The 460,129-nt window shown below is 57.2% G+C and carries 436 protein-coding genes, 11 tRNA genes, 3 pseudogenes and 2 riboswitches (2 of these 452 running past the window's edge); of the genes and pseudogenes, 276 read left to right on the forward strand and 174 right to left on the reverse strand.

Features of this window, described 5'->3' with window-relative positions; genetic code table 11:
* Positions 1-394: the beginning of a hypothetical protein gene (locus tag R2940_00530; protein ID MEZ4598260.1), read on the reverse strand. It extends 797 nt beyond the left edge of the window; the window shows 394 of its 1,191 coding nt (coding positions 1-394); the start codon lies at positions 392-394; its stop codon lies beyond the left edge, outside the window.
* 51 nt (positions 395-445) lie between these two features.
* Positions 446-1,285, reverse strand: a complete 840-nt coding sequence (locus R2940_00535; protein ID MEZ4598261.1) for a MoxR family ATPase — start codon at positions 1,283-1,285, stop codon at positions 446-448.
* 218 nt (positions 1,286-1,503) lie between these two features.
* Between R2940_00535 and R2940_00540 the strand changes: the two genes are divergently transcribed.
* The 4 genes from R2940_00540 (at position 1,504) to R2940_00555 (ending at position 7,458) form a co-directional block, all read left to right on the forward strand.
* Entirely contained in the window at positions 1,504-3,033 is a 1,530-nt protein-coding gene (locus R2940_00540; GenBank protein ID MEZ4598262.1) for an aldehyde dehydrogenase family protein, read from the forward strand.
* Between the two features lie 70 nt (positions 3,034-3,103).
* Positions 3,104-4,465 (forward strand): L-lysine 6-transaminase, encoded by a 1,362-nt coding sequence (gene lat / locus R2940_00545; GenBank protein ID MEZ4598263.1) that lies wholly within the window; start codon positions 3,104-3,106, stop codon positions 4,463-4,465.
* Positions 4,465-6,045 (forward strand): FAD-binding oxidoreductase, encoded by a 1,581-nt coding sequence (locus R2940_00550; GenBank protein MEZ4598264.1) that lies wholly within the window; start codon positions 4,465-4,467, stop codon positions 6,043-6,045. The genes lat and R2940_00550 overlap by 1 nt, the downstream gene beginning before the upstream one ends.
* Before the next feature lie 57 nt (positions 6,046-6,102).
* The gene (locus tag R2940_00555; GenBank protein MEZ4598265.1) at positions 6,103-7,458 is read left to right on the forward strand and encodes a hypothetical protein; all 1,356 of its coding nucleotides are present in this window, start codon (positions 6,103-6,105) and stop codon (positions 7,456-7,458) included.
* 121 nt (positions 7,459-7,579) lie between these two features.
* Here the strand turns inward: R2940_00555 and R2940_00560 are convergent, their stop codons facing one another.
* Positions 7,580-9,721 carry a thioredoxin domain-containing protein gene (locus R2940_00560; GenBank protein MEZ4598266.1) on the reverse strand — a complete coding sequence of 714 codons (2,142 nt, stop codon included), beginning with the start codon at positions 9,719-9,721 and terminating at the stop codon, positions 7,580-7,582.
* Positions 9,722-10,111: 390 nt separating this feature from the next.
* Between R2940_00560 and R2940_00565 the strand changes: the two genes are divergently transcribed.
* Both R2940_00565 and R2940_00570 read left to right on the forward strand, forming a co-directional pair.
* A complete protein-coding gene (locus R2940_00565; GenBank protein ID MEZ4598267.1) occupies positions 10,112-10,333 on the forward strand; it encodes a hypothetical protein in 222 nt (73 codons plus the stop codon).
* A 112-nt stretch (positions 10,334-10,445) separates the two neighbouring features.
* Entirely contained in the window at positions 10,446-10,667 is a 222-nt protein-coding gene (locus R2940_00570) for a hypothetical protein (GenBank protein ID MEZ4598268.1), read from the forward strand.
* Between the two features lie 54 nt (positions 10,668-10,721).
* On the opposite strand, the gene hypE is transcribed toward R2940_00570, so the two are convergent.
* The 12 genes from hypE to R2940_00630 all read right to left on the reverse strand — a co-directional run bounded on the left by hypE (position 10,722) and on the right by R2940_00630 (position 21,275).
* Complete coding sequence (hypE, locus tag R2940_00575) at positions 10,722-11,735, reverse strand: hydrogenase expression/formation protein HypE (protein ID MEZ4598269.1); 1,014 nt, start codon at positions 11,733-11,735, stop codon at positions 10,722-10,724.
* Positions 11,736-11,790: 55 nt separating this feature from the next.
* Entirely contained in the window at positions 11,791-12,891 is a 1,101-nt protein-coding gene (gene hypD, locus R2940_00580) for a hydrogenase formation protein HypD (GenBank protein ID MEZ4598270.1), read from the reverse strand.
* Positions 12,888-13,121: a HypC/HybG/HupF family hydrogenase formation chaperone gene (locus R2940_00585; protein MEZ4598271.1), complete on the reverse strand. Its 234-nt coding sequence runs from the start codon at positions 13,119-13,121 to the stop codon at positions 12,888-12,890. The genes hypD and R2940_00585 overlap by 4 nt, the downstream gene beginning before the upstream one ends.
* Complete coding sequence (hypF, locus tag R2940_00590) at positions 13,112-15,388, reverse strand: carbamoyltransferase HypF (GenBank protein ID MEZ4598272.1); 2,277 nt, start codon at positions 15,386-15,388, stop codon at positions 13,112-13,114. Before hypF ends, R2940_00585 begins: the two co-directional genes overlap by 10 nt.
* A complete protein-coding gene (gene hypB, locus R2940_00595; GenBank protein MEZ4598273.1) occupies positions 15,385-16,140 on the reverse strand; it encodes a hydrogenase nickel incorporation protein HypB in 756 nt (251 codons plus the stop codon). Before hypB ends, hypF begins: the two co-directional genes overlap by 4 nt.
* A 1-nt stretch (position 16,141) precedes the next feature.
* Positions 16,142-16,474, reverse strand: coding sequence for a hydrogenase maturation nickel metallochaperone HypA (locus tag R2940_00600; protein MEZ4598274.1), 333 nt, complete (start codon positions 16,472-16,474; stop codon positions 16,142-16,144).
* A 59-nt stretch (positions 16,475-16,533) separates the two neighbouring features.
* Positions 16,534-16,824: a twin-arginine translocase TatA/TatE family subunit gene (locus tag R2940_00605; protein MEZ4598275.1), complete on the reverse strand. Its 291-nt coding sequence runs from the start codon at positions 16,822-16,824 to the stop codon at positions 16,534-16,536.
* A gap of 50 nt (positions 16,825-16,874) precedes the next feature.
* The gene (locus R2940_00610; protein ID MEZ4598276.1) at positions 16,875-17,039 is read right to left on the reverse strand and encodes a twin-arginine translocase TatA/TatE family subunit; all 165 of its coding nucleotides are present in this window, start codon (positions 17,037-17,039) and stop codon (positions 16,875-16,877) included.
* 70 nt (positions 17,040-17,109) lie between these two features.
* Complete coding sequence (locus tag R2940_00615) at positions 17,110-18,006, reverse strand: energy-coupling factor ABC transporter permease (protein ID MEZ4598277.1); 897 nt, start codon at positions 18,004-18,006, stop codon at positions 17,110-17,112.
* A 61-nt stretch (positions 18,007-18,067) separates the two neighbouring features.
* Entirely contained in the window at positions 18,068-18,508 is a 441-nt protein-coding gene (locus tag R2940_00620; GenBank protein ID MEZ4598278.1) for a hydrogenase maturation protease, read from the reverse strand.
* Between the two features lie 16 nt (positions 18,509-18,524).
* Positions 18,525-19,499 (reverse strand): hydrogenase small subunit, encoded by a 975-nt coding sequence (locus R2940_00625; GenBank protein ID MEZ4598279.1) that lies wholly within the window; start codon positions 19,497-19,499, stop codon positions 18,525-18,527.
* 66 nt (positions 19,500-19,565) lie between these two features.
* Positions 19,566-21,275, reverse strand: a complete 1,710-nt coding sequence (locus R2940_00630) for a nickel-dependent hydrogenase large subunit (GenBank protein ID MEZ4598280.1) — start codon at positions 21,273-21,275, stop codon at positions 19,566-19,568.
* A gap of 616 nt (positions 21,276-21,891) precedes the next feature.
* On the opposite strand from R2940_00630, the gene R2940_00635 reads away from it, so the two are divergent.
* Positions 21,892-22,941: a diguanylate cyclase gene (locus R2940_00635; GenBank protein ID MEZ4598281.1), complete on the forward strand. Its 1,050-nt coding sequence runs from the start codon at positions 21,892-21,894 to the stop codon at positions 22,939-22,941.
* Positions 22,942-23,003: 62 nt separating this feature from the next.
* Here R2940_00635 and R2940_00640 read toward each other — a convergent pair whose 3' ends face one another.
* Positions 23,004-23,423, reverse strand: coding sequence for a hypothetical protein (locus R2940_00640; protein MEZ4598282.1), 420 nt, complete (start codon positions 23,421-23,423; stop codon positions 23,004-23,006).
* 162 nt (positions 23,424-23,585) lie between these two features.
* Between R2940_00640 and R2940_00645 the strand changes: the two genes are divergently transcribed.
* Complete coding sequence (locus tag R2940_00645; protein MEZ4598283.1) at positions 23,586-24,008, forward strand: NfeD family protein; 423 nt, start codon at positions 23,586-23,588, stop codon at positions 24,006-24,008.
* Positions 24,009-24,044: 36 nt separating this feature from the next.
* On the opposite strand, the gene R2940_00650 is transcribed toward R2940_00645, so the two are convergent.
* Genes R2940_00650 through R2940_00660 form a run of 3 tightly spaced genes read right to left on the reverse strand, consistent with a single transcriptional unit; the run spans position 24,045 to position 31,217 of the window.
* On the reverse strand, positions 24,045-24,824 hold the full coding sequence (locus R2940_00650) for an ankyrin repeat domain-containing protein (GenBank protein MEZ4598284.1): 780 nt from the start codon (positions 24,822-24,824) through the stop codon (positions 24,045-24,047).
* Positions 24,825-24,836: 12 nt separating this feature from the next.
* Entirely contained in the window at positions 24,837-25,748 is a 912-nt protein-coding gene (locus R2940_00655; GenBank protein MEZ4598285.1) for a PDZ domain-containing protein, read from the reverse strand.
* Between the two features lie 15 nt (positions 25,749-25,763).
* A complete protein-coding gene (locus tag R2940_00660; GenBank protein MEZ4598286.1) occupies positions 25,764-31,217 on the reverse strand; it encodes a hypothetical protein in 5,454 nt (1,817 codons plus the stop codon).
* 755 nt (positions 31,218-31,972) lie between these two features.
* Between R2940_00660 and R2940_00665 the strand changes: the two genes are divergently transcribed.
* Complete coding sequence (locus R2940_00665; GenBank protein MEZ4598287.1) at positions 31,973-33,250, forward strand: hypothetical protein; 1,278 nt, start codon at positions 31,973-31,975, stop codon at positions 33,248-33,250.
* An 84-nt stretch (positions 33,251-33,334) separates the two neighbouring features.
* Here R2940_00665 and R2940_00670 read toward each other — a convergent pair whose 3' ends face one another.
* The 20 genes from R2940_00670 to R2940_00765 form a co-directional block, all read right to left on the reverse strand.
* Positions 33,335-34,144: a polysaccharide deacetylase family protein gene (locus R2940_00670; protein ID MEZ4598288.1), complete on the reverse strand. Its 810-nt coding sequence runs from the start codon at positions 34,142-34,144 to the stop codon at positions 33,335-33,337.
* A gap of 200 nt (positions 34,145-34,344) precedes the next feature.
* Positions 34,345-34,890 (reverse strand): thermonuclease family protein, encoded by a 546-nt coding sequence (locus R2940_00675; protein MEZ4598289.1) that lies wholly within the window; start codon positions 34,888-34,890, stop codon positions 34,345-34,347.
* Positions 34,887-35,312 carry a hypothetical protein gene (locus R2940_00680; GenBank protein ID MEZ4598290.1) on the reverse strand — a complete coding sequence of 142 codons (426 nt, stop codon included), beginning with the start codon at positions 35,310-35,312 and terminating at the stop codon, positions 34,887-34,889. The genes R2940_00675 and R2940_00680 overlap by 4 nt, the downstream gene beginning before the upstream one ends.
* 84 nt (positions 35,313-35,396) lie before the next feature.
* Positions 35,397-36,236, reverse strand: a complete 840-nt coding sequence (gene larE, locus R2940_00685; GenBank protein ID MEZ4598291.1) for an ATP-dependent sacrificial sulfur transferase LarE — start codon at positions 36,234-36,236, stop codon at positions 35,397-35,399.
* Positions 36,223-37,152, reverse strand: a complete 930-nt coding sequence (gene cysK, locus R2940_00690) for a cysteine synthase A (protein ID MEZ4598292.1) — start codon at positions 37,150-37,152, stop codon at positions 36,223-36,225. The genes larE and cysK overlap by 14 nt, the downstream gene beginning before the upstream one ends.
* Positions 37,153-37,648: 496 nt before the next feature.
* Complete coding sequence (locus tag R2940_00695) at positions 37,649-38,881, reverse strand: LL-diaminopimelate aminotransferase (protein ID MEZ4598293.1); 1,233 nt, start codon at positions 38,879-38,881, stop codon at positions 37,649-37,651.
* A 187-nt stretch (positions 38,882-39,068) separates the two neighbouring features.
* The gene (dapB, locus tag R2940_00700; GenBank protein MEZ4598294.1) at positions 39,069-39,872 is read right to left on the reverse strand and encodes a 4-hydroxy-tetrahydrodipicolinate reductase; all 804 of its coding nucleotides are present in this window, start codon (positions 39,870-39,872) and stop codon (positions 39,069-39,071) included.
* 21 nt (positions 39,873-39,893) lie between these two features.
* The gene (dapA, locus tag R2940_00705; GenBank protein MEZ4598295.1) at positions 39,894-40,775 is read right to left on the reverse strand and encodes a 4-hydroxy-tetrahydrodipicolinate synthase; all 882 of its coding nucleotides are present in this window, start codon (positions 40,773-40,775) and stop codon (positions 39,894-39,896) included.
* 81 nt (positions 40,776-40,856) lie between these two features.
* Positions 40,857-42,110, reverse strand: a complete 1,254-nt coding sequence (lysA, locus tag R2940_00710) for a diaminopimelate decarboxylase (GenBank protein ID MEZ4598296.1) — start codon at positions 42,108-42,110, stop codon at positions 40,857-40,859.
* A gap of 123 nt (positions 42,111-42,233) precedes the next feature.
* Positions 42,234-43,016, reverse strand: a complete 783-nt coding sequence (locus tag R2940_00715; protein MEZ4598297.1) for a fibronectin type III domain-containing protein — start codon at positions 43,014-43,016, stop codon at positions 42,234-42,236.
* The gene (gene argH / locus R2940_00720; GenBank protein MEZ4598298.1) at positions 43,013-44,398 is read right to left on the reverse strand and encodes an argininosuccinate lyase; all 1,386 of its coding nucleotides are present in this window, start codon (positions 44,396-44,398) and stop codon (positions 43,013-43,015) included. Before argH ends, R2940_00715 begins: the two co-directional genes overlap by 4 nt.
* A 304-nt stretch (positions 44,399-44,702) precedes the next feature.
* The gene (locus tag R2940_00725; GenBank protein ID MEZ4598299.1) at positions 44,703-45,932 is read right to left on the reverse strand and encodes an argininosuccinate synthase; all 1,230 of its coding nucleotides are present in this window, start codon (positions 45,930-45,932) and stop codon (positions 44,703-44,705) included.
* Positions 45,933-46,104: 172 nt separating this feature from the next.
* Entirely contained in the window at positions 46,105-46,779 is a 675-nt protein-coding gene (locus R2940_00730) for an RDD family protein (GenBank protein MEZ4598300.1), read from the reverse strand.
* An 11-nt stretch (positions 46,780-46,790) separates the two neighbouring features.
* On the reverse strand, positions 46,791-47,705 hold the full coding sequence (argF, locus tag R2940_00735) for an ornithine carbamoyltransferase (GenBank protein ID MEZ4598301.1): 915 nt from the start codon (positions 47,703-47,705) through the stop codon (positions 46,791-46,793).
* A 78-nt stretch (positions 47,706-47,783) separates the two neighbouring features.
* Positions 47,784-48,983 (reverse strand): acetylornithine transaminase, encoded by a 1,200-nt coding sequence (locus R2940_00740; GenBank protein ID MEZ4598302.1) that lies wholly within the window; start codon positions 48,981-48,983, stop codon positions 47,784-47,786.
* The gene (gene argB, locus R2940_00745; GenBank protein MEZ4598303.1) at positions 48,980-49,870 is read right to left on the reverse strand and encodes an acetylglutamate kinase; all 891 of its coding nucleotides are present in this window, start codon (positions 49,868-49,870) and stop codon (positions 48,980-48,982) included. The genes R2940_00740 and argB overlap by 4 nt, the downstream gene beginning before the upstream one ends.
* Before the next feature lie 236 nt (positions 49,871-50,106).
* The gene (gene hslU / locus R2940_00750; protein ID MEZ4598304.1) at positions 50,107-51,438 is read right to left on the reverse strand and encodes an ATP-dependent protease ATPase subunit HslU; all 1,332 of its coding nucleotides are present in this window, start codon (positions 51,436-51,438) and stop codon (positions 50,107-50,109) included.
* Positions 51,435-51,968 (reverse strand): ATP-dependent protease subunit HslV, encoded by a 534-nt coding sequence (hslV, locus tag R2940_00755; GenBank protein MEZ4598305.1) that lies wholly within the window; start codon positions 51,966-51,968, stop codon positions 51,435-51,437. The genes hslU and hslV overlap by 4 nt, the downstream gene beginning before the upstream one ends.
* 99 nt (positions 51,969-52,067) lie before the next feature.
* Positions 52,068-53,105, reverse strand: coding sequence for a cytochrome c peroxidase (locus R2940_00760; GenBank protein MEZ4598306.1), 1,038 nt, complete (start codon positions 53,103-53,105; stop codon positions 52,068-52,070).
* Positions 53,106-53,249: 144 nt separating this feature from the next.
* On the reverse strand, positions 53,250-53,639 hold the full coding sequence (locus tag R2940_00765; protein ID MEZ4598307.1) for a hypothetical protein: 390 nt from the start codon (positions 53,637-53,639) through the stop codon (positions 53,250-53,252).
* Between the two features lie 371 nt (positions 53,640-54,010).
* On the opposite strand from R2940_00765, the gene R2940_00770 reads away from it, so the two are divergent.
* The 3 genes from R2940_00770 (at position 54,011) to R2940_00780 (ending at position 58,963) form a co-directional block, all read left to right on the forward strand.
* The gene (locus tag R2940_00770) at positions 54,011-57,259 is read left to right on the forward strand and encodes a BTAD domain-containing putative transcriptional regulator (GenBank protein ID MEZ4598308.1); all 3,249 of its coding nucleotides are present in this window, start codon (positions 54,011-54,013) and stop codon (positions 57,257-57,259) included.
* 109 nt (positions 57,260-57,368) lie between these two features.
* The gene (locus tag R2940_00775) at positions 57,369-58,325 is read left to right on the forward strand and encodes a CsgG/HfaB family protein (GenBank protein MEZ4598309.1); all 957 of its coding nucleotides are present in this window, start codon (positions 57,369-57,371) and stop codon (positions 58,323-58,325) included.
* A gap of 56 nt (positions 58,326-58,381) precedes the next feature.
* Positions 58,382-58,963, forward strand: a complete 582-nt coding sequence (locus R2940_00780; GenBank protein MEZ4598310.1) for a hypothetical protein — start codon at positions 58,382-58,384, stop codon at positions 58,961-58,963.
* A gap of 232 nt (positions 58,964-59,195) precedes the next feature.
* Here R2940_00780 and R2940_00785 read toward each other — a convergent pair whose 3' ends face one another.
* From R2940_00785 to R2940_00825, 9 genes are all read right to left on the reverse strand, one after another.
* On the reverse strand, positions 59,196-59,540 hold the full coding sequence (locus R2940_00785; GenBank protein MEZ4598311.1) for a cupin domain-containing protein: 345 nt from the start codon (positions 59,538-59,540) through the stop codon (positions 59,196-59,198).
* Positions 59,541-59,553: 13 nt separating this feature from the next.
* Positions 59,554-62,217, reverse strand: a complete 2,664-nt coding sequence (gene alaS, locus R2940_00790) for an alanine--tRNA ligase (protein ID MEZ4598312.1) — start codon at positions 62,215-62,217, stop codon at positions 59,554-59,556.
* Between the two features lie 208 nt (positions 62,218-62,425).
* Positions 62,426-62,890, reverse strand: a complete 465-nt coding sequence (locus tag R2940_00795; protein ID MEZ4598313.1) for a regulatory protein RecX — start codon at positions 62,888-62,890, stop codon at positions 62,426-62,428.
* Positions 62,877-64,043, reverse strand: a complete 1,167-nt coding sequence (locus R2940_00800; protein ID MEZ4598314.1) for a type IV pilus twitching motility protein PilT — start codon at positions 64,041-64,043, stop codon at positions 62,877-62,879. The genes R2940_00795 and R2940_00800 overlap by 14 nt, the downstream gene beginning before the upstream one ends.
* Positions 64,030-65,070, reverse strand: a complete 1,041-nt coding sequence (gene recA / locus R2940_00805; GenBank protein ID MEZ4598315.1) for a recombinase RecA — start codon at positions 65,068-65,070, stop codon at positions 64,030-64,032. Before recA ends, R2940_00800 begins: the two co-directional genes overlap by 14 nt.
* A gap of 142 nt (positions 65,071-65,212) precedes the next feature.
* Positions 65,213-65,773, reverse strand: a complete 561-nt coding sequence (gene thpR, locus R2940_00810) for an RNA 2',3'-cyclic phosphodiesterase (protein ID MEZ4598316.1) — start codon at positions 65,771-65,773, stop codon at positions 65,213-65,215.
* A gap of 130 nt (positions 65,774-65,903) precedes the next feature.
* Positions 65,904-67,142: a CinA family nicotinamide mononucleotide deamidase-related protein gene (locus R2940_00815; protein MEZ4598317.1), complete on the reverse strand. Its 1,239-nt coding sequence runs from the start codon at positions 67,140-67,142 to the stop codon at positions 65,904-65,906.
* Positions 67,143-67,482: 340 nt separating this feature from the next.
* The gene (locus R2940_00820) at positions 67,483-68,394 is read right to left on the reverse strand and encodes a substrate-binding domain-containing protein (GenBank protein ID MEZ4598318.1); all 912 of its coding nucleotides are present in this window, start codon (positions 68,392-68,394) and stop codon (positions 67,483-67,485) included.
* A 66-nt stretch (positions 68,395-68,460) separates the two neighbouring features.
* Positions 68,461-69,354, reverse strand: a complete 894-nt coding sequence (locus R2940_00825; GenBank protein ID MEZ4598319.1) for a substrate-binding domain-containing protein — start codon at positions 69,352-69,354, stop codon at positions 68,461-68,463.
* A 352-nt stretch (positions 69,355-69,706) separates the two neighbouring features.
* Between R2940_00825 and R2940_00830 the strand changes: the two genes are divergently transcribed.
* Complete coding sequence (locus tag R2940_00830; GenBank protein ID MEZ4598320.1) at positions 69,707-71,719, forward strand: TonB-dependent receptor; 2,013 nt, start codon at positions 69,707-69,709, stop codon at positions 71,717-71,719.
* A 111-nt stretch (positions 71,720-71,830) separates the two neighbouring features.
* Here the strand turns inward: R2940_00830 and larC are convergent, their stop codons facing one another.
* The 3 genes from larC to R2940_00845 all read right to left on the reverse strand — a co-directional run bounded on the left by larC (position 71,831) and on the right by R2940_00845 (position 75,176).
* Positions 71,831-73,015 carry a nickel pincer cofactor biosynthesis protein LarC gene (larC, locus tag R2940_00835; GenBank protein ID MEZ4598321.1) on the reverse strand — a complete coding sequence of 395 codons (1,185 nt, stop codon included), beginning with the start codon at positions 73,013-73,015 and terminating at the stop codon, positions 71,831-71,833.
* Between the two features lie 154 nt (positions 73,016-73,169).
* Complete coding sequence (larB, locus tag R2940_00840) at positions 73,170-73,931, reverse strand: nickel pincer cofactor biosynthesis protein LarB (GenBank protein ID MEZ4598322.1); 762 nt, start codon at positions 73,929-73,931, stop codon at positions 73,170-73,172.
* Between the two features lie 150 nt (positions 73,932-74,081).
* Entirely contained in the window at positions 74,082-75,176 is a 1,095-nt protein-coding gene (locus R2940_00845; protein ID MEZ4598323.1) for a dethiobiotin synthase, read from the reverse strand.
* A 523-nt stretch (positions 75,177-75,699) separates the two neighbouring features.
* On the opposite strand from R2940_00845, the gene R2940_00850 reads away from it, so the two are divergent.
* The 9 genes from R2940_00850 to R2940_00890 are packed head-to-tail and all read left to right on the forward strand — an operon-like array spanning position 75,700 to position 82,001.
* Complete coding sequence (locus R2940_00850; GenBank protein MEZ4598324.1) at positions 75,700-77,067, forward strand: ABC transporter ATP-binding protein; 1,368 nt, start codon at positions 75,700-75,702, stop codon at positions 77,065-77,067.
* Entirely contained in the window at positions 77,054-77,743 is a 690-nt protein-coding gene (locus R2940_00855; GenBank protein MEZ4598325.1) for an energy-coupling factor transporter transmembrane component T, read from the forward strand. The genes R2940_00850 and R2940_00855 overlap by 14 nt, the downstream gene beginning before the upstream one ends.
* A 43-nt stretch (positions 77,744-77,786) precedes the next feature.
* Entirely contained in the window at positions 77,787-78,335 is a 549-nt protein-coding gene (locus R2940_00860; protein MEZ4598326.1) for a hypothetical protein, read from the forward strand.
* Between the two features lie 23 nt (positions 78,336-78,358).
* On the forward strand, positions 78,359-79,099 hold the full coding sequence (locus R2940_00865; protein ID MEZ4598327.1) for a hypothetical protein: 741 nt from the start codon (positions 78,359-78,361) through the stop codon (positions 79,097-79,099).
* Between the two features lie 25 nt (positions 79,100-79,124).
* Positions 79,125-79,328, forward strand: coding sequence for a hypothetical protein (locus R2940_00870; protein ID MEZ4598328.1), 204 nt, complete (start codon positions 79,125-79,127; stop codon positions 79,326-79,328).
* Between the two features lie 14 nt (positions 79,329-79,342).
* Positions 79,343-80,188, forward strand: a complete 846-nt coding sequence (locus R2940_00875; GenBank protein MEZ4598329.1) for a hypothetical protein — start codon at positions 79,343-79,345, stop codon at positions 80,186-80,188.
* 4 nt (positions 80,189-80,192) lie between these two features.
* Positions 80,193-80,888: a MotA/TolQ/ExbB proton channel family protein gene (locus R2940_00880; GenBank protein ID MEZ4598330.1), complete on the forward strand. Its 696-nt coding sequence runs from the start codon at positions 80,193-80,195 to the stop codon at positions 80,886-80,888.
* Positions 80,888-81,283, forward strand: coding sequence for a biopolymer transporter ExbD (locus tag R2940_00885; GenBank protein MEZ4598331.1), 396 nt, complete (start codon positions 80,888-80,890; stop codon positions 81,281-81,283). Before R2940_00880 ends, R2940_00885 begins: the two co-directional genes overlap by 1 nt.
* Before the next feature lie 4 nt (positions 81,284-81,287).
* Positions 81,288-82,001, forward strand: coding sequence for an energy transducer TonB (locus R2940_00890; protein MEZ4598332.1), 714 nt, complete (start codon positions 81,288-81,290; stop codon positions 81,999-82,001).
* A 317-nt stretch (positions 82,002-82,318) separates the two neighbouring features.
* On the opposite strand, the gene R2940_00895 is transcribed toward R2940_00890, so the two are convergent.
* Complete coding sequence (locus R2940_00895) at positions 82,319-83,434, reverse strand: KamA family radical SAM protein (protein MEZ4598333.1); 1,116 nt, start codon at positions 83,432-83,434, stop codon at positions 82,319-82,321.
* Between the two features lie 794 nt (positions 83,435-84,228).
* Between R2940_00895 and R2940_00900 the strand changes: the two genes are divergently transcribed.
* From R2940_00900 to R2940_00910, 3 genes are all read left to right on the forward strand, one after another.
* Entirely contained in the window at positions 84,229-85,035 is an 807-nt protein-coding gene (locus R2940_00900) for a uridylate kinase (protein ID MEZ4598334.1), read from the forward strand.
* A gap of 88 nt (positions 85,036-85,123) precedes the next feature.
* Positions 85,124-85,339, forward strand: coding sequence for a hypothetical protein (locus R2940_00905; GenBank protein ID MEZ4598335.1), 216 nt, complete (start codon positions 85,124-85,126; stop codon positions 85,337-85,339).
* 151 nt (positions 85,340-85,490) lie between these two features.
* Complete coding sequence (locus tag R2940_00910) at positions 85,491-86,813, forward strand: CDP-alcohol phosphatidyltransferase family protein (GenBank protein MEZ4598336.1); 1,323 nt, start codon at positions 85,491-85,493, stop codon at positions 86,811-86,813.
* A gap of 80 nt (positions 86,814-86,893) precedes the next feature.
* On the opposite strand, the gene R2940_00915 is transcribed toward R2940_00910, so the two are convergent.
* The 3 genes from R2940_00915 to R2940_00925 are packed head-to-tail and all read right to left on the reverse strand — an operon-like array spanning position 86,894 to position 89,857.
* Complete coding sequence (locus R2940_00915) at positions 86,894-88,033, reverse strand: SpoIIE family protein phosphatase (protein ID MEZ4598337.1); 1,140 nt, start codon at positions 88,031-88,033, stop codon at positions 86,894-86,896.
* A gap of 31 nt (positions 88,034-88,064) precedes the next feature.
* Positions 88,065-88,526 carry a response regulator gene (locus tag R2940_00920; protein MEZ4598338.1) on the reverse strand — a complete coding sequence of 154 codons (462 nt, stop codon included), beginning with the start codon at positions 88,524-88,526 and terminating at the stop codon, positions 88,065-88,067.
* A 2-nt stretch (positions 88,527-88,528) separates the two neighbouring features.
* Complete coding sequence (locus R2940_00925) at positions 88,529-89,857, reverse strand: ATP-binding protein (GenBank protein ID MEZ4598339.1); 1,329 nt, start codon at positions 89,855-89,857, stop codon at positions 88,529-88,531.
* Positions 89,858-90,036: 179 nt separating this feature from the next.
* Here R2940_00925 and R2940_00930 point away from each other — a divergent pair, with 179 nt between their 5' ends.
* The 3 genes from R2940_00930 to R2940_00940 all read left to right on the forward strand — a co-directional run bounded on the left by R2940_00930 (position 90,037) and on the right by R2940_00940 (position 91,137).
* Complete coding sequence (locus tag R2940_00930) at positions 90,037-90,285, forward strand: DUF1858 domain-containing protein (protein ID MEZ4598340.1); 249 nt, start codon at positions 90,037-90,039, stop codon at positions 90,283-90,285.
* A gap of 164 nt (positions 90,286-90,449) precedes the next feature.
* Positions 90,450-90,662 (forward strand): hypothetical protein, encoded by a 213-nt coding sequence (locus tag R2940_00935; protein ID MEZ4598341.1) that lies wholly within the window; start codon positions 90,450-90,452, stop codon positions 90,660-90,662.
* A gap of 4 nt (positions 90,663-90,666) precedes the next feature.
* On the forward strand, positions 90,667-91,137 hold the full coding sequence (locus R2940_00940) for a hypothetical protein (GenBank protein MEZ4598342.1): 471 nt from the start codon (positions 90,667-90,669) through the stop codon (positions 91,135-91,137).
* A gap of 152 nt (positions 91,138-91,289) precedes the next feature.
* Here the strand turns inward: R2940_00940 and R2940_00945 are convergent, their stop codons facing one another.
* Positions 91,290-91,811 carry a YIP1 family protein gene (locus R2940_00945; GenBank protein MEZ4598343.1) on the reverse strand — a complete coding sequence of 174 codons (522 nt, stop codon included), beginning with the start codon at positions 91,809-91,811 and terminating at the stop codon, positions 91,290-91,292.
* Between the two features lie 261 nt (positions 91,812-92,072).
* Between R2940_00945 and R2940_00950 the strand changes: the two genes are divergently transcribed.
* Complete coding sequence (locus R2940_00950) at positions 92,073-92,504, forward strand: YbaN family protein (protein MEZ4598344.1); 432 nt, start codon at positions 92,073-92,075, stop codon at positions 92,502-92,504.
* Positions 92,505-92,627: 123 nt separating this feature from the next.
* Here the strand turns inward: R2940_00950 and secF are convergent, their stop codons facing one another.
* The 5 genes from secF to glk all read right to left on the reverse strand — a co-directional run bounded on the left by secF (position 92,628) and on the right by glk (position 96,831).
* A complete protein-coding gene (secF, locus tag R2940_00955; protein MEZ4598345.1) occupies positions 92,628-93,557 on the reverse strand; it encodes a protein translocase subunit SecF in 930 nt (309 codons plus the stop codon).
* Positions 93,558-93,767: 210 nt separating this feature from the next.
* Positions 93,768-94,238, reverse strand: a complete 471-nt coding sequence (locus R2940_00960; protein ID MEZ4598346.1) for a hypothetical protein — start codon at positions 94,236-94,238, stop codon at positions 93,768-93,770.
* Positions 94,239-94,578: 340 nt separating this feature from the next.
* Positions 94,579-95,031: a single-stranded DNA-binding protein gene (locus tag R2940_00965; GenBank protein ID MEZ4598347.1), complete on the reverse strand. Its 453-nt coding sequence runs from the start codon at positions 95,029-95,031 to the stop codon at positions 94,579-94,581.
* A 192-nt stretch (positions 95,032-95,223) separates the two neighbouring features.
* Complete coding sequence (locus R2940_00970; protein MEZ4598348.1) at positions 95,224-95,760, reverse strand: acyloxyacyl hydrolase; 537 nt, start codon at positions 95,758-95,760, stop codon at positions 95,224-95,226.
* A 48-nt stretch (positions 95,761-95,808) separates the two neighbouring features.
* On the reverse strand, positions 95,809-96,831 hold the full coding sequence (gene glk, locus R2940_00975; protein MEZ4598349.1) for a glucokinase: 1,023 nt from the start codon (positions 96,829-96,831) through the stop codon (positions 95,809-95,811).
* Positions 96,832-97,117: 286 nt separating this feature from the next.
* Between glk and R2940_00980 the strand changes: the two genes are divergently transcribed.
* The 5 genes from R2940_00980 to R2940_01000 all read left to right on the forward strand — a co-directional run bounded on the left by R2940_00980 (position 97,118) and on the right by R2940_01000 (position 103,672).
* The gene (locus R2940_00980) at positions 97,118-97,819 is read left to right on the forward strand and encodes a lysophospholipid acyltransferase family protein (GenBank protein MEZ4598350.1); all 702 of its coding nucleotides are present in this window, start codon (positions 97,118-97,120) and stop codon (positions 97,817-97,819) included.
* Positions 97,816-99,513, forward strand: a complete 1,698-nt coding sequence (locus tag R2940_00985; GenBank protein ID MEZ4598351.1) for a ribonuclease J — start codon at positions 97,816-97,818, stop codon at positions 99,511-99,513. The genes R2940_00980 and R2940_00985 overlap by 4 nt, the downstream gene beginning before the upstream one ends.
* 152 nt (positions 99,514-99,665) lie before the next feature.
* The gene (locus R2940_00990) at positions 99,666-101,939 is read left to right on the forward strand and encodes a DNA translocase FtsK 4TM domain-containing protein (protein ID MEZ4598352.1); all 2,274 of its coding nucleotides are present in this window, start codon (positions 99,666-99,668) and stop codon (positions 101,937-101,939) included.
* 58 nt (positions 101,940-101,997) lie between these two features.
* Positions 101,998-102,549 (forward strand): NfeD family protein, encoded by a 552-nt coding sequence (locus R2940_00995; protein MEZ4598353.1) that lies wholly within the window; start codon positions 101,998-102,000, stop codon positions 102,547-102,549.
* Between the two features lie 244 nt (positions 102,550-102,793).
* Positions 102,794-103,672 carry an SPFH domain-containing protein gene (locus tag R2940_01000; GenBank protein MEZ4598354.1) on the forward strand — a complete coding sequence of 293 codons (879 nt, stop codon included), beginning with the start codon at positions 102,794-102,796 and terminating at the stop codon, positions 103,670-103,672.
* 222 nt (positions 103,673-103,894) lie between these two features.
* Here the strand turns inward: R2940_01000 and mltG are convergent, their stop codons facing one another.
* The 4 genes from mltG to R2940_01020 form a co-directional block, all read right to left on the reverse strand.
* Entirely contained in the window at positions 103,895-104,890 is a 996-nt protein-coding gene (gene mltG, locus R2940_01005; GenBank protein ID MEZ4598355.1) for an endolytic transglycosylase MltG, read from the reverse strand.
* The gene (gene plsY, locus R2940_01010; protein ID MEZ4598356.1) at positions 104,890-105,480 is read right to left on the reverse strand and encodes a glycerol-3-phosphate 1-O-acyltransferase PlsY; all 591 of its coding nucleotides are present in this window, start codon (positions 105,478-105,480) and stop codon (positions 104,890-104,892) included. The genes mltG and plsY overlap by 1 nt, the downstream gene beginning before the upstream one ends.
* Positions 105,481-105,636: 156 nt before the next feature.
* On the reverse strand, positions 105,637-106,047 hold the full coding sequence (locus R2940_01015; GenBank protein ID MEZ4598357.1) for a hypothetical protein: 411 nt from the start codon (positions 106,045-106,047) through the stop codon (positions 105,637-105,639).
* Positions 106,048-106,367: 320 nt separating this feature from the next.
* Positions 106,368-106,444, reverse strand: a tRNA-Pro gene (locus R2940_01020).
* Positions 106,445-106,694: 250 nt separating this feature from the next.
* Here R2940_01020 and R2940_01025 point away from each other — a divergent pair.
* Entirely contained in the window at positions 106,695-107,924 is a 1,230-nt protein-coding gene (locus tag R2940_01025; GenBank protein ID MEZ4598358.1) for a porin, read from the forward strand.
* Positions 107,925-108,055: 131 nt separating this feature from the next.
* On the opposite strand, the gene R2940_01030 is transcribed toward R2940_01025, so the two are convergent.
* Positions 108,056-108,331 carry a hypothetical protein gene (locus R2940_01030; protein ID MEZ4598359.1) on the reverse strand — a complete coding sequence of 92 codons (276 nt, stop codon included), beginning with the start codon at positions 108,329-108,331 and terminating at the stop codon, positions 108,056-108,058.
* Between the two features lie 253 nt (positions 108,332-108,584).
* Between R2940_01030 and R2940_01035 the strand changes: the two genes are divergently transcribed.
* The 26 genes from R2940_01035 to phoU all read left to right on the forward strand — a co-directional run bounded on the left by R2940_01035 (position 108,585) and on the right by phoU (position 139,029).
* Positions 108,585-109,364 (forward strand): hypothetical protein, encoded by a 780-nt coding sequence (locus tag R2940_01035; GenBank protein MEZ4598360.1) that lies wholly within the window; start codon positions 108,585-108,587, stop codon positions 109,362-109,364.
* A 287-nt stretch (positions 109,365-109,651) separates the two neighbouring features.
* A complete protein-coding gene (locus R2940_01040; GenBank protein ID MEZ4598361.1) occupies positions 109,652-110,149 on the forward strand; it encodes a glycine zipper domain-containing protein in 498 nt (165 codons plus the stop codon).
* Positions 110,150-110,174: 25 nt separating this feature from the next.
* Positions 110,175-110,570: a hypothetical protein gene (locus tag R2940_01045; GenBank protein ID MEZ4598362.1), complete on the forward strand. Its 396-nt coding sequence runs from the start codon at positions 110,175-110,177 to the stop codon at positions 110,568-110,570.
* Positions 110,571-110,659: 89 nt separating this feature from the next.
* A complete protein-coding gene (locus tag R2940_01050; protein MEZ4598363.1) occupies positions 110,660-111,388 on the forward strand; it encodes an outer membrane beta-barrel protein in 729 nt (242 codons plus the stop codon).
* Between the two features lie 231 nt (positions 111,389-111,619).
* Complete coding sequence (locus R2940_01055) at positions 111,620-112,255, forward strand: DUF502 domain-containing protein (GenBank protein ID MEZ4598364.1); 636 nt, start codon at positions 111,620-111,622, stop codon at positions 112,253-112,255.
* A complete protein-coding gene (locus R2940_01060; GenBank protein ID MEZ4598365.1) occupies positions 112,255-113,052 on the forward strand; it encodes a hypothetical protein in 798 nt (265 codons plus the stop codon). The genes R2940_01055 and R2940_01060 overlap by 1 nt, the downstream gene beginning before the upstream one ends.
* 119 nt (positions 113,053-113,171) lie before the next feature.
* Positions 113,172-113,606 (forward strand): cysteine rich repeat-containing protein, encoded by a 435-nt coding sequence (locus tag R2940_01065; protein ID MEZ4598366.1) that lies wholly within the window; start codon positions 113,172-113,174, stop codon positions 113,604-113,606.
* A gap of 84 nt (positions 113,607-113,690) precedes the next feature.
* Positions 113,691-114,035, forward strand: a complete 345-nt coding sequence (locus tag R2940_01070; GenBank protein ID MEZ4598367.1) for an antibiotic biosynthesis monooxygenase — start codon at positions 113,691-113,693, stop codon at positions 114,033-114,035.
* A gap of 76 nt (positions 114,036-114,111) precedes the next feature.
* Complete coding sequence (locus tag R2940_01075; GenBank protein ID MEZ4598368.1) at positions 114,112-115,737, forward strand: sigma 54-interacting transcriptional regulator; 1,626 nt, start codon at positions 114,112-114,114, stop codon at positions 115,735-115,737.
* 318 nt (positions 115,738-116,055) lie between these two features.
* A complete protein-coding gene (locus tag R2940_01080) occupies positions 116,056-117,258 on the forward strand; it encodes an efflux RND transporter periplasmic adaptor subunit (protein MEZ4598369.1) in 1,203 nt (400 codons plus the stop codon).
* 15 nt (positions 117,259-117,273) lie between these two features.
* Positions 117,274-120,510 carry a multidrug efflux RND transporter permease subunit gene (locus R2940_01085; GenBank protein MEZ4598370.1) on the forward strand — a complete coding sequence of 1,079 codons (3,237 nt, stop codon included), beginning with the start codon at positions 117,274-117,276 and terminating at the stop codon, positions 120,508-120,510.
* A gap of 1 nt (position 120,511) precedes the next feature.
* The gene (locus R2940_01090; GenBank protein MEZ4598371.1) at positions 120,512-121,945 is read left to right on the forward strand and encodes an efflux transporter outer membrane subunit; all 1,434 of its coding nucleotides are present in this window, start codon (positions 120,512-120,514) and stop codon (positions 121,943-121,945) included.
* A gap of 100 nt (positions 121,946-122,045) precedes the next feature.
* On the forward strand, positions 122,046-122,618 hold the full coding sequence (locus tag R2940_01095; GenBank protein MEZ4598372.1) for a lipid-binding SYLF domain-containing protein: 573 nt from the start codon (positions 122,046-122,048) through the stop codon (positions 122,616-122,618).
* Positions 122,619-122,673: 55 nt separating this feature from the next.
* The gene (locus R2940_01100; GenBank protein ID MEZ4598373.1) at positions 122,674-125,160 is read left to right on the forward strand and encodes a glycogen/starch/alpha-glucan phosphorylase; all 2,487 of its coding nucleotides are present in this window, start codon (positions 122,674-122,676) and stop codon (positions 125,158-125,160) included.
* 56 nt (positions 125,161-125,216) lie between these two features.
* Positions 125,217-125,915: a DUF3313 domain-containing protein gene (locus R2940_01105; GenBank protein MEZ4598374.1), complete on the forward strand. Its 699-nt coding sequence runs from the start codon at positions 125,217-125,219 to the stop codon at positions 125,913-125,915.
* Between the two features lie 15 nt (positions 125,916-125,930).
* Entirely contained in the window at positions 125,931-127,103 is a 1,173-nt protein-coding gene (locus R2940_01110) for an ABC transporter permease (GenBank protein MEZ4598375.1), read from the forward strand.
* Positions 127,104-127,175: 72 nt separating this feature from the next.
* On the forward strand, positions 127,176-127,946 hold the full coding sequence (locus R2940_01115) for an ATP-binding cassette domain-containing protein (protein MEZ4598376.1): 771 nt from the start codon (positions 127,176-127,178) through the stop codon (positions 127,944-127,946).
* Between the two features lie 60 nt (positions 127,947-128,006).
* Complete coding sequence (locus R2940_01120; GenBank protein ID MEZ4598377.1) at positions 128,007-128,975, forward strand: MlaD family protein; 969 nt, start codon at positions 128,007-128,009, stop codon at positions 128,973-128,975.
* Positions 128,976-128,978: 3 nt separating this feature from the next.
* Positions 128,979-129,584 (forward strand): PqiC family protein, encoded by a 606-nt coding sequence (locus R2940_01125; GenBank protein MEZ4598378.1) that lies wholly within the window; start codon positions 128,979-128,981, stop codon positions 129,582-129,584.
* A 274-nt stretch (positions 129,585-129,858) separates the two neighbouring features.
* Positions 129,859-130,551: a response regulator transcription factor gene (locus tag R2940_01130; protein MEZ4598379.1), complete on the forward strand. Its 693-nt coding sequence runs from the start codon at positions 129,859-129,861 to the stop codon at positions 130,549-130,551.
* A gap of 67 nt (positions 130,552-130,618) precedes the next feature.
* On the forward strand, positions 130,619-132,391 hold the full coding sequence (locus R2940_01135) for an ATP-binding protein (protein ID MEZ4598380.1): 1,773 nt from the start codon (positions 130,619-130,621) through the stop codon (positions 132,389-132,391).
* A 184-nt stretch (positions 132,392-132,575) separates the two neighbouring features.
* Positions 132,576-133,568, forward strand: coding sequence for a phosphate ABC transporter substrate-binding protein (locus R2940_01140; GenBank protein ID MEZ4598381.1), 993 nt, complete (start codon positions 132,576-132,578; stop codon positions 133,566-133,568).
* A 110-nt stretch (positions 133,569-133,678) separates the two neighbouring features.
* Positions 133,679-135,904 (forward strand): ABC transporter permease subunit, encoded by a 2,226-nt coding sequence (locus tag R2940_01145; GenBank protein MEZ4598382.1) that lies wholly within the window; start codon positions 133,679-133,681, stop codon positions 135,902-135,904.
* Positions 135,905-135,965: 61 nt separating this feature from the next.
* Positions 135,966-137,561, forward strand: coding sequence for a phosphate ABC transporter permease PstA (gene pstA, locus R2940_01150; protein MEZ4598383.1), 1,596 nt, complete (start codon positions 135,966-135,968; stop codon positions 137,559-137,561).
* A gap of 15 nt (positions 137,562-137,576) precedes the next feature.
* Entirely contained in the window at positions 137,577-138,359 is a 783-nt protein-coding gene (pstB, locus tag R2940_01155) for a phosphate ABC transporter ATP-binding protein PstB (protein MEZ4598384.1), read from the forward strand.
* Between the two features lie 16 nt (positions 138,360-138,375).
* Positions 138,376-139,029 carry a phosphate signaling complex protein PhoU gene (phoU, locus tag R2940_01160; GenBank protein MEZ4598385.1) on the forward strand — a complete coding sequence of 218 codons (654 nt, stop codon included), beginning with the start codon at positions 138,376-138,378 and terminating at the stop codon, positions 139,027-139,029.
* Between the two features lie 89 nt (positions 139,030-139,118).
* On the opposite strand, the gene R2940_01165 is transcribed toward phoU, so the two are convergent.
* The 3 genes from R2940_01165 to R2940_01175 are packed head-to-tail and all read right to left on the reverse strand — an operon-like array spanning position 139,119 to position 141,401.
* Positions 139,119-139,703, reverse strand: a complete 585-nt coding sequence (locus R2940_01165; protein MEZ4598386.1) for a nucleoside deaminase — start codon at positions 139,701-139,703, stop codon at positions 139,119-139,121.
* Between the two features lie 30 nt (positions 139,704-139,733).
* Positions 139,734-140,573 carry an FRG domain-containing protein gene (locus R2940_01170; protein MEZ4598387.1) on the reverse strand — a complete coding sequence of 280 codons (840 nt, stop codon included), beginning with the start codon at positions 140,571-140,573 and terminating at the stop codon, positions 139,734-139,736.
* 15 nt (positions 140,574-140,588) lie between these two features.
* Positions 140,589-141,401: a TOBE domain-containing protein gene (locus tag R2940_01175; protein MEZ4598388.1), complete on the reverse strand. Its 813-nt coding sequence runs from the start codon at positions 141,399-141,401 to the stop codon at positions 140,589-140,591.
* A 205-nt stretch (positions 141,402-141,606) separates the two neighbouring features.
* Here R2940_01175 and R2940_01180 point away from each other — a divergent pair, with 205 nt between their 5' ends.
* The 86 genes and pseudogenes from R2940_01180 (at position 141,607) to R2940_01605 (ending at position 217,146) form a co-directional block, all read left to right on the forward strand.
* The gene (locus R2940_01180; GenBank protein ID MEZ4598389.1) at positions 141,607-142,857 is read left to right on the forward strand and encodes a PAS domain S-box protein; all 1,251 of its coding nucleotides are present in this window, start codon (positions 141,607-141,609) and stop codon (positions 142,855-142,857) included.
* Between the two features lie 126 nt (positions 142,858-142,983).
* Positions 142,984-143,136, forward strand: a riboswitch (molybdenum cofactor riboswitch).
* 25 nt (positions 143,137-143,161) lie between these two features.
* Positions 143,162-144,892, forward strand: a complete 1,731-nt coding sequence (locus tag R2940_01185) for an aldehyde ferredoxin oxidoreductase C-terminal domain-containing protein (protein ID MEZ4598390.1) — start codon at positions 143,162-143,164, stop codon at positions 144,890-144,892.
* A gap of 224 nt (positions 144,893-145,116) precedes the next feature.
* Positions 145,117-146,118 (forward strand): oxidoreductase, encoded by a 1,002-nt coding sequence (locus tag R2940_01190; protein MEZ4598391.1) that lies wholly within the window; start codon positions 145,117-145,119, stop codon positions 146,116-146,118.
* Positions 146,119-146,332: 214 nt separating this feature from the next.
* On the forward strand, positions 146,333-146,971 hold the full coding sequence (locus R2940_01195) for a TetR family transcriptional regulator (protein MEZ4598392.1): 639 nt from the start codon (positions 146,333-146,335) through the stop codon (positions 146,969-146,971).
* Positions 146,962-148,395: an efflux transporter outer membrane subunit gene (locus tag R2940_01200; GenBank protein MEZ4598393.1), complete on the forward strand. Its 1,434-nt coding sequence runs from the start codon at positions 146,962-146,964 to the stop codon at positions 148,393-148,395. Before R2940_01195 ends, R2940_01200 begins: the two co-directional genes overlap by 10 nt.
* Before the next feature lie 67 nt (positions 148,396-148,462).
* Positions 148,463-149,671: an efflux RND transporter periplasmic adaptor subunit gene (locus R2940_01205; GenBank protein MEZ4598394.1), complete on the forward strand. Its 1,209-nt coding sequence runs from the start codon at positions 148,463-148,465 to the stop codon at positions 149,669-149,671.
* Complete coding sequence (locus R2940_01210) at positions 149,672-152,854, forward strand: efflux RND transporter permease subunit (protein MEZ4598395.1); 3,183 nt, start codon at positions 149,672-149,674, stop codon at positions 152,852-152,854.
* Between the two features lie 6 nt (positions 152,855-152,860).
* Positions 152,861-152,992 (forward strand): hypothetical protein, encoded by a 132-nt coding sequence (locus R2940_01215; GenBank protein MEZ4598396.1) that lies wholly within the window; start codon positions 152,861-152,863, stop codon positions 152,990-152,992.
* Positions 152,993-153,038: 46 nt separating this feature from the next.
* The gene (ttcA, locus tag R2940_01220; GenBank protein ID MEZ4598397.1) at positions 153,039-153,794 is read left to right on the forward strand and encodes a tRNA 2-thiocytidine(32) synthetase TtcA; all 756 of its coding nucleotides are present in this window, start codon (positions 153,039-153,041) and stop codon (positions 153,792-153,794) included.
* A gap of 168 nt (positions 153,795-153,962) precedes the next feature.
* Positions 153,963-154,607, forward strand: a complete 645-nt coding sequence (locus R2940_01225; protein MEZ4598398.1) for a PP2C family protein-serine/threonine phosphatase — start codon at positions 153,963-153,965, stop codon at positions 154,605-154,607.
* 104 nt (positions 154,608-154,711) lie between these two features.
* On the forward strand, positions 154,712-157,669 hold the full coding sequence (locus R2940_01230; protein ID MEZ4598399.1) for an insulinase family protein: 2,958 nt from the start codon (positions 154,712-154,714) through the stop codon (positions 157,667-157,669).
* A gap of 195 nt (positions 157,670-157,864) precedes the next feature.
* Positions 157,865-158,791 carry a helix-turn-helix transcriptional regulator gene (locus tag R2940_01235; protein MEZ4598400.1) on the forward strand — a complete coding sequence of 309 codons (927 nt, stop codon included), beginning with the start codon at positions 157,865-157,867 and terminating at the stop codon, positions 158,789-158,791.
* A gap of 65 nt (positions 158,792-158,856) precedes the next feature.
* Positions 158,857-159,981, forward strand: coding sequence for a putative sulfate/molybdate transporter (locus R2940_01240; GenBank protein MEZ4598401.1), 1,125 nt, complete (start codon positions 158,857-158,859; stop codon positions 159,979-159,981).
* Between the two features lie 116 nt (positions 159,982-160,097).
* Positions 160,098-160,304, forward strand: a complete 207-nt coding sequence (locus tag R2940_01245; GenBank protein MEZ4598402.1) for a hypothetical protein — start codon at positions 160,098-160,100, stop codon at positions 160,302-160,304.
* A gap of 341 nt (positions 160,305-160,645) precedes the next feature.
* Positions 160,646-162,358 (forward strand): proline--tRNA ligase, encoded by a 1,713-nt coding sequence (locus R2940_01250; GenBank protein MEZ4598403.1) that lies wholly within the window; start codon positions 160,646-160,648, stop codon positions 162,356-162,358.
* 38 nt (positions 162,359-162,396) lie between these two features.
* Entirely contained in the window at positions 162,397-163,620 is a 1,224-nt protein-coding gene (locus R2940_01255) for a DUF4388 domain-containing protein (GenBank protein MEZ4598404.1), read from the forward strand.
* Positions 163,617-164,363 (forward strand): orotidine-5'-phosphate decarboxylase, encoded by a 747-nt coding sequence (gene pyrF, locus R2940_01260; protein MEZ4598405.1) that lies wholly within the window; start codon positions 163,617-163,619, stop codon positions 164,361-164,363. The genes R2940_01255 and pyrF overlap by 4 nt, the downstream gene beginning before the upstream one ends.
* The gene (gene rlmB, locus R2940_01265; protein MEZ4598406.1) at positions 164,356-165,111 is read left to right on the forward strand and encodes a 23S rRNA (guanosine(2251)-2'-O)-methyltransferase RlmB; all 756 of its coding nucleotides are present in this window, start codon (positions 164,356-164,358) and stop codon (positions 165,109-165,111) included. The genes pyrF and rlmB overlap by 8 nt, the downstream gene beginning before the upstream one ends.
* Positions 165,112-165,280: 169 nt before the next feature.
* Positions 165,281-165,356 (forward strand) — tRNA-Thr (locus tag R2940_01270).
* A 43-nt stretch (positions 165,357-165,399) separates the two neighbouring features.
* Positions 165,400-165,484: transfer RNA gene (locus R2940_01275), tRNA-Tyr, on the forward strand.
* Between the two features lie 126 nt (positions 165,485-165,610).
* Positions 165,611-165,687, forward strand: a tRNA-Gly gene (locus R2940_01280).
* 40 nt (positions 165,688-165,727) lie between these two features.
* Positions 165,728-165,803, forward strand: a tRNA-Thr gene (locus tag R2940_01285).
* A gap of 118 nt (positions 165,804-165,921) precedes the next feature.
* A pseudogene (gene tuf / locus R2940_01290) lies at positions 165,922-167,099 on the forward strand (elongation factor Tu).
* 49 nt (positions 167,100-167,148) lie between these two features.
* Positions 167,149-167,298: a 50S ribosomal protein L33 gene (rpmG, locus tag R2940_01295; GenBank protein ID MEZ4598407.1), complete on the forward strand. Its 150-nt coding sequence runs from the start codon at positions 167,149-167,151 to the stop codon at positions 167,296-167,298.
* 38 nt (positions 167,299-167,336) lie between these two features.
* Positions 167,337-167,413, forward strand: a tRNA-Trp gene (locus R2940_01300).
* Positions 167,414-167,445: 32 nt separating this feature from the next.
* The gene (gene secE, locus R2940_01305) at positions 167,446-167,634 is read left to right on the forward strand and encodes a preprotein translocase subunit SecE (GenBank protein ID MEZ4598408.1); all 189 of its coding nucleotides are present in this window, start codon (positions 167,446-167,448) and stop codon (positions 167,632-167,634) included.
* Positions 167,635-167,653: 19 nt separating this feature from the next.
* On the forward strand, positions 167,654-168,187 hold the full coding sequence (nusG, locus tag R2940_01310; GenBank protein MEZ4598409.1) for a transcription termination/antitermination protein NusG: 534 nt from the start codon (positions 167,654-167,656) through the stop codon (positions 168,185-168,187).
* Positions 168,188-168,355: 168 nt separating this feature from the next.
* Positions 168,356-168,778: a 50S ribosomal protein L11 gene (rplK, locus tag R2940_01315; GenBank protein ID MEZ4598410.1), complete on the forward strand. Its 423-nt coding sequence runs from the start codon at positions 168,356-168,358 to the stop codon at positions 168,776-168,778.
* 27 nt (positions 168,779-168,805) lie between these two features.
* Positions 168,806-169,507, forward strand: a complete 702-nt coding sequence (gene rplA, locus R2940_01320) for a 50S ribosomal protein L1 (protein MEZ4598411.1) — start codon at positions 168,806-168,808, stop codon at positions 169,505-169,507.
* Between the two features lie 220 nt (positions 169,508-169,727).
* Positions 169,728-170,246, forward strand: coding sequence for a 50S ribosomal protein L10 (gene rplJ / locus R2940_01325; GenBank protein ID MEZ4598412.1), 519 nt, complete (start codon positions 169,728-169,730; stop codon positions 170,244-170,246).
* Positions 170,247-170,315: 69 nt separating this feature from the next.
* Entirely contained in the window at positions 170,316-170,702 is a 387-nt protein-coding gene (gene rplL, locus R2940_01330) for a 50S ribosomal protein L7/L12 (GenBank protein MEZ4598413.1), read from the forward strand.
* Positions 170,703-170,924: 222 nt separating this feature from the next.
* A pseudogene (gene rpoB, locus R2940_01335) lies at positions 170,925-174,787 on the forward strand (DNA-directed RNA polymerase subunit beta).
* Positions 174,788-174,894: 107 nt separating this feature from the next.
* The gene (rpoC, locus tag R2940_01340; GenBank protein MEZ4598414.1) at positions 174,895-179,076 is read left to right on the forward strand and encodes a DNA-directed RNA polymerase subunit beta'; all 4,182 of its coding nucleotides are present in this window, start codon (positions 174,895-174,897) and stop codon (positions 179,074-179,076) included.
* A 152-nt stretch (positions 179,077-179,228) separates the two neighbouring features.
* On the forward strand, positions 179,229-179,600 hold the full coding sequence (gene rpsL, locus R2940_01345; GenBank protein ID MEZ4598415.1) for a 30S ribosomal protein S12: 372 nt from the start codon (positions 179,229-179,231) through the stop codon (positions 179,598-179,600).
* A gap of 17 nt (positions 179,601-179,617) precedes the next feature.
* Positions 179,618-180,088: a 30S ribosomal protein S7 gene (rpsG, locus tag R2940_01350; protein MEZ4598416.1), complete on the forward strand. Its 471-nt coding sequence runs from the start codon at positions 179,618-179,620 to the stop codon at positions 180,086-180,088.
* A 53-nt stretch (positions 180,089-180,141) separates the two neighbouring features.
* A complete protein-coding gene (gene fusA / locus R2940_01355; GenBank protein ID MEZ4598417.1) occupies positions 180,142-182,220 on the forward strand; it encodes an elongation factor G in 2,079 nt (692 codons plus the stop codon).
* Positions 182,221-182,238: 18 nt separating this feature from the next.
* The gene (tuf, locus tag R2940_01360; GenBank protein MEZ4598418.1) at positions 182,239-183,429 is read left to right on the forward strand and encodes an elongation factor Tu; all 1,191 of its coding nucleotides are present in this window, start codon (positions 182,239-182,241) and stop codon (positions 183,427-183,429) included.
* A 14-nt stretch (positions 183,430-183,443) separates the two neighbouring features.
* The gene (rpsJ, locus tag R2940_01365; GenBank protein ID MEZ4598419.1) at positions 183,444-183,752 is read left to right on the forward strand and encodes a 30S ribosomal protein S10; all 309 of its coding nucleotides are present in this window, start codon (positions 183,444-183,446) and stop codon (positions 183,750-183,752) included.
* 33 nt (positions 183,753-183,785) lie between these two features.
* Positions 183,786-184,421, forward strand: a complete 636-nt coding sequence (gene rplC / locus R2940_01370; protein ID MEZ4598420.1) for a 50S ribosomal protein L3 — start codon at positions 183,786-183,788, stop codon at positions 184,419-184,421.
* A 34-nt stretch (positions 184,422-184,455) separates the two neighbouring features.
* Entirely contained in the window at positions 184,456-185,079 is a 624-nt protein-coding gene (gene rplD, locus R2940_01375) for a 50S ribosomal protein L4 (GenBank protein MEZ4598421.1), read from the forward strand.
* The gene (locus tag R2940_01380) at positions 185,076-185,363 is read left to right on the forward strand and encodes a 50S ribosomal protein L23 (protein MEZ4598422.1); all 288 of its coding nucleotides are present in this window, start codon (positions 185,076-185,078) and stop codon (positions 185,361-185,363) included. Before rplD ends, R2940_01380 begins: the two co-directional genes overlap by 4 nt.
* Positions 185,364-185,396: 33 nt before the next feature.
* Positions 185,397-186,218 carry a 50S ribosomal protein L2 gene (rplB, locus tag R2940_01385; GenBank protein MEZ4598423.1) on the forward strand — a complete coding sequence of 274 codons (822 nt, stop codon included), beginning with the start codon at positions 185,397-185,399 and terminating at the stop codon, positions 186,216-186,218.
* A 29-nt stretch (positions 186,219-186,247) separates the two neighbouring features.
* Positions 186,248-186,520, forward strand: coding sequence for a 30S ribosomal protein S19 (rpsS, locus tag R2940_01390; GenBank protein MEZ4598424.1), 273 nt, complete (start codon positions 186,248-186,250; stop codon positions 186,518-186,520).
* A 38-nt stretch (positions 186,521-186,558) separates the two neighbouring features.
* Entirely contained in the window at positions 186,559-186,891 is a 333-nt protein-coding gene (gene rplV / locus R2940_01395; protein ID MEZ4598425.1) for a 50S ribosomal protein L22, read from the forward strand.
* A 21-nt stretch (positions 186,892-186,912) separates the two neighbouring features.
* Positions 186,913-187,557 carry a 30S ribosomal protein S3 gene (rpsC, locus tag R2940_01400; GenBank protein MEZ4598426.1) on the forward strand — a complete coding sequence of 215 codons (645 nt, stop codon included), beginning with the start codon at positions 186,913-186,915 and terminating at the stop codon, positions 187,555-187,557.
* Between the two features lie 15 nt (positions 187,558-187,572).
* The gene (gene rplP / locus R2940_01405; GenBank protein ID MEZ4598427.1) at positions 187,573-187,998 is read left to right on the forward strand and encodes a 50S ribosomal protein L16; all 426 of its coding nucleotides are present in this window, start codon (positions 187,573-187,575) and stop codon (positions 187,996-187,998) included.
* On the forward strand, positions 187,988-188,176 hold the full coding sequence (rpmC, locus tag R2940_01410) for a 50S ribosomal protein L29 (protein ID MEZ4598428.1): 189 nt from the start codon (positions 187,988-187,990) through the stop codon (positions 188,174-188,176). The genes rplP and rpmC overlap by 11 nt, the downstream gene beginning before the upstream one ends.
* 25 nt (positions 188,177-188,201) lie before the next feature.
* Positions 188,202-188,468 (forward strand): 30S ribosomal protein S17, encoded by a 267-nt coding sequence (rpsQ, locus tag R2940_01415; GenBank protein ID MEZ4598429.1) that lies wholly within the window; start codon positions 188,202-188,204, stop codon positions 188,466-188,468.
* A gap of 12 nt (positions 188,469-188,480) precedes the next feature.
* The gene (rplN, locus tag R2940_01420; GenBank protein MEZ4598430.1) at positions 188,481-188,849 is read left to right on the forward strand and encodes a 50S ribosomal protein L14; all 369 of its coding nucleotides are present in this window, start codon (positions 188,481-188,483) and stop codon (positions 188,847-188,849) included.
* A gap of 25 nt (positions 188,850-188,874) precedes the next feature.
* On the forward strand, positions 188,875-189,204 hold the full coding sequence (gene rplX, locus R2940_01425; GenBank protein MEZ4598431.1) for a 50S ribosomal protein L24: 330 nt from the start codon (positions 188,875-188,877) through the stop codon (positions 189,202-189,204).
* A 12-nt stretch (positions 189,205-189,216) separates the two neighbouring features.
* Positions 189,217-189,777 (forward strand): 50S ribosomal protein L5, encoded by a 561-nt coding sequence (gene rplE / locus R2940_01430; protein MEZ4598432.1) that lies wholly within the window; start codon positions 189,217-189,219, stop codon positions 189,775-189,777.
* An 11-nt stretch (positions 189,778-189,788) separates the two neighbouring features.
* Positions 189,789-189,974 (forward strand): type Z 30S ribosomal protein S14, encoded by a 186-nt coding sequence (locus R2940_01435; GenBank protein MEZ4598433.1) that lies wholly within the window; start codon positions 189,789-189,791, stop codon positions 189,972-189,974.
* Positions 189,975-189,996: 22 nt separating this feature from the next.
* Entirely contained in the window at positions 189,997-190,395 is a 399-nt protein-coding gene (rpsH, locus tag R2940_01440; protein MEZ4598434.1) for a 30S ribosomal protein S8, read from the forward strand.
* A 13-nt stretch (positions 190,396-190,408) separates the two neighbouring features.
* The gene (gene rplF / locus R2940_01445) at positions 190,409-190,948 is read left to right on the forward strand and encodes a 50S ribosomal protein L6 (protein ID MEZ4598435.1); all 540 of its coding nucleotides are present in this window, start codon (positions 190,409-190,411) and stop codon (positions 190,946-190,948) included.
* Between the two features lie 37 nt (positions 190,949-190,985).
* On the forward strand, positions 190,986-191,342 hold the full coding sequence (rplR, locus tag R2940_01450) for a 50S ribosomal protein L18 (GenBank protein MEZ4598436.1): 357 nt from the start codon (positions 190,986-190,988) through the stop codon (positions 191,340-191,342).
* A 15-nt stretch (positions 191,343-191,357) separates the two neighbouring features.
* Positions 191,358-191,849: a 30S ribosomal protein S5 gene (gene rpsE, locus R2940_01455; GenBank protein ID MEZ4598437.1), complete on the forward strand. Its 492-nt coding sequence runs from the start codon at positions 191,358-191,360 to the stop codon at positions 191,847-191,849.
* 26 nt (positions 191,850-191,875) lie between these two features.
* Entirely contained in the window at positions 191,876-192,055 is a 180-nt protein-coding gene (gene rpmD / locus R2940_01460) for a 50S ribosomal protein L30 (GenBank protein ID MEZ4598438.1), read from the forward strand.
* 21 nt (positions 192,056-192,076) lie between these two features.
* A complete protein-coding gene (rplO, locus tag R2940_01465) occupies positions 192,077-192,520 on the forward strand; it encodes a 50S ribosomal protein L15 (protein MEZ4598439.1) in 444 nt (147 codons plus the stop codon).
* A gap of 1 nt (position 192,521) precedes the next feature.
* Complete coding sequence (secY, locus tag R2940_01470; protein MEZ4598440.1) at positions 192,522-193,832, forward strand: preprotein translocase subunit SecY; 1,311 nt, start codon at positions 192,522-192,524, stop codon at positions 193,830-193,832.
* 14 nt (positions 193,833-193,846) lie between these two features.
* Positions 193,847-194,497 carry an adenylate kinase gene (locus R2940_01475; GenBank protein MEZ4598441.1) on the forward strand — a complete coding sequence of 217 codons (651 nt, stop codon included), beginning with the start codon at positions 193,847-193,849 and terminating at the stop codon, positions 194,495-194,497.
* Complete coding sequence (gene map, locus R2940_01480; protein MEZ4598442.1) at positions 194,494-195,243, forward strand: type I methionyl aminopeptidase; 750 nt, start codon at positions 194,494-194,496, stop codon at positions 195,241-195,243. The genes R2940_01475 and map overlap by 4 nt, the downstream gene beginning before the upstream one ends.
* An 84-nt stretch (positions 195,244-195,327) precedes the next feature.
* Entirely contained in the window at positions 195,328-195,441 is a 114-nt protein-coding gene (gene rpmJ, locus R2940_01485; GenBank protein ID MEZ4598443.1) for a 50S ribosomal protein L36, read from the forward strand.
* Between the two features lie 21 nt (positions 195,442-195,462).
* Positions 195,463-195,831, forward strand: coding sequence for a 30S ribosomal protein S13 (rpsM, locus tag R2940_01490; protein MEZ4598444.1), 369 nt, complete (start codon positions 195,463-195,465; stop codon positions 195,829-195,831).
* 11 nt (positions 195,832-195,842) lie between these two features.
* On the forward strand, positions 195,843-196,238 hold the full coding sequence (gene rpsK / locus R2940_01495; GenBank protein MEZ4598445.1) for a 30S ribosomal protein S11: 396 nt from the start codon (positions 195,843-195,845) through the stop codon (positions 196,236-196,238).
* A 20-nt stretch (positions 196,239-196,258) separates the two neighbouring features.
* Complete coding sequence (gene rpsD, locus R2940_01500; protein ID MEZ4598446.1) at positions 196,259-196,888, forward strand: 30S ribosomal protein S4; 630 nt, start codon at positions 196,259-196,261, stop codon at positions 196,886-196,888.
* A 42-nt stretch (positions 196,889-196,930) separates the two neighbouring features.
* On the forward strand, positions 196,931-197,947 hold the full coding sequence (locus tag R2940_01505) for a DNA-directed RNA polymerase subunit alpha (GenBank protein MEZ4598447.1): 1,017 nt from the start codon (positions 196,931-196,933) through the stop codon (positions 197,945-197,947).
* A gap of 42 nt (positions 197,948-197,989) precedes the next feature.
* A pseudogene (gene rplQ, locus R2940_01510) lies at positions 197,990-198,340 on the forward strand (50S ribosomal protein L17).
* 343 nt (positions 198,341-198,683) lie between these two features.
* A complete protein-coding gene (gene trpE, locus R2940_01515; protein ID MEZ4598448.1) occupies positions 198,684-200,165 on the forward strand; it encodes an anthranilate synthase component I in 1,482 nt (493 codons plus the stop codon).
* 1 nt (position 200,166) lies between these two features.
* Positions 200,167-200,733 carry an aminodeoxychorismate/anthranilate synthase component II gene (locus R2940_01520; GenBank protein MEZ4598449.1) on the forward strand — a complete coding sequence of 189 codons (567 nt, stop codon included), beginning with the start codon at positions 200,167-200,169 and terminating at the stop codon, positions 200,731-200,733.
* A gap of 24 nt (positions 200,734-200,757) precedes the next feature.
* The gene (gene trpD / locus R2940_01525) at positions 200,758-201,807 is read left to right on the forward strand and encodes an anthranilate phosphoribosyltransferase (GenBank protein MEZ4598450.1); all 1,050 of its coding nucleotides are present in this window, start codon (positions 200,758-200,760) and stop codon (positions 201,805-201,807) included.
* Positions 201,804-202,592, forward strand: coding sequence for an indole-3-glycerol phosphate synthase TrpC (trpC, locus tag R2940_01530; protein ID MEZ4598451.1), 789 nt, complete (start codon positions 201,804-201,806; stop codon positions 202,590-202,592). Before trpD ends, trpC begins: the two co-directional genes overlap by 4 nt.
* Before the next feature lie 35 nt (positions 202,593-202,627).
* Positions 202,628-203,980, forward strand: coding sequence for a TrpB-like pyridoxal phosphate-dependent enzyme (locus tag R2940_01535; protein MEZ4598452.1), 1,353 nt, complete (start codon positions 202,628-202,630; stop codon positions 203,978-203,980).
* A 16-nt stretch (positions 203,981-203,996) separates the two neighbouring features.
* Positions 203,997-204,617, forward strand: a complete 621-nt coding sequence (locus R2940_01540; GenBank protein ID MEZ4598453.1) for a phosphoribosylanthranilate isomerase — start codon at positions 203,997-203,999, stop codon at positions 204,615-204,617.
* Positions 204,618-205,814: a tryptophan synthase subunit beta gene (gene trpB / locus R2940_01545; GenBank protein ID MEZ4598454.1), complete on the forward strand. Its 1,197-nt coding sequence runs from the start codon at positions 204,618-204,620 to the stop codon at positions 205,812-205,814.
* Positions 205,815-205,827: 13 nt separating this feature from the next.
* Positions 205,828-207,114 (forward strand): DEAD/DEAH box helicase, encoded by a 1,287-nt coding sequence (locus R2940_01550; GenBank protein MEZ4598455.1) that lies wholly within the window; start codon positions 205,828-205,830, stop codon positions 207,112-207,114.
* 76 nt (positions 207,115-207,190) lie between these two features.
* Positions 207,191-207,985, forward strand: coding sequence for a tryptophan synthase subunit alpha (trpA, locus tag R2940_01555; GenBank protein ID MEZ4598456.1), 795 nt, complete (start codon positions 207,191-207,193; stop codon positions 207,983-207,985).
* Positions 207,986-208,031: 46 nt separating this feature from the next.
* Positions 208,032-208,880 (forward strand): acetyl-CoA carboxylase, carboxyltransferase subunit beta, encoded by an 849-nt coding sequence (gene accD / locus R2940_01560; GenBank protein MEZ4598457.1) that lies wholly within the window; start codon positions 208,032-208,034, stop codon positions 208,878-208,880.
* Positions 208,881-208,883: 3 nt separating this feature from the next.
* Positions 208,884-210,155 (forward strand): folylpolyglutamate synthase/dihydrofolate synthase family protein, encoded by a 1,272-nt coding sequence (locus R2940_01565; protein ID MEZ4598458.1) that lies wholly within the window; start codon positions 208,884-208,886, stop codon positions 210,153-210,155.
* The gene (lptD, locus tag R2940_01570; GenBank protein MEZ4598459.1) at positions 210,152-212,236 is read left to right on the forward strand and encodes an LPS assembly protein LptD; all 2,085 of its coding nucleotides are present in this window, start codon (positions 210,152-210,154) and stop codon (positions 212,234-212,236) included. The genes R2940_01565 and lptD overlap by 4 nt, the downstream gene beginning before the upstream one ends.
* 154 nt (positions 212,237-212,390) lie before the next feature.
* Positions 212,391-212,687, forward strand: a complete 297-nt coding sequence (locus R2940_01575; protein MEZ4598460.1) for a helix-hairpin-helix domain-containing protein — start codon at positions 212,391-212,393, stop codon at positions 212,685-212,687.
* A gap of 104 nt (positions 212,688-212,791) precedes the next feature.
* On the forward strand, positions 212,792-213,121 hold the full coding sequence (locus R2940_01580) for a septum formation initiator family protein (GenBank protein MEZ4598461.1): 330 nt from the start codon (positions 212,792-212,794) through the stop codon (positions 213,119-213,121).
* 201 nt (positions 213,122-213,322) lie between these two features.
* Positions 213,323-214,987 carry an arginine--tRNA ligase gene (gene argS, locus R2940_01585; protein ID MEZ4598462.1) on the forward strand — a complete coding sequence of 555 codons (1,665 nt, stop codon included), beginning with the start codon at positions 213,323-213,325 and terminating at the stop codon, positions 214,985-214,987.
* A 16-nt stretch (positions 214,988-215,003) separates the two neighbouring features.
* Positions 215,004-215,720: an SPOR domain-containing protein gene (locus R2940_01590; GenBank protein MEZ4598463.1), complete on the forward strand. Its 717-nt coding sequence runs from the start codon at positions 215,004-215,006 to the stop codon at positions 215,718-215,720.
* A gap of 54 nt (positions 215,721-215,774) precedes the next feature.
* A tRNA-Met gene (locus tag R2940_01595) sits at positions 215,775-215,851 on the forward strand.
* A gap of 173 nt (positions 215,852-216,024) precedes the next feature.
* Entirely contained in the window at positions 216,025-216,798 is a 774-nt protein-coding gene (locus R2940_01600) for a class I SAM-dependent methyltransferase (protein MEZ4598464.1), read from the forward strand.
* Between the two features lie 18 nt (positions 216,799-216,816).
* Entirely contained in the window at positions 216,817-217,146 is a 330-nt protein-coding gene (locus R2940_01605; GenBank protein ID MEZ4598465.1) for a cupin domain-containing protein, read from the forward strand.
* Positions 217,147-217,149: 3 nt separating this feature from the next.
* On the opposite strand, the gene R2940_01610 is transcribed toward R2940_01605, so the two are convergent.
* From R2940_01610 to R2940_01630, 5 genes are read right to left on the reverse strand one after another with little or no spacing between them, the layout of a single operon-like run.
* Positions 217,150-218,943, reverse strand: a complete 1,794-nt coding sequence (locus R2940_01610; GenBank protein ID MEZ4598466.1) for a radical SAM protein — start codon at positions 218,941-218,943, stop codon at positions 217,150-217,152.
* The gene (locus R2940_01615) at positions 218,940-219,629 is read right to left on the reverse strand and encodes a class I SAM-dependent methyltransferase (GenBank protein MEZ4598467.1); all 690 of its coding nucleotides are present in this window, start codon (positions 219,627-219,629) and stop codon (positions 218,940-218,942) included. The genes R2940_01610 and R2940_01615 overlap by 4 nt, the downstream gene beginning before the upstream one ends.
* A gap of 23 nt (positions 219,630-219,652) precedes the next feature.
* A complete protein-coding gene (locus R2940_01620) occupies positions 219,653-220,471 on the reverse strand; it encodes an ABC transporter ATP-binding protein (GenBank protein ID MEZ4598468.1) in 819 nt (272 codons plus the stop codon).
* 3 nt (positions 220,472-220,474) lie between these two features.
* On the reverse strand, positions 220,475-221,506 hold the full coding sequence (locus R2940_01625; protein ID MEZ4598469.1) for an iron ABC transporter permease: 1,032 nt from the start codon (positions 221,504-221,506) through the stop codon (positions 220,475-220,477).
* An 8-nt stretch (positions 221,507-221,514) separates the two neighbouring features.
* Entirely contained in the window at positions 221,515-222,630 is a 1,116-nt protein-coding gene (locus tag R2940_01630) for an ABC transporter substrate-binding protein (GenBank protein MEZ4598470.1), read from the reverse strand.
* Positions 222,631-222,816: 186 nt separating this feature from the next.
* Here R2940_01630 and R2940_01635 point away from each other — a divergent pair, with 186 nt between their 5' ends.
* The 6 genes from R2940_01635 (at position 222,817) to R2940_01660 (ending at position 229,521) form a co-directional block, all read left to right on the forward strand.
* A complete protein-coding gene (locus tag R2940_01635) occupies positions 222,817-223,851 on the forward strand; it encodes an ABC transporter substrate-binding protein (protein MEZ4598471.1) in 1,035 nt (344 codons plus the stop codon).
* Positions 223,848-224,873: an iron ABC transporter permease gene (locus R2940_01640; GenBank protein ID MEZ4598472.1), complete on the forward strand. Its 1,026-nt coding sequence runs from the start codon at positions 223,848-223,850 to the stop codon at positions 224,871-224,873. Before R2940_01635 ends, R2940_01640 begins: the two co-directional genes overlap by 4 nt.
* Positions 224,857-225,630 carry an ABC transporter ATP-binding protein gene (locus R2940_01645; protein MEZ4598473.1) on the forward strand — a complete coding sequence of 258 codons (774 nt, stop codon included), beginning with the start codon at positions 224,857-224,859 and terminating at the stop codon, positions 225,628-225,630. The genes R2940_01640 and R2940_01645 overlap by 17 nt, the downstream gene beginning before the upstream one ends.
* 313 nt (positions 225,631-225,943) lie before the next feature.
* On the forward strand, positions 225,944-226,954 hold the full coding sequence (locus R2940_01650; GenBank protein ID MEZ4598474.1) for a radical SAM protein: 1,011 nt from the start codon (positions 225,944-225,946) through the stop codon (positions 226,952-226,954).
* Positions 226,951-228,093 (forward strand): hypothetical protein, encoded by a 1,143-nt coding sequence (locus R2940_01655; protein MEZ4598475.1) that lies wholly within the window; start codon positions 226,951-226,953, stop codon positions 228,091-228,093. The genes R2940_01650 and R2940_01655 overlap by 4 nt, the downstream gene beginning before the upstream one ends.
* Positions 228,094-228,156: 63 nt before the next feature.
* Complete coding sequence (locus tag R2940_01660; protein MEZ4598476.1) at positions 228,157-229,521, forward strand: alpha/beta fold hydrolase; 1,365 nt, start codon at positions 228,157-228,159, stop codon at positions 229,519-229,521.
* Between the two features lie 51 nt (positions 229,522-229,572).
* Here R2940_01660 and R2940_01665 read toward each other — a convergent pair whose 3' ends face one another.
* Positions 229,573-229,824: a hypothetical protein gene (locus R2940_01665; GenBank protein MEZ4598477.1), complete on the reverse strand. Its 252-nt coding sequence runs from the start codon at positions 229,822-229,824 to the stop codon at positions 229,573-229,575.
* A gap of 246 nt (positions 229,825-230,070) precedes the next feature.
* Between R2940_01665 and R2940_01670 the strand changes: the two genes are divergently transcribed.
* The 3 genes from R2940_01670 (at position 230,071) to R2940_01680 (ending at position 232,672) form a co-directional block, all read left to right on the forward strand.
* Complete coding sequence (locus tag R2940_01670; GenBank protein MEZ4598478.1) at positions 230,071-231,384, forward strand: hypothetical protein; 1,314 nt, start codon at positions 230,071-230,073, stop codon at positions 231,382-231,384.
* A 94-nt stretch (positions 231,385-231,478) separates the two neighbouring features.
* A complete protein-coding gene (locus R2940_01675) occupies positions 231,479-232,183 on the forward strand; it encodes an HAD family hydrolase (protein ID MEZ4598479.1) in 705 nt (234 codons plus the stop codon).
* 51 nt (positions 232,184-232,234) lie between these two features.
* A complete protein-coding gene (locus R2940_01680; protein MEZ4598480.1) occupies positions 232,235-232,672 on the forward strand; it encodes a CGGC domain-containing protein in 438 nt (145 codons plus the stop codon).
* Between the two features lie 64 nt (positions 232,673-232,736).
* On the opposite strand, the gene R2940_01685 is transcribed toward R2940_01680, so the two are convergent.
* A complete protein-coding gene (locus R2940_01685) occupies positions 232,737-233,084 on the reverse strand; it encodes a hypothetical protein (GenBank protein ID MEZ4598481.1) in 348 nt (115 codons plus the stop codon).
* Between the two features lie 239 nt (positions 233,085-233,323).
* Positions 233,324-233,785: a hypothetical protein gene (locus tag R2940_01690; protein ID MEZ4598482.1), complete on the reverse strand. Its 462-nt coding sequence runs from the start codon at positions 233,783-233,785 to the stop codon at positions 233,324-233,326.
* Positions 233,786-233,962: 177 nt separating this feature from the next.
* Here R2940_01690 and R2940_01695 point away from each other — a divergent pair, with 177 nt between their 5' ends.
* Positions 233,963-234,223, forward strand: coding sequence for a hypothetical protein (locus R2940_01695; GenBank protein MEZ4598483.1), 261 nt, complete (start codon positions 233,963-233,965; stop codon positions 234,221-234,223).
* Positions 234,224-234,280: 57 nt separating this feature from the next.
* Here the strand turns inward: R2940_01695 and R2940_01700 are convergent.
* A tRNA-Arg gene (locus R2940_01700) sits at positions 234,281-234,354 on the reverse strand.
* Between the two features lie 138 nt (positions 234,355-234,492).
* Here R2940_01700 and glgC point away from each other — a divergent pair.
* Complete coding sequence (glgC, locus tag R2940_01705; protein ID MEZ4598484.1) at positions 234,493-235,746, forward strand: glucose-1-phosphate adenylyltransferase; 1,254 nt, start codon at positions 234,493-234,495, stop codon at positions 235,744-235,746.
* Between the two features lie 127 nt (positions 235,747-235,873).
* Here glgC and R2940_01710 read toward each other — a convergent pair whose 3' ends face one another.
* Together R2940_01710 and R2940_01715 are read right to left on the reverse strand one after the other, a co-directional pair.
* The gene (locus R2940_01710) at positions 235,874-237,346 is read right to left on the reverse strand and encodes a helicase HerA-like domain-containing protein (GenBank protein MEZ4598485.1); all 1,473 of its coding nucleotides are present in this window, start codon (positions 237,344-237,346) and stop codon (positions 235,874-235,876) included.
* Positions 237,347-237,428: 82 nt separating this feature from the next.
* A complete protein-coding gene (locus R2940_01715) occupies positions 237,429-238,454 on the reverse strand; it encodes an NAD-dependent epimerase/dehydratase family protein (protein ID MEZ4598486.1) in 1,026 nt (341 codons plus the stop codon).
* A 172-nt stretch (positions 238,455-238,626) separates the two neighbouring features.
* Here R2940_01715 and R2940_01720 point away from each other — a divergent pair, with 172 nt between their 5' ends.
* Positions 238,627-239,400, forward strand: coding sequence for a TIGR01458 family HAD-type hydrolase (locus R2940_01720; GenBank protein MEZ4598487.1), 774 nt, complete (start codon positions 238,627-238,629; stop codon positions 239,398-239,400).
* Positions 239,401-239,570: 170 nt separating this feature from the next.
* Complete coding sequence (locus R2940_01725; protein MEZ4598488.1) at positions 239,571-239,861, forward strand: hypothetical protein; 291 nt, start codon at positions 239,571-239,573, stop codon at positions 239,859-239,861.
* Between the two features lie 45 nt (positions 239,862-239,906).
* Here R2940_01725 and R2940_01730 read toward each other — a convergent pair whose 3' ends face one another.
* From R2940_01730 to R2940_01760, 7 genes are all read right to left on the reverse strand, one after another.
* Positions 239,907-240,773: an Mrp/NBP35 family ATP-binding protein gene (locus tag R2940_01730; GenBank protein MEZ4598489.1), complete on the reverse strand. Its 867-nt coding sequence runs from the start codon at positions 240,771-240,773 to the stop codon at positions 239,907-239,909.
* A gap of 17 nt (positions 240,774-240,790) precedes the next feature.
* Entirely contained in the window at positions 240,791-241,129 is a 339-nt protein-coding gene (locus R2940_01735; GenBank protein ID MEZ4598490.1) for a NifB/NifX family molybdenum-iron cluster-binding protein, read from the reverse strand.
* An 80-nt stretch (positions 241,130-241,209) separates the two neighbouring features.
* On the reverse strand, positions 241,210-242,079 hold the full coding sequence (locus R2940_01740) for an ATP-binding protein (GenBank protein ID MEZ4598491.1): 870 nt from the start codon (positions 242,077-242,079) through the stop codon (positions 241,210-241,212).
* Entirely contained in the window at positions 242,076-242,942 is an 867-nt protein-coding gene (locus R2940_01745) for an ATP-binding protein (GenBank protein ID MEZ4598492.1), read from the reverse strand. The genes R2940_01740 and R2940_01745 overlap by 4 nt, the downstream gene beginning before the upstream one ends.
* A gap of 2 nt (positions 242,943-242,944) precedes the next feature.
* On the reverse strand, positions 242,945-243,304 hold the full coding sequence (locus R2940_01750) for a NifB/NifX family molybdenum-iron cluster-binding protein (GenBank protein ID MEZ4598493.1): 360 nt from the start codon (positions 243,302-243,304) through the stop codon (positions 242,945-242,947).
* Positions 243,304-243,741 carry a NifB/NifX family molybdenum-iron cluster-binding protein gene (locus R2940_01755; GenBank protein MEZ4598494.1) on the reverse strand — a complete coding sequence of 146 codons (438 nt, stop codon included), beginning with the start codon at positions 243,739-243,741 and terminating at the stop codon, positions 243,304-243,306. Before R2940_01755 ends, R2940_01750 begins: the two co-directional genes overlap by 1 nt.
* 236 nt (positions 243,742-243,977) lie before the next feature.
* Complete coding sequence (locus R2940_01760; protein MEZ4598495.1) at positions 243,978-245,303, reverse strand: sigma 54-interacting transcriptional regulator; 1,326 nt, start codon at positions 245,301-245,303, stop codon at positions 243,978-243,980.
* 292 nt (positions 245,304-245,595) lie between these two features.
* Between R2940_01760 and R2940_01765 the strand changes: the two genes are divergently transcribed.
* Positions 245,596-248,595: a GAF domain-containing protein gene (locus R2940_01765; GenBank protein ID MEZ4598496.1), complete on the forward strand. Its 3,000-nt coding sequence runs from the start codon at positions 245,596-245,598 to the stop codon at positions 248,593-248,595.
* 164 nt (positions 248,596-248,759) lie between these two features.
* On the opposite strand, the gene gltA is transcribed toward R2940_01765, so the two are convergent.
* Positions 248,760-250,172 carry an NADPH-dependent glutamate synthase gene (gene gltA / locus R2940_01770; GenBank protein ID MEZ4598497.1) on the reverse strand — a complete coding sequence of 471 codons (1,413 nt, stop codon included), beginning with the start codon at positions 250,170-250,172 and terminating at the stop codon, positions 248,760-248,762.
* A 3-nt stretch (positions 250,173-250,175) separates the two neighbouring features.
* Entirely contained in the window at positions 250,176-251,030 is an 855-nt protein-coding gene (locus tag R2940_01775) for a sulfide/dihydroorotate dehydrogenase-like FAD/NAD-binding protein (protein ID MEZ4598498.1), read from the reverse strand.
* 439 nt (positions 251,031-251,469) lie between these two features.
* On the opposite strand from R2940_01775, the gene R2940_01780 reads away from it, so the two are divergent.
* On the forward strand, positions 251,470-252,054 hold the full coding sequence (locus R2940_01780; protein ID MEZ4598499.1) for a HEAT repeat domain-containing protein: 585 nt from the start codon (positions 251,470-251,472) through the stop codon (positions 252,052-252,054).
* 38 nt (positions 252,055-252,092) lie between these two features.
* Here the strand turns inward: R2940_01780 and R2940_01785 are convergent, their stop codons facing one another.
* Complete coding sequence (locus tag R2940_01785; GenBank protein ID MEZ4598500.1) at positions 252,093-253,445, reverse strand: HD domain-containing protein; 1,353 nt, start codon at positions 253,443-253,445, stop codon at positions 252,093-252,095.
* A complete protein-coding gene (locus tag R2940_01790; protein MEZ4598501.1) occupies positions 253,442-255,073 on the reverse strand; it encodes a HEAT repeat domain-containing protein in 1,632 nt (543 codons plus the stop codon). The genes R2940_01785 and R2940_01790 overlap by 4 nt, the downstream gene beginning before the upstream one ends.
* A 388-nt stretch (positions 255,074-255,461) precedes the next feature.
* Between R2940_01790 and coaE the strand changes: the two genes are divergently transcribed.
* Positions 255,462-256,088, forward strand: coding sequence for a dephospho-CoA kinase (coaE, locus tag R2940_01795; protein MEZ4598502.1), 627 nt, complete (start codon positions 255,462-255,464; stop codon positions 256,086-256,088).
* Here coaE and R2940_01800 read toward each other — a convergent pair.
* The 5 genes from R2940_01800 to R2940_01820 form a co-directional block, all read right to left on the reverse strand.
* Positions 256,021-256,860: an alpha/beta fold hydrolase gene (locus R2940_01800; GenBank protein ID MEZ4598503.1), complete on the reverse strand. Its 840-nt coding sequence runs from the start codon at positions 256,858-256,860 to the stop codon at positions 256,021-256,023. The two genes, coaE and R2940_01800, sit on opposite strands and share 68 nt — an antisense overlap.
* Positions 256,857-257,642: an IclR family transcriptional regulator gene (locus R2940_01805; GenBank protein ID MEZ4598504.1), complete on the reverse strand. Its 786-nt coding sequence runs from the start codon at positions 257,640-257,642 to the stop codon at positions 256,857-256,859. The genes R2940_01800 and R2940_01805 overlap by 4 nt, the downstream gene beginning before the upstream one ends.
* Positions 257,643-258,153: 511 nt before the next feature.
* Positions 258,154-259,359, reverse strand: coding sequence for a tRNA pseudouridine(13) synthase TruD (gene truD / locus R2940_01810; protein ID MEZ4598505.1), 1,206 nt, complete (start codon positions 259,357-259,359; stop codon positions 258,154-258,156).
* The gene (gene trmB, locus R2940_01815; protein ID MEZ4598506.1) at positions 259,352-260,053 is read right to left on the reverse strand and encodes a tRNA (guanosine(46)-N7)-methyltransferase TrmB; all 702 of its coding nucleotides are present in this window, start codon (positions 260,051-260,053) and stop codon (positions 259,352-259,354) included. Before trmB ends, truD begins: the two co-directional genes overlap by 8 nt.
* Before the next feature lie 157 nt (positions 260,054-260,210).
* Positions 260,211-261,071, reverse strand: coding sequence for a metallophosphoesterase (locus tag R2940_01820; GenBank protein MEZ4598507.1), 861 nt, complete (start codon positions 261,069-261,071; stop codon positions 260,211-260,213).
* A gap of 138 nt (positions 261,072-261,209) precedes the next feature.
* Between R2940_01820 and priA the strand changes: the two genes are divergently transcribed.
* On the forward strand, positions 261,210-263,396 hold the full coding sequence (gene priA, locus R2940_01825) for a primosomal protein N' (protein MEZ4598508.1): 2,187 nt from the start codon (positions 261,210-261,212) through the stop codon (positions 263,394-263,396).
* 45 nt (positions 263,397-263,441) lie between these two features.
* Here the strand turns inward: priA and R2940_01830 are convergent, their stop codons facing one another.
* Positions 263,442-264,401 carry an ornithine cyclodeaminase family protein gene (locus tag R2940_01830; protein ID MEZ4598509.1) on the reverse strand — a complete coding sequence of 320 codons (960 nt, stop codon included), beginning with the start codon at positions 264,399-264,401 and terminating at the stop codon, positions 263,442-263,444.
* 312 nt (positions 264,402-264,713) lie between these two features.
* On the opposite strand from R2940_01830, the gene R2940_01835 reads away from it, so the two are divergent.
* From R2940_01835 to R2940_01845, 3 genes are read left to right on the forward strand one after another with little or no spacing between them, the layout of a single operon-like run.
* A complete protein-coding gene (locus R2940_01835) occupies positions 264,714-266,372 on the forward strand; it encodes a PAS domain S-box protein (GenBank protein ID MEZ4598510.1) in 1,659 nt (552 codons plus the stop codon).
* Positions 266,369-266,770 carry a response regulator gene (locus tag R2940_01840; GenBank protein ID MEZ4598511.1) on the forward strand — a complete coding sequence of 134 codons (402 nt, stop codon included), beginning with the start codon at positions 266,369-266,371 and terminating at the stop codon, positions 266,768-266,770. Before R2940_01835 ends, R2940_01840 begins: the two co-directional genes overlap by 4 nt.
* Positions 266,771-266,810: 40 nt before the next feature.
* Positions 266,811-267,476 carry an NAD(P)/FAD-dependent oxidoreductase gene (locus tag R2940_01845; protein MEZ4598512.1) on the forward strand — a complete coding sequence of 222 codons (666 nt, stop codon included), beginning with the start codon at positions 266,811-266,813 and terminating at the stop codon, positions 267,474-267,476.
* A 56-nt stretch (positions 267,477-267,532) separates the two neighbouring features.
* Here the strand turns inward: R2940_01845 and R2940_01850 are convergent, their stop codons facing one another.
* The gene (locus R2940_01850) at positions 267,533-268,240 is read right to left on the reverse strand and encodes a response regulator transcription factor (protein MEZ4598513.1); all 708 of its coding nucleotides are present in this window, start codon (positions 268,238-268,240) and stop codon (positions 267,533-267,535) included.
* Entirely contained in the window at positions 268,237-269,199 is a 963-nt protein-coding gene (locus tag R2940_01855; GenBank protein MEZ4598514.1) for a HAMP domain-containing sensor histidine kinase, read from the reverse strand. Before R2940_01855 ends, R2940_01850 begins: the two co-directional genes overlap by 4 nt.
* A 197-nt stretch (positions 269,200-269,396) precedes the next feature.
* On the opposite strand from R2940_01855, the gene R2940_01860 reads away from it, so the two are divergent.
* From R2940_01860 to hemH, 4 genes are all read left to right on the forward strand, one after another.
* Positions 269,397-270,497 (forward strand): nitronate monooxygenase family protein, encoded by a 1,101-nt coding sequence (locus R2940_01860; GenBank protein ID MEZ4598515.1) that lies wholly within the window; start codon positions 269,397-269,399, stop codon positions 270,495-270,497.
* 171 nt (positions 270,498-270,668) lie between these two features.
* Positions 270,669-271,757, forward strand: a complete 1,089-nt coding sequence (locus R2940_01865; GenBank protein MEZ4598516.1) for a radical SAM protein — start codon at positions 270,669-270,671, stop codon at positions 271,755-271,757.
* A gap of 41 nt (positions 271,758-271,798) precedes the next feature.
* The gene (gene hemE, locus R2940_01870; protein ID MEZ4598517.1) at positions 271,799-272,830 is read left to right on the forward strand and encodes a uroporphyrinogen decarboxylase; all 1,032 of its coding nucleotides are present in this window, start codon (positions 271,799-271,801) and stop codon (positions 272,828-272,830) included.
* Positions 272,831-272,847: 17 nt separating this feature from the next.
* On the forward strand, positions 272,848-273,885 hold the full coding sequence (gene hemH, locus R2940_01875) for a ferrochelatase (GenBank protein ID MEZ4598518.1): 1,038 nt from the start codon (positions 272,848-272,850) through the stop codon (positions 273,883-273,885).
* A gap of 59 nt (positions 273,886-273,944) precedes the next feature.
* On the opposite strand, the gene R2940_01880 is transcribed toward hemH, so the two are convergent.
* Positions 273,945-274,847 carry a DnaJ C-terminal domain-containing protein gene (locus R2940_01880; protein ID MEZ4598519.1) on the reverse strand — a complete coding sequence of 301 codons (903 nt, stop codon included), beginning with the start codon at positions 274,845-274,847 and terminating at the stop codon, positions 273,945-273,947.
* 142 nt (positions 274,848-274,989) lie between these two features.
* Here R2940_01880 and hemG point away from each other — a divergent pair, with 142 nt between their 5' ends.
* From hemG to R2940_01895, 3 genes are all read left to right on the forward strand, one after another.
* Entirely contained in the window at positions 274,990-276,396 is a 1,407-nt protein-coding gene (gene hemG, locus R2940_01885; protein ID MEZ4598520.1) for a protoporphyrinogen oxidase, read from the forward strand.
* 70 nt (positions 276,397-276,466) lie between these two features.
* Positions 276,467-277,327 (forward strand): ribosome biogenesis GTPase YlqF, encoded by an 861-nt coding sequence (ylqF, locus tag R2940_01890; protein MEZ4598521.1) that lies wholly within the window; start codon positions 276,467-276,469, stop codon positions 277,325-277,327.
* 1 nt (position 277,328) lies between these two features.
* Positions 277,329-278,048 (forward strand): FKBP-type peptidyl-prolyl cis-trans isomerase, encoded by a 720-nt coding sequence (locus tag R2940_01895; protein MEZ4598522.1) that lies wholly within the window; start codon positions 277,329-277,331, stop codon positions 278,046-278,048.
* Positions 278,049-278,090: 42 nt separating this feature from the next.
* Here the strand turns inward: R2940_01895 and R2940_01900 are convergent, their stop codons facing one another.
* The 12 genes from R2940_01900 to glpX form a co-directional block, all read right to left on the reverse strand.
* Positions 278,091-279,461: a sigma-54 dependent transcriptional regulator gene (locus R2940_01900; protein MEZ4598523.1), complete on the reverse strand. Its 1,371-nt coding sequence runs from the start codon at positions 279,459-279,461 to the stop codon at positions 278,091-278,093.
* A gap of 35 nt (positions 279,462-279,496) precedes the next feature.
* A complete protein-coding gene (locus R2940_01905; protein ID MEZ4598524.1) occupies positions 279,497-281,749 on the reverse strand; it encodes an ATP-binding protein in 2,253 nt (750 codons plus the stop codon).
* Positions 281,750-281,894: 145 nt separating this feature from the next.
* Positions 281,895-282,821 carry a UDP-3-O-acyl-N-acetylglucosamine deacetylase gene (lpxC, locus tag R2940_01910; protein MEZ4598525.1) on the reverse strand — a complete coding sequence of 309 codons (927 nt, stop codon included), beginning with the start codon at positions 282,819-282,821 and terminating at the stop codon, positions 281,895-281,897.
* Positions 282,822-283,037: 216 nt separating this feature from the next.
* Positions 283,038-284,717 (reverse strand): AarF/UbiB family protein, encoded by a 1,680-nt coding sequence (locus R2940_01915; GenBank protein MEZ4598526.1) that lies wholly within the window; start codon positions 284,715-284,717, stop codon positions 283,038-283,040.
* Between the two features lie 81 nt (positions 284,718-284,798).
* The gene (locus R2940_01920) at positions 284,799-285,101 is read right to left on the reverse strand and encodes a phasin superfamily protein (GenBank protein MEZ4598527.1); all 303 of its coding nucleotides are present in this window, start codon (positions 285,099-285,101) and stop codon (positions 284,799-284,801) included.
* A gap of 219 nt (positions 285,102-285,320) precedes the next feature.
* A complete protein-coding gene (locus tag R2940_01925) occupies positions 285,321-285,530 on the reverse strand; it encodes a DUF2905 domain-containing protein (GenBank protein ID MEZ4598528.1) in 210 nt (69 codons plus the stop codon).
* A gap of 88 nt (positions 285,531-285,618) precedes the next feature.
* Positions 285,619-287,985: a hypothetical protein gene (locus tag R2940_01930; GenBank protein ID MEZ4598529.1), complete on the reverse strand. Its 2,367-nt coding sequence runs from the start codon at positions 287,983-287,985 to the stop codon at positions 285,619-285,621.
* 45 nt (positions 287,986-288,030) lie between these two features.
* Entirely contained in the window at positions 288,031-289,056 is a 1,026-nt protein-coding gene (gene ruvB / locus R2940_01935) for a Holliday junction branch migration DNA helicase RuvB (GenBank protein MEZ4598530.1), read from the reverse strand.
* A gap of 77 nt (positions 289,057-289,133) precedes the next feature.
* A complete protein-coding gene (ruvA, locus tag R2940_01940; protein ID MEZ4598531.1) occupies positions 289,134-289,733 on the reverse strand; it encodes a Holliday junction branch migration protein RuvA in 600 nt (199 codons plus the stop codon).
* On the reverse strand, positions 289,730-290,242 hold the full coding sequence (gene ruvC, locus R2940_01945; GenBank protein MEZ4598532.1) for a crossover junction endodeoxyribonuclease RuvC: 513 nt from the start codon (positions 290,240-290,242) through the stop codon (positions 289,730-289,732). Before ruvC ends, ruvA begins: the two co-directional genes overlap by 4 nt.
* A gap of 115 nt (positions 290,243-290,357) precedes the next feature.
* Positions 290,358-291,104: a YebC/PmpR family DNA-binding transcriptional regulator gene (locus tag R2940_01950; GenBank protein MEZ4598533.1), complete on the reverse strand. Its 747-nt coding sequence runs from the start codon at positions 291,102-291,104 to the stop codon at positions 290,358-290,360.
* A 266-nt stretch (positions 291,105-291,370) separates the two neighbouring features.
* A complete protein-coding gene (gene glpX, locus R2940_01955) occupies positions 291,371-292,324 on the reverse strand; it encodes a class II fructose-bisphosphatase (GenBank protein ID MEZ4598534.1) in 954 nt (317 codons plus the stop codon).
* 357 nt (positions 292,325-292,681) lie between these two features.
* Between glpX and R2940_01960 the strand changes: the two genes are divergently transcribed.
* Entirely contained in the window at positions 292,682-293,431 is a 750-nt protein-coding gene (locus R2940_01960) for a glycerophosphodiester phosphodiesterase family protein (protein MEZ4598535.1), read from the forward strand.
* Positions 293,432-293,657: 226 nt separating this feature from the next.
* A complete protein-coding gene (locus R2940_01965) occupies positions 293,658-293,882 on the forward strand; it encodes a NifU family protein (protein MEZ4598536.1) in 225 nt (74 codons plus the stop codon).
* Between the two features lie 39 nt (positions 293,883-293,921).
* Here the strand turns inward: R2940_01965 and R2940_01970 are convergent, their stop codons facing one another.
* On the reverse strand, positions 293,922-294,218 hold the full coding sequence (locus R2940_01970; GenBank protein ID MEZ4598537.1) for a DUF2325 domain-containing protein: 297 nt from the start codon (positions 294,216-294,218) through the stop codon (positions 293,922-293,924).
* A gap of 111 nt (positions 294,219-294,329) precedes the next feature.
* Between R2940_01970 and R2940_01975 the strand changes: the two genes are divergently transcribed.
* On the forward strand, positions 294,330-294,797 hold the full coding sequence (locus R2940_01975) for a peroxiredoxin (protein MEZ4598538.1): 468 nt from the start codon (positions 294,330-294,332) through the stop codon (positions 294,795-294,797).
* 74 nt (positions 294,798-294,871) lie between these two features.
* On the opposite strand, the gene R2940_01980 is transcribed toward R2940_01975, so the two are convergent.
* Positions 294,872-296,134: an outer membrane protein transport protein gene (locus R2940_01980; protein MEZ4598539.1), complete on the reverse strand. Its 1,263-nt coding sequence runs from the start codon at positions 296,132-296,134 to the stop codon at positions 294,872-294,874.
* Positions 296,135-296,260: 126 nt separating this feature from the next.
* Here R2940_01980 and R2940_01985 point away from each other — a divergent pair, with 126 nt between their 5' ends.
* Together R2940_01985 and R2940_01990 are read left to right on the forward strand one after the other, a co-directional pair.
* The gene (locus R2940_01985) at positions 296,261-297,901 is read left to right on the forward strand and encodes a radical SAM protein (protein ID MEZ4598540.1); all 1,641 of its coding nucleotides are present in this window, start codon (positions 296,261-296,263) and stop codon (positions 297,899-297,901) included.
* Positions 297,885-298,709 carry a methyltransferase domain-containing protein gene (locus R2940_01990; GenBank protein MEZ4598541.1) on the forward strand — a complete coding sequence of 275 codons (825 nt, stop codon included), beginning with the start codon at positions 297,885-297,887 and terminating at the stop codon, positions 298,707-298,709. Before R2940_01985 ends, R2940_01990 begins: the two co-directional genes overlap by 17 nt.
* A gap of 35 nt (positions 298,710-298,744) precedes the next feature.
* On the opposite strand, the gene R2940_01995 is transcribed toward R2940_01990, so the two are convergent.
* Both R2940_01995 and R2940_02000 read right to left on the reverse strand, forming a co-directional pair.
* On the reverse strand, positions 298,745-300,958 hold the full coding sequence (locus R2940_01995; GenBank protein ID MEZ4598542.1) for an HD domain-containing phosphohydrolase: 2,214 nt from the start codon (positions 300,956-300,958) through the stop codon (positions 298,745-298,747).
* Between the two features lie 140 nt (positions 300,959-301,098).
* Positions 301,099-302,580, reverse strand: coding sequence for a hypothetical protein (locus R2940_02000; protein MEZ4598543.1), 1,482 nt, complete (start codon positions 302,578-302,580; stop codon positions 301,099-301,101).
* Positions 302,581-302,649: 69 nt separating this feature from the next.
* Here R2940_02000 and R2940_02005 point away from each other — a divergent pair, with 69 nt between their 5' ends.
* Entirely contained in the window at positions 302,650-302,871 is a 222-nt protein-coding gene (locus R2940_02005) for a hypothetical protein (protein MEZ4598544.1), read from the forward strand.
* Positions 302,872-303,417: 546 nt separating this feature from the next.
* Here R2940_02005 and R2940_02010 read toward each other — a convergent pair.
* A complete protein-coding gene (locus R2940_02010) occupies positions 303,418-304,779 on the reverse strand; it encodes a replication-associated recombination protein A (protein ID MEZ4598545.1) in 1,362 nt (453 codons plus the stop codon).
* Between the two features lie 216 nt (positions 304,780-304,995).
* On the opposite strand from R2940_02010, the gene R2940_02015 reads away from it, so the two are divergent.
* The 8 genes from R2940_02015 to R2940_02050 all read left to right on the forward strand — a co-directional run bounded on the left by R2940_02015 (position 304,996) and on the right by R2940_02050 (position 315,240).
* Positions 304,996-305,868 carry an NAD(+)/NADH kinase gene (locus tag R2940_02015; GenBank protein MEZ4598546.1) on the forward strand — a complete coding sequence of 291 codons (873 nt, stop codon included), beginning with the start codon at positions 304,996-304,998 and terminating at the stop codon, positions 305,866-305,868.
* Between the two features lie 83 nt (positions 305,869-305,951).
* On the forward strand, positions 305,952-307,622 hold the full coding sequence (gene recN, locus R2940_02020; protein ID MEZ4598547.1) for a DNA repair protein RecN: 1,671 nt from the start codon (positions 305,952-305,954) through the stop codon (positions 307,620-307,622).
* Between the two features lie 35 nt (positions 307,623-307,657).
* A complete protein-coding gene (locus R2940_02025; GenBank protein ID MEZ4598548.1) occupies positions 307,658-308,107 on the forward strand; it encodes an N-acetyltransferase in 450 nt (149 codons plus the stop codon).
* A gap of 126 nt (positions 308,108-308,233) precedes the next feature.
* Positions 308,234-309,103, forward strand: coding sequence for a peptidoglycan DD-metalloendopeptidase family protein (locus tag R2940_02030; protein ID MEZ4598549.1), 870 nt, complete (start codon positions 308,234-308,236; stop codon positions 309,101-309,103).
* 240 nt (positions 309,104-309,343) lie between these two features.
* Positions 309,344-312,040, forward strand: coding sequence for a preprotein translocase subunit SecA (gene secA, locus R2940_02035; protein ID MEZ4598550.1), 2,697 nt, complete (start codon positions 309,344-309,346; stop codon positions 312,038-312,040).
* Between the two features lie 40 nt (positions 312,041-312,080).
* On the forward strand, positions 312,081-313,280 hold the full coding sequence (gene argJ, locus R2940_02040) for a bifunctional glutamate N-acetyltransferase/amino-acid acetyltransferase ArgJ (protein MEZ4598551.1): 1,200 nt from the start codon (positions 312,081-312,083) through the stop codon (positions 313,278-313,280).
* A 50-nt stretch (positions 313,281-313,330) separates the two neighbouring features.
* The gene (gene deoC, locus R2940_02045; protein MEZ4598552.1) at positions 313,331-314,002 is read left to right on the forward strand and encodes a deoxyribose-phosphate aldolase; all 672 of its coding nucleotides are present in this window, start codon (positions 313,331-313,333) and stop codon (positions 314,000-314,002) included.
* On the forward strand, positions 313,999-315,240 hold the full coding sequence (locus R2940_02050; protein ID MEZ4598553.1) for a phosphopentomutase: 1,242 nt from the start codon (positions 313,999-314,001) through the stop codon (positions 315,238-315,240). The genes deoC and R2940_02050 overlap by 4 nt, the downstream gene beginning before the upstream one ends.
* On the opposite strand, the gene R2940_02055 is transcribed toward R2940_02050, so the two are convergent.
* On the reverse strand, positions 315,185-315,979 hold the full coding sequence (locus R2940_02055) for a PilZ domain-containing protein (protein MEZ4598554.1): 795 nt from the start codon (positions 315,977-315,979) through the stop codon (positions 315,185-315,187). The two genes, R2940_02050 and R2940_02055, sit on opposite strands and share 56 nt — an antisense overlap.
* 276 nt (positions 315,980-316,255) lie before the next feature.
* Positions 316,256-316,696: a MucR family transcriptional regulator gene (locus R2940_02060; GenBank protein ID MEZ4598555.1), complete on the reverse strand. Its 441-nt coding sequence runs from the start codon at positions 316,694-316,696 to the stop codon at positions 316,256-316,258.
* A 696-nt stretch (positions 316,697-317,392) separates the two neighbouring features.
* Between R2940_02060 and R2940_02065 the strand changes: the two genes are divergently transcribed.
* Both R2940_02065 and R2940_02070 read left to right on the forward strand, forming a co-directional pair.
* Positions 317,393-318,658 (forward strand): response regulator, encoded by a 1,266-nt coding sequence (locus R2940_02065; protein ID MEZ4598556.1) that lies wholly within the window; start codon positions 317,393-317,395, stop codon positions 318,656-318,658.
* Between the two features lie 115 nt (positions 318,659-318,773).
* Positions 318,774-321,428 (forward strand): valine--tRNA ligase, encoded by a 2,655-nt coding sequence (locus R2940_02070; protein MEZ4598557.1) that lies wholly within the window; start codon positions 318,774-318,776, stop codon positions 321,426-321,428.
* Between the two features lie 127 nt (positions 321,429-321,555).
* On the opposite strand, the gene ptsP is transcribed toward R2940_02070, so the two are convergent.
* The 3 genes from ptsP to R2940_02085 form a co-directional block, all read right to left on the reverse strand.
* Positions 321,556-323,889, reverse strand: a complete 2,334-nt coding sequence (gene ptsP, locus R2940_02075; GenBank protein MEZ4598558.1) for a phosphoenolpyruvate--protein phosphotransferase — start codon at positions 323,887-323,889, stop codon at positions 321,556-321,558.
* Positions 323,890-323,988: 99 nt separating this feature from the next.
* Positions 323,989-324,981 carry an ATP-binding cassette domain-containing protein gene (locus R2940_02080; protein ID MEZ4598559.1) on the reverse strand — a complete coding sequence of 331 codons (993 nt, stop codon included), beginning with the start codon at positions 324,979-324,981 and terminating at the stop codon, positions 323,989-323,991.
* Positions 324,981-325,937 carry an ABC transporter ATP-binding protein gene (locus tag R2940_02085; protein ID MEZ4598560.1) on the reverse strand — a complete coding sequence of 319 codons (957 nt, stop codon included), beginning with the start codon at positions 325,935-325,937 and terminating at the stop codon, positions 324,981-324,983. Before R2940_02085 ends, R2940_02080 begins: the two co-directional genes overlap by 1 nt.
* Positions 325,938-326,261: 324 nt before the next feature.
* Between R2940_02085 and R2940_02090 the strand changes: the two genes are divergently transcribed.
* Positions 326,262-328,526, forward strand: coding sequence for a Tex family protein (locus R2940_02090; GenBank protein MEZ4598561.1), 2,265 nt, complete (start codon positions 326,262-326,264; stop codon positions 328,524-328,526).
* Between the two features lie 17 nt (positions 328,527-328,543).
* Positions 328,544-329,395: a PHP domain-containing protein gene (locus R2940_02095; protein ID MEZ4598562.1), complete on the forward strand. Its 852-nt coding sequence runs from the start codon at positions 328,544-328,546 to the stop codon at positions 329,393-329,395.
* 201 nt (positions 329,396-329,596) lie between these two features.
* On the opposite strand, the gene pgl is transcribed toward R2940_02095, so the two are convergent.
* The 5 genes from pgl to R2940_02120 all read right to left on the reverse strand — a co-directional run bounded on the left by pgl (position 329,597) and on the right by R2940_02120 (position 334,771).
* Entirely contained in the window at positions 329,597-330,331 is a 735-nt protein-coding gene (gene pgl, locus R2940_02100) for a 6-phosphogluconolactonase (protein ID MEZ4598563.1), read from the reverse strand.
* Positions 330,328-331,818, reverse strand: coding sequence for a glucose-6-phosphate dehydrogenase (zwf, locus tag R2940_02105; GenBank protein ID MEZ4598564.1), 1,491 nt, complete (start codon positions 331,816-331,818; stop codon positions 330,328-330,330). The genes pgl and zwf overlap by 4 nt, the downstream gene beginning before the upstream one ends.
* Before the next feature lie 2 nt (positions 331,819-331,820).
* A complete protein-coding gene (gene gnd, locus R2940_02110) occupies positions 331,821-333,245 on the reverse strand; it encodes a decarboxylating NADP(+)-dependent phosphogluconate dehydrogenase (protein ID MEZ4598565.1) in 1,425 nt (474 codons plus the stop codon).
* Positions 333,246-333,423: 178 nt separating this feature from the next.
* Positions 333,424-334,080 carry an ATP-binding cassette domain-containing protein gene (locus R2940_02115; protein ID MEZ4598566.1) on the reverse strand — a complete coding sequence of 219 codons (657 nt, stop codon included), beginning with the start codon at positions 334,078-334,080 and terminating at the stop codon, positions 333,424-333,426.
* 4 nt (positions 334,081-334,084) lie between these two features.
* Positions 334,085-334,771, reverse strand: a complete 687-nt coding sequence (locus tag R2940_02120) for an ABC transporter permease (protein ID MEZ4598567.1) — start codon at positions 334,769-334,771, stop codon at positions 334,085-334,087.
* A 305-nt stretch (positions 334,772-335,076) separates the two neighbouring features.
* Here R2940_02120 and R2940_02125 point away from each other — a divergent pair, with 305 nt between their 5' ends.
* Complete coding sequence (locus R2940_02125) at positions 335,077-335,850, forward strand: ADP-ribosylglycohydrolase family protein (GenBank protein ID MEZ4598568.1); 774 nt, start codon at positions 335,077-335,079, stop codon at positions 335,848-335,850.
* Positions 335,851-335,929: 79 nt separating this feature from the next.
* Here R2940_02125 and R2940_02130 read toward each other — a convergent pair whose 3' ends face one another.
* The 4 genes from R2940_02130 to R2940_02145 form a co-directional block, all read right to left on the reverse strand.
* On the reverse strand, positions 335,930-336,784 hold the full coding sequence (locus R2940_02130; protein MEZ4598569.1) for a substrate-binding domain-containing protein: 855 nt from the start codon (positions 336,782-336,784) through the stop codon (positions 335,930-335,932).
* Between the two features lie 130 nt (positions 336,785-336,914).
* On the reverse strand, positions 336,915-337,727 hold the full coding sequence (locus R2940_02135; protein ID MEZ4598570.1) for a substrate-binding domain-containing protein: 813 nt from the start codon (positions 337,725-337,727) through the stop codon (positions 336,915-336,917).
* A gap of 236 nt (positions 337,728-337,963) precedes the next feature.
* Positions 337,964-338,158 carry a hypothetical protein gene (locus R2940_02140; protein ID MEZ4598571.1) on the reverse strand — a complete coding sequence of 65 codons (195 nt, stop codon included), beginning with the start codon at positions 338,156-338,158 and terminating at the stop codon, positions 337,964-337,966.
* A 116-nt stretch (positions 338,159-338,274) separates the two neighbouring features.
* The gene (locus tag R2940_02145; GenBank protein ID MEZ4598572.1) at positions 338,275-339,915 is read right to left on the reverse strand and encodes a diguanylate cyclase; all 1,641 of its coding nucleotides are present in this window, start codon (positions 339,913-339,915) and stop codon (positions 338,275-338,277) included.
* 491 nt (positions 339,916-340,406) lie between these two features.
* Here R2940_02145 and R2940_02150 point away from each other — a divergent pair, with 491 nt between their 5' ends.
* The 9 genes from R2940_02150 (at position 340,407) to R2940_02190 (ending at position 347,445) form a co-directional block, all read left to right on the forward strand.
* Positions 340,407-340,832: an ATP synthase F0 subunit B gene (locus R2940_02150; GenBank protein ID MEZ4598573.1), complete on the forward strand. Its 426-nt coding sequence runs from the start codon at positions 340,407-340,409 to the stop codon at positions 340,830-340,832.
* Positions 340,833-340,858: 26 nt separating this feature from the next.
* Positions 340,859-341,419 (forward strand): hypothetical protein, encoded by a 561-nt coding sequence (locus R2940_02155; protein MEZ4598574.1) that lies wholly within the window; start codon positions 340,859-340,861, stop codon positions 341,417-341,419.
* Positions 341,416-341,958, forward strand: a complete 543-nt coding sequence (gene atpH, locus R2940_02160; protein MEZ4598575.1) for an ATP synthase F1 subunit delta — start codon at positions 341,416-341,418, stop codon at positions 341,956-341,958. Before R2940_02155 ends, atpH begins: the two co-directional genes overlap by 4 nt.
* A 7-nt stretch (positions 341,959-341,965) precedes the next feature.
* Positions 341,966-343,474 carry a F0F1 ATP synthase subunit alpha gene (atpA, locus tag R2940_02165; GenBank protein ID MEZ4598576.1) on the forward strand — a complete coding sequence of 503 codons (1,509 nt, stop codon included), beginning with the start codon at positions 341,966-341,968 and terminating at the stop codon, positions 343,472-343,474.
* Between the two features lie 93 nt (positions 343,475-343,567).
* Complete coding sequence (atpG, locus tag R2940_02170; GenBank protein ID MEZ4598577.1) at positions 343,568-344,434, forward strand: ATP synthase F1 subunit gamma; 867 nt, start codon at positions 343,568-343,570, stop codon at positions 344,432-344,434.
* Between the two features lie 122 nt (positions 344,435-344,556).
* Positions 344,557-345,963, forward strand: a complete 1,407-nt coding sequence (atpD, locus tag R2940_02175; GenBank protein MEZ4598578.1) for a F0F1 ATP synthase subunit beta — start codon at positions 344,557-344,559, stop codon at positions 345,961-345,963.
* Positions 345,964-345,985: 22 nt separating this feature from the next.
* Positions 345,986-346,396: a F0F1 ATP synthase subunit epsilon gene (locus R2940_02180; protein MEZ4598579.1), complete on the forward strand. Its 411-nt coding sequence runs from the start codon at positions 345,986-345,988 to the stop codon at positions 346,394-346,396.
* Between the two features lie 3 nt (positions 346,397-346,399).
* Positions 346,400-347,104 carry a F0F1 ATP synthase subunit A gene (gene atpB / locus R2940_02185; GenBank protein ID MEZ4598580.1) on the forward strand — a complete coding sequence of 235 codons (705 nt, stop codon included), beginning with the start codon at positions 346,400-346,402 and terminating at the stop codon, positions 347,102-347,104.
* 65 nt (positions 347,105-347,169) lie between these two features.
* Positions 347,170-347,445: a F0F1 ATP synthase subunit C gene (locus tag R2940_02190; GenBank protein ID MEZ4598581.1), complete on the forward strand. Its 276-nt coding sequence runs from the start codon at positions 347,170-347,172 to the stop codon at positions 347,443-347,445.
* 748 nt (positions 347,446-348,193) lie between these two features.
* Here R2940_02190 and R2940_02195 read toward each other — a convergent pair.
* Both R2940_02195 and R2940_02200 read right to left on the reverse strand, forming a co-directional pair.
* A complete protein-coding gene (locus tag R2940_02195) occupies positions 348,194-348,889 on the reverse strand; it encodes a response regulator (GenBank protein MEZ4598582.1) in 696 nt (231 codons plus the stop codon).
* The gene (locus R2940_02200) at positions 348,886-350,337 is read right to left on the reverse strand and encodes an ATP-binding protein (protein MEZ4598583.1); all 1,452 of its coding nucleotides are present in this window, start codon (positions 350,335-350,337) and stop codon (positions 348,886-348,888) included. Before R2940_02200 ends, R2940_02195 begins: the two co-directional genes overlap by 4 nt.
* A gap of 186 nt (positions 350,338-350,523) precedes the next feature.
* Here R2940_02200 and R2940_02205 point away from each other — a divergent pair, with 186 nt between their 5' ends.
* Together R2940_02205 and R2940_02210 are read left to right on the forward strand one after the other, a co-directional pair.
* Positions 350,524-351,066: a Spy/CpxP family protein refolding chaperone gene (locus tag R2940_02205; GenBank protein MEZ4598584.1), complete on the forward strand. Its 543-nt coding sequence runs from the start codon at positions 350,524-350,526 to the stop codon at positions 351,064-351,066.
* Positions 351,067-351,384: 318 nt separating this feature from the next.
* Positions 351,385-353,610: a methyl-accepting chemotaxis protein gene (locus R2940_02210; GenBank protein MEZ4598585.1), complete on the forward strand. Its 2,226-nt coding sequence runs from the start codon at positions 351,385-351,387 to the stop codon at positions 353,608-353,610.
* Positions 353,611-353,705: 95 nt separating this feature from the next.
* Here the strand turns inward: R2940_02210 and R2940_02215 are convergent, their stop codons facing one another.
* On the reverse strand, positions 353,706-357,488 hold the full coding sequence (locus R2940_02215) for a chemotaxis protein CheB (GenBank protein ID MEZ4598586.1): 3,783 nt from the start codon (positions 357,486-357,488) through the stop codon (positions 353,706-353,708).
* Between the two features lie 258 nt (positions 357,489-357,746).
* Positions 357,747-358,163 carry a hypothetical protein gene (locus R2940_02220; protein ID MEZ4598587.1) on the reverse strand — a complete coding sequence of 139 codons (417 nt, stop codon included), beginning with the start codon at positions 358,161-358,163 and terminating at the stop codon, positions 357,747-357,749.
* A gap of 246 nt (positions 358,164-358,409) precedes the next feature.
* On the opposite strand from R2940_02220, the gene R2940_02225 reads away from it, so the two are divergent.
* Positions 358,410-360,383 carry a GNAT family N-acetyltransferase gene (locus R2940_02225; protein MEZ4598588.1) on the forward strand — a complete coding sequence of 658 codons (1,974 nt, stop codon included), beginning with the start codon at positions 358,410-358,412 and terminating at the stop codon, positions 360,381-360,383.
* A gap of 92 nt (positions 360,384-360,475) precedes the next feature.
* On the opposite strand, the gene R2940_02230 is transcribed toward R2940_02225, so the two are convergent.
* From R2940_02230 to R2940_02245, 4 genes are all read right to left on the reverse strand, one after another.
* Positions 360,476-361,693, reverse strand: coding sequence for an ABC transporter permease (locus R2940_02230; protein ID MEZ4598589.1), 1,218 nt, complete (start codon positions 361,691-361,693; stop codon positions 360,476-360,478).
* Positions 361,694-361,858: 165 nt separating this feature from the next.
* Positions 361,859-362,584 (reverse strand): ABC transporter ATP-binding protein, encoded by a 726-nt coding sequence (locus R2940_02235; protein ID MEZ4598590.1) that lies wholly within the window; start codon positions 362,582-362,584, stop codon positions 361,859-361,861.
* A complete protein-coding gene (locus R2940_02240) occupies positions 362,581-363,747 on the reverse strand; it encodes an efflux RND transporter periplasmic adaptor subunit (protein MEZ4598591.1) in 1,167 nt (388 codons plus the stop codon). Before R2940_02240 ends, R2940_02235 begins: the two co-directional genes overlap by 4 nt.
* Before the next feature lie 117 nt (positions 363,748-363,864).
* Positions 363,865-365,229 (reverse strand): TolC family protein, encoded by a 1,365-nt coding sequence (locus tag R2940_02245; protein ID MEZ4598592.1) that lies wholly within the window; start codon positions 365,227-365,229, stop codon positions 363,865-363,867.
* A gap of 479 nt (positions 365,230-365,708) precedes the next feature.
* Between R2940_02245 and R2940_02250 the strand changes: the two genes are divergently transcribed.
* The 3 genes from R2940_02250 to R2940_02260 all read left to right on the forward strand — a co-directional run bounded on the left by R2940_02250 (position 365,709) and on the right by R2940_02260 (position 367,972).
* Positions 365,709-366,434, forward strand: coding sequence for a hypothetical protein (locus R2940_02250; GenBank protein ID MEZ4598593.1), 726 nt, complete (start codon positions 365,709-365,711; stop codon positions 366,432-366,434).
* Positions 366,435-366,642: 208 nt separating this feature from the next.
* Complete coding sequence (locus R2940_02255; GenBank protein MEZ4598594.1) at positions 366,643-367,041, forward strand: DUF4398 domain-containing protein; 399 nt, start codon at positions 366,643-366,645, stop codon at positions 367,039-367,041.
* A 70-nt stretch (positions 367,042-367,111) separates the two neighbouring features.
* On the forward strand, positions 367,112-367,972 hold the full coding sequence (locus R2940_02260; protein ID MEZ4598595.1) for an OmpA family protein: 861 nt from the start codon (positions 367,112-367,114) through the stop codon (positions 367,970-367,972).
* Between the two features lie 161 nt (positions 367,973-368,133).
* On the opposite strand, the gene R2940_02265 is transcribed toward R2940_02260, so the two are convergent.
* Positions 368,134-368,472 (reverse strand): 4a-hydroxytetrahydrobiopterin dehydratase, encoded by a 339-nt coding sequence (locus tag R2940_02265; GenBank protein MEZ4598596.1) that lies wholly within the window; start codon positions 368,470-368,472, stop codon positions 368,134-368,136.
* Positions 368,473-368,719: 247 nt separating this feature from the next.
* Here R2940_02265 and R2940_02270 point away from each other — a divergent pair, with 247 nt between their 5' ends.
* The 3 genes from R2940_02270 to R2940_02280 are packed head-to-tail and all read left to right on the forward strand — an operon-like array spanning position 368,720 to position 370,643.
* On the forward strand, positions 368,720-369,217 hold the full coding sequence (locus tag R2940_02270) for a GNAT family N-acetyltransferase (GenBank protein MEZ4598597.1): 498 nt from the start codon (positions 368,720-368,722) through the stop codon (positions 369,215-369,217).
* 9 nt (positions 369,218-369,226) lie between these two features.
* Positions 369,227-370,402: a M20/M25/M40 family metallo-hydrolase gene (locus R2940_02275; protein MEZ4598598.1), complete on the forward strand. Its 1,176-nt coding sequence runs from the start codon at positions 369,227-369,229 to the stop codon at positions 370,400-370,402.
* Between the two features lie 16 nt (positions 370,403-370,418).
* Positions 370,419-370,643 carry a hypothetical protein gene (locus R2940_02280; protein MEZ4598599.1) on the forward strand — a complete coding sequence of 75 codons (225 nt, stop codon included), beginning with the start codon at positions 370,419-370,421 and terminating at the stop codon, positions 370,641-370,643.
* 309 nt (positions 370,644-370,952) lie between these two features.
* Here R2940_02280 and R2940_02285 read toward each other — a convergent pair whose 3' ends face one another.
* From R2940_02285 to R2940_02300, 4 genes are all read right to left on the reverse strand, one after another.
* On the reverse strand, positions 370,953-371,141 hold the full coding sequence (locus R2940_02285; GenBank protein MEZ4598600.1) for a hypothetical protein: 189 nt from the start codon (positions 371,139-371,141) through the stop codon (positions 370,953-370,955).
* A gap of 133 nt (positions 371,142-371,274) precedes the next feature.
* Positions 371,275-371,559, reverse strand: a complete 285-nt coding sequence (locus tag R2940_02290) for a hypothetical protein (protein ID MEZ4598601.1) — start codon at positions 371,557-371,559, stop codon at positions 371,275-371,277.
* Complete coding sequence (locus R2940_02295; protein ID MEZ4598602.1) at positions 371,532-371,789, reverse strand: hypothetical protein; 258 nt, start codon at positions 371,787-371,789, stop codon at positions 371,532-371,534. The genes R2940_02290 and R2940_02295 overlap by 28 nt, the downstream gene beginning before the upstream one ends.
* 30 nt (positions 371,790-371,819) lie before the next feature.
* Positions 371,820-372,185 carry a hypothetical protein gene (locus R2940_02300; protein MEZ4598603.1) on the reverse strand — a complete coding sequence of 122 codons (366 nt, stop codon included), beginning with the start codon at positions 372,183-372,185 and terminating at the stop codon, positions 371,820-371,822.
* Between the two features lie 228 nt (positions 372,186-372,413).
* On the opposite strand from R2940_02300, the gene R2940_02305 reads away from it, so the two are divergent.
* Positions 372,414-373,463 (forward strand): class I fructose-bisphosphate aldolase, encoded by a 1,050-nt coding sequence (locus R2940_02305; GenBank protein MEZ4598604.1) that lies wholly within the window; start codon positions 372,414-372,416, stop codon positions 373,461-373,463.
* A gap of 112 nt (positions 373,464-373,575) precedes the next feature.
* Here R2940_02305 and R2940_02310 read toward each other — a convergent pair whose 3' ends face one another.
* Complete coding sequence (locus tag R2940_02310) at positions 373,576-374,298, reverse strand: MBL fold metallo-hydrolase (GenBank protein ID MEZ4598605.1); 723 nt, start codon at positions 374,296-374,298, stop codon at positions 373,576-373,578.
* A 206-nt stretch (positions 374,299-374,504) separates the two neighbouring features.
* Here R2940_02310 and R2940_02315 point away from each other — a divergent pair, with 206 nt between their 5' ends.
* Complete coding sequence (locus R2940_02315) at positions 374,505-375,401, forward strand: mechanosensitive ion channel (GenBank protein MEZ4598606.1); 897 nt, start codon at positions 374,505-374,507, stop codon at positions 375,399-375,401.
* Positions 375,402-375,429: 28 nt separating this feature from the next.
* Here the strand turns inward: R2940_02315 and R2940_02320 are convergent, their stop codons facing one another.
* Entirely contained in the window at positions 375,430-376,425 is a 996-nt protein-coding gene (locus R2940_02320) for a lytic murein transglycosylase (protein ID MEZ4598607.1), read from the reverse strand.
* Positions 376,426-376,629: 204 nt separating this feature from the next.
* Between R2940_02320 and R2940_02325 the strand changes: the two genes are divergently transcribed.
* Positions 376,630-377,244 (forward strand): hypothetical protein, encoded by a 615-nt coding sequence (locus R2940_02325; protein ID MEZ4598608.1) that lies wholly within the window; start codon positions 376,630-376,632, stop codon positions 377,242-377,244.
* 97 nt (positions 377,245-377,341) lie between these two features.
* A complete protein-coding gene (locus tag R2940_02330; GenBank protein MEZ4598609.1) occupies positions 377,342-377,566 on the forward strand; it encodes a hypothetical protein in 225 nt (74 codons plus the stop codon).
* A 109-nt stretch (positions 377,567-377,675) separates the two neighbouring features.
* On the opposite strand, the gene R2940_02335 is transcribed toward R2940_02330, so the two are convergent.
* Entirely contained in the window at positions 377,676-377,999 is a 324-nt protein-coding gene (locus R2940_02335) for a hexameric tyrosine-coordinated heme protein (GenBank protein MEZ4598610.1), read from the reverse strand.
* A gap of 372 nt (positions 378,000-378,371) precedes the next feature.
* On the opposite strand from R2940_02335, the gene R2940_02340 reads away from it, so the two are divergent.
* On the forward strand, positions 378,372-379,634 hold the full coding sequence (locus R2940_02340) for a polysaccharide pyruvyl transferase family protein (protein MEZ4598611.1): 1,263 nt from the start codon (positions 378,372-378,374) through the stop codon (positions 379,632-379,634).
* A 69-nt stretch (positions 379,635-379,703) separates the two neighbouring features.
* Here R2940_02340 and R2940_02345 read toward each other — a convergent pair whose 3' ends face one another.
* On the reverse strand, positions 379,704-381,011 hold the full coding sequence (locus R2940_02345) for an MFS transporter (GenBank protein MEZ4598612.1): 1,308 nt from the start codon (positions 381,009-381,011) through the stop codon (positions 379,704-379,706).
* A 311-nt stretch (positions 381,012-381,322) separates the two neighbouring features.
* Between R2940_02345 and R2940_02350 the strand changes: the two genes are divergently transcribed.
* The gene (locus R2940_02350; GenBank protein ID MEZ4598613.1) at positions 381,323-382,156 is read left to right on the forward strand and encodes a DUF4405 domain-containing protein; all 834 of its coding nucleotides are present in this window, start codon (positions 381,323-381,325) and stop codon (positions 382,154-382,156) included.
* A gap of 10 nt (positions 382,157-382,166) precedes the next feature.
* On the opposite strand, the gene R2940_02355 is transcribed toward R2940_02350, so the two are convergent.
* A complete protein-coding gene (locus R2940_02355) occupies positions 382,167-382,784 on the reverse strand; it encodes a DedA family protein (protein ID MEZ4598614.1) in 618 nt (205 codons plus the stop codon).
* Positions 382,785-383,503: 719 nt separating this feature from the next.
* Between R2940_02355 and R2940_02360 the strand changes: the two genes are divergently transcribed.
* The 3 genes from R2940_02360 (at position 383,504) to R2940_02370 (ending at position 387,204) form a co-directional block, all read left to right on the forward strand.
* Positions 383,504-384,808 (forward strand): transposase, encoded by a 1,305-nt coding sequence (locus R2940_02360; GenBank protein MEZ4598615.1) that lies wholly within the window; start codon positions 383,504-383,506, stop codon positions 384,806-384,808.
* Positions 384,809-384,949: 141 nt separating this feature from the next.
* The gene (locus R2940_02365) at positions 384,950-385,942 is read left to right on the forward strand and encodes a mechanosensitive ion channel (GenBank protein ID MEZ4598616.1); all 993 of its coding nucleotides are present in this window, start codon (positions 384,950-384,952) and stop codon (positions 385,940-385,942) included.
* Positions 385,943-386,127: 185 nt separating this feature from the next.
* Positions 386,128-387,204, forward strand: a complete 1,077-nt coding sequence (locus R2940_02370; protein ID MEZ4598617.1) for a hypothetical protein — start codon at positions 386,128-386,130, stop codon at positions 387,202-387,204.
* Between the two features lie 231 nt (positions 387,205-387,435).
* Here the strand turns inward: R2940_02370 and R2940_02375 are convergent, their stop codons facing one another.
* The gene (locus R2940_02375) at positions 387,436-387,669 is read right to left on the reverse strand and encodes a thioredoxin family protein (protein MEZ4598618.1); all 234 of its coding nucleotides are present in this window, start codon (positions 387,667-387,669) and stop codon (positions 387,436-387,438) included.
* 154 nt (positions 387,670-387,823) lie between these two features.
* Between R2940_02375 and R2940_02380 the strand changes: the two genes are divergently transcribed.
* From R2940_02380 to R2940_02395, 4 genes are all read left to right on the forward strand, one after another.
* Positions 387,824-388,132: a helix-turn-helix domain-containing protein gene (locus R2940_02380; GenBank protein ID MEZ4598619.1), complete on the forward strand. Its 309-nt coding sequence runs from the start codon at positions 387,824-387,826 to the stop codon at positions 388,130-388,132.
* Positions 388,133-388,798: 666 nt separating this feature from the next.
* Entirely contained in the window at positions 388,799-389,083 is a 285-nt protein-coding gene (locus R2940_02385; protein ID MEZ4598620.1) for a nucleotidyltransferase family protein, read from the forward strand.
* The gene (locus R2940_02390) at positions 389,080-389,421 is read left to right on the forward strand and encodes a HepT-like ribonuclease domain-containing protein (protein ID MEZ4598621.1); all 342 of its coding nucleotides are present in this window, start codon (positions 389,080-389,082) and stop codon (positions 389,419-389,421) included. Before R2940_02385 ends, R2940_02390 begins: the two co-directional genes overlap by 4 nt.
* 671 nt (positions 389,422-390,092) lie before the next feature.
* Positions 390,093-391,067 carry an alpha/beta hydrolase gene (locus R2940_02395; GenBank protein MEZ4598622.1) on the forward strand — a complete coding sequence of 325 codons (975 nt, stop codon included), beginning with the start codon at positions 390,093-390,095 and terminating at the stop codon, positions 391,065-391,067.
* Positions 391,068-391,255: 188 nt separating this feature from the next.
* On the opposite strand, the gene R2940_02400 is transcribed toward R2940_02395, so the two are convergent.
* Complete coding sequence (locus R2940_02400) at positions 391,256-391,930, reverse strand: hypothetical protein (GenBank protein MEZ4598623.1); 675 nt, start codon at positions 391,928-391,930, stop codon at positions 391,256-391,258.
* A 205-nt stretch (positions 391,931-392,135) separates the two neighbouring features.
* Between R2940_02400 and R2940_02405 the strand changes: the two genes are divergently transcribed.
* Complete coding sequence (locus R2940_02405) at positions 392,136-392,438, forward strand: nucleotidyltransferase family protein (GenBank protein ID MEZ4598624.1); 303 nt, start codon at positions 392,136-392,138, stop codon at positions 392,436-392,438.
* Between the two features lie 108 nt (positions 392,439-392,546).
* Positions 392,547-392,708 (forward strand): HepT-like ribonuclease domain-containing protein, encoded by a 162-nt coding sequence (locus R2940_02410; protein ID MEZ4598625.1) that lies wholly within the window; start codon positions 392,547-392,549, stop codon positions 392,706-392,708.
* A 550-nt stretch (positions 392,709-393,258) separates the two neighbouring features.
* Here R2940_02410 and R2940_02415 read toward each other — a convergent pair.
* From R2940_02415 to R2940_02425, 3 genes are all read right to left on the reverse strand, one after another.
* Positions 393,259-393,344, reverse strand: a tRNA-Leu gene (locus tag R2940_02415).
* Between the two features lie 83 nt (positions 393,345-393,427).
* On the reverse strand, positions 393,428-394,258 hold the full coding sequence (locus R2940_02420) for an aminotransferase class IV (GenBank protein ID MEZ4598626.1): 831 nt from the start codon (positions 394,256-394,258) through the stop codon (positions 393,428-393,430).
* Positions 394,255-395,622 carry a chorismate-binding protein gene (locus tag R2940_02425; protein MEZ4598627.1) on the reverse strand — a complete coding sequence of 456 codons (1,368 nt, stop codon included), beginning with the start codon at positions 395,620-395,622 and terminating at the stop codon, positions 394,255-394,257. The genes R2940_02420 and R2940_02425 overlap by 4 nt, the downstream gene beginning before the upstream one ends.
* 169 nt (positions 395,623-395,791) lie before the next feature.
* Between R2940_02425 and R2940_02430 the strand changes: the two genes are divergently transcribed.
* From R2940_02430 to R2940_02450, 5 genes are all read left to right on the forward strand, one after another.
* Entirely contained in the window at positions 395,792-396,373 is a 582-nt protein-coding gene (locus tag R2940_02430) for a ferritin family protein (GenBank protein ID MEZ4598628.1), read from the forward strand.
* A gap of 291 nt (positions 396,374-396,664) precedes the next feature.
* The gene (locus tag R2940_02435; protein ID MEZ4598629.1) at positions 396,665-397,060 is read left to right on the forward strand and encodes a class II SORL domain-containing protein; all 396 of its coding nucleotides are present in this window, start codon (positions 396,665-396,667) and stop codon (positions 397,058-397,060) included.
* Between the two features lie 126 nt (positions 397,061-397,186).
* A complete protein-coding gene (locus R2940_02440) occupies positions 397,187-397,378 on the forward strand; it encodes a ferredoxin (GenBank protein MEZ4598630.1) in 192 nt (63 codons plus the stop codon).
* Between the two features lie 99 nt (positions 397,379-397,477).
* Positions 397,478-397,942, forward strand: coding sequence for a DUF4405 domain-containing protein (locus R2940_02445; GenBank protein MEZ4598631.1), 465 nt, complete (start codon positions 397,478-397,480; stop codon positions 397,940-397,942).
* 479 nt (positions 397,943-398,421) lie between these two features.
* Complete coding sequence (locus R2940_02450; GenBank protein MEZ4598632.1) at positions 398,422-399,936, forward strand: amidase; 1,515 nt, start codon at positions 398,422-398,424, stop codon at positions 399,934-399,936.
* 70 nt (positions 399,937-400,006) lie between these two features.
* Here R2940_02450 and R2940_02455 read toward each other — a convergent pair whose 3' ends face one another.
* Entirely contained in the window at positions 400,007-401,062 is a 1,056-nt protein-coding gene (locus tag R2940_02455; protein MEZ4598633.1) for a hypothetical protein, read from the reverse strand.
* 366 nt (positions 401,063-401,428) lie between these two features.
* Between R2940_02455 and rsgA the strand changes: the two genes are divergently transcribed.
* Positions 401,429-402,496, forward strand: coding sequence for a ribosome small subunit-dependent GTPase A (rsgA, locus tag R2940_02460; protein MEZ4598634.1), 1,068 nt, complete (start codon positions 401,429-401,431; stop codon positions 402,494-402,496).
* A 103-nt stretch (positions 402,497-402,599) separates the two neighbouring features.
* Here the strand turns inward: rsgA and R2940_02465 are convergent, their stop codons facing one another.
* Both R2940_02465 and R2940_02470 read right to left on the reverse strand, forming a co-directional pair.
* A complete protein-coding gene (locus R2940_02465) occupies positions 402,600-402,983 on the reverse strand; it encodes a group II intron maturase-specific domain-containing protein (protein MEZ4598635.1) in 384 nt (127 codons plus the stop codon).
* A 51-nt stretch (positions 402,984-403,034) separates the two neighbouring features.
* Complete coding sequence (locus R2940_02470) at positions 403,035-403,178, reverse strand: hypothetical protein (protein MEZ4598636.1); 144 nt, start codon at positions 403,176-403,178, stop codon at positions 403,035-403,037.
* Here R2940_02470 and R2940_02475 point away from each other — a divergent pair.
* Positions 403,171-403,776, forward strand: a complete 606-nt coding sequence (locus tag R2940_02475; GenBank protein MEZ4598637.1) for a reverse transcriptase domain-containing protein — start codon at positions 403,171-403,173, stop codon at positions 403,774-403,776. The genes R2940_02470 and R2940_02475 overlap by 8 nt on opposite strands.
* Positions 403,777-404,287: 511 nt before the next feature.
* Here the strand turns inward: R2940_02475 and R2940_02480 are convergent.
* The 5 genes from R2940_02480 to R2940_02500 form a co-directional block, all read right to left on the reverse strand.
* Positions 404,288-404,422 carry a hypothetical protein gene (locus tag R2940_02480; GenBank protein MEZ4598638.1) on the reverse strand — a complete coding sequence of 45 codons (135 nt, stop codon included), beginning with the start codon at positions 404,420-404,422 and terminating at the stop codon, positions 404,288-404,290.
* Positions 404,423-404,627: 205 nt separating this feature from the next.
* Positions 404,628-406,658: an EAL domain-containing protein gene (locus R2940_02485; GenBank protein ID MEZ4598639.1), complete on the reverse strand. Its 2,031-nt coding sequence runs from the start codon at positions 406,656-406,658 to the stop codon at positions 404,628-404,630.
* A gap of 272 nt (positions 406,659-406,930) precedes the next feature.
* A tRNA-Ala gene (locus R2940_02490) sits at positions 406,931-407,006 on the reverse strand.
* A gap of 85 nt (positions 407,007-407,091) precedes the next feature.
* Complete coding sequence (locus tag R2940_02495; GenBank protein ID MEZ4598640.1) at positions 407,092-408,378, reverse strand: NCS2 family permease; 1,287 nt, start codon at positions 408,376-408,378, stop codon at positions 407,092-407,094.
* Between the two features lie 93 nt (positions 408,379-408,471).
* Positions 408,472-408,735 (reverse strand): cupin domain-containing protein, encoded by a 264-nt coding sequence (locus R2940_02500; protein MEZ4598641.1) that lies wholly within the window; start codon positions 408,733-408,735, stop codon positions 408,472-408,474.
* A gap of 324 nt (positions 408,736-409,059) precedes the next feature.
* Here R2940_02500 and R2940_02505 point away from each other — a divergent pair, with 324 nt between their 5' ends.
* Positions 409,060-409,902 carry a phage late control D family protein gene (locus R2940_02505; GenBank protein MEZ4598642.1) on the forward strand — a complete coding sequence of 281 codons (843 nt, stop codon included), beginning with the start codon at positions 409,060-409,062 and terminating at the stop codon, positions 409,900-409,902.
* A gap of 36 nt (positions 409,903-409,938) precedes the next feature.
* On the opposite strand, the gene R2940_02510 is transcribed toward R2940_02505, so the two are convergent.
* Positions 409,939-410,823 carry a hypothetical protein gene (locus R2940_02510; protein ID MEZ4598643.1) on the reverse strand — a complete coding sequence of 295 codons (885 nt, stop codon included), beginning with the start codon at positions 410,821-410,823 and terminating at the stop codon, positions 409,939-409,941.
* 200 nt (positions 410,824-411,023) lie between these two features.
* Between R2940_02510 and R2940_02515 the strand changes: the two genes are divergently transcribed.
* From R2940_02515 to R2940_02530, 4 genes are all read left to right on the forward strand, one after another.
* Entirely contained in the window at positions 411,024-411,659 is a 636-nt protein-coding gene (locus R2940_02515) for a hypothetical protein (GenBank protein ID MEZ4598644.1), read from the forward strand.
* A gap of 11 nt (positions 411,660-411,670) precedes the next feature.
* Positions 411,671-412,906, forward strand: coding sequence for a hypothetical protein (locus R2940_02520; protein MEZ4598645.1), 1,236 nt, complete (start codon positions 411,671-411,673; stop codon positions 412,904-412,906).
* Between the two features lie 295 nt (positions 412,907-413,201).
* Positions 413,202-413,363, forward strand: a complete 162-nt coding sequence (locus R2940_02525; protein MEZ4598646.1) for a hypothetical protein — start codon at positions 413,202-413,204, stop codon at positions 413,361-413,363.
* Between the two features lie 218 nt (positions 413,364-413,581).
* Positions 413,582-413,935, forward strand: a complete 354-nt coding sequence (locus R2940_02530; GenBank protein ID MEZ4598647.1) for a hypothetical protein — start codon at positions 413,582-413,584, stop codon at positions 413,933-413,935.
* On the opposite strand, the gene R2940_02535 is transcribed toward R2940_02530, so the two are convergent.
* Positions 413,932-414,300, reverse strand: coding sequence for a hypothetical protein (locus tag R2940_02535; GenBank protein ID MEZ4598648.1), 369 nt, complete (start codon positions 414,298-414,300; stop codon positions 413,932-413,934). The genes R2940_02530 and R2940_02535 overlap by 4 nt on opposite strands.
* A gap of 138 nt (positions 414,301-414,438) precedes the next feature.
* Between R2940_02535 and R2940_02540 the strand changes: the two genes are divergently transcribed.
* On the forward strand, positions 414,439-415,419 hold the full coding sequence (locus tag R2940_02540) for a transposase (GenBank protein MEZ4598649.1): 981 nt from the start codon (positions 414,439-414,441) through the stop codon (positions 415,417-415,419).
* Positions 415,409-415,819, forward strand: a complete 411-nt coding sequence (locus R2940_02545; GenBank protein MEZ4598650.1) for a VOC family protein — start codon at positions 415,409-415,411, stop codon at positions 415,817-415,819. The genes R2940_02540 and R2940_02545 overlap by 11 nt, the downstream gene beginning before the upstream one ends.
* Positions 415,820-415,889: 70 nt before the next feature.
* Here R2940_02545 and R2940_02550 read toward each other — a convergent pair whose 3' ends face one another.
* Positions 415,890-416,360, reverse strand: coding sequence for a chemotaxis protein CheW (locus tag R2940_02550; GenBank protein MEZ4598651.1), 471 nt, complete (start codon positions 416,358-416,360; stop codon positions 415,890-415,892).
* Positions 416,361-416,454: 94 nt separating this feature from the next.
* Positions 416,455-416,532: riboswitch (cyclic di-GMP riboswitch) on the reverse strand.
* A 177-nt stretch (positions 416,533-416,709) separates the two neighbouring features.
* Here R2940_02550 and R2940_02555 point away from each other — a divergent pair.
* From R2940_02555 to R2940_02620, 14 genes are all read left to right on the forward strand, one after another.
* Positions 416,710-416,786: transfer RNA gene (locus R2940_02555), tRNA-Met, on the forward strand.
* Positions 416,787-416,848: 62 nt separating this feature from the next.
* Positions 416,849-418,252, forward strand: a complete 1,404-nt coding sequence (tilS, locus tag R2940_02560) for a tRNA lysidine(34) synthetase TilS (GenBank protein MEZ4598652.1) — start codon at positions 416,849-416,851, stop codon at positions 418,250-418,252.
* Between the two features lie 108 nt (positions 418,253-418,360).
* The gene (ftsH, locus tag R2940_02565) at positions 418,361-420,217 is read left to right on the forward strand and encodes an ATP-dependent zinc metalloprotease FtsH (protein ID MEZ4598653.1); all 1,857 of its coding nucleotides are present in this window, start codon (positions 418,361-418,363) and stop codon (positions 420,215-420,217) included.
* Complete coding sequence (folP, locus tag R2940_02570; protein ID MEZ4598654.1) at positions 420,218-421,426, forward strand: dihydropteroate synthase; 1,209 nt, start codon at positions 420,218-420,220, stop codon at positions 421,424-421,426.
* A 99-nt stretch (positions 421,427-421,525) separates the two neighbouring features.
* Positions 421,526-422,314, forward strand: coding sequence for a diadenylate cyclase CdaA (gene cdaA / locus R2940_02575; GenBank protein MEZ4598655.1), 789 nt, complete (start codon positions 421,526-421,528; stop codon positions 422,312-422,314).
* Position 422,315: 1 nt separating this feature from the next.
* Positions 422,316-422,993 carry a CdaR family protein gene (locus tag R2940_02580; GenBank protein MEZ4598656.1) on the forward strand — a complete coding sequence of 226 codons (678 nt, stop codon included), beginning with the start codon at positions 422,316-422,318 and terminating at the stop codon, positions 422,991-422,993.
* Between the two features lies 1 nt (position 422,994).
* Entirely contained in the window at positions 422,995-424,365 is a 1,371-nt protein-coding gene (gene glmM, locus R2940_02585) for a phosphoglucosamine mutase (GenBank protein ID MEZ4598657.1), read from the forward strand.
* A 2-nt stretch (positions 424,366-424,367) separates the two neighbouring features.
* On the forward strand, positions 424,368-425,087 hold the full coding sequence (locus tag R2940_02590) for a pyridoxine 5'-phosphate synthase (GenBank protein ID MEZ4598658.1): 720 nt from the start codon (positions 424,368-424,370) through the stop codon (positions 425,085-425,087).
* A 1-nt stretch (position 425,088) separates the two neighbouring features.
* Entirely contained in the window at positions 425,089-425,484 is a 396-nt protein-coding gene (gene acpS, locus R2940_02595; protein ID MEZ4598659.1) for a holo-ACP synthase, read from the forward strand.
* Positions 425,485-425,510: 26 nt separating this feature from the next.
* Complete coding sequence (locus R2940_02600) at positions 425,511-425,960, forward strand: CBS domain-containing protein (protein ID MEZ4598660.1); 450 nt, start codon at positions 425,511-425,513, stop codon at positions 425,958-425,960.
* A 3-nt stretch (positions 425,961-425,963) separates the two neighbouring features.
* Positions 425,964-426,458, forward strand: coding sequence for a tRNA (adenosine(37)-N6)-threonylcarbamoyltransferase complex ATPase subunit type 1 TsaE (gene tsaE / locus R2940_02605; GenBank protein ID MEZ4598661.1), 495 nt, complete (start codon positions 425,964-425,966; stop codon positions 426,456-426,458).
* A gap of 157 nt (positions 426,459-426,615) precedes the next feature.
* Positions 426,616-427,848: an aspartate kinase gene (locus tag R2940_02610; GenBank protein MEZ4598662.1), complete on the forward strand. Its 1,233-nt coding sequence runs from the start codon at positions 426,616-426,618 to the stop codon at positions 427,846-427,848.
* Between the two features lie 37 nt (positions 427,849-427,885).
* Positions 427,886-429,466 carry a citramalate synthase gene (gene cimA, locus R2940_02615; protein MEZ4598663.1) on the forward strand — a complete coding sequence of 527 codons (1,581 nt, stop codon included), beginning with the start codon at positions 427,886-427,888 and terminating at the stop codon, positions 429,464-429,466.
* Positions 429,463-430,017, forward strand: coding sequence for a helix-hairpin-helix domain-containing protein (locus tag R2940_02620; protein ID MEZ4598664.1), 555 nt, complete (start codon positions 429,463-429,465; stop codon positions 430,015-430,017). Before cimA ends, R2940_02620 begins: the two co-directional genes overlap by 4 nt.
* Before the next feature lie 444 nt (positions 430,018-430,461).
* On the opposite strand, the gene R2940_02625 is transcribed toward R2940_02620, so the two are convergent.
* The 3 genes from R2940_02625 to R2940_02635 all read right to left on the reverse strand — a co-directional run bounded on the left by R2940_02625 (position 430,462) and on the right by R2940_02635 (position 434,080).
* A complete protein-coding gene (locus tag R2940_02625) occupies positions 430,462-431,355 on the reverse strand; it encodes a carbon-nitrogen hydrolase (GenBank protein MEZ4598665.1) in 894 nt (297 codons plus the stop codon).
* A complete protein-coding gene (locus R2940_02630) occupies positions 431,352-432,377 on the reverse strand; it encodes an agmatine deiminase family protein (protein ID MEZ4598666.1) in 1,026 nt (341 codons plus the stop codon). The genes R2940_02625 and R2940_02630 overlap by 4 nt, the downstream gene beginning before the upstream one ends.
* A gap of 200 nt (positions 432,378-432,577) precedes the next feature.
* Positions 432,578-434,080: a bifunctional DedA family/phosphatase PAP2 family protein gene (locus tag R2940_02635; GenBank protein MEZ4598667.1), complete on the reverse strand. Its 1,503-nt coding sequence runs from the start codon at positions 434,078-434,080 to the stop codon at positions 432,578-432,580.
* 224 nt (positions 434,081-434,304) lie between these two features.
* Here R2940_02635 and R2940_02640 point away from each other — a divergent pair, with 224 nt between their 5' ends.
* The 7 genes from R2940_02640 to R2940_02670 all read left to right on the forward strand — a co-directional run bounded on the left by R2940_02640 (position 434,305) and on the right by R2940_02670 (position 442,704).
* Positions 434,305-436,716: an ATP-binding protein gene (locus R2940_02640; protein MEZ4598668.1), complete on the forward strand. Its 2,412-nt coding sequence runs from the start codon at positions 434,305-434,307 to the stop codon at positions 436,714-436,716.
* 153 nt (positions 436,717-436,869) lie between these two features.
* Entirely contained in the window at positions 436,870-437,304 is a 435-nt protein-coding gene (locus R2940_02645; GenBank protein ID MEZ4598669.1) for a site-specific integrase, read from the forward strand.
* Positions 437,301-438,911 carry a hypothetical protein gene (locus R2940_02650; protein ID MEZ4598670.1) on the forward strand — a complete coding sequence of 537 codons (1,611 nt, stop codon included), beginning with the start codon at positions 437,301-437,303 and terminating at the stop codon, positions 438,909-438,911. Before R2940_02645 ends, R2940_02650 begins: the two co-directional genes overlap by 4 nt.
* Positions 438,908-439,660 (forward strand): FRG domain-containing protein, encoded by a 753-nt coding sequence (locus tag R2940_02655; protein MEZ4598671.1) that lies wholly within the window; start codon positions 438,908-438,910, stop codon positions 439,658-439,660. The genes R2940_02650 and R2940_02655 overlap by 4 nt, the downstream gene beginning before the upstream one ends.
* A 485-nt stretch (positions 439,661-440,145) precedes the next feature.
* Positions 440,146-440,922, forward strand: coding sequence for a transposase (locus tag R2940_02660; protein ID MEZ4598672.1), 777 nt, complete (start codon positions 440,146-440,148; stop codon positions 440,920-440,922).
* Positions 440,923-441,474: 552 nt separating this feature from the next.
* Positions 441,475-442,074, forward strand: a complete 600-nt coding sequence (locus R2940_02665; GenBank protein ID MEZ4598673.1) for a hypothetical protein — start codon at positions 441,475-441,477, stop codon at positions 442,072-442,074.
* 93 nt (positions 442,075-442,167) lie between these two features.
* Positions 442,168-442,704, forward strand: coding sequence for a GNAT family N-acetyltransferase (locus tag R2940_02670; GenBank protein ID MEZ4598674.1), 537 nt, complete (start codon positions 442,168-442,170; stop codon positions 442,702-442,704).
* 43 nt (positions 442,705-442,747) lie between these two features.
* Here the strand turns inward: R2940_02670 and R2940_02675 are convergent, their stop codons facing one another.
* Positions 442,748-443,023, reverse strand: coding sequence for a BrnA antitoxin family protein (locus R2940_02675; GenBank protein MEZ4598675.1), 276 nt, complete (start codon positions 443,021-443,023; stop codon positions 442,748-442,750).
* On the reverse strand, positions 442,992-443,309 hold the full coding sequence (locus R2940_02680) for a BrnT family toxin (protein MEZ4598676.1): 318 nt from the start codon (positions 443,307-443,309) through the stop codon (positions 442,992-442,994). Before R2940_02680 ends, R2940_02675 begins: the two co-directional genes overlap by 32 nt.
* 169 nt (positions 443,310-443,478) lie before the next feature.
* Between R2940_02680 and R2940_02685 the strand changes: the two genes are divergently transcribed.
* The 14 genes from R2940_02685 (at position 443,479) to R2940_02750 (ending at position 456,784) form a co-directional block, all read left to right on the forward strand.
* Positions 443,479-443,976 (forward strand): transposase, encoded by a 498-nt coding sequence (locus R2940_02685; protein MEZ4598677.1) that lies wholly within the window; start codon positions 443,479-443,481, stop codon positions 443,974-443,976.
* A 500-nt stretch (positions 443,977-444,476) separates the two neighbouring features.
* Positions 444,477-445,256, forward strand: a complete 780-nt coding sequence (locus R2940_02690; GenBank protein MEZ4598678.1) for a Type 1 glutamine amidotransferase-like domain-containing protein — start codon at positions 444,477-444,479, stop codon at positions 445,254-445,256.
* A gap of 264 nt (positions 445,257-445,520) precedes the next feature.
* A complete protein-coding gene (locus R2940_02695) occupies positions 445,521-445,910 on the forward strand; it encodes a hypothetical protein (GenBank protein MEZ4598679.1) in 390 nt (129 codons plus the stop codon).
* Entirely contained in the window at positions 445,907-446,149 is a 243-nt protein-coding gene (locus R2940_02700) for a hypothetical protein (protein MEZ4598680.1), read from the forward strand. The genes R2940_02695 and R2940_02700 overlap by 4 nt, the downstream gene beginning before the upstream one ends.
* 135 nt (positions 446,150-446,284) lie before the next feature.
* Positions 446,285-446,632 carry a hypothetical protein gene (locus R2940_02705; GenBank protein MEZ4598681.1) on the forward strand — a complete coding sequence of 116 codons (348 nt, stop codon included), beginning with the start codon at positions 446,285-446,287 and terminating at the stop codon, positions 446,630-446,632.
* 166 nt (positions 446,633-446,798) lie between these two features.
* Positions 446,799-448,073, forward strand: coding sequence for a hypothetical protein (locus R2940_02710; protein MEZ4598682.1), 1,275 nt, complete (start codon positions 446,799-446,801; stop codon positions 448,071-448,073).
* A 363-nt stretch (positions 448,074-448,436) separates the two neighbouring features.
* Entirely contained in the window at positions 448,437-451,637 is a 3,201-nt protein-coding gene (carB, locus tag R2940_02715; GenBank protein MEZ4598683.1) for a carbamoyl-phosphate synthase large subunit, read from the forward strand.
* Positions 451,638-452,063: 426 nt separating this feature from the next.
* Complete coding sequence (locus R2940_02720) at positions 452,064-452,402, forward strand: P-II family nitrogen regulator (GenBank protein MEZ4598684.1); 339 nt, start codon at positions 452,064-452,066, stop codon at positions 452,400-452,402.
* 31 nt (positions 452,403-452,433) lie between these two features.
* Positions 452,434-453,777, forward strand: coding sequence for an ammonium transporter (locus R2940_02725; protein ID MEZ4598685.1), 1,344 nt, complete (start codon positions 452,434-452,436; stop codon positions 453,775-453,777).
* 78 nt (positions 453,778-453,855) lie between these two features.
* On the forward strand, positions 453,856-454,590 hold the full coding sequence (locus R2940_02730; GenBank protein MEZ4598686.1) for a TorF family putative porin: 735 nt from the start codon (positions 453,856-453,858) through the stop codon (positions 454,588-454,590).
* A 213-nt stretch (positions 454,591-454,803) separates the two neighbouring features.
* Positions 454,804-455,601 carry a radical SAM protein gene (locus R2940_02735; protein ID MEZ4598687.1) on the forward strand — a complete coding sequence of 266 codons (798 nt, stop codon included), beginning with the start codon at positions 454,804-454,806 and terminating at the stop codon, positions 455,599-455,601.
* Positions 455,602-455,616: 15 nt separating this feature from the next.
* The gene (locus R2940_02740; GenBank protein MEZ4598688.1) at positions 455,617-456,039 is read left to right on the forward strand and encodes an EI24 domain-containing protein; all 423 of its coding nucleotides are present in this window, start codon (positions 455,617-455,619) and stop codon (positions 456,037-456,039) included.
* 14 nt (positions 456,040-456,053) lie between these two features.
* The gene (locus R2940_02745) at positions 456,054-456,413 is read left to right on the forward strand and encodes an EI24 domain-containing protein (protein MEZ4598689.1); all 360 of its coding nucleotides are present in this window, start codon (positions 456,054-456,056) and stop codon (positions 456,411-456,413) included.
* Between the two features lie 158 nt (positions 456,414-456,571).
* On the forward strand, positions 456,572-456,784 hold the full coding sequence (locus R2940_02750; GenBank protein ID MEZ4598690.1) for a hypothetical protein: 213 nt from the start codon (positions 456,572-456,574) through the stop codon (positions 456,782-456,784).
* Positions 456,785-456,843: 59 nt separating this feature from the next.
* Here the strand turns inward: R2940_02750 and R2940_02755 are convergent, their stop codons facing one another.
* A complete protein-coding gene (locus R2940_02755) occupies positions 456,844-457,254 on the reverse strand; it encodes a hypothetical protein (GenBank protein MEZ4598691.1) in 411 nt (136 codons plus the stop codon).
* A gap of 150 nt (positions 457,255-457,404) precedes the next feature.
* Here R2940_02755 and R2940_02760 point away from each other — a divergent pair, with 150 nt between their 5' ends.
* A complete protein-coding gene (locus tag R2940_02760) occupies positions 457,405-458,346 on the forward strand; it encodes a class 1 fructose-bisphosphatase (protein MEZ4598692.1) in 942 nt (313 codons plus the stop codon).
* Positions 458,347-458,370: 24 nt separating this feature from the next.
* Here the strand turns inward: R2940_02760 and R2940_02765 are convergent, their stop codons facing one another.
* The 3 genes in view from R2940_02765 to R2940_02775 are tightly spaced (at most 19 nt apart) and all read right to left on the reverse strand, a layout consistent with a single transcriptional unit that may run on beyond the window.
* Positions 458,371-458,919: a 2-oxoacid:acceptor oxidoreductase family protein gene (locus R2940_02765; protein MEZ4598693.1), complete on the reverse strand. Its 549-nt coding sequence runs from the start codon at positions 458,917-458,919 to the stop codon at positions 458,371-458,373.
* 19 nt (positions 458,920-458,938) lie between these two features.
* Positions 458,939-459,754 (reverse strand): 2-oxoacid:ferredoxin oxidoreductase subunit beta, encoded by an 816-nt coding sequence (locus R2940_02770; GenBank protein ID MEZ4598694.1) that lies wholly within the window; start codon positions 459,752-459,754, stop codon positions 458,939-458,941.
* 3 nt (positions 459,755-459,757) lie between these two features.
* A protein-coding gene (locus R2940_02775) for a 2-oxoacid:acceptor oxidoreductase subunit alpha (protein ID MEZ4598695.1) crosses the window boundary here: on the reverse strand, positions 459,758-460,129 show its 3' portion. 762 nt of this gene lie beyond the right edge of the window; only the last 372 of its 1,134 coding nucleotides appear in the window; the start codon falls outside the window, past its right edge; it ends in the stop codon at positions 459,758-459,760.

A 460,129-nucleotide genomic window follows, 5' to 3' on the forward strand; every position in this document is an offset into this window, starting at 1 on the left:
CGTGATGGGCTTCGTCCTGGTCCTTGAGCCGGTCAAGGAAATACTGCAGCAGTTCGTCGGCACTCATCTTCCGCAGCTGATCGGCGCTCAGACCGAGGGTCTGCGCCAGGTCCTCCCGGTCCCGCAGCCATTCGTCCAGCAGCGAGCGGGCGGCCGCCTCGACTTTGGCCCCCTCCAGATCCTCGAATTCCATGTCGGCAAAGGTTTCGGCGAAGACCCGGTCGTAGGTGTCGAAATCCCGCTCGCTTTTGATCAGCACCGCCCGGGCGACCGTATAGAGATCGCTCAGGGAGGTAATCAGCCCGAGCCCCAGAGCCTTCTGCAGCCGCAAAAAGGCCGTGGGCGTGACGGCCACCCCCTGGTCCCGCAAGGCAAGGAAAAAGGATATGAACATACGGACCTCCTTGAGCCCGGCTGACGCGTAAGACGTTGAGAACGATCCGGATTAACGGTTCAGAATCTGATTGATTCTTTCCAGATCCTCGCTCTTTTTGAACAGCACGCCCAGATAGGGCATCTGATTCTTTTTCAGATCCTCCGGTTGGAAATCCTCATCCTGTTCGAGCGCCCGAATCCAGTTGAGCAGCTCGCGGGTGGCAGGTTTCTTCTCGATGGCGTCCAGCCGGCGCAGCCGGTAGAAGGCGTCGATGCAGGCCAGGGCCAGGTCATCGCTCAGATTGGGGTAGTGGACGCTGATGATCCGGCGCATCATTTCCCGGTCGGGAAAAGCGATGTGGTGAAAGTTGCAGCGTCCCAGAAAAGGATCCGACAGGTCCTTCTTGGCGTTGGAGGTGATGATCACCACCGGCCGGTGACGAGCGGTGACGGTCCGGTCGATCTCCAGAATATCGAACTGCATCTGATCGAGGATATCCAGCATGTCGTCCTGGAAGTCGGTATCCGCCTTGTCGATCTCGTCTATCAGCAGCACCACCCTCTGCTCGGCAGCGAAGGCCTGGCCGATCTTGCCCATGCGGATATAGTGCTCGATGTTGCTGACGTCCCGGCTCGAATCGCCGAAGCGGCTGTCGTTGAGGCGGGTCAGCGTATCGTACTGGTAGAGGGCCTCCACCAGCCGCATGCTCGATTTGACATTGAGCACCAGCAGCGGCATGTCGAGACTTTCGGCGATGGCGTGGGCCAGCATGGTCTTGCCGGTGCCCGGTTCTCCCTTGAGCAGCAGCGGCATCTCCAGGGCTATGGACACATTGACGATCTTGGCGAGTTCATCGTCCAGCACATAGCGGCTGGCCCCCGTGAACCGGCGCGGGTTCGAATCGGTCATGATGAGTTCAACTCCTTATTATGGTGGCAATCCGGTTTGCGTCTATCATAACCCAGCCGGCCTCGAATGGTAAAAAGGATTTACACCCCTGCAAGACCAAAACCCCGGTTGGCTGACCCGCCGGTGACGATACCTGTTTTTCCGATCCTGCCCTAATCACTCCTGATTGCTCAATTCCGCTCTGTTGGTAAACTTGAAGTAATTAAAATGGAGGGTCTATGGATTTTCTTGGAGATCTGGGGATTGAACCGGTCAATCCGGGAGCGTCGACCGGACGAAACTGGGATTCGGCCGGAGGATTGATGGAGGTCTTTTCGCCTGCGGACGGCAAGTCGATCGCCTCCGTCCGGCGGGCTGCCCTCGAGGATTACGAGCGGGTCATTAAAACGGCCGGGGAAGCCTTCGTCTTCTGGCGGGAATTGCCGGCACCGAAACGGGGGGAGATCGTGCGGCAGATCAGCCTCGAGCTCCGGACCCGGAAGAGAGCGCTCGGACGGCTGGTGTCCTACGAGATGGGCAAGTCACTGCAGGAAGGGCTGGGGGAAGTCCAGGAGATGATCGATATCTGCGATTTCGCCGTGGGCCAGTCGCGGATGCTCTACGGTTTGAGCATGCATTCCGAGAGGGTCAGGCACCGGATGTACGAACAGTATCATCCGCTGGGCATTGTCGGCATCGTCACTTCCTTCAATTTTCCTGTCGCGGTCTGGTCATGGAATGCGATGATCGCCGCTGTTTGCGGGGACGTCTGCGTGTGGAAACCGTCCTCTAAGGTGCCCTTGTCCGCCATTGCCGTGCAGAAGATCGTGGCCGGGGTCCTGCGGGCCAACCAACTGCCCGAGGGGATCTTCTCCCTGCTGGTCGGGTCCGGTAGCGACATCGGCGAACGGATGCTGGAAGATCCCCGCCTGCCCCTGATCTCCTTTACCGGTTCCGTTCCCTCCGGACGGCGGGCGGCGGAAACCGTGGCCCGGAGGCTGGGACGCACCATTCTGGAATTGAGCGGCAACAATGCGGTGATCCTGACCGAGCATGCGGATCTGAAACTCGCTCTCCCCGCGGTGGTTTTCGGGGCCGTCGGCACCGCCGGCCAGCGATGTACCACCCTGCGCCGCCTGATCGTGCACGAATCCATTCTGCCCCAGGTGCGACAGGCTCTGGTCAAGGCCTATGGCGGTCTGCGCATCGGCGATCCTCTGGACGAGGCACACCATGTCGGCCCCCTTATCGACCAGAGTGCCGTCAAGGCTTTTCGCGATGCCCTGGAGGAAGTTCAGCAGCAGGGGGGCAGGCTTGTCTTCGGCGGCGAAACCCTCGAGGGACCGGGCTACGAATCGGGATGCTACGTGGTGCCCGCCATTTTCGAGGCGGAAAATCACTTTCCGGTGGTGCGTCAGGAGACCTTTGCCCCCATTCTCTATCTGATCTCTTATTCCGGTGATGTTGCCGCAGCCATCGCCAAGCAGAACGATGTGGCACAGGGCCTCTCCTCGGCCATCTTTACCAGCGACCTGCGGCAGGCTGAAACTTTTTTGGCGGCTGGGGGATCGGATTGCGGCATCGCCAACGTCAACATCGGCACCTCGGGCGCCGAAATCGGCGGCGCCTTCGGTGGCGAAAAAGAAACCGGCGGAGGCCGGGAATCGGGCTCTGACGCCTGGAAGGCCTACATGCGACGGCAGACAGTGACGATCAATTACGGCACCGAACTGCCCCTGGCCCAGGGGATACAGTTCGGTATCGATTAAAAATAGGATCTATGGGACTTATATGCCCCATAGGTCCTATTAAAATGACTGTCCGATCAGGAGGAAAACCATGATCCAACCGCAAGAGGTCAAAAAAGCCCTGTCCAGTCACATGCTGGTTGAAGGTTTCGACGTCATTCTCGATGTCGACCGTTCGCAGGGTTGCTGGTTCGTGGACCAGCGTACCGGCGATCGATACCTCGATTTTTTCTCCATGTACGCCTCCATGGCGGTCGGCTACAACCACCCTCGGCTGGACGCCGCCCGGGACGAACTGGGGCGGCTGGCGGTGAACAAGCCCTCCAACTCGGATGTCTACACCACGGCCATGGCGGAGTTCGTGGAGACTTTCGCCCGGGTGGCCATGCCGGCCGAATTTCCCTATGTCTTTTTTATCGAGGGGGGCGCGCTGGGGGTGGAAAACGCCCTCAAGACCGCCTTCGACTGGAAGGTGCGGAAAAATCATGCCGCCGGGATCGAGCAGGATGCGGGCAGCCAGGTCATCCATTTCCGCCAGGCCTTCCACGGCCGCACCGGCTACACCCTGTCCCTGACCAATACCGCCGATGCGCGCAAAACCAAATTCTTCCCCAAATTTCCCTGGCCGCGGATCGTCAACCCGAAAGTCACCTTTCCTCTGAACGAGGAAAATCTGGCCGTGGTGAAGACCCTCGAGGAGGAAGCGGTCTGGGACATCCGTCAGGTGATCGGGCAGCAAAGCGAGGAGATCGCCGCCCTGATCATCGAACCGATTCAGGGGGAAGGGGGAGACAACCATTTCCGACCCGAGTTTCTGCGGACTCTGCGCCGCATCTGCGACGAACACGACATCATGCTGATTTTCGACGAGGTGCAGACCGGTGTGGGACTGACCGGCAAATTCTGGGCCTTCGAGCACTTCGGGGTGACCCCGGACCTGCTCGCCTTCGGCAAAAAAACCCAGGTCTGCGGCATGCTCGCCTCCCGCCGCGTGGAGGATGTCTGCTGCCATGTCTTCAAAGAGCGCAGCCGTCTCAATTCGACCTTCGGCGGCAACCTGATCGATATGGTTCGCTGCAATCATATCCTGCGCATCATCGAGGAGGAGAAGCTGGTGGAGAATGCCGCCAGGCAGGGAGAACTGCTCCTTGAGGGCCTGCAGCGGCTGGCCGAAGACTTTCCGGAGACCATCTCCAATCCCCGCGGGCGGGGCCTGATGTGCGCCTTCGACGCGCCCGAGGGTCATACCCGGGATCAGCTGGTCAAGGCCTTTTTCGCCGAAAAGCTGATTCTGGTCGGCTGCGGTTCGCGCAGCGTCCGCTTCCGGCCGCACCTCATCGTCAGCGAGGAGGAGATCCGGCAGGGGCTCGATCGCATCCGCCATGTGCTGCGTCAGAATACCTTTCGCAGCCTCGATATCCATCGCGATTCCTGCATCGGGAGCGGGGTGTGATGCCAGGGGCGAAGGAGCGGTTGGCGGACAAGCTGCGAGGGACGATCCGGGGAGAGGTGGTGAGCGATCCCGGCGCCCTGCGCCGTTATGCCAGGGACCAGAGCCTTTACGAGGTGGTTCCCCGGGTCGCGGCTCTGCCTGAGGACAGGGAGGATGTCCAAAGGCTGATCGAATTTGCCTCCCGTGAGGGAATTCCCCTCACCCCCCGGGGAGGGGGGTCGGGCACCGCAGGCGCCGCCCTGGGATCGGGAATCGTCGTGGCTCTGCCCCGCAGCGAAGCCTGGAGCGGCATCGGAGAGCTGACCATCGAAGGGGGTCGGGCCGGCATCCGGGTCGGCGCGGCGGTCTCTCACAACGCCTTGCAGCAGCAGCTCAAAGGCCAGGGATACTTTCTGCCCGCGGATGTTTCCAGCGCCGATATCAGCTGCATCGGAGGCAATATCGCGACCAAGGCAAGCGGTCCCCATGCCCTGCGCTACGGTTCGATCGACCGCTTTGTGACATCCCTGGAATTCGTGACCGCCCAGGGGGAGGTGGTGAACACGGCCGACGCCAGGACCATTCCCGAGCGTTTCCGGACATCGATCGCCGAACTGGAGAGCCGTCTTGCCGCGGATGCACCCGCCCGGGAAAGGCTGGCCGCCCGCCGTCTGAAAACGGCCAGCGGCTACAACCTGTTTGCCTTCCTCGATCCTCTGTCGCCCGGCCGGCGCCTTGCCCGGCTGCTGTGCGGCAGTGTGGGCACTCTCGGTCTCGTCACCGGCGCCACCCTTCAGGTGGAGCTTTTCGAACAGGACCGGGCCGCTGTCCTGCTCTATTTCGATGATCTGACTGAAGCGGGCCGGGCGGTCCTGGCCCTGCGGGACCTCGATGTTTCCGCTATCGAGCTGATCAGCCGCGAGACAGTGCAGGTGCTGAAAGAGAAAACCGATGTCCCGGCCGGGCTGGCCGTCGACGCCCATCTGCTCCTGGTGGAATTGGCCGGATCGGGTTTTCAGGAAGGGATCCGCAACATCAAGACCCTTCTGCAAACCGGCGGTTTTCGTCTGGCTCGACCCCCTGCCGTGGCCAGAAACGAGGCCGAGATCGAGCGGCTCTGGGCCCTGCGCAAGCAGATCCTGTGGCTGATCCGCCATCCCCAACCCCATCTCCGGGCGCTCTCGGTGGTCAATGATGTGGGCGTGCCGCCCGAAAAACTCGCCTCCTTCGTGCAGGGGGTGCAGCAGGTGTTCGCCGACCGGAAAATGATCGCCCTCATCTACGGCCATGCGGGAAACGGCAATCTTCATCTTCGACCGCTGTTCGACCTGACCCTTCCCGATCTGCCAGGCCGCATCCGGGAACTGGCCGAAGCTGTGTATGAACTGGTTTTGAAGCACCATGGCACGGTCACCGCCGAACACGGCATGGGTCCGCTGCGGGCTCCTTTTTTGAGGCGGGAATGGGGAGGGCCCCTGTACGATTATATGCGGGAGGTCAAACGGATATTCGATCCGGACGATCTCCTCAATCCCGGGGCCATGTTCAATCAGCGCCCCATCACCGACAACATCCGACAGGACCTTCTGGCAGGGCCATAGGTCCCTTGAGTCCTGCCTTTCTTCTGGTCCTTTTGGTTCTTCTGGAGGATCTGGCCGATGACCGAAAGCCAAGGCTTTTTCTGGGAAAGACACCCCGAGGCGGAACAGCTCATGCTCGATCTGCTCGAGCGTTTCTGCAGCAAAAGCAGGACGCTCGCCAGCTTTCAGGAGCGGTTGGTCCGGCAGGCCAGCGGCCGGCTGCTCGACTGGGTCGACCATCTGTTGATCGAGGACTCACCCTACCTGCAGAAGAAATTGACCGATCTCGGTTTCGTCGAGGAACCGGAGAGCCAGCAGGCGGTCTGGTGCCATCCGGGAACCCAGCTGCCGCCGATCGTGCTGACCGAGCTCGATTCGCCGGCCAGAACGGGTGCGGCCCTGAGGGTGGACAGCCTGGCCGATTTCCTTCAGGCCAACGGTTTCGCCTGCGACATCGAAGGGGAGCCCTTCAGCCCCTACCGCCGGGCCTGGCTTGGCGAGGAGCAGGGCATCGTTCTGCTGGCGGTGGAGCGGCGCGGCAGCGCCGACCTGTTGCCGTCCGGGCCCACCCTGAAGGAGCTGCGAAGTTATCTGTCGGCAGTGGAATTGTGGCAGACCCGGCCCCGCTTCGGCGATGACGAGGATCGGCTCTGGAAGGAGGCCTTCCGCCGGGTGGACCGGATGCTGTCGCTGGTCGGCACCGACCTGGCCGCCTGGGTCGTCTGCGAGGTGGAGCGCCGCTACTGGCTCGCCCGAAACCGGGCAGGGCGGCTGCAGCAGGCAAGGCAGGCCACCCTGGGGCTTGGCTGGGGCAATCACGATCACCACACCTTCCGCAGTTCCCGCCGCCATTTCAGCCGGCTGGTGAACCTGTTCTCCCTGTTGGGGTTCGAAAACCGGGAGCGGTTCTATGCCGGCGAGGAGGCCGGCTGGGGCGCCCAGGTCATGGAAAACAGCCGGGCCGGCCTGGCTCTGTTTCTCGACGTGGACCTGGCCCCGGAAGAGGTGGCCGCCGATTTTTCCCAGGAAGAACTGCCGGAAAGGGGTGAACTGGGCACGGTCGGACTCTGGTGCGCCCTGCACGGCGATTCGATCTTCGGCGCCGGCATGCACCATCTGGCCGCCCTGTTCGATTTCGACCGCCTGATCGAGGACCTGGCGGAAGAGGGAATCGATTACATGCCCCCCTTCAGCGATTTCCCCTATCTCCGCCAGGCCTTCAGCGTGGCGGAACGCTGGCCGGTCGCTCCCGCCCGCTTATCCCGATTGGCGGGGGAGGGTCTTATCAGCAGTGAGCAGGCCGACAAGTTCCTGACAGAGGGGGCGGTCGGCAGCCATCTGGAAAACATCCAGCGGCGGGAGGGGTACAAAGGGTTCAACAAAAAGAACGTCAGCGCGATTATCCGGCAGACGGATCCGAGGAGGGAGGGGTGAGGAGTGAGGGGCAGGCGTGAGGAGTGAGGGGTGAAGGGTAAAGGCAGGATCCAGAGCCGACCCCGATCCCGATTTCGATTTCGATTTCGTTTTCGTTTTCGTTTTCGTTTTCGTTTTCGATTCAGGGCGGGACCGCCAGCTTGTCGAGAATCCTCCCCAATTCCACGGGATCGGTGACCGGCGCCCGGCAGCTCTGCTTTTCGCAGATCCATGCCGCCGGCTTCCCTTCCACCAGACCCTTCCCCTCGGCCAGTGCGGCAGCAGGTCCCGAAGTCGTGCCCTCTGCAGCCAGCAGTACCACGGTTCCGGGCAGGAACCGTCTGCGGATTTCCCGCAGCAGATCCCGGGGTAAATTCTGTCCGTCCCAGGTCACCACGATTTCGCTCTTCGGTCCCAGGGCATAATCGAGAGAGATCAGGAACTGGGCGAAGCCCGAGGGATACTGACGGATTTGGGAAATCTGCCACGCCAGGACCTGTTCGCCCCGTTGCTCCATCTCCCCGTCGCCGGTCATCCGCCCAAGACGAAGCAGGTTGTAGGCGGCGACGGAGGTGCCGGAGGGAACGGCGACATCCTGGAGGGACCGGCCCCGGGTCAGCACCGCCTCGGCATCCTTCCCTGTGTCGAAAAAACTGCCCTGCCCATCGCTGAAAAGCTGCTCCATCCGGTTGGTCAGATCGATGGCGGACTGGAGATGGCCCTCATCGAAACCGGCCATATACAGCTCGATCAGGCCCCAGACCAGGAAGGCGTAATCCTCCAGAAAGCCGGGAATGGCCACATCGCCCAAACGGTAGCGCCGCAGCAGCCTGCCCTCGGCATCGACCAGGTTCTTCAACAGGAATTCGGCGGCGCGGGTGGCCGACCGGATCAGTTCCTCTTCCGCCATGACGCTTCCCGCTCTGGCAAAAGCGGCAATGGCAAGACCGTTCCAGCTGGTCAGGACCTTGTCGTCCCGGTGAGGACGGATCCGCTGCTTGCGGGCCTCGAACAGCTGTTGTCGGCCCTGGGCCAGGGCGGCGGCAAGTTGATCGGCGGAGACCCCGGCCTGGGTCGCCAGTCCCGCAAGATCCTCTTCAAGGTGCGGAATGTTGCGCCCTTCGAAATTCCCTTTTTGAGTAATGTCGAAGGAGCGGCAGAAAACGGTGGCCAGTTCCTCCCCCAGGACCTCTTTGACCTGCTCGGGAGTCCAGAGGTAAAAAGTGCCTTCATGCCCTTCCGAATCGGCATCCTCCCCGCAGTAGAAACCGCCGTCAGGATCGGTCAGGTCCCGCCGGACATAATCGGCGATCTCCAGGGCCGACTGGCGATAGAAACCGTCGCCGCTGACCTGGAAGGCTTCCACGTAGGCCAGCATGGCCAGGGCCTGATCGTAGAGCATTTTTTCGAAATGGGGAACCAGCCAGTGCTTGTCGACGGAATAGCGGTGGAGACCGTAGCCGAGTTGGTCGAAAATGCCGCCGAGCCGCATCTGCTGCAGGGTCTGCAGGGCCATGATGCGGGCATTCTCCTTGTGGATGCGGCGTTCCAGCCGCAGCAGCAGGGACAGGTTGTGTGGGGCAGGAAATTTCGGGGCGCCGCCGAACCCGGCATTTTGCCGATCGAAAGTCTGCAGATACTGCTCGAAAGCTGTGAGCAGGACGTCGTCGGAAAGAACATCCGACTCCGGGCGTGACTGTTCCACCTGCTGCAGGGCCTGGCTGACCTTCTCCCCGGTATCGAGCAGGCTGGCCCGATTGGAGTTCCAGAGTTCGGCGACCTTCTGCAGCAGTTCGATCAGGCCGATCATCCCCTGCCGACCGGTTTTGGGGATGTAGGTCGCGGCAAAAAACGGTTTCTGATCCGGTGTCAGGATCAGGGTGGTGGGCCATCCTCCCCGGCCGGTCATCATCTGGCAGGTCAGCATGTAGATGTTGTCGAGATCGGGCCGCTCCTCCCGGTCCACCTTGATCGCAATGTAATGACGGTTGAGAACCTCGGCCACCTGGTCATCCTCGAAGGATTCGTGGGCCATGACATGGCACCAGTGGCAGGTGGAATAGCCGATAGACAGAAAGACCGGTTTATCTTCCTGCCGGGCCCGTTCGAAGGCGGCATTGCTCCAGGAGTACCATTCGATGGGGTTTTCGGCGTGTTGGAGCAGATAGGGGCTTTTGGAAAAGATCAGCCGGTTGTACTTCTCCCCGCCGTTTTCCGGCAGGGAGGAGATGTCCACCCGGCTGAGACGGGCAACATTATCCTCTCTCTGCTGCACCTGCGACATAGGGCCTCCACAGCTGTAGATGGTCGATCCCGGCTTTCGCCGGGAGTCGTTTTTGAAAATCTCTACCGGTCAGTATATCAAAACGCGATCAGATCAATCTTCCCACCGATTGAATCTTGAATAATTCGAAATCGAAATTGGGGTCGGTATCGGGGTCGGGGTCGGCCTTGGTTTAGAATTTTGTCTTTCCCCCACACCCCTCACCCCTCACGCCATTTTTGATAAAATATCCATATCGGCTACTGAGAGGGATACGGACATCGGGACCGGGCCGATTTGACTTCGGCCCCCTATCCATGTTTACACTGTGCCCGCCACCCTGCCTTTCCCCTCGAGGGAAAAACCCGGGGCCAACCCCGGCCGCAAGGCCGACGAGAAACGGGAAGGATCATGATCGTTCCAGTCGTTGTTTATCAGGAAGAGGGCAAGGACAACAAATTCAGCATCTGTCACGATTCAGAGGAGGACAACTATTTTCTCATGGTCGGGCAGGAAGTCTATCATGAATTCAATTACCCCTTTCGCGGGGAATATGAGGAAGTGAAAGCCAAACTGAAGGAATTGATTGCCTCGGAACATCTGGTCATCGTTCCACCGAGATCCAATGAGTAAGGGTCAGGCCCTTGAAAAAGGGCCTGATTCAAAATACGGCTGGTGAAAGAGAGCAAGAGGAGGAGTTGAGGACTTCGAATGGCCGAAGTCCTGTTTTTTAACAAGGAGAATCATGAGTTTTACGTTGAAAAAGGCTATCATCGAGCAGGGAGAAAAGGAGATTGTTCTGGATTGTCCTCATTGCAGAACCCTTCTCCGTGTCACCCCGATCCGTTTCAGGATCGGGTTCACCTACCGCTGCGATCTTTGCGGGGGCGAGGTCTGCCTTGACCGCGAAAGAGTTTCGCAACTGGTTCATCAAATGAACGCAAAGCTGGCCGGCATGAAAAAATAGGACGGGAGGGGGGAAAATCCCTCTGCCGGTCGGGCAAAAACATCTTGAGCCGGATCAGCAGATTCGCGGCAGTTGTTCGCCGGCGAGCATCTCAACCGACCGGCGGCCGCCGACTTGGGTGTCCATTTCGACCCGGCCATGGCCCGCGGCGGAAATCTCGCCGATGATTGCCGCGTCCCGGCCCAGGGGATGGCGGCGCATCCGCTCCAGAGTTCGCTCAGCCGCATCCGCATCGGCCACCACCAGGACTTTCCCCTCGTTTGCCACATACAAAGGGTCGAGGCCGAGCAGGGCACAGACGCCCCGCACCGGTCCCTTGAGGGGCAGGGCCGCCTCGTCGACGGTGATGGTCACCTGCGACTGCAGGGCGATCTCCTTGAGGGTGGTGGCCACCCCGCCTCGAGTCGGATCGCGCAGGACATGAATCGAGTCCCCTTCTGCATTCAGCAGTTCCGAGACCAGGCCGTTCAGAGCGGCGCAATCACTGAGGATTTCAGTCTCCAGTGCCAGCCCTTCCCGTTTGGCCATGACCGCGATACCGTGGTCGCCGATGGTGCCGTTGATGAGGATTTTGTCTCCTGGCCGGGCCAGGGCGCCGCCGAGATTCAGTGAAGAGGGGATCCGGCCGATACCGGAGGTGTTGATGAAAATGCGGTCCGCCTTGCCGCGGGGCACCACCTTGGTGTCGCCAGTCAGGATGGAGACTCCGGCCTTGTCGGCGGCGCGGCGCATGGAGACGAGGATGGTTTGGAGGTCCGTGCGGCTGAAGCCCTCCTCGAGAATCAGGCTGACGCTGATCCCCAAGGGCTGGGCCCCCACCATGGCGAGGTCGTTTACGGTCCCGTTGATGGCGAGATCGCCGATGTTGCCGCCGGGAAAAAAGATCGGGTCGACCACGTAGGAGTCGGTGGTGAAGGCGAGACGTCCTCCTTCGTGCTCCAGCAGGGCGGCGTCGTTCTGACCGGCCAGAGGGGTGCCGGAGAGGGTCGGGATGATCAGTTGATCAAGCAGCTGGTGGGAGAGCTTTCCGCCGCTGCCATGTCCGAGAAGGATAAGGTCTTTGTCCACAGTCTTTCCTGTCTTAAGGCATTCGCCTGAATAAAGGGGGCCCGCCCAAAATCTCTCAGGCCAGGCTCTGCCCGTACTTGTAGGCGGCTGCGCAACTCCCTTCGGAGGACACCATGCAGGCCCCTACCGGCTCCTCCGGGGTGCATGCTTTGCCGAAAAGAGGGCAGTCGGCCGGCATGACTTTGCCTTTCAGCACTTCGCCGCACAGGCAGCCTGCGGCCTCCCGCGGCTCCTCGACCTCGACCGGCAGCGCCCGTTCGGCATCGAAAGATGCATATTTTTCAGCGATGGCCAGACCGCTGAGGGGAATCGCGCCGATGCCGCGCCAGTTCGAGTCGACGGGGATGAAGACCTCGTCGAGCAGTTCCCGGGCTTTGGGATTGCCCTCAGGGGTGACGAAGCGGCGGTATTGGATTTCGACCGCGCGACGACCTTCCACCCGCTGTTGGACCAGCATCGCGACGCCCTGCATGATATCGGCGGGTTCAAAGCCGGTCACTACGCAGGGCAGACCATGCTCCTCTGCCAGAAAGAGGTAGGCATCCCCACCGATCACCGTACTGACGTGAGCCGGACAGAGATAGCCGTCGATGGCCAGTTCGGGGTCTGCCGACAATACCTGCATCGCCATTGGTATGGTCTTGTGCGCCGCCAGCACGAAATAGTTTTTCAGCCCTTGCCGGTCCGCGCTCAAAATGCTGGCGGCTACGGTCGGGGCCGTGGTTTCGAATCCGACCCCGAGGAAAACGACCTGTTTGTCAGGGTACCTTTGTGCCAGGGCCACCGCATCCATGGAGGATTGAACGATGCGCACATCGGCGCCCCTGGCCCTTTCCTGAATCAGACTGGAGGATGAGCCGGGCACCCGGAGCATGTCGCCGAAGCTGGCGACGATGAGTTGCGGCTGCCTTGCATAGGCCACAGCCTGATCTACAAAGCCGATCGGAGTCACGCAGACCGGGCAGCCGGGGCCGGAAATGAGCCTTATGCCGGACGGCAGCAGGCTGCGCAGACCGTGCTGGTAGATGGCCATGGTATGGGTGCCGCAGACCTCCATGAAGGTCAGAGGCCCGCCAAGGCTCGCGCACCAGTCCCTGATGCGTCCGGCCAGACCCTGCACAAGCTCGCGTCTGCGGAACTCCTCGCTGAAACTCATGGCTCCTCCCGGCTCACGGCAAGGCACTCTCGCATCAGGGCAAGGGTCTCAAGAGCCTCCTGCTCGTCGAGCTTGCTGATGGCGAAACCGGCGTGGATCAGGAGGTAATCTCCTTCCGTCACCTCCTCGCCGAGCATCATCAGACTGGCCGAACGTTTGACCCCGTCGATTTCCGCCACGACGGTATCACCGTCTCGGCTGATCACCTGCATGGGTACTGCTAGACACATAGCTCACTCCGTCCCGCGATAACGGCCTGCCCCAGGGCCAGCCCGCCGTCGTTGGGCGGTACCAGGCGCTGGGTGTAGACCCGAAATTTTCTGTCTTCAAGAATGTGGCACAGCTCCTCGGTGAGCAGCCGGTTCTGGAACACGCCGCCGGAGAGAACCACCCGCTCCAGGCCTGTCTCCGCTCGGACTTTTTCGCAGAGGTCTCCTGCAGCGGCCGCCAGGCTGTGGTGAAAGCGCCGGGCCAACTGGTTCTGCGGTGCGCCCTGCCGCTGTTCCTCCAGCAGCTTGCGCATCAGCTCGGCGAAGTCGAGCACCCAGTATCCCGCCTCCTCGACGATGGCGAAAGGCCAGGGTTCACCGGTCGGCGCAGCGGTTTCGGCCAGGGCCTCCAGCTCTATGGCCGCCTGACCCTCGTAGGCCACCTGCTGGCGCAGGTCGAGCAGGCTGGCCACGGCGTCGAACAGCCTCCCGCAACTGGATGTGAGCGGGGCGTTGATCCCTTTCTCCAGCATCTGCAGGAACAGCGATTCTTCTCCCGGCGAAAGTTGCCTGGTGCAGGGCAGGTTCAGATCGTACAGATGGCTGCCGAACAGACGATAAAGCCAGGACAGGGCCATGCGCCAGGGTTGGCGCACCGCCGCGTCTCCTCCGGGCAAGGGCAGGGGGCGCAGGTAGCCGCTGCGCTCGAAAGACCGGTAGCCGCCGACCAGAAATTCCCCTCCCCAGATGGTGCCGTCGCTGCCAAAGCCGGTGCCGTCGAAGATCACGCCGATGACTTCGCCCTCCAGGCGGTGTTCGGCCATGCAGGAAGCGAGATGGGCGTGATGGTGCTGCACGGCCAGCTTCGGCAGCTCGCCCAAGACCTCGGCGTAGCCGGTTGAGAGGTAGTCGGGGTGCAGATCATGAACCACCACCTGGGGGTCGATCTTCAGAATCCGCTGCAGGTGTTTTGCCGTCTCCTCCAGGGACGCCAGGGTTTCCGTGTTCCGCAGGTCGCCGAGGTGCTGGCTGACAAAAGCCTGGTCGCCGCGGGTCAGGCAGATGGTGCCCTTGAGCTCGGCGCCCACCGCCAGCACGCTTTTCTGGGCAGCGGGGAGGGTCACCGGCCGCGGTGCGTAGCCCCTTGCGCGGCGCAGGAACACGGGCTGGCCGCGAAACACCCGGATCACCGAGTCGTCGCTGCGGACGTGGATCGCCCGGTTATGGCTCAGAAAAGCGTCGGCAATCTCCGCCAACCGGGCCAGGGCCTCCTGGTCCCGATAACAGATCGGCTCGTCGCTGAGATTGCCGCTGGTCATGACCAGGGCACCGAACCGACCGCGCAGCAGCAGGTGGTGGAGCGGCGTGCAGGGCAGCATCACCCCGAAGTAGCCGTTGCCCGGGGCCACCAGCGGGGCGATGACGTTGAGGGGCCGTTTGGGCAGCAGCACGATGGGCCGCTCGGGTCCCTGCAGCAGCCGGGCGGCCGTGGCGTCGCATTCGGCAATCGCCTCGGCAGCTTCCAGGTCAGACACCATGAGGGCAAAAGGTTTCTGGTCGCGTCTTTTGCGCCGCCGGAGTTCCGCCACAGCCTCCTGGTTGACGGCGTCCACGGCGAGTTGGTAGCCGCCCAGACCCTTTACCGCCAGAATGCGACCTTGCCGCAGCAGATCGACAGCGGTTTCCAAAGGATCGCCGGCGATGTCCTGCCCCCGATTGTCCTGCAGTCGCAATTGCGGGCCGCATTCGGGGCAGGCGATCGGTTGTGCATGAAAGCGGCGGTGCAGCGGGTCCCGATATTCGTCAAGACAGGCTTGGCACAGGTCGAAATCGGCCATGGTGGTCAGGGGCCGATCGTAAGGGACGCCCCGCACAATGGAGTAACGGGGTCCGCAGTTGGTGCAGTTGATGAAGGGGTAGCGGAAGCGTCGGTCTGCAGGGTCGAACATTTCGGTCAGACAATCCTTGCAGACGTCCCCGTCCGGAGCAATCTGGACCTCGTCACCGCTGCCGCCGCTGGCATGAATGACAAAATCCTCTTCGTCGACCGGCTCGATCTCCTCGCTTTGGATGGCGTTGATCACAGCAAGAGGGGGGGCCTGGTCGCGCAGTTCGAAGACGAACTGTTCGAGCCTCTGCGCTGGCCCCTGAACCTCCAGTACCACTCCGCCCGGAGTGTTCATGACCCATCCGCGCAAGGCAAGGGACACCGCCAGGCGGTATACAAAGGGGCGAAAGCCGACCCCCTGGACGATGCCCTGAACCCGCACACGCAGCCGACTGTTCACGAGACCCTGCGCTGCTCCTTGCACCGTGAAATGCCCTCCCGAAGCCAGGCATACCACGCCTCCATGCCCTGGCCTGATTTGGCGGAGACTTCGAAGATGCGGATCTCCGGATTGACCTTTCGGGCGAAGGCCTTGCACTGCTCCACGTCGAAATCGAGATGAGGCAGCAGGTCGACCTTGTTGAGCAGCATCAGATCCGCGTTGTGAAACATGGCCGGGTACTTGAGAGGCTTGTCTTCGCCCTCGGTGACGCTCAGGACCACCACCTTGTGGTGTTCGCCGAGGTCGAAAGTCGCCGGGCAGACAAGATTGCCGACGTTTTCGATCAGCACGCTGTCGAGCGCCTCCAGTTGGAAAATCTCAACGGCGTGAGCGACCATGTGGGCATCGAGGTGACAGCCGGCACCGGTGTTGACCTGTTTGACCGGCACTCCCGTTGCCGCGATGCGCCGAGCGTCGTTGTCAGTCTGCTGGTCCCCTTCGATGACCGCGAAGGCACAGAAACCTTGAAGGTCCCGCAGGGTCTTTTCCAGCAGGGTGGTTTTTCCCGATCCGGGGGAACTGACCAGGTTGAGGACGAACAGCCCCTGCTCGGCGAAGCGAGCCCGGTTCCCGGCGGCCAGCCGGTCATTTTTTGCCAGAATGTCCGTTTCGACGGAAACAACCCGGGCCTGCCGGTCTTCGACCGGATGCTCGTGATGATGATGGTGATGATGCTGCGATTCGGAACCGCAGCCGCAGCCGGTACACATGTTATTCGACCTCCAGTTGTTTGACCCGCAGTTCTGTTCCGGCCAGAATCTCCAGGCCGAAGTCGCCACATGCGCTGCAGGCCTCGTAATAGGATCCCACCTGCTGCTCCTTGCCGCATGTCCGGCAGCGTGCCTGGCCGGGAATGGAAATGATGGCAAGGCGCGCCCCCTCCATGGGGGTGCCTTTGCTGCATGCCTCGAAGCAGAATTCGACCGATTCGGGGATCACGCCGCTCAGCCGGCCAATTTCGACCGTCACTGCAAGGACCCTCTTGCCCTCGGCGTAATTCCGGCCAATGTCGATAATGTTTTGGGTAATGGAGAGTTCATGCATGGCAATGTCTTCCAGTCGTGACGAAGATCCCGGACCTCCGATTCCCCGTATGCATTGACTCAGGGCTTGTCTTCTGCGGAGGCGGACTCCTCAGGTCCGGGATCGTTGTCGGCCACCAAAGTCGGCCGGCGTTCCGGGTCGCCCCGGTCGATGCGAGCCGCTGTCCTGCTCTTCGGATCGGGGCGTTGTTCGGTGGGGATCAGCGGTTCATGCAGGGCGTTGGTCGCGCGCTTGAATTCCGCCAATCCCTTCCCCAGGGCGCGGGCCAGTTCCGGGAGCTTGCGCGGCCCGAGAATGACAAGGGCGAGGCCCATGATTATCAGAAGCTCGGGCATTCCGATATTGAACATGGCGTTTCCTTACTCCGGCCTGACCCTGATGGGTATCGACCGGACCGAAGTTATTTAACGTCCGATTCGATCTCTTCCTTGGCTTCGGTGGCTTTGCGGAAATTCTTGATCCCCTTGCCCAATGCCCCTCCGATTTCCGGCAGCTTTCCGGCACCGAAAATGATCAGGATCATGACCAGAATGATGGTAAGTTCTGCCGTACCCAGTCCAAACATGGCGCGTTTCCTCCAAAATGTGGTTGATGAACCGCCCACCCTTTCCTGGATGGCGGTCGCACGGATATTTTCACCTTCGGCCGGAAGCAATGGGCCGCTGCAGCGGAGAGGCCATTATCCGGGCCAGGGCAAAGGTCAACAGGGCGCCGGAGGCTCCTGCCACCAAAGTGCTCAATTGCCCCTGACTGAGCGCTGGAACGGCATAATCGGCCAGGGGAGCAAAGTGCAAGCTGTTCGTGAAGGGCAGACCGAAACGGACCGATGTCGCCTCCAGGGCATCCGGCACGCTGGCGGCCCAGGGAGCCAGCAGCAGGGCAACCGCCGCCAGAGCCAGGGAGCGCTCGCGGTGAGGCGACCCCTCGGGCTGCCTTGCCAGGGCAAGATACAGGACTGCACTCATCAGTCCTTCACCAAGTCCGATCCAGGCATGATGGCCGAGCAGAACTCCGGACACCTCAAGGAAAGAGACACTCCCCCCCGCCGCCACCTGGATGCTGGCAGTCAGAGCAGCCATCATTGTTGCCAGCCAGCCTCCGACCACCACCAGCAGGGCTTGTTGCAGCGCCGGGCGGGTCGTCCGTTTCAGCAGTGCGTGTAAGGGAGCACCGATGGCGACCGCGGGCAGGGCCATGTTGAGCAGATTGGCTCCGAGGGCGAGCAGACCGCCGTCGGCGAAGAGCAGGGCCTGTACCGCCAGCACCAGGCCCATGGCCAGCACGGCGAAGGCAGGCCCAAGCAGGATGGCGGCCAGAACGGCGCCGAGCAGATGCCCGGAGACGCCGCCGATGATCGGATAGTTGACCATCTGGGCGGCGAAGATCAGGGTCGCCACTCCTGCAAAGCGGACAGGATCCGGTTTCTCATCGCTTTTGATGGCAACAGCCGCAGCCACGGCCATGCCGAGCAGACCCAGACCTGCGCTGGCCGGACAGACGGCACCCTGAAGCATTGAATCGGGAATATGCATGGTTCCTCCCTTCGATCAAGTTGATCGTTGATTAGGTTGTTGTCGCAATAAAGAGCCGATCTCAACGGCACATTTCCGCCCGCACCGCCTTCAGGATCGTCGGCATGGCCTGCTGCAGGGTCACCGAAGGCTCAATGCCCCAGGCGATGCTCTCCGGTTCCACACCGATCACCACCGCTTCCGGCTGGTTGGACCGGCCTGCCATATAGAGGACCCGTGACAGGTCGAAGCCGTGCAGGGATGCCAGCACCTTGGGCTTCAAGCAATCATCGAAGGGCACCCGGTAGACTGTGCCGGGCGCATGATCGCCCTCCATGGCATCCACAATGATAATGCGTTCGGCGACCGAGATTTGGGGCAAGGCTTCGAGAAAAGCGGTGCCGATCTCCAGAACGGTCACGTCCGGCGGCAAAGTCTCCTGACTCAGAGCCCGGGCCACGTGCACGCCGATACCTTCGTCGGTCAAGAGCAGATTGCCGATGCCGAGAATGAGCGTCTTCATGCCCGAAGCTCCTCGGCTAATCGTCTACATCCTGGCCATGACAGGAGGTACAGGTGGTTCTGGGGGGATCGACACGCACCCCGTCGTGGTCTCTAGGTAGAGCGCCCCGGGTACTGAAAAGGGGCGCGAACTGGTCCGGATAACCATTCTGGGTGCAGCCCTCGCAGAGCGAATCGTTGCCGACGCACCAGTTGACGCCGTTGTTCCATTTGCGGGTCGGGCAATCGGAGTAGGTGATGCGCCCCTTGCAGCCGAGGTTGTTCATGCACAGTTCGGTCTCGCTCAAGGAGTTCGCCCAGGCCCGTCCCCGCCGAGGACAGCGACTGTGGACTGTGCTGCCGTAAAGAGCGGTGGGCCGGCCCGAGGAATCGAGACTGGGGTTGTTGCCGGCGAGCAGTTGGGCGATGGTCCAGACGACCCAGTCGGGGTGTGCCGGACAGCCCGGAATGCTGATGACCGGCCGGCCGGTCACGTCCCTGACCCCCCTGACCGAGGTCGGGTTGGGAGCAGCGCCCGCGATCCCGCCGTAGGAAGCGCAGGTGCCTATTGAGAGAATCCGGGTCGCTCGCGATGCCAGGTCGTTGACCGCTTCCATGGCGGTAATATCGTATCCGTTTTCCGACCAGAGAATGCAGGTCTTGCCGTTGAATGCCGTGGGGATGCCCCCTTCAACAGCCAGAATGAAGGGATCCAGGTCCACGCTCCGCAGGGTTTCCACAGCCAGATCGCCGGCGGCGCCCATTAAATTGGGATGGTAGGCGAGATTGATGGTGTTGATCAGCAGGTCCGCCAGATCCACGGGCCCGCTTGTCGAAAAGCGGTTGGCCAGAGAGACGGTGCAGCCGGTGCAACTGGCTGCCGACAGCCAGATGATCGGGGGTCCTCCACCGGCGGCAAGCACGCGATTAAGCGGTCCGAGGGCGGACTGCAGCCCCAAGGCGGCCGCAGAAGCGGTGCAATACTTCAAAAAGTCCCGTCTTGTCACTCTCATGGGCATGTCTCCTTTGAAACACCTAAATCATTCAGAGATGGTTCAGTCTGCCTGAAAACCACCCGATCAGCCCCTGACACCTGCATGGGCGACAACCTCTGGTTTTCCGTCCGGCCTCATCACATGGACGGCGCAGGACATGCAGGGGTCGAAGGAATGGATCACCCGCAGGACTTCCACCGGCTGTGAGGCATCCTGCACGGGCGTGCCGACCAGGGCCTCTTCAATAGGTCCCCGCATCGAGTTGCCATCCATCGGCGAAGCATTCCAGCAGGTCGGAGTGATGATCTGGTAATGACCGATGGCCGGCCCGCCGGTTGGCGAACGGGTGCTGCTCGCGGCCGTGCTCACCCAATGCCCCAGAGCACCGCGGGGCGCTTCGGTAAGACCCTCGCCCGTCTGGCTGAAGCCGCTGCTGTAGCTGTTGTAGACGGGGTTGCCGACCACCAGCTGATCCAGCCAGTCGAACATGGCATCGGCAATCTTCTGCGCCTCCAAAGCGCGGGCCATGTGTCGATCCATGACCGACACCCCAGCCCAGTAGTCGCCATTGACCCACATGCGGGCGAGGGGACCGCACTCCATCGGCTTGCCGTCATAGCGCGGCGCCTTGAGCCAGGAATAGGCATCAGGTTTAGCGGAGGGGTCCACCGCCACGGTACTGCCGCCGGCCGGGTGTCTGTCGTCGGTGGAGTTGGCATACCAGGAGAAACTGACCTGTTCCCGGATATTGCTTGTCGACAGCGTCTGCACACTGTTGGGCGCCGAATCATTGACGACCCCCCGGCGCAGGAGACGGTTCGGATTGGCTCGGTCGTCCAGATCAAAGACGCCGTAGGCCATCAGATGTCCGTGACCCTTGCCGATATCGCTGTATTCGTCGTAGACAGATTGCAGCAGCTGAACGTCCGGAATGTAGACCCTGTCGATGAACTGTGCCAGTTCATCCAGGTAGTTGGTAAAGGCACCTATGGTTGACGAGGTCGGTTTTGCGGTCATGCCGCCGGCCTGAAAGGCGGAGGGATGCGGCATCTTGCCGCCGAAAATCGCTCCCATTTCATGAGCTTTGCGGCGCATGGTGATGGCGGCGGGGAGGTTGCTGCTGATTCGCTGAAGGTTGCCGCTGCGCATCAGGTCGATGTTCCAGGCCGGGGACCAGGGGGCGCCGGGTGGGGCGTTCACATAGTCGAGGGCGGCCAACAGGTAGAAATGGAGGATATGGGATTGCAGAAAGTTGGCTCCAAGCACCAGATTGCGCAGGATGCGGGCGTTGGCTGGAACAGCGACGGCGGCCGCGTCCTCCAGGGCCATGGTGGCGGCCAGGCCATGGGAGACGGGGCAGACCCCGCAAATGCGTTCGGTAAGATAGGGTGCATCCCTGGGATCGCGGCCGGCCAGAATCTGCTCGAAACCACGGAACAGGGTGCCGGTACAGCGGGCGTCGGTAACCTGCTGCACGCCATTCACCGTATCGATTTCAACCGCAACCTTGAGGTGGCCTTCGATACGGGTGACCGGATCGATAACAGTAAAGGACGCGGGGATTCCGATGCCGGTACTGCCGGATGTGCCGCCGGAGGTGGTGCCGCCGGGGGGAGGGCTGGTCGTGCCGACCGGGCTACTGTCGTCGCCACCGCCACCTCCACCGCCACATCCTGTTGCCATCAGGACCGCGCCCGCGCCGAGAGCGGCAATGCCCGCTGCGGTGGCGACGGTTCCACTTTCCTTGTCCTGATGGGGCTGATTCTGGTCAATCTTTTCCCGCTGTTTCGACATGGGAATCCTCCTGGGTTTGGGCTCAAGCCACCGTGGTGCCTTTATGCTCTGGCTGAAGAGGCGTAAGTTCGCTCGCGGTTTTGGTTGGCTACGGACAAAGTCCAGAAATACTAGTTAGTCAATGAGCAAACTTTGTACCATACGTATTAATTCATGATTTATGATAGTGAAGATCTGGAAAAAAAGTCAACAATACCACTCAATTTTTATCATTTTTTTGTTTAGTAAAGAATACTGAAAAAACATAAATGATAGACTAAAAACACTTCCGCACGATGAGTGTCTATTTATTTAGTCAACTTATGTCCGGTTTTGTCTCTGTAAAGCGACGAGATACTGGGAGTAAGGGGCGTTTCACAGCTGGACTGAAGACTTTTCAATTATCGAATCCAGATCTTTTGTCGGAAGGTAATGGATGAAGTGGTTTGTCTCTAAAAAGCGACACTCGCCAAGGAAGGCTTTCCTCTTTGACCAACAAACAACGGCAGGTGGGAAGAAAAGGGACATTTAAGGTTGACTTTTTCTTGTCGTTCATTGGAGAATGCCGGGATTACATCCCCCCGGCTCTCTCCAAACCCCTATTATCATTCTAGAATCTGAATCGGGAGAACGATCGTTGGAACCGGTCGGTTATTCAGATAACGATGATTTCCGAAGCCGAATTCAAGATCTCGAGGCTGAAAACCGGCGGCTTTCGGAAATCTGTGAAAACCTGCAGGCCACCCAGGACGCTCTGGAGCATGTCATCGGCACCGCCAATCATAAACTTCTCGCGGCCGAGATGCTGAGCATGGAACTGGAGCAGGTTTTTTACTCCTGTGCCGACCCGACATGGGTTGTGCGGCAGGACGGTATTGTGGTGCGGGCCAACGAGGCCATGCTGCAGTTTTTGGGGCTGGCCCGGGCAGAGGTGGTCGGGAGCAAATGCAGGGAACTGTTGAAGGCGGATATCTGCAAAGAAGGGATCTGTCCACTTCCCGTGGCCAGACGTTATAAAAAAAGTTTCAAGGAACTCGATCTCGAGAGGCGAAGCCCGGAGGGCAAGCCCCTGCATTATCTGGTCAGCGCATCCACCCTGGTCACCCTGGACGGGTCACCGGGGCTTGTGGTTCAGTTCAAGGACATTACATTGCGCAAAGAGGCCGAGGCGGCTCTGGACCGACTGGCAAGGGTCGACGGACTCACCCAGGTCGCCAACCGCCGCTCCTTCGATGAGGCCCTGGATCGGGAGTGGGCAAGGCTTGCCCGCGAAAAATCTCCGCTCTCCCTGGTTTTGTGCGATATTGATTGCTTCAAGAAGTATAACGATCATTACGGGCATCAGGAAGGGGACGAATGCCTGCGCCTGGTGGCCCGAGCGCTCCGGACCTGCGCCAACCGACCGGCCGATCTGGTTGCCCGCTACGGCGGCGAGGAATTTGTTTTTCTGCTGCCGAACACCCCGCTGGAGGGCGCACTTCGAATCGGGGAAAAGGCCCGGGAGGCGGTCCAAGCGCTCGGCCTGAAGCACGAGGCTTCCGACGTGGAGTCCGTGGTCACCCTGAGCCTGGGAGCGGCGTCCCTGGTACCCCACCCGGCAGGATCCGCCAAGGATCTGGTAGAAGCCGCTGATGAAGCCCTCTACCGGGCCAAGAATGCCGGGCGCAACCGTATCGTGGCGGCATAAAAGCCCGCGAAATTCGCAAAAAAAAGCCTGACGGAGCGGCCGTCAGGCTTTTTTTGTCTCACTTACTTTTTCATGAAGTTAGCGGGATCTATCACGAACCAGACATTATTGACACCCTGGCCTTTCACATCACCGGGTTGCTTGTCCATGAAAAAATAATAGAGCGGATATCCGCGGAAGGTTGTTTGTTTTGTACCGTCCGACCGTTCAATGGTTCCGAAGTCCTCGGCAGGGACCCCTTCTGGAGGAAGAACTTCTTCCCGATAGTATGCGGGCCATTTTTCCAGACAGCCTCCGGTGCACACGCTCACTCCCGGTTGGTCCTTGGTGAACCAGTACAGGGTCATGCCTTTGGCATCGGTTATATAATTCCCCAGGCCTTCCTGACTGGCGATCTTGATGGCGTGATGATTGGCGCTGGCGGTTGCGGCCGGCAGCAGGCAGGCGAGCAAAAGCAAAAGTACCCAGGCACTTTTTTTCATGACGGTCTCCTTGAAGAATTCAGCAGGGTTCCTTGTTTTCAGCATGTCCCGTTTTACAATAGATTCAGCAGGTTGCTGTTTCGTATTTGAAGATCTTTCTGTTCATTATTCTACCGCATCTTTCAAACTGCGCTACTTAGCAAGCGAATCTGCATCTTGAACATGGGTAATATTCCGAAAGTCGCCTACTTGCGTTATCTGCTGATGAACCTTCCCGGCATGATCGGGCTGATCCTGGTTCTGATTCTGATCGGGCACTGGATTTCACTGCCCGGCTGGATGTTCTGGCTGATTCTCGGTCTCTGGATTGCCAAGGACTTTCTGCTGTTTCCCTTTGTCTGGCGCTCATACCTGCCAACCGATTCCACCGACAGTGCCTCTCTCGCCGGGCAGAAGGGGGTGGTGAAAAAACGGCTTGATCCCGGCGGTTATATCGAGGTGCGGGGCGAATTGTGGCGGGCCGAGCGCATGTCTCCGGGACCTCCGGTGGAGGTAGGAAGGATAGTCCACATACGAAGACGGGAAGGGCTTAGCCTGTTCGTGACTGAAGATGACTGCGGCGAAATCGATAAAAAACAGCAATGAAACGGGAACAGGCTGAAAATTCGAGGCTTTCCTGAACTATTGACAGGGCGGAATGTCAAGGGTCTCCAGGTAGGCGCACGCTGCCGTTTCCGGTTGGAATTGCCGGGCGATATCCAGGGCGTTTTTGCCGTCAGCGTTGCAGGCCCTGACATTCGCACCTCTAGCTTTCAGGAATTGCAGGCCCTCGAGGTAGCCACTGTAGGCGTGCCAGAGAAAGGGCGTATTCCCCTGGTCGCTACGGGCTTCCAGGTCGGACCCGGCCGCAAGCAGCATTTCGGCGAGGACTGTGTCCTTGTTGAACAGTGGGGTCATGCCGAGATCGTCCCGGGCCTCCGTCTCGGCTCCCCGCTGCAGCAGTAGTTGCACCATGTTCCGTTCTTTGGCAAGGTGAAGGGCGCTTTGTCCGGTGGCATCCCTGGTGTTGATGTTCATGCCCTCGTCGATCAATTGTTCGACAAGAGCAAGATTGCCCGCCAGCAAGGCATCGAAAAAACGCTGCGTGTTTTCATTCGCTTCCAGTAGTTTCGCGCCCTGGTGCTGCTGCTCAAGAGCCTGCAGGCGAGGAGAGACGAGCAGGGGGATAAGGATTGCCCCGGCACTGATGAGCAGGCTCAGGGCGATGAGCAGCCCCCGGACGCGGCCGACCCAGCCGCGATAGAGCCCGTAGCCGCAGAGCATGCCAAAGGCGGGCGGCAACAGCCAGGGCCAACCCGCCCCTTGCGACGCCGAAACCTGGGACTGTGCTGCCAGAATGGCGACCGTCGCCAGCAGCGCCGCGTTCAGGCCGAGATAGACCAGTCCGAATAGTTTACGCATCACGGTTCTTCCTTATTTCTGAAGGTTTATCGTGGTCTGCACAATCTCGCTGCTACGGTGGATGGTCAGGTGCAGCCCCCCGCTCGACTCCTTTACCAGTCGCACGAACTGAGCAGAATTCTGGCTGGCGATGCCGTTGGCTGCGACAACGATGTCGCCGACCTCCAGACCGGCCCGGGCCGCCGGCGAACCGGGCAAAACCTCAAGGATGCGCACCCCCATCGGTACTGCGCCGTAGGCCTGTCCAGTCAGACTATCGTTGTCCGTAACCCCGACCCCCAGGCGGGGAGGTTCCGGGTTGTCGAGCAGGCTCTGCGGCCACCCGACTGGCGGCTCTGGGAGGAGTGCTGGGGGTTCGGCCGCCGGCATTGCAGCGGCTTCGGCAGCCTGGCTGTTTGCGAGGTAGTCGTCAAAGGCAAGGCCGCGCGCGCGGGGATCGCCCACATCGGCGAAGATCCCCGGCCCGGCGTCGGAGAAGAGATCGGATACCTTGCCGGCGCCTCCCGGTCCGGGCGAGACGTTGACAGGGGCCGCCGGCGTCGCCGTCTGAGCCGGCCCTGACCGTCCGGTTTGCGCCGGTTGCGCTGCTTGGGTCTGCGGCCGGCGGAACAGCGCCTTCAGACCCTCCCGGGCATTGCCGACCCCCTTGACCTTGACAGCCGATACATTCCTCCCCGAAACGGCGCTGACTTCCCACTGGCCGACAGGCAGTTCTCTTCCCTGGCTGGTGATATAGAAAAGGTCCACAGACCAGCCGGTCTGCGGCAGGACGTTGCCATCGACGGCAATTGTCACCTCCGTCCCACTGATGGCGACCACCCGCCCCTCGATGATGTCCGACCCCTGGGATGACCAGCCCATCGCTGGCAGAGACCCCAGAATCCAAAACATCAGCACCAGCCACCCTTTTATCGGCTTTTTCATAGTCTCTCCTTTACCTTACTCAACACATACCCCCAGCAGGTTGACGCCATTGGGGCAGTCGTTTCTGCCGCCTCCGCTCGAGCTGCCGGAGCTGCTGCCTAAGCCGGATGAAGATGAGTTGCTCGACCCGCCCGGCTGACCGTAGCCGCCGTGGGGCGGCGGCGGGCTCGGCTGGCTGCCGGCACTGTTCATGTTCTGCATGATGCTGTTCATCATGTTGAGCATGTTCTGCATGTTCTGCTGATTCTGCTGTTGTTGAGCTGCCTGCTGCTGTTGAACCCGCTGGTTGTGCTGGGCGATGACGTTATTGCCCCACTGCCAGAGGCGAGGGTCGAGGTTGCAGTGCCACTGGTTGGACTCGGCCATCGCGCCGCTGACCGCCTGGGCGTTGTTTGCCTGACAGGCCGCCTGCAGGTTGTTGGCGATGCGGATGCAGTTGCGGCGCTGGATTTCAGCGTTGATCTGACCCTGGGCCCCGCCGGCCCAGCCGCAGTTTCCCGCCTCGTTGACCCAGGACTGGGCGGCATTCAGGTCGCCGCTGCTGAAGGCATTGAGATAGCCCTGGTAATACTGGTTGCAGTCGATGCAGCGGCTGCGCGAGGGATTGAAGACGGTGCCGTTGAGGCAGTCGCAGACCCCGCGCCTCTGGCCCCGATCGTAAACCGCGATGCTGCCGGGCAGCCAACTGCAGTCGATGGTGGCCAGGTAGGCCGGGATGTTCAGGTCCTCGAAGCAAACGAGCAGGGCGGTGCTTTCCTGCAGCGATATTTCCTGCCCTGCCGCCGGTTCCGTGGAGTCGACCCGGTATTCCCAATCCGGGTGGATCGCCTGGCCGGCCGACACGATCTGGTAGTTGATGCGGTTGCCGGCCACGGTCGCGGCGCCATCCTGACAGCTCATGCCGACCACGTTCGGCATGATGGCGCTGAAATCGACCACGTTCAGCCGGTCGGCGTTGTTCATGCAAACCTTGGCCATCAGCAGGTGCTCGGTGCAGACTTCCAGGTAGCCCTTGCCCATGGTGACCAGCAGTTCGATGAGGTTGGCTTTTTCCAGGGCGGTGGCCAGCGGCGACGGCCCTTCACCCGTGGGCAGGAAAGCCCGGTGGACGCGCTGAAGGTTGGTCTCCAGCGCCGCATAGCGGTTGAGGAAAGTGTCGGCCCGATTTTTCGCGCTCTTGAAGCGGGCTTGCGGCTCCTTGAGACAGCCCCTGGCGGCCTTGGGCTGGGCGTCAATCTCCGCCCGGATCTGCTTCAGCTCCTCGCGCAGGGTCTGGCCCTTTTCCGTCCCCTTCAGCGGTTGCAGTTCCTTCTCCAGCCGGCGGCAGAGTTCCTGAGCGGTCCGGACGATTTCGTCGAGTTCGTGCAACCTCGCCTCGGCTTGAGCGTGGAGCCGGCTGTCCGTGGTTTCGATGGCCTGGCGGACCTGATCCCGCGCCGTGGCGAGACCTTCCGGCAGGCGTTCGATGCGGCCGGCCGCCTGGCGGGCCTCGTTCAGTCTGGCCTGGGTATCGGCCGCCTTGCCGCCGAACCCTTCCAGGGTCGTGTAGTTGCCGCGGGCCCGCTCGAAGGCCGGCTTGATGCCGGCATGGGCGACCGTGGCCTCGGCATGAAGCCGGTCGCGCTCGGAGTTGGTGCGGCAGCTCTTCATCGCTTCTGCCACCCGGCAGACGGTCTCCCGCCCCCGGCCGGCCGCGACCTGGTCGTCGCCGATGCCGATCGCCAGTCCTTCGGCACTCTGGTGGTTGTCCGTCAGGGTGGCCGCCAGAGCTTCGAGATCTTTGGCCAGCAGCGCAGGCTCCCGCAGGGAGCGCTCGAGTTCACTGAGAGTCTCCTGCTGCGCCTCGGCGGTGGCGAAGATGCTGTCCAGACTGCCGGCGGCGGCAGCGGCCTCGGCACAGATGGCAGCGGTCACCGCCAGTGCCCGGTCCCGCAGGGTGCGCACTTCCGTCAGTGCGTCCTGCTCCCGCAGGCCGTAGTGGCGGCGGAAGGAGTTGAGCAGTTCCTCTACCCGCTGGGCGTGGAAGCGGAAGCGCTGCAGAGCCCGGTCCTGGTCGGTAGGCTCCCCGGCCGGGTTCGGTTTTCCCTGCTCCGCCAGCTCCCGGCCGAGATAGGAGTCCACCGCGGCCTCCACCACTCGGCTGTTAACCTGCTTCCACATCTCGCGAAAGGCATCGTGGAAGGTCAACTGGTCGAGAATTCCCCGGTCGTAGGCGCCGTCCTTGAGATCGAGGCCGGCCGGCTCCGCGCCGGCTTCGCGCTTGATGTCGGAGAGGGCGGCCAGCATCTCCTCCCTGACCTGCGCCGGAAGGTCGAACCAGCGGGGGGCCGCCGCCTGATCCGCGGCAGCCCGTCCGCTCAGGAAGTAGGGGCCGGTGAGAATCCGCAGCCCCTGATCCTGGCGGGCGACGGGCAGCGGCTGCTCCGCCGCCTGACGGCCGTCCCAGATGCGTTTGTAGGTGCGCAAGTACTCGGTGACCACGGCGGCGTTCTGCTCGTAGGCGTCCCACACATCGGCACTGCCGGTGATCGAGCGATAGGTCCCCCGCAGGTAGTCTCGCAGGGAGGCAAGGAACCTTGTAAAGTCGCCCATCTCCTCGTCCAGGCCCGCTTCTATCTGCGGGCGAATGTCGAGCTTGCCAGCGATCAGCAGCAGCTCGTCGTACATCTTCGGCAGGTTGCCGGAAAGCAGCGACTGTTCGCCGGCCCGGCGGTCTTCGAGCTTTTTTTGCAGCCGCTGCAGGAACTCGACCTTGAGCTGCTCCCAGCGGGTGTACTTCTGGTACTGGAAATGATCTTTCAGTTTCGGCCCGACATGGGGCTGTTTTTCCATCTCCTCGATGAGCTGGATCCAGGGGTCGGACTTGCCGAGGTTGCTGCGGAAGGCGGCGTCGCTCTCCATCCAGCGGAACAGGCCGTTGCGGAATTTCTCCATGGGGAAGCATTCCGGCCGCTTTTCGCTCGGTTGCTGCAGACAGGCCGCCATCTCCCGGGCGTCGTCGGTTTCCATCTGCAGCAGTTCGTCGAAGGCGAACTGCTGCCCCCGGTAGGAGACCGAAAGCAGCCGCCACTGGCTGACCTTGATGTCGTCGCCGCTGGTTTCCACGCCGGCGATGCGGAATTCGGCGTTTTCGTACAGCTCGTCGATGAAGATCTCCAGCTCTTCGCTCCAGTAGCCGTCCCAGGCGGTCTGGCCGAGGCTTTCGCCGATCGATTTGGCCGCGCTGAAGATCGCCGCCGGCGGCAGCAGGGTCGCGGTAGTCTCCCAGGCCACGCCGTAATAATCGCCCATCACCCCCCGTTCCACGGCCCCGCCGAAGGGCACCCGGCGCCGGAAGAATTCGCCGGCCAGCCCCGGCCAGTCGCCGTTGTCCATGAATTCGAGATAGGCCGGGATCTCCTGGGAGAGATTGTAGATCATCATCCCCTGCATCATCGCCTGCCCGGTGGAGCTGGAGGCCACCGACTGGTTGAAGCTGCGGTTGATGCTCTGCACGCCGCCCAGCGCCGTGCCGCCGGCCCGGCCGAGCAATTTGATGCCGCGGGCCAGGCAGAGCTGCTCCAAACGGTTGTTCATCCACTCGGAGGTCTTGGCGAGCAGTGCCCGCGCCTCTGTCTGGTGTTGATCGAGCCATTCGCCGCGATGCTCTTCGAGCTGCAAGCCGGTTCCTTTGAGAAAGCGGTTGGCCTGCTCGCTCCAGTAGAGGCCCTGGCCTTTGCGCAGAAAGGTTTCGTAATCCTTGGTCGGGCCGTAGCGCAGGGTGTTGAGCATGGAGTCGTCCAGGTAGTCGAGCACGTCGTTCAGTTGCCCCGGCGCACTGACCAGCGCCGCCGCCGCCATCCGCAGGCTGAAATCGTTTTTCAGCTTGATCAGCTCCTCGGAGAAGCTCCAGGTTTTCGCCTTGGCCGGGTCGACGAACTTGAGCTGGTCGTTGTGGGCGACCTTCTGTTTGAACTCGCCGACCGTCTTGCGGAACCTGCTGACCAAATCCAGGTAGTCGCCGTCCAGCCTGCCGTGGATGCCCGCCTTTCGGTCGTGGAGAATCCGGTCTTCGACCTCTATCATCTGCTGGTATTTGGCGATCTCTTCGTAGAGAGCCTTGGCTCCTGCGGCATCCTCCGGGCGCAGGGCCTTGACCCGTTGGTCGAAATCCTGCACCAGGGTCTGGATCTTGCGGTTTGCCGTCTGCCACATGGCCTGGCGGCAGTCATCCCAGAAAGCGCGGATGATCCGTTCGTTGGCGCGGATGGTCGCCGCGCTCTTGCCGCCGGCTTTGATCGCCAGTTCGACATCGAAGGGCAGCGGCTGGCCGAGATCATGGTAGTACTGCTTGATCAGCTCCACCTGTTTGGCCGGGCTCTTCTTGTGCTCGATCATGCCGGCGGCGAAGTCCCGCAGCCGGGGATCCTGAATCGCCGCCTTGCCCGCGTCCCCCTCCAGGGCGGTAAAGCTGCGGTCGGCGTACTTGGCCGCCTTGACGAAGGATTCCAAGTCCGTATAGACGTTCTGCTTGACGATATCGTGTTCGAAGTGGCGGATCATTTCCAGGCTGATGCCCGGTTCCTTCGGCCAGTTCAGGGCCTCCAGGTCGGCGAGGGGCGTTTTCGACATCGCCGACTCCAGGATCATGGTTTTTCGCGCCTCATCGAAGAGGATCGGGTTGTCGTGCAGGATACCCACCGGCTTGCCGTCCTCGCCGAAGCTGATCTTCTTCACCGATTGGGTGACACCTTCGGCAAAGGCCTGGCCGTGCAGGCCGACGTAGACCTCGCCGGTGGCTAGGCCATGCACTGTGCAGGGGATGTCCAGCTCTTCAGGGGTGCGGCCGTAGCGGCGGACGATATAGGCGTCGAAAGCCTGTTTCAGCTTCAGGGCGGTCTCCAGGTCGCCGCAGAGAAAGTTGAAGTCGATGTCCCCGGCGAACTGCATCTGCTTGGGGGTCTCCTTCGGCCAGCCGCCGACCTCCGAATAGTAGACGCTGAACTTCTGTTCGCCGCCGGCAAACTGACGGATCGTCTGGTCAATCCCTTCCATGACCACATCCTTGCGGTGGGTCAGCAGCTTTTTCTCCACGAAGGAACCGCCCTCGACGTAGCGTTCGCCGAGGACCATGCGCAAACCCTCGTCGCCCAGGTAGTTGCCGACATCCTTTTTCACCTCCATCAGCACGTGGCGTAGCTCCTTGCCGTCCGGCATCTCCAGGGCGCTGACCTGCTGATAGAAATCCTCGGCGGAAAAACTCTGGCTTTGCGCCTGGATCAGTTTCTTGACGATTTCCAGGCGGGTATCGACCTTGCTGCGCTTTGCGACGCGGAAGGCCTGCAGGAAGGCGTTGTCATCGATCTTTTCCGGCGGGGTCTGGCGGGGTGCGGGAACAGCGGGCGGGGAAATCGAATCGGCGCATAGGCCAGTCAGGGTGAGCGCGACACTAAAGACGAGAACCAGAACCGGAATCAGCAGCCGTTTCATACCTCCCCTCCCGAAGTCATAGAGCCTGCAAAGCTGGAAGATCACCAAGGAAATTGAAACACTGCGAAAACCGGAATCCTTATAAAAGTGGCAAGTCGCGAAAAGCGAAACCTCGGGAGCGTGTCCTTGGTCCGACAAACTTCCTGGACTTTTTAATCATTACTCATTCTCGGTTCAATCACAATAGTTTTATGCCTTTTGACTCGTTTGACCCTTGATCTTTCGATCTGAATTCGAGCTTCTGCAGGAATCCTTCCCGCATCGATGCCCATCGACCTTTCACCGACTGCTCCCGGCTTTTTCAGGGGGAGATCGTCATTTTTGCTGTCGGGCCTTCAAAAAATTGACCGCAATTAGCGATAGATATCGGTCACTTCGCTTCTGGTCAAGGATTTGACTGGAAGCCGGCAGTTTTATGCATGGACTCTTCCGCCGTTTTTCAAACCTTTCAGCAGGCCTTTCCATCCTTTTTTATCGGCCCAAGGGCCCGTAATTACTGTCCGAAAAGAGATCTAACCCATTGTTTCTTCGTCGAAAAGACTCTAGGTGGCACACCCCTTGCTCAATGTCCGGAATCCAGACGGCTGCTGATAGTCAGCGTCGTTGAAACCGCTCGAAAACAGGCCGGACAATCAGGTCCGGCAGGGAAGGGGAGACGGTTAGAATCCCCGCTTTTTATTTTGATCCGTTGGAGGATCGAAAAAACCAGACAGAGGTGAAAAGGGATGTTTTGTAATAGGAAAAACAGAAGCAGAATGGCAATTTTCTGTTGTTTGCTGGGCCTGATGCTGGCCGGCACTTTTTCTGGAAAGGCGTATGCAGCCACGGTGAAGATCTTCCCCGGGGCCGAAGGCTACGGCACCGAATCCCAGGGAGGCAGGGGCGGCCGCATCATCCGCGTGACCAATCTGGACGATTCCGGGGAGGGTTCCCTGCGCGCCGCCCTCGAAGCTTCCGGCCCCAGGATCGTGGTTTTCGAGGTAGGCGGGGCGATCCATCTGACCTCGATGCTGAAAATCAAGGATCCCTTCGTTACGGTAGCCGGACAGACTGCGCCGGGTCAGGGCATCATGATCCGCGATGCCGGTATATCCATAACGACTCATGACGTTCTGCTCCAGCACCTGGCGATCCGGCCGGGGGATGAAGGTCCCGGACCCTGGGATACGCTGGACGGAGTGCAGATTCTCAAGCCGTCTTATAATGTGGTAATCGACCACTGTTCCATCAGCTGGGCGATCGATGAGAACGCCGATACCTGGACCGATGTTCACGACGTCACCTTTTCGAACTCTATCATCAGCGAGGGGCTGAGGGAGTCTCTGCACAGCGACGGCAAGCATTCCAAGGGCTACCTGGCCGGACGGCGCAACAAGAACATCGCCTTTATCGGCAACCTGCAGGCGCACAACGACACCCGCAATCCGATGGTCTACGGCAAGACCAATATCATGATTGTGAACAACGTCTTCTACAATGCCGGCGCCTACTCCTTTACCTCCATCGGCGACGGCTGGAAGGACGGACCTCCGCAGGCAGTCGTGGTCGGCAACATTTTCAAGGCCGGACCCGGCACCACAGCCGGGAGCGCGATCAAAATCGAGAGCAATGCGCCCAAGGGGACGCAGGTCTATGAAGCTTCGAACTACTTCACCGGAGGGGAGATTCGGGGTGGGGAGTCCGCCTACTACGTCTCCAGTCCCCCGATGCCTATGGACGGTATTACGGCAAAGACGGACGAAGGCGAAATTCTGCACCGGGTTCTCACCCAGGCGGGATCAAGACCGGCCAGGCGGGACGCGGTGGACAACCGCATCGCCAATCCCCAGACCGGCGAAGTGGTGACCGGCCAGGGCAGCTTTGTCGACAGCGTCAACGGCAGCGGCACCCCGGCACCCGGCGGCTGGCCCGACTATCCCCTGGAATACGCAAATTTCGACGAAGGCGCCAATCCTAACGGGGATGATAACGGCGACGGCTACACCAACATCGAGGAAAAACTGCACCAGATGGCGAAAGCCCTGGAGATGTAATTTCAGCGACACATCCGGTTATTCGGAGATGATATTCAACAGAAAGGCTTTCCTGTCGAGACGGGAAAGCCTTTCTCCTACCCATCACCTTGCTTCGGCGCCCGCTTTGGCGGGCGTCTTTGTTGCCGGTTGTGCTGCTGCGCCGACGATCCGAGCAAACGTTTTGTCCCTGACACCGTCGGTCAGCAGGAAGCGCGGCAGTTTCATCACCGTCTCCGTCGGCCCGGCGGGACGGGCCTCGATGGTGAAGGTTGCCACGTAGCCGGCAGCCGTCGCCTGCTGCAATAGATCCTCGTCGTAGATGCCGAAGGGCCAGGCGAGCAGGTCGATGGTTCCGCCGACTTCCTTTTCCAGCTTCGACTTCGATTTCGCCAACTGGGTCTTCACCATTTTTTCATACTCGGCCGGTGCCAGTTTCTTTTTCTCCTGTTTGAAATTGGGATGCCAATAGGTGTGCGATTGAATGTCGAAGAAACCGGTTGCCTTGGCTTCCCGCAACTGATCCCAGGTCATCGCATACCGGGCGTTGGAGATGGCGGAAGGGTAGGTGAAGAGGGTCACCGGTACCCGATACTGTTTTACCAGCGGCAGCATGTCGGTGTAGACCGATTTGTGGGCGTCGTCGGCGACGATGACGACCGATTTGCGCGGCGGGGCCTGCCCCTTGCCCAGATAGAAATCGACCAGGTGCCGCAGGGGGATAACCGTGTAGCCCTGCTCCTTCAGATATTTCAGGTGGGACTCGAACACCGGTGTCGTGACGGTCATGCTGTCGGCCACGGTCGGCCCGAAGCGGTGATAGAGGAGGATCGGCACGCTGAATTCGGCGGGCGCTGCAAAGGCGGCAGAGCCGAGGAGCAGCATAACGGCAAGCAGGTGAAAAAATTTTTTCATGGCGGCATGACCTCATCAAGTATTAAGGACCGACGGCAGGATATGCTTTCCCAAGGGGAGAGGGAAGGGGGAAAAAGCAATCCAGTCGGAAGACGGATCGCTTCTCCTGGCGGTTGGCGAAGGGGGGAAGGGCCGAAAGGAATGAAAAGTTTTTTGTGCCGAGGCAATGAGTCTGGGAAAGACCTGGAAAACGAAAAGACCTATTGCCAGAGACCCTGTTTCTGCCTGCGGGCGGATTCTTCTGCTTTGAGGAAATCGGGTTTCCGGCTGAAGTCGAAGCGGCGGTAGACGACGGCATATCCCTTATCGAGCATAGTCTTGTTAAGACATTGCCCGTCGGAAAGAAAAACGTAAGCCAGCAATCGGCCATGGCGGTCCCTTTTGGGTTTTTCCCCCTCAAGGTAAACCATCTCACCCTTGACGGTGCCGATAAGAAAATCAAGACCCTGACGATGAATTCGGCGCAGGGTTCCTGGGGCGATGCCACGCCGCAGGAAAAAATCATCGCGCGGTGATGGCTCCCGTTCCGGGGCGTCGATGCCGATCATGCGTACTTTGCCGACGCCGGACACCTCCAGGGTGTCGCCGTCGTAAACCCACAGCACCTTGCCGCTCAGGAGATCATTAACCTGGGCTGCTTCCGTCGCCAAAGCAGGGAGGGGGATGACGGTCAGCCGGCAAGCCAGGCCGAGGGCGAGTGCAGCAAGAAGGAGGAAACAACAATGGCGGCGTGATCGGAAAGTCATCCCCGGCCCCAGAGGATGCGGGCAAAGGTTCCGGTGAATATTCCCCAGATGGCGTTGAAAATCAATACCAGCAGGGGGGTCAGGGTGCCCAGGCCGAGGCCCATGGCACCATGCGGAGTCTGATTGGGGAAAACATAGAAGAGCTGAAAAGCCGTGGGCAGCAGGCTGATCCACAGCCCCTTGCGAATCCATTGGTTCCTTGATCGAGGGCCGGCGACGGAGAAAAAATAGGCCAGACCCCACAGGCCGCCCCAGACCAGTCGCGGATAGAGCCAGGCCAGAGTCCATTGAGGCGCCAGAGTCACTCCCAGAAGATGGGTCAGGCCGATGCGTCCGCTCATCCAAAGGGCCAGACTGTTGAAAAAAGCGCCGATCAGGCCGGCGCAGAAACAGACACTCAAAAGAGCCTTGGTGCGGTGCATTCTTCCTCCTTGGGGCTGAACATTTTCGCAGCCCTTTGCAGCAAGCGGGACGAAGCCCCTTTGCATAACTCCGGCTTGCGGAGATCAGGATAATTCTTCGTTCATGCGCCCCGTCCGGTATCCTTCCAGATCCAGAGTGACATACCGGAATCCGGCACCCTTGCAGGTTTCAATCATTGCAGCACGAAGGCTTTGTTCCAGCACCCGGGGAAGGTCGCTTTGAGCGATTTCGATCCTTACCGTATCTCCATGATGACGGGCCCGGAAATTGGAGAATCCCAGGCGGTAGAGGAAATCTTCGCATATCTCGACCTGGCCCAGCTTTTCAGGGGACAGGGGCTGCTGGTAGGGAATACGGGTCGCCAGGCAGGCAAAGGCAGCTTTCTCCGCTGTCGGCAGATGCATCTGCCTGCTCAGATAACGAATGTCCTGTTTTGTCAGGCCCGCCTCCAGAAGCGGAGAGCGGATTCCGAGCTGCAAAAGAGCTTCCCTTCCGGGGCGGTAATCGCGGAGATCATCCAGGTTGGAGCCGTCCAGCAGAACGGCACCCCCGTATTCAGCGGCCTTCTCCAGGCAGAGGGCCATGATCGCCCGTTTGCAATGGTAGCATCGGCGTGGTCCGTTGGCCGCAACTTCGGGTATTTGCAAAATGTCAAAGGTCAGGATGATCTGGCGAATCCCGAGGGATGAAGCGATTCTTCGACTTTCATCCAGTTCCCAGGCCGGAAGGAAGGCCGACTGTACCGTCAGAGCCAGAACTTTGTCGGCGCCAAGGGTATCCGCTGCCGTTTTCAACAACAGCGTCGAGTCGACCCCTCCTGAAAAGGCAACGGCAACTGTAGGGAAGCTGCCGAGCAGGTCCTTAAGGGGAGCAGTTTTTTCGGCCGTGCCGAGGTTGTGTCCGCTCAGGTCAACCTTTTTCATCAAAAAGGCCGGAAGAGAGATAGCGCTCCCCGGTGTCGCAAAGAACTGTGACGACATTCTTTCCGGGGCCAAGGCGTTTTGCCACCTGGATCGCCGCCCAGACATTGGCGCCGGCGGAAATGCCGACAAGCAGGCCTTCCTCGCGGGCAAGCTGCCGGCTGGTGGCTATGGCCACTTCGTTTTCAACGGTTATGACTTCCTTGTAGATAGACGTATCGAGGACTTCGGGAACGAACCCGGCCCCGATCCCCTGGATGCAGTGTGGACCCGGGCACCCTCCCGAGAGGACGGGGGAAGCGGCGGGCTCGACCGCCACGATGTAAGCCTGGGGGTTTTTGGCCAGAAGGACCCTTCCCACGCCTGTAATGGTGCCTCCCGTGCCCACTCCGGCAACGAAGGCGTCCACCTGGCCGTCCAGGGCGGCAAGAATCTCCGGACCGGTAGTTTCCTCATGGACCTTGGGATTGGCCGGGTTGTTGAACTGCATTGGCATGAAGCAGTTTTTTTCGGCACGGATTTCTTCGGCCGCAGCAATGGCGCCGCGCATGCCCTGGCTGCCCGGGGTCAAAATCAGTTCGGCCCCATAGGCGATGAGCAGCCGGCGCCGTTCCAGGCTCATGGTTTCAGGCATGGTGAGGATGAGACGATATCCCTTGACTGCGCACACCAGTGCCAGGCCGATGCCGGTATTGCCGCTGGTCGGCTCAACCACCATATCCCCGGGTTTGATGCAGCCGTCCTGTTCGGCCCGCTCGATCATCGCCAGGGCGATCCGGTCCTTGACGCTGCCGCCGGGGTTGTTCGCTTCCAATTTGCCCCAGACGGCAGCACAATCGGCCCCCGGCAAACGATTCAGGCGGACCAGGGGGGTATTGAAAATCTGACCGAGGGTGTTGGTGCTGATGGCAGTCGGCACGGGATCCTCCACTTTGGTTACGGGATACTTGTATTTGCCTCAATATCCCTAATAATAAAGACTGCAGTGTCTGTCAACAGATAATACCCGATCGCAGTTGTGAGGTCTATCATGGCTTTTTCGACTTCCGGTTCAGATCCTTTCCCCTCTTTCCTTCGGTATGCTCCGCCAATCGGTACGGTCGTCCTGAAGGGGCGGAGAAAACTGTCGTCCTTCCCGGTGTTATGGGCCGGAACGGTTCTCGGCGGGGCGCGGGTGTGCCGAATGGGCGTCCGCATGCCCCTCAATGCCCGCCGGCGGCTGCGAAAAGGCTCATATTTCCAGGTCTATTTTTTCCCTTCCTCGAAAAACCAACCTCGCACCGTCTGGTGTTGCCGCTACCTGAACCGATCTTCCCGGTGTGGAATGGTCGACATTCGGGGAGAAGTGCTGGAAGAAAAAAACCTTTCCGGCAGTCGCCGGAAAAGGTAAAGGCGGCGCGGAGCCGCCTTAAAGGTCATGCAAGATTCTTTTTGATCCGTTCCACTGCCTCGATCACGTTGTCTCGATCGCCAAAGGCCGAAAGGCGGAAGAAACCCTCACCGCTGGGGCCGAAGCCGCTGCCGGGAGTGCCGACCACGTGGCATTCGGAGAGCAGCTTGTCGAAAAATTCCCAACTGCTCATGTTGGCCGGCGTCTTCAACCAGATGTACGGTGCATTGACGCCGCCATACACGGTCAGGCCGGCAGCCTCCAGCCCTTCCCGAATGATCCGGGCATTCTCCATGTAGTAGTCGACGGTTTCCTTGACCTGGGCCCACCCTTTGTTGGAGTAGACGGCAGCGGCGGCCTTCTGCACCGGGTAGGAGACGCCGTTGAACTTGGTTGTCTGGCGGCGGTTCCACAGCTTGTTGAGAGAAACCGATTCGCCGGCAGCGGTTTTCGCCATGACCCCTTCGGGAACGACGGTAAGCGCGCAGCGGACGCCCGTAAAGCCGGCGGTCTTGGAAAAACTGCGGAACTCGATGGCACATTTTTCGGCGCCGGGGATTTCATAAATGCTGTGGGGGATGCCGGGTTCGGTGATGAAGACCTCATAAGCGGCGTCGAAGAAGATGATGGTGTCGTTGGCCAGGGCGTAATCGACCCATTGCTGCAGATCGTCCCGGGTGGCGACAGCGCCGGTCGGGTTGTTGGGGTAGCAGAGATAGACGATGTCGACTTTTTCCTTTGGAATGGCCGGAGTAAAGCTGTTCTCTTCGGTGCAGGGCAGGTAGACGATTCCCTTGTAGTAGCCCTTTTCGTCCGCCTCGCCGGTGCGCCCGATCATGACGTTGGTGTCGTTATAGACCGGATAGACCGGGTCGCAGATGGCCACCTTGTTGTCCATGGCGAAGATGTCGAGGATGTTGGCGCAATCGCATTTGCTGCCGTCGGAGATGAAAATTTCCGACGTTTTCAGCGAGACCCCGAGGGGCTTGTAGGATTTTTCGATGATGGTATCGATCAGGAATTCGTAGCCCTGCTCCGGCCCGTAGCCCTTGAAGGTCTCCGAACTGGTCAGTTCGTCGATCCCCTCGTGGAAAGCCTCGATCACGGCCGGCGCCAGGGGCTGGGTGACATCACCGATCCCCAGGCGAATGACCTTGGCCTCGGGATGGGCGGCGGCAAAGGCCTTGACCCGGCGGCCGATTTCGGGAAACAGGTAGCCGGCCTTGAGTTTCAGATAATTGTCGTTCAAAAGTGCCACGAAAAACCTCCTTTTATAATTTCTAAAGTTCGAATTGTGTAATAGGTTAAATTTTGTGGGCCTCGTCAATCGTACTCGTACTCAAATTTTTCATACGTTTCAGAATTTCCTTTCGAGTACGAGTACCGATCCTTCGGATCTGAGTACGAGTACGATGGTAGACCATCCGGTCTGGATCGTACCCGCCTTATTTCAACCCCAAAATATCCTGCATGTCGTACAGTCCCGGCCCCTTGTCGGCGATCCAGCCGGCGGCGCGAATGGCGCCGCGGGCGAACATGTCGCGGCTCATGGCACGGTGGGTGATTTCGATCCGTTCGCCCATGCCGATAAAGTAGACGGTATGTTCGCCGACGATGTCGCCGCCGCGTACTGTCTGCATGCCGATCTCTTCCCGGGTGCGGGCGCCGCACATCCCTTCGCGGTGATAGACCGCGCTCTGGTTGTAATCCCGGCCGAGGGCTTCGGCGACGATTTCCCCCATCCTCACCGCGGTCCCGCTGGGGGAATCTTTTTTCTGGTTATGATGGAGTTCGACGATTTCCACGTCAAAACCCTCGCCAAGAATTTTGGCCGCCTCCTTGAGCAGTTTGAAGCAGGCATTGACCCCGACGCTCATGTTGGGAGCCAGGACCACGGGAATTCTCTGGGCCTGATCGTTGACCTTGGCCCGCTGCTCCGGAGTGAAGCCGGTGGAGCCGATGACGATCTTTTTGCCGAGGGCGGCACAAATATCGAGATTTTTCAGGGAGACTTCGGGGAAGGTGAAATCGATCAGCACCTCGGCCCGCGCCAGGGCTACCTCATGGCGGTCAGTAATTTCGACCCCCAGTGCTCCACAGCCGGCCAGCAATCCTGCATCCTGTCCGACCGAGGGATGGCCCGGCATTTCCAGCGCCCCGGCCAGCTCCATTCCGGCGGTGTCCTTTATGGCGGTAATCAGGCGGCCGCCCATGCGTCCGGCGGCGCCGTTAACGGCTACTTTGATCATGGAGGACCTCCTTCTTTCTGGTTATGCGGGAATCAAACCGTATTCGGCCAGGACGTTTTTCAATGCGGTCAGATTCTCCGGCTTCATTGGAACCAGCGGCAGACGGGGATGTGCGCTGCATCGGCCCATCAGTTCCAGAGCCGTCTTGACCGGAACCGGATTCGATTCGATAAACATGGCGTTATGGATTCCCAGGAGGTTGTAGTGGATCTTCCGGGCGTCTTCCCAGCGCCTCTCCTCGACGGCGGTGAGCAAAGCCTTCACCTCCTTCGGCAGGATGTTGGCTGTGACGGAGATAACCCCTTTGGCGCCAATGGACATGAAGGGCAAGGTCAGGGCATCATCCCCGGAAAGGATGTCGATCTTGTCGCCGGCGCGGGCGAGAATTTCTGAGGCTTGGGAGACGTTGCCGGAGGCGTCCTTGAGAGCGACGATATTGGGAATTTGGGCCAGCCGGACGGTGAGGTCGACGGACATGTTCACCCCGGTGCGGCCGGGGACGTTATAGACCACCTGCGGCAGAGCGACTTCCTCCGCGAGAATCCGGAAATGCTGGTAGAGCCCTTCCTGGGAAGGTTTGTTGTAGTAGGGAGAAATCAGCAGCAAGCCGTCCGCGCCGGCCTGCTTGGCCGCCCGGCTCAGTTCGACGGCTTCCGCCGTCGAGTTGGACCCGGTGCCGGCCAGCACCGGGATTCGCCCGTTCACCTGGTCGACGCAGGCCTTTATCACCCGGTTGTGTCCTTCGTGGTCGAGGGTGGCCGCCTCGCCGGTGCTCCCACAGGGAACGATTCCGTCGGTGCCGTTTTCGATCTGGAACTCCACCAGTTGCCGAAAGCTGTCCTCGTCGAATCGGCCGTCCGATGAGAAGGGGGTGACAATGGCCACCAGGGATCCTTTGAACATTTTGTTTCCTCCCGTTTTTTTGCGAAGATTTTCGGTCCCTTATTTACATGGGTCCTATAAGACCTATGGGACCTATGGGGTTCAGATTCCCTCGGGAATCGTCTCGCCCTTGATCAGGTCCTCGTAGGTTTCCCGTTGGCGCACCATCAGCACCTTGTCCCCCTTGACCATGACCTCCGGGGTGCGGGGCCGGCTGTTGTAGTTGGACGCCATGCTGAAGCCGTAAGCACCGGCGGAGGCCACGGCCAGCAGATCGCCCTGGCGGAAGGCGGGGACCTCGCGGTCCTGGGCCAAAAAATCACCCGATTCGCAGATCGGGCCGACAACGTCGGCGACCATGGTAGCGCTGGTCGACTTGTCTACCGCCTCAATGCCCTGATAGGAGCCGTAGAGGGCAGGGCGGGCAAGGTCGTTCATGGCCGCATCGACGATGACAAAGTTTTTCGCCTCGCCTTCCTTGACGTAAAGGACCTTCGAAATCAGCATGCCGGCGTTGCCGACCATCATCCGGCCCGGTTCGAAGACCAGGGTGACATCGAGTCCTTTGGTCGCTTCGATAATGGCTTCGGCATAATCGGCCGGAGTGGGCGGTTCCTCATCCTTGTAGGTAATGCCCAGTCCACCACCCAGGTCCAGATACTTGATCGCAAAACCTTCCTTCTGAAGCGTTTCGACCAGTTCGCGGACCTTTCTGATGGCATCGACGAAGGGTGACAGCTTGGTCAGCTGGCTGCCGATATGGCAGTCCACACCGATTACTTCGAGGTTGGGCAGGGCGGCCGCCTTGCGGTAATCCTCCAGGGCTCGGGCGATGTTGATGCCGAACTTGGCTTTTTTCATGCCAGTGGAGATGTAGGGGTGGGTCTGAGGATCGACGTCCGGGTTGACGCGGATGGCGATACCGGCTTTTTTGCCCACACGGCCGGCAACGCGGTCGATGGTCTCGAGCTCCTGGGGGGACTCGACATTGAACATCAGAATATCGGCCTCCAGGGCCGCCTGGATTTCCTTTTCGGTTTTGCCGACTCCCGAATAGACGATCTTGCGGGGATCGCAGCCGACCTGCTTGGCCCGGTAGAGTTCACCCCCCGAGACGATGTCGAAGCCTGCGCCGAGATTGACGAAGGTCTTCAGCACTGCCAGGTTGCTGTTGGCCTTGATGGAATAGCAGACAAGATGCGGGACCGAGGCGAAGGCTGAGGTAAAGGCTTCCATGTGCCGGGTCAGGGTGGCGTGGGAGTAGAGGTAGAAGGGAGTGCCGACCTGGGCGGCGATCTCCTTCACGGCCACTTCTTCGCAGTAGAGCTGATTGTTGCGATACTGAAAATGATGCATTTGCGAAATCTCCTGAAGGATCTGAATGGTCTTATCGCTAGAAGAACAGGTTGTTGATCAACGAGCCGGGATTCGAAAAACTAAGTGAATAACATACTTTGCCCGTTCGAGTCAAAAAGCAGGCTATTTTCCGGCAGGGGCGCGGACGGCGACAAGCTCTGACAGAGGGCTTTCGATGATGCGTGCGTTCTGGCGTATGACGCTGCGCACGGCGTAGAAATAGGTTTTTCCGGTCTCGAAGTCCTCATCGACGAAGGGAGGAGCGACCAGCGGTTGGATGTTGCGAGGCGCCGGGGTGAAACTGCTGTCCGGGTGGCGGCGATAGACGCGGTAACCGATCAGCTCCTTGTCTTCCGCCAGAATATTCACCGGTTGCCAGACCAGGATCAGCCGGCCGCTTTCCGGGGTAACCGTAACGCCTTGCGGAGCCGGAGGCGGATCGACAATGACCTGCCGGTCCAGCACCGGTTGCCCGTCCTGACCCCATCGGTTGAAAGGAATGATGCGGTACTGGTAGCCCTGCCCGATTTCGAGCGACTTGTCAGTGAGGAAAAACCGGTCGCCGACCCTTTCCACATCCCGCAGGTATTCGAGGTCGACCACGCGCCACAGTTCCGGGGTCTGGAGGCAGGTGGGGCAGTCGTCGGCAGGGTCGTAAAGGCCCCGGTAGATGCGGAATCCGGCCAGGTCGGTGAGGGGAGAACCGTTCTCGTTGAAGCGGGGCAGGGTCCAGGTCAGCACCATCTGCAGACCCTGCTGCCGCACGACGAATTCCTGCGGGGCCGATGGTATCGGCTGCGCCAGGGGTCGTACCGGTCCCTTTTTTCCGCATCCGGCCAGAACACCGAAAACTATCGACAGGATCAGGAAAAGGACAAATTCTCGCAACATTGCCGGTCGGATCATGTTTTTCCCATTCGTTCCACGCGGGCCCGGTCGAGCTCTCTCTGCACGGCTTCCCGGGCCGTGCCGCCGGTGGCCCGGCGGGCATTGACCGAGGCCTCCAGGGTGACGTAATCGTAAATGTCTTCGTCGATCCGGGCGCAGAAGCTGCGAAACTCCTTAAGACTCAGTTCGGGAATGTCCTTGCCCGTTTCGATACAGTAGCGCACCGTCTTGCCGACGATTTCATGAGCCTCGCGGAAAGGTATGCCTTTGCGCACTACGTAGTCGGCAACATCGGTCGCCGTGGAGAAGCCGCGGGCGGCTGCTTCCCGCATATTCTCGGCATGGATGGTCATCTGCGCGATCATGTCGGCGAAGATCTTCAGGCTGCCCTTGACCGTGTCGATGGTGTCGAACAAAGGTTCCTTGTCCTCCTGCATGTCCTTGTTGTAGGCCAGCGGCAGGGCTTTCATCACTGTCAGCAGTCCGATCAGGTTGCCGTAGACCCGTCCGGTTTTCCCCCGCACCAGCTCCGGCACGTCCGGATTCTTCTTCTGCGGCATGATCGAACTGCCGGTGCAGAAGGCATCGGACAGGGAGATGAATTTGAAGTCGGCGCTCGACCAGAGGATAAGTTCCTCGGCCAGGCGCGACAGGTGCATCATCAGAATCGCCGAGGCGCCGCAGAACTCAAGGGCGAAGTCGCGGTCGGACACCGAGTCGAGGCTGTTGCGGGTGACGCCGTCGAAGCCGAGCTGCTCGGCGACGAACTCCCGGTCGATGGGGAAGGTGGTCCCAGCCAGGGCACCGGCGCCGAGGGGCAGCAGATTGAGGCGCTTGAAGATGTCCCGGTAGCGCCCGGAGTCGCGCAAAAACATCTCGTAGTAGGCCAGCATGTGGTGGGAAAAGAGCACCGGCTGGGCGGTTTGCAGGTGGGTATAGCCAGGCATGATGACCGCAAGGTTGGCCTCCGCCTGGCTGAGGACCGACTCCTGCAGGGCATCAAGGTAATCGAGCACAGCCTGCAGTTCGTCACACAGGTAGAGGCGCACATCCAGGGCCACCTGGTCGTTGCGGGACCGGGCCGTATGCAGCTTGCCGCCCACCGGCCCGATCCTTTCGATCAGCCGGGCCTCGATGTTCATGTGGATGTCCTCAAGGGCGACGGAGAATTCGAAGTCGCCCTTTTCGATATCCTCCAGAATGCCCTGCAGTCCGGCGATGATGGTTTCCGCTTCCTGCGGGGCGATGATCCTTTGCTTGGCCAGCATCCGGGCATGGGCGATGGAGCCCTGAATGTCGTAGCGGTAGAGCCGCTGGTCGAAATCGATGGAAGCGGTAAAGGCCTCGACGAATTCATCGGTGGGCTGGGTAAAGCGGCCGGCCCAGGGTTTCTTGCTCATGTCTGGTTTGCTCCTGAAACTATAGCTGTCACAATATCCGGGCCTTTCCTTGTAAGCCCTTCAACACCGCGGGGTTGCGTCCCCGCACGACGCCTTACTCTTTTGATGCGCGTCAAAAGAGTAAGCAGAAAAACGCTCCCCGGCTCCTTGCCCGCCTGCGGCGGGTACCCTCCGCGAAGCAGACGTCGGGCGGGCGGAAAAAAACTCGGTCGCTTCGCTCCCTCAGACAGTTTTTCCGCCTTTTCGCCCGCCGGCCACTCCGCTCCGGCTGCGTCACAGGGGATGAAAAAGCAAAGACTTCCCCTTAAGGCTGATCGTGGTGCTTCTTTTTCATCGCGCTGCGGATCCTCAGACGCAGGGCGTTGAGGCGGATGAAGCCTTCGGCGTCGGCCTGGTTGTAGACCTGGTCCGCTTCGAAGGTGGCGATTTCGGGATCGAACAGGCTGTCGGTGTCGGACTTGCGGCCGACCACCCGGCAGTGCCCCTTGTACAGCTTCACCCGGGCCACGCCGTTGACGGTCTTCTGGGTCTCGTCGATCAGGGCCTGCAGCGCTTCCCGCTCCGGAGAGAACCAGTAGCCGTTGTAGACCATGGTGGCGTAGCGGGGGATCAGGGAGTCGCGCAGGTGCAGCACCTCGCGGTCCATGGTGATCTGCTCCACGCCCCGATGGGCCTCCTCGAGGATGGTTCCGCCCGGGGTCTCGTAGACCCCGCGGCTCTTCATGCCGACGTAGCGGTTTTCCATGATGTCCGCCCGGCCGATGCCGTGCTTTCCGCCGAATTCATTAAGGCGGGCGAGCAGTTGGGCGGGAGTAAGAGTTTCACCGTTGACGGCCACCGGGTTGCCCTTGTGGAACTCGATTTCGATATATTCCGGCTTGTCCGGCGCCTCCTCCGGGCTGACGGACAGCACGTACATCTCTTCCGGAGCCTCGGCCCAGGGATTTTCCAGAATTCCCCCTTCGAAGGAGATGTGCAGCAGATTGCGGTCGCTGCTCCAGGGGCGTTTCTTGCTGACAGGGACGTGAATGCCGTGCTTCTGGGCGTAGGCGATGAGGGATTCGCGGCTGTCGAGATCCCACTCCCGCCAGGGGGCGATGACCCTGATGTCGGGGTTGAAATGGTAGTAGCCCAGCTCGAAACGGACCTGGTCGTTGCCCTTGCCGGTGGCGCCGTGGCAGACCGCGTCGGCGCCTTCGGCGGCCGCGATCTCCATCTGTTTTTTGGCGATCAGGGGCCGGGCGATGGAGGTCCCCAGGAAGTAGCGGCCTTCATAGATGGCGTTGGCGCGGAACATGGGGAAGACGAAATCGCGGACGAATTCCTCGCGCAGATCTTCGATATAGCATTTGCTGGCCCCGGTTTTGCGGGCTTTTTCGGGAATCCCGTCGAGCTCTTCGGCCTGGCCGAGATCGGCGCTGAAGGCGATGACCTCGCAGCCGTATTCCTCGATCAGCCAGCGCAGGATAATGGAAGTGTCGAGTCCACCGGAATAGGCCAGCACGGCCTTTTTGACGGAACCTTTCTTGAACATGATGTCTCCTTCTTATGAAAAATTTGAGCTATTGTTTTTATCGAAATCGAAATCGAAATCGGGGTCGAATAACGTTCGTTGTCGTTGTCGTAATCGTAATCGTAATCGACCCGCGATTACGACAACGACAACCGTTTCGCTACCGCTTCACTGACAACGAGAAAGGCAGTCGTTACAGCTTGATCACGTACGTCTCCGCGATCATATCGTGCAATCCCTGCTTGCGCTCGGTGAACGCCACCATCAGGTAGCCGATGCCGAGAATGATCTTGGAGACGAATTTGCCCGGCACCTCCCGCAGAAAGGCCTTGCCGTAGCCAAGATCCGTCCCGTCGGTGCGCACCACCTTGATGCGCAGGGCCATTTTGCCCGGGGTCTGGCCGCTCGCGCCGGTAAAGACGGTGAAATAGGCCCAGCCGATCATCAGGTTGAACAGCAGCAGAACCAGGACATGAGGCTCTACCTCCCCCCCTGCGGTGCCGACCAGGGTGCTGGTCAACCCCAGAAAGATTCCGCAGACCATCTGGATGGCAGAGAGAATGATTCCGTCGATGAGGGATGCCACCACCCGCAGCCAGAACCCGGCGTAAGTGTCGACGGCCGATCGAAGAGCCAGTGCCATGCCGCACCGGCTGCAGCGTGGAGCATAAGGCTGCACCATCTGACAGGAGGTGCAGGCGACAGTTTGTGGTTCGGTGGTCAGCGTGAAGTTGCCGTCGTTCTTCGCAGGCCGGTCCATCGGAAAAGACTGAGCGCACCGTGGGCAGGTCGCCCGTGTGGCGCCATCGGGTACTGATTCTTCGGGAACTTCCCTGGCAAAGCCGCAGTGGGGGCAGCTGATGTTCATTGCAATTCCTGTTATCGGTCGGCCATCAAAGTCGCCATGATGGCCTTCTGGACATGGAGGCGGTTTTCGGCTTCGTCGAAGACCACCGAATGCGGCCCTTCGATCACCTCATCGGTGATTTCCTCATCCCGGTGGGCCGGGAGGCAGTGCATGACGATGCAGTCCGGATCGGCGACTTCGATGACCTGCTGGTTGATCTGGAAGCCGGCAAAAGCCATCTCCCGTTTTTTCTGTTCCTTTTCCTGCCCCATGCTGGCCCAGACGTCGGTATTCAGCACTTGGGCCCCCCGGGCGGCCTCGATCGGGTCGTTGAGATAGATGATTTTAGCACCCATTTTTTCGGCCCGCGCCATGACGTTCCGGTCGGGCTTGTACCCTTCCGGAGTGGCGACCCGCAGTTCGAAGCCGAAGACCGCCGCGGCGTTGATCCAGCTGTTGGCCATGTTGTTGCCGTCGCCGATCCAGCAATAGATCAGATCGCGGTAGGCGCCCTTGTGCTCGATGACGGTGAACAGATCGGCCATGACCTGGCAGGGGTGGTAGCTGTCGGTCAGGCCGTTGATGACGGGAATGTCTGACAGGCGTGCCAGTTCTTCCACCGCCTCATGAGAAAAGGTGCGGATCATAATGCCGTCCACATAGCGGGACATGACCCGGGCCGTATCCTTGATCGGCTCTCCGCGGCCCATCTGGGTGGTGCTGGAGGACAGAAACAGGGCATGTCCGCCGAGCTGGTACATGCCCACCTCGAAGGAGACCCGGGTGCGGGTGGAACTTTTTTCGAAAATCATGCCGAGGGTTTTGCCCTTGAGCATACGGTGTTTCTCGCCCTTCTTCTGTTTTTTCTTCAACTCCCGGGTGAGTTCGAAAATCTGTTCCAGTTCCTCACGGCTCCAGTCAGTGAGGCAGAGAAAATCCTTTTTCACAGTGGGTCCTCCTGAAGGTATTTCCAGTTTATGAATGTGTTTCTTCTATCGAAACCTGAAGATCAAAGAAGCCAGCTGTCAGACGCTCATTTCCCCGAGAATGCCGTCCAGGATGGACAGCCCTTCATCCAATTCCTCCCGGGTGACAATCAGCGGGGGCACGAAACGCAGTACGTTGCCTACGGTGCAATTGATCAGCAGTCCGCGGCGCAGCGCTTCTTTGACGATGTCCGCCCCGGGTACGGTCAGCTCCATCCCCAGGATCAAACCGCGACCCCGCACTTCTTTCACGAAGGGATAGCGCTCCTTCATTTCTTCGAGCTTTCCGCGCAGGTAGTCGCCCATGGCCCGGCCATGTTCGATGACGCCGTCCTCCAGCAGGACCCGCATGGCCGCCAGCGCCGCGGTGGTGATCAGCGGGTTGCCGCCGAAGGTGGAGCCGTGGCTGCCGGGACCGAAGGTGGCGGCGACCTTCTCGGTCGCCACCATGGCGCCGATGGGCGGTCCTCCGGCCAGCGCCTTGGCCAGGGTCATGATGTCGGGAGCGACACCGTCGTGCTGATAGGCGAACAGATATCCGGTCCGGCCGCAGCCGACCTGAACCTCGTCGTAGATCAGCAGCAGGTCGTGGCGGTCGCAGATGTCCCGCACCTGGCGCAGATAATCGGCGGACGGCACGTTGACTCCTCCTTCGCCCTGTACTGGTTCCAGCAGCACGGCGCAGGTTTTGGGGGAGATCGCCGCTTCGAGAGCCGAGGCGTCATTGAAAGGGACATATCTGAAACCGGCCAGCATCGGCGCAAAGCCGTCCTTGACCTTGTCCTGACCGGTGGCGCTGATGGTGCCGATGGTCCGGCCGTGGAAGGAGGCCAGGGCGGTGATGACTTCGTAGCGGTTTTCCCCGTTGCGCATCGCACTGTACTTGCGGGCCAGTTTGAGGGCCGCCTCGTTGGCTTCGGCGCCGGAGTTGCAGAAAAACACCCGTTCGCCGAAGGAGTGGGCGCAGAGCAGTTCGGCCAGTTCGATCTGGCTGGGAATATGGTAATAATTTGAGCAGTGAAGCAGGGTCCCGGCCTGCCGCTGCAGAGCGGCCACGACCTTGGGATGGCAGTGCCCCAGGTTGTTGACGGCCACCCCCGCCAGAAAATCGAGATAGCTCTTTCCGTCGGCATCCCAGAGGCGGCAGCCTTCGCCTTTGACCGCCACCAGGGGGTAGCGGCCATAGGTTCCGGCAATATGTTTCTCCCCCCGGGCAATCCATTCAGCGGCAGTTGTCATGAGTCGAACCTTCCTACGGCGGTGCCGATACCTTTGTCGGTAAAAATTTCCAGCAGACAGGCGTGCTCCACCCGCCCGTCGATGATGTGGCAGGTGTGCACCCCTTCGTTGATGGCGTCGATGCAGCAGTTGATCTTGGGAATCATCCCGCCGGTGATGGTGCCGTCATTGATCAGATCGGGAGCCCGCCGGGTGTCGATGGTCGAGATCAGGCGGCCTTCCTTGTTCTTGACCCCCTCGATGTCCGTCAGCAGGATCAGCTTTTCGGCCCGCAGGGCACCAGCGATGCGGCCGGCCACAAGGTCGGCGTTGATGTTGTAGGTTTCGTTGTTCAGACCTACTCCGACCGGGGCGATGACTGGAATGAAACCGCCCTCTTCCAGGGCGGTAATGATTTCGGGATGGATGCTTTCCACCTCTCCGACCATGCCGACATCGATGATCTCCGGGGTCAGGGTGTCAGGGTTGACCGCTTTCAGTTCGAGCTTGCGGGCCACGATCAGGCGGCCGTCCTTGCCGCTCAGACCCACGGCCTTTCCTTCGTGACGATTGATGTTGGCCACGATCTCCTTGTTGACCTTGCCGCCGAGAACCATCTCCACCACATCCATGGTTTCCTGGTCGGTGACCCGCATCCCCTGAACGAAACGGGTTTCCTTGCCCATCGCTTTGAGCACCTGACCGATCTGGGGACCGCCGCCGTGGACGATGACCGGATTGAGGCCGATGTATTTCAGCAGGGTCACGTCCTTGGCGAAGCCGAGCTTGAGTCGCTCGTCCACCATGGCGTTGCCGCCATACTTGATGACGATGGTCTTGTTGGCGAAGCGCTTGATGTAGGGCAGAGCCTCCATCAGTACGTTGGCTTTTTTGATCAGTTCTTCCATTGTATGAAACCGTTGCTGGTTGTTGGTTGCTCGTTGCTGGTTGCTGGTTGCTGGTTGCTCGTGGCTCGTTGCTCGTGGCTCGTTGCTCGTTGCTCGTTGCTCGTTGCTCGTTGCTCGTTGCTCGTTGCTCGTTGCTCGTGGCTCGTGGCTCGTGGCTCGTGGCTCGTGGCTCGTGGCTCGTGGCTCGTGGCTCGGGTGCTTGGTTTTGCCAGCAACTAGCAACTAGCGACGAGCAACTAAAGAATATACCTCGACAGATCCTCGTCCTTCGCGATGTCCGACAGGCGGTCGCGGACATGGGCGGCGTCGATGACGATGGCTTTTCCCTGCCGTTCGGGGGCCTCGAAGGAGAGGTCCTCGAGCAGCTTTTCGAGGATGGTGTGCAGCCGCCGGGCACCGATATTTTCGGTGCGATCGTTGACCACCGTGGCGATGCGGGCAATCTCCCGGATCGCTTCCGCCTCAAAGGTCAGTTCGATCCCTTCCGTCTCCATCAGGGCCCGATACTGGCGGATCAGGGCGTTTTTCGGTTCCGTCAGGATGCGGATGAACTCCTCCTCGCCAAGGCTGTCCAGCTCCACCCGGATCGGGAAACGGCCCTGCAGTTCGGGAATCAGATCCGAGGGTTTGGACACATGGAAGGCGCCCGCGGCGATGAACAGCACGTGATCGGTCTTGACCGGTCCATACTTGGTGTTCACCGTGCTCCCCTCGACGATCGGCAGGATGTCCCGCTGCACCCCCTCGCGGGACACGTCGGGCCCTTGGCGGGCGCCCTGACCGGCGATCTTGTCGATCTCGTCGATAAAGATGATGCCGCTCTGCTCGACCCGCTCCCTGGCCAGGGTGTTGACCTTCTCCATGTCCACCAGACGCTCCGCCTCCTGCTCGATGAGCAGTTCCCGGGCCTCCCGCACCGTCATCTTCCGGCGCTTGGTCTGCTTGGGGAAGAGGTTGCCGAACATCTCCTTGATGTTGATCCCCATCTCCTCGGTGCCCTGGGGGGTGAAGATCTCCATCATCGGCGTTTTGGTGACCTGGGTTTCGATCTCCACCGGACGGTCGTCGAGTTTGCCCTGGCGCAGCAGCCGGCGCAGCTTTTCCCGGGTGCCCCCTTCCCCGGCCGATTCCGTCGAAAGCTCCTGGTCTTGGCTGGACGGCAGCAGCAGATCGAGCAGCCGCTCCTCGGCGAGGTCCTCGGCCTTGATCCGCACGGTTTTGGCCTCTTCTTCGCGCACCATGATGACCGCCAGGTCCACCAGGTCGCGCACCATGCTTTCCACATCCCGGCCGACGTAGCCGACTTCGGTGAATTTGCTCGCCTCCACCTTGATGAAGGGAGCCTGGGCGAGCCTGGCCAGACGGCGGGCGATCTCGGTCTTGCCGACGCCGGTGGGGCCGATCATGATGATGTTCTTGGGCACGATCTCGTCGCGCAGTTCGGCAGGCACCTGCTGGCGCCGCCAGCGATTGCGCAGCGCAACGGCCACCGCCCGTTTGGCGTTTTTCTGGCCGATGATGTAGCGGTCCAGTTCCGATACCGTTTCCCGGGGGGTGAAATTGTTCACGACAGACTCTCCGAGACGATGCGGTCGTTGGTGTAGATGCAGATATCCGCGGCGATCTTCAATGCCTGCTCGGCGATCTCCCGGACCTCCAGGTCCGAATGATTCAGCAGGGCCCGGGCGGCAGCCAGGGCAAAGGGACCGCCGGAGCCGATGGCGGCGATGCCGTCGTCCGGTTCGATGACGTCCCCGGCGCCGGAGATGACCAGGGTCGTTTCCGCATCGGCCACGATCAGCAGGGCTTCGAGTTTGCGCAGAATCTGATCCGTGCGCCAGTCCTTGGCCAGGGCGACGGCTGCCTTGGGCAGATTGCCGCGATGTTCCTGGATCTTGGATTCGAACTTTTCGAACAGGGTGAAGGCGTCGGCAGTGCTGCCGGCGAATCCGGCGAGAATCCTCCGGTCGTACATGCGCCGGATCTTCCGTGCGCCGTGCTTCATCACCGTGTTGCCGAGAGTCACCTGGCCGTCCCCGGCGATGGTCACCCGGCCCTCTTTGCGCACACAGACAATGGTTGTTCCACGAATATCCATGATGTTTTTATATGAATAAGTTGGTTTGTGAAAAATAGGGCACATGTTATCACAGGCCCGAGGGTAAAAAAAGAAAAATGGCAGGATGGATGGGGTTTGTCAAGGCCTGTTTGACCCGGGATTTTCCGTTTCCAACGCCTTCAGGAAGCCGACAATCTCCTCGATCTCCGTTGGTCCGAGTTGCCGGTCGAGTTGCATCCATGCCATGCGTCGGATCGCCTCCGGCAAGGACGAAACCTTTCCGTCATGAAAATAGGGTGCCGTGAGCGTAACGTTGCGCAGCATGGGGACCTTGAAAACGAATCTGTCCTCCTCCCGGCCGGTGATTTCATAACGCCCGGCATCCGACTCGTTGTCGTAGGGATGATAAATGCCGAACTTCTGTAGCAGTCGGCCGCCTACCGGGTGGCTGCTGTGGCATTCGACGCAACCGACTTCCATGAACCGCCGCAGCCCATGTTTTTCCGCCTCCGACAGTGCACCGGTTTCTCCCTTGAGGTAGCGGTCGAAGCGGGCGGGGGCGACCAGGGTTCTTTCGAAGGCGGCGATGGCCTGTACGATATGGTCGAACGTTATCTGATCACCAGGTTTTGGAAAGGCACGGGCGAAAGAGCTGCGATAGTCCTCGATCCCCTGAAGCCGGCTTACGACCTCTTCTTCCGTTCGCATGGCCATTTCATCGGGATGCAGCAGCGGCCCGCGGGCCTGCTCGACGAGGTCGACAGCCCGACCGTCCCAGAACTGCAGTATCTGAAACCCGGCATTCAGCACTGTCGGTGTATTGCGTTTGCCGTGAATGCCTCGGGCTCCGGGGGATGTGGGCAGATTGTCGGTTCCTGCATGCCGGCCGTCCAGGAGATGGCAGTCGCTGCAGGCCTGGGTTTTGTTCAGGGAAATACCCCGCTCGAAAAACAGCTTGCGGCCCAGTTCGACCAGGGCCGGAGTATCTCCCTGGCTGCCTGGCATCTGCTCGGGCAAGGGTTTGAAATAGATCCTTGTCGTCAGGGCGCTGCCTTCATACTCTGTTGCTCTGCCGTCGGCGACTGCATGGCAAGGGGCCGCGAAAAAGGTTCCGGCCAGCAACAGAAAAAACAGGAAGGTTTTCGGCTTGCTGGTTGTCGAACTTTGCTCGTTCATCAGACCTTGGGCGGGAGGATGGCAAGACCGCCATCGGTGGGAAAGGGGCGGTGAAAGCGGCGGAGGCATCAGGCCGCTTTCACTGCCGGCGCACGGTTCCGGTGCGGAGAACTGACTGTCCGATCCGCAGCAAGCTGATGGATGTTACCGTTTTTCCATGCTCTCGACATAAATGGCCTGGACGCCCTGGCCCTGAATCAACACACCTTTGACCTGGACTGTACCGTCCAGCATCGCATACCGCTCGGGACTCATAAGGGGAACCTCATGCTCGCCGGTCAGAAGAATGTACTGGTCACCATCGGCGGTGGTCAGCAAGGGAGGGTCGCCGGCTTTGATGCACCGCTCGCAACACCCTTTCGCGCAGACCTTGTCGGGGTGGGAAAGCTTGCAGAACGTACAGGTGATCTGGCCGGTCGCTGTAATCTCCTGTCCCTTGATGGCCGCGTTCTTATCGCTTTCGGCGAAAGCCGTGGTCGTTGTCAAGGCCAGCGCAAGCACCATGAAAATCCCGAAAAAATATGCTCTTTTCATCCTCTGTCTCCTTTTCGATAAAAAAATCCCTGCCGCTGAACGGGTTTCGATTGAATCGGATTAAATCTAGCAGAAAAGGGGGGAAATACAAGGAGGGGGCTTGTTCATCCTGCCATGGCAGCAGTTGCAACATATCGAAATCGGATCGGGATCAACTTCGCTTCGTCATAAGTACAACGCCAGAATAAGGACGATAGCTGATTAGTGTCCCCTTCAGAACGTAGTGTTGACACGTCCTAACCTGTGAATGTAATTAATAAGGCATATATCATTTGATGCGCGGCGGCTAGGGTAAAAACTTCCGGAACGTATTCGGAAGTTTTCCTGAAAAACGTTGCTAAAAAACAAGCTCGTGTTTCACAGGAGGGAAAATGAGTAATTGCCCCCCCAGCATTGGTCCCGAGATCTCCGTTGCTAAATTCAATGCTTTTCCTTTCGATCCCCAAAGGCATCTTCCTCGACATGAACTTCTGGGCGAGTTGCATTCCGGACGGTGGGCAAAGAAACGAATCATATTGATCGCTGCAAAAGCCGGGCAGGGTAAAACGATTCTTACAGCGCAGTATGCTCAAAGCTCTGGAAAAAACACTTTCTGGTATCAAGTTCAGCCGGAAGATGGAGATCCGGCGTTTTTGGCATCGGCAATTTATCACGGTTTGCAAAGATGTTTTCAACTACCTCCGAGTTCGGTTTACGAAGATATTCTCCATCGAGGGGAATTCAACTCCCTTTCCGGTCGCGACTTGGCCGATCTCCTCGTCCTTCTGATTCGGCAGACCATCCAGGAGGATTTTTTAATTGTGTTTGATGATTTCCACCATCTTTCTTCAGCTAATCAGAGTCTTGACTTCCTTACGCAAATAATTAAGGGGCTCTCCATGAAGGGCCGGGTCATTTTGAATTCGCGATGGGCCGTAGCGCCGCTTTGGGAGGACTTGGGATTACTAAAAGAAGCGGCTGTGATCAACGATGTCGATCTTCATTTCAGTCGTTGTGAAATTCAGATGCTTTTTAATGACTTGCATGGAATAGCTCTTTCAAAGCAGGACATTGCCGACCTCTATCAATCGACCGAAGGTTGGGCCATGGGTCTGCAAATTCTGTCAAAATCTTTGAGGTGTGCCAATTATAAAAATTATTTTACGGAAGTGCGGGATAGGGATGAGCTGGTCCGGTTTTTTTCTGAAAATCTCCTTGAAGGGCTTCCCGGGGATGTAGCGGAGGCCTTTCTGCAGTCCTCGTTTCTCGAGGACCCTTCACAGCATGATATTGAATCGCTGTGGGGAGAACAGCGTTTGCTTTCATACTTTGAAAATTGGACGCGGCAGGGGCAGTTCATAGAGTCGATTCGGAACGATGATTGTCGGATCTTTCGTTTTCACCCCCTGTTTCATGAGTCGCTAAGGCATCTGGCTTTCGGGTGGATGTCCAAAGATTCCTTGTCCCGGGTACTGTCCAGGATGGGGGATTGGTTCATCGAACAGGGCAAGCCATTAGCCGCATTGAAATATCATGTGCAAAGCGAAGCGTGGGAACGAATCGATGACATATTGGAATCGCAAGGAGCGCAGATTCTGGCCGAAAGCCTTCATGCGACCTTGAGAGCACTGCTCGACGATATCCCTCCAAATGTAAAGAACGAGCAGCCGTGGATCGCGCTTTTCTCAGGGGTTGCCGCTCTTGAGAGCAGCCCCTTGGAGGCGTATGGAAACTTTTCAGCCGCCAGGCAAAAATTCACCGCCATGGCGAATCCTGTCGGAGAGCTTTTTGCCCTTTCCCAAATCATATCTTTTCATCTGGCCATAGACGGCAATTTCAAAAACGGCAGCCAAAGTTTAACCAAGGCCATCGAGCTATATAATCGGATGGAGAATGAGCTTGCTCCTCAGGCTGCCTGCCAGATCACGAATATAATTGGATCCGGTCTTTGCTTTTTCGATTGCGACCTCCCCAGAGCTGCCGAATTCATTGACCTCTCTCTAGCACTGGCCCAAAAACTTCAAAGCAAAAATTTCATAGCGGCCAACCGCATAACCCGAAGCTACATCAAACTTTTTACGGGCAACTGGGATGCATGCCGCCGGGAGGTCGAGGAAAGTTTTCCTCTGCTCACCGATCCGGCTGTGAGCCCATTCTACCGGCTGTATTTACGATTTTTCCAGATAGACCTCCTAAATATGAGCGGTGATTTTGACAACTTCGGGCATCAAAAAACCGTTTTCGAGCATATGTTTCGCGGGGATCTGCTGGCCCAGGGAATCTCTGCCCCTTTCGTCCTTCTCTGTTGCATCGATATCGCACTGGCAAAAGGAGAATTTGAAGCGGTCGAAAGCCTTTTGAAACAATCCTTGCTTCAGGACTTAGCGGGCGCAGGCGCTCATATGCGCAGCCAATTTTTGCAATACAAGGCTTTGATCGAAGCTATGCTCGGGAAGTCCGAAGAGTCTCGTGCCTCAATTGAAGAATCCTCGAAATTGCGAGAAGAAGTGGGAGGCAGGCTTCATTATACTTACAACCAGATTTTTGCTGGAGCAGTGTTCGGGTTGCTAGGGCAGTGGGAGAAAGCAAAGCAGTATTTCCGAACGGCAGAAAGGCATATGCGCGATCTCGAGGAAGAGGTCGGTACGGCGTGCGTTTTGATGCACAGAGCCGGCTTTAACCTAAATCATGGCCGGGAAGCTGAGGGCCTGCAGGATCTGGCCAGCGGACTAGAGATTATGAGAAGGAATCGCTATGAGCATTTTTATGGATGGAATCCAGTTTTGATGGAAAAGCTTCTTCAGACGGCCATTGAAAAGAAGATCGAGATCCGCTATGCCCGGTATCTGGCAAAAGAACGCCTGGGACTGGCTTTTGAATTGGATGGCAACCCCCTGCCGATCCTCAAAATCGATTGTCTGGGGGGATTGAGCATCAGTGTAAAGGACAAAAGTCTTCATGGCCGAGATTTCACTCTGACCCAGCGAAAACTGATCGCCCGTCTATTAACCCATCAGAGTGCCTCCATCAATATCGAAGAGATGCAGGACGTATTATGGGAAGAAGTGTCCTCCGAATCAAGCCGGCTTCGTATGGATACTGCTCTCTCCCGCCTAAGACAACTGTGTAAAAAATCACTGGATATCGACGGAAAAAGCTATTTGATGCTGAATTCTGGAATTCTTTCCTTAAATCATTGCGATATCGATCTTGACCGTTTCCGCGAATTGTCTTTGGTTGGTCTCCGCCATTATAAAAACCAGGACTACTGGCAGGCCGGTAATGCCTTAAGGAGGGCATACAACCTGTGGCAGGGGCCTTTTATGGCTGAAACTCCCGTCGGAGCGAGAGAGCAGGCGCTGCGAAGAGATCTGCTTGATCAGTTTCTGGAGGTTTGCACCAATTTGGCTAATGTCTTTTTGTGGAGCGGGAATCGGGAAGAGGCATTAACGGTCATCAAAAAGGGCTTAACCGAGGACTCCTCCTGTATCCCCTTGGCTCGACTGCTCTATGACTGTTACGCAAAATCTGGAGAGATAGTCAAGGCCGCCCGGGTTCTTGACGGCTTGAAAAAAGCCCTTTTGGAAGAAGAGTTTTTACTGGATGATCTCAATGAAATTTTAGAGTCTTTCTGGACATAGGGATCGATGCAAGAAAAATGTAAGACGGGTAGGTTATGTTAATGCCGTTTTCGGTCGGGGAAAATTCCCCCGATATTTCATTTATTTTTTATTGATGAAGGAGAGGAAAATGGCAAATTCGATTCAGGCAAACAGTTTTAAATTGGTTTCTTGCTTAACCCTTTTCTTGCTGCTCTTTGTCTCGGGCTGTGCGCCTTCGGCCAGAGTGCCAGTCGTCAAGCCAGCAGAAATAAACATGTCTCAATACAGGAAAATAGCTTTTGGAGATTCGGAGGGTAGTCTGGGTGAGTCAATGACAGATTTGTTGACGTCAAGACTGTTTAACTCCGAATATTTTGAAGTTGTCGACCGCCAAAATATAGACAGAATAATGAGCGAGCACAGGTTCAATCTAAGTGGGGCGGTTGATGAAACATCCGCGGCTGAAATAGGAAATCTTGCCGGGGTTGATGCGCTGTTTTTCATAAAATCTTCAGGAGATTTTAATCAAACTACAGAAATAAGTGAATGGCATAAAGATCAGGACAATAATTCCTACCGTTATTTTCATAAGAAAGGTAAGGCTAACGTAAATACGACTTTCAAAGTTATTGATGTATCAACGGGAAGGGTTTTAGCTGTAAAGTCATTATCAAAAACAGCTTCGGGTGAAAACTGGGAAAAGAATGCATGGCCGCCCGACGTGGATCGGGAACCTTTATTGTCCAAAGCCGCTTCCGAAACTCTTGATGATATAATGAAAATGATTGCTCCCTATAAAGTTTATGTCAATATTAGCTTTGCCACAACGAAGGATTTAAATGGCAAATCTGGTATTGATTTCGCCAAAAACGGTATGTGGAATGAAGCTCTGGAGCAATTTGTGATTGCTTCAGAAAACAATCCTGGAGATTACGCCTCTAAATACAACCTCGGATTAGGATATCAATATACTTATCAACTTGATAAAGCTATATCGACATTTAAAGAGGCAATGAAAATAAAACCTGACGGTGACTGCACGAAAGCGATATCGAGTTGTACTATAATGAAAGCGGATATAGAAAAGTTGAATCAGCAACTGTGATAATAATTGAAAAGCCCATTCTAGGGAAGAGTGGGCTTTTTCTAATGGGAGAGAAAATGTATAAAGAAAGTTTTTTTGTGTTTTTGACCCTGCTGATCACTTTTCTTTTCATCGGTTCTGTTCATGGTAATGGTCTTAAAATTATGGTCGTTGTTCCTGAGTATCATATCACACATCCTGATCCCCAAGAAGATGTGCAAACAGAGGACAATATAGTACCAATACCTGATCCGGCCGGAGAAACGGAGATCATAAAATATCTGATTCAGGAAGGGTTTCAGGTAGTCGACCAAGGCGTTGTTGAAAAAATAAGATACAATGAGCAAATAAAAGCAATTCTGAATGGGGATAGTGATTTGGCCCAAAGAATCGGGCTGGAGTTTGGAGCTGAGATATTGATAGTTGGTGAAGCTTTCAGTGAATTGGCGACTAGAAACTCATTCGGTGGATTGACTTCTTGCAGGGCGAGAGTGGAAGCAAAAGCGATATTGACGGAAAGTGGCGTGATCATTGCCTCGGAAGGGACGTTCTCGTCAGGGTTGGACACTGCAGAAAATATTGCCGGGAAAAAGGCACTTCAGAAGGCGGGAAAAAAAGTCGTCGGAGCTATGTTGACAAGTTTGGACAGCTATAGGTAGATGCTTCCACCGGCTGAAAATCCTCCGCTTCCTCGACATCCAGAAAGATCAAGGCCCCCCTGCTTCAGCTCCAAGATCCCCTAATGGGAGAGCCATGGTCGGCGGCATGGCTTTATTTCCCCCTGGACTGGTTTCAAGTGCTTAATTTAATAGTTTCCAGAAACTGGACACTTGACCTTCTCCTTCTTAATCACAAGAACATCGATTGCATGACAGTAATGCAGATTTTTGCTCACTTCAGCGGCGGAGTGAACAGCGCCAGCAGTTCCGCCGGGGTCTCACCGACGTTTTTCAGCCCATGTCTCACCCCCGGCGGGGCGACCACGCAGCAGCCGGCGGTGAGAGGCGCTTCCTCGCCGTTCATGGTGCAGACCACGTCGCCGCTGAGGATGTAGAAGGTTTCCGTCTGCCCTTCATGGTTATGGGGGCGGATTTCGCCGCCCACCTCGATGCGGCCGCGATGGACCGAAAGGGCGGGGTTGAGTTCCGCCTTGACCACGTCGTGGAGGAAAAAGCGGTCGTGGGCCGGATGGGCGTATTCCGGCTGTTCGGCGGTGCGGACGATGGTTCCTTTCATGGGGATATTCCTTTCAGGCTGTCTCCAGGGCCTGGGCCACGAGTTGCGGTGCCGCGGCGAGGGCTTCGCCGAGGAGTTCCGGTTTGCTGCCGCCGGCCTGGGCCAGATCGGGTCTGCCGCCGCCACCGCCGCCGACCATGGCGGCCAGCTGCTTGATCAGGGCTCCGGCCTGGAGGCGCTTGGTCAGGTCCTTGGTGACCGCCACCAGCAGCCCGGCCTTGCCGTCGTGGGCGCTGCCCAGCACCAGCACGCCGGAGGTCATCCGGTCCCGCACCTGGTCGGCCAGTTCCCGCAGGGCCTTGCCGTCGAGTTTGTCCACCCTCCCGCAGACAATCGGGATGCCCGCCACTTCCGTCGCCTGTTTGAGCAGGTCGCCGGCCTGGTCGGCGTTGAGCCTGGCCTGCAGGCTTTCCAACTCCCGCTCCAGTTCCTTCTGGTGCTCGAGCAGTTTGCGCAGGCGGTTTTCAAGCTGGGGACGATCGGTCTTGACCAGGGCGGCCAGGTGATCGAGAGTCCGCTCCTGGCTGCGGATCAGCTCCAGGGCCCTGGCCCCGGTGACCGCCTCGATGCGGCGCACCCCGGCAGCGATGCCGGTTTCGTGCAGGATCTTGAACAGTCCGATATCGCCGGAGGCGCGGGTGTGGGTGCCGCCGCACAGTTCCATGCTGATGTCGCCGACGCGGATCACCCGAACAGTGTCGCCGTACTTCTCGCCGAAAAGGGCGGTGGCTCCGGCATTCACCGCCTGCTCGTGGGCCATCTCCCGGGCGTCCACTGCGGCATTGGTCCGGATATGGCGATTGACCAGGGTTTCGACCTGTTCCAGTTCCTCGGCGGTCATGGCCGAAAAATGGGTGAAATCGAAGCGGAGGCGGTCCGGGGTGACCAGGGAGCCGGCCTGCTTGACGTGATTGCCCAGAACCTCGGTGAGGGCGGCCTGCAGCAGGTGGGTTGCGGTGTGGTTGAGGGCGATGGCGCCTCGGCGTTCGCAGTCGACGCTTAACTCGGCTTTGGTTCCGGTCTGCAGGGTGCCGGACTGCACCTCGCCGACATGAACGAACAGTTCGGGCAGGGGCTTCCTGGTATCGGTGACCGTTACGCGGGCCTCGGCGGTGGTCAATTCGCCGCAGTCGCCGACCTGGCCGCCCGACTCGCCATAGAAGGGGGTGCGCGAGGTGACGATTTCCACCCTTGCGCCTGCAGGGGCGCTTGAGACCGGCGCGCCGTCGAGCAGGATGGCGAGGATCTCGCCGCTGTCCTGCAGCTTGCCGTAGCCGGTAAACTCGGTTTTCAGGCCTTCTTCCACCAGTTGCCGATAGATGCCGGAGATGGCTTCCTCACCGGAGCCCTTCCAGTGTTCGCGGGCTTTCTGGCGCTGCTGCTCCATGCTGTTTTCGAAACCGGCCTCGTCGATGACGATCCCCTCCCCACGGACGATGTCGGCTGTCAGGTCGAGGGGGAAGCCGAAGGTGTCGTACAGGCGGAAGGCGACATCGCCGGAAAGAACGCTCGCGCCTGTCTTCCGCAGGCGGCTTACTTCATCATTGAGGATGCGCAGGCCGTTGTCGAGGGTCTGGATGAAGCGTTCCTCCTCGTTCTTCACCACCTTGGCCACGTAGTCGGTGCGCCGGGCTTCCTCGGGATAGGCCAGGGCCATCGATTCGAGGACGTATACGGAGGTTTTGTAGAGCACCGGTTCGGTGAAGCCGAGCATCTTGGCGTGACGGGCGGCCCGGCGCATGATGCGCCGCAGCACGTAGCCGCGCCCCTCGTTGCTCGGCAGTACGCCGTCGGCGATGAGGAAGGCGGTGGCCCGGCTGTGGTCGGCGATGACCCGCATTGACATGTCGTTGGCGGGATCGGCGCCGTAGCGTTTGCCGGACAGTTTCTCAACCTCTGTGATGATACCCCGCAGCAGATCGCAGTCGTAGTTGCTCTGCACCCCCTGCATGACGGCGGTGATCCGCTCCAGTCCCATGCCGGTGTCGATGGAAGGCTTGGGCAGGGGGGTCATGGTGCCGTCTTCCGACCGGTCGAACTGCATGAACACCAGGTTCCAGAGTTCGAGATAGCGGTCGCAGTCGCATTTGCCGATGCCGCAGTTGTCACCGCAGGACATCGATTCGCCCTGATCGATGAGGATCTCCGAGCAGGGCCCGCAGGGTCCGGTATCCCCCATGGACCAGAAGTTGTCCTTTTCGCCCATGCGGATGATGCGCTCCTCGGGAACCCCGACCTTGTCCCGCCACAGGGCGTGGGCTTCGTCATCCTCGCGGAATACGGTGACCCACAGCTTGTCCTTGGGCAGGCCCATCTCCCCGGTGAGAAATTCCCAGGCAAAGGCGATGGCGTCCTCCTTGAAGTAGTCGCCGAAGGAAAAGTTGCCGAGCATTTCGAAGAAGGTATGATGCCGCGCGGTCTGGCCGACGTTTTCCAGGTCGTTGTGCTTGCCGCCGGCGCGGACGCACTTCTGCGAGGAGGCGGCCCGGACGTAGGAGCGCTTTTCCCGGCCGAGAAAGACATCCTTGAACTGGTTCATGCCGGCGTTGATGAACAGCAAGGTCGGGTCCTTGTGAGGAATGAGCGGCGAGGAAGAAACCAGCGTGTGGTTTCGCTGTTCGAAATATTGGAGAAAGCGGGAGCGAATTTCGTTGCCTGTAAGCATGACCGTCAACATCAACCTTTCTGGTGTATTTGAAAAATGAATCTTGTCACATTGATCACTTAAAAAGCCTGAACCCTGTCTCGCGCCCGTTCGCTTTGCTCACTCAAGCACGCCAAGAGCGCCAAGAAAACCTTGATTTTGCCCTCTTTTCCTTTGCGCCCTTTGCGTCCTTTGCGCGAGTGTGCTTTTTGATTTTTTATCTTGAATCCAGCCTGAATCCTCAGTCTAGCACTCTGCCCTTGATCCGATCCAGTACCAGGGCCAGATCGAAGCCGCGGCGAAGGAAGAAATTGATTACCCTTCGCCTTTCCCGATCGTCGGCCCGATCGTAGTCGAAACCGGGAAAGCGCCGCTGCAGGAGATTCTCCAGAACCTGCCGAGGGCTCTGTTCCTGCTCCAGTTCGGACAGAATTTCCCGGGCCAGGCTCTCGGAAATGCCGTGCTGCTGCAGGTCGAGCAGCAGGTGTCTGCCGACGGCCCGGCCGCTTTCCAGCAGTTGCCGGGCCCGGCCGCGGGCGAAGCGGGCATCGTCGAGATAGCCCAGGGAGCGGCAGCGGGCGACGGTTTCATCGCAAGCCGCATCATCGAACCCTTTTTGCCGCAGACGCTCGGCCAGTTCCCGCCCGCTGCGCTCCCGCGCCGTCAGCAGGCGCAGGGCGACGGCAAAGGGGTCAAACTTCTTCATCCTGGGCGGACGATGTTTCCTCGGCCTTGGATGTTTTGCCTTCATGCGGCCGGACGAAGTCGTCCCAGCTGAGATCCGAGGTGGAGGAGATGCCGGAAGCCTTGAGTTTGAAGTCGTCGGGGTTCGAGCTCTGGCGCAGAGCTTCTTCCATGGTGATCAGACCCCGCTGCAGCAGTTGCATGAGGGACTGGTCGAAGGTCTGCATGCCGTAGGATACATGACCCTGCTGGATGGCATCGCGCAGCAGCTTGGTCTTTTCCCGGTCGTCGATCAGGTCTCGAGTGCGTGCGGTGGAGAGCATGACTTCAACCGCCGGCACACGGCCCTTGCCGTCGGCCCGGGGCACCAGGCGCTGGGAGATGACCGCTTTCAGAATGCCGGACAACTGGGCGCGGATCTGCCTGTGCTGGTGAGGTGGAAAGATCGAAATGATGCGGTTGATCGATTCGGGAGCGTCGATGGTGTGCAGCGTGGCCAGCACGAGGTGGCCGGTTTCGGCGGCGTGCAGGGCGGTTTCCACCGTTTCCAGGTCGCGCATCTCGCCGACCAGGATCACATCGGGGTCCTGACGCAGGGCATATTTGAGCGCAGTGGGAAAATTCTCGGTGTCGCTGCCCACCTCGCGCTGGTTGATGATCGATTTCTTGTCCTTGTGCAGAAATTCGATGGGATCCTCGACGGTGATGATATGCAGAGTGCGCTGGGTATTGATGTAGTCGATGATGGACGCCAGGGTGGTCGATTTGCCCGAACCGGTGGCCCCGGTGACCAGCACCAGCCCGCGGGGTTCCATGGCAATCTTCTGGATGACCGGCGGCAGGTTCAGTTCGGCAATGGTGGGCACGCCGAAGGGGATGACGCGGAACACCATGCTCATGCTGCCGCGCTGGGAAAAGATATTGACGCGGAAGCGGCCGAGGCCGGGCACCCCGTAGGCCATGTCGACTTCGGGATGTTTTTCGAACTCCTGCCGGCGCCGTTCGCTCATGATGCCCAGGGCCATGCGACGCACCGTCTCCACATCCATCCGGTCCGCTTTCGGCAGGGGACGCAGCGCACCGTCGATACGGTAGATGGGCGGCAGCCCGGGCTTGATATGGATGTCGGATGCCCGGGCTTTCAGGGCGACGCCAAGGATCTCATTCAGTTCCATGCTTTTCTGCACCTGTAGATGTTGTGGCCGGGACTTTCAGACCAAAATGTTCCAGCAGCTTCAGTTCGATGGAGCGGGCCGTTTCGGGATGTTCGCGCAGGAACTGCTTGGCGTTTTCCCGGCCCTGGCCGATCCGTTCTCCGGCATAGGAATACCAGGCGCCGCTCTTTTCAATGATGTCGCAGGAGGAGCCCAGATCGACGATATCCCCCTCCCGGCTGATCCCTTCCCCGTACATGATGTCGAATTCCGCTTCCTTGAAGGGCGGGGCCACCTTGTTCTTGACCACCTTGACCTTGGTGCGGCTGCCGATGGTGTCCTGTCCCTGCTTCAGGGAGGCGATGCGGCGGATATCCATGCGCACGGAGGAGTAGAATTTGAGGGCGTTGCCGCCGGTGGTGGTCTCGGGGTTGCCGAACATGACCCCGATTTTCATGCGGATCTGGTTGATGAAGATCAGGCTGCAGCGGGATTTGTTCAGGGTGCCGGTCAGTTTGCGCAGAGCCTGGGACATCAGGCGCGCCTGGAGGCCCATGTGGGAATCGCCCATCTCCCCTTCGATCTCGGCGCGGGGAACCAGGGCGGCGACGGAGTCGATCACCAGCACGTCGATGGCGCCGCTGCGCACCAGCACCTCGGCGATCTCCAGGGCCTGCTCGCCGGTGTCGGGTTGGGACACGAGCAGATCGTCCGTCTTGACCCCCAATTTGCGGGCATAATGGATGTCCAGGGCGTGCTCGGCGTCGATGAAGGCGGCGATGCCGCCGTTTTTCTGCGCTTCGGCGACGATATGCAGCGCCAGGGTGGTTTTGCCCGAGGACTCGGGGCCGTAGATTTCGACGATCCGGCCCCGGGGAATGCCGCCGACGCCCAGGGCGATGTCGAGGCCGATGGAGCCGGTGGAGATGACCTCGATGTCCGGCAGTACGGTATCCTCGCCAAGGCGCATGATGCTGCCCTTGCCGAACTGTTTTTCGATCTGGGTCATGGCCAGGTCGATGGCACGATCGCGGTTGCTGTTCGCCATAATCAGGAAACCCCTTTGGTTTTATATTTGTTGGTCAAATTCGTGAATTGCCCGAGAGGTTCCATCGGGCATCCATCACATCCTAAAGAAGAAAAGGCTGGATTCCCGACAAAACCGCCTCGGGAATGACGAGCTGTCCGTATTACCCTCCCAGCGCGACCGTATGTCGGGGGATGTGCACGGCACCGCCCGCCTGCAGCCGGCTTTCGAAAAGCACCATGCAATCCACGGGCAAAATGCCGATCTCTAAAGCTGCTCGGGATTCCAGGATGCTTTCCGCGCCCGGGTCGGGGCGCCGGCTTCGGCCAAGGGTGAGATGGGGTGTATAGGGCCGGTTCTCACCGGGCAGGTCGATGGCGGCCAGTTTTTCAGCCAGCTCAGCCTGCAGCTGCATCAGGGGGGCGCACCGTTCGACGCCGAGCCAGATCACTCGCGGCCGCTTCCTCGAAGGGAAGGCCCCGAGGTCGGCGATCCGCACCTTGAAGGGCGCAAAGGAACGCCCTATCGATAGCATAGAATTCCCGATCTTTTCAAGAAATTCTTCGGGAATATCGCCGAGAAAGGCCAGGGTCAGGTGGATCGTTTCCGGCCGCACCCAGCGGATGCCGGGCAGGGCGGTTTTAAGGTCCCGCTGCACCTCGGCGATGGTCCGGAAAAGGGAGTCGTTCAGGGGGATGGCGATGAAGGTGCGGATTTTGTCCATGTCGGGCTCCTGAAGGCCAAGTCAAAAGGCCGATTTCGATCCCGATACCGATTTCGATTTGGAAGTTGTCGGGATCGAAATCGCTATCGAAATCGGGATCGGTTTTCGCCTGTCTTTGCCCCTCTTCAAATCAAATCATTCGGCTGTTCAGATAGCGGCGGATCCAGTCGAGGGCCATGCAGGCCGACATGCGACGGACTTTTTCGCGGTCTCCGCTGAAGCGGAAGCCCCGGGACTGTTCCACATCGGCTCCGCACAGGGCCAGAAAGACCGTACCGACCGGTTTTTGCGCCGTGCCTCCTTCCGGGCCGGCAATGCCGGTGACGGCCAGGCCCAGATCAGTGCCGGCCGCTTCGCGGATGCCGCGTGCCATGGCCAGGGCGCAGGCTTCGCTGACCGCGCCTTCCTTCTCCAGGATATCATCCGGGACACCCAACCAGTCCCGCTTGGCGGAATTGGCGTAGGTGACCGCACCCCGTTCCAGAAAGGCCGATGCGCCGGGGAAGTCGGTCAGCATGGCCGCGATCATGCCCCCAGTGCAGGATTCGGCCAAGGCGATGGTCAGACCGGCGTTGGTGAGCATGCGGGCGACGTTGCCGGGCAGTGTTTCCTCGCCGAGGCCGAAGACATAGGGTTCCAGCAGATGTCGCGCGGCCACTTCGGCCTGATCGAGCATCTGTTCGGCCTCCTCGCCGGTGGCCCGCAGCTTGACGTGTACGAAAGGAAAATCGACGCCGAAGCCGAGCAGAACCCCTTTCTGCAGTGGCTGCGAGGCTAACATCTCCTCCACCTGCGGCTCGGCCAGGCCGAAGACCTTGAGAATCCGTTCCTGCATGAGCTGTCCGCCGTCCCGGGCCTGGAGACGGGGCAGCACCTCCAGCTCAAGCATGGCGACCATCTCCCTCGGCACTCCGGGGAGGAAGAAAAGTTCCGATTTGCCCTGGATGAACGTGAAGCCCGGCGCCGTGCCGAGCAGGTTGGGAATGACGGCGGATTTCGTCGGCAGCAGCGCCTGCTTTTCGTTGCGCGGATTCATTTCCAGGCTGTTGCGATGGAAGAAATCGCGCACCTGACGCAGAGCCACGTCGTTCAGGACAAGGCGGCGGCCGAAGGCCCGGGAAGCCGCCCGGGCGGTAAGGTCATCTTCGGTGGGTCCCAGCCCGCCGGTGACGATAACGACATCCCGCTTGGCCGACAGGTCGACAAGGGCCTGCTCGATCTCCGCCTCGTCGTCACCCACCGATCGGGATTCACGGATGGCATAACCTTTGGCACCAAGTATCCGGGCGATCTCCCGGGTATTGGTGTCGGCCATTTCACCATTGATCAGTTCGTCTCCGGTAGTCAGTACGGCGATGCTGAGGGCCATGGAAGATTCTCCTGAGCACTTGATGGGTTTGATAAATGGGACTTATGAATGCGGGACATGTAGGCTCGCAGCCCCGACGAGCTATGGTCCCCTGTCCGGGGGAGGGGATGTCGGCACCGAACCCTCCTGGAAAAATGGCATCCGCACCGGAAAGCCGGGCAGCGTGGACCCTCATGAGCAAACAGGTCTAAAGATATCAATTCGGCGGGTAAAACAAAAGCCGGAAATGTGCCGTAAAAGGGGGGGGCGGGGCAGGAAACAACCGGTTTTAAAAAGAACCTGATCGGGGTCGGTATCGAAAAGAGATTCTTGCGACCCGATACCGACCCCGAAGAAGGTTTTATTTCACCGGATGCATGACCGGGCCGTAGGGCCAGACCGGATAGAAGAAGGGGACTCCGCCGTTTCTGTCCTTGCCGAATTCCGCCATGAGGTTCTGTATTTCGGCTGACAGGATGAAATCGCCCAGAGCCTTGGCGCCTGCTTGGTTGACATGGGGATGGCGCGCGGGATTGGCTTCCATCAGCACGTAGGGCCGGCGCATGGTGGGGTCCTGATCGACCAGGATCTCCACTTTGCCGTGGGGGTGCTTGGACTGGGTGATCGGCATGCGGCCGAAAATGAAGTAGGCCTCCTGCCCGTCGGCAAACATGGGGATGTCCTCGGAATAGGGTGCCTCGTCCTGGATGAACCAGTCGCCGCGCGGCCGGATGCCGGCCCGCTGCCAGAGGGTATGGCCGATTTCCCGCGGACCGTTGCTGTTGACGTCAAGGAAACGGCTTTTGGTCTCTGCAATCCGTTTGAGCGCCTCGGCGCCGTCCTTGAGCCCGCGGATTTTGGCCGGGTCCGAGGGCGGTCCGAGCAGAACCAGATCGTTGCGGGCGCAGGGGCGCATGTTGATGCCGTAGCCGTCGGCCACCAGGTCGGTGGTGATATCCCCGGAGTGCATGACCAGAAAATCGGCCTCGCCGCGCCGGAAGGCCGGTGAGATCTTCGGCCTCGCACCGGTGGCGACCACCTGGACTTTGTAGGGATGCTTGGCCTCGAAGCGCTTGACGATCTCGTCCCACAGCCCGGTCATGGTCATGCCGCCGATGACGCAGGCCCGGACGACCTGGGAATCGGCTGCGACGGGTGCCGGTTGTTTTGCTTTTTCTCCCTTTTCCGCCCATGCCCCGCTCTGCAGCAACATCACGCAGGCCAGGGCTGCCGCCAGCAGCGACAAGGTTCGGGATCGGATTGTACGCATCATTTTTGCCTCCTGGTTATGAGATTTTAATTGATCCGGAAATTTCCGGTTCCGGTTAAATGCTTCACATCAGTGCAGGGCGGGCCCGTAAGGCCAGACCGGGTGGAAGAATGGGAACCCGCCATTTTGGTCCTTGCCGTACTCGGCCAAGAAGGTCTGAACTTCTTCTGACAGGATGAAATCCCCCAGGGCCTTGGCTCCTGCCTGATTAGCATCGGGATAGCGGTCCGGATTGGCCTCCATCAGCAGATAGGGGCGGCGCATGGTCGGATCCAGATCCACCAGGATCTCCAGCTTGCCCCGCGGATGCTTCGCCTGAGTGAAGGGCACCCGACCGAATATGAAATAAGCTCCTTTTTTCTCTGCTGTTGAGAGGAGTGCCTCGGAATTTACAGCTTCGTCCTTTAGGAACCAGTCGCCCCTGGGCCTGATGCCGGCGCGCTGCCAGAGGGTATGCCCCAATTCCTGGGAGCCGTTGCTGGTCGTTACATCGATAAAAGAACTTTTGGATTCAGCGATGCGCCTGAGTGCCTCGGCGCCGTCCTTCAAGCCTCGTACGCCCGCCGGGTCCGAAGGGGGCCCCAAAAGTACCAGGTCGTTGCGGGCGCAGGGACGCAAGTTGATTGCATAGCCATCGGCCGCCAGACCTATGTTGTCATCACAGGAATGCATCAGCAGGAAGTCGGCCCAGCCCCTCCTGAAAACAGGAGTGATTCGTTCCAGGGGGCCGGTGGCAACCAGTTCGACCCTGTAAGGGTGTTTCGTTTCAAAGCGCTTTACGATTTCATCCCATACGCCGGTCATGGTCATGCCGCCGATAACGCAGGCGCGAACCGTATTGAAGGAATGGCCAAGTGCGGCCTCGCCTTTTTTTGCAGCCAGAGCGGTTCCCTTCGGCAGGGAAAGCAGGCCCAGTGCGACCAGAAAAGCGAGGAACCATGTCTTGATTCGGTTTGAGGCCATATTGGTGGTCTCCCTGGAATAGAATTATATTCCATTCTCTATATCCCCCAAAAAATATGACGGAATTTGGCTTCATACAAGTTAAATTTTCTTTTTGTTGCCGATACTGAAAAGCCGGATTTCGGATTTTTGAAGTTTTAATCCCAATGAAATTAGAGGTTTAAAGTAGACTGGCTTTTGATGAGAATCCGAAAAGGCATAATAAATCCGTTATGTTCACTTCTTGACAGCGGTTTCGAAATTTCGCTATAGTCCCGCCAATATAGCCTGGGCCTGGTTTACCGTTCTTTTGTTTATCCCGGAGGGCTTCGCACCGGAGCTCCATGTTTTCTATGAATATAAGGAGGCAATAATGAAGAGAGGATTGTTTGCGGCATGTGCCGTACTTGCGCTGATTGCGCCACCCTTTGGAGGAGGGGCAGTGCATGCGGCAGAAGACGGAGTCTATCATCTCGGCGAGGTGGTGGTGTCCGGTGAGGAAAAAGGGGTAGAGGATATTGGCACTACCTTCAAGGTGACCGCGGAAGAGATTGAGAAGCGCGGAGCCCGCACCTTGGACGAAGCGATCGAAATGCTCCCGGGCGTGGAGGTTCGGACCGGAGGAGACGGTGCTCCGCGCATCGATATCCGCGGCTTTCGGACTCGCCATGTCAAATTGCTGCTCAACGGGACGCCCTTCAACAGCACCAACGACGGGCAATTCGATCCGGCTTTGATTTCGATGGAAAATGTTGCCGAAATCGTTGTGACCACTGGCGGTGGATCCGAGCTCTACGGTTCCGGCGGAAATGCCGGTGTCATCAACATCATCACTAAAAAAGGAACGCTCGGGGCTCACGGCTCTCTGGGCTTTGAACTGGGAGAAGTCGATGCCAGTCTGCTCAGGGCGACAGGGTCCTATGGCGCGGAAAAGTACGATGTTTTCCTCAGCGCCAGCACCTACGAGCGCGATGCCTTTCGGTTGTCCAATCATTTCAGTGAAGAGGCCTTCGAGGATGGCGATGAGAGGGAAAACAGTGATCGCGATCGGGACAATCTGTTCCTCAATGTCGGCTATCAGCCGGATGACGCCACGCTGCTGGGTTTGACCTTCAGCTATCTCAATGGGGAACGGGGAAAGCCACCGATCATCTACGACCGACGCAATGACATCTTTGCCAACAACATACGATATGAGCGGGAGGATGTGGCCGAGGAGTTCAACGTCCAACTGGCGGCCAACCACGATTTTTCGGGCCCTGTAAGTATCAAGGGCTGGGCCTACTTCAATACTCTCAACCTGGAAGAGAACACTTATGACGGTGCTGATTATGACAGCCAGCGCCGCAGAAATTCCGGTAAAACCGATTCGACGACAGAAATTTCGGGTGTCAACCTCCAGCTTCGCTATGACCTTGAACGCTTAGGGGCGGTCACCCTTGGCGGCATGTTCGAAAATGACGACTGGGAAGCCGACGGGTATGTCATTTCCGTAAACAATGTGACGAATGACCCTGATGACCGGTTCGACGAAGACGCAGACTTCCAGCTTTATTCCTTAAGCATGGAGTACCAAGTCTCTCCTTTCGACAACTTCGGTGTCGTTCTCGGAGCCGGTTATCACTGGCAGGACCGTGACGAAAAAGATGAAGAGGATTACTCTTACCTGATCGGCTTGACTTATCAGTTGTTCGAGGGCACCCGCCTGAGGGCCAATCACTCCAGAAAAATTCGCTTTCCCACCATTAGCGACCTCTATGATACGAATGGCGGAAACCCTGAGTTGAGCGCCGAAACCACCTTGAACTATGAAGCCGGCATCGAGCAGGTTCTGCCGGGCAAAACGCTGCTATCTTTGACTGGTTTCTACATCGACATCGAAGATTTCATAGAGCGAAGCGACCTGACTGATCTGCGGGAGAACTTTGAAGAGTATGAGTTCTATGGAGTCGAGATCGGAGTGGAAAACCACTATTTGGATTGGCTCCTGGTTCGTGCCACCTACAGCTATCTGAAGACCGAGGACAAGGGCGACAGCGGGCGGGATGAACTGCAAAATCGGCCGGAGCACAAGGTAACCCTCGAGGCGACCTGCTTTCTGCCTTGGGGCCTGACGGCTTACGGCTCCGCCCTTTATGTTGATGGCAACTACTACTACAACAGGGAACAGACGGCAGGAGGTGTGGTAACCCTTCCAGAAAATGCCGTTCAAGCGGAACTGCCGGAATATCTTGTGGTCGACTTCAAGCTGAACAAATCGGTGGCCCAAAATGCCCTCGACCTCTATATCGGCATCGACAACGTGTTCGACGAGGACTACGAGCAGAGCTATGGATTTCCTCAGCCCGGCCGCACCTTCTATGGCGGCGCGACCTGGAAGTTCTGATTCGTGACTTGAATTTGTAAAAAACTCTGCGGAAAAACGGCCGGGCTCCATTGGGGGGGCCGGCCGTTTTTTTTTATCTTTATGGCGCGATTAGCCGGAAGGGGAATTTTCTCAGGTCTCTGCCAAGAATGCGTCGAATGCCGCCTGTACCACGATGCGGTAGACATCCGGCAGCGGCTTGCCGCTGCCGGATGCCAGTGTACGACAGCTTTCGTATTCCGGGACCGCTCGGAGCAGGGCTTCACCCTCGTAGAACAGCTTGACCGCCGCCTCGCCGATGGTTGTATTCACTGTTGCAGCCCGGCTACTCAGCTTGAAGCGGCCGGTTTCGTACCAGCGCACCCCGGCGGCGCTGCTCTCCCGCAGGATCATGCGGGCCAGCAGTGGGGTCAGGTTTGGCGGGGCGACGACGGTGAGACGGGTGCCCGGCCGGTTCTTTTTCATCTGCAGCGGGGCGTAGCCGACATCCAGGGCGCCCGCCTGCAGCAGGTTGTCCATCAGAGCTCCGAGCCATTCCGGGTTGGCGTCGTCGATGTGGCTTTCGAGCACCGCGATCCGGTCCTGCTCCAGAGGAACGGCTTCTACCGCTTCGCCGAGGATGCCCCGCAGCAGGTTGGGCCGGTCGGTCAGGTGGCGATCTCCGGCGCCGTAGCCGACAGCGGTGACCGTCATCGCCGGCATGGGACCGAAGGAGGCGATCTCTGCGGCGATGGCGGCGCCGGTGGGGGTGACCAGCTCCACTTCCGCCGGGTCGGAGACCACCGGCAGGCCCTTGAGGATCTCCAGGGTCGCGGGGGCGGGAAGAGGGAAGGAGCCGTGGGCGCAGCGGACGGTGCCGCGGGTCATGGGCAGGGGGGAGCAGACGATCTTTTCCGCCTGCAGCAGATTCAGGCCGATGGCGGCGCCGACCACGTCGACGATGGAGTCGATGGCGCCGACCTCGTGGAAATGAACCTTTTCAAGGGCCGTGCCGTGAATCTTCGCCTCGGCTTCGCCGATGCGCCGGAAGATGCGGCGGGCAAGGTCCTTGGCTTCCTGAGGCAGAGGGCTGTCGGCAAGCATCCGGTCGATATCGACCCAGGTGCGATGATGGTGGTGCTCTTCGCACTCCACGATAAATTTCGAGCCCTCCACGGCCTGGCGTTTTTCCCGCTGCAGTCCGAGGCGGTATCCGGAGACCGGCAGTTTGCGTAGTTCCCGTTCGATTTCGGCGAGGGGCACGCCGAGGTCGAGCAGCAAACCGAGGAACATATCGCCGGAGATGCCGGAAAAGGTGTCGAGGTAGAGGGTTTTCATCAGTCTCTCCGTTGATGGCGTCGCAAAAACTAACCAACTGGTGTGTTGCTGCAATTGCTCTCGTCACTGCGGCGTAGTCAAGTACGCCTCATTCCTCGACAATTGCGCGCCTTGCATTTGGCGCTTTTTGCTTAGCCATTCACTCTTTGGCTTTCTATTGAAAGCATTTCCGTTGATTGATGCGGGCGGCGGCGCAGGCGGCGCCGAAGCCGTTGTCGATATTGACCACCGTGACCCCGCTGGCGCAGGAATTGAGCATGCCGAGCAGGGCGGCGATGCCGCCGAAGCTGACGCCGTAGCCGACGGAGGTGGGTACGGCGATGACCGGCGCTGCCGCCAGCCCGCCGACGACCGAGGGTAGAGCCCCCTCCATGCCGGCCACGACGATGATCACCGCCGCCTGGCGGATCAGGTCGAGCTTGTCCAGCAGCCGATGCAGACCGGCAACCCCGACATCCGCCAGTTCCTCGACCTCATGACCGAGAAAGCGGGCAACCACCGCCGCTTCCCGGGCCACGGGCAGATCGGATGTGCCGGCGCAGATCACCAGTATTTTGCCGTGTCCACGAATTTCAGGCGGGTTGCAGATTACGGCCAGGGTGCGGGCTTCGGCATCGTAGCGCCCTTCCGGATAGACGGCCAGCAGCGTCTCGGCCTTTTCAGCATCCAGGCGGGTTGCCAGCACATTGCTCCCGCGCTTCAGCATGCCGTTTATGATGGCTCTCAGCTGGGCGATCGTTTTGCTCTCTCCAAGAATGACTTCCGGCGTTCCCTGGCGCAGCTCACGATGGTGGTCGATCATGGCCACACCGACATCCTCGAAGGGCAGGACGGCCAGGCGGTCGATGACTTCGGAGACCGACAAACGACCGGCGCTCAGATCCTCGAGCAGTTTTTTCAGGTCGGTGGGGTTCATATGGTCCCTAAAAGCTGTCACCACGAAGATCACGAAGGACACGAAGGAAAGAACAAAGGCTTGTATACAATTGAATTTTGTTTCTAAGCACTTCTTCGTGCTCTTCGTGTCCTTCGTGGTGAATAGGGTTGGAATAAGGGCACCGACAAATCAGAATAAAGCGTCGATGGCTTCGAAATTGAGATCCGTCTCGGCCAGAGACTGCAGCAGGCCGATCTTTTCCTTGTCCTCAGGATTGATCTTGGCCGCATCGTTGACGATGGTCGAGAAGACTTCCGAGCTGCTGAAGGTCTCGGCCCGCATGTAGGGGATGTTGCTGCGGTCGAGGATCTGCTGGACGACCTTCGATACGGGCAGCAGACCCGGTATGACCAGACCGGCGATCTTGGGGCGATATTCGGGAACGTTATAGAGCGCGGCCAGGGTCACCAGAAGTTCGTTGCGGGTGCTGGTGACGATCAGCAGCGTCGACTCCTGCAGCAGGTCGGAGACCCGCTGGGTGGATGCGGCACCCAAATGGACGTGGTGGGCGATGCGCGTCCGGGCCTTTTTGTCCCCTTTGAGAGGGACCTTGAACATCTGCGCGATATGATTCAGGGTCGGGTTGGCGAGGATCGGGGAGAAATCGAAGCCGGCGGCAACCTTGAAGGGCATGGAGGAAAAGGCCGTCTCCAGGTAGCGCATGGTCTGCTCGCGCTTCGCGGGGTGCAGCTTGTTGATCATCAGCAGGCGCAGATCGACCTCCTCCTGGCGGCAGAGAGCGAGATTCAGGTGGACCATGTCGATCACTTTGCCGACGCCGGGGCCGCTGACCATCATCATCGGCGCCTGAAGCATATGGGCAATCCGGGCGTTGTTGAGGCCGATCACCGAGCCGACCCCACTGTGGCCCGCCCCCTCGATAATCAGAAAGTCGCAGCGCTTTTCCAGTTCCTCGGCCGCCTGAAGTATGCTCTTCTGCAGTGTCGATCCGTCGATTTTTCCTTCCAGATATTTTCGGGTGGAGTCCGGCTGCAGCACGACGGGGGACATGAAGGGCAGGTCCTCCTGCAGGTCGAAGATGCTGGCCATCAGGGCGGCATCCAGATCGACCCAGCGGCGGCCGTATTGAGCGGGTTTCGGCCCCACCGGTTTCATGAAGCCGACCCGGCGGTACTTCTTTCTGGCCATGTGCATGAGGGCGACGCTGGTGGTGGTTTTACCGCATTGCTGGCCGGTGGCGGCAATAAAGATTTTTCTGGTCACTTCTGGCCCTCCGGTTGTTGTGCCGATAGAAGGGATGACGGGGGATCCGGTTCCCGGCTATTATATAGACAACAGAAGATGAATTCAAAAGATCGTTGTCAATGTCTTTGTCGTTGTCGTAATCGTAATCGTATTCGGGCTCGGGTTCGGGTTCGGGTTCGGTGTCTTGGTCTTGGTCGTGGTCGGCGATCGATTACGATTACGACAACGACAACCGCTCCGCTACCGCTTCACTGACAACGAAAAGATCTTTTTTACAGCAGTCCTTCAGGATTTTGTCATCGGGAACTTCCGGGGCGCGGCAGCGGGGCCCTTAATGTTTGACTCGATTGGCGGATTCCGCTATATTCCGCCAGAAATAGCGAAACGGCTGTCCATTCCTTGGACCTTGTCGGACTTCGGCATGAATCTACTGACGATCCCCCAAGTCCGACAGGCTCCTAGGAATATGACGACCTGATTTGCTCCCGGAAAGGGCATCGAGAGCTCAAGGCTCAGGGCCCGGCAAGTTGGATTGTAGTCGATGGATGTCCTTTTAAAACTCAGAAATTTTTCCTTTTCCTATCCGGAGACCGACAAGGCTGTTTTTCGAGGAGTCAACCTGCAGATCGAAGCCGGGCGCTGCTACTGCCTGACCGGTCCGACCGGTTCGGGCAAGACCACGCTGGCCATGGCCATCAAGGGGCTGCTGGGAGCAGGGACTGTCGAGGGAACCCTGGAGTTTTCCGCTCTGTCATCCGGTGAGGAGCCTCGGGTCGGCATCGTGCTGCAGGACCCCGAAGTCCAGCTGTTGACCACCTCCGTCGGCGCCGAAGTGGCCTTCGGTCTGGAGAATCTCTGCGTCGAGCCGGATGAAATGGCCGGCTCGGTGATGGCCGCGCTCGAGGCCGTCGGACTCGACAAACCTCTCCACTTTCCCGTTTCCACGCTATCCATGGGCCAGAAATATCGGCTTCTGATTGCATCACTGCTGGTCATGGAACCTCACATCCTGATCCTGGACGAGCCGGGGGCCCAACTGGATCCCGAGGGATTGGAACTGCTGAGTAAAATCCTTCTGCATCTGAAAGAAAAGGGCGTGGCGCTGGTTCTTTGCGAACACCGTCCCGACTACCTGCTGCCGATCGTCGACCATTTCTGGCAGCTCGACGGCTGCGGAGACTTCGCTTGCGGGCGCTGGGCAGGAACGGAGGATAACGGTTCCGTCTCTCCACCGCCTTCCCCCTCGGTTCCCCAGAAACAGGAGCTGGTTCGGGTGGAGAACCTGCACTTCCGCGGAGTTGACGGCCAGCCGGTCTGGGCCGGGGTCTCCTTTTCCATCAGCCGGGGGGAACGGGTGGCAATCACCGGATTCAACGGCACCGGCAAAACCACTTTGCTGCGCTGCCTGGCCGGGTTTCTGGAGCCCGAAGACGGGACCATCAGGATACTGGACGGCGCCCCCAACCCCTACCGCTTGCGAGGCCGGCTCGGTTGCCTGTTTCAGAATCCACAGAAACAGATTTTTGAAAATACCGTTCGGGAAGAGGTGGCTTTCCCCTTGAAGCGATTCGGCCTGTCGAGCACTGCTACTGCGGAACGGGTTGCCGAGGCCCTGGATGCCTGCGGTATTTCCCACCTGGCCGAACTCTCTCCCCATAAACTGAGTTATGGCCAGAAACACCTTGTGGCGCTCGCTTCGGTGCTGGCCCCCCGTCCGGAACTTCTGCTGCTCGACGATCCCCTGGCCGGGGTGGACGGGTTCTACAGCAGGAGGGTAATGGAGCTACTGGTAGGTTGGGGAAGGGAAAACAACGCCACATTGATCTGGACATCCCATGAACCGAAGGCCTGGCCGGGATGGACGGACAAGGTCCTTCACCTGGAGGGAGGGCATCTTGCCGCGGCGTGATCTTTTTTCCTTCGAAGGTTTCAGCCCTGCGAACGGAGTGGGCAAGCAGGGGCGAGAGGATTCCGGTCTGTCCGTGGGGCCTCGAATGCTTCTGGTGTTTGTGCTTTCCTGCCTGGCCTTTATAGCCCGCACCCCTGCTTTCCTGTCCGGGCTCACCGCCGCCAACCTGGCGGTCCTCTTCTGGCTGGGCCATGGACCCCTTTCCCTGTGGCGGGAAGCCAGGGTTTTCTGCTGGCAGACCCTGATTATCCTGGCCCTCTATCTGCTGCGCTTCGGCGATCTGGCGGGGCTGGGGAAAGGGTTGCTGGTCTCATGGCAGCTTTTCCTGGCCTTCCTGCCGGGCATGGTGTTCGTCCGCACCACCTCCCAGGCCCGCATCGTTCAGGCCCTGAATCGCATCATGCCCTGCCGAACGGCTTTTGTGCTGAGCACCTGCCTGAAGTTCGTGCCTCACCTGGTGAGCGAAATCAGGAACATCTATGAGGGTCAGGTGCTGCGCGGGGCTCGCATCCTGCCGAGGGACCTGGCAAAGCCCTGGAACTGGCCGGATCTGCTGCACTGCGTTGTGGTTCCGGCCGTGGTGCAGGGCATGGCTCTGGCCGGCAATATCGCCCTTGCGGCCCGGGCGAGGGACTTCGGGCGATATCCCCGGCGGACCTGTTGGCCGGGAGAGTAGACAGACAATAGAACTGATGGCTTCCAACCAAGGAAACGGCAGCATGAATTCAATCAGTGAAACCTCTGGCAAAAGGTTCTCCCTCTCCCTCAAGGATGCCCTGTTCATCGGCTTCTGCTCGGTGTTCGCCGTAATGATGCGGGTCGTCATGCGCCTCAAGCTGCACATCAACGGCCACTCCATGCTGCCGACAATCTTTTTTCTGATGCTGGCCAGGGGCAGCGTGCAGTACCCTTTCGCAGCGACCTTTGCCGGATTTCTGGCCGGATCGGCTGCCATTTTCCTCGGTTTCGCCAAAAGCGGTCCCTTTATCCTGGTCAAGTACCTGGCAGCGGGGCTGGCCATCGACCTCCTGGCTTTACCCGGACCGCGGGTTTTTCGGAGTTTCATTTTCGGGCCCCTGGTCGGCGCCGCTGCCGGAGGGACCAAGTTTTTTACCGAATACGGAACCAATTTCCTGATCGGCATGGATCCGGTGGTCAATCTCCAGCGTTCTCTGATCGAGGCGGGAGGGGCGGTATTCTTCGGCGCTTTGGCCGGTCTGGCGGTGCCTGTGGTCATACGGCGTTTGAAGGCCTACGGCGTAATCTGAAGTCACGAAAAGGGAGAAACTCTATGAAAATACTGCTTTGTATCGATGATACCGACAATCTGGATTCCCGGGGCACCGGAGAACTGGCAAGCATTCTTGCTGAAGAGATCGAATCGCAGGGCTGGGGACTGACCCGGTTCGTCACCCGGCATCAGCTGCTGGTGCACCCCGACATCCCTTATACCTCCCACAACAGTTCCATGTGCTTCGAGGCGGATATCCAGTCCGAAGTTCTCGACCGGGTGATCGGCCATGCAGCCGAATTTCTGGAGAGGGAAAGCGCTCCCGGCTCCGATCCCGGGCTCTGCGTTTCGGTGGTGGAGCGACTGCCCGATGCCGAAGCCGTCATCGCCTTCGGCAAGGAGGCGAAACGGTCGGTGCTGAACAAGCAGCAGGCCTACGATCTGGCCCATCGACTCGGTGTGCATCTGTCGGAACACGGCGGCACGGGTCAGGGAGTCGTCGGCGCTCTGGCCGGCGTAGGATTACGTTTGAGCGGCAATGACGGCCGGCTCAAAGGGTGGCTGGACATCAACACCGAGGATGGCACAGCCAAAGTCGAACAGATTCTGGCCCAGACCTTTCTCGGCGGGGTTCGCACCATCGATGGGATGACTCTCGGGCCTGAAGAGGTGGTTGCAGTGGACAGCAAGCCCAAGGCGGTGCTGCTCGACGGACAGGCCTTTCTGATGGTTTCCCCGGCTGCCGAAACCGATGCGGTGAAGTGGAAGACCACTCCCCGTCAACTGCTGAAGCGGTTTTAGCCAAAATCAGAAAAAGGAGCGAAAGATGTGGAAACGGCAATCTGACGGTGCGAAAATCTTCGGCCACGGACAGGAGTCTTTTGAACTGGCGGCCGAAGCTGCCGGCCGGTGCAATGGTTTCCAGGCCGATGTCGAGGAGGAGTGGGTCGCCGACGAGGAGCGATCCTGCTACAACTGCCGCCTGCGGCGCTGGACCTCCTCTTCCTTCGTGTGTCTGTTCGCTGGATGATGTCAGGGGGAACGATGAAAATGATCCTGAAGGGCACGGGCAGCGGGCTGATGGCTGTGGCCCTGCTGTTCGCAGGGGTTGCATCGACAGCAGCGGCGGACTGGGTGCAGGAGTCCCCGGGGCAGAAGGCCTATTACGGTGCCGACGGCTTGTTGCAACGGGTGGAAATCGACGCCGACAGGGACGGGCGGTTCGAGATCGAGGAAAAGTATGCCGACAAGCGCCGGGTGAAGCGCCGGGAAGATCTCAACGGGGACGGCCACTGGGAACGCCAGATCACCTGGGAGAAGGACGGATCTGCGGTGCTGCGGGAAAGCAAAAAGGGCCAGGCCGGGGTGCAGCAGACCTGGTATGAACCCGGCGGCGCCGTGCGTCGCATCGAGAAGGACGCCGACGGGAACGGTTCTCCCGAAGGGGTCTGGGAATACGCTGGCGGCAAGCTGAGCCGGGTCAAAAAACCGGAAGGGATCTGGCATTATCGGGAGGGCCGTTTGAGCCGGGCCGAACTCGACCCGGACGGAAACGGCCGGATGGACCGGATCGAGTATTACGATCAAAGCGGGCGGATAGACAAGACGGAGCAGCTGGGACCGGACGGCAAGGCGAAGGCTCGCTGGTACTTTGATGAAAAGGGTCAGCCGGAGAGGACCGAGGACGACCTGGACGGGCAGGGTCGGCCGAAGAGCCGGCGGGAATTTGCCAAAAACGGCAGCTTCATGCGGCTGATCGACGCCGATCGCAACGGGGTGGTCGAGATTCGGGAGCATTTTGCGGCCGATGGCAGCCTGATCAGTCGGGAAGAGGATCTGGACGGAGACGGCAGTTTCGATCTCCGTTTGGGCAAAACAAAGGAGAACTGAAATCATGCAGAGTATGATGGCTTTTCTGACCAAGGCCGGGCCGATCGGGGTGGCCATAATCGGCTGCTCGGTCATCGCGCTGTTCATCATCGTCGAGCGGGTCTGGGTCTTCCGGCAGCTCCGCCTCAAGGACCCCCGTCTGATGCACCGTGTGGGCAAACGGGCCGCCGAGGGCAATCTGGCCCAGGCGGTCGCCCTGGTTCAGGAAGAGAAACATGCCGTGGCCCAGACCATCTCCCAGATGCTCGCCCGCCTGGAAAATGCAAAACAAATTTCCCGGGCCGATCTGGAAAAAGTGGCCGGGCATGCGGCATCTCGCGAGGTTCGGCTGATGGAGCGTTTTCTTCCCACCCTGCAACTGGTTGCCAATATTTCCCCCCTGCTCGGTTTGTTCGGAACGGTCACCGGCATGATCAAGGCCTTCCAGGCCATTCAAAGCCTGGGCGGAAAGGTCAATGCCTCGGTGCTGGCCGGCGGAATCTGGGAGGCGATGCTCACCACCGCTCTCGGGTTGGGCGTGGCCATACCGGCCATGGTGGCGCACAACTACCTGCAGGGCAAGGTGCATGCTGTGGTGGCTGAAATCAAGGAGGAATCGGGGACCCTTCTCGACGCTCTCGAGCAGGCCGGCCGCCTGTCCGTCTCCGGCGGGACCGCCTCGGCCTGCGAGCTGAAAGGCGCCAGTCAGGAGGTCGGCTGATGGACATCCCCGTTCGCAGCAAAAATAACGAATTGAATCTCACCCCGCTGATCGACATCGTTTTCCTGCTGCTGGTTTTCTTCCTGCTGACCACGCATTTCATTGAAGAGGACGGTATCGGGGTCCGACTGCCTTCGGCATCGAGCGTGACCACCCGGGACCGCAACGAGGTGGCGGTGGCCATTACCCGCGATGGGGACCTGTTTGTCGGAGGGGAGCGTCTGCGGTTGGAGGGATTGGCTGCCAAGTTGCGCACGGTGATCAGGGACGACACGACGGTGATCATTCGCGGCGATCGGGATGTCAACCTGCAACTGGCTGTTTCCGTAATGGAAATGGCCAAAAAAGCAGGTGCCGAACGGCTGGTGGTGGCCACTTTGCAGGAAGGTGGTTGAAACCATGACCCAAAGGGAAACCCTGTCCCTGGCCGGATCGATACTCGTGCACCTCGCAGTGGTGTTCTTTCTCGGCGCCAGCCTGGTTTCGCCGCCGCGAATACTGAACAGGGTCGAGATCGATCTCGAGGGGGCAAAGAGCCCTGAAAGCGACCCGGGAGCGCAGGTGCCGACACCCTCGAAAGCGCCTCCCATGCCCCAGGCGACAGCGCTTCCCACCAGCACCGTGGTGCCGCTGAAAATCTCCCGGCCACAGGAGGTTGCTCCAGCCCCATTGCCGGTCGAGCCGGACGGCGTTCTGGCAGCTCCGGATCCGACCGCGCTGCCCGGTCCCCCGGCCGTGGCCATGATCAACCCGAGCCTGCCGGCCTCCCCGGCCGGAGGCGCAGCCGGGTCGGGCCAGGGCAAGGCCGGAAGCGGGCGGGGGTCGGCTCTTGAAGGCTATTATGCAGCCGTCAGACAGAGGGTCGATGATGCCAAACAGTACCCCCAGATGGCCCAGCAGCGCCGCATTCAGGGGCAGGTCGTGGTGGCCTTCGGCCTGACTCTGGATGGTCACCTGACAGGCGACCCAAAACTGGTGAAGAGCTGCGGCTATGGGCTGCTGGACAGCGCGGCTCTACGCGCCGTGCGCCGCGGCGCTCCCTATCCGCAATTTCCCGGAAAGGCTGAGGATCTCAAGGATATGGAAGTCGAGGTGACTTTCGTTTTGCGATGAAACAAGGGTTTGGATTCTCTTTCGCCTTCGACTTCATCAACGCCAGGACGCCAAGGCGCCAAGGCGCAAAGAAAACAGTAATGCCTTGAATAATCGTCATTCCCGAAGAGATTCTGATCGGGAATCAGTCTTTAACTGAATGAGATCCTGGATTCCCGATTTTAGCAGTCGGGGATGACAATCTTCTGATCGCTTTTCCCCCTTGCGCCTTGGCGCCTTCGCGTCTTTGCATCAAGCTTTGAAAAGCGGTGGAAATTTAAAGACCCCGGCCGGAATATTTTCCCGGCCGGGGTCTTTTGTCACATGATCCTTGATCGTCAGGCACAGGCCCGGTCAGACTGGTTTTCCGGATAGTCGTCGAGCCAGTAGCCTTCCGGATTGCGTTCGCAGGCGATGACCTCGCCCGGACTCTGGTCCGGATCGGCAGGACGATGGTAGCGGAAAAAGACCTGCTCCTCGGTCAGGCCGACGACCTCCACTTTTCCGGTCGCATGAGACATGGCATAACGGCAGCGCCGCGCCAGTCCCGAACAGTTGCTGATAGCAGCCGCGAAGATTCCGTATCCCTCCTCTACCGGCACTGTGTAGGCGGCATTGCCCTTGGTGGGCCGGCACTGGAATACATAGTAGGGGGCGACGCCCATGTAGGAGAGCCGGTTGAAAAGTTCACTCAGGATCTCCGGATCGTCGTTGACACCGCGGATCAAGGGCGTCTGATTCATGACACAGACCCCGGATTTCTGAACGAGGGTCAGGGCGCGAACCGCCTCCCGAGTCAATTCACGGGGATGGTTGAAATGGGCCATGAGGTAGATTCTACGCTCTGGCAGGCTGTAGGTCCGAAGCATGTCCAGCAGTTCCGGATCATCCAGGAAGCGGTAAGGATTGAAGGCCGGCATTTTGCTGCCGATGCGAATGATCCGGACATGCTCGATTCCCCGCAGCTGGCGAATGATTTCGCTCAGCTTCGGCGTCGAAAGCAGGAGCGGATCGCCTCCGGTCAACAGAACATTATTGATCTCCGGGTGTTTGCGTATGTAGGCCAGGCCTTGAGAAACATCCCGCGACACCTCTTTGTTCCCAGAGAGGAACAACCTCTTCCGGAAGCAGAAGCGGCAAAAAGCCCCGCAGACATCACTGACCAGCAGCAGGGCAGTATCCCCGTACTTATGCTCCAGGCCGGGAACCTTGGCGTACTTGTGTTCCCCCGAGGCATCCAGGTGGCCCCACTGCTGCAGTTCGTCCTGATCAGGGATGACAATCCGCCGGATTGGATCCTTAGGGTCATCCCAGTCGATCAGGGCGTTGTAGTAGGCGTTGCTGCGGAAGGCATAGCGCTCTTCCACCTGAAGCATTTTCTGCCGCTCCCTGGCCGGCAAATTCTGCAACGCATCGATCTGGGTCAGTCTGGTCAAAAATCGGGTCTGATTCATGGCAGTTCTCCTTTTTCAACATCGGCCGGCTGAAAAGGGAAAAAAATCCCGGTTTCATACCAGTAGGTGTGAAGAAGGTTTTCTTCATGTGGCTGAAATTCCGGCAGCGGAAGTTCAGTCAGCTGGCCGATCTGTCATGAATTGGCGGCGGAAAAGGGTAGATAGGGACTAGCTAGTTTTTCGGTCAAAGATGAGTGGTTGATTTCCTGAAGTGCCCGCATTTCTCGATTGTCAATAGGCAATCGATGGCAGATTCGTTCAGTGCCGCCTTTATTTAACCAACCGGTGTTTCTCAAATCTTCCGGTTAGCTGTTAAGACACTACCACAGTTTTTCCCGGATGGCAAACCAGAACGGGCTTTTGTTTTAAAATTTATGAAACGGTGTTTTTTCTGATAAACCAAGATTTTAGTAAGAAATGGTCATTCCTGGTAATTATTAGAAATTTATATACAAATGATTGCCCATTATGGTATAAAAAAAACTGATTTTTTCGGATTCGCGTCCCACCAGGCCTACTTTTCTCAGAGGCCTTTTACTCCTCCTTTTGCAATCAGGTCGCCACACGCGTCCAACTGGCCGGTCTCCCTTCAGAGGCCGGTTTTTTTATCTCGACCATTTCCCAGATCGCTTTTCCGATTGTCTCTCAAAAGATTAAATCTATACTTTTATCGTATGGCAAGACAGCAGGAAGATGGCCCGGTTTGAATTGGCAGAAATTTATCGTTTGCGCTATCATTCGTCCAATTGCATTCTAATCGGCAGGATTATCGCTGAAGCGGGAAAGTCAAGAACATGAAGAAAAGACATGAACTGAAAAGCAAGCTGCAGGGTGAAACCCTGGTTCGCAAGGGTTTGATGAAAAAGCACAAAAACATTCAGCCGATGCGGCTGGTTCCCAATCTGCATGTGATCAAGATCGGCGGCCACGGGACCATCGACTATGGCCGCGGTGTCGTTCTGCCGCTGATGGAGGAGATCGGCGAACTGTCCAAGACTCACCAGTTGTTGGTGGTGACGGGAGGGGGCGTAAGAGTTCGACATATTCTCGATATCGGCATCGACCTCGGCATGCCGACCGGCGTTCTCGCCCAGTTGGCCGGGAAAATCAGTGAGCAGAATGCCGAAATGGTAGCCCTTCTGCTCAGCCCGTGGGGAGGATCCAGGGTGGACGGGGACGATCTGCTCGAACTGCCCACACTCCTTCGTCTCGGCATTTTGCCGGTCATACATGGCACTCCTCCCTACGGCCTGTTCGAACATCCCCCCGGGATCGGCCTGATACCGCCCCATCGCACAGATACGGGGGCCTTTCTCATGGCCGAGGTGCTGGGAGCCAAAAGCTGCATCCTGGTCAAGAATGTCGACGGCCTTTTCACCGAAAATCCGGAGATCAATCCGCAAGCCGAATTGATCCAGGAGATTACCGCCGAGGAACTTATCGCCATGGACATGGAGGATATGGTCTTCGAGCAGAAGGTCCTCCACCTGCTGCGCGATGCCCACAACCTCAGAGAACTGCGCATCGTCAATGGGCACAAGCCCGGCAATATCGAAAAGGCGCTGCGGGGTGAAAAGGTCGGCACCACGGTGAGGGCCTGATCATGCAGGAAGGTGTTTGAAACTGTATCTACCGCCATCAGGGCGGTACACCCGGAAAGAGGCTGAAGCCTCAAAAAAGGAGAAAAACATGAGCGGAAAAATTTTCTATCGGGAAAGGAGAAAGTCTGCCGAAGGTGCGAAGCAGGCGCGGTTCATGGTTGTGGCCATTGCGGACATCAATCTCAAGATGTTCGGCAAGCATCTGCGGAAGAGCGAGCTGGAAGCCATTGCCGAGGCGGTGGGGGCGGAACTGGTCGCCCTGCCGCGAGGGCCCAAACATGAAGAGGACGATGACGACGAATAGGATTCGTCAACCCGGTTTGAAGGGAAGGGCTCCGCAGGCTGCGGGGCCTTTTCCTTTTCATGGAAACAGCTTTTGCAGTTGACAGGAGATGGTGGCTGGGATAATCAAAAGCCTGGTTCGAATATTCTCTTGTCCATACATCGAAGGTGTCATGAACCCCTACAATTCCATCATGCTGGAAATCGCTCTCCCTGTACTCTTTCTGCTGACCGTCGAGCGCCTGGCGGTGATTCTGCTGTTGCGCACCCCGCGGCAGATCGACTGGGTGCGGCGCCACGCCTGGCTGCACCCCAATGCCATCAGCCGGGCCCGCTATCCGATGGGTTTCATAGCAGTGCTGCTGCTGCACCTGGGCTATCCCCGGCTCTGCTTCCTGTTTTTCACCTTCTGGATGATCACCGACATTACCGACGGCGACATTGCCCGCAAGTGCGGACTTCATACCGAAGAAGGGGAGACCATCGACCCGTTTTCCGACAAACTGATGTACGCGCCGATGCTGGTCTACCTTTCCTGGAGAGGCTGGCTCGCCCCGGCCCTGGTCGGTCTGTTTCTGACCTTCGATATCATCGGCCAGGTGTCCCGGCGCTTTATCAACATCAAGGCAGCCAACCTGTTCGGCAAGGCCAAGACCTTTCTGGTGGTGGTACTGCTGATCGTGGTCGGCCTGGAATGGATCTACGGACCGCTGCCCCTGCTGGGCCGCACCATTCTGCCTCTGCTCAGCATATGCACCGGTCTCGCCTTCTGCTCCACCGCCTTCAAGCTCATACCCAACTACTGGTATGCCAACATTCTCAGTCTCATGAATCTGGTCTGTGGCCTGGGCGGCTGCTGGGTGGTGCTGGCCGGAGGTCCTCCGGTCTATGCCCTCGGTCTGGTTTTTTTCGGCCAGTTTCTCGATCTCTTCGACGGTCGGGCCGCTGAGCGGTGGGGGTCCACTCCCCGGGGGGAGATTTTTGACGATGTCGCCGACGGTACCAGTTTCGGCCTGACCGTGGGACTGATCGTGGTTGTTTCCTTTTCCTCTCTCTGGGCAGGAGTGTGCCTCGGTGCTGTCTACGTCGCGGCGGTCATCTATCGGCTGGTCCGGTTCGTGGTTGAAAAGCGCCGCCAGGGGGTTGTCGGCGGCGTGACCACCTTTTCCGGCATGCCTTCCCCCGCGGGAGCATTGCTGGCGGGAACCACCTGCATTCTCATCCCCAACGAAATTGCCCGGGCCATCCTCATCGTGGCGACCTCCCTGCTCATGGTTTCAAGGGTACCCTATGCTCATTTCGGCCGTGCCATTTTGCCCCACATTCCGAAAATCGTGCGGGTCCTGGCTTTAGGAGCTTTCCTGTTCCTTCTGGCCCTCGGGGTGCGGCGGGACCAGTACACCGTGCCCCTGCTCATCGCTTTTGCCGCTGCCGCGGCTTACCTGGTTTCTCCCCTTTTCAGCATGTTTACCGGAAAACCCGGGAACCAGGCCTGATCTTTTCGAAATCATCCCCCGCCATGAAACAGGCCGTTCCTCCTTAAGGAAGATATGACCCTTCTGACGGGAAGATCGATCTATTTCTTGCAGTGAACGACAAGTACGGTGAGATCGTCCGGCAGGGGGGCTTCGTTGCCCGGCAGGGCAACGAGGCGCTCCACCATCTCCCTGGCGTCGGCGGCCCCTTCCAGGTGCCCGGCGAGGCGTTCGCTGGTCAACGACAATTCCGGTCGGGCATCGATCAGGCCGTCACTGTAAAGCACCAGTGTATCGCCGGCTTTCATGATCGCCGCGCCTTCCCGGAAAACCTTCTGTCCGGGCACCCCGAGGGGGAGATCCCGGGGGGAGAGGGTTTCCACCTTTCCGCCTGCCCGTCGCAAAAAAGTGAAGCCGTGGCCGCAATCCACATAGGTCAGGCGCCGGGCGGCGGCATGCAACTGGCCAAAAAACAGGGTGACGAAACTTTCCGCGTTTTCCAGGTCTGACATCAGGGCCTGCTCGGCCAGTTCCAGGGCTTTTTTCGGCCGGTTGTGAGCCACGGACCGAAGGGAGGCCCTGACGGTAGCCATGAGCATGGCGGCAGCCAATCCTTTCCCCATCACATCACCCAGAATGAAGCCCCAGACGCCGAAACAAACCTCCTGCCAGTCGAAAAAATCCCCTCCCACCTGCCGGGCGGGAATGCAGCGGGCCGCGACGTCGAAACCGGGGATCTGGGGATAGGTGCGGGGCAGGAGCCTGGCCTGGATTTCGGCTGCATAGCGCAGTTCCAACTCAAACTGTAGCCGGTGCTTTTCGCTCTCCTGCAAAGCCTTTTCAGCCTTAATCCGTTCTTCCCGCTCTTCTGCTTCATGCAGGGCACGCTGGATCGCCGGGACCAGCCGGGATAGCCTGTTTTTCAGAACATAATCGGTAGCGCCGTTTTTGAGGGATTCGATCGCGGCTTCCTCTCCCAATCGTCCGGAAACAAAAATGAAGGGGAATTCGGGGTAGGACTTTCGCACCAGTTCCAGGGCATCCATGCCATTGAAGCTGGGCAGGGCGTAATCCGCCAGAATCAGATCCAGGGGGCCATTTTCCAGCGCCGAGATGAAGTCGGCACGGCTGAGTACGACCCGAATCTCGCAGTCGTAGCCCTCGGCGACGAGGGTTTCCTCGATCAGTTTGGCGTCGAGCGGGTCATCTTCCAGGTGAAGAATGTGCAAACGTGCGGGCATTCTATTCTGCCTTGCCCTCAAACGAGGATCATCATGTGTGAGTATTCCGCAATTTTTTCGGCGGCGGTTCATTGACGATCGCCCAGAAAGCCCCGAGGTCCTTTACGGCATCGATAAAGTTGTGGAAGTTGACCGGTTTGACCACGTAGGCGTTCACCCCCAAACGGTAGCTTTCGACCATGTCCTGCTCTTCGCGGGATGAGGTGAGCACCACGACCGGAATGAATTTGAGGACGTCGTCGGTTTTGATCGTTCGCAGCACCTCGAGACCGTCCACCTTGGGGAGCTTGAGGTCGAGAAGAATGACTGCGGGGTTGCCCGGTTCGGCAGCGGCATATTTTCCGCGGGCCAGGAGGTAGTCCAGGGCCTCTTCTCCATCCTTCACCCAGGTGACGCGGTTGGCGATGTGATGTTCGGCCAGACCTTCCATGGTCAGTTCGGCATCATGGGGGTTGTCTTCCACCAGAAGAATCCGCCTCAAATGGACATTCATTCTCAATGGTCCTCCGTCCTAGGCAGGGAAAACCAGAAAGTGGCCCCTTTTTCTTCCTCCCCTTCAGCCCAGGTTTCACCGTGGTGCCGGTTGATGATGCGCCGGACGTTGGCGAGACCGACTCCCGTGCCCTCGAATTCTTCAGGGCCATGCAGGCGTTGGAAGAGACCGAACAGCTTGTCGCGGTACTTCATGTTGAAACCCACACCATTGTCCCGCACATAGACGCGAAACATCTGCGGATCCGCGTCTCCCCCTATTTCGATTTTCGCCACGGGGCGGTGGCGGGTGAATTTGAGGGCGTTACCGACATAATTTTCCATGACCAGGCGCAGCATCGATTTGTCCCCTGTTACCAGCGGGAGGTCACCGATCTTCCATTCGATCTCCCGATCACTGGTTTCCTCCTCCAGTTCGGCGATGATCTCCCTCGTCATCCTGTCCAGATCGACGGAGATTTGCATCATCTCCGCCCGCCCCATTCTCGAAAAGGAGAGCAGATCGTCGATCAGGACCCCCATCCTTTCGGCCGATTCCGAAATCACGTCCAGGTAGTGCCGGCTCTTCTCATCCAGGGCCGTGAGGTCCCGGTTGTGGAGCAGTTGAACAAATCCGGTGATATGACGAAGGGGGGCTCGCAGGTCATGGGAAACCGAGTAGCTGAAGGCTTCAAGCTCCTTGTTGGCGACTTCGGTCTGGCGCAGATGCCGCTGCAGTTCACGGTTCAGTTCCCTGATCTTTTTCTCCGCCCGCAGACGGTTGAGCGCTTCGGAAAAAGCGACGGAGAGGGTTTCGATATCCTCCTGATCCGTGGGGGAGTAACCCCCCTGCTTGTTGGCCAGGCCGATCATGCCGGTGATTCCACCCATAAATCTCAGGGGAACGCCGAGGAAGCTGGTGATCCTTGGATGCCCCGACGGCCTGGTCACTGAGGCGGGGTGAGCGTCCGGATTGTTGACGATCCAGGATTCCCCTGTTTCTATGCCTGCCCGGAGGAAACCGCGGTTCGGCATGTTCCGGAGCATTTCAGCGGCCTCGCTTCGAGGAACCCCGCAGGCCTCCCAGCCGGCTTCGCTCAGGGTCGTGGTGTCGAAGCGCCCCTCGGGGTTCAGTTCGCCGATAAAGCCGATGGCGCTCCCCGATATCTCCTCGGCAATCCTGAGCCCGAGCCGAGCCACCTCATCTTCGCTTTCGCAGGCCGGTATTTCCCGGAAAATACGAATGATGCCGTGCAGAAGGGAAAGCTCCCTCCGGGCCCGCTCGTCAGCCCCCCGGAGCTGCTCCAGTTCCCGTTTCAGATCCTCTGAGAAATCTTCCTCTTTGTCCCGCATGGAATCTCGCATTCTGCACAGGTATTGTAGGACGTTTCACCCTCTAGAGTATGCCATCCGCCCTGATGAAAACAACCCACGGGGGATAGGCACCCTGGTATGGGTTCGATCCACAGCTTGACCTTGCGATCCGGCTGGGGGGATGATGAATGCAAGATCCCTTTTTCGGAGGTGCAGCAATGGCAAGAAAAGTGATCAACGGCGATATGAAGGTGTGGGATGTGATCCAGCAATACCCGCAGACCTACGGAGTGTTTCGCGAATTCGGATGCCCCGATGTGCACAAGGGAAGTTTTGCTGTATCCGCCCATTTCATGAAGGTTCGATGGGCTGCCCGGGCCCATCGGATCGACCTTGACAGTCTCCTGAGAAGACTCAACGAGGTGATTGCAGAGGATAATCGCAGTGTATCTTCCGCCTTGCATTAAATGATTTTTCAAGGGGGCAGGCCGCTAATCCTGTCCCCAACGATTTTAATCCCGTTTCCGTTTCAATGAAGAATTTTTCTCAGGGCAAAACCCTCTTTGGCGCGGCCTGATATAATTGCTTCAGGCAATGGCGAAAGGAGGGCATGCAATGACCGGGCGAAGAGATGGCGGCGATTCCAACGATTCAAAAGCGGTTCAACTCCCATTCGACGATCCTCAAAACACTCTGGTTCAGGGCGATGGGGAATTACCCTATTACTGGAGCTGGTACCGGACCATTTTCGGTGAACGAAGACATTTCGGAGATCCCCGAACAGGTGCAGCTGATGATGCCGCGGGAAGGGATTGACATGGAAAAGGTCTCTAAAAAGAGGTGATGACATGGGCGAAGAGAAAAGGCGTGTCTACCTGGTAGGACCTTGTCGGCTGCAGAACGAGTTGATGGCTCTTTTGATTCAGGAAAGGACCGGAATCCGGTGCGCGGTCACGGAACTTCCCTTGGTCCCGGGTGCCTTGCATCTGGATTTCGCCAGTCCAAAAAGTCTCATACTTTGTGACTGCCAGGGTCCATGGCTGGAGGAACTGGCCGAACTCTACGCGTTCAAATCCGGAGAAGATCCTCGACGAACCTATCTGGCACTGTTTAACCTGAGGCCGGACGCGGAGCTGGAAAGGCCGGCCAGAGACCTTGGCGTTCGGGGATTTTTCTACAAGGACGACAGTGCCGATACCTTGATAAAAGGGGTAAAGGCGATCTTTGAGGGCGAATTCTGGGATTCGCGCTGTCTCTCGCCGGAAAAGTTTCCGCCTCCGGCCAGAAGGACGGAACCGCTTGAAAGAAAACCCTTGTGAAAATTATCGGAAGTTGAGCTGAAAACGGCTTTTTCCTCAAAAGCCGCCGGACATTTCGCCCGGCGGCTTTTTTTAAGCGGCTCCATGACCCGATCGAGGCTTGAAATCGCCTTAATTGATCTCGCCGCCATCCCTCCAAGGGTTTGACGAACTTATCGTGCAGGCAAAAGCGCAAACAGCAGCAACAGAATAACGGCCTGAATAATCCAACCGATTACACAAACGCCAAAGGCCCGAAAGGTGCTTTTGTAGTCAAGGGCCTGCCTGACCGCTATCACCATTGCCACCAGCATCCAGATTGAGGCCACTACAACAATGACCGTTCCCAAGCCTGGGATGACGCCCAAGACTCGAATCAAACCGGGCGAACTCGAAAAGCCGGTGGTTCTCAACAATTCTCCAAGGTCGGCCTCGGTTTGAGGTTCTGCCAGGAATTTCGTTCCAATAAAGTAGGTGAGCCAGGCCCAGAACAACCACCCGACAAGGGCGGCAAGGGTCCCGAGCAGTATGCCCCCAATCCCGAGGGTGCTGATACTTCCCACCCCGGCGGCCAGGCTGGATAGAACAACAACCCCCATTGCCTGCCGCAAAGCTTCCTTGTCGGATTCAACCTCTTCAAACAGGTTGACATCCAATTTCGCCGCGCGAATCATCCGATCGGTAAAAATGTTCATTGAAGCTCCTTTTTTTCTTGAATATCACAAAAGAATTATTTTAAGCCCGGGCAGATTCAAATCCATGGGTAACATTATCCTGAAAGATCTGATACAAAAAGTTCCCTGTTGAAGTGTTATACAGGGGAATCAATACTGTGTCATCTCACCTCAAAAAAAAAGTGGCAGCGATTATGATGACTTCCGGGTCGAGGAAGGCGTCTGGTTGAGGCGCCGGCGGGAGATGACAGGGAAAATCTGGAGAAGACGGGACGGAAACGATTGAAAGAACCTCTAAGAGTTTTTCTGATCATCGTGGGTACGCTCTGTGTGGCATTAAGTGTACTGGGTATGTTCCTGCCAGCCTTGCCCACCACGCCCTTTCTGCTTTTGGCCGCCAGCTGCTATGCTCGCAGTTCGGAAAAATTTTACCAATGGCTCATAACCAATCGCTGGTTTGGGGAGTATATCAGGAATTACCGAGAAGGCAGAGGCATGCCACTAAAGCAAAAAGTCATCACCATCGTGCTGTTATGGCTGACAATCGGCTCTACAGCGCGGTGGGCGATTTCGCAATGGTGGATGCGGAGCATTCTGCTTGGTATTGCCGTCGGCGTTACGGTGTTTCTTGTCAAGGTCAAGACCTACAGGCCGCAGGCAAAGCCAGATCCGTCGCCCAGCGAAGATGACCCTCCCTCAGGGGGATTTGAGTAAATCTCCAAAGAACGTGGTGTTGAAAGGGCACTTCGGGCGATGATTTAGTTCGGATTGCCAACATTGTCCTCCCCGGGAGCGAAGGAGGACAATGTTGTGCAAGAGGTTTTGCCGGAGGGGCAATCAGATACCCTGTGGCGGCAATTTCGTCTGCACTTTCCGCGGGCGATGCTGCTCCCAGTAGAGGACCACGGCGCTTGCAACAAAAATGCTGGAATAGGTTCCGGCGATAATCCCCACCAGCAGGGCAAAGGCAAAGTTGTTGATGACCGTCCCGCCAAAAATGAAAAGGGCGACGACGACGAGGAGAGTGGTTCCCGAGGTCAGGATGGTTCGTGAAAGGGTCTCGTTCAGACTGCGGTTGACAGTGGCGGCGAATTCTTCACCGGGGACATTGCCGCGATTTTCCCGGATGCGGTCGTAGATGACGATCGTGTCGTTAAGGGAATAGCCGATGATCGTCAGGAAAGCGGCAATAATCGTCAGATCGATCTCCTTGTCGAAAAAAGAGAAGAAGCCCAGAGTGATCACGACATCGTGGATCAGGGCAATCACCGCCCCGACAGCGAAGCGAAACTCGAATCGCCAGGAAATATAGATCAACGTACCGGCCATGGCGTAGAGGAGCGCCATCAGTCCCTTCTGCCGCAGTTCTTTTCCGACCAGAGAGCCCACCGTTTCACTGCGGCGAATCTCGACCTGTCCCTCTCCGAATCGATTCTCCAGCGACATGCTGACCTGTTTTGAAATCTGCTGCAATTCGCTGGCTTCCTTTGCCCGGATCAGGAATTCGTTCGTGTCGTCGCCGAACTGTTGGACGGTGAAGGAACCCAGGGGCAGATCTTTCAGGGCTTCCCGGATGTCCGCAGACTCAGCCGGTTTGGCCAGCTGAATCTGGATCAAGGTTCCTCCGGCGAAGTCGATGCCGTATGCGGGGCCTCCCTTGATGATAAGGGAAATGATCCCGGCGAGGATAATAATGACAGAAAGAAGGATGGCCATCCGGTTTTTGCCGACGAAGTCGATATTAATATCAGGTCTGATAATTTGCACGTGGTCTGCCTTTCCATGTTTGACGCGCCATGGCGACCGGCGCGACGGAAATAGCCCATGCTCACTCGGCTTTGCCCTTCCAGCAGGGTTCGGGAAAGGCGCGGCAAACGCATCAAGACGGATGCCGCGGCCGGTATCACGGGAAAAAGTCACTTCCTTGGTTCTGGAAGCTGTCCAGATCTGCAAAACGGGTTTTCAGGATTCCGTGGATCAGACCGTGGGGGGCGGACGCGGAAAGGATTGAGTGAGTTTGGTGCTTAAAGGGGGCAGGAGAATCGGCGCGATCTCCACAGGTTCCGGAGAGGTGTCGGCCGGTCGAAGCAGGCTGGCGCCGGACGGTGGTGCCAGGGGATGGAGAACAGGAACAGGAATGGGATCTTTAGCCTGCTGGGTCTTGAGCGTTGCTGCAAAGGGTTCGGGGGTGACTGCGGGGGAGGAAAGGTATTCGGACGACTGGAAAAGAGGCCTTGGGTCTGTTGCCTCGGCTGTGTGCCAAGCAAAAAGAACCGTCAGCAGCAGCCAGATCCATGGCCGGATGACGATCCGAAGTTGTTGCCTGCGACAAAAGAGGCCGCTCATCGTTTTGACCACTCGGGTCTCGCGTTGATGAAAAATAGAAACAGAATGTACCTTTTGGTACACCGCGATACCATACAACACTTTGTAAGATAAGTCCATCAAGGCCGATTTTGCTGCTCAGTATCTTCTTCAGCGCGCCGAGGAGCGAATTGACTCATGCCGGCAGGACCCTTTCTATCACTCTTGTCATCAAACGTTCCGGCCTGATCGCTTTAAAGGCCTCGGCAGTCACGAGTGTCGCTGTTGGATAAAACTTTCAGAAGGCTTTCTTACTCTCCTTTCGAGAGGATACCCCCTATTTATTAAATTTGTAGATCTGCCCCCTCTACGAAAAAGACCCCAGGGGCCTGACTATGCTGGGCCCTGGGGTCTGCTACATGATTCTTATAAAGCTTGTTGAGAGACTCTCTCTGCATCGAGTACAGTCCCACCAGATGACAGACTAGAAGGGGATATCGTCATCCGGATTGAAGGGAATGTCTTCGAATTCGTCCTGCCGGGTGCTCTGGTTCTGAGTGCGCTCCTGGCGAGGCTCGCGGCGTTGCGATTGCCCCCCGCCCTCGTCTCCGACACGACCGAGCATCTGCATCTGGTCGGCGACGATTTCGGTGATGTAGCGCTTGTTGCCGTCCCGATCGTCATAGGAGCGGGTCTGGATCTTGCCTTCGATATAGACCTGCTTGCCTTTGGTCAGATACTTGCCGCAGACCTCCGCCAGTCCACGCCAGGTGACGATGTTGTGCCATTCGGTCTTTTCCTGCTGCTGCCCGTCGCGGTCCTTGAAACGCTCGCTGGTGGCGATGGAAAAGGTGCAGACAGGGGTGCCCGAAGGGGTATAGCGGAGTTCCGGATCCTTGCCGAGATTGCCTACGAGAATGACTTTGTTGACCGACATGTTATTTCCTCCCTTGGGCGAGAGCCTTCCCGAAAGTTGCGGCAGGGGGACGCGGGCGGTTCCGTTCCATGGAGGACCGGAGACGATCGGCGAAGGCGCATTAGAGATGCATGAGTTCAGCGAATGGGAGCGCCCATTCTGGAACAGATGGCCGTCGATCGTCAAGCCAAAATCCAGGTCTCCTCAGGGGGATCAGAAGGGCCAGGAATAATTCAGATAAATCTCTTCCTCTCCCGGATTGTAGTCATGAATATTGGCATTGGAGATGTGCGCGATCTGGATGCCGAGGCGGGACAGATTGTCAAACTGATAGGCCAGGTGGAGAGACAGACGGAACTGAAAGGTTCCTCCAAGGTCCTTGCCGTCTCCGTCCTCATAGCCGCCGGCAGCCAGCACCGGTGTCAGGATCAGGCTCCTCCAGGCAAAATCGCCGTAGATCCCGCCGTATCCGTAATAACCTCCGTCCAGATTGGCAAGGAACCCCACCGTCGGCCCGATGAACCAGGCTTTTGGGCCGAGCCGCAGCTGCAGGTGCCCCGCGCCTGCGCTGTCGTGGCTGTTCACAACGTTGAACAGGCCCACCCCGACATCAAGGTAGTGGGCACTGTCGCCATAAACTTGCCAGTGGCCACTGGAGTGGAATATGTCCGGCTTTTCTGCCGCAGTCGATGGTCGGGCGGCAAGAAATAGAAGGGCGACGACAAACAGAACGGATATGCATTTTTTCATTAGAAGGCCTCCTGCTGGAAAGGGATGGTCAGACAGGGATATCGGACTTCAGGTGGTTCCGTTCTCCGGGGGACATTCCTCTTTTGACAGACCGCAGCGGGCGGCTCCCAGGAGGGCTGTGCGGGAATTCAGAATGACTTTTACGGGAATATCGGCCATCAGTTGCGACATCCGCCCCTTCCGTCGAAAGGCGGTCATGAAAGTCGATTTTTTCATGGCTGGCAAAAGACGGGGGGAGAGACCCCCGCCGAGATAAACGCCGCCTGTTGCCATCAACTTGAGGGCCGCGTTGCCCGCCTCCGATCCCAGAATGCCCACCAGGGTGTCCATGGTCAGACTGCAGAGGGGATTGGGAGGATCGCCGCTCAAGGCCTTGTTGAAAATGACCGCCACCGGATCCTCGGCCGCCGCCAGTTCCTCCTTCAGCCAGCGGGGTTCCTCGGCGTAGCCGCGATCCCGAAGGAAGTTGTAGATGTTGGGAACCCCGCTGCCGGAGCAGACCCGTTCGTAGCTGACGTGGTCGAATTTTTTCTGCATCTCGGTGAGCAGCGCCGATTCGAGGGGGGTGGTTGGTGCGAAGTCGGCATGCCCGCCTTCCGAGGGGTGAGCCAGGTAGCTGGTTCCGTCCCAGGTCAGATAGGCTTCTCCCAGTCCTGTACCTGGGGCGACGACGACTTTGGCGCCGCCGGTAACGGCATGCCCGGGATTGATGGTGTCCAGGTCCTCCGGCTTGAGAAAAGGGATGGCGTGAGCGCAGGCCACCAGGTCGTTGAGCAGGGTCACGGAAGAAAAACCGAAGGAGCGGGCCAGCCGGGATTCATCCAGAATCCAGGGCAGGTTTGTGGCTCTGGCTCGTCCGCCGATGACCGGTCCGGGGACGCCGAAACAGGCCCTGTCGAGTTTCAGCCCACTTTCTAGAAGGAATTTTCGGACCAAAATTTCCAGGCTCGAATAATCGCGACTGACGAAGGTTGCTTCGGCCAGGGGGGCATCCATCCCCGATTCCTCGGTAAATACGGCCAGCAGTGTCTTGGTCCCGCCTATGTCTCCGGCCAGAATACATTTTTTCATGACAGTGTCCGCAGGGGAAGCAGAGTTGAGGTATTGGGGTGTTTGAATTAAATACGACTTGCGGCTTTCGATGCTGTTATTCATGTAACGCAGATCCCCGGGTTGTCAACCTGATTGATTGTCCATACCTAATGAATTCGGGAAGGAATTTGTTTCCCACGGGAATCCGGAAAGCAGGCGCGCCACAGACTGCGGCATAAGTCAAGACGCCGGACTAAAAAGGTTTGACTCCCTGGGGCGCCTCTCTTAAACTTGCTCATCATGGTTTTCTGAAAGGATCCCGCAGATGTTCCGCACCCTGTTTTTTCTTGTTACGTTTGTTCCCTGGACGCTGTTCGTCATTATAACCGGCGTGCCGCTGACGCTGATCAGCCCGGACTATCTGCACACCTACTCCCGATTTTGGGGAAAAGTGAGCCTGTTTCTGGCGGGAGTGCGGCTGACGGTCAGGGGGAGAGAGAATCTTTCCGCGCCCGGCCCCAAGGTCTATATGGCCAATCATGTCAGCAATTTCGACATCCTGGCTCTTTACGCCGGACTGCCGGGACAGTTTCGCTGGCTGGCCAAGGCCGAGTTGTTCAAAATTCCTCTGTTCGGGTTCGCCATGCGGCGGGCCGGTTCGATCTCCGTTGACCGCAGCAACCGCAAAAAGAGCGTTCTCAGCATGAAAGAGGCGGTGAAGCGGATCGAGGAAGGGACCTCCGTGCTGATCTTCCCCGAGGGAACCCGCTCACCGGACGGCAACCTGCAGGATTTCAAGACCGGCAGCTTCACCCTGGCGGTCATGTCCAAGGCGCCGATCGTGCCGATCGCCATCAGCGGCAGCCGCGAAGTCATGCCCAAACACAGCCGCTGGATCCAGGGAGGACATATCGTGTTGACCGTCCTGCCGCCGGTGGCTACCGTCAACCGGGAGGTGGGTGAGCGCTCCGAGCTCATGGAAGAGGTTCGTCAACCCATCGCCGCCGCCCTGGCCGTAGGAGAATGAACCCTCTGCCGGAAAAACTCTCCCCGCTGACCCGGGCCGATGCCGTACGACTCCTGCCATTGGGCGGTCTGGGCGAAATCGGGATGAACATGATGGCCCTCGAGTGTCAGGGCCAATGGCTGATCATCGATTGCGGCCTGATGTTCCCCGAAGCCTACATGATGGGGATCGATCTGGTGCTGCCCGACGTCTCCGCTCTGGACGACCACGCCGACCGCATCCTCGGCCTGATCCTGACCCACGGACATGAGGACCATATTGGAGCGGTGCCCTTCCTGCTCCAGCGATTGGGCAATCCCCCGATCTATGCGACGGGGTTGACCCTCGGTCTGCTTTCGAACAAGCTGGAAGAACACGATCTGCAGAGCCGGGCCCGGCTCCATCAGGTGCGGCCCCGGCAGGAGGTTACGCTCGGTCCCTTCCGGATCGAATTTTTCCGCAGCGCCCATTCGATCGTGGATGGCGTCGGCCTGGCGATACGGACCCCGGCCGGATTGATTGTCCATACCGGCGATTTCAAGATCGATCAGACCCCCGTCGACAATCAGCCGACCGACCTGACCCGGCTGGCCGCTTACGGCGATGAAGGGGTGCTGCTGCTCCTGTCCGACTCCACCAATGTGGAGCGCAGAGGGTATACCCTGTCGGAAAGGGAGGTCGGACGGGCACTGGCCGACATTCTGCCCCGCTGCCGGGGACTGGTGGCGGTGGCCACCTTTTCCTCCAATATCCACCGCATTCAGCAGGTCATCGATGTGGCCATGGCCTGCGGCCGCAAGGTCCTGATCAACGGTCGCAGCATGGAAAAGAATGCTGCGGTCGCCCGCGAACTCGGCTATCTGCGGGTGCCCGACGAGGTGCTGATCGACCTGCGGGAGATGCGGCACCTGCCTCGGGACAGGGTCGTCGTGGTGACCACCGGCAGTCAGGGCGAACCGCTCAGCGTCCTGTCCCGCATGGCCATGGCCGATTACAAGCCGATCCCCCTGGAACAAGGGGATACGGTCATCCTCTCCTCCCGCTCCATTCCCGGCAACGAAAAGGCCATCGCCCGGCTGATCAACCTGCTCTATCGGCAGGGCGCCGAGGTTTTCTACCAGGAGACCAGCGAGGTTCATGTCTCCGGTCATGCCAGTCAGGAGGAGCTGAAACTGATCTTTTCCCTCACCCGGCCCCGCTTCTTCGTGCCGGTACACGGCGAATACCGGCACCTGGTCAAACATGCCCAGCTGGCCACTCTGATGGGTGTCGAAAAGGGCAGGGCGGTGGTGCTGGAAAACGGCACTCCCCTGGTGGTATTGCCGGACGGGCTGTACAAGGAGGACAGGGTCGAGTCCGGCCGGGTGTTCGTCGACGGCAAGGGCGTTGGCGACGTCGGCGAGATGCAGTTGCGGGACCGGCGCCATCTCGCAAACCACGGACTGGTCATGGTGCTCATGGGAATCGAACAGACGAGCGGTACCATCCTCTATGGCCCGGAGCTCTTCACCCGGGGATTTGTGCCCGAGGAAACCAGCGGAGAGCTGCTGGATCAGGCCCGGCAGGAGGTGCGGAACCTGTTGCGGGAGCACAGCCTTGAAGCCGTGTCCGATTGGGAGGAGATGCAGGTGGAGGTGCGCAAGACCCTGCGGCGTTTCTTCAACCGTCACATCGACCGGCGGCCCTTGATCCTGCCTGTGGTTTTCGAGCAATAGGCAGGCCGGTTGACTTGATTGTGGCTGGCTCGAGTATTGCAAAGTTGCTTGTCAGGAATGCCGACGCCTAGAGGGTAGGGCCTTTTCAATGAACTCTGCTGGATTTTCACACCGGCTGATCGGTCTGCGACAGCCATCCGGGGATTTTGTCCATGAAAAATGAATCCAAAGGGTCGATACGGGAATACCTGAAAAAGGAGATTTTCGGCGTCTTTTGGTTCGCCATCGGTCTTTATCTTCTCCTGGCCATGGTTTCCTTCACCAACAGCGATCCTTCCTTCAACAACAACCTGCATCCGGAAAAGATCAGCAATATCGGCGGAACCGTGGGGGCCTATCTGGCCGATCTGATGTATCAGGCCTTCGGCCTTCCCTCCCTGCTTTTTCCCTTTGGCTGTTTTCTGCTGGCCTGGCGATTGCTCAAGTTCCGCGATGTCCGGGTCCGTCTGTACCGCTGCGGAGCGTTTCTGCTGCTGGTGCTGTCCTTGTCCGGACTGTTGGCCCTGCGCCTGGACACCGTTTTGCTGGCCGGCCAGAAAATCAAAGCCGGCGGCGCCACCGGTCGCATCCTGGCGGACAACCTCGAAGCGGCTTTCAATCCGGTCGGTGCCGGTATCGTTCTCACGGCGTTTCTCCTGGTGGCGCTGATGCTTTCGGCCCGCTTTTCCATCGTCCTGCTGCTTGGAGATCTGCTGAACAGATTGGGCGACCGTTTGGACCGCTGGCGTGTCCGGCGGAAATCCGCCAAGTACGCTCGTGAGGGGAAAAAGGATGCCGGAACCGGATTGACCATTGCCCCCCGAACCGAACCGAAGAGCGCCCCGGCCAGGGACAAGAAGAGCAAAAAACAGGCTCGTGACGAGGAAAAGCGGCTGCAGGAAGCCTTCGACTTTCTCGCGCCGAACGGTACCTACCACATGCCGACTCTGTCCCTGCTCGACCACGAGGGGGAAGCCCCTCCACCGGTGGACCGGGAGGCACTGACCATGAACGCCCGCATCCTGGAAAAGAAGCTGCTCGATTTCGGGGTGGCCGGCGAGGTCACGGAGGTCAAACCGGGACCGGTTGTGACCATGTACGAATTCTCTCCGGCGCCCGGCGTCAAGGTCAACAAGATCGCCGGGCTGGCCGACGATCTTGCCATGGCCCTGTCCGCCATCGCCATCCGTATCGTCGCTCCCATCCCCGGACGGGGGGTTGTAGGGATCGAAATCCCCAACCGGGAGCGGGAGACCGTCTACCTCAAGGATATCTTCGATTCCGAGCAATTCATGAAGTCCGGCAGCCGGCTGCCCATGGCTTTGGGCAAGGATATTTTCGGCCATACCGTCGTGTCCGATCTGGCCAAGATGCCCCATCTGCTGGTGGCCGGATCCACCGGCAGCGGCAAGTCGGTGTCGATCAACACCATGATCCTGTCGCTGCTCTACAGCGACTCCCCCGAGGACGTGCGGATCATCCTGATCGATCCCAAGATGCTCGAACTGTCCATCTACGAGGGCATTCCCCACCTACTGCTGCCGGTGGTGACCAACCCGAAGAAAGCCGCCCTGGCCCTGAACTGGGCGGTACGTGAGATGGAGCGCCGCTATCGGCTCATGGCCGAAAAAGGGGTAAGGAACATCGATGGCTACAACAAGAAAATCCAGAAGGAGCAGAAGGAGGAACAGGAACTCAAGGCCCAGGGAAAGCTGATTGTCGAACCGGTTGAGGAGGGGGAGGAGGAGATGCCGCTCGTCCAGGCTCCCCCCGGCGAGGAGCTGGAGCACGCCCACCTGCCCCGAATCGTGGTCATCGTCGACGAACTGGCGGACCTGATGATGGTGGCCGGTCGGGAAATCGAGGAGTCGATCGCCCGCCTGGCCCAGATGGCCCGAGCCGCCGGCATTCACCTGATTCTCGCCACCCAGCGGCCGAGTGTCGACGTCATCACCGGTCTGATCAAGGCCAACTTTCCGACCCGCATCTCCTTCAAGGTCTTTTCGCGCATCGATTCCCGCACCATCCTCGACACCCAGGGGGCGGAAACCCTGCTCGGCATGGGCGACATGCTCTTCCTGCCGCCCGGCACCGGCGCCCTGCAGCGCGTTCACGGCGCCTTCGTTTCCGAGCTGGAGGTCAAGCGGGTGGTCGATTTTCTGAAGAAGCAGGGCGAACCGGAGTACGACCAGTCGATCCTCGAAGCCCCGCCGTCGGCCGAGAGCGAGGATTTCGGCGACGAAGAATACGACGAAAAGTGGGACGAAGCTTTGGCCCTGGTTGCCGACACCCGCCAGGCCTCCATCTCCATGATCCAGCGGCGCCTGCGGGTCGGCTACAACCGGGCCGCAAGGATGATTGAAAAGATGGAGCAGGAGGGAATCATCGGCCCTTCGGACGGAACCAGCCGGCCGCGTGAGGTGTTTATCGGGAGAAATGAAGGGTAAAGGCTGGAAGGCGCGAGGGGTGAGGAGTGAGGAGTGAGGAGTGAGGAGTGAGGGGCAGGTGTCAGGTGTCAGGTGTCAGCCAGAAGCCTGGAACCTGGAACCTGGAACCTGGAACCTGGAACTTGAAGCCTGCCTTTACGGAAAGGAACTTGAAGTGACCTTTATCATTTTGTGGTGGCATTGGTTGGCTCTGGGGCTTCTGCTCGTGCTGGCCGAGTTGGTGGTTCCTTCCTTCACCATCTTCTGGTTCGGTCTGGCGGCCGCTTTGACCGGGCTTTTGCTGTTGCCCTTTCCCGGCATGCCTTTGGCCGCCCAGCTCGGGTTCTTTGCCCTTTTTTCAACCCTCTGCACCCTTCTGTGGTTCAGGCTGCTGCGGCCACGGATGGTGAATGAAAGCGCCTTCGGCAAATCGAGGGACGAGATTGTCGGCGAACCGGGCATCGTCATCCGGGACGCTGCCATCGCCGGGGACAAAGGCCGGTGCCGGTTTGCCGTGCCGCTTCTGGGCCGGGAGGAGTGGCCCTGCGTCTGCTCGGGTCCTCTGCGCCTGGGAGATCAAGTGCGGGTGACGGGCGTCGAAGGGCAGGTTCTGAGGGTGGAGAAGCTTTAGGCTTGGCTCGAAAAACCTTTATCGAACGCAGATAACTTCGGATAAAAGCGGATAAAACCTATGGTTGGCCGCAAAGAGTTGGATTTTCATCTGCGTCGATCCGCCTTTATCTGCGTTCGTTTAAAGGTTTGGTTTTTATAGGTCGATGGTTTTTTGGACGGATGAATGCGGAATGAATCACAAAACCCGATCCGCGTTCCCATCCAAATATTAATTTTCATTCCATTCAAAGGAGGATTCGGTCATGGCAGGATTAGTTCTTGTCGTCATCCTACTGTTGCTGGTACTGGTCACCATTACTCTCGGCGTCCGTATCGTGCCTCAGGGCTACAAGCACGTGGTCCAGCGGCTGGGCAAGTATCATAAAACCTTGTCCCCCGGACTCAATTTCGTCATCCCTTATCTCGACACCATCGCCTACAGGGTCCTGACGAAGGACATCTCCCTCGATATCCCCAGCCAGGAGGTCATTACCCGCGATAACGCGGTGATCATGACCAATGCCATCGCTTTCATCAGCATCATCGATCCCTCCAAGGCCGTGTATGGGATAGACGATTACCGCATCGCCATCACCAACCTGATCCAGACCTCCCTGCGCAGTATTATCGGCGAGATGAATCTGGACGATGCCCTTTCTTCCCGTGACCTGATCAAAACCCGTCTCAAGGAGACGATCGCCGATGACGTAGTGCCCTGGGGCATCGTGGTGAAGACGGTGGAAATCCAGGACATCAAACCCTCCCATACCATGCAGATGGCCATGGAGCAGCAGGCGGCCGCCGAACGGACCCGCCGTGCAGCCATCACCGAGGCCGAGGGGAAAAAGGCTGCGGCCATCCTCAATGCCGAGGGCTCCAAGGAAGCCGCCATCCGCGAGGCCGAGGGCAAGCTCGAGGCTTCCAAGCGGGAAGCCGAGGCGAAGACAATTCTAGCCGAAGCCACCCGCGAGGCGATCAGCCGTGTTACCGAGGCGATCGGCAACAATCAGCTGCCCGCCACCTACCTGCTTGGCGAGCAGTACGTCACCGCCGTCAAACAGCTCGCCGCCTCCAGCAACGCCAAAACCGTTCTGCTGCCGGCAGACCTGCTCAACGCGGTCAAGGGGTTGTTCGGGAAATAGGCTTTATAAAATATCAGGAAGGGAAGGTGGCGCGAGCCGCCTTTTCTTTTTTGGAAGGCCTTGAAGGGCTTCAGAACAAATCCCGAAATGCAATTAGGACGCGGATAAAATCTGATGCTTCGCATACGCAGATAGATCGAAAACCCCGTTTTTTGCTTGAGGGTTTTAGGCCTTATCTGCGTTCATCCGCGTCCAATTATGCCTTGAGATGTTTCAGGTTTTCTAGCGCTTGAGCTGAAAGCGGCGGACAGCGGCATTGTGTTCCGCCAGGGTCGTGGAAAAGTAGTGGGTGCCGTCTCCCCGTGAAACAAAATAGAGGTAGCTGACGAGGGCCGGCCTGGCCGCCGCACGCAGGGCATCGGCGCCGGGGTTGGTGATCGGCCCCTTGGGCAGGCCGCGCATGCGGTAGGTATTGTAGGGGGTGGGTTCCAACAGATGGTTGCGGGTCAGATTGCCGTCAAAGTTGGGGATACCGTAAATGACCGTCGGGTCGGCCTGCAGCGGCATGCCCATTCTCAGCCGATTGTGAAAGACCGCAGAGATCAGGGGCATTTCCGCGCTGTTGCCCGCTTCCTTCTGGATGATGGAGGCGAGTATGACCAGTTTATGCCGATCCAGGCCGTGTTTTTTCGCCTCCTGCAGCAACGCCGGGGGAGTTTTTTTTTCGAACTGCCGAACCATGGCGGCGATCAACTGCCGGCTCGAGGTCCGGGAGCCGAAGGTATAGGTTTCCGGAAAAAGGTAGCCCTCCAGGGTGGGAGCATCTATTCCGAGGGAGTGAATGAAATCCCTGTTTCTGGTCAGTTGCAGGAAGGATTTGGCATCGTTGAATTCCAGGCGGAAGAGCAGGCTGGAAATCTCCTTGAGCGAGTAGCCTTCGGGAACGGTCAACTGCAGGCGGACGATATCGCCGGAAACCAGTCGGTCCAGAATTTTGCCGGGAGTGGCCGGTTGGGTAAACAGGTACTCGCCCGCCTGAATCTTATGGGAGTCCCCCCGCAGGCGGGCCAGCAGTTTGAATTGCGGCGCACTGGCGATGACGCCCGTTTCCCGCAACTGCTCGGCCACGGTGGCAAAGGAGGCGCCCGTCGGGACGACAATGGTGACTGCCGAATCAGGGGCCGTGGACCGCAGCAGAAACAAACCGAAGCGCCCGCCGACAAGGAGGGTCGGCAACAGGATCAGAAGGACGACGGTGGCAAAAAAAATTCTTTTCATCACGCCTTGAAGCGGTTTTCCGTGCCGTCGACAAGGCGTTTGATGTTTCCCCGGTGACGGACAATGACGATGCCGCTGATCACCAGTGTGGCCAGCAACAGGGGCACGGAGCCTTCGAACAGATAGACCAGAACCGGGATGGCGGCCGCGGCGCAGATGGAGCCGAGGGAGACATAGCTCCATTTCCACAGCAGGCCGGCAAAGATCAGGAACGCAACCAGAACAGCCAGGGGAGAAAGGACCAGGTAGATGCCGAGCGCAGTGGCCACCCCCTTGCCGCCCTTGAAGCCGATGTAGACAGGATAGCAGTGACCGAGGAAGGCCGCAATCGCCACCGCGCCGAGCCGACTGTCATCGTAGTGGAGCACAGCCATGGCGAACAGCACCGGCAGCACGCCCTTCAGAGCGTCCAGAACCAGTGTCAGAATGCCAAGCTTGCGGCCGGCTGTACGGTAGACGTTGGTGGCTCCGATGTTGCCGCTGCCCGACTTGCGGATATCTCCGCCGCCGGTCAGACGGGTCAGCAGCAGGCCGGTGGGAATGGCGCCGATCAGATAGGCGACGACCAAATACAAAATAAACAAAATCATTGTTCTTCCCTCCATTATTTCAGGAAATTGTTTCTAGCATGCCCCCTTGCAAATAACAAGAGCATTTGCAATGGGCGGGATCGGTTCACTTAGCGGTCATTCCTGTTATCCAAATCGATAGTCGGCTGGAACCATTATATTTCTATATAAGATTTTTCATTTTCCCTTGCATTCAAGAGCGACGGCAGACAAAATGTCTTCATCTTTTAACAAGTGGGGTCGTTTTGTCTGGTTCCAGATTGAATAAATGCCCAGAGGATATTTTCCGTCAGCATGGTGGCCAGTTGACGCCTGCTGTGTTACAGCCGAGAGAGCGCCATTGTAGAAAAGTTCGAGGCGATGGTGAAATTGGGCGAGTTGAACAGCCGGATGAAGGATTTCTACGATATCTGGGTGCTCTGTCGGCAATTTGATTTCGCGGGAGAAAGCATGGCAGAGGTCATCCGCCTCACTTTTGAAAGACGCGGGACCCCGCTTCCCGTTGACATCGTGGCCTTCGCCGAAGGCTTCGGCGAAACCAAACAGACCCAGTGGGCAGCGTTCCACAGGCGCCTCCGGCAGGATCATGTTCCCGCGTTGTTCTCGAAGGTCGTCCTTTCTGTCAGGGAATTTCTCCTACCGCTCAGCGCTGCGCTGTCATCCGGCAAGGCGGAGCCCACCCGGTTGCCCGAGACCTGCAGGAGGTTTTGCGGGTAAGGGTATGAAGCGATAAGAAAAAAGGGAAATCCCGCCTGGCGGGACCGGGGGACCCGGAGGCGATGCCGAGATGGCAATTGGTACAAGGGATCTCGCACGCGGATCGGAGAAGGACCGGAAACCGAAAATGAAAAGCCCCACTTTCCGTTTGGAGAGTGGGGCTAATCTTTTGGTTTTTCTGTGAAAGTTAATGGTCGGGATGACTGGATTCGAACCAGCGGCCCCCTGCTCCCGAAGCAGGTGCGCTACCAGGCTGCGCTACATCCCGACGTTTCAACAGAGCAGGATTTTTAACACGTGTCGGTGAAAAAAGCAACCCTTTTCCCGATTATTCCCTCCTCAACTTCACTCTGCCTGCTGTTGCTTTTGGTCAGTTCCGGTTTCTGCCTTCCCGTCTGAAAATAATAAAGATTAGTAAAGACAAAAAATAAGAAAATTTTAGTTATAGTGTTTTCTGCCGGGCGGCGAAATGGGTTTGCCGCCGGGTGATGGGTTTTTTGCATGCAAAGGAGACCGAGATGAAACGGATGCTGTGTATTTTGAGCGCCGCCGTAGTCCTTTTCGGCCTGGGCGGCACGGGAGAGGCGAAGACCCTGGAGGAAATTCTGCGGGAGAAAGGGGTGATTACGGAGGAGGATTACCAGGAGGCGGTCAAGGACAGTGATCTGGCCTACTATTCACCGGGCAAAGGTATGGCAATCCAGAGCCGGGATGGCAAATTTCTTGCCCATGTCGGCGGCCGGACCCAGATTCTGTACAGGTTTACGGATGCTGACGACGGGGATAATACCAGTACCTTCGATATCCGCCGCTTCAAAATCTGGATGCGGGGGCATGTTTTTGACGAAAATCTTTTCTACCGGCTTCAGTTGAATCTGGGCAGCAGCACCAGTCTGGAGGATGCCTATATCGGCTATACCTTTGCCGATCCCTTCGAACTGACTATCGGTCAGATGAAACCGCCCCAGGCCCGTCAGGAGTTGACTTCCTTCGCCAATCAACTGTTTCCCGAACGCTCCCTCGCCAACGACACCTTCAACGTAGGCCGTGACATCGGCATTATGGCAAGCGGAAGTTTCGCCGACCATCTGGTGGAATATATGATTGGCGGGTTCAACGGCAACGGTCCCAACGAAGACAACGTCGGAGACGATCACATGTTCGCCGCTCGCATCGATATCAACCCCTTTGGCGCGGTCTCGATGAATGAAGTGTCCTTTGGCGATGAAGAGCTGCTGTTGAATATCGGCGGTTCTTTTATCACGTCCAATTTTGTTGAAGAGGCGGTTCCGGACGACATAGACGACGACAACGAGATCTGGGACGCCAATCTCGGAGAGCCGGACAATGCAGCATTTATCGCCGCTTTTGGCGACGAGCTGGAGTATGAACTCTACACCGTCAACCTGCATGCCCGCTGGCAAGGGGCCACTTTCGGCGCAGAATACTATTTCCTCGATGCCTCCCCCGACGAGGGCGGCGATTTCGATGCCGACGGTTACTATGTGCAGGCGGGCTATATGATCGTCCCGGATACCTGGGAGCTGGCCGTGCGCTATACGGCCATCGAGTCGGACGATGACGAGGCGCCTGTTCCTTTTGACGAACAGCAGTATCAGTTCGGCGTCAACTATTACTTCGTCGAGCACTATGCCAAAATCCAGGCGGATTTTACCCATGTCAAGGATGACGAGAACGACGACGAAGACGACAATATCCTCCGAGTCCAGGCCCAGCTTTATTTCTAGCATGCAGCGAAGGGCCGGCCGTTGACGGCCGGCCCTTTCAGTGAGCAGTGAGCCCGGCATTTTTCAGCAATATTAACAATACAATTTGAATTCATTGGAAAACTGGCCAATTCGATGCACATTAATGGCTTTCATTGGTTTCCTTCATTGTTTTTGTCGGGAACGTTGCTTTTCAGGCGGAGTTCATTCTGCAACTCGAGTATTTTTTGGCTTAGACCAAGCAGTTCCTCGAGCGATATAGTGTTATGCAACTGGTTTTTCAGGTTGTTGTATTCGTTTTCAAGCCCTTCCAGTCTCTGGAGCAATTCCTGGTTAGAGCTTTCGAGATTATTCTTCTGTTCTTTAAGCTCCCTGACTTCCTCAAAATATTTCGCTCTCTTATCGATATCCAGGATTTTTTCACCCATAACGCCTCCAAATTGTAGAGCTATGTTTGTTTCAATTAGGATCAGTTTACTAAAAAACCAGCTTTTGTAAATCTGCTTATGTACGAAAATGGTAAAATCGATGAATTGACAAGTACTTGATTTCTCTGCTAATGAACTTCGATTTTCTGCTGTCCCCTTCCCCGCCCATTTATACCCGATCTGCCCGCGGGACGGGGACGCATCCTTCGTGGGATGTTCCGGATAAGAATGTTTTGGAAGGAGAACGAGGAATATGACCGGTTTCAGCTTTTTGACTCAGATCCCCCTCTGGATCTTCGGGCTCTCGACACTGATGATCCTTCTGGGAAGTTTGGAGTTCGGTTTTTTCCTTGGTCGTATCGACAAGGGGCGTCAAGACGGAGCAGCGCAGCTGACAACGCTGCAGGCTGCAACCCTCGGGCTCCTGGCCCTGGTTCTCTCCTTCACCTATTCCTATGTATCCGCCCGCATGGACATGCGCAAACTGGCCGTGATCCACGAGGCCAATGCCATTGGCACGGCCTATCTCCGGGCAGGTTATATCCGCGATCCACAGGGTGCACAAATCCGTTCTCTGCTCACAGATTATGTACAGATCAGAGTTCTTACCAGGGAGTCGACCGATACACCCGACAAGGTACGGGATCTCGTTTCCAGGTCTGAACAACTGCATGATCAGATCTGGTCCGCTGTCGAAGAAATCATGGCGGCCGATGCCGGCCCGAAAGAAGTTTCCCTGGTGACGGCTATTAACGAAATTATCGATCTGCATACGGAAAGACTCACCGTTTCCCTCGACCGTCTGCCAGGCATCGTCATGGTTATGCTGCTTGTAATTGCCGCCATGGGCATGTTTCTCACCGGCTGTAACGCGGAGATTGGCGGGATGAGAAACCGCGGGATCCCCATGGCGCTGGCCTGCGTGCTGACCCTTTTGATTTTGGTGATTGCAGATCTGGATCGTGCCCTTTCCGGCTTCGTACAGATCGACCAGAGTCCGTATGTGTCCTTGATTCAATCCATGAGCCGGTAAAAAGGCGCCCTTCCAATTCCCCCCGGATATAAACACCTCTGTGAGGACGAAATTTCACCCCGGGGACGATATCCCATCCGACTTCCCACGCCCTTCGGTTCCTCTTTTCCTGCAACCGTCTGATTTTCATCATTATTTCAAGTAGTTGCCGAATCTGCGATCGCCCCTTTTGTTGGCATGTTTCATGGAAAACCATGTTTAAGCTGAAATAATTTGCGTGGAAAAGGGTCCGTGAAAAATCGCCGCGCCGCTCTCCGAAAACACTGAGGATAAACGGGAGGCACACAATGAAAAAAGGCAACAGGAAAGGGTGGATGCTTATCGCAGCGGCTGTGATCGGCGGTCTCCTCTGTGGGCCCGCTATCGCTCCGCAGGCGTATGGCCAGGAACCGTTCGTCTATCCGGCCAAGGGACAGAGCGCCGATCAGGTGGGAAAGGACAAGTTCGATTGCTACCAGTGGGCCCGGCAGCAGTCCGGTTTTGATCCCATGCAGCAGACAACCGCACAGGCTCCAGCCGCCCAGCGGAGGGGAGGTGGTCTGCGAGGGGCGGCCGGTGGGGCTCTCGCAGGTGCGGCAGTGGGCGCCATTGCCGGTGATGCCGGAACTGGAGCCGCCATCGGTGCGGCGTCCGGGGGAATCATCGGGGGCGCCCGTCAATACCAGGGCAACGTAACCCAGGAGCAGGCGGCGCAGCAGGCACAGGCGGGTCACGAGCAGCAGCGCGCCTTGTACAACCGTGCCTGGGGAGCCTGCATGGAAGGGCGAGGTTATACGGTCAATTAAAAATCCATACTTTGGGAGGCGACCCATGATCCTGAAATCACTGCTTTTTGTCCTGATAGTCCTCTTTGCTGCTTTGTCCTCGGCTGCCGCCCAGGAAAACAGCCGTCTCTGTGCCCTGACCCGCGCTTTTGAATGCGGCGTGAACGGAGAATGCGGCGAGCTGACCATCGAGGAGATGGCCCTGCCCCGCTTTGTTCGGCTCGATCTGAAGCAGAATGTCATCGTTTCCCTGGATAAAAGGGTTCAGCGGGAAGATACCCGAATCGCGCGTGTCCAGGATCTTGGGCAGACGACCGTCCTGCAGGGGATCGAGCAGCGGGGGTGGAGCATCGCCCTGGGCAAGGAGACCGGCACTCTGACCCTGAGCGCGGCGGGAGACGGCCATGGATTCATTGTGTTCGGCGTCTGCATGAATCCTTGATCTGAATGAACAACGGCAGCTCTGTGCTTCGGTTTGCTGGGAAATAGTCGGCGGAAATTTTCCAACAACTTTTTCAGAGGAGGATGGAGATGAGGATCGTTGCGGCAGTACTGGCCTTCCTGGTCTGCGGGCTCTTGTCCGGAAAGGTCCTGGCAGCCGATGGCGGCTGGTCGTTGCAGGTTGCACCTTATTTGTGGGCCGTGGGGATCGACGGGGATGTTGAAGTCGGGGACAGGGAGGTCGATGTCGATGTCGGATTCGACGATCTGATCGACAAGGTGGATTTCGGCGGTTCTCTCCTTGCCAGAGTGCAGAAGGACCTCTGGGTCAGCCGGCTTCAGGTGGATTATTTCGAGTTGAGCGAAGACGAAAACGTGGATCGAATCGGCGGTGCCAAGGTCGAGGTCGACTCGGATACGCTATTTCTGACCGTCGCGACGGGTATTCAGTTCCCCTGGTTGCGAAAACATACCATCGACGTCCTGGGCGGGGTTCGATATGCACATATGGATAACGAATTGAAGATTGCCGGCGTCGGCTCCCGGGACAATACCCAGGATATCTTTGACGGGATTCTGATGCTGCGGCCCAGTTTCCGACTCAGCCAACGCTGGTATTTCAATCCTACCTTTTCCATCGGCGCGGGAGATTCCGACCTGACCTGGGAACTGCAACCGCAGTTCCAGTTCAACTTCGCGGACAACTGGGGGGCGCTCATTGGCTACCGGCGTCTTTACTACGACGTCGAGGGGGACAGAGGCAATTCCTTCGACGGCGCCTTTCACGGGTTCATGCTTGGGTTAGGTGGAGGGTTTTAGAGCGCAATGGATCCCTGAGTAGGCCAAGGTGAAACAAACAGAATAGGGCATAAAGGCTGACCGATGTCCTTTCCCTCATCGAAAGGAGGACTCGTCCATGACCCGTAATACGAACTGGAGGATAAGGATCTGGCTGGCTTTTACGGTTGCTGCGGTTGTCCTCGAACGCGAAAGGCCAGGCGCTTCCGCGAGTGCATGAATAGGCTACTCTCACCATAGGGAGGGCGTGGAATGACGGATGAACGTGCATCCCTTCTGACCCTGATCGCCAGTGGCTTCGTGATCCTGCTGCCGGTGTTGCTCCTCGGCCTGATCATCGCAAAGCTTTATGAGATTCTGGACGGGTGGCTCCATCCGCTGCTCGTAGCGATGCCGGGCATTGTTTTCAAAAAGGGGTCTATACGTTTCCTGGTGGTGATTTCCGCCATTGTGGTTCTGTTCCTGGCGGTGGGCGCACTCGCCCGAACACGACTTGGTCAGGCAGCCGGCCGTCGGGTGGAAGAGTTGCTGCTGAACCGGATTCCCTTTTACAGAGCCCTGCGTGTGCTGGTGACCGGTCTGGGAGGTCAACAGGATGCCGAGTCCATGCGTCCGGTGGTCGTGACGGTGGACGTACCCGGTTTAGATCAACTCGGTTTCGTCATGGAAACGCACGCCGACGGCAGTTGCACGGTGTTCCTGCCGTCCTCACCGAATCCGGGCAGTGGAACAATAGTGATCGTGTGCCGAGAACGCCTGCGTGATCTGGACGTGCCGGTTCGAAGTGTCTTGGGCTGCCTTGGCCGCTTGGGGCACGGCACGGGAAGACTTCTTGAACGAGCGGACCAGGGGCTCAGGGACTCGCAGGGAATTCAAGAGGGGCTATAATGGAAAAAGCAAAAATCCTGGCAGTTGCTGTTTTTCTCTTTTGTCTGTCTCCCCCGGCCTTCGGCCAGGAAGAACCCGACCTGGCCAAGCAGTTGGCCAATCCCGTCGCCAACCTGATCAGCGTCCCGCTGCAGTACAACTACGACGAGAACTACGGCGGGGATGACGAGGGGCACAGGCATCTCCTCAACATTCAGCCGGTCATACCCATCACCCTGAACGAGAAGTGGAACCTCATATCGCGCACCATCCTGCCGGTCATCGACGTGGATGGTGTGCCGCCGGGCACCGACGAGACGGGGATCGGGGACGTGCTGCAAAGCCTGTTCTTTTCCCCCAAGGAGCCGACTTCCCGTGGGTGGATCTGGGGGGTGGGGCCGGTGTTTTTGCTGCCGACGGCCTCCGACGACGTGCTGGGCGGCGAAAAATGGGGCATCGGGCCCACGGCTGTCGGTCTCAGGCAGATCGGGCCATGGACCTACGGCATGCTGACGAACCACGTCTGGTCGGTAGCCGGCGACGACGACCGTGCCGACGTCAGCGCGACCTTTCTGCAGCCTTTTTTGAGCTATATCACCAGGACCAAAACGACCATCAGCCTGAACAGCGAGTCGACCTACGACTGGGAGAACAGCGAATGGTCGGTGCCGGTCAATTTTGTCGTCAGCCAGCTGCTCAAAATCGGTAAACAGCCGATCCAGATCGGTGTCGGAGCCCGCTACTGGGTCGATTCGCCCGACGCCGGTCCCGAGGATTGGGGCGTGAGGGCCCAACTCACGTTCCTGTTCCCGAAGTAAGAAAAAGTTTTAATTCAAAGACGCGGAGATTATCGGCCTGCTGGTACCCCGGCAGTTAAAGAGGGCAGGATGGTCCTGCCGAATATAGCTGCCTCATTCAAGATGTCTGGAGGTGAAAGATGAAAAGACTGCTGGTGATCGGTTTTTCCTCTTTGCTGGTGCTGGTTGTGGCTTCCCTGGCCTTCGCTGCCGAGGATCCGATGAAAAAGACTGTGCAGGGGGCGCTCGAAACCGCTATTGAGGGGTGTGAGGAAGAATTGTCCACCTACTGTAAAAATGTCACTCCGGGAGAGGGGCGACTTCTGGCCTGTCTCTACGCTTACCAGGACAAACTTTCGCCCCGGTGCGAATACTCCCTCTACGATTCGGCGGCGCAACTCGATCGGGCCCTCAATGCCCTGACCTACGTGGCCCAGGAATGTGGGGACGATCTTCAGAAATACTGCGCCGACACCGACCCGGGCGAGGGGCGCCTGCGCGACTGCCTCAAGCGGAACGAGGCGAAGGTCAGCGAGCGCTGCAAAACGGCGCTGAAAGATGTCGGGCAGAAATAGGGTCTCCGATTGTTTTCATTTAAGCCGCCTGCCGGGGCGAGTCCCGGCAGGTGTTGAAGGCCGAAATTCAGGACTGGTTATCCCATGATCATCGCCATCATTAAAATATTTCCGAAACCGGGGCGGAAACAGGTCATCATCGAGGTGCTCGATTCCGTCAAGGGGCCGATTTCCAACGATGCCAACTGCCTCGACTGTGCCGTGATGGTCGATGGTAATGGAAACGGCGCCCTATATTTTATCGAGCAGTGGCATACCCGGGAAGCGTTTGATCGGCATCTTAGATCGGCTTTGTACAATCGCGTGCTGGAAGCTCTGGAGGGATCCTTGCAACCTCCGGAGATCAAATTTTGCGAGGCTACTTTTCTTGGAGGCCTCGAACTGGTGGAGAAAGCTCGAAATTTATCCTTGGGAGAGACGAAATACTGACCTTGTTCCTTGAAAAATAAAGAGAAATTGTTAATCTGGGAAGGAGAGATGACCAAGTTTGCGAGAGAGCAAATTTATGGCCAACATTCCTTCCATCCGGTCACTGAAAACTCCCGTAAATACCCCCCGGCGTCCGTTCCGGTTCGGTTTTGATCGCACCCGCGAGACCTGCCGTTTTTACAGTCTGGTTGCCCGGTTCTCCAACCGCATGACCAGAGCCGGGGCCGACACCCTGGACGCCGAAATTTTGCGCTCACTCAAGGACATTTTTCGGCCCCTGGGTGTGGATCGCGGAGGTCTGCTCGAGGTGCGTGAGGACCTGCCGTGTGTCAGGCTATGTCATGCCTGGTATGGCGAAAACATCGATCCCTTTCCCCAGGAAGTCAATTTTGCCGAATGGTTTCCCTGGCAATATCAACAAGTGGTTGGCGAGGGGAAAATTGCCGCCGTGAGGAACCGGGACGCCCTGCCGATCGATGCTCTTGCCGACCGGCGGTCCCACGATTTGCTGGGCATCAGATCATCGCTGACCATCCCGCTGTACATCGGCCCAGGTGTTCCTTATCTGCTGGCAGTCCAATCCCTGAGAGTCGAATGGCCCTGGTCAGACGAAATCGTCAACGATCTTCGCCTGCTTGGCGAGATCTTCGCCGGCGCCTTGGAGCGGCGTAGGGCCGAGGAACAGCTTCAGGAGCAGCTCAGGGAGATCGACAGACTTCGTGAGAAGCTGGAACAGGAAAAGGCTTATGTGCGAAAAGAGGTCTCTCTGGGCGTAGAAGATCGCAACTGTCTGGGGACCAGCCAAGTTATGCAAACAGTCATGTCGCAGATCAAACAGGTGGCCGGTACCAGCAGCACCGTGCTTATCCAGGGGGAAACCGGAACCGGCAAGGAGCTGGTTGCGAGGATGATTCACCGCTTCAGCGAGCGGAGGAATCGGGCGATGGTCATGGTGAATTGTGCCGCGCTGCCGGCGGCGCTGGTGGAGAGCGAGCTCTTCGGGCGCGAAAAGGGTGCCTTCACGGGAGCTCTGAGCAGGCAGATGGGACGCTTCGAATTGGCCAACGGCTCTACCCTGTTTCTGGACGAAATCGCCGAAATGCCGATCGAAATCCAGGTCAAACTGCTGCGGGTGCTGCAGGAAGGAGAATTCGAGCGACTGGGAAGCTCCCGGACAATCAAGGTCGATGTGCGGATTATCGCCGCCAGCAATCGGGATCTGGCCGAGGCGGTCGAGCAGGGAACCTTCCGTCGGGATCTTTATTACCGTTTGAACATTTTTCCCATCCTTGTTCCACCCCTTCGCGACCGCCGGGAGGATATTCCCGCAATGGTCTGGGAATTTGTCAATGAGTTCGGCCAGCGCATGGGGAAGAAGATCCGGAAGATCTCCAACAAGGACATGGAATTGCTGAAAAATTCCTCCTGGCCGGGCAATTGTCGGGAACTTCGCAACCTGGTCGAGCATGCGATGATTCTGAGCAATGGGGATACCCTCGAACTTCAGTCCTTGGCGGAAAAGCCTGCATCCTCCGTAACGCTGGTCGGGCTCGAGGAAGTGGAGCGCCGGCACATCCAATCCATTCTCGATTCGACTAACGGCCGAATCAAGGGGAAGGGCGGAGCCGCGGAAATTCTCGGCCTCAACCCCTCGACACTCTATTCCCGCATGCGAAAACTCGGTATTTCCACCCACCACTGAAGAGTGAGTTCTTTTCGTTGTCAGTGAAGCGTCAGCGGAACGGTTGTCGTTGTCGTAATCGATGTCTATGGGGCGGCCGATTACGACAACGATTACGACAACGACAACGAGGGCCAAGACGACATATCACCTCCCGGGACGATATTTCACCTGATCACCAAAACGCCATCCCCCTCCCGTTCCCCGCAAACCTGTAAATCCTTTTGAATTTCAGATATCTGACAAGCCTTTTCGCCCGCCTATCCGTTTGGCATATTTCATGGAAAATCATTCTGTAGCAAGGTTCGGTGCAGCCAACCTGGACGCGAGGAATGACTCATGAAACCTGTACTCTTTCGTAAAACCAAGCTTTTTTCTCTTTCTTTGCTGGCTGTTGGTCTCGCCGTGGTCTGCGGCTGCCGTGAGGAGGCCCCGGTCGCCCCGCCACCTCGGCCTGAAGTGGTGGTGATAGAAGTGCAGCCCCGGACCGTGCCGGTCACCTTCGAATATGTCGGACAAACCCAGAGTTCGCACGAGGTGCAGATCCGTTCCCGGGTGACTGGCTTTCTCGACAAGCGAACTTACACCGAAGGTGCCATTGTGAAAAAGGGCCAGGTCCTTTTCCTGATGGATGATAAACCGTTCCAGGCGCAGCTGGATGCGATTTTGGGCGCGCTTGCGCAACATCAGGCTCAACTCCAGACCGCCCGGGCCACTCTCGCAAGAATCCGGCCGCTTGCGGCCCAGGACGCGGCTTCGCAGAAGGATCTCGATGATGCCGTCGGCAGGGAGCAGGCCTCGGCGGCGGCAGTGCAGACAGCCAGGGCCCAGGTGGTGCAGGCGCAGCTCAATCTCTCCTACTGCACGATCATGTCTCCCGTAACCGGCATCAGCGCGGAGGCGATGCAGCAGGACGGCGCTTACATCGACCCATTGAACAGCCAGTTGACCACCGTGTCGGTACTCTCGCCCATGCGGGTCAATTTCAGCGTGTCGGAAAACGAGTTCAGGAGATACCGCACCCAGGTGGCCAAAGGTCGGCTTCGTCCCCCCGAGGGAAACGACTACATCATCGAAGTCGTTCTGGTCGACGGCTCCGTCTTCCCGTTTACCGGTCGGATCACTTTTGCCGCGCCGTCCTACGATGTCCAGACCGGGACCTTTCTCATTCGCACCAGCGTCGATAACCCCGAAGGGGTGCTCCGACCGAACCAGTATGTCCGTGTCCGCATGAAGGGCGCCGAACGGCCGAACGCCATCCTTGTCCCCCAGAGAGCGGTCCAGCAGGGAGCCAAGGGCCATTTCCTCTGGGTCGTGACAAAAGAGGGGAAGGCCGAATCGCGGCCCGTGGTAATCGGCGACTGGAGCGGTGACAGCATCTTTATCGAGGAAGGACTGCGGGCGGGGGATCGGGTCGTCGTTGACGGCGGTTTGAGCCTGAGTCCCGGAATGCCCGTCACGGTCAAGCCGCTTGCCGACACGCAAAAACCGGCTGATGCCGAAAAGGCCGCCAACGCCGGAACCACCGAGAACGGAGAGTAGGGGAGGGATCGATCCATGTTCTCCAAGTTCTTTATCGAACGGCCCATCTTTGCAACGGTCGTTTCTCTCATCATCGTGATCGCCGGGCTGGTGGCCATGAAAGGTCTGCCGGTGGAGCAGTACCCGACGATCACACCGGTCACCGTCCAGGTCACCACCACCTACCCCGGCGCCGATGCAAAAACCGTCGGCGACTCAGTGGCCGCGCCCATCGAGGCCCAGATCAACGGCGTCGACAACATGCTCTACATGACGTCGACCAGTTCCAGCACCGGGCAGATGACGATCACCGTCTATTTCACGCTCGATACGGACCCGGACGTCGCCCAGGTGTGGGTGCAGAACCGCGTCAACCTCGCCCTGCCCCAGTTGCCCGAAGCTGTCACCCAGTACGGGGTTTCGGTTCAGAAGAAGTCCTCCACACCCCTGATGATCATTGCGGTCTTCAACAAGGATGGCCGTTACAGCCCCGAATATGTGACCAACTATACCAATATTCATATTCTGGATGCGATCAAGCGGGTGAAGGGCGCGGGCCAGGCCCAGATTTTCGGCGTGCCCGACCAGGCGATGCGGATCTGGATGGACCCGGACCGGATGGCCTCCCTCGGGATCACGACGACCGATATCCAGAACGCCATTGCGAAACAGAATGCCTTATGGGGGGCTGGGCAGGTGGGTCAGCAGCCGGGCGCCGAAGACCAGCAGCTCACCTTCCCCGTTGTCACGCAAGCGCCCTTCGTGAAGCCGTCGGAATACGAGGATATCATTCTCCGTGCCAACCCGGATGGTAGCGCCATCGTCCGGGTGAAGGATGTTGCCCGGGCGGAAGTCGGGCGCAGGCAGTACATTGACGACAACAGGCTGAACGGAACGCCGGCAACCCCCATCATCGTCTATCAGCAACCGGGCGCGAACGGGCTCGACGTTTCCAGCCAGGTGCGCCAGGTGATGGAAGACCTGAAATCGACATTGCCCGACGGCATCGAATACGTCATCGCCCTCGATACGACCGAATTCGTGCGCATCTCCATCGAAGAGGTGATCCACACCCTGTTTGAAGCCGTCATTCTCGTGATCCTGGTCGTCTACTTCTTCCTGCAGAGCTTTCGTGCCACGATCGTCTGCATTGTCGCCGTCCTCGTTTCGCTGATCGGGACCCTGGCCGGCATGCTCGTGCTCGGTTTCTCCATCAACCTTCTCACCCTCTTCGGTCTCGTGCTTGCCATCGGCATGGTGGTGGATGATGCCATTGTGGTCGTGGAGAATGTCGAGCGGATCATGGCGAGGGAACATAAATCGGTCAGGGAGGCGACGATCATGGCCATGGATCAGATCAGCGGCGCACTCGTTGCCGTTGTGCTGGTCATGGCCTCGGTCTTTATCCCCGCTGCGTTCCTTCCCGGCACGACCGGACAGCTCTACAAACAGTTCGCCATCACCATCGTCATCTCGGTGATCATCTCCGGGTTCGTGGCCCTGACCCTGAGCCCGGCCATGTGCGGAATCCTGCTGAAGCACTCCGCCCCCACTCAGCGCGGCATCAGGGGATTGGTCAACCGGTTCTTTGCCTGGTTCAACCGCGGATTCGACCGTTTTACCGCGGGATTCGGCGAGGCCGTTCTGTTCATGATCAGGCGGAAGGCCATCGCGTTTATCATCCTTGCCTTTCTCATCCTTGGACTGGTGCATCTGTTCCGCACCATCCCGACATCCTTCGTGCCCAACGAAGACCAGGGTTACCTGATGGCGCAGGTGATCATGCCCGACTCCGCCAGCCTGAACCGCACGGTGCGGACCGCAAGCCAGGTGGATGCTCTATTCGCGAAGAATCCGGCTGTGGACAGCCGCAGCATGATCAACGGCTTCAGCCTGATCGACGGCCAGTACAAGCCGAACGTGTCGACCTTCTTCGTGACGTTGAAGGATTTTGAAGAGCGCTACTCTTCCAATGAACGCGCCCGCAAGCAGAACGCCAAGGCCGTGCTGACCGACGTGGCCGCCGAAGCCCGGGCGATCGACACGGGACTCTTCATCCCGATCATGCCACCGGCGATCCAGGGCATAGGCACCACCGGCGGCTTTGAATTCTGGATTCAGGACAAGGGAGCGGGCGACCCGGCGCGTTTGAATGAAGTGACCCAGCAGTTCCTTGCCAAGGCGGGCACGCGCCCGGAACTTTCCGGTATGAACAGCACCTTCCGGGCTGCCTCCCAGCAGTTGAGGGCGGAAGTCGATCGATCGAAAACCGTTCTTCTCGGACTGCCGATTTCCGATGTCTACAGCACCCTGCAGGCGCAGTTCGGCTCGATCCAGGTGAGTCAGTACAACGAGTACAGTCGTGTCTGGAACGTTATCCTGCAGTCCGATGCCCCCTATCGCCGGAACCCGGGGGACATCAAAAAGCTCTACACGCGGTCGAATGCCGGCACGATGGTCCCCCTCTCGGCGCTGGTCACCACCCGGTATGTCACCGGTCCGGACCTTGTGCGCCATTTCAACGGCCTCCCGGCGGCCCAGATCACCGGCAATGCCGCGCCGGGGTACAGCTCGGGCACGGCGATCGAGGTCATGGAAGAGGTGGCAAAAGAGGTTTTACCCGCGGAGTACGATTTCGACTGGTCAGGCATGGCCTACGAAGAAAAGAAATCGGGTGGCACCTCCGCGATAGCCTTCCTGTTCGGGATCATCATCGTCTTCCTCGTCCTGGCTGCCCAGTTCGAGTCGTGGATCATTCCCGGCTCCGTCCTGACCGCGGTGCCCTTCGGGATCCTCGGCGCCCTGATCTTCAACTGGCTGAGGGGCCTCAACAACGATGTCTACTTTCAGATCGGACTCCTGGTGCTGATCGGCCTCGGGGCCAAGAACGCGGTTTTGAGGGTGGCTTTTGCCGTGGACCTGCGCAAACAGGGACTTTCGGTTCTGGACGCCACGATCCAGGCCGGAGAGGAGCGGCTCCGGCCGATTATCATGACCTCGCTGGCCTTCATTTTCGGCGTGATTCCGCTGGCGATTGCCACCGGGGCAGGCGCCAACGCCCGCCACTCCATCGGGACCGGCGTCATAGGGGGTATGCTGGGAGAGACCACCCTGGCCATGCTCTACGTGCCGCTCTTCTTCTACCTCTTCGACACTCTTGTAGAAAGGTCCGCCAGGAAGAGGGCAGCCAAGCCTCCTCCGAAACCATCGCCTGCGGCTCCCCCTGACGGCGGCGCTCCGGAGCTGGCAACTAGCAAAAAGGAAGGTCACTAGTATGGGCCGAATGCTGATTGTCTGCCTAATCGCAATATGGGTTGCCGGATGCACCATCGGCCCGGATTACCGGCGTCCGGCTGTCGTAACCCCCGCCGCCTGGCGGGTCGACTACGAGAGCGCCGCCGGGCTGGCCAATCTGGCCTGGTGGGAGCAGTTCAATGACCCGGATCTGAGCGGGCTCATCGCCGCCGCCCTGCGCCAAAACCTCGATCTGATGACCGCTGCGAAACGGGTGGAACAGTTCCTGGGCGTTCTGGATACCACCCGGTCCGAGTTCTTTCCCCAAGTGGGCACCGCAGTCTCCGGCGGGCGCCAGCGGGAAACCGGTAACGGACCGCTGCCCAGGGAAGCCATCACCTATGATTTTTACGAGGCTCAACTCAACTTCACCTGGGAAATCGATCTTTGGGGCCGTATCCGCCGTGCTTCGGAAGCAGCCCGGGCAGAGGTGCTGGCGAGCGAGGAGGGAAGGCGGGGGGTGGTTCTTACCCTGGTAACCAGCGTTGCCGGCAGCTACATCACCTTGCGGGGGCTCGACCGCCAACTCGCCATCGCCCGTGAAACGGAGCGTGCCTACGCCAAAACCCTGGATCTGTTCAAGCTGCGCCACGAGAAGGGGACGGTGTCGCGGGTGGAGGTGAGCCAGGTCGAGTCCCAGTACGAGATAGCCGCCCAGGAAATCCCACAGCTCGAGGCACTGATCCGCCAGCAGGAAAACCTGCTCTCGATCCTGCTCGGCCGCTACCCTGGCCCGATTCCCCGCGGCCTGACCCTCGACGAGATGGCTCTGCCCGGCATCCCCGCCGGACTGCCCTCCGAATTGCTCGAAAACCGCCCCGACATTCGCCAGGCCGAAGCCACGATGGTCGCTGCCAACGCCCGCATCGGCGTCGCGCGGGCCCTCTATTTCCCCCGGCTGGCCCTGACGGGCGATTACGGAGTGGCGAGCATCGAACTGGGGGATCTCTTCGACGCTTCCTCTGAAATCTGGTCTCTGGCCGGGCAGGCTGTTGCGCCCATCTTCACCTTCGGCTCCATTTCAGGACAGGTGAAGCAGGCCGAGGCGATCCAGCAGCAGGCGCTCTTGCAGTATCGGCAGACCATCCTGAACGCCTTCGGCGAAGTGGAAAACGCCTTGATCCGGACCACCAAGGGGCGTGAACAGCTCGCTTCGCAGCGTCGGCAGGTGGCGGCCCTTCAGGATTACGCGCGCCTGGCAACGCTCCAGTATGAAGCCGGGACCGCCGATTACCTGAAAGTTCTGGATGCCGAACGTTCGCTATTTTCCGGTCAGTTGTCCATGGTTTCGACTCAGACCGATGTCTTTACTTCGCTTGTCGATGTGTACCGGGCAATGGGGGGTGGCTGGATCGATGAAGCCGACCGCATGGCGGCGACTGCGGAGGGGAATGATCAGAAGGATTTGCCCTAAATGGATTCAGGCAGGCTCTTTCGGCGACAGGATAAGGTGAAGACTCCAGTTCCGAAACGAGCGCGTCATGGTCTTAGAAAACAATTGAAAGGGAGGCGTCATGAAACAGAACACCCATTTTCCGTCCATAATCAATTGGGTATTAACGCTGACCATTCTCGCTGGTCTCTTCTGCCCGTCTCCCGTCCTTGCCGCCTCGGCCGATGAAATCGATCAGAAGGTCGCCGCCGCCCTGGACAGTCTCTATGCCGATTCGTCGGCGGCGAAGGAACTTTCGGGGGTGGCCAAGGGAATCCTGGTTTTCCCGAACGTCGTCAAGGGCGGTTTCATCGTGGGAGGGCATTACGGGGAAGGCGCTCTCCTGGTAAACGGCAGTCCCGAGGCCTACTTCAACACGGTGGCCGCGTCCTACGGTCTTCAGATCGGTGCCCAGAAATTCGGTTATGCCATGTTTCTGATGACCGAGGAGGCTCTGAATTATCTGGAAACCAGTCAAGGATGGGAGATTGGGGTCGGACCAAGCGTGGTTGTGGTGGATTCCGGTTTAGCCAGAAGCCTGTCTACCTCCACGGCCAAAGAAGACATCTACGCCTTCTTCTTCAGCCAGAAAGGATTGATGGCGGGACTGGGCCTGCAGGGTTCCAAAATCACCCGGATCGATCCGGAAGAATAGGTGGGGAGATTCCGTTATCCCGCGGAAAGGGTTCGCCGGTATGCATGCCAAGCGAATGACCGATAAAAAAACCAATTCAGCTCCCGATGTTGAATGGGGCAAGTCCCGCCGGGGAATGGCCGTCAAGGAACTGAAACAGGGGATACTGGACCATCTGAACTTTACCCAGGCCCGTCCCCCGGAATGGGCCACGGCCAAGGACTGGTACGGTGCCGTTTCCCATGCGATTCGCGACCGGATGCTCGACGACTGGCTCTCGACCTTGGAGCAACTCTCTGCCCGGAACAGGAAAATCGTTTGTTACCTGTCGGCCGAGTTCCTGACGGGCCCCCATCTTGGCAACAACCTGGTCAATCTCGGCATCCTGCAGCCGGTTCGGCAGGCCGTGGCCGAATTGGGACGCGACCTGGACGAACTGGTCCGACAGGAAGAGGAGCCGGGGCTTGGAAACGGGGGCCTGGGGCGGCTCGCCGCCTGTTTCATCGATTCCATGGCGACCTTGCGGATTCCGGCAGTCGGCTACGGCATCCGCTATGAATTCGGGATTTTCGACCAGAAGCTGCATGACGGGTGGCAGGTGGAGATCACAGACAAATGGCTGCGGCTCGGCAACCCCTGGGAGATCTGCCGACCGGAATTGGTTTTCCAGGTCGGTTTCGGCGGCTGGACCGAGGTCTGGCACGACGAGCAGGGGCGGTACCGCGTCCGCTGGACTCCCCATCGAATGGTCAAGGGCATCGCCTACGACACCCCCATAGCCGGTTATCTTTCCGGAGTGACAGATCTGCTGCGTCTGTGGAAATCGGAGGCGGTGGAATCCTTCGATTTTCAGATCTTCAACCATGGGGACTACTACCGCGCGGTGGACGAAAAGGTGGTCTCCGAAACCCTTTCCAAGGTCCTCTATCCCAACGACGAGCCTGTTGCCGGCAAGCGGTTGCGCCTGGCCCAGCAGTACTTTTTCGTCAGCTGTTCCCTGCAGGACATGCTGAGGCTTCACCGGGGCCGGGGAGAAGACATCGAGACCTTTGCCGAGAGTTTCGCCGTGCAGCTCAACGACACCCACCCGGCCATTGCCGTCGCGGAACTGATGAGACTGCTGGTGGACGAACACCTGCTGAGCTGGGAGTCGGCCTGGGACATCACACGTCAAACCCTGGCCTACACCAATCACACCCTTTTGCCCGAGGCGCTGGAAAAATGGCCGCTGCCGCTGTTCGCCGAAATGCTGCCCCGGCATCTGGAGATCATCTACGAGATCAACCGGCGGTTCCTGGACGAAGTCCGCCGGCGCTTCCCCAGGGATGAAGGAAAGGTGGCCCGCCTGTCGATCATCGATGAAGCGGGTGAGAAATACGTGCGCATGGCTCACCTGGCCTGTGTCGGCAGCCATGCGGTCAACGGCGTCGCCGCCCTGCATTCCAGGCTCCTGAAAGAAACGGTTCTCCGGGACTTTTACGATCTGGAGCCGGCAAAATTCCACAATGTCACCAACGGGGTCACTCCCCGGCGCTGGATTTTGTTGAGCAACCCCGGCTTGACCGGACTGATTACCGGCAAGATCGGCAACGGCTGGGTGAAGGACCCCGAACAACTGCGGGAACTGGAAGCCTTTGCCGATAACAGCGATTTCCAGGCGGACTGGCAGAGGGTGAAGGAGGACAACAAACGCCAGCTTGCCGCGGCTATCCTGCAGAGAACCGGCATCGCTGTCGAACCGGAAACGCTTTTCGATATACAGGTGAAGCGGATTCACGAATACAAGCGTCAGCATCTGAACGTGCTGCATATCATCACCCTCTACAATCGCATCAAGCGTGATCCACGGGCCGCGATCGTTCCCCGGACCTTCATCTTCGGCGGCAAGGCGGCGCCCGGCTACGCCATGGCCAAGCTGATCATCAAACTCATCACTTCCGTCGGGGAGGTGGTCAATAACGACCGTGATGTGGCCGGCCGTCTGAAGGTGGTTTTTTTTCCCGACTTCAACGTGACCAACGGCCAGTTGATCTACCCGGCCGCGGATCTTTCAGAACAGATTTCCCTGGCCGGCAAGGAAGCCTCTGGAACGGGCAACATGAAGTTTTCCTTCAACGGGGCTTTGACCATCGGCACCCTCGACGGTGCCAACGTCGAGATTCGTGAGGAAGTCGGGGCGGAGAACTTTTTCCTCTTCGGGATGACCGCCGCCGAAGTTTTCGATGTCAAGGCTCACGGCTATCAGCCCTGGCGCTGGCTGGAGAAAAGGCCCGAACTGCGGAAAATCCTCGATCAGCTTTCATCGGGAGTCTTCTCCAGAGGAGATAATCGGTTGTTCCGGCCTCTGGTAGATCATCTGTGGGGGCGGGACGATTACCTGCTGGTGGCCGACTACCCGGCGTATGTCGCAGCCCAGGACCGGGTGGCGGCCGCCTGGAGGGAACCCGGTCACTGGACCCGGATGGCCATCCTCAACGTGGCCCGGATGGGGAAATTCTCCTCCGACCGCTCCATCCGTGATTACTGTCGGAACATCTGGAAGACCGGGCCCTTGCCCGGATAGGAGGTGGGATATACCCGTAGAAGTTTCCCGATCACAACAACGAGAGGAGACTGGAAATGAAAAGAACATGCAGATTGGCGTTTTTCCTTGTCCTGGCAATTCTTCTGGTGAGTTGTGCCGGGAAAACAGCTACCGAGGAGGCCACCGTCGCGGAGCGCTCAGGATTCTATACCGATCCCTATCCGGATTTTTCTCCCGGTCCCAAGGACGGAGCCGACCTGCGTTATCTGAAACCGGGGGTCGATTTCTCCAAGTACAACAAAATAATGCTCGATCATGTGCTTTTCTATCCAACCAAGGAATCGGCCCTTAACGGGTTGGAGGCGGATGCGCTGCAGGAGCTGGCCAACGACTTCCACCAGGCGGTGATCAAGGAGATGCAGGATGCCTACCCCCTCGTGGCGGAACCAGGCCCGGACGTGCTGCGCGTGCGGGTGGCCATCACGGATATCAAGCTTGCCAAACCGGTGGCCAATGCCGTGTCGACCGTCCTGCCGGTCGGTCTGGCGGTTTCGATCGTCAAAAAAGGGGTTACGGGGGCATCCACGGGGGTCGGCTACGCAAGCATGGAGATGGAGGCGCTGGACAGCATGACCAATTCCCGGGTCGGCGCGGCCGTTGACAAACATGTGGGCGGCAAGCTCCACGCATTCACCAAGACCGGATCGGCAGAAGAAGCTTTCGAGTACTGGGCGAAAAGACTGCGTATCTACATGGACAACGTGCATGGCAAAAATGGCGAGGCGGCTGAATAACGAGGCTGAGCGAAGATGAAGAGAAAGAGCGGAAATCGGTCGTTTCCGAAAAGGTTGAATGCGGAAGATCAGGCTGCTTTTTCCCATCCGGGAGCGGGAGAAATTCGCCTCGATCTGGCCGGAGACTGGACTGGAGGACAGCGACCGGTGACGGCCGACGGTTTGCGGCAGGAGTTGGAGAAGTCTCCCGGAGTGCGCCTCCTGTCCTTCGACTCCCGGCAGCTCGGCAGCTGGGACAGCAGCCTGCTGACCTTCCTGCTGATGGTCCGCAAGGTCTGCACCGAACGGCAGGTTTCCATCGACGAGGGGGAGCTTCCCGAAGGGGCTCGGCGACTGCTTGCACTCGCCACCGCCGTACCGGAACGGCCGGGAGGGAGGAAGGCGTCCGAAAAGGCGTCCTTCCTCGAAAGGGTCGGCGACAGGGCACTGGCTGTCTGGCAAAAGAATCTGGGAACGACAGCCTTCATCGGTGAAGCTGCCCTTTCCATCGGCCGGCTGGTGACCGGTCGGGCCCGGTTCCGGCGCGCCGATTTTTTCACCATCATGCGCGAGTGCGGCTCTCGGGCTTTGCCCATCGTCTCGCTGATCAGCTTGCTGGTCGGGCTGATCCTGGCCTTCGTCGGGTCGGTCCAACTGGAGATGTTCGGTGCCGAGATCTATGTCGCCAGCCTGGTCGGAGTCGCCATGGTCCGGGTCATGGGAGCGATCATGACCGGCATCATCATGGCCGGGCGAACCGGCGCCGCCTTTGCCGCCCAGCTCGGCACCATGCAGGTCAACGAGGAGATCGACGCCCTGGCCACCATGGGCTTTTCCCCTTTCGAGTTCCTGGTGCTGCCGCGCATGCTGGCCCTCTGCCTGATGATGCCGCTGCTCTGCGTCTATGCCGACCTGATGGGTGTCCTCGGCGGACTCTTCGTCGGGGTTTTCATGCTCGATCTCAATGTCATGGAATACCTCAACACGACCCGGGCGTCGGTCGGTTTGAAGGATTTCTGGGTCGGCCTGTTTCACAGCGGCGTCTTCGGTGTGCTGGTGGCCCTGGCTGGCTGCCTGAAGGGACTGCAGTGCGGCCGGAGCGCCTCTGCGGTGGGCGATGCCACGACTTCGGCGGTGGTCACCGGCATCGTCAGTATAATAGTTGCCACAGGGATCATCACCTTGATTTGCGATGTACTGGGGATTTGAAAAAAAGTAATCCATAGGTCCTATAAGTCCTATAGGTCCTATGGGACATATGGCGATCTGGAGGACCAACCAGTGGCCATCAACGGCGATAAACAAACTCCACTCATCGAAGTACAAAACCTGACCATGGCCTATGGTCCCCGGGTCATCCAGCGCGACCTGACCTTCACGGTGGATCGAGGGGATGTGTTCATCATCATGGGCGGCAGCGGCTGCGGCAAGAGCACCCTGCTGCGGCATCTGATCGGACTGATGGCGCCGGCCCAAGGGAAGGTGATATACGACGGCGAGGATTTCTGGGCGGTGGAGCCGGAGCGGCAGCAGCAGATCATGCGGCGTTTCGGAGTCCTCTATCAGAGCGGTGCGCTGTGGAGTTCGATGACCCTGGCGGAAAACGTGGCCCTGCCGCTCGAGGAATATACTTCGCTGCCCACAGGGGAAATCCGCGACCGGGTTTCGCTGAAGCTCGCCCTGGTCGGTTTGGCGGGGTTCGAGGATTACTATCCAAGCGAAATCAGCGGCGGCATGAAGAAGCGGGCCGGTCTGGCCCGGGCGATGGCGCTCGATCCCGACATCCTTTTCTTCGACGAACCCTCCGCCGGCCTTGACCCGATCAGTTCGCACCTGCTCGACGATCTGATCCTGGAACTTCGCGAGAGCCTGGGGGCGACGGTAGTGGTCGTCACCCACGAACTGGCCAGCATTTTCGCCATCGGCAACAATTCGGTGTTCCTCGATCCGGAGACGAAGACGATGATCGCCGCGGGCGATCCGAAAAAACTTCTTCAGGAGTCGGAAAACCCGAAGGTGAAAAGCTTTCTGACCCGGGGTGAAGCTGCCTGAGCAATTGACGAATCGAATTTGCGAAGTTAACTCGCCCACCGATGGGGAGGCAGAAAAGAAATGGCTGGTAATACGAACAAGGCAGTCATCGGGGCTTTTGTCCTGGGAGCGCTCGCATTGCTGGTGGCCGGGGTCCTGTTCTTCGGTTCGGGGAAGTTCTTTGCCGATACCCGCAAGTTCGTGATCTATTTCCAAGGCTCGGTCAAAGGCCTCAACGTCGGGTCGCCGGTGATTTTCCGCGGAGTAGAGGTCGGATCGGTAACCGACATAAATATCGTTTTCGATCCGAAGGAGATGAAAGCGGTTATTCCGGTCATTGTCGAGTTTGACCGGGACAAATTTAGCGGCGGGGAAAAGGAGGAGCAATATCTTCAAAGATTTATCGATATGGGTTTGCGGGCTCAGCTTCAGACCCAGAGCCTGGTCACTGGGCAGTTGGCCATCTATATCGACTTCTTTCCCGGCACCCCGGTGGTGCTGCGCGGTGGACCCGACACCAGATATCCGGAGATCCCCTCCATCCTGTCGACGAGTGAAGAACTGCAGAAAACCCTCGCCGATCTCCCTGTCGAGGAGCTGATGGGAAAGGTACACTCGGCCATGGACGGCATTGACCGCCTGGTCAACTCCCCCGACCTTCGGGAGGCCATCAGCTCGCTGGACAACGTGGCCAAGGAGCTTCAGGAGACGATCCCGGCCGTTCGGAAGGAAATCGTTTCGGTTGGACAGGACACCCGCAAAACCGCCCAAGCGGCGACCCGTGCTTTGAATGAGGCCGGAAAATTTCTGGCCATGAAAGAGGGACGTTCGGGTGAAATGTCTGAAAACATCGACGAGATGCTTGTCGAGGCAAAGGAGACGCTGGCGGCCGTTCGCCGGACCGCTTCGGATGAACGATCGATTTATCAGCTTCAGGTGGCCATGGGGGAAATCAGCAAAGCGGCCCGTTCGATCAAAAACCTGGTCGATTACCTGGAACAGCATCCCGAGGCTCTGATAAAGGGCAAGGGGGCTCTTGAAGGAGAATAACCGATGGAATGCGGATTCCGCCTGATCCCGGCCCTGTTCATCGTGGTTCTGTGGCTTTCCCTCTCCGCCTGCGGCAGCAGCCCGGCGGCCCGCTTCTATACGTTGGCACCCCTGGAGGCGGAAACCGTTTCCCTGCCCAAAGAAACGCCGGAACGCCGGGGCCTTCTGGCCATCGGTCCGATCGAGATCGCCGAGCATCTCGATCGTCCCCAAATCGTCCGACGAACGGGGCCGACGGTCGTTACTCCCCTGGAATACCATCGATGGGGAGGATCCCTGCGCAGCGATGTGGCCCGGGTTCTTGTGGACAACCTGACCCTGCTGCTGGCGCCGGAAGGCCTGGCTGTGGATTCCTGGGAGGATGCCTCTCGTCCTGATCTGCGACTCGGTGTTTCTGTGAACCAGTTGGAATCCATGGACGGAAACGTTCTGCTGAAAGTTCTCTGGCGTTTGTATGGTGGGGAAGGGGGAGCCCTTCTGGATTCAGGAAAAATAGAATTGGCGGAACCGTCGAACGACAGTGAGGTCGAGGCGCAGGTCGAGGCCATGAGCCGGGCCTTGGGAGAATTGAGTCGCCATCTGGCCAGGAAAGTTGCCGTTGTGCGTTAGCAGCTTCACGATCTGCGGACATTACCCCCGTCCCGGCTACCCTGCTTTCGTGACCTTGCTCTTCACCTGACCCCTCTCTGTTTCCTGTCGTAGCCAACCAGGCCATCAATAAAGGGTGGGCCGAAACTGTTCACCCAATCCAGGACATATTCCTTATTGTCTCGACGGAAAAAGTCCTGTAGGTTTTTTTTGAGTAAACCCTGCCCCTAATATTCCCCTAACAAAAGAAGATTAGGTGATGTCTCGAATCGATTGAACGAGGAGTTCGGCGTCTATGGCCAAAAAACATATTCTGGTGGTCGAGGATGAGGAAGATATCCTCGCTCTGATTCATTACAACCTGACGCGGGAGGGATTCCGGGTGACCTGCGCCACCAGCGGCGAGGAGGCCCTGAAGATTATCCGGCAGGATTTACCGGATCTGATGATACTGGACCTGATGCTGCCGGGAATGGATGGGCTGGAAGTCTGCCGCCGGGTGAAATCGGAAAACAGGGGGACGGAGACGGCGGTCATCATGGTGACGGCAAAGGGGGAGGAGGCGGACGTGGTCACGGGCCTCGAACTCGGCGCCGACGATTACGTCACCAAGCCCTTCAGCCCGCGGATTCTGATCGCCCGGGTGCGCACGGTGCTTCGCCGCAGAGAGGCCCAGCCGGTCGAAGGGGAAGAGCCGGAAGTGATCCAGATCGATCAGTTGCTGATCCATCCCGGCCGCAACGAAGTGCTCATTGCCGGCCAGCCTGTCGATCTCACCTTTACAGAATTTCGGGTATTGCACTTTCTGGCGGGCAGGCCGGGCTGGGTCTTTACCCGCTATCAGATCGTCAACGCAGTGCGGGGCGACGATTACTCCGTCACCGACCGGGCGGTTGACGTCCAGATTGTCGGGCTCCGCAAAAAGCTCGGCTCCTACGGCAAATATATCGAAACGGTTCGAGGTGTCGGCTACCGCTTCAAGGATTGATGGCCATTTAGTGAAGGATTGATGGCGTCATTCTACAGAGTTTTCTGAAAACATTAAGGATTAGTGCATGAAAAACGTCCGCCTGCTCTGGCAAATTTTCCCTTCCTACGTCGTCATCATTCTGGCCGCCCTTGTCGGCGTGACCTGGTATTTTGCCGGGACCATAAAAAATTTCTATTTCGAACAGACCAAAAGCGCTTTGGAGGCCCGTGCCGCACTGATAACCGCACCGGCTGCCCCGCTGCTCGTTTCCGGCGATTATTCCGCCATTGATGCCTTGGCCAAGGATCTGGGAACCCAGATTTCAACCCGATTTACCATTATCCTGCCCGATGGACGGGTGGTCGGCGATACCTACGAGGATCCTCAGCGGATGGAAAACCATGCTGGTCGGGAGGAGATCGCGGGGGCCATGACCGGCAGCGCCTCCACGGCCACCCGTTTTAGTCGCACCTTGCAGGAACGCCTGATGTATGCGGCTTTGCCCGTAAAAGTCAATGGTCAGGTTTTGGGCGTTGTCCGGGCGGCCCGGGGAGTTACGGCCATCGACTCCACTTTGGCCCAGGTCTATCGGCAGGTGGCGGTGGCCGGTGTGGTCGTGCTTCTGGCGGCGGCGGTGCTCAGCTTCTTCGTCTCCCGGCACATCAGCCGCCCTCTCGAAGAGATGCGCCGGGGTGCGGAGCGCTTTGCCGAGGGACGATTCGACAAAAAGCTGTCGATATCCGGAGCCAGTGAACTTTCCGCCCTTGGCCGGGCCATGAACCTGATGGCCGCCCAGCTCGACGACCGGATCAAAACCATCGTCCGCCAGCGTAACGAGCAGGAGGCGGTGCTGGCCAGCATGATCGAAGGGGTGTTGGCGCTGGATATGGACGAACGGATTCTGCACATGAATCAGGCCGCCGCCGAACTCCTCAGTATCCGCCCCGAACAGGCCCAGGGAAGCCGCATTCAGGAGGTGGCCAGAAAGGCCGACCTGCAGCGCTTCGTCGCCCGCACTCTGGCCAGCCCGTCCCCAGTGGAAGGGGAGATCGTGCTGCGGGACGGCAAGGAAAGATTCCTTCAGGCTCACGGCACCGTTCTGCGGGATGCAAAAAAAACCGATATCGGGGTCCTGATCGTGCTGAACGATGTGACCCGGCTGCGACGGTTGGAAAACGTCCGCAAGGATTTTGTGGCCAACGTCTCGCATGAGTTGAAGACACCGATCACCGCCATCAAGGGGTCTGTCGAAACCCTGCTGGACGGCGACATGGTGGAACAGCCGGATGCCCAGAATTTCTTGAGGATCATCGCCAAGCAGGCGGATCGTCTCAATGCCATTATCGATGACTTGCTCGCCCTGTCGAGGATCGAGCAGGGAGCCGAAACCAACGGCATGCCGATGGAGGTGGATGGCTTGGAACCCACGCTCCGCTCGGCTCTGCAGGCCTGTGAAGTGGCGGCGGCTGACAAGGCGATCCGCCTGGGATTGCATTGCGCCGCGGGATTGAAGGCGCGCATCAACGCCCCCCTGCTCGAGCAGGCGGTGGTGAACCTGGTGGACAACGCCATCAAATACAGCGAGGCCAACAGTGAAATCGAGGTGAAGGCGACGAAAGCATCGAATGAAGTGGTGATTCAAGTGAAAGACCACGGCTGCGGGATCGCCCAGGAGCATCTGCCGCGGTTGTTCGAGCGGTTCTACCGTGTCGACAAAGCCCGCAGCCGAAGGCAGGGCGGGACCGGACTCGGTTTGGCGATCGTCAAACATATCGTCCAGGCTCACGGCGGCAGGATCACCGTCAACAGCGTTCCCGGAGAGGGGAGCGAGTTCAGCATCCACCTGCCTGCGGTGTAGACGCCTGCGGGAATTTTAATCCAAATCGAAATCGCTATCGAAATCGGACTTATGCCTTTGAATGCTTGCAGAGACCTCATGCCCAACTAACACTATCCTAACAATTCCTGGCCATATTGCCGCCAGCTTTGAATGGGAAAAAAAACGAAACCAGGAATCAACCAGGAAAAAGGAGAATCTATCGATGAAATTCAAGGGCATTAAACAAATGGCGGCTGGCGCACTGGCCGTGCTGGCGGTGATCCCCCTGACTGTCGCCGGCAGCCATGCCGAGCAGCTCAAGGTGGACGGCAAAATTCCTGCCTACAGCAAGGTCCAGGGCGTTTCCGGCAATCTCAACAGCATCGGGTCCGACACCCTCAACAACCTGATGACCCTGTGGGCCGAAGGGTTCCGCAAGCAGTATCCCAACGTCAACATCCAGATCGAAGGCAAGGGGTCGAGCACCGCTCCTCCTGCCCTGATCGAGGGTACCGCCCAGATCGGTCCCATGTCCCGCGATATGAAGAAGAGTGAAATCGAGGCCTTTGAACAGAAATACGGCTTCAAACCGGTTGCCATCGGCGTCGCCCTCGATTCCCTGGCTGTCTACGTCAATAAGGACAATCCCATCAAGGCTCTCTCCCTGCAGGAAGTCGACGCCATCTTCTCCCGCACCCGCAAGGGTGGTTTAGGCCAGGATATCGAAACCTGGGGTCAGGTCGGTCTCGACGGCAGCTGGGCCGCCAAGCCGGTCAGCCTTTACGGCCGTAACTCCGCCTCCGGCACCTACGGTTACTTCAAGGAAAAAGCCCTGTTCAAGGGAGATTACAAGGATATCGTCAAGGAACAGCCCGGTTCCGCCTCCGTCGTTCTGGCCGTGACCGAGGATGTGAGCGGCATCGGCTACTCGGGTATCGGCTACAAGACCTCTGGCGTCAAGGCCATCGCTCTTTCCAAGGAGCAGGGTAAAGAGGCGTATGAGCCTTCCTACGAGAACGTGCTGGCAGGCAAGTATCCCCTGGGCCGCATGCTCTATCTCTACGTGGCCAAAAAACCCAACGAGCCGCTGCCCAAGATGGTGGAGGAATTCCTGAAATACGCCCTCAGCAAAGAAGGCCAGGAAGTCGTGATCAAGGACGGTTACCTCCCGCTGCCTGCCAAGGTCGTGGAGGACCAGCTGGCCAAGCTGAAGTAAAAGTTGATACCTCGCCACAAAGATCTAGTATTTTAGAGTATATCCTGCCTGCCGGCGCTCAGGTGCCGCAGGCAGGATTTGTCTTGTCCGGAAATTCTTGGAAATATTATATGAATCCAAAGTATTTCAAGCGTGCCCAGCGTAATGACCGGATCGCCCGCAGAATCATCACTCTTGGCGGTATGGCGGTTATTTTCAGTGTTATCCTGATCCTGTTCCTGATCGCTAAAGTGACCTTCCCGCTCTTTTCGGCGCCTAAAATACAAGAAGCCACTTTTTTTTCCCTGACTGATTCTGAGGGTGAAGCCACCCTGGCAGCCGCGGTGGACGATTACCTGGAAAATGCGGTGCTGCTGAAGCGAAGCGGTCTCTTTGCCTTCTACGATCCCAGAGAAGGCCGTCTGGTCCAAAAAATTGCCGTCGAACCTCCTGTCGCCGGCGCAACTGTCGCGGAGGTTGAGAAGACCGCACCCCTGCGCTTCAACCTGTTATGGAGCAACGGGACGTCGACCCTTGAAGAGGTTTCCTTTACCGCAAGCTTTGGTGACCAGGGAAAACGAACCTTCGAGCCTCGGGTCACCAGGCTGGGTTATTGGGAGCCACTGTCCAGGCAGACGGCCGGCCGGGTTCTGGTCAGGTCCGATGATGAAGGCAGCCAGGTTCGCGTCAGTCTGCTGCCAGATCACAGTCTGAGGGTGGAGCAGCAGGCGACCACAACCAGTCTGTTCGGCGAGACCGAGGTGGAAGAGGAGGTCTCGATTCTGCAGGGCCCGCCCCGGGAAGGGATCACGGCACTCGCCCTGAACAGGGACGGCAGCACGCTGTATGCCGGGACCGACCGGGGCACCCTGCTGCGCTGGGACCTTTCGGAGCCGGGAGATCCGATTCTGCTCGACCGGCTTCCCGCTTTCTCCGATCAACGGGGCATCACCGCCCTCAGCCTTATGCTGGGCGAAATATCCCTTGCGGTGGGTGACAGCCGTGGTGGAGTCACGACCTGGTTCCCAGTGGCTTCACCGGCATCAGGGGGAGTGAAACGTCTGCAACTTATTCATACCCTGCAAGACCACGACAGTCCCGTCGAAACCCTTATTCCTTCACAACGGGAAAAAAGTCTGTTCAGCGTAGATCGCAACGGCACCGTCCATCTGGATCACATGACCAGCGAACGCCATCTCCTGACTCTTTTTTCCGGAAAATCGCTGAAGCATCTGGCCGTCTCCGGGCGGGGTACGGGGCTTTTAACAGTTGATTCCTCCGGTCGGGCGACAACCTGGTGGCTGCACAATCCCCATCCGGAAGTGAGTTGGCGCACCCTTTTCGGCAAGGTCTGGTACGAAAACTATGATGAGCCGGTCTTTGCCTGGCAATCCTCCTCGGCCAGCGACGATTTTGAACCCAAGCTCAGTCTGACCCCTTTGATCTTCGGCACCATCAAGGGGACCTGCTACGCCATGCTTTTCGCCATCCCCCTTGCCCTGTTCGGAGCCATCTATACCAGCCAGTTCGGCAATGATCGTTTGCGGGGGATGATCAAACCGGCGGTAGAAATTATGGCGGCCATACCATCCGTCATCATCGGCTTCCTGGCGGCCCTGTGGTTTGCCCCGCTGCTGGAAAAATCCGTGCCGGCTCTGTTCGTTTCGATACTTCTGGTTCCCACTTTCCTGCTGGCTGCCATTGTCGCCTGGCAGATGCTGGAGAAACGACCCTTTTTCCGGCGTTTGGGCAGGGGGCATGAATTTCTGCTGCTGGCGCCGGTCCTGATCGCTGCTGTGGCCTGTGCCGTATTTTTGGGGCCTGTGTTCGAGAACTGGCTTTTCGACGGAAATTTCAAGCTTTGGCTCTTTGGTGACATGGGGGTGCGTTACGACCCGCGCAACAATATCGTTATCGCTTTCGCCCTCGGCTTCGCGGTTATACCCATCATCTTCACCATCGCCGAAGATTCCCTCTCCAATGTCCCGCACAGTCTCAAGGCGGCCTCCCTGGCCCTGGGTGCCAGCCGTTGGCAGACCGTCTGGCGGATTATTCTGCCTTCGGCCAGCCCGGGGATTTTTGCCGGTACCATGATCGGTTTGGGAAGGGCCATCGGTGAAACCATGATCGTGCTCATGGCAACGGGCAACACTCCCATCATGGACTGGAGTATTTTCAACGGAATGCGGCCCTTGTCCTCCAACATTGCGGTCGAAATTCCGGAAGCACCGCACGGGGGCACTCTGTACAGGGTCCTGTTTCTGTCGGCGGTGCTGCTCTTCATGATGACCTTCATTCTCAATACCGTCGCCGAACTGGTACGGCAGAGGCTGCGTAAAAAATATGGACGATTCTAGAACTTCCATGGTTCCAATGGTTGAAAAACGGACTTCGGCAGAGGCCTCAGGAAAAGGCGGGATGAAAAAATTCTGGCGGCAAGGTGAACCTTTCATCTGGGGAACTGCGGCCGCTCTCAGCATCACGCTGCTGCTCGCTGCCACACTTCTCGTGGTGGTGATGGTCAACGGCCTGGGGGTTTTCTGGCCGTCGCAGGTCGCCCTGGCAACCTTGCAGGACGGTAGCCGGGTCATGGGCGAACTGGTCCGCAAGGAAGCGATCTATCAGGGGGAGGGTGAGCGGCTGCAGTTCAAGGTCGGCAACCGGGATCTTTACGGGCTGGATTTTCGCTGGGTCGACGAGGAACAGATCGCCCGCCTCGAATTCCCCGAGAACGCGGTTGTGCTGGAAAGGCAGGAGTACGGCAATTTTTACGGCATGCTGAGCAGTGTTTCCCTTCCGGCACCGGCGGGTGAGGCCACGGACACCTGGGACCTTCTGGACCAGGCCCACGCATTGGTGGAAGAACGGATGGAGGTTGTCGAGGATATCGGCGACCAGTTGACCAGTCTCAATATCAGAATGGGGAAACTGAGGAATCGGCAGCTCGAACTGAAGCATGGCGGCCGGGCGCCGGCAGATGCGGCCCTGCAGCAGATCGAAAACCAAATGCAGCAGATCCGCGAGAAGTTCGAGGGTCTGGTCGATCGCCAGAACGCCTTGCTGAAGGAATTGCATGAAGTGACCGCCACTTTCGTCAGCGCCGATGGAACTGAAAAAGTCATGGAAGTGGCCAACCTGGTTCGCTACTATCGCCCCAATGAAATGGGATTGGGGGAAAAGGTCCTGTTCTATCTCAGCAAGCTGGGTGAACTGATTCTGGGAGAACCCCGGGAAGCCAATACCGAAGGGGGGCTTTTCCCGGCCATTTTCGGCACCGTCATGCTGATTTTCGTCATGAGCCTGGTGTCCTTCCCCCTCGGCGTTCTGGCCGCCATCTACCTGCGGGAATACGCCAAGGATGGACTGATCGTGCGCCTCGTGCGGATTGCGGTCAACAACCTGGCTGGTATCCCTTCCATCGTCTACGGCATCTTCGGCCTGGCCTTTTTCGTCTACGGCATCGGCTCCAGCATCGACATGCTGTTCTTCCCGGAGCGCCTGCCCAATCCCACCTTCGGCACCGGCGGCATCCTCTGGGCCAGCCTGACCCTGTCGCTGCTGACCGTGCCGGTCGTCATCGTATCAACGGAAGAAGCTTTGGGAGCGATTCCCGCCGGGGTGCGGGACGGCTCCCTGGCTCTGGGGGCGACCAAATTCCAGACCCTGTGGCGGATTTTGCTGCCGATGGCGTCGCCGGGGATCATGACCGGTCTGATTCTGGCCATGGCCCGCGCGGCCGGCGAGGTGGCGCCGCTGATGATCACCGGGGTGGTCAAGCTGGCCCCGGCCCTGCCGCTGGACGGCAACTTCCCCTACCTGCATCTGGACCGCAAGTTCATGCATCTGGGCTTCCACATTTACGACATCGGTTTCCAGTCCCCCAATGTGGAGGCGGCCAAGCCGATGGTCTTCGTCACCACCCTGTTGCTGGTGCTGATCGTGCTGGTGATGAGCAGCATCGCCATTCACTTGCGCAATAAAATGAAAAAACGCTATACTTACCGGGCATTTTGAAAAAGGCAGAGATTCATGACTGAAACCTACACAGTTCCCATTCAGGATCCGATCGTCAACGTCAGCAATCTGGATTTTTACTACGGCCCCTCCAAGGCGCTCCATTCCATCAGCCTGTCCTTTCCGCGCAATCAGGTCACCGCCCTGATCGGCCCCTCGGGCTGCGGCAAGTCGACCTTTCTGCGCTGCCTCAACCGGATGAACGATCTGGTCGACGGGGCGCGGACGGAAGGGAGCATCCTTCTGGAGGGGCAGGAGATCAATTCTCCGGATACCGATATCATCGCCCTGCGCCGCAAGGTCGGCATGGTGTTTCAGAAATCCAACCCCTTTCCCAAATCGATCTACGAAAATGTGATTTACGGGCTCCGCATCGGCGGGGAGAAGGACAAGACCCGGCTTGATGAAACGGTGGAAAGGAGTCTGAAAGGCGCCGCTCTCTGGGATGAGGTGAAGGATCGCCTGCAGGAATCGGCGTTGAGCCTCTCCGGCGGCCAGATGCAGCGACTGTGCATCGCCCGGGCCATTGCCGTGAATCCCGAGATTGTGCTGATGGATGAGCCCTGCTCGGCCCTCGACCCCAAGTCAACCGCCCGGGTGGAGGAGCTGATCGGGGAATTGCGCTCTTCCTACACCATCATCATCGTCACCCATAACATGCAGCAGGCCGCGCGTGTGTCCGACTATACCGCCTTTCTCTATGAAGGGTGGCTGGTCGAGTTCGGGCTGACCAAGCATATTTTCGTCAAGCCGAAGAGCAAGCAGACCGAAGACTACATTACCGGACGGTTCGGTTGAAAGGGATATCATAATTATGACAATGCATCTCGCCAGAGAGATTGAAAAATTGAAGAAGCGGATCCTCACCCTGGGGTCGGAGGTCGAGGACGTTCTGCAGCAGTCTGTCCAGGCCTTGGACACAATGGACGGCAGCCTGGCCGCCACGGTTGCCGAAGGCGACAATCGCATCGACACCCTCGAGGTCGACCTGGAGGAGGAGTGCCTCAAGGTCCTGGCCCTTTACCAGCCGGTGGCCAACGACCTGCGTTTCATCATTTCGGTGCTCAAAATCAACAACGATCTGGAGCGGATCGCCGATCTGGCGGTCAACATCTCCGAACGGGTTCTAGATCTGCTCAGGCATGAACGGATTCCCGTTCCCTTCCAGTTTTCGGAAATGTCCGGACTTGTCTCCGACATGGTCAAAAAAAGCCTCGATTCCCTCGTGAATCTCGACCAGCGGCAGGCACGGGAGGTGATCGCCCTGGACGACCAGGTCGACGCCCTGCACCACAACAGCTACGGACTGGTCAAGGATCGGATACGCAAGAACCCGAATCATATCGAGCCTCTGATCTGCTACCTGGTGGTTTCCCGCTACCTGGAAAGGATTGCCGACCAGGCCACCAACATCGCCGAGGATGTGCTCTACCTCATCGAAGGAAAGATCGTGCGACACACGATTTAGTTCTGCCCAAACAAACGAGGGGCTGCGCAGAATTCTGAGCAGCCCCTTCCGACTTCCTTCCTTGAAGTCCCTGCAGTCACTGATTCCCGTTACCCGTTGTAAACCACTCCGCCCCGGCGAATATAATCTTCCATGATCCGCCGAGCCTCCTCGCGACCCACATCCCGCAAGACCCTGATGCCGCGCCTTTCCAGTCCGGCGACCCAATCCGCCGGTTTGTCCCCTTCGTCGAAGCCGACAGCCCTCGCATCACTGTCCCGGGCGCCGCAGATCAGGCTACGGATGCCGGACCAGGGGAGGGCTCCGAGGCACATGGCGCACGGTTCAGTGGAAGAGACCAGTTCACAGACAGGCAGCCTGTTTCCGTTAAGGGTAAAGGATTGGAGGCGCCTCTGGGCGAGCATCAGAGCGACCATTTCGGCATGGGCGGCGGAGCAGCCGCAATAGGTGACAAGATTGACCCCGGCCGCGATCAGCAAGCCGGTCTTCATGTCGAAAACCGCCGCCGCGAAGGGACCTCCCGTCTGTTTTGCGACATTGGCGCTGGCCAGGGCCAGCACCAGGTCCATCCGCTCGCGGGAGCCGGGGTAGATGCGGTCTGCCGGCGGAAGGACCTCGCTGATCCAGGCGGGCAGGCGCAGGCTCACTTCGAAGGGGAGAGGGGGCATGGCCATGGCAATTCCATCGCAGGGGAAGGGGACGGTTCAGCGGCAGAAGTAGGCGACGTCCTTAGGGCTGTAATGCCGCTTGAGCCACTGGCTGAGGCCGTCCAGCCCGGGAAACAGCACCCGCTCGGTGATGTTGGCCTGGTCAAGCTTGTCCCGGATTTCCCACTTGAGTTCCGCTGGGATGACGACCTTGCGCCACATGTCCGAATGACCCCGCAGGCAGTCGCAGAGCGATTTTTCCGGGTCGGACATGACGGAAAAAAACGCGTGCTGGTTGACGATGCGCTCCTGCATTGACGGCGGCTCGAAAAAGATCACGGAATCCTCGGCGGCCATGGCGGCCAACTGCTCCCGGTTGGTGATCAGCTCGGCCAGCATTTCAACGGTAAAGACGTTGGCCCCTTCCTGATCCAGCCGCAGGCGCAGGGTGTCGGGAAGAAGTTTCCGGGTCTTGACGTAATTGACGGCCCAAATGGCTCCGTCCACATTGAACTTGCAGATGTTGGCGGTGGCGAAATGCATGGCGATGAAGGGGGAGTAGGTCCAGTCCAGCAGCCGGGTCGGCAGCCCATAGTGCTGGGCCACCGACATCCAGTGCCAGAAGGAGCCCTCCTGCACACCCTGGCCATGCGCATACTTCTTGAAATTGCGCAGCAGGTGATGTTCCAGACGACCGTAGTCGCCGCCCAGACGGATAAGCGTGGTCTCCAGCCGGTAACCGGCGTCAGACAGTCCGCGAAAGGCGAAGCGTGAACGGAAACGCCCCAGATCCTCGTCCCAGGATTCGGCAAACAGCTCGTTCTGCAGTTCGCTCCAGCTGTTGATGCGGATTTCGTTGACGGGAAACTCGATGTCGGCAGATCGGCCGATGGTCATGGATTCCCCTCGGCTCTACAGGACGCCCAGAATGACGCTCGTCACCTGGAACAGGGCCCAGGCTTCATCCCCCTCGGCCAACTCCAGGCTCTCCTCGCTGCTGGTGCTCAAGGTGGCGCTGATGGTGCTGCCGCCGGGGAGTTCCAGGGATACCTCGCTGTTGACCGGTCCTTCCATGATCCGGGAGATGCGACCTTTGAGCAGATTGCAGGAGCTGATGCGGGCGTCGCCGAGTTCCTTGACGATGACGATGGCGGGGGCCTTGACCATGGCGATGACCTCGCTGCCGATCTCCAGTCCCAGCGCCTCGACGCTTTCGTTGGTGATCAGGGCGGACAGCTTGTCCTCGCCTTTGAGCTGCATTTCCACCAGGGTATTGATGTTTCCCCGGGAGAGGTGACTCACCTTTCCGGACCAGAGGTTCCTGGCGCTGACCTTCATGTTCATTTTCCGCAAAAACTTGTAGAAGCCTTCATCCTCGCCCATATGCTTGCCGATAGCGGCCAGAAAACGCTCGTGTTCAGCCTGGATGGCCCGGTAGCGACGAACCACCTCCCGCCCTTCGTCGGTCAGTCGTGTACCGCCACCCCCCTTGCCGCCGGCGGACTTGACCACCAGCGGCTTGTCGGCCAGGTTGTTCAGGGCGTCCACCTGCTCCCAGGCGGTCTTGTAGCTGATCCCGTGGGCCTTGCCGGCCTTGGTGATCGATCCGAACTGATCGATTTTTTCCAGCAGGTCGATGCGGCTTGCACCCAGAAAATCCTCGCCATCCTTCTTGAAGGAAACGGAACCGGCAACCATCATCGGTGTCGACTTTTTTTTGACCAAAGCAGTGCTCCTCCCCAATTCGCGTTTGACTTTCTAAATGTACCTTCAATAGTGTTTAAAAACAAATATAAAAACGACCGGTAACCGCCGTCGCCCGCCGGGATTCATCTGCAGGGACCCGGTTTGCCATGGGATTTACAGATCGGGCCCGGCGTGGCAGAATCGGTCCGCTGTGTGTCGCCCCATAATCGAAAGGCAGGATCCGATGGAACCGTACCAAGATGAGGAAATTCTCCGGCTGCGTGACGCCAACCGCGCCCTGCTCCGGGAGAGGGACCATTATCAGCATATCTTTGCGGCCACCACCAACCTGGTTCTGGTGGCCGATTCCACCGGACGCATCTATCGCCTCAACCCGGAGGCCGAACACTGTTTCCCCGCCGGCGGAGCCCTCGGCCAATTTTTCTGGGAGCTGCTCCAGTTGCCCGCTTCCAGCCTCGACGAGGTGCTGATGACCTGCCGTCCGGAGAGCAAGCAGGAGATCGCCCTGTTCGGCGGCAGCCTTCATTATGTCCTGCGCATCCTGCCCTCCATGCCCGAGGGGTTTATCCTGATCCTGAACGACATCACCCGGCAGGTGGATCATGCCCAGGAACTCGAAAGGCTGGTGCTTGAAAGAACCCATGCCCTGACCAACTCCGAAACCATGCTCCGGCATATTTTCCAATCCGCCGGCAACGGCATCATGCTGGTCGACGAAGGCTTGCGCATCGTCAAGGCCAATCACCGCGCCTGCGTCATCTACGGCCGCTCCATGGAACAACTGCTGGGATTGGACGTGCGCACCCTCACCGATGATGAGGGGCGGAGGGTCCTGGAATCCTGCCTCTCGGAGCGGGAAGATCAGGGCGGCCGGAGCGACGAGATGCTCGCTCTGCGCAGTGGCGGGCAGGTTCTGCCGACCAGCATCACCGTCACCCGGGTGGCCATCGACGATAAGAGGTTCTGGACCGTGATCGTGCGGGACATCTCCCGGCAGAAGGCCCTGGAGGAGAGATTGCGTTTCGAAAAGAAGCAGACCGAAGAGATGAACGTCACCCTGCGCAATGTCCTTAAGAGCATCGATGCCGAAAGGCGCCAGTTCGAGCGGAACATGGCGGACAAAATCGCCTCTGAGCTGTTGCCGGTTCTGGAAAAGCTGGATCAGGAGTCCCGCGGCGTTCGCTCCGGTTATCTCGACCTGATCAGGGATCAACTCATCGGGCTGACCAGGGGGTTCGAAACCGAACTGGACGCCAACCTGCTGAAACTGAGCCGGACGGAAATCTCCGTCTGCCGAATGATCCGCGCCGGCAGCACCACCAAGGAGATTTGTGAAGCCCTGAACCTGGCTTTCGAAACGGTACAGACCCATCGCAAGAACATTCGCCGCAAACTCGGTCTGAATGGAAAAAGCGTCAATCTGCAGGCTTTTCTCGCCAGCCGCAGCCGGTCTCTGCTCCCTGCCGAAGCATAATTCTGCCGCCTTGTTTCGGGTAGGTCAAAATACCCGAAATTACCCCGAAAGCTGACCTGTCCGACCCTTCCTCAGAGTGCTATATTGCCTGCCGACCAAGCCGGAGGATGCCCTTCGCCGGATCTGACGGCATGGTCTCTCCGAGCCTCGAGCCTAAGGGGAAGGTCCTTACGGCGAAAGGCCCGATCCGGTCTTCCTCCCGGGAGGGGACCGGGTTGAGGGTTCCGCTGGAAACGGCGGTGCCTCCCGCTATTGGAAAGGAGATGCTATCCGGAACCTGTTCCAGCAGGAAGGAAATGACAGCATGAAGAAGATCATCCGCATCAACATGACCGACCTGTCCGTGCGGGAAGAAGAAATCCCGGCCGCCTGGGCGGCATTGGGCGGTCGCGCTCTGACCTCCACCATCGTCGCCACCGAAGTCCCGCCGACCTGTCATCCCCTGGGGCCTAACAACAAGCTGGTTTTCGCCCCCGGCCTGTTGTCGGGAACCCCGGCGGCCAACAGCGGCCGCATGTCCGCCGGGGCCAAGAGCCCGCTGACCGGCACCATCAAGGAGAGCAACTCCGGCGGCACCTCCGCCCAGCAGTTCGCCCGTATGGGAATCAAGGCGATGATCATCGAAGGGATGCCGAAGGACGACAAGTGGTATCGGCTGCATGTCAGCATGACCGGCGTCACTTTCGAGGATGCCTTCGACCTGGTCGGAAAACAGAATTTCGCCGTCATCGACGCGATGAACGCCCTCTACAATGAGAAGATCGGGGTCATGAGCATCGGAGTGCCCGGTGAAAAACGGATGGGCGCCGCAAATATTTCGGTCAAGGATCCCGATCAGAAGATACGCAGCCACGGTCGCGGCGGCCTCGGGGCGGTGATGGGCTCGAAACAGATCAAATGTATCACCATCGACAGCACCGGTGCAGGCAAGGTGGACATCGTCAACATGGAAAAATTCCGGGCGGCGGCCAAGGTGTTCGCCAAGGCGATGCTCGATCATCCGGTCAGCGGCGAGGGTCTGCCGACCTACGGCACCAACATCCTGATCAACATCCTGAACGAAGCCGGCGGACTGCCGACCAAAAACTTCCGCTACGGCACCTGCGACCATCACGACAAGATCAGCGGCGAGACCATGTACGACACCATCGTTTCCCGCGGCGGCCATCACAAGCACGGCTGTCATGCCGGCTGCATCATCCAGTGCTCCCAGGTTTATGTGGACGAGAACAAGAATTACATTACCTCCGGGTTCGAATACGAGACGGTCTGGGGGCTGGGCGCCAATGGCCTGGTGCAGGACCTGGACGACATTGCCCGCTGCGACAATCTGATGGACGATATCGGCATCGACTCCATCGAGGGCGCGGTGCTGCTCTCGACAGCCATGGAAGCGGGCGTCATTCCCTGGGGGGACGGCAAGGAATGCCAGCGCGTGCTGCGCGACGAGATCGGCAAGGCAACCCCCCTTGGACACATCCTGGGCAACGGCACCGGTTTCATCGGCACCGCCTACGGTCTGACCCGGGTTCCGGTGGTGAAGAACCAGGGCATTCCGGCCTACGATCCCCGGTCCGTCAAGGGGATCGGCATCACCTACGCCACCTCCACCATGGGTGCCGATCACACCGCGGGCTATACCATCGCCACCAACATCCTCAAGGTTGGCGGCTTCATCGATCCCCTGCAGAAGGAAGGGCAGGTGGAACTGTCCCGCAACCTGCAGATCGCCACCGCGGCGGTGGACAGCACCGGCATGTGTATCTTCGTGGCCTTCCCGGCTCTGGACATCCCCGAATGCCTGCCGGCCCTGATCGACATGATCAACGCCACCTACGGTATCGAACTAACCGGTGACGATGTCACTGAGCTGGGCAAGAAGGTGCTGAAAACCGAGCACCAGTTCAATCTCGCCGCCGGATTCAACAACGCCCATGACCGCTTGCCGGAGTTCTTCGAATACGAGCCGATTCCGCCCCACAACGAAATCTGGGATTTTTCTCCGGAAGAGATCGACGAATTCTGGAATTTCTGATGCCTTAAGGCACCAGGGTGGGGGCTCCTCCGGGGGGAGCGCCTTCACCCTGGTTGTTCCCGAAAGAAGCCTCTGTACGTTGCCGCCGGTTGTTTGCCGGCGGCTTTTTTTGTCTAAAAAAACCACTTCTCTCAAAGGGCTGGAAGGCAGGCTTGTGCCGGGCCTCCGGATCTTTTACAGTATTATCAGGCATAGACCGATAACCGTTGAGGGGGGAGGATGCAATGGCGATAGAAGATTTCGAAGCCCTGGTGGTTCAAAAGTCCGACAGGGGAACGGAAGCGAACATTGTCCGACGCACACTGCGGGATCTGCCGAAAGGGAACCTGCTGGTGCGGGTCAGCTATTCCTCCCTCAATTACAAGGATGCCCTTGCAGTCAGAGGCCGTCCCGGAATCATCCGACGCTATCCGATGACCCCGGGGATCGATGCCGCCGGGGAGGTCGTTGCCTGTGACAACGGCCTTTTCCAGCCCGGTGATCAGGTGGTGATTACCGGCTACGATCTGGGAACAGCGGTTCCCGGGGGCTATGGCCGCTACATCCGGATCCCATCCTCCTGGGCGGTCAAATTGCCCGAAGGTCTTACTCCGCGGGAGAGCATGGCCCTCGGCACAGCCGGATTCACCGCTGCGCTGGCTGTCCTTAAGCTGCGCCAGGCGGAGTTGAAGGCCGGGTGCCGGGACGTTCTGGTAACCGGTGCCAGCGGAGGGGTCGGCAGTCTGGCCGTATCGATGCTGGCTGCCGAGGGGTGCCGGGTGGTGGCGGTCAGCGGCAAGCGCGAACATCACCCCTTTTTGCGCAAACTCGGAGCCGTGGAAGTGGTGGACCGCGAGAAGGTCTACGGTCCTCCCGACAAGGGCCTGCTGCCGGAACGCTGGTGCGGGGTGGTTGATGTGGTCGGCGGCAGGATGCTGGCGGAAGTGCTCAAGGCGACCAGTGCCGGAGGGGCCGTGGCCAGTTGCGGTCTGGCGGGTTCGGCGGATCTGCCGACGACCGTTTTCCCCTTCATCCTGCGAGGGGTGAGCCTCCTCGGGATCGATTCGGTCCACTGTCCCATGGGAATCCGTCTGCGGCTCTGGAACAAAATGGCCCGGGAATGGAAGCCGCCCTTTCTCGACGAAATCGCAACAGAAGTCCGACTGGAGGAACTTGACGAAAAGATTGATCAGATTCTTGCCGGCAGGCTGTCCGGCCGGGTGGTTGTGAACATGCAGGAAGTTTGATTTTTAAGGCAGGGCACGGGGACAAACACGGACAAACACGGACTGCCACGGACTGTCCGGTGCCCTGTCTGTTTATGCCCTGTCCGTGGAGGTCCGTGCAAGTCCGTGTGCCTTGCCTGTCCTCCCTTCGTTTTTCCCTCTTGACTCCTGATTCAAACGTTTGTTTTAATAGGGGCTCGGTCCAGGTGGCCGGGCCCTTTTTCGTGGAGAAAACATGAGTCAACCGGATACCAAGCAGCGGCTTCTCGACGTGGCGGAGCGCCTGTTTGCCGCCGAGGGGTTCCACAATACCTCATTGCGGACCATCACCGGGGAGGCGGAAGCCAATCTGGCTGCGGTCAATTATCACTTCGGTTCCAAGGAGGCCTTGCTTGAGGCGGTTTTCTGCCGTCGGCTTTTGCCTCTGAACGATATTCGCCGGGAGCGGCTGGAGAAGGTTCGGGCAGCCGCCCGCCAGGTTGGAGAACGGCCGAAAGTGGGAGATGTTCTGCGGGCCTTCATCGAGCCCACCTTGCAGTTCCGAGAAAGCGGTCCCGGGGCGGAGGCTTTTCTCCGGCTGGTGGGTCGGGCTCTCGCCGAGCCGGATGACACCATCCGCAAGATATTCATTCGCCTGGTAGAGCCCCTGTTTTTCTTTTTTTACGAAATATTGACGGAAGCTCTGCCCGGCTTGCCGCGAGATTCTCTTTTCTGGCGCCTGCATTTCGTTCTCGGAGCCCTGAGCCATACCATGTGCATGGCCGGGCATATGCAGGTCCTGCCGCCCGGCATTCAACCACCGACCGATGCCGGATCGCTGACGCTTTTGCTGCTCGATTTTCTGATCCCGGGCATGGAGGCGCCATGCGACTGAAGCTGTTTGCGATGATCATAGGTTTACCGCTGCTCGGCCTGGTCTTCGGCTGCTCGGTGCACAGCCCTCAGCAGGCGACCCTGCCCACTCCGGTTCCTTCCGCATATGTGGAACGCTCTGCAGCGCCTGATCCTGCCTCCCTGGTGGAGCGGTGGTGGGAACGGTTTGGCGAACCGGAGCTCGATGAGCTGATGACCGAAGCTTTTGCCGCCAACCCCGATCTGCGGCAGGCTTTTGCCCGTCTGGAGCAGGCCGAAGCGGTGGTCAGGACTACGGGCGCGGCCCAGCGTCCTTCATTCGATCTCAATGCCGCCGGGGGGCGCAGGCGGCAGACGGCCGGTTCCCTTGGAGCCGTGACCGAAGACACCTATTCCCTTTCCCTCCCGGCCAGTTTCGAGATCGACCTGTGGCGCAAACTCGCCTCCCGCACCGAGGCGGCCCGGCTCGATGCCGCAGCCTCCCGGGAGGAGGTCAAGGCGCTTTATCTGAGCCTGTCCGCTCAGGTCGCCGACCTCTACTTTCTGGCTCTGGAACAGAGGGCCCAGCTTGCATTGACCGACAGTAACATCGCCGCCTTCGCCGATACCCTCGAGCGGGTGGAAAGACGCTACCGCGAGGGGCTCGTGCCGGCGCTGGATGTCTATCAGTCCCGGCAGAATTTGGCTTCCGCCCGGTCCCGCAGACCGCAGTTCGAAAACGGACTGGCCGCGGCCGAACATGCTCTTTCCGTAGTGCTCGGCCAGTATCCCGGCCGCGGGGTTGCCGAGGGGGATCTGCCTGCCGCCATCCCCGAATTTCCGGCCGGGGTTCCATCCCTGCTGCTGTCCCGCCGGCCCGATATCGAAGCCGATCTGCTGCGCCTGAAGGCGAGCGATGCCCGTATCGCGGCGGCCATCGCCGACCGTTTTCCGGCCCTGCGTCTGACCGGCAGCTACGGCGGCCAGAGCGAGGTTCTCGGGGATCTGCTCGGCTCGGGCAACATCCTCTGGAATCTGCTCCTCAACATCGCCCAGCCCCTGTATGACGGCGGGCGGCGTGCCGCCGAGGTGGATCGCACCCGGGCCGTCTTCCGGGAAAACCTTGCCGGCTATCACCAGTCGGTTCTCACCGCCTTCCGCGAGGTGGAAGATGCGCTGGCGGCCGGCCGGACCGGCGAGGAGCGGATCGCCAGGCTCGCCGAAAGAGAAGAGGCGAGTGCCTCGGCCCTGAGGCTTTCCCTGGACCGTTACCTGCAGGGGCTATCGGATTATCTGCCCGTGCTCACCGCCCAGGGACTGCACTTCAACGCCCAGAGCGAACTGCTGGCGGCCCGCCGTCAGCTCATCGCCGACCGCATCACTCTGGCCCGGTCGCTGGGAGGTGCCTGGATGGAGGCGGAACTGACCAATAACAACCACAGGGCCTCCTTCGACCAAGGTCCCTGAAGTCCTTGATGTCCTTGGAGTCCTTTTCGACTATGAGCAAAACCTTTATTAGCCCAGAGAGTCGCAAATGAGCCTCAAATCCAAAATGATCAAAATCGGCCTCCCCCTGCTGATTCTTATAGCTGGGTTGGTGGTCATGCGCACCCTGATTCTCAGTCGTCACGAACCGGTCAAAGAGGTGCGGGAGGACCCCGGAGCGCTGGTGGAGGTGATGACGGTGACCCGCGGTGAACGGCAGGTTCGGGTCCAGGGCACCGGCACCGTGCAGCCGCGGCGGGAAATCAGCCTGGTTCCCCAGGTCGACGGCCGGGTGCTGGAAACCGCTCCCGGGTTCATCGCGGGCGGTTTTTTCCAAAAGGGGGAAATATTGTTCCGGATCGAGGACGCCGATTACCGCCTGGCCCTGGATCGGGCCCAGGCCGCTCTGGCCAAGGCCGAGTACGACCTGGCAACCATGGAGGGGCAGGCCCGGATCGCCCGCCAGGAATGGGACCGCCTGCAGCTCGGCAATGGTGAGGAGCCCAATCCCCTGGTGCTCTTCGAACCCCAGATGAAGAATGCGCAGGCCGCTCTTCTTTCCGCCAAAGCCTCCCTGCAGCAGGCTGAACTCGACCTTGACCGGACGGTTTTGCGGGCACCCTTCAATTGTATGATCCGTTCAGAATCGGTCGACGTCGGACAGTACATTCGCGCCGGGACGTCCGTGGCCATGCTGGCGGGAACCGATCAGGCCGAAATCGTGGTGCCACTGCCGCTGGAGGAACTGGCCTGGCTGCAGATTCCCGGTCCTGGAAGCCCGATCCAGGGCTCCGCAGCCACTATCCAGCTGGTCGCCGGCGAGGAGACCTTCAGCTGGCAGGGAAGGGTGGTACGCCGGTTGGGCGACGTCGATCCCCAGGGGCGGATGGTCCGCCTGGTCGTGGCCGTGAACGATCCCTACGGGCTGCAGAAAAAGGACGGCCGGCGGCCGGACCTGGCCCTGGGCACCTTCGTCCAGGTCGTTTTGGAGGGAGCCCGGCTGCAGGATGTGGCGGTGATTCCCGCCTCCGCCCTGCGTGACGGAAAAACCGTCTGGGTGATGAACAGCGATCATCTGAAGATCCGCCCGGTCGAGGTGGTGCGCCGGACCCGGGACGAGGTGGTGATCGGCAACGGCCTGGCGGCCGGTGAACGGGTGTTGCTGACCAACTTGGGGGGCGCCGCCGAAGGTATGAAGCTGCGGGTGGTCGGTGAGGCGCCGGCGGCCGGAACAGAAACCGCCGAGGAGGTTCGATAGATGAATGGCGCAATCCGTTGGATGGCCAATCATCATGTGGCCGCCAACCTGCTGATGCTGGTGTTCGTTGTGGGCGGAATGCTCCTGGGCCCCAAGGTCAAGCAGGAAGTCTTTCCCGAGGTTGCCCTCGACTGGATTTCGGTCAGCGTTCCCTATCCGGGAGCGGGCCCCGAGGAGGTGGAAGAGGGTATCCTGCTCAAGATCGAGGAGAACCTGACGGGGGTGGACGGCATCATCCAGATCAAGGCGACCGCCGCCGAGGGGATAGGTACGGTTCTCGCCGAGGTCCAGGAAGGAATGGATCCGGACAAGGTGCTGCAGGACGTGCGCAGCGAAGTGGATCGTATCACCACCTTTCCGCTGGATGCCGAGGAGCCGATCGTCAGCAAGCTGCTTAACCGCCAGGAGGTGATCTCGGTGGTGGTCTACGGGGATCTGTCGGAACGGAGTCTGCGGGAGCGGGCCGAGGCGATCCGTGACGACCTGCTGACCTATCCGCAGATCACCCAGGTGGATCTGGGCGGGGTGCGTCCCTACGAGATTGCCATCGAGATTCCCGAGGAGAATCTGCGCCGCCATAACCTGACCCTCGATCAGGTCGCCCAGCGGGTGCGCAGGGCCTCCCTCGACCTGCCCGGCGGCACCATCCGCACCGAGGGCGGGGAGATCCTGCTGCGCACCAAGGAGCGCCGTTACTTCGGTCCCGGCTATGCGGATATCGTGGTGGTGACCAATGCCGACGGCACCGAAGTCCGCCTGAGCGATATTGCCCAGATCCGGGACACCTTTGCCGAGACGGACACCGCAGCTACTTTCGACGGCAAACCGGCAGCCATGGTCAAGGTTTTCCGGGTCGGCGAGCAGAAGCCGACGATCATCTCCGATCTGGTCAAGCAGTACGTCGAGGAGGAGGCCGCCTCGCTGCCGCCAACGGTGAAGCTGTCCACCTGGAACGACACCAGCGAGCTGTTCGAAAGCCGCATGAATCTGCTGCTCAAGAACGCCGCTTTCGGCCTGATCCTGGTATTTCTGGTGCTCGGCCTGTTCCTGGAGATCCGCCTGGCCCTGTGGGTGATGCTGGGCATCCCCATCTCCTTTTTCGGCACCCTCTTTTTCATGCCGGGGCTGGGGGTGTCCATCAACATGATCTCCCTGTTCGCCTTCATCCTGGCTCTCGGGATCGTCGTCGACGACGCCATCGTGGTCGGGGAGAATGTGTACGAGCATCGCCAGCGCGGCATTCCCTATCTAACGGCCGCCGTGAAAGGGTCCCAGGAAGTGGGCGTGCCGGTGGTCTTTTCGATCCTCACCACCGTCGCCGCTTTCGCCCCGCTACTGTTCATCAGCGGTACCATGGGCAAATTCATCGGCGTCATCCCCACGATCGTGATCGCAATCCTGCTGGTGTCTCTGGTGGAATCGCTGTTCGTGCTCCCCGCTCATCTCGCCCTGGGCAAGAGGCGTCCGGAAAGCAAGGGACCTATCGGCCGCATCGACCGTCTCCGCCGCGGTTTCGGCAAACTTCTGGATCGATTCATTGGGGGTCCCTACCGACGGGCCTTGGAGGTCTGTCTGGCCAACCGTTATGTAACCCTGGCCGCGGCTGCGGCATGCCTGATGCTGGCCATCGGGGTGGTCAGGGGCGGGATCATCAAGTTCACCTTCATGCCCGAGGTGGACGGAGACGTGATCACCGCTTCCCTGCAGATGCCCCCCGGCACTCCGGCCTCGGAAACTGCGCGGATCGTGCGTTTCATCGAGCAGAAAGCCATGGAGACCATCGCCGAATTCGAGCAGGAGACCGAGGATGACAGGTCCCTGTTGCGACACTTTTACGCTGTGGTCGGCGGCACCATCGCCCAGGGCGGCCCCACCGGATCCCTCGGCCAGGGTTCCGGGGCCCATCTCTCCGACATGGCCCTGTTTCTGACCAAGAGTGAGGAACGGGATGTCTCGGCCACTCAGATCACCAATGCCTGGCGGCGCAGGGTCGGCGAGGTGCCGGGGGCGGACTCCATCGTCTTCAAGTCCAACCTGGTCCGCATGGGGGCCAATATCGACATTCAGATGGCCCATGAAAGTTTCAATGTGCTTGCGGAGGCCGCGGATCGCCTCAAAAGAGGACTCGCCAGTTATCCGGGTGTGGGGGATATCGAGGATTCCTACAGCCGGGGCAAACGGGAACTGAAGATCCGCCTCAAGCCCGAGGCCCGCACCCTCGGCATCACTGAAGAGGATCTTGGCCGGCAGGTTCGCGGCGCTTTCTATGGCGCCGAGGCCCTGCGCCTGCAGCGGGGACGCAATGAGATCAAGGTCATGGTGCGTTTTCCCGAACAGGATCGCGAAACCCTGTGGGGGCTGGAGAGGATGCGCATCCGCACTCCTCAGGGGGGAGAGCTTCCGCTGGAGCGTGCGGCCTGGGTCGAGGAAGGACGGGGGTATTCGGAGATCAAGCGCACCGACCGCAAGCGGGTCATCAACGTCACCGCCAGTGTCGACAGCAAGACCGCCAATGCCCAGGAGATCCTGACCGATCTTCGACAGGGTCTGCTGAGGGATCTGGAGCACGATTATCCCGGACTGTCCTTCGACATGGAGGGGGAGGAGAAGGAGCGGCGCAAATCGATGGCCAGCATGGCCAGCGGATTCCAGCTGGCCCTGTTTGCCATCTTCGCACTGCTGGCCATACCGTTTCGCAGCTACAGCCAGCCCCTCATCATCATGGCCGCGATCCCCTTCGGCATCGTCGGGGCGGTCGCCGGCCATCTGCTCATGGGGCACAGCCTGTCCATTCTCAGTGTCTTCGGCATCGTGGCCCTCTCCGGGGTGGTTGTCAACGACTCGCTACTGCTCATTGACCGGGTCAATCAGAATCGGAGGGAGGGGGGCGAAGACCTGATGCAGGCTGTGCTGGATGCGGGGCAACGGCGTTTCCGACCGATTCTGCTGACCTCCCTGACCACCTTTTTCGGCCTGGCTCCGATGATCCTGGAGAAGAGCGTGCAGGCCCAGTTCCTCATTCCCATGGCCATCTCCCTCGGTTTCGGCATCCTGTTTGCCACCGGCATCACCCTTCTGCTGATCCCGGCGCTGTACATGGCCTTGGAGGATGTGCGGGGCCTGCTGGGCCTGCGGGCGGAGCACGCCGATCACGAGGATGCTCAGGAGAGCGCCAACAGGTAGGGCAAGGTGGACAAAGTGGACTTGATGGACGGCATGGACGATGTGGACCTTGCCGTCCACTCAGTCCACAGCGTCCATGTCGTCCATGCCTTCGCCCTTGCCCTTCGCCCTTCCGCCTTGCAAAATCCCCCGAAATAGCTTAAAAAGCTTGCAAGCCTTAAGAATAAGGAAACAAGCTTTGCCAGTGATCGAAAATCGTCTTTTCAACAAAATCAAAAAGCAGGTCGGCCGGGCCGTGGGGGATTTTCAGCTGATCGAGGAGGGGGACCGGATTGCCGTGGCGGTGTCCGGGGGGAAGGATTCCTACGCACTGCTCCACATTCTCGAAAGCCTGCGCCGCCGAGCGCCGATCCGCTACGAACTGGTGGCGGTCAATGTCCATCCCGGCTTCCCCGGCTATCGTCCGGAACCGCTGGAGCAGCATCTGAAGCAACACGGTTTTGCCCACCGGATGGAGAAGACCGACTGCTACCAGATCATCGAAACAAAGCGCCGGCCCGGTTCTTCCTACTGCGCCTTCTGTGCCCGTCTGCGGCGCGGTGTTCTCTACTCGGTGGCCGATGAACTCGGGTGCAACAAGATCGCTCTCGGCCATCACCTGGATGACTTCATCGAAACCCTGCTGCTCAACCAGTTTTTCGTTGGCACGATCAAGGCCATGAGCCCCAAGCTGCTGGCCGACAACGAACGGCATACGGTGATCCGGCCGCTGGTCTATGTCGAGGAGCGGGACATCATTGAATTCAGTTATGCCAACGATTTTCCGGTGATTGCCTGCGCCTGTCCCGCAGGCGCCAGCGGGGACCGCAATCGGCGAAAAATGAAGCACCTTGTCAAGGAGTTGAGCAAGGATATACCTCATTTGCGAGGCAGTCTCCTCGGCGCTCTCGGCAACGTGCAACCCCGGCACCTGCTGGATCGCGAACTGAAGTTTTTTTGAGGCCTTCTGCACCGGCCTGGAGACGGATCAACTGATATAATTGTTTGCCAAATGCCGAACAGCAACTTTCGTGATATCGACATTGACATTGCCAGCAAGGTCCAGCGGCTGCTTTTCCCGAAAGGGTCGCCGGTCTGCAGCTGGTGCTGTGTTGGAGTGAGAAACCGCATGGCCCGTGGTCTGGGCGGCGACTATTTCGACTTCATCAGGCTGGACGACGGATGCCAGTTGTTGTTTTTGGGGGACGTGACCGGGCACGGCCTGCAGGCTTCGGTGGTGATGTCACTGCTGTACGGTTTTCTCCACCGGGCTTCTGCGAATGGCTGTACGCCGCTGGAAACGGCGGCCCAGGTCAACCGGTTCCTGCAGTATTTCGCCAAACGCTCCCGCAAATTCGACCATTATTTTTCAACGACCCTGTTTTACGGCATCATCGATCCGGAGACCCTGACGATGCAGTATGTCAACGCCGGACACGTCGCGCCCCGGGTGTGCAGAAGCGGCCAGGAGATCTTTTGCCTGAACGCCACCGCCCATCCACTCGGTTATTTTGCTGAACCGGAACTGGAAATGCGTACTTTTCAGTTTGAGAAAGGGGATCGGGTCCTGCTGTTCACCGACGGCATCAGTGAAAGCTTCAACAGCAAAGGGCAGCTTTTCGGCACCGGCAGGATAGAGGAGCTGATGAAAAACAGGAGTCAGGGCCACCATGAGTTTCTCGACTCCCTGTTTCAGGCCCTGGAAGATTTCGGGGCCCCCGATCCTCCCGAGGACGATTGCACCGCGATTGTCATCGATATCCCCAGTCTCTAGGACTGGTCGGCTCTGATCTGCGCACCCGCCGGAGCTACCGCTTTCCTTCCGGCAGATTCGGGGTCAACTTTCATCCTTCATCCAAAAAAAGGAGCCCCTCCTTAATGACCACCGCACTGCATCTTCAACCCGGGACCCGGCTGCACGGTTTTCGGGTCACCGATATCACCCCGCTGCCGGAACTCAATACGACGCTCATCCAGCTGATCCATGAGAATACCGGTGCCCGCATGGTTCACCTGGACTGCGAGGATGACAACAACCTGTTCGGTGTCGGGTTCCGCACGACGCCGGAAGATTCCACCGGCGTGGCCCATATCCTCGAACATACGGCTCTCTGCGGCTCCCGGCGCTATCCGGTGCGGGATCCTTTTTTCAGCATGCTGAAGCGCAGCCTGAATACCTTCATGAATGCCCTGACCTCCAGCGACTGGACCCTGTATCCCTTCTCCTCGCAAAACGAGACGGATTTCTACAACCTGATGGACATCTATCTGGATGCGGCTTTTTTCCCCCTCTTGAGGGAGCGGGACTTCCGTCAGGAGGGTCACCGGGTCGAATTTGCCGAACCCGAAAACCCCGAATCGCCTCTGACCTTCAAGGGCGTGGTCTACAACGAGATGAAAGGGGCCATGGCCGATCCCGGTTCCCTGCTGCACCGTCGCCTCACCCATGCCCTCTACCCGACCACCACCTACGGATTCAATTCCGGAGGAGAACCGGAGAATATTCTCGATCTGACCCATGAAGAGCTGAAAGCGTTTCACGGGCGTTATTACCATCCCTCCAACGCCTGGTTTTTCACCTATGGCAACCTCCCTCTGTCAGGCCATCTTGCCGTCATCGAAGAGCAGGCCCTGAAACATTTCCAGTCCCTTCAGGTGGACAGCGAGGTGCCGGCGGAAAGACGTTACACAGAACCTCGACGCTTCGAGGGATCCTTTCCGGTGGATCCCGGGGAGCCGATGAACAATCGTTCCATGGTCCAGGTGGCCTGGCTGACCTGCCCCATTTCCGACAGTTTTCAGCGCCTGGCCATGACCCTTCTGTCGCAGCTGCTGCTCGGCAACTCGGCCGCTCCTCTCTACAAGGCCCTGCTGGACTCGGGCCTGGGCCAGAACCTGGCGCCGGGAACGGGCTATCACGACGACAATCGGGAAACCTATTTCGCGGCCGGACTCCAGGGGACCGATCCGGACAAGGTGGAGGAGATCGAGTGTCTGGTTCTTGCCACCCTGGAGCAGGTTGCCAGTACCGGTTTCAAGGATGAACAGATCGAAGCGGCGATTCACCAGCTGGAGTTTTCCCACAGGGAGGTGGTCGGGGATCAGTATCCTTATGCCTTGCTGCTGCTGATGCGCATGATGGGCCCCTGGCTGCACGATGGCGATCCGGTTTCGCCCCTGCTGCTGGATGACAACCTCGCGAAGCTGCGCCAGGAGCTGGCTGACGGACCTTTCTTCTCTGAGCTGATCCGGAGCCAGCTGCTCGAAAATGGCCATCGGGTGACCCTTCTGCTGGCCCCTGATGCCGCTCAGAAGGAACGGGAGGAACGGCAGGTCGCCGCCCGCCTCGCCGCGCTCGAGGCCGGTCTCGACGAGCGGGCGAGGCAGGAGATCGTGGCTCGGGCCCGCGAACTGCAGGAGGCCCAGGAGGCCGAGGAGAATCTTGACTGTCTGCCGACCCTGCAGTTGTCCGATATCCCTGCCGAAGAGCGGCCGGTAACCTGGGAGCTGGAGCAGGAGGCCGACGTACCCGTCTACTGGTTCAATCAGCCGACCAACGGCATCGCCTATTTCGCAGCCAATCTTGAGCTGAACGATCTGCCCCGGGATCTGCTTCCCCATGTCCCTCTTTTCTGCTCCCTGCTTCCAAAAATCGGCGCCGCCGGGTACAGCTATCTGGAAATGGCTGAACGGATCACTGCCGCAACGGGGGGTGTTCATGTCGACGCGGGGGTGCTGAGCAACCCCTTTTCCCTGGACCAGTATCAGTTGTCCATTGAAATCCGCAGCAAGGCTCTGTTGCGGAACCGGGACCGGATGTTCGATATTCTGTCCGATATCTGCCGTTCTCCCGATTTTACAGACCTCAAGCGTCTGCATACGGTGATCAATCAGGTCAAGACCTCCCTTGAAAACAGTGTGCCCGGGTCGGGACACAGCTATGCGGCGCGAGCCGCGGCTGCCGCGCTGTCCCCGGGCAATCGTCTGCGCGAGGAGTGGGGAGGCCTGCATCTGATCCGTCAGATCAAAAGCGTCGCCGCCCGGTCTCCCGAGCAACTTGGCGAGCTGGCGGACAAACTGCAACAGTTGGCCCGTTTGGCCTTCGCCAGCATGCGGCTGCGTTGCGCCGTAACTGCCGAGCGGGAAGCCTTTGCAGACATACGGCCGTCCCTGGAGCGCTTTTTCGGAGCGCTTGCCGCTGACCGATCCAGGGAAAACTCGCCTGTGGCGGAACTGCCTCTCTTGCAAAGGGCGGTGGGCTGGGCCGCTCCGGTGCCGGTATCCTATGTCGCCCGCGTCTTCCCCACAGTGCCTCTGACCCACCCCGATTCAGCCGGCCTGATGGTGCTGGCCAAGCTGCTGCGCTCCGGTTATCTGCACCGTGAAGTGAGGGAAAAAGGCGGGGCCTACGGCGGAATGGCCAATTTCGACGCGCATAAGGGACTGCTTTCCATGCTCTCCTACCGCGATCCGCATCTGCTGCGCACCCTCGATGTCTACCGCGGGGCGGCTGAGTGGGCTGCTTCGGGCCGGTACGGCGAGGAGGATATCAGGGAAGCCATCCTGGCGGTTTTCAGTAACCTGGACCGGCCCTTATCGCCGGGCGGGAAGGGGCATCGGGATTTCGAAGACCAGTTGCAGGGGGTGACCCGGGAGATGCGCAAAATTTTCCGGGAGCGGGTTCTGGCTGTCGACCGGGCACATCTGATGGAACTGGCGGAGGGTTATCTGCTGCAGCGGTGGGCGGAGGGAGCGGTTGCGGTGGTGTCGGCGGAAGAGCTGCTGCAGCAGGCCAATCGGCAGCTCGGGCAGACCCTGACCCTGGAAAAACTGTAGCCCGGATTATCCATGAAAGACTTCTGCTGCAACCGGCAGTTGCACGCCATCTCAAGCCGTGCTCGCTCGTTGCGCTTCGACGTACTGCAAGTACGCCTGCAGGGCAACTCCCTGCGCTTGGCTTGATATGACGCACACTTGCCGGTTTCGCAACGAAGCCCATGAATAAACCGGTCTATAGAAGGAAGGAAAGCCATGGAAAAACTGCTGTCCACACGGGAAGTGTCTCAACTGCTGGGCGTCAACGAAAAGATGGTCTATACGTTGATCACGGAAAAAGGCCTGCCTGCGACGAAGATTACGGGCAAGTGGCTTTTCCCGGCGCACCTCGTCGAGCAGTGGGTGGAAAGCAGAACCATCAATTTCCCCTCCCGTTCGGAATCCCTGGCTCCCCATCCCGGCCTGCTGCTCGTGGCCGGCAGCGACGATATTCTGTTCGAAAGAGCGCTCTCCCTGTTCATGAAGATGAATGCCGATCATATCGCCATGTTCGGTGCTCTCGGCAGTCTCGGGGGCCTCAAGGCCCTGCGCCAGGGCTGGTGCCAGATGGCCACCAGTCATCTGGCCGAGGAAGACGGCCAGGACTACAACTTTTCCTTCGCCGCCAATGAACTCGAAGCCCTGCCGGCGGTGGTCAATTTCTGCCGCCGGGAGCAGGGACTGGTGGTGGCCAGGAGCAATCCCCACAAGATCTCCACTTGTGCCGACATCGGCCGGAAAGATCTGGTCATCGTCAACCGGCCGCTCGGCACCAGCACCCGCATGCTGTTCGATCGTGAGTTGCAGCGGGCCGGCCTGCAGCCATCCCGTGTCAGGGGGTACGGCAACGAGGTTCCCCGCCACCTTGATATCGGCATGGAAGTCCTGGCCGGGCGGGCGGACGTCGGGCTTTCCATCCGGTCCGTCGCCGCTCTGCTGCACCTCGATTTCGTCCCGCTGAAGTGGGAACGCTTCGATCTTCTCATCCCCAAGGACTACTTCTTCGACAGGGGGGTGCAGCTTTTTCTGGGCATGCTGCACGAAACCGAATTCCGCAACCTGGCCGATGATCTCCCCGGCTACGATCTGGACCTAGCCGGGAAGATGCTCTATCCCCGGGAAAACAGCCCGGCACCGGCCTGAACTTCCAATCCGGTCCCAGGACCGAATCTGGCCCTTACTCCTCTCCAAAGTTTCGGAACCCAGCCTTGAAAATCAAATCCTTTGAATTCAACATGCGGGAGCTGGCGGGTGCCATGGGCGATTTTGGTACCCTGTTCCCGTTGGCCATAGGCTATATCGTGGTCTGCGGGGTCAATCCCGCCGGCCTGCTGGTGATGATGGGACTGACCAATGTGCTCACCGGACTGACCTATAGGCTGCCGATGCCCGTTGAGCCGATGAAGGTCCTCGCGGTGGTGGCCATCGCCCAGCAGTGGAGCCCCTCCATGGTCTATGCTTCCGGGTTTGCCATGGGGATTCTTTGGCTGCTCATGGCGGTTACCGGCCTGATGAGCCGGCTGGCGAAAATCACCCCCCGATCCGTGATTCGGGGGATTCAGGTGGCCCTCGGGGTGCTGCTGGCCATGCAGGCCTTCGAGATGATGGCCGACTGGTGGGCGCTCGGCCTGGTTTCGGTGCTGATCGTCCTGTTGCTGCGCCGGTCCCGTTATGCCCCTGCCGCTGTGGTGCTGGTGGTGCTGGGCATGGCGATCATGCTGGTCCGAGGGGATTTTCAACAGATTGCGTCTCCCGGTTTTTCCCTGCCTTCAATGACCACCTTTTCTCCAAAGGAGATCTGGCAGTCCCTGCTCGCCGCCGGTTTTTCCCAGTTGCCGCTGACGGCTACCAATGCCGTCATCGCCACCGCCGTGCTGATTCGCGAGTACTGGCCCGACCGGCCGGTCAGCGAAAAAAAGCTGTCCTTCAACATGGGCGTCATCAACCTGATTGCTCCCTGGTTCGGCGGCATGCCCATGTGCCACGGTGCGGGGGGACTTGCCGGCCAGTACTATTTCGGGGCGCGGACCGGGGGCACGAACATCATCGAAGGGGTGCTGGAAATCGCTATGGGGCTGTTTCTGGCCGGCTCCATCGCCGCCCTGTTTGCCGCCTTCCCGACCGCCATCGTCGGTGCCATGATGTTTCTGGTCGGAGTCGAGCTGACCAAGTTCGCTAAGGACGTGCGCTGGGGATGGGATCTGGTGCCCCTTGGGACGACCCTTGCTGTTTCCCTGTGGACCAACATGGCCTTCGGGTTTCTGGCAGGCTTTGCCGTCGATCGAATCTGCAGGCATTTCAGAAATCGCCGGCAGGTGCCGACTTCCGGCTGAGAGATGCGCGCGGGGTGCGAGGGTTGGGGTTATGCGTTATAATTTGGATGTCCGTTCGGTTGGCCGCGCAAACCGTTTGCGGCAAGCCGGTTTCACCCCGATCGAAAGGAGCAGTCATGAAAATCAAGGATGGTGACCAATTGATCGGCAAGGCAGGTGAGTACGATATCGAACTGACCGTGACCAAGGTCTGCAAGGGCGATGTCTGCTGGACCGAGTGCGATGCAGACCTGCAGTGCAACGGCGAACCGATGATTCCGATCGTCTACGGTAATCGCATGACGGACCGCAGGCCGAGGGAGGAACCCCGGCCAAACAAATAGGGATTGGCGCGGATCTGGGAAAAGTTCTGCTTTTCTCTGACAAACGGCCGGAAGACGAAAAAATCGGGGGCAGGCTGCTTCCCGATTTTCCGTCCCGGCCGTTTTTTCATCGTTCGCTGCTTCCGCCGGCGGGAACGGCCCTCTTGAACGCCCAGGCCTCGATCTTCTTGATCTGTTCGGCCATGGTGATCGAGAGGGGGAGAAACTCAAGGAGTTTCTTGCATTCCGAATTGAAATAGGCTAGTTTTCATCCGAAAAAGGGCACCTTATCCCTGCTGCTCCTGGTACCCGCGGTCAGTCCGCCATTAAATCTCATCCGTTCAGATCAGAGGAATTCTCCCATGCGCTACAGCCGATATCTGCTTCCCACACTCAAGGAAACCCCGGCCGATGCCGAAGTCGCCAGTCATCAGCTGATGCTTCGTGCCGGCATGATCCGCAAGGTTGCTGCCGGAATCTACAACTATCTCCCTTTCGGGCTCAGGTCGATACGAAAGGTGGAGCAGATCGTCAGGGAGGAGATGGAGCGGGCCGGTGCCATCGAACTGCTCATGCCGATGGTGGTTCCTGCCGAGCTCTGGCAGGAATCGGGACGGTGGCAGGATTACGGCAAGGAACTGCTGCGATTCAGCGATCGCAAGGAAGCCCCCTTCTGCCTCGGTCCGACCCACGAGGAAGTCGTCACCGACGTGGTGCGGGGTACGGTCCGCTCTTACCGGCAGCTGCCCCTCAATCTTTTTCAGATCCAGAGCAAATTCCGCGACGAGATCCGGCCCCGGTTCGGACTGATGAGGGGGCGGGAATTCATTATGAAGGATGCCTATTCCTTCGATCTCGATGAGCCGGCAGCCGATGTCGCCTATGAAAAGATGTTTCAGGCCTACTGCCGCATTTTTCAGCGTTGCGGACTGAAATTCCGGGCCGTTGAGGCGGACACGGGTAATATCGGCGGTACCAGTTCCCATGAATTCATGGTACTGGCTGAATCGGGGGAGGATGCCATCGTATCCTGCGACAGCTGCTCCTATGCTGCTAATGTGGAGAAGGCGGAACTGGTGGTGCCCCAAGAGCCGTCCGCCCCGTTGAAATCCCTGCAGAAAGTGGCCACCCCGGGGAAGAAGACCATCGAGGAGGTGGCGGCTTTTCTGGGCACCATGCCTGAAAAACTGGTCAAGACCCTGCTGCTGCAGACCGATGCCGGCGACACTGTGGCGGTACTGCTGCGGGGCGACCGGGAATTGAATGAAATCAAGCTCTGCCGCCTGATGGGGTGTAATGATGTGGAACTGGCCGCCGAGGAGGTGGTGCAGCGGCTGACCGGCGCGCCGAGCGGTTTCTCCGGTCCGGTCGGCCTCCAGGTGCCGGTCTATGCGGATCTGGAAGTCAGAAACATGGGCGATTTCGTCGTTGGCGCCAACGAGGCGGATCACCATCTGTGCGGTGTGAACCTGGAGCGCGATTTTACCCCGGCCCGTTTCGCCGATCTGCGTCTGGCGGTGGCCGGCGATCCCTGTCCCCGGTGCACCGGCCGGCTGGAAACCTGGCGGGGGATCGAGGTCGGACACGTTTTCAAGCTCGGCACCAAATACTCGGCGGCACTCGGCGCCACCGTCCTCGACGACCAGGGGGCGGAGCGGGAACTCTTCATGGGGTGCTACGGCATCGGCATCGGCCGCACGGTGGCAGCGGCCATCGAGCAGAATCACGATGAAAACGGCATGATTTTTCCGCTGCCGATCGCTCCCTTCCAGGTTCTGGTCACGGTGGTCAATCCTCGCGAGGAGGAGGTTCTGGCCGCCGCTGAAAAACTCTACGCCGAGTTGCTGCAGGAGGGGGTTGAGGTGTTGTTCGACGACCGGGACGAGCGGCCGGGGAGCAAATTCAAGGATGCCGACCTAATCGGCATTCCGCTGAGACTGACCGTCGGCGCCCGTGGGTTGAAGGAGGGGGCCGTGGAGCTGCAGGTGCGCGCCGGCGGGGAACGCCGGATGCTGCCGCTGACCGAGGCGGGGGCCGTTCTCGGTGAGGAGATCCGTCGGGCCCTGGCCTGCTGATCGCCCGTTCGGGTTGTCTCCTGGAGAAGGAGCAGTTCATGAAAAGTAAAGCCATCGACAGCAGCGGCCGGCTCGCTCTGCCCTATTTTGCCGTCAAGGAACTGGGCAGCCGTTCCCTGGATCTGGTCTCCCACAGCCCGGGACACCTGTTGTTCCTTTCTGCGGAAAGTGAAGTTTCCCTGGCCGGTTTGGTGGGGGAGATGGCCGTGGTCGATATCCTTTCCTTCATCAACATGTTCCGCAAGACCGGCACCTTCTGCCTCGATCTCAAGCTCGGGCGCAAGGAGATCACCTTTTATCAGGGGGAGATCGTGCAGGCAGCCAGTACCTTCCCCGAGGAGCATATCTGTGAAATCCTTCATGATCTCGGCAAGCTGGATCGGGACTCCCTGCTGAAGTACCGCCAGCTTCAGATCAGCCAGAGCCAGTTGGGTCGCATGCTGGTCGAAAAGGGGATCATTTCCGCAGAGGAGCTGTGGACGGCCGCGCAAAACCAGGTCGAGGTGATCGTGTATAATCTCTTCACTTTCAAGGAAGGAAGTTTCTACTTTCGGGAGAAAGCGGTGCGGGAAGGGGACGATGTCCGCCTGCAGATGAGTACCCAGAACCTGATCATGGAGGGGCTGCGGCGCATCGACGAACGGACCCTTTTCATGCGCCATGTCGGCAGCCTCGAGGCCATTCCCGTGCTTACAGGAAGGGAACGGATCGAACTGGAGGAAGAAGAGCAGCGAATGCTGGCGGTCATCGGCCGCGGCCGGCTCAATGCCCGTTCGGTTCTCAGGCGTAGCGGGCTGGCTGAACTGGAGGGGTTGCGGCTGCTGTATCAGTTGATCCTGAAGCGGGCGATTCAGATGGAGGATCCGCCGGTTTTCACGATCAGTGGCGATATAGGCGAAATATTAAGCATTTTCAACAGCGTGCTGACCGCTCTTTTCGGGCGCATCATGGAAATCAACCCCGGCTTCATCGACGAGGTCCGGCACTTCCTGAGGGTTTTACCCTCGCCGTTTTCCTATGTCTTCCGAGATGTCCAAATCCTGGAGAACGGCTCTGTTGAAGGCAGCCGGGTGCTGGCGAATCTGGCAGGACTGGGCGAACGGGACAAAAAGAAGCTCCTGGCCGAATCGATGAGCGAGCTGGTTTACATGGAGTGTCATGCCCTGCGTCGCGATCTGGGGAGCGCAGGTTCGGCCGACCTGCTCCAGAAGGTCCAGGAGATACCCCGGCGGATAAAAAATATTCTCGAGAGGAAGGGATGATCGATACTGCGCGTGAAAGGCTGATTTTTGCTTTGGATGTGGATTCGCCCGAGGAGGCCCGGGAATGGGTCCGGCTTCTGTCAGGAAAGGTCGGCCTGTTCAAGGTCGGGAAGCAGCTGTTTACCCGATGCGGGCCTGAGGTGGTGCGGATGATTCGTGCCGCCGGGGGTGAGGTTTTTCTCGATCTCAAGTTTCACGATATCCCCAATACCGTCGCCATGGCCGCTCTCGAGGCAAGCCGCCTCGACGTCATGATGTGCAACGTCCATGCACTGGGCGGGCCTGCCATGATGCGGCGGACCGTTGAAACCGTGGACAGGCAGTGCGCCGTTGAAGGCCGTCGCCGTCCGCTGCTGCTCGCCGTAACCATTTTGACCTCTTCCGACGAGGAGACCCTGAAGGCGGTAGGGATCGACCGGTCCGTGGAGGAGATGGTCACCCGGCTCGCCCTGCTCGCCAGGGATGCCGGAATGGACGGTGTGGTGGCTTCGCCCCGCGAAGTCGAGACGATTCGCCGGGCCTGCGGGGAAGACTTTGTCATTGTGACCCCCGGAGTGCGGCCCTCCTTCGCCGCAGCAGATGATCAGGTGCGCATCGCCACGCCGGCTGCCGCCATCGCCACCGGGGCCGATTATCTGGTGGTGGGGCGGCCCATCGCTGCAGCCGCGGACCCGATGGTCGCCGCCGGTATGATCGTTGAGGAGATGGCGGCGGCTCTCGCAGGCCGTTCACCCCATGGCTGAATTCATCTACGGAATAAATCCTGTCCGGGAAGCCCTGCTCGGCGGAGGTCGCCGGCCTCTCCTGCTGATTCTGGCGGAGGGCAGTCAATCCTCTCGTCACCAGGAAATTCTCCTGGAAGCCGGCCGGGCAAATGTGCCGGTGATCAGAAAGAAACGCCAGGAGTTGGACCGCCTTGCCGGGACCTCTCACCATCAGGGGGCATTGCTGGAGATAGAGCCCTTCGCCTATGCCGATCTGGAGGATCTGCTGGTTCGCCGCCGGCAGTCGGGACAGAAAGCTTTTTTCCTGGTGTTGGACGGCATCACCGACCCTCATAACCTCGGCGCCATCCTGCGCAGTGCGGATGCGGCCGGATGTCATGGCGTGATCATGGCCAGGGACCGCAGTTGTCCCGTGACGGCGGTGGTCGATAAGGTTTCAGCCGGAGCTCTGGAACACGTCCCTCTGTGCAGGGTGACCAATCTCGCCCGGACTCTGGAAAAATTCAAGTCCGAAGGGATGTGGGTCTACGGTCTTGCGGGGGAAGGTGATTCCGTGTCTCTCTATAAGGGGACGGATCTGACCGGCGATGTCGTGCTGGTCGTCGGCAGCGAAGGGTCGGGACTGCGTGCCAATGTCAGGCGCCACTGCGACCTGTTGCTGGCCATTCCCATGGCTGGGCGGGTCTCTTCCCTGAATGCCTCGGTGGCGGCGGCCCTTGCCCTGTTTGAAGTGGTGCGGCAACGGCAGTCATCTGAAGAGAATTGAATCGGGGAAAATCCCTTCACATCCGCAAAAAAAAAATCCCACAAACAGGGTTGACTTCCTCCGGAAAATGGAATATACACAACGCCATTGTCGTTTATGGCAGGGATGAGCTGAAAAAAAACTTGTGCAGAAGGTTCTCTGGGTGTATAAAGGGCTTCTGTGCTCTGATGCTGGCGTAGCTCAATCGGTAGAGCAGCTGACTTGTAATCAGCAGGTTGCGGGTTCAATTCCTGTCGCCAGCTCCAGTGAGCTACGAAGCGTGTCCTGCCAGCCGAGGACGCATCTACTGGAGGGGTTCCCGAGCGGCCAAAGGGATCAGACTGTAAATCTGACGTCGTAGACTTCGGAGGTTCGAATCCTCCCCCCTCCACCATTTGATATTACTTGCCGGACGAGGTTCCGGCTGCCAATTTCCAGGAGGCTGTGGCCGATCGTACTGGAGGTGGCGCCGGTGCGTAGTCCACAAAGCTTCTCATAGGATGGTTGTCGTTGGTTTTGGGCGGGAATAGCTCAGTTGGCTAGAGCGTCAGCCTTCCAAGCTGAGGGTCGCGGGTTCGAGTCCCGTTTCCCGCTCCATCATTAAGATGGCAATTTCCGGCGAAGGCAATCGAAGTAGGCCCACATAGCTCAGTCGGTAGAGCGCATCCTTGGTAAGGATGAGGTCACCGGTTCAAATCCGGTTGTGGGCTCCACTTATTTGCTTTGCGGGATATTTCTGTTTAGACCGTCTTTTATTAACGGCCCCGGTCCAGGTTCAGGCGGCCCCACTTAAGTCCAAGCGAGTTTTTAAAAAAAAGGGAGGTTGACGCAATGTCAAAAGCCAAATTTGAAAGAACAAAGCCCCATGTAAATATTGGGACCATCGGTCACGTTGACCATGGCAAGACCACTCTGACGGCCGCCATCACCAAGGTCATGGCCTCCAAGGCTGGCCGAATTCAAGGCCTTCGACGCCATCGACAACGCTCCGGAGGAGCGCGAGCGCGGCATCACCATCGCCACTGCCCACGTCGAATACGAGACCGCAAACCGTCACTACGCCCACGTCGACTGCCCGGGCCATGCCGACTACGTCAAGAACATGATCACCGGCGCCGCGCAGATGGACGGAGCGATCCTGGTGGTGTCGGCCGCCGACGGTCCGATGCCGCAGACCCGCGAACACATTCTGCTGGCCCGTCAGGTCGGCGTGCCCGCCACGGTGGTATTTCTGAACAAGGCCGACATGGTGGACGACGAGGAGCTGCTCGAGCTGAAAGGAGCTGGAAGCGCAAGAGCCGTCAGCGCCTACGATTTTCCTGGCGACGACATTCCCCGGCATCATTGCCGGCAGCGGCCCTGAAGGGGTCTGAAGGGGATGAAGCAGCCAGGCCATCGCCATGAAGCTGATGGATGTGGTCGACAGCCACACCTGAGCCGGAGCGCGCCATCGACAAGCCGTTTCGATGCCTGTGAAGACGTTTTCTCCATCTCCGGTCAGCGCAAACGTGGCCACCGGTTTACCGAGCGTGGCGGATCGTCAAGGTTCAGGACGAGGTTGAGACCGTCGGGATGAAGGCGACCACGAAGACGGCGGTCACCGCGTGAGATGTTCCGCAAGCTGCTCGATCAGGACAGCCGGCGACAACGTCGGGATCCCGCTGCGCGGCGTCAGCGCGAGGACATCGAGCGCGGCCAGGTTCTTGGCGAAGCCCGGCAGCATCACGCCGCACCAAGTTCAAGGCCGAGGCCTACATTCTGACCAGTGAAGAGGCGGCTGCCACACCCCGTTCTTCAACGGCTACCGTCCGCAGTTCTACTTCCGGACCACCGACGTGACCGGTATCGTGGAGCTGCCCGAAGGCACTGAGATGGTCATGCCCGGCGACAACGCTGCAATGACCGTGAACCTGATCACGCCGATCGCGATGGACAAGGAGCTTCGCTTCGCCATCCGTGAGGGCGGCCGCACCGTCGGCGCCGGCGTTGTCAGCGACATTATCGAATAACTCTCGTTCGAGGCGGCCCTCCACCTGAGGGCCGCCGAAGGGTTGAATCATGCGGGACATTATCACCCTCGCCTGCACCGAGTGCAAGCGGCGCAACTATACGACGACCAAAAACAAGAAGACCAAGCCGGAACGGCTCGAATTCAAGAAGTACTGCCGGTTCTGTCAGAAGCATACCCCTCATCGGGAAACCAAGTAGATTTCAAGGGCGAAGCTTTCGGCTGTGGCGAGAGTTGCAGGCCAGTAGCTCTAACGGCTAGAGCACCGGTCTCCAAAACCGGGTGTTGGGGGTTCGAATCCCTCCTGGCCTGCCAAATTAACCAATAGCTTGATAATAGGGGTGGCCGTGTTTGGCAAACTGCGCAACTTCCTTGGCCTGGTCAAGGAAGAGATGAAAAAGGTGACATGGCCCTCCAGAAAAGACACCTATGCATCCACTCTGGCGGTCATTGTCCTGGTGCTTGCGGTAGGTGTTTTTCTCTGGCTGGTCGACTCGGCCCTGTCCACCGCCATCCGAACCCTCATTCGGGGTTGAGGCCTCAAAAAGAGACTATATGACGATGAAGTGGTATGGGGTACATACCTATTCCGGCTATGAAAACAAGGTCAAGCTGAACCTCGAGGAGCGGATACGCGCCCTCGGCGTGGAGGAACAGTTCGGCGAAATCCTGATTCCCTCGGAAACCGTGGTTGAGCTGAAGAAGGGGGAGCGCAGGACCTCAACGCGCAAGTTTTTCCCCGGCTATATTCTGGTGCAGATGGTATTGAACGACGAGACCTGGCACGTGGTGAAGGACACACCCAAGGTGACCGGTTTCGTCGGAGGCGGTACGGTTCCTGCCGCGATCCCCGACGAAGAGGTTCACAAGATTACGGCTCGCATGGAAGAGGATGTCGAACGGCCCAAGCCCAAGGTGGCCTTCGAGGTCGGAGAAACGGTCCGGGTGGTCGATGGACCTTTTCTCAACTTCACCGGGGTTGTGGAAGATGTCAAGCCCGACAAGGGCAAGCTTAAGGTGATGGTCAGCATATTCGGCCGGGTCACCCCCGTCGAGCTCGAATTCATCCAGGTGGAAAAGACCAGTTGACGGCTGAGCGGGAATACAGGGCTGATTGCATTTTCATCCGGTCGTTCCGGATCGAGCAGATGCCTTTCCGGCCCGGAACCTGGTAGGGGTTCGGCGGGCTAGCGGCGCTGTCAGCCCCCAGTGATTGGGAAAAATATATCCGGGAAGAAACCAGTTAAGGAGTAATTCATGGCCAAGAAGGTTGTTGGAATGATAAAGCTGCAGATTCCAGCCGGAAAGGCGAACCCGTCGCCCCCGGTCGGCCCTGCCCTGGGCCAGCATGGGGTCAACATCATGGAATTCTGCAAGGCGTTCAACGCCAAGACCCAGAGTCAGGACGGAATGATCACTCCGGTCGTCATTACCGTCTATGCGGACCGGTCCTTTTCGTTCATCACCAAAACCCCTCCCGCGGCAGTGCTGCTGCTCAAGGCAGCAAAAATCGACAAGGGGTCCGCGGTGCCCAACAAGGACAAGGTCGGCAAGGTCACCAAGCAGCAGGTCAGGGAGATTGCCGAGCTGAAAATGCCGGACCTCAATTCCTTTGATATCGATGCCGCCGTGCGGACGATTGAAGGGACCGCTCGCAGCATGGGCCTGGAAATCGTTTAATATCTGCCAGATTCTGGAGTGCGCAAAATGTCAACAGGAAAATTACATAAAGTAGCCAAGGCCAAGGTCGACCGGACCCGGAACTACTCTGTCGAGGAAGCGATTGTTCTGGTCAAGGAAGCTGCCCATGCCAAATTCGACGAGACCGTCGAAGTTGCAGTTCGCCTTGGCGTCGACCCGAGAAAAGCCGATCAGATGGTGCGCGGTGCCGTTGTTCTGCCCAACGGCCTGGGCAAGACCGTCCGCGTTCTGGTCTTCGCCAAGGGTGAAAAAGCCCTGGAAGCCAAGAATGCGGGAGCCGATCATGTCGGTGGTGACGACCTGGTGGAAAAAATTCAGGGCGGGTGGTATGAATTCGACACCGCCATCGCCACTCCCGACATGATGGGTGTGGTCGGCAAGATCGGCCGTCTTCTCGGTCCGCGGGGCCTCATGCCCAACCCGAAAGTGGGGACCGTGACTTTCGAGGTCGGCAAGGCTGTCGAAGAGGCCAAGTCGGGCAAGGTCGCGTACCGGGTTGAAAAAGCCGGCATTGTCCATGCTCCGCTGGGAAAGGTGTCCTTCGAGCCGGTCAAGCTGCAGGAAAATCTGGTGGCACTTCTCGATGCACTGGTCAAGGCCAAGCCCCCCACCGCCAAGGGAACTTACCTGAAGAAGGTCTGCCTTTCCAGCACCATGGGACCCGGCGTGAGCTTGGATGTGCCCGGTCTGCAGGCCCTGGTCAAGTAAGTAACGAAAAGTTGGCTTTTTTCGCCAACTGCGATTTTTCGTAATAGACTGAAACGTTTTATTCCTGGTCAAAGACAGCAGGCACGCTGCAAAGCGTTTAATGGGTTTTCCGCCTGCCGAGGCTCAAGGAAGAAATGGCGTCAGCCACTCTCTTCTTCCTAACCTTTGACGGGAACAAGGAACCGACCGGTTCCCATCACGAGAGAAAGGAGGAGAGACTGTGAAGAAAGAATCCAAGGAAAAGGTCATAGCGGAAGTTTCGGATCTGCTCAGTTCGGCCAAGGCAACTTTCCTGGCCGACTACCGTGGTCTTGATGTTGAAAAGACCAATCAGCTGCGGGGCGAGTTGCGCGCCGTCGGCGTTGACTACCGGGTCGTCAAGAATACCTTGATGCGACTGGCAGCCAAAGGAACCGAAGCCGAATGTCTGGATAAGCTGCTGGCCGGCCCAACGGCCGTCGCCTTCGCCCAGAACGATCCCGCTGCCTCGGCGAAAGTCCTTTCGGAGTTTGCGAAAAACAACAAGAACTTCGAACTCAAAGGCGGCGCCCTCGGCGGGAAGCTTCTGTCCGTGGACGAAGTGCAGGCGTTGGCTGATCTGCCCAGCAGGGAAGTTCTTCTGGCCAAGCTGCTCGGGTCGATCAATGCTCCGGTCAGCAACTTCGTCGGCGTTCTGGCGGCCGTTCCCCGCTCCCTGGTTCAGGTACTGGCGGCGATTCAGGATCAGAAGGCCGCCTGACGGTTGGCCGGCTCAAAAAAATCAGCGTTTACAAAATACCGCTTAGGGTATAATTGGGAGGAATCCAAGATGGCTATCACCAAAGAACAAGTTGTTGAATTCATCGAAAATATGACCGTGCTGGAACTGGCCGAGCTGGTCAAAGAACTGGAAGAGAAATTCGGCGTTTCCGCCGCCGCTCCCGTCGCCGTTGCTGCAGGTCCCGCTGCCGGTGCGGCTGCCGCCGGTCCCGCTGTCGAGGAGAAGGACGAGTTCGACGTCATCCTGGCCAGCGCCGGCGACAAGAAGATCAACGTCATCAAAGCGGTTCGCGCCGCTACCGGCCTTGGGCTCAAGGAAGCCAAGGACCTCGTTGACGGTGCTCCTCAGACCGTAAAGGAAGCCATGCCGAAGGCTGAAGCCGAAGAACTCAAGAAGCAGCTTGAGGAAGCCGGCGCCACTGTTGAGCTCAAGTAGTTGCCGTTCCATAGTATCGCCCTTAGCCAAGGTCGCTCAGTGCGGCCTTGGCTATTCTGCTTTCGTTGACTTGTTCCCTCGGGATGCCCTGAAAAGAACGGAAACGCGTTTCTAATCGGAAAAGTACGAGTCGTCTCACGCAAGCCGCTGCTTTTCCCTCGGGGTGGCGGGAATCGGTTCGCTTCCCGACGAAAACCAGCTTCTTCAGCTAAAGGAGAAAACATGGCTTATTCGATTGCGAATAACCAGCTTCTGCGGAAACATTTCGCTGATATCCAGCGGATTATAGATATACCCAACCTGATTGACATCCAGAAAAATTCTTATAAACGTTTCCTGCAAGCCGAAATCCCTCCTTCTGCGCGGCAAAACCATGGGCTTGAAGCCGTTTTCAGATCGGTTTTTCCGATTCGCGACTTCAGCGAAACCTGCTCGCTGGAATACGTTTCCTATACACTGGGCACCCCCAAGTACGATGTGGACGAGTGCCATCAGCGGGGCATGACCTACGCCGCCCCGGTTAAGGTGCGGGTGCGCCTTGTGTCCTGGGATACCGACAAGGACTCCGGTGTCCAGTCCATCCGGGATATCAAGGAGCAGGAAGTCTACTTCGGTGAGATTCCGGTCATGACCGAAAACGGAACCTTCATCATCAACGGTACCGAGCGCGTCATCGTCAGCCAGCTCCATCGCTCGCCGGGTGTGTTTTTCGACCACGACAAGGGTAAAACCCATTCCAGCGGCAAGGTTCTGTACAACGCCCGGGTCATCCCCTATCGCGGGTCCTGGCTCGATTTCGATTTCGATCACAAGGACATCCTCTACGTTCGTATCGACCGGCGTCGCAAACTTCCCGCGACCGTACTCCTCAAGGCTCTCGGCTATTCCACCGAAGAGCTGCTGAACTACTATTACGACGTCGAAAACATCCTCATCGACGGAGAAGGCTATAAAAAGAGGGTGAACGCCGATCTGCTCAGCGGGCAGCGGGCCGCCACGGACATCGTCGCCCCCGATGGCGAAGTACTGGTCAAGGCCAACCGCAAGTTCACCAAGGCCGCTATCCGCAAGATTGCCGAAAAGGGTATGGAATTCATCGACATACCCGAGGAAGATGTGGTCGGCAAGGTGGCTTCGGTCGATATCGTCGATACCGCAACCGGCGAAATCCTGGTCGAGTGCAACGAGGAGATTACGCTGGACAAGCTGCAGGAACTGCGGGCTCGCGGCATCAACGAGTTCAGCGTTCTGTTCATCGATAACATTTACGTGGGTCCTTACCTGCGTGAGACCCTGCTGCAGGACAAGATGGCCACCCCCGACGACGCCCGGATCGAAATTTACCGGCGTCTTCGCCCCGGTGATCCTCCGACCGTCAAAAGCGCCGCCGCGCTTTTCGAAGGGCTGTTCTTCATCCCCGAGCGGTACGACCTGTCTGTGGTCGGCCGGATCAAGCTCAATTACAAGTTGGGGCTCAACGTACCGGAGGAGCAGACCACGCTGACCAGGGAAGACATTCTCGAGGTGGTCCGCTATCTCATCGACCTGCGCAACGGCAAGGGTGTGATCGACGATATCGATCATCTCGGCAACCGCCGTGTCCGCGCTGTCGGCGAACTGCTGGAAAACCAGTACCGGGTGGGTCTGGTGCGCATGGAGCGTGCTATCAAGGAGCGGATGAGTCTGCAGGAAGTCGACAGTCTCATGCCCCACGACCTGATCAACTCCAAACCGGTTTCGGCCGTGGTCAAGGAGTTCTTCGGCTCGTCGCAGCTGTCCCAGTTCATGGATCAGACCAACCCGCTCTCCGAGATCACGCACAAGCGCCGTCTCTCGGCCCTCGGCCCCGGCGGTCTGACCCGCGAGCGCGCCGGTTTCGAGGTGCGTGACGTACACCCGACCCATTACGGCCGGGTCTGCCCGATCGAGACTCCGGAAGGTCCGAATATCGGTCTGATCGCCTCCTTGTCCACCTATGCCAGAATCAATGAGCACGGATTCGTGGAGACCCCCTACCGCCTGGTCAAGGACGGCGTCGTCAGCCACGAAATCAAGTATTTCTCCGCGTTGGAGGAGGAAGGGCATGCCATCGCCCAGGCCAACGCTCCCCTCGACGAAGAGGGGCGGTTCGTCAACGAAATGGTCAATGCCCGCAAGAACGGGGAATTCATGCTCATGATCAGCGACGAGATCGAGCTGATGGACGTTTCGCCCAAGCAGCTCGTATCGGTCGCCGCCTCGCTGATCCCCTTCCTGGAAAACGACGACGCCAACCGCGCCCTGATGGGTTCGAACATGCAGCGCCAGGCCGTGCCCCTGCTGCGGGCGGATGCTCCTCTGGTCGGAACCGGGATGGAACGCATCGTTGCCCACGACTCCGGTGCTGCCGTCGTCGCCCGCCACAACGGGGTGGTGGAAAGCGTCGATGCGGCCCGCATCGTGGTCAAGATCGATGAAGGGGAAGTGGACGAAACGGGAACCGGGGTCGATATCTACACCCTGACCAAGTTCGCCCGTTCCAACCAGAACACCTGCCTCAACCAGAAGCCGATCGTTCATCAGGGCGACCGGGTGAAGCGGGGCGAGATCATCGCCGACGGGCCCTCGACCCAGTGGGGCGAACTGGCCCTGGGGCAGAACGTGCTGGTCGCCTTCATGCCCTGGGAAGGGTACAACTTCGAGGATTCCATCCTGATTTCCGAAAAGCTGGTCAAGGAAGACCGCTATACCTCCATTCATATCGAGGAACTGGAGTGTGTGGCCCGGGATACCAAGCTCGGCAAGGAGGAGATCACCAACGATATACCGAACCTCGGCGAGGACGCCCTCAAGGACCTCGACGAGAGCGGCATTGTCCGCATCGGAGCGGAAGTGAAGCCCGGAGATATCCTGGTCGGCAAGATCACGCCGAAGGGCGAGACCCAGCTCTCTCCGGAGGAGAAGCTGCTGCGGGAACGACGTCACCTCTGCCACCGGCGAGGTGGCTGCTTGCGCAGGGGAGCAAAATTTCAGCCGAAATGCTGGAAAAAATCCCCTTCGCCCGCTGGAGTGAAATCTCCCTGGTCGATTCTGCTGATGCCGAAGCCAGGGTGGCCGATTTGTTCAGCCGTCTGGCCGACCGGGAGGAGCTGATCAAAGGGGTCTTCGCCGACAAGATCGAAAAGATCAAGCGGGGTGATGACCTGCCTCCGGGCGTCATTAAGATGGTCAAAGTCTACATTGCCATCAAGCGGAAGCTGTCCGTGGGCGACAAGATGGCCGGTCGTCACGGAAACAAGGGTGTGCTGTCCCGCATCCTGCCGGAAGAGGACATGCCCTACATGGAGGACGGCACCCCTGTCGAAATCGTCCTCAATCCCCTGGGCGTTCCCTCCCGTATGAACGTCGGCCAGATTCTTGAGACCCATCTAGGCCTGGCCGCCCGGGGACTGGGATTGCAGATCCAGGAATATCTCGATCGGCATTTCAGCCCGGACGCTCTGCGGGAAAAGATCGGCGATGTCTACAAGGACAAGAACCTCGACAAGTTCCTCGCCGGGCTCTCCGACGACGAAATCCTGCAGCTTGCCCGGCGGCTTTCTCTCGGAGTGCCTATGGCCTCGCCGGTCTTCGAGGGGGTCACCGAGGAGCAGATGAAGCAGGAGATGACCAGGGCCGGTTTCACCGAGTCGGGCCAGATGACCTTGTACGACGGTAAAACCGGGGTACCCTTCAAGGAAACGGTCACCGTCGGCATCATGTACATGCTCAAGCTGCACCATCTGGTCGACGACAAGATCCACGCCCGCAGCATCGGGCCCTACAGCCTGGTCACCCAGCAGCCCCTCGGCGGCAAGGCCCAGTTCGGCGGCCAGCGCCTGGGCGAGATGGAAGTCTGGGCCATGGAAGCCTACGGTGCCGCACACGCGCTTCAGGAGTTCCTGACCGTCAAGTCCGACGACGTCGCCGGACGGACCCGGATGTACGAAGCCATCGTCAAGGGCAAACATACCCTTGAGGCGGGACTGCCGGAAAGCTTCAACGTGCTTATCAAGGAGCTGCAGTCCCTCTGCCTCGACGTGGAACTTCTGGAAGAACAGGAGTAACGGTTCGGCCTCCAACAGCACTTGATGCCGCCGGAAACAGAGGCGGGCTGTACCGAACGGTTACGAACAGAAATAAACCCAGCATCATCCTACAAGGAGGGTGAGTTTTGGAAGATATATTCAGCCTTTTTGAGCGGCCGAAAGATCCTCTCAGCTTTAACGCCATTCGTCTTTCCCTGGTCTCGCCGGAAAAGATCCGGGAGCGTTCCTTCGGCGAGGTGAAGAAGCCGGAGACCATCAACTACCGAACTTTCAAGCCGGAACGGGACGGCCTGTTCTGCGCCAAGATTTTCGGACCGACCAAGGATTACGAGTGCAACTGCGGCAAGTACAAGCGCATGAAGCACCGCGGCATCGTCTGCGAAAAGTGCGGCGTCGAGGTCATCCCCAGCAAGGTGCGGCGTGAGCGGCTCGGGCATATCGACCTGGCCTGCCCCGTGGCGCATATCTGGTTCCTCAAATCGCTGCCCTCGCGCATCGCCACCCTGCTCGACATGACCCTCAAGGAAGTGGAGCGGGTGCTCTATTTCGAAGCCTACGTCGTGCTCGACGCCGGGGATACCCCGCTGGTTCGCGGCCAGCTTCTGACCGAGGACAAGTACCGGGAGATGATGGATGAATTTGCCGGTCAGTTTGTCGCCGACATGGGCGCGGAGGCAATCCGCGAATTTCTGTCCGAGATCGATCTCGACGAATTGTCCGGTTCCTTGCGGGCCGAACTGAAAGATGCGGCCAGCGAAGCCAAGCGCAAGAAGATCGCCAAGCGGCTCAAGGTCGTCGAGGCCTTCAAGCACAGCGGCAATCGGCCCGAATGGCTGATTCTTGAAACCATTCCGGTTCTGCCGCCGGAATTGCGCCCCCTGGTTCCTCTCGACGGCGGCCGTTTCGCCACCTCCGATCTGAACGACCTCTACCGCCGGGTTATTAACCGCAACAACCGCCTCAAGCGTCTGATGGAACTGCGGGCTCCCGAAGTCATCATCCGCAATGAAAAGAGGATGCTGCAGGAAGCGGTGGACGCCCTGTTTGACAACGGCCGGCGCGGCCGGGCCATCACCGGCCCCAACAAGCGGCCGCTGAAGTCGCTGTCCGACATGCTCAAGGGCAAGGGCGGCCGGTTCCGGCAGAACCTGCTCGGCAAGCGCGTCGATTACTCGGGCCGTTCGGTTATCGTCGTCGGTCCCGAACTGAAGCTCCATCAGTGCGGTCTGCCGAAAAAGATGGCTCTCGAGCTTTTCAAGCCTTTCATCTACAGCAAACTCGAGGAGAAAGGCTACTGCACCACCATCAAGAGCGCCAAAAAGATGGTGGAGAAAGAGAAGTCCGAGGTCTGGGACGTGCTGGAAGAGGTTATCCGGGAGCACCCGGTCATGCTTAACCGCGCCCCGACGCTGCATCGTCTCGGTATCCAGGCTTTCGAACCGGTGCTCATCGAGGGCAAGGCGATCCAGCTCCACCCCCTGGTCTGCACCGCCTTCAACGCCGACTTCGACGGTGACCAGATGGCCGTCCATCTGCCCCTGTCCATTGAGAGCCAGATCGAAACCCGCGTTCTGATGATGTCGACCAACAACATCCTCTCGCCGGCGCACGGAAAACCGATCATCGTGCCATCCCAGGACATGATCCTGGGCCTCTACTACATGACCCGGGAGCGGGTGTTCGCCAAAGGGGAGGGCAAGATCCTGTCCTCGAGGGACGAAGTGCGCATGGCCTACGATGCCGGAGAGATCGACCTGCAGGCCAAGATCAAGGTCCGCATGGTTCCTGTTGCAGGGGAGGGGCCCCAGCTTATCGAGACCACGGTGGGCCGCGTGCTGCTTCGGGATATCGTTCCGGAAGTCATCCCCTTCGACCATATCAACCGGGTCATGGCAAAGAAGCAGGTCGCGACCCTGATCGACGTCTGCTTCCGTCTGGCCGGCAACAAGGAGACCGTCCTGCTGGCCGACCGGCTCAAGGAAACCGGCTATCGCTATTCGACTCTCGCCGGCATCTCCATCTGCCTCAACGACATGGTCATCCCGGAGAGCAAGGACAAGTTCATGACCGCCGCGGTGGAAGAGGTCACCGAGATCCAGAAGCAGTATACCGAGGGCCTGATCACCGACGGGGAACGCTACAACAAGGTCATCGACATCTGGGCCAAGTGTACCGAGGACATCGCCCATACCATGCTGGAAAATTTGTCCGTGGACGAAGTGGAAGGCCCCGATGGCGAGAAGGTCAAGGCGCCTTCCTTCAACTCCATCCACATGATGGCCGACTCCGGCGCCCGCGGCAGCGCCCAGCAGATCCGTCAGCTGGCCGGTATGCGCGGTCTGATGGCCAAACCTTCGGGCGAGATCATCGAGACCCCCATTACCGCCAACTTCCGTGAAGGCCTGACCGTTCTTCAGTACTTCATCTCCACCCACGGTGCCCGTAAAGGTCTGGCCGACACCGCGCTTAAGACCGCCAACTCCGGTTATTTGACCCGGCGTCTGGTCGACGTGGCCCAGGATGCGATCATCACCGAGCAGGATTGCAGCACCCTTGACGGCATCCTGGTCTCCTCCCTCACCGAGGGCGGCGAGGTCATCGAGCCCCTGGGCGACCGCATTCTCGGCCGGACCGCGCTGGAAGACGTGCTCGATCCGGTAACCGGCGAGGTTCTGGTCGAAGCCAACCAGGAGATCGATGAAGCCCTGGTGCAGAGGGTGGAAAATGCAGGGATCGAGAAGCTCAAGATCCGCTCGGTCCTCACCTGCCAGAGCCGGAGGGGCATCTGCGCCACCTGCTACGGCCGCGACCTGGCCCGGGGCCATATGGTCAACCTCGGCGAGGCCGTTGGCGTCATTGCCGCTCAGTCCATTGGTGAGCCCGGCACGCAGCTGACCATGCGAACCTTCCATATCGGCGGTACGGCGTCCCGTCGTGCCGAGCAGACGTCTCTCGAGGCGCGTTTCGACGGTTCTCTGAAGTATCTCAACCTCAATACGGTCATCGACAGCGAAGGTCACCACGTAGTCATGAACCGCAACGGCGAAATCGCCGTTGCGGACGAGACCGGCCGGGAAAGAGAACGTTATGGGGTCGTCTACGGCGCGCGGCTGCGGATCAAGCCTGACGGTCCGGTCCGGTCCGGCGACCTTCTGGCCGAATGGGACCCTTATACCATGCCGATCCTCACCGAAATCGCCGGCCGTATCCGGTTCGGGGATATCATCGAAGGGGTCACCATGGAGGAGCAACTCGACGAGGTGACCGGCCTGTCCCGTAAGGTCATCATCGAGTCCCGGGGTGCCGACAAGCGGCCCCGCATTACCCTCAAGGACGACGAGGGCAAGACCATCAAGCTGCCCAACGGCGCCCCCGCCCGCTACATGCTGCCGGTCGGGGCCAACATTGTTGCCATCGAAGACGAAATGGTCAGTGCCGGTGCGATCCTGGCCAAAATTCCTCGGGAAACCACCAAGACCAAGGACATCACCGGCGGTCTGCCCCGGGTCGCCGAGCTTTTCGAAGCCCGAAAGCCCAAGGAATTTGCCGTCATCTCAGAAATCGACGGTGTCGTTGCCTTCGGCAAGGACTCCAAGGGCAAGCGCAAGGTCATCGTCACCCCGGAAATCGGTGACGCCAAGGAGTACCTGATCCCCAAGGGCAAGCATGTCAGCGTGCACGAGGGGGACTTCGTCAAGGCCGGCGAAGCGCTGATGGACGGTTCGAGCAACCCTCACGACATTCTGCGGGTACTGGGCGAAAAGGATCTGGCCAAGTATCTGGTCGACGAGGTCCAGGAGGTTTACCGCCTGCAGGGGGTCAAGATCAACGACAAGCACATCGAGGTTATCGTCCGGCAGATGCTGCGCCGGGTCCGGATCAAGGAGATCGGCGATACCCGCTTCCTGCTCGACGACCAGGTCGAACGGTGGGAATTCGAGCAGGAAAACCAGCGGGTGCTGGCCGAAGGCGGTTCCCCTGCAGTGGGCGAGCCGCTCATGCTCGGTATCACCAAGGCTTCGTTGTCCACCGAGTCCTTCATTTCGGCCGCATCCTTCCAGGAGACGACCAAGGTTCTGACCCAGGCCGCCATCGAAGGCAAGATCGATTACCTCCGCGGTCTCAAGGAGAACGTCATCATGGGCCGCCTTATCCCGGCCGGCACCGGCATCTCCAAATATCGCAGCGCCAAGCTGCTGATCGAGGAACCGGAAGAGGTGCTGGAGCCGCCCATCGAGGAAATTGAGGAAGAGATGGAGGACGAGGTCTTCGAAGAGGTCGAGAAAAGCGAGGAAGCTTCTGAATAATCGGGGTTTTCGGGCCGGGCAAAAAAAGCCCGGCCCATTTTAAAAATGCCTTGACAAAGCAGGGGTGGATTGATAATGTGAGCGGGTTTTTTCCCCCGCAAATACCGCGTGGATATTCTAACTTTTAGATCATAGTTTTCGGGAGTATGTAGATGCCGACCATCAATCAGTTGATTCGCAAGGGGCGCGAAAAGAAAGAGCGCAAATCGACTGCGCCGGCGCTTAAGGGGAATCCCCAGAAGCGCGGTGTGTGTACGCGTGTTTATACGACGACCCCCAAGAAGCCGAACTCGGCGCTTCGCAAGGTGGCTCGTGTGCGCCTTACCAACGGGGTTGTGGTTACCTCCTACATTCCGGGGGTGGGGCATAACCTGCAGGAGCACTCCGTAGTGCTGATTCGCGGGGGCCGCGTCAAGGACCTTCCCGGTGTCCGCTATCATATCGTCCGTGGCACGCTTGACCTTGCCGGCGTCAAGGATCGTAAGCAGGGTCGCTCCAAATATGGGGCCAAACGGCCCAAGTAACCGACTGAGGAATAGTTATGCCGAGAAGAAGAGAGGTTGCGAAGCGGGTTGTTCTGCCCGATCCGAAGTTCAACGATCGCATGCTGGCCAAGTTCGTCAATGCCATCATGATGGACGGGAAGAAGAGCGTTGCCGAAGGTATCGTGTATGGCGCCTTCGATCTGATTGCCGAGCGTTCCGGTGACGAGCCGCTTGATACTTTCAAGAAGGCCCTCGAGAACGTTCGTCCGATGCTCGAAGTAAAGTCCCGCCGCGTAGGCGGGTCCACCTACCAGGTTCCGGTGGAGATCCGTGCCGACAGGCGTAATGCCCTGGCGATCCGCTGGATCATTAACTACGCCCGGGGCCGCGGCGAAAAAACCATGAGAGAGCGCCTGGCCGGCGAACTTCTCGATGCCGCTAACAATCGCGGGTCCGCTGTAAAGAAGAAGGAAGATACTCACCGCATGGCCGAGGCCAACAAGGCCTTTGCCCATTACCGCTGGTAAGTTCCGGCGCATGTTGCGCCGACTGATTTCCAGGTTGTTGAGGTAGATATATCGTGGCACGTAAAGTCGCTTTAGATAAATGCCGTAATATCGGCATAATGGCCCACATCGACGCGGGCAAAACCACCACCACCGAGCGGATACTTTATTATACCGGGGTTTCGCACAAGATCGGTGAAGTTCATGACGGCGCAGCCACCATGGACTGGATGGAGCAGGAACAGGAGCGCGGGATCACCATCACCTCCGCAGCCACGACCTGCTTCTGGCGCGATCATCGCGTCAATATCATCGATACCCCCGGACACGTCGACTTTACCGTCGAAGTGGAGCGTTCTCTGCGTGTGCTGGACGGGTCTGTTGCCGTTTTCTGTTCGGTGGGTGGGGTCGAACCCCAGTCCGAGACGGTCTGGCGGCAAGCCGACAAGTATCGCGTGCCGCGCATTGCCTTCATCAACAAGATGGACCGTCTCGGGGCCGATTTCGATCGCGGCGTGCAGATGATGCGGGACCGTCTGGGGGCCAATCCGGTTCCCGTGCAGTTGCCCATCGGCAAGGAAGAGAATTTTGTCGGCGTCATCGATCTGGTCGAGATGAAAGCCATCGTGTGGGATGACGAGTCGCTGGGCGCCAAGTTCGAGGTGACCGACATTCCCGCAGACCTTCTTGACGAGGCCGAGGCTGCCCGCGAGCAGATGATCGAAGAAGTCTGCTCTCATGATGAAGCCCTGATGGACAAGTATCTCGGCGGCGAGGCGTTGACGGTTGACGAACTCAAGGCCGGAATCCGCAAGGCCACCATCGATATTCAGATCAACCCCGTTCTCTGTGGATCCGCTTTCAAGAATAAAGGGGTGCAGCATCTTCTCGATGCCGTAGTGGATTACATGCCGTCCCCCGAGGACGTTCCCCCCATCAAGGGTGTCGACCCTGCAACCGAACAGGAGATTACTCGTCCTCCTCTCGATAACGGCCCCTTTGCCGCTCTCGCCTTCAAGGTCATGAGCGACCCCTTCGTCGGTCAGCTGACCTTCTTCCGGGTCTACTCGGGCGTTGCCGAAGCGGGATCCTACGTGCTCAATGCCAGCAAGGACAAAAAGGAGCGCCTCGGCCGTCTTCTGAAGATGCACGCCAACAAGCGTGAAGAGATCAAAGAGGTCTACGCCGGTGATATCGCTGCCGCCGTGGGTCTGAAATATTCCACGACCGGTGATACCTTGTGCAGCGTCGATTCGGTCTGTCTGCTGGAATCGATGGAGTTTCCGGAGCCGGTTATCCATATTGCGGTCGAGCCGAAAACTAAGGCCGACCAGGACAAGATGGGAACTGCCATCGGCAAGCTGGTGCAGGAAGACCCGACCCTGCGGGTACGCACCGATGAAGAGACCGGTCCGACCATTCTTTCCGGGATGGGCGAGCTGCACCTGGAGATCATCATCGATCGTATGATGCGGGAGTTCAAGGTCGCCGCAAATGTCGGCGCACCGCAGGTGGCCTACCGCGAAACGATCACCAAATCGGTGGAAGTGCAGGGCAAGTTCGTCCGGCAGTCCGGCGGCCGCGGTCAGTACGGCGACTGCTGGCTGCGTATCGAACCGCTCGAGCCGGGTTCCGGGTTCGAATTCGTCGACGAAATCAAGGGCGGCGTCATTCCCAAGGAATACATCCCCGCCGTCGGCAAGGGCGCCGAAGAGGCTGCCCAGAATGGCGTGCTGGCCGGATTCCCCATCGTTGATGTCAAGGTCGCCTGTTTCGACGGCTCGTATCATGATGTCGACTCCTCCGAGATGGCTTTCAAGATCGCCGGCTCCATGGGCTTCAAGGCCGGAGTCGCAAAGGCGGGTGCCGTTCTGCTGGAGCCGATCATGGCAGTCGAGGTGGTCGTGCCCGAAGAATACATGGGGGACGTCATGGGCGATCTGAGCAGCCGTCGTGGCAAGGTGACCGGCATGGATGCCAGGGCCGGGGCCCAGGTCATCAACGCCCATGTACCCTTGGCCAGCATGTTCGGCTACGCCACCGATCTGCGCAGCGCTACCCAGGGCCGTGCCACCTACACGATGGTCTTCGACCATTACGCCCAGGTACCCAAGGCCATTTCCGACGAAATCATCGCCAAGGTCAAAGGCTAAAAACCGAGGAGGTTCTTCATGTCAAAAGCCAAATTTGAAAGAACAAAGCCCCATGTAAATATTGGGACCATCGGTCACGTTGACCATGGCAAGACCACTCTGACGGCCGCCATCACCAAGGTCATGGCCTCCAAGGGGCTGGCCGAATTCAAGGCCTTCGACGCCATCGACAACGCTCCGGAGGAGCGCGAGCGCGGCATCACCATCGCCACTGCCCACGTCGAATACGAGACCGCAAACCGTCACTACGCCCACGTCGACTGCCCGGGCCATGCCGACTACGTCAAGAACATGATCACCGGCGCCGCGCAGATGGACGGAGCGATCCTGGTGGTGTCGGCCGCCGACGGTCCGATGCCGCAGACCCGCGAACACATTCTGCTGGCCCGTCAGGTCGGCGTGCCCGCCATGGTGGTATTTCTGAACAAGGCTGACATGGTGGACGACGAGGAGCTGCTCGAGCTGGTGGAGCTGGAAGTGCGCGAGCTGCTCAGCGCCTACGATTTTCCTGGCGACGACATTCCCATCATTGCCGGCAGCGCCCTGAAGGGTCTGGAAGGGGATGCCGGTGAGCTGGGCGAGCAGGCCATCATGAAGCTGATGGATGCGGTCGACAGCTACATACCCGAGCCGGAGCGCGCCATCGACAAGCCGTTTCTGATGCCTGTGGAAGACGTTTTCTCCATCTCCGGCCGCGGCACCGTGGCCACCGGTCGTATCGAGCGTGGCATCGTCAAGGTTCAGGACGAGGTTGAGATCGTCGGGATGAAGGCGACCACGAAGACGGTGGTCACCGGCGTGGAGATGTTCCGCAAGCTGCTCGATCAGGGTCAGGCCGGCGACAACGTCGGGATCCTGCTGCGCGGCGTCAAGCGCGAGGACATCGAGCGCGGCCAGGTTCTGGCGAAGCCCGGCAGCATCACGCCGCACACCAAGTTCAAGGCCGAGGCCTACATTCTGACCAAGGAAGAGGGCGGCCGCCACACCCCGTTCTTCAACGGCTACCGTCCGCAGTTCTACTTCCGGACCACCGACGTGACCGGTATCGTGGAGCTGCCCGAAGGCACTGAGATGGTCATGCCCGGCGACAACGCTGCAATGACCGTGAACCTGATCACGCCGATCGCGATGGACAAGGAGCTTCGCTTCGCCATCCGTGAGGGCGGCCGCACCGTCGGCGCCGGCGTTGTCAGCGACATTATCGAGTAATAGAGGATATGACCATGCAGAGCCAGAAAATTCGGATACGGCTGAAAGCCTACGACCATAAGCTCCTCGATCTTTCCGTGAACGAAATCGTGGATACGGCCAAGCGGACCGGAGCCAGAGTTGCCGGCCCGATTCCTCTGCCCACCGTCGTGAACAAATACTGTGTACTGCGGGGGCCGCACGTCGACAAGAAAAGCCGGGAGCAGTTCGAGATGCGCACCCACAAGCGCCTGCTGGATATCGTCGAACCGACCCAGCAGACCGTGGATGCCTTGATGAAGCTTGACCTGTCCGCAGGCGTTGACGTCGAGATCAAGCTGTAAACAACTTTCAGATATTTAAGGGTACGTGCAATGGTGAAGGGAATCTTGGGAAAGAAGCTGGGAATGACCCAGGTCTTCGCTGCGGATGGCAAGCGCATCCCGGTTACGGTAGTCGAGGCCGGTCCCTGCGTTGTTCTGCAGAAAAAAACCGTGGAGACGGACGGCTATAATGCCCTTCAGCTCGGTTTTGGGGCGAAAAAAGCCCACCGTGCAAACAAACCTGCCATGGGGCATTTCAAAAAAGCCGGTCAGGGGGCGTTCGCCCATCTGCGCGAGATCCGGACCGAAGGCCCTGCGGAGCAGAACGTCGGCGATGCAATCACCTGCGATACGATCTTTGCCGCGGGCGACATGATCGACGTGACCGGAACCAGCAAGGGAAAGGGCTTCCAGGGCGTGATCAAGCGCTGGAACTTCTCCGGCGGCCGCAACACCCACGGGTCGATGTTCCATCGGCGTCCTGGGTCCATCGGCTGCAGCGCCTGGCCGTCACGGGTATTCAAGGGGAAGAAAATGGCCGGTCAGATGGGGAATGCCCAGGTCACCACCCAGGGCCTGCAGGTGGTCGAGGTGCGGGCGGAAATGAACCTCATTCTGATAAAAGGGGCGGTTCCCGGACCCAAAAACGGTCTGGTGATCATTCGTAAAGGGATCAAGGCCACGAAATAGCCCTCCATAAACAAGAGGACTCTGGAGAAAGACCATGGCGAAAATTGCTGTTTTTGACATAAACAAAAATCAGGTTTCCGAGCGGGAACTGGCCGATGAGGTATTCAATGCCGAGGTCAAGGAATATCTGATTCATGATATGGTTCGCTACCAGCTTGCCGCCCGCCGTTCCGGCAACGCGGCGTGTAAGAATCGTAGCGCTGTTTCCGGTGGCGGCAAGAAGCCGTATCGGCAGAAGGGAACCGGCAATGCCCGGCAGGGCACGATCCGTGCGCCTCATTTTGTCGGCGGCGGCGTCGTTTTCGGTCCCTCGCCCCGGGATTACAGCTTCAAGCTGAATCGGAAGGTGAAAAAGGCCGCCCTTCGCAGCGCCCTTTCCGCCCGCTTCCAAGAGAATAAGGTCAGCGTTCTTGATCAGTTCATTCTGGACAAGATTGGAACCAAGGGCTTTGTCGAGGTGCTGAAGCGTTTCGAAATCTCCAATGTGCTGGTTGTTCTCGAGGGCGACAACCCCAATGTGGAGCTGTCGGCGCGCAATGTTCCCTATGTCAAGGTCCTGAAGGCTGAAGGGGTCAATGTGTACGACGTCATGAAACACCAGAATCTGGTGCTCACCGAAGGTGCAGTGGCTCAGCTGGAAGGAGCGTTAGCGTCATGAAACCGTTACATCAGATAATCAGAAAGCCACTGGTCACTGAAAAGGCCTACCAAAGGGAAGAGGGCTTGCAGGTGGTGGCCTTCGAAGTGGCGCCCGGTGCCAACAAGATTGAAATCAAGCAGGCCATCGAAAAGGCTTTCGACGTCAAGGTCAAAGGGGTCAATACCGTTCTCATGGCCGGCAAGGTCAAGCGGGTGGGAAGGACCTACGGCAAGCGCTCCAACTGGAAAAAGGCGTACGTGACTCTGGCAGAGGGAAGCAAGCTCGATTTGTTCGGTGTCTGATAGGGTGCAATACAGCAATACGGAGTTAGAATAATGGCGATTAAAAAGTACAAGCCGACCTCAGCTGGTCGACGTCACATGACCTCGGCCGATTTCGGGGAAGTCACTGCCGCCAGTCCGGAGAAATCCCTGCTGGTACCCTTGAAAAAAAGCGGCGGCCGCAACAACGTGGGTCGTATTACCAAACGGCACACCGGCGGCGGGCACAAACGCAAATACCGGCTCATCGACTTCAAACGGGACAAGAAGAATATTCCCGGCAAGGTTGTGGGCATCGAGTACGATCCCAATCGCTCGGCGAGGATCGCTCTTCTCAGCTATGCTGACGGCGAGAAGCGTTACATACTCTCTCCGGTCGGCCTGAATGTCGGCGACGTCGTCATTGCCAGCGAAGAGGCCGACATCAAGCCCGGCAACGCATTGAGCATCCGCTCCATTCCGGTCGGTACCTGGGTGCACAACGTGGAGCTCAAAGCCGGCAAGGGCGGGCAGTTGGCCCGGAGCGCCGGTGCTTATGCGATGCTGGCTGCCAAGGAAGGGCGTTATGCCCAGATCAAGCTGCCCAGCGGCGAGGTGCGACTGGTGCTGCAGGACTGTTGCGCCACCATCGGACAGGTAGGCAACATCCAGCACGAAAACGTCAAGATCGGCAAGGCCGGACGCAACCGGTGGCTTGGCAAGCGTCCTCAGTCCCGCGGTGTAGCCATGAACCCGGTCGATCATCCCCACGGCGGCGGCGAGGGCAAGAGCTCCGGCGGACGTCATCCCGTGACTCCCTGGGGTGTGCCGACCAAAGGATACAAGACCCGAGTCAGCAAGCGGACCGATCGTTTCATCGTCCGCCGCAGAAAATAGCTTATAACTAATTCTTAGAGGAGACGGTAGTGGCTAGATCCATTAAAAAAGGGCCTTACGTCGAGGAGAGCCTGCTGCGCAAGATCGATCTCGAAGGCGGCAGCACCAAGAAAGTGATCAAGACCTGGTCACGTCGTTCGACCATCATACCCGAATTCGTCGGCCATACCTTCGCCGTGCACAACGGCAAGAAATTCATTCCTGTTTTCGTATCGGAAAACATGGTTGGTCACAAGCTCGGGGAATTTGCCCCCACCCGCACCTACTACGGCCACGGTGCGGACAAGAAGGGTAAAAGGTAGGTCAATAGGACAGCAATTCCGAAAGAGGAGTTCGATACATGGAAGCCAGAGCCAAGCTCAAATACGCTCGCCTTTCTCCCAGAAAAACCCGGCTGGTCGTTGACATGGTGCGCGGTAAAGGGGTGCAGGAGGCATTGAATATTCTTCGTTTTTCCCCCCAGAAAGCTGCTGCCATCGTGGGCAACGTAGTCAGTTCGGCGGTAGCCAATGCTGAGCAGAAAGGCGTATCGGACGTCGATCGGCTGTTCGTCAAGACCATCATGGTCGACCAGGGGCCTGTGCTTCGCCGCTTCCTGCCCAGAGCGCAGGGGCGAGCTACGAGAATCCGTAAACCGACCAGCCACATCACTGTTGTGCTGGACGAAAAATAAACGAATCGAGGAGGTGATAGTTTGGGCCAGAAAGTTCATCCGACAGGATTTCGGCTGGGAGTGGTCAGGACCTGGAGTTCCAGGTGGTATTCCGAAGCGGACTACAGCAAGCTTCTGCACGAGGATATCAAGCTGCGCGAATACCTGAAAAAACGTCTCTATCATGCGGGTATTTCGAAAATCGAGCTGGAGCGTGCAGCCAGCAAGGCCAAGCTCAACATTTATGCAGCGCGTCCGGGGATCATCATCGGGAAAAAGGGTTCCGAGGTCGAAGCCCTGAAGAAGGAGCTGGCCAAACTCACCGACAAAGAGATCTTTTTGAATATTCAGGAAGTTCGCAAGCCTGAAGTCGATGCGCAGCTGGTCGCTGAAAACGTCGCCCTGCAGTTGGAACGGCGTGTCGCCTTCCGCCGGGCCATGAAGAAGAGCGTCAGCATGGCGCTCAAGTTCGGTGCCCAGGGCATCAAGATCACCTGCAGCGGCCGTCTTGGCGGGGCCGAGATGAGCCGGACCGAGTGGTATCGTGAAGGCCGGGTTCCCCTGCACACCCTGCGGGCCGACATCGATTACGGCTTTGCCGAAGCGAAGACGACCTACGGGATCATCGGCGTCAAAGTGTTGATCTTCAAGGGCGAAGTTCTTTCGCAGGAACAAAAAGAAATCTGATAGGAGCAATCAGCCATGTTAATGCCCAAGAAGGTTAAACATAGAAAGCAGTTCACCGGGCGCATGACCGGCACGGCGACCAGGGGCGCTTCGCTGAATTTCGGCGATTACGGGCTCAAGGCCCTCGAGTGCGGCTGGCTGTCGTCACGCCAGATCGAATCTGCCCGACGCGCCATGACCCGTCATGTCAAGCGCGGCGGCAAGATCTGGATCCGGGTGTTCCCGGACAAGCCTCTCACCAGCAAGCCGGCCGAGACCCGTATGGGGAAGGGAAAGGGCTCTCCGGAGAGCTGGGTTGCCGTTATTCGCCCGGGAATGGTGCTTTACGAAATGCAGGGTGTGGACAAAGAAGTGGCTTGCGAAGCTCTCCGGCTGGCAGCCCACAAGCTTCCCATGAAGACCAAGATCGTGATGAGGGAGGAGATGGGTCATGAAGGCTAGCGAACTCAGAGAACTCGACGTGGTGGAGTTGGAGAAAAAGTGTCAGGAGCTGAACCAAGAACTGTTCAATCTCCGATTCCAGCTGGCGACCGGACAGCTTGAGAATAGCGCCCGGCTTCCCCAGACCCGCAAAGATATCGCGCGGGTAATGACTGTTTTGCGGGAAAAGCGCGGCTAGCAAACCCTGGGGAGGATTTTTGTAAATGAAAAAAGAACGTGGTAATCAGAAAGTCAGGGTCGGGATCGTTACCAGCGACAAGATGGATAAGACCGTTGTCGTCAAGGTCGACCAGATGGTACGGCATTCCGTATACAAGAAATACATCAAGCGGAGAGTCACTTACAAGGCGCATGATGAAGAGAACAAGTGCGGTATCGGCGACAAGGTAGCCATAGTGGAGACCAGACCGCTGTCTCGTGACAAGCGGTGGAGAGTCCGCGAAATTTTGGAAAAGAACGCAATTGTTTAGGAGATACAAGTCATGATTCAAATGCAGACGATGCTTGATGTGGCAGACAATTCCGGAGCCCGGAAGCTTTGCTGTGTCAAGGTTCTTGGCGGGTCCAAGCGGAAGTACGCCGGTCTCGGTGACATCATCATCTGCTCCGTCAAGGAGGCTCTGCCCAATTCCAAGGTCAAGAAAGGTGACGTCGTACGCGCCGTCATCGTCAGGACGGCCAAGGAAGTGCCTCGCCCGGACGGATCAGCCATCCGTTTCGACAACAATTCAGCCGTGGTCGTCAACATGGCTGGAGAGCCGATCGGAACACGCATTTTCGGGCCCGTTGCCCGGGAACTGCGAGCTCGTCGCTTCATGAAGATTGTGTCGCTGGCGCCCGAGGTACTTTAAATAACAAGACTGGGAGATAGAACAGATGGCAGCGAAGAAACTTCATGTCAAAAAAGACGACATGGTGAAGGTCATAGCAGGCAAGGAAAAGGGCAAGACGGGCAGGGTGACCCGCATTTTCGCCGATAAGGGGCGGATTGTGGTCGAAAACCTCAACATGGTCAAAAGACACACCCGGCCCAGTCGTGCCAACGCCCAGGGTGGGATCGTGGAAAAAGAGGCGCCCTTGAATGCCTCGAACGTTCTGCTGCTATGTGGCTCTTGCAACCAGGCGACTCGCACCGGCATGCGTTTTCTCGAAGATGGCAGCAAGGTTCGGTTCTGCAAGAAGTGCAACGAGATCGTGGATAAGTAACGGAGGATTTCCATGGCTAGATTGAAAGACATTTACCACGCCGAACTTGCACCGAGGCTTGCCAAGGAACTGCAGCTGAAGAATATGATGGAAGTCCCTCGTATTGAAAAGGTTGTGGTCAACATGGGCCTGGGTGAGGCCATTCAGAACATCAAGATCCTCGAATCGGCGGTTGAGGAATTGGGTCGGATCACCGGACAGAAGCCCGTTGTGACCAAGGCCAAGCATTCCATCGCCCAGTTCAAGCTGCGTGCCGGAATGCCGATCGGCTGTATGGTCACTCTGCGGCGGGACCGGGCCTATGAATTTCTTGATCGCCTGATCAACGTTGCGCTGCCCCGTGTCCGCGACTTCAAGGGCGTTTCCCCCAAGGGCTTCGATGGCCGCGGCAATTACACCCTCGGGGTTCGCGAGCAGCTGATTTTCCCTGAAATCGATATCGAGAAGGTTGAAAAGGTCAAGGGATTGAACGTGACCATCGTCACCACGGCTCGTAACGATGAGGAAGGGCGGGCTCTTTTGACGGCTATCGGCATCCCTTTCCGGAAAAAAACCGAGGCTGCGGAAGGATAGCGGAGGATACAGTGGCGAAAAAATCGATGATGATCAAGGCGAAGCGGTCGCAGAAGTTCGACGTCAGGGCATACAACCGGTGTCCTCTGTGCGGCCGTCCGAGAGGCTATTACCGCAAATTCGATATGTGCCGGATCTGCCTGCGCAAGCTTGCGCTGGATGGCAAGCTCCCCGGTGTGATCAAGTCCAGCTGGTAATCAGAATTAAGGAGTTGCATCCATGGCAATGACCGATCCTATTGCGGATATGCTGACTCGCATTCGAAATGCGGGCCTGGCAAAGCACCCCAAATGTGACATTCCTGCATCCAAGCTGAAAGTCGCAGTTGCCGAGGTGCTCAAGGATCTTGGCTATATCAAGAATTTCAAGACCGCCGCAGACAACAAGCAGGGCGTTTTGCGGATCTATCTGAAGTTCGACAGTGAAGACAAGCACGTTATTCATGAAATCAAGCGGGTCTCCACCCCCGGCCGGCGTATATACGTCGGCAAGGACGAGATTCCGGTCGTGAAAAACGGGTTGGGCTGCGCTATTCTGTCGACCTCCAAGGGGGTCATGCACGACGCGGCCGCACGGGAAGCTCAGGTCGGCGGCGAAGTTCTCTGTTCGGTCTGGTAAAGGAGCGCGGATAATGTCACGAATCGGGAAAAAACCTGTTGCCATACCCAATGGCGTCAAGGTTTCTTTTGATAACGGTACCCTGTCGGTCCAAGGACCGAAGGGTGAATTGAAGCGGACCCTGGTCGAAGGGATGAACCTCGATATCCAGAGCGATCAGCTGGTGGTTCATTCCCAGATTGAAGCCAAGGCCGGCGGTGCCTTTCGGGGTCTGACCCGGGCGCTGGTCGCCAACATGGTCGAAGGGGTCAGCAAAGGTTTTGAAAAGGTGCTGGAAATCAACGGCGTGGGTTACCGTGCCGAGATGAAGGGCAACGTTCTCAATCTGGCACTGGGCTACTCGCATCCGATCGAATATCCGCTTCCGCAGGGCATCAGTGCCGAAGTCGAAAAGCAGACCAAAATCACGGTACGCGGGGCGGACAAGGAGCTTGTCGGCGCGACCGCAGCCAAGATCCGTTCTTTCCGGGGACCCGAACCCTACAAAGGCAAGGGCGTCAAGTATGCGGACGAGCGGATCATCCGCAAAGCCGGAAAAACCGGGAAAAAATAAGTGACTTCAGGTCAAGGAGAGTAACGTGAACGTCGGGATGAAAAGGCGCCAGGCACGGCAGAAAAGACAGGTAAGGGTGCGGCGGAAGGTGCGCGGTACCGCGGAACGTCCGCGTCTTTGCGTGTTTCGCAGTGCCGGTCATATTTACGCACAGATCATAGAAGATACCACCGGAAAAACTCTGGTTGCCGCTTCGACCATGTCTCGGGATATCAGTGAAGGTCTTTCCGGCACTGGCAACATCGCGGCCGCCAAGGCTGTCGGCGAAGCCATTGCCAAAAAGGCGCTGGCCATGGACATCAAGCAGGTGGTTTTTGACCGGAACGGTTTCCTTTACCACGGCCGCGTCAAGGGCCTGGCAGACGCTGCCAGGGAAGCCGGCCTGTCTTTTTAAACAAGGAGGATGTCTTTGCTTCGCATAGATCCCAGCCAAATGGAGTTGACCGACCGGGTCGTGCATATCAACCGATGTGCCAAGGTCGTTAAAGGTGGCCGCCGTTTCAGTTTTTCCGCTCTCGTCGTTGTCGGTGACGGTCAGGGTCATGTCGGCTATGGGCATGGCAAGGCCAAGGAAGTCCCCGAAGCGATCCGCAAGGGTGTGGAACAGGCCAAGAAGAACCTGATCAGGGTGCCGCTGCAGGAGCGCACCATTCCCTTCGACATCGTCGGAAAATTCGGCGCAGGGAAGGTTCTGCTCAAGCCCGCTTCGCCCGGTACCGGCGTTATTGCCGGAGGTCCCGTGCGTGCCGTGCTGGAAGTCGCCGGCGTCGGCGACATTCTGTCCAAGTGCCTCGGTTCCAACAACCCGCACAACGTGGTCAGGGCGACCATAAACGCCCTGTCCCAACTTCGCAGCGCCGAGGAGATGATGGCGCGGCGGGGTGTTGGCGGCGAGGAATAAAGCACTGCTGATAAGGAGAAGGCGTTATGGCCGAACAGATCAAGGTCACGTTGATAAAGAGCGGCATCGGCCGCAACAAATATTTCACCAAAGTCCTTCATGGACTGCGGTTGACCAAACTGCACAAGACCGTCGTTCTGCCCGATACTCCTGAAATCAGGGGTATGATCCGCAAGGTCGAACACATGGTTTCGGTCGAGCGCTGACGATACAGGGGATACTGAATCATGGATCTGAGCAATCTCAAGCCGGCAACCGGCTCAACCAAAAACAGAAAACGCCTCGGGCGTGGCCCCGGTTCCGGCCAGGGCAAGACCGCAGGCAAGGGGCATAAAGGTCAGAAAGCCCGCAGCGGCGGCAGCGTCAAGGCCGGATTTGAGGGCGGACAAATGCCTCTGCAGAGGCGACTGCCCAAGCGTGGTTTCAACTCGCTGAACAAAAAAATCTATGCCCTTGTCAATCTGCGCGACCTGCAGGAGAACTTCGAGGCAGGCAGCGTCATCGACCTTGAAGCTCTGGGCAAGGCCGGTCTCATCGGCAAAGTACTTGACGGCGTTAAAATTCTGGGGGACGGCGATATCGACAAGGCCCTTACCGTCAAAGCGCACCGCTTCAGCAAGGCCGCTGAACAGAAGATAACCGCCGCCGGCGGTTCCATCGAGGTGATCTAAATTGATTCAGAGCATCCAGAATATTTTTAGTATTCCGGAGTTGCGGCGGCGCATACTGTTCACCCTGGGTATGCTAGCCGTCTATCGGGTTGGCGCCCATATTCCCACGCCCGGCATCGACGCCCAGGTCCTCGGGAAGTTCTTCGAGGGGACCCAGGGTACTCTGCTGGGCATGGTCAGCGCCTTTACCGGCGGTGCACTGGAGCGGATGACCATTTTCGCCCTGGGCATCATGCCTTACATCAGCGCCTCGATTATTCTGCAGCTGCTTGCCGTCGTTTTCGAACCGGTCGAGCGGCTGTCCAAGGAAGGTGAGCAGGGGCGCAAGACAATCACCAAGTGGACCCGCTACGGAACCATTGTGCTGTCCATCATCCAGGGTGCCGGCATCGCCGTCGGCCTGCAGACGATGCAGGGTCCAGCCGGGGAACCAGTTGTGCCCGCTCCAGGAATCGGATTTATTCTGTTGACCGTGATCACCCTGACGGCCGGGACGGCTTTCATCATGTGGCTCGGCGAACAGATCACTGAGCGCGGCATCGGCAACGGTATCTCCCTGATCATTTTCGCCGGGATCGTAGCCAACATGCCTGCCGCGGTGGTCAACACCCTGCGGATGATGAAAACCAATGAAATCTCGATCTTTCTGGCCTTGGTCATCCTGGTCATCATGGTGGCCGTTGTCTGGGCCATCGTCTTCATGGAGCGTGGCCAGCGGCGGTTGCCGATCCATTACGCGAAACGGGTGGTCGGAATGCGCAGCTATGGAGGGCAGAAGAGCCATCTTCCCCTCAAGGTTAATATGAGCGGCGTCATTCCGCCCATTTTCGCCAGTTCGATCATCATGTTCCCTGCCACCGTTGCAAACCTGGTCGAAGTGCCCTGGGTTCAGTCGGTGGCCGGTATGATGACTCCGACCCATTGGGTTTACAACGTTTTTTATGTTGCATTTATCATTTTCTTCTGCTACTTCTACACGGCTGTGACCTTCAATCCTGTCGATGTTGCCGACAATGTCAAGAAACAGGGGGGATATATCCCTGGTATTCGTCCCGGCAAGGCGACAGCAGAATACATCGACAGCGTGCTGAACCGGCTGACCTTTGCCGGGGCCCTTTATATTTCAGCAGTCTGCGTACTGCCGACATTGCTGATCAGTGAGATGAACGTGCCGTTCTTCTTTGGCGGAACGTCGTTGCTGATTGTCGTCGGCGTCGGCATCGATACCGCCGCTCAGATTGAAGCCCATCTCATATCCCGTTCTTATGAAGGGTTCATGAAGGGCGTAACTCTGAAAGGGCGGCACGGTTAGGCTGGAGGCTCTCAGTGAATTTGATCTTTTTAGGTCCGCCGGGGTCCGGCAAGGGAACCCAGGCCAAGATGATCTCTGAAAAGCTGGCGATACCGCAGGTGTCCACCGGCGACATGCTGCGTGCGGCGGTCAAAGAGGGGACCCCCATGGGGCTCAAGGCCAAGGAATTGATGGACAAGGGAGCCCTGGTATCCGACGAGGTCGTGGTAGGGATTGTTCGGGAACGTCTTGGCAAGAAGGATTGTGACTCCGGCTTCATCCTCGACGGCTTTCCCCGGACCGTGGCCCAGGCCGACGCCCTGCAGCAAACCCTTGAGGATCTTGGCAAGACCCTGGACCGGGTGCTCTCTCTCGGAGTCGACAATGAAGCCGTAGTGGAGAGAATCGCCGGCAGACGCACCTGCCGTGATTGCGGCAAGATGTACCATGTCAAGTTCGATCCGCCCCGCGAAGAAGGCCGTTGCGACGCATGCGGTGCTGAACTGTACCTGCGAGACGATGACCGGGAAGAGACAGTCCGCAGGCGGCTGGACGTTTATCAGGCGCAAACCGCTCCCCTGATCGACTATTATCGGGATAAAGGGCTGCTCGAGGAAGTCGACGGGATGCAGGAGATCGGTGAGGTTCAAGCAGAGATTCTTGCAGCCCTGGACTTTCGGCAGTGATCGTGATCAAGTCCCGCGCAGAACTGGAGAAAATGCGTGATGCCGGGAAGATTGTCGCCGAAATACTTGAGTTTCTGAAGGAAAGAGTCAAGCCCGGGATTACCACCATTGAACTCGACCGGCTGGCCGAGGTGGAATGCAGGAAACGCGGCGCGCGGCCTGCATTCAAGGGTTATGGCGGGTTCCCCTACAGTATCTGCGCCTCGCCCGATGAAAAGGTGGTTCATGGGTTCCCCGATCAGCAGCCCCTGGCAGAAGGCAGCATCCTGAGTATCGATTTTGGTGTCATCTACCAGGGATTTTACGGAGATTCGGCCTTCACCATGGGGGTTGGCAAGGTCCCCAAGGGGACGCAAAGACTGGTTGATACCACCAGGCAGAGTCTGGAAGCGGGTATTGCACAGGTAGAGGCCGGTCATTATCTGAGTGATATTTCGCGTGCCGTTCAGGCCTGTGCGGAAAAGGAAGGTTTCAGCGTCGTTCGTGAATTTGTGGGTCACGGAATCGGCCGGGCGCTGCACGAAGAGCCGCAGATTCCCAATTTTGTCGAAGGCGTCCACAAGGGACCCCTGCTCAAGGTCGGCATGACCCTCGCCATCGAACCTATGATCAACGAGGGGGTGCCGGGAATCCGTATCCTTTCAGACGGATGGACGGCAGTGACCCAGGACGGACGGCTTTCCGCCCACTTCGAGCACACGGTGGCCATTACGGAAAATGGGGCCGATATTTTAACCAGACTTTGATATGACCGGAAAAGTGCCTGACCCGCCAGGGCGGGCAGTCTCTTTTTCTCAGGTACCGAGTCCCAATAGGCAAAGGAACGATCAATGAAAGTGCGAGCTTCGGTAAAACCTATTTGCACAAAATGTAAAGTCATCAAGCGCAAGGGAATTGTCAGGATCATCTGCGAAAACCCAAAACATAAGCAGAAACAGGGATAAAGGGCTCAGGAGGATAATACATTGGCACGTATTGCTGGTATCGACTTACCGAGAAATAAGCGGATTGAGGTCGCGCTTACCTACATCTACGGCATCGGACGCTCTTTGTCCCAGGAAATCCTGGGAAAGGCCGGTGTGGACCCCAACATTCGTACCGATGATCTGACCGAGACGGAAGCGGGCAAGATCAGGGGAATCATCGAAGGGGGCTACCAGGTCGAGGGTGACCTGCGGCGTGAAATCAGCACCAACATCAAGCGGCTCATGGATCTGGGTTGCTATCGTGGCCTGCGTCATCGGCGCGGCCTGCCGGTTCGGGGGCAGAAAACCAAGACCAACGCCCGAACCCGCAAGGGGCCCCGTAAAACCGTCGCTGGCAAGAAGAAATAACGGGAGGAACCATGGCCAAGCCGGGTAGGAAAGCAGTCAGAAAAACCAAGGAAAAGAAAAATGTTGCCAACGGGATTGCCCATATCCAGGCAACTTTTAATAACACTATCGTGACTATCACGGATGTCAGCGGAAACGTGATCTCCTGGTCGACCTGCGGGGCGAAAAATTTCAAGGGATCGAGGAAGAGTACGCCGTTTGCTGCCCAGATGGCAGCCGAAGAGGCCGCTCAAAAAGCTCGGGAACATGGTATGCGCTCGGTCGAAGTTCGAGTCAAGGGTCCCGGGTCGGGTCGTGAATCTGCGCTTCGTGCCCTGTCGGCGGCGGGCCTCAACATCACCCTGATCAAGGATGTGACGCCCATCCCCCACAACGGATGCCGGCCCCCGAAACGCAGAAGAGTTTAACACTACAAGGAGGATGAACGTTGGCTAGATATACTGGTCCCGTCTGCCGTCAGTGTAGAAGGGAAAATATGAAGCTGTTCCTGAAGGGGGACAGGTGCTTTACCGATAAATGTGCTGTTGAACGCAGAAACTATGCTCCCGGCATGCACGGGCAGGGCCGCGCCAAGGTTTCCGACTATGGTACCCAGTTGCGGGAAAAACAGCGTGTCAAACGGACCTATGGTCTGCTCGAGAAGCAGTTCCGTTCCTATTTCGACAAGGCGGATCGCATGAAGGGGGTTACCGGTGAAAACCTCCTGGTGCTGCTCGAACGGCGACTGGACAGCGTCATCTATCGGTTGGGGTTTGCCGGTTCTCGCAAGGAAGCCAGGCTTCTGGTTCGCCAGGGACATTTCCTGGTAAACGGCCGAAAGGTGAACATTCCATCCTTCCAGGTGCGTCCTGATGAGGTTATCGAACTGCGGGAGAAAAGCCGCAAGGTGGCCCGCATCAATGAATCCCTTGACGGTGTCATGCGCCGCGGTCTTCCTTCCTGGGTGGAACTGGAGCGCGATGCTTTCAAAGGGAAGCTGAAAACGCTGCCGGTTCGTGAAGAAATGACCACTCCTGCCTTCCAGGAGCATCTCATCGTCGAACTTTACTCCAAATAAACCCGGCAGAATTCGGCTGTAACCTCATCACGGAGGATACGAATGTATAAAAACTGGAGAGACCTCATCAAGCCCAAGCGCCTCCAGGTTGATACGGATACTCTGACCGACAGCTTCGGCAAATTCAGGGCAGAACCCTTTGAGAGAGGTTTCGGTACCACGATCGGCAACAGCCTGCGCCGGGTTCTCCTGTCGTCGCTGCAAGGCGCTGCCATCGTTTCGGTTCGCATCAAGGGCGTTCTGCATGAGTTTTCCACCATTCCCGGTGTGACCGAGGATGTCACGGATGTCATCCTGAACCTGAAGGGTGTGCTGCTCAAATTGCACGGCACCGAGAGCCGGAATATCCGTATCGTCAAAAAAGGCGCCGGGATTGTTACCGCCGGGGAGATTATTACCGATTCCCATGTGGAGATTCTGAATCCCGGTCACCATGTCCTGACCTGCTCCAAGGAAGCGGATGTGGAAATCGATATGGTGGTTTCCATGGGCAAGGGCTATGTGCCCGCCGAACGCAATCGGGACGAAAAGGCTCCTGTCGGCACCATTCCGATCGATGCCATTTTTTCGCCGATCAAGAAGGTCAACTTTGTCGTGACCAACGCCAGGGTCGGGCAGATCACCGACTACGACAAGCTGACCCTTGAAGTCGTTACCGACGGCAGTGTGCGTCCGGATGATGCCGTCGCCTTTGCGGCCAAGATCCTCAAGGAGCAGCTGCAGATTTTCATCAACTTCGACGAGGAAGTTGAGGCCGTCGAAGAGGTCGCGAGCGAAGAAAATCGCAAAATCAATGAAAATCTCTATCGGTCCGTTGATGAGCTCGAGCTGTCGGTGAGAAGTGCCAACTGCCTGAAGAATGCCAACATCCATCTGATCGGGGACCTGGTGCAGAAGACGGAAGCAGAAATGCTGAAAACCCAGAACTTCGGGCGGAAGTCGCTGAATGAAATCAAGGATATTCTGGCTGAGATGGGGCTGACTCTCGGGATGGAGTTGGACAATTTCCCCGACCCCGAATACTTGAAGTTGATCCATGAGGGGAGCGAGGAAGCCTGATCTTCCAGCTTGATCGATTAACGAAGAAAGGACCGTAGAAAGATGCGTCACAATAAAACCGGGAGAAGGCTCGGCCGTAATTCCAGCCACCGTGCCGCCATGATGCGTAACATGGTAACCTCGCTGATCGAACACGAGAAGATTACCACGACCGTCACCCGCGCCAAGGAATTGCGGAAGCTGGCCGAAAAAATGATCACCCTGGGCAAAAGGGGCGATCTCCATGCCCGCCGTCAGGCCATGCAGGTGATTCGGGACCGCAAAGTGGTTGGAAAGCTCTTCGAAATGATCGGTCCCCGGTATGAAAAACGTCCGGGCGGATACACCCGTATTCTCAAAACCGGGAACCGGCTTGGCGATAGCGCGCCGGTCTGCATCATCGAACTGGTGGAAGAGGAGTTCACTCCCCGTCCCAAAAAGGCCGCCCCGGTTGCCGAGCCTGTGGTTGCCGCTGCACCCGTTGAAGAAACGGTCGTCGAAACTGCCAAGGAAGCCGTTGAATCTCCCTCTGAGGAGAACGGCAATGAAGAGCCGGCGGCAGAGGACGACAAACAATAGCATGTTCCCCCTTCGGGTTCCGTTTAAAGGCAAGGAGTCTTCTCCTTGCCTTTTTTTTTAAGGTGTGTCAGGCATAAGAGGGCTAGAGTCTTGAGCTTTTTTGAACCCGAGGGGGTTCAATCTTGACGGCTTTTGCTTCACCATGATAATGTCAAAAACTTGAGTTTCCGGAGTCGACATGTATTTCCCCTCTTTAGAACAATTTCAACAGCATGCCCAAAAGGGCAATCTCATCCCCGTGTATCGCGAGGTTCTCGCCGATATGGAGACGCCTGTCTCCGCTTTCAGGAAGATTGATGACGGCCAGACCTCTTTTCTCCTGGAAAGTATCTCCGGAGGAGAAAAATGGGCACGCTTCTCCTTCCTCGGCAGCGGGGCCGGCAAAATCTTCCGTTGCAAGGGTGACCACTTCGAGGTTCTGGAAAACGGGCAGGTTGTCGAAAGCGGGCAAAGTCGGGATCCTTTGGAGATACTCAAGGGGATCATGAGCAGGTTCCAGCCTGTCGAAATCGAAGGACTCCCCCGTTTTTTTGGCGGGATGGTCGGCTATTTCGGTTACGACATGGTCCGGTTTATGGAGGTCTTGCCCAGCCAAGCCCCTTCCGCTATCGGAACTTTTGATGCCTGCTTCCTGTTGACCGAAAACCTGATCATCTTTGACAACATGCGGCAGAAAATAAAAGTGGTCTGCAACGTCGAGCTCCGCGAAGGGGCCGATCCCGACACCGCCTATCAAAAGGGGGTGTCGGCTATCGACGAGTTGATCGCCAAGCTGCGCCGTCCTGTCTGTCCCGACAGCCCGCCCATCAGGCTTGGAACCGCAGAGGAGTTTTCCTCCAATTTCTCCCGCACCGACTTTGAGAGCGCCGTAGAGCGTTGCAAGGAATATGTGCGGGCGGGAGACATCATCCAAGTGGTTCTGTCGCAGAGGTTTTCCGGTCGGCTGGGAGCCGATCCCTTCGATGTTTATCGGGCTCTGCGTACTCTCAACCCCTCCCCGTACATGTTCTTTCTCCGTTTTGGAGAAACCCTGGTCATCGGTGCCTCCCCCGAAGTGCTGGTTCGCAAGGAGGATGCTGAAGTGACGGTGCGACCCATTGCCGGAACCCGCCCCCGCGGGCACAGCACCGAGGAGGACCTTCGACTGGAGGAGGAGCTTCTCACCGATCCCAAGGAGTGTGCCGAACATATCATGCTGGTGGATCTCGGCCGGAACGACCTCGGCCGCGTCTGCCGTACAGGCAGCGTCGAAGTGACCGATCTGATGGTCACCGAGCGATACTCCCACGTTATGCACATCGTCTCCAATGTCCGGGGCCTGCTTCCTCCCGGTGTCGACGCTTTCGACGTTCTGCGCGCCACCTTTCCCGCCGGAACCCTGAGCGGCGCCCCGAAAATCCGGGCGATGGAAATCATCGACGAGCTGGAGCCCTGTAAACGGGAAATCTACGGCGGTGCCGTCGGGTATTTCTCTTTTTCCGGCAACATGGACATGGCCATCGCCATTCGCACCCTGGTGGTGCAGGGTGATCGGATTTTTCTGCAGGCGGGGGCCGGCATTGTCGCCGACTCGGACCCCTCCGCGGAATACCAGGAGACCATCAACAAGGCCCGGGGGGTCATGAAAGCAGTGGAAATGGCACGAAAGGGGCTGGATTGAGATGCTGCTGATGATCGACAACTACGACTCCTTCACCTATAACCTGGTTCAGTATTTCCAGGAACTGGGGGAGGAAGTGCGGGTTTACCGCAACGACAAGATTACCGTCGCTGGAATTTCCGCTATAAATCCACGCCGGCTGGTGGTCTCTCCCGGGCCATGTTCGCCAAAGGAGGCCGGGATTTCAGTGGAGGTCATCCGGGAGCTCGGCGGCCAACTTCCGATTCTCGGCGTCTGTCTCGGGCATCAGTCCATGGGGTATGCCTTTGGCGGCCGCATCATCCGTGCCGCCTCCCTGATGCACGGCAAGACCAGCCCCATTCATCACAATGGACAGGACATTTTCCGCAATCTTGCCAATCCCTTCGATGCGACCCGCTACCATTCCCTGGTTGTTGAACGCTCAACCCTGCCCGAGGTTTTCGAAATCACCGCCTGGACCGATGACGGAGAGATCATGGGTATGCGCCATCGCGAGTTGCCGATGTGGGGAGTGCAGTTTCATCCCGAGTCCATCCTGACCCTGGAAGGGAAGAAACTGCTGAAAAATTTTCTGGATCTGACCTGAACGTAAAGCCAAAGGTAGGGACTGATGATCAAGGAGGCGATCGCCCGGCTCGTCGAGTTGCAGGATCTGAGTGAAGCCATGATGATCGATGTTTTCGACCAGATCATGGGCGGTGAGGCAACCCCGGCCCAGATCGGGGCTTTCATCGTGGCATTACGGATGAAGGGCGAAACGGTGGAGGAGATTACCGGCGCCGCCCGGGTCATGCGGGCGCGGGTCACTCCCGTGCGTTGCAGCCGGGTGCTCGATCTTGACCGGGAAGATATCAACCTGGACAGGGAAACGATTCTCGATACCTGCGGCACCGGCGGTTCCGGCACCAAGAGCTTCAACATCTCCACAACGGTGGCGTTTGTGGTGGCGGCCTGCGGGATCAAGGTGGCCAAACACGGCAACCGCAGCATTTCCTCCTCCTGCGGCAGCGCCGACGTGCTGGAGGAACTGGGCGTCAATCTGAACGTGACCGTCGAGCGGGTCGAGCAGTGCCTGTCGGAGCTGGGCATCGGCTTTCTCTACGCACCGGCACTGCACGGCGCCATGCGGCATGCCATAGGTCCGCGCAAGGAGATAGGGGTCCGGACCATCTTCAATATTCTCGGTCCGCTGACAAATCCTGCCGGAGCCGATCGTCAGGTGCTCGGGGTCTACCGGGAGGAACTGGTCGAAACCCTCGCTCAGGTACTGGTCCGTCTTGGATGTCAGAGGGGTTTTGTGGTGCATGGAATGGACGGCATGGATGAGGTGACCCTATCGGCCCCGACGCGGGTGGCGGAAATCGACGGGCAGCAGGTCAGACTTTTCACGGTGGAGCCTGAGGATTTCGGTCTGAAACGCTGCCGTCTGGCCGACCTGCAGGGAGGCGATGCAGCGCAGAACGCCGCCATTGTCAGGGCAGTTCTGGGGGGGAAGACAGGTCCCCGCCGGGATGTTGTGGTGCTGAACACCGCGTTTGCCCTGGTTGCTGCGGGCAAAGCACCTGATCTGCCCTCTGCGATTCGACAGGCCGAAAACAGTATTGATTCGGGGTCCGCGATCAGGAAACTCGAAGACCTCGTCAGGATAACCAACCAGTGATTCTAGATAAAATTCTGCAGCACAAACTGAGGGAGGTGGAACTCGCCAGGCAGCAAACCCCCCTGCCGGTTCTTTCCGAACGGCTGACCGGACTTCCTGCACCGCGCGGTTTCGCCTCCGCCCTGTACCGCCAGGCGGAGACGGGAACCGCAATTATTGCCGAGGTGAAAAAGGGATCCCCCTCCAAGGGGCTGATCAGGGCCGACTTCGATGCGGTGGACATCGCCCTGCGCTATCAGGACGGCGGCGCCGCCTGTCTGTCGGTACTGACTGACCGGGAATTCTTCATGGGCGATATCGCTTATCTGCAACGGATCGCCCAGGCCGTGACTCTGCCTCTGCTTCGCAAGGATTTTATCCTGGATCCCTACCAGCTGGTGGAGGCGAGAGTTTTCGGCGCCGATGCGGTGCTGCTGATCGCTGCCGCCCTCGACCAGGCCCAACTCACGGATCTGGCTGCAACAGCGGCCGAACTGGGATTGGACGTGCTGCTCGAGGTGCACGACGCCGAGGAGTTGGAGCGAGCCTTGCGGCTTCCGGTCCGGCTGATCGGCATCAACAACCGCGATCTCAGAACTTTTCATACCGATCTGGGCGTCACTGAACGCCTCCTGCCCCTGATTCCACCTGACCGGCTGGTGGTTTCGGAGAGCGGTCTGCGAAACCGGGGGGACATTCTCCGGTTGCGTCAGGCCGGGGCCCGGGCCTTTTTGATCGGTGAAAGTCTGATGCGGGAAGATCGCTTCGAGGACAAGTTGAACGAATTGTTGGGAAACAGGCACTGAAACGACCCCCAGGAACAGAATCGAGGAAAGAAGACATGCAGACCAAAATACTTCTTCAGGACAATCAGATCCCCAAACGCTGGTACAACGTGGCCGCCGACCTTCCAAGTGCCCCGGAGCCGATCATTCATCCCCAGACCATGAAACCGGTGGGACCGGAAGATCTGACCCCGATCTTTCCCATGTCGTTGATCGAGCAGGAAGTCAGCAGGGAGCGCTGGATCGACATCCCTGAGGAGGTGTTGAAGATTTATCAGTTGTGGCGCCCATCACCCATGTTCCGAGCCCACCGGCTTGAGGCGGCTCTCAAAACCCCCGCCCGGATCTACTATAAATATGAAGGGGTTTCGCCGGCCGGATCGCATAAGCCGAATACGGCCATTGCCCAGGCCTACTACAACAAGCAGGCCGGGATCAAACGGCTGGCCACGGAAACCGGTGCCGGCCAGTGGGGATGTTCCCTGGCGCTGGCCAATTCCTATTTCGGGCTGGAGACGACGGTCTACATGGTCCGGGTCAGCTATGAGCAGAAACCGTACCGGAAACATCTGATGGAGCTCTGGGGAGCCCACGTGATCCCCTCGCCAAGCCGTGTGACCGAGGTCGGGCGAAAGCTCCTGGAAAGGGACCCGGACACCTCCGGCTCCCTGGGAATGGCCATCAGCGAGGCGGTCGAGGATGCAGCGACCCACGGGGATACCAACTACGCCCTGGGCAGCGTGCTCAACCATGTCTGCCTGCATCAGACCGTGATCGGCCTGGAAGCGATCGAGCAGCTCAAGCAGGTGAACGATTACCCCGATGTCGTCGTCGGCTGCTGCGGCGGGGGCAGCAATCTGGCCGGACTCAGCTTCCCCTTTGTCCGGGACAAGATCAACGGCAAACAGATCCGCCTGGTGGCGGTGGAACCGACCTCCTGTCCGACCCTGACCAAGGGTGCCTACGCCTTCGATTACGGCGATACGGCCAAACTGACGCCGATCATCAAGATGTACACGCTCGGTCACGACTTCGTACCTCCAGGTATTCATGCCGGCGGGTTGCGCTATCATGGCGCCGGCGCCCAGGTGAGCCAGCTGGTTCACGAAGGACTTCTCGAGGCCGTGGCTCTGCCGCAAAATGCCTGCTTTGAGGGAGCGGTGCTCTTTGCCAGGACCGAGGGCATCGTTCCGGCGCCCGAGTCCTCCCATGCCATCCGCGCCGCCATCGACGAGGCGGTGAAGGCCAGGGAAGAAGGGCGGGAGCGAACAATTCTGTTCAATCTCAGCGGACATGGTCATTTCGACATGACCGCCTATGCCGCCTATCTTGGCGGCAAGCTGGAGGACTATGTCTATCCGGAGGAGCAGATTACCGCCTCCCTGGCCAATCTTCCGGTCATATCGTAAGGAGCGTTTTTTGGCAGTGCCCCGCGTTAAAATCTGCGGAATCACTTCGCGTGAGGATGCCCTGCATGCGGTCGATTGCGGTGCCGACGCCTTGGGGCTGGTCTTCTATACGAAAAGTCCGCGATATCTGAGTCCGGAGCGGGCGAGGGATATCGTAGGCCAACTGCCTCCCTTCGTCACCGCTGTCGGTCTGTTCGTCAATTGTCCGGGGGAGGAGATTCTTCGGACCGCTGTCTTCTGCGGTCTGTACACGGTGCAGCTGCACGGGGACGAGTCGCCGCTGGAGTGCCGCTTGGCACCTCTGCAGGTCCTGAAAGCCCTGCGGGTCCGGGACGAATCGAGTCTCGGCGGCCTCGACGACTACCCGGTCGGGACGGTGCTGCTCGATGCCTGGTCCCCTGCCGGCTACGGCGGCACAGGCCAAACCTTCAACTGGCAGCTGGCTGCCCGGGCCGCTCTGAACCGGCGCATCATCCTTGCTGGTGGCCTGACCGCGGAGAATGTGGCGGATGCCGTCCGCACCGTTCGCCCCTATGCGGTGGATGTTTCCAGCGGTGTGGAAAGCGCCCCCGGCCAAAAAGACCCCCGGAAAGTGGCGGCTTTCATTCGCAACGCCAAACGTGCCATGGAGTCATGAATGTATCAATTTCCCGATGATAACGGGCATTTCGGACAGTTTGGCGGCCGCTATGTCGCCGAGACTCTGATGCCCGCCCTCCTCGAGCTGGATGCAGCCTATAAGCAGGCCAAATCAGATCCGGTCTTTCAAGAGGAATTCGACTATTATTTAAAGGATTATGTCGGCCGGCCGAGCCCCCTTTACTTCGCTCGTCGTCTGTCCGAACACCTTGGCGGGGCACGCATCTATCTGAAGCGCGAGGATCTCAACCATACCGGGGCCCACAAGGTCAACAACACGGTCGGCCAGGCCCTGCTGGCCCGGCGCATGGGGAAAAAACGGGTGATTGCCGAGACCGGAGCCGGTCAGCACGGCGTGGCCACGGCCACGGTGGCCGCTCTGTTCGGCATGACGTGCGATGTCTTCATGGGAACGGAGGACATCCGCCGCCAAGCCCTCAACGTCTTTCGCATGAAGCTGCTCGGGGCAACCGTCACCGGTGTCACCAGCGGCACCGCGACGCTGAAGGACGCCATGAACGAGGCCATTCGCCAATGGGTGACCAGAGTCCGCGACACCTTCTATATCATCGGCACCGTCGCCGGTCCCCACCCTTATCCGGCCATGGTCAGGGATTTTCAATCGGTCATCGGCCGTGAAACCCGGCAGCAGATCCTGCAGGCCGAAGGGCGGCTTCCCGACGTGGCTGTGGCCTGCATCGGCGGGGGCTCCAATGCCATGGGATTGTTCTACCCATTTCTGGAAGAGAAGAGGGTTCGGCTGATCGGCGTCGAAGCCGCCGGCCTCGGCGTGGAAACCGGCAAGCATGCCGCCAGTATCGGCGCCGGGCGGGTGGGGGTGCTGCATGGGAACAAGACCTTTCTGCTGCAGGACGGGGAAGGTCAGATTGAACATGCCCACTCGATTTCCGCAGGGCTCGACTATCCCGGAGTCGGACCGGAACACTCCCATCTCCATGCGATCGGCAGGGCCGAATATGTGTCCATCAGGGACGACGAGGCTTTGGAGGCTTTCCGCCTGCTGACGGAGATGGAAGGGATCATCCCGGCGCTGGAAAGCTCCCATGCCGTAGCCCATGTCATGAAGCTCGCCCCGACTCTGCCGAAGGATTCGATTATTGTCGTCTGCCTTTCCGGCCGGGGCGACAAGGACATCCATACCGTGGCGGAAGCCATGAATGTGGAACTGAACTGACGGAATAAACTCGATGAAATTCAGCGAATTGAAGCTTCCCGATCCGGTCCGGCAGGGGATCGAGGCTGTCGGCTTTACCGAATTGACGCCGGTTCAGGAAGAGGCGATTCCCCTGGCGCTGTCAGGTAAGGACGTTGCCGCCCAAGCCCAGACAGGCACCGGCAAAACCGCCGCCTTTCTGATTTCCCTTTTCAGCCGGTTGTTGCAGCACCCCGGGGAGACCACTGACAATCCCCGTGCCCTGATCCTCGCGCCGACCCGTGAACTGGTCGTGCAGATTTGGGAGGATGCGAAGGGTCTGGGAAAATTCTGCCCTTTCAAACTGCAGCCGATCTTCGGCGGGCTCGATTACGAAAAGCAACGCCAGGCCCTCAGGGAGGGCGTGGACATCATCATCGCCACCCCTGGTCGATTGATCGATTACGCCAGACAGAACGTGTTCAAGTTCAACCGCATCGAGGCCCTGGTCATCGATGAGGCCGACCGCATGTTCGACATGGGGTTCATCAAGGACCTGCGCTTCATCCTGCGCAAACTGCCCCCCTTCGAGAAACGGCAGACCATGCTGTTTTCCGCCACTCTGTCCGGCCGGGTCCTGGAACTGGCTTATGAATTCATGAATCTTGCGGAAAAGGTCAGCATTGCACCCGACCAGATTACCGCCGAACGGGTGGAGCAGATCCTGTACCATGTTGGCCGCCGGGAAAAATTCGCTCTGCTGCTCGGTCTGCTGAAGAAGGAACCGGAGCCTCGCCGGGTTCTGCTGTTCGTCAATACCAAGCGGGAAGCCGAGCACCTGACCGGCAGACTCAAAGTGAATGATTTCAGTGCGGAAGTGATCTCCGGGGACATCCCGCAGAAAAAACGGATGCGGATCCTGAATGAATTCAAGGAAGGGCGAATCAACTACCTGGTTGGCACCGACGTTGCTTCGAGGGGAATTCATGTGGAGGATGTGACCCACGTTGTCAACTACGATCTCCCCCAGGATCCCGAAGACTATGTGCATCGTATCGGCCGCACCGCCCGGGCCGGGGCCAGCGGCAAGGCGATCAGTTTCGCCGATGAGGATACAGCCTATTATCTGAGTGATATCGAAGGATATGTCGGTTTCCGCATCCCTTCCCAATTCGCCGAGGAAGAGGATTTCTGCAACGCTTACAAGCGCTACGTCCCCCGGAAGAAGGCGCCCGTCAAGGAAGCCGAACGGCCTGCCGGCAAAGGGCGGCGACCCTCTTCACGGCGTTCCTCCAGAAACAAAGGGCGCCGGAAGCCCACCGGGGACAAGCCGGGTAATTAAGATAGGGATTTCAGGGAATTATAGGATCAATAGCAGGGCAGCCGGTCAGATGGCGCGCCATCCTTGAGGAGAAAGAATGGGACGCATTGAAGCGACCTTTGAACGATTGCGGCAACGGCGGGAAACCGGGCTGATTCTTTTCATTACCGCCGGTGACCCTGATCTGGACACCACCGAAAAATTGATTCACGCTCTGGTGGAGAGCGGTGCCGATCTGATCGAGCTCGGATTTCCCTTTTCCGATCCCATGGCTGATGGGCCGACCATCCAGGCCGCCTCCGAGCGGGCCCTGGCCGCAGGGGCCACGCTGGAGAAAATTCTGGAGATGGTATGCCGGGTGCGTCAGCACACCAATATTCCGATTGTCCTCATGGGCTATTACAATCCGGTGTTCAGTTACGGGAACCAGAAATTCGCAGCCGATGCCGCCCGGGCCGGCGTGGACGGGCTGCTGCTTGTCGACCTGCCGCCCGAAGAGGACCAGGAGCTCTATCAACCCCTGCAGAAGGAGGGGCTATGTCTGATCCGTCTTCTGGCTCCCACCACCCCCGCAGTCCGGATCGATTCTCTCGTTGCCCGGGGTGAAGGCTTCCTCTATTATGTGTCCATGACCGGGGTGACCGGCAGCCGGAAGGTCGACGCCGAAGCCATTGAACTCGAGGTCCGCGAGTTGAAAACTCGCTGCGATCTCCCGGTGGCTGTCGGTTTCGGCATCTCTTCCCCGGAGGATGCCAGGGCCGTCGGCCGTTTCGCCGATGCCGTTGTCGTTGGCAGCGCTCTGGTGAAAATTATCGCCGAACTGGGAACTTCGCCTGACCTGATCCCCCAGGCTAAAACCTTCGTTCGTGCTTTAAAAAACAGTCTTTCCTGATCGCCGGCGAACATCGCAAGGAATTTTCCCATACGAGGTAACAGATATGGCCTGGTTCCGCAAATCGAAGGCACCCATCGTGCCGGTAGAAACCAAAAAGATGCAGATGCCGGAGGGAATCTGGAAAAAATGCCCCAACTGCAATGAAATCATCTATGCCAAGGAGATCGAGCGGAATCTCAACGTTTGCCCCAAATGCGACTACCACTTTCGCATTTCGGCCCGGGAAAGGATCGCTTTGATTCTGGACGAGGGCTCCTTCCAGGAAATGGACGCGAAGATGAAATCCGTCGATTTCCTCGATTTCAAGGACAGCAAGCGTTACAAGGATCGCATCCGGGCGGCCATGAAAAGCAGCGGCAGCAATTCGGCCGTCATTTCCGGGGAGGGGACTATCCACCAGCTGCCGGTGGTGGTGGCGGTCTTCGATTTTCAGTTCATGGGCGGCAGCATGGGGTCGGTGGTCGGGGAAAAGATCACCCGGGCCATCGAGCGCGCCCTGGACACCCGTTGCCCCTGCATCGTGTTTTCTTCTTCCGGCGGTGCCCGGATGCAGGAGAGCATCCTTTCGCTGATGCAGATGGCCAAGACCAGTGCAGCATTGGCCCGTTTGAAAGAGGCCGGCATTCCTTTCATTTCAGTGCTGACCGATCCCACCACCGGTGGAGTGACCGCCAGCTTCGCCATGCTCGGCGACATCAATATGGCTGAACCCCGCGCCCTGATCGGCTTTGCAGGGCCGAGGGTCATCGAGCAGACCATCCGCCAGAAACTGCCGGACGGCTTTCAGAGATCCGAATATCTGCTCGAGCACGGCATGGTGGACATGATCGTGGCCCGGCAGGAGATGAAGGATCGCCTCGCCCAGATCCTGCGCATCTTTACCAAGAACTGAAACATGGACTATCGGGAGAGCCTTGCCTATCTCTACGGCCTCCAGCAGTTCGGCATCAAGCTCGGGCTGGACAATATCCGCGGGCTGCTGGACACACTGGCCCATCCCGAAAATCAATACCCCATCGTTCATGTCGGCGGCAGCAACGGCAAGGGTTCGGTTTCGGCCACCCTGGCCCGCATTCTGCGGGAAGCCGGTTTGCGAACCGGCCTCTACACCTCCCCTCATCTGCATTCCTTTACCGAGCGGATCCAGGTCGATGGCCGGCCCATTGACGAAAACGAGGTCGGGCGGCTGACGGAGTTCATCCGCCGGCATTGCCGGGAGATTCCCGCCACCTTTTTCGAATTCACCACAGCCATGGCCCTGCTGTATTTCCAGCAGCAGGCGGTGGATGTGGCGGTTATCGAGGTGGGGATGGGGGGCAGACTCGATGCCACCAATGCCGTTCATCCCCGGGTGACGGTGATCACCCCCGTCTGTCTGGATCATGTCGAACACCTCGGCGCTGATCTGGCAGCCATCGCCGGCGAAAAAGCAGGTATAATCAAGCAGCAGGTTCCTCTGGTCCTGGGCGCTCAGGACCCCGAGGCCCTGTCCGTTTTACAAGAACAGGCCAAAGTTCGCGGGGCGCCGGTTTTTCTTTTCGACCGCGATTTTTCGGTTTCGGAATCGCCGAAGGGTTTTTCCTATAAAGGTCTCGACCTTGCCCTGGAAGAGCTGGAACCGGGATTGCCGGGCCGCCATCAGTGGCAGAACATGTCCCTGTCCCTGGCCGCTGCCGAGCTTCTGCAGCGACAGGGGATGGTCCTGCCCGCCGAGGCTCTGCGCCGTGGCGTGGCCGGTGTCAGCTGGCCCGGTCGCCTCGAATGGTGGCGGGGCGGGGACCGTATGCTGCTCGACGGAGCGCATAACGAAGGCGGGGCCCGGGTCCTGGCCGACTACCTCCGTTCCCTTCCGGTCGGCGGCATTCGCTGGGTCGTCGGGATCAAGGCGAAAAAGGACGTCCACAGCATCTTCGCGTCTCTGCTGCCGCTGGTGAACGGCGTTTACGCAGCACCGGCGCCGGTTGATAGGCCGGTTGCGGCCGAAGAATTGAGGGCCCTCGCCGCTGAGGCCGGAGTTGCCGCAAAATCTTTCGAGTCGACGGGCGAGGCCCTCCAGGCCGCCCTCGCCGAACAACGGCCCGGCGAAATAATTCTGGTGGCCGGCTCCCTCTTTCTGGTCGCCGCCGCCCGTGATTTTCTATTGAGTCAGGAGGAAACCGGATCATGAACACCCGGGCGCTCACATGGGGGCAGATGCTCGCCCTTCTGGTCTGTCTGACAGGGATTGCACTGCCGGCGTCAGCGGAAAACGGCATCCGTGCGCAGTCCCTGCCTGTCGAGATCGAAGCCGACCAGTTGACCTACGACGAGGACTCCAGCACCTATCTGGCTGAAAGAGACGTGTTGCTGCGTCGGGGAGAGGACATTCTTCAAGCCGAGGAGGTGCGTTGGAACGAGCAGACCAACCGGGCGGCCGCTTATGGCGATGTCCGCTTGGCCGGTCCCGACGGCGTAGCGACCGGCACAGAGATGCAACTCGATCTGGCGGAGGGGACCGGCATTATCCGCAACGGCCATGTGTTGATTCGCAAGGATAATTTCCATATCTACGGTGACGAAATCGAGAAGACCGGCGAAGACACCTATCGGGTTGCGGACGGCACCTTTACCACCTGTGACGGCGAAGTCCCCTCCTGGAAATTCACTGCCAGTGAGGTCGATGTAACGCTCGAGGGGTTCGCCTGGGCCAAAAACGTTTTTTTTCATATAAACGACCTGCCGGTACTCTATCTCCCGATCTTCGGTTACCCGGTCCAGACCGAGCGGCAATCCGGCCTGCTGACCCCATCCGTCGGCTATTCGGACAAAGGGGGGAGCGAGCTGTCCCTGGCTTATTACCAGGTGATCGACCGTAATATGGACGCAACCTTCTATCTCGACTATCTTTCCCGCCTCGGTGTCGGGAAGGGTCTGGAATTTCGATATTTTTTCGGCCATGACAATGAGGGGGAGGCAAAGATCTATCATGTCAGCGGCCTCTCCGGCGAAGACGACCGCTTCGCTCTCGGGTGGCAGCACCTGGGGACCCTGCCCGCAGATGTACGGTTGATCGCCGATGTCACCTACGTCAGTGAAAAAGACTATTTTTCCGATTTCGGCGAAGCCGCGGGGGAATACAATCTCGATACCGCGGAATCCCTTCTGGCCGCGAGCCGGAACTGGGGAAAGAATAATCTGGCCGGGCAGGTCCGGTATGTCAAGGACCTGCGGGACAATGAAGATCTGGTCCTGCAGCGGCTGCCCGATGTGCGCTTCGCCGTGATCCGCCAGCGCATCGGCGATACTCCCCTGTATTATCGGCTGGATTCGGAAGCAGCTTATCTGTACGAAGACAACAATCCGCAGGACGAGAACCGGGAAGGGGGGCGCTTCGCCCTGCGTCCGGCCCTCTCTGCGGTCTTCCACCCCGGTGGAGTAATGGATCTGGTTTCTGAGGTAGCCTATCTGGGACGGTTCTATTCGGGTCACTTCGGTGAAGAAGCGGAAGGGGCCATCGATTTTTCGACCCGGCTTGCCAGCCGCTTCTCCCGGGTCTATGCGGTTGATGGAGACCGGATAAGAAAGATTCAGCATGTGGTTCAGCCGGAAATCGGATACCGCTACTCTCCTGCGGATATCTTCACCGACCTGCCCGGGATGACCGTCGAGGATTTCGCCGGCCGTCAGCACGTTACAACCGTCGGCGTGACCAACCGTCTCATTGCCCGGCTCGCATCGGCAGAGGGGCAGGTGGACACTCATGAATTTCTCTATCTGCGGCTGGCTCAGGAATTCAATCTGGATGCTTCAGGGAAAAATCTTCTGGTGCCCGGTCAGAGTCCTTCGGTGGATCATCTGCGGCTGGAACTTATCGTCCGCCCGACCCGAAGAACTTTTTTCGATGTCGATACCCGTTACGACGTGACCTCAGGAGAGGATTTTCTGGATTTCAACGCGGCGACCGGTATCCGCGACGCGCAGGGCAACAGCCTTTCCCTCTCCTACCGCTACGAGAAAGACGATCATGAGTACCTGGGTGCCGGAGTGCGAACCTCCTGGCTGAAGCCGGTGTATGTCGGCTATTCCCACCGCTACTCCGTCGATGGCAGCGAGGAGCTGGAAAAGGTTCTTGATATCGAGTACCGCGCCCAATGCTGGAGCGTTTTCCTGCTCTGGCGGGATCGCCGGGAGGATCAGGAAATTTCCATCAATTTCTCCCTGTCCGGCCTTGGTCGGGTCTGGGGCTGGGGAGGAAGCCTCGGCCCATAGGCTGATGAAAAAACCTCCTGTTTCTTTATGAAATAAATTTATTAATTTGTTGACGCTAAGGTTTGTTTATGTTAATCACAAACGAACCAGGGGTTGCGGCAGGGTGTCCTGCCACCGAACGTCAACTTCAATGAAAGAAACAAGGAGGCGGACCATGAAAAAATTGTTCACTATCTTGCTGGCCGGCCTGATGCTGGCCGCTCCCATGACCTTGCAACCGGCTTTTGCTGCAGCAAAGGCGAAGGCAGCTTCTGTTGAAAAGGTCAATATCAATACCGCGCCCGTGGAGCAGCTCCAGGAGTTGCCCGGCATAGGCAAGGTGGTTGCGGAACGGATTGTCGTCTACCGGACGGAAAACGGCTCCTTCTCCTCTCCGGAGGATCTGCTCAAGGTCAAGGGAGTAGGGAAGGGGGTTCTGAAGAAAATTCACGACCGCATTGTTCTGGAGTAACGGTTCAGGCTTTGCCTGCCAGGATTTAAATGGTAGTATCGCCAAAAAAGGTAATTGGCCACCAACATGCTTTTGCAAGAAAGCCCGGCAAAAGGTCCCAGTCGATGCCCGAAGAAAATCCAACACCCCGTGCCCGATTCAAAATGCCCCTGGTGCCCATGCTTCTCATCCTGATTATTCTCGGGGTTGCCCTGTTTGGAGAAAAGGGGATTCTTCGCGCCTTGCAGGCCAGCCGGCACAAAAGTGAGCTGGAAACCGAGCTGCAGCGTCAGGAAGAGCTGATTCGGGGTCTGAAAAAGGAAGTAGAGGCTTTGCGGTCCGACCGGGAATTCCTGGAAGGGATTGCCCGGCGGGAGCTCGGCATGGTCAAGGAAGACGAACTGGTCTACCAGTTTCCCAAAAACCCGACGGCGACCAGTCAGCCCAATCCTTGAAGGCATCACAAAGACAACGTTTCGTGGCCCCGGCTCGTGCCGGGGCCTTTTTATTATAGAGATTGCAGCACTCCTTGACAGGCAATGGAGTGAAAGGTACCATACCATGTTTTTAATCCCCTCTGGGGGCCGCAGGCTGGAAAATTCCTTGCGAAGACAGGCTGGCCGGGACAAAGATCGTCTTATCGAGAAAGAAATCTCATGAAAGAAAATCTGCGTGAACTCATTCTTAAGGCCCTGCAGCACTGCGTGGTGCGGGGAGCTTTGCAGTCGGATAAATTTCCAGAAATCGCTCTGGAAGTGCCCGCCCGTTCCGATCATGGGGACTTTTCCACCAATATCGCCATGGTGTTGGCCAAGGCGGAAAAGAAGGCTCCGCGAAAAATTGCCGAAGAACTGGTAGCGGCTCTCGGTGACGGCTCCGGTATCTGGGACCGGGTCGAAATCGCCGGGGCCGGCTTCGTCAATTTTTTTCTCAGCAACCGCTACTGGTTCGGGGTTCTCGACGAGGTGGTGCGTCAGGGCGCCCTGTTTGGCCGCAGCAGGATGGGAGCAGGGCAAAAGGTTCAGGTTGAATTCGTCAGTGCCAACCCGACCGGGCCGCTTCACATCGGCCACGGCCGTGGGGCGGCCACTGGAGATGCCGTGGCTGCCGTCATGGAGGCAGCCGGCTACGAGGTCCAGCGGGAATATTATATCAATGATGCCGGAAACCAGATGGATACCCTCGGTCGGTCCCTCTACCTGCGTTATCGGGAGCTGCTCGGCGACAAAATCGATTTTCCTTCAGACTGTTATCAGGGGGTTTACATCAAGGATCTTGCGGCCGAGGTTCTCGACCGGGAAGGGCGGCAGCTTCTGGAAAAGCTCGAAGAAGAGGCCATCCGCTTTTTCGCCGAATATGGTGGCGGCAAGATCCGGGACGGCATCGAGGACGATCTGCAGGCCTTCGGCGTCGGGTTCGATCGCTGGTACAGCGAACAGAGCCTCTATGACCGGGGCGAGGTGGAGCGGGGAATCTCCCTGCTCAAGGAACGGGGATTGACCTATGAAAAGGAAGGTGCCATCTGGTTCCGCACCACCGATTTCGGTGACGACAAGGATCGGGTCCTGGTGAGGTCCAACGGTGCCACCACCTACTTCGCCTCTGACGTCGCCTATCACAAGGAGAAGTATGATCGCGGTTTCGATCTGGTCATCGACGTCTGGGGCGCTGATCATCACGGTTATGTGCCGCGAATGAAAGCCGTACTGGCCGGCCTTGGGCGCAATCCGGACGATCTTAAGGTCATCCTGGTGCAATTGGTCAATCTGCTTCGCGGAGGACAACAGGTGGCCATGAGCACCAGATCCGGAGAATTTGTCACCCTGCGCGAGGTGATTGACGAGGTCGGGCGGGACGCATGCCGCTTTTTCTTCCTCATGAGGCGGTCGGACAGTCAGCTTGATTTCGACCTGGAACTGGCCAAGAAACAGAGTAATGAAAATCCGGTTTATTACGTACAATACGCACATGCCCGGGTTTGCAGCATCAACCGCAATGCCGACGAGCAGGGTCTGGAAATGCCTGCGCTGGGCGAGGTCGAGTTCGATCGCCTGATCCTGGAAGACGAGTTGGCGCTGGTCAAGTTACTGTCCCGGTATCCGGAGACGATCGAAGGTGCCGCCCGCTTCTGTGAGCCGCACCGCGTGGTGTTTTACCTGCAGGATCTGGCAGCCCGTTTCCACAGCTACTACAACAAGGGTCGGGTGTTGAGCGAGGACATTGAAACCAGCAAGGCCCGCCTTTACCTGATCAACGGCGTGCGCCAGGTGCTGGAAAATGCTTTGTTGCTTCTCGGGGTTTCGGCGCCGGAAAGAATGTAAAGAGGGAGGTTCCGTCATGGCTCGTCAGGTGGTCTCACGCACCCAACGTCGCATGGAAAAGAGACAGGCTCTGGTTATGCTGGCCCTGCTGCTGGTGGCCTGTCTGGTCAGTTTTTCATTGGGGGTTATGGTCGGCAGGGGAGGAAGCCGGGATGTCCTGGTTACCGAACAGATCCCGCAGGAAAAACCGGCCGTGGCAGCCCAGGCTGAAGAGGGTTCCGCTCTACAGGGCGGACCCGCAGAGGAACCTGAAAGTGGAGAGCTGACCTTTTACGATACCCTGCCCCAGGGCCAGGAAAATGCTCTGGGGAGCGGTATCAATCTTCCTCCTGTGGAGGAAGCGAAACCCAAGGAGCAGCCCGCCGAAAAAACCGTCGCCCAACCCGTAGTCAAGCCTGTGGCCAAAGACCCGGAACTGCCGGCTGAATTGGGGCCGCTTGCAGAGCGCCTTTTGCAGGAAAAGCCGGTCGCTCCGAAACCGGCGGCAACTTCCACCGGCAGCTATGTGATCCAGGTCGCCTCCGTCAACGAAAAACAGGGTGCCGAAGGCTTGCGCGCACGTATGGCCGCCAAGGGTTATCCTGCCTATGTCGAGCAGGCCGATCTCGGGGCAAAAGGCGTCTGGCATCGCGTCTTCGCCGGTCCCTACGGCAGCAAAGAAGATGCCGAAAGAGTGGTTGCGGCACTGAAGGCAGACAAGATCTCCTCGGCCCCGCTGTTGAAAAAAAAGTGATTGCGAAAATTCTTGACAGGAGAAGCAAATGGATCTATAGTTCGCTTCTCATGACGCGGGGTGGAGCAGTTCGGTAGCTCGTCGGGCTCATAACCCGAAGGTCGCAGGTTCAAATCCTGCCCCCGCTACCAAAGAAATCAGGGACTTGCAGCAATGCAGGTCCCTTTTTGTTTTGCCTTGTACACTATTTTGTTCACCTGCTCAAGCTGAAACGGAGGTATGGTATGGTTCGTATCGGCGAACACCAGCAATACCTTCTTGGGCGGGGGGTGCCTCTTGCCTGAAGTTTTTTTGGGAGGGAAAGATGAGCGATGACAAGAGATCGATCCATGAATTCGATTTCAGCCTGATCTGTGAATATTACGCGTATCTGGAGCGACAGGGGCCAGGCAGTCCTGATGTCACCCTCAAGGCACTCAGCTTTATCGATAATCTCAACAATGAATCAAAAATTGTCGACCTGGGCTGTGGAACCGGTGGTCAGACAATGGTGTTGGCTCGACATGCGCCCGGGCAGATTACAGGCATCGATCTGTTTGCCGATTTTATTGAGATATTCAACGCCAATTGCCAGACCCTCAATCTTCAAGACAGAGTATCCGGCATTGTTGGCTCAATGGACAAACTTCCCTTTCAGCAAGAAGAGTTGGACCTGATCTGGTCGGAAGGCGCCATCTACAATATCGGGTTTGAGCAAGGCTTGAAGGAATGGCATGGATTCCTGAAGAAGGGGGGATTTGTCGCCGTTTCGGAAGCCTCCTGGTTGACTGAGGAACGCCCCGCCGAAATCGATGCGTTTTGGAAGGACGCTTATCCGGAAATCGATGTCATTTCTCGAAAAGTCGAACAGATGCAGAAAGCCGGCTATGTTCCCATGGCCACCTTTGTGTTGCCGGAAAACTGCTGGATCGATAATTTCTACATGCCGCAGGTTTGGGTCCAGGAGAGATTTCTGAAAAAACATTCAGGCAATAAAACGGCAGAAGAACTCGTTGAAAATCAGCGGCATGAAGCGGAGTTGTATTATAAATACAAAGATTTTTATGGATATGTTTTTTATATCGGAAAAAAGATTTGAGATGGGAAGGAATGCATTATGTTCTATAAAGCCAATGAAGATGAATACAAGCAGGTTCTGCCGGGAATTCGATTAAAAACACTGGTTTATGGAGAAAAAACGCTTTTTTCAGAATTCAGAATGGAAGCCAATAGCTTACTGCCACGGCATAACCATCCCCATGAGCAGACCGGTTATTTAGTGGAGGGGAGGATCCGTCTCAGGATCGGAGAACAGACATTCGATGTCGGCCCGGGAGACAGCTGGTGTATACCCGGAAATATGGATCATAGCGCGGAAATAGTGGAAAAATCCGTGGCGATCGAAGTTTTTTCTCCAGTTCGGGAAGATTATCTTCCCGAGAAATAACCTTTAACCTGGGTCAGACTGTTCTGTCTGCCTTTGGGACCAGCGCCATTGAAGGCTGGGTTTGCCGAAAGAGCGGTTGAGTTGATCCGGAGAGAAGGGGATGTCGTAGAACTCCCGGTAAAAGAGTTCCGCTTCCCTGAGAACATCGAATTCGAAGCGATCGGGGTGGAAAACGTTGGCCAGGTACAGCAGGCCGATGATCCAGCGGGGGCCGCCGAAATCGCTGCCGGGCAAAGGCGGGGTGTGGATGCGGCCCTGACGGACCGCCTCGACGTCCAGCCCGAGGCGCTGGCACTCTTGCCAAAAGTCCTCGACCGGGCTGGAGATGAAAGAGGAAATCAGCATGACTTCCGGGTTCAGCTTGCGTATGACCTCAGGGACGATGCTCATGCCGGGGCGGCCTTTCAGCTCCAACTGCTGGTTGACGCTGTCGCCGCCAGCAATGGTCACCAGTTGATTCTCGAACCGCTCGCCCTTGATGGCGAACAGCGGTGTGCCCATGGCGTAATACACCCGCGGCTTTCGGCCGATCCCTTTCAGCCCCTGAACCACCGCATCCAGACGTGTCCCGATGTAATCGATCAGTCTGCCGGCCTGGCTCTGCCGCCCGGTCAATTCTCCGAAGCGGCGCAGGGTGGCCAGATATGAATCGGGTTTTTGAATAGCCTGATGCAGTTCCCGCAGGTTCTCTTTTCCAAGCACCCTCTCCCATATGCCGACCACTTCCTCGGGGTCTTTCACGCCCAGAGCGATCAGCATCGCCTGGACGATTTCGAGCGCCCGGGTAAACGGGTAGCCGCCCTGGAAGTCCCCTTCCCGGAAGTTGCAGCATGCCGCCTCGCCGCGCAGATCGAGCGCTGCCGGACCGTGCATGCACCGCTCGTCGTCGACGGCCAGCAGCCGGGCTCCCATCGGACCGTAAAAATCGCGCCGAATCAGGACGTCCCCGCATTCAGGACAGCGACTGTGGAGTTGAGCGCTGCCGGGTGAATTGAACAGGTAGACATGCCGCAACAACGCCCGCAGATCCTCGACCAAATCCTCCGATTCGCGAATCGTGGGTTCCCAGGCGGGATCGGCCGCTTCCAGGGGGATGTAGCGCATCACCTGCAGGGGGATGGCGGGGGAAACCTCGGCGACCCGATGGGCCAGCTCCAGCAATTCCCCTTGATTGTCCCGCCGGTGCATGCAGGCCACTTCCACATGCACCCCGGCCTCGTGCAGCAGGCGGATGTTGCGCAGCACGGGTTCCGGCGATCTTCCGCCGCAGGCCCGATAGGACGGCTCGTCCAGCCCCTTGACGCCGATGTTGACGAAATCGAGCAGCGGCAGCAGTCGAGCCAGAGAGGTCTCGGTAAAGTAGCCGTTGCTGGCGCAGCCGACCAGCAACTCCGCATCCCGGGCGGCGCGGGCGACCCGCAGAAAGGTTTCGAAGTTGGCCAGGGGGTCGTTCATCAAAAAGGAGATGCCCCGGCAATCCTGCTGCAGGGCGAGGGCCGTTACCTCTTGCGCATCGAGTTTTCGCAGCATGTCGCTGGCAGGATTCATCTCCTTCACGATGACGGTGGAGATGCAGCCGGAACAGTCGAAATTGCAGCCGACCGTGCTGATCTGCAGAAATTTGCCGCCCGGATGGAAGTGCAGCATCGGCATGGTTTCGATGAGAATCGGGCAGACGATCAGGTAGCGGTCGGGATAGATTTCCTCCATGGCGCCGTTGCTGCCCCGGTATTGGCCGCAGGCGCCGGTTTGGCCTTCCGCAACCTGGCAGCGGTTTTCGCAGATGTCACAGATCATGCGGTCTCTCCTTCTGCGGCCGAAAGCCCGCCACTCGATTTGCAGAACACGGCCCAGATGCCGGAAAAATCCTCGACGATTTTGAAAGAGGGGACGCCCGCGTCGCGCAGAGCGTTTTCGAGAAACTCCGCATGCAGCCAGCGCGCCCGCTTCTCCGGATTGTCCTTGCGCGCCCAGCCGGGCCGCAGGCGGGAGATCTCCTCGGGGCTCTGGTAACGGCTGAAGCCGCCGCCGATCACGGCGAGACCGTTCGGCCGCAGCACCCGATAGATTTCCCGAAAGGCGAGGGCGTGGTCATCCCAGAAAGGTATGGACCCGCGGCTGATCACAAAAGAGGCGAAACAGTCCGGGAGGGGGAGGGAATGAACGTCCCCCTGGCGCCATTGAAAGCGTTTTTCCTCCAGGCCGTGGCGCCGGACATTTTCGTCCGCCAGAGCCAGGGCCGCCGGATTGAGGTCGATTCCCACCAGCTCCAGGTCGGTGAGTTTGGCCAGTTCGATCAGCATCGGGCCGCCGCCGGTGCCGATATCCAGGCAGAGCCCCCGGGTTACGCCATAGTCCTCCACCATCTGCCGAGCCAGCAGTGGGTAGGTGCCGGCGAAGGGGTGATCGGAATCGTAACGATAAAAAGCCAGAAGGTCCTTCTGGTTTTGGTCGGCCCCGTTTTCTTCCGCGACTTTTGTCATTCGACTGCTCCTGTCCATCCTGTTTATCCCGCGACATGCCCGCCGCTGTTCAGCAGGGTCGGAAAGCACGCCTTGCGGTCCACTCCTTCGCCGATGTGCAGCACCTTTACCACGATGCCGTAGGCCTGTTCCAGGTTCTCCCCGGTGACGACCTCATCCGGTCTGCCCTGGTGGACCATCCGTCCCCGGTCGAGGATGGCCGCCTCCGTCGCCGCAATGAAGGCGTGGTCGGGGAAGTGGGAGGCCATGAGGATGCCGATCCCCTGTTCGGCGAGGGACCGCACCACGCGCAGGATGCGGACCTGGTTGCCCATGTCGAGATGGGAGGTGGGCTCGTCCAGGATCATGACCCGCGGCTGCTGGGCCAGGGCCCGCGCGATCAGGGTCAACTGCCATTCACCGCCGCTGAGCATGGTGCAGGGGCGATCGGCAAGGTGGCCGATGCCCACCGTCTCCAGCGCGGCGAGGGCGATTTCACGGTCCTTGTGAGTGGGGGAGGAGAAGACGTTGAGATGGGGTGCCCGGCCCATCACCACGATGTCGTGCACCAGGAAGGGGAAGGGGGATGCCTGGGTCTGCGGAACGTAGGAGATAGTTTTGGCCACCTCGGCCGGCTTCAGGCGGGACATGTCCCTGCCGTCGAGGAGGATCGAACCTTGCCAGCCGTGCAGGATGTTGCTGACACATTTGAGCAGGGTGGATTTGCCGGTGCCGTTGGGACCCAGCAGGCAGAAAACATCGCCGGAGGAGACCGTAAAGGAGACATCGCGGAAGATGGCTCCCGCCTCGTCTTCCCCGTAGCTGAAGGCCAGCTTGTCAACGCTGATCAGAGGTTTCTTCATCGTTTACCACCCCGAACGGTTTTTGCGCAGCAGGTAGGCGAAGATGGGTGCGCCCACCAGTGCGGTGAGAATGCCGATGGGGATTTCCATCTCCATGGCCGTCCGGGCGATGGTATCCACCGCCACCAGGTAGCAGGCCCCCACCAGAACCGTGACCGGCAGGAGGATCTTGTTGTCCGGCCCGGCGAGGATTCTGCCGATGTGGGGGATGACCAGCCCGATCCAGCCGATGATGCCGCCGATGGAGACGGCCGCTGCGGAAATCATGGTGGCGCAGAGGATGACGGTCGCCCGGATGCGCCCTGTGTCCACGCCGAGCGCCCGGGCATCCTCCTCGCCCATGCTCAGCAGGTTGATCCGCCAGCGGATGAGGAGTAGCACGGTCATGCCGAGCAGGATGATGGGCGCCACCACGACCATGTCACGGTTTGACGCGTTGTTGAGCGAGCCGAGGAGCCAGAAGATAATGGAGGGCATTTCGTTGACCGGGTCGGCGACATACTTGATGAGCGAGGTGCTGGCGGAGAAAAGGGCGCCGACGATGATGCCCGAAAGGACCAGCATCAGAACCGGCGTCGACCGGTAGACCCGGCTCAAGCTGTAGGTCAGCAGCACCGCGAGCAGGCCGAACAGGAAGGACAGGATCTGCACGGCGAGAATGTGGCCGAAAAAGAGGATGGCGATGGCCGCGCCGAGACCCGCGCCGGCCGATACGCCGAGAATGTGAGGCGAAACCAGGGGATTGCGGAACAGCCCCTGGAAGGCGGCGCCGGAGATGGAAAGCCCGGCCCCCACGAGCATGCCGGCCATAAGCCGGGGAACCCGGACATCGAACAGGATCGACTCCAGGATCGGGGACCAGGTTCGTTCGATCGGCAGTACCGCGGAGGCGAAAATTCTGAAAATCAGATCGGGGCCGATCTTCAACTGGCCGAGCATCAGGGAGGTCGAGGCCACGGCCACCAGCAGGAGGGTCAGGATCAACAGGAGTCTGCGCGGATCGGCCTGGCGGACTTTATTGTGCGAGGAATGCATGCCCCTGACTACCTCTTGCCTGCAACGGCGCCGAAGGTGAAGCTGTAGTCGCCGTTCAGAACGGACCGGGACTGGTCATCGCTTAGGTCGAAATCCATGGTTTCCCGATAGAACCTCTTGACCTCGGCGACCAGATCGACATCGGCAAAGCGCTCGGGATAGGCGGTCTTGGCCAGCCAGAGCGGGTAGAGGACGGCCGCTTCGGCCGTGGGCCGGTCCCAGATGAAGATGCCCACCGGCTGCTTGAAAACCTGCCGATTTTGAATCGCCGTAACGTTCTGCCAGCGCGGGTCGTTGTAAATCTCTTCCGGTGTGCCGGTGTCGATGATCAGAATATCCGGGTTCCAGGCGAGCACCTTTTCCATCGACATCTCCGACAGCCCGGAATGCAGCCCCTCCTGTTTCCCCGTGGTACTGATGGCGGCGGTCGCGTCGAGGCAACCCGCTGTTTCAATCCGTTCATGCATGAAGGTATCGCCGCCCAGGGTCACCAGGTGCTGGGGACCGTAGCCGTTGAAAACTTTTTTCCGTTGGTCCTGGGGGATGTCCGAGGTTCGGGATCTGATGAAGGAGAGGGTTTTGTCCAGGTAGGCGTTGTACTTTTCCCCTCGCTCCTGCTTGCCGAAGATCATCGCATAGAAGCGGATCTCCTCCTTGAGCAGCCGGGTGTCGTGGTTCATGCTGCTTTCGGTGAAGGCGACCGGTATGCCGGTTTTTTTCTGGACGATGGAACCGTCCAGATTGCCGGCGATGACCAGTTGCGGTTCGGCGAGCAGCAGCTCCTCGATATTGATGTGGCCGCTGGTGCTGCGCGGGCCGGGGAGTTCGGTGACCGTGGGGTCGAAGGCGAGCAGCAGCTCGGACCCCTTGAGGGTGTTGGTGACGGCGCAGAGCTGGTCGCGGGCCCCGAGGATATAGGCGATCTGACCGGTGGGACCACCGAACAGGGCGACCCGGGTGAGCGGATCGGGCACCCGGATCTCGTTACCGATCATGTCGGTGAGCAGCCGGGTGTTTTCCGCAGTGGATCGGGGTGCCCGGCGTACCAGGGCCAGCGCGAATACAAAGAAGCTTACAAGAAGGAAAATGATGAGAATGTTTCTGATATTCAGGGTTTTGTTCATGGTTGACTCCTCCAGCTATGTCCCACGGGAGTTTTAATACTTGACGGAACAAATACGCTATGTCAAGAAGTAAATAGCGTACAGGAAGCAGGAACGGAAGGAGTCGCTCATATTGCCAAGAAACTGGAAGAAGTCTTTGAAATGACTTATTTATTTCCGTTAGGATCGATGGGAGCCGGTGGTTTTATGAAGGTTCGTGGTTTTCACTTTTTCCCTTGTCTGATCTGGGTTGCCACCGCTCTGTTTCTGTCCGGCTGCGACCTCGGCCAGAAGGGAAACGCCGGGGAAACCCTGACCGTGGTCGACCAGTCGGGCAGGACCGTTACCGTGCCGAAGAAGATCGAGCGGATTGCCGCCCTTCATCATTTCGGCGGCAAGGTGGTCTTTGCCCTGGGCGCCCAGGATCTGCTGGTGGACCAGGCGCTCTATCATCATGAAAATACCGCCATGGGCCGGGTCAATCCCGCCTTTGCGGCGAAGCCGAGGCTCATAGACGGCCATAACCTCAACAACGAGGAGATGGTGGCGCTGCGGCCGGATATCGCCATCGCCTATACCTCCTTCGATCCTTCCGAGATGGAGCGTCTGGAAAATGCGGGCATTCCGGTCGTCGCCATCCGGGGAGAGACCCTGGACGAGAGCTTCGAGGGGGTTCGCCTGGTGGCCAGGGTGCTGGGACGGGAAGAGCGCGGAGAGGAATACATTGCCGACTGCCGCAAGCTCTGCCGCCTCGTGGAGGAGAGAACCGCCGGGATTCCTGCGCAAGAGCGGGTGAAGGTCCTTTTCAGCGGACCGAAGAACATCTTTTCCGTCGCCACCGGCGACATGCTGCAGGACACGCTGATGACCATGGCCGGCGGCCGCAACGTGGCTTCTTCAATGGCCGGTTTCTGGGCGACCGTGTCTCCGGAGCAGGTTGCCGCCTGGAACCCCGATGTCATTTTTCTCGGTTCGAGCCTCGATACCTACGGCGCCGGGGCGCTGTTCGACAACGGCATGCTGACCACCGTCGGTGCCGTCAGCCATCGCCGGGTGTACGTTTTCCCCTCGAATATCGGCTGGTGGGACTACCCGGCGCCCCATTGCGTTCTCGGTCTGGTCTGGATGGCGAAAACCCTCTATCCCGAGCGGTTCGACGATGTCGACATGCTCGCGGTCGCCGATGATTTCTACCGCAAATACCTTGGCTATTCCTTCACCGCCATGGGCGGGACCTTATGAAAAAAAGCCTCGTCATCCTCTGCCTGTTCACCTTCGGCCTCGCCTTTGTGACCTCGCTGGCCGTCGGGCGTTACCCGATCGGGCTGGCCGACCTGTCGCGCATGGCCGCCTCCCTGCTGCCCGGCATCGGCGCGGAAGGGGTTCCGGCCGAGGTGCGGGCGGTGTTCTGGAACATCCGCGTGCCGCGCATACTGCTCAGCATCGCCGTCGGCAGCGGTCTGTCCATTGCCGGGGTGGTGTTCCAGGCTCTGTTCCGCAATCCCCTGGCCGCACCCGACATCCTGGGGGTGACCGCCGGGTCCGGGTTCGGCGCCGCGCTGGCGATCATGTTTTTTACCCGCTCGCTGTTCGGTGTGCAGGGCCTGGCTTTCCTGTTCGGCGTGCTGGCCGTTTCCATCGCCTATTTCCTCGCCAACAGAAGCTGGGACCGGTCCGCCTCGGTGCTGGTGATCTCGGGAATCGTGGTCTCCGCCGTGTTCCAGGCCTGTGTTTCCATCCTCATGTATCTGGCCGATCCCTACGATCAGTTGGCGAAAATCGTTTTCTGGCTCATGGGCAGTTTTCATGTGGCGTCCTGGGCCAAGGTGCAGGCCACCCTGCCCGTGGTGCTGGCCGGTTCCCTGTTCCTCACCGTCTTCGGCTGGCGCCTCAACGTTATGACCCACAACGAAGAGGAAGCCCTGTCCCTCGGTGTAGACGTGTTCCGCTGGCGCCTGTTCTATCTCGGCATCAGCACGCTGGTCGTCGCCTCGTCGGTGGCCGCGGTGGGCAACATCAGTTGGATCGGCCTCATCGTGCCCCACATCGCCCGCTACCTGGTCGGCACCGAACACCGCCGGCTCGTCCCCACCGCGGCGTTCATCGGCGGCGGTTTTCTCCTGGTCATGGATACCGTCGCCCGCACCGTTTCCGTATCGGAAATACCGATCAGCATTATCACCTCGATCCTGGGAGCCCCTTTCCTCGGCTACCTGGTGATCCATCGCGGCAGAAAGGGAGTTCTGAATGTCGGTACGGGTTGACGGCATGACGGCCGGCTACGGCAACAGCCTGGTGCTCCACGACGTTTCCGTGGCGATGGCTGCCGGACGCATCTGCGCCCTGATCGGGCGCAACGGGTCGGGCAAGACCACCCTGATGCGCTGCATCAACGGCATCCTCAAGCCGGTCCGGGGGACGATCGCGGTCTCCGGCAGGGAGATCCGGACCATGAAGCGGGATGAAATCGCCCGCCTCATCAGTCTGGTTCCCCAGGGAAACTATTCCCCCTTCGAGTTTTCCTGCCTGGAAATCATCCTCATGGGCGGCGCCTCGCGCCTCAAGCCCTGGAGCGCGCCCTGCGCCAGGGAGAAGCGGCGCGCTCTGGGGATCTGCGGCGAGGTGGGGATATCCGATCTGGTTCACCGGCCCTTCAACTGCCTGTCCGGCGGGCAGAAGCAACTCATCATGCTGGCCCGGGCCCTGCACCAGGACGCCCCGGTCATGCTTCTGGACGAGCCCAATTCGCACCTCGATTTTCCCAACCAGCACATGATGATGGGCCTCATGCGCCGATTCGTCCGGGAGCGGGGCGTGACAGCCCTGATCACCCTCCACGATCCCAACCTCGCCCTGCAGTACTGCGACGACGTGGTCATGCTGCGGCAGGGAAGGGTGGTGGCCGCCGGGCCGATGGCCGAGATCCTGGATGACGTCCATCTGCGCGAGGTTCTGGGAGAGGGGATCAGGATGGAGCGGACCCAGTCGGGGAGCCGAGTGGTGGTGCCGGCCATTCTCTGATGGCAACGATTTTTCCAAATCGGCCTTTGCCTTTGCCTTTGCCTTGAAAGATTATGCCACGAAGACGCGACAACTCACCGAAATCTCCCCCCGCCGGTCCCTCGAGCCACCGGACAGCCGCGACGGCCAGTCTGGCGACAGCCGATTTTAGGCCATTTCTTTGGGTACTTTCTTTTTGGCCTTGAAAAGAAAGTACCCCGGCTGCCGGCCGGGACCGGCCAATGATTTCAGGTGTTTGCGGTTGATTTCCATAGGAAAGGCTCAGAACCAAAACCGCCGGCACGAGCTCCGGCAGCCACAGGAGACGATGACCATGCAGTGCAACTATTGTGAATGGCGGTGCGATCTGTCGGACGGAAAGTCGGGCGTGTGCCGCATGTACGAGGCGGCCGGTGGCGTCATCCGGGAGCGGTTCCCGCACCGCTGGTCCAGCTGCATCCCATCGCGCATCGAATCGATCCCTTTCTACCATGTCCGACCCGGCAGCCGGGCGCTGGTGATCGGCACCATGGGGTGCAATTTCAGCTGCCGCTACTGCTCCAACGCTTTCATCGCCAAGGAAGACCCGGCCATCGTCCAGCCGCGGATGCTCCACCTGACTCCTCTCGAAGTGGTCCGCAAGGCCAGGCAGATGGGCTGCGGCAGCATCGTCTTCAACGTGAACGAGCCGGCCATGTCCTTCCCCTCCCTGCTGGAGCTGGCCGAGGAAGCGCGCCGGGAGAAGATCGAACTGGGATGCCTGACCAATGCCTACACCACCGAAGAATCCACCGAACTGCTGACGTCGATCTTTTCCTTCTTCAATATCGGCTTGAAGGGACTGTCGGCATACTTCAATCGGGAGCATATCGGCATCCCGGATGTCGGACCGATCCTGCGCAACATCCGGCGGCTCGCCGCCAGTGCCCATGTGGAGATCACCACGCCGATCATCGAATCGGTCAACGACGGCGAACTGGACGACATGGCCCGCTTCCTGGCCGAGGTGGACCCGCAAATCCCCTGGCACGTGTTCCGCCTGCTTCCCGAGGACGAGATGAAGGAAACCCGTTATCCTCGCATCGAAAAGATTGCCACCGCCCTCGATTCGATCCGCGCCCGGCTGCCGTATGTCTACTTCCATAATTTCGTCGGCTCCGAGTGGGTCAATACAATCTGTCCCGGTTGCGGCGCCCTGGCCGTGGAGCGTTTCAGTCTCGGCTGCGGCGGCGATCAGCTCAAAATGTTCAACTGTGTCGAAGGGCGATGCCCGGACTGCGGGCGGGATATCAGACTGGCGGGCGATGTCGCGCCAGGATGGAAAGCAGGGGAGGTGCGGTCATGAGCAGAGCGATCATCGATGCCCGGGAATGGCAGAAGGTTTTCGATCTGAAGACCGGTTCGACGCTCTCTGAAAAGGGGCCGCTGGACGACATGGTGCGGGGGGTCCAGGACCGGCACCCCTATCCCGGCGACCTGGATGCCGCCGGCAACCGCTGGGTGACCGATACCGCCATCGACCTGATGGAGCGGTACGACCCTTCCTTCGTCTTCCTGACCTATGCCCAGCAGTACTTTTCCGGCCGGTTTACCCCCCAGACCGATACCCAGTGGGCGGCGACGGTCGAGACCGTTTACCGTGAGGTGGAGCGTTTCGTCGCCCTTTCCGGCTTCACTCCGATCATCGTGGGTACGGGGGCGATGACGCCGCTGGTTGCTCAAATCGACCTGACCCATCTCGACGGCCTGGCCCTCTGCACCCACTGGATGGCACGCTACGCCGGCCTCCACAATCCTTCCCGCGCCGACCTGGAGCGGCTTTCCGCCCTGCCGGACATCGAGCGCATCGTCCCCTGGGAGGAGTTCGCCGCCCTGTTCGGGAATGCCTGCCGACTGGATCCGGCGATCCTCCCCGAGTATCTCCTCGTCGCCCGTGAAGGGCATATGTTCCGCACGGTCGGCGGCGCCTTCCGCCAGGTGCGGCGCATTCCCGCCCCGGCATTCCGCATCCCCGTCTCCGCAAGCCTTGAGGGTGTCCGCGACAGCACCGAGGTTCGCCGCGCGGTGGAAAAGCGCCTCCAACAGGACAAGATCGCCCTGATCTTCGTCGAGGGACTGGGCGGCGACGACTTCCCGTGGCCCTGCCGGGAGATAGGCAACGGCCGGGACTGGTTCTTCTATGAAACCGGCGATGCTCAATACCTGACCGTCACCTCGGGCCGCCATCACGTGTTCGAATACCCGCCGGGCTACAAGTATTTCGAAGAGGACGGTCCGGAAAAAAAGTACCCCTTCTCCGGCTATTTTCGCTCGATACCGCAAGACACTCTCGGCGTCTCCTTCGGCGGAAGAAGCATTGCCGTGGGCAACCGGAGCATGTTCATGCACATCGCCTGCGGCGCCGATATTTCCGTAGAATGCTTCGCCCGCAACCTTTACAACCAGGGGACCCTGGCCGTTATTCACCGCGATGACAAGGTGTGATCCAGAGGTGACCTTGAAAGCGAAAGATTCTTGGCTGTTTTCAAATCGACTGGAGGAAAAGGCATGAAACGGTTCATCTGGGGCCGTTTCCTGCCTGGAAAAGGAGAGAATGTAATGAAGACATTGCTGATCCTGATTTTGATGGTTTTTTGCGCGAATGCAGCTGTTTTTGGAGCAGCTGAAAATATCGAGGAAGCCGCCCGCGATTTTGTCCTGTTGCTGCAGAATGAAGAATTCAGCAAAGCGGTGGACCTTTTCGACAACAACATGAAAAAGGCAGTTACGCCCGACGAATTACGAGCCACATGGAAGGGGCGGCAGCAAAAAGTTGGATCCTTTCAGGAGATCACCGGAACAAGAACTGAAAGTCATGGCGCCTACCATACGGTCTTCGTGACCTGTCGATTTGAGAAGCGAAAGCTCGACCTCAAAGTGGTTTACGACCAGGCGCGCAAAATAGCCGGCCTGTTCTTCGTTCGACATCAAATAGTGGAGCATTCGACGCCAGAGTATTTATACAGAAAAGCGTTCAAGGAAACTGAGGTGCAAGTCGGCCCCATGGATCGGCCGCTCCCCGGCACCTTGACAGTGCCCATCGGCGCTGGGCCTTTTCCTGCGGTGGTTCTCGTCCATGGCTCTGGCCCTCATGATAGAGATGAAACCATAGGCCCGAACAAACCGTTCCGCGATCTTGCGTGGGGACTTGCCTCAAAAGGCATTGCCGCTCTCCGCTACGAGAAGAGAACGCGACAATACCCAACAAAGAATTATGACAATATAACAGTCCAGGAAGAAACGGTTGCGGATGCATTGGAAGCAGTGGCCTTGTTGACAAAAGACAAGGCCTTGAAAGCAGACCGAATTTTCGTGCTCGGACACAGTCTTGGCGGCATGCTGATACCACGGATTGGCAAGCAAGAGTCGGCGATCGCGGGTTTTGTAATCATGGCAGGCAACGCAAGACCCTTGGAGGATCTTTTTCTTGACCAGACGCTGTATCAGGCATCACTGGCGCCCGAGCTGACGCCTGAAGCAAAGCTTCATATCGACCAGGTAAAACAACAAGTTGCAGCGATCAAGAATGTCCACGCTACAAATTTTTCCGGAAGCAAGATGCTGGGAGCGCCACCAAGCTATTGGCTTGAGCTTAAAGGCTACAGCCCAACTGAAGTTGCAAAGGCAATGCATCGGCCATTGCTGATCATGCAGGGAGAAAAAGATTGCCAGGTGAGCAGCGAAAAAGATTTCAAGGAATGGCAGCGTACCCTTTCAGGCCGGAAAAATGTTGAGTTCAAACTTTATCCAACTCTTAACCACCTTTTCATGGAAGTGGACGGCAGGAGCACAGGGGCTGATTATCAACAACCCGGGAATGTTGCAGCAATTGTCATAAGCGACATTGCCAACTGGATAAAGGGACTCAAATAGCGGCTGAAACTTAACCTTCTTTCTGGAATTCATTCCAATGACAGGCACATCTTATTGCTGTTGAAAGTTTGAAAGGTGTTTTCCAACAACACCCTTAACTCCAAGATGACAAAAAACCGTCAACCGAAATCCATTTCGACATGCAGGTTTTTGCATGGAAAATCCGAAACTTGCCAGCTGGGCTAATGCACTCGCTTCTTGATTCGCTCTTTTTCCTGTTCGAACTTCTGACTCAATCGTTTTCTCTAAAATTCGTTTGACTTGCTTTGATCCTTTTTCAATTGCAAACAGCTTTTCGGCCAATTGCAGCCTCCTTTAGCGGGTCTTTATTGTTGATCAGTCGTCCCCTGACGCTTGACCCTAGACCCCCTTTAAGGTAAATTGGCGGCGTTTTATTTTAATAAATTTATTGGAGGGGCAGGTGGAAAAGGGATCATTTTTCACTGCTATTTTGGTTGATGAGAAACTCGCGCTTTGCCAGAATGCCCCTTCAAGAATAAACATTTCATATGTTCTCATCTGATCTGTTTTTAAAAAAGGAGGTTCATCATGCATCGTTTCCTTTTGATCGGTCTGTTTTTCCTCTTTCTGGCCGGTTGCGGTTCGGGTTCGGGTTCGAATACGGATCCCCAGACGGAAATGGCCTGGGAAAACCCGGTTCTTTTTTCTGCTCTCCACGAGGGGTTTCAGGGAGCCCGGTTGGTCGTTGATACAAGTGAGCGTGCCATGCTCGCCTGGAGCAAAGACTCGCACATATGGGCCGCAACGTCTGCGGATGGGGATGTCTGGAACACTCCAGAGCAGGTCGATGACGCCACGATGCGGGCCGGCCTGACAGCGCTCTCGATAAATGCTTCGGGCGCTGCCGCGCTGATGTGGCGAGCAGAGGAATCAACCGGAGACTATTTCAAAGCCCGTCTCTACTCGCCGGCGACGGGCTGGGATGCCACCTCTCAGCTCCTCGATGGGCTCACTGTCGACGGTACGGGCGGTGACATAGCGATGAATGATGCCGGTGACGTGATGGGTGTCTTCACCCGCTACTCTGCAAGCGGCCATGTCTGGGCCCGCTCCTATACGGATACTTCGGACTGGAGCCCGGCAGCCATTCGCCTTGACACGCTGCCTGGTTTTTCCAACCATCCGGAGGTCGCTCTGGATGGCGACGGCAATGCCATCGTTGTCTGGGAGCAATGGGACGGATCGCGAAACCAGGCCCTGGCCCGCAGCTACACGGCCATCGGCGTCTGGGATATCTCGCCCACCGAACTCGATGGTGCGGGTGATCCGAGTATCGAGAAAATCCACATCGATCTTGGGACCAACGGCGACGGGCTCGCTCACTGGACCCTGGCCGACAGGACGGCCGTCAAGGTTCGGCGCCTGATCAGCGGAAGCTGGCAGGCTACTGAAACGGTCGCTACGGGGACCAACATCTACACCTCTGATGCCATGATCGCACCCGATGGACGCATCGTCCAGACCTGGGCGGACGGCCAGAACGTATACGCCAAAACCTGGGTTGGCGGCGTTTGGGAAGCCGACTCGACCTTGGTGAGCGATGATGGCGAGGCCCTGAACCTGCGCTCGCAGGTCATGGCAATGGACCGGACCAACGGTCGCGTCGTCGTCATGTGGACCCGTCTGGCCCTTGCTGATGCGGACGGATCGGCGGTCTGGGCGCGCCGTTACGATCCCGTCGACGGCTGGTCCCCGGTCGAGCAGGTGCTTCCCTGGACCCCCGGTATTCTCTTTGATGTGGACGACGCGGTTCTGTTCGACGACGGTCGCATTCTCGCTGTTCTCGCCGGTGAGGATGCTTCCGTCTATGAATACAGCACCTACCTGATTCATTACCGCTAAAATTGTTAATGAATCGGTCTGGACTGGCTCAGTCGTCAAAAGATCCAGGAGAACTTGGGAGTGCGAGAGTTAGGGAAAAGAGTGGTGGCAAGGCGTGATTGAAGCTGTAGTTTTTGATTTTGACGGAACATTGGTCAACTATGTTGACTCTGATATAAAAAGTCTAAAACATCTGCATTCTGTTATGGAAGCAAAAGTTCCTTTCAAAGAATTTTTGCAAACCGCCGTTGATGAAATAATGGAATTCCACAGGCTTGTTGAGGAGAGATTTATAGATCCTCTTTTAATGCACAAATTTCGGCTTGAAAAAACGTTCAAGGCACACGGGATTCAATGGGATGATTCAGCTTTGGCAATCTACAAAGATGAGATTGTTCGCACATGCATACCATTTGATGGTGTAGCTGACATATTGTCCCGACTCAGAGAGAGTTTCAAGTTGGGATTAATAACAAACGCTTACGACGGTTTGGAACAGAGAAGGCGGATTGAGGCTTCTGGTTTACAAAACTACTTCGACGAGATACTGATTTCTGGGGATGTCGGAGTATATAAACCTGATCCGAACATCTTTCATATTCTGCTAAACAGAATTGGCGTAGTGCCTGAAAAAGCACTATATATTGGTGACTCAATTAAGCACGATGTGGCTGGGGCGAATGCAGCTGGTATGAAGTCCGTGCTGTTTTGTAAGAGCTCGAAAAGATGGAGCAGTGAAGCACATTTTCATGCGCATGGGGTTGAAGGTCTAGAAGCATTTGCTACTGAACTCTGTGAGTTAGCGCGAACAGGATCATAACAAAGCCATCCAACCGATATTGTCCTTTTATCGATATCAAGGGGCGTGAAAATGAAGAAGATTGGCATCATTATATGCAATCGATATTACACGTGTGCTGGCGGGAAATGTCTGCGAGCCATGCGCCATCGTGAAGGGGCTTTTTCCCTTTACCAGGGAGAGGAGGTTGAGCTTGTAGGATTTACGACCTGCGGTGGGTGTCCTGGTGGAAATGTCGAATACGCTCCCGCAGAGATGAAGAAGAATGGCGCAGATGTCATCCATTTAGCCACCGGTTTGGTGGTCGGTTATCCGCCTTGTCCACGAGTGGAGATTTTTGTTGATTATATTTCCGTTAAGTTTGGATTGGATGTAGTTATTGGCACGCATCCAATCCCGCAAAATTATTTCTTGACCCACGAAAGACTCGGCACTTGGGAGTCCGATATCTGGCAAGATCGAATTAAGTATGTTTTTCCAGAATTGAAAATGCGATTGGCATATGATTAAGTCCACTATCATTGCTTACCGACCTGAAATTTTCAGGGCCAAGGGCTAAGATCATCATAAATTGTCACTGCATTATGTCCCAGTCCTCTTCGCTCCAGGTCGGCATTTTCACGCCGGTGCAGTCAAATGCGTATCCAGTGACCCTCCCCCTAATCCCGTTTGTTTCGTTTTTCCATACGATATGGGTTGCACCCGCTTCCCTTGCTTTTAAAGCTGTTTGGTATCTGAAATCCGCTAAAACCGGCGGGGGGCCCCAGAAGCTGTAACCGGAAGGGCCGGGATATTTCCCTACAGGACGACACTCCCTTACGCTGATCATGTCCGATTCGGTGAGCGGGAAAGATTCGGCCCAGAGTGCAGAGGCGCCGGCGAACATTGTGAAAATAACAAGCAGTTGCATGAAAAACTTCATAGATCCTCCCATTATCTGGTTGCCGTAGCCTGCATGGTCACGCGACTTAATGCCTTTCCTTCAAGGTTGCCGCTCATGCATGACATTTACTTTCCATTATCCTTCATCGATCCGGGAGGTTCAATAGAAAGGGTGATTGGATAATGGCGCGCCGAAATTCGAACGGGTGTCAACATAGATAGGTGAGGGGACGCGAAGGACTTCCGGATGGCGGAGTTAGTCCAAACTGAGAAGGGGGGTCAGAAAGGAAGCGTGAGATCGAAAGAAATGTGCAGGTCGTCGGCTTCTGTTTCGAGGGCGGCGGAGGACGGATCCATCAGGGCGGAAGTCGGATCGGCAAGGCGATAGCCCACGTTGAGGCTGGCGTTGTCGCCGAGCAGACAGCCAATCCCCAATTCAAGGCGAAGGTTATCCTTCTCCGAATCGCGGTAGACCGAAGGAGACCCTTCTTCCTCGGGCTCCATCTTTCGGGTAATACCGAGGTAGGGGGTGAATGGGCTTTCGGTCACGAGGTGGATGGCGGCCAAATCGCCGTCGGCTCTCAGATTAAAAGGGGAGTCGTTTGGAGGAGTCGTCGTGCGAGCACAGTCGTCAAGGAGGGAGGGGGGGAGCGACTTGCCCGCTGGAACCTGTGTGCTTGCGGCAAACGCGGTGGATGCAAAAAGGGCGATTCCTGCTGCTATTAAAAAGATTTTGCCCATTCCAGCCTCCCGAGGTTGCGTGCAGGCAGCAATTCATGCTAACCGAAGTCCTTGTTGAATTGCAAGGGCCTAAATCTATTGGTATTATTCACTCTACGTTTCTCTATCGATTCCACTGAATATCGCTGAGCACTTGAAATGATCAAGCAGTTCAGTTTTTTATCGAAGGAAATTCAAATGGAATACAATCCGAGACTCAAGGCGGCAGTCATTCAAGTTGTTGAAAACCAAATCAGATCGGATGATCCGCCGGAAACGAGACAGACTATGGATCGTCTGATTTCGGAAGGGTTTAGCAAAAAGGAAGCGAAAGAACTGATAGGTACTGTTGTCGTTGCCGAAGTATGGGATGTTTTAAAGGAAGGGAAACCCTTCAACCTAAAAAGATTTATCAAGGCTCTCGATAATCTTCCCGAATTGCCTTACAGTCAAGAATAATCAGAAATCTTGCAGGGGAAAACAAGCCGGCGGTGGGCTTTTATGTCAAGCGACAAACGCGCCCGGTAGGATTCGAACCCACAACCCCCAGATCCGAAGTCTGGTGCTCTATCCAGTTGAGCTACGGGCGCACAGGAATGGCGGAATTTTATCAGAAGATTCAGCTTGAAGCAAAATATTGATGGCAGAGGAGAAGACGTTGACACATGGTATAATATAATCCGTTGCACGGTTGGTTAATTTGCTGCTTATTTCGGGAGGGACCAAAGATGTATGCCATCGAAGATATTCGCAGAAATACGATCGCCATGGTTCTGGCGGGCGGCAAAGGGGAACGGCTCAGTCCCCTGACCCTGCATAAGGCGAAACCGGATCTCCCTTTCGGAGGCAAATACAAGATCATCGATTTCGCCCTGAGCAACCTCTTCAATTCCGGTTTTAAAAAGGTATACATTCTTACCCAGTACAAGGCCTTCTCGCTGAATCAGCATATCTGGAACTCCTGGGGAAAATGGACCGGGCTCGATGAATTTTTTGTGGCCATCTCCCCCGAAACCAGCAGCGACAGCGAAGAGTGGTTCCGGGGGACGGCAGATGCCATCCGGCAGTACCTTCGGTTCATAGAATCCGCCGACGTGGATTACGTCGCCGTTTTCGGTGGTGATCATATCTACAAAATGGACGTAGGACAGATGATCGCCTCCCATCGCATGAACAGGGCCGACATCACCATCGCCTCCCTCGAGGTGCCGGTGGAGGAGGCCAGGCGCTTCGGGGTCTTTTCCGTCAACGACGATTTCTGGGTGACGGCTTTTACGGAAAAGCCGAGTCGACCGGAAACGATTCCGGGGCGGGATACCTGTTTTGCGTCGATGGGCAATTACATCTTTTCCACACAAAAGCTCATTGAAATCCTGAAAGAGGGGACCAAGCGGCATTCCGACCTCGATTTTGGCAAACACGTCATTCCGATGATGTTGGAGCGGGGCGACAAAATTTTCGCCTATAATTTCAACGACAATCAGGTTCCCGGCATGAGATCCGAGGAGCGGGGCTACTGGCGGGATGTGGGGACCATCGATTCCTATTACGAAGCCAACATGGACCTGGTCCGCGTCTCCCCGCAACTGAATCTCTATAACTACAAGTGGCCCATTCTGACCGACCAGGGGAATTTTCCTCCGGCGAAAACCATATTCGACGACGAGGACCGCCGCGGTATGAATATCGACTCGTACGTCTGCGGCGGCTGCATTACCAGCGGAGGCATCGTAAAACGATCGATAGTCGGTCCACTATGCAAAATAAACAGTTACAGCGTGGTAGAAGACTCGATTCTCTTCAACAATGTCACCATTGGCCGTCATGCCAAAATCAGGCGGGCGATCATCGAGGATAGCGTAGCCATCCCCGACGGGGAGGAGGTAGGTTACAACCTTGAGGAGGACAGGCAAAAAGGCTATACGGTCACCGAATCGGGCATCGTTGTGGTGCCGAAAAAGAAGAAAGGTTGTCAGGGGTAACCAGGAAGCTCCGGTAGTTCCCGTGCGGTTCGTTGTGCAGGCCCAGCTGTGTGCTGGGCCAAATTGGCGCACGGAAGGCAGGGCAAAAAAGGGCCAGAATCAGAAGACAGGACAAGCCGCAGGGGTACTAGCTTCGCCGGGAACTGCCGAGGATGCCGCCGAGGACACCCCTCAGGATGCGCCGGCCGAGCTGGCTGCCGAGGGTCCGGGCGGCCTGCTTGGCCATGGTCTCCACCAGGCCCTGGCGGCGCTTGTTGCCCCATAGCAGTTCCCCGATTTTGTTTCCCTCCTCCGCCGGTTTCTCCGGCTGCTCGACGGTTTTTCGTTCCAGGGTTTTCCGCTCAAGAATTTCGTATGCCGATTCCCGATTGACCGGTGTGTCGTATTTGCCTCCAATGGGGCTGCGGGCCATGACAGCCTTCCGTTCTTCCGGGGTCAGGCCGCCGATGCGGCAGCGGGGCGGGCAGATCAGGGTCCGCTCCACCGGCAGCGGCACCCCTTTTTCCTGCAGTGTGGAGACCAGTGCTTCGCCGACGCCGAGCTGGGAGATGACTTCAGCGACGTCGAAGGCCGGATTGGGGGGGAAGGTTTCGGCAGCAGAGCGCACCGCCTTCTGATCCCGGGGCGTGTAGGCCCGCAAGGCGTGCTGGATGCGGTTGCCGAGCTGGCCGAGGACTTCCCCCGGAAGATCGTCCGGGTACTGGGAGCAGAAGTAGATGCCCACCCCCTTGGAGCGGATCAGACGGACCACCTGCTCCACCCTTTGCAGAAGTGCCGGAGGCGCGTCGTCGAACAGCAGGTGCGCCTCGTCGAAGAAGAACACCAGCTTCGGCCGGTCGAGATCGCCGACCTCGGGTAAGTCCTCGAACAGTTCCGACAACAGCCAGAGCAGAAAGCTGGCGTAAAGGCGGGGTTTGAGAATCAGCCGGTCAGCGGCGAAGATGTTGATGATGCCGCGCCCGCTCAGATCGGTCCGCATCAGATCGGGGATCTCCAGAGCCGGTTCGCCGAGAAAGGATTTGCCGCCGTCCCGTTCCAGGGGCAACAGGGCTCGCTGAATGGCGGCCAGCGACTGGGCGCTGACAAGGCCGTAGCGGGCCGAGATCTCCTTGCGATTGTCGGCGACAAAGTTGAGCAACGCCCGCAGGTCCTCGATGTCGAGGAGCAGAAGTCCCTGGTCGTCGGCAAGCTGGAAGACGATCTCCAGGATTCCGGACTGGGTGTCGTTGAGTTCCAGGATGCGGCCGAGCAGCTTGGGGCCGATTTCGCTGATGGTGGTGCGGACCGGATGGCCCGCCTCGCCGAAAATGTCCCAGAAGACGACCGGGCTGGCTTCGGGGGAAAAGCCTTCGAGGCCGGTTTCGGTCAGCCGTTGACGGATACGGTCGCTAAGGGTGCCGGCCTGGGCCAAACCGGAAACATCCCCCTTGACGTCGGCCATGAAAACGGGGACCCCAATTCGTGAAAAGGATTCGGCCAGAACCATCAGGGTGACGGTCTTGCCGGTTCCGGTGGCTCCGGCGATAAGGCCGTGACGGTTGCCATAGGGGGCAAGCAGATGAACGGGGCGGGACCCTCTGCCGATCAGAACCTGTTCCACGTAAACCTCCTGGCAGTCGGCCGCAAGGGTCCTTTAAAAATCTTGCATCAGGAAACCTGCGGTCATCTAATGTCATTCATTTTCAGTATCGGGTGGTGGAAAATTGCCGTGTCTGCGGGCTGCAGACATAACCATGTTTATTAAACCAATCCACCGCTTTGCTCAAGGCCATTTTTATCGATCCTTGGGGAAGTCCGAGCTCGCCTCTGGCCCTTGAGGAATCGAAAAACATTTTTTTGCCCGCCATCCTGACCCCGGCAAGGGGAATCAAAGGCTCCTTGCCGGTCAGATGGGAGAGCATCTCATTGACGTGGGCGGCCAGCAGGACGGGCGCATAGGGCAACTGGATCCGGGGGGCGGGCAGGCCGGTGATTTCTTCCAGGCACTCGAAGATTGCGCGCAGGCTCATGTTTTTGTTGCCGAGTATGTATTTCTGGCCGATCCGCCCCCGCCGGGCTGCCAGCAGGTGACCCCGGGCACAATCCTCCACATCGATGAGATTCAGGCCGGTCTCGATATAGGCGGGCATTTTACGATTGAGAAAATCGACGATCATTTTTCCCGTGGGGGTAGGTTTGATGTCGAGTTGACCAACCGGGGTGGACGGGTTGACGATCACCAGTGGCAGGCCGTGCTGCAGAAAGCTTTCCGCCTCCCGTTCGGCGAGATACTTGCTTTTTTTGTAATGACCGACCATGTCGGAGAATGTGACCGGAGTTTCTTCCGTACCGGGGATGCCGTCGCCCGAGTTGCCGAGAGTTCCCACACTGCTGGTATAGACGACCCGGGTCACATCCTTTTTCAATGCAGTTTCCAGCAGGGCCCGCGTCCCGCCAACATTGGTTGCGTACATCTCCCCCGGATTCCTGGTCCAAAGGCGGTAATCGGCTGCGGCATGGAACAGGGTATCGCAACCTGTCAACCCTCTTTCCAGCGACGGCTTGTCCAGCAGATCGCCCTCGAAAACCTCGACATCCAGTCCCACAATATTATTTCGGTTCGATCCGGCACGGACAAGGATCCTTACCCGACACCCCTCCTGCAGCAGTTCCCTGACAAGACTTGCACCGATAAAACCGGTGGCTCCGGTGACGAAGACTTTTTTCATAGACCCTCTCGAAGAAGAGGTTGAGGAATGAGATTTTCCGGGGTTAATTATTAATAAAGCATAGTTTACCGAAAATACTGCAAAATGTACCCTTTCCGGGGAAAATTGAGGAATCCAGGGTGAAAAAGAGTGCTATGCTTTAATAAAAAATTTGATGAAGGGAAATGGTTCCATGGCATCTTGTGTTTTCATCGATCTCAGCGGCACCCTTCATGTTGGCCGCCAGCCCTTGCCCGGCGCAATCGAGGCGGTGGACCGGCTGCGCCGGAAGGGATACCGGGTCCGGTTTGTCAGCAACACCTCGTCAAAAAGCCGTCGACAGCTGCAGGCCGCTCTGATGGAGATCGGGTTCGATATCTCCATGGAGGAGCTGTTCACGGCTCCGCTGGTCGTGCATCGCTATCTGCAGCAGCAGAAATTGCGTCCCTTTTTGCTGGTCCATCAGGATTTGATCGAAGAGTTTACCGATCTGCCCCAGGATAATCCAAATGCCGTCGTGGTCGGCTGTGCCCTTAACCATTTCACCTATGACAATCTGAACCGGGCCTTTTTGCTGCTCAAGGAAGGGGCACCGCTCATAGCCACCGGCCGCACGGCCTGCTTTCAGGGGCCCAACGGCCTGCTGCTGGATTCTGGTCCCTTTGTTGCGGCTCTGGAATTTGCCGCCGATACCGAAGCCCTGGTGCTCGGAAAACCCTCCCCCGGGTTTTTTGCTGCTGCCCGCGATGAGTTCCTGTGCCCGGCCTCCCGGGTTACCATGATCGGCGATGACGCAGCCTCCGATGTAGGCGGAGCACTGGCTGCAGGCATGCGCGGCATACTGGTGCAGACGGGCAAGTATCGTCCCGGAGATGAAGAAAAGATCGGCCGGCCTGGAGCCTGGGTGGTGCCAGACATGATGGTGGCGGTGGACAGAATTTTTGAACTCGAAGAAACGGGTACCTGAAAAGGGAGGAATCCCGGCAGAGGGGGGAGCAGGCGAATATTGTTAAATTTCGGGGATGCGGTATAAATAATAAGTGATGGTGTGGCTTACCCATCGAAAGCATCAACAGGTGGATCGAAAAAATCCTTTGACACATTGACGAGCAGTTCGGCGATAAGGCGGCGCCCGCTATGAAGGATTTCGAATTCAGATATATGGAGGAATATCTCAAGAACAGTGGTGTGGAGTGCTACCGCTTTATGGACCAGAGCAAGGTCGAATCTCTGAAACAGAGCGGAGCGGAAATTCTTTTCTACTCCTTTTTCGGTGAAAACCCGTTTACCGGGGATTGTGAAACCATACTCCTGGTGCGAAAAAAATTCGATTCTCCCCCTTCGCCGACCCTGCTGCATATCGTGCGGAAATTCGGCCAGGAGCTTGTTTGCCGGGAGAAGGCGTCCGGGGGGGCGTCCACCCAATAAAAAAGACATCTGCCGCAGAGGGCACCCGCAGCAGATGTCCTATCGTCATTGATTCCCCTCACATCGGGCCATCAACTCCCCTGCTATCTGGCGAAACACATCAGCAGTTGGACCCTGGGAGTGGCTTGCCAGAAATGGCTTGCCGTTGTCGCCGCCGATGACCACGGCGGGATCGAGGGGGATGCTGCCAAGGAAGGGGGTTTTCATTTTTTCCGCCAACTGTCGGCCTCCATCCTGTTTGAACAGGGCGATCGATTCCCCGCAGTGGGGACAGGTCAACCCGCTCATGTTTTCCACGACTCCGAAAACCGGAAGGTCGAGTTTGCGGCAGAAGGTGATCGATTTCTGCACGTCCAGCACGGCAACATCCTGAGGCGTGGTGACAATCACAGCACCCGTGACCGGTCCTCCCGCCGAAGTCAGATATTGAACCGCGGACAGGGGTTCGTCCCCGGTCCCCGGGGGACAATCGACAATCAGATAGTCGAGTGTACCCCAATGGACATCTTTGAGAAACTGCTGGATCAGATTGGTTTTCATCGGTCCTCTCCAGATCACGGCATCGCTGCCGCTTTCCAGTAGAAAACCGATGGAAATGGCTTTGAGGTTGTGCAGACAGGCGACCGGTTCCAATCCTTCAGGCCCGTTCATCAGGCGCTGTTCCTCGATGCCCAGCATTTTCGGGATGCTGGGACCGTGGATGTCGATGTCGAGCAGTCCGACGCTTTTCCCCTCCTGAGCCAGGGCCAGGGCGAGGTTGACCGCCATAGAGCTCTTGCCGACCCCGCCTTTTCCCGACATCACCAGAATTTTGTTTTTGATACCCTGCAGAGCGGTTTTCATCTGTGCTCGCACCTGACAGGGGGAAGGCTGCTGACTGCCTTCCGGGCAGCTCATCGTGTTGGTTTCCATGGTCTTCGTTCCTTACGCTAGTGATCGCAGCAGTTTTCCCCTGTCTGCAGGTTTCCGTCCAGATACGCCGCAATCAGATCCTCTGGAGATAAAGCCTGGGCGCCGACCAGGACCGAGATGGATTTGGCGGCGAACAATTCCTGCGCCCGCCTGCCCATGCCTCCGGCAATGATCAGGTCAGTGCCTAGTTCGGCCAGCCACTTGGGGAGGACCCCCGGCTCATGGGGCGGCGGTTCATGGAGGGTTTTGCCGAGTATTTTCCTGTTTTGGGGGTCTACTTCAATCAGGGCGAAATGTTCGCAGTGACCAAAATGAAGGCTCAGGGCCCCCTGATGCAGAGGAATGGCTATCTTCATTGTCGAGCTCCTTTCGTGGGTTGATAAACCAGGCGCCCGGCCGCCTGTCGTTATACTTCTCAAGAGACTGTCAGGATCAGTTAGCTCAGCAGTCCGCTCACCGTTCTCCAGAGCTGCCGCAAATCGTCGGCGGCCCCATCCTGTGAAAATTCAACCAGGGTCTGTCGATGGACCTGGGCTTCGGTCGCCGTCTTTTCATAACGGATCCGGCCGGCCAGGGGAATTCCCTGCTTTCGAACCTCCTTTTCGATATCCGCGGTCATTTCGGGGTTGATGTCCCATTTGTTGACGCAGACTGCCAAAGGGACTCCGAAATGGCCGGCCAGGTCGATCGCCCGCTGAAGATCGTGACGGCCGCTGAGGGTGGGTTCGGTAACCGCCAGCACGAGATCGGCACCGGTTATCGAAGCGATGACCGGACAACCGATACCTGGCGAGCCGTCGATGATGACGAGGTTCCGGGATCTTTTTTCAGCCAGTTCCTTGGCGCGGCTTCGCAGCAGGGTCACCAGCTTGCCGGAATTCTCCTGGGCGATGCCGAGTCTCGCATGCACCATCGGCCCGACCCGGGTTTCAGAAACGAACCACTTGCCGTTGACGGCCGGCACCAAATCGACGGCGTGATTCGGGCAAAAATGGTGGCAGACCCCGCAGCCCTCGCAAGAGACGGGGTCGATGCGAAATTTTTCCTCTTCGTTTAGGATTGCATGAAAGCGGCACAGTTCCTGGCAGTATCCGCAGGCTTTGCAGGCCTCAGTTCTTATTTCCGCCCGGTTTCCTCCGGAAAAATCCTGTTGCAGCAGGATTTCGGGTTCCAGCAGCAGGTGCAGGTCCGCCGCATCCACATCACAATCGGCCAGAACCGCTCCTTGGGCCAGGACTCCAAAGCAGGCGGCCACCGTGGTTTTCCCGGTTCCTCCTTTGCCGCTGATAACCACCAGTTCCTTCATGGCTGAATCCTTTCCCCGCCGCTAACGTTAAGGGCGATGGCTGCGGCCAGGGCGGAGAACCTGGCCTGGAACTCCGGCAGAACCTCGCTGATCATTTCACCCCGGGAATAGGCTTCGGCAACCCGCCGATCATCGGGAAACTGTGCCAGAAGTGGGATCTTCTCCTGGCCGCAGTAATCCAACACTATCCGGTCGTGACGGCCGGCGCGGTTGAGGATGACGCCGAAAGGCAGTTCAAGGGCGCGTACCATCTCCACGGCAAGCTGCAGATCGTTCAGCCCGAAAGGGGTGGGTTCAGTGACCAGAGCAACGTAATCAGAGTCCCGAATGCTTTCAATGACAGGGCAAGAGGTGCCGGGTGGCGCATCGACAATGGTGACCTCCGCGGGTGTTGCCTTGGCTTTCAAGGCTCTGATCAGCGGCGGACTCATCGCTTCGCCGATATTCAGCAGCCCCCTGGCGAAAGCGATTGACCCGGCATGTCCCAGATCGATTTTTCCGATCTCCCTCGGAACCTCTGAAATGGCCTGCATCGGGCAAACCAGACGGCAGCCTCCACAGGCATGGCATAGCTCGGGAAAGGCGAGCACCTGGCGCGAAAGACAAAGCAGCGCATTGTAACCACAGAAATCGGCGCAGGCTCCGCAATGGGTGCAGAGGGTAGGATCAATCTTTGGAATCAGGGTGGTTGCCGGTTCATGAGCTGAAATGTCTGGTTTCAAGAAGAGGTGGCTGTTGGGGGCTTCGACATCGCAATCCAGATACGAAATCCCCCACCCCGATCGGGAAAAAATACCGGCCAGGTTGGCGGCGACGGTGGTCTTGCCGGTGCCGCCCTTGCCGCTGGCGATGGCGATTTTCATGGTCAGACTCTTCCTGTAGCGTCATTGCTGGTGGCTTCGAGAAGCTTCCCCTGGGTGCAGGCCTGCATCGCTTCCAGAACAGTCCCTGTGGCGCCATGATAAACTTTGATTCCTGCAGCGGTCAGGGAGTGAAAAGCCTTGGGTCCGATCGCTCCGGTTATCAGGATTCGGGCTTCCTGATCCACGATTTTCTGGGCTGCCTGGATGCCGGCGCCGTGAGCTGCGTTAATGCCGGTGCTGTTGTCAACGGACGCCCATGTTTCTTTTTCCGGGTCGTAGATCATCAGCCAGGGAGCGCGGCCGAAACGAGGGTCGACAGGGCTTTCGGGAGTGGGATTCTGGGCGGTGATGGCGATTTTCATCAATCTTTTTCTCCTTTATGGATGTTGGCAACAGGTGTCCTGCATCTGCGGTTTTTGTTTTCACAACAGGGAACTGGTGGCGTGGGACCGTCCGCGGCCGGTGCCTTCATGCCACCTTCAAGGAACCGCCGCAAGACATCATCGATGTCCCCCCAGATACCCCAGAAAACCCAGAGTCCTTCCGCCTTCAGGGCCGACTGGAAGCGGGGATGGATGCCGTCGCAAATGACCCCGTCAACCTTCAGTCTGTGCAGCCAGCGGGCAACGGAGGGTTCGAGCGCCGGTTCCCAGCGGCAGGCACGCAGATTCGACAAACGGTCGTCTTTTATGTCCACGAGGAAGAAGTCCCGTGCCAGCCCGAAGCGCGGCATGATCCGTCGGCCGTTGCTGGGGATGGCGATACGCAGGGAAATCTCCCGGTATTTTGGATCGGTCATGTCAGACTTCTATTCCAAAAGGCGTACCACATCTGAAAGGTTGCTTGTCGAAGTTAAAAATCCTGAAAAAACAAATAGATGGAATCTTGAACCGGAACTCTGCCGGAACCGGGACCGCAGGTGAGGTGTTGCAGATGCAACGCTGGCTTGGGGATTTTATGAGGATTCGAAAGGTAACCGGGGGGTTGCAGGGTGTTGCAGGAAAAGCAACGGTGTTGCGGAATGAAACGCCTGGCTCAGGCGAGATGGCAACGTTTCAGCCAACGCCAAAGGGTGGTACGGTTGATGCCGAGTTCCCTCGCAACGGCACTTCGGTTGCCTTGATGCCTTTTCAGTAGCGCGTCAAGGTGGTCGGGGTCGGGGGATGGGGATTTCCAGGATAAGGATTGCGGTTCGGGCATGCGATTCGGCGAGGACGGCAGCAGATCCGGGCCGATGGTGTCGCTGCGACCGAGAATGACCGCCCGTTCCACCATGTTGAGCAGCTCGCGGACGTTGCCGGGATAGGGATGGTTGAGGAGCAGGGTCAGGGCCTCCGGGGAAAAGCCGCGGATACGCTTGTCGTAGCTCTTGTTGAAACGGTCGAGGGCCAGGTCGAGCAGGAGCGGGATGTCTTCGGCTCTTTCCCTGAGTGGAGGGATGGCGATCTGCACCACATTCAACCGAAAAAACAGGTCCTGCCGGAAAGTACCTTCCTGCACCATGGTTTCGAGCTGACGGTGGGTGGCAGCCACGAAGCGGACATCGGCCCGGCGCGACCGTTTCGCTCCGAGAGGTTGATATTCGCGGTTTTCAAGGACCCGCAACAGTTTGACCTGCAGCGCCAAGGGCAGGTCGCCGATCTCGTCGAGAAACAGAGTCCCGCCTTCGGCCTGGGCCAGACGGCCGGGACGGTCCTCCACCGCACCGGTGTAGGCCCCCTTCCTGACGCCGAAAATTTCCGCTTCCAAGAGCTGCTCCGGCAGGGCGCCGCAATTCACCACTACCAGGGGATGATCGCGGCGGGGGCTGAGATCATGCAGGGCGCGGGCGAACAGCTCCTTGCCGGTACCGCTTTCCCCCTGCAGCAGCACGGTCGCATTGCTGGCGGCGACGTCGGGGAGGATGTCGAACAGGCGCCGCATGGCCGGGTTGCGGCTGAGCAGGTCGTGGAAGGAATACTTTTCGGTGATTTCCTGTTTCAGCGCATACAGGCGGGAGAGGTCGCGAAAAGTCTCCACGCCCCCGACAGGGTGGCCTTCCGCATCCCGCAGCACCGAGGCACTGACTGAAATGGGCAGTTCCCGGTTGAACTTGTCGAGGATGTCGACTTCGAGGTTTTCCACATTTTGGCCGGTGGCCAGGGCTTTCGCAACCGGGCAGGCGGTAAAGCAGATGTTGCTGCGAAAAATCTCGCAGCAGGGTCGCCCTAAAGCCTCCTTCTGTGAAAAACCGGTAATCGACTCCGCGGCACGGTTGAACCACGTGATGCGCATGTCCCGGTCGACGGTGAAGACACCGTCGGCAACGCTGTCCAGAATCGTGGCGAGATGTTCGAGCAGTTCTGTTGGAGTTTGGCTCATGGGGGCAGCATACTCCATTTTGCCGAACAGGTCCATAAAACAGCCGCTTGAGTTTTCCCGCTTTTCTTTTTTCATTAATATAATAGTAAAAATCAAGTTATGGTTCTGCAAGGCCTATGAGCAGAGTGAATTATAGTTTTAGTTTCATAAAAATTCTTTGTTGTTTCTGCTTCCATGGGACATTTTTTTTATGTTTTTTATTCATCTGTTTGCTGTACATAATAAAAATGGCGGTTAAGATTAATGCCGGTTTTAATTCTATTTCTTGCCTCATCTGCGAAGAGGGAATCTTATGCCGACCAAATTCGGATTCGATGAAAAAGAGACCATCCACGAAGAGGCGCTTCACCGACAAACTTCCTTATTGAAGGGCATTAACCGAATTTTTGAAGAGGCGCTTGTTTGCGAAACCGATGAAGAGTTGGGGCTCGTTTGCCTGCAGGTTGCGGAAGAACTGACTGAAAGCCGGTTTGGCTTTATCGGGATGATCGGGGAAGGGGGGCTTTTTGATGACATCGCCATCAGCGACCCCGGGTGGGCGGTTTGCAAGATAGAGGGTCATCGCAGTCACCGAAAACTGCCGACCGGCTTCAAGGTGCAAGGCATCTATGGCCGGGTTCTCCTCGACGGAAAAAGTTTTTTCACCAATGATCCCTCCTCGCATCCCGACAGTATCGGCCTGCCCCAGGGACACCCGCCGCTTGACGCTTTTATCGGTGCCCCTCTCAATTATGGAAAGAAAACCATCGGCCTGGTTGCCTTGGGAAACCGCCAGGGCGGATACCGGGAAATGGACCGGGATGCATTGGACGGGTTGGCGAAAGCCATGGTGCAGGCGTTCATTCATAAGCATGAACAAACGGCTCGCAAAAAGAGCGAGCAGAGACTGGCGGCGGAACTTGACATTGCCCGGCGCCTGCAACAGACAAGTACCCACCTGTTGCAGACCGATAGGATCGATTCCCTCTATGACCAGATTCTGGATACGGCCTTGGCTATCCTGAAGGCCGATTTCGCCACCCTTCAAATGTTCTGTTCTGAGCAAGGTGAGCACGGAGAACTCAGGCTTTTGGGTCATCGCGGACTTCCTCCAGATGTCGACCAAGCTGAGTCCTTGATCAGCCCGGTTTCCGGGGCGGTCTGTGGAAAGGCTCTGGATACGGGACAAAGAGTCATTGTCCCGGATATCGAAACCTGCGAATTCATCGATCGAGATAGCCATCTGGACATGTGTCGCAAGACCGGCATCAGGGCGATTCAATGTACTCCGCTGGTCTCGCGTTCCGGCGCCTTTTTAGGGATGATCGCCACCCATTGGTCGCAACCGCACGATCCGCTGGAGAGTGAACTTGGAGCCCTGGACATTTTGGCCCGACAGACAGCGGACCTGCTTGACCGCTATCGAGCAGAAGAGGCCTTGCGGGAAAGCGAGGAGCGGTTTCGATCCTTGATCCTGGCAAGTTCGGACGCGGTCTTCCGAATGGGGCCGGACTGGCGCGAAATGTGCCAGCTTCATGGCCGGAAATTTCTAGCCGATACGACGGAACCCTGCCGTAGCTGGCTTTCGAAATACATCCCGACAAAAGATCGGCGGCAGGTGATTGCAGTGATGGACGAAGCCATTCGGACCAGGAGCACCTTCGAACTGGTCCACCGGGTTCTGCGTTCGGACGGGAGTGTGGGCTGGACCTTTTCGCGAGCCATTCCACTGCTGGACGAAAAGGGCAGGGTTGTGGAATGGTTCGGGATGGCCAAGGACATTACCGAACGCAAGGAGGCTGAAGAAGCCCTGATTAAAAATGAGGCGAAGTACCGGTCGCTGTTTGAAAACATCGATGAGGGATTCTGCATTATGCAGATGATCTTTGATGACGCTGGAAAACCTGTCGATTTTCGCTTTCTGGAAACCAACCCCGCTTTCGAGAAACACACGGGACTGATCGATGCCCAGGGCAAGACAATCCGCCAGCTTTTCCCACGGCACGAAGAGCACTGGTTCGAAATCTACGGGCGAATCGCCCTGAGTGGACAGGCGGAGCGTTTCGAGAACTGGGCCGAACAGTTGCATCGCTGGTTTGACCTGTTCGCCTTCCGCTATGGAGAGCCCGAAAGCCGGCAAGTGGCAGTCCTTTTCAGCGACATCACCGAGCGCAAAAAAGCAGAGGCAGACATTGTCGAAGCAAGAAAGGCCGCCGAGGAGGCGAATCAGGCTAAAAGCGCGTTTTTGGCCAACATGAGCCACGAGATCCGGACCCCGATGACGGTCTTCCTGGTGGCTCTGGAAAATCTGCTGCAGCTCGAGCGAGACCCGCAACACTGCCGCCTTCTCGAATTGGCCGATAAATCAGCCAAACGCCTGGACGCTCTCATCGATGACATCCTCGATTTCTCCCGTATCGAGGCAGGGAAGATCGAGTTGGCGGATGAGCCCTTTGACGTTCGTGAAACTGTGCGGGAGGTTTTCGACATGTTCGACCTGCAGGCGGAGAAGAAAAACCTTCGGCTTATAACAGAAGTGGCAGAACCGGTGCCCCGACAGATTTTCGGTGATCGGGGCAAGTTGGGGCAGATTCTGACCAACCTGATCGGCAATGCCCTAAAATTCACTCATGAGGGGGAAATTCGGGTCAAAGTCGGCCTCCGTGAACAATCTCTGGAATTTTCCATAGCAGACACCGGCATCGGGATTCCGAAAGATAAGTGTGAAACGATCTTTGAAAGCTTTACTCAGGCCGACAGCTCGCTTACCCGGCAGTATGGAGGAACGGGCTTGGGCCTGACCATCAGCAGGGGGCTGGTCAAGTTGATGGGCGGTGAAATATGGGCTCGGCCAGGAGAGCAGGGAGGAAGCGTTTTTACCTTTACCCTTCCATTGAGAATTCCCGTTGAAACAGCGGGAAATGTAAGGGAGAAAAAGGCTTTTCCGCGTATTCTGGTAGTCGACGATGACCCGATGATTCGCCAAATGATTATCCTGTTGCTCAACCAGCGAGGCTGGCAGGTTGATGAAGCCGCTGATGGACAAGAGGCTCTGCAAAAATACCGGACCGGGCAATTCGAACTGGTCCTGATGGATGTGCAGATGCCGGAAATGGATGGTCTGGAAGCGACCGTGAGGATTCGCCAGGGGGATGCGGAGCAGGGAAGGCGTACCACGGTCATCGGCTTGACTGCTCATGGACAGAAGGAGGTCAAAGACAGGTGCCTGAGCGCGGGAATGGACAGCATTCTGACGAAGCCGATCAGAATGAAGGATCTATTTGGTGCTATCGAAGCCTCCCTGAAGTCATAGGAATCTGAGAGCGCCGGCCGAATGTGATTGAGCGGGCCTAAACACTCGCAGTCTTAGGGCCGGCCTCCTCGGTTTTACATTTCCATAACAAAAGGCCCTCCAAGAAATGGAGAGCCCTGTTGTTTTCATAGCTGAGGACCGCGGTCCTTTCAGTCTCAGAAAAATTATTGCTTTTGCCGCAGATAGTCGTCAATCGCGGCGGCGGCGGTTTTGCCGTCGCCCATGGCCAGGATGACGGTGGCGCCGCCTCGAACGATGTCGCCGCCGGCGAAGACACCGGGCAGGTTGGTGGCGCCGTTTTCGTCGGTGGCGATGTTGCCTTTCTGGTTCAGTTTCAGATCAGGAGCGGTTGCCGTCAGCAAAGGATTGGCCCGAGTGCCGATGGCGTTAACGACCACGTCCACCTCCAGTTCGAAGGTCTCGCCCTCGATGGCGACCGGTCGGCGGCGGCCGGAGGCGTCCGGTTCGCCCAGTTCCATTCTCTGACAGAGTAACCCCCTGACCCATCCCTTGTCGTTGGCCAGAATTTCCAGAGGAGCGCTGAGGAAGATGAATTCGATTCCCTCTTCCCGGGCGTGCTTGATTTCCTCGATTCTGGCCGGCATCTCTGTTTCAGTGCGCCGGTAGAGGATGATCGACCGGTCGGCTCCAAGCCGGCGGGATGTGCGCACCGCATCCATGGCGGTATTGCCCCCACCGATAACTGCGACACGCTGCCCGCGGACGATCGGGGTGGGCGAATCGGCCATCCATGCTTTCATGAGATTGACCCGGGTCAGATATTCGTTGGCCGAATACACCCCTTTGAGGTTTTCGCCGGGGATATTCAGCATGACCGGCAGGCCGGCTCCGTTGCCGATGAAAATCGCGTCGAATTCATCCCGGAGTTCACCCAGCGTGACTGTCTTGCCGACGATCACGTTGCACTCGATTTCCACCCCCACTTGCCGCAGGCGGTCCACCTCCAGGTCGACGATCCGTTTCGGCAGGCGGAACTCGGGTATGCCGTAGCGCAGTACCCCGCCGGTTTCGTGCAGAGCTTCAAAGACCGTCACCGAATGACCCATGCGAGCCAGTTCCCCGGCCATGGTCAATCCTGCGGGCCCCGATCCGACAATGGCCACTTTTTTCCCCGTGGCGGGAGCGGGTGATTCCTTTCCCACCTCTTCGGGGTGGTCCATGGCCCAGTCAGCGACGAACCGCTCCAGGTAGCCGACGGCCACCGGGGCATCTTTGCCGCTGCGGACGCATTTGATTTCGCACTGGGTTTCCTGAGGGCAGACCCGGCCGCAAACCGCCGGCAGGGTGTTGTCGCCGAGCAGAATACGGGCAGCTTCGGGGAGGTTGTCATTCGCTACGGCCTGAAGAAATTCAGGGATCCGCACCCGCACCGGGCAGCCCTGAACACAAGGCCTTGTTCTGCACTGCAGACAGCGCTGAGCTTCGCGAATCGCTTGTTCCTTGGACAGGCCGAGATTGACTTCCTCGAAATTGCGGTTCCGTTTTTCCGGGTCCTGTTCGGGCATTTCTACCCGATCGATGGCCATTCTTTCTTTTGGGGTCAGGTCATTTTTCATGTGTTACTTTTTCACTTTAATGATTTTATCTTTCATTTCCGGCGGCAGCTGCTCCAGCAGCCGGCATTCCTCTTCCCGATACATGCTGAGCCGGTCGATAAGCAGATTGAAATCGACCAGATGACCGTCGAATTCCGGGCCGTCGACACAGGCGAATTTGGTTTCGTTGCCGACTTTGACCCGACATCCCCCGCACATCCCGGTTCCGTCGATCATGATCGGATTGAGGCTGACAATGGTTTTGATGCCGTAAGGGCGTGTCAGCTCGACGACCGCCTTCATCATCGGTACCGGTCCTACGGCATAGATGGCTTGGGGACAGCGCTCGGGATCGTCGATGAGTTCCTGCAGCACGTGGGTCACGAATCCCTTGCGGCCAAGACTGCCGTCCTCGGTCGTGATCAGCACCTCGGAGAATACTCCCAGTTCCTCTGCCAGAATAACATAAGCTTCGGATCGGCCGCCAATGATGGTCTTAACTTCGTTCCCCGCCTCGGCCAGGGCTTTGGCAAGAGGGAAAAGCACGGCGGTGCCGACTCCTCCGCCAACGCAGGCGACCCGGCCCCAGTTTTCGATTTCGGTGGCCTTGCCGAGCGGTCCGGCAATATCGCGGAGGCTTTTTCCCGCTGGGGTACCTACGATCTGCAGAGTGGTGGCGCCGACGGCCTGGACGAAGAAGGTGATGGTTCCTGTGACGGGGTCGGCATCGCCGATGGTCAGCGGAACCCGCTCTGCGCCTTCAGAAGGGTGGACGATGACGAACTGGCCCGGTTTGCGGGCTTTGGCAATTCGCGGTGCCCGCACCACCATCCGGTGAAGATTCGGGGCCAGAATTTCATTCTCCATTACTTCGAACATGGTTTAATTCCCCTCAGGAGGAAAAAGGCCTGAAGCCGGGGCCCTGCAGAACCGGTAAGAAACAGTAAAAACCATCCGATGATAACAGCAATGGAAAACCAGTTCAACCATTTCTGCAAGGCGTGCCCAAAAAGTAGACAATTTGTAGAGCGGTGGTGTGCCGGATGTACCCAGGAATCCAGAAAAAGCCTAATAACGCTACCAGCAACAGAAAACTAGATCAACATTTATATAGGTGTGCCTAAAAAATAGACAGACAAGCAAGAAACCTGGGACGAATTTCCAATGGATGACGACAAAGGGTTTGATTTTCCTGTTAAATTCTGTTAGTTTTTCGGCTGACAGGAATGTGACCTCGGGTTTTTTCGAAAAGGATCGGCCAGTGGTCTCCCGCAAGTTTCCCAAGTATTAAGAGAAAGTAGAAGAGGGCCGGATTTTCATGTCGAAGCTACGCAGACAGGTGCTCACAGAGGCGCTTGAAGATCCGGATGAAAGTGTGCGGATGGCTGCAGCGCAGGCCCTGGAAAGGCTCGAGGCGGTCCTGGGTTTCGAGGATATACTCCAAGCTTTGAAAACTGGTGGCCGGGACCAGCAGATTCGTGCACTATACTCCCTTGAGCTCATTGACAGTCCCAAAGTTTTTCCGCCCCTTCTGGCAGCGCTTCAGGTTCGGGATCCCGATATACGCAGCACTGCCGTTCAGGTGCTGGGCAAAAAGCAGAATCCTCAGACGCTGAAAAACCTGGTTCGTCACCTTCAGGATCCCAATCCCGCGGTTCGCGTGCATACCGCCGAAGCTCTGGGCTTTTTTCCCGATCGAAGGTTGGTCCCTTTTCTGGCGGGGGTTCTCGGGGAGGACGATGCCGAACTCGTGAAAAGCGCCATTCATTCTTTGGGGAGGATAGCAGCGCCCGAGGCGGAAACCGAACTGGCGGCCCTGCTGAAACATCCCCGACCAGGCATTCGACAGGCAGCCGCCGAAGCTTTGGGCAGGCTGCGCCTGGAGGAGGCCAAATCCCCTTGACCTTTTAAGGTCTTTCTCACCCTCCTGAAATCTTCGTTTCAAAGGTAATCAACCGGGTTGATGCCTTTAAGAAAAGGATCCACTTCAGCAACGATCTGCCGAATTTCCCTGCTTGAAAGGTGCCGCAGTCGGGGTTCCATCAGCCGGCGTCCCTCCCTGTCGATCAAAACCTTCAACTGAATTTCATTGGGATTGTCGATCCCGACTTTGGCCACAAGACCGATTTCGTTATTGACGAGCCGGATCAGACTGCCTACAGGGTAGGGTCCGAGAGAAGCGATAAAGGCCTGAAGATATTGTGGATGAAGGGTCTTTCCCGCAGTTTTGCGCATATGGGACAGGGCTTCCCGGGGGGTGGCAGGCCGTTGATAGGAACGCAGGGTGGTGATGGCATCATAGGTGTCGGCAATGGTTGCCATGTCGACCATGGCCAGCGATCCCCGCAGAGGGACCTGGCTCGGGTAGCCATTGCGATTGAAACCCAGATGATGGCCCAGGACAATGTCTCTGGATTCCGGTGGTATCCCGTCCATATGGTCGAGTATCTCCGCTCCCAGGGAAGGGTGCCTTTTGATGTCGGCAAATTCCCGCTCCGTCAGGCGTCCCGGCTTGTTGATGATGGCCAGGTCGATCTTCAGTTTGCCGATGTCGTGCAGAAGACCTCCCAATCCCAAAAGACGCAGCTGCTCCTCGGTTTGACCGCACGCTCTGCCGATGGCCAGGGCGATGACCGAAACGTTCACCGAATGGGTAAAGGTGTAGTTGTCATAGTTTTTGAGCATCGAAAGGGCGTAAAGGGCATGAGGATCGGCGATGGTCATCCGCGCCATATCCTTGACCACCTTTTTCGCCTTGCGTGAGGATGGAATCCTGCCCAGCCGGACATCCTGAAAGATTTCATTGACCACGGTCAGGGCACGTCCGTAGATTTTGCGGGGCTCCTGATCCTCCTGGTCCTCGTCGTCCTCCCCGCCGGCCAGCCGGATATGCCTGACACCCTTTTCGGCCAGGAATCCCTCAAGACCTTCGCCCTTGACCTCCTCCTGCCTCAGGATTTCCAGAAAGGTGAATATTTCTTCCTGTGAGAGACCGGGAAGAAATTCCAATGCCTCGATTTCGAGGTGCTGAAGCAGACGCCCTATTTCCGTCGCCGAGGGGAATTCTTCCACAAACAGGTGCTCTCCCAAAAACAGAGTTCCCTGCAGAAGTCCCATCTTCAGGTTGTCTTTCAGGTGGAGCGCGGTGTTGAGGCGCTCCAGCAGGGTGTGAACCTGGCGCAGGACCGAGGGGTGTTCGGCCGGATAGAGCCGCAGGCCTTTATAAGCACCCGACATGCTCATCACGATCTGTCTGAAAAGATCCGTGCTCTGACTGAAAGACTCCACTCTCATTGACTATCCTTGTTTAATCTGGAAAGAGCCTGTTGTGCTGCGCGAGCCACCTGTTTCGAGGAGTCTGCGGCTGCGTTCTCCAAAAAAGGGATGGAACTTTCTCCGCCCAGCTGGCCAAGAGCCAGGGCCGCGTAGCAGCGCAGGTTGTCGAAGCGGGCTTTTCGCCATAAGGACCTCTGCTTCAGCAGGTGCTGCAGGAAAGGCTCCGCTTCCCGGGAGCCGATCGCGCCCAAGGCCTTGATGGCCGTTTTTTTCAATTCCACCCTTTTCAAAAAGGGATCGAATGACTTGACGAACCGGATCAGAGGCCGGACAGCTGAAGGATCCTTCATGACTCCCAGGGCCAGAAATGCTTGAATCCGGATTTCCTGGTCCGCCGTCTCGATCGCGTGAAGCAGACTTTTTACCGCAATAGGCCCGCCCATGCGGGACAGTGCCCGGACTGCTTCTTTAGCAACCCGAGGTTCCTTGTGATCGACAAAAGGGCGAATATGAGCGGCAACCCTGGGATCCTGGATTTTACCAAGAACCAGGATAATGTTCCGCACGACGTACCACCGGCTGTCAGACAGGGCCTCCACCAGAGCCGGTAAGGCTTCATTTCCCTGCCGAATCAACGCTTCGCTCAAATGGCGCCGGAACTGGGCATTTTCCTCGCTGGCAAGCCTGCCGATCAGAAAAAGCGTGGCCTTTTCCTTAAGGGCAGACAGGGCCTCGATGATGGAATCCCGGATTTTAGTCGGCAACTCCCTGGCACACAGACAGGCTGTCAGAAACTCCAGGATATCTATGGTGGCCAGTTTCTGCAGGATGGTGAGGGCCTCGCGACGCCGTTCCACACTGATGGAGGGGGCCGCACCTAGTTTCTTCATATACTGAATGGCCCTGATAACGCTAGGCAGCCCTTTGGCATGCAACTGTTCGCGAACCTTGGCAGGGACTTTGCCCGCCAGCAGGATGAATCGCTGATCGGAAGGTTCCCTTTCAAGTTGATCGAGGAGCCGGTCGAGATCGAGATTGGCTGACAAAAGCTCCTCAAGCGTATCCTGAGAGGGCATGCCGTTTGGGTCGGCGGCCGACTCCTGCATCATGTCCGCCTCATCCCTTCCGGGATTGACATTCTCTTCCTGGCCGTCTATTGCGCCTATGCTCTGTTCAGCCACCCGATCACGGATCGCCTGGATTTGAGCAAGATCGACCTCGTTCAGCCAGATGCTTGTCACCTGGGCATTCAGGAGAAGTTCCTGAAGACCTCCGGCCTTCTGGATTTCAGCGGGGGAGAGGGCGATAGAACGGGCAAAGGCGGAGAGATCGCCAGCTGTGAGGTCCGGCAGGATCAGAATCCTGTAAACCAGTCGGGCAAAAAAGGAAAAAGCCAGGTTTTTCAGGACCGGCAGATCTTTGCCTATGGGAGTCTGGCCGATCAGAAAACCGTCCTTGCGCACGGTCAGGGTCAGGGAGCTCTCCAGCAAGAGAGGTTTGAAAAGCTGCAAAGTTTCGCTCGAGGCTGCCTTCAGAACGGGGTGGGTGGAAGGATAATACCGAACGGTCTGCAGCAACTTGCTGAGATGGATCAAGGCTGCCATTACGGTATCGTACTTATCCGGCCTGATGCTGTCGCCACTCATCGCAATCTCCTGGTGGCACCGAATGCCAGCCGTACCACCCTTTCAGCCCGTTCTTTTCTCCTTGAAATCAAACATTCTCTTGGAACTGCAACAGTTATGCCCGAAGGTCCATCAAAACGCCCTGCAACAACGGATCCAGACCCTGTAACAGGCTCTACAGGTTGCAGGAGGTCAGCATTTTTCTGGCGCTGTTTCCGATTACTCGCCGCTTTCGAGTTTGAACTCGAATGTGTTAAGGTTTGTTCCCGGGAGATTGGCGCCAATCTAAGGCATCCCATTCCGGGAAAAAGTTCTGTTGGACGGCAAGGGGGGTGTGCTAATGGGTACAAATACCAGTATTTCGTCTCAAAATAAACCTTTTTGTAACAAGCAGCGTCGGGGAGCCGGCATGGTTCTGGGTTTGACCGGGGGGATCGCCAGCGGCAAAAGCACCATAGCTGATATTTTTCGGCAGTTCGGCGCGGCGGTGGTCAGTGCGGATGTTTTGGCAAGGGAGGTTGTACGTCCGGGCAGTGCCGTTCTTGCCGCCATAGCCGAACATTTCGGACGGGGAATTTTGTACGAAACCGGCAGCCTGAATCGCAAGGCCATGGCCGAACTGATTTTCAGGGATCCCGGTGCCCGGTCGGCTCTGAACACCATCACCCATCCGGCGATTGCGGAACTGGCGGATCGAAAATTCGACGAGCTGAAAAGGTCGGGTGCCCAGTTGATCGTTTACGATGTACCGCTTTTATTCGAGGCAGGGGCCGAAAGGCAGGTCGACAAGGTTCTGGTGGTAAACCTCGATCGGGAACAGCAGTTGTTGCGCCTGCAGAAAAGGGACGGCATCAGTCTCGACCAGGCGGAGAAAAGAATTGCCTCCCAGATGCCCTTGCGCGAAAAGGTGGCGCGGGCGGATTTCGTTATCGACAATTCTGGGTCGTTGGAGGAAACCGTGAGACAGGTCAGAGAGTTGCTGGACCGGCTGGGGGCGGGTCCCGGGATTCCCAGTAAGCCAGGGTGTTCTGGATAAGGTCGAAGATTTCCTCCCTGCGGGGATTCTCCTCCTCCGTCAGAACATGCCCCACTTCGGGTCCGTAAAGGTGAAAAACCTTGTGAGGGCTGGCCAGGCGCCGGAACAGGTCCAGGCTGCTGTCGACCCGAATGGTGCGATCGCCTTCACCATTGACCATGAGGACAGGGATGCGGACGTCCTTCAAGTCCCGTTTTACGGTTCGACACAGACGGTTGAGCTGATGGACTCCGTTCACCGGCCGGCGGGTATAGTAATGGTCAATCAGGTGCGCCGCCAGAGGTCGTGACTGGTACTTGATCAGAAAACGCAGCAGACCGGCAGCAGGAGCCAGCCGATGGCGAACCCGAAGAAAGGGCGACAGCAGCACCAGACCTGCCAGGGGCAGTTCCTTGGCCAGCTGAAGAATGAGCAGGGCACCGGTGCTCAGGCCCACCGCATAGATCCGTTCAACCTCCCGCCGCAGTAGATCAAACCCCTGGCGAACCGCCTGTTGCCACTCCTCCTGGCGGCGAATGGCAAGATCTTCGGGTGACGTCCCATGGCCGGGCAGGCGCACCCCTTTGACCAGAAAACCTTTATCAGCAAGCATTCGGCCCAACGGCCGCATTTCCCAGGGCGTGGCGGTGAAACCGTGCACCAGGAGGATGCCGCAGCCGTTGGGAAGATCGGGGGTCAGCAGAAAGGGCAGGTGTTCATCGTGAACGACGCCCTGCTGGCGGGCCTGCAGTATGATGTGCTCTATACTGCAGAAAGGGCCGTCGACTTTCACTTGTGAAAGCCGAGCCTGGTGGAGAGTTCCTCCGCTGCCCGCACAACCAGGGGCGTCAGTTCCCGTTCCACCCGCTCATCAGTCAAGCGGGTCGATGGACCGGAAATACTCAAGGCCCCTACGATCCGGCGGGTGTAGTCACGGATGGGTGCGGCGATGCAGCGGACCCCGAGATCGAGCTCTTCATTGTCGAAAGCGTAACCCTGAACGGCAACCTTCTGCAGCTCTTTACGAAGGACTTCGGGGTTGGTGATGCTGTGAGGCGTATAGCTCTTGAGTTCCTTTTCGGGAAGAACGCTGTTCAGTTCCTCGTCCGACATGAAAGCCAGGTGGACCTTGCCTGCCGCGGTGCAGTGAGCGGGAAGCCGTGATCCCACACGGGAGACGACCCTTACGGTGAGATGGGTTTCGACCACATCGAGATAGACAATATAGCCTTCTTTAAAAATGGCTACATAAGCGGTTTCGTTGCAATCCTCCACCAGTTTTTCCAGCACGGGCTTGGCCTGGTGCAGCAGACCCATTTTTTTGATGAAGGTCTGACCGAGTTCCAGGGATTTCAGCCCAAGCCTGTAGTTTTCGGTCACCTTGTTCTGTTCGATGTATCCCCTGAACTCGAGTGTGGCGAGCAGACGAAAAACATTGTTTTTGTGAAGCTTCAGCCGCTTGCTGAGCTCGGTCACGCCAAGTTCGTCCACGTCGTTGCCGTGAAACTGTTCCAGCAGGTCGAGGGCATGGGAGACCGCCTGGATCATATACTCGGATTTTTCTTTCTTGGCCATGGTGGGGGTCCTTTTTCCCGGGTGCAAAACCGCCTGAAATAGGGCGGAACAGTCAATTTTTTAAATGAGGGGGAACGGCCTTTCGGCATTCCTCTGCCGAAGATCCCTCCTGTTTTTTTCGGGGTCTTCAAAGGATGAAGATGCCCGCTGAAAACGTCCTGTTCAACCAAAGAGATTTTTGAAATATAAAATTATGTTTTATGAAAGTCAACAGTTGGCGGAATGAATTTCATGGACCCTTCAAAGCTGAGTGAGTGATATTCTAAGGGCCGTATCCGTCAATCATATTGAGAATTTCAGGTACTTGGAACCGTTTCCCACTCGCAGTATGGCGACTCGAAATTCCGGAGTTGTTCCAAATTTCCCCTTGTGTTGGTCCTGTCTTCTGCACGATCCTGGGCCCGGTTTGTACGCTGTTTTAAAAAGCAAAGGTTGTGCCAGTCTTGCCGCAAAAATTTTAACCTGTTCTGCTGTTGGCGGGTTAGGGTCTGGGGGTGTTCAAGGTCGTCCGTCAGGGACCGGCTGGCAGGGGTTTCATCACCTCGCGCAAGAGGCTGGTGGCGTAACTGCCCTTTGGGAGCGAGAAGGACAGGAGCAGGTCGGCACCTTCCTGGACGACGCGAACATCCTTCAACGGAACTCGCAGGGGTCGACGCTCCCCTTCGAGGGCAAGCCCTTTTGGCGATCTGAAGCGGTTCAGGTCCAGTTTTTCCTTTTCCAGAAGGCTTTCCTCGATAATACCTGCCTGGCCGGACGCCAGCCGGACCTTGAAGCCGTACATGGGTCCAGACGGACTGATTTCCAGCCGGTCAGCTCTAGGCTGTTCGGCACCGGGATCAGTCACGACGAAGCAGGCTCCGTTGTCATGCTTGAAAGCCAGGTCGCCCGGCCAGAGGAGGTCCAGACTGGCGAGTCGCATGGCCACGATCCGATCGAACAGGCTGGACTGAAAAGCCGAAAGATAGAGTTTCAGCAGCTTGTGGGGCATTTTGAAAACAGCCTTGTCGATGGGCATACCCCTGATCAGATCCTGCAGCAGATTGCGTTCCGGGCGCATGCGGTCGGGCATTTCAGCCAGGGCTTCGGACAGGCGGCCTGCGGCGAAGAGTTCGGCCGCTCGACGCCAGCGGGGGTTTTCGATTCGTTCGGGGGCGCCGATGATCTGGCGGGCGGCTTCCTCGAAATCTTCCCGCAGAATCGCCCCACCGATGAGATGGGAATTGCCCAGTACACCGTACCGTTGCTCTCCGAAAAAATTGGGGACGCCGGTCATTTCCAGGATGTGCAGAATATCCCGGGCGCGGTCCAGGGCGCCGGGCACCGTATTCCGGATCCGGATCAGAAACCGGTTGCCGGCAAGATGGCCCATACGCAACTTGTTTCGGTGAAAGGCGGCTGAAAGGATCCGGACGTCCTCCAGTTCAAGGGCGAGGGCCTGTTCCGGTTGGACGCGGGGTATGGAGATGGTCTGCCGGGTGGTCGCGCAGGCGTCCTTGATTCCGGCATAGCCGATTTCTCTTTTGTCGGCACTCAAAGCTTTGGCGAGCCGGTCGATCAACTCAAAAGTCGTGATCCCCTTTTTTTCCACTGTCAGATAGAGATGTTCCCCCTCTCCGCAGGGTGGGTAAAGGGCAATCTCTTCAACATAAAAATCCTCGGGGGTTTCCTTGATGCTGCCCCCCGTGCCGGGATGGGAACGGGTCAGGAATTCATTCATGGCCGACCGTGCTCCATGCAGTGCGAAAGCCGGGGTATACCGGCGGGATTGCCGGAAGCGGGGAATTGTGAAACTCGACCTTCCGGCAGTGGATGAAGTAGATCGGCTGGTTCTTTTCCAGAAATCTCCGCATGTACTTGGATTTGGGATAGCAGGCCGGAACCGTCTCCCAGGGAGAGGCCAGGCAGTTGCAAAAGCCGGGCAGGGTGGGGTGGAGGTCGGCCACCTGCAGGGCATAGTCGGTAAAATCGGAACTGAAATAGAAGTCGGCACCCGATTTCAGGTAATGAAGAGCAGTCTGCAGAAATCCGCGGTTGACCAGCCTGCGATCCCGGTGGCGCTTTTTCGGCCAGGGATCCGGGCAGTTGATGTAGATGGCTGAAAGGCTTTCCGGCTGCAGGTACCGGGCCATCAGATAGCGGGCCTCGATCCGCATGACCCTCACATTGTCCAGTCCGGCCTGATCGATTTTCTTGCAGGTCTTGTAGCAGCCTTTGTTGTAGATATCGATGGCCAGAAAATTGACGAGGGGTTTTTCCTGTGCAAGCTGCAGGATGAAATCGCCGATGCCGCACCCTATTTCAAGGGCCAGGGGGTTGCCATTGGCGAAAACTTCCTCGATGCTTCTTGCCCCGGCCAACCTCTCTTCGGTCAAAAAATTCGGCGAGTTGATGTCTATGATGCGTTGGGTCATGGAGACAGTCTTTCGTGCTTGGTTCACAATAGCCGGAAACCATAGCATAACCGCCGGAAGTGTTCAATAGGCTGTTTTTCTAAAGCAGGAGGCGGGAGGAGTGAGGAGTGAGGAGTGAGGAGTGAGGGGTCAATTCGAAGGATCACGAATTCCTGTCTCATGCCGGCAGGCTGCCGAGGCGCAGAAGGGTTATTTCGGGACGGCAGAGAAAACGGATCGGCAAAACGCTCGTGCCGAGGCCGCGGTTCAGATAGAGCGGAACCTGTTGCTTGGCGACCCGGTAAAGTCCAGAGACGAAGCGTCCGGAAAAACGGGGCATATACAGAGGCGGAAGAAAAGGCAGACGGATCTGACCGCCGTGGGTGTGTCCGCAGAGTATAAGGTCGATTCTGTCGCCGATCATGTCGTGGTCGAAAGCCGGGACGTGGCTGAGAAGCAGGTTGAGTCGCTGAGGATCTGCTGCCTGGCGAATCCGGTTCAGGTTGACGGATGCAGAGGGATAGTCCAGGCCGAGGATGGACAGGGGGATGTCCTGTATATCCAGATCGCGCCGCTCGTCGATGAGGAGCTCTACGGAAACCCGGGCAAAATGGCGGCGCAGATTTTCCCCTTCCAGACGGGCCCAATACTCCCAGTTGCCCTGCACGGCAAAAACGCCCCGTGCGGCCTTGATCAGACCCAGGAAGGTCAGAACCCCCTTCAAATTTTTTTCTTGCTCGAGGTAATCCCCCGTCAATAGAATCAGATCCGGGTTGAGCGCGTTGACCGTATTTGCCGCTTCTGCAAAATGGGGGGGTAAATCATGCAGGTGGAGATCGCTCAGGTGGACAATGCGCAGCTCCTTTCCGGGAGGCATTTTAGGCAAAGGCAGTAAGATTTCCTCGATTACGAAGGAGCGAGGTTCCAGCCACAGGGCGTCGCCCAGGCTCAGTGATCCTCCCAGAGCCAGGCTGGAGGCGAGAAACTTGCGCCGTGAAATGAAACGGAGATCTTTTGGCCGAAAGTCGTTTTTTTGCATGTATCCCTGCAGAATGGTCGGGCGGAACGGATGCTTTTTTAAGCAGGGCAATGTACCATAATTCCTTCACCGTGCCAATTCCATCCATTCAGGCGATAGCTTGATTTAATTATGATGTGGAGGAATTTCTTGCAGTTAGTGGCTCACGTAGCGGTTGCCGCCCCTCTCGACAAACCTCTCTCCTACCTGGTTCCCGATCCATTGCGGGATCGTGTCCGGACCGGTGTAAGGCTGAGAGTTCCCCTCGGTCGCCGTTTGGTGGTCGGTTTTCTGTTGCGTCTGGAAATGACCGAGGTCGCCGAACTCAAGCCTATATGCGAGGTTTTGGACGAGGAGCCGCTTTTCGGCAGCACTATGGTGCCGTTTCTGGAGCGGGCCGCTGAATACTACTGCCATCCCCTCGGCGAGGTGTTTCGTACCGCCCTGCCTGCCGGTCTGGCGAACGAGAGGCAGCGGGTGGCCATTGCCACCGAGCGTTTCCTCTATCTGCGGGAACCGGAGGTTGAGGTTGTCGGCCGAAAGCAACAGGCGATCCTGAACCATCTTCGCGAGCGGAAAACTCTGTCCATGGAGGAATTGGGGCAGCTCGTCGACAATCCCGGGCAGAGTTTGCACCGGCTGATAGACAAAGGGGTTGTCGGCGAAAATTTTCTGGAAAAACGCCGCGATCCTTTCGCCGGGGAAGCGCCGGAGCCCGATAAAGCGGTGGTACCCGGTCCTGAGCAGTCTGCGGCTCTGGCCGCCATCGGTCAGTCATTGCAAAGCGGTCAATTCACCCAGATTCTGCTCCATGGCGTCACCGGCAGCGGCAAGACCGAGGTCTACCTGCGGGCCATCGAGCAGGCTATTGCAGGCGGAAAGCAGGCCCTGGTGCTGGTGCCGGAAATCGGCCTGACTCCGCAGCTGGTCGGCCGTTTCCGGGCACGTTTCGCCGATCGGGTCCGGCGCCTGGCGGTGCTTCATTCCGGGCTTTCCGACGGGGAACGTTACGATGCCTGGCGGGCAGTGGCGCGGGGAGATGTCGACATTATAGTCGGTGCCCGTTCGGCGGTTTTCGCGCCCGCCTCCCGGCTCGGCATCATTGTCGTCGATGAGGAACATGAAACCAGCTACAAGCAGGGAGAGGGATTTCGCTACAATGCGCGGGACCTTGCCTTGCTCAGAGGCCAGATGGAGGGGGCCACGGTGTTGCTCGGCAGCGCCACGCCGGCCTTGACCACCTTTTTCAGGGCCAGGCAGGGCCAGATCTCCTATCAGGGTCTGCCGTGCCGCATCCTCGATCGGCCGTTACCGGAAGTGAAGCTGATCGACCTTCGCCAGGAACGGCCCGAGGGCAGCCTGTCCGAAACTCTGCGCCAGTCCCTGCTGGAAAATCTCGAACGCAGGGAACAGTCCCTGCTGCTGCTTAACCGTCGGGGTTTTGCGCCCTATCTGCTGTGTATGGAGTGCGGCGCGACCCTGCGTTGCCCCAACTGTGAAATCACCCTGACCTACTATCAAAAGCAGCGCCGGCTGCGCTGCAACTACTGCGATTTCTCCCAAAGTCCTCCGGACGTCTGCCCAGCCTGTCTGGGCTCCGGAATGACCCCTGAGGGGGCTGGAACCGAGCGCCTCGAGGAAGAGCTGGCAAATCTTTTCCCTGGGGCCCGCGTCGGCCGCATGGACCGCGATACCACCGGCCGCAAAGGGGCCCATCAGCGCCTGGTAAAAAGTATGGCTTGTGGAGAGATCGACATTCTCGTCGGCACCCAGATGGTGGCCAAGGGGCACGATTTTCCCGGAGTGACCCTGGTTGGGGTGGTCAATGCGGACAGTGCTCTCAACCTGCCCGACTTCCGGGCCGCCGAACGCTCTTTTACCCTCCTGACTCAGGTTGCCGGCAGGGCCGGGCGGGGAGAGAAACCGGGCAAGGTCCTTATCCAGACCTTCGTCCCCGAGCATTATGTTCTCGAGGCTGCCGCCCGCCACGATTATGCCGGTTTCTACGAGCAGGAAACAGCCATTCGCCGCGAATTGTCCTATCCCCCCTTCGGGTACCTGACCAATTGCGTCCTCGCCGGAAATGACCTGGTGCAGGTGGCGGAAACCGCCGCGGTTTTTGCAGACGAACTGGAGAGACTGAAGGGAAACCTGGCGGTCGAAATTCTTGGTCCTGCCCCCTGTCCGCTGAATCGGCTGCGTGGAAAATGGCGCTTTCAGATTCTGCTGAAAGCGGTGGAACGCAGCTCCATGCGCCGTATCCTGTCCAATATAGGCTCTTTGCGAGCCAGGGTGCCCCGGCGGGTGAGCCTGATCGTAGATGTCGATCCACTGGATATGCTGTAAAAAAGGGGAAGGGCCCCAAGGACAGCAGGGATTCCGGGTGCAGGATTAACAGCCGATCGGCAATTCGGTTCCCAGACCCTGCGCCCTGGCTTTTTCGAGGACCAGGGCTCCTACAGCCAGATCCTGGATGGCCATGCCGTGGGATTCGAACAGGGTGATCTGATCGGGGTCCCTGCGGCCGGGCACTCTGCCGGCGATGATTTCCCCCAGCTCCGGGGTCTGATGCCAGTTGATCCGACCTTTTTCCACAAGAGGGAGCAGATCGCCACATTCGCGAACGGCGACTTCCCGGGAGTCGACGGCAATCAGATCGCATTGGAGGAGCGTCTTTTCATCGATTTCGCAGCGGATCAGGGCGTTGCTTCCGACCGCGTTCAGGTGGGTCCCTCTTTCAACCCAGGGGTGGCATACCACCGGTCGGGGGGAGGTGGTGACCGTCGTCACGATATCGCTTCCGCTGACCGTTTCCCTGCCTTCGGCGGCGGGAAGAACCTCGATCCCCAGTCGCCGGCTGTTTTCCTCACAAAAACTTTTGAGACGTTGCCAATCCCTGCCCAATACCTTCACCTTTTTTATCGGCCGAACGGCACAGAGCCCTTCCAGCTGACCCCTGGCCTGCCAGCCGGTACCGAACAGTCCTACAACCGAGGATTCGGGACGGCTTAGCCATTTTGCCGCAATCCCGGCGGCGGCGCCGGTTCTGGTCATGCCGATCAGATCGGCTTCGATGATCGCTTCCAGGTTGCCATGCACGCTGTCATACAGGTAAAGCAGGAAACAGTTCCCCTCCTTGGTCGAGGTATAGGCCTTGTAGCCCAGGACCCCTCGCCCAGGCAGGGCTCCTTGGAGAATATGCAGGGCACCTTTGGGGATGCGGGTCCTCTCCCTTGGGATATTGACGGCGTCGCCAAAGGCATGATCCTTCATGGCCTGCTCCACCGCTTCCAGCGCCAGCGGCATGGTCAGGACTTGTTCGACTTCTTTTTCCTTCAGGAAAAGGGCCATCACGTCCTCTCTCTTCGATGGCGTATTGCAGACGGGGTTGACGGTGCCTGGTTTTTTAGCACCGGGCTTGCAATACGCAGTCTATCAGCTAAAATCTTTGCGGCTAATGAACGACGCAGACGGAAAAACAGTCCTCTTTCATCTCCTTTCTGTTGCGGTTCCTATCATACTTTCATCTTTTCAGCACCCTTTTTCCTGGTGCGGAGGGCGGATCCCAGATCCGGGCAGCGGGCTGAAAAAAGGTTGACACTTCCTTTTTTCCGAATGAATATAACTACTTTCTTTGGATTCATTGGGTCCTAAGAGTCGGTCATGCACTTTCTTGAAAGAGAAACCTCCTGCCTTCGACGATTGAAGAAGTTGCGCCGGAAAAAGGCGGAGGGTATGGCCTTGACCATGACCAACAAGTCATCCAAGGCTCCTGTTTGTGAGCATTGCACGTCGGATTTGTCCTTCCGTGAGGGCAAGGGGGAGGCTTTTTTTCAGTCGATTTTCGAGCATGCCAATGCTGGTATGAACACGATTACCATCGACGGAAGGTATGTCCAGATCAACCCTGCGTTCTGTCGCTACCTGGGCTACACAAGGGAAGAGCTGAGACATCTGACCGTCTACGATCTCACCCACTCTGAAGATCAGTCCGCGACGCGCACCCATTTTGCCCAGATCAAGGCGGGATTGCGGCAGGCCTTCGATTACGAAAAGCGGTTTCTGCGCAAGGACGGCAGCGTTGTCTGGGGCCATGTGACCAGCGCCTGGCTGTTCGATGAAGAGCATAATCCCCTTTATGGCATCGGCCTGGTCCAGGACATCACCGATCGGAAAAGGGCCGAGGCCGATCTGCTCCGGGCCTTGTCGGAAACGCGATTGGCAAAGGATAAAATCGACGGTATTCTGCGTTCCCTCGGTGAGGGGCTGATTGTCATCGATAACAGGCAGTGCATCGTTTTGATGAGTGCTTCGGCGGAGAAACTGCTGGGGGTTGCCTGCGAGCAGGTGGTCGGTCGGCCCCTCGATGCCCTGTTTTCCCGCCGGCCGCTCCCTCCCAGGCTGCATGAGGCGCTTGTGAAAGGGGAGAATGGCGACCAGTGCGAAATCGAACTGGAGGGATGCCCCGGCACCGGCCGACGCATCATTCAGGCACGTATTTCCTGGATTGCCGAAGGCGGGGCGAACACTTCCGGGCGGATCGCTGTATTGCAGGATGTTACAGCGGAGCGGGAAATAAGCCGTTTGAAAACGGAGTTCATCAATACGGCAGCACACGAATTGCGCACTCCGCTGACCTCGATTCAGGGATTTTCGGAAATTCTATTGATACAACCCGGTTTGAAGAGGGGTGAGCGGCGAAAAGTTTACCAGATCATCCATGAGCAGTCGGAAATCCTGGCGAAACTCGTTCATGATCTGCTCGATCTGTCGCATATCGAGACCGGCGCCGGTTTCAGATTGAAGAAAACCTCCTGCAGCCCCAGGGAACTGCTGGACCAGGCCATTCGTCATGTGCCCCGGGACAAGGGGCGGCACCGGATCGAAGTCCGTTTCCCCGCCGAATCTCTCGAGATTCATGCGGACCCTGGCAAGCTCCGTCAGGCCCTGGAAAACATTTTGTCCAATGCTGTTAAGTTCTCGCCTGAAGGCGGTATCATTCAGGTTGACGCATACCGGCGGGGAACAGACCTGCGCTTTGCGGTAACAGATGAGGGCATCGGAATGAACGAGGAACAGGTGGGAAAAATATTCGATAAGTTTTTCCGGGCCGACACCTCCAATTCGGCCGTGGGAGGGATCGGTCTCGGCATGAACATCGTGAAGGAGATTGTCGAGGCCCATGGTGGAAGGGTCTGGGTGAACAGTACGCCGGGATGCGGAACGACTGTCCACCTGAGTCTGCCGATCGGAATCCAATGTGTGACCGGAAGAGATTATGTCTTTGGTCCCGGTTGGGGAAATGGAGAGGTCGCGCCGTGAAAAAAATTCTGATCGTCGACGACCAGATGACTATTCGGCAACTGCTGGAGATCAGCCTGCGGGCGAAAGATCGGAAAATTTTTCTTGCCGCCAGCGGGGAAGAGGCTCTGGAGGTAGCCAGAAACAGGAAATTGGACCTGGTCATCATGGATCTGATGATGCCGGGAGGAATGGATGGTTTCGAGACTATCGAACGCCTGCGGAAGGATGTGGGCATCTCCGACTGTTCGGTTCTGATCCTGACCGCCAAGGATCAGGAGGCTGAAAGGAGGCGGGCCGAAGAGATGATGGTCGATGAGTTTCTGACTAAACCCTTCAAGCTGGAAGATCTCTACAGCCGGGTTGACCGTCTGCTGGATAGGAAAAACAGGTTTGAAATGCCCCATCAGGGAGTCTGATTGTTGTTCACCGCTATTATTGCCAAAGAAGGAGGAAAACATGAAAAAGGATATTTTGGAAAAAGGCGCTATCGTGCAGCGCGACAAGGAAACCTTTGCCGTTGCTCCGCATATTCCCGGTGGAGTGACCTCCCCGGATACGCTGCGTAAGATCGCCGACGTTGCCGAAAAATTCGGTGCGCAGGCCCTCAAAATCACCAGTGCCCAACGGATCGCCATTGTCGGTCTGGCCGAAGAAAAACTGGATCAGGTCTGGGAAGCTCTTGGGGAGAAACCTGGTGCGGCCATCGGCCTCTGCGTTCGTTCAGTCAAAATCTGCCCTGGCACCACCTTCTGCAAACGCGGTCAGCAGGATTCGGTGGGTGTCGGGATGGAACTGGACAGGAAGTATCATGGCATGGAACTGCCGTGGAAGTTCAAGATGGGCGTTTCCGGCTGCGCCAACGACTGTGCGGAAGTCTGCATCAAGGATGTCGGTCTGATCGGCACGCCGAAAGGCTGGAACGTCATGGTCGGCGGCAATGGCGGCGGGATGCCTCATCTGTCACAGAAGCTGGCGGAAAATATTCAGACCGACGAGGAGGCCCTGGCCATTCTGGAAAGGGTGGTCAACTGGTTCAAGGCCCAGGGTAAAAAGGGGAGAATGGGCAAGCTCCTCGAGGATGTCGGGCTGGATGCTTTCCGCAAAGAGATCATGAACGATTAAGGCACGAATTTCGGATCGGTCTCCGCAACCCGGGGACCGATCCGGATTGAACATCGTCAATCGAGAGTTCCGCGAACAAACCGGTAACCCCGGCCGCGAACCGTCAGGAAATGGACTGGCCGGGAGGGCTTTTTCTCGAAATACTTCCGCAATCGAACGACGAAATTATCCAGGGTACGCGTTTCCGTATCCGGCGCCATTCCCCACACCGATTTTAGCAGTTCCGCCCGGGACAATATTTCCCCTTCCCGTTCGAAAAATATCCGAAGCATTTTGGCCTCCAGATCGGTCAGGGATATCTCCTTGCCCTTGACGATGGCCCGGAGATCTTCCAGAAAAATCTTGTTCTCACCAAAAACATAGCCTTCAGCAGGCTTGGGACCGGATCGATACCAGTGGGATCTCTTGATGATCCCCTTGACCCGCAGAAGGAACTCGGCCAAGCTGAAGGGTTTGGTCAGATAATCGTCGGCGCCTTCGGACAGACCGGTGATTCTGTCCGTTTCCTTGTCCATGGCGGTCAGGATCAGTATGGGCAGGCGGGCATCGGCCTGCCGCATGCGGCGGCAGACTTCGATGCCGTCGATGGCCGGCAGCATGAGATCGAGGATCACCAGCAGGCAGCCCGACCAGGGCAGAAGATTCAGTGCCTCTTCACCGGTGGTGACATGCTGCACCCGAAAACCTTCCATCTCGAGATTGAACTTCAGCCCCTGGGCAATGTGGAGTTCATCCTCGACCAGCAGAATGTAGGGGTCCTTCATTCGCCGCTCTCCTCCGGTGAGTCCTGTTTCGGCAGCAGGATGTGGAAGGTTGAGCCCTTGCCGAGACCGGCGCTTTCCAGCCAGACCTTTCCCCGATGCCGCCAGACCACGGCCCGGACGATGAACAGCCCCAGACCGGAGCCGCGAATGTTCTCGTCCGATTTTCGCACACGGTAAAACATCCGGAAGATTTTCTTCCTGTCCCGTTCGGCGATGCCCCGTCCGCGGTCGGTAATGCTGAAATGACACCAGTTGCCCTCGGCCCTCAAGGTGACGGTGATCTCCGGTGGGGTGTCCGAATACAGGACCGCATTCTCCAGCAGATTGCGCAGGGCCATGGTCAGTGTCTCGCTGTCGATACGGGCATACAGACCGGACTCGATGTCGGTGGTCATGCGGCTGCCGGGGGGCAGACCAGGACGCTGGCGGGACAGAAAGGTCTCCACCAGAAGAGAGAAGTCTTCGGTTTTGAGATCCAGGCCAATTTTCTTCTGTTCCAGGCGGTGGGTGGTCAGCAGGTTGTCGACCATGTTCCGCAGACGGGCGGTGTCGGCCAGCATGGTATCGAAAAAGGCGTCCATCTGTTCCGGCGAAAGCTGGCGCATGCGGATGGTTTCGAGGTGAAGCTGCAAGGAGGCGAGGGGGGATTTGAACTCGTGGCTGATCTGGGACATAAAATTCCGCTGCTCCCGGGCCAGGGCGGATTGCCGCTTCCAGTAGACGAAAATGACGTAGACGCCCACCAGAATGGCTATCAGCAGAACCAGACCCTCGACCATCACCACCCAGTCGATGCGGTTCTGCAGCAGCTCCGGACTGTATTTTTCCGCCAGGGCTCTGAGTTTGCGATTGCTCTTCAGAAACCAGGAGATCCAATAGACCACGATGATGATCCAGGCCAACTGGATGCCGATAAAGGCCATGAGCGGGTTGAACAGGCGGCGAAAAATTCTTTTCATCCCGTCTGTTTACCACTGCCCGAACTCCGGAACAAGTGCAAAATCCTTTTTACAGAACTATTACATTTAAACGTTGAATCCCTGTGCTAGACTGCAAACACAAGATGGGCCGCTAAAGCCTGCGGCCGGTTCTTTTCTTTTTGACCCGGGTGAGTTCGGTGTCGCTGATCGCCCGGCAAGCATGCAGGAAGAAAATCGTGAAAAAGAATCTTACTATTGGTCGATATACCGCGCCCTTTCCGCTGTTGCTTGGCGGCATGGGGGTGCGAGTTTCCGCTGGCAGTCTGGCCGGCCATGTTGCCCGTTGCGGAGGATTCGGAACGGTTGCGGCTGCCGGAATCGGTGTCAACAGTCCCTATTTCAACGGACGCAACCTGTTCGAGGCTGATCGTCGGGCGCTCCAGGATGAAATCCGCAAGGCTCTGGCCATTGCCGAGGGGGGCTTCGTCGGAGTCAATTGCATGTTTGCCGTCAGCAATTACGACGACATGGTTGTCGCCGCCTGTGAAGCGGGCGCCCATTACATTGTCAGCGGTGCGGGTCTGCCCATGAGTCTTCCGGGACTGACCGAGAAATTCCCCCACGTGGCCCTGATCCCCATTGTCTCGTCGGTCCGCGCTGCGGAACTGATCGCCCGCAAGTGGTCGAAAGGGTACGGCCGCCTGCCCGATGCGGTGGTCGTGGAGGACCCGGGCACGGCTGGAGGGCATCTCGGGGAAAAACTGGAAAATATCGGCACCGGCCAGTATGACCAGTATGCCACCGTTCGGGAGATCAAGGCCCTGTTCCGGGAAGTCTGGAAGGTCGAAGTGCCGGTGATTGCTGCCGGGGGCATCTGGGATAGGCAGGATGTGGAACATGCTCTGGCCCAGGGTGCCGACGGGGTACAGATGGCCAGCCGCTTTGTCTGCACCGAGGAATGCGATGCCGATGAGGCTTTCAAACGGGCCTATCTGGAGTGCCGCCCCGAGGATATCGGTTTGATCATGAGCCCAGCCGGGCTGCCAGGGAGGGCTCTCAAAGGGAATATCGACCACATCCGCCGCAGCGACCTGGCCGAGGGATTGCGCTGCCCCAGCGGTTGCCTGAAAAAGTGCACCTATAAGGAAGAGCAGGAAAGGTTCTGTATCATCAAAGCCCTCGATCGAGCCCAGCGGGGGGATCTGGAAAACGGTTTGATTTTTTGCGGCACGAACGCCTGGAAGGCCGACCGCATCACAACGGTTCAGGCCATTTTCGAGGAGCTTTTTGACGTCAAGGTGGAAGAAATCCACCAGCGGATGGTGTCCAACGGCTGACAGACAATTGTGAGAATTGAAAAAAAGCAGGCGGATTCAACCCGAGTCCGCCTGTTTTGCATCCAGCCTCTCTACAACATTTCCTTGCGGCCGGCTCCATTCTAAACTTTGTAAAATCAATGGTTCCGGGGTAAACTCATACATCATGCTGCCCTTTAAAAAGGATTTTTGATGCCCCCGGAAAATGAACCGTTCCTGCCTAAGTGGATCGCCTGGGAAAGCACCCGCCGCTGCAATCTGCAATGCGTTCATTGCCGCTGTTCATCCGATCCGTCTGCTGCCTCCGGAGACTTTTCCACCGAAGAAGCTTTTCGATTGATCGACGATATCTGTCTGGTATCCCAGCCGGTCATGGTTCTCAGTGGCGGCGAGCCGCTGCTGCGGGAGGATATCTTCGACATTGCCCGTTACGGAACGGATCGCGGGCTGCGCATGTGCATGGCTACGAACGGTACCCTGGTGACCGATGATGTCTGCCGGCGCATGCAGGACAGCGGAATTCGCATCGTTTCCCTTTCCCTGGACGGATCCCGCGCCGAGATCCATGATGATTTCCGCCAGTGTCAGGGCGCCTTCGCCGCAACCGTTCGGGCGGCGGAAATACTGAAGCGCAACGGCCTGCGGTTTCTCATCAATTCCTCTTTCACCCGGCGCAATCAGGCGGAAATCGCCCCCACGTTCCGGCTGGCCAAGAAACTCGGCGCGGTGGCCTGGTATCTGTTCATGATCGTTCCCACTGGACGGGGGCGGGAGATCATGGACGAACTGATCTCCAAAGAGGATTACGAGGAGATCCTGGCCTGGCATTACCGCCAGGAACAACAGGAAACGGATATCCTCATGCGCCCCACCTGCGCGCCGCACTACTATCGGGTCGCTCCCCAGATGGCCAGGGCCGAAGGGGTGCCCTACCGGCGGCGCAGCCTGTCCTTCTCAACCGGTGGCGGAAAGGGGTGCCTGGCCGGACAGAGCATCTGCCTGATCGACGCTTTCGGCAACCTCAAGCCGTGCTCCTACTTTCACCGGACGGCCGGCAATGTCCGGGACACCTCGTTCCGGGATCTCTGGTTCAAGGCTCCCCTGCTGCAGGAGCTGCGTGATTTCGACAAGTACAAGGGGAAATGCGGCAGTTGCGAATACCTGCGGGTGTGCGGAGGTTGCCGGGCCCGCGCCGATGCGGTCTATGGTGATTACCTGGCCGAGGAGCCATTCTGCAGCTATTTGCCGATAGGATCGGCCAACACCGGACAGGACATCTAGATTAGGGCTTTTTGCTGTCGATGCAGGAGGATGTTTTTGACATGACCAGCGGTTACGACTTTCTCGAGGCCTGTCGGGGCTGTGCGGTATCCCGCACTCCCGTATGGCTGATGCGCCAGGCCGGGCGCTATCTTCCCGAATATCAGGCGGTTCGCCATCGCGTCGGATTCCTCGAACTCTGCAAGACCCCCCATCTGGCCGCCGAGGTGACCGTGCAGCCGGTGGATATTCTGGGCGTGGATGCAGCCATCCTGTTCTCGGATATTCTCATCCCTCTCGAGGCCATGGGTGTGGAACTGCGCTATGAACCTGCGCCGGTTTTCTCATCGCCGGTAAGGGACAAGACCGCGATCGAGGCCTTGAGGGTGCCGGTGGTCGAGGAAGAGGTACCCTTCGTGTACGAAACCATCCGTATTCTGCGTCGGGAACTGGCCGGTCGGGTGCCGCTCATCGGGTTTGGAGGTGCACCCTTTACCCTCGCCTGTTACCTGGTTGAAGGGCAAGGCAGCAGAAACTTCGCCGTTCTCAAGGGGATGATGTATCGGGCGCCGGACCTGTACGGCCGGCTGATGGACAAGATTACCGAAACCAGTCAACGTTACCTGACGGCCCAGGTCGAGGCCGGTGCCCAGGCCATCCAGATCTTCGATACCTGGGGAGGCATTTTGTCCCCTGCCGATTACCGGGATTTTGCGCTCCCCTACACCCGCCGCCTGATCGCCGCCCTCGAGCACAAAGGGGCACCGATCATCCATTTCGTCAAGGGGGGAGGGGCCATGCTGGACCTTGTCAAACAGGCGGGCGGGCAGGTGGTCGGTCTCGACTGGTGCGTCTCCCTGGACCGGGCTCGACGGGAACTGGGGCCGGAAGTGGCTGTGCAGGGCAACCTCGATCCCACCGTCCTGTTTGCTCCAGAGAAATATATCGAAAAGGAGGTACGGCGTATTCTCGAGGAGAACGGCGGGCGCCCTGGACATATCTTCAACCTCGGACACGGCATACTGCCGACGGTTGAACCGGAAAAGGCGGCCTTCCTGGTGGATTGCGTCCATCGGTTGAGCGCTGTCTCCTGAAGGCGGGGAGTTTGACGATGAGCGAGCCCTTCACGAACCGAAAGGTTCACGCCGGCCCCCTGCATTCAGACCGCAGGACCGCGGTGGTGCTGCTGAATATGGGCGGTCCCGACAGTCTGGAAGCGGTCGAGCCCTTTCTCTACAACCTCTTTTCCGATCGCAGGCTGATCGCTCTGCCGGGTGGTCCCTTTCTGCAGAAGCCTTTCGCCCGAATGATTTCCCGCCGGCGGGCTCGCAGCGCCAGAGAAAATTATCGGCATATCGGCGGCCGGTCGCCTCTTCTCGACTGGACGGAACGCCAGGCTCTCGGTTTGTCCCGGGTGCTGGATTCAACCTGGGGGATCTATGTCATCATGCGCTACTGGCAGCCGCGAGCTCAGGAAGTTTTGTGGCGGATGCGCAACGATCAGGTGGAGCAGGCCCTCGTCCTGCCCCTGTATCCCCAGTATGCCGAGGCGACCACGGGCAGCAGCATCGCCGATTTCCGTCAGGCCGCGGCAACCCTGTTTCCCGAACTGACCTATGCCGTTATCGATCACTGGTATGATTGGGCGCCGTACCTGGACGCCCTGGCCGCGAGGGTCGTTGAAGGGCTGGAGTCCTTTCCCCGGGACATGAGGGATGAGGTCCCCCTGCTGTTTTCCGCCCATTCACTGCCGCAGAGAGTCATCGACCGGGGTGATCCCTTTCTCGGCCAAACCCTGGCCACCGTCCGCGGGGTCATGCAGCGCATCGGCGACAGGCCCTGGCATGTCGGATTTCAAAGCCGCAGCGGCCCGGTCAAGTGGCTCCGGCCTTCTGTGGACGAAGTCATCAAAACCCTCGCCGCCAAAGGCCACAAAAGCCTGCTGATGGTTCCCCTCTCCTTCGTCAGCGATCATATCGAAACCCTTCACGAGATCGACGTCATCTACCGGCGGGCAGCCACAGAGCGGGGCATCGTGCATTTCGTCCGCAGTCCCTCCCTGAACGACCATCCCGATTTCCTGCAGGCTTTGGCGATGCTACTGCAACGGCGCTACAATGATCTGTGTGAACCAGACGACACGGCCTGACATGGGAGAGCGAAGTCCGTGTCCGCCATTGACAGTCCGTGTCGGTCTGTGGCTTTAGGTTATAGGCCCTGTTCTTTCAGTTTTTCAAGGAGCGTGCTCTGGTCATCGGTCAATTTGGCCGGGACATTGACTTCGATGACGGCATAGAGATCGCCGCTCTGGGTTTTTTTAGGTCCCGGAATGCCGAAGCCCTTGAGCCGGATTTTGCCGCCGCTCTGCATTCCTGCCGGCACCTTGATGCGCTTGCTCCCCTCGAGAGTGGGCACTTCCAGGGTGGTGCCGAGACAGGCGCCGCTGAAGGGGATACGCACCTTGACGAACAGGTCCCGATCCTCCCGGGTGAAGACCGGGTCCGGATCCACTTTGATCTCCAGAAACAGGTCTCCTGCAGGACCTCCAGTCGGGCTGCTGCCCCCCTTGCCGCTCACTCTCAGCTTCTGCCCTGATTCTATCCCCGGCGGAATGGCCACCTGGATCTGTTCGACACCCTGCTCACCCCGATAATCGATGCGCTTTTTGCCTCCCTGGGCCGCCAGGCGGAAAGGGATCGACAGGTGCATCACGTAATCCTGCCCTTTTACCGGACGGGGCTGGCCACCGCCCCCGAAAAAGGTCGTCCTTCCGCCCCGTACGCCGCCGCTGAAGACGCGGCTGAAGATATCGTCCGTCCCGAAGCCGAACTCCCGGAAAATGTCGCCGACATCGAAATTGCGGTAAATATCCTCCTGAGAAAAGCGCTGATGGAACCCCGCTTCCCCGAACTGGTCGTACTGGCGGCGCTTTTCAGGGTCGGAGAGGACCGCATAGGCTTCGGTGATCTCCTTGAACTTTTCCTCGGCTTTGGCGTCGCCCGGGTTTTTATCGGGATGGTGCTTCAGCGCCAGCTTTCGATAGGCTTTTTTGATGGCGTCCTGGTCGGCATCCTTGGCCACCCCCAGAACGGCATAATAATCCTTGGCCATGTTTTCTCCTGATTTCGTAAAAAGACTCTGACAATATAGTTAGCGCGATAGATGCCGTCAAGGGCTGGGGGGAGGAAGATTGCCAACCGGTCCAATAACTGCCATAATGGCGGGAATTTATCTTCCGGGCACGAGGTGAGACATGCGGGCAGTCATTATCGGAGCGGGTATTTCCGGTCTGGCGACAGCTTTTTTCCTGCGGCACATGGCCGACCGCAACGGCATCGATCTGCAGTTGACGGTGCTGGAAAAGGATTCCCGCACCGGGGGTAAGATTCACAGCATCAGGGACGCAGGTTATCTTTGCGAATGGGGTCCCAACGGGTTCCTCGACGGCAAACCGGCGACACTGGAGCTGTGTCGAGATCTGGAGATATCCGGGGCACTCCAGCGGTCCAACGACAACGCCCGCAGACGCTTCATCTATTCGCAGGAAGAACTCCATTGGGTTCCGGAAAATGCCGCCGCTTTCTGCCGCACAAGGCTGATTTCCTGGCCCGGCAAGCTGCGCATCGCCATGGAGACGCTGGTGCCCGCTGAGCGGGGCGGCGAGGATGAAACACTTGCAGATTTCTGTCGGCGGCGTTTGGGTCCTCAGGCTCTGGAAAAGTTGATCGGGCCGATGGTTTCCGGAATTTTTGCCGGGGATCCCGAAAGAATGAGCCTGAAGAGCTGTTTCCCACGGATACATCAGCTGGAAGTCGAGTATGGCGGCCTGATCCGGGCCATGCTCCGGCTGGCGGCCCGGCACCGCTGCGAGCGACGTGCGGGCAAGGCCGTGGCTGGCGCCGGCGGTCCGGCCGGCGTATTGACCTCCTTCGCCGGGGGGATTCAGGAGCTCACCGACCGGCTGGAAAAGGTTCTTGGCGGCGCGGTCGAGACTGGCACCGGCGTCACAGCCCTGCGTCCCCTCCGTGACGGCTTCGAACTCCAGCTCGACAACGGCTCGCAGCTGGAAGCACAATTGGTTGTTTGCGCGGTCCCGGCTTTCCACTTCGCGACAATGGTGGAAGGTTTCGACCGGGAGGCGGCCCATCTTCTGCGCGGCATCCCCTATGCGGCGCTTCAGGTGTGCTGTCTCGGGTTTCGGAGGGAAGACCTGAACCGGGACCTCAATGGGTTCGGCTACCTGGTGCCGCAGGTTGAAAAACTCGATGTTCTCGGCACGCTGTGGGATTCGAGCATTTTTCCCAACCGGGCGCCAGATGACAGGGTGCTGTTGCGGTCCATGCTTGGAGGGGCCACCCGCCCGGATGTGGGTGAGTGGGATGAAGAACAGGTCAGGGAAAGAACTCTCGCGGCCCTGGCTAAAACCATGAAGCTGCAGGCCGAACCGGAATTCGTGCGGGTTTTCCCCCATCGGGAAGCGATACCCCAATATGTGACCGGCCACGGCCGCCGGCTGCGGATGTTGCAGGAACGGACCGGCCGGTATCCCGGATTCTTTTTTACCGGCAATGCTTTCTACGGAATCGGCCTCAATGATTGTGTGGCCGCGGCCAACAGAGTGGCGGAGCAGGCTTTCGGGTTTGTCCGGAGGAGCAGCTAAACCCAATTGAAATCGGAATCGGGATCGGCTTTTTAATTTTCCATCGAAAGACACAGGGGACAATTCACCCATGGCAATGACCTGGTACCCCGGACACATGAAAACCGCTCGGCGGCAGATGGCCGAAGCGATGCCGAAGATCGATGCGGTGATCGAGGTTGTCGATGCCCGTCTTCCGGTTTCGAGCGGCAATCCTATTCTGGCCCAGATGCGCCAGAGAAAACCCTGCCTCATGGTTCTGAACAAGGCAGATCTGGCCGACCCTCTGGTGACCAAACGCTGGATTGCCCATTTTGAGCATCAGGGAAAAGAGGTGCGGGCCTTGGCGCTTAACGCCACCCGGGCCAAGGAGGTAACCCTGCTGCCCAAGCTATGCCGGAGTCTGGTGCCCCATCGCGGAATTCCCGGCAAACCTTTGCGGGTCATGGTGGTGGGCATTCCCAATGTGGGCAAATCGACCCTGATCAATACCCTTGCAGGGCGCAGAATAGCCAAAGTCGGCAATCAGCCGGCCATCACCCGCAGTGCCCAGCAGGTCGATCTGCGTAACGGGCTGTTGCTGTTCGATACGCCCGGCATCCTTTGGCCCGATCCCGGTGACGAACTTGCGGCTCTGCGGCTGGCGGCCAGCGGTGCCATCGGCAATGCCGCCATGGATTATCATGAGGTGGGCCGTTTCGCCGCCGCATATCTTTTGCGGCACTACCCCGACCTCTTGTGTGGTCGGTACAATCTTTCATTTTTACCCGCTGATGGGGAAGAGGTACTGACCGAGCTGGGGCGGAGGCGAGGTTGTCTTGAAAAGGGCGGCGAAGTGGACTACTATCGCGCCGCGGAAATTTTTCTGAGAGAACTGCAGAGCGGCAAAATCGGACGCATCAGCTTTGAAGCTCCCGATGAAATCCGGCTTGCTGGAGAAAAGGATTCATGAAATGACAGGTATCAGGGCTCTATATTGCGTTTGTTGGTTGATGGCGGGCGCTCTGCTGCTTCTGGGAAGTGGGGGATGTGACAGGAAGTCTGCCGAACCCGAGTTGAATACCCTCGGTGACCGGGTCGGGTACGGCATCGGTCTGCGTCTCGGGCAGGATTTTCGCGGTCGACAGCTGGATATCGATCCCGCTATCGTCCTGCGCGGGTTGCAGGATGGGCTGACGGACAGTAAGCCCCTTTTGTCCGATCAGGAGATTCAGGAGGCCCTCAATCAACTGCAGCAGGAGTTGAGCGAACGGCAGCGGCAAACCCGCGTGGATGAGGCTGAGCGAAACCTGCAGGAAGGGCGGGAGTTTCTAGTCCGAAAGGGGAAGGAGGCCGGTGTGGAAAAACTGCCGAGCGGGTTGCATTACCAGGTTCTGCGCCAGGGCGAGGGGGAAGGGCCCGGTCCTTCGGATCGGGTGAAGGTTCACTACCGCGGCCTTTTCACCGACGGCAGGGAATTCGACAGTTCCTATGCCCGCAACCAGCCCGTCACCTTTCCGGTGTCAGGAGTCATTCCCGGATGGCAGGAGGCCCTGTTGAATATGAAACAGGGCGGGCACTGGCGGATCTTTCTGCCCCCGGAACTGGCCTACGGCGAGCAGGGAGCCGGCTCGACCATCGGACCCAATGAGGTTTTGGTCTACGAAATCGAATTGCTCGAGATTGAAAGGTAGTGAGGCCCCCTCACACCTCACCCTCACGAATTTACAGCATTTTCACTTCTTCAACTCAATCCCGAAAGCCTTGATTTTGCGGTGAAGGTTGGAGCGCTCGATGTCGATGGCTTCCGCCGTTCGCGAAATGTTGCCGTTGAATTCCTCCAGCTTCTGCAGGATGAATTCCTTTTCGAATTCCTCCTTGGCTTCCTTGAAGGTCGCGGCTTCCAGTGCCGAACCCGGCCGGGAAACAGTTCTGACGGTTTCGGTTTCGAATTTAAAGGTTTCCGGCAGATTGGATGCCCTGATAACGTCCCCCGGGGTCATGATGACCAGCCGCTCCATAAGGTTTTTCAGCTCGCGGATATTGCCCGGCCAGCTGTATTCCATCAACATTTCCAGAGCCTCGGATTCGATTGTTTTGGCCGGGCGTCCCTCCTTGTGACAGAAATAGTTGAGAAAATGTCGTGCCAGAAGCGGAATGTCCAGTTTTCGCTCCCTTAACGGGGGGACGTGAAACGGCAGGACATTCAGGCGGTAGTAGAGATCCTGCCGGAAGTTGCCCTCCCTGATTTCCTGTTCCAGGTCCTTGTTGGTGGCGGCGATGACGCGCACATCGACCTCAATAGATCGGCTGCCGCCGACCCGTTCGAATTTCCTTTCCTGGAGAATGCGCAGGATTTTGGCCTGGGTCTTCAGGCTCATGTCGCCGATTTCGTCGAGAAACAGAGTTCCTTCGTGAGCCTGGTCGAACTTGCCCTTGCGCATGGTGGTCGCGCCGGTAAAGGCCCCCCTTTCATGGCCGAACAATTCCGACTCGATCAGCTCTTCGGGGATGGCCGCACAGTTGACTTCGACAAAGGGCTTGTCCCGGCGTTTCGACAGGTTGTGGGTTGCCCGCGCCACCAGTTCCTTGCCGGTGCCGTTTTCGCCGGTGATCAGCACCCATCCGGAAGTGGGGGCGGCGATGGAGATCTGTTCCTTGAGTTCGCGAATGGCCTGGCTGTTCCCGACCATTTCGTATTCCTTGGCGATCTTCGCCTTCAGCGACCGGTTTTCCTCGACCAGCTGCCCGACCTTCATGGCGTTTTCGATGGACAAAAGCACCTTTTCCAACGAAAGAGGTTTTTCGATAAAATCGTAGGCGCCCAGCTTGGTGGCTTTGACCGCGGTCTCAATGGTTCCATGGCCGCTCATCATGATCACCAGCTGTTCCGGCTGATCCTGGCGGATCCGCTGCAGGGTCTCCAGACCGTCGATGCCCGGCAGCCAGATATCCAGCAGAACCAAATCGGGACTTTCCTCCTTGAGCAGGGCCAATCCCTCTTCGCCGCTTTCGGCAAACAGGGTACGAAAGCCTTCGTCCTGCAGAATGCCCTTGAGGCTTTCGCGAATACTCTGCTCGTCGTCGATGACCAGGATGTTTTTCATATTCCTCCCAGGATTGTAATGCGATTGCCGCAGAATCAGGCCTGAATCGAATCCCTGGCAACAGGCAGTTCGACAATGAACCGGCTCCCTTTCGGTTCATTGTCCTTGACCCGGATGTAACCGTTGTGATCGGTGATGATGGTGGAAACGATCGCCAGCCCAAGTCCGGTGCCAGATTTCTTGGTGGAAAAATAGGGCTCGAAAAGACGCGGCTTGTCCTCCGGCGGGATGCCGCAGCCGTCATCCGCCACAGTAAAGGAAACAATCTGCAGCGTGGGATTGAAATGGGATTCGATGGTAACGTTGCCCTTTTCTCCCACGGCGCTGACGGCATTGTCCAGCATGTTGATCACCGCCCGCTTGATCTGGTCATGATCCAGTTGCAGGATCGGGACACCCGGATCCGGCCGGAAGATGAATTGGATTTCCTTGTGTCCTTCCTGGTAAAGAACCAGGGCCTCGGCGATGATGTCGTTGAGGCGGTTCGGTGTCGGGTTAACCGCAGGCATTTTGGCGAAATTGGAAAACTCGTTGACCAGGTTCTTCAGTTCATCGACCTGTTTGATGATCATATTGGTGCACTCGTCGAACACCGAGTCGTCTTCCTCAAACCGGTCCAGATATCGGCGGCGCAGACGCTGGGCCGACAGCTGAATCGGGGTGAGGGGGTTCTTGATCTCGTGGGCAATGCGGCGTGCCACCTCCCGCCAGGCGGCCATCCGCTGTGCCCGGATCAGATGGGTCAGGTCGTCGAAGACAACAACAGTCCCCATGAACTCGCCCCCTTCATCCTTCAGGGTGGTCAGGTTGACCAGCAGGGTCAGTTTCTGATCGTCGAGGGAGAGGGTCACCTGCTTGCGGATCGAGTCTTTGCCGGAGCTGTTCTGCAGCTTGATCAGATCCTTGACGATAGGCAGGTGCTCCGGTTTGAGGACTTCGCGGAAGTTCTTCCCCAGGACCTTGGTGGTCTGAATCCGCAGCAGCTTTTCGGCCGATTTGTTGATCGTGGTGAGGCGTCCCTGGCGGTCGACGGAGATGACTCCGGCGGTGACGTTTTTCAGCACGATCTCCATATAGCGGCGCCGCTGATCAAGTTCCAGGTTGGAGGCATGGAGGTCGCGATTGGCCCGGCGGATGTTCTGTTGACCCTTGCGCAGATCGGAGGTCATCTTGTTGAAGGCTTCCACCAGCAAGGCGATTTCATCATCGGTTTTGACGTCTATGTGAACATCGAGATCGCCTCCGGCCACCCGATTGGTCGCCAGGGCCAGCTCCTGAATGGGAACGGTGATGCCGCGAGCCAGGTGAAACCCGAACCAGGTGGCCAGGAAGATGATGACCAGCGCCGTCAGCAGCAGGACCAGCAGGTAGCCCTTCTGGATCTTGTTTTTCAGCAGCTTGGTTTCCTTGTACTGTTCGAAGGAGTTGGAAATCTCTTTCATCTTGTTCACCAGGGAATAGGGCACGTGATAGTTGACAACCACCACTCCCACCACATCGTCGGGGTTCCAGTTGGAAAAGACCGGTACGACGCCGCGGATCAGGTCGGCCTTGCCGACGGGAGTGACCTGGGTGAAGCGGTTGCCGCGCAGCGCTTCGCGAATGGTATCGGAACCGGGATCGGTGAATTCCGCGGCGGGCACCTGGGGATTCGAGGCCCGGACCAGTTCTTCGAGGGTGGCTGAGAACACCTCGACCACACCCAGGTTATATTCCTGCTGCTTTTGATGGATCAAATCCTGCAATGACGGCAGGTTCCGTTCGTTGAGCAGTTTCTGCTCCTTGATGATGCGGGCCAGCTGGTCGCCGTAGTACAGGGCATTGGTGGCCGAGTTCTGGTAGTAGGTCTGGGCGACCGCCAGCGATTCCTCCAGGGAGGTTTCAATCTCTTCGTTGAACCAGTTTTCGATGGAATTCGAAATGATACCGGCCGAAACGAAGAACAGCAGCATGGTGGGAACCAGGGAAAGGGCGACGAAGGCGATGACCAGCTTGCTGCGCAGGCGCGCTCCGGGAACATCGCGGCGTTTTTCCACCAGCAGCTTGAAGATATTGCGGAAGACCAGAAACAGAATCAGCAGGATCAACAGGATGTTGAGATTGATCAGCGCCAGGACCAGAATGTTTTTCGACAGCGGCAGATCGGAAGTGACCTCGAACAGGCCGGACTCCAATCGGGTCAGGACGATGACCAGGACGGTGACCAGGATGACGATCATCCATTCCCGACGTCGCTTGCGCAATTCATGTCGTTTTTTTTCAGAAGCTTCCGATGGTGTCGTGGTCATGGCAAACCTGTGAAATTGAAAATGTGCAATTCTAGGCCAAAAAAGGGGACAAATGCAAGCCGGTGAGGGTGTTGGCCAGGGGCCGGGCGAAATAAAAAAAGCAGCCCGAAGGCTGCTTTTAATTTCAAAAGGAAAAATCGCTGTTTCAGAAAGCCAGATCCGCCGCAAAAGCCCGCCGCCGTTGAGCTGCGATGGCGTGAGGCTGATGGCTGGGCCTGCCGAATTCCACCAGTTCCCAGGAGTCGGGGGAAGCCAGAATCTGCTCCACGGTCCGATGGTTGATGTCGTGGCCGGCCTTGAAGGCTTTGATGTGTCCCAGAATCGGATAGCCGATCAGGCTGAAGTCGCCGATGGCATCGAGAATCTTGTGACGTACGAACTCGTCGGTGAATCGCAGTCCTTCGGGGTTGAGGATCTGATCCTTGCCGATGACTACCGCATTTTCCAAGGATCCCCCGCGAGCCAGTCCGTTGGCCTTGAGGTATTCCACCTCGTGCAGGAAGCCGAAGGTTCTGGCAGGAGCGAGGTCTCTCTCGAACAGCGTATCGGACACCTTCACCGAGCGATGCTGCAGTCCGATGCAGGGGTGGTCGAAGGCAATGTCGAAAGAGATGCGGAAGAACCGGGAGGGGATCACGCTGACCCGTTTTTCGCCGTCGATGACGCTGATCGGCTTGCGGATTGCCAGGTACTTCCGGTTGGCCGGCAGTTGGCGCAGGCCCGCTTCCTGCAGAAGTACGACAAAGGGTGCCGCGCTCCCATCCAGGATCGGCACTTCCGGCCCATCGATGTCGATGTGCAGGTTGTCGATGCCGCAGGCTGCGAGAGCCGCCATCAGATGTTCGATCGTGGAAACCGACAGCCCTCCCTTGCCGATGACCGTTGCCATGCGTGTGTCGACCACGTTGGCCGCAACAGCTTCGATGGAAACAGAACGATCCCCCTCGCGGCGATGGAAAACGACGCCGGTTCCGGCATTTGCAGGGCGCAGATGCATATTGATCTGGCGTCCGCTGTGGAGACCAATGCCGGAGATCTTGACGGGATGCTGCAGGGTCTGTTGGTAAATCATGATGAAAAAAAATCCTCTCTTGGAATCGGGCAAAACTTTTTTAAATACTACACCATCCTCTATGCAAAGTGTTTGCCAAAATATTAAACGATCTAACCTGTTGAATTTAAATAAGAAATAAAAGAGAGGAGGAATGGGAGTTCGTGGTCTTGATTACACAGTCTGCAAGGTATTGTGGTGTCTGCAACACAATGGCGGGGTGAGCTGGTTTTTGAGCTAAAGGCGTCCTGATCGGAGGATGCCAATAGCGAGCCAGAGGCCCAGTACCGCCGCTATGGAATAGCCGAGCAGGCCAAGGGCCGGGAAGCCGAACAGCAAAGGCCCCTTGTCTGTTTGCATGACGATGGATGAGCCGACGATCAGGGCGGCGATGAGCATGCTGAAAGACAGCCGGTTGCTGGACCGGTCGAGATCGGTGATCAGTTTTTCCAGTCCGCGATGCTCCAGATCGATCTTAATTTTGTTGCGGTTGATCCGGTTGATGAATTCCTTCAGGTCCCGCGGCAGGTATTTAATCAGCGAGGCGTAGGTTTTAAGCAGTTTTGCCCCTTCCCGGGAGAAATTTGCAGGGCTGGTTTTTTCCGCAATCAGGCGGGCCATGAAGGGTTTGAGGTGACCCACCATGTTGAAATCCGGATCGAGACGACGACCGATTCCTTCGATGGTGATCAGAGCCTTGGCCAGCAGCAGCAGGTCGGGGGAGAAGGGGATGCGGAACTCCACCAGGATTTCGACCAGTTCGGTCAGCAGTTTGCCGGCGTTGATCTCATGCAGGGGGATTTCGTAGTAGTCGTCGATGAAATTGCTCAGAGCCATCCTCAATTCCGGCAGACGGATCTCCTCGATCAGTTCGCCGGAATAAACCAGCTCGGAAATCATGCCGTCCACGTCCCGATCTACGATGGCGGACAGCAGTTCGACAACGCGCAGTTTGAGTTCACGGTCCAGACGTCCGACCATCCCGTAATCGAGAAAACAGACGGTATTGTTGGGAAGCACGAAGATGTTTCCCGGGTGGGGGTCGCCATGGAAAAAGCCGTGAACCAGAACCTGCTGCAGAACGGCGTTGGCGCCGTTGCGGGCGATGATCTTCAGATCGTTGCCGGCGGCTTTCAGCCGCTCCAGCTCAGAGACCTTGATCCCGTCGATATATTCCATTGTCAAAACGGTTTCACCGGTCAGGGAATGGAAGATTCGCGGGACATAGACCGTAGGGTCCTGTTTGAAATTTTCCCGGAAACGGTCGATGGTATGACCCTCGCGGGAAAAACTCATTTCCCGGATAATGGTGCGGCGAAATTCGCGAACCAGGCCCGTCGGATTCAAGAATTCACCGCTGGGGAGATGACGCTCCACCAGGCGAGCAAGGTTCATCAGAATATCGATGTCGGTCCTGATGACCTGCTGGATACCCGGGCGGCGAACCTTGACCACCACAAGCTCCCCGGAATGCAATCTGGCTTGATGAACCTGAGCGATACTGGCTGCGGCCAACGGCTTGGGAAAAAATTCGGCAAACAGGGTCTGGACCGGTTGGCCGAGCTCCTTTTCGATCTGCCCCATGATCGCTTCCAGACTCACCGGCGGGACAGTGTCCTGCAGTTTGCTGAGCTCCTGAACAAAGTCTGCCGGCATAATATCCGGACGGGTCGACAATACCTGGCCCAGTTTGACGAAGGTGGGGCCGAGCTCCTCCATGGCCAGACGCAGGCGAACCGGTCCGCCCAGCCGGGCAATGTTGCGCATGGCAACCCGTGGAGTGGCCCGCCGGAGGTACTGGTGTATATTGAGCTGCTCGACGATGTGACCGAAGCCGTATTTGATGAGAACGCCGAGAACCTGTCTGTAACGGCGCAAGGAACGGATGTTGCGGGTCACCCGCGAAAATGTCAGCATAAGATCACGGCGAACCGGCACGCTGGTTCAGTGGACTGCGTCCGGTCGGGCTGGAATTTTTTGGTGGCATGGAAGGGCTGTTCAGACCTTGTCCTGGAGACGGCTTTCCAGCACTTGAACTCTCTTCTCAAGGGATTCGAATTCTTCCCTTGATATCAAACCCATTTTGCAGCTCATGCGCTGAACCTCTTTCTGAGCCGCTTCTTCAAGTTTCTGCTGCTGATTGCGGGCTGCTTCCCGCAGAGAAGACAAGAGCTCCTGTCCCTTCTCCTCCCGCAGATTCATCCGGCTCTTCAGATCCTGGATGAGTTCTTCGACTTTTTTCTGACTCAGAGCCAGGGTTCCGATGCCGGCAAGGAGGGTTTTCTCGATGATGTCCGCCATGGCGTTCTCCTGTTTCAACAGGTTGATTGATGGCCTGAAACGACAAGCGACCAGGCCGAAGGTTGATGGAGGCGCAAAAACTTGCCCACTGCTGCTTTCTGCTTGGTCATTCACATTTTTCTGTATTGCGAAAGCGTCAAGGTTGAAAGGATTTCAGGTACTTCTAATACTATCACAGCGAGAGGGGCCTGCAAACCTTCTCCTTATTACCCCCGATGTTCAGCGGCGAAAAAGCCAGATGATCAGGGAGATGATCGCTGAAAGTAGAAGACAGGTGGCCAGGGGGAAATAGAAGGTAACGCGCTCCGATTCAATGCGGATATCGCCCGGCAACCGTCCCAGAAAGGGGATTTTTCCGCCGAAGTGGATCAGCAGGCCGAGTCCGGCCAAAAGCAGACCGGTGATGAACAGGATTTTTCCGAAGGTCATGGCTTGAGTTTTTTTGCGTTCGGGGCCGCTATCCTTACCGGGATCGATATGAACTATATCTTATCATTCGGGGAGGTGGCCAGAAAAACTAAATTTCCTCTGCTATCAGCGACCATGGGGGCAGATTGCGTTCCCTCCAAAGGCTATCCGCAAGGTGATCGGCGCCTTTCGGATCATCATTCAGACGATGAATTTCCCTCAGCAGATTCTGGCGAAGCTTTCCCAGGTCGGCCTGATAACGTTCGAGTATCGCGGCAAGGATCTGGCGGTCTTCGGGCAGACTCAGCCGCATCGGGCCGGAAGCGGTTGCCGAGGACAACAGGAGGGCTCGGGCCAATTCCGCTCCTTCAATCCGCAGCAGATTGCCTGACGCATCCCTAAGTTCGAAAGTCTCGAAGAACTGGCCCGCGCAAACGAGCGGGGCCTCGAACGAATACTCCTGCAGTCGGGGACGATAATAATCGAACAGGTAATGATCGGGAAAAACCGGCACGCCGTCGATGAATACATGGTCACCGATCTGTCTGGCCAGTTCGGTGCCATCCTCTTCCCGGGATCGGGGTGGCGACGAAAGTTGAGGCGCAACCACAACTGGAGGGAGAGGTTCTGTTCCCAGCCAGGAGGCCAGGACCCGGTCGATTTCACGGGTTGAAGGGGGCGGCCCATCCTCTCGCGGGAAGTGACGCTGCAGGACGGCCAGACCTGCAGGCTCGGGAACAGGCAGTCCGAAATTGACCATTTCCAGACGCAAGGATTTGCGTCCGGGCAGCCTGCGGCCATTGCTGACCACCTTCCAGAGATAATGCCCGAGACTGCTGTGCAGAAAGAGGGAAAACTGTTTTTCATGCTGTGAACTCCAGCTATCCTCTTGGGGATAAACAAGGCGGCCGGTGTCCAGAAGGGCTTGCAGATTCTCAGGCAGGTGCAGCGAAAGCCTCAGTATGGACGGATGGGCCCGCCGAAGCTTCTGCCAGTTGACACGCCGTTCGGAACCATCAGCCAAGCGGAAGCGGGTGACATGATCCGGCAGAATTGATTTGAAAAGCCTCACAAGCAGCAGGTTTTCCGGTTCCGGTTCGATCCGGTCGAGGGTGAACTGTTCCTGGATCAATTGGAACAGCGGGCGGCCGAAATCGGCGGCGGGCCAGTCGTTCGGGAGACGCAATTCAATGACCGCTCCCTCGGCGGCCATCCCCAAAAGATGGAGAAACTGCCAGGCCCATTCGGGACTTCTGTCAGGAAGTCGAAAGCGACGGGTAGGCCAGGAGGTGCGGAGCATCGCCAGATGGTTGCGGCGGCAATCAGCATCCGGATAACGACCGTTGCCCAGGGTGCCGCTGACCATGCCAGGGGCGGATGAAAAGGGAAGTTGCCACAGATCCCAGGCCTGCTCGGCCGCCGGGGACTTCAAAAGATGCCGCAGCAGGGCGGTCATGGCCAGAACGGAGCGGGGCGCGACTTCCAGAATCGGTCCCGCATACGCGTAGCAACGGTCCGGATTCAGCAGCAGGAACTGGCCGGTTTTTTCGGCCGGCGGGAAGGGCAGGGGAAAGCCGCCGAGGTGCCGGCTTTCGTTTTGGAGCAGCAGGCTGAGGGCCTCGCTGTGGCGATCGGGATCGGTGGCTGCCTGCAGCTGGGTCAGGCGCCGGTAGAGGAGATGAAAGCGGACAGCTGCCTCTTCAGGCAAGGCAATTTCATGTTCTTCCTCCTGCAGTGCAAGGCGCAGAGGGTCCGGCAGGGTCCTGGCAAACGCGCGCAGCACGGAATCGAGCTCCCGGGGTGCGATTGATGTTGGCGGATTTTCCAGGATCAGGCTCAGGAGGCGAACCAGTGTCAGAAAATTTTTACTGTCGGCAAGGTCATCGGCCGAAACGTCATATCGTGTAAATTTCCGATCGATGCGTGACATCCGGCAGGTGTCGACCAGCAAAGACCGCACTCCCGACAGGGTGAAGCGGTACAGGTTGGCGAAATAACTGGACGAGAGTTGCGGGGGCGGGACAGCACCCACCACGGCCATGATTTTGGCCTCATCCATCAACTTCTGCAGCGCTTCCTGAAAACCCTCGACGGAAGGAACGTTGTCCAGTTCGAACTGTTTCCGGGCAACCGGCTGGTCCTGTCGGGCATCCCAGAAGGTGATTTTCCTTGCAGTCCAGGTGATGAAATAAGCGAGGCCGAGGGCCTGGGAGCAGCATTGTCCCAGGTGCAGTGCAGGGGGATCGTTGCTGTCGGGAAAGAGCACCACAGCTCCGGCCATGAAACTGTCCCGGTTGATCCAGAACACCAGAGGGGGATTTTGACAGCCGCAGGGTGTGAGCAGCGACGGAAAGGTCTCGATTCTGCGCAGTGGGGATCTGCCATGAGCGATCAGGCTTTCTCCCCAATGCGCCAGCTGTTCAGCCAGTTGCCGGATGGTTTTCGAGGTTGTGGGTCGGGTGGAAAAAGCAGACATGACCTTTCTTTCAACAGGTACCTGGGGGAACAGCGGCGCCTGGGCCTATTCGAAGAGATTTCCCGAACGGCCGGCCTGGCTGGGAGTGCACTGAAAGTGACGGTAGGCAAGTTCGGTCGCGGTGCGGCCTCGGGGCGTTCTGTTAAGATAGCCCTGCTGGAGCAGATACGGCTCGATCACATCCTCGATGGTATCTTTTTCCTCGCCCACGGCGGCGGCCAAAGTTTCAAGCCCCACCGGCCCGCCTGAAAATTTCTGGATGATGGTCAGAAGGATAAGGCGGTCCATGTGGTCGAGGCCACGCTGGTCCACTTCCAGGCGGGTCAGGGCCATGTCGGCCAGCTCCCGCGTGATGATGCCGTCTCCCTTGATCTGGGCGAAATCCCGCACTCGGCGCAACAGGCGGTTGGCGATGCGTGGGGTGCCGCGACTGCGGCGGGCCACTTCGATTTCCCCTTCCTTTTCAATGGGCACGTTGAGGATGTTCGCGCTGCGGCGGACGATGGTGGCCAGCTCTTCGTGATTGTAGAATTCGAGACGGGCGATGACTCCGAAGCGATCCCGCAGTGGGGAAGAGAGAAGGCCGGCGCGGGTGGTGGCGCCCACCAGGGTGAAGCGGGGGATGTCCAGTTTGATGGTGCGGGCGGAAGGACCCTGGCCGATGATAATATCGATCTGGTAGTCTTCCATGGCCGGGTAGAGAATCTCTTCCACAACTGCGCTAAGGCGGTGAATCTCGTCGATGAAGAGAACATCCCCCTCTTCGAGGTTGGTCAGGATGGCCGCCAGGTCTCCCGGTTTTTCGATTACCGGCCCGGAGGTGCTTTTGATGTTGACCCCCATTTCGCTGGCCACAATGTTGGCCAGGGTGGTCTTGCCCAATCCGGGCGGTCCGTAAAAAAGCACGTGATCCAGGGCTTCCTGGCGGGCCCGCGCGGCATCGATGAAGACCTGGAGATTTTCCTTGGCCTTGGACTGGCCGATATACTCGGCCAGGGTTCTTGGGCGAAGAGAAGCCTCGAAACGGGCATCGTCGCCTGACAGGCCGGCGGTGATCAGACGGTCATCCATCAAAAACTCCCGGTGCTGGTGCTCTGCGCTGCTTTCTGGTAAGAGTCCCTACTCGTGATCGATTTGTCCCCCGGCTTCTATCGCAACAGGATTTTCAGGGCGGCCTTGAGGATGTCTTCCAGCGAAGAATTGGGAGGGAATTCCAGATTCTCCAGTGCTTTTTTCGAAAGGTTTTCGGTGTAGCCGAGATTTGTGAGTGCCGACAGGGCGTCTTGACGCAGGCCGGCCATACCGGCTTTTGAGGAAGCGGTCGCAACGGCGACGGCCTGTCCGGCCTCCCGGGGGATCTTCTCGCGGAGTTCGAGGATCAGTCGTTCGGCGGTTTTTTTGCCGATTCCGGGCAGCCCCGAGAGCTGTTTGACGTCACCCCGGGCCAGAGCCCCGCGCAGATCTCCAGCCGGCATGTTGGAGAGGATGTTGAGTGCCAGTTTCGGTCCGACCCCTGAAACGGAGAGCAACAGGATAAACAGATCCTTTTCCTCGGCGGTCAGAAAACCGTAGAGATTGATGGCATCTTCCCGGACATGGGTATGTACAAAAAGTCTGGCAGGGCCTTCGTCCGGCAGGGAATAGAAACTGGAAAGCGGGATCAGAAGCCGGTAACCGACGCCGCCGACATCGAGGATGACCTGGGCCGGGGTTTTTTGCAGTATGTTGCCGCTGAGAAGGGCGATCATGGCACCTCGCTGATGGTTTTCGATTGCACCAACCGGGCAACCAGTTCGCAGCTGTGGGCATGGCAGATGGCCACGGCCAGGGCATCGGAGGCATCCTCCTGGGCGATTTCCGGCAGTTTGAGAAGCACCCGGACCATTTGCTGAACCTGACCTTTGCCTGCTTTGCCGTAGCCGACCACGGCATTCTTGACCTGAACCGCACTGTATTCAGTAACCGGCAGATCCGCGTTGACCCCGGCGAGAAGAGCGACTCCGCGGGCATGACCGAGTTTCAGTGCGGAAAGAGCATTCTTGGCGACGAATATCTGCTCGACGGCTACGGCCTGAGGTCGGTAATGTTCTATGACCCCGGAAAGGCCGTCGTAAATCAATCGCAGTCGTTCTGACAGCGGGCTCTCGGCACGGGTGCAGATAGCACCGTTGTCGACATGAATCAGCCGGTTTCCCCTCTTTTCGATGATGCCGTAGCCGGTGATCCTGGTTCCCGGGTCGATCCCTAATATGCGCATTATTCAAACCGTTTCAGACGACGGAGCGGCAAGGCTGCCACCCCCAACCCGGCTGCCGGATCATGCAGGAGGAGTCTGACAGCCTTGAAAGCGCCTCTTCTCCAGATCCGCCGGCTCAGGCTACGAAGCTTGCCAGATCTTCTTCCGAGATATCGAAATTGGCGTAGACGTTCTGCACGTCGTCGTTGTCTTCCAGCTTGTCCATCATCTTCAGCATCTGCTCGGCCTGCTTCCCCTCGAGCTTGACCATGGTCTGGGGAATCATGGTGACCTCGGCGGATTCCCACTGCAGATTCCGGGCGGCGAGGGCTTCCCGGACCTCGATGAAATTTCCCGGGTCGGTGATGATCTCGATTACATCGCCTTCATCCTTGACATCCTCGGCCCCGGCTTCCAGCGCCGCTTCGAACAGGGAATCAAAATCCTGGTCCTTGCTGAAGGAAATCAGGCCCTTCCGGTCAAACAGGAACGCCACGGAACCGCTCACCCCCAAAGAACCGTTATGTTTATTGAAGATATGCCGCACGTCGGCCACCGTGCGGGTCCGGTTGTCAGTCATGAACTCGACGATGACGGCGGCGCCGCCAGGTCCGTATCCTTCAAAGGTCCCTTCTTCATAGGAAATGCCGTCGAGGTCGCCGCAGCCCTTCTTGATGGCCCGATCGATGGTGTCCTTGGGCATGTTGCCGCTTTTAGCTTTGTCGATGGCGGTGCGAAGGCGGGGATTTCCCTCCGGGTCTCCGCCGCCGATCTTGGCTGCGATGGTTATTTCCTTGATCAGTTTGGTGAATATTTTGCCGCGCTTTGCATCCTGGGCGCCTTTGCGGTGTTTGATGTTCGCCCACTTGCTGTGTCCTGCCATGTTTCTGTTTTCTCCTTGTCGGTATATTCAACGCTTGGCGTAGGAAAGTGCGAACCCGGAACCTTCTGCCGGAACTCTTGCTATTGCCGATACTCGGGTGGAAGAAAGGGGCCCATTCGATACAGAACCGCTGACCAAGGATCGGTTTTTAGGTCCGGGGGATAGAACGGTTGATCCTATCATGAAGCCCGGAATCCGAACAAGCGCTTTCCCATGGCGGAAAGCGCTTGTTCGGCCGACGGCTGATGAGATGCGGGGGACGTCTTTCAGTAAACCGGTTTAAAATCGAATTGATGGAAAGCCGTGATGAATCGAACCGTGCGGCTTTTGGATCGCATGACGATGGAGTGGGTTTCGGCACCCCCTGAAAAATAACGCACTCCCTTGAGAAGTTCGCCGTTGGTGACGCCGGTGGCGGCGAAAAAAACGTCGCCGCGTGCCATGTCTTCCGCAGAGTAGACCCGGTCGAAGTCATCGATTCCCATCGCCCTTGCCCGGTCCTTTTCTTCAGGATTCAGGAATACCAGACGCCCCTGCATGTCTCCGCCGGTGCATTTGAGGGCCGCCGCAGCCAGAACCCCTTCCGGAGCTCCGCCGATGCCGAGCATCATGTCTACCCCGCTACCGGCCACTGTTGCTGCAATAGCCGGCGCGACGTCACCGTCGGAGATCAGGTGGATTCTGGCTCCGGCCAGACGCACTTCATTGATGATTTTCTCGTGTCGGGGCCGGTCGAGTATGACCACGGTCAGGTCCTGAACATAGCAGTTTTTGGCCTCGGCAACCCTTTTCAGGTTTTCCCCGGGGCTGTCGTTGATATTGATGGTACCGTAGGCCTGGGGACCGACGGCAATTTTGTCCATGTACATGTCGGGAGCATGGAGGAAGCCCCCTCTGGGAGCAAGAGCAATGGTGGTAATGGCGCCGGTTGTGCCCTTGGCGCAGATGGTTGTACCTTCAAGAGGATCGACGGCAATATCGACTTCCGGTTCCACTCCGTTGCCGACCTTCTCGCCGATATACAGCATGGGAGCTTCATCCATCTCCCCTTCGCCGATGACCACGGTGCCTCGGATGCCGATGGAATCCAGGGTGCGCCGCATCGCTTCAGTGGCGGCTCCGTCCGCGGCATTCTTGTCTCCTTTGCCGACCCAGCGCCCGCAGGCCAAGGCGGCGGCTTCGGTTACCCTCACCAGCTCCAGTGCCAGGTTGCGATCCATCTTCTGTCAATCCTCCCTTTTGGCGGTAGCCGCCAAGATCGTTACGGTTCAATCGAATAGTCACTTGGCCAAAGTCCGGAACATGCCCTCTTCTGGCCGCATGTTCCCGATTTGACACGAGTTTAAGCGGGCCTCATCATGGCATGATTCTGGATTAAAAACAAGTTTTCCAGCAGCGGGTCTTACCTTTTTGAAACAGATTGAGCTATAGTTGAAGGCGATGCTGTTCTGCATTTCTCACATACTGCGGCTACTCAGGCACGTCTCATTCTTGACAACTCGCGCCTTGAACTCTTTTACATCAGGGCTTGATTATCGAGAACAGTCTAATGTTTACCATGAGAAAGCGAAAATGGAATGAAGAATTTTTTTATCTGGGCTCATAGAGGCGCGTCCGCCAAGGCGCCGGAAAACACCATGGCGGCCTTCCGCCTGGCCCTTGAGCAGGGAGCGGACGGGTTGGAGCTCGATGTGCATCTCACCCGCGACGGCGTACCGGTTGTCATTCACGACGCAACCGTCGACAGGACCAGCAATGGGGCAGGGGCGGTTTCCGCAATGACCTGGCAGGAAATCAGTCTTCTCGATGCCGGAAGCTGGTTCGACAAGGGTTTTTTCGGGGAACCGATACCTCCCCTTGTCGAGGTTTTCCAGTGGAACGCCGGCCGGTTGAAAGTCAACGTCGAAATCAAGGAATCAGCTGCCGCCGATGCCGTAGTCGAGGTTTGGCGGAGGTTTCCCGGCACGCCCCTGGTGGTCTCTTCCTTCGATCAGTCATTACTGGAGGAGCTGAGTCGCAAGGAACCGGGCCCGCCGGTCGGCTTTCTCTGCGACAACCGGGACTGGTTGCCTGTTGCGGAAAAAGCCGCCGCCTGCAGGGCGTGGTCCTTTCACCCCGCCCAGGAAATGGTTGACGCCCTTCTGGTCAAAACGTGCCACAGTCTGGGCCTTGCGGTTTTCCCCTGGACTGTGGATGGCCCCCGGCGGTTGGAAACGCTCTGGAATATCCAGGTGGACGGGGTGTTCTGCAACGACCCGGGATCGGTCAGGGCTTTTATGGATCGGTTCTCGACAGAGGACATTGCTGATGCCAAGGACATTCACTGAAAATCGGAACTGATAAAATTACGGGCCGAACGATACCGGCATTGCGGGACCCCTATCCCAGCAGCGAATTCGGCAGACAGATCGAAGAGACGGCCTGCATGCTGGTCGCACAAAGCCGGGGCGCCTCAATGGATGCAGGACGGCTCCTCCTTTAGAAGGGGCGAAAGCAAGTTTACAGGTAATCCCCGCCAGACGTATAATGAAGCAAAAACGACAGGAGGTCGTCATGAAAGATAAAGTTCAGGAAGTTCTGGACATGGTTCGCCCCTCACTCCAGGCGGATGGAGGTGATGTGGAACTTGTCGATATCACCGATGACGGTGTTGTTAAATTGCGGTTGAAGGGCGCCTGTGGATCCTGCCCCATGTCAACAATGACCCTGAAGATGGGTATAGAGCGGGCACTGAAAAATGCCATCCCCGAGGTCAGGGAGGTGGAAAGGGTGGAATGATTCATGCCGGAGAGGGCCGGCTGGGAAACCCCGAGAAACTTAATTCTCGGGGAGACCGGAATACAGGCAGTTCAGGCAGTCCCGCAGGGTGCAGACACCGCAGGAATGGACTTGCAGAACTGGGATTTTCTGGCCCTTGACGGCGTTGACCGCCTGTTTTCGGGCCGAATGGGAGATCTTGTTGGTAAAAATGACCAGGGCGTCGATATTCCTCAGCTTCGCTCCCATGTCATTGTGGGTGCCGGCGAAAAGCTTCAGTTTGGCCCCGAATTTTTCGGCCTCTTCCAGGTAGTGGGGGCGTAAACGATCCATTCCACCTAAAACGGCAATACACATGGGAACCTCCATAAAGGAAATGTGATTTAAACGATAATGGTTTTCAAAATCCATTGCAAGTCTTTTCTTTTTCCCCGGTGGCGATCCCGCCTTTTCAATCTGAGGTGAAAAATGAGCATTCTGGAAGGAAAAAAAGCTGTTGAATTCAGTCTGGAGGGCAGCGATGGAAAACGTCACAGTCTGTCAGACTATGCCGGTAAAACCCTGGTGCTCTATTTCTATCCCAAGGACAATACTCCGGGATGTACCAAGGAAGCTTGCTCTTTCAGGGATCTGCATTCCCAATTCGAGGGGATCGATGCCGTACTTTTGGGCGTCAGTCGTGACAGTCTTTCCTCTCACGACAAGTTCATCGGCCGCTTTGGACTGCCCTTTGTCCTGCTGTCCGATCCTGACGCATCGGTCATGCAGGCTTATGGCGCCTACGGAGAGAAAAATCTCTACGGGAAAAAGGTGATGGGGGTCATTCGTTCGACGGTGGTGATCGGACCCGACGGAACCGTGTTCAAGCATTGGCCGGCGGTGAAAAAGGCTGAACTCCATCCCCGGGAGGTGCTAGAGTTTCTTCAGGGGAGATGATTCACAATAAAAACCCCGGATCGGGTTAGACCCCGATCCGGGGTTTTTATTGCCGGTCTACTGAAGGGAAAAGATTAAAATGCGTAGGACATGCTGATACCGGCCAGATGGATGTGGTTTTCGTATTTTCCGTTTGCGATGTCACCATATTGATTGCTATTCTTGCTGCGGTTTTCCTGAAGCTGAAAACCGTAGGCGAGAGCCAGTTTGAGTCTATCGAAGACCAGTTCGGTCCCAACAGTGAACAGATGGGTGTCGGAATCGGGGATGGCCGGTTCGAAGGTACTGTCAGGAATGGGATTCTCTCCGTACAGGTAGCCGGCCATCAGGGCTACCCGGTTGCTGGCGCGGTACTTGGTACCGATATTGTAGGCCCAGGTGCTATGCCAATTGCGGGGGTAGCTGACTGTGCTTATGGCAAGGGGGGAGACGGGCTGATTAAAATCAATGGTCAAATCGTCAAAAGATTCCCAATCCTCCCAGCGAACCCCTGTTTCCAAGACCCAGGCCGGTGAAATCCGCCAGGCAATTCCGGCAGTCAGCTGTTGCGGCAGCCTGATGGAGGTATCACCCTTGGTGTCGGGAAAAAACGGACCCACCAACCCGGCAATTTCATCAGGAACATCAAACTTGGCCTTACCATCGATATCGATTTTGATTTCGCTGCGATAAGCCGCACCAAAAGAGATACCATCGGTAATCTGATGGAAAACTCCTGCATTGAATCCGACTCCCTCACCATCACCGGAAAATTCCTGGCCTACCAGGGGCAGGTTCACGTCCAGAAGGATTTTGTTCTTCAGTTTGGCGTCTAGCAGAAGGATATCCAGACCGGCCCCGATGGCAAACCTTGGGGTGACACGCCAGGCGACGGCGGGATTGATGTTGAACGTGGTGATGCGGGATTTGGTGGCGAGAAGATTCCCCTCCCAGTCGCTGTCCCAGACAGTCCCGAGACCGAAAGGGCTGAACACCGCCAACCCGGCACTGAATTTGTCGCTGAACTGGTGGGACAGATAGAAAGTGCTGGGAAACCAGGCATTGTCTTCGTTTTTTTCCGTGGGACCGTCGGCGGCGCTCTCAAATTTGCGGTAGGGAAATACGCCGGTTGTGCCCAGTTCGATCTGGGTTCCAGGGACAAGCGTCATCAGAGCCGGATTGAAATAAATTGAGGAAGGCCCATCGCTGTGGGCCACGGTGGCATTTGCCTGGCCGAGAGCATCAGCGCCCTGAGTGAAAATACCGAATCCGGAAGCGTGGGCGGTTGACTGTAAAAATACACACACCAGGAAAAAAATAATTGTAGCCAAAAGAGAAGGGTTGTTGTATTTCTTCATAAAAATCCCTCCATAAAAATATGTTTTTCAAAAAAGAAAGCAACGATTTGGCGCAGGCCTCCTATTATGTCAAACTCCAGTGCAAATAGCTAATGTAAAATGCATCCGTCTCTGAAGGATCTTGAAATGAAAAAAACAGCAGGGAAAAAAAATGTCCTGGATGGAATCATAGTCTCCGACTATGGGCACGACAGTTTATCCGCAACAAATGCCTTACGTCTTAAGATAGGAGACAGTGTCGGAAATATTCAGGAGATACACAGGTTGTTGAATACCATTAAAGGTGCTCCCTGTTCAACAGGTGAAAAAAATATCCCTAGCTGGGACGGAGCTCCTAAGTTGAATGGGATTTTTTTATTGAGCTTTTTGAATAAAAGGAAATATTCTTTTGAGCTAATAAATAATTACAAATTGGAACAAGAGAAAGTTAAAATACTTGCGGAAATGAATCCAAAATTTGTTCTCATATCAACTACATTTATTTATCGAAAGATAGACTTATTGAAGTTGGCGAAAGAGTTGAGAGAGACATTTAAGAACTCTGTAATCATAGTTGGTGGTCCTTTTGTTTATTCATCTTTTCTTCTAATGGAAAAAGCGAGGATCGGAGGTTACCAGACGGCCATTGCTTCAAAGGATTATCTTTTTCTGGAGATCGACGAGGAACCCTTGGTTGATTTTTATGTTATCAGTCCTCGAGGGGAGCATGTTTTGCTTGAACTAATGAGGAGGGTAGAGGATGGAGGCGATTTTCGAGGGTTGCCGAATATTGCACAGTACAAAGATGGAAAATACTGTTTCTCAGACTTCCAAAGCGAAAATTGTAGTGGCGATCAACTTTCTGTAGACTGGAACTGCTTGCCAGAAAGTATTTTTTCGACAAAAGTTGTCCCAGTGCAAGCCAGCAATGGATGTACTTATAATTGTAGTTTTTGTAATTTTACAAAAAGCAAAAAAGTAAATTGCGTCAAATCTATGGATCTGCTTTTTTCTGAGCTAAGACAAGTTCAACAGAAAGGCGTGAATTATATCTGGTTTTCAGATGACAATTTCCGATTGGGGAAAAAGGATCTGAAATATTTTTGTCAGAGAATGGTTGATGAGAAAATTGCACTAAAATGGATGAGTTTTATCAGGGCATCGAGTTTAACCGATATGGATATGGATTTGTTAAAGAAATCCGGTTGCATCGAAGTGCAACTTGGGGTAGAGTCCGGAAGTCAAGAAATCCTTAACAATATGAATAAAAGAGCATCTCCGGATCTATACCAAAAGGTAATAAGGGGTTTGTTATCGAACGGGATCGACTGCTCGTGCTATTTCATTATTGGTTTCCCAGGTGAGACAGAGAAAACAGTTGCCGAAACCCTGCAATTTATAAAACAAATCGAGGGCCTTGATGCAGAGGGCTGCTTATCCTGGTCAATTTTCCCCTTTATTCTCAGTCCATTAAGTCCTATTTATGAACAAAGGGAGAGAGAAAGGTATAGTCTTGAAGGATACATGCACCAATGGCAGCACAAAACAATGAATTCAACAAAAGCAAAAGAACTTATAAAAAAGATTTATTTTGGACTTGAAAAATCCGCGCCGATTTATAGAGGAGACAATCTGGACCTTTTAAAAATAATGGGACCTGAAAAGAAAAAACAGTTTTTTAATAAACGACATTTTCTGGCAAAGTCGATGTTAAGAGACAAAGATGCTTTTGACTCCAACAAGAAAATTGCAGAGGTTTTTAAATTTTTGAATGATGAAAAATCATAAAATAAAAAAAGAATATTTGATGGAAAATTCGGCTGAAATTGAGCGTCTTGAATTGAAAACCGATGAAACTGCCCTTGTGCGACAACTTTTGTGGGCTGGTTTGAAACCAGGGATGAGAGTGGCTGATGTCGGATGCGGACCAGGAAAAACTACCTCCATAATAAAAAAGGTGACAGGCAAAAATGGAAACGCAGTCGGTATCGATTTTTCCCAGGAGCGAATAGATTACGCAAAAGAACGGTATGGCGGCAATGGACTTGATTTTTACTGTCGTAACGTATTTGATGATCTTTCCGATTTGGGAAATTTTGACTTCATCTGGTCAAGATTTTTTCTGGAGTATCATAAAAAAAATTGTTTTGAGATAATTAAAAATTTAAATTTACTGCTTAAGCCTGGAGGGGTAATTTGTTTAGCTGATCTGGACTATAACTGTCTAAGTCACTTTGGATTATCCCCAAAACTCGAAAATACAATTATAGGCATTTTAAATCATCTCGAAAATTATCATGATTTCGACCCGTATGTAGGCAGAAAACTATATTCTTATGTTTATGATCTGGGCTATCAGAACATAGATGTCATGATGGAGCCCCATCATCTTATCTTTGGGGATCTCAACCAGGTTGATGCTTACAACTGGTATAAAAAAGCGATGGTTGCCGGAAAGAAAAGCGGGTATTCATTTTGCGAGTATGAAGGTGGGTTCGATGAGTTTTTGGAGGATTACGACAGGTTTTTCACGAATCCGCGAAGATTTACCTACACGCCTCTGATAGCGGTGAAGGGAGTCAAACCCCAGAATTAGAAGACAGGATTAACCGGGCTGGCCAGGGTCCGCTATCAGATTGCCATCTGATGTTGGTCCAGAATCGCGGACAGGACTGCGTCGAAAATTACGTTTTTCAAACCTAAGAACTCTACGCCAAAACCTCTCGGAAGATTGAGTTTCCGAGGGATGTCCGATCTGTTCACCCATGCCACCCGGCCGGAAGTCTCGATGATCCGCCCAGGATTGTTGAGTAGCGAAAAAGACAGATTGATCGGGCAGCCCTCGTAAATTTCTGATTCTTCCGATTTGCTGGCGATAAAGATTCCCAGCGGACTGATGTCGGCACTTGTTCCTGTCTTGGTGCTGCCGTTGATCGTGTACTGGACATGAGTGCTGTAGGGGATTCTCAAGCTTTTTCTCTCCGAAGCCTCATTGTCCCACTTTCGCTTCAGATCCTCGGCGTGATTTTTTTCGAAAAAGCGGATAAAAGCATCCACGATTTCTTTATCGAAATGTACACCGCTCTCCGCTCTCAGCAGTTCAAAAGCAACCTTGAGCGGCATCGGGTTTCGGTAATGCCGTTTGGCCGTTATAGCTTCGAAAAAGTCCGCAACGGCAATGATTCGGGCACCCAGGGGAATCTCGTTGCCCTTGAGGCCGTCGGGATATCCGCTCCCGTCCAGTTTTTCATGGTGGGCGCCTGCAATCTCGGGCACTGATCTGTAAATTCCTTCGAAATTGATCTGATCCAGTATTTCCTTGGTTTTGAAAGCATGTGTCTTGACCGCCTGGTATTCCTCGACCGTCAGGCGCCCGGCCTTCTTCAAAATGGAGTCGGGAACGGCAATTTTCCCGTAATCGTGCAGCAGGGCCGCGACCCTGATCATTTCAGAGAAATCATCCGATTGTCCAAGTTCTCCGCAAATACCGATGGCATACTCGGTAACCTTCTCTGAATGGCCGGCCGTCAACGGGTCTCGAGCATCAATGGTTTTCGCAAGAACCTGCAGGATGGAGTGAAACTGATGTTGTCTGGCGTTTAAAAGGTCGGCATTGCGAATGCTGACCCCTATTACGGGAGCAATACCCATCAGCAGGGTCAGATCGCTGTTGACCAGTGGTCGTTTCGATTGGACATTGTCCACGGCAAGAATGCCAAGTGATTCTCCCTCACAGATAATGGGACAACAGATAAAGGATTTTGCATTCAATGCCTTGGCGAAGGCGAGGCTGCGGGGGGAAAGATCCGATTCCGTTTCTCGAATATCATTGATCAGGAACGGTTTTTGCTGATTGAAGGCGACTACAAACATACCTTTCGAATTTTCCGAATCCAGATGGAAGGCCGCCGTTTTTAAAACCTCCTGCTGTTGTTTCGAATAACCGTAACCTGCGCGAAAAACGAGTCTCGTCTTGCTTTCATTTGCCACCAGGATCAGGCCTCTGTCAAAATCCAGCCTCTTTCTCAGTATGTCCACGACATTTTTAAGAATTTTATCAATATTGACATCGGCGGAACCGTCAAGAATGGTCTGATTGCTTATGGCTTGTCCAATTTCATTGGCCATAAGAACATTGTTGTAGTTTCTGTTGATCTGGTCGAGCAACTGATCTGTTGAATCTTTAATTTCGCCTACATTTTTGACTATTTCATTTTTCTCTAAACGTTCAATGACGTAGGAAATGAAGAGAAAAAGAATTAAATAAGCAGGAGCTGCAATTTTTAAAGAATTCGGATTGAAGAAAAATAAAAAAGGGATTGATAGGATCGCCGGCAGAGACAGGTACTTTCTGAAATTCTTGATATTGAAGGATAGCGTCTTTTCCCAGGAAACTATATAGGTACACTTTTTATCGCCTTTGAACACACATTCCGTATGCTCGATCTTGGGCACAGTGCTTCCGAGGCAGATGACAATAGCTTCCCAATATCCGAGGCGATTTTCGCATTGAAACGGTTTCTCAGTGACTCCTTCCTGGGGGGTAACCGTTATCTTGAATTTGTTCGGGCCAAGTTCCTGAGATTCGTAAATGGCTGATTTCGTCAGCGTGGAAGCTACCTGGTTGATAAGTTTGAAAGCGTTGGAGGGACCTACGAGCCCGAGGACATATTGCCTGATGAGGCTGAGACCGTCGGGAGAGGCGGCATAGCGGCCCGCCTCGCGGGCCAGATTGGTGTTGCCGGTCAGTTCTACCAATTTGTCATAGAATCGATCTATCTGATCCTGGGTAAACCAATGCCCCTGGTCGGCCACTTCGTAACTCCGCATGCCGGCATAGGCCATAACCTCTCCAAGATCAACATGCGGATAATTTTGTTTTATAAACTTAAAGTAATTCTCAATAACGCGATTACTGTATATCGGTATGTCCGGGTTGTTCAAAATTTCCATAGCACCGGAATTCTTTCTTACACCATAAAAATCTATAGATCAGGAATAAACTTTTTGCAAAACTCGAAATAGTTATCCGAATATTGAAGATTTAGAATCCACAAATTATATTCTTTTTCTATTAGAAAATTAACATTTTCAGCAAAGGCCGAAGGATAGATAAGTACCGGAATTTGATCGATTTGCAGTTTTACACATAACATCGAAAGCATCAAGGAAAGAATTTCTTTGCTGACATCTGCCGGATCTAAGACGAATATTTGAAAGCAGTTGGTCAAATTGGACATATTGAGACCGATGTCCGAAATGTTTGCGATAACAATGGCTTTCAGGGAGTCTTTGATCTTGAGGGAATAGATCTGCCGCTCCCGCTTCAATCCAATGGCTTCATATTCGGCGGCGAGTTCCCCGTCAGAATAAGAGCCAGGTTCCAGATCAAGGGCGGGGATCATCAAACCACCGGATTCGTGTTCAAGAAATCGGTTGAGTTCCTGCAGATCCTCCTGGCGGGTTCGTGCCAGACTCCAGGTTGCCTGAATATTCCAATCGAGGTCGAAGGAGTTATGGAATTGGAAATAGGCGAATTTGTCTATGGAGCATCCCTTGGGGTTGTTAATGGCCTCGGCGACTCCACCGAATACTCTTTGAGGAAAACGATTTTCAGGCCGGAAATAACAGAAAACGAAATCCATGTGAGCTGAATACAGCCGGTGCAGTTCATTGACATAGCGGCTGACATGCCCCAGTACGACGATTCCTCCCCTTAAGGCTTCTTTTTTTTTCGCTGCATGGTGATGGATCAACCAGGCTTTTTTGTAGAAACGGATCATGGCCATGTGGGCGAAGATGTGGCCATTGTCCTGATAGACGAAATGCCGGGCTATATTGGGACGTTCATTGTAGATTTTCTGGTAGGTATCCCTCAAAAGTTCTTTTTTTGATTGCAGCGAAGCATACTTGTCAGGATATATGAAACCCGTTTCGAAAAAGAATTTCCAAAGAGAGTCCAGATTGATCTGATTGCTTAGATAGGAATGGGTGTTGTGGACCTGGTTGAGAATGGCCTGTAGTTTAACCTGGCCTTCTATCTTCATATCCAGAATGGCAATTCCGCACTTGACCCGTTTTTCTTTCCCTGGTTTTTCACATCCGCGACGATAAATGACTTGAGCTTTGCAGCAAAGATTGCCTCCATCTGCAAAAACAATATCCACCTCGGGGATGATCAAGCCGGGCAACAGCAAGGAGTTGTATCTGTCTTCTTCCACTGAAAACCCTGTTCCGGAGATGTCGGCGACCTTCATATCCACCTTCTGGCCGGTCAGGGGGTGCGTAAAAAAAATGTTGGGGGAGGGGATCAGGCTTTGTCGGGCACTGCGGTACTTCTTGGGTCTGAACTTCCGGATCTGATGGTCAACCATCATCAGGATGAATGACCGCTCGTGCTGGCCGCAGGATTGGCTGGATACTTCGAATTCGCCTGAGTATACGGTCCCCAGTTCGGGGGTGGACAAGACGACATTGACGGGAATCGTCGGATTGATCCACTGAAAGGTCTTTGGAGGATCGGCAGTGATTCTGACATGCAGGGAAATGGCGCTGAAGTCTATCAGGCCGCCCTGAAAAAAGGTGCCGTTCTGGACCAGTTGAACGATGACGTTGCGACAGGAATGCCGGCGAATTTTCCGCAGATTGAGCTCGGAGGCGAACTGCGGAAGGAAGAGGACAAGACCCTGCAGGGTTATTTCCGCTCTTTCCGGTTTGACGATGAGCGCTTTCTGTCCATCGGGAATGAGCAGATGTAGAAACTCGTGGTTTTGGAGGTTTTTTTGCAGGTTTGCCGTATCCGTCCAAAGGCAGGTAAGCTGCTCGTCTGTACAGGGCAGCGGCTTGACGGGCAGGGACAGGGTACTGGCGTACTTGGAGTGTCGAAAGACGGCAGAAATTGTTCCATCAACAAAATTTATATAGTTGATTTTGTTGATCAAGGACTGCCGATTGTGGGTTCGGCCGGAAGAGGAATGGGTGGAACTGCCCTCCTCGGACGCACAAGATCGGCTTTCTGCTGTGCTCTCCATGGAAAATTCCATTTAATGACAGGCGATCTGACCCGTGGACTGCAACAGGTTGATAAGTATGGTCTTCCCTGACTTTCCTGGTCGCCCGTCCCTGGGCTCGACATCCTGTTTTTCCCAAGAATGCCGGGGCCGCTGGATCCGAACCGGATCCTCAAATAAACCCTCCTTTAGCCCGGTATGATATCCATCTGTTTAACGGCTTACAGCATTATCATAGAAAAGACTTACTTACAAGTTGATTTCCTTCCAGTTTTCCAGCCTTCAGGGAATTTCTCATTCTTTCGGTTCCGGTTTGCCCTGGTCCCCTGGGACCGGTACTTCACGGGTGTTTTCCTGGGTCGCATAGTCCTTCAGATTCCGGATGCGTTCTTTGATTATTTTTTCCACACCGCGGTCGGTTGGGAAATAGAATCTTTGCCCCTGCAGCTTTTCCGGCAGATATTCCTGATCGGCATATCCCCCAGGCCGGTCGTGCGGATACTGATAGCCTTTGGCGTAACCAAGTTCCTTCATCAGCCGGGTGGGGGCGTTGCGCAGGTGCAAAGGGACCGGCAGGGCGCCACTGCGTCGGACTTCTGCCAGGGCCAGATCGATGCCACGGTAGGATGCGTTGCTCTTGGGGGCGGACGCCAGATATGTGGCAGCCTGGGCCAGAGGGATACGCCCTTCGGGCATGCCCACAAAGTGGACGGCCTGCTGCGCGCACAGGGCCAGTTGCAGGCCGCGGGGGTCTGCATTGCCAACGTCCTCGGCAGCGAAGATGACCATTCGCCGGGCAATAAAAAGCGGGTCTTCTCCGGCCTCGATCAATCTGGCCAGCCAGTAGAGGGCAGCATCGGCGTCCGATCCCCGCAGACTTTTGATGAAGGCCGAGATGACGTTATAGTGTTCTTCCGCCCCCTTGTCGTAGAGAACACCGCGTTTTTGCAGCGCCTCCTTGGCAATTTCCAGGGTGATCGTGCCTTTTTCGGCAAGAGCGGCCGCCAGCTCCAATGAGTTGAGGGCGATGCGGGCATCTCCTTGAGACTGTTCGGCAATCAGTTGCAGGACGCTCTCAGGGGTTTCCGGAAAGGCATCGGCGAGCCCTCGGGGATCCTTCAGCGCACGGCGCAGCAGGATCATGATCTGGTCGGGTTCGAGGGGGTGCAGGACAAAAACCCGCGAACGGCTGAGCAGGGCGGAGTTGACTTCGAAGGAGGGGTTTTCGGTAGTGGCGCCGATCAGAATGACGTCCCCTTTCTCCACGGAGGGCAGAAACGCATCCTGCTGGGCTTTGTTGAAACGGTGGATCTCATCGACGAACAGGAGCGTTTTCCGGTTGTGATAAGCCCGCTCCTCGCCGGCTTCCTGAACGATTTGCCGAACCTCCTTGACTCCCTGGAGAACCGCTGAAAAAAAGACGAACCTGCTGCGGGTGGAGTTGGCAATGACCTGGGCCAGGGTGGTTTTACCAGTGCCCGGCGGGCCCCAGAAAATGACCGAGGAGAGCTGATCGGCTTCTATGAGACGCCGCAGAATTTTGCCCGGCCCGAGCAGATGCTCCTGCCCCACCATTTCTTCGAGGTCAGCGGGGCGCAGGCGCTCGGCCAGAGGGGTCGTGTTCCGCGACGTGCGATTGGCGTCAAACAGATCCAATGGCGTATCCTTGTTAATCGGAAACCGGGGGTCGGTTTCGGGTGAATTCATACTTTTTTGTAAAGACTTTTCAGCTGGATGACCATGGGTGAATCTAACATGGTTGTCCCCGGCTTCACAAGATGCTGGAGTGCTAAGTTCTTGAAAGTGTGGACTTCGGAAAGACTGTGTGGTAGGTTTCGGCCATTAATCCAACGGAGCGGGAAAGAAACGGGGATGATGAAAAAGATCGGAATCTTTGCCAAGAGCAGCCATCCGGATGCAGTCAGCACCGCCTTTGAAGTTGCCGATTGGCTGCGATCTCAGGGTATGGAGGTGTTCCTGGAAAAAGCCCTGGATGGCAAAGTCGACCGGCAGATGCCGTTCTACGAGCGAAGCGAGATTCCGGCTCTCGTGGATGTCATCGTCGTGCTGGGAGGGGATGGAACCCTGATTTCCGTAGCTCGCCACGTGGCGCGGATGGAGCCTGCCAGGGAGATACCGATTCTGGGCATCAATCTCGGTAATCTGGGTTTTCTGACCGAGAGCACTCGCCAGGAAACGTTCATCTCCCTGGAAAAGCTTCTCAGGCAAGATTTCGTCATTTCCCGTCGCATGATGCTGGAAGCGGTCATCTGGAGGAACGGGGAGGAGAAAAACCGCTTTCGGGTCCTGAACGACGTGGTTATCAACAAGGGGGCCATCGCCCGGATCATCGACATGGAGGTCTGGGTCGATGATGCCTATCTGACCACTTTCAAGGCCGATGGACTGATAATTGCAACCCCTACAGGTTCAACGGCCTACAATTTGTCAGCCGGCGGTCCGATCATCTGCCCTGGACTTCACTGTTTCGTCATTACTCCGATCTGCCCGCATATGCTGGCCAACCGCCCTTTGATCGTATGTGACGAATCCCTCATCAGGATCGAAGTCAAGTGCAAGGACGAGGATGTGGTCTTTACAGCGGACGGGCAGATCGGGACGGACCTGCAGGCGGGAGACGTGATTCAGGTTTTCAAATCGAGCAGGTCCACCATTCTGGTCGACAGTCCCACGAGAAGCTACTTCGAGGTTCTGCGGACCAAGCTGGGCTGGGGTGAACGTTAGGCAATTTATGGCAGACCTTTCAGCTAAATGACTGAATTCGCTGGCCCGGGAGCTGAATGCTCCGACTTGTCAACGAGGGTTCTATGCTGACCGATCTCCACATCAGAAACTTCGCGATCATCGATCGCCTTGAAGTCGCTTTTTCTCCCGGCTTCAATGTGCTGACCGGTGAAACGGGTGCGGGTAAATCCATTATCATCGACGCCGTGGCTCTTCTGCTGGGCGATCGGGCCCGCATCGATCTGGTCAGAACGGGTGAGGAGGAGGCGGTCGTCGAGGCGGTTTTCAGCCTTGACCTTCGTCCCGAACTGCGGCGGGAGCTGGAGGAGGAGGGGTTCGGGGACGGCGAGGAACTGCTGATTCGGCGGGTCGTCAACCGCAACGGTCGGAACAAGATTTTCATCAATGGCTGTCTGGCCAAGCTTGCTCAGCTCCAGCCATTGACCAGCCGGCTCATGAATATATACGGTCAGCATGAGCACCAGAATCTGCAGCGTTCGGAGACACATCTGGCTTTTCTCGATCATTATGCCGGCCTGGAATCTCTGCTGGAAGAATACAGCCGCCTCTATCGTGAGATCGAAGAGATTTCCGCATCCCTGGAAAAGATGCGTCAGGTCGAAGGGCGGCGCCGGCAGAGGATTGAACTGCTCGAATTTCAGATCACGGAAATCGATGAGGCGGGAGTCCGGGCCGGAGAGGACGAGGAACTGCTGGCCGAGTGCAACCTTCTGCAGAATGCCGAACGTCTTTCCATGACCGCTCTCAGAGGTTACGAAGAGCTCTACGGTGCCGAGCGGGCCATTGGAGAAAGGCTGGATGCGGTGGCCGGGGAACTGGAAGGTGCGGCCGTTCACGATGCCCAGCTCACGCCCCTGGCCGAATCTGTCAGGTCCGCCCTCTATTCGGTCGAAGATGTGGCCGAGCAGCTTCGCAAGTATGCCGGAAAAATATCCTTCGATCCCTCCCGTCTGCGCGAGGTGGACCAGCGACTGGCCTTGCTGGCGGATTTGAAACGAAAGTATGGAGGAGGTCTGGAAGCTGTTCTGGACTACCGGACGACTATCGGCCGGGAGGCGGAGGAACTTGTCCATGCCGACGTCAACCGGGAGGATCTGAAGCAGCGTCTTGAAGCCGGCCGCGAAAAACTTCAGGCTCTGGCCGAAACTCTGTCGGCCAGGCGCATAGAAGCGGCCGGAAAGCTGCGCCAGGACGTCGAGCTTCAGCTGCAGGATCTGGCCATGCCTAAAGCCCGGTTCGAGATGCGGCTTTTTTCCCTTGCACACCCTGGACCCTCCGGACTCGAGCGTGGGGAATTTTACCTCGCCCCGAATCCCGGCGAGGACCCCAGACCACTGGCCTGGATCGCATCGGGTGGGGAGCTGTCCCGCATTATGCTGGCACTGAGGCGCGCAGCGCCCGAAGGGGATCGTGTAGGCACCCTGATTTTCGATGAAGTGGATGCGGGCATCGGCGGGGTGGCCGCATCGGCCGTGGGAGAAAAACTGCGTGCCATTGCCCGGGGAGTGCAGGTTTTATGCGTCACCCATCTGCCTCAGGTGGCCGCCTTTGCCGATCAGCATTTTCGGGTTGAAAAACGGGAGGAACAAGGACGCACCCTGACCAACCTCGTCCCTCTCGGTGGAGAACAGCGGGTGCTCGAGATGGCCCGCATGCTCGGGGGGGCTCAGGTTGGGGATGCGACCGTCGAGCACGCCCGGGAAATGATAGCGACCTCGACGGCCAGGCCGTAACGGACCCTACTTCAATCAGGCGGTGAAGGAACTTTATGCTTCGCAAGGCAAGAATCCCGGATGCCAAGATCATACATAAACTGCTGTTGACCTACGCCCGAGAGGGTTTGATGCTTTCCCGTTCCCTGGCGGAGATATACGATGCGATCCGGGACTTTTATGTGCTGGAGGAGGATGGCGAGGTGATCGGTACGGTCTGCCTGCAGATCTGCTGGGAAGATCTCGCCGAGGTCCGGTCTCTGGCCGTTGCCGGCGACAGGACCAAACAGGGCATCGGCCGGATTCTGGTGCAGGCTTGTCTCGAGGAGGCCCGCCAGCTCGGACTGAAAAAAGTTTTCGCGCTGACCTACCAGGCGGGGTTTTTCGAAAAAATGGGTTTTCACTATATCGAAAAATCCGAATTGCCGCAAAAAATATGGGGTGATTGTCTGAAATGTCCGAAGTTCCCCGATTGCGACGAAACGGCCATGAGTATCGATCTGTAGCCGCCGGCTTGAGGGGTCGGCAGGGGGAATAACGGCCTGGATATGGCCGAGGAGGATTGATTTTTAGTTTCCAGGTTGAATTTGTGAGGAAATGATCTTTAATTTCTTGTAATCAAGGAGCGTTCTTTGACCGGAAAAAAAATATCCGTAATTATCATCCCAGAAGGGTCGCGGACCGTCAGAAGGTTCTGTCTGCGCCCGGATTGGCTGAAATTGGCGGCGGCCGGAACGATTTTTTTTCTGCTGGCGGTTTCGGTCCTGGTGTTTGATTATTGCAGGATCAATGTGGATCGGGCGGAACTGATGCGGCTTCGAGGCATGAATCGACAGCAGCGGGAAGAGGTCCGAACCCTGGCCGCCACTCTGGAGAATTTGCGGCGGGAGATGGTAGTGCTTCAGCAGAACGATGCCCGAGTGCGTCTGCTGGCACGCCTCGATGGTCCTCCCGATGATGCCATGATCGGCATCGGCGGGCCGTCGGAGAGTGATCCCACCACCAATCTATCCGATCTGCAGCGACAGATTGATGAAATCCGGCAGGCCATCGACCTGCGCCGCGAAAGCCTCGATGAAATACAGGGTTATTTCAACGATCAGCGCTCCCTGCTGGCGGCCAAGCCGAAGGGGTGGCCGACCAAGGGCTGGATGACTTCAGGCTTCGGCCGCCGCAAGTCGCCCTTTACCGGCGAGCGCAAAATGCACTACGGCCTGGATATCGCCGCCCGCACGGGAACTTCGGTGACAGCAGCGGCAAACGGTATCGTCAGCAAGGTGGCGACCCTGCCCGATTACGGCAAAATGGTGATCATCGACCACGGTTATGGATATCAGACCTGCTACGGCCACAATTCAAAGATTCTGGTCAAGGTCGGTCAGCGGGTGAAAAGGGGCGAACGTATCGCCGAAGTCGGCAACACCGGGCGCTCGACCGGCTCGCACCTTCATTATGAGGTCCGCCTGAACGGGGTTCCGGTGAATCCCAGAACCTATCTGTAATCCAGTATTGGATCGACGACAGATAGCGACTTGCAGTTTCATCCCGCCCCGGTCAATCCGGGGCTTTTTCTTTTGTTAGAAGTTCGTTGCCGGGGAGCCTGCCGGGCTTTCTTCCTTGTGGCTCCAGTGGCCTTGTGCTAATATTTGGCCCTTTGAAGTACGGCGTTTTTGCCGGGAACCGCCCATTTTTCCTCTGGACTCTAACCCCATGTCACTCCCGTCCTATACGGAGTTTTTCCTATGATCAACAACTTGTTGAAAAAAGTGATCGGCAGTAAGAACGAACGCGAACTCAAACGCCTGCAACCCAGGGTTGAGCAGATCAATGGCCTCGAAAACACCATGAAGGATCTGACCGATCAGGAGCTGGCGGGCAAAACAGTGGAATTTCGCCAGCGTCTCGCCCAGGGATCCGGCCTCGACGATCTGCTCCCCGAGGCCTTTGCCGTCGTCCGCGAGGCGGGCCGCCGGGTGCTCGGGATGCGCCATTTCGATGTGCAGCTGATCGGCGGTATGGTGCTCCATGGAGGCAAGATCGCGGAAATGAAGACCGGTGAAGGGAAGACACTCGTGGCCACCCTGGCTTCCTACCTGAATGCCCTGCCTGGAAAAGGCGTGCATGTGATAACGGTCAACGATTACCTGGCCCGCCGCGACTCCGAGTGGATGGGACAGGTTCACCGTTTTCTGGGTCTTTCCGTGGGCTGCATCGTGCATGGTCTCACTGACAGGCAGCGCAAGGCGGCCTATGGCTGCGACATCACCTATGGCACCAACAACGAGTTCGGGTTCGACTATCTTCGGGACAACATGAAGTTTTCCCTGGAAGATTATGTGCAGCGGCCCCTGCACTACGCCATTGTCGACGAGGTCGACTCCATTCTTATCGACGAAGCCCGTACCCCCCTGATCATTTCAGGACCGAGTGAAAAGTCGAGTGAACTGTACTACACCGTCAACCGGATCATCCCCATGCTGCAAAAGGGTGAGGTGATCGAAAACCGGGATGGCAAAATCGGGCAGACGCTCCGGGAGTATACGGGGGACTTCACCGTCGATGAAAAGGCCAAGAGCGCCATGCTGACCGAGCAGGGCGTGGCCAAGGTCGAGCGCCTGCTCGGGGTCGAAAATCTGTATGAGCCGAACAACATCGAGCTGCTGCATCATGTCAATCAGGCTCTGAAGGCCCATGCCCTGTTCCGTCGCGACGTCGATTACGTGGTCAAGGACGGCGAAGTAATGATCGTGGACGAATTCACCGGGCGGATGATGCCGGGCCGACGCTGGAGCGACGGACTCCACCAGGCCGTGGAAGCCAAGGAAGGGGTCAAGATCGAGAGTGAAAACCAGACCCTGGCCACCATCACCTTCCAGAATTATTTCCGCATGTATGAAAAACTTGCGGGCATGACCGGAACGGCCGATACCGAGGCGGCGGAATTTCATCAGATCTACAAGCTCGATGTGGTGGTCATCCCGACCAATCGGCCGATGATCCGGATGGATCAATCGGATGTGATCTACAAGACCGAGAAGGAAAAGTTCCGGGCGGTGGTTGAAGACATCGTCGATCGGCATGCCAAGGGCCAGCCCGTGCTGGTGGGCACGATCTCCATCGAGAATTCCGAAGTCCTCTCCGAATTGCTTCGCAAGAGAGGGGTTCCGCACAATGTTCTTAACGCCAAGCATCATGAAAGAGAGGCGGAAATCGTCGCCCAGGCCGGCCGCAAGGGAGCCGTGACCATCGCTACCAACATGGCCGGCCGCGGCACCGACATCATCCTGGGCGGCAATCCTGAAATGCTGGCCCGCAGGGAAGCCGCCACGGCCGAGGAACCGGAGCAGGTATTCCAGGAGCTTTTGCCCCGGTATCAGCAGATCTGCAGTGGTGAAAAGTCCGATGTCCTTGCCGCCGGGGGGCTCTACATACTGGGAACCGAGCGGCATGAATCCCGCCGGATCGACAACCAGCTGCGGGGCCGCTCCGGCCGTCAGGGGGATCCCGGGGAAAGCCACTTCTATCTCAGTCTGGAAGACGACCTGCTGCGCATTTTCGGCTCCCACCGGGTGGCTTTCGTCATGGATAAGTTGAAAATCCCGGAAGGTGAGCCGATTGAACATGGCCTGATTTCCAAGGCGATCGAGAATGCTCAGAAAAAGGTCGAGGGGCACAACTTCGAGATCCGCAAGCATCTTCTCGAGTATGACGATGTCATGAATACCCAGCGCAAGGTTATCTACAATCAGCGGCGGGAGGTGCTGGCCGGGGAAAACCTGCGGGAAATTTTCGAGGGGATCATCGAGGAGATCATTGGAGATACGGTGGCCACTTTCTGCCCTGAAAAAACCCCTCCCGCCGAATGGAAATGGGACAGCCTGAGCGAGGAATATTTCGGCCTGTTCAATATGCCTTTTATCGCTCCCCAGGGGCAGGGCGCCTCGCTGACCCCGGATGCGCTGAGCGAAAAGCTTCTCAGTCAGGTCCGCACACGCCTGTCCGAGCGGGAGGAAGAGTTTTCCACCCCTGTTTTCGAACATCTCATGAAGGTGCTGCTGCTGCAGACGATCGATTCCCAGTGGAAGGATCATCTGCTGTCCATCGACCACCTCAAGGAGGGGATCGGTCTGCGAGGGTATGCCCAGCGCAATCCCAAGGAGGAATACAAAAGGGAGGCCTACGGCCTGTTCATGGAAATGATGGGCAGAATTCGCCAGGAAGCCATCGAAAAGATTTTCCGAATTCAGCTGGCGCGCGAAGACGACGTGGAGCGGATGGAGCAGGAGGAGCGCCGCCAGCGGCTGGCTTTCAACCAGGTCGGCGGCGGAGCTGCAAATCAGGCTCGCCAACCCGTTACCCGCCCTGACCGGAAAGTGGGTCGTAACGATCCCTGCCCCTGCGGCAGCGGGCTCAAATACAAGAAATGCTGCGGAGCTTGAGGGAAATGGCCGCTTGCTGTTTTATATGGAGTGAATGCAGATGACGGAAAAAGGGATAAACACGGTAAAAGGATTCAAGTTCGCTGCGGAGCCCTCCGGAATCCGGAAATCGGGGCGCCTCGACCTGGGCATGATTTTTTCCGATCGCCCCGCCAGATGTGCAGGCGTTTATACCCGCAATCGGGTCAAGGCTGCGCCACTGGTGATAACGGAAGCGAGGATCGGCCGGGGCCTGTGTCAGGCGATCCTCGTCAACAGCGGCAACGCCAATGCCTGTACCGGCGATCTGGGGCGGCGAAATGCTCTGCACTGTTCAAAACTTGCTGCCGAAAGTCTGGGAATCGATGAAGATCTGATCGCTGTGGCATCCACCGGTGTGATAGGAGTCCAGCTTCCGATGCAGTCTTTCGAAAAGCATGTACCTCTGCTGGCCGGCAACCTTCACGAGGAAAAGATCGACCAGGTGGCCGCCGCAATCATGACCACCGACTCCTTTCCCAAAATCGCTGGCGCCTCAGGCACCGTCGGCGGCAATCCCTACACCCTCCTCGGGGTGGCCAAGGGTGCCGGCATGATACATCCGAATATGGCGACGATGCTGGCCTTCGTTCTCTGCGATGCGAAAGTGGAGGAGTCCTTTTTGCGTCAGGCACTGACAGCAGCGGTTGACAAATCCTTTAACATCGTGACCGTCGATGGAGATACCTCGACCAACGACATGGTGCTGCTGCTGGCCAACGGGGCCGCCGGGACCCCTGAAATTCACGGCGGGACACCAGAAGGGGAGATATTTGCCGACCGTCTTGGAGAGGTGCTGCTGGAACTGGCCAAAATGATCGTGCGCGATGGAGAAGGAGCGACAAAACTGGTTCATATCAGGGTTGCCGGCGCTGCCAGAACCGAAGATGCGAAAAAAGCCGCCTTCAGTGTGGCCACCTCCAGCCTGGTCAAAACGGCTTTTTTCGGTGAAGATGCCAACTGGGGGCGCATCATCGCGGCGGTGGGATATTCGGGGGCGCAGGTCGATCCCGATCGGGTCGATATCCGCTTTGACCAGGTGCAGGTCGTTCACCAGGGGCTCTCCACCGGCAAGGAACTGGAGGCCCAGGCCACCGATGTTCTGAAAAAAAGGGAATTCACGGTCACCGTCGATCTGAATCTGGGGGAGGCCGAGGCCGAGTACTACACTTCGGACCTGACCTATGAATACGTCAAGATCAATGCCGCCTACCGGACCTAAGGACTCCTTATTCTGATAAGCTCAAAAGAGGGAAGAAAGGCGGTTTGACCATGACCGGGACGGAAATAGCACGCACCATCGATCACACCCTGCTGTCGCCCCTGGCCTCGCTGGCACAGATCGAGGAGCTGTGCAATCAGGCTTCCGGTTGGGGGTTTGCCTCCGTCTGCATTCCGCCCCGCTACGTTCCGGCGGCGGCGCGTAACCTGAAGGGGCTTCCCGTTGCCGTAGGTACCGTCGTGGGCTTTCCTCTGGGCTATGCCACAACGGCCACCAAGGTGTTCGAAACTGGCGAAGCTGTTGCCGCCGGGGCCGACGAGATCGACATGGTGGTCTCCCTCGGAGATGCCTGCCAGGGGCGAATGGATCTGGTCCATGAGGAAATCAGCCAGGTGGTTCTGGCTGCCGGGAAAGCGGCCGTCAAGGTCATCATCGAATGCTGTTATCTCCAGCCGCCCCTTCTGCGCCAGCTGGCGGAGGTGGTGATAGCGGCGGGTGGCCGCTTCGTCAAAACCTCCACCGGTTTTGGCAGCGGAGGGGCCGTGCTTGAAGATATCCAGCTTTTGCATGAAGTGGTCAGGGGGCGTATCGGGATCAAGGCCTCCGGAGGAATAAAGGACTGGGCAACCTGCAGAAATTTTTTGGCAGCGGGTGCCACGCGGATCGGAACCAGTTCCGCACTGGCGATCATGCGCCAGTTTTTGGAAGGGGAAGAAGCTTGAACCGCTGGAAAAGGGTTATCCTCATCACCCTGGACGGCGTCGGGGTCGGTGCCCAGCCGGATGCGGACGCCTACGGGGATGCCGGGGCCGATACCCTGGGACATGTCGCACGGGCCTGTGATGAGCTTTGTCTGCCCAACCTGGCCCAACTCGGTTTAGGGAACATCGTGCCGGTCGCGGGCGTTGCCCCCGCAGCACACCCGCTCGCGGCCTACGGACGAATGCAGGAGGCTTCTGCAGGCAAGGATACCACGACCGGACACTGGGAAATTGCAGGATTGATTCAGCGGGAGCCTTTTCCTTCATATCCGCTGGGATTTCCGGAAGAGATCATGGCTGCTTTTCGCCGCAAAACCCGGCTCGATCCTCTCGGAAACATTGCTGCAAGCGGCACTGAAATTCTTCGCCGGCTTGGAGAAGAACACTGCCGCACAGGACGTCCCATCGTCTACACAAGCGTCGATTCGGTTTTCCAGATCGCGGCCCACGAGGAGGTCATCCCCGTGGAAAAACTCTACGATATCTGCCGGACCGCCAGGGAAATCCTGGATCCCTACCGTATCTGCCGAGTCATCGCCCGCCCCTTTGCCGGACAGAATGCCGAAAGTTTCAAACGCACCGCGGGACGGCGGGATTTTTCCATGGAACCCAACGGAATCACTCTCCTCGATCGGTTGTTGCAAGCAAAGCTGGAGGTTCACGGGATCGGCAAAATCAAGGATATTTTCGCCGGCAGGGGTCTTTCCTCTTCCGTGTCCAGCAGCAGTAACGCCGATGGCATGATAAAAACGACCGAGGCCTTGTCCCTGGTAAAAAATGGCCTTATCTTCACCAATCTGGTCGACTTTGACACCCTTTTCGGGCATCGTCTCGACCCGATCGGATTCGGGCGGGCTCTGGAGGGATTCGATCGATGGCTGCCGGGGTTTATGGCGGTCATGGATGAAGGGGATCTCCTGATTCTGACCGCCGACCATGGCTGCGATCCAACGACACCGGGAACCGACCACACCCGTGAATACGTACCGCTTCTGGTCTGGCACAAGGGATTGCGGGAGGGTTTTTCTCTCGGGGTGCGCGAAACCTTTGCTGATCTGGCAGCGACCGTGGGCGAACTTTTTTCCCTGCCGATGGAAAACGGCACCGGGTTTGCCGAACAGCTGGAAAGCTGCGATCCTGCAGCTACTCCGGATAGAGGGAAGACTTCAACTGGGCGGGAGAGATCAATCTCAGAGTAGGTTCAAGAATTTCGGATGTCTTCTGACTTTCCAAAACCAGCCGTTCGCCCAGTTGGCGGGGAAGCCCTTCGAGAAAGCAGCTTTCAATGAAAGTCTGAAGGTCTTTCAGGGTTTTTTCGTCCAAAGAGGTGAACTCGACACCGATTCCCTGGAGAAAATTGTTTTCCGGATCGGGATTCACGCAATACAGCACCTTTCCTTCAAGTTCCACCTCCCTTTTCATGCCCATCAATGGAAAAGCGATATGAAACCGCTCCCCCTCCTTCAGGCGGAAGCCGGTTTTGATGAAGAGCCCTTTGGTGCTGAGGCTGAGAACTTCCGCCAGATGGCAGGTTCGACCCAGGCAAAGCATGCCGGGAAGTTTCATGGGCAGACGGATATTTTTTCGGGGATATTTTTCAAGGTACTTCTGAACCAGCTCGAACAGAGTGAAGATGTCGAGCGGTACCGACAGGGATTCGTGAGGCACGTTCAAATCAAAAGGGTCGGCGCCTTTACAGAGAATCAGCAGCGGAACGCCTTTGGCGGCGAAATGAAAAACTTCCTCCCGCAGTGGGCGCGCCCTTTCCTTAAGCAGTTTCTCCCCCATGATCAGCAGATCGGGTTCGGTCTCCTGAAGCAGCGCGAGAAGCTGACTGCTGCTGGATGACGCCAGGGCCCGGTATCCCCAGTGTTTGAGAATGGTTTCCAGGGTTGCGAGAAGCTTGTCCCGGTCATCACCGATCAGAACGCGTTTCATGGTTCCTTTTCACTTTCGTATGCAGGTTTCTTTCCCTAATCCCTGGTCAAAACATCGGGTTTAAGTTTTCCCCGACGCTGTTGCCATCCTCTTTCATATGCAGTTTTAAGTAGTTAATAACGTTATGCGTGCTGATCGTCAAGGGGAAAAACTGGACGGGTGGCCCTGTCTGTTCCAAGGAAAAGGGTAGGGGTCATAGGCCAATTATCGGCAGCAGCGGCCTCCCGATTCAATAAAAAAAGCGCCCGGCAAGGGCGCTTTTTTGTGGTCGGGCATTTACTTTTTTCTGGTCTTGGCCTTGGCAGCCCTGGCCTTGGCGAGATTCTCTCCAAGACCCCGATCGACGGCCATCTGCCGGCGGCTTTCAGAATAGGACCTGGCAGCCAGAGGTTGGCTGCGGGGAATGTCAAACTGCTTGCGATACTTCGAAGGTTTCATGTTGTGTGCGGTTTTCAGATGACGGGCCAGCGTCTTCATCGCTTTACCGCAGATCATACAGATGATCTTGTCCTTGCCAAAGGCTTTCTTGCGGGAAATGGCCGGCTCTTTTGTTTCTTCAACCTCGGGTACCTGGGAGACGACCTGCTCTCCTTTCTCAAGGCTCAAAAGGGCATTGTAGAGTTCAGCCACTTCGGATATCAACTCTTCTTTGGTAAGAGGTGTTGTGGATGCATGTGCAGCAACGATTTCCGTAGCCATTTCAAGTAAAGTAGCCATCAGACAAATCCTCCTGTTATCTTAATCTTCTGGGTTGGTTATCTCAATGGCATACTAATACAGCAAATTCGTGTAAAATCAAGTAAAAAAATCATCTGATCATGAAAAAATGCCGGTTTTGACTGAATATGGAAATAAGAGTTGATAGTGAAGGTTAGGGGACTTTTTAGAGTGTTCTCTGGAATTGCTGAAAAATTCTGTGAAATTTCTATCTCTTTGTGAATTGATTCTACCTGTGCTTCCCTGGATGTTTTGAGTAGAAAAACATTGCATTCAGGAACGGTGAAGATGTTTCAAGTTAAAAAGGTATTCCTACTGTTCGTCTATTCCTACAGCATGACGATCAGGACATTCGGCTTTTTTTCTATTGAATTAAGAAAAATTTCGACAGAAAGTTACAAAATCGCCAAGCCCGGTGCCTTCGTTGCGAAACCCGGCCTGAAAGGCAGTTCGGTAAAATGTGAAAGGCTTGACACCTTGGGTGCCCTGTGCTAGCTTGAAGGCCGCTTTCCAGGGCCATTTTTCTCAATGGAAAAGGTGGGTTGCCCGCTCTCGACGGGACTTTTTGGGGGCCCTTCCAAACGGATGCAGCAATAAAAGCCACAAAGACCATCGTGGCAGTGCGATGCGGGAAACGGAATTCCATTTTCTATTATGGAAAACTGGCCCGCGGGCTGGAAAAACAAGGAGGCTCGAATGAGCAAAATGCTGCTGTTGGCCGATGACAGCGTCACGATTCAGAAAGTCGTCGAGCTTATTTTCGCCCACTCGGATTATGGTCTGAAGTGTGTGGGCAACGGCGACGAAGCCCTTGAGCAGGCGCGCCTCTCCCGGCCCGACATCATACTGGCCGATGCTCATATGCCAGGCCGCAACGGTTATGATCTTTGTGCGGCCGTCAAAGCCGATCCGGCTCTGAACCGTGTCCCGGTGCTGATGCTGGCCGGCGCTTTTGAACCCTTTGACGAGGAGAAGGCCCGCTCGGTCGGCGCCGACGGCTGGATTGCCAAGCCTTTTGAGTCCCAGAGCCTGATGGACGAAGTGGAAGGGCTGTTGAGCCGATCGGCTGATGCGGCGGCTGCCTCCGCTTCCTCTGAAGAGGAGTCCGATCTCTGGGCCGATCTTGGCCTCGAAAATGCCGATGCCGGATCCGGAGAGGGTGAGCAATGGATCGACGACGAAGAACCTTTTGTGACCTCTGCCCCTACAGCTTCCCCGGAACCCTCATCAGCCGCTCTCATGTCCGAAGAACCTGGTTTTGCCGCCGAGGAAGAATTCCTTTTCATCGATGAAAGCGATCTGCTCGAGGATGAACAGGTCGAAATGGAATCCCCGGCCGAATCCGATCTGGATGATTTCGTCTTTGACGAGAGCGAAGAGACTGAATCGGAGACACTTCCGGAAACCATGACCGAAGAGCCGGAAGTCGCCTTTTTCCCGAATGGGAAGGCGGAAGTGCTCCCGGAAACCATTGAACCGGACATGGTCGATGCGGAACCGGCCGAGTTTGCAATGGCAGAACCGGAAACGGCAGAACTTGAAATGGCGGAACCGGAACTGACCGAGACGGAAACCACTGAACCGGAACCGGCCACAAACGAACCTGCTGCACGGGCAGCATTCCCGATCCCTGCCAAGGGGAACGGTCTCGATTATTTCAAGAACGCGGGGTTGATCAGCCGCCTGGCCGAACCCCCCAAGGTGGAAATTCCGGCTCCGGAGCCAATCGTCTGGCCGCAGGAGGATGCTCCTGTTCAGGGGCTGACCGAAGTGGACGTGGAACAGCGGGTGCAGGCGCTTTCAGAGGAACAGTTGAACCAGATCGTGGAGCGGGTCGCCGGGGCGGTCATCGAGCGGCTGGCCGGTTCCATTCTCGAAAAGATCGCCTGGGAGGTCGTTCCCGACCTAGCCGAGGCCATGATCAAGGAGGAGATACGTAAAATCACCGAAACCTCCCACTAAGCCACCGTCCGCCAGGTTTACATCCGATACTGTTGACTGCTCAAATGGGGATTGCTAAAATCCCCATTTGCTTTTATGAGCGAAATTTCTGGAATGCCGGAAGGACGAACACTTGATGAAATCAGAACTTGCCAAAGGCTACGATCCCGCTGAAGTGGAAGACAAGTGGTACGAGATCTGGGAGAAGAGCGGCTTTTTCCGGGCCGATGAACACTCCTCCAAACCACCCTATTCGATCGTCATCCCCCCGCCCAATGTCACCGGCGTGCTCCATATGGGGCATGCGCTGAACAATACCCTGCAGGACATCCTGGCCCGCTGGAAACGGATGAGCGGCTTCGAGGTGCTGTGGCAGCCCGGCACCGATCACGCCGGTATCGCCACCCAGAACGTGGTGGAAAAGCAGCTTGCCTCCGAGGGTCGGGATCGTCACGAACTGGGACGGGAGCGGTTCGTGGAAAGGGTCTGGCAGTGGCGCGAGGAATCGGGCGGACAGATCATTCATCAGCTCAAGCGTCTCGGTGCCTCCTGTGACTGGGAGCGGGAACGTTTCACCATGGACGAGGGGTTGTCCAAGGCGGTGCGGGAAGTGTTCGTGACCCTTTTCGAAGAAGGGCTGATCTACCGTGACAATCGCCTGATCAACTGGTGTCCGCGGTGTCATACCGCCCTGTCCGATCTGGAGGTCGAGCACCAGGAACAACAGGGGCAGCTCTGGCACCTGCGCTATCCTGTCAAGGAGAGCGACCGCGTGCTGGTCGTCGCCACCACCCGCCCCGAGACCATGCTCGGGGATACGGCCGTGGCGGTTCATCCTGAAGACGAGCGTTATGCCGGGCTGATCGGCAAAACCCTGCTGCTGCCCCTGGTCGGCCGGGAAATTCCCATTATCGGTGACGAGTATGTCGACCGGGAATTCGGCAGCGGGGCGGTCAAGATCACTCCCGCCCACGATTTCAACGATTTTGAGATCGGCAAACGCCACAATCTCGAATTCGTCAACATCTTCGACGAATCGGGCGTGGTCAACGCCGAAGGCGGGATCTATCAGGGCTTGGACCGTTCCGAGGCCCGCCGCCGGGTGGTTGAGGATCTCCGCCAGCAGGGGCTGCTGGAAAAGGTCGACGACCACCTCAACGCCGTGGGCGAGTGCTACCGCTGCAAAACCGTCATCGAGCCGTACATGAGCCTGCAGTGGTACGTCAAGGTCGGCCCGCTGGCGGAGCAGGCCATTGAAGCGGTCAACCAGGGTCGCACCCGCATCGTTCCGGAACAGTGGGAGAAAACCTATTTCGAATGGATGAACAACATCCGCGACTGGTGCATCAGCCGCCAGATCTGGTGGGGACATCGCATCCCCGCCTGGTATTGCGGCAGCTGCGGCGAAATCATCGTCTCCCGTGAGGATCCCGCCGCCTGCAGCAGGTGCGGGAACGGGGAGCTGCGGCAGGATACCGATGTCCTCGACACCTGGTTCTCCTCGGCCCTGTGGCCTTTTTCGACCATGGGCTGGCCCGAGAAGACCGTTACCCTGGAAAAGTTTTATCCGACGTCCTGTCTGGTCACCGGTTTCGACATCCTGTTCTTCTGGGTGGCCCGGATGATGATGATGGGACTGAAGTTCATGGGGCGGGTCCCCTTCATGGATGTCTACATTCACGCCCTGGTCAGGGATGCCAGCGGCCAGAAGATGAGCAAGAGCCGGGGCAACGTCATCGATCCGCTGACCGTCATCGACGAATACGGCACCGATTCCTTCCGCTTCACCCTTGCGGCTTTCGCCGCCCAGGGGCGGGACATCAAGCTGTCGGTGGAGAGGATTGCCGGCTATCGCAATTTCGTCAACAAATTGTGGAACGCCAGCCGTTTCGCCCTGATGAATCTCGAGGGGTTCGATCCTTCCGCCATCGACCTGAAAAAGGCTTCCCTGTCGATGGCCGACCACTGGATCCTGACCCGCCTGAATGAAGTCGTCCGGGAGACGGAGCGGGCGCTGGCCGAGTACAAGTTCAATGACGCCGCGGGTGCCCTCTATGCTTTTACCTGGCACGAGTTCTGCGACTGGTACATCGAGCTGATCAAGGACGACCTTTACGGCGAGGACGCGCAGCGGCGCCACACCTCGCAGGCCGTTCTTTTCACCGTTCTGGAGCAGCTGCTGCGCCTGCTGCACCCCTTCATGCCCTTTGTCACCGAGGAGATCTGGCAGGTGCTTCCGGGCGGGCGTCCGGCACCTTCCATCATGGTCGCCGATTATGTCACTCCTTTAGCCGTCATGCCGGATCGGGAGAAGGCGGAAAAAATGATCCTGATCATGGAAGTCATCAAGGGGATTCGCAATATCCGGGGCGAGATGAACGTACCTCCCGGCAAGAAAATCGCCGCCGTTCTCGATTGCAGGAGTCCGGAGTCGGTCGCCCTTCTCCAGGCCGGGGAGGGTTATGTGCGGTCTCTGGCCAAGGTGGACGATATGCAGTACGGTCTCGGGATGACCCGTCCCGCCCAGGCCGCCACCCAGGTAGCCGGTGATGTCGAGATCCTGCTGCCTTTCGCCGGAATGATCGACGTTGCCGAGGAGCAGAAGCGCCTGCAGAAGGAGATTGCCAAGATCGAGAAGGATGTGACCATGTTCAGCAGCAAGCTGAACAATGAATCCTTTGTCGCCAAGGCGCCGGCCGACGTGCTGGAAAAGAACCGCGCCAAGCTCCAGGAGGCTCAAGACAAGCTGCAGATCCTGCAGGAGAGCCTGGCCAAAATCGCTGTCATGTAGGAAGGCTAAAGGACCACAAGGACTTCAAGGACAGCAGGGACTGATAAAACAGACAAGGCCGTTTTCGGTATCGCCACCGAAAACGGCCTTTTTTTTCCTGCTGCCTTTGAAGTCGCTGAGGTCCTTTTCAGGCCCCTTGACCAAGCCCCTGCAGAACCTCCAGCAGGTACTCCCTTATCCTGCGGCTGTCGCGCATTTCCAGAGCCCTGGCGGTCGCCTTTTCGGCCTCTTCGATGCTCAGTCTCTGCAACAGCGCCTTGGTCCTTGGTATAAAAGGCGCAGCCATCGAAAACTCACGGATGCCCATGCCGAGCAGTGCCAGGATATGGGCCGGATCGGAGGCCATTTCACCGCACAGGCACAACCCTTTTTCTGCTTTTCGGGCCACCTCGGCAACCTCCTGCAGCACCAGCAGCACAGCGGGATGCAGGGGATCGTAATATTTGCTGACCAGAGGATTGTTGCGGTCGGCGGCCAGCATGTACTGGATCAGATCGTTGGTTCCCAGGGCGAAGAAATCGACTTCCTGAGCCAGCTGCGGAGCCAGTTTCACCGCTGCCGGAACTTCAATCATCACCCCCAGGGGCAGGAATTCGCTGAAGGGAACCTTTTCCTCCACCAGATTCAAGCGGGCTTCCTCGATGACCTCCTTGCAGGCATGGAGCTCATCCAGCCCGCTGATCATCGGGAAAAGCAGCTTGACGGGCCCGTGGATGCCGGCCATCAGGATGGCTTCAATCTGGGTCCTGAAGATGTCGCGATTATCCAGGGACACCCGCACGGATCGCCAGCCCATGAAAGGGTTCTCCTCCTTCGGCGGCCGGAAATAGGGCAATCCCTTGTCGCCGCCGATGTCCAGCGTGCGGATGGTGACCGGCAGCCCGGCAAACCCTTCCACCACCCGGGCATAGAGGCGGTACTGTTCTTCCCGACCGGGAAAATCCGCCCGGATCATATAGGGAAACTCTGTCCGATAGAGACCCACTCCCTCGGCCCCGTTGCGCTGGGCAATGGCGATGTCGCTGACCAGTCCGATATTGGCCCGCAAGACGACACGGGTGCCGTCCCTGGTAATGGCCGGCAGGTGGGCGAATTCCTCCAGCAGATGCAGCTGATTACGGGCGTCATCCTCAAGCCGCCGGTACTCTTCGACGATGTTTGGGGGCGGCTGCACATAGAGACAGCCGGAATTGGCGTCGAGAATGACGGCATCTTCCGGGCGCACCGCTTTGACGGCTCCCTTGACCCCGACCAGAGCCGGGATGCCAAGGGCTTTGGCCAAGATGACAGCATGGGAGTTCTTCTCTCCGGATTCGGTCACGATGCCGAGGATCAGTTGGTGATCCAGGGCGGCCATATCCGAAGGGAGTATTTCCCGGGCGACGAGAATGCCGGGGTGGTTCAGTTCCATCACCGGGGTCTCCCGCCCCGTCAGGTTGGCTGCCAGCCTGCGTCCGATGTCCCGCATATCCGCGGCCCGTTCCCGCAGATAGGGGTCGTCCATGCGCTCGAATGCTTCTATATACTGATCAACGACGGTCTTCAGGGCATAGAGGGCGCTGTGGCCCTGTTCGATCTCTCCCTGCAGTCTCTGCAGAAAGGCCCGGTCCTCAAGAATCATAAGGTGTGTATGGAAGATGGCGGCATCATCCGGGGAGAGCCGCTCGGCCATGCGTTTTTCCAGAAAAAGGGTCTGGATGCAGGTCTTTTCCAGGGCCTGCTCGATTTTCTCCAGTTCCTCCTCCCGGGATCCGACCTTTTCATCGTGCAGGATATCGGCAAAACCACATTGGCTGACCATGAGATGAGCCGGACCGGAGGCCAGCCCGGGATAGGCGACGGTGCCGCGCAGGAGGGCCTTTCTTTGGATTTCGACAGGGGGTGAATCGGGCTGAAGGAGGGATTTGCGGGTCTGTTCCAGCTCCCTGGCGTAACGGTCCGCCTCCTGCTCCTTCTGATGGATAAAATCAAGAAGCCGGGCATTGATGACGATGGAGGCCACCTGGAAGGCGATGGTCGACAGGGCGCTGATCTCCTCTGTCGAAAAACGCCGAGGCTCCCGGGTCTGAATCACCAGCACCCCGATCGGCAGTTTGCGGTCGAAAAGGGGGATGCCGAGGAAGGAATGGAAAAGTTCCTCCCCGGTCTCCTCGAAATAACGGTAGCGGGGGTGGGTCTGAGCGTCCTCGATGGCCACCACCCGGCGCTGTTCGGCGGCCAGGCCGGTGAGTCCCTCGGTGATTTTCATGGTAACCCGGCCCACCGAGGCCGAGGAAAGGCCCTGTGTGGCTCGCAGTCGCAGGGTTTCCCCATCGGCCTCCATCAGATAGATGGAGCAGACCTCGGAGTTCATCCGGCGGGCGACCAGCGAAACGATATTGTTCAGGGTTTCGTCCAGATCGTGAGACTGCAGGATCAGAGTGCTGATATCTTCCAGCGTGGCGACGCCGAGTTGCTTCACTGTTTGTTTTCCTGATTCCGGGATGATGGTTTTCCAATTCGCCATTTTAAACAAACCCGGAGGATTTTGCCAGCCGGATTTCCGTTGCGGTTTGGAGGATCAGAGGCGGGACCGGAAGCGGCCCACTTCCTCGCTGAAGTGACAGGCGGCCAGGTGTCCGCCCCCCTTGTCCAGCAGGGCCGGGCTTTCGTGGCTGCAGATTTCCCGGGCATAGGGGCAGCGGGGATGGAAACGGCAGCCCTGGGGCGGGTTGATGGGGGAAGGGATTTCCCCCTTGAGCAGCTTGCGCTGCCGGGGGATGGCGGGATCGGGGATCGGCACGGCATTCAGCAGCGCTTCCCCGTAGGGGTGCCGGGGACGACGGTAGAGTTCGCTCGCAGAGGCCAGTTCGACGATAGACCCGAGATACATGACCGCTACCCGGTCGCTGATATGCTCCACGACGGACAGGTCATGGGCGATGAACAGGTAGGTGAGCTCGAATTGCTGTTGAACGTCCTGCAGCAGATTAATGACCTGCGCCTGGACCGAAAGGTCCAGAGCGGAGACCGGTTCGTCGGCGACCACCAGACTCGGCCTGACCGCCAGGGCCCGTGCTATACCGATGCGCTGACGCTGGCCGCCGGAAAATTCATGGGGATAGCGATAGAGATGTTCCGGCCTCAAACCGACCGTATCGAGCAGTCGGGCCACCTCCTGCTGCAAGGCGCGCCCCTTGGCCAGCCCATGGACTTTCAGCGGCTCACCGACGATTTCAATGACACGCATGCGCGGGTTGAGGGAGGCGTAGGGATCCTGAAAGATCATCTGCATGTCCCGTCGCAGAGGTCGCATCGCCCTTGGCGGCAGCTTCAGGATATTCTGTCCGCGAAATACGACTTCCCCGCTGTCCGGCTCCAGAAGGCGCAGAAGACATTTTCCTGTGGTCGACTTGCCGCAGCCCGATTCGCCGACCAGGCCAAGGGTTTCCCCCGGGCGCAGATGAAAAGAGACATCGTCTACCGCTCTCAGGACCTGGGTTTTGCCTCCCGGAGCCTTGCTGGGCAGCACAAAAAACTTGCGCAGATTTTGAACGGATAGCAGCAGATCCATCACAGGCTCCAGCAGCGGACGAAATGTCCCGCTGAAATTTCCCGCAAGGGGGGAAGTTTGCCTTTGTAGGTGGCGAAGGGCTCGGCGCACCGGTCGAGAAAGGTTTCCTCCCTGGCGAATTCCCTTTTGTCGGCGCTGCCGTTGATGACCGCCAGGCGACGCTGTTTCTGCCCCAGCCGAGGAATGCAGTTGAGCAGTCCCTGGGTGTAGGGGTGGGCGGCCTGGCTGAATATGGTCTGGACGTCGGCATATTCCATGATCAGCCCGGCATTCATGATGGCCACCTTGTCGGCCGTTTCCGCCACCACTCCAAGATCATGAGTGATCAGCAGGGTGGCCATGTTACGCTGCTCCTTCAGCTGACGCAGCAGGTCAAGAATCTGGGCCTGGATGGTGACGTCCAAAGCTGTGGTCGGCTCGTCGGCGATCAGCAGCTGGGGATCGCAGGCCAGGGCCATGGCGATGACGATCCTCTGCCGCATTCCGCCGGAAAGCTGATGGGGGTATTCCCGCAGTCGCCGGGATGGATCGGAAATGCCAACCTGCCCGAGCAGTTCCCCGGCCGCATCCAGAGCCTGCCGCTGGGTATAGGCCCGGTGCAGCTGCAGGACCTCCGCAATCTGTTCGCCGATGCGCAAAACCGGGTTGAGGGCGGTCATCGGCTCCTGGAAGATCATGGAAATGCGGTTGCCGCGGACCCGTCGCATTTCCGTCGGCGGCAACCGCCGCAGGTCTTCCCCGCGAAAAAGAATCTGCCCTTCCACGATTTTTCCGGGCGGAGGGACGAGTCGCAGCAGGGACAGGGCCGTCATCGATTTGCCGCACCCCGATTCTCCCACCAGAGCCAGGGTTTCCCCCTCCTCGATGATGAATTCGATTCCGCGAACCGCCTTGACAAGGCCGGCCTCGGTGAAAAAATAGGTCATCAGATTGCGGACATCGAGCAGTGGCGGCATATATTGGCCTCGAGTTGGAATGGCGAAAACAATCTACCCGGATTTCCCTGGCTGGTCAAGAACCGGGCGGAACCGCAAGCCTTCCCAAGGATTCCCCCTCATGCTAGAATGCCGGCTTCTTGAGCAAAAAATCAAAAACATTCACCACAGAGCACACAGAGGGGCACAGAGAACGGCAAAAGCCAGCCCGATATATTTACCATTCAATCATAAATCTATGTTTTTCTCTGTGTTCTCTGTGTGCTCTGTGGTGAGAGGCTTTAGGGTTTCAATCTTGAAACTTGTCTGGTGGATAAATCCAAATATTGAACCAAGGAATAACGCATGACTCTCAATCAGGAACAATTACTGCGCGTGCTCGCCTGTCTGGTCTCGGAGACCGGCCTGAGTCGCATGCAGGTGGACAATACCGTCGCTCTGTTGGGGGAGGGGGCCACCGTCCCCTTCATCGCCCGCTACCGGAAGGAACGCACCGGAGAGCTCGACGAGGTGCAGATCCGCAACCTGGAGGAACGTTTCAACTATTACCGGGAATTGGAGGAGCGCAAGGTCACGGTCCTGAATTCCATCGAGGAACAGGGGAAACTGACTCCGGAGCTGCGCAGCCGCATCGAGTCGGTGCTCCAGAAAACCGAGCTGGAAGACCTGTACCTGCCCTACAAGCCGAAACGGCGCACCCGCGCCACCATGGCCCGGGAGCGGGGACTGGAACCCCTGGCAGCCCTGATGGCCGAGCAGCCGCCGGGGGTGAACCCGGAAACGGCCGCGGAACCCTTCGTTGACCCTGAAAAAGACGTGCCGGATACCGCCGCAGCTCTGCAGGGGGCGGGGGATATCCTGGCCGAACGGCTCAGCGAGGATGCCGACGTGCGGGCCATGGTGCGCCGTCTGACCTGGGAAAAAGGCCTCTTCTGCTCCCGGGTGTCTACCGACCATGCGGGCAAGATCAGCAAGTTCGAAATGTACTACGATTACCAGGAACCGCTGCGGGGCATCCCCTCCCATCGCATGCTGGCCATGCGCCGCGGGGAAAAGGAGGAGGTCCTGAGGCTTTCCATTCAGGCGCCGGAAGAGGAGATCCTGCCCCTATTGCGCAAGCGCCTGGTCAAAGGGGAGAGTCTTTTCAAGCCTCTGCTGGAGAAGATCGCCGAGGATGCCTACCGGCGCCTTATCGCCCCTTCCATCGAAGTGGAGTTGCGCCTGGAGACCCGGAAGCTGGCCGAGGAGGCGGCCATCGCGGTCTTTGCCGACAACCTCAAGAACCTGCTGCTGATGCCCCCTGCCGGGAGCCTGCGGGTGCTCGGCATCGACCCGGGTCTGCGCACCGGGTCCAAGCTGGCAGTGGTCAATGACACAGGGCCTTTTCTGGAACATGCCACCATCTACCCCCATGCCGGCAAGGGGCGGGTGGAGCCTGCCCGGGGGGAGTTGCTGAGGCTGGTGCAGAGCCACGGCTGCGAGATGGTGGCGGTGGGCAACGGCACCGCCGGGCGCGATATGGAGCGCTTCGTGAGGGAGACCTTTGCCGAGGCCGGCCTGAAGCTGCCGGTGGTACTGGTCAACGAGGCCGGCGCCAGCGTCTATTCGGCTTCCGACATCGCCCGGGAGGAGTTCCCGGAGCTGGATCTCACGGTGCGCGGGGCCATCTCCATCGCCCGGCGGCTGCAGGATCCCCTCGCCGAGCTGGTCAAGATCGACCCCAAGAGTATCGGCGTCGGCCAGTACCAGCACGACGTCAATCAGACCCAGCTGAAAAAGACCCTCGACCAGACCGTCGAAAGTTGCGTCAACTTTGTCGGCGTCGATCTCAATACCGCCTCCTGGGCCCTGCTCAGCTATGTTTCGGGGATAGGCGAAAACCTGGCCAAAACCATCGTGCGCCATCGGGAACAGAAGGGGGCGTTTCCCAGCCGCCAGGCCCTGCTCGACGTCCCCCGGCTCGGGGCCAGGACCTTCGAGCAGGCGGCGGGATTTCTACGCATTCGCGGAGGGGATCAGCCCCTGGACAACACGGCCGTTCACCCGGAAAATTATCCTTTGGTGGGAAAGATGGCGGCCGATCTCGGCGTTTCCCTGCTGGAGCTGGCCGCCGACCCCGGTCATGTCAAACGGATCGATCCTGCCCGCTATGTCACCGATCAGGTCGGCCTGCCGACTTTGCGCGATATCCTCGAGGAACTGAAAAAGCCCGGGCGCGACCCTCGCCGGCAGTTCGAAACGGCGGCGTTCCGGGATGACGTGCAGGAGATCGCCGACCTGAAAGAGGGGATGATCCTGTCCGGCACCGTCACCAACGTTACCGCCTTCGGCGCCTTTGTCGATATCGGCGTGCATCAGGACGGTCTGGTCCACGTCAGCCATCTGTCCCGGCGGTTCGTCAAGGATCCGGCCGAGGTGGTGCGGGTCGGCGATCTGGTGAAGGTCAAAGTCCTGTCCGTTGACGTGACGCGCAAGCGCATCGCCCTTTCGATCAAGGAAGCCATGCCCGAAGGGGAGGAACGGAAAAAGAAAGTAACCCAGCCCGTCAAATCCCCTGCCGTCGACGATAAAGCCGCCTGGGAGCGGGCCGGATTCCGGATAAAAAAATAGTTGGAGGTCTGTAAAAAATGGTCGATCTGCATCTGCACAGCACTTTTTCCGACGGTGTCCATACTCCGGCTCGACTGATCGAGCTGGCTGCGGCGGCCGGACTGGAAGCCGTCGCCATTGCCGATCACGACAATATCGACGGTACGGAGGAAGCCATGACAGCGGGCCGAATGCGGCAGGTGGACGTGCTGCCGGCCGTGGAGTTGTCGGTGATATGGGAGGATTACGAAGACATCCACCTGCTGGGCTACTGCTTCGATCATCGGGCGCCGGCGCTCAGGGAAGCGCTGCGGGAGTTTCAGGATTATCGGGAAAGCCGAAACGAACGGATCGTGCAGCGGATCAACGAACGGCTGCGGCAGGAAGGACGGGAGCTCCTGGATTTTGAAGAGATCCGGCGCCGGGCGGAAGGCACCCTCGGCCGGCCCCATATCGGCATGGCTCTGATCGCCAAGGGCCATGTCGGCAATATGGAGGAGGCCTTTCAGCGCTACCTGGTGCCCTGCAATATGCCGAAGCGTTTTTTCCCGATCCAGGAAGCGATCGACCTCATCCACCAGGCCGGAGGGATGACCTCCCTGGCGCATCCCCCCTACATCACCAACGACCGCAAGAAACTGCAGAAGCTGTTCGACCGTTTCGCAGCCCTGGGGCTGGACGGCATCGAAGCCTACAACAACCGGTCGACCAACGACGACATCGACTGGTACATCAGCCAGGCCCGGCGGCGGGACCTGGCGGTGACGGGAGGGTCGGATTTTCACGGTACGGAGGGGGGAGAACTGGTGATCGGAGGCATCCGCGGCAACCTGCGCATCCCTTACTGGTGCGTGGAGGAAATCCGGCGCAAGGCGGCGCAATTTTCCTGAAAAGAAAAATGACTGTTGGAAAACCAAATCTATTAACCACACGTTCGCTTCGCTCACTAGAGGACACAGAGACCACAGAGAGAGGCCAGAGAGAAAAATCCTTAAGTTTTGAGAACTTCTCTGTCCTCTCTGTGTGCTCTGTGGTGAGAGCTTTTGGTTTTGATGAAGACTTAACCGGGAAAGGTGGATGACCAGTCAGATTTAGGTTTTGGGAATCACATCGTCCGGACCGGCGGCGTACCGGTCGAGCAGCACGTCGATGGGGCAGGGCGGCAGGATGTGGCGGATGGGCAGGTCCTTCCCCCGGCGCCAGGCTGCCACCGCCTCACGTTTTTGCTCCCCGCAGGCCAGCACCAGAACTGCGCGGGACAGACTGAGGGTTGCGGCTCCGAGGGAAACCCTCTCCGGGGGAGGCTTGGGGGCGGCGAAGACGGGGTGAACGAGTTCACCGGGCGGGTGATGGTGACCGGGGAACAGGCTGGCGGTGTGGCCGTCCTCGCCCAGACCGAGCAGGACCAGATCGAAGGGGAGGATCTCTTCGATCAGGGAAGCATAGAGCCGGGCCCCCTCCCGGGCTCCCCGCTCGGCCGGAATCGGATGGAAATTTCTTGGAGGCAGGGACGCACTGCCTCCCAAAGCGTGGAGCACCATGAGGCTGTTGCGCCCGGGGTCGTCGGCGGGCAGGCAGCGCTCGTCGGTCAAGTAGATCTCCCACCCGGTCCAGTCCCTGACCGCATCTGACAGCAGGCAATAGACCGGCTCAGGGGTGCTGCCTCCGGCGAGGGCGATGCGGAATCGCGGCCGCAGCAAAAGGGTTTCCGCGGCGGCCAGCAGGATCCGATTGCAGGCATCGGCCGCGAGGTCCGAGGCGTCTTCGAAAAGATGCCAGCGGAGGTTCTGGGCGGCAATTCCGCCTGAATCCTTCGGTCCCGTCATTCGGAAGCCTCCAGCCCCAGGTTGAGCGAATTGCGCCAGTACCAGCACTGCTTGTCGAACAGCCTCCCGGATTCCTCCGGTCCCCAGGAGCCCGCCGCATACCGGCTCGGTGGTTCCTTCTGCTCCCCCCACCTTTGCAGGACCGGGTCCACCACCTCCCAGGCGCTTTCCACCTCGTCGTAGTTCAGAAACAACGACCGGTCCCCCTTGACGAGATCCAGCAGCAGTTCCTCATAAGCGTCGTTGGTCACCTCGTCGGCGCGCCGGAAACTGGCATTCAGCCCGGTGCGGCGGGTAATCATCTCCAGGCCCGGCTTCTTGACCGTCATCTCCATGCGCAGACATTCGTCGGGCTGAATACCCATCAAAAGCCAGTTGGGATCTTCGCACTGGATGTTGCTGGCGCGAAAGAACTGCTGCGGAGGATGCTTGAAACAGATCGCCACCATCGACTGCTTGTCGGCCAGACGCTTGCCGGTACGGAGGTAGAACGGCACTCCCGCCCAGCGCCAGTTGTCGATATGGAGTTTGAGCGCAGCGAAGGTCTCCGTGCGGCTGTCGGGAGCGACCCGGTCCTCTTCGAGGTAGCCCCTGACCGCCTGGCCGTCGATCCAGCCCGGTCCGTACTGGCCCCGCACGGCCACCTGGTCCACCTCCTCGGGGGCGATGGGGCGGATGGAACGGAGCACCTTCAGTTTTTCGTCATGCAGGGCCCGGGCATTCATGGCGACCGGCGATTCCATGGCGACGAAGGTCAGCAATTGCAGCAGATGACTCTGTACCATGTCACGCAGCGCGCCGGTATCGTCGTAAAAGCCGGCGCGACTGCCGACGCCCCGGCTTTCGGCATGGGTGATCTGGACATGGTCGATGAAATTGCGATTCCAGAGGGGTTCCATCAGGACATTGCCGAAACGGAAGACGATGATGTTCTGGACGGTTGCCTTGCCCAGGTAGTGGTCGATGCGGAACAACTGCTTTTCCGTCAGGAAACGGCTCAGATGCTGCTGAAGTTGCGCCGCCGACCGGCTGTCGAAGCCGAAGGGTTTTTCGATGACCACCCGGCGCCAGCCATCCGCTTCATCCAGCAATCCGGTCGCGTGGAGGTGCTCGATCACGCCGCCGTATTCGGTCGGACTGATGGCCATGTAGAAAGCGACGTCAGGAGGGAAAAGGGTCTTGTCGCCGAGCCGTTCCCGCAAACGGGAGTAGGCGTCTGCATCCCGCAGATCCCCCTGATGGTAATCGAGACGGTCGGAGAAGCGATGAAAAACCTGGGGCTGAAGGCCGTCCCGGGCGGTGGCGGACAACGCCTGCCGGGTCTCCTGCAACAGCTTTTCCCGGTCCCATGGCCGACGGCCGGAGGCGAGAATCCGGGTGCCGGCCGGCAGGCGGTTAACAACGTCCAGGTGATAGAGGGCAGGGATCAGCTTGCTGCGGGCCAGATCCCCGGTGGCGCCGAAAATGACGAAGGTGCAGGGTTGCATCTCTAGTATTCCTCTTGAACAGTCCAATCGGTGTGGAAAAAGGTCCCCCTCGGTCGATCGGTCCGCTCATAGGTGTGGGCGCCGAAAAAGTCCCGTTGCGCCTGGATCAGGTTGGCCGGCAGGTGCTGAGAGCGATAGCCGTCGAAAAAGGCGAGGGCGGAGGAAAAGGCGGGAAGAGGGATGCCGAGATCGCTGCCCAGCGTCACCGCCTGGCGCAGGCCCCCTTCCCCCAGCAGGAGGGCACGGGTAAAGAAATCGGCCAGCAGCAGGTTGTTCAGTCGGGGATTGGCGGCATAGGCCTCCGCGATGTCCCGCAGGAAGCGGCTGCGGATGATGCAGCCGTTGCGCCAGGTGAGGGCGACATCCCTGCAGTTCAAAGACCATCCATACTGTTCGGCGGCGGCCTGCAGCAGCATGAACCCCTGGGCATAGGAGACGATCTTGGCGGCATAGAGCCCCTCTTCGACGGCCTGCAATGCCTGCCTTGGGTCCTGGCTTAAGGATCTGCTGCCATGGCCGAACAGGGTGGCGGCCTCGCGTCTTTCTTCCCGCAGCGAGGACAGCCCTCTGGCAAAGACCGCTTCGGCAATCAGCGTCAGCGGCACGCCCAGTTCCAATGCGGCGGCAACAGTCCAGTTGCCGGTTCCCTTCTGCCCGGCCACATCGAGGATCTTGTCCACCAGAGGCTGACCGTCCTCGTCTTCCGCTGCCAGGATTTTTCCGGTAATCTCGATCAGATAGGAATCGAGGGGGCCCCTGTTCCATTCCTTGAAGACGAGGGCCTGGTCCACGGCGGGAAGATTCAACCCGTCTCTCAGCAGGTGATAGGCCTCTGCGATGAGCTGCATGTCGCCGTACTCGATGCCGTTGTGGACCATTTTCACGAAATGTCCCGCACCCTCCTCGCCCATCCAGCGACAGCAGGGGTCGCCTTCGACTTTGGCGGCGACAGACTCGAAAATATTCCGGACAGCAGACCAGGCGGAGGGATCCCCGCCGGGCATCAATGATGGACCGTGGCGGGCGCCCTCCTCGCCCCCGGAAATGCCGAGGCCCAGAAAGCGCAAGCCCTTTGCCGCCAGCGCCGCAACCCGCCTGCCCGTGTCCTGGTAGTGGGAATTGCCGCCGTCGATGAGAATGTCGCCGGGATCCAGCAGGGGGAGCAACTGTTCGATGAGGTCGTCCACCGCCGGACCGGCCTTGACCATGAGAAGGATGCGCCGGGGAGATTCGAGCCGCGCCACCAGGTCCTTCAAGGAGCGGCAGCCGATGATGGTCGTGCCCGCCGCCGGTCCAGCGAGAAATTCGTCGGTCCTGGCTCCGGTCCGATTATAGACTGCGATCCTGAAACCCTGGCCGTGAATGTTCAGTGCCAGGTTCTGGCCCATGACCGCCAGACCGATCAGGCCGATATCCGCCTTGTCCATATGCCTCCTTTCGATGCAGGGATCGTTTGCAGAAGGATTCAGGAATTATACAATAAATTCAACGGGGAAGGGGAAATGCCGAAGGGTGTTTTCAAGCTAGGTCAGGAAAGGCGCGGAAGGTTGGCCAAAAAGTTTTTGCCGTCCTTGTGGTCCCTGCTGTCCTTTTAAAAGGGACGGACTATTTGCGCACTATTTTTCCCTGTTCCATGGAGATGACATCGCTGCCGAGGCGCTCGGGCTGATCCGCCATATGGGTGGCCTGGATAACGGTCATTTCCTTTTCTTTCAGGGTCGGAATCAGTGCATCGAAAGCAGCAATGCTCTTCTTGTCCATGCTGGAGGTCGGCTCATCCATGATCAGGACTTTGGGGTCCAGGACCAGGGCCCGGGCAATGGCGACTCGCTGCATTTCGCCGCCGGAGAGTTCCCGGGCATTGCGCCGGCCGAAACCGGGCAGGCCGACCAGATCGAGGGCATCGTGAATCCGGCGGTGCTGCTCCTGCCCCTGGATTCCGCGGACCTTGAGGCCGTAGGCCAGATTGGCGCGGACCGACCGATTAAAGAGATAGGGCGCCTGGTGAACCATGGTAATATCCTGGCGAAGGCGCTTTAGGTTGCGCTTGCTCCAGGTGATTGTCTCCTCCTGGAAAAAGAGCTCTCCTTCGTTTGGTTCGAGCAGCAGGGCCAGAACCAGCAGCAGGGTACTCTTGCCGCAGCCGTTGGGCCCAACCAGGGAATAGATGCGGTTAGGCTGGAGGTCCAGTTCATCAATATCCAGGACCAAGTGGCCGTTGTAAGATTTTCGCAAGTTGCGCAGGGAATAGATCGGCTTCACGGGTTTACCTTTGTTGCAGAACATTGAGGAACAGGTTCACCAGCAGGGCGATGCTCAGCAGGATGATCCCCAGGGCCAGGCCGAAGGCGAACTCGCCCTTGGCGGTTTCCAGGGCTATAGCTGTCGTCATGGTGCGGGTATAGCCCTTGATGTTCCCCCCCAGCATGATCGCAATGCCGACCTCTGCGATGATTCGGCCGAAACCGGCAATTACGGCCGCCATGGCGGCGAAGCGGATCTCCATGAGCAGCGTCATGGACGCCCGGAAACGGCTGGCGCCGAGGGTCAGGGCAGTGGGCATGATGCGATTGTCCGCGGAACTCAAGGCGGCAAGTGTATAATGGGCTACGATTGGGGCCGCCAGGATGGTCTGGCCGATGATCATGGCATAGGGGGTGAAAAGCATTCCCATGAAACCGAGGGGGCCCCTGCGGCTCAGAAAGCCGAAGATCACCAAGCCGACAGCAACGGTAGGCAGCGCCATCATCGTATTGAGTATGACAACTGTAGCCCTTCGCCCAGGATAACGGCCGATGCCGATGAGCATGCCGGCCGGGATGCCCAGGATGGCGGCCAGGATGATGGCCGTGGAAGATGTGTAGATGGATGTCCAGGCGGCGTTGTAGACATCCGGATTGAGCGCAAAGATCTGCTCGATTGCAGTAAGCAGAGATTCAAGCAGAAAATCCAAGGATGACCTCCCTCAAGCTGCGGATGATTCAAAGTCGCCAAAAAAGGAATAAAATTGTGAAGGGACCCAATTAATGTTTTGCATCTATAATCCCCACGATCCTGCAGAAATTTTGCAAGGATAAGTAATCGAGTCGCAAAATGTCAAGACCGTTCTTTCTTTAATTTTATAACACAATTCCCAAGACCGGCATTCGGCCTTAATGCGAAAAAGCTTGTACTTTCTAGAATTTGATAAGTTTAAGAAAATAGAGTTAATTGCCGGATATGTGAACAGCAATATAGCCACCGAGAAGGGAGGTCAAAATGCTTGGCGCGATCGCCGGGGACATCATAGGTTCCCGCTTTGAATGGCGAAACATCAAGACCAAGGGATTTTCCCTGTTCAGCCCGGAATGTCGGTTTACCGATGACTCGGTATTGACCGTCGCCCTGGCGGACAGCCTCCTTTCCAGGGTGCCCTTTGCAGTCAAGCTCAAGGAGTACTATCATCTCTATCCCGATGCCGGATACGGCGGGCGGTTCCATCTCTGGGCCAACAGCGAAAGCATGGAACCGTATTATTCCTTCGGCAACGGGGCGGCTATGAGAACCAGTCCGGTGGCTTGGTTCTTCAACGATCTCGAGACGGTGCTCGGGGAGGCTGAGGCCAGCGCTGCCTGCACGCACAATCATCCCGAGGGGATTAGGGGCGCTCAGGCTACGGCGGCCGCCATTTTTCTGGCTCGCACTGGCCGGGGCAAGGACTATATCCGCGACTTTATCGTCGACCAATTCGGCTACGATTTTAATTGGAGGCTTGAAGACATCCGCCCCTATTACACCTTCGATGTGACCTGCCAGGGGTCGGTGCCACAGGCTATGCAGGCCTTTTTCGAGGCTGCAGATTTCGAGGACTCAATCCGCAACGCCATATCCATTGGCGGTGACAGCGACACCATCGCCTGTATCACAGGAGGGATAGCGGAAGCTTTTTTCGGAAAGGTGCCGATCTCGATCCGAAATGAGGTGATCGATCGTCTGGATGAGCGGCTCTCGGCAGTGGTTAAAATGTTCTTGCAGGCCGTCGGTCGCTGGTGAGAATCCCAGACGAAAAAAGAGCGATGGACTGAACCACCGCTCTCTTTTCGTATTGTTTTACCAGCCCCGGGAAAGCGAGCTATTCAAACTGGCTGGCATAAACGGCGTCGTTGTACAACCCTTCGCCGTACTGGTCCTTGCCGTAGTCACGGATGATCTGCTGTCCTTCGTCAGAAGCTACGAAATCGATGAATTGGGCGGCAGTTGCCGCGCCAGGAGTGGCGCCTTCCGGTTGACTCAAGGCATGGTAGGTGTTGATGATGAACTTGTCCCCTTTGAACAGAACTTTGAGGCCGGCCAGTTCTTTGCGTGCGGCAATCCAGGTGCTGCTGTCGGTCATGAAGTAGCCCTGTTCTTGATCCGCCCTTTTCAGAGTGGCCATCATGAAGTCCTTGGTGACGACGTACCAGTCGCCCTCAGGTTCGATACCGGCCAGCTTCCAGACCGCCAGCTCCTTTTTGTGGGTCCCTGAGTTGTCCCCCCGTGAAAAGAACTTGGACTGGGTTTTGGCGATTCGGGCATAGGCATCGGCCACGCCGGTCGCCGAGGCGATGCCGGCAGGGTCGGTGGCAGGGCCGACAATGTAAAACTCATTGGATCCGATCAGGGTTCGCTTTACGGCCCAGCCCTCGGCCACGGCTTTCTTTTCGGCGGTCGGGGCATGCACCATGATCATGTCGACTTCCCTGTTTTTCAGCAGCTCCAGGGATTTTCCCGAACCGGCTTTGACCCAGATCATGCTGGAGTCGGCTTTCTTCGAAAAGGCTTCAGCCAGCAGCTGCAGTAGACCGAGTTCGCCGGGGCTGCCGGTGGCGAGGCTGAAGCTGTTCGTTCCTTGGCCATAAGTGGCTTCCGCCTTGGGCTGGGCGAGGACCGGAAATGCAGTGACAAACAGAAAGCAGATCAGGGCGGCAAAGGAAAAATACTTTTTCATGCGTGTCTCCCGTTAAGTCAGGAAGGTTGTCCAGACAAACCTTCTTTATGCTGTGTGGGTTGGAAACAAAAACCCCTGCCGGGAAAAGATTCCCGGCAGGGAAGAAAAATTCCATTATCTTTTGACCGTTTTATTTCTTGTCATAGGTGAAGAACAGCTGCTTGCCGTTCAGGGTAAAGTTGTTGATCATCTTCTGTCCCTCGGGACCGGTCAGGAATTCAATGAAAGCCATGGCCTTGTCGTAGTTGACATGGGGGTGTTTTTCAGGATTGACGGCAATGACCCCATAGGGATTGAAAAGGGTTTCGTCCCCTTCCTTGACAATCTGCAGATCGGTTTTGTCCTCAAAAGCGATGTAGGTGCCGCGGTCGGCCAGCGTGTAGCCTTTCTTCTGGGTAGCCATCACGATGACCTCGCCCATGCCCTGTCCGGCTTCCACATACCAGTCACCCTTCGGTTCGACGCCGGCTTTTTTCCACAGCGATTTTTCCATGGTATGGGTACCGGAATCATCGCCACGGCTGATAAAGGTCGATTTGGATTTGGCAATTTTCTGCATGGCTTCAGAGACGGTCTTCGCCGATTTGACGCCGGCGGGGTCATTGGCGGGGCCCAGGATGATAAAGTCGTTGTACATGACGTCTCGGCGGTTGACACCGTAGCCCGATTCGACGAAGGCATCTTCCTTGCTGCGTGCATGCACCAGGGTGACGTCCACGTCGCCGGATTTGGCAAGCTCGATCGCCTTGCCTGTGCCGACAGAGATGACGTCGACCTTGACGTTGTTCTGCTTTTCAAAGGTGGGGAGCAGATGGTCCAGCAGCCCCGAAGCTTCCGTTGAGGTGGTGGTGGAGAGCTTGAGGCGCTCCTCGGCAAGGGCGCCGGTGCTCAGGAACGCCAGCAGGATCAGTGATGTGGAGAAAATACGCAGGAACGATTTCATTGGTTATGCCTCCTTCTACGCTGTTGAGTGATGATGGTTCCCGGGGTAGTTTTGGTGAAATAACGAATTAATTATACTGTATAGATGACTCTATAGCGAGCGATGGTATTAAAAAAAGGCACGTGCAGTCAATTGAAAATTAATTGAATGGGGATGGCAAAGTATTAAATTTATTGGAAAACAACAAAAAAGCCCTCGCAATCGCGAGGGCTTTTTCTTTCCATTTCAGGACAACGTCAATGTTTAGGACCCCGTTTCAGCGGCACAAGTTCCGCACCGACCGCTTCGGCGATCTGCTTCAGCTCGGACATGCGCATGTGCTGTCCATAAACCTTCAGATTGACGTCCGACACGGCGCTCACGATGTAGCGCGGCTGCTTGGAGCCATCCACCAGTTTTTCACGTTCCCGATAGAAAATTTTCCCTGCCATGATTCTTCTCCTTTCGGTGTACCGCTCTCATTAGCGGTAGAACAGTGACAAATGTATTATATCACTCCTGCGCCCATGTAGTGCAAGGCCACCGGAAAATTCTAATGCCAACGCCCTCAGCCCACCTCGACCCGGTTCCGACCTTTGGCCTTGGCCTCGTAGAGGGCCGTGTCCGCCCGTTGCAGCACCTCTTCCACCGAACCGTCTTCCGATTCCGCCATGGCCAGACCGATGCTGACGGTGATATTGATCGGGCCGTTTTCGCTCCCCACCCTCAGTTGGGCCAGGGCCTGACGAAGGCGCTCCGCAGTCAGCCGGGCTCCGCTGGGGTCCGTGTGGGGAAGCAGGGCGACGAACTCCTCCCCCCCCAGGCGGCCGAAAATATCGGTGGCTCGCAGGGTCGAAAGGCAGGTGGAGGCGACGCTTTTGAGCACCTTGTCCCCCACGTGATGCCCATGGCAGTCATTGATGTTCTTGAAATGGTCGATGTCGAGGATGAGCATCGGCAGGGGGCTGGCATAGCGCCGGCTGCGCATCAGCTCCTTGCGGGCGCATTCCAGGAAGTGGCGGCGGTTGCTGGTTTCGGTCAGGGGGTCGAGGGTGGCCAGGGTGCGCAGCTTTTCCTCCATCTGCTTGCGTTCCGATATGTCCCGCGCCACGCTGAGCACGGCCTGCTCGGCGTCGTATTCAATGGCCCGCGAATTGATCCAGATATTCCTTTCCTTTCCATCCGCTCCCACAAGACGTGTTTCAATGCAGGCCTCGCCGGTTTTCTGCAGTTGCGAAAGAATCTTACCCATCCGGGTTCTGGTTTCGCCGCAGATGTCGAGCAGGGACTGCTTCAGCAGGTCCTCCCGGGCGAAGCCGAGTTTCTCGCAGGCCACCTGATTGACGTCGAGGATTATCCAGGAAAAATCGTGAACGAACAGGTAGTCTCCAGCACTGTCGAAAATCGTCCTGTATTTTTTTTCGGAATATCGCAACACTTCGGCCAGCATTTTGCTTTCGGTCACGTCGCGGCCCACGAGGAAGAATTCTTTCCGTTTAATGTCGGCGAAAGCGCTCCAGGAGATCCATCGATAGGAATCATCCTTGCATAGTATCCGGTTTTCGAATCCCGAGATTTTCTGCCGCAGCAGCAGTCTTTCCTCGGCCTCGAGGGTCGCCTCCAAGTCCTGGGGATGGATCAGCGCCTGATACGGTCTGCTCCTCAACTCCTCCATCTGCCAACCCAATATACGGGTCCAGGAGGGGTTCAGATCCTTGAGGTAGCCGTCGAAACCGGCTATGCCGAGCATGTCGGGGGAGGCGTCGAATACTCTCTGGCGCTCGCTTTCCGCTCGTTTGAAATCGGTGATATCACGCACGTCGAGAAAAATATTATCGATCGTGCCGCCGCTTTCGCGAACAGGGTGATAGGTCATTGAAAGGAACCTTCGGCCGAGGGGGGGGAGGGAAAACCATTGTTCGAAAACAACGGTTTCGCCGGCGAAGGTGCGGTCCATGTGATCCCGGAAGGGATTTCCCGAGGCTTCCGTTTGTAGAAGGTCCGCCACCGGGGTGCCGAGGAGAGTTTCCCGATTTCTGCCGAAGGCTTGGCAAAAGGCATCATTCACCATGCGGAACAGGTGGGCACGGTCAACCAGGGCGATCATGCCGGGAGTGGAAGAGTCGGTCCGCTCGAAATAACCGAGTTCCTTGAAAGGGTCGGCAAGGGATGAATACTTCTTGCGGCCTGAAGGGATTGTCTCGTCCATGGTGTTTTCCTGCACTAAAAAAGCATTTATTGTCCCGTATTGTTCCGTGGTTTTTGATATTAGCTGCAACTTGCCGAAAACTGAAGTGTTTTTTTGAAAATACGCCCGTTTCCGCATCTGCTCGATTTTTCGGATTAAATTTTCCGCCCCATCCCTTCCACGCAGAGATTGGTTTAGGGTTTTTTCTTCCATCAAAAAATCGCTTGAAATACAGGATATATAGTGATAGATTCCTGCGCGTTGTTTACACTTTAGAATTTGAATGTTTTTTAAGGAAGCAAGGATGCCGAATATCAGAAGAGGGTCTTCCGACAAGGCACTGACCATCCTCAATGTATTTCCGACGACCGTATTTTTGCAAGTATTCCCTTTTTGTAATTGAATTAAAGTGACAACTCCCTTAAATCGGTCTACAAAAACTGAAAAAAATAAAGTATAGTTAGCCAGTTTGATTTAGGCTGTGCCGTCTTTCTGAATAGCGAGGAATCGCCGTGATCAATATTGACTGGACCCTGCTGGTGCAGGCGGTGAACTTTTTCATACTGCTCGGCCTTTTGCATTGGGTGCTGTATCGGCCGCTGCGTAAAGTCATCGATTGCCGTCAGGATGAAATCAAGGGCTCATTGGACCGGGTCAGGGAGTTGGAGGAAGATATTTCCGGCAAGCAGGCTGTCTATAAGGAAAAGGTTGAATCCGTTCGGGACGAAGCCCGCCAGCAGCGGGAAGAAATGCGCCACTCGGTTGCATCGAAGCAGGCCCAACTCCTGAGCGCTGCCCATGGACAGGTTGAGGCTTCCCGGGACAGTATCAGGGAAAGAATCGCAGCTCAAAGGAGCGAGGCCGCTGCCCTCCTCAAAGATGAGGCCAATCGCCTGGCCGCAGCCATTACCCGGAAAATTGCGGGGAGGTCGTTGTGAGAAAAAGCTTTTGCAGGCGGGCAGTAATGCCCTTGATCATCGGGGTGTGGCTGTTTCTTCTCCATGCCGGAATGGCGTCTGCGGCCGAAAACGGTCACGGAGGCGGCGACCTGCTCAAGGATTTCATCGCCCGCTTTGTCAACTTCGCACTGCTGGCCGGGCTGCTCTGGTTCTTTCTTCGCAAGCCGATAAAAAATGCTCTTGGCGAGCGGCGGGAGAAGCTCGCAGCGGCTCTGGAGGAGGCCCGCAGGGCCCGGGAGGAAGCCGAGGCGCGGGCCGCCCTGCTGGCTGCTCAACTGGAAGCCGGCAGCCGGGAGATCGAGCAGCTGCGGCGGCAGCTTGCCGACGAAACGGCAAAGGAACGGGCCCTGTTGACGCAACAGGCCGAACAGGCGGCAGAGTCGATTCTGCGCGAAGCGCGGAATCAGGCCGATCAGCAGCTCGAACGTGCCCGGCGTGAATTGCAGGCCGAGGCTGCCGCTCTGGCGATTGAGCTGGCGGAAAAGCAGCTTGCCACCGGTCTCACCGCGGCCGACCAGAAGCGTCTGGTTGACGAATCCCTGAAACAGGTAGGAGGGGGTCAATGAGCGATACCGTGATCGCCAAGCGCTACGCCAGGGCACTTGCGGAACTGGGCCGGGAGCATGGACAGGTGCAGGAGTTCGGACTGGAGCTCGAACGCCTTGTCGAGGCCTTTACCGTCGAACCCCGACTCGGTCTGCTGCTGACCAGCCCCTCCCTCGACGAGGAGAAAAAAATCGCCATTATTTCCGGCCTTGCCGATTATCTGCAGCTTTCAGCTATGCTTCGTAATTTCTGCGGCCTCCTGCTGAGCAGAAACAGGCTGCAGCTGCTGCCGGTCATTGCCGAGGTCTATAAGGGGTTGGCTGATGCCGTAATGGGCATTCAAAGGGCGCAGGTGACCAGCGTCGTTCCTCTCGAGTCCTATCAGCGGGAGGAGTTGCGGCAGGCATTGAGCGAACGCTGTGAGGCGAATGTCGTGCTTGAAGAAAAGATTGAGCCCGAGCTGCTCGGCGGGATCCGGGTACAGCTTGGCAATCGAGTCCTGGATGGCAGCGTCCGCACGCAGTTGCGACGGCTTGCCGGGAACATCAACAGAGGGTAAGGGACACATGGAAATCAGAGCGGCAGAAATCTGCAACATCATCAAAGAGCAGATCGAAAATTTCGAAAAGCAGATCGAAGTCAGCGAGATGGGCACCATCATCTCCGTCGGCGATGGCATCGCACGCATCCATGGACTCGAGCAGGCCATGGCCGGTGAACTCCTCGAGTTTCCCGGCGAAACCATGGGCATGGTACTCAATCTGGAAGAGGACAACGTGGGCGCCGCCATCCTGGGTGAAGCCCATCATATCAAGGAAGGCGACACGGTCCGGCGGACGGGACGTATCGTCGAGGTCCCCGTGGGGGAGTCCCTCGTCGGGCGGGTGGTGAACGGTATCGGACAGGCGATCGACGGCGGAGCTGAAATCGCTGCCGAGGAACGGCGGTATGTGGAAGTCAAGGCACCGGGGATCGTCACCAGGAAATCGGTGCATGAGCCCCTGCAGACCGGTATCAAGGCCGTCGATGCCATGGTGCCGATCGGCCGCGGCCAGCGCGAGCTGATTATCGGCGACCGTCAGACCGGCAAGACCGCCCTGGCTATCGACACCATCATCAACCAGAAGGGCCAGAACATCGTCTGCATCTATGTCGCCATCGGGCAGAAGCGCTCCACGGTTGCCCAGGTGGTCGACAAGCTGCGCCAGTACAATGCGATGGACTATACCATCGTCGTTTCCGCCAGCGCTTCCGACCCCGCCCCTCTACAGTTCATCGCCCCTTATACCGGGGTCACCATGGGGGAATATTTCCGGGACAATGGCAAACACGCTTTGATCATCTATGACGATCTCTCCAAGCATGCCGTCGCCTATCGCCAGCTTTCACTGCTTTTGCGCCGTCCGCCTGGACGGGAAGCCTATCCGGGCGACGTTTTCTATCTGCACAGCCGTCTTCTTGAACGCGCGGCTAAACTCAACGATGAACTGGGAGGCGGCAGTCTGACCGCCTTGCCGATCATCGAAACCCAGGCCGGTGACGTTTCCGCCTACATCCCCACCAACGTCATCAGTATTACCGACGGCCAGATTTTCCTCGAGACCGACCTGTTCTACAGTGGTGTGCGACCGGCCATCAACGTCGGTCTTTCCGTCTCCCGCGTGGGCGGCAGTGCCCAGGTCAAAGCCATGAAACAGGTCGCCGGTACCCTGCGTCTGGCGCTGGCCCAGTACCGCGAAATGGCCGCCTTCGCCCAGTTCGGATCCGATCTCGATGCCGCCACCCAGAAACAGCTCGCCCGCGGTGCCCGGCTGGTCGAAATTCTCAAGCAGCCCCAGTATCAGCCGCTGCCTGTCGAAAAGCAGGCCCTGCTGATTTTCTCCGCCAATAACGGATACATCGACGATATTCCGGTCAGCGCAATCCGAAAATTCGAAATCGAACTGTACAGCTATTTCGAAAACCGCCGTCCCGAAGTGCTGACCACCCTGCGGGAAAAGAAAGCCATCGATCCTGCCCTCGACGAGCAGATTCGGGCTGCCCTGGCGGAGTTCAAGGATCAGTTCAAACCTTAAAGGCTGTGATGAGTAATGAGTAATAGGTGATGAGTTAGGTAGAAAAGGTTTTACCGTATTCTTGTCACTCATTACTGATTACAGGATGTAAAAATGCCCAATCTCAAGGACATCAAAAAACGGATCAACTCGGTGCGCAGCACCCAGCAGATCACCAAAGCCATGAAGATGGTGGCGGCGGCGCGTTTCCGCAAGGCGCAGCAGGCGGTGGTGGCGGCACGGCCCTACTCGGACAAGATGCACTCCGTTCTCTCCAGCCTTGCGCTGCGCGAGGATCGCCGCGCCCATCCGCTGCTGGCCGAGCGAGGCAAGGAGTGCGCCCTGGTGGTGCTGATAACCTCAGACCGGGGGCTCTGCGGTGGCTTCAACACCAATGCCGCCAAAGCCGCCGAGCGCTTCATCCGGGAACGGCAAGGTGGGTTCGCACGCTACGAGATGCTGATTGTCGGCCGCAAAGGCAGGGAGTACATGCGGAGCCGATCGGAAGTGAACGTCGTCAAAAGCCATGAAGGGGTTACCAGTCAGGCTTCCTACCACGTCGCTTCTCTGCTGGGGCAGGAGATTGTGGCTGAATGGACCGAAGGGCGCTACGACGGTATCTTTCTTGTTTACAATACCTTCCGTAGTGCAATCAGCCAGGAGGTAACCGCGGATCAGCTGTTGCCCATCGTGCCTCGTCCCCTGGATGAGGGGGAGGTGGCCACCAGCTTTCTGTACGAGCCCAATCGGGTCGAAGTGCTGAGTTCGCTGCTGCCGAAGTATGTGGAAGTTCAGATCTACCGGGCCCTGGTGGAATCGCTGGCTTCCGAGCACGGAGCGAGAATGAGCGCCATGGACAGCGCCACCAGCAATGCCGCAGACATGATCAGTGCCCTGACCTTGCAGTACAACCGAGCCCGGCAGGCTGTGATCACCAAGGAACTGGTGGAGATCATATCCGGCGCCCAGTCGGTTCAGTAGGATTTCGTTTCCAGGGACTCGCGGGCCCTGAAATTGGCGGGCGGTAATTTTCCCCGGGAAGAACAACCAAAAACCGGCCGGCTCTGTTTTTGCCGGATGCGGTTGTCAGGAGGAATCGACATATGAATCAAGGAACCATCACCCAGGTCATCGGCCCGGTCGTCGACGTCGAATTCGCCGACGGCAAACTGCCCGAGATCTATCACGCCCTCAAAATTACCAACCCCTCGCTCGGTGAGGGCGAATGGAATCTGGTGGTCGAAGTGGCCCAGCATCTGGGCGAGAACGTCGTACGGGCCATTGCCATGGATTCCACCGACGGTCTTGTGCGCGGTCAGCCGGTCCTCGATACGGGGGCGCAGATCACCATGCCCGTCGGAGCGGGGACCCTTGGGAGGATTCTCAATGTGGTCGGCCAACCGGTGGACGAGATGGGCGAGGTCAAAACCGAAACCCGTTGGGAAATCCATCGTCCGACCCCTGAGTTCGTCGACCAGTCGACCAAGGTGGAAGCCTTCGAAACCGGCATCAAGGTCGTCGACCTCCTCGCCCCTTATGCCCGTGGCGGCAAGATCGGGTTGTTCGGCGGCGCCGGGGTCGGCAAGACGGTTCTGATCATGGAGCTGATTCACAATATCGCCAAGCAGCACGGCGGGTATTCCGTTTTCGCCGGAGTTGGTGAGCGCACCCGCGAAGGAAACGACCTCTGGAACGAAATGAAGGAGTCCGGGGTCCTCGACAAGGCGTCGCTGGTTTACGGCCAGATGAACGAGCCCCCCGGCGCCCGCGCCCGGGTCGCCCTGTCCGCCCTGACTGTCGCCGAATATTTCCGGGATGAGCAGAACCAGGACGTGCTGCTGTTCATCGACAACATTTTCCGCTTCACCCAGGCAGGCTCCGAAGTGTCCGCCCTGTTGGGTCGCATCCCTTCCGCCGTCGGCTATCAGCCTACGCTGTCAACGGAAATGGGCGAGCTGCAGGAGCGCATCACGACGACTCGGCACGGCTCCATCACATCGGTTCAGGCCATCTATGTGCCGGCCGACGACCTGACCGACCCGGCTCCTGCTACCGCCTTTGCCCATCTGGATGCGACAACCGTTCTTTCGCGGCAGATTGCCGAACTCGGCATCTATCCCGCCGTGGATCCTCTCGACTCCACCAGCCGCATCCTCGACCCCCAGGTCGTGGGCGACGAGCACTACCAGGTGGCCCGTGAGGTGCAGTTCGTGCTGCAGAGGTACAAGGACCTGCAGGACATCATCGCCATTCTCGGCATGGACGAACTTTCCGAGGAGGACAAGCTGGTCGTCGCCCGGGCACGGAAGATCCAGCGCTTTCTCTCGCAGCCTTTCCACGTCGCCGAAATCTTCACCGGCACGCCCGGCAAGTATGTCGAACTCAAGGATACCATCGCCGGTTTCCAGCAGATACTGGCCGGTGAACATGACGGGGTGCCCGAGCAGGCCTTCTACATGGTCGGCACCATTGAAGAAGTTTTGCAGAACGCCGCCCGTTTGGCCGGCTGAAGCGTCGGGGAGCTGAAAGCCGATGGCGAAACTGAAACTGGAACTGATCACCCCGGTCAAAAAGGTGCTCAGCGAAGAGGTCGACGAAATCGTTGCTCCCGGCAGCCTGGGTCAGTTCGGGGTGCTTCCGGGGCACACCCCGATGCTCACTACACTGCAGGTGGGCGAAATGTCCTACAGGCAGGGGGAGCAGCGCCATTATGTGGCGGTCAACTGGGGCTACGTGGAGATCGAAAACGATCTTGTGGTCATTCTGGTCGAAACCGCCGAGGCCGGGGACGAGATAGATCTGGAACGGGCTCGACGGGCGATGTCCAGGGCGGAAAAGGCTTTGTCCGAACTGAGCCCCGAAGACAAGGATTTCCGGGTTCGGCAGGCCGCTCTGGAGCGTGCTCTGGTGCGGATTCAAGTTGCCAGCAGGAAGGTGAAATAGACCATGGTTCACCCCTTTTTATTTATGCAGTGGCTGGTGGAGAAGCTGGGCTTCGGATTCACCTCTGAAGAGCTGCATCATTACGGCTACTTTAATCACATCACATATGCATGGGTCACCATGGGAATCCTGGTGCTGCTTGCCTGGTTGGCCGCCCGGAAGCTCAGCACCGTTCCCGGCAAAATGCAGAATTTCATGGAAGTGGTGTTCGAGCAGATCGAGCGGCTGATGGGCGAAACCATGGGGCGCAAGGGCCGGCCCTATTTCCCCCTGATCTGTACCTTGGCCCTGTTCATCCTGGTTTCCAACCTGATCGCCTTGCTGCCCGGATTCATGCCGCCGACGGCCAATCTCAACACCAATGGCGCTTTGGCCCTGACGGTTTTCTTCGGGACCCACATCATAGGGGTCAAGGAACACGGGTTGAAGTACCTGAAGCATTTTACCGGTCCCATCTGGTGGCTGATCCCACTCATGCTGCCGATCGAGCTGATCGGACATGTCGCCCGGCCGGTATCTCTCACTCTGCGTCTTTTCGGTAATATGTACGGTCATGAAGTGGTGCTGATGATCTTTTTGTTTCTTGCGCCCTTCATTGTGCCGCTGCCGATGATGCTGATGGGGGTCTTGATTGCCTTCATCCAGACCTTCGTCTTTACCTTGTTGACCATGATCTATATCGCCGGAGCCCTGGAAGAAGCGCACTGAGGCGCGGGGAGAAGCTTCGGAGGAATTGCCAGCTCATCATTCTAAAGTAAAAAGGAGAGGAAAAGATGGACTTTTTTTCATTGTGCATGATCGTTGCAGGATTCGGCATGGCGGTAGGTGTCATTCCTACCAGTCTGGCTCAGGGCATGGCCATCAGGAGTGCTCTGGAAGGGGTGGCTCGTAACCCCGGCGCGAGCGGCAAGCTTCTGACAACCATGATGATCGGTCTGGCGATGATCGAATCGCTGGCCATCTACGTCTTTGTCGTGGCGATGATCATCCTGTTCGCCAACCCCTTCACGGCAGATGTACTCAGCATGGCTGCCAAAGCTGCCCAGTAACGCCAATCACTTGCAAAACTCCCCGGCCCTATAGGCCAGGGGCAATGGCTAATGTCAATGGGTTTTCGGGGATGCAGGAAGGCGCTGCATCTCTGAAAACCTGTTTTTTTTTTGACTCATAAGACACCATAGGACCTATAGGACCCATAGGACATATAAGACCTGAAAAGCACTGTGCAGGTTTCCCGCCCGCCCCATGACACTTTCTGTAATACTTTTCATAACCGAAAACCGGCCTCCAAAAAGAAAAGATTATTCCAACTCTGGCTGAAAATTCTAAAAACAGGGCTTGGAACGCGCTAATTGTCCCAGGAGAAACGTCCTTCTTGGTAAGTTATGGTTAATGTGGGGAGAGGGTCGATTTTTTTTGGCTAAAAAGTGTTAATCCGAAGAGATTATTGTCCTGCAGGAGATTAAGAAAAAATCATAATTCTGGGGCTTTTCGAGTATAAGAATTAGGCGAAGCAAATTTTTGCCGACCTTTTCTTGAATCCTCTCGTTTTGCATTAGGAAAAGCAAAAAAACCGTTTTTGAGGGTGGAAGCCAGGTTGGATTTGTTTCATTTTTAATTTGGGCTGCAAATGGCTCATGAAAAGATGCCATCTCCGGAATTTTCAGCCTAGAAAATTTACATAATCATCAAACAGGCGTCGTCAGAAAATTCTGTTTTTTGGCCGACTATCGTCGGCCAAGGGTCTGGTCTGGGGGCAAGGGAGATCGTCGATTACAGGGGAAATATGGAGCTCGGTCAAAGGGCCTGCCCGGAAGCCCCGTCAGTCGGGATTTCGAACTTGTACCCGACACCATAGACGGAATGGATCAGTTCCTGGTCGGGAGCGACAGAGGTGATCTTCCTGCGCAGTTTCTTGATATGGCTGTCGATGGTCCTGTCGCTGACAATGCGCTGGTCGGAATAGATTTTTTCCATCAGCTGATTGCGGGAAAACAGTCTCCCGGGGTTGGCGGCGAGAAAATGCAGCAGTTTGAATTCCACTGCCGTCAAATCCAGGTCGCGGCCATGGAGGATGGCGCGATAGGTTGCCTCGTCGAGGGTCAGGCCCTCGGCCTGCACCGTTTCTCTGCCCTGGGTGCGGCGCAGCACTGCCTTGATCCGAGCCACCACCTCGCGGGGACTGAAAGGCTTGCAGACGTAGTCATCGGCTCCCAGTTCCAGTCCGAGAAGGCGATCGATTTCCTCCACCCTGGCCGTGACCATGATGACCGGCACATCCGAAAAGGATCGAATCTCTTTGCAGATGTCCATGCCGTCACGGCCGGGCAGCATCAGGTCGAGTACGATCAGGACCGGACGCTGCTCCCTGACCCAGGGCAGGACGGACAGCCCGTCGCTCAGGCAATGGGGTTCGAAGCCGGCCAGCCGCAGATAGTCCGCCAGGATGCCGGCCAGGCGCTCCTCGTCTTCCACAATCAGTATTTTTTTCATGACAGCTGCTGACCCTTCAGGGGAAAGACAATTTCCACTCCCAGGCCGCCGAGAGGCGACGGGAGGGCAATTATGGTTCCGTCATGCGCTTCCACGATGTTCTTGCACATCGCCAGACCGAGGCCGGCGCCGCCGGTCGCACGGCTGCGTGACCTTTCCACTCTGAAAAGCCGGTCGAACAGGCGCTCCAGCTTGTCATCGGGTACGCCGGGAGCCGAATCCTGAAAAAGAACGACGGCCCGGTTTTTGTCCCCGCTCATGCGAATGCGAAGTTCCCCGTCCCGGTCTGTATAGCGCAGGGAGTTTTCCAGCAGGTTGCCGAAAAGCTGGTGCAGGCGCCGTTCGTCGGCCTCAATGATAAAGGGCGTGCCCTGGGGGATCTCATCCACCAGGCGAATTCCCTGCATTTCAAACTCCCCGCGAAAAGATTCTATGGATGCAGCCAGGTTGTCCGCCAGATCAATTGGTTCCTTACGATAACTCAAGGCGCCGATATCTGCCAGGGAAAGCTGGTAGAGGTCGTCGACAAGACGGCTCAGGTGCATCACCTCCCCATGCAGCATGGCCATCGACTGGGGACTCAGGGGACGTACTCCGTCCTGCAGGGACTCGATTTCACCCCGCAGCACGGCCAGGGGCGTCCTCAGCTCGTGAGAAATGTCTGCAACCCATTGGCGACGCAACTGTTCGTTTTTCTCGAGGGTTTGCGCCAGGCTGTTGAAATCCCTTGCGAGCTGACCGAGTTCATCGGATGCTTCGGCAGGGACGCGGGCACTGTAGTCGCCTGCCGCCAATCGATGGGTGGCCGCCGCGACTCCCGTGATGCGCTTGACCAGGCGCCTTGCCAGAGGGATGGAAAGCAGGGCGGCCGCGGCGGCTGTAATCAGGGCGATCAGGGCGAAGGACTTGCGCTGTTTTTCCACGAAGCGCAGCTGGAGCGGGTCGACGATGTGCTTGGGGGGGACCATGCCCAGATAGCCGATGGTTCGACCCTGCGCTTCGAGAGAACGCAGGTCGATGTTTTCGAGAGGCCGATCGGGCCCGAACAGCAGGGATTTATCGGCATTCAGCAGCACTACCCGGCGCTCGAAGGTGTGCGGCGCCCTGCCGAACAACCTCCTGGGGAACCTGGACATCTGATTCGCGTGCGCCCCGGTTTCCCGACGGGTGTCGTTACGATAGGCGCGCTGTTCCTCCGGTACGGTCTGCTCCAGGAGCTTTCGCCAGACAAGGGGATCGTTCCCCAGGAAATCCCAGCTGCCGTACTCGGAATAAGCGTGTTCCAGGTGATCAGCCAAATCTTCGATACGGGCTTGTTCGATATTGTTAATGTAGCGGAGAAATCCTCGATCGAAGCTTATTTTCATCACGAAGAACATGACGGCGACCAGGGTACACGTCGCCAGCAGAAAAGCCAGGAAAAGCCGCTGGGTGATGCTGATTTTCATGCTTTTTCCGCCTCCGATTCTGTTTTGGGATGAAAACTAAGTACCATATCCCTGCTGGAGGATTCCAGGTGAAAGCCGGAACAGTTTTTATTTCCTTATTTCTTTCATAATTCCTGCAAGGTTGGGGTGTAAAAAGATTCCAGAAAACCCAGTAACACTCTGCTTCCGTCACCAAAGGAGAAAAACATGAAAAAGGGAATTTTGACACTTGGACTGATTTTCGTCATGGTGTTGACCTCCGCATTCACCGCCATGGCGTCCAGAGATGGGGGCCGGGGCCGCGGCGACCATCAGCAGCGGGGCAAGGGCAGGCTCTGTGCAATGAAAGGACCCGGTCATTCCCTGGCGCGTCTGCTCGGCCAGTTGGATCTCACGCCGGAACAGGAGCAGCAGGCCGACCGGCTGATTCAGGCCAATCGGGAAAAGGTTCAGGCTTTACGCGATCAGATGACTGCTGTCCGCTCCAAGCTGAACCAGGCGATGAATCCGAAAACCTTCGATGAAAAGGCTGTGCGTCAGGCTGCCGCCGAAAAGGCCCGAATTCAAACGGAAATGATGGTCAATCGGGCCAAAACGCATCAACAGATCTATGCCCTTTTGACTCCCGAGCAGCAGGAACTGGCCGATTTGGCCCGCAACCTTGAACGCCTGGGGGGAGGCCGCCAGAAAAAAGGATTTCGCCAGGCATGCGATTTCATGGGGCCGAGAGGGCCACGCAACGCAGAGTAGGGTGTAACGCAATCCAGATCGATCAAGGAAAAGGCCTGCTCCGAAATTCCGGGGGCAGGCCTTTTGATATTTAAGGTTGGATCGTTTTGGGGGATGGAATTAAAAAAGTTTATGGTAAATCCAATTTTATATATAAAATTAAACATAAAAATTTTTGGAATATTATTTGCTTAGAGACCATTAAAACCGCACGACCAGCTATCAAATCCTGTTTCCAAGGGGAAATAGCAGAGCTTTCGGATATCCTATTCAAGCGACGGGAAAAGCCCGTTGCTGATGCTTTTGTTATCTGCAGATATTTAAAAAAGAGGGATCAGCATGAACATTCGCGTGAAGATTACGGCAATGGGAATCGGTCTGGTTTTTCTTACGGCACTATTTATCGCCGGAGCGGCTGTTTATCAGAAAGGGGTCATCCAGAACAAGATCGACGAGGTGATCAAACGGCAGGGCATGGATGAAACGGCGAAAGTTGCGCAGAGCGTCTACCTGATGTGTCAAGCCATGTACGAGTCGGTGACCCAGACCGTGGCCAACAATCTCAAAGTCGCGGAAGAGGTCATGACAGGAATGGGACCGGTGTCCTTTTCCACCGAGACCGCCGAGTGGGAAGCCGTCAACCAATTGAACAAGGAGCGGCGACAGGTCGTGTTGCCGAAAATGCAGGTGGGGGGCAAATGGCTCGGCCAGAACTATTCGTCGGATACCGCCACCCCTCTGGTGGACAAGGTCAAGGATCTGGTCGGGGGAACCTGCACCATTTTTCAACGGATGAATGCTGAAGGGGACATGCTGCGGGTGGCAACCAACGTGCAGAAACTGGATGGCACGCGCGCCATCGGCACCTATATCCCCCATAAAAATCCCGATGGCAAACTTAACCCGGTCATCGAGGCCGTGCTGCGCGGCGAGACCTTTACCGGCAGGGCCTACGTGGTCAATGCCTGGTATATCACGGCCTACAAGCCGATCTGGGATTCCCGGCATGAACAGGTCGTCGGTGTCCTCTATTTTGGCGAAAAGCAGGAGAATGTCTCCAGTCTCCGCAAGGGCATCATGGATGCGGTTGTCGGCCAGACCGGTTACGTCTTTGTGCTTGGGGGCCAGGGGGATCAGAAAGGGGTTTACCTGGTATCGAAGAACGGTGCTCGCGATGGGGAAAACATCTACGATATGCAGGATGCAGAAGGCCGCTATTTCATCCGTTCTCTGATCGACAAAGCCCTGGCGCCACAGAATGACCCAAAAGGCATTCCGGTCTCCTATGAACGGTATGAATGGCAGAACGAAGGTGAAGCCAGACCGCGGGCCAAAATCGCAGCGGTCACCTACTTTGCCCCCTGGGACTGGGTGATCGGGGCCACTATCTACGAGGACGACCTCGAGGGGGCCCGAAACCAGGTAGAGGCGGGTCTTGGCAAGATGGTGAAACAGATTCTGTGGGTGGCGGCCCTGATCGTGTCGGTGGCGGCGGTGGCCGGTTACCGGCTGGCCAGGAACATCAGTCTCCCGTTGCGCAAGGCTGTCGCCATGATTCAGGATCTGGAACGGGGCAAGCTGGACAGCCGTCTGCGTATGCAGCGCAGGGATGAAATCGGGCAGATCGCCGAGGCGATGGACGGGTTTGCGGAAAATCTGCAGGGGGAAGTTGTGACCGCATTCCAAAAACTTGCGGAGGGCGACTTCACTTTCGAGGCCCAGGGGGTGATACGGGAACCTCTGGCGCAGGCCAACCGGGCTCTGGTCGAGGTCATGACCCGGGGCCAGGTTGCGGCGGCCCAGATTGCCGAGGCATCGGCCCAGGTTTCCGATGCGGCCCAGAGCCTGTCGCAAGGGGCCACCGAGTCTGCTGCTTCCCTTGAGGAAATCAGCGCTTCGATGACGGAGCTGGCCAGCCAGACCCGGCGCAATGCCGACAACGCCGACAAGGCGAACAAGTTGTCGACGGAGACCCGGGAAGCGGCAGCCAGAGGCGCTGAACTGATGAAGGACCTGGTCCGGGCCATGGAGGACATCGAGAAAGCCAGCGAAGACATTTCGAAAATCAATCGGGTGATCGATGAGATCGCGTTCCAGACCAATCTGCTGGCCCTGAACGCGGCCGTGGAGGCAGCGCGGGCGGGCCAGCACGGCAAAGGGTTCGCGGTCGTGGCAGAAGAAGTTCGCCATCTTGCTGCGCGGAGCGCCAAGGCGTCCGAGGAGACGGCCCTGCTGATCGAGAACGGTCTGGAAAAATCCCGCGGCGGTTGCGATCTCGCCGACAGAACCTGGAGTGCCCTGCAGGACATTGCGGCCGCAGCCGAGCAGGCCGCCGCCCTTATTTGCGAAATCGCAGCTTCTTCCGGGGAGCAGGCGGAAGGTATCGGGCAGGTCAACCAGGGATTGGGGCAGATCGATCAGGTGACCCAGCAGAACACGGCCAATGCCGAGGAAAGCGCCGCTGCGGCAGAGGAGTTGGCAGGGCAGGCAGACTATCTGCGGCAGATGCTGGGAAAATTCCGGTTGAAAAAAGAAGGGGAGTCTCCCGCCCGGATAACCATCTGAAGCTGTGAGTCAGGCCGGACAGGGTTTTTGCATTCCGCAGCGGGAGCGGACATCAAAAGGGGGCACGGGATGCCCCCTTTTGATGCATCGTGGCGCTATTCGGCTTTCAGTTCTCTTTTTTCCTCGTTCCGCCTGCTGTATCCATTTATGACCTTTTTTATGGCGGAAATGGAAAAGGGCTTGGTGACGACCTCGGAAAAACCTGCGGCAAAGAATTTTTCCCGGTTTTCATCCATGGCGTGAGCGGTAATGGCAATAATGGGAATATCGCGGTTCAGGTTCGATTCCGAGTACTTGCGGATGCGCCTGGTCGCGGTAATGCCGTCCATTTCCGGCATGGATACATCCATCAATACCAGATCGAACGGTTCCTTTTCCAGCAAACCCAAGGCGTCGGCGCCGTTTTCCACCGTCTTCGGGCAGCAGCCCAGATCCTGCAGGATGGTCAGGATCAGGTGACGATTGAGTGGATCGTCTTCAGCCAGAAGAACTTTCAAGCCTTCACAGGAGGGGCTTTCGGGAACCGAGAGAAGTTCGCCCTCCAGGGACGCCTTTTTCCTGTTGCTCGGCAGGTCGAAGTAAACCGTGAAATGGAAGGAGGCCCCCCCTTCGGGATTGTTCTCGCACCAGATCCGGCCGCCCATCATCGTGACAAGCTTTCGGCAGATGGCCAGACCCAGGCCGGTTCCACCAAACTTGCGGGTGATGGAATGGTCCCCTTGGACGAAGGGCTGAAAAATATGATTGATCGCTTCCGGTGTCAGTCCGCACCCGGTATCCTGAACGGAAAATTCGACCACCACCTTTTTCTCTTCCCTGTGCAGCAGGCGGGCTCTCAGAGTGATTTGGCCTTTTTCGGTAAACTTGATGGCATTCGATATGAGGTTGGAAAAAACCTGCTTCAGGCGCAGGGCATCTCCAACCAGAATCGTCGGGATGTCCTTTTGCAGGTCGATAATGCATTCCAGGTTCTTGGCTTCGAAGCGGGGACGTTGCAAACTCAGGATCTCTTCGATGATCGATCCGAGCGCGAACGCCTCGTTGTTCAGAGTCAGCTTGCCCGCCTCGATCTTGGAGAAATCCAGGATGTCATCCAGAATCGCCAAGAGATTCTCTGCAGAGACCCGCAGAATGCGCAGAATTTCCTCCTGCCGTGATGTGAGGTCGGTCGCCTCGAGCAGTTGAACTGTTGCGAAAATGCCGGTCATCGGGGTGCGGATTTCATGGCTCATATTGGCCAGGAAGATGCTCTTGGCGGCGTTGGCACTGTCCGCCTGCTCCTTGGCCAGTTGCAGCATTTCGGTCCTTTCCGCAACCTTTCGTTCCAGCTCCTCGTAGGACCGGGCCAACTTCTGCTCCGCTTCCTTGATGCGGGAAATATCGGTAAAGGTCATAACAACGCCGTCAATAACCCTGTTTTCGTTCCTGAAGGGCAGCAGTCGTTTCAACAGCCATTGACCTTCCTGGGTAAAAACTTCTTTTTCCATCGTCTTGCCCGTGGACAGCACTTCCCGCACGTCCTTCAGCATCTGCTCCTGATTGGCGAGATGATAGGCGATATGGTCGATGGGGCGGCCGATATCCTGGGGCAGAAGTTTGAAGATTTTGACGATCGCAGGATTGAATTTGCGGATCAGCAGATCCTTGTCGATGTAAACGGTGCCGATCTCGATGCTGGTCAACAGGTTTTCATGGTCCTGGTTGAGCTGTTTGAGCTCCTTGTTCTTGAGTTCGAATTCCGCATTGACCGTATAGAGTTCCTCGTTGACCGAGTGCAGCTCCTCATTCGTACTCTGCAACTCCTCATTGGAGGCCATCAGCTCTTCGTTGGTCGTCTGCAGTTCCTCATTGGATGTCTGAAGTTCCTCGATGGTGGTCTGCAGATTCTCCTTGGTGATCTGGAGCTCCATTTCGAGTTCGACAATGCGCTGATTGAGATAATCCGGGATTTCCTTCTGCGGGATATCGCAGATTTCCTGTTCAATGTGCGCACTGGGTTTTTCCGGGACGGCGGGGGAAACAGAAACGAAGTAATGCACCGACTTGGTTTTGTTGTCGTTGATGCATTCCACCCGCAGATCATGGGTCTTTTTGTCCTGCGCACCGAGCCGGATGGCATGACGCGCGGTCACCTTGGCGCAATTCTGGGCGGCCCTGTGCAGGGCCGTGCTCAAGGGTATTTTCAGGCTTTCATGGACCAGGTCGAGCAGATCGTTTTCGTAGCGTCCGTGGGGTTGTCTCAACAATTTTGTAACATCGCCGAAACAGTGCAGAATGCGACGATTTTCATCCACCAGAATTCCGGGAGGCATGTATTCTTCCAGCAGGATGTCGTAATCGTGCATCAGCTGACGATCCAGGCTTACGGTCATGCGGTGGGTCGAAATGCCCAGATTCGGCAGGGTCATGAACTTTCTGCTGGGTTCCATATTCATTTCGAGGGCGATCTTGACATCGCGGATCTTGCGGAAGATCTTGCCGGGGCTGTCGACCGTTTCGAATTCTCCGGCGATTTTGCCCAGCCCCTCGCTGCTGCCCAGAAACAGCGTGGCGTTCAGTTTAAGGGCGAAATGGAACAGGGCGAGCACCTTTTCCTGGATTTCAGGCTGGAGATAGATCAGCAGGTTGCGGCAGCAGATCAGGTCCATCCGGGTAAAAGGAGGGTCGTTGATCAGATTGTGAGGTGCGAAAACGATCATCTTGCGGATGTCCTGGATCACCTGGTACTTCCCGTCCGGGCGCTGGATGAAAAACCTCTCCAGACGCTCGGGCGAAACGTTTTTCAGGCATTGGTCTCCATAGACACCCAAAGAAGCAACATCCAGAGAACTGCGGTGGACATCCGTGGCGAAAATCGTGATGTTTCCGCGCCATTCATGTTCCTCCGCCAGTTCGGACAGCAAGATGGCCAGGGAGTAGGCTTCCTCACCGGTGGCGCAACCAGCGGTCCAGGCCCGGAACTCTTCGTCATGATGACGGTCTTCGAATGCCTTCTTGAGGGCCTGTTCGCGAAGCCGTTCGAAGTATTTGGGATCCCGGAAAAATTCGGTGACTCCGATCAGCAGGTCGCGGTACAGGGAGTCAAGTTCATTGATGTCGCTGGCAAGATAGGCGGCATATTTGTTGGGATTGCCGATCTTCAGAAATTCCATGCGCCTCTGAATCCTGCGGCCGACCGTAGGCGGTTTGTATCGGGAGAAGTCGAGGTTGAACTGGCTGCGAAGGACGGCAAACACCTGCTGATATTCTCCGCTGTCATCATCGACGGGGAATTCCTGGAGGACCTTGAACCGATCATTATCCGGAGCGGCACAATACTCCTGGATCAGCCGGGGCATCATGGAAGGTTCAAGCATCATATGGCACTTTCCCGTGGCAAAAGCGCTGCGGGGCATGCCGTCGAACTGTGCAGAGTCGATCGACTGCACCAGGACCAGACCACCGGCATCATGAATATTGACCAGTCCGCGGGTGCCGTCGCTGCCTGTCCCCGACATGACCACGGCAATGGCCTGCTTTCCAAACTCCTTGGCCAGCGAGCGGAAAAAAACGTCGATGGGCAGGTCCGGGTGCTGCTGTCCCTGTTCGAGGGACTCCAGATAAAGCTGACCCACGGAGACGGTCATGCGGGACTTGGGGGGTATAAGGTATATGGAGTTTTTCTCAAGAGGAATGCCGTCCGTGACCCGGTGGATGGCCATTTTCGTGTGCCGGGCCAAAAGGTCGTCCATCAGGCTTTTGAAGTCGGGAGACAGATGCTGGATCACCACGAACGCCAGGCCGCTGTCCGAGGGCATATGGTCAAAAAACTGTTCGAGAGCTGCCAGGCCGCCGGCAGAGGCACCGATGGCGACCACGAAAGAGGGTTTTTCAGACATCTACGACCTCACCAACCCGTAGGTTTCCGTTTTTGATAAAAGGTTGCGAATCCTATTGATTAAACAGACCGAAGCGAAATATGCAAGGAAAAATCAGCATTTTAACGGTATTTTAATCAATCGGGAATTTAAAGGCCACGGGGGAGGGAGAAGGAAATCTGAAGCGCCTCGCAAATGGCAGTTCGTGCGGTCAATATTAAAGCGGCTTGGACGCGGAATGGTAAAAAGGCTTTTACCATTCCGCAAAGCCGTGTCGATTTATTCCTGCTCGCTGATCTCTTCAGACATCTTGGCCATGGCTTCCTGCACCTTGGCGTCCATCATAAACCGCATGGAGTTCATCATTGCTGACGAAAACCTGGAGGATGCCTGTTCGACACGCTGCACCTCATCCTCAAGACCTTTCGGAACGACACCATTTTCAAAATCAGGATACTTCTTCTGAAATTCCTGAAGCTGAGGAATCAATTCTTTCATGCCCGCGGTGTATGTTTCAATGACTTTCACCATATCGTCTGCGCTTTGGGCTTTTTCCATGCCGTCGACAAATTTTTCCATGACATCGGCCTGTTTCTTCATCAGCGATTCCAGATCACCGGTCCCATCTGAACTGCAGGCAGTCATAAAAAGGGCGGTGAAAAGGATTGACAACAGAACAATCACATGTTTCTTCATGAAATATCCCTCCTTGATTTTTTGAACAGAAAAAGACAAAAGCCGGATTGGGAAAAGCAACGGGCGAAAAGCCGAATGAATGCAATGAAATTACAAACATCTGGGGAAAAGGTCAACGAATTTTAAAAAAGACATTCAGAACCGCAGAGGAGAATTGCCTGCGGCTTTTACCGAGGTGCATTGAAAAGGCAACCGGGTTACAATGGGTCAAAGCAGGGCTGGCAGCGCGGAGAAAGGTTCCCTTACATGACCATGCAGAAGAAAAAGTTTCCCTATATCCGCCCCATGACCGGGGAAGACGAAGAAAAGATCAAGCGGATCCCCTTTCTGAACATCGATACGGTGCTGATACCTTCGCCCTTTGTGCGCGACCAGGACCTCGACCTCGATCCAGACTATTGTTACGTCTGGGACGAGGAGGGGGAACTGCTCGGCTTTCTGCAGGTCTACTCCAATAAAAACCACACCAGATTTCATTTATACAAAGTCGTGAGCAGCCCTTTTCAGCGGGGCAAGGGGGTCGGGTCGGCGTTCATCGAGAAACTGGTGAACGAGGTTGACGAGACGGCCGAAATCTATCTTTATGTCTGGGATAAACTGATCAGCAGCATTGAGTTTTTTGCCAGCGCCGGTTTCGAGTATGCCGGTTCCAGCGTATACCGAAAGATGAATTTTCATTTGATGTCGTCCAATGCCGGTTCCATTCGCCAAAAAATTGCCTCTTGGCGTGAAAGGGAATATTCGGTTCCCGAGGAATTGAGCAAGGTCCGGCACGATGCTAAAAAGTCTCTTAAAGTGCTGCTGGACATGACCTCGATCATGTCGGTCGACAATTTTCATAAATTGCTCGATGACATCAGTCGGGAATCAACAGCCATGCTGAATACCTTGCAGGCTTTCGAGGACCGGATTGTCGAAAGACACCAGGTGGATATCAAGGAATTGATTACCCATCGGGTGATTCCCTTTATCGAAGCCTCCGAAATTCCCTGCCAGATGAGGTTGATCATCGGTTCCAAAATCCCGCTCGTCAGCGGAAACTATCTGAATTTCAGCCGGGCCCTCATCAACCTCGTGTCCAATTCCCTGGATGCCATCAGCGAAACGGGACGAAAGGGCATCATCGAAATTGCTTTGAGGGAGGATGAAGATGCAGTCATCCTGACGGTCAGGGACAATGGCATAGGGATAGACAGGGAGCGGCTTGAAAAAGGGCCGGACGGCCTGCCCGCCTTTGTCGGCAACACGACGAAGAAGGGCAAATCCGGCGAAGGGATCGGCACCCGGCAGATATTCTCGACCTTCGGCGTGAAAAACATCGAGGTGGAGAGTGTCCCGGGCAAAGCGACCCGATGGATCATCCGGGTGCCGAAGAGCACGGGGCAGGAGGTTCATCTTCTGTCCGATCTCGAGTCCCGTTTCCAGCATTTGATGAAAACCACCGAAAAGATCGGCATTTCCAGGAGGAGCCAGAAAACCCAGGTGGCGATATTTATCTGGCAGCTCCGCCAGCTGGAGATATTCAGCTACGATCTCATCAATCAGTTCAGCCGTTACAACAATGTTCGCGATGTTTACCGTAATATCCTGCTGTATCGGGAAGGCCGGAAGGATTTCGATTTCCTGAAGCAGGAATTGAAAAAGTGCAGGATTGACAATGGGATATTTCGGGACTGGTTGCTCGATGCGGTGAGACGGATCAGAGAGAATGAATCCTACATTCTGGATAACGTCAAGGTCCAGGATTATAAAGGCGTTCTGTTCAAGAGCTATGGCCAGGCGATCGAGCGGCATATCATCTTTACCATGGACCCGGAAAACGGCCGTTTCTATGCCACGGACCGCAAACTTGCCGAGCACATGGATTACGTGCCCTATCTGGGCAAGGATCGGGACGAACTGCTGCGGGGAGAATTCATCGGCGATGTCAAAAACCTGGAAAGCCCCATCACCTTGGGCGTCTGGTCGGTGACCAGCCGGGAGGACCTGCAGGAGAAACTGCGGCTGATCCGTCAGGGTGCACGGCAGTTGCTGGAGATGGATCTGAAAGCGGAAAAGAAAGTCTCTTTCTACCACACCACCTACAACACCTCGGCCTACGAGATCGACACCTTCAAGACCACCACCCTCGGGAAGATGGCGGACATGAGCGACGAAGACCTCGACAAGCTGATTGTCAAGGCGGAGGACGAGTTCAGCGCGCTGGCGTTTGTCGATTGAATATTTTATTCGCGGTCGGAATCAAAGCTTTTTTTGACCCCCATACCGATACCGACACGAATCTTCGGAGCGTGCCACAACCGACTTTCCCACTATTCATGCCTTAATGCTTCAATCGGGTTGAGGTTGGCAGCCTTGCTGGCCGGGTAGAAGCCGAAGAAAACGCCCACCGCCAGGGTAAAACAGACGCTGATCAGGATCATCCATGGATTGATCACCGCACTGATCCCCAGGGCCTGGCCGAGGCCGAAGGCGATGCCGAGGCCCGCCATAATGCCGATGACGCCGCCGCACAGGCAGAGGATGACGGCCTCGATAAGAAACTGGTTGAGGATGTCGCCGCCCCGGGCGCCGACCGCCAGGCGGATGCCGATTTCCCGGGTCCGTTCCGTCACCGAAACCAGCATGATGTTCATGATTCCGATGCCGCCCACCAGCAGGGAGACACCGGCAATGGCGCTGAGCAGCAGGGTCATGGTGCCGGTTACCTGGGAAGCGACACTCGTGATTTCCGACTGGTCCCGCAGACTGAAATCATTCTCCTGCCTCTCCCGCAAACGGTGCTCCCGGCGCAGCACCGCAGCGATTTCCCGCTTCGCCTCCTCGATCCTGTCCGGGGTGGCGGCACTGGCGAGCAGGCTGCGCACCGTCCTGCCGTCGGAAAGACGATACAGGGCGGTGGTCATTGGAATCTGGATGACATCGTCCTGGTCGTCCCCCATGCCGTTCTGACCCTTTTCGCCGAGGACCCCGATGATCCTGAAGGGAGTTTTGCGGATGCGTATCCGCTGCCCTACCGGATCTCCCCCGCCGAACAGTTCGTTCACCACTGTCTGTCCCAACACCGCGACCTTGGCCTTGGTTTTGACTTCCCGCTCTGTAAAATACGCTCCCCGCACCACCGTGTAATTGCGTATGGCGGGAAAGGTTTCGCTGACCCCCTGCACGGTGGTGTTCCAGTTGTTGTTCCCCGCCACCACCTGCTCGGACAGTCGGACCATGGCCGAAACGTTGCTTACCGCCGGCGCACCTTCCCTTATGGCTGCAACATCCTGCAGAGACAGGGTGGCGGAGGTTCCCGCACCGCCGCGTACACCATTGGCGTCCAGGCTTTCCGGAACCACGATGATGAGATTGGTGCCCATGGCGGCGATACCCGCAGAAATGTCGGCCTGCGATCCCTCCCCCAAGGCCACCAGGGCAATGACGGAACCGACCCCGATGATAATGCCGAGCATCGTCAGCAGGCTGCGCAGACGGTTGCGGGTGATGCTGCGCCAGGCCACAATGATGAGTTTCTGCCATTTCATGTGTCGATCTCCTGAAACCTAATCTTCAAAACCTTGTTATCCGCAGATTTCGCAGATTTTCACAGATTAGAGGCGGAACGGCAAAATCCGATTTCGATCCCGATTTCGATTTGGAAAAAAGCCAAGCCTTTGGAGTCCTCTGCGTTAATCTGCGAAATCTGTGGATCAAAAAGTTTTTCCCGTTTGAGCCCGCCGCCGGTTCGCCACCGGAAAATCCCGTCGAATCCGGCCGTCCTGCATTTCAATAACCCGGGAGGCATGTTCGGCAACGTCCGCCTCATGGGTGACCAGCACGATGGTGATGCCGTTGTCGTTGAGTTCCTGGAACAGGGCCAGCACATCGAGGGTGGTGCGGCTGTCGAGATTGCCCGTCGGTTCATCGGCCAGAATGATGGCCGGATCGTTGACCAGGGCACGGGCAATAGCCACCCGCTGCTGCTGTCCGCCGGACAACTGGTTCGGTTCATGGTGCATGCGACCGTTCAGTCCGACCCGCTCCAGGGCTTCGGCCGCCCGTTTATTAAGTTGAGCTGAAGGCAGGCCGCCGCGATGGTAGAGCAGGGGCAGCATGACGTTTTCCAGGGCTGTGATACGGGGCAGCAGATTGAAACCCTGGAAGACGAAGCCGATGCGCCGATTGCGGATGTCGGCAAGTTGCCGCCGGTTCAGGTCGTTGACCTGCCGGCCTTCAAGGAGATAATTGCCCCGGTCGGGCCGATCCAGGCAGCCGATCACATTCATCAGGGTCGATTTGCCCGATCCTGAAGCGCCAATCACCGCCAGGAAATCTCCGGTTTCAACCTCCAGGTTCACCTCGTCCAGAGCCTGCACACCGGTATCTCCCAGATGGAAGGTTTTGCAAATATGTTCCAGTTGAATCATTTTCATCATCTGGGTCCTCGATGCGGCGGGCGGGGCATCAACTTGGAAAACAGGTTGCCATTGTTTTTTCTCTTTTCCGATTTTTCCCCCGTTACGACCACCAAACCTTCCCTGAGTTCTGCAGACTCGACAACGGTGCGAGTGCCGTCGGAGAGTCCCGTGGCCACCGACACTCGTCGTGGCGGCCCTTCGCCCTCTATCAGCAGCAGCGAAGCACTGCCCCTTTTCCCGGCATACTGCAGGGCAGCATTCGGAACCTGCAGAACATTTTCCACGGCATCGATGATGAAATCGATGGTCGCGGTCATGCCGGGCAGCAGCAGGCCCCGTTCGTTGGCTGCTTCTATAACAACTGTATAGGTCACGACGTTGGATTCCTCAGTGGGGTTGAGGCGGATTTGAGCAACCGAGCCGGGGAAGGATTCATCGGGATAGGCCTGCACCGTAAAACGAACCTTCTGTCCCCTGCGGATCTGACCGATGTCGCTTTCGTCCACATCGGCCTCAATTTCCATCCGCTCCAGATCTTCGGCAAGGATGAACAGGGTCGGGGTGTTGAAGCTGGCGGCGACGGTCTGGCCCTTTTCGATCTCCCGTTCGATGACGGTTCCGTTGATGGGAGAGCGGATGCGGGCGTTGCGCAGATTGGTCTCGGCTTTGCGCAGAGCGGCCTTGGCAGACATCAGGTCGGCCCGGGCCGTGGCCAGCCCGGTTTCATAATCGAGGAACTCCTGTGCCGAGAGATGACCCTCCTCGAGCAGGGGTTGGTTGCGCCGGTACTCGGCTTCGGCCTGCCGCACCATTGCCTTGGCCCGCAGTGTTTCCGCCCGGGCCTTCGCTACCTCGGCGTTGAACAGATCGAGGTCGAGTTCGGCCAGAATCTGACCCTTTTTTACCTGGTCATTATAATCGACCAGAACGGTTCGAATGGTGCCGGAGACTTCGGTGCCGACCTCCACTGTGCCCATGGCCTGCAGGCTGCCGCTGCAGGAGACGGTGACTTCCAGCGGCCCGCGGATGATCTTGGCGGTCTGCAGCCAGGGCGGGGACGCCGACGGCGGAGGCTGGCCGATCAGCCAGTTCAATCCGGCCGCCAATAGCGTCAGGATGGCCAGCGCGATCAGGGCTGTTTTTATTTTCCGGCTGGCGTATCGGGTATGGATGCTGCTCATCAGGCTCATCTCCTGTTTTCAACCTTTCGTAAAGTCAGTATCAGGTTGATTTTCGAAAGCTGTTTCCGGCAATTTCTGGTTTCTCGACCCCGATTGAATTCGGGTGCTGTTTTCAACTCAGGAATGGTCCGTCCTGAAAAACAGGCCCGGATCCAGACTGCCGCTGTAATAGGCGATGGCAACCGCCTGCATCATGCAGCCGATTTCCGCCTCGATCCTGGCATAACGGGCTTCGACATAGACTGAACGGGCATTGGTCAGTTCAGTCAGGGTCGCTGCGCCCACCTGATACCGCTTTTCACTGGAGGCCAGGGCATTTTTGGCATAGGTGAGCTGGGCCTCTGCCACCGCGAGCTGTTCCTCGGCCGTTCGGTAATCAGCCACCGATTGGCCGATTTCAACCTCGATCCGGCGCTTCAGTCTGATCACTTCGATCTGCGCCGAACTGGAACCGATCAGAGCCTGGCGCTCCTGGTGGCGGCTGAGATTACGGTCGAAGATCGGGACGGACAGGGACAGTCCAACCGAGGCGTTGAAATTGTCCTGACTCATCTGCCTGCCGAAGTGCACGCTGTTTCGTCCGTCGTAGGATGTGCCTGCCGACGCCAGCAGTTCGAGAGCGGGATAGCGGCCCGCTTTGGCCACCCGAACCTGCTCCCCCGCCGCCGCCACCTCCTTCTGCAGAGCCAGCAGGTCCAAGCGCTTCTGCCTGGCATCCTCGACCAGAGTGGAAGCATCTAATGACGGAACTGTTTTTAATAGGGGATGGTCGGGCAGGGCCACCTCCGCCCTGGCAAGGGCATCGATCCCGATGGTCTGCTGCAGGGACAGCATGCTCACCTGGTAATCCCGGCGGGCGTTCAGCAGGGCCGATCGGGCCCGGGCTGTTTCGGCCTTTTGCAGATAGACGTCGGTGATCGGGCGGCTGCCGGCCCGATAGTAGGCTTCGATGGCTGCCAACTGCTGCTCATTGTCCTGTACGGCCTGCTCGGCGACCCCGATCTGCTCCAGTGTTTTAACCGCTTCCAGATAGTTGCCGATGGTCTCGAACACCAGGGACTGTTCCTGACGACCGAAGGCATGCTGGCGGGCGGCAAGGCTTTGGCGGGCCGCTGCGAGGGCCGCCTGATCGCCGAAGCCGTTGAAGAGGTTAAGGTTCATCGCCACATCCGCCGACCAGATATCGTAATTGCGGTCGCCGTCCAAAGCTCCTTCGTCGTGACGCAGGGTCGCGGAACTACCCCCAGACAAACCCGGCAGAAACTGATCCCGCTGGAGACGTACCGAGACTTCCCCGTCCCGTACCTGGTTTGCGGAGAGTTGCAGGTCCTGGTTGTGCGTCAGGGCCAGGATGACTGTCTGTTCCAGGTTCAGAAGGGGCTGAGACCGGGCCAGGGATGGGCTGAGTCCCCCCAAAAGTCCCAGGGCGGCGATCGACAGGTACGACACATTGCGTTTGAGGAAGAGGGTTAAAGCGAACATCTTGTTTGGCTCCGATGAAACTGAGTAGATTCCAAAGCCTGTTGCTCCGAGTACGGAATCGGGTCGGCATCAAAACAGCTCGTCTGTTGATAACAAAAGAATATGAAGAAAATGGGGAAGAATTATGGAAATTGCAAAACCGCCGACTTTTGGCAGCCTCCGGTTCTCAAGGATTCCGGGAAGATAACGTCGAAATATGAGAGGTCGTTGATTTTCAATCGTTAACCCCTGGAAAAAAGGGATAAACCTGATAGCGTTGCAGAAGGGATCACTGTTGTCGGGTTTTTTGAATTGTTCAGGGCATAAGTTAATGAATTAATTAATTTTTCGGTATTTCGATGCCTTTTCGAGTTACCTTTTTCCAGCTTGCGGGAGACGATGCTTTCAGGGCTACCCTGTTCTTTTGTTGTGGAGACCGATTCAAGAACCGGGCGGCAGTGAAGAGGATCAAAAAATAATTCAAAGCTGGGAGGTAAGACATGAAAAGGACAGTTCTCGCAACGTTTTTGATCTCACTGTTGCTGGGCGGGATGGCATTCGCCGCCCCCACGGCCCAAATCGTCGGCGGATTGACCAACGTCGAAATCTCGTCAGAGGTTGTTCAGGCCTTCGAATCGATGAATATCACCCCTTCAGCCATTGTGCCGGGAGCGCTTCAGAATGGCACAGTGAGTTTCCCGATTCCGGCAGGGGCCATTGATGCGGGCAATGCGAAGGGTGATATTTTCCATGCCGGCGGGCTGGGTCTCATGTCCTCCGACACGGAGGTGTCCCTGCTCAACTTTATCATCGACACCACGGGGGACGCCCCGGTCCTGACCGGCCTGGTCGCCACTGATGACAACATCGTCGACCGTATTCCTCTTTTCAACCTGGAGTTGCCCCAGTCTGTTCAGCCGGATGAGAACGGCACCCTGGTTATTTCCGACGTCAATCTCACTCTGACACAGGAAGCCGCTGATGCTCTGAACGGCGCCTTCGGTAACACAGCTTTTCAGGCCAACTCTGCCTTCGGCACTGCAACCGTCGTAGCCCAAAGCCTGCCGACAGGTGACATGGAGGATGGTGCAGCGAATGGAACCGAGGACGGCGCGGCTGATGGAACCGAGGACGGCGCTACGGACGGAGCCGAGGATGGGATGACTGATGGAGCCGAGGACGGAATGATGGATGGATCGGCTGCCGGGTCCGCGGCTGGTCAATAAACCCGACAGGCGAAATCAAATAAGAAAAAGTCCGATGGTCCGGTCCTCGAGAACCAGAATACTGAAAGGAGCCGCCTCGAGGGCCGGACACCGCTTGCTGAGTGCACCAACCTGTTCTGAAGAAGTTCCGGTTTTTCCCCAAGGCCGATAAAGGATTGTTTTTGGATTCGGCCATTGATTTTCAACGCCTAAATCAAGGAGGACATCGATGAAGCCTGATAGCAGGATAATCTCTCTGTTCCCTTTGTTGGGGCTGTTGGCCCTGACGGCCTGCGGTCCTGCCATTGATCCGCCAACCGGCCAACTGGCATTGGCGGAAAGCGCCGTGGATAATGCGGCAGCGGCCGGAGGTTATGAATATGCTCCTGTCATTCTGAGAAAAGCTCAGGACAAACTGACCCAGGCGCGTCTGGAGATGCAGGAAGAAAACAACGTCGAGGCATTGCTCCTGCTCGAGGAGGCCAATGTGGATGCCCAGCTGGCCGAAGAAAAAGCCAAAACGGCAAAAACCCAGCAGGCTGCGGATGAGCTGCAAAAAAACATTGATCTTCTCCGCAAGGAAATTCAGCGCCTCACGCCTGGTCAACAAACCGGACCCGGTGTGTAGACCTGTGCAAGGCACCTGTAAGAGGGGGTTAAAACCCGGAGCCATCGGATTCTTTATAGAGGAGGACATCATGGTTTTGCCAAAACGTTTCGTCGGGAAAGTCTTAAGCCTGATTTTCGTTTTTTCCCCTCTGCTGCTTTTCGGATGCGCCCAAACAATGACCTATCCGGCACTGGAGGAGGCCCGAAGCGATATCCAATCTGCCCGCAGCAATCCTGTGGTGGTCAAGAATGCGCCTCTTTCTCTGCAAAAAGCGGAACAGTCCCTGAACCGTGCAGAAGAGCTTGTAGAGGAAAATGCCGACCCGACCTTGATCAAGCATCAGGCCTATCTGGCCCAGCAGCATGCTGCCATTGCTGAAACCATCGGCAATCGGAAGGCGGCGGAGGACACGATCCAGCAGGCCAGCGCCGAACGCAACCGGATCCTGCTGGAGGCACGGGGGGCCGAAGCCGAATACGCACGGCAGCAGGCTGAAAGGCAGAAGGCACAGATTGCCGGACTGGAAGAGGAGTTGCAGGAACTCAGGGCGGTTGAGTCCGAACGGGGCTCGGTGGTCACTCTGGGCGACGTGGTGTTCGATGTGGGCGAGTCGGAGCTGAAGCCCGGCGGTCTGCTCGTCGTTCAAAGGTTGGCGGATTTCATGAAAAGGTATCCGGGGAGGAATGTGGCGATTGAAGGGTACACCGACAGCACAGGCCCCGCGGAGTTCAACCAGGAACTGTCCCAGCGGCGGGCCCGTGCCGTGCGTGATGCCCTGGTTGCACAGGGGATCGATTCCGCCCGGATCGAAACGCGCGGATACGGTGAGAATTTTCCCGTAGCCACCAATGAAACCGTTGCCGGCCGCCAGTTGAACCGGCGAGTCGAGGTCGTCATCTCCAACGGCAGGGACGACAGCATACCGGAACGGACCGCGGGTAGTAATTAGGCCGGAAGATTCGGGTGGGCCCGGCCTTCACTTAAGGTTTACACCTCTGGTCAAACTGGATCGGTATCGGAATCGGGGCCGAAACGCCTTTTGCCGGCCCCGATACCGCGCCGGTCCCGCCGCAAAAAGCGGGCTTGGCCGGAACCGATGATTTTGCCGGATCAGCCCTGCAAAGTGTCGGTCTTGGCCGCCATGATCAGGTCGTTTCGGTGTATTCCCCTGATCTTATGGGTCCACCACTGCACCGTCACCTTACCCCATTCAGTCAGGATCGAAGGGTGGTGACCCTCGGTTTCTGCGAGCTCGCCGACACGGTTGGTGAAGTCCAGGGCTTCGCCAAAGTTGCGAAAGGGAAAGGTGCGGCTCAACAGCTCAATGCCCTCTACCGTCAGGATCTCCCATTCCGGAATCTGATCGCGGAAAGCGGCAATCTCCTCCGATGTCGCCGGAGGCGCACCCCTGCGGCAGGCTTCACATTTCTGTTCCCTCAGTTTTTCCATATCGGTCTCCCTTTGTATTCCCAATGATTTGATTCCCCGTTTGTTTCCAATGCATCTGATCGGAATCACTATCGGTATCAGGGTTGAAAACAGTCATTTCGGTACCGAAAACGACCCCGAAGAAGCCGGCTTTCGATCGTTTTCACAGCTTGTAAAATGCCTAAACGAATTTTATCATTGAACTTTTTCCCATCATGAATTGCGGGATTTTGATAAAATTTTACCAGAAACCGAAACAGGGAAGAGGATGACCATGATATCAGAGGACGCCTCCCAGGACCGGAAGCTGAACATTCGTGAAATGACCATTGATGATCTCTCCGAAGTTTTTCACATCGGGGAGGCTGTCTTCACCGCCGAATACTCCCCAACCCTTTATCGCACCTGGGACGAGTACGAAATCACCACCCTCTTCAATTCAGACAGCGAGCTCTGTCTGGTGGGGGAAATGGGCGACCAGATTGTCGGCTTCGCCCTGGGGACGACGGTGGAGAAACAGCGCTCCCCATGGAAATACGGCTACCTGGTCTGGTTGGGAGTCAGCCCCCTGTTGCAGAAGTCTCAGGTGGGCCACCGGCTGTTCCGGGAATTAAAGCGACGTATGCGGGAGCAGGGGGTGCGAATGATCATCGTCGATACCTCGGCGGACAACAAGGCCGCCATCTCATTTTTCCGTAAGCAGGGTTTCGGCAATCCCCATGAGCATGTCTATCTGACGTTGAATCTGACCCGAGAAAAAAAGTAACAGGCAACGATGCATAAATTCTGGGAACAATGTCTTTCAAGGATATCACCCGCGCGGATTCACGGCCTTCTCGAGGAACTGGTGGCCATCTATTCTCCCTCCGGAAAGGAGGAGGACATCCAGCTCTTTCTGGAAGCAAAACTTCTGGCCGCGGGACTTGCGGTGCACCGGGACACTTTGGATGAAACCCGATTCAACCTGCGCTGTTTCCTGCAGCAGACCGAGCCGGATTTCTACCTGGTGGGCCATGTCGATACCGTGGCCGACTGGGAACTTCAGGAACTTGGGCCGCGCACTCAAAGAGGAATCCTCTACGGGCTCGGCAGCGCGGACATGAAGGCCGGCTGCGCTGCCATGGTCGAGGCGTTTACCGTGCTTGCCGAAGTTTTGCCCGAAAAGGAGCGCCCCCCTGCGGGATTGCTGCTGGTCGTGGGTGAAGAGGAGGATGGGGCGGGCAGCCTGGAATTTCTCCGACGGCATCGTCCGCGCTGGACCGTCATCGGAGAACCGACCTCTCTGACCGCCTGCTGCGCCCATTACGGCTATCTGGAAGCTACGTTGACGACACGCGGGCGGCGCAGCCATTCGTCTCTTCCTGAGCACGGGCACAATGCCGTGGAGTCCATGCTCCGCACCCTGCTTTTTCTGGGACGGGCTCCCCTGCTGCGGCGTCCCGAAACGGGTCTGGTTTATTCGATAAGGGAGATGAATTCAGGCAGGGCCGGGTTTGTGGTTCCGGACCGCTGCGAAACCTGGATCGACATGCACCTGCCCCCCACCATGAAGCCGGACCATACTGTGAGAGCTCTGCATCGCCGGCTCGCCGCCGCCCGGCGCTACATCCCCGATCTCGATCTGGAAATCGACTTTCCCTGGGCCGACGGCGGCTACGATATCGGAACCGACCACTGGATGGCAGAGACCCTTCGTCACGTCGCCGGCCAATTGGACTGGAAACCGGTCTTCGGTTCCTTCCGGTCCCATTCCGACGGCAATCTGTTTTTTGAAAAAGGGTGCCGGGCGATGCTGCTTGGTCCCGGATCTCTGGAAACCGCCCACACCGCCGAGGAGCAGGTGGTTTTGTCCGAAGTGGAAAAGGCCGCACGAATCTACCTGGCCCTCTGTCTGCAGGCTTCGCAGGCCCTCAGTCCGAATATTCCGGATCATGGTAAAATAGGGTTTTAAGGAAAAGGAGAGCGTCATGTGCGAGATATACGAGTGCAAAAAATGCGGCGTGGTCAGCCACTCTGCCGAGGAGTTGTGTGCGCCCGGCGAGACTTCGGGTCGGCACGATTTCTGTGGGACCGCTCCCGACCGGAAAGACCTGTGCGGTTACATGCGGGAGTGCCTTTCCTTCGTCTGCGGAACCTGTGGCAGGCCGGCCAAACAATCCGATCTGGTATGCCGACCGTTGATGCCGGGGTAAGAACAAAAAAAACCGGCGGCCCGCGAGCCGCCGGTTTTTTTAGACAGACAATTTTCTAGGATTTCACACAAACCTGGGGAAGCCAGGAATCCCTTTTCCCATCGATATCGACATGAAAGGCCCTGCTGGTGCAGAAGAGGACCCGACCTTTTTTTCGGTCCACTACATTTTCCAGATAGACATCCTGGCCATGTTCGACCGCTCGGCATACTTTTATAAAATCACTGCTATGCATAGTTTCTCCTTTCCTGAAAACGTGTCTGAGCATCGCCCCGCCCGCCGCAATGGCGAAAAACGTCGCCCAAAAAATCAGTGCAGCAGCGTGACGTTTTCTCTCGACCAGCTCTTGTGCTGACCATCCGCCAGTTCGACCTCGATGAAGTCGTCGGCCAGACAGGCCACTACTCTTCCAATCTGGTGCAGAACGATGTGCTTGACCCGTATGTCGCTTCGGTTTTCAAATGATTCGCACAGGCTTTCAAACTCTTCGTGCCGCATGGCCAGACTCCTTTCCCTGGGGGTATTCGGTCTGCGGTGTTTTTGCCCTGTGTATTAAATATACCATGATTGACGGGCAGAATGCCTGTGCAGGTTTTTTCGGAAATTTCTCAAGGGCAGGTAAAGCCGGGTGCTATTTGGGAGGATGGACCGGAGTCCCTCCAGGCGGAGTTTGCTCCGGTTCCGGCAGAAAGGTTTCGTTCAGCAGGGTGGTAAGAATAAATTTGACGGTTTGCCGGGCTTCGGCAGAGGAGCCAAGTATCAGACCGGCAACAAACCCGGCCATCAACCCTGTTTTCGGGTAGCAGCGGACGGCGGCCCTCACGGTATGCAAAAACGGAGGTTCCGCCGCCGCAGCGACCCGCAGGTTCTGTTTGGCCTGTTCGACCCTCAGCGAAGAATTCTTTTTATGTACCAAAGTGATGACCCCGCTATGCCAATGAGTATCAGGGCACAGAAAAAGAGAGCGCCGATCTGGCTCATTTCCCTTTCAAGCAGGAGGTAGACCGCCCAGGTCAGGAGTGCCAAAGCCACCAGCGCAATCAGGCCTGCTCCCAGACCCAGCATCAGTGTAAAGCAGAAGACGGCTATCCCTCGACGGGCTGATGCCGCTTCCGCCTCCAGCAAATCCAGAAGGGCAATCAACATGTTTGCCAATTCTTTAAACATAGTATCTATTTACTTGCGGGAAGACAGCCATCCCAGGAAAAACCCGATGCCTGTTGCCGTGAGCAGGGTGATGATCGGTTTTTCGTCTACCTGTTTTTCAATCAGCCTGACCGCTTCCTGGCCGTGCTGTCTCAGGTCGTCTGACGTCTCCTGAAGGCGCTTCAGCAGCTTCTGGGTTTCTTCTTCCAGTTTCTGCCGGGCAAGCTTGACCATGTCGCTGGTGAGATTCTTGCTGTCCTCCTTCAACTGGATGGTATCGGCCTGCAGCTGTTTCAGATCCTGGCGGATAGCATCAATTTCCTTCTGAATGACTTTTTCGTCCATAAGATCAGCCTCGTTCGGGTTGGTGTGGCGCTTGGAAACGGCGCAATTCATAAATCATTTTTCCGCTTTCATTTTAGCAAATGAAAACAGGATAGCAACTTTTTTCCCATGAGAAGGGCGCTCCCTTTCTTTGAAATCCTCAAAAATCCCGCTGATTTGGCTTCCCTTGACGGGATGATATGGCATGGTAGGGTTGATCAGTCAGATCGGTATCATGGATGCTTTTGCCAAAAAATCACAACGTCGTTCAAACCTTTTGGAACGGACAGGAGGAGTGCCATGATCGAGCGTATCGTCGAGTTGTTGAGGGAAGAAAAAGGATTACTCGAGTATTCCTGCAAGGGGATCGAAAAGGAGCGTCTTCATCTGCCGGGAAGTGATTTCATCGATCGAGTGGTGGCGCCCTCCGACCGTTCGGCCGCCACCTTGCGCAATCTGGGACTGATGTTTAACACGGGCCGCCTGGCCGGAACAGGTTTCCTCTCCATACTTCCGGTGGATCAGGGGATCGAACATTCCGCCGGGGCTTCCTTCGCCCCCAACCCCGACTATTTCGACCCGGAAAACATCGTTCAGCTGGCTATCGAGGGGGGCTGTAACGCGGTGGCCTCGACGGCGGGAGTGTTGGGTGCGGTGGCGCGCCGGTACGCCCACAAAATTCCGTTCATTCTCAAGATCAATCACAATGAGCTGCTCAGCTACCCGAACACCTACGATCAGGTGCTTTTTTCCAGTGTGGAGCGCGCCTTCGAGATGGGGGCCGTGGGTGTTGGGGCGACCATCTACTTCGGTTCTCAGGAATCCCATCGCCAGATCGAGGAGATCGGCACCATTTTCCAGCGCGCCCATGAACTGGGAATGTTTACGGTTCTCTGGTGCTATCTGCGAAACTCCGCCTTCAAAAAGGACAAGGACTATCATGCGGCCGCCGACCTGACCGGCCAGGCCAACCATCTTGGTGTAACCCTGCAGGCGGACATCATCAAGCAGAAGCAGCCGGAGTGCAACGGCGGCTACCCCGCCATCGATTTCGGCAAGACCCACAAGAGCATCTACGGCGAGCTGGTGCCCGATCATCCCATCGAATGGACCCGCTACCAGGTGGCCAACTGCTATATGGGCCGGGCGGGTCTGATCAATTCAGGGGGAGCCTCGAAGGGTAAGGACGATCTGGCCCAGGCCGTGCGGACCGCGGTCATCAACAAGCGGGCGGGCGGTACGGGGCTCATCAGCGGGCGCAAGGCCTTCCAGAAACCGATGAAGGAAGGAGTGGAGCTGCTCAACGCCATTCAGGACGTCTATCTCTGTCCTGAAGTGACCGTGGCTTGATCGTTGTGTCCTGAAATCGTAAGGCGTAATTCGTAACTTCCGCACAAGTCATCCCCATTTTCCATTGCGGTTACGCCTTACCAGCCTTTTCCCGATCTGGTTATTGCGTGCCTTACCGCAGTATGACTTCCATGCCGTCATAGGCAACTTCCACGGCGATATGTCGTTCATCGCCGAGGGCTGCAATCGTCTCCAGAATGCCTTCCTTTTCCCCTTCGACGATCTCTTTACCGCAGTGGCTGACGAGCATCCGGGGCACGGCCTCCTTTCGACACCAGGTCAGCTGTGTGCGGACCGGGGTGTGTCCGAACAGCTGGTCGTCCTGTTTGCGCACCATGGATCGGATGACCGTGGCTCCGTCGCCGATGTACAGCCTGCAGCCCTGTAGGGCCTCCCGACGCTCGTTGATATAGACCACGTCCGGCGCATAAAAGACCGAGGCTCTGCCGGCGGTGATGCGGAAGCCGACGGCGGGGGCGCGCAGAGAGTGCTGGACGGCAAAGGCTTCGAAGATGATGCCCCTGATATTCACAGGCCTGCGCGGCTGGATGACTCTTTTGTCCTCGATAGGAAAATCGTCCAGAGACTCCCAGGTTGGCCCGGTCGCCCACACCGGGCAGGGCGAGCCCTTGGGCAGCCCCCCCGCATGATCGGGATGGGCATGGGTGAGGACCAGAGCCTTGGGCCGGAGGTCCGGGAGAAGATCTTTCCAATCCTCCCCGCAATCGATCATGACCCCCCGGCCATGGTATTCGACGAGGAGGGAACTGTGCCGGGCGTGACGTTTGGTACGGGGTTCGATATAGCCGCGGGTGCCGAGAAAGGTCAGTTTCATGTCGTTAATGGATCGCTTCAGAAGCCGTAACGGATTCGAGGATTTGTGATTTGCCGGCACCGCGGTGGTCGCGGCCGGTTCATTTTTCGGACTTGTCCTGGTATTCTAATTATAAGACCATGCTTTCGAACCAAAAAAAGCTTCGGCAGGCGGGATCGACATCGAAACATTAAACAACACCGGCAAGTTCTGTAGTGGAGATGATTATGAAGAATTTGACATCACTGTGGGATAACATCAATTACTATTATAAGGAGTTCATTCTTTTCAGGATACAGAACGTCGGTATTACCTTCAGCCATATCTTTGTCGCCATAGCCGCCATTCTTTTGTCGCTGGTCGTCTCCAAGTTCCTGCGTCTGACGCTGCGCAAGCAGGTACTCAGCAAATTCAATATCGATAAAGGGCTTGAGTATGCACTGCTGATGTTTGTGCACTACCTGATCCTCGTCACCGGGGTTTACATCGGCCTGAAGACCGTCAATATCCCCTTGGGGGCTATCGTCGGCCTTTTTGCCGTGATCGGCGTCGGTATCGGGTTCGGCCTGCAGAACCTGGCCTCGAATTTCATCAGCGGTGTCATCCTCCTGTTTGAGAGACCGGTCAAGGTCGGGGATCGACTCGAGGTCAACGATGTCTGGGGAGATGTGAAACGGATCAATTTGAGAACGACCATCATCGAGACTCCCGACAATATTACCATCATCGTTCCCAACTCGAAGCTCCTGGAAAACGAAGTGACCAATTACAGCTATGGCGATCCGAGGCTTCGGCTGCGCGTTCCCGTCGGAATCGCCTATGGATCGGATTGCGAGAAGGCGTCGCAGATCATGATCCGGGCTGCAGAGGAAAATCCGAAGGTGCTGAATATCCCCAAGCCGAAGACCTGGTTTAAGGAGTTCGGTGATTCCTCCCTGAATTTTACCCTGCTCTGCTGGATTCCCGATGCGGCGGAGAAATACGACATCATCAGCGAACTGAACCACGCCATCGACAAGGGTTTCCGTGAAAACGGCATCGAGATCCCCTTCCCGCAACGGGATCTCCACCTGCGTTCAGCGGAGGGGCGGGTTCGAATCGTTCAGGAACCGGAAAGGGAGTAATTTCTGTGCTTCCGCAGGCCGAGCGGTTTCATCGGGGGGCGGCAATCCGGTCGGAGAGCAGGCCTACCGCCACAGCGAAGGATGTGGAGCGGTTCCAGGACAACAGCACGCGGAAATTGTCGTAGACAAGATAGGCCGGCCCTGCTGCTCCGGCAGGGGCGATCAGCGATGCCTTGACATTCCGGCGGGGAAGGGCGCCTCCATCCATGCGCCGCACTCCCAAAGCCTGCCAGCGGGCAAGCGGCCATCGTATTTTCAGGCCAACGTGCTTGAGATCGAATTTTTTCGGCAGCTGCACCGGCCGTCCCCAGGTCAGATCATTCCGCCATCCCGACTGGGCCAGATAGTTGGCGGTCGATGCCAGCACATCGGGTACCGAATTCCAGATGTCCGTGCGGCCATCCTTGTCGAAATCCACCGCAGCCCGCAGGAAGGAGGACGGCATGAACTGACACTGCCCCATGGCACCGGCCCAGGAACCATCCATGTGCTTCAGAGAAACGTGCCCGGCCTGAAGTATGCGCAGAGCGTTCAGCAGTTCCTTGCGGAAATAGGTGCTGCGCCTTCCCTCGTAAGCCAGGGTGGCGAGGGAGTGGATAACCGGAAAACCACCGGTGAGCCGGCCGTAGTTGGTTTCCATGCCCCACAGCGCCACGATGAAACGTCTTTGCACCCCGTATGCCCGCTCCACTCGCCCGAGCCAGGTCGGATACCGGTCCATCATTTGCCGTCCGCCGGCGATTCGCTCCCGGCTGACCCTGGTTTCCACATACTCCTTCATGGTCTGAACCAGTTCCGGCTGCCTGCGGTCCAGAGCGATGACCCTGGGCAGGGGTTTTTCCAGTCCTCCCAGGGCCCGGTCCAGGGTTTTTTCGGTAATGCCGGCGGCACGGGCTTCCCGGCGAAATTCCTGTTTCCACGCCGGGAAGGAGCTTTCCGCGGCGCCCCCATCTGGGACGGGAACGGCAAAAACACAGACTGTGGTCATCGCCGAAATCAGCCAGCAGAAAAGCATTTTGATCATCTTGCCCTCATGTGGACAGCAATGGATGGTCGGTGCCGGATGTTAGATGATACTCACTTAGTATACCCTCTCCCTTTTTTATCGAAAGGCGACGAAAAATGGAGGTGCGGTTTTCACGTGAATCTAACAAACGACATTTAGAATAGGGTTCAAATCCGAGACCTGTATTCTCGGAAAGGCGTTGCCTGGCTATGGAGGTCTAGAATGAAAAAAAACGAGAAGTTGAAGAAACTCCCGAACATCGTCCTGGATACCTGCAAACCGGCCAGAAAAAATTTTTCTCCCTCGGAGCTTCAGGACAGCGCCCGGCATATTTTTTCGACCCGGTTTCCATCAGACGGAAGTCTGACCATTGAAGGGGCCGAGTTGGCCAGGCAGATCTTTGAAGGGGGATTTGCCGCTGCCGCTGACTCGGGTCAGGAAATTCGACGGATAGCCCGATACCTTTCAATGGGCCTTCTGAAGGGGATAGATCCGGCCGGTGGGGACTTTTTTCTCGGTGCCCATGTTATCCTTTGGTCGGCCATTCTCTCTGGTCTGCAGAAGGGATATGATCTATGTGAAGTTGCCAAAGGAGTTATCTGCGTCCTTTTGAAGACTGGAAGGGACCTGAATGCCAACATGAACGAGCTGATCCGCATGGTGGCGAGTGTAACCATCGAAGCCGCCGACAATCTGCCGGACGAGGAGATCATCCCCCTGGAAAAAATGCTTCTTGGTTTGGTGAATGGTGATTTTATTTGTCCCGACGATGAATGTGAATGGGAAAGAAATCATATTCCAGCAGGAAGCTATCAGGCGGGGTCCTTGCGGGTCTGAAGGTAAAGATAGGACCGGGAAATTTGATTATCCATAATGTGGTAAAATGCAAATATGGAAAAAGTTAAAAGCCTGTTTGGCTGGAAAGGATAGTGCCATGAGAGAAACCTTCGAGTGTGAAAAATGTGGAGTTATTTCAGAGGACAGGAGCCACCTCTGCTCTCCCCGGGAAGCAGAAAGCCTGAGCGACTATTGCGGATCGGCGGGGGATAAATCCAAAATGTGCGACAGCATCCAGGAGACGGCCGAGTTCACATGCGTATCCTGCGGACGGACAGCTGAAGGGGCCGATATGGTCTGCAATTCCCTCAAGCTGCACTGAACAGTTTTATATAGGCAGAAAAAAGGGCCGGGCATTTTGCTCGGCCCTTTTTCTTTCCGGAGGGTAGACCCGATGTTGCCGGCGCAAAGGTCCGAACGCCGTCATCGGGTCATCGCCAGTAATTATTGGCTGCTGCAATGGTCGCAAAATAGGTGGCGATGACATGGGAGGCCGCGATCAGTGAATTTGCATCCCGGGAATACACTTCCCTCTGCATGTGCAGGACAGACTTGTCCGGTTGCGTGGTTGTAACGCCCTTCCTGGCCAGTTTTATTGCCAGATGAAATCCCTCCTCGGGAGTTTTTGTTATCAGGCTCTGAATCGTATCGCCTTTTGCCATCCCATCGGTTTTCTTTTCCATCTGGGCCAGGAGGGGAGTGGCCGCCATGATCTGAAAGATCAGGGCAAAAACAACCATCCGTTTAGCGTTCATAGTCTGATCTCCTTTCTTTGAGAGTTTTGGCCTGGGACCACCCCGGAGCCTTTGCCATGACTATCTTTTTCGCTCTCCAGCCTCGACCTTGTTCAATTATGAATTGAAAAAAGCCAGATAAAATTTTAGTAATATTAACACTAATATTAGTCTGTTCAAGTTTGGCTTGACATATTGTAAAACTAAGTGAATTTTTTAATGCAATGGGGCCTTTGTGATTGAAGGAGCGGCTGAGGATATTTTAAACTTTACTTTCATGAAATTATTTGTGAATAGTAATACAGCTGTTTTCAGGTTCGTTATTGTGACCGGTTCTTTATGAGAAAAAGAATAAGCGTTATTTGTGCGGTGCAGCCGAAACCCAATCCGGGAATGTCCAGTGTCGATCTGGCTTTTTTCGCTTTTGCCAGGCGTCATTTTCCTGAGGCCGAACTGCATTTTTTGAAAATAAGCGATGAAGGCCGGCTTCATGCCAAACGCATGGAAGAAGAAAAAACCGCTATTCTTCAAAGAACGCGACTTCCTTTCCAGTATGCCTGTTTTCTGGATGACCTGGATTTTTTGTATGAAAGCGATCTGATCGTCTATTGGGGCGATTTCTTTCACATGGCCCACTACCGGTTATTTGAAGCCAGACGTCAGGTAAAATTGGGCACAGTGGCCAGTTTGGAACAGGGTCTGGAGTTCGTCGACAAACATTTTTTCCTTGAGGATGCTTCTCCCGAGATATTCAGAAAAGTCATCGTGTTCGGGGAAAACCTGCTTTTCAACAAAATCGAGGATTATGCCGGAGGGACATATGCCCAATCGCTGAAGAGATTTCTCGGTCGGGTGGACAATGTCTGGATGCGCGATGTTTTTTCCGCCTTGCGGGTCAATCATCTCAAGGGAAATTTTGACAACTCCTTTCTCGGCATGGATTGCGCGTTCCTGCTGAGGGATGAAGATCTCGAGATTCTGCCGAGAAATTTTCCTCGGGGAAATAATCTCGGGACGAACAAGGTGGGCGTCTTCTTTCACCGGAATTCCGGGAATCGGTCAAAGCAGTTTGTTTTTGCCCGGAGGCTGGCCCGGGCGGCAGGTCTTGAGGCTCAATGGCTGCCCTGGAGAATCGTTCGGAATGTCGCTGCAAAAAAACGCTGGCATTTTCCGTCCCTGCAACTCATCAATTTGGAAAAAGAAGCCTGTGAGGGAGGTCTTTTCGACCTGCTGAAGGGCTATGCCTTTGTCGTCACCGACACCTATCACGTCTGCGTCAATGCCTGGCGTCTGGGCACTCCTGCCATCTGTATCGGTGAAACCATCAACGAGGAACAATGGGATGTCAGTTGCGGTCCCGCCCATGCCTGGCGTGACAAACGCTGGGTATTCTATTCGATGGTCGAAGCCTTGAACTACTATGTGCATGCCCATGAACTGACCTCCCGGAGACTCTTGCGAAAACGTCTCGGGCAACTGCGGGAGGCTCTGTCCCGGGATCAGGATATCCGCCTTATCGTTCATTTCATTGAGAGACAGCGGGACAGCCTCGAAGGGAAACTGGCTCAGGTCATCACCGGAATTTTTCAGAACCAGAGGTTTCAGGCAAAACAGCCGGCACTCTTCGAGGAGCCCCCAAGCTTTCCAATTCCATAATCGGAACTGACAATCGTCTCCCTAGAGTGAGCGGAATAAACTGTCGTCCGGCAGTCCCACTGGGCCCTCCTATTTATCGTCCGATTGTGATGAACTACCGGTAGCCTCCCCCGGGAGTGTTTCCTTTACGAAAAGGCCGGCGATCAGGGACACCAGGGCGCTGAGCAGAAGAGCAAGGAAAGCCCGGCGATAACCCTCCACTGTAAAGGCAGGGCCGATTTGGCCGTGGGCTTCAAGAATGTGGCCCAGGAGCGGTTGCAGGAAGGCGCCGCCGGCAAAGGGGAAAAGGTTGACCAGTCCGAAAACGGTCCCGGCCATGGCGGAGGGGAAAAGCTCTCTGGCGGTGGTGAAGCCGATCACGGCGATCGCCCCGCCAAAAACGCCCAAGGCAAAACAGAGCACCCCGAGCAGCGCAAGGGGCAGGTTGTCGGTCGCAAAGGACAGAATTGCGGTGATGACCACGAGGACAGAGCTCGCCAGAACGAGAGTCGGTTTGCGCCCCTTGAGAATACGGTTGGACAGGATCCCGAGCAACGGGCTGCCCACGATCATGCCGAAAGCCACGAGGGAGAGGATATTGCCCGCCCGGGCCTTGCTCAACCCGAAGATGTGCATCATGTAGGGCCCGCCCCACAGCCCGGCAAAGGCGGTGAAAACGCCGTATTTGAAGAAGAACCAGATGGCGAGCGGCCAGAAGGCGGGGCAGGTCAGAACCAGACGGACTCTCGCCGCCAGGCTGATGGCAGGATCCGTCGAGGCGGCATGCTCCGCCGGGGAGGGCCATCCCAGTTCGGCTGGACGATCCCGGACCACGCACCATATCAGGATCGCCAGAATCGCGGTCAGCAGGCCTACCAGCACGAAGGAGAGACGCCAGCCGATCCAGGTGCTGAGCAGGGCCAGGGGGGAGGCGGCCGATAGGGAACCGGCTCCGCCTACGGCCATGAGGAGCCCGGTCATGGTGATGAATTCCCGTACGCTGAACCATTCGGCGAGGATTTTCAGCGTGCAGACGAACAGGGTCGAAACCCCCAGTCCCACAAGCAGACGGCCAAGAACCGCCCAGGTCGGGGAAGGGGCGACGCCGAGCAACAGGGAGCCGGCCCCGGCGATACAGAGAAACAGAGTGATGGTTTTGCGGGGGCCCCAACTGTCGGAAAGCAGCCCGGCCGGCAGCTGCATAAGGGCATAGGGATAGAAATAGGCCGAGCTCAAAAAGCCGATAAGTGAACCCCCTGCCTGCAGGTCGGCCATCATGTCGGTGGCCACGACCGCCGGACAGAGGCGATGAAAAAAAACCAGAGCGTAGCCGAAGGCCAGGCACCAGAAAATGTACCATCGGCGCCGGAAGGTATTCTGGAGTGGTGGGGAGGACATGACCGGATCCTTGCAGAAACGGGTTGAAAGGATTGACCGTCCAACGGACCTTACAGGAAAAATCTTCTCCTTGAAACCCTGATTTTTCTATACGGGCGGAATTTATTATCCAAACGAGCTTTGGCAGCAAGGCATCGCCCGCCCGGGGAACTCCGCAAAAATTTGGTGTTCTCTTACCTTGGCAAAGTGTAATCTGAAGCCGGTAAGCGGGCAGGTGACCCTGAAAGCAACATGCCGGGGCTGGACTTCACCGCATTTACCGGCTTCCAAGGCCCCTGGAATTCAAGTTCGAAAAGGAGGAGATTGTGCAGATGAGACGTATCGCTTCCCTGACCGCTTTCCTGTCGATGTTCTTCATCCTTCTGACCAGTACAGTCCTCTTTATCGTTCCACAGGGTCGAGTAGCCTACTGGGCCGACTGGAAACTGTGGGGGCTGTCCAAGGATGATTGGACGGCCATTCATATTAATTCGGGCATCCTGTTTCTCGCCGCTCTGGTGATCCACACCTTCTACAACTGGAACAGCATCACTCTCTATCTGCGGAATAAACGCCGGCAGGTGAAAATATTTACCGTGGATTTCAACCTCGCCCTCGCATTGACGTTGCTGTTCGTTGCGGGCACTCAGTTCGTGATTCCACCCTTTTCAACCATCATCGATATCAACACCCGCATCAAGGAGGCCGCCGTCCGCAAATATGGCGACCCCCCCTACGGCCATGCGGAACTGTCCACCCTCAGGGATTTTTCCAGACACATGGATCTAGACCTCGAGAGGGCCTTGCGGGGCCTGGCAGAGGCGGGCTACACCGTTGAATCCGATCTCCGCCCACTGAAGGAGATTGCCCTTGCCAACGGCGTAGCCCCTCAGGAGATCTATCTGGCCATGGTCAGGGGTTCTCTTTCGGCCAACGGGCAAAGGATGCCGGAGAAACCGGGGCAGGGGCTGGGGAAGCTGACCCTCGGGGAATTGTGCACCCGATACGGCCTGAATACCGATCAGATCGTAAACGCCCTGCAGGAAAAAAATATCAGGAGCGAGGTCGGGATGAGCCTCAAGCAGGTCGCCGAGCTGAATGGACTGAGTGCCATGGAAGTTTATGACACGATCCGAAAGATTACCGACCAGGATTCATCGAATTGACCGAACCTGTTCACGAAACGGTTTTGTGCAAAGGAACGCGGCCTCGACGATGATTCCGGCGTTCCAGCAGCCGGTTTTCCAGCTGGTGAAAATAGGCATAAATTCCAGAGAGGAAAACCCCGGCCAGGGGCAGGGCCAAGTACCAGTGCTCCTTGGTGAAGGTCAGAACAGTAAGGATTTCTTCGCCGAATAGATAGGCGGGAGTGATCGTTGCCGTTGCCCAGATCAAAGCGCTGAATATATTGATAAGGGCGAACTTTTTGGATGAATACCTGGTTATCCCTATCGAGACCGGTATGACGGTGCGAAGACCGTACAGATACCTTTGAACGAAGATGATAGGCCACCCGTATTTTTTCAGCAGCAGATGAGCGAGGGCAAACTTGCGTCTCTGCTTATAAAGTCTGCGCTGAATGAAGCCCTTGTTGAAACGGCCGATGTAGAAGTAGACCTGATCCCCGGTAAAACCGCCCAGTAGTGCGACGAAAACGGCTATCGGGTAGGACATGTCGCCGGTATGGCAGAGAACGCCCGCCATGACGAGCCCGGTCTCACCTTCCAGAATGCTCCAGACGAACAGAATGAGATATCCGTATTGCTTGAGCCATGCAATGAACAGCTCTTCCATGGTCTACCTTTCAAAAACAGGCATGAAACAAACGCAACCAGATCTGTGTCTGCCGCTCCTGCGGCGATGAAACCTCCCGTTATTTCCCGGACTCCCCGGCATCCCTGACCTTGCCAAAAGCGGTGTTGATCACCTTCTTTCCCCCCAACGACCATCAGGACCAGCGACAGTCAACTCTCCTTACGAGTGCCGGCAGAAGGACCGTGGATAAAGAAAAAGACCTTTACCTGCGGCAATCTGCTGCAGTGTAAAGGTCTTGCAAGTTACGTTGATCGCAACCCCGTGTCCGGGCGGATAGACCGCCGTATTGACGAAGCACGGGCCGGCGATTTATCCCGCCGGATGCTACTCCCCTTTGATTTCGCCGCTAATCTAATCGTCGGCCACAATCTTGTCAAGCGGTAAACGCGATCTCTGAAAAACCCCGCTTTTTTCATTGGTTATGCACGAATTGCACGGGGATGGAGGGCTTCGCCGATGAGTGCTAAGATGACAGGAACATTACCATCCGGTCATTTTGGGCCGTAGATTTTTTCCCAGGCGTCTAGAGATGACTGGACTTTAGACTTTCGCGTTCTTTGAAAAAAGTATCAGCAGCACAAAATAATACTTGACATGGAGGCCCAAATCGTGGGCCGCGCCTTACTCGCGACTTTATGTTTGAGAGCGAGTAAGGCGCGGCCTCTAGAGGGAAATTTATTTTCTCTCTGGAGGCCGCTATGGACTACAAGGGATACCGACATATCCCCAGAGCCCTGTTTGATGCTATCACATTTCTGGCAGGGGCTCTCCCAAAACGTTCTGTCCCAACTTTTCTGGAACTGCTCTTCGGGGCAATGCTGACACAGACCGGGTTTGTGACCGACGCTTACCTGGCGATCGATGCCGTCAGGCACTGGAACAGTTATTACAAATGGCTCCACTTCGGGAAGTGGTCATGGGTTGCCTTAGGGCGTCAGACGGTTCGCCTTGTATTGCAGATGTTCCCGCGTCGACGCTGGTTTCTCATGATTGACGATACGATTGTGTTCAGATCGTCAAAGATAGCTCCCGGTTCAGCCATCCATTATGAACATGGGAGAAAAGCCAATCGCCCAGCCTTTGTCAGAGGGCAGCGCTGGGTTACCTTGGCTCTGACGCTTTCCAAAGGGTTCCGCGCACTGGGCATCCCGATTCTCTCCCGCCTGGCTCGTCAGGGAGGTAATTCAGGCAAACTGGTTGCCGCAAAAACGCTGTTGCGCGTGATTGTTCCTTTATTCGAAGGCTTCCAGACCATCCTGTTGATGGATAGCTGGTATATGCGCTGTTCCCTTATCTCGTATGCCTTGAACCATGGCCTACAGGTGATAGGTCAGGTGCGCCGGGACACCGCGCTCTTTCATCTGTCTGAGCGTACCGGCAAGAGGGGCCGCCCCAGAAAGTACGGCGACAAGGTCTCCGCAGAATGGGTCGATTCCTTACCGGAAGTCAGCATGGAGTGCCTTATCTACGGCAAGACTCAGATGGTGTACTACCGCTCTGCCATTGTCCTTGCCCGCTTTCTGAATGGCAGGGCCGTACGGATTGTCTGGAGCCGGCTCGTAAATGAGGATGGCTCTCGTACCAAGCCAAGCCTGATTCTCTCCACCGACCTGTCTCTTTCCGCCGCACGGGTTATTCTCTACTATGGGCGGAGGTGGTCGGTTGAGGATCTGTTCAACCAACTCAAGAATCGCTGGGGATGGAAGGAAACCTGGCAGCAGTCTCGACAGGTACTCCATCGCTGGGTGCAGATACTGTCGCTCAGCTATGCCATCCCCCAGTTACTGGTGCTCCTTGATGATGCAAAAGTGAAAGTCCTGGCTTCTTTTGCTCCCTGGCGCCGGAATCAGCCCATTACCGCCGGAAGAGTCCGCCAGGGGCTGCAAAGGTTTTTTGGCCATGTCAACATTCGGGCCATGTGGCACTCGAAGTCAGGTAAATTCGGACCCCGAAAATGGCCGGTTGAGGACGATTATCATCCCATGCTGGACAAGGTCGCGTAGTTTAAGACCTGTTTGACAATCAAGGAACCGCTCCACGAACAACCTACGCGCTGGAAAGGGAGTGCTGTGACTCTAAAGTCCAGTTAGAGATGAAATGGGCCTGTTATACTGGACTCCGACTATTGATGGAAGGAGGCTGCCATGGTGGACCAGATATTTCGCCTCGTCGGGCCCAACCGGGCCGTGGAGATTTTCGGAGTCAAGCTGGTCGGTGTTCATGCGGTAAACGTAAAAAAGTTTCTGTTTTCCATTCTGTTCATCCTCCTGATCCTGTTCATAGGATTCCTCCTTCGCCGCTTCCTGACCCGCTCTTTTGTGAACCGTCGATGGCAGCGGCGGGCCTTCTGGACCCGTCAGGGCATCACCATCTTCCTGGCCCTGATTCTGATCCTGGGCCTGGCTTCCATCTGGTTCGACGATCCCGGACGCCTGACAACGGCCCTTGGCCTGCTCACGGCGGCTCTCGTATTTGCCCTGCAGAAGGTCATCACGGCATTGGCCGGATACTTTATCATCCTCCGCGGGAAGACCTTCAATGTGGGAGACCGCATCCGCATGGGCGGGGTCCGCGGAGACGTAATCGCTCTCAGCCTGATGCAGACCACGATCATGGAGATGGGCCAGCCTCTGCCCGTCCAGCAGGACGAGCCGGCCATGTGGGTTCAAAGCCGCCAGTATACCGGGAGGATCGTTTCGGTGAGCAACGCTCAGATCTTCGAAGAACCGGTCTACAACTACACTCTCTATTTTCCCTACATCTGGGAGGAAATGGTGGTGCCGGTGCACTACCGCTCGAACCGGGCCGAGGCGGAGAGGATCATGCTGGAGGCGGCGCGAAGACACACGGTTTCGTTGTCCGAGCTTTCAGAAAGCGACCTCAAGGAGTTGAAGCGAAGATACTTTTTGCGTTCGGCAGACTTGCGTCCCCGGGTCTACTGGCGCTTGACCGACAATTGGCTGGAAATGAGCATGCGTTTCATCGCGAGAGATTCCGGTATCCGCGAACTGAAGGACGCAATCAGCCGCGAGATTTTGCAAGGGTTCGATGAGGCGGGGATTGAAATTTCCTCGGCGACCATGGAGGTTGTCGGTTTGCCTCCTCTTCGCATTCACCCGAAAGGCGAGGATGAGTAGGATCTGGAAGAACAGCTTTCGGTTCAGGGGCGACTTCAAAAATCATTGATCTTTTCGTAAATTAATTGTAATTTTGGGTTATTCATGAATTGAAGAATCACCTGATTTTAAATTGAGGTCAGACCGCTTGTGACCCGCACGATTATCGGGAGCACAAGCGGTGTCCTGTCATCAAGGAGGCAGAAATGAAGAGGGGGTTTGTTTTTTTGATAGTCGCAGCTTTATGTGTCACAGTCGGCAGGCCGGCTCATTCCGAAATCACGGAAAACAAGGGGTTGTTTCATCAGCAGATCAAGCTCTTTACCGGGGACGCAAAGGATTCCTACCTCCTGCTTTTTCCCATCGAAGTGACCCAGCCGGGTCGTGTCGATTTCGAATTCAAGTTGCTGAACCCCAACGAGGAGCGATACCAGAGGGCCGTCGAAAAATCCCGGGAGGGGCGCAAAGTCGAGCCTGTGTTCCGCTGGTCATTCGTGGATTCCCGTTTCTTCGATCAGAAAAAACCGATGCAGCCGGGAAAATTTCAACAGTGGGTCAATGAAGCGAACAACTACAATCCGATGGAATACCTTGCCGGCGACGAGATCCGCGGATTTGTCAGGTCGGCCAAAGCGACCCTTGATAACATCTTTGGTAAAAAGAAAAAGAAGAAAGAGGTGCCGGTTTATCTCCATGGATATTCTCAATCCGTCAGGTTCCCGGACACTCCTGCAAACCATATTTCCCTGGGGAGAATGCATCACGATATCGATTTCACAGAACTCTCGAAGACCCAGGGAATGTACTTTCTGGTGCTCGAAAATTTCACCAATCTGACCCCTGAACTTGAAGTCAAGGTTTCCTTTCCCGGAACCCAACACCAGGTGGACCAGGCCTTTTCAACACCGCCCGATCTCGCCGTCACCTCGCTTAAGGTGGAGGGGGACAGCGTCCATGTCGAAGTCGGTAACCTCGGCAAAGGCAGGATCGCGGACGAGGTGTATGGAAAAAAAGGAACGGATGCTTTGACGCTGATGCTCTCCCTGAATGGCAAAAGTTGGGGAGGAGTGACCCTGGCGGGTCTCGACCCGGAAAAACGGCTGCAACAGGGCGGGGGAATGGCAAGTTACACGTTCAAGGTAAAAGTTCCGGAGAACACGGAAGTGAAGGCCGCGTTTAAAATGCCGAAATTCGAAGATGCCGACCCCAAAAACAACGAAATGATCTATTCCCACAATCCGCGAAAACTGCTGATTTTACCCGTGCGGGCCCCCAATCAGTGACCCTCTTGGTTTGATGACTGAACGGACAAGAAAGGGGCTGCGATAGGCAGCCCCTTTCTTGTACCCTCCTTATCTGTTCGGCTCTGACAGTTCACGTGGAGCCTCTCTCATTTTCCAAGGGAACCCCGGTGGGGACGGAGTCAAGTTGTTAAATAACGGGAAAGTCTTACTTCAGAGCAGAAAGGGAACCCCGGTGGGGACGGAGTCAAGTTGTTAAATAACGGGAAAGTCTTACTTCAGAGCAGAAAGGTCCGCCCCATGGTTGATGTGGAACGGGATACCATCGAGGACAAGTGCCGGGACGGATTTGACACCGGCCTCCTCCGCTTCCGCAAGTCTATCTTTCTGTTTGCCGAGATGGACAATCTCCACTTGGAATCTGGTCTTGTCGATTGCCTCAGCAAGCTTATGCTCTACTTCGATACAAACCGGGCAGCCGGCATGATAAAATATGGCTTTAAACATGATGTGCTCCTTTCTGGCAGGATTTAAGTCGATTAGAAAGTTTCGCTCCATAAGTTCAATATGGGATCCTGCGTCACATTAGACAAGAAGGCACTTTTCGGTGCGTAGGGAACAAAATGGTGTAAAACACGGCTAATAAGGCGGAAAAATTTTGATGAATTCTCGAAAAAACTATGAGTGCCTGGAGCAGGTGGTGGGATGCAAGTGGTCGGTTTCCGTCCTGATGGCCATTAAAAATGGTGTCGATCGCCCCGGTGCTCTCGAGAGGTACATTACGGGTATATCCACCAAGGTTCTTTCAGAGCGGCTAAGGAAACTGACCTCCTACGGATTGCTGCGAAAAGAAAGGTTCAATGAACTACCTCCACGAACGGTCTACTCCCTGACGCCGAAAGGTGAAAGGCTCGTCGATATCATACACAAGATTCACGAACTTGATGCCGAAGAGACCAATGTCCGGTAAGGACTCCTTGGCATTTTCCCTTGTTTCAAAAGCAACATGACCCGGAATCTACCCCAGAGCTCTTTTTCTGAAGCAATATTTACGGGAAATTCTTGCTGTAAAAATCTTCTTGCGCTATTCGCGATTCGCGAATAGCGCATATCCATGAATTTTAAGCCATAAGACATATTGGTTGGTTGTGATTTTGTAAACAGAGCATCGCTGATGCTGAATGTTTTTCTGTTGGAGTTTCCCATATTGGGAACTATACAACCCAAAATGGGATAGTTCAGACAGGTTTTTCTGTCCTGAGACTGCTTGGCATCGGTGCGCAATACATATTCTCTGGTAAACGACCCGTCATGACCATCTGTTATCTCCCCGGAACAAAGGGAATCAGACCCAGTCGGAAGGCTTCTTCCTGAAGCGGTGCATTGCGGATATCAATCGGGCCAGGTTCGGGGTCGGACCAAATCAACTAGTTGAAATTTAAAGAAAATGCCTGAAAAAATGCCCCTAAAATACGCTTACAGGTCGATTTTCGGGGGCAATATGGGCCTTCTAAGGATTTGGGGTAACCCTGAGGGAATCAAGGGAGGATTTTCTTTATCCTTCGAATTCTGCATGCTATAAATGAAATCAATCATCTAAAACGATTTGCAGATTTTCCGTTTTGCCGAGGCACTAATGGACAAGCTTATTGAAGACCATCGAGAGGAGATCAAACAACTTGCAGCGTTGCGTGGAGCGCGACGGGTGCGAGTTTTTGGCTCTCGTGCGCGTGGCGATGCAAGGCCCGACAGCGATGTTGATATCCTGGTGGATCTTGAGCAAGGGCGTTCCGCCCTGGCGTTGGGTGGGTTGCTGATGGATCTTCAGGACTTGCTGGGCCAACGGGTTGATGTTGTAACCGCCGCCGCTTTGCATCCGAAGATCCGGGAAAAGGTCCTACAACAGGCTGTTGATTTATGATTCTCTCTGAACGCGACCAAGTTTTTGTTGAGCACATGCTGGAGTGTATCGGCCGCATTGCAAAATATACAGCCGGCGATCGCACCAATTTTTTCCAATCTGAACTTGTGCAGGATGCCGTGGTCCGGAATCTTCAGGTATTGGCCGAGTCGAGTCAACGTTTATCCGAATCTGCTAAAAATACTCAAACCAACATCGATTGGCGGGCGATTGCCGGCTTTCGTAACGTCCTTGTCCATGATTACCTAGGCCTGGATCTGGAGACGATCTGGCTGGTAATCGAACAGGATATCCCTCAACTCGAAAAAGCTCTCAAAATAATGGCTGCCATTGAATAGTTCCTCTGCCCAGAGAGGGGCCGCGAAAGCCATGGCCCATGAAATCGTTTGACGTGGGGCTGAACATTTTACGGCCGTCCGTCATAGATTTTTTCATGCCCATCGACACATTCACTTCATTGAAAACTCTGCCGGTGTTCGGGGGTCGGACCAAATCAACCACTCAAAATGGACCTTCTAAGATTTTGGGAACCCGAAGGGAACGGGAACCCCGGAGGGGACAGAGTCAAATTGTTCAACATCCGTCGAGCATCCGGGTCGCGAGAGGGCAATTTATCGCATCCCTTGCAAGGTCCACCAATGATACTTCAAATGTCCAGACCTTTCAGACACATCATCCTGCCATCGCTTGCTGTCGTCGCTCTTGTGGGGCTGTATTTCACGCCTGTATCCCTCCTGAGTTGTGTCGCCCGGGGATTGGCGGCCCATACCATTGTTGCTGGATCGCTGCTGGCCGCTTTGGTGACAGTCGGGGTTGGATTGTCGAAAAGGATAAAAGGTGAGCCCGATTCAGTCTGGTAGATCATTTCAACGATGATTTTGACGATTCCTGCTCTGTTGCTTCTTGGCCCTCTGGGGTGAATGTTCCCAGGACTTCGACAGAATTCGGGGGACACCAATTCCACTTAGGCCTAATCTCGGTGGAAAATCAGTGATATGGGAGAAAAAGCATGACCTTACCATTTCCAGAGCCTGATTTTATCCGCACCAACGGCATCCGAATGGCCGTTTACCAGCAAGGGTGCGGGCTTCCTGTTATCTTTTGCCATGGATTTCCCGAGCTGGCCTTTAGCTGGCGCAAACAACTCTCCGTTCTGGCCGAGGCGGGTTATCGCGCCATCGCACCCGATCTAAGGGGATACGGAAAAACGGAAAAACCCGAGGCGATCGAAGCCTACGATATTCTGAACCTTGTCGACGATCTGACAGGACTGCTTGATGCCCTCGAACTGGACCGTGCAATCTTTTGCGGTCACGACTGGGGAGGTCACGTGGTATGGGAAATGCCCGCCTTTCATCCGGAGCGCGTGGCGGGTATCATCGCACTGAATACCCCGCACCGCTATTTTCAGCGGATGGGCCCCGATCCCATCCGTTGGATGCTTGAGAACTACAGCGATCGCTACTACCGGATGGCGTTTCTGGAAAAAGGGATTGAAATGGGGTTGACCGCCGAGGTCCTCCCCGCCTTTCTGGGAGGTCTTTTCCGGGCGCGGCCGATGACCATGGAACAGTATTTGGCAGCGCCACCATCGGTAAGAAACCTGGAGTTCGAGTTCATTCTGGAAGCGGCGCTGGCTCCCGAGCCCGCCGGGGTTCCTTTGATGTCTCGGGACGAATTGCAGGTCTATATCGATGCCTTTAAAGAGGGGGGTCTGACCGGCCCGATCAACTGGTATCGGAACATTGTCCGGAATGCCAGGATTCTCGACAAAGTGGACAGCCGGATCGAGGTGCCCTGCCTGATGATTTCCGCAGCCGACGATATATTTTTGCCTCCTTCTCTCACAGAGGGGATGGAAAGTCATTGTGCCGATCTGGAAAAATACGTTCTTCCCGAATGCGGTCACTGGTCGCAGTCGGAGAAACCGGCCGAGGTTAACCGCCTTATTCTGGACTGGCTGGAACGAAAATTCGACCCATGACCCTTGAAGGGGCCCCTGAGGGGACGCTGGTAAGTTATTAAAGTTATTTCAAAAAGTTACATAACTTACCAGCGTCCCGCGAGATAACTTACCAGCGTCCCGCGAGAAGTCCCCGACTTCGCCTGCTAAATTATTTTAAATCGAATCCGACCTTCCATAAAAAAGGACCTGCTTTTGCTTTCGGGAAGTCAGGGTTGAAAAGAGCCAGAATTAGAAGACTGATTAACCGCACGGGGCACTAGAAGCCATTCGTAAATCCTGTCGTTTCGATAGGCGGAAGTGGCCGTGCCGACGTGGTCCAGCCCTTCATCGACATAGACGCGGTCGCCCTGATTACCTTCCAGCGGTCGAAGTCGGAGTCTCTCAATAAATCCCGCACTATGATGCCTTGATATTTCTCCCGAAGAAAACCAGACCGGAAGACCTGGGTCTTTTTCCGGCAGCCTGGTCGGATCGACAGGCCAAAGCGCTCGCCATGGGGCGGGATGCTGCAGGGCAAGGTCGAAAACTCCGTTGCCGCCGAAACTGAATCCGGTGAGATAAGTTCTGCGCGGATCGCCCATATGTCGGGCTTGAATTTCCCCCACAATCGTCCTGACGGCTCTATCGTAAAAACGCCAGTTATCCCCCCTTATGGGAAGTTGGGGAGCGACGACAATGAATTTCTGACGGACCAGGGCGGGAGCCCCCGGAGACAGGGGACCATGTCGTGTCACTCCTTCGTGGACATCGGCAGGGGCCCCCTCGCCAAGACCATGCAAAAAACAGAGGACGGGATGCGTCTCAGAGGCCTTCTGTGGCGGCAAGGACAGGAGGAAACGCAAACCCGCCATCTCGTCGTGAAGGAATTCAGAAAGCTTCATTCTGATCTCCATCTGGGGAATGGTCGCCGACCATCATCTAAATATACCAGTCATAGGTGGGGCAGCTGCAAAATCAAATTGAAACTCTTGAGGAGGTGAGCGACCCTGAGGGAATCAAGGTAGGATTTTCTTTTCCCTTCGAAATCTGCATGCTATAAATGAATTCAAACGTTTGAGGCATTTGCAATCCTTTCCGGAGATTCCAATGACTGCCCGTAAAATTGATTTGCCACTTCAAGAGATTGCCGAACTCTGCCGGCGTTACAGGGTGCGGGAACTTTCGGTTTTTGGGTCATTTCTTGGCGAAGATTTTCGGCCGGAGAGCGATATCGATCTACTGGTGGAGTTTGCTCCTGATGCAGAAATCGGCTTTCTCGACCTGGCCAGAATGGGGCGCGAACTGTCCGGGGTATTGCACCGCCCTGTAGATCTGGTCCCCAAAGCAGGGTTGAAGCCGAAAATTCGGGACGAAATCCTTTCCAGTCGTAAGGTCCTCTATGCGGCGTGAGGAACTTTATTTGGCGGATATTGTCGAAGCCGCCGATGCAATCAAGGACTTTATCCAGGGAATGGAGCGTTCCCATTTCCTTGGTAATGATCTTGTCCGAAGCGCTGTCTGCAAAAACTTATGATCATCGGGGAGGCGGCGGCCCGTTTGCCCAAAGAATTTCGGGACTGCCATCCTGAAATCCCCTGGGTGGATATTGTGGCCTTCCGCAACATCGCCGTTCATGCTTATTTTTCCGTTGACTGGGCATTGTGTGGACTGCTGCTATGAAAGACGCACCCGATTTGCGGCAGGTGGTGACGAAAATTCTTGATACCGAATATCCCGAACAAAAATAGTGAAATCCTTTACTGATGGCATTGCAGGCCGGCCTTCCGCCGCTGGATTTTTCTGAGCTCAAGGGGGACGGTCGGGAGGGGTATTTCTCTGTAGTTCGCGCAGGGCTGGATTGCGATTACCGCCCGATGGAAAAAATATTCACCAGGGTTATTGATCGGAGGTTGAAGTTTTGTGGTCTTTGAAGGCAGGAGAATCCTCTTTTACGAAGCCATCGGTTTCCTCCCTGAGGTATATCGGCAACAAGCGGGTTGGCGCGGTTGCCGCTCCTATCTTCCTTACTTTGAACGGTTATGATTTCGACGCTCCGGAGGACGATTTTGCCGACATGGTGTTGGCTGTCGCCGTGGCGGGCCGAAGTGGCCGTGTTCATCCGTCGTTGGACCAAGCATCTTGAGTCGGCAGGGCGCTTTGTGCTTGGACGATGAAGTAGATCGAAAAACAAAGGGGCTACGCTGTGAAGCGTAACCCCTTGTTTTTTCTATGGTGCCGAAGGCCGGAGTCGAACCGGCACGCCCGGAGGGCAACGGTTTTTGAGACCGTCATGTCTACCAATTCCATCACTTCGGCGAAAATTTTTGCGGAATGGAAACGAATTATAGTGAGAGAAGGTGCACCGGTCAAGCGTTTCATTTTGACCGGCGGTTTTTCTTTCAGGAATTCTGCTCTTCAATTTTTTCGCGCAGCCGGTCTGCCCATGGTCCCCTCCGAAGGGGGCGGTCTTCCACCGTGGTAATGGACAGGGTGTCCATCAGAGAGTTGGTGAGGAAAGCCTCCTCAGCCGCGAACAGTTCCTCGACAGTTATCGGTCGCTCTTCGCCGGGCAGGTCAAGAGCTGCGGCGGCCCCCAGAACCTGCCGGCGCATAATGCCGGCCAGCACAAGTTCGCCGGCGGGTGGGGTGACCAGGGCGCCTTTCTGCACAATGAACAGGTTGCTTGTCGCTCCTTCGAGGACCTGGTTTTCCGGGGTGAGGAACAGGGCCTCGCGGGCGCCCCGGCTTCTCGCATGATTTACGGCATAGAGACAGTCGGCGTAATTGCCCCGTTTCATCTGCGGCAGGTGGGAGAGGGGATTGATCCGCTGGTTCGGGGCGAAGACGCAGGCGGCGCCTTGCTCTCTTTCCTCCGGGGATGGCTCGTGGTAGGGGAGGGCGCTGATGAAGAAGCGGCCCTGGCCGCCGGGGGGAAATTCGATGCCGGCATGGCTGCCCCGGGTGACGGTCAGGCGCAGGCGGGCCACGGGTGCGTCGATGCGGCTGACGGTGTCGAGGAGGGCCTGGCGGATGCGTGCGGCATCCAGGGGGAAGCCGAGCAGTCGGGCCGACAGACGAAGCCGGTCGAGATGATCGTCGAGAAAGCGGATTCGTCCGGTCCTGGCCTTCAGGGTTTCGAACAGACTGTCGCCGAACAGCACCGCGCCGTCGTTCAGCGGTAGTCCGGCTTGCCCGGCATCGACGAATTCCCCATTAAGGTTAAGGATCATGGTTCCTCCTCCAGGGCCTGACGCAGGGCGGCGCCCTTGGCCAGGCATTCGAGCCATTCCCTCTCCGGTTCCGAGTCGGCAACAATGCCGGCGCCAACCTGGTAGGTCAGGTCCTGGCCGAATTTTTGAAAAGTCCGGATCAGGATGTTGAAATCCATTTCGCCGGTGACGCTGATGTAACCGGCGCCGCCGGTATAGGTGCCGCGTCCTACCGGCTCCAGTTCCTCGATAATTTCCATGCACCGCTTTTTGGGAACTCCGGTGATGGTGCCGCCGGGGAAGACCGCGCGGATCAGGTCGAAGGGCCCCGCGCCGTCGACCAGTTCTCCCCGGACGTTGGAGACGATGTGGGTGACGTGCGAATAGCGCTCCAGGGTCATCAGTTCGTCGACCTCGACGCTGCCGGGTTGGCAGACCTTGCCCAGATCATTGCGCTCCAGGTCGAGGAGCATGATGTGCTCGGCACGCTCCTTGGGGTGGCCGAGCAGTTCCCGGCCGAGTTGTAGGTCTTCCGGCGGGGTGAAGCCCCGTGGGCGGGTGCCGGCGATGGGCCGCAGCTCGGCGGTGCGGCCGCGCAGCGAGACGAGCCGCTCCGGGGAGCAGGAGATCAGATCGAGGTGCGGGGAATGCAGCAGCCCGCCGAAGGGGCTGGGGTTGATCCGGCGCAGGCGGGCGTAGATGTCCGCCGCAGTGAGTTCGGACCTGCCCTCGAAGCGCACGGAGAGGTTGGCCTGGTAGATGTCCCCGGCGGCGATGTAGTCCTTGGCGCGTCTTACGATGGTTTCGAACTCTGCTTGTTTCATTCCGGGCACAAGCTCATAGGTCCCGGAGCGGAGGGGATGGGATCGGGACAATTCCGGGACGCTGCGGATTTCCCCTTCCAGGGCCGACAGATCGTCGCCGGGATCGAGGGTGGACAGTGTCAATAAACGGCTCTGGTGATCGTAGACGGCACAAAGATCGACCCAGTTCAGCCACAGGACCGGCACCGGCCGATCGCGGCGGGCCTGACGCGGCAGGCTTTCGATCCAGCCGGCCAGATCGTAGGCGAGGTACCCGAAAAATCCTCCGCAGAAAGGGGCAGGATTGTCCTGCAGAGGCACCCGCCGATCGTGGTGGATTCTTGCCAGCGTGTCGAAGGGATCGCCGGGCAGGATCGTTTCCACACCGTCCCGAATGTTCACCAGTCCATCGTCGTTCAGCCGATAGGCTTCGCGGCTGCGCAGGGCCACGATGCTGTAACGCCCCGTGCGGGCCCTCGGTTCGGGAGTTTCCAGAAAACCCGGTCCTTCCGGCGACAGGCGCAGAAAGAGGCTCAGCGGATCGAAGCGGTCGAGGGAAAAGGTATGCTGTCGGAGGGTCATCGAATTCAGAATCAGGTCTCTTGAAAAGAAGCGAAATTTTTGCTGGTGATGCGCCGTGGGTACCTTATTTTCTGGCATTGCAAATTGCAAGCGAATTTGTCTGTTGATGGCCGATGCTTGGCAAACCGCTCCCTGCTTTTCTTGAATTGTTAAATGAAGCTGGTATCTTTTGGACAGGGAAAAGAGAGACGGATCAAATTGTCAATGCCCGGAATTTGAAAAGGAAGAGGAGTTGCTTATGAATGTATTTGAATATGCCATGGGCATGGAAACGGACGCGGAGGCCTTTTACAGAAAGCTGGCTGATCACACCGGACATAAAGGGATCAAGAAGATTTTTCTCGATCTGGCCGCCGATGAACAGCGGCATTTTCGAACTTTCGAGGCGCTGAAGGAAAAAACCTCCACCGCCGTCACGGATAGCCCGGCTCTGAATGATGCAAAAAATATTTTTTCCGAGCTGATGCCTGAGAAGGCAGGATTAAAAGATCTGAAAGGGGATCTCGAGGCTTACCGCTATGCCATGAAGCTGGAAGCGGACGCTGCCAGGTTCTATATGGACATAAAGGAAAAGGAACAGGATCCGCAGGTCAGGAATCAGCTGGATAAGATCATCCGGCAGGAATTCCACCATTTCCTGATCGTGGAGAATCTGTATCACTTCGTCGATGGCCCCAATCAATATCTGGCCTGGAGGGAATTCAGCAATCTGGATGAATTCTTCCAGTTCGGCCGCCGAGTGGATCTTTAGCAGGCGATGGCCTCTCCTGTCGCGCCAGAACCGGATGCCCGATGCCGAATTTGCTGCAGATCGTAGAGATCGAAATGGCCGGAGGCGGTTGAGGTTGCAATAGTCCCAGATAATGAGTTAAATTCGCTTGATGAAAACTCCAAAGAGATTTTTTCGATCTTGCATTTTCATAGGCCCGTATTAGGGTTGAATTGCTTGGCCGTACAAGCATGAACCAGGGACTTCAGCCCTTGCAAAAACTTATGCGGGCTGGTCCCCTTCTTTAACCGCTGAAACTGGAGGATTTTTACAATGGGAAAAATGGGCGAACTTTATCAGACTGCTGACTGGAAAACGGAAAAACACGTGCCTGTGATCGAGATTCTTTCCGGTTCCGTCAAGGCAGATGAGCTGTTTTCGGTCAAAATCTCTCTCGGCAAGGAGGTAGCGCACCCCAACACCACCGAGCATCACATCCGTTGGATCAAGCTTTATTTCAAAGGGGATGGGGACAAATTTCCTTACGAGGTCGGCAACTATGAGTTCTCCGCCCATGGAGAATCCGTCGCGGGGCCGAACCAGGGGCCGGTCTATACCAATCATTCGATAACGACGGAAATGAAGGTCAATAAGGCTGGCATGCTGTATGCCACGGCCTATTGCAACATTCATGGATTGTGGGAAAACACCCTGGAAGTCAAGATATAACCGGTTCAGCGCCGGGCGGGATGGTTTTTCGGGATCAGGGTTTCTTCAAGAGGCTGGGGCGGAAGAGGCGCGATTTGTACGCGGAGAAGCTTTCTTTTGAAAAATTTTCCAAAGGAGAATCCAACCATGGCCAAAACTCCCTATGTAGACAAGGATGTCTGTATCAGTTGCAACCTCTGTGTGGACATGCTGCCCGAGGTATTCAAACTGGACGAAGACAACCTGGCGGAAGTTCATGATCCAAATGGTGCCCCTGAAGAAAAAATTCAGGAGGCCATCGATTCCTGTCCTGTTTCCTGTATTCACTGGGAAGAATAGGGGCTGACCGGCCCCGCAACAGAAAAAGGGGTTGGTCGATTCGACCGGCCCCTTTCTTATTATGGCGCATTCGGAGCAACTGTTATTGGAGGGAACTCGATGAAAAGAACGACGAGGATAACCATTGTCGATGGAATTGCTTTTGTCTCTTTTCTGTTCCTGATTGCGACCGGCCTGGTGATCCGCTATGTGCTTCCGCCCGGCAGCGGCGGCATCGAAGGATATGGCACCGGCTGGAGAGCGGCCGCCCGCCCGGTGTCCGTGCTCTGGGGACTGACCCGCCATGAGTGGGGCCATCTCCATTACCTCGTTTCCGTTATATTTCTCGTGGTGATCGCAATCCATCTTTTCGTTCACCGGCGGAGCATGACAGCCTGTTTCCGCAGGAAGGAGGAGAGTCAATCCTGTCTGCCGGCCCTGATCGGCATCGGCGCCGTCATAGGTCTGCTGGCACTCGCTGTCGCTCTGGTTTTCAGCCCGGCGAAAAAGGTGCCCCGGCAGGAATTGCGGCAGGAACAGATGGAGAATGGGCCTTCCGGCGCTCTTGGCCGGGATGTGCAGTGAAAAAAAAGGAAAATACTGACCCTCTCCCTTCCCGGCATTCCCTTTGGGAATTTGGGCATCAAAAAGCAGATGATGACTATCCTCAGACCGAAAAAGTTTGTTAGGAGCACTTGGCTTGCCCTGCCCATCGAGAAATTTTCTTGACGGGATTTCGTTCCCAATGCTATTGCTTTTTTTAAATTAATTTTCATTCAATATGTCGATAGGGGCGGCTGTTTGGCAAAAGCAGGCGAAGCATCCTATTCAAAAAGCCACTCGGCCAGCAAAGCTGGTCAAGTGGCTTTTTGCGTTTTTAGCCGACCGCCGTAACGCCCTTCCGGCCCTGCGCCATGGCGGTCGCGCACGTCCCCTTTTACAAGCCCCGTTATTCGACCCGCGAAACAATTGGAATCACTGGTTGCGGGGATGGCTCAAGCAGGGCATTGCGTCGACACCGGGACCGTCGGATGAAACTATAAGCCTATAGCGGGGAGGACAAAATGGCGCCATTTCCAGAATACGATCAATTTGATGGGGTCGGCCTGGCGAAGTTGATCCAAGAGGGAAAGATTAGCAGCTTGGAAGTGTGTGAAGAGGCTATTCGCCGTGCCGAAAGCCTTAATCCCAAATTGAATGCGATCGTAACCAAGATTTACGATTCGGCGAGAGAAGCGGCGAAGAAACCCTCCAGTGACGCTCCTTTCTGCGGTGTTCCCTTTCTGCTGAAAGATGCGCACCATGCCTTGAAGGGCTTTCCCATGAGCTGCGGAAGCGTGTTGCTCAAAACTTACGCCCCGCAACATGATGCGGAAATCGTGCGTCGCTTCAAGAAAGCCGGTTTGGTCATACTCGGCAAGACCAACACGCCCGAGTTCAAACTCGCTTACGTTACCGAGCCCCGGGCCTTTGGGCCGACCAGGAACCCGTGGAATCCTGATTATTCCTGTGGCGGCTCCAGCGGAGGATCGGCCGCGGCGGTAGCTGCCGGCATCGTGCCTATGGCATCAGCCACGGATGAGGGAGGCTCCATTCGGGTTCCCGCATCCTATTGCGGCCTGTTCGGTTTTAAGCCGAGCAGGGGGCGTAACCCGGTAGGACCCGACTTCGATGAGGAATGGGACGGCATGTCCCACAGCCACGTGATTACACGGTCGGTTCGCGACTCCGCCGCCATGCTCGATGCGGTCTGCGGCTTTGAAAACGGAGCGCCCTACGGCATTGCCAACCAGGAAAGGCCCTTCCTCGAAGAAGTGGATATTGCACCAGGGAAGTTGCGGATCGCTTTTTACCTGCGTTCAGCCTACGGAAAGAACATACATCCCGAATGCGTTAAGGCGGTAAAGCAGACATGCGCGCTGCTCGAAAGTCTGGGCCATGAAGTCGAAGAAGCAGAGCCCGACTTCAGGGAGGAAGACGCCGCGCTGAACTGGATCATCGTGGTGACCGGGAATGCCGCCGCGCTTGTCGACAAACTGATACAGGAGTATGGACGCTCCAGGGTTGAGCATGATCTGGAATTCTCCAACTACTCCATGTACAACAGCATTGGGCGGAGTCTGAAAGCACTCGACTTTGTGAAGGCTAAACGCAGATGGAGGCAGTTCGGGGTAACCATGGATCAGATGTTGAATCGATATGACATGGTGCTCACCCCAACTTTGGGAGAGCCGCCCGTGCCTGTCGGTTCCCAAAGGCTCGGCAGGGCAGATCAGTTTTCGATGAAGTTATTCGCTTCTTCTTTCGGGAGAATGATGCTGACCAGCCGCAAACTAAGCGACTTGATGCTCGAAAAAACCGTCGATACGATATTGAAAGGTCAGATGCCGTTCACCTTCCTTGCCAACATCACCGGACAGCCGGCAATGTCTGTACCGTTGCATTGGACGGGGGACGGGTTGCCTTGCGGGGTACAGTTTATGGGTCGTTATGGTGATGAGGCGAAGCTGCTGAGACTCGCCGGCCAGTTGGAAAAGGCACAGCCTTGGTTTGATAAGAGGCCGCAGATTTTAAAGTGAATCTCCACCACAGACACGTAATCAGAGGCACTTGCAGGCGGTGACCGCGCTGGCTGCCAAGCCCTGATCCTTAATCGACCTGATTGAGAACAATGACGAACCAGCCGGTCGCCTTGATTTGCGTCGCGCTAGCCTTGTACTGGGTGTCGCCGTCTTTCAAGGAAAAGTTCCACAGGTTTTTCCCCGGCGCTGATTTGGCGACCTCCAGGGCGAGATGCCCTGCCTGATTATTCAGGTCGATGGAAGAGAGTCTGGCCTCTGCCGATTTGTCCGAAATCTCCTTGCCGTAATACAGTACCGCGGTTTTCGCCTCGTTGTTGAACGTATTGATTTCCCTCATACCCTTATCCTGACTGCTGGCGATAGCCATCCCGTTTTTGTCCATGATCAGACAGAGGAGCCTGCCGTTGGAGTCGGCAACAGGCTTAAGGGTCTGGTTTGCCAGTTGGGTCAGGGTGATGTCCCGGGAAACGACTCCCAGGAGCTTGCCCTGCCCGTATAGAGGATAGGAGACGGTAACCATCATCCCGGCTCCGGCAAGGTCCAGATAGGGCAGAGTCCAGCCGAAAGTGCGGTTTTCAAAATCTGCAGCCATATAGAATATCTGCTCCGTGGGGGGGAAGTTGTTGACCGCTTCGCCGAGAGGCAGGTACGGATAGATTAGAAAAGCCTCTTCCCTGGTGGTCAGGTAGACCCAGGAATCGTTGAATGTCTCATAGGCGAGCCTGAAAAGGGGTGCCACCTGGGTGAAGGTGTTGAATTCGCGCCAGGCCTCTTTTGTAGGCTTTTTGCCGCGGTAATAGATGTAACTGGCCTGAGGAGCCTGGTAGGCCGGTTCAGGGCCGTCAGCAGTGGGGCGGAAAATGATCGTCTGGTTGTCCTCCGAAGACCGGGCCAGCCATTTGGCCATCTCCTGATCGGACATGGCGGGAGTTTCTTCATAGGCACGCACATACGCCTTCCCCAGGGCCTTGATGCTGTTGCTCATGGTGGCCAGATTCATTTCGATGGCCCGGGCCAGAAGGAGCGTGGTGGTGTCGGCATGGTTTTCCCCCGCCAATAGATCCGAAACCGGCCAGGCTACGGTAAGGGCGAACAGAACGATACTCAGGAGTTTGGCTCTCATGTCAATTCCTCCCGGTTTTTCGTGATCTTCAAGGTGCCGACGAATGGTCCTAGTTGTAATGATAGGGTAATGCCAGGCGAGGACAAGTTTCGAGGCAAAATTCAGAAGCCATTGACTCGTGTATTCCGCTGCTGATAACTTAATGACACTTCAATCTCAAAGGAAGGAGAGCGTTATGGAGCTTGTGAGCAGATGCAATAAGGCAGAGGAGGGACCGGGGGGCTAATCTTACTTTTTCCCCTTCCCCCAACCTTTCTTTGCCCGGTATTGATGCCGGGTTTCTGTATAAATCAAGAAACCCACCCGATTTGGCATCTGTTTGCCAAATCATTTTCTTTTCGGATTCTCAATCCGAAGGGGGTTTCTATGTCTGAATTATCTCTTTCCTTGCCCGACCTGGGCTGGAGTCATTTTTTTCAACAACAACTGAGCCTTGAGGAGTGGGAGTCAACAACTCCCGTCCGCGTCCTGGCCGTTCACCGCAACGTCATCGATGTTGCCGGCGAACAGGGTCGCCGGATGATCACTTTGCACGGGCACTGGCATCTGAAAGATTCTGAAGACCTGCCCACTGTCGGGGACTGGCTGCTTCTTGATCCATCAACCGGCTTGGCGCAAAGGATGCTGGAACGCAAGAGCCTTTTTCACCGCAAGGCGGCAGGGATCGAATCCAAGGTGCAGCTGATAGCGGCCAATGTCGATACCCTGTTTATCGTCACGTCCTGTAATCAGGATTTCAATCTTTCGCGTCTTGAACGTTATCTGGCTCTGGCTCTGGAGGCAAAAGTCGAACCGGTGGTGGTGCTGACCAAGGCCGATCTGGTGGAGGATACTTCCGAATATCGACGACAGGCCATGAGCCTGAATCCAGGTCTGGAAGTCGTAACGGTCAACGCACTCGATTCTTCCTCGGCAGCGTCGCTGGTCTCCTGGTGTGCCAGAGGCCGGACGGTCGCTCTGGTCGGGTCGTCAGGGGTCGGCAAGTCAACCCTGATCAATACTCTTTATGGTTCGCACCGGCAGGAGACCGGGGCGATCCGCGAAGATGACGCCAGGGGGCGCCACACCACGACCTCCCGAACCCTGCACCCGCTCCCTGAGGGTGGTCTGCTCATCGACAGCCCGGGTTTGCGCGAATTGCAGCTGAGCGAGTGTCAAAGGGGTGTGTCCTCTTTGTTTGAGGATATTGAGTCGTTGGCGCGAAGCTGTCGCTTCAACGATTGCCTTCACCAGCACGAAGACGGCTGCGCCGTAAAGTCAGCCGTCGCCAGGGGAGACCTGAGCCCCAGGCGTTTTGCCAGCTATCAGAAGCTTTTGGCGGAGCAAGAGCGAAACGCCGAATCCATTGCCGAGAAGCGCCGTCGCGAACGGGACTTTTGCAAGCATGTCCGAAGCGTTATGGCTGCACGGCGGAAGGAGCGCAACGGGTGCTAAAATTTAGGCTGTGTGAGATGCAGTGAGATGGGATCGGGTAGGAGGCGGGGTCACCCCCGCCGTCCTCCCACACCACCGTGCGTACGGTTCCGTACACGGCGGTTCACAAAGCGCTCTGAAAGCGTCTGAGACTGTCTACCAAGCAGATCAGCCCCAGTTTATCGAAGAAGGATTTTCGAAACGCATCGTGCATGTGCGAGGCTCCTGCATTCCACCAGGGGCCTCGCCCGTTTTGAGCCGACTTCCATGCTCTGAGTTCCGACAATCCCCGCCGCATCAAATTCCTGGCCCGCGTGAAAGAGCGCTTCCACTGCCGCCATAGAATGCAGCGCAGTTTCCGCCTGACCCAGCTATCCAGTTCTTCGAAGATGCCTTTGACTTCCGCCAGACGGAAGTAGGCGATCCAGCCCCGCAACTTCGGGGTGGCCTCTTCGATGATCCGTTTGAGGCTGCGTCGGTGAAGGGCCGAACACGAGGCGCCATTCAGGAGACTCGAATTTCGATGACGATCGAAGAAGCAGAAGCCCTGATTGAGAGATCAGGGGCCGGGCCCGAGGCTCCGTCCGGGTCGAAACCCGTAGGAGCTCTTGGAGAAGTCTGGATCGAACAGCCGCATCAGCTCCTGATGCAGCGCCTGCTGAATGAGCCGGTCCAGCACCGTGGGGATGCCGAGCATGCGCATCCCGCCGCCGGCCCACCAGGCGGTACAAGCAGCCCGCAAGCATGTGGCCGAAGGGCGGCGGTGGGTGGTCGATATCGACCTGGAGAAGTTCTTCGACCGGGTCGGACACGACGTGCTTATGGCACGAGTGGCCCGCAAGGTCAAAGACCCCCGTGTACTGCGACTGATCCGCAGATACCTGAGGGCCGGAGTGCTCGAAGGGGGGATCGTCTCGCCACGGGTGGAAGGGACGCCGCAAGGCGGCCCGCTCTCGCCGCTGTTGTCGAACATCCTGCTTGACGAGTTCGACAAGGAACTGGAGAGGCGCGGCCACGCCTTCTGCCGTTATGCCGATGATTGCAACATTTACGTGCGCAGTCGCCAGTCGGCGGAGCGGGTCATGGCTTCGCTGATCCAGTTTCTCGAACAGCGGCTGAAACTCAAGGTCAACCGCGTCAAAAGCGCCGTTGGCCGCCCCTGGGAGAGAACCTTTCTGGGTTACAGGATGACCTTTCACAAGAAACCGCGGCTCAAGGTGGCTGAAGGCTCTGTGAAACGGTTCAAGGCCAACCTCAGAGAGCTCTTTCGTCGGGGGAGGATGGTCAACCCCGGCTACTAGGGCCTCTGCTGACTTCTGCCGACCCGTCCCGACGCCTCTCGACGCCGGTAGCACGAGGCAGATCGGCAGATCTCCCAGGGTAATGCGCGTGACCTTCCTCCCATATACCCGCCGCATCTACAGCCCCACCCTCCCGGATGGCTATGGGGCTTTGAAGATTATGGCCTTCTCGCCCGGATGGAACTGCCTCGTATGCGATTTCTGTTCGTCGGGCCGGGAGTTTGCCTGCGGCTTCCTTCAGATTCCACCTCGCGGTGGACACCCTTGCCGTTCGGCTAGTGGTTCCCGCCATCAGGGTCCACAGGGGACTTACACCCCCAAGTCATCCGGTTATCACCACAACAACCGGAACAGCGCCAGTCAAGGCGCTACGCGCCATGCCTGGCGCACCATAAAAAAAGGGGTTACGGAAAATTCCATAACCCCTTGATATTCTTGGTGGAGCTAGGCGGGATCGAACCGCCGACCTCTTGAATGCCATTTATCCCTGCTCGGCCGTATGTGGTTGAAATTATTGCTCCCTTTCGATTTTCGGTCCACTCATGTAGTGAACCTGTTTGGCCTGTCCCTGGCGTAATCTTACGATGCTGATCTGGGTGTAGCGCTGGGTTGTGCGGATCTGGGTGTGGCCGAGAGTGTCTTGCACCAGGCGCAGATCGCCGGTGGCTTCGAGGGTGTAGGTGCCGCAGTGTGGCGCAGGGTGTGGAGCCTTTGATCTTCGACGGGGGCGACCGGCTCGCCCTGGCTCGAAGAATATCCTGACAGCAAGCTGTCTTAAGCGGTTGCCGCTGCCTGCGTCGCGCCTTCTCGGCTTAACTCCAATCAGGCCTGTGCACGGCTTGGCGGGAGTTTTAAGGGCGACCGGCGATCAACGTCTCAAGGGTTTGCGGTTTGCCGAACAGAAAGCCTTGCCCCAGCCGGCATCCGAGTGTTTGCAGCAAGTCTCTTTGAGCTTCGGTCTCGATCCCCTCGGCCACTATCTCCATTTGCAGGGCATGGGCCACCGCTATAAAAGCTTTGACCAGGCCGGCCTTGCGCGGGTCTTGGTCGATGCCGTCAACGAAAGACCGGTCAATTTTCAAAACATCCATGGGAAAGCGCCTGAGATAGTCGAGGGCCGAATAACCGGTGCCGAAATCGTCGATGGCGATGGTGATGCCGAGACCCCGCAGTTTCTTCAGTGTTTTGCGGATGCTCCAGTGCTCGTCGAGCATCAGGCTCTCGGTGATCTCCAGTTCCAGCCACTGCGCCCGGCATCCGGTTTCCCTGAGGATGGTTTCGACTTCTCCGGTCAAATCATGCTGTATGAACTGGCGGCATGAAAGGTTGACCGCCACCTTGAGGGGGGAGGAGCTGTGACGGTTGAGAATGACGGCCTCACGGCAGGCGTTGCGCAGTACCCATTGGCCGATGGAGAGGATCAGTCCGGTTTCTTCGGCTATGGGGATGAATTGGAGCGGCGACAGCAACCCCTGTTGTGGGTGTCTCCAGCGCAACAAGGCCTCGGTTCCCACCACTTGACCGGTTCTGAGCAAAACCTTGGGCTGATGGAGCAGGAGCAGCTCTGCTTTGTCGCAGGCGTGGCGCAGCGCGGAACCGAGGGACAGCCTTTCCATGGTGCGGTGGGAGAATTCCGGGCTATAGATTTGAAAAGTGTTCCTCCCTTTCCGCTTGGCGCTGAACATGGCCGCATCTGCAAAAGCGAACAGTTCGTTCAACTCGATGCTGTCACGAGGGTAGAAGGCGATTCCGATGCTGCCGGAGATGAACAGTTCCTGTCCATTGACGAAAAAGGGCTGAGCCAGCACTTGGAGGATTCGGCAGGCGAAATTGTTCGGTTCTTCGGCATTCTCAAACGGCAGCAGGATGGCGAATTCGTCGTCGCCCATGCGCGCAATGGTGTCCGATTCACGGACGCAATTAGACAGCCGGCCGGTTACCTGGCGAAGTAGTTCGTCGCCGGCCTTGTGTCCCAGGGTGTCGTTGATATCCTTGAAATGATCGATGTCGAGCAGCAGGAAGGCCAAGGGTTTCTCGCAGCCTTCCGGTCCGGAAACCGCCTCGCGAAACCGCCTTTCGAACAGGGCACGGTTGGGCAGCCCGGTCAAAACGTCAGTAAAAGCAGAGCGCATGTCACGAATCACCGCCAGCACCGACTGAACTTTGTCGTCTTTGTCGAATTCCGGTTCAAAGCGAGGATGGAGCCAAACGATCGAACCGTCGGGTTGGATGTGGCGAAGTTCCGCTTCCTGGGAGACTCCTGTTTCAAACACCCTCTGTAAAGCGGCCTGGTAAATTGGCAGGTCGATCTGGCCTTCGCTCGAGATGTGGCGGCCGATCAGCCAGTCCCTGCTCTTGCCCACCAGGCGTTCAAAGGCCGGATTGACGTACAGGCGGTACAGCCGGCGATCATAGCGGACGATGGCGTCCGGTGAGTTTTCCGCCAGGCTGCGAAATTCCTGCTCCCGGGACAGGAGAGACTCTTTGGCCTGATTTTGGGCGGTAATATCCCGGCAGTAGCAGAACATGAATGATTTGTCCCCCTTTTCCGCCGGTGTCGATAAAATTTCGACATTGTAGATGCTGCCGTCTTTGCGCCGATGGCGGGACTCAAAACGGCGCTCTTCCTTCATGTTCCGATGGGCAATGCTCATCGCTTCTATCTCTGCTCGGCTGTGGTCGGCATCCCAGTCCCAAGGGTGCAGCTCGGACACCTCCTCCACAGTGTAGCCGAGCATTTGTGCGAAGGCGGGATTGGCGTAGGCAACGGTTAGGCCGTCCGTATCCAGGACGACGATGCCGTCATTCGAGCGCTCCATGAGCAGCTTCCAAAAGCTGATTTCTTCCTGCAACTGTTGATGATGCAGTAGATCATCGGTCATATTTCTGACCCGGAAAAAAGAAAGAGAGTATCCTGCCTGCCACGAAACATGCGGTGTCTCACCGATTTTTTATCCAGCCAATCTGTCGAGTGCCGTCTGGACAGGATAAACTAGCGAACATTGTGCCAAAAAAAGAAAAAAACTAAATTGGCATTCGTAATTTTCATCAGAATGAGAATAAGACGGTCGGAGGGGGTCGGATCGGAAAGTCGACGAAGGTGATTTGGGCAAGAAAAAAGGGTTACGGAAAAATCCGTAACCCCTTGATTTTTTGGTGGAGCTAGGCGGGATCGAACCGCCGACCTCTTGAATGCCATTCAAGCGCTCTCCCAGCTGAGCTATAGCCCCTCTTTACGAGAGCCACTTTATAGCAAAGGGTTCCTCGCACTGTCAACAGCTTTTTTCCGCACCTTGATTATTTTGGGGAATGGTGTCAGATGCAGAAGCTGACCAGGGAAAGCCCTGCGGCTATAAGCAGGAAGGGATCGCACTGGTGGATTTTGCCGAGGCAGAGTTTGATCAGGACATAAGAGAGAAAGCCGAAGGCCAGGCCCGTGGCGATGGAATAGGTCAGGGGCATGACGAGCAGGGTCAGGAAAGCGGGGAGACCCTCTTCCAAATGGCGGAAGTCGATCTCGCCGATGCCGCGCATCATGAAAACGCCGACCATGATCAGGGCCGGAGCGGTGGCGAAGGTCGGAACGGCAGCGACTAAAGGAGAGAAAAAGGCGGCGAGGAAAAACAGGATGGCGGTGGTGACTCCCGTGAGGCCGGTGCGGCCGCCGTCGGCGACTCCGCTCGCTGATTCCAGGTAGGCGGTGGTGGTGCTGGTGCCGAGCAGCGCGCCGGCGACGGTGGCGAAGGCATCGGCCGTCAGCATGCGGCCGAGTTTGGGAATCCGTCCCTGATCGTCGACCATGTCGGCTTCGCGACAGACGGCCACCAGGGTGCCGAGGCTGTCGAACAGGTCCATGAACATGAAGGTGAAGATGGCGGGCCACAGGGACAACCGGAGGGCCGCAGGAATATCGAGCTGGAAGGCGAGGGGGGCCGGTGACGGGGGGAGGGAGAGCAACCCCCGGGGCGGGGCAGAGATGCCGAAAGCCATGGCGAGCAGGGCGACGCACAGGATGGCGAGCAGTAGCGCGCCACGTACCCGGCGGGTCAGCAGCAGGGTGGCCAGCAGCAGGCCGAGCAGGCCGAGCAGGACGGACGGGGAAAAGTCGCCGAGTTGCACCAGCACGGCATTGCTTTTGACAATAAGACCGAGACTTTGAAAACCGATGAAGGCGATGAACAGGCCGATACCGCCCATGATGCCGAGTTGCAGGGAGGTTGGTATGGCCTTGAGCAGGCGTTCCCGAAAGCCCAGGGCCGTCAGAATCAGGAAGACCACGCCGGAGAGGAAGACGACGCCGAGGGCGGTCTTCCAGGGAAGCCCCTGGCCGAGCACCAGGCTGTAGGTGAAAAAGGCGTTCAGGCCCATCCCCGGAGCCATCATTAGCGGAGCGTTGGCCCACAGGGCCACCAGCAGGGTGGCCAGGCCGGCGACCAGGCAGGTCACGGTGGTCAGGGCCGCCTGGTCCATGCCGGTTTCCGCCAGCATGGCCGGATGCACCAGGATGATGTAGGACGCGGCCAGAAAGGTGGTGGCTCCGGCGGTCAGTTCCGTGCGAATGGTGGTGCGGTGCTCCCGCAGTGCAAATAGCCTGTCCAGCATAATCCCTCCCGGCACTGAATCCGTATGCGGAAAAAGTTTCTAATGCACCGGAACCTAGCATAATTACCGGGAGGGAGCAATCGTCGTTGCCGGTCAGACGCCCTGTTCGGCCGGGCGGGTCCGGAACAGGGTCAGCAGCATCTTGAAGCGTTCCACGGCCTGGACCTGGTGGGACACGCCGCCGGGCATGAGCAGGATCTCTCCAGCCTTGACCCGCACCGGTTTGCCGCCGATGGCGATTTCCGCCTCGCCGTCCAGGATTTGCACGAAGGCATCGAAGGGGACGGTATGTTCGGACAACCCCTGTCCCTTGTCGAAGCTGAACACGGTCAGGGTGCCGGTCTCATCCTGAAGCAGGGTGCGGCTGACAACGGATCATTCCTGGTAATCCGTCATGGTCTCAAGCTCGGTCGGCTGGGCGGGGGGAAGGTTCAGCGTGGTCTTGTAGCGTGTCATGGCAGTCTCCTTGGTTGATGGTTGTTGGAAACATTATCTGTGGCCCATGGTCCGTCAACCTTGATGTACATCAAAATCAACCACATCTCTCGAGCTTTTAGAATTTAATTTAATGTGTTGAAACTAAATCCTGTTTTGGTCTATTGTTAATAAAATCTTAAGACAGGATCGATTTGGTGATCCGAAATATGGATATCTGCTTTTATTTCTATCAGGGAGGGATGAGTGACTCGATTGGCCAATCGATCCCGGCTGCATTTGGCGGTCGGGGGCGATGAATTCTCCGTACTCAGCCTCACCGGCCGGGAGGCCCTGAACCGGCCCTTCACCTTTAGCGTCAGCGTGCTCGCCGACGGCTGGTCGCAGGTGGCCGACCGTCTGGGCGCCACTGCCTCGATCACCCTGATCGCCGCCGACGGATTCCAGCGACGGGTCAGCGGCATCCTTACCGGGATCGAGGGCGAAGCCGACCTGGCCGACGGCCGCAGCATTATCCAGCTTACCGTCGAATCCTCCCTGGTGCTGCTCAAGCAGCGCAGCGACAGCCGCCTGATCGTCTCGGAAACCCTGCCCGACATCCTGCGCCAGACCCTGGGCCGCAACGGCATCGCCGCGAGCCGCCTGCGGTTCGGCCTGTCCCGCAACTACCCCGTGCGCCCCACCACTTTGCAGGCCGAAGAGAACGATCTCGATTTTCTGCGGCGCCTCACCGGCCGCGAAGGTCTGTTGTTCTGGTCCGAAGCCGAAGAGGGCGGCGAAATCATCCACCTCGCCGACACCAGCAACCACTGCCCCCTGCTGGCGCGGGAGTTCCTCCCCTATGTGCCAAACGCCGGACTGGAAACCGAGACAGTCGGAACAGTCAAAATCGGTATGTTCAGCATCGAGGATCGAGCCGAGATGGTTCCGGCCTGCTTCTGGGTGCACGACGTCCACGAAAACGCCCCCGAGCATCCCACCCTGATCCGCCGCACCACCGCCCAGGCCCAGGGGGCCGGCCCGCACACCCACTGCGTCACCTTCGGCAGCGGCGCCGCCAACGAAGAGGACGCCGGTACCAGGCCCTGATCCGTGCCCAGCGCGCCGACTGCATCCGCCACACCGTCAAGATCCGATGATGGCATCCTGCTCGTGGACACGGATGCGGGTGCTCTCGCTGATGTCGAGGCGCAGGTCCTGGCCGGCGGTCATTTCGATGTTTTTGCCGGATTCCATCCGGATTGTGTCGGCGGCGGTAAGCTGGCCGTCGGTGGCGGCCTGGTGGTGGATCTCCTTTTGTTTCGTGGTGGTGCTGGTGCGGTTTTCGATCTGCTGGATGCGGTCGCCTCCGACCGTCTCGGTCAGGGTGTCGCCCGCTTCGGTGGCGATAATCTTTCTGGCGTAGCATTCCATCTGTCCCAGCCCGGTCTCCAGGTTGACCCGGTGGCCGAGCACGTCGGCGTTGAGGTGCAGCATGGTGTGGCCGGCGAAGGTGCAGAAGGTGATGGCGGATTTGTCCCGCCAGTCGTCCATGGCGAGCTGATTGCCGCCGAAGGTGGAGAGCAGGTTCTGATGGGCGTTCTCCTCGGTGACCACGCAGCCGTGGGCGGGGTTGGACAGGGTGCCGACCAGCATCGGCTGGTCGGGGTCGTTGTTGAGGCAGCTGACGAGCACTTCGTTGTCGTCGTGCAGGGGCAGGTGCCAGCCGATCGGCATGCCGTCGCTGGGGCCGGCGTAGGGCTGCAGCCTTCGGACCGGCGACGAGGCCTGGGCGTGGGGGGCCTTGTTGCTGTCGGGATACTGGCGGTAACGGTAGCGGCCTGCGGCGTCGAGTTCGGGGATCGGGTCGCGGCTTTCGATGCGGGCGCTGAAGACCTGGGGCAGATCGGGGAGCCTGGGCAGTTTCGGGCGCCAGGGGGTGTCCCGGCGGATGAGGACGGCGGTGTTGGTGTAGGGGCCGTCGTTTTCGCCGCCAAGTCCCAGGCCTGCATACTGCCGGGCCTTGTGCACGACGGCGGTGATCAGGTAGTCGCCGGACAGAGTGCTACTGAATCCGGTGGTGTCGAGGCGGATCAGTGCGCCGACCCGCAGATCGGCGGCGTGGCTAGATCGACAGCGGCAGCCTCACCCTCCAGGCCGACGGCGCCATCACCATCGAAGGGGACGGAAAAGGCACCATCCTCTTCGAACAGAACGGCGGCGGCTTCAAGATGGCCCCCAACGGCGACATCACCATCTTTGGGGATGAGATCACCTTGGAAGCCGACGAGATCAACTTCTACGGGCCGGTCAATAAGGAGATTACGGCTCCGCCGGCAGTTCCTACATCTTTGGAGCTTGCTCCGCTTGCGGTGTCGCCGATCGCCAAACTGCCCGATCCCGACCCGCCTCCCGGTAATTTCCGCCTGCGGGTCCTCAATCACCTCTGCTGGGATGACTATGACGAAGATGCCCAGCTCTTCCATCCCGGCCAAATGAACAACAAACCGATCCCTGACAAAAACTTCCGGATCCGGCTGCCGGACGATGGCATCGTCGAAACCTGCACCGACAGCGCCGGAGACATCGAACTTGAGAGCAAGAACGAACTCGACGGCGAATTTCACGTCCTGTTCGAACCGGAAGAAGCCAGGCTGAATGACAGTTACGTCCTGTTCGACCAATTGAAACATCCTTTGGAAAAAGAGCCGAACGCCCAACAAACCGCGGAGCAGGGCGATGCCAACAGACCGATCGTGACGCCGGAGATGGAGTTGCTTTATAAACCACTCAAGGTCAACACAAAGAGGGAGATTCGCAAAGAGGCCGCCTGGGTCCGCCAAGCTAATGATGGATTTGGCCTTTAAGAGGAGACGACATGCGATGCATTAAAAAACGAAAAAATCGTACTAGGGGCAAATGGCTGCAGATGTCAATGCTTGTCATGGGTGTCTTTCTCTGTTCAGCAAACAGCTATGGAGGCAATTCAGTGGAATCACTCTACAACATCAACGATGCCACCACCTTTAAGCCTGAAGAATACATCGTAAAAGGAAGTAACCTTTCCTTGTTTCCTGTCCCCCAAGACAATGCCGTCGGCACCAACGACATGGGCAACGCCATCACTCTGTTGTCTTTCCACAATGGAAAACCGAGAGCCGATAAATATTTCCGAAACGCCGCTCATAATTTTGAAGGAGGTGGCACCTATCTTCCTGTTATTGACGAAAATACCATCGGTTTCGCTCAAAGCCGGCGTTTTTTGCTGTTCGACTTTAATACAAGGGATTGCAAGGATTACCGCATCGTAATGTCTTTGGAAAAAACTATTGAAAAAGTTGCTATAGCCGATGCTCTAAAGAAAAAATTCATTTTCGAAATTCAAGAGCATAACCTCAAATCGCAAGATCCTTGGGATTACACCAACCACCTGCTTTTGGTGGATCTGACGGGAGATGAGCCGAAAATTATTAGAGAGATCAATATAGGTAGAGTCACTGGATGGATTTCAGTGATTGAAAAAATATTCTTGTATAATATCAAAGCAAAGCAAATGGAAGTTTTAGGTATGGACTTGGTTCGAAATAACCATCCGTTAGCCGATATTATAAATAAAAATAAAGATGAATTTGATTTTAGCAGGATACAGCCACATCCATATTTGCCTTTCTCAATACTTGAAGCTGGCACAAAAGACGAGGTAATTGTTTCTTGGAGGGCTGGTAGTGAGGTTAAGCCAATCAGCATGTTCGGACCGAACACTACCGTAACGCAATTTTCCTTTTCCCCCGATGGGAAATGGGTGGTTTTTGAAAACGAGACCTCGCTCGATAAAAAGAAAACCTACCTCATGCCAGTCTCCGAAAAATACCCCAACTACCTGGGTTCGCCGATTTTGCTTGCAAATGATTATTTTGACGAAGGCCGTTTTGCCTGGACCACCAACCCCATCAGCTTCATCGGCTCAAGTTTGAACAAGCTTTACCGCTGGGAACTGACCAACGAAGCTCACCCCGAAAGCGACAAGCCAACCTTCCATGAATACATCGTGGAAAAGGACCTGGAAAAGCTGACCAGGGAAATGAAACAGGGTCTGGGTGGAAAGTCTGATTAGCCGGCAGGGGGATTCCCTCTCCTCAACAGGCAACAAGTATGGGGGACGGAGTCAAATTGTTGAATTAAACTCCAATTTGCCTTGTATTGGATTCCGGTATGCCTAGAGCCGCCCGCATCGATTATCCCGGTCTTTTGCAACACGTCATTATCCGGGGTAACGAACAACGAAAAATCTTTCGGGATGATTACGACCGGCACTCTTTTGTTCAACGGTTCTCGTCCCTGCTGGAAAAATGCGATATCGACTGCCTGGCCTGGGCTCTTCTCGACAACTACGCCCAAAAGCCCGAAGCGTGCTCTGCTATTTGGCCGTGCGGGAGATGGGAATGAGCGGGGAGGCAGTCGGGCGCAAGCTGAAAATCGGTCGTGCTGGGGTCAGTTATGCGGCCGACCGCGGAGAAGCTCTGTTAGCTGAGAACCGCAAGTTGCGCGAGCGCATCGCAAATGCCAATTAATTTTTTGGATAAAACAGGCGCTCATTGTTTTTCGATATTTAACAACTTGACTCCGTCCCCTGAGGAACTTCTTGGTTGCCGTTTCTACACCTTTTTGAACAAAAAAGAGGAGCGTGAATAATTTGGAAATTCATAAATTTAAATTCAGGTTGGGAGTTTTTCTTTTCCTGTCGATATGGTTTGCTCAGGGTTTCTGCAACCGAGCAGACGCCGGGTCGGTGAGCCAAACGCAGGATGAGTTCATTGTTTCTTCATATGATCAGGACCTGGCCACTTTCGCACGTTTACGCGGCAATCTTTTTCACCTTCTCGGCGAGATCCGGCAACGCCCCGACCTTTTCAGTCCGAGACCCGGGCCAGATTCCACTTTGTTGCGTCCAGATATCCGTCGGGAAATTCTTTCCCTGTGGTATCCCCTTCTCGACAACTATCGCGCCCTTGATGCTCTTGGGGAAAAGCACATGGGTTTTTATCAACTGAAGAACAAGGAGGAGAACAGACGCGCTTTTCACCTGGCCGAAGTATCTTTCTCACCCAGTATCGCATCGCCCTGGAAATCATTCCTCTGTTAGAACGGAATCCGGCGGTAGACACGATCCTGAATGAAAGAGATGCGTCCCTGGGGTTGCCCCAGGGTGGGTACGGCCATTTCAAATACCAATACCTCAATGTCATCAAAGCCGGCCACTACACCGCTTTGGAGGCGGTGGCCCATGACAGGACAGTTCGAACAGGCTATCAACGCCGTCTTCCTTGAAAAGCTCGGCTGCGGCGTCAACCTGCACCAGATCAGTCCGGGGGGATTGGCAATTTCCTGTACCGGCTCCCCGAGCTCGAAACGGCCCTTGCCAAGCTGTTGCCATTCGACAATGCCCCGTTGCTGGATAAAGTTGATGCCCTGCTGGCGAACGGAGCCGCAGAAATCCAGCACTTTCACAAACAACGCAAAGAATTTGATTCGGGGACACGCGGGAATGTGGAGAAGGACGCTGCAATCCTGAACCGGGAAGTGTATGGGGGGGACGGAGTCAAGTTGTTGAATTAACCTCCAATTTGCTTTGTATCGGATTCTGATATGCCTAGAGCCGCCCGCATCGATTATCCCGGTCTTTTGCAACACGTCATTATCCGGGGTAACGAACAACGAAAAATCTTTCGGGATGATTACGACCGGCACTCTTTTGTCCAACGGTTCTCGTCCCTGCTGGAAAAATGCGATATCGACTGCCTGGCCTGGGCTCTTCTCGACAACCACGCCCACTTTCTCCTGCGCATCGGTCAAACCAGCCTGGCCCGTTTCATGCGCCGGTTGTTGACGGGCCATGCAACCACCTTTAATCTCAGGCACGGCCGCAGTGGCCACCTGTTTCAAAACCGCTACAAATCCATTGTCTGCGATGAGGAGACCTATCTGCTGGAGTTGATCAGGTATATTCACCTTAATCCTCTGCGCGCCGGAGCTGTCCAAGACCTTGAAGCGTTGAACCGCTACCCATGGTGCGGACATGGTGTTTTGATGGGATCGCAGGAGCTTGGTGGGCAGGTTACTGAAGAGGTTTTGCAGCGATTTTCCAGCCGGTTATCGTCGGCCAGGCGAAGATATCTGCAGTTTCTGGCGGACGGTATGGGAAGCAGTCAGAAAGAATTGGATGAGGATGGTTTGCGGTGGCTTTCAAGGCGGGAAAAAGAAGAAGACCGTGAAGCCATTTCAGATCGGCGTGTTCTGGGTAGTGCGGATTTTGTCGAGCAGGTTTTGCAAAATTCGGAGACACCTTCGAAACTGCCTGCCTTGCCGATAGATGAGTTGATACAACGTGTGGCGCAGGCCTTTGATCTTGCCCCAGAATCGTTGGGATTGAGAAAGAGAAGAGGACCGGTTGTCAAAGCCCGAAGCGTGCTCTGCTATTTGGCCGTGCGGGAGATGGGAATGAGCGGGGAGGCAGTCGGGCGCAAGCTGAAAATCGGTCGTGCTGGGGTCAGTTATGCGGCCGACCGCGGAGAAGCTCTGTTAGCTGAGGACCGCAAGTTGCGCGAGCGCATCGCAAATGCCAATTAATTTTTTGAATAAAACAGGCGCTCATTGTTTTTCGATATTTAACAACTTGACTCCGTCCCCTGAGGAACTCCCGTCCCCTGAGGAACTCCTGAGGAACTCCGGGGTCGTGCACCACCTGGCCTTCGGCATCGCCGACGAACGAAAGCAGGAAATATGGCGAACCGAGATTTTGGCGCGGGGCTTTGATCCTTCACCGGTCAAGGATCGCAGCTATTTTCATTCCATCTACCTTCGGGAACCGGGAGGGGTATTGTTCGAGATCGCCACCGACGCTCCGGGATTCACTATCGACCAGACGCCGGAGCAGTTGGGGAGCAGACTCATGCTGCCGCCGTGGCTGGAATCCCGGCGGGGTGAGATCGAGTTGGCCTTGCCGCCGTTGAAATTGTTTTCAGGGTGAGTCTTGAATAAAAAAACCCCGCCTTGTAGGGCAGGGTTTTATGCGTATCAGGCGGTCGGCTGAAAGAGAATCAATCCTCCATCAGGCGTTCAACATCGAGCAGAACCTTGACTTCTTCGCCGATTTTCCCGATGCCCCGGATATTACCGTTGGCGCCTCGTTGGGCGGGGGGAGGTTCGACCTGGGATGCAGGGATGTCGACCACTTCGTTGACCCGGTCCACCACCAGGCCGAGGGGCTGTTCGGCAATGTCGACGACGATGATGCAGGTGCGGTCGTCGTATTCCCTGGTCGGCAGGCCGAAGCGGGAGCGAACGTCCATCACGGGGATCACTTTGCCGCGCAGATTGATGACGCCCCTGATATAGGTCGGCATGTCGGGAACCTTGGTGATTTTCTGAATGCCGATGATTTCCGTCACGTAACGGATTTCCAGGCCGTAGTCTTCGTCGGCCAGATGAAAGGTGAGGTACTTATCCTTTTGGGTGTCCTCTTCGACAAATCCCGGTTGGGTCATGGTGTCGGCAGAATCTTTGGTCATGGCCTTATCCTCCACAAATGCATGAGATTCAACAGGTTTCAAACCGGGGATGCCGAAGGAAAGGCATGGTGGCCCTGAAGGGGATCGCACCTTCTTCGGCGGCCCGGCTTTCCGCAAATGCGGACCCATGGCTTTGCGTCGCCGGGTTGCCCCGGTTTTGCGTTTTCGGCAAGTGCGATTTCTTTTGCAAATTTAAAGCCGGATTATCGGGTAGCGAGAAAATGAAAGTCAAGGTTTTTTCTTTTTATGCCAAACGGTGACCGATTCTTTCTCCTTGACAAGCAAAAAGGCCTGCGTTATAAAGTGTGCCTCGAACATGGGAACAATGTTCTCTTGCTTAAAAAAGATCGGCGGTGTAGCTCAGTTGGTTAGAGCATGCGGCTCATATCCGCAGTGTCCGGAGTTCGAATCTCTGCACCGCCACCATTTGATAGCCAAAGCCCTCTCTGGACCACTGGAGAGGGCTTTGTCGTTTGCAGCAGGCCGCCATGTTCCAAGCCTTCCATGAATTTCTCGTCAAGCAACAACTGCTTGTTCCTGGCGATCGGGTACTGGTCGCCCTCTCCGGGGGGCCGGATTCCGTGGCCCTTCTTCACTTGCTGCAGGCGTCCGCCGCTCGTCTGGGCGCCGAACTGCGGGCCGCTCATCTGGATCACGGTCTGAGGCCGGAGAGCATCGAAGATGCCCGTTTTGTCGCCGATCTCTGCTTGCTCCGTTCGATTCCCCTTGATTCAGAACGGTGCAATGTTGCGGCCGTCGCCCGTCGGAATCGGCAGGGGCTCGAGGAGGCGGGCCGGGACCAGCGGCGGGAATTCCTGATGCGGGTAGCGGGCCGCGAAGTCTGTTCGGTCATCGCCCTTGGCCATCATCGCGGCGATCAGGTGGAGACCTTTCTGCACCGGCTCCTGCGCGGTACCGGGTTGTCCGGATTGGCGGCCATGCGCCCCCGCAGCGGGCCTTTCATCCGGCCGCTGCTGCCTTTTTCCCGCGGCGAGATTCTCGATTTCCTGATGCACCAAAAACTTGATTTTCGCGAGGATGCAAGCAACCGGGACCGCTGCTTTACCCGGAACCGGATCCGTCTCGACCTGCTGCCGCTGCTTCAGGAATTCAATCCCCGGGTGGAGGAAAGACTGGCCGGTTTGTCCCGCCGGATCGCCCTCGAGGAAGAGTTCTGGCAGGAAGAGGTCGAAAAGGCTCTGCAGGGCATCCGCATCGATGATAAATTTCATTCTCTGCAAGACGGGCCGTCTCAGGAGGGAGCTGAAATTCGGCTCGATCGGTCCGGCCTGCTGGAGCTGCATCCCGCCCTGCGGGCCCGGGTGCTGCGCCACACTCTGGGGATTGTGCGGGGCGAACTGGCCGGACTGTCCGCCGTTCATCTCGAATCCCTCGAGGAACTGGTGCGGTCCGGCCCGTCCCAGGGAGAGCTGCATCTGCCGGGAGCCTGGGTAGCCCGCCGGTATGAAATTATCCGGCTGAGGTGCACCCCCCCATCGGTTTTTCATCAGGAGGAGCTGACCATCGAGGGTCCGGGGGATTGGCTTCTCACCGACGGTCGACGACTGCGCGTCCGCATGCTGAAGGCTCCCCTGGGGGAAAGCGCCCTGGCCGTGGAATTCGCGGCCGAGATGGTGTCCTTTCCGCTCTCTGTCCGCTCCCTGCGGCCCGGCGACCGCTTCAGACCGGACAATGGGGAGGGCAGCACGAAGATCAAGAAATTCTTTATCGACCAGAAGGTGGACCGGGAAAGCCGGACAACGATACCTCTGGTCATAGAGAGGGAAATACTCTGGATCGGGGGCCTGCGTCGATGCGCCGGCCGGGAGGTTTCCGCCAATTCGGAAGCTGTGCTCCGCATCGAAATTCTGCCGCAGGAACAGGCCGATTAGACTCTTGTGAAATCGGAGGGCTTATGGTAGATTTCGGTAATGTTTAAGCGGGCCTAGGCCAGGTTTTTGCAAGCTGGGCTCAGTAAAAAAGCAACTACAGGGGGAATAGTGAACCAGTTCTATAAAAATCTCGCACTCTGGCTGGTCATCCTGCTGGTCATGATCATGCTTTGGAACCTCATGTCCAGTCGCCAGGTCGATCAGACCATCGTGTCCTACAGCGAGTTCGTGTCCGCTCTTGAAGAGGGCACGGTGCGTGAAGTCACATTGCAGGGGAATAACATCGAGGGGACCTTCAAGGATGAACGGACCTTCAAGACCTTCGCGCCCAACGATCCCAACCTGGTCTCCGAACTGCGCGACAAGGGGGTCAGCATTCAGGCCAAGGCAGAGGACGACGGCAGCCTCTGGATGACCATGCTCATCTACTGGGGCCCGATTCTGCTGCTGTTCGGCGTCTGGATCTTCTTTATCCGGCAGATGCAGTCCGGAGGCGGCAAGGCCATGAGTTTCGGCAAGAGCCGGGCCAAGCTGCTGACCGATACCGGGGGTCAGGTGACCTTCAAGGACGTCGCAGGGATCGACGAGGCCAAGGACGAGCTGGAGGAGATCGTCAGTTTTCTCAAAGATCCCAAAAAGTTTTCCCGTTTGGGCGGCCGCATCCCCAAAGGGGTGCTGCTGGTCGGCTCTCCCGGCACCGGGAAGACCCTACTGGCCAGGGCCATTGCCGGTGAAGCGGGAGTGCCCTTCTTTTCCATTTCGGGCTCCGATTTCGTCGAGATGTTCGTCGGCGTCGGCGCCAGCCGGGTCCGGGACCTGTTCATGCAGGGGAAGAAGAATGCGCCCTGCATCATCTTCATTGACGAGATCGATGCCGTCGGCCGCCATCGCGGCGCCGGCCTGGGTGGAGGCCATGACGAGCGGGAGCAGACTCTCAACCAGCTGCTGGTGGAGATGGACGGTTTCGAATCGAACGAAGGTGTCATCCTGATCGCCGCCACCAACCGTCCCGACGTGCTGGACCCCGCCCTGCTGCGGCCCGGCCGCTTTGATCGTCAGGTGGTGGTTCCGCGGCCCGACATCAAGGGCCGGACCAAGATCCTGCAGGTTCATGCCCGCAAGGTTCCTTTGGCCTCCAATGTCAACATGGAGGTGGTGGCCAAGGGGACTCCCGGTTTTTCGGGCGCGGATCTGGCCAACCTCATTAACGAGGCTGCTTTGCTGGCTGCCCGCGCCAACAAGGATCACGTCGATATGGACGATCTCGAGGCGGCCAAGGACAAGGTGATGATGGGGGCGGAACGCCGATCTCTGGTGATCACCGAAAAGGAAAAGAAAGTTACGGCCTATCACGAGGCCGGCCATGCCGTGGTGGCCCTCTATCTGCCGCAAACCGATCCGGTGCACAAGGTGACCATTATTCCTCGCGGCAGAGCCCTTGGCGTGACCACCTATCTGCCGGAGGAAGAAAAGTACAACGAGTCCAAGGCCGGTCTGGAATCCTTCCTCTGCCGGCTGCTGGGCGGCCGGGTGGCCGAGGAACTGGTTTTCGGCGAGATCACCAGCGGCGCCAGCAACGATATCGAAAGGGCCACCTCCATTGCCCGGAAGATGGTTTGCGAGTGGGGTATGAGCGAAAAGATCGGCCCCCTGGCGTTTGGTGAAAAAGACGGCGAAGTCTTCCTGGGGCGCGATTTCGGCCATACCAAGAACTACAGTGAAGCGACCGCGGTGGAAATCGATTCCGAAATCCGGCGCATCGTGCAGGAGAACTATCAGCGGACCCGCGGGATTCTCGGTGAACACCGGGATGGGCTGATGCGGGTGGCGGAAGCCCTGCTTGAAAAAGAAACCCTGGATGGCAATGAAGTCCGCCGTCTGGCGATGGGGGAGCCGGTCGAGCCTCCCATCCTGGAAAGCCCGGTGGTCGATACGGCTGCTGGTGAAGTGACTGCAGAGGCCTGATTGGCCCCTGCAATTCGACAGATTGTCCTTCCGGGACAGGAGGAATTGCACCGGGAGCTGGCCCGCTCCGGGATCGGTCAGGCAGAAGCGGACCGATTGACGGAGCGGGCATTTTCCCGTCTGGTCAAGTTTTCCGACCTGCAACCGCAGACGGCCGAAGCACTGGCCGAGGCGATGCGGCAGGCGGGCGGAGAGGCTCTGGCACTGCCAGCCGCCGCTGCCGATACCTCGCTGCGTGATCTGTTGTTGTGCGGTTGCGAAAAGGATTTTCGCCAGGCCTGCCGTTCCTGTGCCAGGAACGGTCATCTGCCCGGTGATCTGGCGGCCGGACTGAACAGGCTGCTGGAATCCTGGATCCACCCTCCGGCTTTTCTCGCAGGTCGTTCCTGCCGGCTTGAACTGGATCCACCTTTGATCATGGGGATTCTGAACGTCACCCCCGACTCCTTTTATCCGGACAGTCGTCATCTTGCAACGGATCAGGCTCTTCGCCGCGGGCTGCAGCTCGCTGCTGAGGGCGCCGATCTGATCGACATCGGCGGCGAAAGCACCCGCCCCGGAGCGCCGGAGATTTCTCTGCAGGAGGAACTCGACCGGGTGATCCCCGTCGTTGAGCGGCTGCGAAAAGAAACTGATCGCCCGCTGTCGGTGGATACCTGCAAAAGCGGTGTCGCCCGCGCCGCCATCGCCGCCGGTGCCGATTTTATCAACGACATCAGCGGCCTGCGTTTTGACCGGCAGATGGCTGAAGTCGTTGCCGAAGGCGGGGCGGGGCTGTTCCTGATGCATACCCGCGGCCGCCCCGACACCATGCAGCAGGATACCTCTTATACTGACTTGCTCGGGGACATTCTCGCCTATTTGCAGCTCGGCATTGACCGGGCCATTCAAGTGGGGATTCCCGAGGAACGTCTGGCGGTCGATCCGGGCATCGGCTTTGGCAAAAGTCCGCGGGGCAATCTCGAGATTCTGCAACGGCTGCCCGAACTGCACGGCCTCGGGCGCCCCGTTCTGCTCGGGACCTCCCGCAAAAGCTTTATCGGCCGGGTTCTCCGTCAGACGGACCCGGCCCAGCGTCTGGTGGGCTCCCTTGCTACCGTCGCACTCGGCGTGGCGGCCGGCGTGCAGATGTTCCGGGTTCACGATGTACGGGCCTCAAAAGAGGCTGCTTTGATGGCCTGGGCCGTTCGGCGGCAGAGTGACATTTAGAAGGGAAGGGTCACACAACCTCCACCGGGGGAAAAACGTCCCTTTCCGGGTCCTTTGGCCGAACCGTCAGGTTCTTGATTCTTTTCAGGTTGATCCGTCATGGGTGGGATATTCGATTTCATAAAGGATTTCCGGTGGGTGCTCGATCCGATCGATGTCGGCCTGGTGGCCTTCATCATCTACCGGATCATGCTTCTCATCAAGGGCACCCGGGCGGTTCAGATGCTGATCGGCCTGGCGGTCATCCTCAGTGTCTATGTCGGCTCTCAGGTGTCCGGTCTCTATACCCTGCACTGGATTCTGGACAATTTTCTCTCCTCGATCATCCTGGTCATCGTGGTCCTGTTTCAGGAGGATATTCGGCGGGCTCTCATTCATGTGGGCGCCAACCCCTTTTTCGCCGATCTGTCCTATCGAGAGGAAACCGAGGTCATGTCGGAGCTGGTCAAGGCCTGCGTCAACATGGCCAACAAGCGGATCGGCGCCCTGATCGTCATCGAACGGGAAACCGGCCTGAAGGACTTTCTCGAGGTTGGAGTGGAGATAGATGCCAAGGTGGCCAGTGATCTGATCACCTCGATCTTTCTCCCTTACTCCCCGATCCACGACGGGGCCGTCGTGATCCAGCAGGGGAGGCTGAAGCGGGCCGGCTGCTTTCTGCCCCTTTCGCAGAATCCGGACATCAGCAAAACCTTCGGCACCCGTCACCGCGCCGCCATCGGCCTCACCGAACTGGTGGATGCGGTGGCCATCGTCGTTTCCGAAGAAACGGGCAAGATATCGGTGGTCGTGGGCGGACGCATCACCCGCGATCTCGACTCGACTTCGCTCACCCGTGTTCTCAAACGCCTGCTCGAACCCCGTGTAAGCAAGAAGAAGAGCAAGTGATATGTTGAAAAAGTTCACCGAAAACTGGGTCCTCAAACTGCTATCCCTGGCCTTCGCCCTGGTGTTGTGGTTTTTCGTCATGGGGGAGCAGAGACTGGAGCGCTCCTATCTGGTGCCCCTGGAACTGATGAACATGCCCGTCGGCATGATGGTGGCGAACGATATTCCGAGTCGGATCGAAGTGCGTATCAGTGGACCGCGAACTCTGCTGATGAACCTGCATCCGGAGGATATCGGAATTTCGGTGGATCTTAAGGGCCTGCGCCCCGGCCTGACCACCTTCAAAAGGCTTGAGGAGCGGCTCAACCTCCCCGGACCTTTAAAGGTGACCCGGCTCTCCCCGTCCTACATCGATGTGCGTCTCGATCGGGTGATAACCAAAAGCGTGCCTGTCAAGGTCCGTCTGGCCGGTAACCCGGCCAAGGGGTACAGGGTGGTCCGGGCCGTGTCCGACCCGGCCAACGCGACCATCGAAGGGGCCAAAAGCGAGCTGGAAAAGGTCGAGATGGTCCTCACCGACGAGGTGGAGCTGGAAGGCGCCACCGAAGATTTAAAAACCGCCATATCCCTGAATTATCTCGGCAGGTACAGTCATTTGAAGGATCGATCGAACGTTGAGGTCAGGGTTGACCTCGAAAGGCTTCCTGAACCCGCGCCGGAAAACCGGCAGGAGAATTGACATGAAAAAGAAACTATTCGGCACCGACGGTGTCAGGGGAGTGGCCAACATCTACCCCATGACCACCGAAATCGCCATGCAGCTCGGCCGGGCCATTGCTTACGTGTTCAAGAAGGAGAACCGGCGTCCGCGTATCGTAATCGGCAAGGATACCCGCCTCTCCGGATATATGATCGAAAACGCGCTGGCGTCGGGAATCTGCTCCATGGGAGTCGACGTCCTGCTGGTCGGTCCCATGCCGACTCCGGGGATCGCTTTCATCACCTCGTCGATGAGGGCCGACGCCGGCGTGGTGATTTCCGCCTCCCACAATCCCTATCAGGACAACGGCATCAAGTTCTTCTGCGGTGACGGTTTCAAACTCCCCGACGAAACCGAAATGTTCATCGAGGAACTGATCTTCTCCAAACAGATCGAATCCCTTCGGCCGATAGCGGGGGAGGTGGGAAAGGCCTTTCGCCTCGACGATGCCACCGGCCGATATGTGGTCTTCCTGAAAAACGCCTTCCCCCGCGACCTGGATCTCTCCGGACTGAAAATCGTCCTCGATTGCGCCAACGGTGCCGCCTACAAGGCCGCGCCGGCCGTTCTGACGGAACTGGGCGCCGAAGTGATCCTCCTGGGGGCATCCCCGAACGGTACCAACATCAATGCCGGCTGCGGATCTCTGCACCCAGAGGTGATTGCCAGGGCGGTTCGCGAACACGGAGCCCATCTCGGCATGGCCCTCGATGGCGATGCCGACCGGGTGATCTTCGCCGATGAAAAGGGCTGTGAAGTCGACGGGGACAAGATCATGGCTATCTGCGCCTGCGACCTGCTGGCCCAGGACAAGTTGGCGAAGAAGACTCTGGTGGCTACGGTCATGAGCAACATGGGTCTCGACATCGCCATACGCAGGGCCGGGGGGCAGGTGGTCAAGACCGCCGTGGGCGACCGCTACGTGGTCGAGGAAATGCGCCGGGGCGGCTACAACGTCGGCGGCGAACAGTCCGGGCACATGATTTTTCTCGACTACAATACGACCGGAGACGGCATGGTGTCGGCTCTGCAGCTGCTCGCCATCATGCAGCGAAGCGGCAAGCCTCTTTCCGAGCTCGCTACCGTCATGACCGCCCTGCCGCAGGTGCTGGTCAATGTCCGGGTGGCACAGAAACAGAGTCTGGATACCGTGCCCGAGGTTGCTCAGCTGATTGCCGCGGCGGAGGCGAAACTGGCGGACACCGGCCGGGTACTGATCCGTTACTCTGGCACCGAACCCCTGCTGCGGATTATGCTGGAAGGGCAGGACGAAATCGTGATCGCCGAACTGGCTCAGGAGATCGCTGCCGCGATCGACAAACATATGGGCGAGAAAAAGGAGGCAAATTAGCCGTGGCCACTCTGGGAGTCAATGTCGATCACGTTGCCACGATCCGCCAGGCCCGGGGCATCAACGAGCCTGATCCCGTTACCGCCGCCGCTTTGGCGGAACTGGCGGGAGCGGAATGCATCACCGTGCATCTGCGGGAAGATCGTCGCCATATCCAGGACCGGGATGTGGAGCTGCTGCGCCAGACCGTGAAGACCCGTCTGAATCTGGAAATGGCGGCGACGGAGGAAATGGTCGGCATCGCTCTGATGATCAACCCGGATTCGGTCACCCTGGTTCCGGAAAAGCGCCAGGAGCTGACAACCGAGGGCGGGTTGAACGTGGCCCAGATGAAGCCGGCTCTGAAGTCGAGGGTGGCGGTACTCAAACAGAGGGGGATCAAGGTTTTTCTGTTCATCGATCCCGATCCGGAGCAGGTTAAGGCCTCCCATCGCATCAGTGCCGACGGGATAGAAATCCATACCGGCACCTATTGTGAGGCGACCGCCGCCGAGGATCGCCGCCGGGAACTGGAAAAGATCGATGCCGCCATCCGGGCCGGGAAAAAACTCGGTCTCCAGGTCAATGCCGGCCACGGTCTGAACTACGTCAATCTAGCCCCGGTCGTGGCCCTGGGCGGGATCGAGGAGTTCAACATCGGCCACAGCATCATCTCCCGGGCCGTCCTCGTGGGGATGGATCGGGCGGTGCGTGAAATGGTCGCTCTGGTCAGGGGACGCTGAAGTGCCGCGCATCTCCGGTCTCGGTGTCGACACGGTGCGCTGCAGCCGTTTTCGCCGCTTCCTGGAACAGGGCAAGCGGGCCGTCATCGATCGGCTGTTCGATGAGGACGAGCAGGCCTACGCCCTGGCCAAAAAGGATCCTGCGCCGTACCTGGCGGTACGGTTCGCTGCCAAGGAAGCCTTTCTCAAGGCCCTCGGCACCGGATTGCGTTACGGGATCGCCTGGCGAGAGATCGGAGTACGCAGGGATGAGCTGGGTCGCCCCTATCTGGTTCTGAGCGGACAGGCGGCGGTGGAATTCCAGACCCGCGGGCATCACCACATGCACCTGTCCTGCAGTCACGATGGAGATTACGCCTTCGCCACCGTTATCCTGGAAAGTTCCCGGGGCGAATAGAAATTGTTGCGCCAAAAGGAGAAAAAATGCTGAAAGCCAAGGATATCATGACCAGGGAGGTTCACACCGTCACCCCCGAAACCAGCGTCGAGGAGCTGGCCCGCCTTTTTCTGGCAACCGGGGTGAACGCCATGCCGGTGGTCGACAGTAAAGGGCGCCTTTTCGGGATCATCACCGAAACCGATCTGATCGCCCGTGACCAGCCGCTGCACCTGCCGACGGTCATCTCCCTTTTCGACTGGGTCATTTATCTGGAAAGCGAGGATCGCTTCCGGCAGCAGGTGGAGAAACTGACCGCCCAGAAGGTCGGCGAGATCTGCACGCATGAAGTGACGACCGTCAGCCCCGAAGCCACGGTGCAGGAGATTGCCGCGCTGATGGTCGAAAAAGGGGTGCATCTCATTCCAGTGGTGGAGAACGAACAGGTCGTGGGAGTGGTAGCCAGGGTCGACATCATCCGCAGCATGGGGGTCTGACCTATGGCCTATTGGGCCGTTTCGACCTTTTCACCGGATGAAACCCGTCTGTTGGGGCGCTGTCTGGGGGAGGCGATTGGTCAGCCGATGGTGGTTCTGTTGACCGGCGACCTGGGTGCCGGCAAAACCTGCTTCGCCCAGGGCCTGGCCCGGGGATTGGAAGTGCCCGAGCAGGAAGCGATCGTCAGCCCCACCTATACGCTGATGAACCCCTACCAGGGCCGGTTGGCCCTGTTTCATTTCGACCTCTACCGGCTGCCTGAAAACGAGGACCTGGCCGGACTCGGCTTCGAGGAATATCTGCCTGGAGCCGGAGTCGCCGTGGTGGAGTGGGCCGAACGCTTTCCCCACCTGGCCGCCGAATATCTGGCGGTTGAAATCACCCATCAGGACATCGAGGAACGCTCTTTTTCTTTTTGTGCCGAGGGCGAGGCTGCTGCAAGGGTTCTGGAAAATTTCCGGCACCGTTGGGAAAAACGGCCGGTGGAAAAGGATTAAGCAGGACCGATTTATGCCCGAAAAATATTTTGACCGGTGCCCGATTTCTTGGTAGGTTGCTGGATTGCCGTCCCCGCCTGCACAGGTATCTGAGGGGAAGCGATGGTAAGGAATAATCGTACTGGTAATTAAATATTTGAAGGAGGAAAGGAAAGTCATGGCCCTGGTCGTTCAGAAATACGGCGGTACCTCGGTGGGAAGCGTCGACAGGATTCGGAATGTCGCCCGGCGGGTGGCGAAGACCCATGACGAGGGAAATCAGGTTGTGGTCGTGGTCTCCGCCATGTCGGGAGAAACCAATAAACTGGTGAGCCTGGCCAACGAGATCAGCGACTTTCCATCCGAACGCGAGTACGATGTGCTCGTCGCCACGGGGGAGCAGGTTACGATTTCGCTGCTGGCCATGTGCCTGCAGAGCATGGGCTACAAGGCCAAAAGCTATCTCGGGCACCAGGTGCCGATTGTGACGGACAGCTCCTTTTCCCGGGCGCGCATTGAAGAGATCGGCGAAAAGAACATCCGGGAGGATCTCGAGAAGGGATCGATCGTGGTGGTGGCCGGTTTTCAGGGGGTTGATCGCGAAGGGAATCTGACCACCCTCGGCCGCGGTGGCTCGGATACCTCGGCGGTGGCGGTGGCCGCTGCGCTCAAGGCGGACGTCTGTGAAATCTATACCGACGTTGACGGGGTCTACACCACCGATCCCCGCATCGTTTCCGATGCCTCCAAGATCGACCGCATCTCCTACGACGAGATGCTTGAAATGGCCTCGCTGGGCGCCAAGGTGCTGCAGATCCGCTCCGTGGAATTCGCCAAGAAGTATGGCGTCGTCGTACATGTCCGATCCAGCTTTAATGACAACCCCGGCACCCTGGTAATGAAGGAGGATGCAGATATGGAGACCGTTCTGGTTTCAGGTGTAACCTACAACAAGGATGAAGCGAAAATTTCGGTGATGCGCGTGCCGGACAAACCCGGCATTGCCGCCCGCCTCTTTACGCCGTTGTCCCAGGCCAATATCACGGTGGACATGATTATCCAGAACGTGTCCCACGAGGGGTATACCGATCTGACCTTCACCGTGCCTCATGGCGATTTCAAAAAAGCTCTGAGAGCGGTCGAAGAGGCCAGCCGGGACATCGGCGCGGCCGGCGTCCAGACCGACGAGAACATCACCAAGATCTCCATTGTCGGGGTCGGCATGCGTTCCCACTCGGGGGTGGCCAGCAAAATGTTCCAGGTGCTCTCGGCCGAGGGGATCAATATTCAGATGATTTCCACCAGCGAAATCAAAGTCTCCTGCGTTATCGACGCCAAATACACCGAATTGGCCGTGCGCCTGCTTCATGAAGCGTTCGGTCTGGCGAAAAAGGATGTAAAGCCTGAATAGGCCCTGTCTGGTTCCACGGCGGGCGAAGGATGAATCGATGAATCAGATCCGATTGTATGATACGACCCTGCGGGACGGCACCCAGGCCGAGGAGATCTCCTTCCTGGTACAGGACAAGGTTCGCATTGCCCAGAAGCTGGACGAGCTCGGGATCCACTACATCGAGGGAGGATGGCCCGGCTCCAATCCCAAGGACATCGCCTTTTTCAAGGAGATAAAGAAGGTCCGTCTCTCCCGGGCGAAGGTTGCCGCTTTCGGGTCGACCCGCAGGGCGAAAACAACGCCGCAGAAGGACCACAACCTCCTGACCCTGATTCAGGCCGAGCCGGATGTCATTACCATCTTCGGCAAAACCTGGGATTTTCATGTCCGGGAGGCCCTGCGTATCACCGAGGAGGAAAACCTGGAGCTCATCTACGACTCCCTGGCTTACCTCAAGGAGAATGTCGCCGAGGTCTTTTACGACGCGGAACATTTTTTCGACGGATACAAGGCCAACCCCGAATATGCTCTGAAAACCCTGCAGGCTGCCCAGGACGGAGGTGCCGACTGTATCGTTCTGTGCGACACCAACGGCGGAACCCTGCCTCAGGAGATCGCCCCGATCATGGCCGTGGTCAAACAGGCGGTGACGACACCGATAGGAATCCACACCCACAACGACAGCGGCTGTGCCGTGGCCAACTCCCTGGTTGCCGTGGATTGCGGAGCGGTGCAGGTTCAGGGAACCATCAACGGCTTCGGTGAGCGCTGCGGCAACGCCAATCTCTGTTCCATTATCCCCGGATTGCAGCTGAAGATGGGACGGGAGTGCCTCAGCGGGGAGCAGTTGGCCCGCCTTCGGGAGGTGTCCCGCTACATCTACGAGTTGGCCAATCTGGTCCCTAACAACCATCAGCCTTATGTAGGCAATTCCGCTTTCGCCCATAAGGGCGGAGTGCACGTGTCGGCCATCCAGCGGCACTGCGAAACCTATGAGCATATCCGGCCCGAACTGGTCGGCAATGTGACCCGGGTGCTGATTTCCGATCTGTCCGGGAAATCCAATATTCTGGCCAAGGCGCAGCAGTTCAACATCAACCTCGACAGCAAGGATCCCATCACCGTCGAAATCCTCGAAAAGATCAAGGACCTGGAAAACAAGGGTTACCAGTTCGAGGGCGCGGAAGCTTCCTTTGAACTGCTCATGCGGCGCGCCCTGGGAACTGTGCGGCCCTATTTTTCCGTTATCGGCTTCAGGGTTATCGATTCACGACGGCATGATGACGACAAGCCTCTGGCCGAGGCGACCATCCAGGTCAAGGTCGGAGGCAAGATCGAGCATACGGCCGCGGAGGGCAACGGTCCCGTCAATGCCCTGGACAATGCCCTGCGCAAAGCCCTGGAAAGCTTCTATCCTCAGATTCGTGACATGCGGCTGCTCGATTACAAGGTCAGGGTCCTGCCTTCGGGACGGGGCACCGCTTCCATCACCCGCGTGCTCATCGAATCGGGCGACCGGGACAAGCGCTGGGGCACGGTCGGAGTCAGCGACAACATCATTGATGCCTCCTATCAGGCCCTCGTCGATGCCCTGCAGTTCAAACTGATGAAGGAACAGGAACAAAAGGGGTCATGAAACGAAATCGGGGGATAAACCTTTTGGTTGGCATCCTCCTGGTCGTGACAGGCAGCCATCTGGGCCGGTCGGTCTTTTCCGCAAGGGAAGACCCTCCGGCCTTTCTTCATGCCGTTGAAGACCAAAACTGGGTCGCGCTCGGCTCCGGGTTTCCTCGTCCCGGCGTTCATCAATTTATTGACGGTCAGACTCCCCGGAGCGTCATTCAAATGTCGCTCGGCGGTTACAGCCTGCCATCGACCTATGACGAACGCCTCGACCGGCCGCTGGACAATGGGGAGGAACTCGATCTGATTGTGAAAGATATTGAAATTGTTGAGATTTTAAGGAAATGGATGCCTGCCTCTCAACGCATTGTATTGATGATCCCACTGCATCCGCGAAGCATGATCGGCGAAGATTGGATGGCACTGCCCGGGATCGGGCCCAAACTGGCTGAGAGAATTGAAGAATACCGCCAAAAAAATGGCGATTTTTCCTCTCTGGAGGACCTGGAAAAGGTCCGAGGCATCGGGGAGAAGCGGATTTCCGCCTGGGAAGAATTTTTTTAAAGTTTTTTACAAAGGGAAACCATTGAAATATAACGGTAAATTTTTGACAGAAATTTGCCGGAAGAATTTTCATTGCGAATGGCACGTCTTGTGTAATCCCTATAATCGTATTTCGAAACCAATTTTTCGTAACGAGGGGGAAAACATGAGATGTCCCAAATGCAAAGGTCGGATGTACGCAGAAAAATTTTATGATTTTGTCAGAACCTTTGATGCATGGAAATGTTGCTCCTGTGGAGAAATGGTTGACCATACCATTCTTGCCAACCGGGCGCGCAGCCAGAATATCTTCCTGGGATAGCTTACGCCGCGCTGGCAATTAAATCTGTTTTCTATAAAACGAGAAGGGTTCCGGTTTCCGGGACCCTTCTCGTTTTTTATGCCTTCGGTTCATGAAAGCTCTGCCCGGTTATCCAATCCGCTACCCGTCAGGAAGACAGCCTTCTAGTCCCGGAAGCGGCGCTGCAGATCCTCGTAGGCGTCGATCCGCCGATCCCGCAAAAAGGGCCAGATCCGTCGAACCCGCTCGCTGCGCTGACGGTCGATGGAGACTACCAGAGTTTCCTCCTTTTCCCTGTCGCCCTGGCACAGAATCTCACCCTGACACCCGGCAACGAAACTGTTGCCCCAGAACAGGGCGCCCGCCCCGTCTCCATCAGGAGCTTCCTCGAAACCCACCCGGTTGACCGCGATCAAGGGAATGCCGTTGGCCACGGCATGACCACGCTGAACGGTCTGCCAGGCATCCAACTGACGCTGCTGCTCCTCCCGGGTGTCGCCGGGGTCCCAGCCGATGGCGGTGGGATAGATCAGCATCTCGGCACCGGCCATGGCCATCAGCCGTGCGGCTTCGGGATACCACTGATCCCAGCAGACCAGAACCCCCAGTTTGCCGACGGAGGTCGGAATCGGCTGAAAACCCAGATCTCCGGGGGTGAAATAGAACTTCTCGTAATAGCCGGGATCATCGGGGATATGCATCTTGCGGTAGCGGCCGGCGAGGCGGCCGTCCCGCTCGAGGACCACCGCGGTGTTGTGGTAGAGGCCCGGAGCCCTTTTTTCGAAGAGGGAAGCGACGATGACCACGCCGAGCTCCCTGGCCAGGTCCCCCAAAACGACGGTGGTCGGACCGGGAATGTCCTCGGCCAGGTCGAAATTTGCACAATCCTCGACCTGACAGAAATACAGGCTGTTGTGCAGCTCCTGCAGCACCACCAGGTCGGCTCCCCGGTCAGCCGCCTGGCGGATGCCGGTGAGGCATTTTTCAAGGTTGGCCTGCAGATCGCTGGAACAGGCGTGTTGTACCAGTCCGACAACCAAAGGGCGCTCCTGGTTCATGACAGAACTCCTCGGGGCAGCTGCATGGTGACGCAGTGCAGGGAACCATGCTGCAGGATCAGGGGTGAACAGTCGATGCCTATGATAGCACGTCCTGGAAAAGCCTTGCCAATCGTTTCCAGGGCCCGGGCATCATGGGTATCTCCGTAGACGGGAACCAGCACGGCCTCGTTGATGACCAGGAAATTGGCGTAGGTGGCGGGCAGTCGTTCGCCGCTCTCATCGAATTGCGCCCTGGGCCATGGCAGCGGCAAAAGGCGGTAGGGCCGGCCGGCGGCGGTGCGGAAGGAGCGCAGTTCCTCCTGCATGGCGGCGAGTTCCAGATAATGCTCGTCGGTCGTATCGTCACAGGAGACATAGAGGATGGTGTCTTCCGGAGCGAGGCGGGCCAGGGTATCGATATGGCTGTCGGTGTCGTCTCCGGCCAGCCAGCCGTGATTGAGCCAGAGGAAATGGCTGACTCCCAGCTGCTGCTTCAGCAGCTTTTCAAGCCCGTCCCGATTCAGGTGAGGATTTCTGTTGGGATTCAAAAGACATTGGGTCGTGGTCAGAAGGGTTCCCCTGCCGTCGCTTTCGATGCTGCCACCCTCCAGGACCAGATCCATGCTGCGCAGAGGCGCGTCGCCGAAACAGCCGGCTGACTGCAACTGCCTGTTGATACGGTTGTCGAGGTCGGCGCTGAATTTGTTCCCCCAGCCGTTAAAGACATAGTCCAACAGGACCGGACGGCCGTTTTCCAGCAGGCAGATCGGGCCGAAGTCGCGCGACCAGGTATCGTTGGAGGGGATCTCGAGTATTCTGACCCGCCCCAGGTCGGTTCCTGTCTGCACAAGCTGCGCCTGAACCTTTTCTTTGTCGGGAGCGACAATCAGGACCTGCTCGAAACGGCTGATTTCAGTAGCGATGCGGGCGAAAACCGGCTCGACCTGGAGCAGAACCGGTTCCCAGTCGGTTTTTTCATGGGGCCAGGCGAGCAGGACGCCATCCTGTGGTTCCCACTCGGCGGGCAGGCGGACGGACATGGACATTCTCCTGAAAGACAGTGGTGAAAGGCGGTTATCCTAAATAAAACTCGCAAGTTTGGCAACCGTTTAAGCCCGGTGTATTCACAAATTCGATTCGTGATGCCCGAATGGTTCTATCGGGCATCCAAAAAATTACTGACTGGATTCCCGAACAAAAATTCCACGAAAATGGCTTTTAACGAGCCCCTCGGTATCGGTTAGAAAGCCCTGTTGTACAGATAATAGAGTACCGCGAAAAATGTCAGGCTGAGGGCCGGAGCCAGGATCAGGCGGCGCATGCCGAGGGGGATCTGGACCGGTTTCCAGCCGGTTCCCCAGGGAAATTCCCCGGAATAACGCCTGCGGATTTCCAGAATGGTGAACAGGAAAGTCATCCATATGGCGGCCAGGCTGAAACCGGCCAGCACGTCGCTGAGCCAGTTGATTCCGAGATAGCAGCCGCTGAGCCCCGCAAGCAGGGCGAGGAAGCTGGCGCCGATGATAAGGCCCAGACGAAAGCGCCATTTTCTGACCGTATCGAGCAGAAAGTAAACCAGCAGTCCGGCCAGCAACAGGGCGGAAAAGGCGTGGTGGCCAGGGAAGCTGGCCTGGAGGGTGACCAGTTCTGCCTGGAAGGGGGAAGGTCCGGTTCGCGTATAAACGCCCTGCAGGACGGTTGTCAAAACCTTCCCGCCGCCCAACCCGGCGAGCAGGATCACAGCAGAGAAATCGCGATTGTACAGAACCAGCCAGAAAAGAAGGAAACCGCCAACCAGCAGGAGGATCGACGGATCGGCCAGAGAGTGGAAAATGATCAGAAACTGATCGGCCAGGGGATGGCGATGCTGACTGAGCAGATGGTAGACCTGCCGGTCGAGGTTCCGCAGAAAGGCGATGTTTTCGACCAGCCAGAAAAAAATCCCGGAAAAGAGCGCACTGAGTGCAAGGCCGATGGTGAGATACAGACCGGAGCCTCGCTTCATGCTGAACCGCCCGGCCAGAAAATCCCAAAAACGGGGAAAACGGCTGGCAAATCCTTGAATCGGGGGTGTTTCCAGAAATCGGTACCACCTCGTCACCAGGTGCGGCCAGTAGCGGGTGAAGCGAGTTACCAAACGGGGAAACAGTTTTTTCCAGAAAAGCCCGTTGAGGATGAACAGTACCAGGAGGGAGCCGATCAGCAGGCTCAGACGGCCGGTGAGCCGCTGGATCTGTTGCCAGCTGGCTGCGCCGAGGTATCCCAGCCCCGGGTAGGCCATGCCCCAGAGCATGCTGCTGATCAGCGTATAGGTCAAAAAAGGCCCGGGGGACATGCGGGTGCAACCGGCGACGAAGGGCACCATGCCGCGCAAAGGGCCTATAAATCTACCGAAGAACAGACTTTTGCCGCCATGGGCAACGAAAAACAGTTCGGCTTTTCGAAAGAGGTGCGCCCGCTTTTTGAACAGCCGGGAGTGGCGCACCTGGGGGCCTGATCTGGCTCCCAGAAGAAAACTTGCGGTGTCTCCGATGAGAGCTCCCAAAACCGATATCAGCGTGACCGGGAGCAGGTCCCCCTGGCCATGAGCGGCCAGAAAGCCGGCAAAAACGATCAGGGTGCTGCCGGGAACAAGCAGACCGATACCGACGATCGATTCCAACAGGGTGACCGAAAATAACAGACAGTAGTAGGGCCAGCCGACAGGCAACCAGGAAAAGAGATTTTCCAGAATGCTTTCCATCTCAAACCATATAGTTTTCCAAAAAGGAAGGTCGTCCCGCGTCTGTTCCACCGCCAGGTTGCCTTCCCTGTCCGAGTTGTTAATATTATATGAAAATACCCGGAAACAATCTAAAATTCCGCTTGTAAAAATCCCTTGAACAAAATTATTCCTTTTGAAGTTGTCGGGTTATGGGTTCAAGGGCGGAATTCATTCTGATTCACTTTTTTGAGAGGAAGCCAGCCGTGGAACAATTCCTACTGTCCCCTGAAGAATTGGAATGGCGCTGCGACCCCGCGCAGTTCGAGTTCGATTCAACGAAAGATCTCTGCTGTCTCGACGAAACAATCGGCCAGGACCGGGCGTTGACGGCCATAGATTTCGGACTGGGAATCGATGCAAAGGGATTCAATATTTTCGTGTTGGGCGAACCGGGGACCGGTCGCTCCACCACGATTCAGCGCGTCGTCGATAAGCGGGCGGCGGATGAACCGGTGCCCGACGATTGGTGCTATGTCTACGATTTCAAGGATGCCACCCGGTCCGCCTGTATCCAGTTGCCCGCGGGTCTCGGCCGTCAGTTTTGCAAGGATATGGAAGAACTTGTCGCACGCCTGGCGGAGACTATTCCCAAGATATTCGAAAGCAAGGAATATGAACAGGCCAAAAGCAGCATTACCTCCGAATCCCAGGAAAAAAACAAAAAACTGGTTCAGGAACTGGAAGAGCAGGTCAACCGGGAAGGTTTCATCCTGCAGAGAACGGTCGGGGGGCTGGTGCTGGTGCCGACCAAGGACGGCCAGCCTCTTTCCCAGCAGGAATACGCCGAACTCTCCGAGGATGAGCGGAAGCATTTCGAAGACAAGGGAGCGGAACTGCAGGAAAAGTTGAACGAAGTGCTGCGCAAGGTCGTGGACCTTGAAAAGGATATGCGCGAATCCATTCTCGGGGTGGAAAAAGGGTTCTTCAGCTCCGCGCTGCAGCAGCTTTTCGAGCCTTTGGAAGAGAAATACAAGGATAAAGAAAAGATCCTGCAGCACTTCGAGGGCTGCAAGGAAGATATCGTCAACCGGGCCGAGGAGTTTCGCCCCGGCCAGGGGCCCCAGATCGCCATGGGCGGGAAGATCGTCCGGCAGGAGCCCTCATTTGACCGGTACCGGGTCAACCTGTTCGTCGACAACGGGGACCTGGAAGGAGCGCCGGTGGTTTTCGAACCGAATCCGACCTACTTCAATCTTTACGGACGGATCGAGCACATCATCCAGGCGGGTACGGCGACCACCAACTTCACCATGATCCGCCCCGGAGCCCTGCACAAGGCCAACGGCGGTTACCTGATCCTCGACTGCCGGGAGGTGCTGCTCAATCTCTTTTCCTATGAGGCGCTCAAACGCAGCATCCGCAACGAGGAAGTCAAGATCGAGGACATGGCGGAGCAGTTCCGCCTGATTGCCACCGTCTCTCTCAAGCCTCAGCCGATCCCCTTCAAATGCAAGGTCATCTTGATCGGGATCCCCTGGCTTTATTACCTGCTTTATCAGGCCGACCCCGATTTTCGAAAGTATTTCAAGGTCAAGGCCGATTTCGACCGGATGATGAAAAATACCTGGGAAAACGTGCAGCAGTACGCCCTTTTCGTAGCGAGCCAGTGCGACAAGGAAAAGCTGCCTCCATTCGCTCCCGATGGCGTGGCCCGGGTCGTCGAGCATGCGGCCCGGCTTATCGAGGACAAGAAGCGCCTCTCCTCCCGGTTCATCGATGTGGCCGATCTCATACGGGAGGCGGCCTATTTCGCCCGTCAGCAGGGCACCGAAACAGTCAATCGAGAGCAGGTCGAACTGGCCATCGAATCGAAGATCTATCGTTCCAACAAAACTGAAGAGCGCATTCAGGAGTTTATCGAGGAGGGGACCATTCTGGTGGATACCGAGGGCAGGGTGGCCGGCCAGCTCAACGGCCTGTCGGTCTACATGCTGGGCGATTACGCTTTCGGCCGGCCCTCCCGCATCACGGTCCGCACCTTCATGGGCAAGGGCGGGGTCATCAACATCGACAGGGAAGCCAAGCTCTCGGGACCGATTTACAACAAGGCCGTCATGATCCTCGCCGGCTTTCTCGGCGACCGGTTTGCCCAGGACAAACCCCTGACCCTGGCCGCCTCGATCTGTTTCGAACAATCCTATTCGGGAGTGGAGGGGGACAGTGCCTCCTCCGCCGAACTCTACGCCCTGCTTTCGTCTCTCTCCGACATCCCGCTGCACCAGGGCATTGCCGTGACCGGTTCCGTCAATCAACGGGGCCAGGTGCAGTCCATCGGAGGAGTCAATGAAAAGATCGAAGGGTTTTATACCGTCTGCAAGGCCAAGGGCCTGACCGGCGAACAGGGCGTCATCATCCCGGCCAAAAACGTGCAGAACCTCATGCTGCGGAGGGAAGTCATCGCTGCGGTCAGGGACAAAAAATTCCATATCTGGGCCGTCGATCACGTCGACCAGGGGATCGAGATTCTGACCGGTCTGCCGGCTGGCGAAAAGCAGGAGGATGGAACCTGGCCGGAAGGGACGATCAACGCGCTGGTGGACGGCCGGCTGCGCCAGATGGCCGAGGGGATCGTCAAGTTTGCCCGGCCCGAGGAAAAAGAGGCCAAGGGAGAGTAAGCAAGAAAGAAGATTCAAGGAGCGCCGCCTCAATCAGGGGCGGCGCTTTTTTTTGGGGGGGAAAAGGTTTCCTTAAAGTTTAAACAGATTGACGGGGAGAGATTAAAAAGCTATAAATACTGCTCATGATTTGTCTTCAAAAAGGGGGGAGGCATGGTCACCGGAATGTCGGGCCGCTTTGACGGTTTCGCTTCCAGCGGTGAGCCCGGGTTATGCTGCCGGGAATTCTCGGGCTCAACAGTCTATCGAGCTTCGAACCACGTCCGTCCTGCCAATCAAGGTAAAAAGGACCAGCCTCCGAAGCTCCTCAGGCAACTCAAACAAGCCCTCCGTGCCCGCCAATACAGTCTCTGCACCGAAAGCACCTACTGCCAGTGGGTGAAACGGTCTATTTTCTTCCACAACGTTCGCTATCCTGCGGAAATGGCCGAGCCGGAAATCAATGCTTTCCTCACCCATCTCGCCGTAAAGCATAAAGTCAACGCATCAACACAGAACCAGGCCTTATCCGCACTCCTTTTCCTCTATCGCCATGTCATCGGTCACGACATCGGAGAGTTGGGCGACGCTGTCGAAAACTCAAAATGAATGTTGATGAGGGGGATTCTATGCCTGAGAATTCATTAAGCCCGTTTGGAAATCCAGAAGGTGCACGTGCCGATCTTGAGGAGGTTGCTCGGGGGTTCGTGGATTTCGGTGATCATCTTGTATGGAAAGGCCTTGCCACCAAGCCTAATGATTTACGCGCCAGAGTTTTTGTTGGAAAAAAGGGTTCAGGAAAAACACTTTATCTGAGAAGAGCTCATGACTTTGTAGCTGCGCAACAAGACAATCTATATGCCGGAAGTATAAATGACAACGCACCATTAACGCAAGAAATCATTAGAATATCCCGGTTTTTCAAGAAACATGAGCTCCGTGAAACATGGTGTCAGTTATGGAGAAAGGCTATAATAAGGTCAGCAGTTTCTCACATCATAAATAATGAAATTTTAGTTTCTCAAGTAGGGGATAAGTTGTGCTGCAGCTTTAGGTCCAATTACTCGGAAATTTTATACGATACGGAAGAAACGCGATATCCGTCAGGAATTTTTGATGAACTAGGTTCAATTCTTCAAAAGAACTTTACGAGAAATTCCATTCTTAAATATGTTACCAATACAAAATGGGGTCAGCTAGAGACCGAAGTGGCCATAGCCCTTAAAAAATGTAAACCTGTTTGTTTGTACATGGATGGAATAGATGATCATTTCCAGCATGCTCCAATGTACTGGCTTGAGTGTCAGATTGGCCTTTTTAATGCAATAATGAGCCTGTTAAGAGATCAGAATCTTGGAGGGAGATTGCACGTTACCGTTGCGATTCGGGATGTTGTGCGTTTAAAAATTCTTCAGACTGAACACAACCTCAGAAACTTTGAGGAGGAACATATTAGAGTATTAAAGTGGGATGTAAGATCAATTTCATATTTATTAAGTGAGAAGGTGAAAAAGCTTAATAATGAACTTTTTCACTCTTATGATGGTAGCAAAAGTATAAATTCATGGCTTGGATTATCTGAATTTGAAAATAAAAAACGGAATAAAAAAGAGAAAATAGAATCTTATCTACTAAGACACACTCGGCTACTTCCTCGGGATGTTGTAACAATGGGTAATGTGTTATGCCAAGAATTACAAAGATTAAAATGGTTCCCTGAGGTATATACACTGCCGGAAGCTATTAAGCGTGGTGTAAGTTTTGCTGCTCGTGAATTTGGTAAGGAACAACTGCAAATCTGCGGAACTCACCTCGCAACGGATATGAGTCCGACAAAATTCGAACATAAAGACTATGAAAAATTTCTTGGCACTGACGAATACAAAGCCAACTTAGCCGATAAAATTAAAGCATATATATCAAGTTTTAAGAAAGATCGATTTACTCGAAGTGTATTATTGAGGCAGGAAGAACTGGCAAAGGAATATTTTGATGAAGGGTCTGATATTATTAATGTTTTATGGCTAAATGGTATGCTTGGATATGCTGATAGCTCTGACAACTCAGGCATAGTTGTCTTTTACTCTGATGATGGAGGTCCTGAGTTTAAACTTCCTCGTGATAAAAAAGAATACGCCTTTCATTCCTGTCTGATTGACGCCACTGGCATACAGCCTTCTGGTAATCCAGTCTTGCAACAAGGTGTCATTCTATGATTCATACATTAATATATGAAAATTGGAATCAATTTAAAAGTACATTTTACAAGGATTTATTTTCCCAAGATTTATTTCTATCTAATATTTTTATATTTCGTGGACAGTCCAATGGCGACTGGCCTTTGATATCAAGTTTTGACCGATGGTACGATAAATTAATTTACAAAGAAAACCGTAAGACCATTGCTAGCGGCTTAATTGACTACTTTTTAAATGAATGTTATGACCCTATCCTATTAAAGGAAATATCGGCCAATCAAGATATTGGAATTGCTATGGCTCAACATTATGGGGTTCCAACCCGTCTTTTGGATTGGTCTGAAAGTCCATATATTGCAGCTTTTTTTTCTTTTATTGATTGCTTAGAGAATTTTGAGGAATTTGATCCTGTTTCAATTTGGGCACTCCGACTTGATTCGCCTATCTTTTCTTCGAAAAACGCAAGAGTTGTCAAATGTCCAAAAATATACAACGATAGGCTTAGAAACCAAAAAGGACTTTTCACCTTATTGGAAACAGAGCACGCCAGCATTAATGACCTTGTATTAGCTAATTCTTGTTCTGCCTCCTTAGTTAGAGCTTTAATTCCTTCAACCGAGGCAGTCCATGCCCTCTCTGATCTTTCTGCTATGGGAATAACAGCCGCAAGCCTCTTCCCCGATTATGTCGGCGCTGCGATTGCTGCCAAAGTTTCCATGGCATTGGCGCGGATTGGGGAACATGTAATTGGAGGTCCGACCAAGTGACCTGTGGGGGCTCTTTGGGGGGGACCAAAGGAACTCATCGTAATAATTGGAGATCTTTGGTCCGACCTGGCCATTTTACTACCCATGTCCTGAACCGTGGCCGGCAGGAGTTAAAAGTCCTTTTGACGATCTTTGATCATCTTAATCGACGGTTTATACGGGCCCGTATAAAACCCGAGAATAAATTGGTGAAAATTGGAAGTTAAATGGAAATTAAGAAGAAAATTCAAGAAATCCCAAAAACGGGCCGGGACGATGCTCGATTGCACTCGCAAGGCGGGTTTAGGGTTACGGGTGTCGACAGAATGAAGCTTTATTGGATAAGATGGGGCTCTCGGGGGTCGGACCAAGGAAACTCCTTGAAAAAACGTAACCTTTTGCGAAAATAGCCCCTAAAAAACTGCCTATAGCCCGATTTTTGGGGGCAAAATCAGGGTTATAGTTTTTCGGCTGAAATTTCCCCTGCTTGGCACAGGGAGGGAGCCATGGCAAGAGCCAATCGGCATCGCATTCCCGGCTGTATCTGGCACATTACCCACCGCTGCCACAAGAAAGAATTTTTACTGAAATTCGCCGGCATCGTTTTGTGTCCTGGTTGCGCGAAGCCCGCAGCCTCCTTGCAGATTTTGAACTACACGGTTACCTCCAATCATGTTCATCTGCTGGTGAGAGACAATAACGAGGCCTATTCCATACCGCCAGCCATTCAACTGGTAGCGGGCCGGGTCGGCCAGGAATACAACCAGCGAAAGCGTCGCAAAGGAGCTTTCTGGGAAGATCGCTACCATGCCACCGCCATAGAATCCGGCGAACATCTGCGCCGCTGCCTTGTCTATATCGATTTGAACATGGTACGGGCAGGAGTCGTGAATCATCCAGCAGAATGGGCTTATGGCGGATATCACGAGATCCAGGGAAATCGCCGCCGCAACACGCTCCTTGCGTTGGACACCCTTGCGGAGGCGAGACAGACGGGCCGGATTCGTTGGCAAAAGCACATTGGGGTTGGATCGAGGGAAAATTGGCCTCGGACAAAAGCAGACGAGAAGAGATTTGGACAAAGGAGTGTCGCGGTCGGTAGCAAGCGGTTCGTTCAAAAGATCCAGGAAAACCTCGGAGCGCGAGGGATAGGGAGAAGTGTGGGGGCAAACGGCGATGCCTATATGCTTCGGGAATCGCCGGAAACCTATAAGGGCGGTTTTTACCCCGAAAATCGAGTTATAGCACTAAATAACTGCTATTTTCGGACTGATTTCTATTAAATATCGAATAGTTAGGTTGGTCCGACCCCAGGGCTGCCGATATCAAAGTCTGCTGGAGTTTCTAGAACGCCCAGCGACGAAGGAAAGCGGGATTGAAGGCAAAGCAAAGTACGAGCGGGTAAGCACAGTTGGCGAAAGAATCCTACGGTCGAAACCGGGTCCAATGCCGTAACGCAGTACGTGTACGAACCCGTTGAGGAACTGACGGCAGAGTACGAGGTCCGCCCCACAAGACTGACGCTTGATCAGGGAGCTGAACTAGGATTGGGCGGCGCACGCATTGAGATACGCAGGCGGCTAGACAATCATCTTGTTGCTTATGCTCAGTACTACTGGAACAACAGAGAGTTTCGGGCGTGCCCACAGGAGTCCCATAGCGGAATGTTCATCTATCACTTTGTGGCTGGAGCTCTTGGCGTCAAGAATCCAGAAGGGCCGAAGTGATCGCGATCAGATTCCTAACCCTGCGGTGCAGGGGACGCTCCGCCTATCGGCGCCGCGCCCCTGACCTTGAACGTTATGCGTTACGAGCTTGAATTAAGCGAGAGTGCTATGGACTCACAAATTGATGTGGTTATACAGAAAACAGCCAAATTAAAGGACCGGCTTGGCCTGCTTGTTACTAAGAATGAATATCCAACCAATAGAAGAAGCCAGATTTTGCTGGCATATCACAGCATATTGGCAGAGCACCACTCAGCTATTTTCTTCTTAATCCAAAATGATCTCTGCGGCTCCGCCTTCGCTTTAGCTCGACCAGTTTATGAAACTCTTTATCGTGCCCACTGGATTGCAGCCTGTGCTAACGAAACGCAGGTAAATAACCTCTTCGAAGACAAAGACATTTTTCCAAAAATGCATGTTTTAGTTTCGCAAATTGATAAAGCATTCAATTCTGGCAACTTTTGGCAAACCATAAAGAGAAGTACCTGGAACCCTATGAATGATTACACTCATTCGGGAATACGCCAAGTTGGTCGCCGATTTAATGACAATCAAGTGCTTCAAAATTATGAAAAAGAAGAAATTCTTGAGGTCTTAAATGGTACCAATATGGCTCTTTTGCTCATTGCAAGCCTGTTTTTCAGTTTCTTCGGGAAAGATGATGCGTACAGTGAAGTTAGAGAAATGATTTTGAATTACAACAATTGAAATCAGCGCATAACAATGCCATGCACGGGGATGGGAATTCCGTTGCGCTCCATTCCCACCTGTGATGGCCACGTTCGGCATGGAATTAAACAAATGATAACTGTTCGACCAGAGAGGGTTGAAGACCAAGCAGCGATTCAGGGTGTGAGAGCTGCAGCTACTGCCACTCTCCGACAGATCTATCGTCCCAAACAAAGGGCCATCGAAAACAAGTCCCGGATAAGCCCGGGTCTTCAAAGGCTCGTTGCGGTCGTTGATGGACAAGTCGTTGGAACGGTCCAGTATTACATAGAAAACCAATCGGTTTGCCTCGTTGGCCTTGGGGTGGCCGCAGACTATAGACAAAAAGGTGTTGCTCGCAGTCTGATCCGCCACTTGGAGAATGTCGGTAAAAGGGAAAAGGCAATTCAGCTTAAACTGCACACGGTTAAAGAAACGGGAAACGTGGATGTATTCAAACGGCTTGGATTCACAGTCGTTGCAGAACGAGAAGACGATTTTTTTGAAAGTGACAGGTTTGATAAGTTGACTGATGTTGAGCTGATTATGCAGATCCCGAGCACAGCGCCGAACCATAAGGTCAACCGGCCTGGTGATACAGGGGAGATTTCCCGAGGAAGTCTCTACTAAATTGTTCCGGCACGACGCAGCCGGTTACCAAAATCGTAGCGCCTTACCGCACGCGGCGACTTTCATCCACATCATCTGCGAGCCAAGCCTTGATAAGCGACTGATAAGGCATATCACGTTTGTTCGCTTCGATTTTGATGCGATCAAGCAGAGCTTCCGGCAAGCGGAGCGATATTGTTTTGGTTGAGGGCTTCAGGTTTGGAAAAGAAGCGGGCCGAGCCTGGCTCCAATCCATGTAGTCGGTGGAATCATGGCTTTCCCAAAATTCTCTTTCCTCAGCTTCAGTCTTAAACTCGGGCATCTTTTTTTGTTTGCTCATAAATTGCTCTCTCTTTATGGTGCATATCACGAGCGGAAATCACTCGGATCAGAGTACCGCTACCTCTCAATGTGAAGGTGATATGCAACAAGCGTGTATCATCGGTTTCACCAAGGGCGTGATAACGAGATTCTTTTTGGCTGTGCTTGTTGTCTTCCAGGATAAGCAGCGGTTCATTGAAGAATATTTGCTCGGCCTCGGACTGGTAAACGCCGTGCTTTTTCGCGTTCTTACGCGAATTTCCTTCGTCCCAGTCAAAGCCTGTTATCTGCGCCCAGTCGATCATGGTTGTATATTATCAAAATATACATAGTTGTCAACCAGCGCTAACCACGGCATTGAGCAGGACGCGCAAAAAGCCGCGCGCCTCTCATGCCAAACGTTGAAGCTGTAGAAAAACCATGAAATGTGGTAAGATGCGGGAAAATTTCATGAAATAAAGGAGGGGATTGCCGGTGGCCCGCTTCAAGTCCTACGACTACAACCAGACCGTCCTTTTGCCGATCGATTTCGAACAACAGATCCTGCCCTGCACTTTTGAACACTCCCTCCATTACCTGGTCGACAACGAACTCGACCTGAACATCTTCGATTCCAAATTCAACAACGACGAGTGCGGCCTTCCCGCCTACGACCCGGCTATTCTGCTCAAGATCGTGCTTCTGGCCTACTCCCGCGGAGTGACCAGCAGCCGTAAGATCGAAGCCCTGTGCCGGGAAAACGTGATTTTCATGGCCCTGTCCGCCGACAGCCGGCCCCATTTCACCACCATCGCCGACTTCATCTCCTCCTCCCACGAGCAGATCGCCGACCTGTTCCAGCAGGTGCTGATGGTCTGCGATTCCCTGGGATTGATCGGCAAGGAGATGTTCGCTATCGATGGCTGCAAGATGCCCTCAAACGCCTCCAAGGAGTGGAGTGGCACCCTGACCGATCTGGGGGGCGGGTCCTGATTGCAGATATCGCGTTTCCGAGTGCAGCTGCGAGGGACGCTGCTGCAGAGATTTGTAGCGACAGTTGGGATGATACCGAGCACTATTGGGTCGCAGAGGAAATGCTGGTAGTTATTGAGGGTGCCGGGTTCAAGATGCATTTTCAGCAGGTTTCAAGTTGTGCCGGCATAGTTCAACTTTCGAAAATGGGTTAGCAAATACATCAACGCGTTTTGCTGTTAGATTGGTCCGAGCCCCCCTTTTGGTCAACAAGCACCGTGACGAGGACAAGCAGACGGGAAGACGAGCAAAAAGAAGCCCTGACTAAGGCCGGCTGCAAGATCAAGGAGTTTCTGAAAAAGAACAAGCAGCACCTAGGCCGCAGTCATATGTCCAATGGAAGCTATTGACCAAGCTGCACAATATGACCAAGGTTCACCGTTACGGCTGGTCCTTGTGAGAGGGAAGGGTGCATGTGCCGTATATTGTTAAAATATACATAATCCATAGGATTGAGCGGGATGTGCAAAAAGCCGCGTGCCCTCTCATGCTACATGTTGGCAGAGCTGGCTGATGCAGACCCAAAGTTTTGTTCTTTTGAGGTAATTCAAATTATGAGCTTGGTCTTCCTGAGCGATCAATTGATTCGCGATAATGACGAAACTGATTGTGCCATTATGTCCTTGCTTGATGAGCGGAATAATAACACTTTATTTTACATTCCTTCTCAAGGAGACAAAGACAGGTTTTTCTATTCAAGGATCGTTTCGTATTATTCACGGTTCGGAATACGTGTGATGGATTATTTCGATCTAGAGAATAAATTCGAGGAAAAAAGGATTGAAGAACTATTTAATGCAGGTGCTGTCCATTTAAGTGGAGGCTCAACTTTCCATTTTCTTCAAAATCTCCAGAGAAGAAATTTTTTACCAGTTCTTCAAAAGTACGTGGCAAACGGGGGAACCCTTATTGGTGTCAGCGCAGGTGCTCTGTTGATGACGCCGCATATTTCGGCATCATTAGTCTATGGTGATCCATTAATAGAGGGAATGGATACTCAAGCCCTGAATCTCGTAGATTGGGAATTCTTTCCGCATGTCAATTCTCTGATAACGGAAGATAAAATTATTGCGTATTCAAGGCAGACGGAGAAAATAATACTATCTTGCGAAGATGGTGATGGGATTATCGTGTCCGATGCGGGGACTCGGTACATCGGAAATGTTAAAGAGTATTTCAATGGGGCCTTGAGGGACAATAAGGTGTCATCGGGGTCGGACCAGCGGAAACCGTCGATTTAAAATGCGAAATTTCAAAATATGGCTCTTAGAGGCGTCGGCGGCAGGCGCTTGGGAAGCCTGAAAAGCGGAAATTGTTGGAACGGGATCTTCCGATGACGATGTCGGTCCCTGCTTGATTATCCAGTATCAGTCCTGCAGCGGTGGTATTGCAAAATGTCCCATTCACGATTCTACGTTCTTCTGAAGGAAAGGGTTCTCCGGTTACTGTTTCCACCGGCACTGGCATGGTCGCTGCTCCTGCTCTTCGCCGAGGAGGTGGGCCGTATGCAACGGCTGAATCCTTTTCCCGAAGGCACGGCAACGCACCTCCTGTTCGAGGCGTTTGTGGATTGGCCGTTGCCGGTCTTGACGGGCTTCCTGGCAGCCGTCTGGCTGTTGCGTCGCTGGCCAGTCTTCCTGCGCCTGTGGCCGCCCGCATCCGTGGCCGTTACCCTGATTCACCTCCTCTTTCATGGCGCGCTGATGTTCGCAGGCGTGACTATCGGCACGGTGGTGATCAGTTATCTCTTTTATGATCCCGCCACTGATCCGCAGGGTCAGTTCCATCTCTGGGTGTGGGCGGGCGGGTTGTTGCACGCCGTTGCGCTCACACCACTCGCGGCACTGCTCACGGTGTGGTGGGCTGCACGCCGGAAAAGAGGGGTTGCCGGATGAAGAAAGGTCTATTGCTGGTCGCATTGTTGGCCAACATTGTGGCGCTTTTTTGCGTCCTCAACCCCTGGTTCGAAGACTGGATGAGCCAAGGCATCATCTTTTTCGTTCTCGAAGCGGTCTTTCTGATGCTCATCGGCGTGCCGGTATTCGTTCATCACCTTCGCAGGGGATTGTCGGCGCGCGAGGCGCTGGCCGCGAGCATGGATTCGGTGATGAGCTTTCTTGCGGGTTGGGTTTGATGCTCACAAGGCGCAAAAGGGCGGAGTGGGCGACCGGCTGCAGCCCGTCGCCGCCGCTCTGGGGCTGCCGGTGCTGTCAGGTTTCTGTGTCTGTCAACTCGCTTGCGGACCAATTCACAAGGGAGCCAGTTGCCCATGATCCGGATCCTCGGTGCAGTGCTGATTATCGGCAGCGGTCTGTTGGTCCTCTATGCGGAAGGATGCAACTGGATCGCTCTATGGAACCTGATGCCGTTGGCACTGGCTGCACTTGCGATCATGCATGGTCCCGGTGCAGAGCGACCGTCATGGAGTGCTGTCATTTTTGCCGGCGTCACGGCACTCGCTATCACTTTGACACATGCTGCCTGGGTCTTCGACTGGAGCGGAATACGGACAGGATCATCCACGGCGGGGCTGCTTTTGCTGTTTTCACCGATCTATTCGGTTCTGCTCGGCACGGTTGGTTGGGCAGGGGCAAAATGGCTTTCGTCTATCTTTTAAGAGGGTGAGTACCACCTGGAGGGATATCGCCGTATCGTGTTGCTGCTCATACACAACTATACTGCCGCTCAGCCCTTCTTGGTTTGAAAGAATGAGTAATAGATCATGATCATACTGAGAGTTTCTGGAAACCGATAAGCTTGCAATAGGGTTAAGGAGACTGCCGATGCCTGTTTACCGCTTAATGGATTCTTCAGATGTCCGCAAAAATAGCCTCTCCCCCATCGCCTGTTTCTTACTGGCAGCATCCCTGATCCTTTTTGCCGGCTGTACAACCGTTCACAAGGATTTCAGGTCTTTTTCCCCTGTTTATGAACCAGGCGTCAAAGTGGCGGGCAAGGTGGCGATTGTGTTGTCTGACGAACTCTCCTCGTTCTATTACGTGCCTCGGGATTTCCAGGAATTTTCTTTGGGACCGGTTATTTGCGAAAACGCCCGCAAGGCAGCGACAGCGGTATTCGGTGAGCCTCTTTTTTTTGATAACATGAACGATGCCGTATCCGCTCATCCTGATTTTATCGGGGTATTGCGACCCAGAGGTGCTTATCTCTACAGCATAAAGGAAATTCCAGTTACGGTCGTAACCTACGCGTCATTGACCTGGGAGTTGTTCTCCGGTGACAGCAAAAGACTTTACGGGGCTACGATTTACGGGGATGGGAAAGACCAGCGGACTTTGGGCATGGCTGATGTGCGCTACGAAACAAGCATGCAGCAATGCATGGACGCGCTTGCCGCCAACCTGTACAAGGTCATGCTGGAGGTGCCCCAAAGAGCGAGCAAAAATCCTGCCGCTTCAGAGCAGATTCGCAAAGCAGTTGAGGGGTATCAGCGGGGGAGCACGACTTACGCCCAGCATCTTAATGAAAAGAATAGGGAATGGCATCTTTTCGCCCTGCAAGAACGTGTGGAATTTAACGGAAGAAACTTCAGCTATGTGTTCGATCCGGTCTCGAAAAAACACACGTCCGTCATCGGCTGGACATCTCATTGGGGTCTCCGTCTGCCGGCCATGGAATCGCTTCGGCCGTCCGTCTATCTGCCGCAGAGCATGATAGAACATTCAAAAGTCAAATCCGTTTTTATTCAGGAAATGGTAGGGTCTGTTTATGACGACCGTCCGCTATGCGAGCTCGTTTTTGAGGGTGACAGCATCTCTGAATCGGTTCTCAAGTACCGGTCCTGCCCAAGTGATTTTTCTTCGTCGTCCGCCTATCTTTCGGTGGATGCTTTTGAAAATCGCAAGCTCAATGACACGGCTTGCAAGTGGCTAAATCTGCGGTTGGGCATGTCCAGAGAGGAAGCGGGACAACTGATCGGCGCACCCAAGCGGTTAATTTACGATTCCACTGTGGATGCAACGACCTTTGAGTACGGGTATGGTAGGGTGAAGTTCTATGGAAAAAATGATGAAGGTTTGTCCGGCTGGCAGCTCGATTAATTCGGCTCTCCAAAGCCGGCGCTGGGGAGTGTCTCCAGAACCCTTTGGCAGAACGGAACTTTCTTGACATCAAAAAGTCAAAGTCTTACAAACAGAGCCGGGGATTTTGAGTATATCCCCGAACTTGCTTTATCCGTCGATCAGGGTGTTCCCTTTTTGCGGTAAATGGCATCGTTTTCTCAAACCGTACCACAGTCCTGCAGAACAGGCGGCTTTTTAAGGACGGATTCGAGGCAGCGAAGGGTCTAACGGCAAAGGCAGGGTTAACCAGGTTTCGGTTAGCCCTTTTTTATTGTTCGGTTTTTCCAATCAAGAGTTTCAGAAACGCTTTTTCACCTGCTGGTCATCAAGGGGGAGGCATACATGCCCAAACGCGAGGATATTCGCAAGATTCTGATCATCGGCTCAGGGCCCATCATCATTGGCCAGGCCTGCGAATTCGATTATTCCGGCACCCAGGCTTGCAAGGCCCTGAAAAAGCTGGGGTACGAGATCGTTCTGGTCAACTCCAACCCCGCCACCATCATGACAGATCCAGTCATGGCGGATGTCACCTACATCGAGCCGCTCAATGTCGACGCCATTACCGAGATCATCGCCAAGGAGCGCCCCGATGCCTTGCTGCCCAATCTGGGCGGACAATCGGCCCTGAATCTTGCTTCGGAACTGAGTCGCAAAGGCGTGCTGGAAAAGTATGAAATCAAGGTGATAGGCGTCAATATCGATGCCATCGAGCGGGGGGAGGATCGCCAGGCTTTCAAGGACACGATGGAGCGCCTTGGGATCGAGGTGGCGCGCAGCGAAATCGCCACCAGTGTCGAACAGGCGGAGCGGATCGCCGGCGACCTGGGATTACCGGTGGTGTTGCGCCCGGCCTATACCATGGGCGGCACCGGCGGCGGCATCGTCTACAACATGGAGGAGCTGCAGGCTATGGTGGCGCGGGGCCTGTCGGCCAGCCTGGTCGGTCAGGTGCTGGTCGAAGAGTCTGTGATCGGCTGGGAAGAGCTGGAACTTGAGGTGGTCCGCGACGCCAAAAACCAGAAGATTACCGTTTGCTTCATCGAAAATGTCGATGCCATGGGTGTTCACACCGGCGATTCCTTCTGTACAGCGCCCATGCTGACCATTTCGGAAGAGCTGCAGCGGCGCCTGCAGAAATATGCCTACGATATTGTCGAGGCCATCGAAGTCATCGGCGGCACCAACGTGCAGTTCGCCCATGATCCCGAGACCGGCCGGGTGGTGGTGATTGAAATCAACCCCCGCACCTCGCGTTCCTCGGCGCTGGCCTCCAAGGCGACCGGTTTTCCCATCGCCCTGGTGTCAGCCCTGCTGGCGGCCGGACTGACCCTCGACGAAATTCCCTATTGGCGGGAAGGAACCCTGGAAAAATATACACCGGGCGGCGATTACGTGGTGGTCAAGTTCGCCCGCTGGGCCTTCGAGAAGTTCCGCGGCGTGCAGGACAGACTCGGTACCCAGATGCGTGCCGTGGGCGAGGTGATGAGCATCGGCAAAAATTACAAGGAAGCCCTGCAGAAGGCCATCCGCTCTCTGGAAACCGGGCGCTACGGACTGGGTTTCGCCAGGAATTTTCATCACCGATCGCTGCAGGAGTTGCTTGAAGCCCTGGTCGAGCCGTCCAGCGAGCGGCAGTTTATCCTATACGAGGCGCTGCGCAAAGGGGCCGACATCGGCGAGCTGCAGCGACTGACCCACATCAAGGGCTGGTTTCTCGAACAGATGAAGGAACTGGTGGAGCTCGAGGAAGAGCTGCTGGCCTGCAAGGGGCGCCTGCCGGAGGACGCTCTGCTGGTCCGGGCGAAAAAGGACGGCTTCGCCGATCGCTATCTGGCCCGGATCCTCGGCATTGCCGAAGCGGATGTGCGCCGCCGCCGGATCGCGCTCGGGCTGGAAGAGGCCTGGGAGCCGGTGCCGGTCAGCGGGGTCGAGAACGCTGCCTACTACTTCTCGACCTACAACGCGCCCGACCAGGTCGGGGTGAGCGACAAACGTAAGATCATGGTACTCGGCGGGGGTCCCAACCGCATCGGCCAGGGCATCGAGTTCGACTACTGCTGCGTGCATGCGGCCTTTGCCCTGCGGAATCTGGGCCATGAGTCGATCATGGTCAACTGCAACCCGGAAACGGTGTCGACCGACTACGATACATCCGACAAGCTCTACTTCGAACCGCTCACGGTGGAGGACGTGCTGTCCATCTACCGCAAGGAGCAGCCCGAGGGGGTGATCGTGCAGTTCGGCGGCCAGACGCCCCTCAACATTGCTGCCGAACTGCAGGCCAACGGCGTCAAAGTGATTGGCACCTCGCCCGAGACCATCGACCTGGCCGAGGATCGCGACCAGTTCAACCGGGTCATGCGGAAACTGAACATACCGCAACCGCGCTCGGGCATGGCCAGCACTATCGACGAAGCCCTGGCCATCGCCGAACGCATCGGCTACCCGCTCATCGTGCGGCCGTCCTACGTGCTCGGCGGCCGGGCCATGGAGGTGGTGCATGACGAGACCATGCTGCGGGAATACATGGACAAGGCCGCCGACGTGTCGCCCGAGCGCCCGATCCTTATCGACCAGTTTCTGGAAAACGCCATCGAGGCGGAAGCTGATGCCATTGCGGACGGCACGGACGCCTTCGTGCCTGCGGTCATGGAGCATATCGAACTGGCCGGCATCCATTCCGGCGATTCGGCCTGCGTGATACCACCGGTCAGCATCCCGCCGAAACATATCGACACCATCGAGGAGTATACTCGCAAGATTGCGATAGAGATGGGCGTGGTCGGCCTGATGAACATTCAGTATGCCATTGCCGACGACACCGTCTACATCCTCGAGGCTAACCCCCGCGCCAGCCGCACCGTGCCGCTGGTGAGCAAGGTCTGCAACATCCCCATGGCGCGTCTGGCCACCCAGGTCATGCTCGGCGTCAGGCTCGCCGATCTCGATCTGCAGCGCCGTCCGGTGCCGCACTTTGGGGTCAAGGAGGCGGTTTTCCCATTCAACATGTTTCCCGAGGTCGACCCGGTGCTGGGGCCGGAGATGCGCTCCACCGGAGAAGTCCTGGGGATGGCGGACAATGCGGGCCTGGCCTATTTCAAGGCTCAGGAGGCCGCCACGGCACGCCTGCCGCTTGCGGGCACGGTGCTGATCAGCGTGTCCGAGCGGGAGCGGGCCGGGGGGCTGGAGGCCGCGCGGCGTTTCGCCGAACTCGGCTTCGCCGTCAGGGCCACGGAAGGGACCTGCCGATACTTGGCGGAACATGGGGTGCAGGCCGAGCCGATTCTCAAGGAACACGAGGGCCGGCCGAACATCACCGACGCCATCAAGAATGGAGAAATCCAACTGGTGGTAAACACCCCTGTAGGCAAACTCAGCGTGCACGACGATTCCTATATCCGTAAAACTGCCATCCGCTACAAAGTGCCGTACATCACCACCACGGCGGCCGCTATCGCCGCGGCCAAAGGGATTGCGGCCAAAAGGGCAGGCCGCAGTGACCTGCACAGCCTGCAGGAGTACCATCGGAATATTTTTTAACCCTGATACCTGTCCATTCAGGAAGCCCAGTTGTCAACAGATAAGGGCATCCGTCGTCGGGGTGCCCTTTTTTTTCTCTCTTTAGAGCCCCGATCAATGCTGTATAAGTCGACACTAATGCCGCTCCTGCCTCAATTTTCGCCCAAAAAGATTCACCCGATAGATTGATTCCTGCCCATTTGTCTTGCTCTCCTGCCTTTATTTTATGCAAAACTCTCCTGCTCATATTTGTAAGTATTTAAATTTTCTACGAAAATTTTCTTGGCACGGCCGATGCTAAATTAATTCAGCAGATTTCAAATTATGGCCTGCCCGAGCTGCATCAATCCCGACGGGGAGAGAACCACCAGCAACCAGACAGTCATTTTGCCGGCATGACTGTTCGTGGGTTCGCCGCAGGCACCAAACACAAGGGAGTGGGACACGATGAAAAAAGTGGAATGCATTATCAAGCCATTCAAGCTTGACGAAGTCAAAGAAGCTCTGTCAGGCCTCGGCATAACCGGGATGACGGTGAGTGAAGTGCGGGGATTCGGCCGCCAGAAGGGACATACCGAACTGTACCGCGGGGCGGAGTACCAGATCGATTTCATTCCCAAGATCAAAATCGAACTGGTGATTCCTACCGACCGGGTCGCCGAAGTCGTGGATACAGTGAGGAGGGAAGCGGCGACCGGCACCATCGGCGATGGCAAGATATTTGTCTATGACATCGAGCAGACTATCCGGATTCGGACTGGTGAAACAGGTGAGGAAGCTCTTTAAGTCATCACTCAGAAACAAGGAGGATAAAAAAGTGAAACGATTCGGTACGCTCATAGCGGTCAGTCTGCTGCTGCTCGCGCCCGTCGTCGGATTTGCCGAGGAGGCAGCTCCCCTTACCGCCGACGCCGTTCAGACCAACCTGAACTTCGTCTGGACCATGATCGCCGCCTTCCTGGTCTTTATCATGCAGGCCGGTTTCGCCCTGGTTGAAAGCGGATTTACCCGGGCCAAGAACGCCTGCAACATCCTGATGAAAAATCTGATGGACTTCTCCGTCGGGTCCATCGCCTTCTGGATGATCGGGTTCGGCCTGATGTTCGGCACCACCAACGGCTTTTTCGGCACCACCGATTTCTTCTTTGGTGGCGCCGTGGGCGATGGCGAAGCCTGGAACTACGCCTTCTGGATGTTCCAGGTGGTGTTTGCCGCCACGGCCGCGACCATCATCTCCGGAGCCGTTGCCGAGCGCACCAAGTTCAGCGCCTACATGGTCTATTCGTTCTTTGTCTCTGCCCTGATCTATCCCATTTTCGGATCCTGGGCCTGGGGCGGCTTGTACAATGGCGGCGGCTGGCTCGAAGGTCTCGGTTTCATCGATTTTGCCGGGAGCACCGTGGTTCACTCCATGGGCGGCTGGCTGGCCCTGGCCGGCGCCATCGTCGTCGGTCCCCGTCTCGGCAAATACGACAAGGCCGGCAAGGTCAGGCCGATCCCCGGTCACAGCATCCCTCTGGCCGGCCTCGGCGTGTTCCTGCTCTGGTTCGGCTGGTTCGGGTTCAACCCCGGTTCCACCACCGTCGGTGACACCTCCATTGCCCTTATCGCCGTAACCACCAACCTGGCCGCCGCGGCCGGCGCCATCACCGCCATGCTGGCCACCTGGATCAAGTACGGCAAGGCTGACGTCGGCATGACCCTCAACGGCGCCCTGGCCGGTCTGGTCGGTATCACCGCCGGCTGCGCCAACGTCACTCCGCTGTCCGCGGTCATCATCGGCGCCATCGCCGGCATTCTGGTCCTTTTTTCGGTCCTGTTCTTCGACAAGATCAAGATTGACGATCCCGTTGGTGCCGTATCCGTCCACGGCGTTTGCGGCGCCTGGGGCACCCTGGCTGCGGGCCTGTTCGACTCCGCCGGCTTCTCCATGAAAACCGTCGGCGTGCAGCTGATCGGCATCGGGGCGTGTTTCGCCTGGGCCTTCATCACCGGTCTGATCCTGTTCAAACTGATCGACCTGGTCATCGGCATGCGCGTCACCAAGGAAGAGGAGATGGCCGGCCTCGACTTCTGCGAACACGGTGCCAGCGCCTATCCCGACTTCCAGACCGTGCGCATGGGAACCGTTTTCACCCCCGGCGAAGGTCCGACCAAGTAAACCCAGTTCAAAGATTGCGGCCCGACCGGGGATGGTCCTCACGAGGGCCGCAAAAAAATGCAATCAGGAGAGTTTAAAATGAAAAAGTGGAGCGTTTTGTTTGTTGCCCTGGTCATGATCGGGGCGGGGATGGTCAACACCTCCCAGGCGGCGATCGAGGTTGAAGGGGATGTCTATGCCGGTGTGTTCGACAAGTACCTGTGGCGCGGTTTCGATCTGAGTGAAGGTCGCCCGGTTCTCCAGGGCGGGATCGATCTGTCTTTTGGTAACTGGACCCTCAGCACCTGGCACAACTGGCAGTTGAAAAGTGGACCGACCATCAACTCCGGGGAGCTGAACGAAACCGACCTCATCCTCGACTACTCTTTCGATGTCGGCGAAATGCTTTCCGTTTCGGTGGGGAATATTTGGTACATGCTGGATTTCGAAGGGGCTGAGGACACCAACGAGCTCTATGCCGGCGCTACCGTCAACACCCTGCTTTCTCCGACCGTGACCATGTACTGGGACTGGGATGCCTGTGAAGAAGACGGCCTTTTCTTCACCTTCGATGTCAGCCACTCCTTCGATCTGATGGAAGGCCTCTCTCTCGGTCTCGGGGCACTGGTCAGCTACAATCAGCATAGTGATTACGCCGTGGGCGACTACAGCGGATTTCATCATTACGAGCTGAGCGCCGGGCTGGATTACACACTTACCGAATCTTTGACCCTGAGCCCCTCCTTTGTCTTCTCCTCGGGTATCGACGACGACGCCAAGGATTCCATCGATAGCGAAATTCTGGCCGGGGTCACTCTCACCTTTGCCTTCTAGTGTTCAACGAGCTCACTGCTGATCCTGTCGACATGACCGCCGTCATCCACTATAGTGGGGGCGGCGGTCTTGCCATTCAAACCAGTTTATTCAATCCCGGGAGAATAGTTTCGTTGTCTGTAGGGAGGACGCGGAACGGTTGTCGTTAGCGCAATCGTAGATGATAAGAATGCTTTCAACTACGGCAACGGCAACGAAAAGGATTTGTTTCCGATGGAACACACCAGCTCCAACATCCTGATACCCGTGCGCCTGTCCGACGGCTTGACGGTGGAGGCGGTCTATTTCGGCAGCGGTACTCTCTGCCTTTCCACCCAGGCCGGTTGCGCGCTCGGTTGTCCCTTCTGCGCCTCAGGAGCGCGAGGATTGCTGCGCAACCTGACTATCGGGGAACTGGAAAAACAGGTGGAACAAGCCCGGGAAAAAGGTATAAAACCTCTGCGGTTGACCCTTTCCGGTATTGGGGAGCCCCTGCATAATTCAGATGTCGTGATCGCGTTTCTGGAAAAATGCCGAAAAAATAGGCAGTCGGTTTCGGTCACCACAACGGGAGTCGATCTGGGGGCGCTTGCCCGTCTCCTGCCGCTCGATCACAACGGCGTCGCCCTATCGCTTCATGCGGGCACGGCCGCGGTTCACCACCGCCTGGTTCCTCACGGTCCCCCCTTCGAGCAGGTGTGGGATCTGTTGCAGGACATCTGGCCAGGCCTTTCCCATCGTCGCCGGAAAAAGATCTCCGTCAATTACCTGCTGCTGCAGGGTATCAACGACGCGGATGACGAGATCTCCGAACTCGTGAACCGGCTCCGACCTTTTCCTGAAATGACCCTGCACCTGCTGCAATACAACAAGGTGGCCGGAAGTCCCTTTTCGGCCCCGCCTGCAGAGCGGCAGGAATCGATTTACCGGGCTCTGTTCGCCGCGGGAATCAATGTCCGCCGCGCCAATCGCTGGCGAATACAGCCTGCGGGGGGTTGCGGAACCCTTTTTCTGCAGGGGCTTCCCATTTGAAAGAAAGGATTCTTCATGCCTGAATCACAGGCCCTGTTCCGATTCCCCCACGGATTTTTCCTGGTGTTTCGTGCCGCCCGGCTGTTATGGCAAAATCCCGACCTGATCCGATACATCGTCATCCCCTTTCTGATCAATGTCGTGGTTTTTTCCCTGACCATCTATTTCGGCTTCGAATTTTTCCAGTATGTCATCGCCCGGTTTCTTCCGGAGGGGACTACCTGGTACTGGTCGGTCGTTTACTACGGACTCTGGATGGTGGCAGGCGTGGTCACCCTTGTGCTGGTTTTTTTCGGGTTTACCGTCGTGGGCAACCTGATTGCATCACCGTTCAACGAACTTCTTTCGGAACGGACGGAAGAACTGCTCCTGGGCGGACCGGTCGGAGAGAATTTCTCCCTGTCTGTTTTTTTCGCGATATTGGACGGTCGTGGCTGATTCAGTTAAAGAATTTGGCTGTTTTTGTCGCCATCATGCTGGTACTTCTGCTCCTGAACCTTCTGCCGATTGTGGGCAGCACGCTTTATGGAATTCTGTCCCTGGGGCTGACCCTGTTTTTTCTCGGATGGGAATACCTTGGATATGTTCAGGACAGAAAGCGAGCCTCCTATGGCCAGCAGAAACAGTTCCTGCTGCAGCGCAAGCCCTTGATTGCAGGCTTTTCCTGCGGCATCCTGCTCCTTCTGACCATCCCTTTTCTGCAGCTCCTGTGCATCCCCCTTGCCGTTATCGGAGGGACCATCCTGTGGTGCGAGGAGACCGCGGGATATCCTCTGTCTGTGGGGGGGCGGGGAAAGGAGCCAGCACCCTGACGGGAATGGAAAATCCGGCTATGGTATAATTTTTATACCCGGATAGAGTGAACTTTGAAACGGCATGAATCCGCCTGTTAGTAACGGCCTGCTTAGGTGTGCGAGAGCGGGGTGCCTTCGCCTCCGGCGGGCATCAGCAGTCATAAGGAGGCTGAAGTATGACGAAGCTGAAAAAGGGCCAATTGACGGAAGATCCTGATCTGAAAGGGAGTGTTGAAAGAATTGATGAAGATCTTGACATCATGGAACGGCACGAGGCGGATCTCGCCGGTGCTGAAAGCGATATTCAGGATTTCATGAAGAAGCGGGATCGGGAATACAAGGACAGCTGCCTGCACAGCACTCCCAGGTCTCTGAAGCATTCTCGCTGATTCCGGGGCACAGGCAAAAAAAGAGGGGGCTTCCCAGGCAGGGAAGCTCCCTCTTCCAGTTATGACATGAATTTTTCATCGTTGTGCTTGGCATTTTCTTCCTTTTCGCCAGCAGTATCTTCCGGGGGCATGGCTTCGTCGGGTTTGACCTCCATTTTGATCTCCTCGATCTCTTTTTCGAGGGCGGCCGCTTCATTTTTCAGAGAATCGAGCCTTTGAAACAGTTCCTGAACCTCATTTTTGGCCAGAATCTCCGGAGCGCCTGTTTCCCGGATGTCGTCGATCAATTTGCCGAGCTCGCTGTGAGCTGCGGAAATTTTTCTGTGGAGGGAGGAAAGATCGATCTTTTTCTGTACGATGCGTTTGTATTTATTGGCCTGAAAAGTGGCGACGTTCAGGGTTCTGCGTGTCTGGTCCCATAATTTTTCGGTGGTCTTTTTGAATTTATCGTTCCTGTCGTCCTGTTCCATGTTTTCCTCCAGATAGAGATTGAAAAGGATTAAACTGATAGTGCAATATTAGCATCTGGACAAGTTGCGTCAAGATATCGTCATCTGGAGTGAAGAAACTTGTTGAAATGATATCTGTGAGCGGCGAAGAGGCCGGGGAAGGAGTTGAAAATGCTGGAAGCGGGGAAAACCAAATTTCAGATCGATCTGCGCAGATATCTGCGGGAGGACGGAGTCGATGAAAAGCTGACTCATCTCATCTGTGAAATTGCCGAGGCCTCGAAATACATTATCAATTCCATTCGCACCGGCGATCTCGGCGTGGCAGGAACTTCCAATCTCTATGGAGAAGAGCAACTGGCCCTCGACGTGCTTTCCGACCGGATCATGCGCAAGCGGCTGGCTCAGTCGGGTGTGGTCAGCAATATCGCCTCCGAAGAAACCAAGGACATTATCGCTGTCGCTCCCCACCGCTCGGGAAATTTTTCGGTCGCCTTCGATCCTCTGGACGGATCTTCTTTGGTGGACGTCAATCTGGCGGTGGGGACAATCGTTTCCATCTATTCGGGCAGCGATCTGCTGCTGCCGGGTAGACGGCAGGTCGCCGCTCTCTATATTTTGTACGGTCCCCGCACCACTCTGGTCTATACCACCGGCGACGGGGTGCATGAATTCGGCATGAACCAGCTCATGGAATACACTCTTCTCCGCCGCAATATCAAGCTTCAACCCCGGGCTTCCATCTATTCTCCCGGCGGGCTTCGCAACCGCTACTCAGCGGGCGTGGAGAAATTCGTCTGTTACCTGGAGGAGAACGGAGCCAAGCTCCGGTACAGCGGTGGTCTGGTTCCCGACATCAACCAGGTTCTGCTCAAAGGCAAGGGAATATTCTTCTACCCCCATCTCAACGGAAATCCCAACGGCAAGCTGCGCCTGCTCTTCGAACTCAACCCCATGGCATTTCTGATGGAGCAGGCGGGAGGGGCGGCTTCCAACGGCCGGCAAAGAATTCTCGATCTGATGCCCAAAGCTCTAAGCGATTGTGCTCCTTTCTTCTGCGGATGCAGCGAGGATGTGTCGAAGGCTGATGAATTCATCGCGGCCGACGGATAAACAACCCAATCCCCGGCTGGAATCTCACTCCAGCAGCGATCTGACTTTATCGTAGCCTGCGTTGTAAGCCTTTTTGTTGAGTTCGACGAAAGCCGCGGGAACCCTGGCAATCACGGCCTGCTCGCCTGCTTCCCTGGAAACGACGCCGGTCAGGGCGACCATGGCTCCCAACGCCACGACATTGGCGACGATTTCACGGCCGATTTCGTTCTTGGCCGTACTGATGATGGGCAGGGAGTAAGTCTTGAAAGGACCCGAGGGGATCCGGCGGACGAAATCCGAGTCGACCAGCAGGAGCCCTCCCGGCTTGACATCCCGCGAGTATTTGTCAGCCGCTTCCTGGGTCAGAGCCAGACAGGCGTCGACGGAAGTGGCTTTGGGATAATCGATCGGTTCCCGGGCGATGATGACCTCCGACTTCGACGCTCCCCCCCGTGCTTCAGGACCATAGCTCTGTGACTGGACCGCATAAAGCCCCTCGATGATGGCCGCTGCCTCCGCCAGGATGATTCCGGCGGTGATCAGCCCCTGACCGCCCGCCCCCGAAAACCGTAATTCATATCTTTGTGTCATTGCAATCTGCTCCTGTATTTCAAGCGCCTTGTGCCCTGGCGATGACCTGCTGGTACTGTTCGCAGTATTCCGGCCTGTTCTCCTGGTGCAGAATACCGGTCAGGATCTTGCCTTCCAGCTGTTCCGGAGTCATGTGCGCGGCCGCTTTGACCGGCACAACCATCTCCTTGAAGCGCTTCATCATCTCGACTACAGAGCGGAACTTGTTGCGGCGGCCGAAAGCGGTGGGGCAGTCGTCCAGAACCTCGATAACGGCCATCCCTTTGTGCCGCAGCCCCGCCGCAATCAGTTTGTCAATCTGGGTGGCATGGAAGGCCGTGGTGCGCGCAACGAAGGTGGCGCCGGCGCCGATGGCCAGTTTGGGGATGTCGAATACCGGGTCGGGATTGCCATAAGGTGTCGTCGAGGCCTTGTCGCCCGTCGGCGTGCAGGGCGAAAACTGACCGCCGGTCATGCCGTAGATATAGTTGTTCAGCAGCACGTAGGTCATATCGATGTTGCGCCGGCAGGCGTGAATGAAATGGTTTCCGCCGATGGCCACCCCGTCTCCGTCGCCGCCCACAACGATGACGTCCATCTCCGGTTTTGCCAGCTTGATGCCGGTGGCGAAGGCCGCCGCACGGCCATGGGCCGTATGCAGGGTGTTGAAATCGACATACCCGGGCAGGCGACTGGCGCAGCCGATGCCGGAAACAATCGCGGTGTTGTTCTTTTCCAGCCCGCAGGCATCGATCGCGCGCAGCAGGCCCTTCATGACAATGCCGTGGCCGCAACCGGGGCACCAGATGTGGGGGAGCTTGCCGGGGCGCAGGTATTTTTCATAATCGAAAGCCATGACTCAGAGAACCTCCTTGACCTTGTCGATGATCTGTTGCGGGGTGATCGGCTCGCCATCCACCCGGGTGATGCCGTCCACCGCGCAGGCTCCTTTCACAACCCTTTCGACTTCCAGGACCATCTGACCCAGGTTCATTTCCGGTACTATAATGGCCTTGACCTGACGGGACAGTTTGGCGATCCGCTGCTCGGGGAACGGCCAGAGAGTCAATGGGCGGAACAATCCCGCTTTGATCCCTCCGTCCCGCAGGATGTTGACAGCCGAGCGGGCCGACCGGCTGATGGTGCCGAAGGCGAAAATCAGAACATCGGCATCCTCGGTGCGATACTCCTCGTATTTTTCGATATCCTTCCGGTTGGCTTCGATCTTGCG

The sequence above is a fragment of the Syntrophotaleaceae bacterium genome (genome assembly GCA_041390365.1).
Classification (GTDB): Bacteria; Desulfobacterota; Desulfuromonadia; order Desulfuromonadales; family Syntrophotaleaceae; genus JAWKQB01.

Bases quoted from the DNA above. Each gene is read 5' to 3' on its own strand.
- R2940_01145 (MEZ4598382.1), top strand. From the start codon at position 133,679: ATGAATCCAAAGTATTTCAAGCGTGCCCAGCGTAATGACCGGATCGCC.
- R2940_00760 (MEZ4598306.1), bottom strand. From the start codon at position 53,105: ATGAACGAGCAAAGTTCGACAACCAGCAAGCCGAAAACCTTCCTGTTT.
- R2940_02610 (MEZ4598662.1), top strand. From the start codon at position 426,616: ATGGCCCTGGTCGTTCAGAAATACGGCGGTACCTCGGTGGGAAGCGTC.
- R2940_01785 (MEZ4598500.1), bottom strand. From the start codon at position 253,445: ATGAGAGTGGAGTCTTTCAGTCAGAGCACGGATCTTTTCAGACAGATC.
- R2940_01620 (MEZ4598468.1), bottom strand. From the start codon at position 220,471: ATGAAGAAACCTCTGATCAGCGTTGACAAGCTGGCCTTCAGCTACGGG.
- mltG (MEZ4598355.1), bottom strand. From the start codon at position 104,890: ATGAAAAGAATTTTTTTTGCCACCGTCGTCCTTCTGATCCTGTTGCCG.
- R2940_00585 (MEZ4598271.1), bottom strand. From the start codon at position 13,121: ATGTGTCTAGCAGTACCCATGCAGGTGATCAGCCGAGACGGTGATACC.
- R2940_01750 (MEZ4598493.1), bottom strand. From the start codon at position 243,304: ATGAAAATCGCCATCACCGCCCAGAATCCCACTCCCGAAAGCCCTGTC.
- R2940_00640 (MEZ4598282.1), bottom strand. From the start codon at position 23,423: ATGAAAAAAAGTGCCTGGGTACTTTTGCTTTTGCTCGCCTGCCTGCTG.
- R2940_01085 (MEZ4598370.1), top strand. From the start codon at position 117,274: ATGTTCTCCAAGTTCTTTATCGAACGGCCCATCTTTGCAACGGTCGTT.
- R2940_01065 (MEZ4598366.1), top strand. From the start codon at position 113,172: ATGAAAAGACTGCTGGTGATCGGTTTTTCCTCTTTGCTGGTGCTGGTT.
- R2940_01990 (MEZ4598541.1), top strand. From the start codon at position 297,885: ATGATGAAAAATCATAAAATAAAAAAAGAATATTTGATGGAAAATTCG.
- R2940_02060 (MEZ4598555.1), bottom strand. From the start codon at position 316,696: ATGGCTACTTTACTTGAAATGGCTACGGAAATCGTTGCTGCACATGCA.
- glpX (MEZ4598534.1), bottom strand. From the start codon at position 292,324: ATGGATCGCAACCTGGCACTGGAGCTGGTGAGGGTAACCGAAGCCGCC.
- R2940_01730 (MEZ4598489.1), bottom strand. From the start codon at position 240,773: ATGGAAACCAACACGATGAGCTGCCCGGAAGGCAGTCAGCAGCCTTCC.
- R2940_00775 (MEZ4598309.1), top strand. From the start codon at position 57,369: ATGGCAAATTCGATTCAGGCAAACAGTTTTAAATTGGTTTCTTGCTTA.
- R2940_01850 (MEZ4598513.1), bottom strand. From the start codon at position 268,240: ATGAAGGACCCCTACATTCTGCTGGTCGAGGATGAACTCCACATTGCC.
- secA (MEZ4598550.1), top strand. From the start codon at position 309,344: ATGATCAACAACTTGTTGAAAAAAGTGATCGGCAGTAAGAACGAACGC.
- R2940_02055 (MEZ4598554.1), bottom strand. From the start codon at position 315,979: ATGAAACGCGTTCTGATCGGTGATGACCGGGACAAGCTTCTCGCAACC.
- R2940_02135 (MEZ4598570.1), bottom strand. From the start codon at position 337,727: ATGAAATCGTTCCTGCGTATTTTCTCCACATCACTGATCCTGCTGGCG.
- R2940_02395 (MEZ4598622.1), top strand. From the start codon at position 390,093: ATGACCTTACCATTTCCAGAGCCTGATTTTATCCGCACCAACGGCATC.
- R2940_02355 (MEZ4598614.1), bottom strand. From the start codon at position 382,784: ATGGAAGAGCTGTTCATTGCATGGCTCAAGCAATACGGATATCTCATT.
- R2940_00865 (MEZ4598327.1), top strand. From the start codon at position 78,359: ATGAAAATACTGCTTTGTATCGATGATACCGACAATCTGGATTCCCGG.
- R2940_02695 (MEZ4598679.1), top strand. From the start codon at position 445,521: ATGCAACGGCTGAATCCTTTTCCCGAAGGCACGGCAACGCACCTCCTG.
- R2940_01610 (MEZ4598466.1), bottom strand. From the start codon at position 218,943: ATGATCTGTGACATCTGCGAAAACCGCTGCCAGGTTGCGGAAGGCCAA.
- R2940_02435 (MEZ4598629.1), top strand. From the start codon at position 396,665: ATGGGAAAAATGGGCGAACTTTATCAGACTGCTGACTGGAAAACGGAA.
- R2940_01880 (MEZ4598519.1), bottom strand. From the start codon at position 274,847: ATGGCCAAGGATTATTATGCCGTTCTGGGGGTGGCCAAGGATGCCGAC.
- R2940_01760 (MEZ4598495.1), bottom strand. From the start codon at position 245,303: ATGAGCCAAACTCCAACAGAACTGCTCGAACATCTCGCCACGATTCTG.
- rplE (MEZ4598432.1), top strand. From the start codon at position 189,217: ATGGCTAGATTGAAAGACATTTACCACGCCGAACTTGCACCGAGGCTT.
- R2940_02645 (MEZ4598669.1), top strand. From the start codon at position 436,870: ATGGTCACCGGAATGTCGGGCCGCTTTGACGGTTTCGCTTCCAGCGGT.
- R2940_01685 (MEZ4598481.1), bottom strand. From the start codon at position 233,084: ATGAAGTTTTTCATGCAACTGCTTGTTATTTTCACAATGTTCGCCGGC.
- R2940_00930 (MEZ4598340.1), top strand. From the start codon at position 90,037: ATGGCAAGAAAAGTGATCAACGGCGATATGAAGGTGTGGGATGTGATC.
- R2940_00825 (MEZ4598319.1), bottom strand. From the start codon at position 69,354: ATGGCCTCAAACCGAATCAAGACATGGTTCCTCGCTTTTCTGGTCGCA.
- R2940_00780 (MEZ4598310.1), top strand. From the start codon at position 58,382: ATGTATAAAGAAAGTTTTTTTGTGTTTTTGACCCTGCTGATCACTTTT.
- tilS (MEZ4598652.1), top strand. From the start codon at position 416,849: ATGTTCCAAGCCTTCCATGAATTTCTCGTCAAGCAACAACTGCTTGTT.
- R2940_01015 (MEZ4598357.1), bottom strand. From the start codon at position 106,047: ATGATCCTGCCGGAGGCGCCTGTGGAACGCTGCCCACTGGGTCTGTTT.
- R2940_02330 (MEZ4598609.1), top strand. From the start codon at position 377,342: ATGAGAGAAACCTTCGAGTGTGAAAAATGTGGAGTTATTTCAGAGGAC.
- R2940_02070 (MEZ4598557.1), top strand. From the start codon at position 318,774: ATGAAATCAGAACTTGCCAAAGGCTACGATCCCGCTGAAGTGGAAGAC.
- R2940_00625 (MEZ4598279.1), bottom strand. From the start codon at position 19,499: ATGAGAGTGACAAGACGGGACTTTTTGAAGTATTGCACCGCTTCTGCG.
- R2940_01210 (MEZ4598395.1), top strand. From the start codon at position 149,672: ATGAATGGCGCAATCCGTTGGATGGCCAATCATCATGTGGCCGCCAAC.
- R2940_00675 (MEZ4598289.1), bottom strand. From the start codon at position 34,890: ATGACTTTCCGATCACGCCGCCATTGTTGTTTCCTCCTTCTTGCTGCA.
- rplD (MEZ4598421.1), top strand. From the start codon at position 184,456: ATGGCGAAAATTGCTGTTTTTGACATAAACAAAAATCAGGTTTCCGAG.
- rpsH (MEZ4598434.1), top strand. From the start codon at position 189,997: ATGGCAATGACCGATCCTATTGCGGATATGCTGACTCGCATTCGAAAT.
- R2940_02270 (MEZ4598597.1), top strand. From the start codon at position 368,720: ATGACCATGATATCAGAGGACGCCTCCCAGGACCGGAAGCTGAACATT.
- R2940_01170 (MEZ4598387.1), bottom strand. From the start codon at position 140,573: ATGACCATCGGCCGATCTGCCGACATCGAGTTTCCCGTCAACGAAATC.
- R2940_02180 (MEZ4598579.1), top strand. From the start codon at position 345,986: ATGGCGAAACTGAAACTGGAACTGATCACCCCGGTCAAAAAGGTGCTC.
- R2940_00650 (MEZ4598284.1), bottom strand. From the start codon at position 24,824: ATGCGTAAACTATTCGGACTGGTCTATCTCGGCCTGAACGCGGCGCTG.
- R2940_00935 (MEZ4598341.1), top strand. From the start codon at position 90,450: ATGGCGGCGATTCCAACGATTCAAAAGCGGTTCAACTCCCATTCGACG.
- R2940_00740 (MEZ4598302.1), bottom strand. From the start codon at position 48,983: ATGACAACTGCCGCTGAATGGATTGCCCGGGGGGAGAAACATATTGCC.
- rpsQ (MEZ4598429.1), top strand. From the start codon at position 188,202: ATGAAAAAAGAACGTGGTAATCAGAAAGTCAGGGTCGGGATCGTTACC.
- R2940_00900 (MEZ4598334.1), top strand. From the start codon at position 84,229: ATGAAGAAAAGACATGAACTGAAAAGCAAGCTGCAGGGTGAAACCCTG.
- R2940_02485 (MEZ4598639.1), bottom strand. From the start codon at position 406,658: ATGACCGATGATCTACTGCATCATCAACAGTTGCAGGAAGAAATCAGC.
- R2940_01185 (MEZ4598390.1), top strand. From the start codon at position 143,162: ATGAAGAAGATCATCCGCATCAACATGACCGACCTGTCCGTGCGGGAA.
- R2940_01835 (MEZ4598510.1), top strand. From the start codon at position 264,714: ATGCACTTTCTTGAAAGAGAAACCTCCTGCCTTCGACGATTGAAGAAG.
- R2940_02005 (MEZ4598544.1), top strand. From the start codon at position 302,650: ATGCAGGGAAATGGCGCTGAAGTCTATCAGGCCGCCCTGAAAAAAGGT.
- rpsL (MEZ4598415.1), top strand. From the start codon at position 179,229: ATGCCGACCATCAATCAGTTGATTCGCAAGGGGCGCGAAAAGAAAGAG.
- hypD (MEZ4598270.1), bottom strand. From the start codon at position 12,891: ATGAGTTTCAGCGAGGAGTTCCGCAGACGCGAGCTTGTGCAGGGTCTG.
- R2940_00945 (MEZ4598343.1), bottom strand. From the start codon at position 91,811: ATGAACATTTTTACCGATCGGATGATTCGCGCGGCGAAATTGGATGTC.
- dapA (MEZ4598295.1), bottom strand. From the start codon at position 40,775: ATGTTCAAAGGATCCCTGGTGGCCATTGTCACCCCCTTCTCATCGGAC.
- rplP (MEZ4598427.1), top strand. From the start codon at position 187,573: ATGTTAATGCCCAAGAAGGTTAAACATAGAAAGCAGTTCACCGGGCGC.
- pstB (MEZ4598384.1), top strand. From the start codon at position 137,577: ATGACTGAAACCTACACAGTTCCCATTCAGGATCCGATCGTCAACGTC.
- alaS (MEZ4598312.1), bottom strand. From the start codon at position 62,217: ATGTTGACGGTCATGCTTACAGGCAACGAAATTCGCTCCCGCTTTCTC.
- R2940_01735 (MEZ4598490.1), bottom strand. From the start codon at position 241,129: ATGAAGATAGCCATTCCTCTGCATCAGGGGGCCCTGAGCCTTCATTTT.
- R2940_02325 (MEZ4598608.1), top strand. From the start codon at position 376,630: ATGAAAAAAAACGAGAAGTTGAAGAAACTCCCGAACATCGTCCTGGAT.
- R2940_00540 (MEZ4598262.1), top strand. From the start codon at position 1,504: ATGGATTTTCTTGGAGATCTGGGGATTGAACCGGTCAATCCGGGAGCG.
- R2940_01820 (MEZ4598507.1), bottom strand. From the start codon at position 261,071: ATGCAAAAAAACGACTTTCGGCCAAAAGATCTCCGTTTCATTTCACGG.
- R2940_01100 (MEZ4598373.1), top strand. From the start codon at position 122,674: ATGACCGATAAAAAAACCAATTCAGCTCCCGATGTTGAATGGGGCAAG.
- R2940_02090 (MEZ4598561.1), top strand. From the start codon at position 326,262: ATGACTCTCAATCAGGAACAATTACTGCGCGTGCTCGCCTGTCTGGTC.
- R2940_00660 (MEZ4598286.1), bottom strand. From the start codon at position 31,217: ATGAAACGGCTGCTGATTCCGGTTCTGGTTCTCGTCTTTAGTGTCGCG.
- R2940_00615 (MEZ4598277.1), bottom strand. From the start codon at position 18,006: ATGCATATTCCCGATTCAATGCTTCAGGGTGCCGTCTGTCCGGCCAGC.
- rplL (MEZ4598413.1), top strand. From the start codon at position 170,316: ATGGCTATCACCAAAGAACAAGTTGTTGAATTCATCGAAAATATGACC.
- R2940_00870 (MEZ4598328.1), top strand. From the start codon at position 79,125: ATGTGGAAACGGCAATCTGACGGTGCGAAAATCTTCGGCCACGGACAG.
- R2940_02340 (MEZ4598611.1), top strand. From the start codon at position 378,372: ATGTCCAGTGTCGATCTGGCTTTTTTCGCTTTTGCCAGGCGTCATTTT.
- R2940_01855 (MEZ4598514.1), bottom strand. From the start codon at position 269,199: ATGAAAAGAATTTTTCGCCGCCTGTTCAACCCGCTCATGGCCTTTATC.
- rlmB (MEZ4598406.1), top strand. From the start codon at position 164,356: ATGGCTGAATTCATCTACGGAATAAATCCTGTCCGGGAAGCCCTGCTC.
- R2940_02450 (MEZ4598632.1), top strand. From the start codon at position 398,422: ATGGCGCCATTTCCAGAATACGATCAATTTGATGGGGTCGGCCTGGCG.
- R2940_02600 (MEZ4598660.1), top strand. From the start codon at position 425,511: ATGCTGAAAGCCAAGGATATCATGACCAGGGAGGTTCACACCGTCACC.
- R2940_02250 (MEZ4598593.1), top strand. From the start codon at position 365,709: ATGAAAAGGACAGTTCTCGCAACGTTTTTGATCTCACTGTTGCTGGGC.
- R2940_00725 (MEZ4598299.1), bottom strand. From the start codon at position 45,932: ATGTTCAAGAAAGGTTCCGTCAAAAAGGCCGTGCTGGCCTATTCCGGT.
- R2940_00920 (MEZ4598338.1), bottom strand. From the start codon at position 88,526: ATGAATGTCCATTTGAGGCGGATTCTTCTGGTGGAAGACAACCCCCAT.
- R2940_02475 (MEZ4598637.1), top strand. From the start codon at position 403,171: ATGCGCATCCCGCCGCCGGCCCACCAGGCGGTACAAGCAGCCCGCAAG.
- R2940_01580 (MEZ4598461.1), top strand. From the start codon at position 212,792: ATGCCCGAAGAAAATCCAACACCCCGTGCCCGATTCAAAATGCCCCTG.
- larC (MEZ4598321.1), bottom strand. From the start codon at position 73,015: ATGAAAACCCTCTACCTCGACACCTTTTCCGGCATCTCCGGCGATATG.
- R2940_00925 (MEZ4598339.1), bottom strand. From the start codon at position 89,857: ATGCGGGACAAAGAGGAAGATTTCTCAGAGGATCTGAAACGGGAACTG.
- R2940_01190 (MEZ4598391.1), top strand. From the start codon at position 145,117: ATGGCGATAGAAGATTTCGAAGCCCTGGTGGTTCAAAAGTCCGACAGG.
- lysA (MEZ4598296.1), bottom strand. From the start codon at position 42,110: ATGCATCATTTTCAGTATCGCAACAATCAGCTCTACTGCGAAGAAGTG.
- R2940_01720 (MEZ4598487.1), top strand. From the start codon at position 238,627: ATGGCATCTTGTGTTTTCATCGATCTCAGCGGCACCCTTCATGTTGGC.
- R2940_00850 (MEZ4598324.1), top strand. From the start codon at position 75,700: ATGGATGTCCTTTTAAAACTCAGAAATTTTTCCTTTTCCTATCCGGAG.
- R2940_02660 (MEZ4598672.1), top strand. From the start codon at position 440,146: ATGGCAAGAGCCAATCGGCATCGCATTCCCGGCTGTATCTGGCACATT.
- R2940_01905 (MEZ4598524.1), bottom strand. From the start codon at position 281,749: ATGACCACGACACCATCGGAAGCTTCTGAAAAAAAACGACATGAATTG.
- R2940_02400 (MEZ4598623.1), bottom strand. From the start codon at position 391,930: ATGAAGCTTTCTGAATTCCTTCACGACGAGATGGCGGGTTTGCGTTTC.
- R2940_00605 (MEZ4598275.1), bottom strand. From the start codon at position 16,824: ATGTTCAATATCGGAATGCCCGAGCTTCTGATAATCATGGGCCTCGCC.
- R2940_01040 (MEZ4598361.1), top strand. From the start codon at position 109,652: ATGAAAAAAGGCAACAGGAAAGGGTGGATGCTTATCGCAGCGGCTGTG.
- R2940_02350 (MEZ4598613.1), top strand. From the start codon at position 381,323: ATGAGACGTATCGCTTCCCTGACCGCTTTCCTGTCGATGTTCTTCATC.
- R2940_01960 (MEZ4598535.1), top strand. From the start codon at position 292,682: ATGAAGAATTTTTTTATCTGGGCTCATAGAGGCGCGTCCGCCAAGGCG.
- R2940_02625 (MEZ4598665.1), bottom strand. From the start codon at position 431,355: ATGAACCAGGAGCGCCCTTTGGTTGTCGGACTGGTACAACACGCCTGT.
- argJ (MEZ4598551.1), top strand. From the start codon at position 312,081: ATGACGGAAAAAGGGATAAACACGGTAAAAGGATTCAAGTTCGCTGCG.
- atpB (MEZ4598580.1), top strand. From the start codon at position 346,400: ATGGTTCACCCCTTTTTATTTATGCAGTGGCTGGTGGAGAAGCTGGGC.
- ruvC (MEZ4598532.1), bottom strand. From the start codon at position 290,242: ATGCGCATATTAGGGATCGACCCGGGAACCAGGATCACCGGCTACGGC.
- R2940_01780 (MEZ4598499.1), top strand. From the start codon at position 251,470: ATGTCGAAGCTACGCAGACAGGTGCTCACAGAGGCGCTTGAAGATCCG.
- R2940_00670 (MEZ4598288.1), bottom strand. From the start codon at position 34,144: ATGAAAAAATTTTTTCACCTGCTTGCCGTTATGCTGCTCCTCGGCTCT.
- rpmG (MEZ4598407.1), top strand. From the start codon at position 167,149: ATGCGGGACATTATCACCCTCGCCTGCACCGAGTGCAAGCGGCGCAAC.
- phoU (MEZ4598385.1), top strand. From the start codon at position 138,376: ATGACAATGCATCTCGCCAGAGAGATTGAAAAATTGAAGAAGCGGATC.
- R2940_02095 (MEZ4598562.1), top strand. From the start codon at position 328,544: ATGGTCGATCTGCATCTGCACAGCACTTTTTCCGACGGTGTCCATACT.
- hslV (MEZ4598305.1), bottom strand. From the start codon at position 51,968: ATGGATATTCGTGGAACAACCATTGTCTGTGTGCGCAAAGAGGGCCGG.
- R2940_02710 (MEZ4598682.1), top strand. From the start codon at position 446,799: ATGCCTGTTTACCGCTTAATGGATTCTTCAGATGTCCGCAAAAATAGC.
- R2940_01055 (MEZ4598364.1), top strand. From the start codon at position 111,620: ATGACGGATGAACGTGCATCCCTTCTGACCCTGATCGCCAGTGGCTTC.
- R2940_02025 (MEZ4598548.1), top strand. From the start codon at position 307,658: ATGCTTCGCAAGGCAAGAATCCCGGATGCCAAGATCATACATAAACTG.
- R2940_01045 (MEZ4598362.1), top strand. From the start codon at position 110,175: ATGATCCTGAAATCACTGCTTTTTGTCCTGATAGTCCTCTTTGCTGCT.
- deoC (MEZ4598552.1), top strand. From the start codon at position 313,331: ATGACCGGGACGGAAATAGCACGCACCATCGATCACACCCTGCTGTCG.
- R2940_01120 (MEZ4598377.1), top strand. From the start codon at position 128,007: ATGGCTGGTAATACGAACAAGGCAGTCATCGGGGCTTTTGTCCTGGGA.
- R2940_01975 (MEZ4598538.1), top strand. From the start codon at position 294,330: ATGAGCATTCTGGAAGGAAAAAAAGCTGTTGAATTCAGTCTGGAGGGC.
- R2940_02705 (MEZ4598681.1), top strand. From the start codon at position 446,285: ATGATCCGGATCCTCGGTGCAGTGCTGATTATCGGCAGCGGTCTGTTG.
- R2940_00990 (MEZ4598352.1), top strand. From the start codon at position 99,666: ATGAAAAATGAATCCAAAGGGTCGATACGGGAATACCTGAAAAAGGAG.
- R2940_02455 (MEZ4598633.1), bottom strand. From the start codon at position 401,062: ATGAGAGCCAAACTCCTGAGTATCGTTCTGTTCGCCCTTACCGTAGCC.
- rplO (MEZ4598439.1), top strand. From the start codon at position 192,077: ATGGATCTGAGCAATCTCAAGCCGGCAACCGGCTCAACCAAAAACAGA.
- rplA (MEZ4598411.1), top strand. From the start codon at position 168,806: ATGTCAACAGGAAAATTACATAAAGTAGCCAAGGCCAAGGTCGACCGG.
- R2940_02230 (MEZ4598589.1), bottom strand. From the start codon at position 361,693: ATGAAATGGCAGAAACTCATCATTGTGGCCTGGCGCAGCATCACCCGC.
- R2940_01075 (MEZ4598368.1), top strand. From the start codon at position 114,112: ATGGCCAACATTCCTTCCATCCGGTCACTGAAAACTCCCGTAAATACC.
- trpE (MEZ4598448.1), top strand. From the start codon at position 198,684: ATGTATTTCCCCTCTTTAGAACAATTTCAACAGCATGCCCAAAAGGGC.
- R2940_01635 (MEZ4598471.1), top strand. From the start codon at position 222,817: ATGAAGGTTCGTGGTTTTCACTTTTTCCCTTGTCTGATCTGGGTTGCC.
- R2940_00890 (MEZ4598332.1), top strand. From the start codon at position 81,288: ATGACCCAAAGGGAAACCCTGTCCCTGGCCGGATCGATACTCGTGCAC.
- argH (MEZ4598298.1), bottom strand. From the start codon at position 44,398: ATGAGCAAGAAACCCTGGGCCGGCCGCTTTACCCAGCCCACCGATGAA.
- R2940_01165 (MEZ4598386.1), bottom strand. From the start codon at position 139,703: ATGGCCATGCCCCCTCTCCCCTTCGAAGTGAGCCTGCGCCTGCCCGCC.
- R2940_01930 (MEZ4598529.1), bottom strand. From the start codon at position 287,985: ATGTCTGCTTTTTCCACCCGACCCACAACCTCGAAAACCATCCGGCAA.
- recN (MEZ4598547.1), top strand. From the start codon at position 305,952: ATGCTGACCGATCTCCACATCAGAAACTTCGCGATCATCGATCGCCTT.
- atpH (MEZ4598575.1), top strand. From the start codon at position 341,416: ATGAGCGATACCGTGATCGCCAAGCGCTACGCCAGGGCACTTGCGGAA.
- R2940_01690 (MEZ4598482.1), bottom strand. From the start codon at position 233,785: ATGGGCAAAATCTTTTTAATAGCAGCAGGAATCGCCCTTTTTGCATCC.
- R2940_01225 (MEZ4598398.1), top strand. From the start codon at position 153,963: ATGGCCCGTGGTCTGGGCGGCGACTATTTCGACTTCATCAGGCTGGAC.
- R2940_00610 (MEZ4598276.1), bottom strand. From the start codon at position 17,039: ATGTTTGGACTGGGTACGGCAGAACTTACCATCATTCTGGTCATGATC.
- rplR (MEZ4598436.1), top strand. From the start codon at position 190,986: ATGAAAAGGCGCCAGGCACGGCAGAAAAGACAGGTAAGGGTGCGGCGG.
- R2940_01600 (MEZ4598464.1), top strand. From the start codon at position 216,025: ATGAGCGATGACAAGAGATCGATCCATGAATTCGATTTCAGCCTGATC.
- hemH (MEZ4598518.1), top strand. From the start codon at position 272,848: ATGAGCGAGCCCTTCACGAACCGAAAGGTTCACGCCGGCCCCCTGCAT.
- R2940_02440 (MEZ4598630.1), top strand. From the start codon at position 397,187: ATGGCCAAAACTCCCTATGTAGACAAGGATGTCTGTATCAGTTGCAAC.
- rpmD (MEZ4598438.1), top strand. From the start codon at position 191,876: ATGGCCGAACAGATCAAGGTCACGTTGATAAAGAGCGGCATCGGCCGC.
- R2940_02065 (MEZ4598556.1), top strand. From the start codon at position 317,393: ATGAGCAAAATGCTGCTGTTGGCCGATGACAGCGTCACGATTCAGAAA.
- thpR (MEZ4598316.1), bottom strand. From the start codon at position 65,773: ATGGACAAAATCCGCACCTTCATCGCCATCCCCCTGAACGACTCCCTT.
- R2940_02495 (MEZ4598640.1), bottom strand. From the start codon at position 408,378: ATGCTGGACAGGCTATTTGCACTGCGGGAGCACCGCACCACCATTCGC.
- R2940_00730 (MEZ4598300.1), bottom strand. From the start codon at position 46,779: ATGAACATCAGCTGCCCCCACTGCGGCTTTGCCAGGGAAGTTCCCGAA.
- R2940_00965 (MEZ4598347.1), bottom strand. From the start codon at position 95,031: ATGTCGGTCAACAAAGTCATTCTCGTAGGCAATCTCGGCAAGGATCCG.
- R2940_01230 (MEZ4598399.1), top strand. From the start codon at position 154,712: ATGACCACCGCACTGCATCTTCAACCCGGGACCCGGCTGCACGGTTTT.
- accD (MEZ4598457.1), top strand. From the start codon at position 208,032: ATGGCCTGGTTCCGCAAATCGAAGGCACCCATCGTGCCGGTAGAAACC.
- R2940_02190 (MEZ4598581.1), top strand. From the start codon at position 347,170: ATGGACTTTTTTTCATTGTGCATGATCGTTGCAGGATTCGGCATGGCG.
- R2940_02280 (MEZ4598599.1), top strand. From the start codon at position 370,419: ATGTGCGAGATATACGAGTGCAAAAAATGCGGCGTGGTCAGCCACTCT.
- hemG (MEZ4598520.1), top strand. From the start codon at position 274,990: ATGCGGGCAGTCATTATCGGAGCGGGTATTTCCGGTCTGGCGACAGCT.
- gnd (MEZ4598565.1), bottom strand. From the start codon at position 333,245: ATGGACAAGGCGGATATCGGCCTGATCGGTCTGGCGGTCATGGGCCAG.
- lat (MEZ4598263.1), top strand. From the start codon at position 3,104: ATGATCCAACCGCAAGAGGTCAAAAAAGCCCTGTCCAGTCACATGCTG.
- atpD (MEZ4598578.1), top strand. From the start codon at position 344,557: ATGAATCAAGGAACCATCACCCAGGTCATCGGCCCGGTCGTCGACGTC.
- R2940_02275 (MEZ4598598.1), top strand. From the start codon at position 369,227: ATGCATAAATTCTGGGAACAATGTCTTTCAAGGATATCACCCGCGCGG.
- R2940_02755 (MEZ4598691.1), bottom strand. From the start codon at position 457,254: ATGGAACAGGACGACAGGAACGATAAATTCAAAAAGACCACCGAAAAA.
- rpsG (MEZ4598416.1), top strand. From the start codon at position 179,618: ATGCCGAGAAGAAGAGAGGTTGCGAAGCGGGTTGTTCTGCCCGATCCG.
- R2940_00620 (MEZ4598278.1), bottom strand. From the start codon at position 18,508: ATGAAGACGCTCATTCTCGGCATCGGCAATCTGCTCTTGACCGACGAA.
- cimA (MEZ4598663.1), top strand. From the start codon at position 427,886: ATGAATCAGATCCGATTGTATGATACGACCCTGCGGGACGGCACCCAG.
- R2940_01505 (MEZ4598447.1), top strand. From the start codon at position 196,931: ATGTATAAAAACTGGAGAGACCTCATCAAGCCCAAGCGCCTCCAGGTT.
- rplF (MEZ4598435.1), top strand. From the start codon at position 190,409: ATGTCACGAATCGGGAAAAAACCTGTTGCCATACCCAATGGCGTCAAG.
- R2940_02750 (MEZ4598690.1), top strand. From the start codon at position 456,572: ATGACGAAGCTGAAAAAGGGCCAATTGACGGAAGATCCTGATCTGAAA.
- R2940_02765 (MEZ4598693.1), bottom strand. From the start codon at position 458,919: ATGACACAAAGATATGAATTACGGTTTTCGGGGGCGGGCGGTCAGGGG.
- R2940_01025 (MEZ4598358.1), top strand. From the start codon at position 106,695: ATGAAACGGATGCTGTGTATTTTGAGCGCCGCCGTAGTCCTTTTCGGC.
- R2940_02690 (MEZ4598678.1), top strand. From the start codon at position 444,477: ATGTGCAAAAAGCCGCGTGCCCTCTCATGCTACATGTTGGCAGAGCTG.
- R2940_02425 (MEZ4598627.1), bottom strand. From the start codon at position 395,622: ATGACCCTCCGACAGCATACCTTTTCCCTCGACCGCTTCGATCCGCTG.
- R2940_02080 (MEZ4598559.1), bottom strand. From the start codon at position 324,981: ATGGATCTGCTGCTATCCGTTCAAAATCTGCGCAAGTTTTTTGTGCTG.
- R2940_01655 (MEZ4598475.1), top strand. From the start codon at position 226,951: ATGAGCAGAGCGATCATCGATGCCCGGGAATGGCAGAAGGTTTTCGAT.
- R2940_02310 (MEZ4598605.1), bottom strand. From the start codon at position 374,298: ATGAAACTGACCTTTCTCGGCACCCGCGGCTATATCGAACCCCGTACC.
- R2940_01060 (MEZ4598365.1), top strand. From the start codon at position 112,255: ATGGAAAAAGCAAAAATCCTGGCAGTTGCTGTTTTTCTCTTTTGTCTG.
- R2940_02390 (MEZ4598621.1), top strand. From the start codon at position 389,080: ATGATTCTCTCTGAACGCGACCAAGTTTTTGTTGAGCACATGCTGGAG.
- R2940_00785 (MEZ4598311.1), bottom strand. From the start codon at position 59,540: ATGAAAGGAACCATCGTCCGCACCGCCGAACAGCCGGAATACGCCCAT.
- R2940_01195 (MEZ4598392.1), top strand. From the start codon at position 146,333: ATGAGTCAACCGGATACCAAGCAGCGGCTTCTCGACGTGGCGGAGCGC.
- R2940_01125 (MEZ4598378.1), top strand. From the start codon at position 128,979: ATGGAATGCGGATTCCGCCTGATCCCGGCCCTGTTCATCGTGGTTCTG.
- R2940_02140 (MEZ4598571.1), bottom strand. From the start codon at position 338,158: ATGGCAGGGAAAATTTTCTATCGGGAACGTGAAAAACTGGTGGATGGC.
- R2940_01650 (MEZ4598474.1), top strand. From the start codon at position 225,944: ATGCAGTGCAACTATTGTGAATGGCGGTGCGATCTGTCGGACGGAAAG.
- R2940_01135 (MEZ4598380.1), top strand. From the start codon at position 130,619: ATGAAAAACGTCCGCCTGCTCTGGCAAATTTTCCCTTCCTACGTCGTC.
- R2940_01235 (MEZ4598400.1), top strand. From the start codon at position 157,865: ATGGAAAAACTGCTGTCCACACGGGAAGTGTCTCAACTGCTGGGCGTC.
- pyrF (MEZ4598405.1), top strand. From the start codon at position 163,617: ATGATCGATACTGCGCGTGAAAGGCTGATTTTTGCTTTGGATGTGGAT.
- R2940_00560 (MEZ4598266.1), bottom strand. From the start codon at position 9,721: ATGTCGCAGGTGCAGCAGAGAGAGGATAATGTTGCCCGTCTCAGCCGG.
- R2940_01790 (MEZ4598501.1), bottom strand. From the start codon at position 255,073: ATGAGTGGCGACAGCATCAGGCCGGATAAGTACGATACCGTAATGGCA.
- R2940_00600 (MEZ4598274.1), bottom strand. From the start codon at position 16,474: ATGCATGAACTCTCCATTACCCAAAACATTATCGACATTGGCCGGAAT.
- cdaA (MEZ4598655.1), top strand. From the start codon at position 421,526: ATGGGTGGGATATTCGATTTCATAAAGGATTTCCGGTGGGTGCTCGAT.
- rpmC (MEZ4598428.1), top strand. From the start codon at position 187,988: ATGAAGGCTAGCGAACTCAGAGAACTCGACGTGGTGGAGTTGGAGAAA.
- R2940_01245 (MEZ4598402.1), top strand. From the start codon at position 160,098: ATGAAAATCAAGGATGGTGACCAATTGATCGGCAAGGCAGGTGAGTAC.
- R2940_02360 (MEZ4598615.1), top strand. From the start codon at position 383,504: ATGGACTACAAGGGATACCGACATATCCCCAGAGCCCTGTTTGATGCT.
- R2940_02650 (MEZ4598670.1), top strand. From the start codon at position 437,301: ATGAATGTTGATGAGGGGGATTCTATGCCTGAGAATTCATTAAGCCCG.
- R2940_01205 (MEZ4598394.1), top strand. From the start codon at position 148,463: ATGAGCCTCAAATCCAAAATGATCAAAATCGGCCTCCCCCTGCTGATT.
- R2940_02620 (MEZ4598664.1), top strand. From the start codon at position 429,463: ATGAAACGAAATCGGGGGATAAACCTTTTGGTTGGCATCCTCCTGGTC.
- R2940_01625 (MEZ4598469.1), bottom strand. From the start codon at position 221,506: ATGCATTCCTCGCACAATAAAGTCCGCCAGGCCGATCCGCGCAGACTC.
- R2940_01985 (MEZ4598540.1), top strand. From the start codon at position 296,261: ATGAAAAAAACAGCAGGGAAAAAAAATGTCCTGGATGGAATCATAGTC.
- R2940_02335 (MEZ4598610.1), bottom strand. From the start codon at position 377,999: ATGAACGCTAAACGGATGGTTGTTTTTGCCCTGATCTTTCAGATCATG.
- ruvB (MEZ4598530.1), bottom strand. From the start codon at position 289,056: ATGGATGACCGTCTGATCACCGCCGGCCTGTCAGGCGACGATGCCCGT.
- R2940_00910 (MEZ4598336.1), top strand. From the start codon at position 85,491: ATGAACCCCTACAATTCCATCATGCTGGAAATCGCTCTCCCTGTACTC.
- R2940_02380 (MEZ4598619.1), top strand. From the start codon at position 387,824: ATGAATTCTCGAAAAAACTATGAGTGCCTGGAGCAGGTGGTGGGATGC.
- R2940_01915 (MEZ4598526.1), bottom strand. From the start codon at position 284,717: ATGCTGACATTTTCGCGGGTGACCCGCAACATCCGTTCCTTGCGCCGT.
- R2940_01680 (MEZ4598480.1), top strand. From the start codon at position 232,235: ATGAAGAAGATTGGCATCATTATATGCAATCGATATTACACGTGTGCT.
- argB (MEZ4598303.1), bottom strand. From the start codon at position 49,870: ATGGAAGAACTGATCAAAAAAGCCAACGTACTGATGGAGGCTCTGCCC.
- R2940_02665 (MEZ4598673.1), top strand. From the start codon at position 441,475: ATGGACTCACAAATTGATGTGGTTATACAGAAAACAGCCAAATTAAAG.
- R2940_02320 (MEZ4598607.1), bottom strand. From the start codon at position 376,425: ATGATCAAAATGCTTTTCTGCTGGCTGATTTCGGCGATGACCACAGTC.
- R2940_02085 (MEZ4598560.1), bottom strand. From the start codon at position 325,937: ATGCCGCCACTGCTCGATGTCCGCAATCTGATGACCTATTTTTTCACC.
- R2940_02295 (MEZ4598602.1), bottom strand. From the start codon at position 371,789: ATGTTGATTGCCCTTCTGGATTTGCTGGAGGCGGAAGCGGCATCAGCC.
- argS (MEZ4598462.1), top strand. From the start codon at position 213,323: ATGAAAGAAAATCTGCGTGAACTCATTCTTAAGGCCCTGCAGCACTGC.
- R2940_00815 (MEZ4598317.1), bottom strand. From the start codon at position 67,142: ATGGCCCTCAGCATCGCCGTACTGACTACCGGAGACGAACTGATCAAT.
- R2940_01645 (MEZ4598473.1), top strand. From the start codon at position 224,857: ATGTCGGTACGGGTTGACGGCATGACGGCCGGCTACGGCAACAGCCTG.
- R2940_02245 (MEZ4598592.1), bottom strand. From the start codon at position 365,229: ATGTTCGCTTTAACCCTCTTCCTCAAACGCAATGTGTCGTACCTGTCG.
- R2940_01030 (MEZ4598359.1), bottom strand. From the start codon at position 108,331: ATGGGTGAAAAAATCCTGGATATCGATAAGAGAGCGAAATATTTTGAG.
- R2940_02265 (MEZ4598596.1), bottom strand. From the start codon at position 368,472: ATGGAAAAACTGAGGGAACAGAAATGTGAAGCCTGCCGCAGGGGTGCG.
- glmM (MEZ4598657.1), top strand. From the start codon at position 422,995: ATGAAAAAGAAACTATTCGGCACCGACGGTGTCAGGGGAGTGGCCAAC.
- R2940_01895 (MEZ4598522.1), top strand. From the start codon at position 277,329: ATGACAGGTATCAGGGCTCTATATTGCGTTTGTTGGTTGATGGCGGGC.
- R2940_00535 (MEZ4598261.1), bottom strand. From the start codon at position 1,285: ATGACCGATTCGAACCCGCGCCGGTTCACGGGGGCCAGCCGCTATGTG.
- R2940_01070 (MEZ4598367.1), top strand. From the start codon at position 113,691: ATGATCATCGCCATCATTAAAATATTTCCGAAACCGGGGCGGAAACAG.
- R2940_02730 (MEZ4598686.1), top strand. From the start codon at position 453,856: ATGAAAAAGTGGAGCGTTTTGTTTGTTGCCCTGGTCATGATCGGGGCG.
- R2940_01725 (MEZ4598488.1), top strand. From the start codon at position 239,571: ATGAAGGATTTCGAATTCAGATATATGGAGGAATATCTCAAGAACAGT.
- R2940_02760 (MEZ4598692.1), top strand. From the start codon at position 457,405: ATGCTGGAAGCGGGGAAAACCAAATTTCAGATCGATCTGCGCAGATAT.
- R2940_02520 (MEZ4598645.1), top strand. From the start codon at position 411,671: ATGCGATGCATTAAAAAACGAAAAAATCGTACTAGGGGCAAATGGCTG.
- R2940_01740 (MEZ4598491.1), bottom strand. From the start codon at position 242,079: ATGAAGGAACTGGTGGTTATCAGCGGCAAAGGAGGAACCGGGAAAACC.
- R2940_00915 (MEZ4598337.1), bottom strand. From the start codon at position 88,033: ATGCCCGCACGTTTGCACATTCTTCACCTGGAAGATGACCCGCTCGAC.
- pgl (MEZ4598563.1), bottom strand. From the start codon at position 330,331: ATGACGGGACCGAAGGATTCAGGCGGAATTGCCGCCCAGAACCTCCGC.
- R2940_00550 (MEZ4598264.1), top strand. From the start codon at position 4,465: ATGCCAGGGGCGAAGGAGCGGTTGGCGGACAAGCTGCGAGGGACGATC.
- R2940_02540 (MEZ4598649.1), top strand. From the start codon at position 414,439: ATGCCTAGAGCCGCCCGCATCGATTATCCCGGTCTTTTGCAACACGTC.
- R2940_01670 (MEZ4598478.1), top strand. From the start codon at position 230,071: ATGCATCGTTTCCTTTTGATCGGTCTGTTTTTCCTCTTTCTGGCCGGT.
- R2940_02655 (MEZ4598671.1), top strand. From the start codon at position 438,908: ATGATTCATACATTAATATATGAAAATTGGAATCAATTTAAAAGTACA.
- R2940_02740 (MEZ4598688.1), top strand. From the start codon at position 455,617: ATGCCTGAATCACAGGCCCTGTTCCGATTCCCCCACGGATTTTTCCTG.
- R2940_01980 (MEZ4598539.1), bottom strand. From the start codon at position 296,134: ATGAAGAAATACAACAACCCTTCTCTTTTGGCTACAATTATTTTTTTC.
- R2940_02210 (MEZ4598585.1), top strand. From the start codon at position 351,385: ATGAACATTCGCGTGAAGATTACGGCAATGGGAATCGGTCTGGTTTTT.
- R2940_00985 (MEZ4598351.1), top strand. From the start codon at position 97,816: ATGAACCCTCTGCCGGAAAAACTCTCCCCGCTGACCCGGGCCGATGCC.
- R2940_00905 (MEZ4598335.1), top strand. From the start codon at position 85,124: ATGAGCGGAAAAATTTTCTATCGGGAAAGGAGAAAGTCTGCCGAAGGT.
- R2940_01765 (MEZ4598496.1), top strand. From the start codon at position 245,596: ATGCCGACCAAATTCGGATTCGATGAAAAAGAGACCATCCACGAAGAG.
- trpB (MEZ4598454.1), top strand. From the start codon at position 204,618: ATGTATCAATTTCCCGATGATAACGGGCATTTCGGACAGTTTGGCGGC.
- R2940_00655 (MEZ4598285.1), bottom strand. From the start codon at position 25,748: ATGAAAAAGCCGATAAAAGGGTGGCTGGTGCTGATGTTTTGGATTCTG.
- R2940_02420 (MEZ4598626.1), bottom strand. From the start codon at position 394,258: ATGATCCTTAACCTTAATGGGGAATTCGTCGATGCCGGGCAAGCCGGA.
- R2940_02385 (MEZ4598620.1), top strand. From the start codon at position 388,799: ATGGACAAGCTTATTGAAGACCATCGAGAGGAGATCAAACAACTTGCA.
- R2940_01090 (MEZ4598371.1), top strand. From the start codon at position 120,512: ATGGGCCGAATGCTGATTGTCTGCCTAATCGCAATATGGGTTGCCGGA.
- R2940_01695 (MEZ4598483.1), top strand. From the start codon at position 233,963: ATGGAATACAATCCGAGACTCAAGGCGGCAGTCATTCAAGTTGTTGAA.
- R2940_02680 (MEZ4598676.1), bottom strand. From the start codon at position 443,309: ATGATCGACTGGGCGCAGATAACAGGCTTTGACTGGGACGAAGGAAAT.
- hemE (MEZ4598517.1), top strand. From the start codon at position 271,799: ATGACCAGCGGTTACGACTTTCTCGAGGCCTGTCGGGGCTGTGCGGTA.
- R2940_01140 (MEZ4598381.1), top strand. From the start codon at position 132,576: ATGAAATTCAAGGGCATTAAACAAATGGCGGCTGGCGCACTGGCCGTG.
- R2940_01630 (MEZ4598470.1), bottom strand. From the start codon at position 222,630: ATGAACAAAACCCTGAATATCAGAAACATTCTCATCATTTTCCTTCTT.
- R2940_00795 (MEZ4598313.1), bottom strand. From the start codon at position 62,890: ATGAAGAAGTTTGACCCCTTTGCCGTCGCCCTGCGCCTGCTGACGGCG.
- R2940_01035 (MEZ4598360.1), top strand. From the start codon at position 108,585: ATGACCGGTTTCAGCTTTTTGACTCAGATCCCCCTCTGGATCTTCGGG.
- R2940_00565 (MEZ4598267.1), top strand. From the start codon at position 10,112: ATGATCGTTCCAGTCGTTGTTTATCAGGAAGAGGGCAAGGACAACAAA.
- R2940_01590 (MEZ4598463.1), top strand. From the start codon at position 215,004: ATGGCTCGTCAGGTGGTCTCACGCACCCAACGTCGCATGGAAAAGAGA.
- R2940_02550 (MEZ4598651.1), bottom strand. From the start codon at position 416,360: ATGACCAAAGATTCTGCCGACACCATGACCCAACCGGGATTTGTCGAA.
- R2940_01080 (MEZ4598369.1), top strand. From the start codon at position 116,056: ATGAAACCTGTACTCTTTCGTAAAACCAAGCTTTTTTCTCTTTCTTTG.
- R2940_01830 (MEZ4598509.1), bottom strand. From the start codon at position 264,401: ATGGCCCTTTTCCTGAAGGAAAAAGAAGTCGAACAAGTCCTGACCATG.
- pstA (MEZ4598383.1), top strand. From the start codon at position 135,966: ATGAAAAAATTCTGGCGGCAAGGTGAACCTTTCATCTGGGGAACTGCG.
- R2940_01775 (MEZ4598498.1), bottom strand. From the start codon at position 251,030: ATGTTCGAAGTAATGGAGAATGAAATTCTGGCCCCGAATCTTCACCGG.
- R2940_01565 (MEZ4598458.1), top strand. From the start codon at position 208,884: ATGGACTATCGGGAGAGCCTTGCCTATCTCTACGGCCTCCAGCAGTTC.
- R2940_02015 (MEZ4598546.1), top strand. From the start codon at position 304,996: ATGATGAAAAAGATCGGAATCTTTGCCAAGAGCAGCCATCCGGATGCA.
- R2940_01180 (MEZ4598389.1), top strand. From the start codon at position 141,607: ATGGAACCGTACCAAGATGAGGAAATTCTCCGGCTGCGTGACGCCAAC.
- tsaE (MEZ4598661.1), top strand. From the start codon at position 425,964: ATGGCCTATTGGGCCGTTTCGACCTTTTCACCGGATGAAACCCGTCTG.
- lptD (MEZ4598459.1), top strand. From the start codon at position 210,152: ATGAACACCCGGGCGCTCACATGGGGGCAGATGCTCGCCCTTCTGGTC.
- R2940_00555 (MEZ4598265.1), top strand. From the start codon at position 6,103: ATGACCGAAAGCCAAGGCTTTTTCTGGGAAAGACACCCCGAGGCGGAA.
- R2940_01865 (MEZ4598516.1), top strand. From the start codon at position 270,669: ATGCCCCCGGAAAATGAACCGTTCCTGCCTAAGTGGATCGCCTGGGAA.
- larB (MEZ4598322.1), bottom strand. From the start codon at position 73,931: ATGAACCCCACCGACCTGAAAAAACTGCTCGAGGATCTGAGCGCCGGT.
- R2940_02720 (MEZ4598684.1), top strand. From the start codon at position 452,064: ATGAAAAAAGTGGAATGCATTATCAAGCCATTCAAGCTTGACGAAGTC.
- R2940_01520 (MEZ4598449.1), top strand. From the start codon at position 200,167: ATGCTGCTGATGATCGACAACTACGACTCCTTCACCTATAACCTGGTT.
- R2940_02700 (MEZ4598680.1), top strand. From the start codon at position 445,907: ATGAAGAAAGGTCTATTGCTGGTCGCATTGTTGGCCAACATTGTGGCG.
- rpsJ (MEZ4598419.1), top strand. From the start codon at position 183,444: ATGCAGAGCCAGAAAATTCGGATACGGCTGAAAGCCTACGACCATAAG.
- R2940_00895 (MEZ4598333.1), bottom strand. From the start codon at position 83,434: ATGAATCAGACCCGATTTTTGACCAGACTGACCCAGATCGATGCGTTG.
- gltA (MEZ4598497.1), bottom strand. From the start codon at position 250,172: ATGAAAAATGACCTGACCCCAAAAGAAAGAATGGCCATCGATCGGGTA.
- R2940_01715 (MEZ4598486.1), bottom strand. From the start codon at position 238,454: ATGAAAAAAGTCTTCGTCACCGGAGCCACCGGTTTTATCGGTGCAAGT.
- trmB (MEZ4598506.1), bottom strand. From the start codon at position 260,053: ATGACCCAACGCATCATAGACATCAACTCGCCGAATTTTTTGACCGAA.
- trpD (MEZ4598450.1), top strand. From the start codon at position 200,758: ATGATCAAGGAGGCGATCGCCCGGCTCGTCGAGTTGCAGGATCTGAGT.
- R2940_02405 (MEZ4598624.1), top strand. From the start codon at position 392,136: ATGACTGCCCGTAAAATTGATTTGCCACTTCAAGAGATTGCCGAACTC.
- R2940_00665 (MEZ4598287.1), top strand. From the start codon at position 31,973: ATGGCAATTTTCTGTTGTTTGCTGGGCCTGATGCTGGCCGGCACTTTT.
- tuf (MEZ4598418.1), top strand. From the start codon at position 182,239: ATGTCAAAAGCCAAATTTGAAAGAACAAAGCCCCATGTAAATATTGGG.
- R2940_02315 (MEZ4598606.1), top strand. From the start codon at position 374,505: ATGAAGAATTTGACATCACTGTGGGATAACATCAATTACTATTATAAG.
- R2940_01950 (MEZ4598533.1), bottom strand. From the start codon at position 291,104: ATGGCAGGACACAGCAAGTGGGCGAACATCAAACACCGCAAAGGCGCC.
- rpsK (MEZ4598445.1), top strand. From the start codon at position 195,843: ATGGCCAAGCCGGGTAGGAAAGCAGTCAGAAAAACCAAGGAAAAGAAA.
- R2940_02200 (MEZ4598583.1), bottom strand. From the start codon at position 350,337: ATGAAAATCAGCATCACCCAGCGGCTTTTCCTGGCTTTTCTGCTGGCG.
- R2940_00820 (MEZ4598318.1), bottom strand. From the start codon at position 68,394: ATGATGCGTACAATCCGATCCCGAACCTTGTCGCTGCTGGCGGCAGCC.
- R2940_00970 (MEZ4598348.1), bottom strand. From the start codon at position 95,760: ATGAAAAAATGCATATCCGTTCTGTTTGTCGTCGCCCTTCTATTTCTT.
- atpA (MEZ4598576.1), top strand. From the start codon at position 341,966: ATGGAAATCAGAGCGGCAGAAATCTGCAACATCATCAAAGAGCAGATC.
- R2940_01605 (MEZ4598465.1), top strand. From the start codon at position 216,817: ATGTTCTATAAAGCCAATGAAGATGAATACAAGCAGGTTCTGCCGGGA.
- R2940_00570 (MEZ4598268.1), top strand. From the start codon at position 10,446: ATGAGTTTTACGTTGAAAAAGGCTATCATCGAGCAGGGAGAAAAGGAG.
- R2940_02470 (MEZ4598636.1), bottom strand. From the start codon at position 403,178: ATGCGCATGCTCGGCATCCCCACGGTGCTGGACCGGCTCATTCAGCAG.
- R2940_00770 (MEZ4598308.1), top strand. From the start codon at position 54,011: ATGAGTAATTGCCCCCCCAGCATTGGTCCCGAGATCTCCGTTGCTAAA.
- R2940_01535 (MEZ4598452.1), top strand. From the start codon at position 202,628: ATGCAGACCAAAATACTTCTTCAGGACAATCAGATCCCCAAACGCTGG.
- R2940_00885 (MEZ4598331.1), top strand. From the start codon at position 80,888: ATGGACATCCCCGTTCGCAGCAAAAATAACGAATTGAATCTCACCCCG.
- R2940_01000 (MEZ4598354.1), top strand. From the start codon at position 102,794: ATGGCAGGATTAGTTCTTGTCGTCATCCTACTGTTGCTGGTACTGGTC.
- R2940_01615 (MEZ4598467.1), bottom strand. From the start codon at position 219,629: ATGACAAAAGTCGCGGAAGAAAACGGGGCCGACCAAAACCAGAAGGAC.
- R2940_01745 (MEZ4598492.1), bottom strand. From the start codon at position 242,942: ATGAAAATCGCCATCGCCAGCGGCAAGGGCGGCACCGGCAAGACCACC.
- R2940_00800 (MEZ4598314.1), bottom strand. From the start codon at position 64,043: ATGGAACTGAATGAGATCCTTGGCGTCGCCCTGAAAGCCCGGGCATCC.
- R2940_01845 (MEZ4598512.1), top strand. From the start codon at position 266,811: ATGAAAAAGGATATTTTGGAAAAAGGCGCTATCGTGCAGCGCGACAAG.
- R2940_01130 (MEZ4598379.1), top strand. From the start codon at position 129,859: ATGGCCAAAAAACATATTCTGGTGGTCGAGGATGAGGAAGATATCCTC.
- R2940_00680 (MEZ4598290.1), bottom strand. From the start codon at position 35,312: ATGCACCGCACCAAGGCTCTTTTGAGTGTCTGTTTCTGCGCCGGCCTG.
- R2940_00645 (MEZ4598283.1), top strand. From the start codon at position 23,586: ATGGGTAATATTCCGAAAGTCGCCTACTTGCGTTATCTGCTGATGAAC.
- R2940_01105 (MEZ4598374.1), top strand. From the start codon at position 125,217: ATGAAAAGAACATGCAGATTGGCGTTTTTCCTTGTCCTGGCAATTCTT.
- R2940_02345 (MEZ4598612.1), bottom strand. From the start codon at position 381,011: ATGTCCTCCCCACCACTCCAGAATACCTTCCGGCGCCGATGGTACATT.
- R2940_00830 (MEZ4598320.1), top strand. From the start codon at position 69,707: ATGAAGAGAGGATTGTTTGCGGCATGTGCCGTACTTGCGCTGATTGCG.
- R2940_02125 (MEZ4598568.1), top strand. From the start codon at position 335,077: ATGCTTGGCGCGATCGCCGGGGACATCATAGGTTCCCGCTTTGAATGG.
- R2940_01805 (MEZ4598504.1), bottom strand. From the start codon at position 257,642: ATGGCCAAGAAAGAAAAATCCGAGTATATGATCCAGGCGGTCTCCCAT.
- R2940_00940 (MEZ4598342.1), top strand. From the start codon at position 90,667: ATGGGCGAAGAGAAAAGGCGTGTCTACCTGGTAGGACCTTGTCGGCTG.
- larE (MEZ4598291.1), bottom strand. From the start codon at position 36,236: ATGAAAAAGGTTGACCTGAGCGGACACAACCTCGGCACGGCCGAAAAA.
- rplB (MEZ4598423.1), top strand. From the start codon at position 185,397: ATGGCGATTAAAAAGTACAAGCCGACCTCAGCTGGTCGACGTCACATG.
- R2940_01900 (MEZ4598523.1), bottom strand. From the start codon at position 279,461: ATGAAAAACATCCTGGTCATCGACGACGAGCAGAGTATTCGCGAAAGC.
- R2940_02305 (MEZ4598604.1), top strand. From the start codon at position 372,414: ATGATCGAGCGTATCGTCGAGTTGTTGAGGGAAGAAAAAGGATTACTC.
- R2940_02220 (MEZ4598587.1), bottom strand. From the start codon at position 358,163: ATGAAGAAACATGTGATTGTTCTGTTGTCAATCCTTTTCACCGCCCTT.
- R2940_02675 (MEZ4598675.1), bottom strand. From the start codon at position 443,023: ATGAGCAAACAAAAAAAGATGCCCGAGTTTAAGACTGAAGCTGAGGAA.
- R2940_02215 (MEZ4598586.1), bottom strand. From the start codon at position 357,488: ATGTCTGAAAAACCCTCTTTCGTGGTCGCCATCGGTGCCTCTGCCGGC.
- hypB (MEZ4598273.1), bottom strand. From the start codon at position 16,140: ATGTGTACCGGCTGCGGCTGCGGTTCCGAATCGCAGCATCATCACCAT.
- atpG (MEZ4598577.1), top strand. From the start codon at position 343,568: ATGCCCAATCTCAAGGACATCAAAAAACGGATCAACTCGGTGCGCAGC.
- plsY (MEZ4598356.1), bottom strand. From the start codon at position 105,480: ATGATTTTGTTTATTTTGTATTTGGTCGTCGCCTATCTGATCGGCGCC.
- R2940_01660 (MEZ4598476.1), top strand. From the start codon at position 228,157: ATGAAACGGTTCATCTGGGGCCGTTTCCTGCCTGGAAAAGGAGAGAAT.
- R2940_02260 (MEZ4598595.1), top strand. From the start codon at position 367,112: ATGGTTTTGCCAAAACGTTTCGTCGGGAAAGTCTTAAGCCTGATTTTC.
- R2940_02300 (MEZ4598603.1), bottom strand. From the start codon at position 372,185: ATGAATTGCGCCGTTTCCAAGCGCCACACCAACCCGAACGAGGCTGAT.
- trpA (MEZ4598456.1), top strand. From the start codon at position 207,191: ATGGGACGCATTGAAGCGACCTTTGAACGATTGCGGCAACGGCGGGAA.
- R2940_02145 (MEZ4598572.1), bottom strand. From the start codon at position 339,915: ATGGACGAGACAATCCCTTCAGGCCGCAAGAAGTATTCATCCCTTGCC.
- R2940_00880 (MEZ4598330.1), top strand. From the start codon at position 80,193: ATGCAGAGTATGATGGCTTTTCTGACCAAGGCCGGGCCGATCGGGGTG.
- R2940_00860 (MEZ4598326.1), top strand. From the start codon at position 77,787: ATGAATTCAATCAGTGAAACCTCTGGCAAAAGGTTCTCCCTCTCCCTC.
- R2940_01640 (MEZ4598472.1), top strand. From the start codon at position 223,848: ATGAAAAAAAGCCTCGTCATCCTCTGCCTGTTCACCTTCGGCCTCGCC.
- glk (MEZ4598349.1), bottom strand. From the start codon at position 96,831: ATGAAAAAATGTATTCTGGCCGGAGACATAGGCGGGACCAAGACACTG.
- R2940_01970 (MEZ4598537.1), bottom strand. From the start codon at position 294,218: ATGTGTATTGCCGTTTTAGGTGGAATGGATCGTTTACGCCCCCACTAC.
- R2940_00715 (MEZ4598297.1), bottom strand. From the start codon at position 43,016: ATGATCCGACCGGCAATGTTGCGAGAATTTGTCCTTTTCCTGATCCTG.
- R2940_01965 (MEZ4598536.1), top strand. From the start codon at position 293,658: ATGAAAGATAAAGTTCAGGAAGTTCTGGACATGGTTCGCCCCTCACTC.
- R2940_01550 (MEZ4598455.1), top strand. From the start codon at position 205,828: ATGAAATTCAGCGAATTGAAGCTTCCCGATCCGGTCCGGCAGGGGATC.
- R2940_02770 (MEZ4598694.1), bottom strand. From the start codon at position 459,754: ATGGCTTTCGATTATGAAAAATACCTGCGCCCCGGCAAGCTCCCCCAC.
- R2940_02445 (MEZ4598631.1), top strand. From the start codon at position 397,478: ATGAAAAGAACGACGAGGATAACCATTGTCGATGGAATTGCTTTTGTC.
- R2940_02580 (MEZ4598656.1), top strand. From the start codon at position 422,316: ATGTTGAAAAAGTTCACCGAAAACTGGGTCCTCAAACTGCTATCCCTG.
- R2940_00630 (MEZ4598280.1), bottom strand. From the start codon at position 21,275: ATGTCGAAACAGCGGGAAAAGATTGACCAGAATCAGCCCCATCAGGAC.
- R2940_02255 (MEZ4598594.1), top strand. From the start codon at position 366,643: ATGAAGCCTGATAGCAGGATAATCTCTCTGTTCCCTTTGTTGGGGCTG.
- rpmJ (MEZ4598443.1), top strand. From the start codon at position 195,328: ATGAAAGTGCGAGCTTCGGTAAAACCTATTTGCACAAAATGTAAAGTC.
- R2940_02225 (MEZ4598588.1), top strand. From the start codon at position 358,410: ATGACCATGCAGAAGAAAAAGTTTCCCTATATCCGCCCCATGACCGGG.
- R2940_01575 (MEZ4598460.1), top strand. From the start codon at position 212,391: ATGAAAAAATTGTTCACTATCTTGCTGGCCGGCCTGATGCTGGCCGCT.
- R2940_02195 (MEZ4598582.1), bottom strand. From the start codon at position 348,889: ATGAAAAAAATACTGATTGTGGAAGACGAGGAGCGCCTGGCCGGCATC.
- R2940_02130 (MEZ4598569.1), bottom strand. From the start codon at position 336,784: ATGAAAAAGTATTTTTCCTTTGCCGCCCTGATCTGCTTTCTGTTTGTC.
- R2940_01255 (MEZ4598404.1), top strand. From the start codon at position 162,397: ATGAAAAGTAAAGCCATCGACAGCAGCGGCCGGCTCGCTCTGCCCTAT.
- coaE (MEZ4598502.1), top strand. From the start codon at position 255,462: ATGGTTCTGGGTTTGACCGGGGGGATCGCCAGCGGCAAAAGCACCATA.
- R2940_01050 (MEZ4598363.1), top strand. From the start codon at position 110,660: ATGAGGATCGTTGCGGCAGTACTGGCCTTCCTGGTCTGCGGGCTCTTG.
- R2940_02205 (MEZ4598584.1), top strand. From the start codon at position 350,524: ATGAAAAAGGGAATTTTGACACTTGGACTGATTTTCGTCATGGTGTTG.
- R2940_01250 (MEZ4598403.1), top strand. From the start codon at position 160,646: ATGCGCTACAGCCGATATCTGCTTCCCACACTCAAGGAAACCCCGGCC.
- R2940_01200 (MEZ4598393.1), top strand. From the start codon at position 146,962: ATGCGACTGAAGCTGTTTGCGATGATCATAGGTTTACCGCTGCTCGGC.
- glgC (MEZ4598484.1), top strand. From the start codon at position 234,493: ATGTATGCCATCGAAGATATTCGCAGAAATACGATCGCCATGGTTCTG.
- carB (MEZ4598683.1), top strand. From the start codon at position 448,437: ATGCCCAAACGCGAGGATATTCGCAAGATTCTGATCATCGGCTCAGGG.
- R2940_01755 (MEZ4598494.1), bottom strand. From the start codon at position 243,741: ATGACCGATCCAAAATACCGGGAGATTTCCCTGCGTATCGCCATCCCC.
- R2940_02235 (MEZ4598590.1), bottom strand. From the start codon at position 362,584: ATGATGAAAATGATTCAACTGGAACATATTTGCAAAACCTTCCATCTG.
- recA (MEZ4598315.1), bottom strand. From the start codon at position 65,070: ATGGCGAACAGCAACCGCGATCGTGCCATCGACCTGGCCATGACCCAG.
- R2940_01925 (MEZ4598528.1), bottom strand. From the start codon at position 285,530: ATGACCTTCGGAAAAATCCTGTTCATCACCGGTCTGCTTTTGGCCGGA.
- R2940_01920 (MEZ4598527.1), bottom strand. From the start codon at position 285,101: ATGGCGGACATCATCGAGAAAACCCTCCTTGCCGGCATCGGAACCCTG.
- R2940_01995 (MEZ4598542.1), bottom strand. From the start codon at position 300,958: ATGGCCTATGCCGGCATGCGGAGTTACGAAGTGGCCGACCAGGGGCAT.
- zwf (MEZ4598564.1), bottom strand. From the start codon at position 331,818: ATGCAACCCTGCACCTTCGTCATTTTCGGCGCCACCGGGGATCTGGCC.
- R2940_02155 (MEZ4598574.1), top strand. From the start codon at position 340,859: ATGCCCTTGATCATCGGGGTGTGGCTGTTTCTTCTCCATGCCGGAATG.
- R2940_02630 (MEZ4598666.1), bottom strand. From the start codon at position 432,377: ATGTCCGTCCGCCTGCCCGCCGAGTGGGAACCACAGGATGGCGTCCTG.
- rplV (MEZ4598425.1), top strand. From the start codon at position 186,559: ATGGAAGCCAGAGCCAAGCTCAAATACGCTCGCCTTTCTCCCAGAAAA.
- R2940_02365 (MEZ4598616.1), top strand. From the start codon at position 384,950: ATGGTGGACCAGATATTTCGCCTCGTCGGGCCCAACCGGGCCGTGGAG.
- truD (MEZ4598505.1), bottom strand. From the start codon at position 259,359: ATGAATGAATTCCTGACCCGTTCCCATCCCGGCACGGGGGGCAGCATC.
- R2940_02375 (MEZ4598618.1), bottom strand. From the start codon at position 387,669: ATGTTTAAAGCCATATTTTATCATGCCGGCTGCCCGGTTTGTATCGAA.
- R2940_02285 (MEZ4598600.1), bottom strand. From the start codon at position 371,141: ATGCGGCACGAAGAGTTTGAAAGCCTGTGCGAATCATTTGAAAACCGA.
- R2940_00765 (MEZ4598307.1), bottom strand. From the start codon at position 53,639: ATGAAAAGAGCATATTTTTTCGGGATTTTCATGGTGCTTGCGCTGGCC.
- R2940_01095 (MEZ4598372.1), top strand. From the start codon at position 122,046: ATGAAACAGAACACCCATTTTCCGTCCATAATCAATTGGGTATTAACG.
- lpxC (MEZ4598525.1), bottom strand. From the start codon at position 282,821: ATGATTTACCAACAGACCCTGCAGCATCCCGTCAAGATCTCCGGCATT.
- ruvA (MEZ4598531.1), bottom strand. From the start codon at position 289,733: ATGATCGCCCTTCTCAGCGGCAACATACTGCAAAAAACCCCGGCCCAG.
- R2940_02635 (MEZ4598667.1), bottom strand. From the start codon at position 434,080: ATGGAAAGCATTCTGGAAAATCTCTTTTCCTGGTTGCCTGTCGGCTGG.
- nusG (MEZ4598409.1), top strand. From the start codon at position 167,654: ATGACGATGAAGTGGTATGGGGTACATACCTATTCCGGCTATGAAAAC.
- rplK (MEZ4598410.1), top strand. From the start codon at position 168,356: ATGGCCAAGAAGGTTGTTGGAATGATAAAGCTGCAGATTCCAGCCGGA.
- dapB (MEZ4598294.1), bottom strand. From the start codon at position 39,872: ATGATCAAAGTAGCCGTTAACGGCGCCGCCGGACGCATGGGCGGCCGC.
- R2940_02515 (MEZ4598644.1), top strand. From the start codon at position 411,024: ATGGCCCCCAACGGCGACATCACCATCTTTGGGGATGAGATCACCTTG.
- rsgA (MEZ4598634.1), top strand. From the start codon at position 401,429: ATGTCTGAATTATCTCTTTCCTTGCCCGACCTGGGCTGGAGTCATTTT.
- rplN (MEZ4598430.1), top strand. From the start codon at position 188,481: ATGATTCAAATGCAGACGATGCTTGATGTGGCAGACAATTCCGGAGCC.
- R2940_00875 (MEZ4598329.1), top strand. From the start codon at position 79,343: ATGAAAATGATCCTGAAGGGCACGGGCAGCGGGCTGATGGCTGTGGCC.
- R2940_02370 (MEZ4598617.1), top strand. From the start codon at position 386,128: ATGAAGAGGGGGTTTGTTTTTTTGATAGTCGCAGCTTTATGTGTCACA.
- R2940_00980 (MEZ4598350.1), top strand. From the start codon at position 97,118: ATGTTCCGCACCCTGTTTTTTCTTGTTACGTTTGTTCCCTGGACGCTG.
- R2940_02240 (MEZ4598591.1), bottom strand. From the start codon at position 363,747: ATGAGCAGCATCCATACCCGATACGCCAGCCGGAAAATAAAAACAGCC.
- R2940_01380 (MEZ4598422.1), top strand. From the start codon at position 185,076: ATGAAACCGTTACATCAGATAATCAGAAAGCCACTGGTCACTGAAAAG.
- R2940_02670 (MEZ4598674.1), top strand. From the start codon at position 442,168: ATGATAACTGTTCGACCAGAGAGGGTTGAAGACCAAGCAGCGATTCAG.
- rplX (MEZ4598431.1), top strand. From the start codon at position 188,875: ATGGCAGCGAAGAAACTTCATGTCAAAAAAGACGACATGGTGAAGGTC.
- R2940_02735 (MEZ4598687.1), top strand. From the start codon at position 454,804: ATGGAACACACCAGCTCCAACATCCTGATACCCGTGCGCCTGTCCGAC.
- R2940_02545 (MEZ4598650.1), top strand. From the start codon at position 415,409: ATGCCAATTAATTTTTTGAATAAAACAGGCGCTCATTGTTTTTCGATA.
- ylqF (MEZ4598521.1), top strand. From the start codon at position 276,467: ATGGCAATGACCTGGTACCCCGGACACATGAAAACCGCTCGGCGGCAG.
- R2940_01110 (MEZ4598375.1), top strand. From the start codon at position 125,931: ATGAAGAGAAAGAGCGGAAATCGGTCGTTTCCGAAAAGGTTGAATGCG.